The organism is Paraburkholderia sp. CI3, from assembly GCF_050436505.1.
Classification (GTDB): Bacteria; Pseudomonadota; Gammaproteobacteria; order Burkholderiales; family Burkholderiaceae; genus Paraburkholderia; species Paraburkholderia tuberum.
The window spans coordinates 459,099-920,471 of sequence record NZ_JBNDMI010000003.1 but is presented as its reverse complement, the minus strand read 5'-3'; the positions used below and the strand labels follow the sequence as shown (position 1 = coordinate 920,471).

Sequence of the window (461,373 nt, the reverse complement as noted above, 5' to 3'; positions counted from 1 at the left end):
TCAATCAGGCGAACGCCGAGGGCATCGGCCGCGGCCAGGTGCAACTGGTCGCGAAGCTGATGGGCGGCGAGGGCGAGTTCGCGATTCTGTCGGCGACGCCGAACGCGACGAACCAGAACACCTGGATCAAGTGGATGCAGGAGGAACTGAAGAAACCGGAGTACTCGAAGATCAAGCTCGTCAAGATCGCGTACGGCAACGACGACGATCAGAAGTCCTTCGTCGAAACGCAGGGCTTGCTGCAGGCGTATCCGAACCTGAAGGCGATCGTCGCGCCGACGACGGTCGGCATCGCGGCGGCGGCGCGCTATATCTCGTCGTCGTCGAGCAAGGGCAAGGTGGCGGTGACGGGCCTCGGCACGCCGAACCAGATGCGCGCGTTCGTGAAGAACGGCACCGTGACCGCGTTCCAGTTGTGGGACCCGAGCGAGCTCGGCTATCTGGCCGCGTACGCGGCGGCGTCGCTCGCGTCGGGCAAGATCACGGGTAAGGAGGGCGAGACGTTCGACGCCGGCAAGCTCGGCAAGCGCACGATTGGCGCGCGCGGCGAAATCATTCTCGGGCCCCCGACCACGTTCGATGCGAGCAACATCGACAAGTACAACTTCTGAGCTTCGGCAACGCCGACTGTCCACCTGATCGCCGTTGGCGGGTCGTGGGCAGTCGGCGCAGCGGATCTCGGGGCTTTCGCGTGCGGTCCGCTCAGCGGCGGATCGCAAAACGCCGCGCATAAGCGGCGGATGGTGAGCCGCTTCCCCACACCGCGCCATCGATCAGTTCCCTTGTGACGTCCGCGCCGGGCACCGGCACGTTCACGCGCGCGGCGGCCTCGCGATACAACTGCGTCTGGTTGATGCGCGCGGCGACCGCGTCGTAGTCGTTGTGCGCATCGATGATCCCCCAGCGCTCGAACTGCGTGAGGAACCACGCGCCTTCGAATGGATGCGGATAGTTGACCGCGCCGTCGTCGAAGAAACGCATCGGCAGGCGGCGCGGGTTCGCCGTGTCGAGGTGGTCGCCGAGCCGCGCCGCGATCAGCGTCTCGTCGATACCGATGTAATCGGGCCGCGCGAGCCAGCGGGCGATCTCGTCGCGATGCCCGGCGCCGTCGAGCCAGCGGCACGCTTCGAGCACGGTCTGCACGAGCGCGCGCGTCGTGCGCGGATGCGCATCGACGAAATCGCGTCGGCAGGCGAGCACTTTCTCGGGATGCTCGGGCCACACCTCGCTCGAATAAGCGATCGTTTTGCCGACACCATGCGCCTCGGCCATTTCATTCCACGGCTCGCCGACGCACAGACCGTCGAGCCGGTCTTCGGCAAGCGCGGCGACCATTTGCGGCGGCGGAATCGCGACACTGTCGATGTCGCGCAACGGATCGACGCCTTGCGCCGCGAGCCAGTAGTACAGCCACATCGCATGCGTGCCGGTCGGGAAGGTGTGCGCGAACACCGGCTTGCGGCCGAGCGTCGCGAGCGCCTCGCGCAATGTGCCATGCTTCGCGAGCGCATCGGCGAGCCGATTCGACAGCGTGATCGCCTGGCCGTTGCGGTTCAGCACCATCAGCACGGCCATGTCGGTGCGCGGGCCGCCGAGGCCGAGCTGCACGCCATACACGAGCCCGTAAAGCGCGTGCGCGGCGTCGAGATCGCCGGCTAGCAGCTTGTCGCGCACGGCGGCCCACGACGGCTGGCGGCACAGTTCGAGCGTGAGCCCGTGCGCATGGCCGAACTCGAGCAGCTTCGCCGCGATCAGCGGCGCCGCGTCGGACAACGCGACGAAGCCGAGCCGCAGATGGGTCTTTTCAGGCGGCTCCGCAAAGGCCGCGGTGGTGACGGAAGTGGCTGGATTCATGAGCGCATCATTTGAGCGAGCCGGCCGACGCGACGACCTCACGCGCCACCTCGGCGAGTTTGACGCCCTGGTTCATCGCGCGTTTGCGCAGACTCGCGTAGGCGGCCGGTTCGGTGAGTTTCTGCTGATCCATGAGCAGGCGTTTCGCGCGATCGATCAGCTTGCGCTCGGCCAGTTCGTTTTCGGCCTGCGCGAGCCGCTCGCGCAATTGCGACTCCTGCGCGAAACGCGCGAGCGCGACTTCGAGAATCGGCGCGAGCCGCTCGGTCGCGAGGCCTTCGACCAGATACGCGGTGACGCCCGCGTTGACCGCTTGGCGGATCAGTTGCTGGTTCGCGTCGTGGCTGAACATCAGCACGGGGCGCGGCGCAGTCGCGTGCATCACGGCGAGCTGTTCGAGCGTATCGCGCGACGGCGACTCCGTATCGATGATGATGACGTCGGGCCGCTCGTCCTGAACCGCGCGATGCAGCGCCTGCGGCGTCGCGGTGCCGGAGAGCATTTCGCAGCCGAGACAGGCGAGCGCGTCGCGCAGATCGCCGATGGGTTTGTCGGTGTCGGTGACAAGGAGAACACGCAGCATGGAGTCGGGGGAAGGGTCATCTGACCATCAGCAAAGCAATGGATATGCCAGTCTTCGCGCGACGGGGCTTGGCGAGGTGTGTGAGCGCATTCGCGCGAATGGCGGGGATCGATTGGGGTCTTTTGCGGGCGATCGCTGTGAATCGTCCGCGAAAGAGGTGACGCGGCCACGCCGGTCGCGCTGCACCGGCGAGGGGCATGCAGGACAGCGGACGCCCGATGCACCGAAGCGGCGCATCGCGTTCGTCGCGGCCGCAGCCTTGGAGCCTTAAAGCCAGCGCGAATAACTGCGCGGTGAAAACAGCGAGGTCACCGCCATCATCGCGGCGATGCAGCCGGCGAGCATGATCCACGCGGCGACGAATCCGCCGCTCCAGCCGCGCACGATGCCGGCCATGAGCGGCGCAACCGCCGCGCCGAACGCGCCGGCGCCCATCGCAACCACCGGCAGACTGGTCAGCAATGACGCGCCGTAGAAGCTCAAGCCGGTCGCGTCCGCGAATCGTCGTCATCAACGGGCTGATCGAGGTCAGCAGCGGCCGAAGATGGAGCTGGAGGAGCGGGTGGTCGAGCAGGTGCGCAAAAGCGCGGGTGGGGAGGATTTGGGGGCCGTGTTTGGAGTTTAGCGAGACGTGCTGCGACGTGCGTGGTCGCCGAAGCGGCGTGCCGCCAGATTCCAATCAAGACGCCGCGCGTGTTGCGGCGTACGACGTTCGCGCATGCGCTGCAGAGCATCCCGAATGTCAGGGAAGACGTCTATTTCACGCGCTTGGGCGGCGAGGCTGACGTAGCGCGTTCAAGCAGAACGCGGAGTCGGAAGGTATGGCGCGAGTCTGTCGGGCCTCGCGCTTTCGCATGGGTTCGGGCGGGCTGCCCGCATCGCCTGCACAACATCACAGGTACGCAGGGCGGCGCCGTGACCCCTGCTTACCTCCGCCGCGCCGCTTGCCGTGGCGCACCGCCGCCACTCGAACGCTCGTCCTTGTGGCGGAAATTGATCCGCCCCTTGGTCAGGTCGTAGACCGACAATTCGAGCGTCACGCGATCGCCCGCGAGAATACGGATATGGTTCTTGCGCATGCGCCCGGACGCATAGGCGCCGACCACGACGCCGTTGTCGAGCGTCACGCGGTAGCGGCTATCCGGAAGCACTTCGTCGACGATACCGTCAAGTTCAATCAGTTCTTCTTTCGCCATGCATAACTCCTGGTCGATGGGATAAAGGGGAAACCGGCCGCAGGCATTGCGAGCGGCGCGACTGTGGATTCGTTTGAAAAGCAGCGGCGCCCGAAAGCACGCTGCGCGACATGAGTGACGCGCCGATGACGCCGCTCAAAGATCGGTGACCGACTGACCGCTCACCTGGCCGTCGATCAGCCGTTCCGCATGCGCCATGCACGCGATGCGCGCCTTGCCCATGCCGTCGAATGGAAACAGATACTGCAGGCGAAATACCCGGCCGTCGGCCGCCGGATTGGCGCCGACGCGGCAGATGCGCACCGAAGCGTCGTAACCGGCGCCCGGATTGCGGGTCGCTTGCGCGCCCGCGGGGCGGCGCGGATAAACGAGCGGGTGAATTTCGTAACCTTTGTAGGTCCTGACTGCTGGATTCATGAGAAACATGTCCTGTATTGCGTGGTCCACGCGCCGCGTGCGGGGCGCTGCTTCCGGCAACGCTCCTTTGACGCGTCACGGCGCGGACCGGCGGCACAGCACCGATGGGCGCGCCGCGATAAAAATGGTTGGCACAGGCCTGCTAGACCCGGCGGGCTCAATGACAATGGCTCGAGCGGTCGCGCGAAAACGCGGATTCGACCGAAAAAACGCTGAAGCGGCGCGTCAATTCGGGCGCCGGACGCATGATGCTGAACCGCTCGGTGTACTTCTCGCGACGGCGAATGCGGGCGGCGCATTGCCGGAGTGACGGGATCGCCGATAAAGGGCGGTCGAACAGTCGGGGGTGGTGCGGAGATGCCGGGTTGAGACTGCCTGGTGCTGCCAGTGCTATATGGGCGCGAAGTGCAACTATTGCAACATGATGCCTGAAATAGGGCTGATTGGATAGTGCAAACTTCAGCGCACGACCGGAACGCCCGACTGGCGGGGCTTCGCGGGCAGTTGGCGAAGTCGTGTCGGAGGCGGGACGGGCGACGGACGCGCGAATTGCGCGAGTGGCGCGCGCGAGGCTCGCTATCCGAACGCGTGCGTCAGCGTGACGTCTCGGCGACGCGCTTCTGCAATTCGCGCGCGGCCGCCCGCGGCAGGCGCGCATCGTCCCAGCCGGTCAACCATTCGACTTCCTTCGCCGTGAAGACCTGACCATGGTTGCGCAGCGCGTACTGCAGCGAATCGATGATGTGGTTGCGAATGATCTCCGGCGTGCGCTTGTCGTCGAGCACGGCGCGAAGCGCTTCGAGTGTGGCCATCGGTGGTTGGCTCCGTTCGGTTGGATGTCGGCGGATCAGTGTTTATCGCACGAAAAAAATGCGCTCGCGAGGTAGACAAAATTGCCGTCCGGCGTCGAGTCGCGGCGCCAGCGCGAGGCCGCTACAATGGCGACTTCCTGAATTGCGGACCGAGCGGGCGCGCCGGCGTCCACTGCGGGCATCTGGCTTCGTCGTCATCCGCTATCGCGCGCCGCCTCCTTCGAACCTCGCGTTTTTCCATGCGCAACCCGAACGTGTCTCCTGTCAAAGACCTGCTGCTGAAGCGCTACGCGCCGATCGCCGACGGCATCGCCGCGCTGCTCTATCCGTGCGCCGAGGTGGTGATTCACGATTTGCGCGATCAGACCATCGCGTATCTGGTGAACAATCTGTCGCGGCTCGAGGTGGGCGCGCCGTCGGTGCTCGACGACGCGCACTTCGCGGCGCGCGGCCAGACCATCGGCCCCTATGAGAAGCTGAACTGGGACGGCCGCCGCATGCGCTGCGTGAGCAACATCCTGTTCGACGACGACGGCAAGCCCGCCGGCATCCTGTGCGTGAACTTCAACATCGCGGTGTTCGAGGATGTGCGCTCGACGCTCGATCTGTTCATCAAGGGCGGCGCGATGACGGGCGCGCCTGCCGACGATCTGTTCCGCGACGACTGGCAGGACCGCATCAACACGTATCTGCACACATGGCTGCGCGACCGGCAAATCGGCATCAATGCGCTGACGCGCGAGCACAAGCGTGAAATCGTCGAGGCGCTGCACGCGCAGGGCGCGTTTCGCGGCCGCAGCTCGGCGAATTACGTGGCCGCGGTGCTGACGATGGGCCGCGCGACCGTCTACAAGATCCTGAAGCAGATGAAAGAGGGCGGCTGAGCTCAGGCGCGCCGTGCTTGAAAATGCATCGACGACGCCCAAAATAAGGTCACACACCATGCGCTACCGACACTACAAAGGCGGCATTTACGAACTGGTCTGCGAGGCCACGCTCGAATCGGATCCGACGGTCACGATGATCGTCTACAAGGCGGCCAATGGTACGGTCTGGACCCGTCCAGCGACGGTGTTTTTCGAGCTGGTAGAGCAGGAAGGCGTCAAGGTGCCGCGTTTTGCGCCGCTCGATGAGTTCAACAACGAGGCAGATGCGTCCCACGCGGACTCACCCATGCTGCCGTAATCACAGGAACAGGAAAACCGAATGCGTCTTTTGCTTGCCATCATTCTGCCGTGGCTGCAGTTTTTCACGATCGGCCGTCCGTTTGCGGGCATCATCTGCCTGATTCTGCAAATCACGCTGATCGGCTGGGTGCCGGCGGCCATCTGGTCGGTGTATTCGCTGAGCCAGTACAACACGGACAAGAAAATTGCCCGCGCAATGGGCAACGGGCGGTAAGACACAGCGCGTGAAAGCGTCGGCTAGCGGGGCGCCAGGCCCCTGCGCTCCCGCTCACTGTGCCGGTATCGCGACCGCATCCGGCACTTCGATCACCACGTCGGTTTCCGCGACCGCCACGCACGGCAGGATATAACCGTCCGCCTTTTCCTCGCGGCTCACGCCGGGCCAGTCAATCGAGTAGCGCACACGCCCAGACGTCATCCGGCACAAGCATGTTCGGCATGTGCCGTTGCGGCACGAACGCGGCAAACGCAGATTGGCGAAAGCGGCGGCTTCGAGAATCGTCAGCGAATCGGGCGCTTCGAAGCTCTGGCCGAGCGGTTCGACGCGAACCACAGGCGGGCGGGTGGGGGCGGACATCGTGCGGGTCAATGACTAGGGTCTGTTTACATATGGAACGCACGTGCGTTGCCGCGAGAAGGGCCGCTCGCAAGGATTGCGACGCCGCGAATACTCGACGTATTCGCAAGGAGCATGACGCAGCGAGCGGCCCTTCTCGCGGCAACCCCAGTTCTGAATTTCATTCCAGGGGAATGCCCGCTATCGGCCGCATGGCGGCGTCGCGCGTCGCTCACGTGGCGCGGCCACGCAGCGCTCCTTACTCCTTGCCCTGCGGCCGATAGCGGGCATTCGCACGTGCGTTCCATATGTAAACAGACCCTAGGTGCGCGACACTTTACACGGGATCGGACACCGCTTTATGCCGCGCCGCAACATCGGCGCGTCAGTCGCGCCTTCAAGAAAAAATCGGGGAAATCTTGCACCTGGGCCGAACTCGTCTAAAGTAAATCAATTCACCTCCGCGTGGCGCGAACTGACGATGCTGCGTCGAGGCGACGGCCCGCGTCGGCTGCATGGGACAAGGAGGAACGAGCGGCGGACGCGATAGCAAGCAATCAGCGCGTGCATTACCCGAGCGCATCGTGCGCGCACTCTTCCAGGTGACTCCCATGCAGATCCAATTCCCGAACGAAGCCCCTGAATATTCAGGTCGCGAACTTACTTTGGCGTTTCCGGCAATGGTCGATGGGCAGAGGGTGGAGTGCATGATCACCGCGGAAGCGCTCGAAGATCACTTCGGCGCCGCGTCCCCCCGGCTGGAGGACATGATCGTCGCGTTCGACGCGCACCGGCCGCGCATCGAGGCCGCCACGCGCCGGCTGTTGTCGGAAACGCGCGCGCAGTGTCTCGTGCTCAGAAGCGGTTACGTGCGGTTTTACGAGGCGAACTGGCGTAACTGACCGATCTGAAACTATCGGCTGGCTACCGGTACCGAAGCTTCGGCAAGCGCGACTGCTGCCGAAGCGCGAAGTTCGGATTCACCCGTGCCGCTGCCGCTGGCTGGCCTGCGCGCAAGCCGCGACCGCGTGCCATGCATCGGCGGCACGCAGCCAACTCCATTACTTTCAAATGATCCGCCGCAGCGCCCGATCCTTGAACACCACATGGTGCGCGATCGCCGCGAGCGCGTGCAGTCCGATCACCCAATAGAACACGTTGCCGAGCCACTCGTGCGCGTCCTTCAACAGCGGCCGCGCGATCGCATCCGCACGCACCAGCGTGAAGCTGATGTCCGTCCATGCGAGCGGCACCGGCCGCCCGCCCGCATTGACCATCAGCATGCCGAGCAGCGGTTGCGCGAAGATGAACACATAGAGCGCGAGGTGCGCGGAGCGCCCGAGAAAAGCGAGCAGCCGATTGCTTTCGAGCTCCTCCGGCGCGCCGGCCCACAGTCTCCACAGCAGCCGCAACACGGCCAGCCCGAGCACCAGCGTGCCCGCCCAATAATGCACGCCGGTCCAGAACGCGCGGCTGTCGGAGCCGCGCGGGCCGCGGATTTCGATGGCCAGATAGGCCAGCGCGACCAGCAGAAAAATCATCCAGTGGAAGAAAATCGCGGGCTTCGTGTAGCGGTCCGTCGTGCGGTTATATGAGGACATCGAGGCTCCTGGGGTGGCGACCCGTGCCGCGGCGACCGAGTCGATCATCATTCGAAACATCGGATGATAAACGGTCCCCGAACCCGACGACACATTCGACCCCCCGGTCGCGCGAGCGCGACCTCCTCATTCGCTGCCGAGATAGAAATACCGGAACAGGAAAATCGCCGCGATGATCCACACGACCAGCTTCACCTGGCGTGCCTGGCCCGTCAGCAGCTTGAGTCCCGCGTACGAGATGAAACCGAACGCGACGCCGTTCGCGATCGAGTAGGTGAACGGCATCAGCAGCGCGGTGAGCGCGGCCGGCACGACTTCGGTCGCGTCGTCCCACGGCAGGTCGACCAGTTCGCGCAGCATCAGGCACGACACGTACAGCAGCGCGGGCGCGGTCGCATACGGCGGCACCACTTCGGCGAGCGGCGCGAAAAACAGCGCCGCGACGAACAGCACGGCGACCGTGATCGCGGTCATGCCGGTACGGCCGCCGGCCTGCACGCCCGATGCGCTTTCGATATACGCCGTCGTCGACGAAGTACCGAGCATCGAGCCGGCGAGAATCGCGGTGCTGTCCGCGAGCAGCGCGCGGTTCAGCCGATGCATCTTGCCTTCCACCAGCAGCCCCGCGCGGTTCGCGACGCCCATCAGCGTGCCGGTCGCATCGAACAGCTCGACGAGGAAGAACACCAGCACCACGTTCAGCACGCCGCTCGACAGCGCGCTGCGGATATCGAGCTGCAACAGCGTCGGCGCGATCGACGGCGGCGCGGACACGATGCCGTGAAACTGATTGCCGCCAAAGAAAAAGCTCAGGATCGTCACGCCGACGATACCGATCAGGATCGCCCCGCGCACGCGCATATGATCCAGCGTGACGATGCCGAAGAAGCCGACCGCCGCGAGCACGACGTGCGGGTCATGCAGATTGCCGAGCGTGACGAGCGTGGCCGGATTGCCGACCACCACGCCGGCCGACTTCAGCGAAATGATCGCGAGAAAGAGACCGATGCCGCCGGTGATCGCGATGCGGATCGAATGCGGAATGCCCTTGACGATCACCTCGCGCACGCGGAACAGCGTGACGATCAGGAACAGGCACCCGGAGATGAACACCGCGCCGAGCGCGGCCTGCCACGTGTAGCCCATGCCCTTGACGACCGTGTATGCGAAGTACGCGTTCAGGCCCATGCCGGGCGCGAGCGCGATCGGGTAATTCGCGTACAGACCCATGATCAGCGACGCGAGCGCGGCCACGAGGCAGGTCGCAACGAACACCGCGCTCTTCGGCATGCCGGCGTCGCCGAGAATCGCCGGGTTCACGAAGATGATGTAGGCCATCGTCAGGAAAGTGGTCACGCCGGCTAGCACTTCGGTGCGCAGGTTGGTGTCGACGGCGTCGAAGCCGAAGTAGCGTTTGATCGAGTCCATGTGGCGGGCTTTCTCTCTTTCGTCGTTCAGACAGTGTTTTTGTCATCGAGGCGGTGACAGCGCGGCGCGGCAAGGCAGGCCGCGCGGCGGCGTTACGGCGGAATTGTAATCACGAATGGCAGCGCCCCGGCGCCTGCGGCGGCGCCAGCAGGCCGCCCCGGCCCGTCAGGCGGGCGGTTTGCCGTGCGACTGTGGCGCCTGCGCATCACCGCGAGGCGCCTGACGCGCGAGCCAGCGATCGAGTTCGCCAGCAAACGCCTTGCCATCGCGCGCGCTGAAGGCGGCCGGCCCGCCCGTGTCGACGCCGCTCGAGCGCAACTGGTCGAGCATCGAGCGCATGCGCAGCCGTTCTTCGATCGTGCCGGGCGTGTACCAGTTGCCGCGCGGATCGAGCGCGTGGGCATTTTTTGCCAGCACGGCGGCGGCGAGCGGGATGTCGGCGGTGATCACGAGGTCGCCCGCGACGACGCGCTCGACGATCAACTGATCGGCAGCGTCGAAGCCGGCCGGCACCTGGATCGCGCGGATCAGCGGCGACGGCGGCACGCGCAGGAACGAATTGGCGACCAGCGTCAGCGGCATGCCGGTGCGGCGCGCCGCGCGATAAAGCATGTCCTTGACGACGGCCGGGCAGGCGTCGGCATCGACCCAGATTGGCATGGCGCGGGTTCCGGCTGTGTGCGGCTGGTTTGCTGCGCGGGGGATGGAGGGACCGGATGATACCTTGCCGCGACGCAAGCCGTGCCATGCCGCTCGCGGCGGGCGGCATTCAGGCTGCGACTACGCAAGCCGCGACCGCTTTACTGCACGGCCGTCGGGGCGTTGCCTTGCTGCTGCTCGCGGTGTTGCGCGACGATGCGGCCCGCGCGCTGCGCGTTCTCCGGATAGTTGATCCAGTCGAGCGGGTCGTAGCCGGCGGCGAGCCATTCCGCGAGGTCAGCGCGGACCTGGGCGCGCGTCTTCGGCGCCGACGGGTCGGCGGGCTGCGTCACCGCTTGCGCGTAGACGGTGCTGATACCCACGGCGGCCAACAGCGCGCCGAGTCCAATGCGGGAAGACAGTTTCATGGTGGGCTCCTGCGGAGCGGAAAAACAGCCGGACCTGGTGGTTTTTCGGTGCGCCGGGTAAGGCGGTACAAGCAACGCACCATTTCTGCCGGCAAATCGAACCCGCCGCGAGCCTCGTTCGCCACATCAGCGCAAGCAACGCGCAAGCGGGCGGGTATGCCGAAACGTCGACGCTAATCCGCGCCGAATGGATGTCCTGACAAATATCGTCCTATCACGCCGATGGCTTGTTGAAGCGTTCCAGCCCCGCACTCACGAGGTCGATCGGCAGCGGAAACACGATCGTCGAGTTCTTGTCGGCGGCGATCGTCACCAGCGTCTGCAGATAGCGCAACTGCATCGCCTGCGGTTGCCGCGCGAGCGTCTGGGCCGCCTCCAGCAATTGCTTCGATGCCTGCAACTCGCCTTCCGCGTGAATCACCTTCGCGCGCCGTTCGCGCTCGGCTTCGGCCTGACGCGCAATCGCGCGGATCATCGTTTCATTGATATCGACGTGCTTGATCTCGACGATCGATACCTTGATGCCCCACGCGTCGGTTTGCGAGTCGAGCACTTTCTGGATGTCGGTGTTCAGCTGCTCGCGCTCCGACAGCAGCTGGTCGAGGTCGTGCTTGCCGAGCACCGCGCGCAGCGTCGTCTGCGCCAGCTGGCTGGTCGCCTCGAAGTAACGCGCGACCTGGATCACCGCCTTCTCCGGATCGACGACGCGGAAATACACGACCGCGTTGACCTTGACCGACACGTTGTCGCGCGTGATCACGTCTTGCGTCGGCACGTCGAACACGATGGTGCGCAAATCCATGCGCACCGCCTGCTGCACGATCGGAATGATCAATACGAGCCCGGGCCCCTTGACCTTCCAGAAGCGGCCGAGCATGAACACGACGCCGCGTTCGTACTCGCGAAAAATCCGCACCGACGACGCAATCAGCGCGATCACGAGCAGGATCAGGATGCTGCCGAAGCCGAATGTGAAGCCGATCATGAGCGTTCTCCTTGTAAGGCGTCGACCGACGTAACGGGCACCACGGTCAGTGTGAGGCCGTTGCGCGCCGTCACGCGCACGCTCTGACCCGGCGCGGCCGGCGTGGTGCTCGAGACGCGCCAGCGCTCGCCGTGCACGCGCGCCCAGCCGGCCAGCGGGCCGCCTGCCGCGTGTTCGGGTTCGGGCAGCAAGCCGCCGTCCAGCACCACGCCGACGCAGCCGATCAGCGCCTCCGAGCCCGTCACGACCGGCCGCCGCCGCGCGCGCAGCGCGAGCCGCGACACGCCGAGCACGAACGCGACGCTAAACACGACGACCGCGGCGATCAGCGGCAGCGGGATGCCGTAGCCGGGCACGTCGGTATCCATCAGCATCGTTGCGCCGACCACGAACGCGACCACGCCGCCGAAGCCGAGCGAGCCGAAGGTCGGCAGGAACGCTTCGCCGATCAGGAAGGCGATGCCGAGAAAGATCAGCCCGAGGCCGACGTAGCTGATGGGCAGCATCTGCATCGCGAACAGGCCGAGCAGCAGGCTGATCGCGCCGACCACGCCGGGCAGCACGAAGCCCGGATTGGCGAATTCGAAGAACAGGCCATACATGCCGAGCATCAGCAGAATCAGCGCGACGCTCGGATCGGTGATCACGGCGAGAAAGCGGCTGCGCCAGTCGGGTTCGAGCGTGATCAGCGGCGCATGCGCGGTGTGCAGCGTGACGCTGCCCGCGCTCGTGACGTACGTGCGGCCGTCCAGCTGGCGCAGCAGGTCCGGCACGTCGCGCGCGACGATATCGACGACGTGCTGCGCGAGCGCTTCCTCATCGGACAGGCTTACCGCTTCGCGGACCGCGCGCTCGGCCCAGTCGGCGTTGCGGCCGCGTATCTGCGCGAGGCCGCGGATGTAGGCGGCGGCATCGTGGACCTGCTTGCGCAGTTCGGTCGATTGGGTGTCGAGCGGCAGTGCGCTGGCGGCTTCGGATGATGCGCCGGGTGACGCAGGCGCAGGCGCGGACGCGCCGCCAGGCAGCGTGCGCATGTCCGGCAGCCCCGGCGTACCTGGGGTGGCTGGCGTTACCGGCGGGCCGCCGGCGGGCGGCTCGTTGCCGCCGATGCCCATCTGGATCGGCGTCGCGGCGCCGAGGTTGGTGCCCGGCGCCATCGCCGCGATGTGGCTCGCGTAGACGATGTAGGTGCCGGCGCTGGCCGCGCGCGCGCCGCTCGGCGCGATGAAGGTTGCGACCGGCACCGGCGAGGCGAGGATCGCCTTGATGATCTGCCGCATCGACGTATCGAGGCCGCCGGGCGTATCGAGTTGCAGGACCGCGAGCTGTGCGCGCTCGCTGGCCGCGCGCTGCAAACCACGCACGATGAAATCGGCGGTGGCCGGTCCGATCGCGCCATTCACCGGAATCACGACGACGCTGTTGGCGGTCGCGGCGGCGACGTTCGCCGCGCTCGCCGCATTGGCCGCTTGCGGCGGCGCCAGCGCTTCGCGCGTCGCGAAGCCGAACGCGCATAGCACGCCGAGCACGGCGATGCCGCGCATCAAACGGCCCACGATGCCGCCGCGGATAAGCGGCCTGCGCGGACCGGACTGCCGGAGCGGGAGACGCGGAGTCGTGTTCATCGCTGACGGCCGTCGCGCCAGCCGGTGCGAACCGGCGGCGCGGGCCCCTACCCTCGATCAAGGCTGGCCTGTTGCCGCTTAAAGCTTAGTCCGATTCGGCGCGTCGCGTGAGATCGAGCCCCGCGGCCCGGGCCGGCCGGTAGTCGGTCGGGCGCATGCCGGTCCATTTGCGGAACGCGCGATGAAACGCGCTCGGCTCCGCGAAGCCGACGGCGTTGGCGATATCGGCGATGGTGCGCTGCGTGCGCTGCAGTTCGGCGATCGCGATGTCGCGCCGCAGCGCGTCCTTGATCGACTGATACGTGTGGCCCTCCTGCTTCAGGTGCCGCCGCATCGTCGCCTCGGCGACGTGCAGGCGCGCGGCCATCTGATCGGCCGCGGGCCAGCCCGACATCGGCAGCGCGCGCAGCGTCTTGCGCACGCGCGCGGCGAGCGAACCCGGATTGCGGTACTTGACGATGAAGCTGCCCGGCGCATCGCGCAGAAACGGCCGCGCCGAGCGCGAAGTCTGGATCACCGGCAGTTCCAGAAACGCAGGGTCGAGATCGACGGACGACTCCGGCTCGTCGAAATACATCTCTTCGCAGAACATCAGCCGGTATTCGTGCGCGGCCGGCGGCGTGGCGCAGCGAAAGCGCGCTTCGAGCAACGGAATGCGCCGGCCGACGAGCCAGCACACGAGCCCGTACACGAGGATGAAATACGTCGCGTAAGCGAACATCGCCGGCTTGCGCGTGCCCGCGCGCTCGACGAACTTGAGGCGCACGCGCTGCGCGTCGGTGTCGATCGTCGCGCCGAGATCGTCCAGCACGAGCCGCATGAAGCCGACCGCGCGCGCAAGCGCCTGCGCGCCGTTGCGCGCGCCCAGCGCCGTCTGCGTCATCGCGATGAAGCTGCCGCTTTTCATCGGATGCGAGTCCTGGCCGAAGAATTCGTCGTCGAGCGCGCGTGCGATGCCGGCCCACAGCGCGCCGTATTGCGCCGACGATACGCGGCTTTTCGGCGACGCGAGCATCGCAGCGGCAATGCCGGCCGCTTCGGCGAGCGCTCGCGCGTCGAGGCCGCGCGCCGTCGCGAGCGCGAGCGTTTCCTCGACGAGACTGACGGAGATCGTGCCTTTGTCGCTTTTCATCGGGATTCGGCTTTTCTGGCAAAAGCGCTCAGCATAGGCTGGATCATGGTTCATGAAGCCCCAGAAATGGCGAGGCTCCATGCACGTGCATGGTAGCAGTATGGCAAAAGCGCTCAGCAAGAATGAGCGGAGCGAGCATCGAACGGCGCGGGCCGCTTGCCTACACTTGCCGCATCACAGCGATCGCCAGCACGGCCGGCAGCACCAACGAGGACGCAGTCATGGACAGCTTCTACACCGACGAACAACGGATGATCCGCGACGCCGCGCGCGACTTCGCGACCGAATGCCTCGCGCCGCACGCGGCGCAATGGGATCGCGACGCGCAACTGCCGGCCGAGGTCGTCGCGCAGCTGGGCGAACTCGGCTTTCTGGGCATGATGGTGCCGGCCGAGTGGGGCGGCTCCTACACCGATTACGTCGCCTATGCGCTCGCGCTCGAAGAGATCGCGGCCGGTTGCGCCGCCTGCGCGACGCTGATGAGCGTGCACAACTCGGTCGGCTGCGCGCCGATCCTGAACTTCGGCAGCGCCGCGCAGAAAGACCGCTATCTGCGCGAGCTCGCCATCGGCCGGACGATCGGCGCGTTCTGCCTGACCGAGCCGCAGGCGGGCTCCGAGGCGAACAATCTGCGCACCCGCGCGCAGCGGCGCGACGGGCAGTGGATTCTGAACGGCAGCAAGCAGTTCGTGACCAACGGTGCGCGCGCCGGTGTCGCGATCGTATTCGCGGTCACCGATCCCGAGCGCGGTAAGCGCGGCCTGTCCGCCTTCATCGTGCCGACCTCGACGCCGGGTTTCGACGTCGGCCGGCCGGAGCACAAGCTCGGCATTCGCGCGTCCGATACCTGTCCGATCTCGCTCGATCAGTGCGCGGTGCCCGAGGCCAATCTGCTCGGCGAGCCGGGCGAGGGTCTGCGCATCGCGCTGTCGAATCTCGAAGGCGGACGCATCGGCATCGCCGCGCAGGCAGTCGGCATTGCGCGCGCCGCGTTCGACGCCGCGCGCCGCTACGCGAACGAGCGCGAACAGTTCGGCAAGCCGCTGAAAGAACACCAGACGATCGCGAACATGCTTGCCGATATGGCGACGCGCCTGAATGCCGCGCGCCTGCTCGTGCATCACGCGGCACGGCTGCGCTCGGCGGGGCGGCCGTGTCTGTCGGAGGCGTCGCAGGCGAAGCTTTTTGCGTCGGAGCTTGCGGAGGAGATCTGTTCGAACGCGATCCAGATTCATGGCGGCTACGGCTATCTGGAGGACTATGCGGTCGAGCGCCACTATCGGGATGCACGGATCACGCAGATTTACGAAGGGACGAGCGAAGTGCAGCGGATGGTGATCGCGCGCCATGTTTGAGGGCGGCGTTTGAGCGCACAATAGCCTGGCCGTGGATGCTCGCCTGGATCACCGCGGCGAAAATAACCGAGCGCGCCCCGCGCCACTCGCAACTACGTTGCATGAGACCAGAGTAAGCGCTAAAGCGCTAACTCTGGTCGATAGGAGACGACGATGACAGCAGCGAAAGCCTTTCTCGAAGCGCGCGATCTGCTAGTGCGCCATCGCACCGACTACGAGCGCGCGTACCGCGAATTCGCGTGGCCCGCGCTCGGCGAGTTCAACTGGGCGCTCGACTACTTCGACGCGATCGCGCATGACAACGACAACCCCGCGCTGTGGATCGTCGACGATCCTTCCAGCGACGGCCTGCGTCTGTCGTACGCGCAGATGTCGGAGCGCTCGTCGCGGATGGCGAACTTTCTGCGCGGCGCGGGCGTCGGCCGCGGCGACCGTGTGCTGCTGATGCTGCCGAACCGCGTCGAGCTATGGGACGTAATGCTCGCCGCGATGAAGCTCGGCGCGATCGTGCTGCCCGCCACCACGCAGCTATCCGCCGACGACGTGCGCGACCGCGTGCAGATCGGCGGCGCGAAGTTCGTCGTGGTAGACAGCGCGGAGCTGGGCAAATTCGATGCGCTCGACGTGCCGCTCACCCGCCTGTCGGTTGGTGCGCCGCGCGACGGCTGGATCGATGTTGCCGCCGCGTACGAGGCTTCGCCGCATTTCACGCCGGACGGCGTCACCCACGCCAGCGATCCGCTGTTGCTGTACTTCACGTCCGGCACCACCTCGAAGCCGAAGCTGGTCGAGCATACGCACCAGAGCTATCCGGTCGGGCATCTGTCGACGATGTACTGGATCGGCCTGCAGCCCGGCGACATCCATTGGAACATCAGCTCGCCGGGCTGGGCCAAGCACGCGTGGAGCTGCTTCTTCGCGCCGTGGAACGCGCAGGCCTGCGTGTTCGTGTTCAACGTCCCGCGCTTCGTGCCGAAAGACACACTCGCCGCGCTCGTGCGCTTCAACGTCACCACGCTGTGCGCGCCGCCGACCGTCTGGCGCATGCTCGTGCAGGAGCCGCTCGGCGACTATCCGGTGAAGCTGCGCGAAATCGTCGGCGCCGGCGAGCCGCTGAATCCGGAGGTCATCGAGCGCGTCAAGCACGCGTGGGGCATTACGATTCGCGATGGCTACGGCCAGACCGAAACGACCTGCCAGATCGGCAATTCGCCGGGCCAGCCGGTCGTGGCCGGCTCGATGGGGCGTCCGCTGCCGGGCTACCGGGTCGAGCTGCTCGACGCCGACGACCAGCCGGTCGGCGAAGGCGAAATCGCGCTGCCGCTTGCCGAACGGCCGCTCGGCCTGATGACGGGTTATGCGAACAACGCCAACGCGACCGCGCAGTCGATGCGCAACGGCCTCTATCGCACGTCGGATGTCGCGCTGCGTCGCGACGACGGCTACTACGTGTACGTCGGCCGCTCGGACGACGTGTTCAAGTCGTCCGACTATCGCCTGAGTCCGTTCGAACTCGAAAGCGTGCTGATCGAACACGAGGCGATCGGCGAGGCGGCCGTCGTGCCGAGCGCGGACGCGTTGCGTCTGTCGGTGCCGAAGGCATTCGTCACCGTGCGTCACGGCTACGAAGCCGGTCCCGAACTCGCGCGCGCGGTGTTCGCGTTCTCGCGTGAAAAACTCGCGCCGTACAAGCGGATTCGCCGTCTGCAATTCAGCGAACTGCCGAAGACGATCTCCGGCAAGATCCGCCGCGTCGAATTGCGGCGCCGCGAAATGGAGCGCGCGGCCGAGCCCGCGCGTCTGCCGGACGAGTATTGGGAAGAGGATTTTCCCGACTTGCGGTGACTGTCTTTATTCCTCGCCATTGCTGGTTTGCCGCCCCGGTTTGAATCGCACGCGTTGAATTCGCGCTTTGGATTCGACGCGTCGGGGCACTGTTTTCTAAATCACAGGAGTTTCAGCATGAGCACCCTTGCTTCGAACGAGACCGGCCGCGACGTTGCCGGCGCCGTGGCCACCGTCAAACTGCTGATCAACGGCGAGTTCGTCGAATCGAAGACGACCGAGTGGCGCGACATCGTGAACCCGGCCACGCAGGCGGTCCTCGCGCGCGTGCCGTTCGCAACCGTCGCGGAAGTCGACGCGGCGGTGCGCAGCGCGCATGCCGCGTTCAAAACGTGGAAGGACACGCCGATCGGCGCGCGCATGCGCATCATGCTGAAGTACCAGGCGCTGATTCGCGAGCATATGCCGCGCATCGCGAAGACGCTGTCGGCCGAGCAGGGCAAGACGATTCCCGATGCCGAGGGTGACATCTTCCGCGGTCTGGAAGTCGTCGAGCACGCGTGTTCGATCGGCACGTTGCAGCAGGGGGAGTTCGCCGAGAACGTCGCCGGTGGTGTGGACACTTACACGCTGCGCCAGCCGCTCGGCGTATGCGTCGGCATCACGCCGTTCAATTTCCCCGCGATGATCCCGCTGTGGATGTTCCCGATGGCGCTCGTGTGCGGCAATACCTTCGTGCTGAAGCCATCCGAGCAGGACCCGCTGTCGACGATGCAGCTCGTCGAACTCGCGCTCGAAGCCGGCGTGCCGAAGGGCGTGCTGAACGTCGTGCACGGCGGCAAGGAAGTCGTCGATGCGCTGTGCACGCATGAACTGGTGAAGGCGATTTCGTTCGTCGGCTCGACGGCGGTCGGCACGCACGTGTATCGCCTCGGCAGCGAACACGGCAAGCGAGTGCAGTCGATGATGGGCGCGAAGAACCACGCGGTCGTGCTGCCCGACGCGAATCGCGAACAGACCCTCAACGCGCTCGCCGGCGCCGCGTTCGGCGCGGCCGGTCAGCGCTGCATGGCGAGTTCGGTGGCGGTGCTGGTCGGTGCCGCGCGCGAGTGGCTGCCCGAGCTCGTCGCGAAGGCGAAGACGCTGAAGGTCAACGCGGGTCACGAGCCGGGCACCGATGTCGGGCCTGTCGTGTCGCGCGCCGCGAAGCAGCGCATTCTCGGTCTGATCGACGCGGGCGTGAAAGAGGGCGCGACGCTCGCGCTCGACGGCCGCGATGTGAACGTGCACGGCTACGAGCAGGGCAACTTCATCGGCCCGACGGTGTTCACCGACGTGACGGCCGACATGGAAATATACCGCACCGAAATCTTCGGGCCGGTGCTCGTGGCGGTGAACGTCGCGACGCTCGACGATGCGATCGCGCTCGTCAACGCCAACCCGTTCGGCAACGGCGTCGGCCTCTTCACGCAAAGCGGCGCGGCGGCGCGCAAGTTCCAGAGCGAGATCGATATCGGCCAGGTCGGCATCAACATTCCTATCCCGGTGCCAGTGCCGTTTTTCAGCTTCACCGGTTCGCGCGGCTCGAAGCTTGGCGATCTCGGTCCCTACGGCAAGCAGGTCGTGCAGTTTTACACGCAGACCAAGACGGTCACCGCGCGCTGGTTCGACGACGACACCGTCAACGATGGCGTCAACACGACGATCCGCCTGCGTTGAAGGCACTGAGGGCACACCCGGAGACGACATCATGAAGATCGGCTTTATCGGACTCGGCAATATGGGCGCGCCGATGGCGCTGAACCTGCTGAAGGCGGGCCACGCGCTCAACGTGTTCGACCTCAGCGCGGAAGCTGTGCGCACGCTCGTCGACGCGGGCGCGCAGCCGGCCCGCTCACCGCAAGCCGCCGCGAGCGACGTCGAATGCGTGATCACGATGCTGCCCGCCGCGGCTCACGTGCGCAGCGTGCTCGTCGCGGACGATGGCATCCTCGCCGGCATCGCGCCGGGCGTGCCGATCATCGATTCGAGCACGATCGATCCCGCCAGCGTGAAAGCGTTTGCCGAACTCGCCGCGGCTCATGGCAACAACTTCGTCGATGCACCGGTCTCGGGCGGCACGGGCGGCGCGGCGGCGGGCACGCTGACCTTCATGGTCGGCGGCAGTGCGAGCGCGTACGAGCAGGTCAAGCCCGTTCTGTCGGCGATGGGAAAAAACATCGTGCATTGCGGCGACACTGGCACGGGTCAGGTCGCGAAGATCTGCAACAACCTCGTGCTCGGCATCTCGATGGCGGGCGTCGCCGAGGCGATGTCGCTCGGCGAGGCGCTCGGTATCGACACGAAGGTGCTCGGTAGCATCATCAATACGTCGACCGGGCGCTGCTGGAGTTCGGACACGTATAACCCGATGCCGGGCGTGATCGAGACCGCGCCGTCCTCGCGCGGCTATACCGGCGGCTTCGGCACCGACCTGATGCTGAAAGATCTCGGCCTCGCCACCGATGCCGCGCGCAGCGTGCGTCAACCGGTCTATCTCGGCGCGCTCGCGCAGCAGCTTTATCAAACGATGAGCGCGAACGGCGCGGGGCGCCTGGACTTTTCGGCGGTGATCAAGCTGTATCGCTCGCGCGAGCGCGGCGGTAACGGCCAGGGAGGCACGCAATGATCGACCTCGATTACGCACATGACGGCGCCGTTGCTTTGATCACGTTGAAACGGCCGCCCGCGAACGCTTTCACGCCTGACGGTCTGCTGCAATTGCAACGCACCGTCGAGCAGTTGAACGCCGATGCGCGCGTGCGCGCGCTCGTGATCACCGGCGACGGTCCGAAGTTTTTCAGCGCGGGCGCCGATCTGAACACGTTCGCCGACGGCAATCGCGAAGTCGCGCGCACCGCGGCCGCGCGTTTCGGCGCGGCCTTCGAGTCGCTGCAGAACGCGCGGCCCGTCGTCATCGCGGCGCTCAACGGTTTTGCGATGGGCGGCGGTCTCGAATGCGCGCTCGCGTGCGATATCCGCATCGCCGAGCAGCATGCGGTGCTGGCGCTCCCCGAGACGGCGGTCGGTCTGCTGCCATGCGGCTGCGGCACGCAGACGCTGCCGTGGCTCGTCGGCGAAGGCTGGGCCAAGCGGATGATTCTGACCGGCGAGCGCGTCGATGCGGCGACCGCGCTCAGCATTGGTCTCGTCGAAGAAGTGGTGGAGCGCGGCGCCGCGCGTGAAGCCGCGTTGAACATGGCGCAGCGCGTCACCGGTTTGAGCCCGCAGGCGGTCAGCTTCAGCAAGGAGCTGATCCATCAGGCGCGGCATGGCGTGCCGCGCGCCGCCGCGCTCGCGCTAGAACGCGAGCGCTTCGTCGATCTGTTCGATGGCGCCGATCAGCGCGAGGGCGTCAACGCGTTCCTCGAAAAACGCGCGCCGCGCTGGCAGACGAGCCGTGCATCGCGGGAGACGCAGCGATGAGCACTTTGCGCGGCGTTGCGGTCGAAATGCGCGCTGCGACGAACACGCAAGCCGAACCCGACGTGCTGTTTCGCGTTGTCAACCGCGTGGCGATCATCACGCTGAACCGGCCTGCCGCGCTCAACGCGCTGTCGCACGCGATGGTGCGCGAACTCGCGGTGCTGGTCGAGCATTGCCGCACCGATGCCAGGATCGTCGCGCTGGTGCTGAAGGGCGCTGGCGACAAGGGCTTTTGCGCGGGCGGCGACGTGCGCGAGGTACATCGGCTCGCGACGCAGGGCGACCCACGCTGGCTCGCGTTCTTCGTCGACGAATACCGGCTCGATTACGCGTTGCACACGTTTGCGAAGCCGGTGGTCGCGCTGCTCGACGGCATCACGATGGGCGGCGGCATGGGCCTCGGCCAGGCGGCGCGGCTGCGCATCGTGACCGAACGCAGCCGCATCGCGATGCCGGAGACTCGCATCGGCTTCGTGCCCGACGTCGGCGCGAGCCGCTTTCTGAGCGTGATGCCGGCCGAGCTTGCGCTGTATGTCGGGCTGACCGGCGCGACGCTAGCGGGCGCCGACGCGATGCGCCTGCAACTGGCCGACCTGTGCGTGCCGGCCGACTGGCTCGCGAGCTTCGAGGAACGTTTGCAGCGCATGTCGCACGACGGCGAGCGCATCGACGCGCTGCGCGCCGTGTTCGAGCCGCCGTGCAATATCGTGCCGCACGCACCGCTCGGCGCGCTGACGCAACTGATCCTGCGCCACTTCGACCGGCGTTCGGGCGTCGAGCGCATCGTCGCGACACTGCGTCAGGATCTCGAACGCGAACCGCCGCGCGAGGTGCGGCAATGGCTGCAAGCGACCTACGACGCACTGACCGCCCATTCGCCGACGATGCTGCACGTGACGCGCGAAGCGCTGCTGCGCGGCCGGCAGATGACGCTTGCCGATTGCTTCCGGATGGAGCTCGGCATCGTGAAGCGCTCGATCGAGGAAGGCGATTTCCGCGAAGGCGTGCGCGCGCAACTGATCGACAAGGACCGTCGGCCGCGCTGGTCACCGGCGACGCTCGCCGATGTGCAACCCGAGCGCGTGCGGCATTTCCTGAGTTCGCCGTGGCACGGCGACGCGCATCCGCTGGCGGCGCTGGGCGCGGAGCATGGCGACTGACTTGCGCGGCGTATCGCATGCCGCGCGGGGCGCGCGGCCCGGCGCACCCGCGCCCGCCCTTAGGTCTGCCTGGCATGTCCCGCCCATCAGCCGCCGGTGCCAATTGTGGTGTGGCGGACACAGACTACGCGCGCCGATTGACATCTTTCCGGGCGCAATCTTAGATAGATAGTTCAGCCCCGTCCCGACCGGCAAAGCCTGCTCGCAGCCCTCATCACGGCGCTCGTCCGACCTACGGTGCGTTTATACGTCACCGCTTCCCGCATTCCCGTGCTCTTGATCGATCAGGAGGCAATGCGTATGGAAAAGCCGTCAGATGAGAATCGCCGCTCCAAACCCTTCGGCGACAAACCCGCTTCCCACCTCGAGCAGGGCCCTCATGCAAAAAAGCTCGTCCTCACTGCGCTAGGCGGCATTGCGGTTCTGGTGGGCAGCGGTATCTACTGGGTGGTGACCTTTTCGCATCGCGTGCCGGATGCGGATTGCTTTCCTCCCGGCATCGAGTGCGTTAAAAAGATCGCCGCGGTGATGAAGGAAGTCAGCGACGCGGATCGCGCAACCAGCATGGGCGAGAGCTGGCTGCTTGCGTTGCTGGTCACGGCCTTCACGTTCCTCGTGTTTTATGTCCACATTTGCCGTGGAGAAGAAGAACGGGCGCGGACCATCGCGGAACACGAGTTCGAGGAGAAGAAGCGTATCGCGGAAGAGGAAGGCGAGGCCGCTCCCGACGTCGACTCCCGCTCGAAGGGTGTAGTCGGCATCCTGCGAACCTGGTTCGCGTCGCGCTGGTGCATTCCGGTGTTCTGCTACGTCCCCGCGGTATTGCTGTTCGGCGGAGAGATATGGGAGGGCTATACCGATGCGGTCGTACTCGCATTGGCGCTCGCCGCCATTTACGTGGCCGCCGAACACTATTCCGCGCTCGAGCAGCAACGCAAGCTCGTCGACGAGCAGGAAGCGGTGCTCGAGACCATCCGCAAGGAGCTCAGCGACAAGGTGGCCAGCATCGATAACGCGATGGGAACCCGCTATGGTCTTCGCGTGATTTACGACGCCTATCGCGACCCGAACCACGACCAGTCCCGCGCAGAGGAGAGGCAGCGCTTGCAGCCGGGCGCGGCGCACCAGGCTCACGGCGGCGCGGCGAACGTTCAGGAGTCTGAGAAAGGCATTTTTTCGATCTATCGTTTCTTCGATATCGACAAGCAATGGTGGGCGCGCGAGTCCTGGGACGGCTATCGCAGCAGCCCCGCGGCGACGCTCTATCGGACCTTGAAGGAAGGCGCGCGCACGAAGATGACGCTGGTGACGCCCCTCGAATATCCCGAGTTCGACGACGGCTCGATGCAGGACAAGGCACTCTTCTTCGGCAAGTTCATTGGACTCGTATGGCATTACGTCGTGCTGTGGCACGTACGGCGCGCGCTCGAGGCCGACTCGAAAGACGTCGTGTGCGAACACAAGATCCGCATTGCGCAGACTTCGCTGTGGCTGCATGTGGTCGACCGGACCGTCTATCAGATTCTCGGCGACGATCGCGGCAAGGACGTCAAGGTGCGCAACCTGACGCACGACATGGATGAGATCTCGGTATCGCTCGCCCGCTGGGCCAAGCGTGAAATTCAAACGCTGGCGGCGCGTGGCCCGACCGTCGAGGAGTACATCTGCACCTGCCTGACCGACGCCCATCAGGCCATACCCGCGGACGGCGCGGCCACCTTCGGACAGAACGAGGATCACGTACTCGAAAGACTCGGATTCAAGGAATGGGCGAACGAAGGAGACGCGCCATCGGGAATTCGCAAGCGAGTGTTGGCCGCGCGCTGCAAGGGATTGATCCGGGATGCCGTGGCGATCATCGCCACGTCCGAGCCGAGGCAGACGGCGATCATCGACGGCCAATACGATCCGTCGATCGAAGAGATAGCAGCGGAGGTCGAGTGATGACTACTTCCATCGATGCGATGCTGGCCGACCTGGAGATCATCAGCGCTCTGGTGATGTCCATCGTGGTGCCGACGAAAAACACGGACCGGTCGAACTTCACGACGCCGATCTCGCTGATCGTCAGACACCATCTGGTCGGCGGGCAGTCGCCGCTTGCCGGTCGCGACGTGCGCGGTCTCGTCGACCGGCTCAAGCACTGCGCCGGCGCGCTGTGCAAGGTCGGATCGGGCAAGAAGCTGCTCGCCGATTCGCAGTTGATGCAGGGCATTCCTGCGGCGCCATATCAGGCGAATCAGTTCTACGTCGAGTTGCTGACGGCGGTGTCGCTCGGTCTTTACTTTCTCGGCGTGCCGATTGGCGAGCCGTGGGACCTGGTGCAGACCTGGGCCGACGAGGAGGGCGGCGGGCTACCGAACGGCATCTGCGTGGCGAAGGCGATCGGCGATATCGTGCGCTCGTCGCGCAAGTGGCATCCCACGCTGCCGGTGGAAGCCGACGCGAACGAGCGCGCCAAACGCAGGGCGTCGACGGATCTGATCGTCCATTCGTTCCTGCCGATGATCCTGTTTCGCGATCTGATCCTGTGGGGCGGCGGACAGCCGGAACCCGAGAATTCCGGGCTGCCGGAACATCCGTCGATCCGCAGTCAGACGGCGACCGGACCCACCGAAGGCGACGAGTCGGATGAACGGTCTTTGCTCGTGCCGTCGATCCATGCGTTGGGCCGCTGTTACGAAGTGTTGCAACTGCAACTTTACCTGAGGGCGGGTTATCCGATTTACTATGCCGTGCCAGAGGCCATTCTGAAGACCGAGATTTTGCGGTCCTGCGCGGCGGGAAAATCCACCGAGGAGTGCTGGGAAGAAATGTGCACGTTCCTGCGGGACAAGATCTTCCGCGGCAAGCTGCCCGACGCCGGCAATCTGCGGAAGCAGTGCGTCTACGTGATCGACCGGACCAAGCCCCCCGCGTGCTTCATCAATCACGATGCGGGGCTGCTGACCTTCGAAGGCATCGATCTCGACGTGGGCAGCCGCGAACTGCCGCTACCGGCGAGTTACATGCTCGACGAACGCAGGGAGCGCTACCGCAAGAGAGTGCTTTCGTTCAAGCCGGCCGATGACGAAGCCGCGCTGCGAAACCTCTTGAATGGCGCAAAGAACAAGGAACTTTTCAAGCAGATCTTTCATGGCGCGAAAGATGATCATCCTGATCCGGCTCACGGCAAGGATGCCGCCAACGACGCCGCGAAGGACACCGTCACGGTGAGGTGACGATGCGCGGCGCACTGGGTATCGGGAACGCCGGATGCTAGGAATTTTAAGGTTGCTCCGACGCGGATCGCCTCTGGCGAAGCGATCCGCGCCATAACGAGGCGCGTCGCGCCGTACGTTGGCTGTTTCGTTGCAACGCCAGCAGGCAACTCCACAGTCAAACCTGGCAGGAAGGCACCATGGACAGGAATCGTGTAGAAGGTACAGCGAAGGAGCTCAAGGGCTCGGTCAAGGAAGCGATTGGCAAGGTCACCGGCAATCGCGCGAAACAGGCCGAAGGAGCGGCCGAAAAAATAGCCGGCAGGATACAGGCGAGAATCGGCGAAGAAACCGAAGAGGTACGAGAGCGCGTGAAGAGTTAGCGAGCCGAAGCTTCACGTACCCGCAGCTTCATTTATCCCGCCCCCCGGTTTCGGGCGCATCAAGTCACGCACGCATGCCGTGCAATGATGCACCGCGAGCGTAGCTCCTCGCACGCCGCCGGTGCTCGCCGCGTCGCGCCCTCGCGGCGCGGCGTTCGACACACGGAACGTGTAAATTTCTGTTACGGTCCAGAGTCAGCCGGCGCACTCGTCGCGCCGGCGCCGCATCGCCCATTCGAGGACGCTTCATGCTGGGATTCGACGTCGGCGCGGCCAGGAAAGTCTGGACCGCGTCTCTGCTCGCGCTGCTATTTTTCCTCATCTATATCGCGTCGACGACGGTGCTCGTCGTCGTGTTCGCGGTGTTTTTCAGCTATCTGATCTACCCGATGGTGGTGCTGGTCGAACGCGTGAGGCCGCGCCGCATGCCGCGCGTCGTGTCGATCGCGGTCGTGTTCGTCGTCGTGGTCGCGCTGCTCGCGGTGGTTGGCTCACTGTTCGGCGTGGAATTGCAGGATCAGGCGACGCGCCTCTTCACGCAACTGCCCGCGCTGCTGCGCACCGATGTGCCGAACCGTTTTCCGCTGCCGCATTTTCTCGAACCGCTGCGCGAGCGGATCGTCGATTTCGTGCGCAGCCAGATCGAGACCGGCTCGGACAACGCCGTGCCGTTGGCGCGCAGCCTCGGGCTCGGCGTCGTCCACGCGGCGAGCAACCTGATCTACCTGGTGCTGATTCCGATCCTGAGCTTCCTGCTGATCAAGGACGGCGAACGGATGCGCGACGCGTTTCTGGCGTTGCTGAACAGCCGGCATCGCGTGCTGTGGAACGAGATCGTCGACGATCTGAACGTGCTGCTGTCGAAGTACGTGCGCGCGCTGCTGTTTCTGTCGCTCGCCACGCTATTTAGCTACGGCGTCGTGTTCTCGCTGCTCGGCGTGCCGTACGCGTTTCTGCTCGCGGTCAGCGCCGGGCTGCTCGAATTCGTGCCGTTCGCGGGGCCGCTTGCCGCGGTCGCGATCACGCTCGTGGTCGCCGTGTTCAGTGGCTATCCGCACCTGTTGTGGCTCGTGATTTTTATCGGGCTGTACCGGCTGTTCCAGGACTACGTGCTCAATCCGTATCTGATGAGCGAAGGCGTCGAGGTCAGTCCGTTTCTGGTGATCGTCGGACTGCTCGCGGGCGATCAGCTTGGCGGCGTCGCTGGGATTTTTCTCGCGGTGCCCGTCATCGCGACGCTGAAAATCGTGATCGGCCGGGCGCGCGTGTTTTACTCGGCGTCGCACGGGCAGGGCGAGGCCGCGCGGCGCGCGCTGACGGGCAGCAACGACGATGAGGCGTAACGCGCGGCGCGCAGTTGGCGCGGCGACACCGCGCGCTGCCTGGCATCGCTAATCTTCTCCAGCGATGTGAGCATCGATGCCGGCGCGAGGCATCGTCGCGCCAGCGGCGCTGGCCGCCGCCACTTCGCGCGGCACGCCCTTCACGCGCGAGACCCACAGCACCGCCGCGCATGCGACCGCCACCGCCGCCCAGCCGACGGTTCCATACCTGGCGATGCGGCCATCAGCCGACGTGCTCAGCATCAAGCCGCCGAGCCACGCGCCAGTGCCGGTGCCGGTGCCGGTGCCGAGCGCCTGCAGCGCGCTGTTCGCGCTCAGGAACGCACCGCGTCGCGCGGGTTCGGGGACCGTGGTCAGCAGTGCCTGCATCGGCACCATGCGGCCGTTCATCAACACGAGGAAGCACGGGAAGAACAGCACGAGCGCGTAGAACGGCAGGTTCGGCAGATGCGTGATGAACAGCACCGGCACGAACGACAGCGCCGCCGCGCAGCGGAACACGCGCTGCGTGCCGAAGCGGTCGGCGAATCTGCCGACGAGGCGCGACGTGAAGAAGGTCGCCGCGCCGCCGGCCATGTACAGCCACGACAGCTGTCGCGGCGCGACGCCGTGATTGGCGACCAGCATCGGCGCAATGAACGGGATCACCAGCATGTGCGCGATCATCATCATGAACGTCAGCGCGAACGCGTTCAGATGGCTTCGGTTGCTCAGCAGGCGCCACAGCTCGGGCAGTACTTCCGCGAGCGGCGGCTGCCGGCGGCTCAGATGCGCGGCCAGCGACGGCACCTGTTGCGAGGCCGCGAACCACACCAGCAGCGACAACGCGACCAGCAGGAAGAACGGCGCCGCCCAGCCGAACTGCGCGCCGAGCATCACGCCGGCCGGCACGCCGGCGATCGCCGCGAGCGAGAACGCGGTCATGATCGTGCCGGTCGCGGCGCCGCGCCGTTGCAGCGGGATCACGTCGCCGACGATCGCCATGATCACGGAGCCGAGCACGCCGCCGGTGATGCCCGCGAACGCGCGCGCGGCGAGCAGCGGCGCGAAGCTCGACGCGAGCGCGCACGCGAGGTTCGACAGCGCGAACAGTGGTAAATGGTGAGCAGCAGACGGCGCCGGTCGAAGCGGTCGATATAGGTCGCCGCGAACAGGCCCGACAGCCCGGAGCACCACGAATACGCGGATACGGCCGTCGCGAACGCGGCCGGCGCTGGTCCGGGAACCATTAAACATTAACTTGGGAAGGAGTTAAGTGCCGATTCTTCCATTTGCGAGGCGAGTTCTGGAGTTGGTTTCAATGAGTCGTCGCCAGATAAGTCCGTAGTCTTGCTGAAAGGTACATTACGCACGTCTGCTGGCGAAATATTGAGGATCGTAGCGGCCCACCCAACCTCAGCTGATCCAGAGCAGAGGCCCGACTCAAGTCGCTTTTCGGCCACAGCTGTCGTTCGTGTGTCGACGCGGACGTGCCTGCTTACCGCTGCTCACCGGTCGTTCATCGAGGAGCGGCGGCGAACAGCGGCTACCGAGTTCAACGAACGCGTACTTTCGACCCACTTCCGCCTCTCCGGTAAGTTTCGCGAACGACGGCTCCCGAGCGGCCAGGAGACGATGGCAGATGACATTTTGAAGTACTTGTCGTTGGTGGGTCGAGTGAAGATGCGCCACCATCGCACGCATGACGGCCTGATCAAAAGAGAAGACGCATCCGTTAGCAAGCACCGCAATCGAGTCGTCCGCGTCGCCGGGGTTTCAGTCGCCGATCGGCATGCGGTCGGTCTCTTGTTGCTGGCATTCGGCCAGGGCGGCATGTTCACGCTCCGTGCGCTGTCGTTCGGCGTGGTGGCGCTTGCGGTGTGGGCGATGGGCATCGAGACGAAGGGGCTCGCGCTCGAAACGCTCGTATCCCGCGTGCAACCGCAAGCGGCACGACTTCGCGTGGCCATCGACGATGTCCGCTAGATTGTCGCTTACGCTGCCACTCCGTGACGAGCGTGGCGAGTCGAATCAATTGCCGCGGTGCCCGCCTTCGCCTGGCCGTACCGCTTCCTGTCGCAGCGCGTCCGCCGTGCGATCGCTCTGCGCTTGCGTGGCGGCCGTCGCGTCGGCTGGGTCGTCACGCTGCCGCATCAGCCAGTAGACGCTCCCCAGCGCAACCAGCGCAAACCCAAGCGCCGCGATCTGGGCGGGCGCACTGGCCGGATCGAGAATGATGAATTTGCGGGCGATAGCGAGCAGGGCAACGAGAAGCACCGTTTTGACCTGCACGATGTGATCGCGCCGCGCCATCACGCGCGTAATCGAATGTTTGAACTCCATCGCGATCAGCAGCGTCATGACCATGCCGAAGATGGTCTGAAACACCGCGTGATCCAGCGGGTTCAGCGCGTCCGAAACCAGCAATGAAATCACCGCGCGAATCAACTGCCAGAGCGACACGAGGATGATGATGGAAATCACCACGCTCAGCACATGCGCGACAAGCTGCTCGAAGCGTTCATAAAAGGTGAGCATGTCCCACTGCAGACGCAACGCATCGAGATCCCTGCGCAGCCAGCTTTTCTTTCTTTCCATGATTTGGCTCCCGGGCGGCCGTCGCTGCGCCGCGAACGCACCGCGCGCGTGCATGGATTGCACATGCGTCGTGCACAGTTCATTCGATGATCGCGCAACGCATATGCTACGGTCTTTTGCGTTTGCGCGGGTTCCTTACGGATAACTGCCCAAAGCAGAACTGATAACAGAGGTCGAACTATTTCGCGCTTCTGATACGAGGGTACCTTTCATGTACGCGAAGAGGTACTAAGCTTGAAGCAGCAGGTCCATGCACTGTACCCCGACGATTGCGCAATATGGAACACGCCATTTTGGCAGCGCCCCATCAGGGATTACGTCACTACCCGCCCCGCACAGGCTGCGCCGAGCGGCGCGGCGGAGCACATGCGGACATCTGCCTGCTCGTCCCGGCAGACAGGACAGCCGTGGAAGCAAGTGGACGGAACAACGCCGGCTCGCGAAGCCATGTCAACGTTCGCGCGCCGTGCATCGGCCTGATTCCGGCCGGTGCAAAACTGACTGCCGCCGAGGACGATCCCCAAGGGCTCGTCATCGCGCTCGACTCGCGCATACTCGAAAGCAGATCACGTCAGGTTTTCGGCTCGTCGTCGAGCCGCGAATTGCCACTGTGGTTTCAGGCCTGGGATCCGTTTTTGCGTGAGGCCGCGAGCACGTTGATATTGCTCGCTCAAACGGCCTTCGTGGAGGCCGGCTGTCTCGATGGTTTCGCCGATGCCATCGCCCTGCATGTCTCGTACCATTACAGCCGCGATGTCCACGCACGCGTTCGTGAAGCGCCGCTCAGCCAGCTAAAACTGATGCTGATCAACGCGTTCATCAGCGAACACATTGCGGAAAACATTCAGGTCGAACAACTCGCCGCCCGGGTGCATATGAGCCCATCGCATTTTGCGCACGCGTTCAAAAAAACAACCGGCTCCCCGCCTCATTTTCATCTCACCACCGAGCGCGTGACGCTGGCCAAAACGATGCTGTCTTCGAGCAGATTGCCGCTGATTGATGTCGCGGCCCGCACGGGTTTTCGGACCCAGCAGCACTTCACCGAGGTATTTCATCGCTACACGGGCATGACCCCGCGCGTGTTCCGCCTTGCCGCCCATGGTGCACAGACTGCGACAGCGAATGACACGGCAGGAGCGCAGAAATCCGACACGTCTTGGCAGGAATGAGAAAGAAGCGTCTGCTGTCGGCGCGTACTGTGGAAATACATCGCTTCAATGGCTCCGTCAGCGGCGCGAGGCGCGCTGAGCGGGCATCTGTTCATTGTCTCGCGAGGCCCACAATGCACAATCTGCTTGGACACGCGTGGTGGATGCTGGCGCTGCGCGGCGCGGCCAGTTTCATCTTTGGCGTGCTGGCGTTGGCTCTGCCCGGTATGACACTCACCTTTCTGGTCGCGTTGTACGCTGCGTATGCAATCGTCGGCGGCGTTGGGGCGATCAGCGGAGCCGTCCGTCATCGCCGTGATACGCCTGGCTGGTGGGCGCCGCTGCTGCTGGGACTGTGCAGCGTCGCCGCCGGGGTGATCGCGATCCTCCTGCCGGGCGATCACCGCCCTCGTGCTCGTCCTCGTGATGGGCGTCAATGCCATCGCGACAGGCGTGTTCGACCTTATCACCGCGTTCCGGCTGCGCGTTCATATTCGCGGCACGTGGCCGCTGTACCTGAGCGGCATTCTTTCCCTTGTGTTCGGCGTGCTCGTACTCGCCTGGCCCGGCGCCGGCGCGCTCGCGCTCGTCTGGATGATCGGTGCGTATGCCATTTTCACCGGCGCGTTGCTGCTGGCGCTCGGCGTCAGTGCGCGGGGCTGGCTCCGCGATGGGCTGAGGGGCCATCCGTCCGCCGGATGAAGGCGCGCATCGTGTAACTCAATTCATGAAAGGAGTCAGTCATGTCACTCGATCTCGACAAGTGGAACCCGTTCAGGTTTCTACGTCATTCCGCCGATGAGAAACAGAGGCAGGCTTCGTCCGGCGTCCCGCAACAGGCCCAGCAGCAGGGCACCCAGCGAACAGCCGGTGCGCAGCCTTCAGGCGCCGCCGCCTTGCCGTCGATATGGGCCGATTCGGCGCGCTGGCCGCTGGCCGATCCCTTCCAGCTGTTCACCGATCTGATCCGCGATCCGTTCGGTGGCCTCGGTCCGCTGGAACAGTGGTTCGGCGACTTCAGCCCTAGCCGGTTCCAGCCGCGCATCGACGTGGTCGACGACGGCGACGCGCTGCGTATCGTCGCCGAACTGCCCGGCCTGGACCGCGACGACGTGAAACTCGAAGTAGTCGAGAACATGCTGCTGCTGAGCGGCAACAAGCAGATCGAGTCCAAAGGGGAAGAAAAAGGCTGTTACCGGATAGAACGTGCGTTCGGGCAATTTCAGCGCGCGGTTCCGCTGCCGGCCGGCATCGATCCCGATCGCGCCGAGGCGCGCTTCGAGAATGGCGTGCTGACGGTACGCGTGCCGAAGGCCGGAGAGGTAACACAAACCACGAAGCAGATCGAGATCAAATGACACCGGGTGACGCGCGGACCTCGCGGCATTTCCGCGAGGCCGCGCACCCGTGCGTCAGCTGCCTGGGAATCGACAGGCAGCTGATGCTGTGCCACGAGCATCACATGGAGTTCATGGCACGTCACTGAGTCGCCCGATCAGATTCCACGTCGTTTCGGGCTCTGGCCCGGTCGCAAAGGCCGCGCGGCACAAACCACGCTTGGGGATCCTCGATCACGAATCTCGGCTAGATGAAAGACTCATGGGGAGAGTCATCCTGATGACGACGGGGTTGCTCTCGTCGAGCCAGCGGTCGCTTGGCGTCACGCGTGCATCGTTCCGCAATCGCGTGAATCGTTCGGCTTCAACTTGAGCCGTCCTGTAAATGGAGAGGTTGACCATGCCTGCCCTTTGCGAAATTTGTCATGCCCGGCCCGCAGTTGCACAAGTGACGGTAGTACAAAACGGCCAGCGTAAATCGATGTCGATCTGTGATTACGATTACCGTCAATTGATGCGCCATCAAAGCATGCTCAATCCGTTCGATTCCCTGCTCGGCGGCGGTCTTTCGCGTCTATTGGGCGAGCTTCCCGGCGTGGCCGGAGACGAGCATGACGACGACGCTGGACTCGTCGCTTCTGTGCCGCGCGAGTCCGTCGATGCCACCGATGCGTTCAGCGAGCAGACAATGGAACTGCTGCAGCGCGCGGCGGAAAAAGCTCACGAACTGCAGCGCACCGAGCTCGACACGGAACATGTGCTGTACGTCCTCGCCGACACCGACGTTGTCGCGGCGCTCTTCAAGGAATTGAAGCTTTCGCCGGAGGACATCAAACGATACATCGACCAGCACGCGCAAAAGGGTCACGCCGACTCCGACGCGCCCATCGACAAGATGACGGTCTCGCCGCGGCTGAAGAAAGCGTTTCAATACTCGTTCCAGGCGTCGCAAGAACTGGGGCATTCCTATGTTGGTCCCGAGCACGTGCTGATCGGCCTGGCCGCCGTTCCGGACAGCATCGCGGGCGCGTTGCTCAGGAAATACGGCGTCACGCCCGAGGCGTTGCGGCAGAAAGTGGTGAAGGTCGTCGGCAAGGGTGCGGAAGATGGACGCGTCGACACGCCCAGCGGCACGCCGACACTGGACAAGTTCGGACGCGATCTGACCGCCATGGCGCGGCAGGGCAAGCTCGACCCTGTGCTGGGACGCGCGCAGGAAATCGAGAGCACGATTGAAGTGCTCGCGCGGCGCAAGAAGAACAATCCGGTGCTGATCGGGGAACCGGGCGTGGGCAAGACCGCGATCGTGGAAGGATTGGCGCAGCGCATCGTGAACGACGACGTGCCCGAGGATCTGCGCGGCAGGCGGCTCGTCGAGATCAACCTCAATTCGATGGTCGCTGGAGCGAAGTATCGCGGCGAATTCGAAGAGCGCGCGAAGCAGCTGATCGACGAAATCACCGCGAAGCAGAGCGAGCTGATCGTCTTCATCGACGAATTGCATACCATCGTCGGTGCGGGACAGGGCGGCGGCGAAGGCGGTCTCGATATCGCCAACGTGCTCAAGCCCGCGCTCGCGCGCGGCGAGCTGAGCCTGATCGGCGCGACGACCCTCAACGAGTATCAGAAGTACATCGAGAAGGACGCGGCGCTCGAGCGGCGTTTCCAGCCCGTTCTGGTACCCGAACCGACCGTCGAACAGACCATCGTGATTCTGCGCGGCCTGCGCGACAAGCTCGAAGCGCACCATCAGGTGACCTTCGCGGACGACGCGTTCGTCGCGGCGGCAGAGCTTTCCGATCGCTATATCACCTCGCGCTATCTGCCGGACAAGGCGATTGATCTCATCGATCAGGCAGCGGCGCGCGTGCGCATTGGCTCGACTTCCCGGCCACCTGACATCCAGGAACTCGAAGCGGAGATCGCGCAGTTGAAACGCGAGCAGGACTATGCATCGTCGCGCAAGCGCTTCGACGAGGCCAAGGGCTTCGAGGAGCGCATCAAGGAGAAGCAGGCGAAGCTCGACGAGCTAACCGAAGCGTGGCAGCGCAAGACCGGATCGGAGACGCTCGAAGTGACGGTCGCCGCAGTCGCGGAAGTCGTATCGCGTCTCACCGGCATACCGGTCACCGAGCTGACGCAAGAGGAGCGGCAGAAGCTGCTCGACATGGAGAACAAGCTGCGCGAGCGCGTCGTCGGGCAGGACGAAGCCGTGCTCGCCGTGAGCGATGCCGTACGTCTCTCGCGCGCCGGCATGGGTCAGGTCCATCGGCCGATTGCGACGTTCCTGTTCCTCGGTCCGACCGGTGTCGGGAAAACGGAGCTTGCGAAGGCGCTCGCGGAAACCGTGTTTGGCGACGAGCAAGCCGTGATTCGCATCGACATGTCGGAATACATGGAGCGACATGCGGTTGCTCGATTGATTGGCGCGCCTCCGGGCTATGTGGGGTATGACGAAGGCGGTCAGCTCACCGAGCGCGTGCGCCGCCGTCCGTATTGCGTGATCCTGCTCGATGAAATCGAGAAGGCGCATCCGGATGTGAACAACGTGCTGCTGCAAGTGTTCGACGACGGCAGACTCACCGATGGCAAGGGCCGGGTAGTCGACTTCAGCAACACGATCATCATTTCGACCAGTAATCTCGGGTCGTCGATCATCATGGACAACCTCGAGAAGAGCGACAAGGATCGCGATTCGGAGAAGGAAATCCGCGAGAAGCTGATGGACGTGTTAAAGGGGCGCTTCCGTCCCGAGTTCCTGAACCGCATCGACGAGATCATCGTTTTTCACGGACTTTCGCGCGGGAACATCCGCGCGATTGTGCAAATCCAGATCGATCGCGTAGTGCGGACCGCGGCGGCGCAGGGCATTACGCTCAGGGTGCAGGACTCGCTAATCGATCATCTCGCCGACGTGGGCTATCGACCGGAATTCGGTGCGCGCGAGCTGAAGCGCCAGATTCGTCAGGAACTCGAGACGAGGCTTGCAAAGGAAATGCTGGGCGACAAGATCAAGTCCGGCGATACCGTGGATGTGGCCTTCGACAAGGGCTCGGACAAGGTGACGCTGACGACGGTCGAAGCTGAAGCAAAGCCGAAGGAGAAAAAGGGCAAGCCGGCGAGCAAGAAGGGCGCGCCGAAGTCGGACCAGGACAGGAAGGAATCCTCGAAGACCGATTCCTGATCGCCATCGTCGGCATTTGTGTATTTCATGGAGCGCCACGCTCGGTGAAGAACACTGCCGGAGCGCAGCGGCGATATCAGTTGCCCGCGATCACGGCTGCCGTGACGAAGATCGATGCGGTTTAACTGATCGGGCTCGGCTCGTTTTCGACCGGGCCCGGGACGCGCGAGTCGGTCGCAATCCGGCGACGGGCGGCGAAATCAGGTTCCCGCTGCGAAAGACGTCAAGTCTCCCGAACCAGGACACGACGACCAGCGGATATCAGGTACTTTAATCTTGCAGGATGACCGCAGGATTTGCATTGTCTCCACACCCTGCCTTCCTCGACAAAGCGATCTATTTCGGCGAGTACATGTACCGCGTCGCGATGATGATGGATCGCGTAAGCGGAGTAGAGCACGTCGAGCACCGCGATCTGGCCAATCTTGGCGGTCGTGGACTCGGGCGCTTCCGGGCGGTCGATCGCATCGGCTTGCTCGGCGGTGATGAGCGAGATGTCCGCGTAGCGTGTGATCGGCGACGACAGAAAGGACGTGATGCAGACAGTAGGGGTCCCTCGTTCGCGCGCGATCTGAAGCGCGCGCACCGTGGCCTTTGTCCGTCGCGAATTGCTGATCCCGAACACGACGCATTTGTCGTCGAGATTCACGGACGTGAACTGCTGGATGCTCTGATCTCTGTAGAAGATGCACTTCTTGCCACGCGAAAGAATCGCACCACGCCATTTTACGCGGCGAGCGCGGAAGTGCCCGGTCGCAAAGAAGACCACGTACTCGCACGCACTCAGTGCTTCCACGACGCGCGCGACGGCCTACCTGTGGGCGCTGGCGCAGCGAGCTACGCCGGAGTCAGGCGCCGACTACGTGATCTCGACCGTGCAAAGGGACTGGAATGGAAACGGGTGGAAGTAGCCACTGATTTTCGCTTCAAGATCGCTGACGGGCGCCTGACGCGGGACGAGGACGAGATGCGCCTGCTTTACGTGGCCGTGACGCGCGCACAGCATGTGCTGTACATCTCCGAGCTACGCGAGGAGCTTTTACGGTTGTTCAACTCGCGTCGGTGATTGGGCAGGCCTGCTCCGTGCCAGTATGACTTTCAATGCAGATGCTTTGTGCTGCTGGTGGTGGATGACACCGCCGCATCTCGAGGCAATACCGCGGTTGGAGGACATCTTCCTGGGGACGCTTCAAAACGGAAAACAAGCACGGTTGCGACAGAACAATCCGTCGCAAAACGACCAACCCGATGGCGCCGCTCGGACAAGTTTTACGACCGCCCGCTCCGGGAGCGACACGAGACGACCGCGAATAACACGTCGGCCTTCATCTCGTCGACAACCCACAGAATTCGAATTCTGGCAACCAGGTTTGTCGGCCTTAGGCACGCACGCTCGACGCTGTCGCTGCAAAGTCTTCACGGCGCTCCGCCCATTTCAGGATCGCATCCAGTGCTGGGCACAGAGCCTGACCCCAATCGGTCAGGCGGTAGTCCACCTTCGGCGGCACCTGGTGGTAGACCCTGCGGGTCACAATGCCGTCCTCTTCGAGGCGGCGCAGCTGCTGGGCGAGCATCTTTTGCGTAATGCCGGGGATCAGTCTCTGAAGGTCCGAAAAGCGCCGCACCTGGCCACCGAAAAGGTGAAACAGGATCACCAGCTTCCAGCGTCCTTCCAGAAGCCTGAAGGCGGCTTCGACGTCGATCGCGGCGGTCGTGGGAGTGTAGACTTTTCGGTTGGGCACGGCTTACTTTTTAGTGCGTTCTTGCGATGTGGTAACTATAGCGCCATCATTGGGACATGCAAACTGACGTCAGGCAAAGTCCTATGAACATGACCCTACCGCCGCCACTGGATGCTTATCTGAACGCGGAAACCACCAGCGACACCGCTCCTCTCGCGAACTGCTTCACTGCCGACGCCGTCGTGCGCGACGAGGGCCGCACTATCGAGGGGCTCGAAGCCATCCAGGCCTGGAAGAAAGAGACCAAAGCCAGATACCAGTACACCGTCGAGCCGCTGGACTTGTCCCAGGATGGCGCCGCCGTGACGATGCGCGCCAGGCTCACGGGCACCTTCCCCGGTAGCCCGGTCGAGCTGACCTACACGTTTGTTCTAGCCGACGGCAAGATCGCGTCTCTGGAGATTCGCTGATGAGCGCGACACTCGAACTTCAGGGCCTCCGGGCACTTGTTACAGGCGGGACCAAAGGCATCGGTAAAGCCGTTGTCGCACACCTTTGCGAGGCGGGAGCGAACGTCCTCGCGACAGCACGTGCGCGTCCCGATGACCTTACCGAAGAAAGATTCATCGGTGCGGACATCACGACGGCCGAGGGTTGTAAAACCATAGTCGACGCCGTGCTCGAACGGCTCGGCGGCGTCGACATAATCGTGCACGTGGCGGGTGGCTCATCTGCGCCGGCGGGTGGCTTCAGTGTGCTCGACGACAACGAATGGACCAAGGCATTGAGCCTGAACCTCTTCCCGGCCGTGCGCATCGATCGAGCACTGTTGCCCTTGATGGTCGAGCAGCGCTCGGGCGTCGTTATCCACGTCACGTCGATTCAGCGGCAGTTGCCGTTGCCGGAGGCCACGATTGCCTATGCTGCCGCCAAGGCTGCCCTGTCGAACTACAGCAAAGCCTTGTCCAGGGAGGTCAGTCCGAAAGGCGTTCGCGTCGTGCGTGTCTCCCCCGGCTGGGTCGAGACGGATGCCGCCGCGGGGCTCGTTGCTGAGATCGCCCGGCAGAACGGCATCGACGAGGACGGCGCTCGCAAGATCATCATGGATTCGCTCGGGGGTATTCCTCTCGGGCGGCCATGCTCTCCCCGGGAAGTGGCAGACCTCATTGGCTTCCTGGTCTCTGCGCGAGCCAGCGCTATCACCGGTACTGAATACGTCATTGACGGCGGAACTGTTCCGACCGCTTGATTTGAGCCGCTTGCCCCGCGGCTGCGGTGTCGAGCGTCTCTGTCGGCAGGCGGACAGCCACGGCCAGGCTTCCTCGGCGCTGCCGTATGCGTGTCCTGTTAATCGTCAGGATCGAGTGGCAACGGCTTCTGCTTCGTCGAGCTTCTCTGGAACACTTCATCACCTGTTTGGGTTTGTTGGTTCGGAATGAGTCGTAGGGGGTGTTGGCTTTTCTCGGGCCGGATCCGGATGGTCGTAGATTTTTGTTTGAGTGACGCAATCTGGCCGACCTGTACCCGACAGCGATCGGCCGCACGTGTTAAGCGTTGTCCAACGCCTGCCCGCACGCGTTGTCGTGCGTTCATAGGCTGACAGGCAAGGGCAGGCATCGAACAACGCTTAACAAAATACGCATTCGCTGAAGTCGGTGGCGGCCGTGCGCCATTGCCTTGCCGAACGACCGGTCTCCAGCAGTGAGCGGGCACATCGGCGTCGATACACGAAGGTCGGCTTAGGCCGAGGAACGGGCAGCTGCGGAAGTAGGGAGGTCAATGAGCGATGGGCATCCCTTCAAGTGGCAGCGCACATGTCGTTCCGTTTTTTCGGCAGCGGTTAACCTTTTTCCGCAAAACTCCCCTCCACAAACGCACGCGCCTCGGCTTGTCCCGTGCGCGCATAGGCCGCGGTGGTCTGCACCGACGCATGGCCGAGCAGCGCCTGGGCGACCTGCAGCGGCACGCCATGGTCGACCACCAGCGTGCGCGCATAGCCGTGCCGCAGCCAGTGCGTGGAGGCCCGCTCCAGCGCCGTGCGCATCGCACTGTCTGCGGCCGGCACGCGGCTCGTCGCCAGCGCGAATAGCGCCCGGATCTCGTCGTACAGTCCGCTCGCGCCCAGCGCCCGGCCGCGCTCACTGTGGATCAGCGGCAGGCGTTCCTCGGCGGGCGGATCTTCCGTCAGTCCGACGGCGCGCCGGTAGGCCCGCAGCGCGGGCAGGCAGGCACTCGGTAGCGGGATCGCGCGCAGCCGCTGGCCCTTGCCCAGTACGTGCAGGGTCCACTGCCGGGCGTCGTCGACTTCCACGTGCGGCAGCGCGAGTGCCTCATCCCACACCAGTTCCGCGAGCCGCACGCCGCCGTAGCGGTAGAGCGTCCAGATCGCGCGGCGCCGCATCCAGAGAACAGCCGGGACCCCGGCCGGCGCGTCGCCGGCGGCGACCGCATCGCAGTGCGTGAGCGCGGCGGCCGGCAGGAACCGCACCGGGGTCCAGGTCAGGCGCGCGCGGCGCCCGGCGGCCAGTCCCTCGGCCGGATTGACCGTGAGATAGCCCACGCGGTGCCACCAGGCAAACAGGCTCGAGACCGCAGCGAGCGCCCGGGACACGCTCGCCGGCGCCGGCCGCGTGACGTGGCCTGCTGCGTCGTCGCGGGGCGCCTGCAGCGCGTCGCGGTACGCGATCAGGTCCTGCCGGGTGAGATCCGAGAAGGGCCCGAGCCCCTCGCGCCGGCACCAGGCGGCGAGGCGCCGCAGTTCCGACAGGTACGCGCGCAGCGTGTGCGGGGAGTGCGAGGCGCGCTCCCGCAGGAACAGTTTCGCCGCCTGCGCGTCATCGGCGACCCCCGGCGTGTTCGTCAGCGCCGCCGGATTCGCGAAGCGTCCGGCGCGCGCGAGCCACGCCGGCTCGACCCCGGCCGGCACTGGCGCGAGGTCCTCACTGTGAGGCCCAGTGCGTGCGACGCAGACACCGTCGTGTGCGTCATCCGGTGTGTTATCCGGTGCCGCGGCACGGAAGCGCCGGCGGTGCTGCCGCAGCACGCGTTCGAGCACGGTGGCGGCCGAGGGGGTCGCGGCTTCCGGCACGACCCGCAGCCGCCCGCGCTCCCAGTACTCGATGGCGGCGTCGTGCCCGAGCAGCAGCGCGAACACGGCGGGGTGCTCGCACTTCGCATCGGCCAGCGACGGACAGCCCCGTTTGAGGGCCGTAAGAGTCCAGCGGAGATAGACCGGGTGGCCCAACGCCTGCGCGAGGTATTCCAGCGCAGCGTCGACGGAGCCGGGCAGACGCTGCGGCGGCCGGCAGCCGGTATCGAGCCACTCGGACGGGTTCATCGTACTTTCCTCGCCGAGGCCGGCTTCTGTCCGGATTGGCCGGCGTGGCCGGCATGGCCCGTTCTCACGGCGGGGCGCGCCGGGCGGCGGGTCGCCGCGGAGGGGGCATTTGCGGTTACTGTGCCGACGAGCGCCAGCGTCTGCCGCTGCTGCTCGATCATCGTGGTGAGGGCGGCCGCTTCGGCCGCGGCGTGCTGCTGGGCGTTGCGCTGCTCCGCCAGCTCCGTGAGCAGCCGGTCGCGCAGCGCCTCCAGCGCCCCCACGCGTTCGGTCGCCCGGGCGAGTTCGGCCTCGAGGCGCTGCCGCTCGGTCTGGAAGGCTTCGCGCTGGTGCGCGGTTTCGCGCAGCAGCTGCCGGGACAGGCCGTCATAGCGCTGCCGTTCCGCCGCCAGTTCGCCCGCGTGTGTCTTCGCCGCCTGCGCAGCCGTCTCGTCGGCAGTGGCCAGTTGCGACTGCAGCGCCGTGCTGGCGGACTCCAGCAGGCGCGTCCGCTCCTCGAGGGCCCGGCTTTCCAGTCGACGCTCCAGCAGCTCCGCGCCGCGCGCGGCGAGCTGGGCCCGAAGATCGGTGAGTTCGGTGCGGAGCATGTCCGTGCGCAGTTCCGCGTTGTGGCGCGCGGTGTCGGCCGCTTCCCGGCTCGCTTCCGCGTCCTGACGCAGCTGCACGACGTCGGCCAGCTGGGTCGCGACGGCCGCTTCCCACAGCGCGCGCATCTGCGCGGCGATTTCCGCTGGCACATCCGGCACCGCGAAGCCGGTCAGGCCCGCCTGCACGAGTTCGGTCTCGATCGCATTGAGATGCCGCGCGAGCGTGGCGGGGTCGCCGGCGCCCAGGCGCGCGCGCAGCTTGCGCACCGACACGATCCGGCGGAAGCGCGCGTCCGAGGCCGGGGCGGGCTCGCCCGCCTCGGCGAGCATCGCGAGCACGGTGGTGCGGATCGCATCGGGGGTCACAGCGGCGGGGCGGGCCATGGCGGACTCCGGCAAGCAGCACTGCAGCACGGTAGCCCTGCAGCGCGCCGGAGCGGACGGGCGGAAGCCGCCGCACGGGGCGCAGGGCGGGATTTCCACATTAGATTACGCACAGGTCTGACGCAACAAAACCGCATTTGTCGCGGTTAAAAACGTGCCCGCCATGATAAACGCCCTTATCGCGGCCAGCTATCGCCAGTTGAATCGATGAGCGGGCGGTATCAATCCGCAGCGCTGCCCTCAGAAGGAGGGTGGGGTGCGCGCCTTGGCCGATAGGGGTAGCGGCCTGGCACTGGAGGGTGTCCTGTCCGGGCATCGGTCACGACTGCGGACGTTGAACGCTCATTGCGCGCGGGCCTGTGAATCGGGTAGGGGGCGGCTTCCTATCACCTTAACGGGGAAACCAGATGAACAAGGAGGAATCCGTCGACGCCGTCGCCGCGCGGACCGGTACCACCAGGGCGTTGGCCGCCGAAACCCTTGATGCGCTGATCGGCACCATCACGACGGCGGTCACCTAGGGCGACACCGTGCAGCTGATCGGGTTTGGCTCGTTTTCAACGGGCGCGCGCGCAGCGCGGGTCGGCCGTAACCCGGCGACCGGTGCCGAGATCCAGATCGCTGCGGCGAAGACGGTCAAGTCCACGGCGGGCAAGGCGTTCAAGGATGCCGTGAACGGCGCCTGACAGCGGGCTGACAGCGGGCCATGATCTGTTCGCGCGGCAGACGGCGGTGACGGATAGCTCGTCGCCGCGGCGCTCTGCATCAATGACTGATCAGTGCCGGACCGGCGCGGCCGCGTCATCAGCCGCCTCGTGTTGTATTGCCCAACTCATGCAACGAAATGCCGCCGTAAACAGAAGAAAACTTATCCCAATGGCAGTATTTCGACCTCCAAGTCGCCTTGTGCAAATCGAGCCGCTGCAATGTCAGGGTCATCCCAGAACCGTCCGCCGCCTTGCAAAGGAATTTCCCGACGAATCAGTGCATTACGACATATTTCAGATCTCTGCGATGCGAAGTGACGCCTTTAATTTGGACTGAGGCGCGTTGACGTTTTTATTTCGTTCGGACTGGAAATAAAATCGTCAACTGACGCTGTCAGATCCCAGTGCCACCGCGATTCCGGATTGATAAAATTATTGCGTTCTACGCTAAGACGCTTCGCTAGTTCGCATCCGGTGCTGCGATCGCCGTGGATGCGTCTTTGGGCGCCTCTTCCAGCAATGCATCGCTCTCGTCTTTAAGTCCCACGCCAGTGAGGCCCAAGCGGCGCGCATGCGTCAGCAGATAGTGCAGCTTGTGCGCGGCTGCGCCGTGACTCAATCCCTCGGGGCGCACGTTCGAAATGCAATTGCGTTGCGCATCGGTGCACCCTACTTTAGGCGCGAACGTCAGGTAGATGCCGAGGCTATCCGGCGAGCTCAGCCCGGGACGTTCGCCGATCAGCATCACGACGAGCCTGGTCCGCAGAATTTCGCCGATCTCATCGCCAAGCGCCACCCGTGCCTGCCGAGCGACCACCACCGGACCGATTCTCCAATCCGCAAGGCGTAAAGAGACGGCCCTCAAAAGCGGAATGGATTGCTTTGCAGCAGCACAGGCCGACAGCCCATCGGCAATCACGAACACCACTTCCGGCGCTTCGATGGCGGCTTGCGCAAGCGCCTCGCGGCTCTCCTCCGACAGGCGTCTCCCCAGATCCGGACGCCGCAAGTAATGCTGACGGTCCGGCGCAGCACTATGCACATCGAGCGTGGTGAAGCCGTTCGCGCGCAACTGCTCATGCAGCGAATCGGCGTCGAGCGGATGATGCACCGCATCGCGTGCCTGCGCGTGCGATAGATTGAACGCGAGCAGCGGCCCGGTCGGCAGGCTGTTGCCGGCACGACCCAATGCGATACGCGCATTGGTGAACTGACGCAATGCGCTCCAGGGGTTCTTTTCGAGGAAGTCGTTGCTCATGCGATCCCCATCCATTCGCGCGCACCTTCCAGCAAAGGTTGCCGTATCGCGCCATTGAGCAACACGCCAAGCGCGTCGGCGACCTGCATCGACTCCAGCCACTCTTCGAATTCCGGCGCACGCCTTAGGCCCAATACGTCGCGCACATAAAGCGCATCGTGGAATGAGGTGCTCTGGTAGTTCAGCATCACATCGTCCGCGCCGGGGACGCCCATGATGAAGTTGATTCCCGCGACGCCGAGCAGCGTCAACAGGTTGTCCATATCGTCGTGATCGGCTTCCGCGTGGTTCGTGTAGCAAATGTCGCAACCCATCGGCACGCCGAGCAGCTTGCCGCAGAAGTGATCTTCGAGACCCGCGCGCGTGATCTGCTTGCCGTCATAGAGGTATTCCGGGCCGATGAAACCGACCACCGTATTGACGAGAAACGGATTGAACTTTCGTGCCACCGCATAGGCGCGCACTTCGCAGGTCTGCTGGTCGACGCCATGATGCGCATTCGCCGACAACGCGCTGCCCTGCCCCGTTTCGAAATACATCACGTTGTTGCCGACTGTGCCGCGATTGAGCGAGAGCGCCGCTTCATAGGCTTCCTGCAGCAACGCAAGCGAAATGCCGAAGCCGGCATTCGCTTTTTCCGTACCGGCAATCGACTGAAACACCAGATCGACCGGCGCGCCCTTGCCGATTGCGGCAATCGTGTTGGTGACGTGCGTCAGTACGCATGATTGCGTCGGCACCTGATAGCGTTGCCGGAAATCGTCGACCATCAGCAGCAGCGTGGTGATCGCGGCCAGGCTGTCGGTAGCCGGATTGATGCCGATCATCGCGTCACCGCAACCGTACATCAGGCCGTCGAGCATCGAGGCGGCGATGCCCTTGACATCGTCGGTCGGATGATTCGGTTGCAAGCGCACTGACATGTGGCCAGACAATCCCACGGTGTTGCGAAAGCGTGTGATCACCGGACGCTTGCGCGCCGCCGCGATCAGGTCCTGGTTACGCATCAGCTTCGACACCGCGGCGACCATCTCCGGTGTGAGGCCGGCGGAGATACGCGTGAGTGCATCGGCATCCGTCTCGCTGCTGAGTAGCCAGTTGCGGAAATCGCCGACCGTCAGATGGGATATCTCGGCGAAAGCTTCGGGCGAGTGATCGTCCATGACAAGGCGCGTGACTTCATCGCTTTCGTACGGAATCAATGCCTCGTTGAGGAAGGTGCGCAACGGCACCTGCGCGAGTGCCATCTTGGCTGCGACGCGTTCTTCCTCGCTGGCCGCCGCGGTGCCGGCGAGCTGATCGCCCGAGCGCAGCGGGCTCGCCTTCGCCAGCAACGTTTTAAGATCGTCGAACCGGTAGGTGCGTGTGCCGATCGCTTCGGTATAGCTCATCTCGCGTTGCTCCAGAGTGCCGCGCACGTTAGTGCCATGTCAACACAGGCCACCCACACTCCTTCGCATGCGCTGCCAGCACCTGGTCCGGATTGACCACATGCGGCCTGTCGACCTCGCACAGCAGAGGTAAATCGTTTCGCGAGTCGGAATAGAAGCTGGCACCGGTCAGGCTTTCGTCGTGCGCCTCTAGCCATGCGCGCAGCCGAATTACCTTGCCTTCCCGGTACGTCAGTACGCCGGAGGTGCGTCCCGTATAGACACCGTCCTCCGTCTGGATATCAATCGCCAGAACATGCTTGATACTGACTCGCGCCGCAATTGGCTCGACCAGATGCGCGCTCGACGCCGAGATAACCAGCAGGGTGTCGCCACGCTGGCGATGGGCGTCGATCATATTCCGTGCGTCGGCCCGAATCCTCGGCTCGATCACCTGTTCAACAAACGCATCGATCTGATGGCGCACATCAACGACGCGGCGACGGGCGAGCGGTGCGAGTGTTGCTTTCATGTAATCGTCCATCGTAAGCAACCCTTCGCCGTAGGCACGCATCATCTCGTCGTTTTGCCGTACAAATGCATCGCCGTCGCCGACCCATCCCAGGCGAGCCATCTCGCTGCTCCACAAATTCGCGCAATCTCCATTGATAATCGTGTCGTCAAGATCGAAAATCGCTAAAGTCATCCGGTCTCCGTTGAGTCAAATTCTCGATGCCGCGGCAGCATCAAAATGCGAGATCCATGCCGGCCGCCGCGGCCGCTTTTCCTTAATGTGTTACCGGTACGGCGACCGTCGAAGGTGCGCGGCCGCGCACAGGCTTCGCGAACAGCCGGTCGAGCCGGGCGATCTCGTCGGTCGACGGCTTGATCGCTAACGCAAACACGACGAACACGACGAAGTTCGCGGCGAGCCCGACAACCCCGCTGGTCAGCGAACCGAGCGCGCGGATGTCGTCCGGATAGACGGAAGTCAGCACGATCGCGATTGCAATGCCCACCAGCATTCCCGCAATCGCGCCCTGCTTGTTGCCACGCCGCGTGAAGATGCCGAAGAACAGCGGGACCGCAAGCTGGATGATCCCTTGATATGAAATCTGCGCGAGTAATTGCAGTCGGCTGTAGTCGAAAGTCAGATATGCAAGGATCGCCGCTGCGACGATGAACACGACCATGCCCGCCTTGGACAACACCATCAACTGGCGATCGCTGCGCGGCGTATTCCACGTCGCGAGGTCGTTGGCGAACTGCGTGCCGCAGACCTGCACACAACCGTCGACATGGCCGATGCTCGCCGCAAGCACAATCACGATTGCTACCGCGAGAAGCCACGGGCCGCCGATATCGGCGAGTGCGACGAACCAACCGTGCTGCGGCTGGGCGGCTACGTTCGGGTCCTGACTCGCGGCAGCCGCGAACAGCATCAGGATGCAATAGAAGCCGCCGACCAGCAGCATCGTCAGCAGCGTGCCCTTCTTGACGGCCCTTACGCCGCTCGCCGTATAGATCCGCTGGAAGCTCATCGGCCAGCACATTGAGCCGATCACACCGGTGAAGATCAGGCTGAACATGTACCAAGGACCGTAACCGGTATGCGCGTCGCCAGGAATCAGCAGCATCTTCGCCGGCAGTTGCGACAGGTTCGAGAATGACGCGTGGTTGCCGAATAGCAGCAGGATGCACAGCACCGCGCACAGCACGTACGCAATCAGCCCCTGGAACATGTCGGTCATGATCAGCCCCCGCATCCCCATGCTGACGGTCCAGTACTGGCGGATCAGTACAATCACAACACCAGCAGTCAGGCAGGCCGTCACGGTCCACTGGCCGAACGTTGCGAACTGGAATAACGTCGCGAGCGCCTGGATGCCCATCACGACCCACGGAAACACCGAGATGATCCCGATGATCGACGCGATTCGCTTGACGACCGGGCTGTTGTAGCGCATGCCGAGGAGGTCCGGCTGCGTCGTCAGGTTGAACTGCCGGCCCCACGACCACGCCCGGTTTGCCATCAGATACATCGCGGTCACGCCGAGCGTCGCGTAGACCATCCCGTAGAAACCGAGCACGCCGCCGACCGACAGCGCGAAGAACGCGGTGAACGTCGAGCCGGGCCACCACGAGTTCGTGTAGCTCATCGCGACGAACCACGGGCCGTACGAGCGGCCGCCGACGGCATAGTCGGAGAAGCTTGTGCTCCGGCGGTTGGTCGCATACAGCACCGCGATCATCGCAACGAGAAACACGACGATCATGCCGAACGTGACGACCGGGTTGCCGGGATTCGTGAAGTGGGTCATGTCGGTTCTCCTTCGTTTGCGAGTTCGCCGGACACGCCTTCGGCCACGTACAGCGCCCATATGCCGAGCCCGACCAGGACCGCGTTCGCGATCCAGTAGAAGATCGGCAGCGGTACGCCGAGCACGAGTTGCTTACTGCCGCTGACGCCTAGATAGAACGGCGGACACAGCGCCATCAGAAGAAGCAGGAAGAAATAGATGCCGAATACAATCTTCTTCGAATTCGGCATCGAGCTTTGGATCGATTCAGGCATGATCGGCTCCTCGCTAGCGGCGGGTTGAAGGACACGAATGGAACGCGCTGTCATCTCGCACGCCCAGCCGATAGGCACCACCTTCGGCGTACCGGACCGAAGGTGGCGTCAGATCCGCCCCGACGCGGCCAATCACTTTCAATTGCGATTTGCATTCCTTAATAACCATAATGCCTTCCCATCCTGAAAATGAAATCGGGTTCTCAATAGGTCGTCAAGCTCAAGCGTCGGCGCAGAACCAGTTCATGCACGGAGCTGTTTTCAAGCGCCTACTTTCTTCACGCCTGTCTCAGCCATGTCTCCCACTGCGGGTCCTGAAAGACGATGCGAGCGCGCATCTGTTTCCAGAACCCGTACTTATAGAAATCGAAATCGAGCCGCGACACCGCACGCTGCACCATCGCCCACGTCGACCATTTCAGATCGGCGAGCGCCTTGTTCAACTGCACACGCGCGACGACCTGGGGCGTCACGCGACCGAAATAGTCCTCGAGCAGCGCGAGTTCCATCCCAGGCGCGAAGAACATCTCGCCGAACCACAGGGCGAGCTCGTAATGCCGGTCGTTGTTCGACGCGTACTCGAAATCGACCAGGCGAATCTCGCGCGCATCGTTCAGCATGAAGTTGCCGGCGAGGGTATCGTTCATGCAGGGCGCGAGATCCAGGCCCGACGCTTCGAGCGCCGCACGGGCACGACGGTATTGCTGGCACAGCCAGTCGTGATCCGGGGGTTTAACCGCGTGCAACGCTTCGACCTGCTGCTGATGTTCGTCGATCATGTCAAACATGGTCTTCGTCTGAGCGAGCACCGGCTGATCATTGAACGCCTTCAGTGCACGCAATGCGTTGTGCCGGACCTCACGCTCGAGGAAGTCGAGGTTTGACGACGCGCGCCAGCCTTCCATGAACTCGAACACCTCGACGCCCAGGTCCTCGAGGAACGCGATCACCGGCGCGCCGTAGCCGGTTATCGCGGCCTTCACGCTCGCTTCGTGTGCAGTGCGGCGGTCGATAAACATCTCTGTGCCCTGGCCCGGCACTTTGAAAAAATACGCAGTCTGCGCGCCGTCGACTTCGACGCGCCAGTTCGTGTTCGAGATGCCGCCACCTACCGGTGCGTAGCGAATGTCGTACCCTTTCCATGCAGGCATTTCACGAATCGCCGCTTCGATCTCGTGTTCATGATGGGTCTGAGCCTGACCGAGTGCTTTCATCGAATCATCCCTTCAGCAGATGAAGCCAGCCTTCGAAGCGCGCGTCCTGAATGCCTTGTCGGCAGCGCAACGAAGTCCATTGAGCGAGTTTCGTGAATTCGAGACGGCGCGGTGACGTCGTGCCTAGCCACAATCCCCACAGTGTCCAGTACCAGTCGTTGACAAGCGCATACAGACGGCAACGCGCGTAGTCGGCTTCGTCGCAACGGCCAGCCCAGCGCACGATGCCCTCCCGCCATTGGGGCTCGAACTGATACAACTCGTTCAGCGTGATAGCCACGTCGTACCAGGGGTCGCCGCAGCCACCGTAATCGAAATCGATCAGTTTGAGTTCGCCTCGCGGGCCAACCATCACGTTGCTCGCAAGGCCGTCACCGTGCAGTGGCACGACCTCTACGTCCGATGCCTGCAACGCATTCCATGCACGATCTATGCAGTCGTCAGTCCGCAACCCGTCGATCGGCAATTCCACCGCATCACGTCGACACAGCGCCCGAAGTCGGGCGATGTCGTCCATCGGAGACGAGACAAACATGGGCGCAGGACCGTCATGCACTTGCCGCTTCGCCGCCCACAGCGCGTCGAGACGCTCGGGTGACGCCAGATCGTCAACGCGCGCCCAGCGCCATTTGGAGGCCTCCAATCGATCGAACAGCAGCACGCCGCGCTGCATATCAACGATGCGCAGCGCGACCGTTGCTTCCGCTTGTGCCGCACAGCGGCTCGCGTCGACGGTCCGCGCAACGTCGATCAATTCTTTCATATCGTCGTGCAGCACTTTCGCATACCACGATTGAGCGCCCACCGCGACGACGAAGCCGGCCCATTCGGTCGCGAGCCGCGTCGGCGACGCGACTGCTCCGGTGCCGTGCCCAACCTGCGCGTCGTTGCCTAGCCCTACTGCATGCAGCGCGTCGAGCAATCGAAGGGATTCAGGCGATTCCGTCTGCATCATCGTCCTCAAAGGTAGCTCGACGATTCAGTGCAGATGCGCTCCAGCAACGCGCTCAACAGACGCAGGCCATTGTGCAGATCGGCATCAGCGGTGTACTCGGCTTCGTTGTGCGAGACGCCCCCGCGGCTAGGTACGAACAGCAGGCACGTCGGCGTGACGCGACTCATGCTAATCGCATCGTGGCCGGCGACGGTGACGCTATCGCCCGCTGGCAGGTCGAGTTCGAGGCTGACGTCGTGGGCAAGTCGCGACAAGCCATCATGCAGCTTCAGCGGGGCGCGAAGCTGGCGGCTTTCGATCTCGATGCGCGTGCCGGTCTGTTCAGCGATATTCCGCAAGATCGGCTCGAAGCATGTTGCAGTGCCGTCCAGCAGGGCAGTGGACGGCGAACGGAATTCAATGTGTAGTATCGTCCTCGACGGCACGACGTTCGGCGAATTCGGATATACGTCGAGGCGGCCAACCGAACTGTGCATTTGCGCGCCGTGCCGCACGGCTTCCGCATGGACCGCGGCGATCGTGTGCGCTGCCGCCAGCAATGCATCGCGCCGGTCGGCCATCGGTGTAGGGCCGGTGTGATTCTGCTCGCCGTCGAAGCGCACTCGCCATTTCAATGCGGCCCACGTCTCGCGGACCACGCCAATTGCGAGCCCCTCGCGCTCGAGATTCGACGCCTGCTCGACATGCATCTCGACATATGCGGCAATAGGCAGATCGAGCATCGCATCGCCGAGATAGCCAATCTGCTCCAACGCACTCTTCAGCGTGACGCCTTGCCGGTCCTCGCATGCCCACGCGTCGTCGAGCGACATCGCGCCGGTGAACACGCTGCTACCCGTCAGGCTCGGCTGGAAACGCGCGCCTTCTTCGTTGGTCCAGTCAACGACCGCCAGATTGCATGGCGCACGGTGACCACTCGCGCGAAGCCTCTGCGCGATGCCGACGATCGCGGTCGCGCCGGCAAGCACGCCGTATACACCGTCAAAGCGGCCGGCGCTCGGCTGGCTGTCGAGATGCGACCCGCACAACACGTACGGCGCGCCCGGCGTCAAAGTCACAAGCCCGAAGACGTTGCCGATTGCATCGATGTGCACATCGAAACCGTGCTCGTCGAGCCAGATGCGGAACAGATCACGAACCTGTCCGTCCTGGGCCGACGCCGCGAGCCGATGCAGACCGCCGGCCGGCGTCGCGCCAATCGCGGAGCTTGCGCTGAACAGCGCGTCGAACGCGCGCAACTCATCGGCGTTGGGTTGAACCAGTTCAGGGATGGACGATATCGACATGAGCTTGTTCCAGGCGGTCTATGTAGTCGGCCGACAGCGGGCGGTTTGTGACGAGCGTCGCGATCGCGTCGAACGGTAGTGTGTTGATGAACGTGCGATGGCCAAACTTGCCATCGTCGGCGAGCACGACGCTACGCACGCAATGCACAACAAGCGTTCTGCGCAGCATGGCTTCGGATTCTTCGTAATCCATCAGCCCTAGCTTCAGATCGACCGCGCCAATGCCCATAAAGGCGATGTCGTAATGGAACTGACGGGCGAATTCGAGCGTGTGCGGGCCGATCAATGCGTTGTCGTTGCGACGGACGTCGCCTGGTGTGACGAGCACGTGGTTGTCGCTCTGCTGCGTCAGCAGTTGCGCAATGTCGAGCGAGTTCGTGACGACTCGCAACTGGCTGAAGCTTGTCAGCTGATGCGCGAGTGCGAGTGTTGTCGTGCCGGTGTCGAGGAACAGCGCCATTCCCTCCTGCACGAGGCCGCTTGCGCATTCGGCAATCTTCGCTTTCGCCTGTGTCCTGATCCGGTTGCGGACCTGCAGCGGTTGCTCCTCGTTAAGCCGCGGCAGGATCGCGCCGCCGTGAACGCGACGCAACTTGCCGAGTTCTTCGAGATATTTGAAGTCACGGCGAATCGTTTCTTCGGAGACGACCAGCTGCGTAGCGAGGTCGGCGGCCTTCACGCGTTTCTGCTGGCTCAGAAAACGCATGATTTCTTCGAGGCGAGGCTGATTCAGCATAGGTAGATGAGTCCGGCGGACAGGGAAGCAACCAGTGTAACGAGGTTTGCCGCGCGTTCGGATCACGCGGTAGCAGCGCCCGGATTGTGCCAACAGGCGGTGGTGCGTCGGCGTGGCCTCGTCCGCGTCGAGACGTTGCGCCGCTTGCAACTTCGTTTGTTGCTGGAGCACAGGTCTCGGCGGTGCCATCAGCGCGCGCCGTTCTGGCCCGGCACCGACTTGATGTGCGTCGAAATGGCAGATCGTCACGGTGCGCTCCTAGCCGACGAGCAACGGCGGCAGCCGATGTTCCCACGGCGCAATTGCCTCGAACGCCGCGCAGAACTGCAGCACGTCGCCATCTGCGAAGCGCGGCCCGATGACCTGCAAGCCGATTGGCAAACCTGACGGACTCCAGCCGCACGGCACGCTCGCCGCTGGGTTGCCGGACAGATTGAATGGGTACGTGAACGGTGTCCAGCGCGCCCACGGCACCGCGGTGTCGTCGACGCCATCGAGGTCAGATGGCGCAATCCGGTCCGCATCGAACGGAAGAATTGGCAGCGTTGGCGTCAGCAGCAGATCGAAGCGCTCGAACAGCTTGTGGACTCTGCAAGCGAACGCCGCGCGCTGCTGGACCGCGGTCAGATAGCCGGCCAGATCGTAGTCCGCAGAACGTTCGATTAGCGTCGCGAAGCCCGGTTCGAGCTCCTCCTTGCGATTGGCAAGCGACTTGCCGTACACGATTCCGCGGCCGCCGACCCATAGGGCCTCGAACGTCGGCAACGGGTCATCCCATTCGAGTGCGGGCATATCAATCGTGACTGGCAGCGTCCGCGCAATCTGATTGACCGCCGCTTCAACTGCTGCCGCAACAGCCGGATCGACGTCAACGTTGAACAGCGTCGGACAAAACGCGACGCGCAGCGGCCGCAGCGGCGAATCGCAACGCGCGAGGAACGTTTCAGTCGGTGCTGGCAACGCCTGGTGATCGCGTGGGTCGGGACCGGATAGCACGTCGAACAGCAGCGCGCTGTCGCGCACCGTCCGTGTGATCGGGCCGGCATGGCTGAGCATTTCGGTCGCCGACCAAGGCCACGTCGGAATCCGGCCGAGCGAGCCCTTGAGCGCGAACGTGCCACAAAACGCACTGGGAATCCTTACCGAACCGCCACCGTCCGAACCGAGCGACGCGGGCACCATCCGTGCGGCGACCGCGATCGCCGAACCCGAACTGGAGCCGCCGCTCGTGAGTTGTGGGTTCCAGGGATTGCGGCCGTTGCCGAATACGCGCGACAGGCTCGCGCCGCTCCAACCGAACTCAGTCGTCGCGGTCTTGCCGACGATGATCGCCCCCGCATCCTTCAGGCGTCGGATAATCGGCGCATCATCCGACGGTACATAGTCGAGCGCGGTCAGCGAACCCCGCGTCGTCCGCAGTCCAGCGGTCGAAAACAGGTCCTTGACGCCGAACGGAATGCCATGCAGTGGCCCTCTAAAACAGCCGCGGGAGGCTTCGAACGTCAACGTTTCGGCCTCAGTCGCCGCCGTTTCGGCGTAGATATCGCCGAATGCGTTCAATGTGGGATTGTGGGTTTCTATCGCTTTCAGACTGTGCGCTATCAACTCAGCCGGCGTCAGGCTGCCGTTCCTGATCCGATCAGCGGCATCAAGAACCGTCGGCGCAAAGACGCATTTTGACTGGTATTTCATCCTAAATCCTGAATGGGACAGCGCATTGGCTGGTTGGATGCATTACAGGTTGGACAAAAACTGGTGTCAAGCGCGTTTTATTGGTTTTGTTGGTTTTGTTGGATATGTTGGGTCCCACCATCCATTCTAATCAAGCGCTCTCGCTGGCAAATCAGGCGCTCGAGAATTTGCGTCGACCAGGCAGGAACAGTCTCACGGGCATCTTCAACTTCGCCGCGAATCTGGCGGGTATCGTGACACCGCTCGTGGTGAGCCCGATCGTTGCGGCGACCGGTTCGTTCGTGGGCGCGCTGGTATTTATCGGCGTCGTCGCGTTGGTCGGTGCGCTGTCGTACATCTTCATCGTCGGCGATATCAGGCGGATCGTGCTGGTAGATTAATTCTTCCCGCTCAGCCTCGTTTCATCTGACGATCGCTGTTTCGTTCGAATCCCCGATTGTCGTCGCAGTGCGGCGGCAACCGGGGATTTTCGCGTTTGGGGCCGGCTCCTGGCATCCAGGTTATACGATGTCTTATCGCACCGGTATGACCCAGCAAGACCTGCCGGGGCGCAGGGTAAACCATCTTGTATGACATCCCATCAATGAGGAGAATGGCTTCAACATAGATTCCGAGTCGTATCTTCAAACCATGGGAGGAGACATGAGGACGGGATTGTTGGCGATTGCACTGGCATGCATGACGGTTGCGGGCTGCGGCGGTGGTGGGATACCGAACAGTGATTCCGACGCGACGGCCGCGCCCAAGTCGGCCGCGCCCGCGAAGCCGGCGTCTTCACCGAACGTCAAGACGACGTTCAACGTCGCGGAGTTCGGCGCAAAAGGCGACGGTTCGACGGATGACACCGCCGCGATCCAGAAAGCACTGAATGCCGCGAGCGCCGCGAAGGGGACGGTCGTATTTCCGCAGGGCACGTTCATGACCGGCGCGCTGTTCGTCGGTTCGAACACGACGTTGCAGATCGATGAAGGCGTGACGCTGAAGGCCATCCAGGCGCAGAGCTGGTGGAATATCGAAACCACCATCGCGTCCGGCGCGACGAACGGTTTCTATCCCGATGGTCTTTCGCTGTATCCGCAGGTGCCGACCCGCGTGCAGGGCATCGAGATGAACTGGGCATCCGCGATCATCAACGTTCGCGACGCCGACAACGTGACGATCACCGGCAAGGGCGTGATCGACGGCAACGGGCAATCGTGGTGGTCGCACTATTACGCCGATGGCACGACGTTCCATTCGTCGCTGGGTGTCACATGGGCGCTGAACTGGGACGAGCAGCGGCCGCGCGGTATCGAAACGTACAAGTCGACGAACGTCACGATCAAGGACGTGACCGTGCAGAATTCGCCGTTCTGGACCATCCACCTGTGCTACTCGGACCAATTGCATCTCGACGGCGTCCACGTCTACAACTTCCCGACGGCAGCGACCGGCATCATGCCGAGTACCGACGGCATCGACATGGACTCGTCTACGAACATTCTGGTCGAGAACGCGGATATTGTCGCGAACGACGATGGCTTCGTCATCAAGTCGGGCCGTGACGGCGACGGGCTGCGCGTGAACAAGCCGACAGCGAACGTCGTGATCCGCAACTCGACGGTGCGCGCCGGCGCGACTGCGTTTACGATCGGCAGCGAAACCTCGGGCGGCGCGAACAATATCGAGGTGTCGAACATTCAGGTCTCGCCGCTGACCGCGCAGATCAACAGCAACGTCGGCTACAAGACGGGCGGGCCGGCTGTCTACAGCGTGTTCGTGTTCAAATCCGCGCCGACGCGTGGCGGCGTGATGGAAAACGTCTATATCCACGACATCAACGTCGACGACGCGTACTACTTCATGCAAGGCAACGAAAACTGGCCGGCCGGCGGCACGGTGCCGGCCACGTTCGGCACGACGTATGTGGAACCGCCGTACTGGCCGTCGATTCTCGTGATGCCGGCCAACGCGTCGGACGGCTATCCGATTTTCCGCAACTTCAGGTTCGAGAACATCAGGATGAAGCACGTCGAGAGCGCGGTGTTCGGCGTCGCGGGTTATACGATCGCGGGTGAAGCGGAAAAGGGCCGGTTTACCAATTTCACGTTCAACAACGTGAACATTACGGCAGTCAAATCATCGGGCACCTCCGTGGGCGCCGGTTCGATCGCCAATGCGGGCAACTGGACCTTTACCAACAGCACGATCAAGAACGCCGCAGGGGCAAACCTCGTGCCGACGTTGGCGACCACGTCGACTGCCGTCACCGGTTTGCCGGGACAGTAAATGGTTGAACGCGCTTCGTCTCGCGAAGCGATAAAAAACGGGATGTGGCTTTCACCACATCCCGTTTCCGTTTCGGCCGTCGGCTACGCGACCGGCCTCAATCGTCCTTCTTTACGAGCCGCAAGATCGCATCGACGATCATCGCCCGATGCCGCGCCCGCAGCCGCGGATGCGACGGATCGCGCCCAAACGCGGTGCCGAACGTATGCCGGTTGCCCACGCGATGAAAGCACAGCGAGCTGATCATCAGATGCCGATCGATCGGATCGATGTCGCTGCGGAACTGGCCCGCCGCGATGCCGCGCGCGAGCAGATCCTCGATCGTGTGAATCACGGTGACGTTGCGTCCTTTGAACGTCTTGACCTGCTCGACGTACTTCGCGCCGTGAATGTTTTCGATCGTCACGAGGCGCACGAAGTCGCGCTGGCGGTCGTGGTAGTCGAACGTGAATTCGACCAGCGCGCGCATGCCCTCGACCGGATCGAGTTCGCTGACGTGCAGATCCTGTTCGAGCGCGCGAATGTCGCCATACACCTTTTACAGCACCGCCTGGTACAACCCTTCCTTGCTGCAGAAGTAGTAGTACAGCATGCGCTTGGTGGTGTTGGTGCGTTCCGCGATCGCGTCGACGCGGGCGCCCGTCAGTGCCATCGCGGAGAACTCCTGGGTCGTGACGTCGAGAATATTGCGCTTCGTCTGCTCGGGATCGTATTTGCGTCGGGCGTCGACACGTCGGTCTTCGCCGTGCGGCGCGTGGGACACGATGCCGTTGGTATCAGGCTCGGCGGCCTTGCTTCCCTTTTTCATTGTGGTTTCGAGCGGCAGTGACGGCGCATTCTAGCATGGCGAAATGGGCCTCTGGCGTGGATCCCGGGCATCGACGAAGGCATCTCGAAGGAGCTTGCGTGGCGCTTACGCGACCGGGCGCGTGGGCCGGCGGCACGCGGCGAGTGCGTCGCGTGTTTGCATCGCGGTGTACGTGAGCTGCGCGGCCGCGAGGCCGAGCGCGCCGTACGTGCGCGCGAGGCCGAAGGTCGCGAAGGCGTCAGGCACCGGCCGTTCACCGGAGATGGCCGCGGCCAGCAGTTCGCCCGACACCGTGGTCGGCGCCATGCCGTGTCCGCCGAAACCGACCGCGTACCAGACGCCGTCCGTGCTTTGGCCGATCTGCGGCATCTTGTGTCGCGCGTAGCTCATCAGGCCGCCCCATGCGTGCTCGATGCGCACGTCGCGCAGCTGCGGATAGACCTTCAGCAGGTCCTGTCGCAACAGACGCGCGATCGCCTCGGGCTCGCGGTCGCGCACGGAGATGCGGCCGCCCCACAGGATGTGCGTGTCGGGCAACGGGCGGTAGTAGTCGAACGCGAAGCGGGTGTCATAGATCGCGGCGCGGGTGGCGATTGCGTCGTGCAAGCGTTCGCCGAGCGGCTCCGTTGCCATCACGTAGGTGGCGACAGGCAGCACCGCGCGCTCGACGCGCGCGTACACGTTGCGTGCATAGCCGCCGCCCGCCATCACGACGTGACGCGCGTCGAGCGTACCTTGCGGCGTCTCGACGACGAAGCCCGCGCCGTCGCGCCGCAAGCTGACGACCGGCGAGCGCTCGTGTATCGTCACGCCCGCTTGCGCGGCCGCCGCGGCGACGCCGACAACGTACTTGAGCGGATGAAAATGGAACGCGTTGCGCTCGAACAGGCCGCCGTGATAGCGGCTCGTTTTCAGATGCGCGGCGAGTTGGTTGGCAGCGATCGGTTCCCAGTCGACGCCGAACGAATCGCGCATCAGACGCCGTCGCGCTTCGAGACGCGCAGGTTCGTCGAACCAGTTCGCGAGGATCACGCCGGCATCGGTCGCGTCGCAATCGATCCGATAGCGCGCAATTCGCTTGCGCATCAGCTCGACCGCGTCGGTGGTCAGCGCATAGAGTTCGCGGGCGCGAGTCGGCCCGAGCGTCTTCAGCAGGTCGGCGCAATCGAGGCTGTAGCCGCCAAACACGAAGCCGCCGTTGCGTCCCGATGCGCCGAAGCCGACCTGCTGCGCCTCGAGCACGACGACGTCTTCGACGCCGCGTTCGGCGAGGCCCAGCGCGGTGGAGAGTCCCGCAAGACCGCCGCCGAGGATGCAGACGTGCGCGCTGCGTCGGCCGTTGAGCGGCGCGTAGGCGGAGGAGCGGGTGACGGTGGTTTCGTAGAAACTTTGCATGGGGCGCGAGCTTGTGGGCACGCTTGTGGACACGCCCTAGGTTAGCGGCAATCGCGTGTGCCCGTCCAGCCCGCGTCAGTCCGCACGTCGGCAGGCACCCCGCTGCACTTCAATGTGTGTCATCGACCCCAGCGCAGCACGAGCGGATCCAGCCGGCGCGCGATCTTCAACAGCCCTTCGCGCGTCGCCGGATGCATCTGCGGCAGTGGATCACGCACCGCGTCCGGACGGATCACGCCAGAACCTGTGACACGGGATAACGGCGAGTTGCAGCCGGTTCCACGCTCCGCTGAAGCTGCGCTTCTGACCAACAGTCTCGGCACGCGCGTTCATCGTGTCAAAGACCTTCACCCGGGGCGGAATCCGCTCGCGTGGGACCATTCCAAAGGTTGCAGCGTCGGTCGATAGCTGACCGTCGATGTGGCGGAAAATCGGGGCAGCGTAATCCTTGTAGATCTCGCGACGATAGTCGAAGGATGGCTTGGGGAACAGGCTGAACGCCTCGAACTCGAACTCGAACTCGAACTCCATCTGTCCGGGCGCCTCGTAACTGTTACACATTACCTTTCCTCCTTCAGTCTTCGGGAGCAGGAATAGGGGAGCGCTCCGTACCTTGCAGGTAGGCGAGCAGGCGCTGCTCGGCACCCTCGTACTGATGCAGCGGGGCGGTGCGTAGCTGGGCGTCGTGGAGGGCGAGAAGCGCGGTGAACGTGGAAACGCAATCTTCGTCGAGTGACCAGCCTTCCTGCTTACCGCTCTCGTGCGCCTTCATCGACGGGGCGGCTGCGATTGAAGCAGTCGAAGCCATTGAGTCCTGGTCGCGCATCCCGGCACCGCTTGCGTGGATGACCGAGGCACGCTACCGGGCGGCCGGCCTGGATGCGGCGTGGCCGCTGCTCGCGCAGCTGGCGTGGCTGGCGCCCGCGAGGTTCGTGGCGTTGTTGCCCGCCTTGGGTGATGCTTCGCTGGACGCGCCGCGCCGGCGCTTCGATGCCGAATTCCCTGGCACCGGCGAGGTCGACGACTATTCCTGGTTCCCGGCATGGCTGCTGTTGGTGAAGCCGGCGCTCGCCGGCAGGTTAGGTGAGGCGCGCGTACAGCGTGACCAGGCGGCATCGCGCGCGACGGCCCTGCTCGGAGAAATCCGGCGCTGGGAGCACGAAAGCGACCAGCATGAACTCATCGGGCTGCGCCAGGAGCTCAGCCGGCTGCATGCGGGCCAGTTCGACACCTACATGGCGACACGGAAAGTGCAGCACCGGTGATCGGTGAGCGCGGCCGCGAATGGTCACATCGGGCAGTCGTCCTGCAATCATTCGCGAGATGCGATTCGAGCTCTCATCCCAGCCTGTTGAAGACGCCCGCCTCAGGATCTCTCGTGAAATGATGTAGCCTATCGCTTGCGTCGCCAATCACGTGTTCCTTCGTAATCTGCGTCGATATCCGGGCTATGGTGTCGTAACCGTGGACACCACGGCCCTCGTCCACCGTTATGGGGACGACGACACCCGCTCAGAGCGAAGCGATTTCTTGTCTCCCTGGAGCCATACTGGACCAAGCTGCGCCCAGGGACCTCTGACGACCGGTAATCTGCCCTGCATCGGACGTTTTCTTCTCGTCGTAACGACATCTGCCACGACACCTACCAGACCACCGGAGGCACGAACGTTTCGATAAAGCTGGACAACGCTACTAGGCCCGGTTTTCAGCTCATCAACTAGAGCTTATCTTGGAGAGTCGACATCATGGTGCGGTCCCTGTTTAATGAAAGAATCTGAATGTCAAAACCGACATGCGAAACGCGCCACACATTAAAAGCCGGTTGCTGATCGTCGCGGTGTTCGCGTTGTCCGCGTTCGTCTTCACCAACGGCTGTAAGTCGACGGCGACGCCACGCACGGCCGCGCCGAGGGTGATCGCCACTGACGACGCTACGCTCGCCGGCCGGGTGAAGCAGGCGCTTGTCGCGGACCCGGCGCTAAGATCGTTGCCGGTGAGTGTGGCAACGTATCGAGGCGTTGTACAGTTGTCGGGATACGTGGATTCGGAGGAACAGATTCTGGAAGCGCTTGCAGTGACGCACGGCGTTTCGGGGGTGCATTCCGTCAGCAACGATCTGCACCTCAGGCCGCAATGACAGGCGCGTTCCTGTAAGCAGATCACGAACGGGTAACGTGGGAGCGCGCGCCAAAGCGAGGTCGGCCTCACAACCGATAGGAACGAGACGCGAGACAGCAATGCGCGTGCTGCGCGCCTTACGTCCGGGCACCGAAGACGTTACAGATACAGCGCACACAAGCATGTCGTCCCAGTTGTCATTGCCCACAACGCCCGGCAATCACAGTAGGCGCGCGATTCTCTGGCTGCGGTCATCACGGTGATCAAGCGCGGAAAATGTTGCACGCAGCAGAGTCTCCTGCTCGGCAAAGCGCTGTCTGTCGCGCGGGTAGAGTTTGCGCAGGTTCTCGAGCTTCCAGCGGACCGCGGGCAGGTCGCGCAGATGGTCGTAGGGCATTAGTGCCCAGTCCGGCTCGAGGCTGAGCAGGGAAAGAAGAAAATCACGATGCTTCGGGGTTAGGGCGTGGGGCAAATCATGATGAAGCTGTGCCTGAACTGCCTCGAACTGTTCGAGGCTGACTTCTTCGACCGTCATGCCGACAAATCCGGCGTCGTATTCGTGCGCCAGTGAATGTGGCTTCGCGAAGAGAACCTCGTGAACCGGGCGGTTGTGGCCCGCGAGATAATGCCAGGAGTTGAGGGGTCCACTGGTCGCCGTCAAGAATCTGACTACCGGGCACCTCCACGAGACCATCAACAACTGTTAGCGGCTGCCTGGCATTAGTTTTCTCGGTTGTGTCGCGATAAGGGCGGCAGGATACGCAAGTCCCATATGGTCAGGATTGCTTACATGATGAGCGAATGGAATTGCTCGGCAGCGGTCCGCTCTGCGCCAGCATCTTTCATTTGGCCCTTTCTGATCATATGCATCAGTTCGATGCCCGACAGGATGATGCGGGCGCAACGAAGATCCTTGAAACCCATCATGGGTTTGACGATACGTTTGATCGCGCGATGGTCCTGTTCGACAACGTTGTTCAGATATTTGACCTGGCGCACCTTGATGGGCGTTTTCCGTTCGGCGTTGATGGCTTGCAGTGCGGCCAGATTGGCACCGCTTTTGTCTACGGTGATGGTCTCCGGTTCGCCGTTCTGATCGATGGATTTCTCGAAGTAGCGACGCGCGGCAGCCTTGTCACGATGGGCTCGCAGCAGGAAATCGACGGTCTTTCCGGCCTTATCCACCGCACGATACAAGTACTTCCACTGGCCGCGCACCTTGATGTACGTTTCGTCCATCCTCCAGCTCTTGCCGACCGGCCGCTTATGTTGGCGAAACGCTTTTTCGAACAACTGCACGAGTTTGATCACCCAGCGATGTACCGTCGAATGGTCCACCTCGAAACCGCGTTCCGCCATCATCTCTTCCAGATTTCGCAGGCTCAGCGAGTACGCCACGTACCACCGCACGCACAGCACAATCACCTCCAGTGGGTAGTGCAGTCGCTTCAGCAACTTGGCGATCCCAGGCGGCAATGTCTCACGCGGTGTCTTTGTCGTCCTGGTCATCTTTAGCGTCTGCAATTTCCGTTCGCTGAATTTTACCCCAGCGCATTAGCGCGACAGAACCCGATAAAAAGGGGGGCGGCCCACTACAGGGCCGGGTGGTATACTGCTTGCGTCGGTTCTAGGCTTCTCTCATGCCCGTCGTCCCTCGGAGTTCGCGTTCCACGGGCGGCACTTGATTCCCGTCTACTGCTGATCAGTTCTCTGCTCGTTCCAGAGGAAGCGATATTCCCTCTGCGGACGCCGATTCCGCTAGCTGCGCCGCTGCGATAGTTGCTCCATCCCGAGCTCTGCGGCGCGCTGCGTCGCCATTTCGTTTGCGGCAATCGCCCATTTGCCACACGCTGGGCGGTCCCCGGCTACCTCTCGTCATGGCTCACACCTTTGGACTACATCATGAGCCAGTACGTCAGAACTTACAGAGGGTTGGAGATCTATCCCCTCGTCTATTCCCACATTCCCCGGGAGGCCGTTGGGTCATTCGACTATGATGCCGGCTTTGACGCTGCCGTCAGGATATGCCGCCGAGGCACCGACGACACACTGACGGCCAGCCGCGTATTTCGGATCCCACATCGTGCGCCGTTTGGCGATGCGGGCGAGGCGCGCAGGGCATCCAACGACTATGCGGAGCGCCTGATTGATGGCGAGGTTGACGGGCAGTCTACGCGTGATCTATGAGCGAACGGCGATACGGTCCAATGCGCGAGGAAACGTGAATACAGCATCTATGCTAGGCGAGAAGAACTATGAGGTCGTCGCCTCGTCCCGCCGGACGATAAATGGCGCCGTTCCGACCTTGAAGGTGACCCGCCTTTACGACAAGCGGGTCATCTATCCGTTTTGCGGTTGCCCGGACATGCCTCTATTCGACGATCCACAGAGCGCGAAGAATTTTGCCGAGGTGTACGGCTGGCAACTCGTGAAGGGCGATATTGCGGTTCCAGAGTGATCTGAGAGACCACCGTCGAGAGCCGCCGATTACGCTTTTCGGGTTGCATCGAGATAAGGCCAAACGGGCAGGAAAATTTCATGGATTCTCACTGCTGCTAACGGCTATCCGATTGCATACGTTCCGCAGGATACGATGGTGACGAGCCCGAGCGGTTTTTTCTTCCCGAGAGAGGCGACTATTCTTCGTGACGAGCCAGCACGTCCTCATTGACGAGCCGAGCGGCCATTACCCTAACCGCATCGAAATCGAACCGCACGTCGATCCGGCCAACCTCGGTGCTTCCACGTTGATTTCAGTCCCGCTTTATGTCGACCGGCCGGGCAACCGTGCGGCAGGCACGCGACCCTAATTGCGAGCGCCTCGGCGTATTTTTGAGTCAACCCATGCCTGCCGAAAGGGGCGTTGCGTCGTACACTGTCAAATTCGACATAAAAGGAGGCCATCGTGAGCAAAGCCCATGACGCCAAGAAGACGGAAAAGAAAGTCGCCACGTGAACGCCGAAGGAAAAGAAGGACGCGAAGAAGCTGAAGAAGGAGGCTTCGAAGCGTCAGTGATCTTGCAGTGCCACGAGCGCTGCTAAATAACCGCGGCACACGGCGGCACGATCGAGGTGAGAGCGGACGAACAAGAGATGTCTTCATAGTGCACCTGCCGCGGCAGCAGTTACCCGGCGAGCGCTCAACCAAGGAAAAAATTGACTACCGTAATTCTGAAACCCGACGAGCCCGTGGAAGTTGCAATACGCCGTTTCCGTCGCGCGATCGAGCGCACCGGCTTGATTCCGGAGCTTCGTGCCCGGACAGCCTACGAAAAACCTACCGCAGAACGCAAGCGCAAAAAAGCTGCTGCAGCGGCACGCCTGCGCAAGCAGATCAAACGGTCGTTGCCGCCGAAAAAGCGGTACTGACCGGGAACTGCCGGGCAGCTATGCTGAAGCGGCCGTCTAGTGCCCAGCCAGGTGTCCTGCGTAACCTCCGCATGGGGAACCGGCTCTGATCTGGACCCAGTGGCCGGTTGAATCCGCCTTCGCATACCGGCCACTTGATCTTCTGCGATCGATAGACAGCTTCGGGTCGGGTGCTGTCCGCCGGGCTCGTCGACGCAACCGGCAACAATGAAGCCGCCTCGATGCTCAAGCGTGACGTCGACAACCTGGCCGCGTACTTCGGGCGATTTGCCCCGCAAATACTCACCGCAAATTATGGCACGGAGATCTGGACGCTCTTCGAAGCAGGCCGGCTGCATGTCGATGCCGAACTGACCGGCCGCATCGAGGTCGACACGCGACGTGTGGACCTCGATGGCGTGCTGCAGGAACTCGAAGAGACACGTTTTGAGGAGGACGCGCGAGTGCGGCGACAGCAGGAACTGAGCGCAGGCCGGTAACCGTGCTCAATGTCCCCAGAAGATCGTCCGAATGTGAAGGTCTTCGAGGATGTCGCCGCTCGGCCACAAACGGTCGTTCGACACCGATGCCCAAATCGTCGACAATCGGACTCACCAAAACCTACGACACTTCGAAGTGCAACAAATCAACACCGAGTTTGGCCTACTTAGCGTTGTTGACGAGCCCACGTACTCGTTTAAGTCACAAGACAATGCGCGTTCGTATGAGATTGAGGTACTGCTCACGCCAGACACCCCAATATCTGTCCATGGGATAGCCCTGAACGGTAGCGGGATAATGGTCGTTGGCGCGGGTGGAGGCTGCTCATCAGTGCATGGTCATTCTGCGCTAGTGCTCGACGACAAGCTTTATCTTGCGGTCGGCGATCACGTGGCCTGCCTCGCGTTTACGCTGCCGCATCGGCTGGTATGGTCAACCCAAGTAGATATGGCCACATGCTTCGGTATCCACTGGGAACATGGTCGGGGTGCTCTCATTTCACATGGGGAACTTGAGATTTCTCGCCTGTCACTAGAGGGACAACTCATGTGGCAGGCATCTGGCGCGGACGTATTCTCGGAAGGCTTTCGCTTGCTGCCGGACCACATCGAAGCCGTGGATTTCAATCGAACTGTGTATCGGCTTGATTACGCGACAGGCGAAGCACGAGATAGCTAGCAACTCTCCTTCACGCTGAACGACCGCTTTCGGAGAAATCGAACGTCCCTTTTGGGTTGCGGATTCAACCGGTCGATGCAACAGTTTGATGAAATCGCTCAGCTGGTGTGTCGAAGTTTAGTGTTTTCCGAGGGCGTTCATTGAGCCGCCTTGCTACTGCATTAAGCCGGGCCTGTGAGTAGACGGAGAGATCGGTACCTTTCGGGAAGTACTGCCTCAGCATTCCATTCGTGTTTTCGTTCGAGCCGCGTTGCCATGGATGCTGCGGATCGCAGAAGTAAACTGCGATGTCAGTAGCCACCGTGAAGCGCTTGTGCCCAGCCATCTCTTTGCCCCGATCCCAGGTCAGTGATCTGTACATGTTTACGCCGACCGAAAATTCAGCCACATCCGATGATGGCTACGTCCTACGCAGCTTCGCACGCCATGTCCACGCTGCCGGCCATTGCGGCGCCTTGACGGTGGAACTCATGGCCGCCTGGGCCCGAAGCGACCGCCACGAGGGTAATGACTCGCGGACCTGGGCGCGACGGCTGAAGAGGCTGCGCACGTTCCTGCGCTGGCTGCAGCAGTTCGAGCCGCGCACTGAGGTGCCCGATGATTCGATCTTCGGACGGTTGCCCGAGCGGCAAGCGCCACACATCTTCAGCGAGGAAGAGATCGTTGACCTACTTGCTCGCGCGCGCCGACTCGGGCCATCGCCGGGGCTACGCGGCGCCGTCTACGAAGCGCTGTTTGGACTGATCGCCGCCACGGGGCTGCGGATCGGCGAGGCGCTGTCGCTGCGCAACGGCGACATTGATCTCAAGGACGGGATGCTGACCATCCGCCGGACCAAGTTCGGCAAGTCGCGGCAGATCCCCGTGCACCCGAGCACCGTGGATGCCTTGCGCCGCTATCGCCGGCTGCGTGACCTGGCCGAGGTGCCGCCGGCGGAGGATGGCCCATTCTTCGTCGGCACCCGCGGTCGACGACGAGGTCTGCCGCTCGGCGAGCGTCAGGTGCATCGCGTCTTCCGCGACCTACACCAGCAGCTGGGCTGGGGCAACCGCGGAGCGCACCATGCCCCACGCATCCATGACCTGCGACATACCTTCGTCGTGCGCCGCATCGTGCAGTGGCAGGCCCAGGGCGTGGACATCGATCAGGCAATGCTGTCGCTGTCGACCTACGTCGGACATACGATGGTGACCAACACCTACTGGTACCTCTCGGCGGTGCCCGAGTTGATGGCGCTGGCCGCCGGACGTTTCGAGTCGTTCACGGCCCGGAGGGAGGTGCAAGATGCGTAAGACCCTTGCTCCGAAGCCGCCTTCGTTCGCTGCGCTGGTCCAGCAATTCTTTACCGAGTACCTGGTCGCGCAGCGGGCGCTCAGTCCGCGTACCGTGGCCTGTTACCGGGACGCCTTGCTGCTGTTTCTGGACTTCGCCAGCCGCCAGCTCAACAAGATACCGACCACGATGCGGCTGGCCGACATCCAACCCGATCTGATTCTGGCCTTCCTTGACCATCTGGAGCAGGATCGGAAGAACTCGGTTCGCCGCCGCAATTTGCGGCTCACCGCGCTGCGCGCGTTCCTGAAGTTTGCCGGCCGCCGCGACGTGGCTTCGTTGCACGACGTCGAGCGCGCACTGGCGGTGCCGATGAAGCGCTTCGAGCGGCCGATGCTGAACTACCTCACGCGTGCAGCGATGGTGGCCGTACTCGGCCAGCCGGGCGAGAGCTGGTCCTCGCAGCGCGAGCACCTGCTGCTGACGGCGAGTGTGGAGCAGCCCAGCCTCCTCAAGAAGCGCGTCTCACCGCACATCTTGAGACATACGACCGCGATGCACCTGTTGCAGGCGGGCGTTCCGTTCAACGTGATCGCCTTGTGGCTCGGTCACGAGAGCCCGATGACAACCCATCGCTACGTCGACGCTGACCTCGCGATGAAGGAGAAAGCACTCGGTCGGCTCGAGGCGCCCGATGCCAGGATTCGCCGGTATCAAGCACCGGGCGCTTTGATTCGATTCCTGCGGACGCTGTAACTATGCGTAGGTTTCGCCAGATCCTACCGCACCCCTTAAGGGGCTGGCCGAGCCGCGATGACCATCTGCGCATAGTTGCGACCTGAGCATAGGGGTCGACTACGGAAACTCGCCCGTGAACGGGAGCCGCAGAGTTCACCAGCGCCCGATGAACTTCCGGGTCCGGCCACTACCGGTATTCGACGACATCCCCAAGATCGTCGACGATCCGCAAAAATCCAGGGCATTGCCCAACTCCGCCGCCCTGGCGGCAGACTTAGAACGTGGACCGCGCCTTCAACCAACCGCTCACACGCCCGCGGATGCTTCTAACTCCGCAAGACGCTGGCGTAACAAGCGATCCTGTTGGAAACGGGCGGTTTCGTCGCGGATCACGGCGACGATGCCGTTGAGTTCATTTTGCGGCGAATGCAGCAATGCAACTGTAAATGCGATCGACATTGACCGTCCGTCTTTATGCACGGAGGGGACACGCAACACATCATTGCCGTAACGGGTTTCGCCCGTGGCCATGGTCTTGTGATAGCCGTCCCAATGGCGGCCGCGCAAGCGTTCTGGAATGATCAGGTCCAGCGACTTGCCGAGCGCCTCGCTTTGCGTAAAGCCGAACATGCGTTCGGCCGCGGGGTTCCAGAACGTGATGCCGCCGCCGGCATCGGAGATGATGATCGCGTCGCCGATTGCGTTGGCAAGTTGCTGAAAGTCGATGGCAGTTTGCACGGCGCCCCTACAAAGAAAAAACGTGGATTTGAATCGAATGCGGCACCGTCAGAGGCGCCGCATCTACACATCAGAGCCAGAATCCCGGCCTGCGTGACGCCGCTAAACTGCTTTGACTTCGCGTAGATTGAAGATCTCCTGCTTGCTGTAGCCAAGGCCGGCCAGCACTTCGTCCGTATGCTCACCGAGCAGCGGCGACGCAGTGACTTCCGGCTTCATGTCCGAGAATTTGATCGGGCTGCCGACGGTCAGATACGAGCCACGTTTCTTGTGCGGTACTTCGACGATCGTCCCGCTCGCGCGCAATGAAGGATCGTTGGCCAGTTCCTTCATCGTCAGCACTGGAGCACACGGAATGTCGAACTTACGCAAGATGTCGACCGCTTCGAATTTGGTCTTGTTGGCGAGCCAGGCCTCGATGGTTTTAAAGATCTCAAAGATATGCGGTTGACGCGCTTCAGCGGTTTTATAGGCTGGGTCATCGATCCACTCGGGCTTGCCGAGTGCTTTGCAGATCGGCTCCCATGCATGACCCTGGATCGTGAAATAGATGTAGGCATTCGAATCCGTTTCCCAGCCCTTGCATTTGAGCACCCAACCCGGCTGCCCACCGCCGCCCGCATTGCCGCCACGCGGCACCACATCGCCGAATTCGCCGTGCGGATACTGCGGATATTCCTCGAGATATCCCACTCGCTCCAGCCTCTGCTGATCGCGAAGCTTGACGCGGCACAGGTTCAGCACGCTGTCCTGCATCGACACAGCGACCTTCTGGCCCTTGCCGGTTTTGTCGCGCCCCAGCAGTGCAGTCAGAATGCCGATCGCCAGATGCATGCCTGTGTTGCTGTCGCCGAGCGCCGCGGCACTGATGGTCGGCGGACCGTCCCAGAAGCCGGTGGTGGAGGCCGCTCCGCCCGCGCATTGCGCAACGTTTTCGTAGACCTTCAGGTCGTCGTAGTGGTGACCGTCGCTGAAACCCTTCACTGAGGCCACGATCATCTTGGGGTTGAGTTCGTTCAGACGTTCCCAGGAAAAACCCATCCGGTCCAATGCGCCCGGTCCGAAATTTTCGACCAGAACATCGGATTCGCGGATCAGTTTTTCGAGCACTTCCTTGCCTTCCGGCTTCTTCGTGTCGAGCGTCAGCGACTTCTTGTTGCTGTTAAGCATCGTGAAGTACAGCGCGTCGGCATCCGGGATGTCGCGCAACTGGTTGCGCGTGACATCGCCAGAACCTGGCCTTTCGACCTTGATCACGTCAGCACCGAACCAGGCGAGCAACTGGGTGCACGCGGGACCGGCCTGAACATGCGTGAAGTCGATGATCTTGATGCCTTCGAGAGGTTTGGTCATGTTGGTATCTCCTTGGTTAATCCGATTACTTTTTCATTGCCGCGCTTTGCGGATTCAGATTGGTCAGGCGGCCGCTCTCTGTGCCGGCTGCTTCATCGATAACGGCATTGATCAGGCTCGGTTTGCCGGATGCGATTGCCTCGAGTAGTGCCTTCGTCAGTTCTTCCGGGGTGCTCGCGTGGTAGCCGATGCCGCCGAATGCCTCGATCATCCTGTCGTAGCGCGCACCCTTCACGAACACCGTAGGCGCGACGTCCTTGCCGCCCGTCGGGTTCACGTCGGTGCCGCGATATACGCCGTTGTTGTTGAATACGACCGTGCAAACCGGCAAGTCGTAACGGCAGATCGTTTCGAGTTCCATACCGCTGAATCCGAAGGCGCTGTCGCCTTCGATCGCGACCACCGGTTTGCCGGTCGTTACCGCCGCGCCGATCGCGAAACCCATACCGATACCCATGATTCCCCACGTGCCCGAATCGAAGCGTTTACGCGGCTCGGCCATGTCGATAATGCTGCGCGCGTAGTCGAGCGTGTTGGCACCTTCGTTGACGACGTTGATGTCCGGGCGCGTCTTCAGCACGTCGCGGATCGCACGCAAAGCACTGTGGAAATTCATCGGAGACGGGTTCTTGTCGAGCGTAGCGGCCATCTTCGCGAGATTTCTGTTCTTGCGCTCGGCGATCGCACCGGTCCATTCGACACCCGGTTTTGCGAAATTCGCATCGAGGCCGGCGCGAAGTGCCGCCACGCACGAACCGATATCGCCGATCACCGGCGCGGCAATCGAGACGTTGCTGTCGATTTCGGTTGGCGAAATATCGACCTGCACGAGCTTCTTTGGCGCCGCGCCCCACGTGTTACCCTTGCCATGCGACAGCAGCCAGTTCAGACGCGCTCCGATCAGCAAGACAACATCGGCTTCCTGCAGCACGAACGAGCGCGCTGCCGATGCGGATTGCTCGTGCGTGTCGGGCAACAAGCCCTTGGCCATCGACATCGGCAGATACGGAATGCCGCTTTGTTCGACGAAAGCGCGGATTTCCGCGTCAGCTTGGGCATACGCCGCCCCCTTGCCGAGCAGGATCAGCGGACGTTTTGCGCTTTTCAGCACGTCGATCGCACGCTTGACCGATTCCGGCGCCGGCAACTGACGCGGCGCGGCGTCGACCACTTTCACCAGCGACTGCTGCGCCTTGACGGTGTCTAGCGTTTGAGCGAGCAGCTTGGCCGGTAAGTCCAGATAGACGCCACCCGGCCGGCCAGACACCGCTGCACGGATCGCACGCGCCACGCCGATGCCGATGTCTTCTGCATGCAGCACGCGATATGCGGCCTTGGCGTAAGGCCTGGCCGCGTTCAACTGATCCATTTCCTCGTAATCTCCCTGCTGCAGATCGACGATTTCGCGTTCGCTCGAACCGCTGATCAGGATCATCGGAAAACAGTTCGTGGTTGCGTTGGCGAGGGCGGTCAAACCGTTGAGAAAGCCCGGCGCCGACACGGTCAGGCAAATGCCCGGCTTCTGCGTGATGTAGCCGGAAATCGCCGCCGCGTTGCCTGCGTGCTGCTCATGACGGAAGCCGATGAAACGCATCCCTTCCGCTTGTGCAAGCCGAGCCAGGTCGGTGATGGGAATACCGACCAGTCCGAAGATGGTCTTGATGTCGTTCAGTTTCAGCGCGTCGATGACGAGATGGAATCCATCGGTCGTTTCGCTTGCCTGTTGTTGTGACGTAGCGTCTGTTATGGGCTGGTCGGCTTCTGCCATGACATCTCTCCTGGGTAGCGGGGCGTGATGAGTTGAATCGTGAGCGGCGTGCTCACGGGGTCATTCATTCAGACGAGCCGCCGGACGACGGTTGCAGCCGTGCCTCGGCGACGGCCACTCCGGCCGGCGCGCCTGAGTTTTCGATCCAGCGCTTTCTCATGGGGGCGAGAATGAATTTCGCGGATACGGCGGCCGCGATCGATATCACGGCCGCTGAGATAAACACGGTGCTCCATCCGCCGTTCGCGGATAGCACCGATGCAACCGGCACCAGCATCGAAGCAGTCCCTTTCGCGGTGTAGAGCGTCCCCGCATTCGCTGCGGCGTATTTGCTGCCGAACGTGTCCGCACAGGTCGCCGGGAAGATCGAGAAGATTTCGCCCCAGCAAAGGAATACGGCGGCGGCGAAGAACATGAACGCGTACGGGTTATGGCCGAACTGCATCAGACCGAGCAGTGCGACGCCTTCGCCGAGAAAGATCATGAACATGGTGTTTTCACGGCCAATGCGGTCCGATAGAAAGCCGCACAGAGGGCGAGTGAAACCGTTGCACAGATTGTCGATGGACAGCGTCATCGTGAGAAGCGGTAGCGTGATACCCAGCAGGCTGACTGGCATTCTGGCGAAGCCGTATTCCTTGGCGATCGGTCCGAGCTGAGCGGTTGCAATGATGCCGCCGGCCGCGACGAATACGAACATCAGATAGAGCACCCAAAACAGCGGCGAACGGATCATTTCGCGGGACGTGTAGTCGATCTTGCTCGCGACAATACGTTTAGGCGCGACCGCGTAGGCAGGCGGTTTAGGCCGTACGAGCATGGTGGCGAGCAGCAGGATGCAGACGCCCTGGAAAATGCCGAAGAACATGAATGTATGCTCGTAGCCCGAACGCTGGATCATGTTGGCAATCGGAATCACCGTGACCGCTGCGCCGGCGCCGAAGCCTGCCGCCGTCAACCCGGCTGCGAGACCGCGCTTGTCCGGAAACCATTTGAGTGCCATCCCGACGCAGGTGCCATACACACAGCCCGCGCCGATACCGGCGATGACTGCCGCGATGTAGAGTTCGGTGAGACTGCTTGCATGAGCATTGATCATCCAGCCGATCGCCGCGCAGAGCGCGCCGCCGGTCACCACCGGGCGCGGTCCGAACTTGTCGACGAGCCAGCCTTCTACGGGAACGAGCCAGGTTTCGGTGACGATGAAGATGGTGAATGCGGTCTGGATTCCCGCCTGGCCCCAGTGGTGAGCGTTATCCATCGGGACGACGAACAGCGTCCACGCGTATTGCAGGTTCGCGACCAGCCCCATGCATAAGATGCCGATCGTGAGTTGAATCCACCGGTGATGCCAGAACGCTGGACGACCGTTCTCCGATCTGTTGGAATGTCCCATGTCTTTCGTCTCCTGTATTTTCCGTCGCACTCGAGCGGCGCGTTGGACTTACGTGATCGAATCGCTTCGTCGCTGCTATGTCTGCGAGCAAAGAGGCGCCAATGGTCGGCCAGAGAAAAGCGCACTAACGAAAATTCTTACTCGTTGAACGCACGACAGTGGGGGTGAAAGCTATTGGCGTACAGCGGGTGTGAGGGGATGCTGCGCGAAAATGACGATAAGCGAAAGTTAAAACATTTTATGATTTGCATTAAGCATCCCTAATACAAGGGGCCGACGCATCCGACGAAGAACTTGTGCGCCCGTGTTGTCGCGGCCTTGGATATAGTCAGATCTATCGTGATGCTGGACCGGTGCGCGGTGCGACACGAGGGCGAGTGTCTTCCGCATCGTGACTGCGATACACGAAATTACATGTATAAGTGAAAACCTACCATTTTTCGAAAAAACTTTAATTATTGTTTACCTATCCGATCTTCTATTCTCGGTCATGCCATTTGCCGGAAGGAGACGACCATGAACCCCTCTCAATTCGATGCCCGAGACAGCGCGCATGATGCGGAAGTCGAGGCGCAACTTTGCGCCTATAACGCCGCTTTCGAAGAACTCGGCCTGCGCTTCCGTTGGGATGAGCGCACGCTGACGTCGCTGGCCCCAATTCACGGCGAACAGGAACAGATTGCCGCGTACATTGAAGCGCATCATGCGCACTTGCTGAAAGCATATAGCGCTGAGTTTTTGAGTCGGGCTATTCTCGACAGGAAAAAAGCCCGCTATCCGTCGCGCTTACAGAGGCGCGTCGATAGTGTGCCGAGTCCGAGCCACGTGATGCATCAACCACAGATGAACCGCCGGTCCGAGCGCACGTCGTATGAGACAGAGTTGCCAGCGCTGGCTGGCGTGTAGATCGCGCGCTCCCTGCACGGCGCTGTGGTTTGCATGGCGTGGCCACTATCGGCCTTCTGCAAGTGCCGTGAAACAGATCATGCAAACGAAATCGACGGTGATACCGCTGGCCCTTGAATCGAAGGCTCTCGCAGACAGTTTAATTACCCGACAAAGCACTGATAAGCCTTCCGGATGAACCGCTATGGAGCGGAAGGAGCGCGAATCGCTTCCTAAGTTAGCCGCGTTTGTTGAACGGCCGTTATTGGTAAAACTGACGGGCCGTTTACAGGGTCGCGAGCAGTCCCATGGCTGCGCGGCGAAGTCCGGGCCGCATATGCCGATTGCATGAGGCAGTGACCGGCCAGGAAGCGTCATTCGCCCGTCGCGTCGCTCGGACGTTCAGACGTCGGGTCCGCCCAGTAAACAGTCGTTCGATTGGCGAAGGCGAATGTTGCTTCGTCGGCCAATGCGGTCATTGGGCCAATCTCCGGCCAAGGGCCGCTATGGATTGCTCTGCTGTCTTTGGACCATCGGTCACTTCGAATGACAGCTTTTCGCCTGCGCGAGGACAGCACACGCCCCCGAACGGCCGGCGAACTTCACGGCGGTTAAACGACGGTTTCTCGCAATCTGCGGACATTGGGGGCCAAAAACTTGCGGGGGAGACCGGCTATCTCTCCCCGCGCCGGGAGCGCTCCAATACGTTCAAGCTTACCTTTGAAGGACAATGCGCAGGTCGTGCGCTGCATCCTCGTTGACGGGATTTACTTCCGGATCAACACAGTTTTCGGATTGGTGAAGAACAGCCGGCCTTCAAAGCCATGCTCGGTGCCGAGACCGGACTGCTTGTGGCCCCCGAACGGAATATCGACGCCCTGGGTGTGGATTTCATTCACCCATACCATGCCCGTCTCCAGGCGTTTCGCGACAGCAACCGCTGCCTTCGTGTCGCGACCCCACACCGACCCGCCCAATCCAAATGGGCTGTCGTTCGCACGCGCGATCACATCTTCCACATCGTCATAAGCGATTATTGGAACAATGGGACCGAACTGCTCTTCCCGCACGATCCTGGAGTTTTCGGGCGGGTTGTCGACCACGGTGACGGGGATGAAGTAGCCCGGCATGCTCTCATCGACGTCGCCACCAAGAACGATCTTTTGGCCATTAGCCTTGATGTCGTCGAGCAAGGCTTTTATCTTCTCGAATTGCATCTTGTTCTGGACGGGCCCTACCGTGACCTCATGATCGAGCCCGTTGCCTAGCTTTTGCTGCCGTGCGTAACTGATGAACGCTTGGACGAAGTCCTTGTGGAACGAGCGATGGACATAGAGCCGTTTGATGCCGACGCACCATTGCCCCGAGTTTCCAACGGCTCCCCAGAACAACTGCGGGATGATGGACCTGTAGTCCGCGTCGGGAAGTACGATCGCAGCGTCGTTGCCGCCCAATTCAAGGGTCACACGCTTGACGGTACCGGCGGCTGCACGGAGAACATGCTTGCCGGTTTCCGTCGAACCGGTGAAGCTTATCTTGGCGATGTCGGGATGATTGGTCAGTTGCGGACCGAGCTCGTTGCCGCCCGAGACGATGGAAAGCACGCCAGGCGGCAGGACAGATTGGGCGATTTGCCCAAAGCGCAGCGTGGAGAGCGGCGTGAATGGCGAAGGCTTGATCACCATAGTGTTGCCGGTGATCAGCGCCGGCGCCACTTTCCAGAGCGCGAGCAGTACCGGGAAATTCGATGGCGTGATTGCGCCGATCACGCCGAGCGGCGTGTGGTGCAGTTCGACGAAATGTTCGTCGGTTTCCTCGACGATTTCGACCAGGATGCGGCGCTCGGCGATCTGGCGGATCCACGAGATCGACTGGTCAACCTCCAGCTCGGCCATGGTCTTCAGCGGCTTGCCCTGTTCCTGTGTGAGCAGGCGTGCCAGCTCGTCCCGGTGCGATTCGAGTGCTTCGGCATAGGCGTTCAGGTGCTGCTGACGACCATCGTAGCCGAGCGCCGACCAGCCTTTGAACGCAGCTTTGGCTGCAGCAATGGCCGCGTCGAGGTGCTCGGCGGTCGCCGCTGGTGCTTTGGCTAGCACTTTGCCGGTGGCCGGATTGATGACATCGAAGGTGTCTCTCGACTCGACGAGCTCGCCGGCGATACTGAGATAGTACGGACCGTCGAAAACACTGACGCGTTGAGCTGCTTGAGGTGATGCAGACATGAATGACTCTCCGGTGGGAATATGCCGTTGATTTCTGCGGTCTGGAACGAGCCGCCCGGAAGGTAGGCACGGCAACGCATTACGTGATGCCGCAACGACTGACTGATCCGCTGCGCGACCTTGGCGTCGTAGCCATCCGGTCGCGACTGAGTTCACCAGTCGTCCAACTCATGCGTACCGGTCGCTCCAGTTTTGCAACCAAAGATTGGTCCCTCATCAATGAAGGCAGACGACAGCTGCGATTTCAGGCAAATGCCGGCTGGCTCTTGACGCTCGGGCGTTCGCGCACTCTCGCGTACCAGGCGAGAAGGGCTTCGCACTCTGCGGGCACCGGCAACTTCACGATCGACGCAAAGACCAGGCCGCCAATGACGGTGATGTCGGCCATCGAGAACGCATCCCCAGCGACAAAAGGCTGCTTTTTCAGGACGTCATTGAAGTACTGCATGCCCCTGAGGGCTTTGTCGCGCTGACGAAATCCCCATTCGGGGTTCTGATAAAGCTCGACTTCGGGCCCGAGCCCAGGCGTGGCGTGGTGGAAATAGACACTGATGGCGTCGAGCAATTCCAGCTCGGCGCGCTTGCTCATCATGTGGATCACGCCCTTGTCGAGCGGTGTTTTGCCCGTTAGCGTGGGTGCGCCATCGAGCGTATCGAGGTATTCGGTGATGGCGGTGCATTCGGCGATGCAGGTTCCGTCATTGAGTTTGAGGACCGGCAGTGTACCCGAGTAGTTTTTCCTTGAGATGAACTCGGGCCTTTTGTGCTCTCCCCTGTAAAGATCGACCATCACGAACTCGACGCGCGATTGCAGATTCTTTTCGGCCAAGGCGATACGCACGCGTGTCGGATAAGGTCCCTTGGGGAAATCGTAAATCGTCATGATGGGGAGTTTGGTTACTTCGGAATGAATGATGCTTGATGTCATGTTTACCTCTCCAAGTGGCTGTTACTCGGGATCGGAGGATATGGGAAGTATCTCCATCAACCTACCTAACGTTTGTTAGGTATAAAATAGAGGGTATAATTCGCTGTGTCAACAGTCATCCCAGTTTGCGGAGGCGGTCGTAGTGAAGAACGATTCGGGCTTGAACTCCAGGGAACGAATCCTGGTGGCTGCTACAGAGATTGCGCAAGCGCACGGCTACAGCGGCCTGAATTTTCGTGATCTTGCTGAGGCTGTCGGCATCAAGGCCGCGAGCATCTACCATCACTTCGCAAGCAAGTCCGATCTCGGAGCAGCGGTGGCGAGGCGTTATTGGGAGGACTCGGCAGCCACGCTGGATGCACTTTGGGCCGAATCCGCGAATCCGATCGACTGTCTGCGCCGCTATCCGGATACATTTCGCAAGGCACTGGAGCGTGGTAATCGCATATGCCTCTGCAGCTTCATGGCCGCCGAATCTGATGACTTGTCGGAGGCGGTGACGAAAGAGGTCCAAGCCTTTGCTGATGTGAATGTTGCATGGCTGAGCAAGGTGCTATCCGCCGCGGCCATTGCCCGCGCCGAGGAGCGCGAGGGGCGTGCTCGCGCCATCTTCGCAGCCGTCGCTGGCGCTCAACTCATCGCCAGGAGTCGCGCGGATATCTCTGTCTATGATGGGTTAATTGAAAGCTATCGTATTGCTGGTCTTTTGCCGGCATAGCAGCAGAAAAAAAGTCGGTACGACGCCTCCTGGCCTTCGAGGTGCAGGTGCCGGTGGGCCGGATGGGCGAAGCGAGCGATATCGCCACAGCGGCGCTATTTCTGGCGACTGACGTTTCGCGGTACATGTTGGGCGCGGAGTCGGTGGTCGACGGCGGCATCTCGCTGCTCTAATGTCTCGGCCCAGGACCCTCGCATTGGTGATCGCACATGTATTGCTATCCGAAGATCGAACAGTCCGATTTGCCGCCGGCCTCGCAGCTGAGATGGTCGTACGGCCTGGCTGATTTCGCGGACGCGTTCTCGGTGCACCTGCCAGAAAGAGCCTGCCACGACGCAGAGGCTCTCGCACGACACGTCTTTGCCAGGCAGCCGGCATGGATTGGCATGCTGCTGAGATTCCGGGATATTCTCGTGCGGCCGTTCGGCTTGAAGACAGCAGTTGACCTCAAGGAGAAAGGAGGCGACAGGATAAGCCTATTTCACGTATTCGAACGATATGACGACGAGATCGTTCTCGGCGAGGATGACACGCATCTGGATTTCCGCGTGTCGGTCCTCGTGCAGCCGTCATCTCACGGTCGATCCCGCCTCATAGTGACGACGCTCGTCTTCTACAATCGTCCGCTGGGGCGAGCCTATATTACGCTCATCGCACCTTTCCATCGGGTTGTCGTACGAGCCTCGCTTCATCGAGCGCAGCGGCTAGGATGGCCCAATGCATAACGGCGATTCACCGAGCCGTCTGCGCGGCTCAGCCAGAGAGCAGGCGGTGGCACCGCCTGCCGTCGCCGTTGATATCAACTGCTTGAATTCCGAGGTATCGAAGGGCGGCACCAACGGCCGAAACGAGATGCGTAGCCGACGTTTGAGCGACCGACTAATACCGTGGGCAACTGACGCCTCTTGGCCGACGGACTAAACCGCTCGCGCGGTAGGGGCCAGGGTCTGACGCTGGAGGTCAGGGAGAGGCCGGTCACTCGGCTTTATGTTGGCGAATGAGGCAATCCGCCTCGTTCTTCAACAGGAGCCGAATCATGACCTCCTTACCAGCAAACGCCAGCCGATTGCGCCAGCGCATGAGCGACGACATGCGCATGCGCCAGCTTGCCCCCAGGACGCAGGACATCTATCTGCACATCGTGCGTGAGTTCGCCCGGTTTCTCGGGCGCTCACCTGACACGGCCACCGTCGAGGACCTGCGGCGCTACCAGCTCTATCTGGTCGACCACGGCACATCGGCCGTATCGCTGAACCATGCGATCACCGGCCTGAAGTTCTTCTTCACAGTCACGCTCGACCGGCCCGAGCTGATGGTCAGGATGCAACCCGTGCGCGTGCCCCGCGTATTACCCGTCGTGCTCAGCCCCGATGAAGTGCGGCGGCTCATCGAGGCCGCCGGCAACCTGAAGCACCAGACTGCGCTGTCGGTCGCGTACGGCGCGGGGCTACGCGCCAGCGAAGTGGTAGCGCTGAAGGTCACCGACGTCGACAGCGAACGCATGACACTGCGTATCGAGCAGGGGAAGGGCCGCCGTGACCGCTACGCCATGCTCTCGCCGGTGCTGCTCGAGCGTCTGCGTGTGTGGTGGCGCGTGGCCCGTGCGCAGGGCAGGATGCTCGATGGCGGGTGGCTGTTTCCCGGGCTCGATCCGCTCGATCCGTTAAGCACGCGACAGTTGAACCGTGCCATTCATGCCGCCGCCGAGGCTGCGAACATCGACAAGCGCGTGTCCATGCACACGCTGCGGCATAGCTTTGCGACACACCTCCTTGAACAGAAGGTGGACATCCGCGTGATCCAGGTGCTGCTCGGCCATGCGAAGCTTGAGAACACCGCGCTCTACGTCCAGGTGGCCACCGACCTGCTGCACGAGGTCACCAGTGCGCTGGACCGCCTGCCTGCCGGGTAGGCCCGCGCGCTGTAACGCCTCATGCTGGAGGTTGCGGACATCTTCCGCAGCCACGGGCCAGCGTGGCGAACCACGACACACCTGAGCCTGGGGCAGCTGAAGGTCATGTCGGCCATCGAACGGTGCCGCACGGCGACACTGGGCGGACATGTGCTGCGCTGTTCAGGCTGCGCAAGCAGAGAGGTGTCCTTCAACTCGTGCCGTGACCGGCATTGCCCGAAGTGCCAGGCCAGCGCCGCACACCGCTGGCTGGAGGCACGCCAGGCCGATCTGCTACCCGTCGAATACTTCCACGTCGTCTTCACGCTGCCCGCGCCCATCAGTGCGATCGCCTGGTACAACAAACGGATCATCTACGGCCTGCTGCTCGACATCGCCGCTGACACGCTGCGTACCATCGCCGCGGATCCCAGGCTCCTCGGCGCCCGGATCGGCGCCACGCTCGTACTGCACACCTGGGGCTCGGCGCTCACGCATCACCCGCATGTGCACGGCATCGTGCCCGGTGGCGGGCTGTCGCCTGACGGTGAGCGCTGGATCGCCTGCCGGCCCGGCTTCTTCCTGCCGGTGCGCGTGCTCTCACGCCTGTTCCGCCGGCGCTTCCTCGACGCACTCGAAGTGACCCACCAGCATGGCCAGTTGCAGTTCTTCGGCGAGTACACCGGGCTCGCTGACCCCGCCACCTTTGCCCGGTGGCTTGCGCCGCTACGTACCTGCGAATGGGTGGTCTACGCCAAGCGCCCGTTCGCCGGACCAAAGGCGGTGCTCGAGTACCTCTCACGCTACACGCACCGCGTTGCCATCTCCAACCAGCGCCTCGTCGCCTTCGATGAGCGTGGCGTGACGTTCCGCTGGAAGGATTACCGGGCGAAGGGACGCACCCGCTACAAGACCATGACGCTGGAGGCTGGCGAATTCATACGCCGCTTCCTGCTCCATGTGCTACCCGGCGGCTTCCATCGGATCCGTCATTACGGACTGCTCGCCAACCCGGTGCGCCGTACCAGTCTCGCGAAGGTGCGCGATCTGCTGCACGTCGCACCCGGAATCAGCCCGTCACCGGACGAGGCCATCGTCGCAACCCGCCCCGTCTTCATCTGCCGGCACTGCGGCGCACCGATGATCGTCGTCGATATTCTCGCGCGCGGACAAACTAGAGTAAGGGCTCACTCGCGTCTACAGGCCGACCTTGATCGTGCGGAATGGAGTGCCTTTCGCAGACGGGGCAGGATCCTCGATAAGGAGCAGGAACGAGATCAGCCGGCGGATCGTCGGAACAGTTGGCGCAGCGACAGCGCGTGCAGCAGGATCGAGCTTGGCACCACGAATGCCGGGGTCAACACATCCGGATAAGCGCCGGCACCGATGCTTGGCACATTCGGAACGATTAGCTGGAACGGACCCGGCGAAGTGATCACCCCCATAGTGACTGCAATTGCGAAATCCGCGAGGCCGAAGATGTTCCAGATGATTGCCGCTTTCCGACCCTCGGCCGTGCCGGTCGCAACGGCGATTGCCGCCGGTACGGCGAACACGCCCGTCAGCACATCGCCGATTCCCGCCGGCAAAGCGAACACGCTGGGCATCTCCCCACGCAGCGAGGCAGCGAGCGCCCAACTGCCGAATACGCGATAGAGCTGAATGGCAACGAGCCAGGTTACCGGCATCGCATCGAGCACCTGACCCGCCCGCCTCGACAACAGCAACAGTGGCGCACCGATCAGCACCGGTAGAAAGATCGCCAACGGCAGCAACGGCACTGGTGACGGCGACGTGCTGGTGCGGAAGACGCCATTGATGGCCGCGCTCCAGGCGACAGCGAACCAAAGTGTGTATGGAATCGTGACCGCAAGCCAGGTCGTGCGGCGTTGGCCCGGCGTCAGGTCGGTGCTTTCGAGGCCGAGCCATAAACCGACCGCGATAACTGCGTGGGCCGTCAGCTGGTGTGCGGTGGTCGGAACGCCGCTAGCCGGGATTATCGGCAGCCAGTAGATGAAGCCAGTCCACAGGACCGTCAGCGGTGCGATCCAAAGCAGGCCGCGCCAAGCGGGACGCGGTTGGACGGTACCAACAGGAACAGGGGCGGTGATCATGAGCGGTTCTCCATGTGATTCCGGGGCTTCGTGGAGGCGGCCTCGAATACCGCAGTGAGAATGCCGAGTCGGCCTTCCATGAGATTGCGTCCCAAGTTGGTGAAAAGCTGCGCGAAGTCTGGCCCCAGCACCACACTGAGATTTGGCGAGGGCGGAGGCCCGGATGCACGCCGTTCGGTGATCCAGGACTTTGCGGCCTCGCTGTCGTCTTGCCATACCAGCGTGCGGAAACCTGCTTTTTCGATTGCTTCGTGTGTTGCATCGGCCGTCAGGAGAAAGCTTGTGGCCGGGGTTCGCGCCCACGGAACCGGATAGTGCAGTTTGCTGCCGTTTGCGACGACGTCGAACGTCGCAAATTTGCCGCCCGGCTTCAGGACGCGCCGGATCTCTCGGTAAAGCCGCGCGCGATCGGCGATGTTCATCGCCACATGCTGCAGCAACACGACATCAAAACGGCTGTCTTCGAAGGGAAGTTCCAGCGCGCTGGCGGTGCGAAACGACACCTGTTCGCTCTGCCCAGTGCGCTGGGTGAGATAGCGCGCGGCATCCACGAACGGTTCGCTGAGGTCAATACCCGTAACCCTGCAGCCACGGGTTGAAGCCAGAAGACGGGCCGGCCCGCCGATGCCCGAACCGACGTCCAGCACCGATGTGTCGGCGGTGATCCCGGCCAATTGGGCAAGCTCGGCAGTGGCAGCGAGCCCACGGGTGTGAAACTGGTCGAGGGCGTCCAGTTGCTGCGGTGTGAGCAGCTGATCCTCCCGTCCAAGGACTGCGAGTGCGGCTTTCAGCCGCTCGGTCAGGCCGGTCGCGCGATAGTGATCGCGCACGCCATCAAGCACATCGTTCATTGCGAGGTTCCTCCACGGTCTCAAGCGGATTGTTCCGGGCTCGCGCGTCGGGATCTGCGCGACGCCTCATCTGCAGGCGTAGGTGTACCATGGCATCTCGCGAGCGACTATTCATCACAATGTTGATGGGCTATGAAGCAGAACTTCACAGTCAGGCAGGGCGCGCTCGATGGCGTGGAGGCGTTCCTCAGCGTTGCCCGGCATCGCAGTTTTCGGCGGGCGGCCGCCGAACTCGGCGTGACGCCGTCGGCCGTCAGCCAGGCAGTGCGCGTACTTGAAGCGCGCATTGGCGCAGCGCTTTTCATACGCACCACGCGCAGTGTGGGTCTGACAGAAGCGGGCGAACGGTTTCGTTCGCGTGCAAAGCCTGCCTTCGAAGAGCTTGTCGCCGCCAGTGAGGTTGCGCGCGGACTCGGCCAGCGGCCCGCCGGATTGTTGCGTCTTTCAGTGCCGCGCGCGGCGGTGCCGATTCTGCTGGAACCCCTGATTGCATCGTTCTGCAAGGCTTATCCCGAGGTCGAAGTGGAGATCGACGCAAGCGGGAAGCTGATCGATCTCGCAGCGGAAGGATTCGACGCCGGCATGCGGCTAGGTCAGTTCGTCGCCGCCGACATGGTCGCGATACCGCTGACGCCTCCGTTTCGTTTCGTCATCATCGGCAGTCCTGCCTACTTCTCAGACCGCAGCCGTCCCGAACGCATCGACGATCTGCGCGAACATGCATGTTTGCGATGGCGGCGCTCCAACGGTGCGCTCGCGCCGTGGTCATTCAACGACAACGGCCGCGCGATCGAGTTCGCCGTGTCGGGCCCGCTCATCGCCCATGATTTTCCTACCATGCTGGGTGCGGCAATCGAAGGTGTAGGCCTTGCCCAGCTACCTGAACCGATGGCCGCCGAACGGCTGAGAGCGGGAAAACTGGTGCAAGTGCTGGAGCCGTTCGCGCCGGTGATACCGGGTGTGTTTCTCTACTCTCCAAGCCGTCGGCAGATCATGCCGAAGCTGCGTGCGTTCATCGATCACGTAAAGAACTACTCCGCGGGCCGTGGCAAAGCGCGGGCGCATCATGACTCTGGAAATGCAGGTACTGAAGCCCGACATGAGCGGCTTGCTCGTCGGGACAACCATCTCGGGCGCCGAAGAGATCGCCAGGCTCGCGCCATGGGCGAAGTTGGTCAAGGCCATCCCGCCTTTTGCGGAGCTGATGCATTCGCCCAGCATGCTGATAGGTGGCAACCGCGCGGGCGTGTTCGTGTGCGGCGATGACAGCGATGCGCGGGACGTGGTCGCAACACTTCGACGCCGAGCCGGTCGATGCGGGACCGCTCGCCCTTGCGCGCTACGCGGAACCGGCGGCCATGCTGCTGGTGCAACTGGCTTACGCACACGGGTTCGGCATCAGGATCGGGCTGTCGTTACTCCACGAGAAAGCGGCGAGCGTGCCTCATGACCCGCGTGCCTGAGTATTGACGTAGGGCTGGCTATGACCAACCGAGGAGGATGAGATGAACGTAGGCGTATTGGGATCAGGTGATGTCGGCCGAGCACTGGGCGCCGGCTTCGTCAAGCATGGCCACGACACGATGCTGGGCACCCGAGATCCGCACAAGAAGGAGATACAGGACTGGGTCCGCAATACAACCGGAGCCAGGGCCGGGACGTTCGACGAAGCCGCTCGGTTTGGCGAGATCGTCGTGCTAGCCGTGCTCGGCCGCATCGCTGAGAGCGTGATCGAGCTTGCGGGGCCGGAGAATCTCGCCGGCAAGACCGTCATCGATGCAACCAACCCGCTCGCCGACGAGTCGCCGGTCAACGGGGTCCTGAAATATACGACGGGACCGAACGAGTCGCTCGGCGAGAGGATTCAGGCGAAGGTTCACCTCGCCCACGTGGTCAAGGCTTTCAACAGCGTCGGCAACGCGCTCATGGTGAATCCCCATTTTTCTCAAGGCACGCCGACCATGTTTTTGTGCGGCAACAGCGACGATGCGAAGGCCCGGGTTGGCGCAATCGCCCGGCAGTTCGGATGGGAGCCCTACGACTGCGGAAGCATCGTATCGGCACGCGCGATCGAGCCGCTATGCATGCTGTGGTGCCTGCCGGGATTCCTCAGGAACGACTGGCAGCATGCGTTCAAGATGCTGACGAACTAAGGAGAAGCGATGGAGCCGCTTCAAGTACCGCTGAAGGGTGATCCCGGTCTGACGCTGGAAGAGATGAAGCGATTCGTGGCCGATCACTTCGAAGATTTCGTCAACCGGAAGAAACCGGAAGTCGCATCGGCGAACTTCAGCGCGGATTTCCTCGACCACGACGAACCGTCGGGTCCTCAGGTCGGCCCCGAAGCCGCGATGGCCATGATGAAGGCGGCTTATCAAAAGTGGCCGGACTTGCACGTCACGATCGAAGACATGATTTCCGAAGGTGACAAGGTAATGGTCAGAAACACGTGGCGCGCCACCGACGTTATCTCCGGGAAAAAGATCGAGTTTCACGGCTTTGTCCTGTGGCGGTTTGCGAACCGGAAAATTGTCGAACGATGGGCCACGTTGACGACACCGCGTGAGGCTTGATTCGAGAACGGAGGACCACGAGCATGAGCGCCCGTTACATCCGCATCGGTGACCAGGGTGTCGGGGCGAGTTCGATCCGGGCGCGGACTGCATACAGGGTCAGCCCGCGCGTAGACGGCAGGCGTCTCCGCTCTACTCAGAACCATAACGTTGAGGAGGCTGTTTTCTGAACACGTGATCGACCGGAATCCGTTGGAAGTGCCCCTTCAGCGTTTCCGGAAGCGGCGGCCCCGTCACGGTGCCGGTCGGCCTCGGCCTCCAATCCGCGACCGCGGGCGGACAAACTGTAAGTCCCCCGCCGCTGCGAACGGCAGATGGTCGGTGGATACTGTTGAAAAAGTCTTGTTTTGGATCAGGGCGTTGGAGTTGGCACGACGTTATCGAGTTGTGACGATCGGCGAAGCGGTGAACTTGGGCGAGGCAACGATCCTCATTTCTCGTCATGCAACTGCCTGGTTCATCTGCTTGCATCCTGACATGAACCGCTTGGCCATTCTTCGCAGGTTTTGCGCAGTCGCTGCCATCAGGAACTCATCATGAGCACCGCTTGGACCTCGCAGTCGCAAACGGTCCAGTTTCAGGATGCGTTTGAGATGGGTAAAGAGCATTTCCACCTTCTTGCGCTCACGGCAAGATCGCTTGTATTCAGGCGTCTTCGCAATACGCCTCGTTTCGTCGCGCGCAGCTTCATGGATGCTGCGGGCGATCTTGCGCAAAGGTGTATTCGGACAGCAGCGGTCCTTCATCGAACAGCTCTCGCAGTCGAGCTGGCTTGCCCGATAGATGATCGTGTCAGCCTTCGTGACGCGTGAGCGCGGATTCCTGAATTTGCGCCGATCACTGCGCAGTGCATGTCCGGTGGGACAGCGATATTCATTGGCCAGTTCATCCCAGTAGAACTCGCTGCTGGACAATGTATTGTCCTTGCGCGTCGTCTTATCCCAGACCGGAACATGTGGTGCAATTTCCTTCTCTTCGATCATCCAGGCAAGCATCGCTGCCGAGCCATACGCGGTGTCGCCTGCAAGACGTCGAGGTTTGAGATCATGCCGCCGCTCAACGCGGTCAATCATCGTCCTGGTTGATTCCACTTCGTGCGAACGGTTCGCGGGCGTCGCCTCGACGTCAACGATGATCCCTGCCTGCAGGTGTAAACGGCGGTCGAAATCCGACACTAAATGGCGGCGCGTGTTTTTTGAGCACGCTTGTTGCTTGGCGTTGTTTGACGAAAAGTCCCGTAGCGGGGTCAAGGGCAAGCGGAGCTTGGCGAAGCGGACCCTTGACGTCGCGAAGGGGCGATATGCTGAGACATGGGAGCGGCGACGTCCGCTCCCATGCAAGCGGATTTACGCCGCCGTTTAGTGTCGGATTTGCGCCGCCGACAACAGCAGGTCAATCAGATAATTGGTCGAGTAGGCGAAGAACGGCAAGCCACCCTTGGCGGCTGTCCAGCTCGCGGTGGGATCCGTCAGAGATATCCTCTTTGGAGAGGTCGATGTCTCCGCCATCTCCGCCGCTTCGGTGCCCGCTGGATTCGCTTCTTCCAATGCTTCCAGATATTCGCGCACTGCACGGCTTTGTCCCTTGACGCAACCACAGTCGATGGGCCCAGAACCCGGAACACCGCGTGCAGAGCTCGCGTCGGCTCTGATGATGCTTGCGTCAATCGCGAATCCTTCACCCTTTACGAGCCCTTCGGACATGCACCGACCCAGCACCGACTCGAACACATGGCGTAGTACACCGCTATCGCGGAAACGACCGTGGCGGTTCTTGGAGAATGTCGAGTGTTCGGGTACGGCGTCCTCTAGGCCCAGGCGACAGAACCATGGATACGCCAAGTTCAGATGCACCTCTTCGCATAGCCTGCGCTCGGACCGGATGCCAAAACAGTAGCCGACGATCAATATGCGGATCATGAGCTCCGGATCAATCGACGGCCGACCCATCGGACTGTAGAACGGCGCGAGATGCTGGCGTAGATCGCGCAGATTAAGGAAGTGATCGATGCCTCTCAACAGGTGTTCGCGAGGGACGTGATTACCGATGTTAAACGAGTAGAAGAGTTTGTCCTGTCCGCTGCCAAGTCGCCCCATCATGACGAATCACTCCCGTCGATCGATGTCTTCCAGGATACCGAACATTCCGAACCACGGGCGACTTTTTCAACACAATCCGGTGGTGAACGGACACTCACGAACCGGGCGCGAACGGCCGGTTGTGGCCCCCTCTGCCCGTCGCGGCCGACGACAGGCGTCCCCGCTTCTGCCGATTGTCTGAGATCCACGACTAGCCGTTTCTCTGCGCGATGGACACTGTTGCAAATCGGCTGCTTTACGCTGCATCAAAGCGGCTTGAACGCAAGCATCTGCCAAGCCCAACGCGGGCATACCGTGGAACAGCTCCCGGGCGTTTCAGGCAACCGGCTTGCGCCACACGCTGGCTAGCCACGGCTGCCGCTCACGCGGCAAGCCGGCGGGCCGGTAATAGTGCTCAATTTCGACGAAGCCTGCGTCCGCCATATATCGGCGCCATGCTTCGAGATCATGGAAGACGCCGTAGCGGCCGTGGCTCCAGCCTTCCTGATTCGTGCCGCGCGGGTTGGAGCTGAACAGTACGCCGCCGGGCTTCAGCGTCGCGTGCAATTGCCGCAACACGCGCGGCAACCCCTGACTCGGGACATGGAACAGCGCCGCGTTGGCGAAAATGCCGTCAAAGTGCGCGGCCGGCAAATCGAGATGCAGGAAATCCTGCTGCCAGACGTCGCAGCCAGTCGCGTCACGCGCCATTGCAACGAAGCGCTCGGCGCCATCGAGGCCGACCGCGCAATGGCCGAGTGTAGTGAAGGCCTTGAGATCTCGCCCCGGCCCGCAGCCGAAATCCAGGATCGTAAGAGGCGGCTCGACTTCGATATGGTGCAGCAGCGCCGCGATGTTCTGCGTGACGTCGTGGTCGTACGTACCGTTGCGGAAATCTTCCGCGTGCGCGTCGTAGTGCTGCAACGTGACGGCACTGATTTTATCGAGGTCGCGGGGGTCGAGTTCCATGCGGGAAGTATATCTCGGGGCATTTCCCGCACGACTACGTCGGACTTCCGGTGTCATCGGTCGTGGTCGGTTGCGTGCCGAACAGGATGAACAACGCGATTCCGTGTGCGCAACTGATTCCTCTTGGGTTTCCGAGGAAAGCGCACGGTAGCAGCCGAACGGTTGGAGATGGCCGTACCTGGCCGATCGTCGTGCGATCGACCCGTGCGTGCCACGAGCGAATCCGCCACCCACAAACGCCGTTCGACATAGCACCGTCTTGACGACAGCTTCCACGGTACAACGGCCATTCCCTGACCATTAGACGTTTGGCGAAACGAGGGATCGGTTTAATGACTCGGGAGGTTAAATGCACACTGCTGACCAGAAACGGATGTTGACGATAGACTACTCTGGGCACACCCATCGGCAATAGGAGAATTTCATGCCCCACGAACGAGTGACTATTCGAACTCGCGACGGCGAATGTCCCGCGAATATTATGACGCCTGCTGGCGAGGGGCCGTGGTCACCGGTGATTTTCTTTATGGACGCTGGCGGGATCAGGCCTGCGGTGCTTGAGATGGCACAGCGTGTTGCAAACGCCGGCTACGTCGTCTTACTCCCCGACCTGTTCTACCGCTACGGCCCCTACGAAACCCTCGTGCCAGAGGAAGTGTTTAAGGGCGACGTGCGCGCAATTCTAGGCCCATTGATGGCTACGACAGGGAATGATAAGGCTGCGAATGACACCGAGGCCTTCCTGGCCTATCTCGATGCCCGCAGCGATGTTACGGGCACCAAGGTCGGCGCAATAGGTTTTTGCATGGGTGGCGGTATGGCGATTACCGCGGCGGCCACCTATCCTGATCGTTTTGTGACGGTCGCCAGCTTCCATGGTGGCAATCTGGCGACCGACGCGCCAACCAGTCCACACTTGCTCGCGTCCAACCTAAAAGCAGCGGTCTACCTCGCTAGCGCAGAGAACGATGACAGCTATCCGCCGGCGATGGCCAAGCGCCTGGAGAAGGCGTTCGTCGCAGCCGGTGTAAATTACCGTGCGGAAATTTACACCGCCGCTCACGGTTGGATGGTGCCGGACTTCCCGGTATACGACCATGCCGCCGCCGAGCGCGGGTGGGAAGCGTTGTTTGCGCTGCTGAATCAAAACTTGGGCGGTTGAAAATCAGTCCGACGCCAGAATGGCGTCTTTGAATGGCCGGTATCAAGTGCGGACCGCTTCGGAGGCGCAACCTGTCGTCTGTTGTATGGCGATGCCCCGAAGCATCCGACGGATCGTCTAAACTGCAGAATCGACGAACAGGCCATTCCCGCTCGGCTACCCCGCCATGGCGCATATCTTCTTCGCTGCTTCGATTCAACGGCATATCGCAACGCCCGAGCGCGAGATCGACGCGCGCACGCTCGGCGAAGCACTGGAGGCCCTCTTCGCCGCGCAACCTCGACTGCGCGGCTACATCCTTGACGATCAGGGCTCGCTGCGAAGGCATCTCGCCGTGTTTGTCGACGGCCGGCCGGTGCGCGACCGACAACATCTGTCCGATGCGCTCGGCGAGGGAAGCCGGGTTTACGTCATACAGGCGTTGTCGGGCGGATAAGAAGGTTCCACTCTTACTCGAGCTTTGCATGGGACCAGAGTAAGCGCTAAAGCGCCAACTCTGGTCGACAGGAGACACTCCACATGAGCGATCGATTGCTTGTTGCAACCCGCAAGGGATTGTTCGTTCTGCAAGCCGACGGCGAGGGCGGCTGGACGCTCGGTGAGCCGTATTTCGTCGGCGAGCCGGTGAGCATGGTGCTGCCTGATCCGCGCGACGGTTCGCTGTATGCCGCGCTCAATCTCGGCCACTTCGGCGTGAAGCTGCATCGCCGGCGCGCGGACATAGAGGATTGGGAAGAGTGTGCGGTCCCCGTCTACCCGCCGCAGCCTGCCGACGAGACGCATGCCGGTGACGGCGCGGACACGAGCGCGGACAATGCGAGCGCGGCCGTGCCCAGCCCGCCGGCTCCTCCCTGGACGCTCCAGCAAATCTGGTCGCTCGAAACCGGCGGCCCGGACGAGCCGGGCGTCCTGTGGGCCGGCACGATTCCCGGCGGGCTCTTCCGTTCCGACGACGGCGGCGACACATGGCTGCTCAACCGGGCGCTGTGGGATCGCCCGGAGCGCCGAGAATGGTTCGGAGGCGGCTACGACGCGCCGGGCATCCATTCCGTGATGGTCGATCCGCGCGACAGCCGGCACGTGACGATCGGCGTGTCGTGTGGCGGCGTCTGGCAAACCGCCGACGGCGGCGCGACCTGGCGCGTTAGTGCCGAAGGCATGGAGGCCGACTACATGCCGCCGGAGCGGCGCGGCGATGCCAACGTGCAAGACCCGCACCGCGTCGTGCAATGCGCCGCAAATCCAGATGCGCTCTGGACGCAGCATCACTGCGCGATCTTCCGCTCGACCGACGGCGCGGCGCACTGGCAGCGGATCGAAGCGCAGCCATCGAGCTTCGGCTTCGCGGTTGCCGTGCATCCGCGCGAGCCGGACACCGCGTGGTTTGTGCCCGCCGTGAAAGACCAGTGCCGGATCCCGGTGGACGGCCAGTTCGTCGTCACGCGCACACGCGACGGCGGCCGCACGTTCGAGCGTTTCTCGAACGGGTTGCCGCCTGCACCGGCGTATGACCTCGTGTATCGGCACGGGCTCGCTGTAGATGACTCCGGCACGCGCCTCGCAATGGCGTCGACCACCGGCGCGCTATGGACGTCCGACGACGGCGGCGAAAGCTGGCATTTGATTTCAGCGCATTTGCCGCCTGTTTATTGTGTTCGGTTTGGATGAGGGCGCGGGGCGGGCTGGTGAGACATGAAACGCCTACATTGCCATTCATGCGCCGGACATAGCCTGAATGCGTGCATCGGCGTGATGGATCGATACTTCGAGCCGTACGCGCCGGCGAACCGCTTTGTGTCGCTCGGCTTGTCGCAAGAGACTTTTTTGACCCTTCGCCGCGGACGCCCCTGCGCGAGAGACAGCTTTTGGCGGAGGACGCAGCTCATTTTCGCCAATCGAACGGCCGTTTGCAGGTGCGCAGCCGCCCCCTGTACGTCCGGAGAATGATTCTGACGAATGACCCTTCATGGGCCGGTCAGTGCCTCATGCAAATTGCACAACGGGCCGGCGCAGCCGGGGAAGGCCGCTCGCGCTTTCGCCGACAGAATGGCGGTTTGCGGAGTACCTCGGTCGTCCAATTGATCGGTGTCAGGCGGATAGTTGGCCGGATCTGCTTCGCCAACGAACGTTCGCGATTCCCGGCCATGCGTACGGGTAGCAAGACGGCTTTCGGTCGTACGCTCTGTGTGAATCGGTGCATGTCATCCGGAAGGAAGAACGACCACGGCAAGGCGACACTCGCGAAAAACTCGTCTGCCGCGTCGCGAGACGCGTCTGACGCTCATGCAAGCGTCGGTGCGGTGGTATGGCTCACTGCCCGGTGACTTGCCAGGTCAGGACGGGGTGCGTGGCCCCGGGCGGCATCGTCCAGGCGCCACCCGGACCGAAGTCCCAGCCGACAAAACTCGCCGGGGCGCTCATCTGGGCCGTAGTGAGCCCGTTCGAGGCTGGCAGGTTGCCGCCACTCGACGGTCCCGTTGTCTGTACGTTCCAATACACATCGCTTCCCAAGACCACCGCAACTGGCGCAGACACTGCCTGCCAGCCGCGATTCCGACCCCACGGGACCCGACACAAAGGACTGTGTGATCGTTCCGCCGTTGTACGCGACGAGTCCTCCCGCTGGGCCGTGCGAGCTGATTCCGGAGACTCGGCTGATCGAGTATGACTCGGTGATCGTACCTTCGTTAAGGATAACCAGCCCACCGACAGAACCGTCGGCCGTAACCGTCGCGCTGCTGCCCGAGCGCGCGATCAGCCCATAGTTAGTGGCGACAAGCCCGGCGAATGAGTCGCCTGCATCATTGGACTGTGAGGTAATGGCCCCGGATGTAAATACGTTGGCCACCGTTCCGTGATTGCTGGCGGCCAATATTGCGGTCCCGTCAAAAAAGAAAACCGTTGTGCCGACCTTCGAGTTGACGTTCACGTCGCGCACGACACCCTTCGCCCCAATATCGTTAAAAACCGCGTCGAAACGCGGAGAGATGTTGGAAATCGTATGCCACATACCGTCGAACTGACCCGTGAACGGCGTGGCGGAAGAGTAACCGAGCGTTGTGAACGCGGAATTGCTAGCATTGATGTCCTTGCCGAGCGCGTAGTTGCCGGCAAGATCGTTCTCGATGCTCTGCAGGTCCGTGACCGAATTGACGAGTTTATAGCCGGTTATCTGCGTCACGAGCCCGCTGTAGAGCGGCGCGCTCCAGGCCGCATTGCCGACAAGCGTGCCGGGGCTGTAACTGCCGTTCATATCGTAGAGCGTGCTGACGATGCCCGTACTTTTCGACCAGTCGATGGTGCCATTGTTGATGACGCTGCCGCCGTTATCGATGCCCGAAGCGTCGGAGCGCAAGGCCAGATTGCCCGCACCATTGTTCGCTATCGTCGTGCCCGTCGTCACGGAGACGTTGTGGTACGCGGCAAGCGTGAGCGAAGCCGGACCGCTCCAGATCAGGCTCGAAGCAATGCCCAGGTCGCCCGTTGCGCCGTTCGCGCCTGTGGTCGTGACATCGATCGACGTGCCCGCGTTCAGGCTGCGCTGCAACGCGCGCGCGGCGGCATCATCGATCGTGAAAGCCGGCGTCAAAAGGTTCCATTGGCCCGCGTGAACGGCGGCATGCCTGCCAAAGGCCAGTTGTGCCGCTTGCGTGTCGACCGTTCCGCCGCTGCCATCCGCGTTGCTCGCGGAGATCTTGCCGAGTTGACTGACACGGCCGCCATCGGCGACGAGCCACACGTGGCCATCACGATTCGCGGTACCCGTCGCGCGGATGCGCGTGCCGCCGCCAGCGAGCGCGTAGACATTGCCGTCGGCGGCCTGCAGGCTGACCTGCGCGGCCTTTATGTGCCCTCTGTTGACCACGGTGCCCTGACTGCCCATCTGCACGAACACCTGTCTGCTGCTGCCCGAATCCTGTAACAACACCTGTTCGCCTGCAGCCAGTTCCGCCGTACCGTTGGGCGCTGCGATAGTGCCCGCGTTGATCACGGCGTGTCGCGCAATCAGGAACACATCGCCGCCGCTCGAACTGACCTTGCCGAGGTTGATCACGCTTGCGTCCCGGTCGCCCGACAACGTGAGGGAACCACCACCCTGCATGAACGCGTCGTTGCAGACATCGAGCGTTGACGCGACGAATCGGCCACCGGTGCTGATCACGCCCGATGGCCCCACGACGATGCCTTGCGGATTGAGCACATACAGGCTGCCCGTTGCACTGAGCCGGCCGAAGATGGCGGACGGCGAGCCGCCCGTCACGCGGTTCAGCGTCGCGCCCGAGCCGTTGTCGAACGTCACGCTGTTGTTCCTGCCGATCGAAAAGCTGTTCCACTCGATCACGCCGCGCGTCGAACCCGGTTGCGTGATCACGAGGCCGTTGCCCTGGCTTGCTATCGCGCCCGTGCCGGCCACGTAAGTGCCGCCTTGTGGAAAGGTGCCTGCTGCGAGCGCCGCATGTGCAAAGGACAGACCAGTGAGCGAACTGCCGATGACGAGCCACATGCGTGCGTTTGACTGCCGACGATGCAGTGCGCGTCGCGTGCGCCGAGGTAGTTCTGGACGTGACATACACCCCCTTTCCGCGTGGGGCGCGGAATGGCTGCCGATGACCAGCAGAGCCGACCGGAAACGCAATAGTCGCAGCGTCTGAAGAATAGCCGCTGGCGTCGCCGACGCATGCCGATATCTCTGCGTTTTGCGCCTTCTTCGCCTTCTATTCTGTGCGCTTGTGGCCGCCTGGCGTGTACCGGCATCTGCGGATGCTTTTACGAAATCAACGCGAAACTGCGCCACGACGCGACCGGGTTCTGCCAGTCGCCTGTGACACGTGCTGTGGACAGCCTATGGCGATGGACGATACCGGCGCTCGTGTCCCAAAGGCCAAGGACCGTTTGCAATGCGGAGCCGACGTCTGAACGTCTGTCTAACGGGAGGGGCGAATGACGCTTGATGGCCTCGGCCTGACGGGGTCGCCCGTAGCCCTCAACAGACCTCCGCCCCGCCTATTCGCGAGGACCCGACCGTATGCTACGATCGTTGCAGGTCATGGCCGAGGACGGGGGATTGCCAACATGCTCAACGTTCGTCCACTTGAAGAGCGCGACCTGCCGGAGGGGCAGCGCATCGTGCGGCGCGCCTTCGGCACCTTCTTCGGCGTCGCCGATCTCGATAATTTCTGGACCGATTTCGACTACGTCTATGGCCGCTTCGGATGCGAGCATACCGCCGCCTTCGCTGCCGACCACGACGGCACGCTCGCCGGCGTCAACTTCGCCACCAACTGGGGCAGTGTCGGCTTTTTCGGCCCACTCTCGGTTCGCCCTGATCTGTGGGACAAGGGCATCGCCCAGCCGCTGGTCGCAGCGGTCTCGGAACAATTCGCGCACTGGGGCACGCGCCACGCCGGCCTGTGCACTTTCCCCCAAAGCACGAAGCACATTTGGCTCTATCAGAAGTTCGGCTTCTATCCGCGCTTTCTCACCGCGATCATGGCGGCGCCGGCGGCCGCGTCCGGCCCGCTGCCGCAGGACGCGCGCTATACGGCGCTCGCGCCCGGCGAGCGGCGGGCGGCGGAAGAAGCGAGCCGCGCGCTCAGCGACGAGATCCTCGCCGGCCTCGATCTCTCCGCTGAGATCCGCACCGTCGCCGCGCGCGGCCTCGGCGACGCCCTGCTGTTGTGGGAGCGTTCAGGCCAGCTGGGCGGCTTCGCGGTTTGCCATTGGGGACCGGCGAGCGAGGCCGGTGCCGATTGTCTTTTCATCAAATTCGGCGCGGTGCGCCCCGGTCCGGGTGCCTCCGATCGGTTCGGCGCGCTGCTCGACGCCGCCGGCGCGCTCGCCACCGCATTGGGGATGGCGAGGGTCCTGGTTGGGGTCAATACCGGGCGCGAGCAAGCCTATCGCCAGATGATGGCACGCGGTTTCCGCAGCCAAATGCAGGTGGTGACCATGCATCGGCCTAACGAGCCTGCCTACAGCCGCCCTAACGACTTCGTCCTCGACGATTGGCGCTAGGAAGTTCTGCTCACCTCCTGCGCCACCGATCTCGGCGACATGTGGCCGTCGATGCTTCTCACGATGGAAGACGAGGCGGATTTCCCCGCCCCTCGACATGAAGACAGAGTCGGTTTCCTGTCCATTGCACCACCGTCTATCGGAGCCCCTGCCGCGCGAGCGGTCTAGGCCCGCGATCCGAAGCGGACTTTCCAATGAATGGCGGATTCAACCGGTGTGAACGGACACTCGAATGTCCAAATCGTGGCAATGGCCAACGACCCTTTATGGCCGATTGCGCCAGTTCAGCGAACTCTCTCCAGAGGGGGCATTGGAGTCGTCATCGGCAGTTTTCCTGCAGGTTGGGTCAATGCGTACTTCCGGCCAAATGCAGCCGTTCGCCCTCGTTCTTACCCGGCCGTTCAGAGGGCCGCTCCAGCTAGATTCCGGTCTCCAATGCGCTTCGACGGACGGCCGTTACACCTTGAAAGGCGACCTGGATGTCGCGCTGGGTCGACTATCTAAAATGGGCCGAAGAACACAGCCAGACGCGTGCTAGCATAGTTGATCGGTTGTGCGAATCGCGCGAGGTTCCCGGTTGGGTGCTTCGCGATGGTCGTGTGGCAAATGGAGGGATATGAGAATGTCGATGTACGATTGCGCCCCGACATGGACTTGGATCGCGCCGGTTGAGGCTTGAGACACTTGTCGGGCGCAGCTGCGCAGCATCTTTCTGCCGAGCAGCAACTGCGTTTCGTTCACCGTGGTTGCAGCAAGCACTGCATGATTTCTGGTCGGAGTCGCGGCCACGGTTAAGTTCATGGCTTCCTCAAGCCCTACCCGGATCGCGTTGGAAAGTGCCTGACGGTATCGATGACGGTATACGAGCAGACGTCGTACTCAAACGTCCGCTGTTCGTGATGTTTCGACGAGAGCGCATGTTGATTCTCCAACGCAGTCTGTCCAGAGCTGGTAACTGCCGACCGGATTTTTTGGTATCGCTGACGGCATCGTCGCTATCCGACCGGGTGGAAAGGCCGTCTCCACAAGGATCCTGGTCCCCGATTGACGATCGAGTGGGCATCACCAACTTGCGGCGGAAGTTAGCGGCAGGCTCATGAGGCGGACCTCTGTAATGCGGTATCCAACCCGCGGATATCAGATCCTATGAGCGAGGCCCTCGACAAGCTGATGCCTAAAATCAGCTTTCTAAGGTTTGCTCACAGGAGAACATCATGCTTACCGATCAGGCATACACGGGTAATGGCGACGTACCGGTGCTGGCAGTGTCGCTGGAACTGGCGGCGGCCAAATGGAAAGTCGCGTTTCACGATGGCCGGCGCGAGAAGCCGGCCGTGCACACGGTCGCACAGCCGCAGGCCGCGGCTCGACTGCAGGCAATGCTGGACCTGATCGAGTCCCACAGGGAGAAGTGGTCGTTACCGCGGGACGTACGAATCGCCGTGAGCTACGAGGCCGGGCAGGATGCGTTCTGGATCTGTCGCGCGCTGCAGTCCCGACACGTTGACTGCTACGTTGTCGATCCGGCGAGCATTCCGGTCGAACGCCATCAGCGGCGCGCCAAGACCGACCGCCTCGATGTCATCAAGCTCGTCATCAACCTGCGCGCCTGGCTGCGCGGCGAGCGCGACCGCATGCACGTGGTGCACATGCCGTCACCGGAGGACGAAGCATCGCGCCACCTGATGCGCGAGCGCGGGCAACGGCAAAAAGAAGTTTTGCAGCACCGCGACCGGATGCGCAAGCTGCTGACCACGGTCGGCTGCTGGGACGCGGTCGACCACCGCACCTTCGCCGACCGACTCAAGCGCGGGGAGGTCCACTGCCACGACGGCGCGCCGTTACCGCGCGAGTTGCGTGAGCGATTACTGCGCGAGTGCGAACGGCTGGCACTCGTCGAACAGCAACTTGCGGCGCTGGAGAAGACGCGACAGACAAACGTACCAGCACTCGCGCGCCAGCGTTGTGATGCGCTGGCGCGCCTGAAGGGAATTGGTGAAGTAGGCGCTTCCCGCCTTGCCCTCGAGTTGTTCTGGCGGGAGTTCAACAACCGCCGCGAAGTCGGTGCGTGCGTCGGACTGGTGCCGCAGCCTTTCGACAGCGGCGAGAGCCAGGTTGACCAGGGGATCAGCAAGTCAGTATGACTCCCTTGGCACCGAGGCTGGCCGCCGTGGGGAAGTGAAGCGCGGGTTAGACGGTGTTAGGAACTTCGAAGTACTGGCATTGCATGGACAAGCATAAGCATGGCGAAGACGACAAAATGCAGACCTGCGAGTGTTTCGGGCAAGCGTTCGTAGTCACGTGCGAGGCGTCGAAAGCGGTTGAGCCATCCGAAGCTGCGCTCGACTACCCATCGACGTGGCAACAGCACGAAACCCTTTTTCGCTTCATCGAGCTTGACCACCTGGAGATCAATTCCCTGAGCGCGCGCGGCCTGAGCAGGAGCTTCGCCCGTGTAACCCTGATCGGCAAAGGCCACTTTCACGGTTTCTCCCGTTGCCTGCTGCACCTGGCGCGCCAGTTCTGCAACCTGTGCCCGTTCCTGCTCGTTGGCCGGTGTCACGTGTACGGCGAGCAACTGACCCAGCGTGTCGACCGCCATATGCACCTTGCTGCCACGCTTGCGCTTGTAGCCGTCATAACCTGCGCGTGGACCGCTCTCACATGTCGATTGCAACGTACGGCCATCAAGGATCACCGCGCTGGGCTGCCCCTGCCGCCCCTGCGCGACACGGATGATCGAACGAAGATCACTCACCATGCACTCAAAACAGCCGGCCGCCAGCCATCGTTGCGTCTGCTGGTACACGAGTTCCCACGGCGGAAAGTTGGTCGGCAGCATTCGCCACGCAGCCCCAGCGCGAGCCATCCAGCGCAACGCATTGAACATCTCGCGCAACTCATATTTACGCTGTGGTGCACTCTCATCCATCAACGTCAGATACGCTGCTACGTGCTCCATTCTTCGTCTGACACGTCTGTCGGGTAGGCCTTACGTTTCTCTCCTGTCATCCCTCCAGGGTACCAGGTTTTGACCGGAAGTTCCTAACACCGTCTAGCATGCTGCCAGAGCCGCAAGAGTGTGGCCCGAGCCACCACTCAACGGTATCTTTCCGACACGGAGGCCAGCATGGAAAACGATAGCACGTTATACGTGGGGCGGGACGTTCACAAGGACTCGATCACGATTGCCTACGCGATCGGCATGGGCGACGTGGAACTGCTTGGCAAGATCGGCACCACGCAGATCGAGATCGATCGTCTGTGCAAACGGCTGCAATCGAAGGCACGGCACGTTCGTGTGGTCTATGAAGCGGGTCCCTGCGGATACGGCCTGTATCGACGGCTTATCGCGAAGGGTTTCGATTGCATGGTGTGTGCGCCGTCGTTGATTCCGCGGAAACCAGGTGATCGCGTCAAGACCGACCGGCGTGACGCGATCAAATTGGTACGCTCGCTCCGAGCCGGTGATCTCTCCGCAGTCACGTGCCAACGGTAGAAGACGAGGCGTTTCGTGATCTCGCCAGGGCGTGGTCGTCCGCCCGCGACGACCTGAAGCAGGCTCGGCAGCGACTGAAGTCTTTTCTGCTGTCGCACGGCGTACAGTACTCCGGCCGAGCGAACTGGGGTCCGGGCCCACCGGCGCTAGCTGAGCACTCTTTCGTTTAGTAGTGCATAGCAGAAACTGGCGTTCAACGAACACAGGCGTACCATCGAGGACCGGCTGGCGCAATGCGAACGGCTGGAAGTCGCGCTACGTGAGGCAGTTACCGGCTGGCGGTTCTATCCGATCGTGCTGGCCCTGCAGGCGATGCGCGGCATCCAGTTTGTCTCGGCAGTTGGACTGGTGTCCGAAGTGGGCGATCTGTCGCGCTTTGAACACCCACGGCAGTTGATGGCATGGTTCGGCGTCACGCCCTCGGAACATTCGTCCGGCGACAAGAGACGTCAGGGCAGTATCACCAAAACCGGCAACAGTTATGCAAGAAAGCTGCTGGTCGAGTCAGCCTGGAGCTACCGGCATCCGGCGCGTGTGAGCATTGATATTCAGCGCCGGCACGAAGGTATCCCGAAACAGATCATCGATCGTGCCTGGGATGCACAACTGCGACTATGTCGCCGGTATCGCAAACTGGTGACGCGAGGCAAGAGCCCCCACGTTGCGATCATCGCGCTCGCTCGTGAACTGGCAGGCTTCATCTGGGACATCGGCCGGATGGGGATGACCCTAGCGCTACCGCAAGTCGGTCAGCCTGCGTAACGGATGCACCACCCCCCAGCTCACACAGTCTGGAGAGTTTCCTGAAGGCGGCGTAGCCCGGTATTCGAGTAACCCGCGCCCCTGTTTGGCAACGGCATCAGCCGACTTGCGGAGCAAGAAAGCGGCAGGCTCATGACACGGACCTCTGTAATGCGGTACCCAATCCGCGAATATCAGCGTGATCCACCGTCGAGATTTGCTGCTACGTCGCCCTCAGGAATCTCAAAAAAAAAGCGCCTATGAAAAAAATCTCAAAACCACCCTATTGACACGGGGAGTCATATCAACAGGGGAAACCGGCGGGTACGCGCGCTGCTGATCGAGATCGCCTGGACCTGGCTGCGCTACCAGCCTGGCAGCGCGTTAACGAAATGGTTTGACCAACGCACACAGGGCACGGGACCGAACCGACGCGCACGTCGCATCGCCATCGTCGCAGTAGCGCGACGTCTTGCCATTTCATTGTGGCGCTATCTGAAAGACGGAGTCATGCCTGAAGGCGCGCACCTTAAGTCGGCTTGAGTCCCCTCAGGTTTTGCAGGAAGGAGGTAAAGGTTCGGTCAGGCAGTTTCGTAGCAAACACGGTTGGAGTGAACATGCCCGTGATCACACTGGGTTGCTGAAGCAACCGAATATTTTCAGATGGGGCATGTTCCCGGAAAGGATCCCGGCGTAACGCGCATGCAGGATGAGGCTGGCGACCCGTCAGCGGATAGAAGGTGGTGAGAGGCTGGTTCTTCTCACGAGCGCAACAGCGACTTCAGACCAAACAAAAGTAGACACTTTATGAAAACTCTGGCATAGGCGGTCTTGACAGAGTTTCGCTCATAGAAGTGTGATCCACCGTAGAGACTTACTGCTGCGCCGCCCTCAGGAAATTCATGCGTCGATGCAACAACCTGAAAATCAATGTCGTGATTGACATGCAAAGTCATATCAATACCAGCGAACCGCGCAACTGATGATGACGGCAGGGAAGCGGTGGCCGTGATAAGGCGATTTCGTTTTTTCATCACTTCATTCTACCGCCGCCTTCCCACCAACCTGACAGCGCCCTCCGGAAGGGTAAAGAGACACCCAACTGGTTGCGGGTTTTCGACGGGTCTGCTGCTGCGCTTTGAACGCATCAGTGACGTTCACTACGCGTTCAAGACGCTTGCCTATACGATGATTAACCTGCGCCACTACTGCTGAACCAGCGCGGGGCTCGCACTTCACTGACTGCGGCACGCGCCGTGATTGCTCACGCCTGTTGCATTCGCATTCCTGATCATAATGCAAACTCCGATATCGAGATACCAGTCGCTTTTCACAACGATGTTCCTGGCTTCGCACGATTACCAACGGTCATCGTAGTTCTTCCGTTCGCAATGGACGGAAACGCGCAACCAGTTGGGCGCCTCTCGATTGTCATCCCGAGATGTGCCGCCTCCGGGTTCCCCGCTGCCCCCCAGGAACCGCCTCGAGGACAAACAGCATTTCAGCCTTCGGGACACCAGCGTATTTTCCTGGCGCTATGTCGGCGATTCACCGCCCCCGTTCACCCGGACGGGATCTCCGACACGTACGCCAAGCTGCGTCGCGGCGCTGCCGCGATTCACGGCGATCTCGACGAGCCCGATTGAGTTCTCGTACCAGAAGGCTTGACCGGCCATTGCATCGGAAAAGACCCGGGCATATTCGACACCGGTATCTGCGATGCTTAGCCGTGCAGTCCTCGGCACGGTTCCGGCCCGCAGCCCCGTCATTGCATTGCCGTAGTGATCGACGTAAACGACCTCGGCGAAATCGTCTGCATCCAGGTGCACGCGCAAGCCTGTCCTCTCAACGAGCTTGTCGGGAGGCAACTCGCCGCGGCTGATCCATGCTGCCATCGGGGCGAACAGGTCACGACCATGAAATGAGGCGGATAGCGCGGCGGGACGCCATGTAATCTGCCAGGTCAGGGTACGCGCCGCGCGCGCCGCCACGACCGAGAGCAGCCCGTTGTCCGGCCCGACGAACCACTGCCCGTCGGCTTGCAGCACGACGGCATCCCGCTCGCCGCCCACGCCGGGATCGACCACGGCCAGGAAGACACAATCCGGCGGATACCACTGCGCAAGCGCCGCGAGCAGATGCGCGCCTGCCTGCGAGTCGTAGTTCGGGGCAGTATGCAGCATATCGATAATGGGGGTACCGGCTGCCGCGTGTCGCAGCAAGGCGACCCTTACCTGTCCGACATAGATGTCGTCGACCCCGAAATCGGTAAAGAGTGCGAGCATCGCGTAGCCTCCTTGCAGTCCTGTGCCGCCTCGCCGGTCAGCGTTCCTCCCATCGCGATGGCGAGTAACCGCGATGCGCATGTCTGCTGTTCCGCTCTGGCCGGGGCAGGCCTGGCGAAGCATCGCCCCGCGCGGGACAGGTTTCGATTGTAAGACCTCGTTTCGCGACAGTATCAAGCGGGTCGGCTATGTCGCCGGTACCGGAGGTTGAGCGCGCGTGGTCGCCAGATGAAATGGAGGTCAGCGTGCGTCGATCGCCTACACTTGCTAATGGCATTCGGGTCCCATCGTCGCACGCCGTCACGCAACGCCAAGGAAACAGGATCCCATCCTGGCAATCGATTCGCGCTCGCCCCGCGCACCGCTCCCCCCAACGGTGAAACTGCGCGTGGGGCGCCTTACTCAGGTCGCGCTACGGAAAAGATCAGCGAGGCAATCGATGAGAGTGAACCAGCCAGCGCGCACAGAGTTGCCCGGGCAAGTCGTACTCGTCTTTCAGGGTGGCGGCGCGTTGGGCGCGTATCAGCTTGGTGTCTATCAGGCGATGGACGAAGCGGGCATACAGCCGGATTGGGTGATCGGCACCTCCATTGGCGCGATCAACGCAGCCTTGATCGCCGGGAATCCACCGGAGCACCGTTATCGACGGCTGGAGGAATTCTGGAACCAGGTGACCGACCGCACCCGCCTGGACGTGCCTGCTGCCTGGCCTGGCTGGGACAAGATCTTTGCAAAATGGATGATCATCGGCGGCGGCATCGAGGGATTCTTCCAGCCCAATCCGGCATCCTGGCTCGGACCGCTCGCCCGGCTCGGCGTGGATCGAGCGTCGTATTACCTGATTGCGCCGTTGCGCGATACGCTTTGTTCGCTGGTCGACTTCGATCTGCTGAACGCCGGGCATCCGCGACTGACCGTGGGCGCAGTTCACGCCTGCACGGGCGCGATGCGCTACTTCGACTCGCGCGACCAACGGCTGAATGCCTCGCACATCATGAGCTCGGGCGCGCTGCCACCCGCGTTCCCGGCCGTGCGGATTGACGGAGAGCCGTATTGGGACGGCGGCGTTTATTCCAACACCCCGGTCGAGGTGGTGCTGGATGACAAGCCCCGCAAGAGTTCGGTCATCTTCTCGGTACAGGTATGGAACCCGATCGGCCCTGAGCCGGAAAGCATATGGCAGATCTCGGAACGGCAAAAGGACATCCAGTACGCCAGTCGCACCGACAGTCACATCGCGCGTCAGCAGCAGATACACCGTCTCCGCCATGTGATCCGCGAACTGGTTAAGCGCTTGCCGGAAGCCGAGCGCGCCTCGTCCGAAGTCCAGGAGCTTGCCGCCTGGGGGTGCCAGACCACCATGCGTATGATCAAACTCGCTGCACCCCGCCTGGACGGGGACGACCAGTTGAAGGATATCGATTTCACCCCAGCCGGCATTGCTTCCCGACAGCGCGCGGGCTATGAAGCAGCAATGCGGGCCATTGCCGCGCGCCCGTGGGACGCACCGATGGACCCAGTAGAAGGATTGACCGTCTACAGCGCGGATGAAGACGTAACCGGTGAGAGACGCGTTTGACGCCTGCCCGAATAAGGACCCGTCGCCGTTGACCGAATGATGCGATTGATGAAATTCCCGGTGGCCGGTGATGGCGTAATGCCAGGTTTCTTCGGCACTCCGGGTGCAGGCAAGGCCGCGCTGATTGCCCGTCCGCAGGATCAGAGCTGGCGACGTATAGCGCGTCGCGCAGCGATGAACTTTACTTCGGCCGCCCGCCGCAGCTGAAGCACTGCGCCAGGTCGAATGGGCGGCCAAGGCCGTGCACCGTGCACCATTAGAGAGGACGTGCGCAGCGATGCGGTCTCGCCGATTTGCGCGACTTCGCTGTGCAGCCGGCAACATGGCGGGGCGTCGGGCGTCGGGCGCCGCAGCCAGGCTGCGCCGCTCGTTTTCCTCCCGCCCGCGCACGAAGCGCGAATCTTGGCGCCACCTAAGCGCCGCGTCGCGTGCGCATTCGCCTGCCGTCTCGCGCCTGGCGATGCGCGAAGTCGGTCGGTGTCAGTTCAAGCGTTGTGGTCGGATGGGCGAGCAGCTTCCGTTCGGCGATGGCCCGGATGCGGCTGTAACCGTCACGAAATGTCTTCAGGATCCGCGCGTCGCTGGCCTGCGGTTCAAGCCAGAAGCAGGCTTCCAGCGCCCGGATGGTGATGACGCATCCAACCGTGCTCTGATGGGGGAGGCCGAAGGCCACTCCGCGGCGATTCGCGAGCACTTGCGGTTCAAGGTCGAGGAGTTCCATAAGCGGTCAGGGACGACGCTTCAAGAAGCGTTAAGAGCATTTTTCCACAGGCGATGCAATCTGAATATGGGACGGCTGTCCTGTACTGCGCCGGGGCGCTGACATCCGCAATACGAAAAGTCACCGGCCTCACCAGCCGATGCGGTGTTTCTCATCGGTTTCATCATGCCGGCGATCGTCGTCAGCATGAAGATACACGCTCGTGGTGGTCAGCGATGCATGCCCGAGGTTGTCGCGCACGAGGCGCAGATCTACTTTCTGGTCGGCCATGTGCGAACCGGCAGTATGTCGCAGCCAGTGAGCAGACGCCGCCTGGAGCAGGTCCGCGCGTGACAGGAATTCTCCGCGGCGTTCACGCAGCCGGTCGGCGGCGCCTGCAAACACGTTTTTCACGATCGCGTGCAGCGCGGCCCGCGTGAGCGGTGCGTTTGATCGACCGTCAGCGTTGCTGCGGGCGAGTTCCGTCCTGCTTCCTGCGGTTTGTCCCGCCGTACTTCCGATTGGGAGCACGAGTGGCGTTGCCTCACCGGGTGAGGGCAGGGCCGTCATCCCGAACGATTGCCGGTAGCGCGTGAGCTCGGTCATCAGTTCGCGCGTCGCCGGTACCAGCCGTTCCCGGTCGCCCTTGCCGTGTACGGTCAGCCACCAGCGCATCATGCCATCCGCGTCGCGCCGCACGAAAAACTGACCCATGGTGTTGCCACCGACCTCGGCGATGCGCAGGCCGCCCAGATACAGCAGCGTAAAGAGCCAGCGCACGCGGTGATGGTGCGCGCGGGTGCGGGCCGTATCCTGTGGCATCGACGTGATGTAGTCCTTTACCTCCTGCCAGAGGCCCGGATCCAGATAGCGGGCAATGCGCGGCGCGGCATGCCGCACACGCTGGCGCGAGAGCGCGAGCGGGTTGCCGGCCAGATACCCCGCCTGCACCAGCCATGAAAACAGCACGTTCAGAATGATCATCGCCTGCCGGGTGCTGGCAGGCGACAGTGGGCCGTAGAAAGGTCTCCAGCGCGCGTCGCCGCGCGGATGCTTGCGACCCCTGCCCGAGACCCATGTTGCGGCGGGCTGCGGGTCGGCGAGAAAGCGCTGATAGCGGACAAGGTCCTCGTGGGTGAGTGACGACAGCGGTTTGCCTGGCTGCACGAGCGACCAGAGCAGCAGCCGCTCGGCTTCCTTGCGGTAGCTGTCGAAGGTCGCCGGCTTGTCGGCAAAGCGCGCGAGCCATGCCTGTATTGCCTCCAGGTCATTTGCCGCGGCAATCTGCGCATGGCCGCCGATCGCGCGGTTCGATCCCGTGCGACCGTCAAGCGCCGCAGGGATAGCGAGCGTTTCGAGCGGAGCGGGTTGCAGCGCGACGCCGCTGCGGGCGGCCGAAGTCGACATGAAGGTGAGCTTTTCCGGGGAGCGCGTCGAGGCGCGCAATGGCAGACTGTCCTGCGTGGTAATTTTCAACATTATAGCCGTAATGTCAAAATATTGGCCAAGAGTGGTTAGATATCGGGCGGTTTATGCTGTAATACATATCCAATTACCCGCAAACCGCCGCCATGTCCGACGTCCTGCCCGACGAAACCCGCCTCTCGGCTGAAATCGACCGCCTGAAAGGCGAATTCCCGAAGACCCGCGAGCTGTACCGCGAGGTCTGCGCGCTACTGTTCTTCCGCTTCGGGATCACGCCGACCGCGAACCGGCTTTACCAGCTGGTCAAGCGCGGCAGCATGAGCACGCCGACCCAGGTACTCGGTGAATTCTGGGCCGAACTGCGCGAAAAGAGCCGGGTGCGCATCGAACACCCCGACCTGCCCGCCGATCTGGGGCCGGCTGCCGGCGAACTGGTCGCGGCGCTCTGGACCCGCGCAACCGCCTCTGCCGAAGCCGCGCTCGACGCGCTGCGCGACGAGGTTGAGGCGCAACGCGTTGAGGCGCAACGGTCGGTCGTTGCTGCCCGCGACGAACTGGGTCGCGTCGAGACCGCGCTCGAACAGCGCACGGCGGCGCTCCTTGCCGCGCAGGTCGAGGTGCGCGAACTGGAAAGGGCTGAGGCCGAGGGCCAGGCGGCGCGGCAGGCGTGCGAGGCCGAGATCGTCCGGCTCAAGGCCGAGGCGCTCGTGCGCGACCGTGAACTGGACAAGGTGCGCGAAGGCTTCTCGCGGGATCTCGAGAAGCTGCGCGAGAGCGCGGAGCGCGCCAAAGAGCGCCTGCGGGCGTCGGAAAAACGCGCGCTGCTGGAGATCGACCGCGAGCGGGGTACGGCCGCGAAGCTGCAGAAGGACCTCGATGCCGCGGTGAAGCGGGCCGACAGTCGCGAGGCGGACCATCACAGGGCGGTCGAGGCGCTGCGGGCGCAGATCGGGGACGCGCGTCACCAGGCGGGCATGCTGCAGGGACGGCTCGATGCCGTGCTGGCCACGAACGTCGCGCTGCAGCAACAGCTGGCGGCACTGCGGCAGGCGGATACACGCGACGGCCGGCCGGCCCGAGCGAAGGCCGCGTCTGCCCGTCCAACCGCGGCGCGCCCTGCACTGACGCGCCCCATGCGGCCGCCGGCCACGCCGGCCACGCCGGCCACGCCGGCCACGCCGGGCAAGGCATCTGCGACACCCGCGTCACCGGCGACGGCAAACAAACCTGTGGCACGTCGCAAGCGGGGGTAGGCGCGATGGAAGACAGGAACAGCCGCCCGCGGAAACGGCACAAAGCCCCGGCCTGTGCCCCCAGCCTCGTCGCGTACGAAGGCGCGGATGCTGATCCTGTTGAGCGGTGGTTCTGTGAAACGTCAGATGCGAGAACCGATCCGGAAATCACCGAAGCAGTCGTCCGGTTCATTGAACAGCATGGTGCGCGTTCGGTCGTCGGCGTCGATCGCATCATCGGGTGCCCGCATGAGGAAGGCATCGACTATCCGGACGGCGAAACCTCGTCCCCGGGGTCCGTTCTGGAGCGACCGTGACCGGCGGAGCGGCGGGTTGATCAGGTGAGGCCAGTTTGGTGCTCTCGCGACTTTGCGCGGGGCAGCCGGCGTCGAAGCCGGATGACGATATTTCTCGTGCGCAAGACCTTCAATATGTCCAATATGCGGGACGAACCGGATTGCTCCGCTCCCGAGCTTGCTCCTACCATCAACTCCCCGCTGCCAATTGCAGCCAAACGCGCCATCCGTAATGCGTCGCCGGAAGCGACCTTGGCCGGGCAGGCATGGCCAAAGGCCAGTAGCCGGTGCAATCCCCTACGGCACCTACTCGAACGATCAGGAGACAGGAATGCTCAGCGCCCATGAATTTGCGACATTAATGCTCGTCAGGGACTCGGCCGACCATATTGCCGAGCGGCAGGAACTTGACACATTGCTCGAACGCCAGCTTGTCGCCATGGAGCAGCTTGCCGGCGGTACAGTGCGGCCTCGCATTACGCAGGACGGAGATTCCCTCCTTCGGGCCTTCGCACGCCGTCACTGAGATGTCGCACCCTATGAGCCCGCAAGCCAATATGATGCAGGCTTGAGCGTTGTTCCGGACACTTGTCGCGGCCCAACTTCGAGGGCCGCCCGATCTGCACTGGGACAGCGCGAGCATGACGCCGTTTATGCGCCGAAGTTTACGACCGGGTTGACGACCGCGGCGGCTCGCGTGTGCTGCCAGGCGGGTCCGTGCATGGCAACATGGCACGTCAGGCTGTTCGACTCCTCGTCGCTGGATGCTAGCGGGGAAAGTGGGCGGACAAAACGCGGCTCGAGCACAGGTTCGGGCACGCGATACCGTGGACGCTTACCTGGCGCTCGTCGCTTTCTCCGAATCATTACCCGTCTGGGCTGCCCCGATAGGTGGCACGGCGTCGTTCATCGACGGCAGCGCTTCCTTCGGCGCTGCCGCGGCGGCAATGTCGCCAGGCTGAGCAGAGTCGGCCTTCAGGTAGTGGTCGACGAGCGCAAAGAAACGCTGATAGAAAACGCCGGCAGGAATCGTCTCGCTCGCAACCTTCACCATCGAGTCATCGCTTGAGCCGATCGGCAGCGACAGCGATCCGAACACGCTCAGTCCGACGCTCGCCGACGTGTTGCTCTTCTTCAGCGCATAGCGATCCTGCACCGCGTTCACGTACGCGGTACTGCTGTTGCCTCTGGTGTCGTCGGCAGTACAGACCACATGGATTTCGATCACCGCGTGCGTATCGCCGGTGGGCTGGAAATTTTTCGAGCCGTCGACCGAATCGGGCCTCGTTGAACTGGCGATATACCCCTGGCTGAGCAACGCACGGCGGGCCGCTTCGCAGGTTGGTTCCGTCTTCGCGGCGAACTTGTGCATATAGGGGCTATCGCCTGCGTCGAACTGTTCTTGCTGATAAAGCGGCTTCGGTGTCGAGCACGCAGACAGTGCGCTCGCAAGCGCAAGCACGAAAGCCGCGGAGGAAAAGCGGAACTGGGTATGCATGGCTGTATAGGGGGATCGGCTCGAGCGGAGAAGGGGTCCAAAGCCAGAAGGCCGGACACCCAATGCTCTTGCGCAGCATGAGGGACACATCACGCGGCCGATCCGAAAGTGAACGGGCCGCGCCATTATAGTTTTCTTTCCCTACAACTACCTTCGACGGTGTCGTGAGCGCAGGTCCGATTCGGATACGGGTTGAACAAGGTCGCCATGAACGCCGCAAAAAGTCCGTAGCGGTGATCGCACGGCCGTCACCGTGCTTGTGCGCGCGACCGTTCTTGCTGGATAAGGCGAGCGGCTCGAAGAGACACTGTGCGCCCGACCTGAAGTGCGGAACATGGAGCCTGGCACGGCGATCGATAAGGCGGTTAAGAAGGCGGAGCGCAGTCTTGCCGCATATCGGGCGCAACAGTAGACCACGAAGGCTGCCACGCCGATCATCGCAGAGTGGCCTGCATCCGCGCGTGCTCGCCATGCTGTTCGGCTGGATCGGCTACCGCTCGTAGCACACCGGGGTACGACGACGTACGATCAGCGGATACAGGTCTAGGTACGCAACGGCCTTTCCAGCGCGTAACGCCGGCAATGTTCGAGGTATTCGGCTTCGTGCATCACCAGCAATTCCACGATGCCGTGCCACAGCCACGACGGCGCATCGGCAGATTTCGGGCGGCTTCTCCTGAGTTCGGCGGAGCCACGCTTTGCGGGTTGCCGCATCCGGCGAGGTCAGGTCGCGGCGCGCGGGCTGGATGTCTGCCATACAGGCCAGCCAAACGCTCACTGGTGAAACGCATTTGCCACGTTGTAATGAAACGCGAATCGCAACGCAATCCCGCCATGATCGCCGCACGCGAGTCCCCTTCGTCGGGCAGCAAGATCAACCGCGCACGCCTCACCTGGCCAACGGCCATCGTGCGGCTGCGCTGCATCGACATCAGTTCTTCGCGCTCGGTTTCACTCAGATTCATTTTGTCCTGCACGATTAGATCAGTGCAGTTTCATTGGTTCAATGGACTAGTGACCAAAGAAGAACGGAGACAGGGAATCCCGCAGGGTGAAGAGCAGACCATCGCCGGGCATTAAGCGTCGATAGATATAGAGTGCATATTAATGGCGTTGCGTGGCTGCGGCGCGCTGCAGGAATGACTGATCGGTATCGGCGCGGCCGCGTCAGCAGCTCTCTAGCGTAGATCGCATCGCCCAGGTTACGCCACGAAATGCTGCTATTGAGAGAAGAATACTTATCGTAATAGATGCATGGTGAATTCCATTTCGGAGAAAAGCCGGTACCAATACCCCGACCGTATTCCTCTTCGCAACTGAAGATGGCACGATTTCCGCTTGGGCAGGTGGGTGAATCCGGCGAACAACGCCGTGATCGCGGTCGATAACTCGTCCAATCCCTCCGCCGCCAACGGGGCTGTCTACAAGGGGCTGGTGTTCGGAGTGAATGCGCAAGGCGGATTCCTGTTTGCGACGAACTTCCGTTCGGGTCGGATCGATGTATTCGGGCCGAACGGTTCAGACGGCCTGTTCACGCCCGCGACGACCGACGGTGGCTTCGCCGACCCGAACATCCCAGCCGGCTATGACCCGTTTTGGTATCGCGAACATCGATGGGGATCTTTTCGTCACCTACGCGAAGCAGGACAAACAGAAGCACGACGACGATGCAGCCCGCGGTCGTGGATTCGTCGACGTATTCGATACCGACGACCACCTGCTGCGTCGCTTTGCAAGCTGAGGGACGCTCGACTCGCCGTGGGGTATCACGCGCGCATCGTTTGCGTTCGGCCGCTTCAGCGGCAAGATTCTCGTTGGCAACTTCGGCGATGGTCGAATCAATGTCTTCGACAATGACGGCTCGTTCGTCGATCAGTTGGAGAATGAGTTCGGCAATCCACTGGCTATCGACGGTCTGTGGACTCTGACACTCGGTGGCGGGCGCAATTCGAGTCCAGACACGCTGTATTTCTCGGCAGGTCCTTAACAAGGAGACAAATGGACTCTTCGGGATCATCGCTCCAGTAAGCGGCTCCAGGGAACGAGCGTCCGGGCAGCACGGACAATAGCCGGCAGCGCGCCCCTGGGCAACTCCAGAAGCGCGATGTCGCTGACCCATTGACGATATCGATTCAAGTTCGAGACGAAGGACCTCACCTCAGCCGGTCGCGGAACTCGCCAGACGTGACCGGCTGTTCATTGTTCCGTGGTGCCTGAAGGCCAGAATGACTCGTGGTACGGCAATTCCCGTCCTTCCAGACTGAGCTTTACCCACAAGTCTGGTTATCAACTGGATCGAACGGTGTAAACTTGAGTCATTCTGTCGATGCAGCGGCAGCGGCAGCGGATAGGCGATCAGGGACCGTGACAGCGGCACTGGACACGCAAAACGTGCCACCTGTCCCGCACAACATGCCATCCGATGACGGCGCCACCACCATGCCACTGGCTGTGAATAATGGTGGTGAGTATTGAGAGAACGGGGTATGGCAGGTTTGCATCATGAAGGCAAAGGTTCTGTTTGCCATGCTGCTGCTTGGCGCGATAGATTGCGCTGCGGAGCCAGGTTATTACAACACGTGCGCGGCGTATCCGAGTTATCCGTGCGAGTTCTATGCCGGGTGTCCGTCTCGCGGCCAGCCATGCGTATTCCTTGGCGGCGGTTTCCACCGCTTCCACGACTTTGACCATGACGACGGCTTTCACCATGGGTTCCACGGTGGCAGCACTCACTTCGAGCAGGGCGGGGGCCAAAGCGGCGGTCATGGCGGACGCCACTAGGCACCGGCACAGGCTCGCACGTGCAGTCGCGATATGAAATGCATGGATTATAGAGTGTGAGGCGCCACACGAGCATCCACGATGTCGCCGATCGACGAGACGCCTTGGAGCGTTGCAGGTACCACCTGCCCGGCGACGAACGCCGCGACCAGCGCTGGCACGCGCGGACTTCGGTCACGCCGGGACGGCCATCGACACATCGAACAATTTCCTGATTACTTGCCCTTGGCTGCCGCGGCACCTTTCTTGGCGCCCGCAGCCCCCGCTCTGGCCGTGGAGGTCGCCGTGGTGGCTGCGGCTCCTTGCGCCTTCGCTATCATGTGCTCAGCAATCAGTTCTGTCTGAAATCGATTGATAGTGTCGGGATCCGTAAATATGGTCTGCGTGTTGTTTTGCGCCTTGTAACCTGGGCCGCCCGGCTTGCCCTTGACAACGAACGTCCCCTCGCCGGACGCCGACCAATTCGTTGATCCCTCCCCGCCGACCTTGCCATCGGCCACGAATCCCTTCGTGTGACTGATCTGATGGGTAGCCGATTGTCCGATCACAAAGTACGTGTTGAATTTGGCAGGGTCCTGTGCGATATCGGAATCGAGAAGCTTCTTTTCATGAACACCGCCAGCCTGGCTCTTGTCAAGGGTGATCATCATGGTGATGCTCGGGTCACGGGCTTGCTGCATGAGAATATCGTTGAGTTCGTCGTCGTCAAATCCAAACATGTTCATGTACAGGGAGACACTTGCACGGGAAAGGACGTACTTCAGGATGTCGTGAACGTCGTCACGTCCTACGTAGAACAGGTGAAAGTCCTTGCTCGCCGTGTTTGAGTAGCTTTTCTCGCGCGTGTATTGCTGCAGTTCAAGCAGATCGAATTTCTGCAGGGTCTGCGTGACATCGGATATGACGTTGCTCTTGCTGATTTTTGCTGCCATTTCGGAGCCTCCTCGCGTAGCACTGAGAAATCTCAGCAGTCGCGGTGGGCTGACAGACAGAAAACCGAGCGACCGATGAGCGATAGCAAAACTTCGATGGGACTGCAGGACTTCGACAAAGCCGCCGTTCGAAACGTCGGCACTACCGCCGAACCGTGAAAGGCGCACCGTCAATGTGCGTCGGGAACGGCCGATTGAACCGCCCCGGGTTTCCCACTGTGACCAATACCGCTGAGGCAACTGCGTGCGGTGTGAAATGCAGCGATTCGCTCAACGAGCGTGAATTGCACTTCGCGTGCTTTTCCGCCCGGGCCCCGGCTAGACGAATTGCGCCGACCCGAGCACCCGGTAGTTAGGATTGGTACTGCCCGTCGGATTGCGGTGGCCGTGCCCGAACCAGGCTTTGGGCGCATAGGCGGGGCGGTCGTATTCACAACTGCCGTAGGTCGCCCAGAAGAGTTCCCAGTGTGCGCCGTTCGCGTGGCCGAACACGATGGTGCCGCCAGTGAACTCGACGTTCGTACGCGACTGTCCGAGCTTGCGGTTGATCTCGACCATCGCGCCTGCGTTGTAAGCCGGCTTGGCCACGTTGCCGAGCGGCAGCAGGTTCAGCCCGAGAGGAGCCGCCGCAAGGTGGCCGCGCGCGGTGTTGTACAGGTTATTCAGGTAAGCGGTGCAAGCCGGCAGTTCCAGCGTCGGCTGCAAGCCGCCCAGGTGACCGCCCGGCGCATTGGACTGGTTGTTCGCGTGGTAGACGACGATGGACCCCGGTACGCCGTGCACGCTGTCGACGTAGACCATGCAGCCAGACAGGTTGGTCGTCAGAAACGACTGCGGCGCGCCTGCGCCGCCGGGCGGCGGGAGCACCATCGAAGTGATTTCGTCGGTCGCGAACGGTAGGAAATAGGTGTCACCGGCGGGCGCGGCCTGCGGATTCAGGCTCGTGAGGCCGGCAATGCCGACGCCGACATTCATCGCCGGATTAAGGTTGACCCGGCAGTTCGTCGCCGTGTAGTGGCGGTGCAAGCCGTTGACCAGCGGCACGAACGCCCCGCCATTGAAGTTGCCGGTCGATACCGTGGTCGGGAGGGTACGACAGTTGGCGACATTGATGGGCATTCCGGGCGGCCTCCGGTTCGCTGTGGCGAGTGGCTTGCACGACGATACGCGGAAGTTCTTCCCGTCGTCAACACGCGCTGCGAAGCGCGCGGGAATTTTCACGTGGCCGCCGCCGTCAGCGCCGGCGCCGCGCTTGTATCTGGCGGCGCATGGCCAATGCTTCTGCGGAAGAGTTACCGGTCAGTTGCTGTGGCGCTCGAGGTTGCGGGCTACTCATTGGGGGAAACAAGGTATGCCCTGCTGCTGTGTTTCCGTGGACAAAAGGAGCTCCTTCTATCGGTGGAAAGCAGAGCGCAGCACCGCTGAAATGACAGCGCTCGGCATGAGTGTGTTCATGCGATGGGGATCGCGCTGCCGTTAGTTTGAAGTTAGACGAACTATGGATTCAAAGTTGTTTGACCACCTTTGTCGTAATGCCACAAAAACACGGCCCTCACCGGTTCAAAACTTACCGGTTTAGTGCTGTTGAGGAGTCAAGGTAACGACATAAGAGCCCTTTCGAGCTGGTCTTCCGGCAATACACCGAACAAGCGACGGCCGTTCTCGAGAAAAATCGTGGGTGTCCCGGTGACACTAAGTTGCCTGCCGAGCGCGACATTTCTCTTTAAAGCCGATGTATCGCACGCGCTTGTCATGGTTGGTACCCGGCTATCCCGCGTCCAGGAGCGCCATGCTGTCGCACGGTCCGCAGAACACCAGATCGCTTGCGCCTTGAGCGCCGAGTCCGGCGTTAGCACCGGAAACGCGCTTGATACGCTTTCGCGTGAGAGCGTGAACGTCCGCTTCCCGCTCCCGCGACCGTCCCTTGTGGGTCGAAACTGCGAGTTGGCGGATGCCGGAAGCGGTCGTCCCGCTGCACGACGCCGTCACCGTCGGTAACCCGTCATATTGCTGACGTCCAAGGGAGCCTCGTCGAACGTCGGCAAAGGCCGATTATGCCAAGTCGTTGATTATGGAAAGTAGCTGGCCGGCGCCCCCCAGAGAGCCGATGGGCAGCGGCCAGTTCGAATTCCAGCCTTTGCATAATTACAGTGCCTTCAGGAAGTTGATCAGCGAGTCCGGTGCCCGATAGCGCTGAATTCCGGTCTGCGGTTCGTGAAGCCTGGCCAGAGCACGTTCCTTCATGTTGAGATCGGCTTCGACATAGTGGTGCGTCGTGATGGGGCTCTCATGTCCGAGCCATAGTGCAATGACGCTGATGTCGACACCTGCCTGAAGTAAATGCATGGCGGTGGCGTGACGGACGGTATGAGGCGATACATGTCGCTTTGCAAGGCTGGGGCAGGTTCCGGCTGCGTTCCCGGTAGCCAGTGTTAGCCTCAATGCAACATTGGCTCTCGTCATTGCATGGCCATTCCGGTTCGGAAACAGCGGCGATGTGGGTTGGAATTCAGGATTTACCTTCACAACTGGTTGCGGGTTTTCGACGGCCGTGGAATTTGTCTGCAAGCCGCGCCAGGACTGGATTTCAGGTCAGAGTAGCCAGATCGGCTAAAGTCCAGATTTCTGGACGCAGCGAATGACCCGAAGCCCGTACTGGCAAGAGATTCCAACAAGATTGCGCCTGGAGCAGTTCGAGCAATTTGTCTGGCCGCATCTGAGCCTGGGCCGTCGCGGACCTCCCCCCACGCTGGCCTTGCACAAGATCTTCAACTACATCCTGCAGGCACTGTACATGGGTTGCCAATGGAAGATGCTTCCCGATCGACAGGAATGCAGACGGTCACCCTGAAATTCACTATACGCGCATCTACCGCACGTTTCGTCGCTGGCAGGCCGATGGTTGCATCGATGCCATCTTTTCGGGCTCGGTGCAGCAACTTCATCAGGACCAGCTGCTTGACCTTTCGGTCATCCACGGCGACGGCACCACGACGGCGGCGAAGAAAGGCGGCGACAATCTCGGGTATAGCGGGCACAAGCATCTGAAGGGCGACAAGGTGGTGGCCTTGTGCGATCGCAACTGCAACGTCATTGCTCCATTCATCAGCGCTCCCGGCAACCGCAACGAATCACCGCTGTTGCGCGACGCGCTGCCCAGCCTTACCGCCATGGCCCGCGCCATTGGCGCGGACCTGCACGGTTCAATCGTCAGCCTGGATGGCATTTACGACTGCAGTGCAAACCGCAAGGCGATCTTCAATCGCGGCATGACCCCGAACATCCCCGAGAATCCGCGCGGACGCAAAATACCGAAGCGGGGCCGCAAGCAGCGCTACGATCCGGCCATCTTCGAGGAGCGCTTCAGGACCATTGAACGGGTCTTCGCCTGGGAGGACAAGTTCCGCCGTCTGCTGCTGCGCTTTGAACGCATCAGTGACGTTCACTACGCGTTCAAGACGCTTGCCTATACGATGATTAACCTGCGCCACTACTGCTGAACCAGCGCGGGGCTCGCACTTCACTGACTGCGGCACGCGCCGTGATTGCTCACGCCTGTTGCATTCGCGGTCCTGATCATAATGCAAACTCCGATATCGAGATACCAGTCGCTTTTCACAACGATGTTCCTGGCTTCGCACGATTACCAACGGTCATCGTAGTTCTTTCGTTCGCAATGGACGGAAACGCGCAACCAGTTGCAAAGAAGAACGGAGACAAGGGAATCCCGCAGGCTGAAGAGCAGACCATCGGCGGTCATTAAGGCGTCGATAGATATGGAGTGCATATTAATGGCGTTGCGTGGCTGCGGCGCGCTGCAGGAATCACTGATCGGTATCGGCGCGGCCGCGTCAGCAGCTCTCTGGCGTAGATCGCATCACCCAGGTTACGCCACGAAATGCTGCTATTGAGAGAAGAAAACTTTATCTTAGCAGTCAGATCGCGTACCGATTTCTGGGGAAAACTTTAGCTCGTTGGTCGACCTGCAAAGCCTCCACACCAGTCCGAAGGCACAATTGTGGCCTATAGCGGGCGGAGAATAGCGTCAATGGCAGGGCGTGTTTGCGGAGCAGTGGGTTTTGCGCCAGATGGGGTATTCGTTCGATCCGTGCAAAATCTGGCGGTAACGGCGTGAGACGCCGCTTGTGGCAAGGCTTCGCGGCCTCACGAGTTCTGGTGACTTGACAGGTTTTCAACTCGTTGAACTAAAGGAGTTTTTTGTGCAAGCCTCCAGAGAATGACGGATGGTACGAATACCCTCATTTGGCTCGTTGACAAACCATTTGCGATCGAGACCGGTGTTCCGGAGCCAACGACTGCCGCTTCGCCCGTTACCTCGATATCCCAGAAGACGTTGTTGGCGGTGGTGCCACCATGCCGGCGACATCACGCCGGGGCGCATGAGCTACGAGTTGCGACGCCTGCGCCTGCATGGCCTGATCGAGCGAGTGCCCAAGACCCACCGCTACCACCTCACGGACCTGGGGTTGCAGACGGCCCTGTTCCATACACGCGTCTACTCGCGCATCTTGCGGCCCGGCCTCGCCTTGGTTAGCCCCCAAGCACCGGCGGCCTCACCAGCGTCCTTGCAGCGCAGCTTCTGCGCCACCGAACAGGCCCTCAAGACATGGTGCGATCAAGTCAAAAATCGCCCCGTAGAAAAACTTGACTCAATCGCTACGCAATCAATTCAGTCAAGGAATCTAGCGAGCCGAGCAACTGATGACGTCTGCCGGAAAGCTTCGACCGTGATAAAGCGATTTCGTCATTTTCATCACGATTTGTTACGCGATCAGTTCAGCAACGTGACAACGCCGTCTGGAGTGTTGCTTCAACAACAATTACCAACACCCGGCTGGCAACGACTACAACAGGGTTCACAACAGCACGGGGCGCAGCCGCAATCCTGGCAACAGTCGTACTGACAGCAGCTTTGCTCGCAGCAACCGCAGCCGCCATACTCTGCGGCGCGATATCCGAGCGCCACGCCGGAGACCCCTTCGAGTGCCCGAGCGCTGCTAAAGAGCGCCGCGTTGACGACGTCGATCCCGAGCTTCAATGTCGTACCGAGCGCAGCGAACAAAGTTTGCGCCGCGCCGCTCGCTTCTTGAGCCGCGGCAGGCCAGCCGGAGGGCCCCGGTATCGCGGCCACGGAAGGGGGCAGTGCCCATGCGGGAATGCCGGGCATGCCGCGCGGTAACCCCACCGGCATCATCATCATCTGGCCACCCGTCAATCCCGACGCGCCTAGTCGTTCCTTGTAACGCTGAAATTCGGACTGCGCACTCGTTTGCGCAGCGGATGGGGAGGATGCTGGCGTCTCGGCGTCTGGCTTGCCGGCCTGCTCGTCCTTCGGTTTCATGGCCATTTTCGATCTCCTCGACGAACGCGGATACCCGCCTCCGTCAGCAACTGAACACTTCGCACCACCGCACGCGCGCCACCATGTTCGATACCAGAACCGTGAGGGTTGCGCCTGGCTTGGTCGTGATGATGCTTTCCTTCACTCGGTAGTGCGCGCCGGCTTGTTCCTGGCGCTCCCACCCAAGCACCGTCCCCTCGGAGTCGCGCACCAGCACGGCAACCGCCGACGTAGCGGTGGGCGTGACCGGTGCATATTCGACCGAAAGATGAACGCAACATCCGCCACCGATGAACGCGGTGTTGCTGTTGGCCGCTGCGTTGCCCTGGCCCGCCGCGGCGGACGTGCCGAGCAAGGCCGCAAGACCGGTGCGCGTGGTGTCGCCGGTTGTCTTGGACTCGGCCACCAACTCCCGCGGTTCGGTGCGGCATTCCCTGCAACCGCATCGGCATTGCGCACTGGGTTGCCCGCAATGGCGACAGTACCCTGTCCGCATCGGCTCGCGCGGATAGGAGAAAGCCGGCGCCGGCACGCGCCACGCGCCGGTGTATTGCTGAGCGTACTGGCTTGGGTTCATCTCGACCTCCTTTGAATGGTCAAGAAATCTCGCCGGCTGCCTAGCAGCAGATCGATTCACACCATCTGACGCGCGCGTCAACGTTGTTGACCGCCAGCGTCAATTTTGTTCCGGCCTTCACGTGCAACAGGCCTTCCTGCACGTGGTACCCGACCGCGGGCGTCGAGTCGGTCCACGTCGAAGACGAGCTATCCGATGCCGTAGTCAACGACACCGAGGGGCTCGCTGCGCCGGTCTCGACCAGGTACTCGACGGACAGGAGCACCTCTTCGTGTCCGCCCACGAACGCGGATTGAGGCGTCGTCGATTGCTGGACTTCGAGGTGACGCGGCACTCGCGGCACCGGGTCACAATCCTGCGCGACCGACGGGACGCACCATACCGGGATATAGAAGGCGCACACCGGGGCCCGCGCGGTTTCGCAACCCGCCGGGCCACTCCAGCTTCCATGTTTCATCTTGCCTCTCCTCAGCAAGCGTGCCCCACGCTTGCGGACAACGTTACGGTTGGTCGGGCGACGGCGCCGCAGGGGTCGCCGCGGCAGGCGGTGTCGAGGGCGCAGCAGGTGCGCTCAGGTCGCGCACGATCTTCAGCGCGTCGTCGACGATCTCGAACCCCGAGTTCAGAAAGCCCGTCGCCATCGATGCCACCTTCAAAGCGATCTGCTGATCGATCAACGCGCTCGACGTCTCGTGAACCAGCCTGGTGATAGAAGCCAATGCAGTCGACATCGTTTATCTCCTTGACGTGTGTGCCGCTTCCCCGTATCGGCTCGTTGGGTGGCCAGACGCGACCTGGCGCTCGGCCAGTCGCACCACGCGGGTTGCTACCTCGATGCCCCAATCGAGCGTCGTGACGGGACTTCGTGCCATATCGACGCCCGCACGAGCAATGCTGCCAACGGCACCGCGCGCGAGTCGCATGGAGCCGAACACGACATCGTGCGTGCCGGCAACCGCAGCGTTTGTATCGTATTGCATCAGCGCGAGCCAGGAGGCTAGCTGCTTGGGAAACGCCTGGTACAGCACCAGAGGGGACAAGCAACTGCTTTGCGAAATGACGCCACTGAAGATGCCACTCGCGAAGTCCTGAAATCGTGGGTCGGCGGCGGTCAACGTGCCGATGTTCTTCAAAAGGAAAAGGGCGAAATCCCTGAGGTTCGGGTTCTTGGCGATCGACAGAAATATTTCGGCGGTCTGCCAGTCGAGTCCGTATTGCTCGTTCCACCGCGTCTCATAGCGCTTGAGCGCCGCGCATGAAAAATCTCCGGCGTCCAACGCATGGCGGCACGTTTGCGCGGCACAAAATGCACTTTCCATGGCCTTGTGGATGCCTCCGCCATTAAGAGGGTCAGCTTGGTTTGCCGCATCGCCGATCAACATCACGCGGTCCGCAATGATGGCTTTTGGCCGATAGAACGCGGCCGATCCGCCCGACACCTGACCGCAACGTGTCGCGTTTGCGAGCATGCTGGCCACCTCGGTGGCGAGAAAGCGCCGGAAGTGCGCACCGAGGTTCTCGAGCATCGGAAAGTTCTTGTCGAACGCGTAGCCGAGGCCGACGTTTGCGAATCCGCTGTCGTCGACAAATAGCCAGCCGTAGCCGGGAAAATAGTCGCGCGCGAAGTAGACCTTGATCTGCGCACCGTCCCATTCGACGTTCCTGAAGTAGGCGCGCAGCGAAGCAGCAATCACGCCATCCTTCAATGTGTTGCCGATTGCGCGGGAGACCGCCGAGCTGACACCGTCGGCGCCGATCACAACGCGGGCGCGATATTCGGTCGGTTTGCCGCGCGTCTCACCCAGCACGCGGATGCAATCGGGCTCGTACTCGATATCGTGCACGCGCGTATCGGGCTGAAAGTGAGCGCCATGATCACACGCGTTGTTGAGCAGAATATGATCGAAGCGTTTGCGATCGAGCAGAACCGCGAAATCCGGATATTGCGTGTGCGACGGGAAGCGACCCGTCAGCACGAGTTCGCCGTTGATGAACAGATCGCAGGATTTCAGGCATGCGTCGGTGGCCGCGAGAACCTCGTTGACACAGCCGAGTCGGTCGAGCCAGTAGATCGCCTGCGGCGTCAGACCGTCGCCGCATACCTTGTCGCGTGGAAACGTGGATTTGTCGATCAGCAGAGTGGTGATGCCGTCGCGCGCAAGAAAGCTCGCGGCACTACTGCCGCCAGGACCTGCTCCCACCACGATCGCGTCGTAGATCATCGCCTTTGCGCTCACGTCGCCCCGACAACCAGGATCACGGGAATGCGCAGTTCGCTGCCCGATTCGACGACGACCGCACCATGGTAGACGTCCGGCGGCAGATCGGATGGCAACGTACCCTGGAGCACGAATTTTTCGAAGTCCACCGGTGCAATGGTTTTCTGGGTCGGTTTGACCACCAGCGTATCGGCTTCGAATCGCGCCCCTTGCATGTGGCCGGCGAATCCTTCCACCCGGAGGGACACCTTCTTGGGTTCGGTCGTCGAATCGTTGTTCACCGAGAACGACACGCGCACTTCGCTGCCCGGTATCAGCGCCAGCCGATTGGTCACTGCGTAGCCGCCATCGTCGGGTACGGCGGATTGCGCCGGCGCAGTCACCGAAGCGGACGGCCACGCGCCGCCCTCCGCGCTCGGGCTAGGCTCCGCGGGCGCCGCGCCGGGCATCGATCCGACATGCATTGCGGCGTTGCTCGCGCGCTCACGAATTTCCTGCTGGGCCACCGCGCCGACTCGGCTGATGAGCGTCACGCCCAAACTCACGCCTGCCTCCGCAAGATCGAGGCCTTTGCTCAGGATCGCGCTGAACTGATCGAGGTGCCCGCGCAGATCGGGAGCGGAACTGGTTGCCGCCTTGGGCTGGTGCGCCGCGCTCGCATCGGGCTCCTCCAGATGCGGCGGTGTTGGCGACCCATTGTCGGGGGAACTGGCGGGCCGCGCCTCGTGCGCGGGACTGGTTGCATCACCGGTCCCGGAGGCTGCCGCTGCATTACTGGTGGCCGACATCGCATGACTCCTTGCAGGGCGCTACACAACCGCAGCCATAAACAGGCGGTATGCAGACGTAACTGACGTGCTGCCGGACGTTGCAGCAGCGACCTTCGCATGGACGGCATGAGTCGCATGGTTGCGGCCAGGGCGAATGGGGCATGTCCCAGATTGCCCGATGCGCGATGTGCCGTGCCGAGAGCGCGCCCGCGTACGTGCGATACGCTGCAGCCGAGGCAAGACCCACGAGGGCATTGGCAAGGTCGATCAGATTCTCGCTGAGGATGCGGACACCCGGGCCGGCATCGGGAAGGCTATTGCGTGGCATGGCGTTCAATCTCCACTGGCAACCGAACTGTCCGCGCGGGCATTGCGTTGCGCCGCTGGGGCAGCCGCGCTGCCGCGGCCCAAGGCGTAATGAAAGCGTGGCGCGCCGGCACTCAGTCGCGCGGGGTGTCTCGCCTGAGCGGCTTGTGCCGGCCAGGGTGCGTCGGCGCAATGCTCGGCGTCACAGGCACCCGTGGGAGGGGCGACGCGAGTGATGGTCTGCGTGCACCGCTGCGTGGTGCGCGTGGGGATCGCCGGATTGCCGACCGCCGCGACATCGGGAAAGCTGCGTTCCGTTGAGTGCGATTGTTCGCTTCGCGCGCAGTTGCGCGGCACGAGCTTCATTTCGCCATCGATTTCGAATCGCATGATTTCAAAGCCTAGCAACCGCGTTCGAATGCGGTAACGCGCCGGCAGATCGAATCGCTGCTGGAGCGACAACGCTAGCGGCGGCACCCGCCGCACGGACACATCCAGTTGGGGCAACCGACTGAGCGTCAGATTCACGGTCGGCAGATGCGTGACGTTCAACTGGTCGACGCGCAGCGGATCAACGTGACGGATGTGATCGACCCGCAGCGACTCGACCAGCAGTGGCGCGATCTGGTTCAGTTCCTTGATATGGACCGCGGCCGGCGCGATCTTCTGCACGTCGGCGATCGTCAGTGGCTGGATCGGGATCGGATCGACGTTCTGTACGGATTTGATATCGACGTCCATCTGTTGTCTCCAGAGCGGTTTGCCGACGAGCGACGCCGGTTAGGCGGCAGGCCATGTGTAGTTGAGCAGCAGCACGCGCGCGTCGTCGCGAATCGCCGCTTGTGCCGGATCGCGCACGCTTACCGTCACGACCTGCGTCCCGCCGTTGCCGGGTGCCTGATAAAGAAACCATGGATCGGTCGCGCCGCCTTGCACCACATCGTCAACCAGCCATTCGAAGGCCGGTGCGGGATCATGTGACGCGGTGGCGGTGAAGAGCCGCATCTTGTTGCTGTCGTCGATATAGTTGTTGTTGAAGCCTTGCTGATAGTAGAGATTGACCCGCCTTGGCCATATTTCGACCGAGGGCCTCGGTGTCGCCGCTGGTCCGGTGCCGACCAGCGTGACCCACGCGTAGGCCTTGCGCAGCCGGTCCTCGCGCGCGGTCGCGACGACGACCTCGGTGAAACAGTTCGGCAGCGCGCCCTTGGGCGGAGCGCGATACAGGCCCGTCGCATCGATCGATCCTGCACCGGGGTTGCCCAGCACGTCGTGCACTTCCCACAACGCGCCTTGCCCCGAGTTGAATACCGTTGCGGCGAAGCGGGTTTCCGCGTCGATCGGATTTGCCGTCCATTCATCCTCGAAGTTGAGCGTGACCGCTGGCGGCCAGACTTCGATTTCCACCTGGTGGCGATATTCGACACATCGGTAGGCCTCTCTCACGCAGGCGCCGCACGCGCTCTGGTTCGCCGTGCCGTGCACGGACATTGGGCGCCGCTGTGGTCTGAGTATCACGATTCGTGCTCCGCCACGCAAAGTGTCATTCGCTGTCGGAGCCGTCGACGGCCTCGGCGAGCGCGTTGACGGGGACTTTGCCGGTCACGCCAATCTCGGCCTTGCATGCGCCGGTGCCATGCAAAGTGCTGCTGATCCCGTCTTTGCCGACGACCCCGCCGATGCTTATATCGTGGGCATCCAGCTTCACGTCGATCGGATTCAGCTGGAAGCGGGCCGGTCCGACCGACGCGACCACCACGCGCCGACGCCTATGTCGCAGAAACGGAATGGTCAACGAGATGGGCAACTCCTTCAGCGACACTTCGACCGGCCCGGTCGAAAGCGAGAACGACGCACCGCCACAGCATTCGAACGCGAGCGGTGCCGCGTCAATGCGAAGGTTCAGATCCGGGTGCGCGTGAAGGGTGACGCGGGTGCCGAATTTCATGTTTTTCCCCCTTCCGCGACCGGCGCGTGGTTACCTTCCGTGTCGAGATCGGGATACACACGCTCAGCCAGATCGCTGAACATGTCGTCGACCGTCTTGTTCAGATGCTCGAAGCCGTCCAGCGCCTGGGATATCTCAGTGCAGTTCTGACCTTCGATCTGGAAGTGCACCATCGGTCCCAACCGGATGGACATGGTGATTCTGGGCATCGCATCCTCGCTCATCGCTCATCGCTCATCGACTGGCCGACGCTGATCTGGCTCCGCATCCGTTGCCGAGTCAGTCGTGCGCTGGCCGCGAAGCGCCGTTTCCGGCACGGTAGGCGTTTGCACCGTCCAAACTCGCCTCACACGCGTTCGCACCGTTAGCACCGCTCGTACCATTAGCACCGCTCGTACCGTTGGTGCCGCTTGTAGCAGCCGCGCCGTTTCCGTTTGCGGCGTGCGCACCCGCGCCGTTAGCCGCTCCCACCCCGGCTTCCATTTCGCGCAGAAGCGTGGACAAGCCGTCGAGTGAAGCAAGAACCGTCCCCAGCGCATTTTTTTCCCGCTCACCGAGATCGCGGCACACCCGTTCGATCTGCGCGCCCAGCACCCGTCCTTCCAGCGTGCCGCGGTATTCGCGCCCGCGTTCGCGCAACACACCGCCAAACTGCGTAATGATCGACAGCACCCCGTAAAGCAGGTCGCTCGGCAAATTTCGATCGTCTGGAGCGTCTTCATTGAACACTGGTTTGCACCGTGGGCAAGCGAGTTGCTGTTCGTCGCGCCCGATTCGCCAGACACCATAGAGCGCAGACGTCGATTGCTTCGGTATCGACCGGCAACCCATGCGATGCAATCGTCCTGCTGACGCGTCGAATTGAAACGGCGCCTGCGAGGCCTCGGCGCGGTTGTCGATTCTCAGCAACGGTTGCTGTCCGTGAAGCCTTCCGACGCTGTGCAACTCCTGGATGTGCAACGCGATCAGATCTGCCGCCCGCGATCCATCGGCACCAACGCCATCACTCATAGACTGCCCAGCCAGACGCGGTTTTCAGTTTCTGCTGCCGATGCTTGTCGAGCCGTGTCAGGTAGTAGCGCGTGAGGAATGCGATCAGGAGATCCCGCCCTTTGCCGGGCGGCAGGCCACGATACACACGCTGCACATAAGACACAAAAATCCTGCGCAAAATACGCTCGGGATATTTGACCTGATTCATGAACGTCACGCGGTCATGCGCCAGATCCGAAAAACAGTCGCCGTGGTCGTCGATGAACATGATCAACGCACCGGCGGTGTAGATCAGTGCAATATAGTTCAGATCGAGTTCAGGCAGTAGAAATGCCGATAACACCAGAATCGCGTGACCGCTGCGATTGCTGGCGCATTGCCTCAATGCGTTCAATTCCGAGCGCCCGGGTCGCGCGTCGCTGTACGCTCGCGCGAGGCGTAATTCGACGTCATGCTTCTGCGCTTCATAAAGCCGCAAAATGGCCTGGCGTGTCGTCGCATTCATGATATCGCGCCCGCTAAAAAGCCTCGAGACGATCACATAGAAAAGTCTCTCGCGATCGTTGCGCAAATCGAACCAGCCTTCGGCGAGCAATACGCCCAGGCGGTCAAGATAGTCGCGCGTCGTCGCATCATCGAAGTCGTCAATGAAACTGTCCGCCAGAAAGCAGCACGCGCCGAACAGGCTGCCGACATGCTGGCGCCGTGCATCATATTCGAACCCTGCAACTTCCGTGCAAGCATGGCCGACCACGTTCATCTTGGTGGTCAGTTCAAGCATCTTGAGGTACTCGTCACGCGATCCAGTCAGCATCGACGGATGATAGCCGCGTACCAAGGGCTCCAGATGCTGCGTCACCACGTGCCGATACGACTGGATCAACTGGTCGAGCCGTTCGCGCGCCGACCGGGTCGGATCCCAGTCTGCTCCCATCTGCAGAGATGCACCGGACCGGCTCATCGATACCGACTCCTTTCAGGAAAGCGATTGTCGCGCGATTAAACACTGCTCTCCAATATAGGTTACGAATTGAGACTTGAAAATGTGATTTGCAGGGAGTGGCCCGAAGAAAACGGCCTAAACTGTCTCCAGATAAAATTCGGATGCCGTATCGACGATATCGTGCTCATTACAAAAGCGGCGGTGCACCTTGGCATCTCTATGAAATGTCGCGCAGGATCATCGTCGAGGTGGAAGCGGTTCTCGCTATCGCCACGAATATCCATATTCTCCTAACTGCCAAAGCTGCCAAAACTGCCAAGAGCGGCTTGGACGGCTCTCGTCCCGAGCGTTCTGAAATTGGATTTCCTCGACCGTCTTCGCCGCAGTGGACGAGATATGGGTCGCCACCGTGTGTAGCGTCACCGGCCGCGAGGACGAACGAGCTACCGATCGACCGGAGGACCGTGCCCTCGAACCCCACGGACGATCAAATTTCCACGAAAGCAGATGTGTATTGTTCTGACGAACAGTTGCTGACGACGCGTGTCAGGCAATGGCGAACATATTCACCGTGAAACACGGGCAAGTGCCATTGAAAGTCGCCTCGCCATTTCGTAAAAGCTACGTCTTTTCAGTAACTTACAGTCTTCACTCTGACCCGGTTTCGAAGCTGGCACAACCTGTGCGTTCTTTTCTGCGAACGCCTGATCGTTGTTTTCGTCTCTTTCGGACCCGGCGAATTCGATGGATCGTTCTGCTCAAGTGGGACCGTGCGGGCATCGAAGCTAGATAACAATTTGTGATTACGTCGGCACAGTTGGACAAGCAGGCGACAGTCGGCGCGATATGGCTGGCACGCGTGGGAGGTGCAATACGGCACGACAGCGCGCGAACATGCAAGCAGTTGCGAGAGGCAATCCGCGAGAAAACGCGGTGCATGAAGCGGTGCATACGGAGTTGAGACGTGACAAGGGATTCCCTAGGGGATTAATCAGGACTGCGAAATATTGGTATTAAGAATATTCCGGCGTTGTTCGTCTTTTATTCGAGCACGGACTTTGCCGAGTCTTAACTGGACTCACTTCATGTGACAGTGTGACACGTCAAGACCTCATGGCCTGACGGGGTCGCGCCATGGCCAGTTTTTGACAAGAGTTCGTTGACGTCACATGGTGAAGATTGTTTGATGGTGTCCGCGACTACTTAGGTATTTGGTTCTAGCGCTCTCCGTTGCGGGACCAATCGATGTATATGGAGGTGGCAACCTTGGTCCCAGCTCAATCCACCATAGAGTTCAAACTGCTCTCATGTCATAGCGGTCCGAATCGTCGCACATCCGATCTGATCGACCGATTGGACCGAGTAACGAAGAAAGTCAAAGAAGTCGTCCATGCCAGACGGTGCGTGATCCTTCACGAGCGCAAAGGAAGGACAAGTTCTCAAGGGGTCGTGTATCGCGACGGTTCCGCTGACGGCCAACCTGAGGGGCTCCTGGGGCAAACGTTCTGCGGCCCGGCGGTCGACATCGAGCAGTACCTTGGATGCTTTGCGATCTCGGAACCACTCGACCATGCCTTCCAGTGGCGTGGCCTCGGGGGCGTATTGCCTGCTCAGGTGTGTCTGCCGGTGCGTGACGTGGCGTCCTACATGCAGGGGGGACAAGGCGTGGCCGCATGCGTTCGCTCGGGTGTGCACGGCATGGGCCATGTGGTCACCATTTTCCAGTTCGAATGTTCGACCGTCAGTACGCATCTCGCGCTGCTGGTGAATTTCATGGCGCTGCATTTGCATTCAATCCTCACGTATGAGGCGTTTGAAGCAGTTCAACCTGAGGTTGAATGCAGTCCACCGGAGGCTTGGCCGGGCCAGCAGTCCGATGTCGCTCAAGTCAGATTGACCGGCAAGGAACGCGATGTGATCAAGTGGGTGATCGAAGGCAAGACGGCGTGGGAGATCGGGAAAATATTGTGTGTCTCCGAGCGGACCGTGAAATTCCACCTTACCAACGTTTATGGAAAATTGAACGTTTCCAACAGAGCGCAGGCGGTGGCCAAAGTTAGTCGACTGGGTCTGATTTGAAGGGGAACCACGATGTCGTTCAAGGACAAGACCATTGCATTTGTCGCGAAGCACGGTTACACGTACCGCAGTTACGTGCTCTCCATATTGTTTCTGCCACCGGCCGCCGTCTATATCGCATGCAGGAAGCCAGGGGTGCCGTTGCCGGGCCGCATCGTGCTCGGCGTGATGGGGGTTGTCGCGCCACCGTTCATCGGTGGGGCGACGCTGATGATGCTCAAGTCGCTGGTGGATCTTGTCCGCAGATCGCTTTGGGCATGACTACACAATGAGCGCCGCGATTACCGACGGCCCCTCGATGCATGCGGATCCGCTGGTACACGCGAATTGGGTACAGCGCAGGGTTCCAGCCGACTCGCAACATTCTCCGATTTGTTCCCGTAAAGGGTTTGCCCCATCGGACAGGTTTTCCCTGCCGATCAAGTTGATATTCTGCGCAAGTGGTTTCCTTCGTCAACGTCTCCCACGGCCCCATTTTGAGCAGCGAACCTCCATTCATCAAGACCATGAACGCCGTCAAACTCGAAGCCATTGAAAAGAGTTACCCCATGGGTGCGGTCAAAGTCACCGCGTTGCAGGACGTCAACCTTGAAATTCGAGGTGGCCGGCTCACGGTGATTTCAGGAGCGTCCGGCAGCGGCAAGTCGACGCTGTTGAATCTGATTGGCTGTGTCGACCGTCCCGGCCGCGGACGCATCTTCGTCGCAGGCGAAGAGGTTAGCCAGTTATCCGACGACGCGTTGTCGGACTTTCGCGCACGGCGCCTCGGCTTCGTCTTCCAGAATTTCAATCTTCTGCCGGTATTGACGGCCCACGAGAATGTCGAGTATCCGCTGCTGCTCGCAGGCATCCGTTTGACAAACGCGCAGCGGGCAGAGCGAGTCAGGGAGTTACTTGACGCGGTGGGCCTCGCCGACAAGGCGGGGCATCGCCCAGGCCAGCTCTCGGGTGGTCAGCGTCAACGCGTCGCGATCGCGCGCGCGCTAATTGCGTCGCCACAACTGGTGCTGGCCGACGAGCCCACCGCCAATCTCGACAGCAAGACGGGCGAGGCGATCATCGGCTTGATGCGCCGGCTGCAACGTGAGCGACAGGCTTCGTTCGTGATTTCCTCGCACGATCCCCAAGTGCTTGCCGAAGGGGACGACGTGATCAAAATCGCCGACGGACGCGTTGTCAGCGTGTCGCGCGCAAGCGCAGTGGAGGTTGTGGCATGAAAACACTGGCACTCGCAATACGCAATCTGCTTCGTAATCGGCGACGTTCGATCACGACGCTTCTGGCGATGATCGTCGGCGCACATGCGGTCCTACTGTTTGGTGGCTACACGCGCAACATCACCTATGGCTTGCAAACCGACTACGTGAAGTACGGCGGACACCTGCAGATCGAACGGGCGGGCTATTATCAGTTCGGAAGCGGCAACCCGGCCGAATATGGGATCGCCAACTATCGAGAGATCATCGACGCGCTGAAGTCCGACCCCGTGCTCGCGCCGATGGTGCTCGTGGTGACGCCGACACTGCAACTTCAGGGGATCGCCGGCAACTTCAAGCAAGGGGTATCGCGTACCGCACTGGCGCTCGGTGTGCTCGTCAACGATCAGAATCGGATGCGCGAATGGAACGACTACCATTTTCCTGTGACGGTACCGCCGCTAGCGTTGACGAGAACTGAAACGGACGCGGCGATCGTCGGCATGGGCCTCGCGCGGGTGCTGCAACTGTGTGGCCAGTTGCACGTGCGCGATTGCGCGCCGCAGACGAACCCGACGGCCAACGCGGGCCCTGGTCTGCCAGCGGACGTAGCTCAACTTGCACGCACGACGCAAGCCGCGCCGACTAGCGCCTCGCAACAGTCGACTATCGAGCTGCTGGCCGCCACCGCGCGCGGCGCTCCGAACGTTGCGGAACTGCACGTCGTTAAGGCGGAGCAGCAGGGCATCAAGGAATACGACGACATGTACGTGGGCCTCCATCTGGCTCAGGCGCAGCGCCTCGTCTATGGCGGCGATCAGCCGAAGGCGACAGCGATTGTTGTACAACTGGCGCATACCGGAGATATGCCCGCCGCCAAGGCGCGGATCGAGATTCTGCTGACGACGAAGTTCAAGCGTGAGGAGACCGAGGTGGTCGACTACACGACGCTGAATCCGTTCTATGGTCAGGCACTTGCGATGTTCGCCACGCTGTTCGGTTTCATCGCACTGCTGATCGCTGCGATCGTACTGTTCACGGTCGGCAATACGATGAGTATGGCGGTCTTCGAGCGTACCGTCGAAATCGGCACTTTGCGGGCGATGGGGCTGCGCCGCGAAGGCGTGCGCCGTCTATTCATGTGTGAAGGTCTGCTGCTGGGCGTGCTGGGCGCGTCGCTGGGCGTGCTCAGTGCCGCGGCACTCGCCGCCGTCATCAACCATAGCGGGCTCTCGTGGACACCACCGGGCCGCTCGCCGGTGCCATTGATCATCCGGGTGTGGGGTGAGAACGATCTGATTGCGGGGACGGCAATCGGCCTGCTGCTGGTTTCGATGCTCTCCGCGTTGTTCCCGGCGCGACGTGCGTCGCACATGAACATCGTCGATGCGCTTCGCTATGCGTGAGGCATAGCTCGATGCAAAGGCTGATGCCAATCCGGTTCAATCCACCTATCGTTCTTGTGCAGGGGTGAGGATCATGCAAAAGTTGCTCAAGCAGTTTCTGATTGCTTTCATCCTGTCGTGTGGCTTTGGCACCGCGTTCGGCGAACAGGCGCCGGCCAATCTGAATCTGGCGTTGACGCAGCAGACAAGCACAGGCAAGTACGTCGTCGCACTCGAGCCGCCCAAACCGGGCGTGCACATCGGCCAGATCCAGACGTGGCGAATCACGCTGCGCGACGCGTCGGGACAACTGGTGCGAGGGGCAATGATCGACGTCAGCGGTGGCATGCCGCAGCACGGACACGGGCTGCCGACGCAGCCGCAGGTCGTGCAGGAGCAGGGCGATGCCGGGCACTACCTGCTGGAAGGCATGAAGTTCAGCATGACGGGCTGGTGGACGATCAAGCTGGAGGTCAAATCGCCGATCGGTACGGATGTGGTGACATTCAATGTCGTGCTGCCGCCATCGTTGTCATGAAGGGGCGCGAAGATCGTGATAGGTCGAACCATCTGGCATCACGCAATTTCGAAGAGGTCGACATGCGAAGGATCGTAATGTTCTGGCTGCTATTGCTGATGGCTTGCGCGCCGCTTGGCGTCGTGAATCTGGCTCCTGCGGCGTTGGCCAGCACGGCGGCCGTCCAGGCCGACCGCCTGCCGCCTTATCAGCCGCGTTTTAACCGCACCCGACCGGTCGTCGTGGTGGTGGCCGAGAACTACTACACTGAACTCACGGACTATGTGATCCCGTACGGCATACTGACCGCCTCCGACGCGGCCGACGTGATTCCGCTCGCGACACGACCAGGTCCGATCCGCATGTTCCCTGCACCGATGAATGTCATACCGCAGGAAACGACTGCGCAATTTGACCAGCGCGTCCCCGAAGGAGCGGATTACGTGATCGTGCCGGCGGTGCATCGTGATGACGATCCGACGTTGGTGTCTTGGGTTGCGGAGCAAGCGAAGAAGGGCGCGACGATCGTCGGCGTGTGCGACGGCGTGTGGGTCGTGGCGAGGGCGGGTCTGCTCGATGACCGGCGCGCGACTGGGCACTGGTACTCGATGAGCGATCTGCGCAAGAAATTTACACGTACGCACTGGGTCGAAGGCAGGCGCTATGTCGCCGACGGGAATGTGGTCACCACCACCGGCGTGACTGCCACTATTCCGGCTTCGTTTGCGCTGGTGGAAGCCATCGCCGGGCACGAACGCGCGACCAAACTGGCGGAGTCGCTGGGCAGACAGTCGTGGTCGTCGGAAATTCCGAGTGAGGAGTTTCATCTCGGGTTGGCGTCGATGATGACGATCGCCGGTAACTACGTGTCGTTCTGGTCGCATGAGGATTTCGGTATCCCAATCGCGCCCGGCGTGGATGAAATCTCGCTCGTGCTGAAAGCTGACGTCTATTCCACGACCTTCCGCTCCACCGTCTATACGGTGGCAGCTAGCCGGGATCCAATCCGGACGAAACGCGGGCTCATGATCGTGCCGGACCGGGTGGCCGGCGTCAATGCGCCGAACCGCATGCTGCCCCCGCCTGATTCGACGCAGCCGCTGCGGGCGCTAGACGAGTCGCTCAAGGCGGTCGCGAACGACTTCGGCAAGCGCACGGCCGCGTGGGTCGCATTGCAGATGCAGTACCCCGGCTACTAGCCCCCGCGAGTCGCGGCCGCGCGCCAACAGCGCGGTTCCATCCAACGTGTCGTCGCCGGCCTGCCATGGGCAGGCTGGTTTCCTACCCCCTTTGAAAATCGTGATCGAAAGAGAGCCTCCCATGTCCAAACTTCTGATCGCCCGTTGGGCCACCGCCCTGACGCTGGCTGCAGCGCTCTGGTCCGCCGCGAAGGCCGCGTCCGTTCCTACCGATGCGCAGAGTATCCTGACCGCGAGCGACGCGATTCGCAATCCCGCCGAACCGTTCTCACTGACGGTGACGTTGACACAATACACCGATGGCAAGCAGACGGATTCCAACGCATTGCAAGCGTACTCGCGCATCGATCCGAGCAGCGGTCAGTTCCGCAGTCTGATCCGCTTCGAGGCGCCCGCGCGTGACGTGAACAAGCTGATGCTGAAAACCGGCAATGACCTGTGGTTTTTCGATCCGACAAGCAAGGCCAGCATCCGCATTTCTCCACAGCAGCGGCTGCTCGGACAGGCCTCCAACGGGGACGTGGTGACCGTCAACTTTGCGCAGGGCTACAAGGCGCGCATCGAAAATGAAGAAGACGTGCAGGACGGCGATCGGCAGACGCGCCGCGCGTACAAGTTGGCCCTTGCCGAGAGTGTGCCGGACATGACATATAACTCCGTCGAGATGTGGATCGATACGACGACCCAGCGGCCGATCAAGGCACGCTTTTTCAGCGATAGCGGCAAGCTGCTGAAAACCGCTTTCTATCGACACTATCAGGAGCAGCTCGGTGCGCTAAGACCGACCGAGATCGTCATCATCGACGGGCTCAATCCCAATCTCGTCACGGTCATGCGATACACGGAATTCACCTCGCGGCAGATTCCTGACAGCTGGTTTCAGCACGATTTCCTGCCGAGCTTTCAGCCCGAATGATGCGAACGTGGGCGGTCTTTCTCGCGATGTTCTTGCTGGCCGGTGCTTGCCATGCGGACGAGGCAGAGGAAGCCGGGCTCAGATTGGCCGATACTACGCCGGCCCAGCAAGTGGACAAGTCTGACTATCAGTTTAGCGTTGAACCGGCGTTTCGTGTTGCGACCATGCGGCCCGACGACGCCACGCAAACCGCCGAGCGTCTCTCGATCGATCTGGCGGTGCAGAAAGCGTTCGCGAAGGACTGGAAGTTCAACTTCGCGGACCATCTCGATCTGAACGGCCCGCAGCGTTTCAGCGGAGACCCTGGCGCGATCAACACGCTCAAGGAGCTGTATGTAAACGGACGTATCGGCGAGGATGGTCAGAGCCTTGTCGATATCGGGCGTATCAACATGCGGCTGGGCGTGGCAACCGGCTATAACCCCACCGACTATTTCCGTGACAACGCCGTGCGCTCCGTCACATCAGTCGACCCGGCGAGCCTGCGTGAGAACCGCCTGGGCACAGTGATGCTGCGGGGCCAGCGGGTCTGGACAGGCGGTTCGGTGACCGCACTGGTTGCTCCGAAGCTTGCGAGCGAGCCAAACGATGCTGCCTTCGCCGTCGACCTCGGCGCGACCAATCAGAACACGCGCTGGTTGATGGCCGTAAGCCAGCACGTGATCGCCGATCTCTCCCCGCAATTTCTGCTGTATGGCGACGGCAAACCCGGCAGCTCTCCGCAGTTCGGCGTCAACCTGACGCATCTGCTGAACAAGGCCTGCGTCGGATATGTCGAGTGGACCGGAGGCCGTAGCCCGTCGACGCTTGCGCGCGCGTTGCAGCAACCGGAAAGCGACGTCGCTTTTCGGTGGCAAATGTCGACGGGTTTGACCTGCACGACGACACACAACCTGTCGGTGACGTTCGAATACGAGTACGACGGCGCGGCGCTCGACAAGGCTGGCTGGGAGGCGCTGCAGAAAGGTCCGCCGCAACAGTACCTTGCTTACCGCAACCTCGCCAACGCTCAACAGGACCCGACGACGAGAGATAACCTGTTCCTGATGCTGCGCTGGCAAGATGCGTTCGTGCCGCGGCTGGATTTGAGCGGTTTCATTCGCATGAGTCTTGCCGATCACAGCCGTCTCACATGGCTCGAAGCACGCTATCACTTCACTCGCACCGACGTTGCCCTGCAATGGCAACTGAATAGCGGCAGCAATCTCAGCGAATTCGGCGCGCTGCCTCAGCACACGCTGTGGCAAGTGCTCGTGAAGCATTACTTCTGAGGCGGTACGTCATGCTCGACATCTGGTATTCGCTGTCGCCGTTGGCCCTTACTCCAACTCTGAGTGACGAGGAACGGCAGCGGCGCGACCAGTTCGTCGACGCGGCGGCGAGCAAGCGCTACGAAAATGCGCACGCGCTGAAACGCCTGGTGCTCGCGCAGTATCGAACCGGATGCGCGCCGCTGGATCTCAACTTCACACGCGGCAGGTACGGTAAGCCGGAAGTCGCTGAACCGTTTCCGTATCGCTTCAACATGAGTCACAGCGCAGCCTGTGTGGCGATCGCCGTCGCCGCCGAAGAGGTCGGTGTCGATATCGAATGGCACCGGCCCATCGTCGCGTCGTCGTCGCTCGCCCGCTGTGTGTTCAATCGCGAAGAGCGTGGGTGGCTCCTGGGACAATCGTGTTTCGACGACGCCTTCTTCCGTCTCTGGACCTTGAAGGAGGCGCTGCTGAAAGCGGCGGGCACGGGCTTCAGCCAACCGCCTCAGGAAGCGTGCTGGCACGGCCTGGATGGGCCGCAGGCGAGCGCGTGGTACGCGGGCCGACAATGGGTAGGGCTGTGCAGGCGGATCGGACACGCGACCCTGGCGGTCGCGGTGAGCGTCGATTGCCCAATCGGGCATGCGCGGTTATTGAGTATCGTCGGGGCGTCCGATGCGGCTGCTCATGCTGCTGGCGCTAGTGCATTGTGCTGGACCGAGACGTCATGGATGGCAAGTCAAACCCATTTTGAAAGGAGTGGAGCGCTATGAGGCAATTCGTATCGTCTGGCGAAGGACTGCCGCAATGGTCATCGCCGATCAGTCACGCCGTCGTGGTCGATAACATGTGCTACCTGAGCGGCCAACTGGCGCTCGATAGCGAGGGCCACTACGTGTCCGGCTCGCCTGCACAAGAAGCGCAGCTTGCCTTTGACAATCTCTTCCGCGCGCTGAAGGCTGCAGGATTCGAACCCTCGGATCTCGTGTTCGTCGATATCGCGTTCACCGATCTCGCGGCGGTGCCGGAAGTCAATGAAGTCTTCGCCGAGCTGTTCGAGGCAGGTCGACGCCCTGCGCGCACCATCTATCAGGTCGCAGCGTTGCCGTTCGGTGGACAGATCAAGGTGATGGGCGTCGCGATCAGGGAGAGCCGGCCCGGCCATGTGCAGTAGATGCCGCGGGCCAGTCATTGCGCCTGGCCGTTCTCGATGACGGGACCGGAGAGCGCCCGTAGCAGGCTCAGGAGTTCCTGCTGCTCGGTCTCTGAGAGGTTCAGCGTTTTCAGTTCACTTTCTCCGATGATCGCGTGCGGCGGTTTGGCATAGTGGCGCATCATGTCCTCGAGCGTCGCCATCTGGCCCGCATGCATATAGGGCGCCCGAAGCGCGACGTTGCGCAGGCTCGGCGTCTTGAAGGCGCCCAACATGTGAGGATCGTTTTTGGCGATGAAAAGCAATTCGTCGCATTGTTCGGGTTTTGCGTCGCTGAATGGTCCAAGGCAGTTGAATTCGTCCGCGAGCACCTTTTGAATCGCTGCCAGGCGACCCTGATCCGGATGATTCGGGTCGGCGGGCGGAACTCCGATGTTGTGAAACTGGTGGTCGGTAAGCAGCGGACCGTTGTGGCACGTCGCGCATTGCCCCTTGTCAAGGAACAGATGCAGCCCTGCTTTCTCGGCAGGGCTCAACGCCATGAGCAGTTTCGGATCACCTGACTTGACACCGTCGATGTATTGGTCGAAGCGCGATGGTCCGACTCGCAGTGTCGTTTCGTAAGCCGCGAGAGCTTTGCCCATGTTCGCGAAAACCAGTGATACCTGGGCACGCGCTCGACCAGGGAGTGCCTGCCAGGCGGCCTTCTCGGTCCCGGTGCCAAGCGGACTCGCGTTCTGCGGCAGCCCGCGCAGATCCGGCATCGGACCGAACAGGGTCTCGTAGCTGCTGCGGTAATGTTCCTGCAGCACATGGGCGTCGTGCAGGCGGTTGCCGCCGTGCTCCTTCTGATCCTCCAGCGGACCGAGCGCCTGCGCCCACAAACTGTCCTTGCGACCGTCCCAGAAGAACCACGGTCCTTCCGTCACGTCGACCACAGGCATGGTCCGGCGCATACCTTCGCTCAAGCCCAGTGCGCGCGGCAGGCCATCCTGGAACTGCTGGCCCGGATGATGGCAGCTGGCGCACGAAATGGCACCGTTTCTGCTGAAGCGCGCGTCGTTGAAGAGCAGTCTCCCGAGCTGCGCCGCCGCGGGCGTCGTCGCCACGCGATTCGTGGGATCCGTCTTCGCCTTTGCGTCAGGCGTCAGGCGCATCGCGTCGAGTTGCGCCTTTTCATCGGGTGTCCACTGATCCTGGCCGGTAAGACTGCCGCCGCCCTGACTGTCTTGCGGGTGAGCGAGGCACGCGAGCCATGCCGCCGCGACGGCGACCGTCAGTCGCGCGGCCAGATGAGTCAGACATCCGATGCGGTTGGGGCGCGGCGGCCCGCCGCGGTTACGCCGGAAGGCTCGCAAGCTGTTTCTCCGGGAGCAGGCGCGTTGCGTTGCGCGACATCAGCCATGCGCGCTGGTGCGACGAGACCGCCGACAATGGGCCATCCGGGGCGACGAACATGTCCATGACCTTCCGGTGTCCGCCCGAATTGCGAAACAAGGGCCAGTCGGTACCGAACAGGATCTTGTGATTGATGTTCATCCTGAACAGGTCGGCGAGTGCCGCGCGCCAGCCTTGCGGATGCTGGGAGGCAAGGAACGCGCTGATGTCGAGATACACGTTGGGCCGGTACGCACACATGCTGACGCAAGAGTCGACGTAATGGACAGCGCCGTGCGCGAGAATGAAGTTGACCTCGGGAAAATCCATCGCGGCCCGGTCGAGCATGTCCGGATGCGACCAGTTGAACTCGAGCGCCGGACTCGTTGGGCCGATGTGCAATAGCACCGGCAGCCGGCGCGCCTGACAGAACTCATAGAAGGGGTAAAGCATCCGGTCACTCGGGCTATATCCGCAAGGAGGATAGAGCTTGAGACCGGCGAAGCCGAATTCGTCGACTCCCTTCTCGAAGAGCGCAAGCCCGTCCGCACCCCAGCGCGGATCGACTCCGCCGAATACGAAGAAGCGCCCGGCATGACGCTCAAGGATGCCGTGATGCTCGGCAAACATTTCATCGATCGTCAGCTCGCTTTTCATCACGTAGGTGAAATCGGGCAGCAACAGCACGGCTTGGGCGATGCCTGCGGAGTTCATCTCCGTGACGAGCGTGTCGCCCTGATGGTCCTGGCTCAACTTCACATACATGTCGAGCAATTCGGTGAGCGATTTCTTCACGCCCGTCGTCGCAAGCCGCACCTTGACGTTGCGGCATAGTCCTTCGAAAAACGCGAGCGGAATGAATCGCGTCGATGCGATATGGCAGTGGGCGTCGATGACGTGCCCGTCGTAAGTGTTGCCGCTCATGCCGGTTGTACGCCCGACATGGAATGCTCGCCGACGCGCGCCTGAAGCATACCGAGCGCGCGTTCCTTGAGTTCGGATACATTCTGCATCATGAATTGGCCCGCATGCGTTTTGCCTTGCGCGCGAGCATAGTCGGGCAGCGTGCCGTACGTCTGGAACCCGAAGTGGTCCCATACCCGATGGGCCGGTGTATCGGCGCGCACATCGAGCGTCACCAGTTCGACGCCGTCGGCCTCGCATTGCAACGAGATCTCGACGAACGCCGCAGGCAGCACGCCGCCTCCGCGAAACGCTTTATGAATCATGCCCTTCGCAAGATCGGAGATATGTCGATTGTTCGGATTGAGATTGCGGCGCAGCGTGCAAAGACCGATCAGTGCGTCGTTATCCACGAAGATCGTCAGCAACCGACACTTCTGCGCGGCTAGGTTGGCCCGCAACTCGCTAAGATAGTTTTCAGCCTCCGCGTCGCTGATCTCTTCGGCAAAACCGATGATCGGCGCTGACTGGCTCGTATGGCGCATCAGTTCGACGATCTGCTGCGCCAGCGTCACATCGACCTCCGACGGCCAACGGTAAATCACACGCGTGACTTGAGCTTTCTCGAAGGCGATCGCGTAATGGGCGCCATCTGCTGCTAAGGTTCTGAGGGAGTCGTTCATGGCTGTAATCACATTCCTAGATGGATTCGAGCGCGACAGCGCGAGCTTCGGTGGTGGCGGCGGTTTCAAGGTCGTGTAGCACGTCCTCAAGTCCGTGTGCATTCAGCCACTCATCGTCATAGAGGGTGTCGAGATATTTGAGCCCGCTATCCGGCAGCACGAGCACGACGTTCGCAGGGCCGTCCAACTGCTCAACATATTTGCGCGCCGCGTGGACAATCGATCCGGACGATCCGCCGAGCAGCAGACCTTCGTGCAGCGCAAGCCGACGGCAATCGACGAATGCGTCCCGGTCCGATACCTTGACCGTCTCGTCCACCCATTGCATCTGGATGTTGCCCGGTTTGAAGCTAAGCCCCGAGCCGTTCTGCAGATGCGGCGCAAACGTGCCGCCGAATACCACCGAGCCCTTCGGTTCGACGCCGAGCACATGCGTGCGGGAATTACGTTCCTTCAGGTATCGGGCAATCCCGCTCAGATGGCTGCCGGTGCTCGCGGAGACGACGACGGCGTCCACTTTGCCCGAAAGCTGATTGACGATCTCCGGGCCCGTCGAGTAGTAGTGCGCGTCGATTGCCGCGGGGTTGTTGTATTGATCGAGGTTGATGCAGTTGGGCACACTGGCCGCGATCGACTTCGCGACGGCGACACGCTTTTTCTGGAAGCTGCCCGTTTCGTCAGGCTGAGTCACCATTTCGACCCGACCGCCGAACGCGCGCACGACATTACCGTTAGCCCTCGGCGTCTTCGGATCGAGCACACAAATGAAGTGATACCCATGAATGGCGCACAGCATCGCGAGCGCGTGACCCATGTTGCCCGAAGTGGACTCGACGATCGACCAGCCCGGTTTCAGGCCGTGATCGCGCTCGGCTTGACGCAACAATTGCAGCGCGCTTCGGTCCTTCACGCTGTAGCCCGGATTGTGGCATTCGAGCTTGCCATAGACGTGGATGTTTCGTTGCTCGTCAGAGAGACTCTTCAGGTGAAGCAAAGGCGTATTGCCGATCAACTCGACCAGGCTGTTTGCGTACATACGATATCCTCCGACCGGCGGTTTGACCTTAGCCAATGCCAGAGACGGCAAAGGCCTGCTTGACATAGTCACTCTATTGAGATGTCGAACCTGCGTGTAGCTGTCCGTTAGGACAGTGTGAAGAATGTCCAGCCACGTTAGATCTCGCCGAGCACGACCGACCCGTCCTGCTCTAACTGCTCCAATTGCTCCGCTGGAACGGGAGACAGGCGCGGGTGGGGCGACACCGTCGATGCGCCGTCAACGGCGAACGCCTTCATCAGCCGCGCAAGCAGCTCGGCATTCTGATGGATCAGATGGTGGCTCGCATGACGCAGTTCGAAGTGCAGTGGCCGGCACAGGTCCAAGCAAATCGCGCGAGCCCGTGTCGAGCAGGTCATCGTGTCGTTCTGCCCAGTTACCAGCATGACGGGCAGATCGCGCAGCTCACCTTTGCGAAGCCCTTCGATTCGATGTGCGCGAAAGTTCAGCAATTGCCGGCTGTACTCGACCATGTTCGAAGCAGAAAGAAATGGCGCGTGCAGCCAATGACGGGTTGCATGATCGGCGAGCTCGAAAACGGACGCATTCGTATCGCCGCTCTGGTTGCTCGTGCGTTTTTCCTGCTTGTCGAGTAGCGTGATCATCGACTTTGCCATGCTCTGTGCCGCCTGAGGCATCCGGTCGACTAGCTTGCACATCGTGTGAAGATTGGTCTCGTATATCGAGTCCGACCCGGCATAGCCTTCAGCACCTGCAAACGACGGAGCGAACAGACTCAGCGACGCAATCGAGTCTGGCAGCGTGCGAGCCAGCTCGATCGCGTACTTCGCGCCCCCACACCAGCTCGCCACGTGACAGGTCGTGTAGCCTTCTTCAGCGAGCATGTCGGCGACAGCGTGGATGAAGCGTGGTAACGCATCGGGAGCCGCGTAGTAGGTCCGTGTCAGAGATGATTCTTCGCGTCCCGGCTCGTCATCTATGGCAAACACGTTGAAGCGATCGATCAACGCGTCGGCGAAGTCATGCCAGACGTCGTGAGACAGGCCGAACGCGTTGACCAGCAAAAGCGCCGGCCCATCGTTGCCGGCGCGCAGATAGGTATCGCCTGCGCGGGTGGATCTGCGCTGAAAGCTGGCGAGGCTGCTAAAGCGTGGCGCGGTTCTCTGGCGGTGCGAGGCAAGGCGCGCCGTCACGCGTTCCGTCACGAGACTGCACCAGTCCAGTGTGCTCGACGAAAGACGATGCACGTCAATTGCCCTGTCATCCTCTCGTGCCAGTTGCGCATCGTCGGAAAGGCCGAGCCATGCACCGACATGACGCAGGGATTGCTCGATGAGCGTCTGGACTGCGTTGGTTCGAGACACACTGTCGGCCTCGCGCGCAGGAATGCCAGCGGCGCGCGCGACCGTCTCCGCGAATTCGCGCCAGGTGAACGGCGATTCCCCGCGAAGCACGTGAATGCCGGCGGCACGCGTCGATGCATCATCGGACGCGAGCCATGCAGCGACGGATTCGGCCGTCACGAGTTCCACTCTGCCGATGTCATTGGCCGGCAGAACGAGCGGCTCGTGCTCAAAGTAATCGTCCACACGGCGGCGGACTTCAAAGATCGAGTCGGCGACGCCGTCGCTCAGTGCTTCGAGCGGCGTGCGGGAGCGGCCGCCGACGGTATCTTCGGCTTCGCAATCGGCTACGGCATTCGCCAGTACAATTACAGGTACGTTGGAAATGGCGCCAGGCTCCAGACCGAACGCTACGGTGAGCGTTTGCAAAAAGCTATCGAGCTCCGCCGGATCGGAGAGCCGGGGATCATCGATGACGAGCCGCAGACGTCCTGCGTGGCCTTGCACGAGCATCGCGGCGAGCTCCGAGAAGCGCGCCGTCGAGGGCGATATCGCGCCCCCGGTCCCGGCGGCCCCATGCAATGCGCTGACGTCACGCCTCGTCAGGAAAACAATCCGCTCGCTTTCCTCCGCCGCGCTCGCACTGCTCATCAGGCGTTCGCAATGACGTGCGAAATGGTGCTCGAGCGAACGCCCGCGATTATCTGCCGTGTCGGTCGCCATGTGCCCCTCAGACTTTGACTGCAAGAAGCGTCTCGACAAGATCGACCGCGTCGCCGACCGTCGCCAGATCTGCCACTTCCTCTGTGTGTTCGGCGAAGCTAATTCCGAAGCGTTCTTCCGTCAACGCCATCAGCGACAACAATGAAATGGAATCGAGCATCAGATCTCCGGTCAGCGTCGTGTCGCGTGTCAGCGACGCCTCCGCTATCTCAATCGCGGCGATCTGCGGGATCAACCCGGCAAGCGCATCGAACACATTGACGTGATCTTCCATGTGCTACTCCAGTTGTAACAGGCTTTCTGCTTTATAGCCTCTGGAACCGACGATGAAAACCTGATCTGCCGTACAGGTAGTCGGGAGACCGTCCGAACGGACAGGTTTCGGCGTCGACGGTTGGCATTTACAGTCTTGATAACCAACCGATGGGGAACGATCATGACACTAGCTGCTGAAGCCGTTGCGATGAACCAGGATACGTTTGCTGGTGCGCTGCGTGCGACGCTCGAAGAGCAACTCACGCTCGACCATCCGATTTTCAAGGAGCTATTTACACCGCAACGAAACTGGAAGCTGTTGAAGATCATCACGCTCGAGGGCTACCAGATCACGAAATATTTCCTCGAATACATCGAGAACCTGTATTTCCGCTGTCCGTTTCCGAACCACAAACGGCGCTTGCTGTACAACCTGTTCGAAGAAGAGACGGGGCGCTTCTCCAAGACGAAAAATCACGTCGAACTGATGGAGGATTTCATCCGCGCGCAAGGCATCAGCGATGAAGAGCGCGATGCATGGACGCCGTCAGCGGCTACTCGCGAACTGATCGAATATCGGCTGCAGAACTGCAAGGGTGAAGATACGTACCACATTGGCGCGGCGGCAGTGATGATCGCCAGCGAGGGCCAGAGCCTCGAAACCCGTGCAGGCGACGCCCGCCATACGATTCTCGCGAAATGCTACGGCTTGACGGAGCAGGACACGCGCTTTTTCTCGGTTCACCAGAAAGAAGACATCGGGCATGTCGCCGAGGGCATCCATCTTGTGTCGGTGCTGTGCACGACGCCGAAGATGCAGGAAGAAGCGCTCGTCGCGGTCCGTCACACGTGCCGTCTGTTCTGGAACATGTATGAGAGCGCCGCCCAGAAATACTACGCGAGCGACGCCGACGCCAAACCTGAGGACTTTCAGGTCGACGCTTGATATTCGTGAGGAGCGTATGCCATGAGGCTTGATGAAATCATCGGTCGTCTTCGCGACAAGCCGAACACCTTGACCTTCGTCGACGACAAAGGTGACCAGACGGTCAAGACATTTCACGAGTTGTTCATCGACGTAATCGCCACCATCGAACGTGGGAAGGGGCTTGGACTCATCCCGGGGTGCCGCGTCGGCATCGCGGCGCCGAGCGCTTATCTGTGGATGGTCTGGGATCTCGCGTGTATCGCGTTGGAGTGCGTGTCGGTAGCGCTGCCGAACGACGGACTCCATAACCCATGCGCGGCGTCGATCGATCAGTATCAGCTCACTGTCATGGTCGTCGAGCCTGGCTGGCTGTCTCCGGATGCGCCGCCGCATGAGCGCGTGGTCGGCATCAATGTGGCACCCGATACTCAGGCTGGCGATTCGCAGCAAGTGTTGCCTGTCGTCGTTCAGCATGCGCCGGATACGCATTCGATGGTTTTCAGCTCGGGCACGACGGGGAAGAACAAAGGGCTGATCGTCAGCCGGCTCGGCACTGAGAACCTGCTCAACCTCTATTTCGATGCGTTCGGCTTCGAGCCTGGCGATCGCTTCCTCACGTTCCTGCCGTTTGCGAACTATCAGCAGCGGATGATCTATTACTACTGCCTCTACCACGGCGTCGACTTCGTTGCCGTACCATTCCAGTTGCTGTTCGCCGGTCTGAAACTGCAGCGGCCCACCTTCGTGATCGCGCCGCCGGTCCTGTACGAGACACTGCAGAATCTCGCGCGTGCCAGCGTCGGCATGCAGAAAGGCGATGATGCCGCGGGCCATCGCGGGGCGCTTTCGCAGCGTCTCAAGGAACTGACGGGCGGCAACATGCGTTACATGATCACCGGCATGGCGCCCATCAAGCGCGCGGCGCTGGACTTCTTTTGGGAGTGCGGGATCCCGCTGTTTGAGGCGTTCGGCATTACCGAGGCAGGCATGGTTGCCTGGAACAAGCCTGGCAGCGTGCGGGTTGGGACCGTGGGCAAGCCGGCCGAAGCAGGCAGTGTTTCGTTGTCCGGAGAGGGGGAAGTGATCGTCACGCGAAAGGCGTTGTTGTCGTTGGGCTATTTCGAGTCGTCGGAAGAGGACGCACGCTCCACTTTCATCGGGCCGAATGCGGTGGCCACGGGTGATATCGGCGAGTTCGACGACGACGGTTTCCTGCGTGTGATCGGCCGCAAGAAGGACGCGATCGTCACCAGTAATGGCGAGAAGTTTCATCCAGAGCCGATCGAGACGATGCTCCATCAAGATCCGCGCGTCGAGGTCGCGGTCGTCATGGCGGGCCGGCGCGCCGGCTTGTGCGTCGTCATCTCAACCCGGCGACATGACGATCCAGAGGTGACGCAGGCATTGCGCGTGCATGTCGCAACGGTCAATGAGAAGTTGCCGGCGCAACGGCAACTGACGCACATCGTGTTCACGGGCAGCGAGTTCAGTGTCGAGGATGGTTTGCGGACCAGCAATCTGAAGCTCAACCGGAGGGCTATCGCCAAGGCCTTTCTGCCGCCGGGATGAAAACCCGGCAGGAATAAGCCGCACCGTCGACGCAGCGCGGTGAACGTGTCGCGTCGCGTGCCGCGAAACCTGCCCGCCATCATTAGAGAGACCGCCCATGACCTCAAATCCGTTTCCGACCACACACAGACCTGCGTCCATCATCGAGACACTCACCGCATGGAGCGAGCGTGAACCGGATCGCATTGCATTGACGATCCTGCGCGACGGAGAGGCAATCGAAAGCGAAAGCACGTTCAGCGAACTGCATGCCGGTATGTTACGCGTGGCATCCGGTTTGCGCAGTCGCCTTGCCACCGGCGCACGTGTTCTCCTCCTGTTGCCCACCGGTATCGAGTTTGTATGCACTTTCTATGGTTGTCTCGCGGCGGGGATGGTGGCGGTGCCGGCATACCAGCCACAGCAACCCCGCAAAATCGCGCAGTGGGAGAAATTGCAAGCCATCGCAGAAAACTGTGGCGCGGCGCTGATTGTGGCGCCACAGAGTTCGATTGAAACGCTGTTGACGCTGCGCGAGAAGGAGGGCCTGTTCGGCCATTGTGCGTTCGATACCTACGAGGGGCTGTGGACGGCCGGTGCATCTGCGACACATCTCCCACCAAGACCGCCGTCGCACAACGATCTCGCGTTCCTGCAATACACGTCCGGTTCGACGGGCACGCCAAAGGGCGTCATGATCACCCATGCGAACATCGTCGACAACCAGTGCGTGATTGCAGGCCTCATGGGTCACACCAGCCGGTCGCGCGTTCTGTCATGGCTACCGCTCTATCACGACATGGGCCTTTCGATGGTGTTGCACCTCGCATCGATCGGCACCAGTGTGGTCCTGATGTCGCCGGTTGCGTTCATCCAGCAGCCGGCGCGCTGGATGCGCGCGATTGCCGCTCATCGCGTGAACACGTCGGGTGGTCCGAATTTCGCCTATCAGCTTGCTGCTGCCTCGGCATTGCAGCAGGAAGACGACCAGTCGCCACTCGATCTTTCCACGTGGAAGGTCGCCTTCTGCGGCGCGGAACCGATCAACCGCGATACGGTCACGGCATTCCTCGAAGCGGCGACGCCGCATCGCTTCGCATCAAAGGCATTTTATCCGTGCTACGGCATGGCCGAAGCCACACTGCTCATCACTGGCGCGAGGTGCGACGAGGGCGTTCGGTATCTCGAAGTCGACAACATGCAGCTGTCGGCGGGCGTCATTCAACGTGCGCAGCCGGGCAACGCGGACATCAAGAGTCTGGTGTCCTGCGGAACGACGGGACCTGGCACAGAGATACGCATTGTGAATGCCGAAGGCAACGCGGTGTCAGATCAATATCAGGTCGGCGAGGTCTGGGCACGCGGCCGCGGCATCGGCATCGGCTATTACGGCAATCCGGAGGAGACCAAAGACACCTTTGGCGCGAGGCTCGCGGGAGATACGGCCGAGGGCCTGCCGTTCATGCGCACGGGTGACCTGGGCGCTATCGTCGACGGCGAACTTTTTGTCACCGGCCGCGTAAAGGACATGCTGATCGTCCGGGGCCGCAACCTCTATCCGCAAGATGTAGAAGACTGCGTGCAAGACGCCGTGCCGGCGTTGCGTCGCGGGTGCGGTGCCGCCGTGTCGGTAACGGTGGATGGGGAGGACAAGCTGGTCATCGTGCAGGAGGTCGGACGCACGCAGCGCCGTACCATGGACGTGCCGACGACATTGCGAAGCATGATCGTGGCGGTGGGTGAGGACTTCGGCATTACCCCGCACGCCGTGGTGCTGGTTGAACCCGCCACCATCGAGAAGACATCGAGCGGCAAGATCGCGCGAGCACTATGCCGCCGGGCGTACCTGCAAGGCGAGTTGCGCGCGGTCGCGAGCTGGAGGGAAGGCGAGTATGAGATCGGCGAACAGCAAGTCCCGAGTCTGTCGCAGACCGGCCACGACGAGGTCACATCGGCCGCGCAGGTTCTGCGGCGGGACCTGGCGACGCGCATTGCGCGCATTGTCGCCGAGCACCTGAAGATCGGTGAACAGCAGGTGTCGCGCACGACACCATGGGTCGAAATGGGATTCGATTCGATGAGCGCGGTGCAATTCGCAATGAAGGTGCAGCACCTGACGGGTCTTACTTTCGACGCTGCGGTGCTATGGGATTGCTCAAACATCGAACTACTGGCGGCGCACCTCGCCTCCATGCAGGACGCCGGCAGCCTGATCGCGGCGCGCAACGCGGTAGCGGCGGCGAAGCCCGGGCGGAACGACGTCACACCAGCGAGCTCCACGGCCGCCAACGAGGATGCCGCGCCGCGAACGGCTGAACAGTTGATGGAACTGTCGGACGCCGAGGCCGAGGCGTTGCTGATGAAGGAACTGCAACGCTAAACGCGGCGCAAGTCGAAAAGCGATTCTTGAGAGTGCGATGATGAACGAGCCTACCTCCGCAAAAGTGACACCCGTCAAGCAAGCCTTGCTGAAGATCGAAGCCTTGCGGCGCGAACTGAACAACGCCCGCCTGGTGGCGAGTGAGCCGATTGCGGTGGTTGGCATGGGCTGCCGTCTTCCCGGCGGCGCCAATTCGGCTGACCAGCTGTGGGCGATGCTTGCCGCCGGCACGGACGCGGTCATCGAGGTGCCCGCCGAGCGCTGGACCGACGCGATCTACGATCCGCGCCCTGGACGACGCAATACCAGCTACAGCCTGCACGGCGCCTTCATCGACGAGGTCGACCGATTCGATCCGGAGTTCTTTGGCCTGTCGGGCCGCGAAGCTCACCATGTCGATCCTCAGCAACGCTTGCTGCTCGAGTGCTCGTGGCGCGCGATCGAGGATGCGGGATTCACCCGGGAAGGCATCGGCGCTTGCCGGACAGGCGTGTTCGTCGGATCGTCGCTCGACGACTATGCGCGCATTAGCGAACTGGTGCCTGGCGCCGATCTCAGCTATGCGCAGACGTCGCTCGGCACCGCTCGCCCTTTCGCGGCGGGCCGCATTTCATACCTGTTCGGCTTTCATGGGCCAACGCTGCAACTCGATACCGCGTGTTCGTCGTCGCTCGTGACCGTGCATCTGGCCTGCCAGAGCCTGCGTAACCGCGAATCCGATGTCGCGCTGGCGGGCGGCGTCAATCTGATGCTGTCGCCCGAGATGACGATCGCGTTGTGCGAGCTTCAGGCGCTGTCGCCAGATGGCCGGTGCAAGACCTTCGACGCGTCGGCCAACGGCTATGTGCGCGGCGAGGGTTGCGGCGTGATCGCGCTGATGCGCTTGTCGGACGCGCGTGCGCAGAAGCGCCCGATTCGTGCGGTGATTCGCGGTTCGTCGGTGAATCATGACGGCAGGAGCAACGGCATGACCGCGCCGAATGGCCGCGCGCAGCGCGAAGTGATCCGCGACGCGTTGACCCGCGCGGGCGTCGCGCCGGAGGAGGTCGACTACGTCGAGGCGCACGGAACGGGTACGCAGCTCGGCGATCCGATCGAACTGCGCGCGTTGCATGACGTCTATTGCCGCGACGTGCAGCGTAATCAGGACCTGTACGTCGGCAGCATCAAGACGAACATTGGGCACCTCGAAGCGGCTGCGTCGGTGTCGGGCTTGATGAAGGTTATCTGTTCACTCGAGAAGGCCGAAATACCGAAACATCTGCACCTGGACACACCGACGCCGCACGTCGACTGGCAAAGCAATGGCATCAAGGTTGTCACGCAGCACATGGCGTGGCCGTCGAACCGGCCAGGCAAGCGCGTCGCGGGGATCAGCTCGTTTGGCATGAGCGGCACCAACGCTCACCTGATCATCGAATCGTGGCGGGATGACCGTGCAGACGGGGCCGACGCGCCCATTGCGGATGACCCCGCGCTCGTGCAATCGCTACCCGCGCGTCCCGAAATCTTTCCTTTCTCGGCACACACGCCGTCGACGCTCGCTCGCTCGCTGGCCGACTGCGCAGCGCAACTGCGCACGAATCCGTCCATTCAGCCACACGACTTCGCGCATTCGCTGCGGGTCGGACGCGACACCCAAAGACATCGCATCGCGCTCGTCGCCGGTACCCGCGAGCAACTTATCGAGGCGTTGACGCAGACCGAACACGCGTGTCGTGCCGAACGGTCTCCTCGGGCAAACGAGCCGGGCAAGCTTGCCTTTCTGTTTACGGGGCAGGGTGCGCAGCATGCGGGCATGGCGCGGCAGCTCTATCAGACGTTTCCGCTCTTTCGCGAAGCACTCGACGAGTGCGACGGCCACTTCGAGGCACTCGGCGAACACTCGCTGATCGATGTGCTGTGGGGCGACAAACAGACGCTGATTCACGAAACCCGCTACACGCAACCGGCGATGTTCGCAATCGAGATGGCGCTGGCGCGCCTGTGGATGCATTGGGGCATCGTGCCGGACGTGCTGATGGGACATAGCATCGGCGAGTATGCGGCCGCTTGCCTCGCGGGCGTGTTCTCTCTCTCGGACGCTTGCCGGATGGTCGTGGCGCGTGGGCAGCTGATGGAGACGATGACGCCTCCCGGCAAGATGTTGGCCGTGCTGACGCCGGCTGCGAACCTGGCTGGCTACCTGAGCGCATACCGTGGACGCGTCGAGCTGGCTGCGGACAACGGACCCAGCAATGTTGTCGTGTCGGGCGATGCCGATGACATCGACGAACTGGCGCGACAGCTCGAGCGCGACGGCATCTCGACACGCGCGCTCAGCGTGTCACGCGCGTTTCACTCGCCACTGATGGAACCGATGCTCGATGCGTTCGGCGAAGTCACGGCGTCGGTCCGATATCAGCCGCCGCGCATCCGTCTCGTGTCAAACGTCTCGGGCATCTTCGAGGCTGAGCGGTTTTGCGATCCGGCGTACTGGGTCCAGCACGTGCGTGCCGCGGTGAATTTCCGCCAGGGCGTGGGTACGCTGTCGGCCGACGGCATACGGACATTCATCGAGATCGGATCGGGTAAGACGCTCACGAGCCTCGTCAAGGCATGTTGTGCCGTGCAAGGGGGAGGGCGCGCAATTAGCGCGCTGCATAGCTTCGGCGATCCGGAGAATGAATGCGAGCAGTTGCTCAAAACGCTGGCCGACGTGTACGCAGCGGGACGTCGCGTCGATTGGGACGCCTTCGAACGCTCGCGTGCGCAGCATCGCACCGCGCGCCGAGTCCTGTTGCCGCCATATCCGCTCGAGCCGGGCCATTACTGGGTCGGCGCGCGTCAGGCGGTGGAGCGCGCGCGGCCGTTGAGTAGCGCTCTCGCAGCGGCTGCGCCAGCACACAACAGCCTGCTCGGTCAGCAATTGATGCTGCCAGCGCTCGACGGACGGCGTTACGAGAACCGCCTCTGCGTCAGCGAGCTGCCCTTTCTCGAAGGCCATGCAGTGCACGGAGGGCTTGTGTTTCCCGCTGCGGGGTTCATCGAGGTTGTGCTGGACGCGGCGCAGCGTGGCAAGACGTCTGCCGATACCGCGGACGGGTCTCGGGCGCCGTGGTTGCACGTGCAGGAGCTGTCGTTCGACCATCCGCTCGTGCTCGATCGTCAGCGGCCGTTTCTGCTCGGCACGGTCGTGCACGCCGCAGAAAGCGCAAAAGGCAACGTGAAGGCGGCGCGCGCGCACCTGGAAATCTACTCACGAAACGCTGACGATGCAGAGCCGGCGCCGCAATGGGTCAATCATTGTTCGGCGTGGCTGCCTGAGACGGCGGACTGCATCCATGGCGACGCCGACACCCCGACACTCACGGCGTGTCGGGACGGTTGCGCGCAGGAGCTGCCCGTCGACCTGTTCTACGAGCGGCTGCGTGGAACGGGGCTCGCGTATGACGGCGCGTTCCGATCGATCCGCCGCATCTGGCGCTCGGACGATGCGGCGCTGACCCGCATTGAGATCGATCCGGCGCACACGTGCGTCGCGGCGCGAACGATCCATCCCGCCGTGCTCGACAACTGCTTCCAGACAGTGGCCGCCGCGCTTTGGGACGCGGGGCTCAAAATGACGTACGTGCCGGTCGGCATCAATCACCTTGCTTGTCAGCCGATCCCCGACACGCGTGCGGTATGGTGCGCAGTGCGCGTCAAGTCGCGCCGGCATCTGGTGAGCGCAGATCTTTGGGTTTATGACGATGCAGGGCAATGCGTTGCGTCGATCGCACATCTGCAACTGCTGGCCGTCGATTCACGAAAATTCGCTGCGGCGCGCTCACACGCGAACCTTTACAGCCTTGCCTGGCGTGCGCTACCGATCGAGACCGGCAGCGCACTGCCTGCGCAGTCCAGTTATGTGCTGGTAACGGGCGATGCGGCGCCGGGCGACCAGATCGCAGCCCGGTTGAGTGCGGTCGGCAGGGATTGCCCTATTGTGCGGCAGTTCGCAGATCCGCCCGATGGCGACGACGAGTGCGTGCGGCGCTTTCGCAAGGCGTTTTCCGCAGTCGCGTCGCGTGCAGCTGCGTCCGATTCCGTTCAGATCCTGTATGTCTGGCCGCACGCTCCATCGGCGGGCGATGCGACGTCAAGCGAAGAGGAGTTGAGGCACGTCGCCGAGGCGTATCGCCGGTTCGCGAACTTCTGGCGTGCCGTGCAGGCGACCGATTGGTCAGGTCGCCGGTTGATGGTGTGCATCGTCACACAGTCGGCCCAGTGCATTCCGGACCACGACCGGCTCGTCGATCCAGCCCAGGCCGCCGCCTGGGGCGTCGCGCGCAGCCTGATGCACGAAAGTGGCGATATCCGCGTGCTTGCGGCCGATCTGCCCGGGCCGGACGCGGCCTCTTGCGAGGCATTGCTGGTGGCAATCGGCGAGTCGGTCCGGACCGGCGAAATGCAGTTTGCGATGCGCGGCCATGCGATGTATGTACCGCGCCTCGTGCGGCGTAACGCGCCCGCGGCCAAGCCGCTCGCACGCGGTGCGTATCTCGTCACAGGGGGGCGCGGCGCGATCGGCACCCGGCTGATCGAGTGGCTGATCGCAAAGGGGATGCCGAAGATCGTGTCGGTGAGCCGGCAACTGCCTGCGGAGGCGGAACGCGGCAGGCTGACCCAACTTGCCCTTGCGCATGACTCGGTGCTCGAGTTCGTGGCCGCCGATATCGCATCGGCTGCGGAGGTGGACGAGCTGATCAAGTCCATCGAAGCGGATGCGGGCCGTCCACTCAAAGGTATCCTGCACGCAGCCGGCACGCTGGAAGACGGGCTGCTGCTCACGCAACCGATGTCGTCGGTGATGAAGGTGCTGACGCCGAAAATCGCCGGCACGTTGAACCTGCATCGCGCCACTGCCCATCTTGCCGTGAATCACTTCGTGTCGTTCTCGTCGATCGTGTCGTGCATCGGATCGCCGGGGCAGTGCGCCTACGCGGCAGCCAACGCGTATCTCGATGCGCTCAGCCTCGGGCGTAACGAAGAGGGTCTGTCAGGCCATGTGATGAACTGGGGGCTGTGGGGTGGCAAGGGCATGGCCGAACAGCTCGATGCACAGCAGCTGAGGCGAATCGAGACCTACGGCCTCAAGGTGCTCGACCCTGACGCGGCGCTGCACGACCTCGACGCGTTGATGGCCGAGCGCCAGGGTCAGAGCCAGATCTGGAACGTCGATGTCGATACGTTGCTCAAGCGCAGCGCCAGCGGTTCGCTGCGAACGCTGCTGAAGGAAATCACGGATGGCCCAGCGAACGTCCCGACCGGAACCGCCGGTAGCGCGTCGAGTCTCGGACAACGGCTCGCTGCTCTGTCAGACGGCGAACGTGAAACGGCCCTGCGCGATCATCTGGTCGGCGAGATCGCTGCAACGTTGCAGATTGCGCCCGAGCGCGTCAGCCCGAGCGTAGCGCTGATCGAACTCGGGCTCGACTCGCTGATGGCTGCGGAATTCCGCAACGCGTTGCGCGACGAACTGGGCGTCGATATTCCGTTCGGGCGGCTTCTGGAAGGCGCCACGCTCAACGAGGTCGTCAGCACGATCGTCGACACCATGGGCCGCGGCGCGCCTGCGCCCACGGCGGTGCAGACAGAGCCGCGTTCGGCCAATCAACTCGACGTCGTATCCAGCGAAGCCACATTCGGCGTGGAAATGGAGGGTGGCGAACTATGAGTTCGATCGACTACATCAACGAACTCGCCGGACGAGGTATTCAGCTTTGGACGCAGGATGGCAAGCTGCAATACAAGGCGCCGAAGGATGCTGTAACGCCGGAACTGCTTGCCGAGCTCAAGCAACACAAGGCGACGCTGATCGCTTTGCTCGAACAGTTCGCCGGAACGGCGGGCAGCTATCCGCTCTCATATGCGCAGAAGTCGTTGTGGTCGCTGCACCAGCTCAATCCGGACAGTGCTGCCTATAACGTGACGTATGCAACCCGACTTGACGACTCGGTCGATCTGCCGACGCTGCATCGCTGCATCGACTATCTGATCGCCCGGCATCCGATCCTGCGCACCGTCTATCGCGTGATGGACGCGCAGCCACGCCAGCAGGGTGAGCGCCGAGTCCAGCACGCGGTTCACCATCGACCGTGTCTTTGATGCCGACGATGCCGCGATCCGGCGCTGGATCGACCAGGAGGCGAACCGGCCGTTCGACCTCACACAGTCGCCGATCCGCATGAAGTTGCTGGTCAACGAGCTTAGCGAAACGACCGAGCAAACAATCGGACGTGTGCTGCTGCTTAACGTGCACCACATCGCGGCAGATTTCTGGTCGCTCGAAATTCTGATCCGTGAACTGCACACGTTGTACCAGATGGCCATGGCACAGCCAGAATCGGAACAGCCGCTGAAATTGCCACGCGTGACACTGCAATACAAGGACTGTGTACAGCACGAGGCAGAGCGGCTGCAGAGCGGTGACGGTGTGGCGCTCGCCGAGTTCTGGCGACGCGAGTTGCAAGGCGAGTTGCCGGTGCTGAATCTCGCGACTGACCGCATCCGGCCGCCACTGAAAACCGAGAACGGCCGGGTACATAGTGTTGCGCTCGGCATGGACCTATCGAGAGCCGTCAAGGAAGCCGCGCGGAGCCTGCGTGTCACACCGTACATGCTGCTGCTCGCCGTCTATCAACTGTTCCTGTTTCTGCATACGGGGCAGTCGAGGCTGATGATCGGCACACCAACGGCGGGGCGCAGCGTTCCCGGCAGCGAAAGCGTGCTCGGACACTTCGTCAACACGGTGGTGCTCGCCTGCGAAGTTCGTGACAATGAGCCGTTCGGCGCTCTGGTGAAGCGCACGCGCGAGATGATGCTGCGCGTCCTGGATCATCAGGATTATCCGTTTCCACTGCTGGTCGAGACATTGCGGCCGCCGCGCGATCCGAGCCGGTCTCCGGTCTATCAGCTGATGTACAACTGGAACCAGGCGCGTAGCGAACCGAATACCGATCGGCCGCCTCAGGCGGCGTTCTATCGGGAATTACTGGCCGCGTCGAGCACAGGCACGCGCGGCGCAACGCACGACCTGACGCTGAACATGCAGGACATGGGTGTCGAGTATGTCGCCGCGTGGACGTTCAACACCGATTTGTTCGACGATGCGACGATCGAGCGTTTCGCGACCCAGTATGCTCGTCTTGTGGATCAAGTCCTGGCCCACCCCGACCGGCTGACAATCGAATACCGGATGGCGGCCCAGACGGCTCACGACGAAGCGTATGGGTGGATCGCGGATAGGGGTGTCAACGCCGGACAGTCGTCGTTGCGGCGCGTATCGCTCTTCCCGGATGCATCGAGGGATGCCCACCGGACGGCCTGGCAGTTCGACGGTCGTGCGATCGGCTATGCAGAATTGGCTGAAGCAGTTGATGCGGTGCGATCCCGATTGAAGGCGCTCGGAATCGGCGCGGGCAACACTGTCTCGCTTCAGCTGCGCAGCATCGCCGAGCTGGCCGCCACGTTGCTCGCTGTGCTCGAGGTCGGCGCGTCTTGTCTGCTGCCGGACGAGCCGGCTCACGACGCCAATCATTCGAATGAACCGCACGTGTCCGTTGACGCGATCTGCCGCGGTGCGAGCGAAGCCTGGTCGGACTGGAATCCGCGTGAGATCGTCGTACTCAAGGGAACGGCGATGGACCCACCCGCAGGAGCGCATTGCGGCCATGGGGCCGAGCGGATCAAAGGGTTCATCGATGGGTTCGGCCAGTTGCTTCAGCTTGACGAAAACTGTCGCGCACTGGTTCTTCAAGGAACGGACCGGCAACTCGCGCTATCGATCATGGCGAAGGCCGTGCTCGAAGGCGGGTGGGTCCGCCTGTCCGAACGCGTCTCGATCGGCCAGCTTGTCGGTGACATCGGCGTGCAATCCGAACAGGCCCTGGCGGGTCTTCGCGAGTTGATTGCGAGCGAGCGTATCTCAGCGTTGCCGTTACCGGCTCTATTGCTGCCGGTCGCACCGACCGATCTCGAGAGTGTGAACGCACTGATCGCGTACGGCGATCATCCACACACACTCGAACAGTTGGCGCGCGTCCATTCGACACCGTGGGCGCTGTATTTCATGCCATTGCGCTGTTCCGACGCGTGGACGGGACCCGTCGCGTTCAGCCCGTCGCGCGGCGAATGGCACCTGGCACCGTTGCAGGGCTCCTATCATTTTCCAATCGTGCTCGGTCAGTTCATGCGTCTCGCCGACGAGCGACAAGCCGGACGGCTCCATCTGGTACGCCGTGCGGGGGCGCGAGCGCAGGCGGCAGACCACATAACGGGCTCGCAAGCCGATCAGGCGGCCGAGGTACAGCGCAGCCCCGGCTCCGACGACGAACTGGCGCGCGGGCTGATCGACGGCGAGATTGTCGCCACGCCCGTAACGATCACGAAGCGGTCCGGCTGCATGGTATGCCTCGATCCGTCATCGCGCGTCGTGACGCACCGGTTGGCGCCGTTTGCCATCGGCCCCGTGGAGAGCTTCATCGCGTCTCGTCCGGGCGTGCAAACAGCGGTCTGTCACGTGATCGAATCGGACGGGACGGCCGTTTTCGCCGCCTACCTGCTGCCGGAGGCTGGCGAATCGCTTGGTCAGCTCGAAAGTGCACTACGGAAAAGCCTAAAGCGGAGATTTCCGGACTACATGCATCCGGAGGTTTTCATGATGCTGGAGCACCTGCCGCTCAATCGCGCCGGTGCACTCGACGCCGGCCGCCTGCCGTTGCCGCAACGCTCTTCGGCGGTAAGCCGCGCAGCAATCAGCGACATTGAGCAGAAACTCGCGGCTATCTGGTGCGAAGTGCTAGGGAAAACATCGGTGGGAATCGATGACGACTTTTTTGCGCTCGGCGGAGATTCGATACTTGCGGCCGTCATCGTCTCAAAGGCCACGCTCGAGGGCATGTATCTGAAGCCGAAGGATATCTTTGAACACCCGACGATCGTCGCCCTCGCGGGCGCGGTGAGCGCGGTTCCCGGCATCCAGGTGGAGCAGGGGGCGGTCACGGGCGAGGCCGTGCCGGGTCCCGCGTCGCAATGGTTCTTCGATCGAGTCAATGTAGATCGCTCGCACTTCAATCAGGCACTTCTCGTCAGTCTGCGCGAGGCGCCGGACCTGGCCCTCATGCGGGAAACGCTGCGCCTCGTGTCGCGCCATCATGACGTCCTGCGCTCACGCTTCGAAGAGCGCGCAGACGGATGGCGTCAGGTATTCACCCCGGACGATGACCAAGCGTGCGAGCCCGACTGGGCCGTCGTCTCATGTACGACGAACGAAGGCCTGCCCTGCGCGAAAACCTGGAAGCAGGCGATTGCCAGCGCCCAGGTGGCACTCGATATCGAACGCGGCCGACTCTGGAGCGTGCGCTGGCTCGAAAGTACGACGCCGAGCGCGAGCCGGCTCCTGATTGTCGTGCATCACCTCGTCATCGACGGCGTGTCGTGGAACATCCTGCTGCAGGACATCGGTGACATTTACATGCAATTGCGTGAGCAGTCAGCGGTGAAGTTGCCGCTGAAGACCAGTTCGGCAAAGGCATGGATCGAGCAGTGGACCGCGCTCAACCAAAGCGATGCACTGGACGACGATCGCAGCTACTGGCAGAGCTTCTCGGCCCACGTGCATGGCGCGCTGCTGGACCAAACCAAGGTCGCGCTGATGCGGCACGGCCTCGCACCTATCGTGCACCATACCTACAACGAATCTTCGGGAAGCTGTACCACCACGCTCGACGCTGAACTGACGGAAGCGTTTCGCACCATCGCCCATCAGGCATACGGAACGGACGCCAACGATTTGCTGATCGCGGCGTTACATGCGGGTTTCCGCTCGTGGAGCGGCAGCGACGCGTTGCTTGTCGATCTGGAAGGCCATGGCCGCGACGCGCTTGCCGATGTCGTCGATTTGAGCCGGAGCATCGGCTGGTTCACATCGATTTACCCGGTTCTTATTGAAGCGTCGGCATTTGACGATCCCAGCCGCCTTATCAAGCAGGTCAAGGAGCGGCTGCGGCAAATCCCACACAAAGGGGCCAGCTTCGGTGTTCTGCGATATCTTGACGCGCCTCTACGTGAGTCTCACGAACTGGACCGACCGTCGCTGGCTTCGCTGCCGAACTCGCCGGTACTGTTTACGTATCTCGGTCAACTAGACCAGATGGTCGGGTCGCCGACGTTTTATGGTGAGGCGCTCAAGCCGGCACCTGGCATCCGTAGCCCGCGGCAACGCCGTACGCATCTGCTGGACGTATGCGCCTACATCGCGGACGGCCAGCTCACGATCGAATCGAGCTTCCACGGCATGCCTGGCGTCGACGAGAGCATCGGCTGTCTGATGGGGCGGGTCAACGATGCACTGACGATGCTGATTCGACATTGCTGCACCGAAGGCGCGGGTGGGCTGACACCGTCCGACGTTCCGCAAATCGACGTCGACCAGGATGGGCTCGACGAACTGCTGGACGAGATCGAAGCGCTTGAGCGCTAACGATGGCTTGTGGCGGGCAATCCCGGTCGCCAGGTGCCACGCGTCACGGCGCGTTGCGCCGCCACGCACGCTAAACGCACGAAACCGAGGCAGGAAGCCGAGATGAGCAAAAACGTCGACACTATCTATTACCTCACGCCGCTGCAACGCGGCATGCTGCACCATTCGCGCATGGATCCGGAATCGGGCGTATATGTGGAGCAGTTCTCGTGTGTACTCAAAGGATCGTTCGATATCGAGCGCTTCAGGCATGCGTGGGAGACCGTCGTCCATCGTCATGATGTCCTCAAAACGCTGTTCATTCGCCTGCATGAAGAAAGGCCCATGCAGGTGGTGAGAAAGAATGTCGTCTTGCCGTTCGAGACGCTGGACTGGAGTGGCTTCGACGTCGCCGATCAACAGCGACGCTTCGATATCCTGTTAGCCGAAGATCGGGCAAGGGGATTCGACTGGAGCGTGGCACCGCTGATGCGGTTAACCCTTGCGGCGCTGGGACAGGACGCATTCCGTTTTCTCTGGACTTACCATCACGCAATTCTCGATGGTTGGTCGATGCCGATCCTGCTCAACGAGGTGTTCCAGTTCTACGCGCGGCCGGACAACTTGCTGCCGGCCCCTTCGACGGACTTCCGGCACTACGTGGCATGGCACCGTGTGCAGGACACTGCACAGGCTCGCAAATACTGGCAGGAAACGTTGAAGGGGTTTCGCACCCCGTTGAGCTTTTGCGCGTCGATGGCGCCAGCTTTGAGGCAGTTGAGCGACGGGCGGCGACGCCTCGCGACCGTGTCCCGCGCAATGTCGTCAGAGTGGACCACAGCAGCGACAATGCTGTGCCGGGACAACAAGCTAACGATGAATACCCTATGCCAGGGAGCGTGGTCCGCGCTGCTCGGACGCTATAGTGATAGCGACGATGTCGTCTATGGCATGGTGATGTCAGGGCGTTCTTCAGAGATCGATGCCGTCAATGCAATCGCCGGGTTGTTCATCAACACATTACCGGCGCGCGTACGGCTTGATGGAGAGCTCGACACGATGGAATGGCTGCACCGCATTCAGTCGACTACGCAACAGGCCGAGCGCTTCGCCTATAGCTCGCTCACGGACGTGCTGCAATGTAGCGCGCTGCCACGTCAACCCGCGCTGTTCGAATCGTTGTACGTCTTCGAGAACTATCCCGGTCAGGAAACCTTCGGCGCGGTGGCGACCGACTGCGGACTGGCGATCGAGGAATTGCATGCCGTCGAGGAAACAAACTATCCACTCGCGCTGATCGTCCTGCCGCAGGAGCCGCTGACATTCCAGCTGACCTATGATACGGCACGCTTCGACGGCTCAGCCATCTCGCGCATGGCTGATCAGTACCGCGCGCTCCTTGAAAGAATGCTGCTTGCTGAAGGATATCGCGTAGGCGATCTGCATCTGCAAGCCGCGTGCGTATCTAGCTTTCATAAAAGCGCAGAGCTTCCCGCTCGAGCGGACTCGCTGCTTGCGATGATCGCCCGCCACGCCGACGGCACGCCCGACCGGCTGGCGTTCTCGGCGTCAGCAATCAAGTGCACGGGCAGTTCCTCACTGACGCTGTCGGCCAGTCTCAGTTACTCGATGCTGCGTTCCCGGATCGTGCTGGCCATATGGCAATGGCACAGATTGGGATACCTGCCCGGTGATCGGGTGCTCGTGTTGTGCAAAGAGCCGGTGGCGGGCCTCGTGATACTGTTGTCGGGTCTTGCATATGGTGTCGACTGCGTACTGCCTGACCCAGAACTGAGCGTCGATACGCTGACGAGTTCGGCAAAAGAGGCGTGCGGCCCGGAACAGCTGCGTGGCTGCGTCAGCACCGCGAGTTCCGTGTCGATCCCAGGTATGCAATGCGACGTGTTCGTTGAGCGTGACCCGGTAGATGCCGATGGCGGCGGTGACTTGTCGATGCCCAGCATGGCCGACTTTGCACGAGGAGCGTGCTCGTTGCTGGGCAGAAGTGAGTTGGGCGCATGGAAGCTGCTTCGCTACCACCAATCGCAGCTGATCCGCGCTGCCGAATCGTTTTCTCGGACGTATCCCGCGAATTCAGCGCTCGACATGGCGCTATGCTGCTCGCCTCTCGCCCACTCGACGATATGGACTGCGCTGGCTGGCTTGTGCGCAGGCCTCTCCCTGCATCATGTAGCGTGTCCTGAGGAAGAGATGTTCCTGCCCATGTTGGCGTCACCGGACATGCATTGGCATAGCATCGTCTTGCTTTCGACGCATACGCGACGCATTGGCCGGGCTGCGGCAACGCTCGCGAGCGGGACGATCGACACCGATTACTGGATCACTGACGCCTGTGGACTCACCCAGCGCGACGCTCGACGTCTTGAGGCAATAGCGCCAGGGGCCAGAGTGATGCGCGAATTGCGCTGGCCAGCGCAGTCCGTTGCCCATTCGATGGTGACGAGGAACGAACCGGCAGACGCCAACGGTCCCGCGCCGACCGATGTCGGTGTGTCAGCTATCGGCACCGTCATTGGCGTGCTTGACAGGCATCTGCATCCTGCCGGGGTGGATGCGCGAGGCCATCTGGTCATTTCGGGTTGGACGGTTCCCGATATGCTGCTGAGCAACGGAAAGCCGGATCTCGATGCATGGATATCGACACGAGAGGGGGTTCAATTGCGCACCGGACTGCGCGCATGGATGACCGAGGCCGCGTGTCATACCGAACTCCCGAACGCCGAGGCCACGCTCGACACCTTGACTGAAGCTTGGGTGGAGCGGGAAAGTGAACTCGCCACCCGCGCTGCTGTATCCGAAGTGGCCATCGTCGAGCGTGTGTCAGATGCTGGCGATTGGGAGTGCGCTGTTTACTATAGCGGGCGCGACGACGAACCGACCGGGGAATACGCTGAGCGGATACGCGAGGCAAGCGAGTCGTGCGGAATTCACGCCTCGGCGTGCGTGGAGCTCAGCAAGTTGCCGCGCAATGAGTGCGGTGTGGATCGCCTGTCCCTGTTGCACGGCGATGTGGCACCGCTGCGCAAGGGGGCTGATCTGGCGCCGCGCGATGCCGTCGAATCCGCAATACACGAAATCTGGTCCGCGCTGCTGAATCGCGATCGAATCGGCATTCACGACAGCTACTTCGATCTCGGCGGCGATTCGTTGCAGGCCACGGTGATGTTGTACCAGATCGAGGAGAAGTTGAGGTACAAAGTCGACATGGAAACGCTGCTTGAACGCCCCACGATCGCCGGTCTTGCCGAGGCGATTTCGAGCGGAAGTGACGGCGAAGGTCAAGCGCAGCTCGACTTGCCCGCAGATGCGATCCTGGAAGATGACATCGTTCCCGCGAACGAATATCGTCCTCGTGCTTACCAACAGGTTCTGCTCACAGGCGCAACAGGTTTCCTCGGCGTTCATCTCCTCGCGGAATTGCTGAAAAGTACGCAAGCAAGCGTACATTGCCTGGTGCGTGCGACTGACGAAGCGTCAGGATTCCGGAGGCTCGTCGACACGCTCAAGGAACATGGTCTGTGGGATGAAAATCAGGCGGCGCGCATCGTTGCGGTGCCGGGCGACCTGGGCCTCGCGAGCCTCGGCATGTCAGAGCAGGCATTTTCGGCTCTTGCGCGCGATATCGACGCAATCTATCACAACGGCGCGCTTGTCAATTTTGTCTACCCATACAGTAATCTCAAACAGGTCAACGTTGTGGCCACACGGGACGTCCTGCGCCTCGCGAGCCTGCACAGGACCAAGCCGGTGCACTACGTGTCGACTGTCGGCACACTGGACCGATTCGCCGAAACGATTCCCGAGACCCTTGCGGTTGGTTTGCACGACAGGCTGATGAGCGGATACGAACAAAGCAAGTGGGTTGCTGAGCAAACCCTGTCGATTGCCGCCCAACGAGGCCTGCCTGTCACGATTTATCGTCCGTCACGCATTGTCGGTCATTCCGGAACTGGAAGGATGAACGTTGACGATCTCTTTTGCCGTCTCATCAAAGGCATCGTGCTATTCGGCAAAGCGCCGCGTGACACAGGCTTCGACAACATGCTTCCCGTCGATCTCGTCAGCCGCATCATCGTCAAGGCATCGCTACAGCCGACTGCGTCCGGCAAGGCCGTGCATGTGATTAACCCACAATGGAATTCCATGGACGCGCTGGTCGATTTCATCGAATCCGAGGGGTTCGCCATTCAACGCATGGACTACGAAGGCTGGCTAGACGCGCTCACCGCTCACGTACGGCACGACCAGACCCATCCGTTGGCGATGTTGATTCCGGTGCTCAAGAAATTGAACCCTGTGGCCGACCCGTCAGTCGGTCGCCAGCTTCCGATCGCGATCGATCATCTCAATTTGCTCGCAGGCGATGTTATCAGCGAAGGGGTAAGGCCGGCCAACGAATGGTTGCGCGTGTATTTCGACTACTTCTACAACACGGGCTATCTTGCGCGTCCGGCAAGCGGCCGGCAAGCGCCAGCATCAAGCGGTAACACGCTGCCTCACGAAGTGGTCGGGAATTAGTGATCTAGTTTGCGTGGGTGAAATTTCGAATCGAACAAAATTTGAACAGGTCATCGCTGCTTATGCCACCCGCTGCAGTCTATATCCCTCGAAGAAGCTCAATCTGCCGCTGGTCGGCCGCATCTTCCTTGGTGCGACGGCGATCGTCACACCGCCTTTCATCGGCGGCGAGACGATTGTGATGCTCAGATCCGCGCTGGACCTCCTTCGTACGATGTTTATGACCTGACCGGACTTGAAGCGAGGTGCTCCCGTCGTTTGGACACGGCGCCGAGGACAAGCAACGCACAACCGGAACAGATATTGGTTGATTTCAATGAACGCACATTTGCCCACGGCACTCCTACGCGCTGATACCCACATCGCTGTTGAAGCGAAGGTAAGATTTCGAGACATTCCATACAACTACACATCTTTCTCTGATCGTGAGATCGTTGTTCGTCTTTTGAATGAGGCGGCATGGGACGCGCTTATAGGCCTGCGCGCCGACCCGAAGTTCCGACAATCGCTGCGACTTCTCCACTTGCTGCTCGGTGATATCTGGGTCGTGCGCCGCAATCCGTATCTGCAGGACGACCTGCTCGACAATCCGAAGCGCCGCGCGCTGCTGATCGAGGCGCTCAATCACCGTCTCGCCGAAATCGAGAAGCGCCGCCGCGCCGATCTGCGCGAACACGGCGACGAAGCCGGCGTCGAGCGCGCCGCGCGCGTCGAAAAGCTGGTGCAGGCCGCGCGCCGCGCGATCGACGAGTTCGCCAGCGAATTCCAGCAGACCTACGACCTGCGCCGCCGTTCTACGCGCGTGCTCGGCAAGGTCACGCAGAAAGACAACATCAAGTTCGACGGCCTGTCGCGCGTCTCGCACGTGACCGACGCGACCGACTGGCGCGTCGAATACCCGTTCGTCGTGCTGACGCCGGACTCCGAGGCCGAAATCGCCGGCATGATCAAGGCCTGCTTCGAACTCGGCCTGACGGTGATTCCGCGCGGCGGCGGCACCGGCTACACGGGCGGCGCGGTGCCGCTCACGCCGTTCTCGGCCGTCATCAACACCGAAAAGCTCGAACAGCTCGGCCCGGTCGAAATGACCCAGCTGCCGGGCGTCGATCGCAAGGTCGCGACGATTTTCTCGGGCGCGGGCGTCGTCACGCGCCGCGTGACCGAAGCGGCCGAGCAGGCCGGCTTCGTGTTCGCGGTCGACCCGACCTCGCTCGACGCGTCCTGCGTCGGCGGCAACGTCGCGATGAACGCGGGTGGCAAGAAGGCGGTGCTGTGGGGCACGGCGCTCGACAACCTCGCGTGGTGGCGCATGGTCGACCCGGAAGGGAACTGGCTCGAAGTCACGCGTCTCGAGCACAACATGGGCAAGATCCACGACATCGAAGTCGCGCGTTTCGAGCTCAAATGGTTCGACGGCAACCACGCGCCGGGCGAGAAGCTGCTGCGCACCGAAGCGCTGGACATCAAGGGCCGTGTGTTCCGCAAGGAAGGCCTCGGCAAGGACGTCACCGACAAATTCCTCGCCGGTCTGCCGGGCGTGCAGAAGGAAGGCTGCGACGGCCTCATCACGTCCGCGCGCTGGGTGCTGCACAAGATGCCTGCGCATACGCGCACCGTCTGTCTCGAGTTCTTCGGCCAGGCGCGCGAGGCGATTCCGAGCATCGTCGAAATCAAGGACTACCTGTTCGAGACGTCGCGCCAGGGCGGCGCGATTCTCGCGGGTCTCGAGCATCTTGACGAGCGCTATCTGCGCGCGGTCGGCTATGCGACCAAGAGCAAACGCAACGCGTTTCCGAAGATGGTGCTGATCGGCGATATCGTCGGTAACGACGCGGACGCGGTCGCGCAGGCCACCTCGGAAGTCGTGCGCATGGCCAACGGCAAGAGCGGCGAAGGCTTCGTCGCCGTCAGCGCCGAGGCCCGCAAGCGCTTCTGGCTCGACCGCAGCCGTACGGCCGCGATCGCAAAGCACACCAACGCGTTCAAGATCAACGAAGACGTCGTGATTCCGCTCGACCGCATGGGCGAATACACGGACGGCATCGAGCGCATCAACATCGAGCTGTCGCTGAAGAACAAGCTGCAACTGGTCGACGCGCTCGAAGCGTTCTTCAAGGGCGGCAAGCTGCCGCTCGGCAAGAGCGACGACGCGAACGAAATCCCGAGCGCCGAGTTGCTCGAAGACCGCGTGCAGCAGGCGCTCGATCTACTCGCGCGCGTGCGCACGCGCTGGGAATTCGTGCGCGGCAAGCTCGACCTGTCGCTGCGCGAGGCGCAGCACTACCTGGTCGGCCTCGGCTACGAGTCGCTCGCCGAAAAGTTCGCCGACCGCGTCGACGCGCAGCCCGACGCAAACGTATTCCATCTCGCGCAGGACCGCACGATTCGCGTGTCGTGGAAGCAGGAAATCCGCGCCGAATTGCGGCAGATTTTCAACGGCGGCGAGTTCAAGCCGATCCTCGACGAAGCCCAGGCGATCCACAAGCAGGTACTGCGCGGGCGCGTGTTCGTCGCGCTGCACATGCACGCGGGCGACGGCAACGTCCACACGAACCTGCCGGTCAACTCCGATAACTACGAGATGCTGCAGGACGCGCACACGGCGGTCGCGCGCATCATGAAGCTCGCGCGTTCGCTCGACGGTGTGATCTCCGGCGAGCACGGCATCGGCATCACGAAGCTCGAATTCCTGACCGACGACGAGATCGGCGAATTCCGCAAGTACAAGCAGCGCGTCGATCCGCATGGCCGCTTCAACGCGGGCAAGCTGCTCGAAGGCGCGGACCTGCGCAACGCGTACACGCCGAGCTTCGGCCTGATGGGCTACGAATCGCTGATCATGCAGCAGTCCGATATCGGCGCGATTTCCGAGTCGATCAAGGACTGCCTGCGCTGCGGCAAGTGCAAGCCGGTCTGCGCGACGCACGTGCCGCGCGCGAACCTGCTGTACAGCCCGCGCAACAAGATTCTTGCCACGTCCTTGCTGGTCGAGGCATTCCTGTACGAAGAGCAGACGCGCCGCGGCGTGTCGATCAAGCACTGGGACGAGTTCAACGACGTCGCCGATCACTGCACTGTCTGCCACAAGTGCGTGACGCCGTGCCCGGTGAAGATCGACTTCGGCGACGTGACGATGAACATGCGCAACCTGTTGCGCAAGATGGGCAAGAAGAAGTTCAACCCGGGCAACGCCGCGGGCATGTTTTTCCTGAACGCGACCAACCCGCAGACCATCAACCTCGCGCGCACCGCGATGATGGGCGTCGGCTACAAGGCGCAGCGCCTCGGCAATGAAGTGCTGAAGAAGTTCGCGAAGAAGCAGACCGCGCATCCGCCCGCCACGGTTGGCAAGCCGGTGATCACGCAGCAGGTGATCCACTTCATGAACAAGAAGATGCCGGGCAACCTGCCGAAGAAGACCGCGCGCGCCTTGCTCGATATCGAGGACAACAAGATCGTCCCGATCATCCGCAATCCGAAGACGACCACCGCCGACACCGAAGCGGTGTTCTACTTCCCGGGCTGCGGCTCCGAGCGGCTGTTCTCGCAGGTTGGTCTCGCGACCCAGGCAATGCTGTGGGAGGCGGGCGTGCAGACCGTGCTGCCGCCGGGTTATCTGTGCTGTGGCTATCCGCAGCGCGGCTCGGGCCAGTACGACAAAGCCGAGCAGATCGTCACCGACAACCGCGTGCTGTTCCACCGCGTCGCCAATACGCTGAACTACCTCGACATCAAGACGGTGGTGGTGTCGTGCGGCACGTGCTACGACCAGCTCGCCGGTTACGAATTCGAAAAGATCTTCCCGGGCTGCCGGATCATCGACATCCACGAGTATCTGCTGGAAAAAGGCATCAAGCTCGATGGCGTGAACGGCGTGCGCTACATGTACCACGACCCGTGCCATTCGCCGATCAAGACGATGGACCCGGTCAAGCTCGTCAATCAGCTGATGGGTTCGGAGCAGGACGGCTACAAGATCGAGAAGAACGACCGCTGCTGCGGCGAATCGGGCACGCTCGCGGTCACGCGTCCCGACATCTCGACTCAGGTGCGCTTTCAGAAGGAAGAGGAACTGAAGACAGGCATTGAGCGTTTTCGTGCAGCGAAATTTGATGGCAACGTGAAGGTCCTAACCACTTGCCCTGCGTGTCTTCAAGGTCTTTCACGCTACTCGGAAGACATAGACGCTGACTCCGAGTATATCGTTGTGGAGATGGCAAGGAAAATTCTGGGGGAGGACTGGCTCGCAAACTACATCAACCAGGCTACTCGAGGTGGTATTGAGCGTGTCCATATGTAGGTCGGTTAGTCGGGTCTTGTCATGCTGGCACTGGATGATGCGCGTTCACGGTCTCCTGTTACAGCGCAAAGCCCCCCCACCACGCCCGCAGCGGCGCCGATATGATGGCAAGGTCGCGGTGGCGAAGAGCAACCAGCGCTGGTGCTCGGACGGCTTCGAGTTTCGTTGCGACAACGGTGAGCCGCTGCGTGTCACGTTTGCTCTGGATTGCTGTGACCGTGAGGCGATGATCTGAGTAGCGACAACTGGTGGCCGCAGTGGCCATGTGGTGCGCGACGTCATGCTGGCAGCCGTCGAGAAGCGCTTTGGCAACGTCCCGAAGGCACCGGCTGAAATTGAATGGCTGACGGACAACGGCTCGGGTTATACGGCGGAGAAAACCAGGACCTTTGCGTCCGACATTGGTTTGAAGTCATTGACCACACCCATGTGCAGCCCGCAAAGTAAAGGCATGGCGGAAAGCTTCGTGAAAATGATGAAGCGTGATTATGTCACCTTCATGCCAAAGCCAGATGCAGCAACCGCAGCGCGCAATCTCGCCGTCGCGTTCGAGCATTACAACGAGCAGCACCCTCATAGCGCGCTGAAGTACCGCTCGCCACGCGAGTTCAGGCGCAGGGCCGATTCATCAACTCATGTGTGAGGCGGGCAAATCCCAGGAACGTTATTATGCACCATGGAGAGGTCAGTAAGAATATGTGACATCACTTCTACTGCCGATGTGTGTATGAAGAAGTGTCCCCCTTCGACGAGCCGTAGCTTGAACGGCCCGTCACTGTAGGTCTCCCAGGCCAGGAGCGACCCGATTTCGACATTTTTATCGAGAGTCCCTCCGAAGACAGAAAGCCTGCTAGGTAATGCAAAAGGTGTGCTTGTGCAGTAGCGCTCAGCAATTCGCAAATCTGCTCGAATCGTTTTCAAGAACGGCCGTAACCATTCTGGTCTAGCGAGAAGCTCCTCGGACGTACCTCCCAATTCCGCAAGACGCTGGACGAGTTCATGGTCGGTCAGCATGTGGACTGGATCCTGGCGTGGCTCGATATGTGGCGCTCTATGCGCCGAACAGAACATGTGTATCGGAGCCGGCTTTCCTTTCTGCACAATGTTGCGCACAAATTCGACACTTACGATGCTGCCAAGGCTATAGCCAAACGTTGCGTATGGCTTTCCTATAAGGGCGTCCGTGGCGTCAGTCAAGGCGTCGACTATTTCGCCGAGTCCGCCGGGAGGCGGCTCCGAGAATCTCGTTTGACGTCCGGGCGGTTCGACGGCGACGACTTCGATATGCGCTGGCATGTCCAAGGCCCAACGACGATAAAGTCCAGATCCGCCACCCGCATAGGGAAAGCAGAACAATCGGATTCGAGCTTCGGGGCGCGGCTCGTGCAGGATCAACCATGGTGTTTTCTTGACGAGCATGATTCTGCGAACAACCTTTTGATGGAGAAGGTAAGGAAAGTGAATCGCTGGCCGTGTGGCCGAGCGCCCGGAACCAATAGCATATGCGCCGACATCAAGAACCGTCCCCCGTCCTTTAGTACAGGGTGGGTCTGCCGTGTCATGGACTGGCGCAATCGGGCCGGGTCAGGATCGGCGGAGTCGAGCCACGCATCACAGTCGTCGATAGGAGACCGCGCCAAATCGGGGGCGAAGTCGGGTCCCCCAGGAACCTCCCCCCACGCTGGCCTTGCACAAGATCTTCAACTACATCCTGCAGGCACTGTACATGGGTTGCCAATGGAAGATGCTTCCCGATCGACAGGAATGCAGAAGGTCACCCTGAAATTCACTATACGCGCATCTACCGCACGTTTCGTCGCTGGCAGGCCGATGGTTGCATCGATGCCATCTTTTCGGGCTCGGTGCAGCAACTTCATCAGGACCAGCTGCTTGACCTTTCGGTCATCCACGGCGACGGCACCCCGACGGCGGCGAAGAAAGGCGGCGACAATCTCGGGTATAGCGGGCACAAGCATCTGAAGGGCGACAAGGTGGTGGCCTTGTGCGATCGCAACTGCAACGTCATTGCTCCATTCATCAGCGCTCCCGCCAACCGCAACGAATCACCGCTGTTGCGCGACGCGCTGCCCGGCCTTACCGCCATGGCCCGTGCCATTGGCGCGGACCTGCACGGTTCAATCGCCAGCCTGGATGGCATTTACGACTGCAGGGCCAACGGTAAGGCGATCTTCAATCGCGGCATGACCCCGAACATCCCCGAGAATCCGCGCGGACGCAAAATACCGAAGCGGGGCCGCAAGCAGCGCTACGATCCGGCAATCTTCGAGGAGCGCTTCAGGACCATTGAACGGGTCTTCGCCTGGGAGGACAAGTTCCGCCGTCTGCTGCTGCGCTTTGAACGCATCAGTGACGTTCACTACGCGTTCAAGACGCTTGCCTATACGATGATTAACCTGCGCCACTACTGCTGAACCAGCGCGGGGCTCGCACTTCACTGACTGCGGCACGCGCCGTGATTGCTCACGCCTGTTGCATTCGCATTCCTGATCATAATGCAAACTCCGATATCGAGATACCAGTCGCTTTTCACAACGATGTTCCTGGCTTCGCACGATTACCAACGGTCATCGTAGTTCTTCCGTTCGCAATGGACGGAAACGCGCAACCAGTTGGACGCGATTCGGTAAGCGCAGCGCATGCAGGTCGTGAGCGCTGAGAAGAGGTGACATGGTTGTTCCTTTTTGCGAACGATTTGGCGTCGTTCAGATGCGTGACAGTACCGAGCAGCATATCGATGACAGCACAAGAATTCCTGACGCCACGCTGAATTTTTGTGAAACCGGAGGATGTCTGTCCGGCCTCCTGAATAAAGACCTATGGCGTCAGGCCTGGCGGGCGGCGTGCGGACGGCCGATCGCCAGATAGTGAAAGAGCGCGACGAGCGGGAAGGCGGTGGCGACGCCGGCGACCAGCGGCCAGCCACCATGCTCATAGAGCGGACTGGCCAGCGCCGAGCCGAATGCGCCGCCTACAAAGATACTGGTCATATACAGCGCGTTCAGACGGTTTCGGCTCGCGGCATGCAACGCATAGATTTCGCGTTGTCCCAGTACCATGTTCATCTGCACGGCGAAATCGAGGACGATGCCGGTCGCGACCTGCCCGATCACGCCCCACGCGGGATGGATCAACGCAGGCGTATAGGCGAGCGCGCCCACCACCAGCGCGATCAATGTCGCGCGCACCGTGAGGCCCGCGTCGGCGAGGCGGCCGGCGACCGGCGCCGAGGTCGCGCCGATCGCGCCAACCAGCGCGAAGATGCCGATCGCGGTCTGCGAGAGCCCGAACTGCCGGGTCAACTCGATCGGAATCGCAGTCCAGAAGAGGCTGAACGAAGCGAACATCAACGCCTGATACAACGAGCGATGGCGTAGCACCGGCATCGTGCGGACCAGATGACCGAGCGAGCCGATCAGCTGAAAATACGTGGCTTGGTGATCCGGCTGGCGGCGCGGAATAGTGAGCGCGAGCACGCTGGTGACGATCGCCATCAGCACGGCCGCCGAGCCGAATACCGCGCGCCAGCCGAAGTGCCCGGCCACCACGCTGGATATCGGGCGCGCCAGCAGAATGCCGAGCAGCAGTCCGCTCATGATGGTGCCGACCACCTTGCCGCGCGACTCGTCCGGCGCGAGATGGGCGGCGAGCGGAATCAGGATCTGCACGGCCACGGAACTGAAGCCGATCAGCAGCGAAATCCCGAGCAACCAGCCTGGCTGGTGCGCGAACGCGGCAGCGCCCAGGCTCACGATCGACACCAGCGCGGTGGTGATCATCAGCTTGCGGTTTTCCAGCAGATCGCCGAGCGGCACGAGAAAGAACAGCCCGACCGCGTAGCCGATTTGCGTGAGCGAGACGATCAGGCTCGCCGTGCCGCCGGACATGTGAATGTCCGGCGCGATCAGTTCCGTGATCGGCTGCGCGTAGTAGAGATTCGCGACGATCGCGCCGCAGCAGAAGGCGAACAGCGCGACCAGGCCGCCTGTCAGTTTGGTCTGGCCTGGGCTTCCGGCGGTGATGGATGCGTCGGTTGACATGAGTAACTCCTGAAAATGAAAAAGCGGAAATGCGGAAAAGAAGCGGAAAAGCTTTGGAACTAACCGGCGATATTCATCAAACGGTCGCCGAGCGAAATGCCCAGATCGGTCATGCGCTTGCCGCGTTGCAATTGCTGGCTCTCCCAACGCTTGAGCAACAAATCGATGCTCGTGTCGGCCTGCCCGGCGCCCGACAGCGCAAGCGCGAGCGCATGTGCGTTGGCCGCCGCCTTGGCGGTGCTGCCGGCCGTATGCGGACGCGGCACCGATGCCGCGTCGCCGATCAACACCACGCGTCCGAACACCATCTTCGGTGCGCGTAGGTCGACGATCGGCTGCATGAACGGGTCGTCGGTTGCATCGACCAGCGCGCGAAACGTCGGCCCGAGCAAGGCTTTCGCATCGAGCCGCAACTGCCCGACATCGGCGCGCTTGGTCGTGCCCGGCGGCAGCGAGAACGCACGCGCCGCGCCGTGACGGTCGACCAGCAGCGCGTTGAGCTGATCGCGGTTGTACTTGCGATACCAGACCCAATTCCAGCGACGCTCGCCGGGCACGGTCGAGTCGTTTTCGCCGGGAATCAGATAGGCGAGTGCCGAGTGTTCGTCGCCCTGCTGGAACGTGAAGCGCTCGCGCAACGTGTCCGCCGCGAAGAGCGGCAAATCGGGTTCCGCGACCAGTCCGCGCCATGCCACATAGCCCGCATAGGCCGGCACGATCTCGGGCAACAGGCGGCGCCTGAGCGTCGAGCGGATGCCGTCCGCGCCGATCAGCAGATCGGCGGGCTCGCTGCGGCCGCATGCGAAGCGAGCGACGACTTGCTCGCCGTCCATGCGAAAGTCGCTAAAGGTCTCGCCGGTATGCAGATGCTTCGCGGGCAGCGCGTTTCTCATGGCGCTGTACAGCAGGCTCCATGAAGTTTGCACTTGCGGCATGAACAGCTGCTCGACGCGCTTGTCCTCGCGATCGAGATAGAGGCGTTCGCCCGATGCCACGCCCGGCGGATCGGGCAGGGCGACGCCTGCGAACTGCAGCGCGTCCAGCACGTCCGGTTGCAGCACGATGCCGCCGCCGCGGCTATCGAGCTGCTTCGGCGAGGTTTCGAACACGTCCACGTCCCACCCGGCCGCGCGTAGGGTGGTGGCTGAGAACAGTCCGCCGAGTGAGCCGCCGATCACCACGGCGCGCGGTTTGCCGAGTGCGCTCATGCCGCGCTCCGTTGCGTCGCCGCCCGTAATGCGTGAGCGAATACGGCGGGCGGTTGCGCGCCGCTGATGACTTCGCCGGCAATGGCAATCGTCGGCACCGAATGAATGCCCCGGCGGTCCGCTTCGTCGCGCGCCGCCTCGATTTGCCGAGCGCCGGAGGCGGAACGCAGATAAGTGCGGGTTTCGCCGGCATCGAAGGCGTGTTCGGCGGCGATATCGACCAGCGTGTCCAGCGAACCGATGTCGCGGCCTTCCGAAAAGTAGGCGGCATAGATGGCTTGATACAGCGCGGCGGCCTGCCGGGGCTGATTGCGCGCTTGCGCGAACTGCATCAGACGATGCGCAAGCCGCGTATTCGGCGTGCGCAGCACCTTGTCGTAATTGAACTGGGCGCCTGCCGCGAGACCGGCTGCGGTGACCTGCGCATCGAGGCCTTGCGAGCGCGCCCAACTGCCGAATTTGCGCGTGCGATAGCTGCGCCGGTCCATGCCTTCGACAGGCATCGCCGGATTCAATTCGAACGGCACGTAACGGATCGAAACAGCCGCATTGGCGCCGGATTCCGCGAGCGCCGCGGCGAGATTCCGTTGGCCGATCCAGCACCACGGACAAATGAAGTCGTAATGGACCTCGACCTGAATGGTTTGCATGTTGCACCCCTTCGCTAAGTAACGAGGACAGCTTATTCGTTGCGTGTCGTTCGCGGAATGTGGCTAAAATGCAATCCCGCGTTGCGTGTGGCGCAATCAACCTCCCGTTGAGGCCGTACATGGACAAACACCTCGCCTTGAACACATTGCTCGAAGTGGCCGACGCCGGCGGCTTTTCGAAGGCCGCGCAGCGCCTGGGCGTCGCCCCCTCGTCGGTCACGCGTCTGATGGACGCGCTCGAGGCTTCGCTCGGTACGGCGCTGCTGACCCGCACGCCGAGAAAGGTCAGCCTCACCGACGCAGGCATTGCGTATGTCGAGCAGGTCGGCAAGGTGCTCGACGATCTGGCCGAGGCGGACGAAAGCGTGTTCGACAGCGGCGCGTCGCCGGTCGGCGCGCTGCGCATCGCGGTGCCGTCCGCGTTCAGCCGTCTGCGGCTCGCGCCACATCTCGCTGCCTTTCTCGCGGAGCATCCGCGCGTGTTTCTCGACGTAGTGGTTGCCGATCACTACGCCGATCTCGCACTCGACAGGATCGACGTCGCGATTCGAATCGGCCTGCCCGATCGCGACGCGAACCTGGTCATCAGAAAGCTGGCGGACAATCCGCGCTATGTCGTCGCGAGTCACGACTACCTCGAACGCAGCGGCACACCGCCCACGCCGCAAGCACTCGATACGCACGAATGCCTGCGCGTGGCGTATGGCGGCGGCTACCGCACACGCCGGGTCTGGACCTTCCGCCGCGACGGCGCGGAAGAACGAGTCGAAGTGCGCGGGCATCTGCTGTCGAACAGTCTCGACATCCTGCTGGAAGCTGTTATCGCCGGACGGGGCATGGCATTGCTGCCTGAATGGCTCGTCGCCGCGGAGATTCGCGCGGGACGTCTGTTGCGGCTGTTCGAGCAGTTCGAGGCAACTCCGCACAATGGCGACGCGGTGGTCTACGCGGCGTATTTGCCCAATCGTCGCCATTCCAGCAAGGTGCGCGCGTTCCTGCAGTTTCTCGAAGCGCGGCTTCGCTCTTCGCTGGAAGGCTGAAGCGCCGCTCGCGGCGCTGTTACGAATGGCGTCCCGATTCGAACAGGAACCACACGCGCTGCTCCGCTTCGTCGATCCAGTTTTCCAGTAGGCCCACCGTGGCGACGTCGCCGTACTCGTCGCACAGCGAATGCGTTTCGCGCATATAGCCCGCCAGCGCCAGATTGTCCTCGCGCAATTCCGCGAGCATGTCGCTGGGCGTCACGAAGTCCGCATCGTTATCGAGGATCCGTTGCAGCTTCGTTATCTGGCCCGCCGAGCGCAGCGTATTGCCGCCAATCTTGCGCGCGCGTTCCGCGATCGGATCGGTGGTGGCGTAGATCTGATCGGACTGATCGTCGAGCAGCAGGTGATAGTCGCGGAAGTACGGTCCCGACATATGCCAGTGGAAGTTCTTAGTCTTCAGATAGAGCGCGAACACGTCGGCAAGCAGGGTGGTCAACGCGACAGCGATGTCGCGCGTCGCGTCTTCGCCGAGGCGTGTCGGTGTCTTGAGTGGCGCGGCGCGATGCGCGGCCGCGCTCAGTGCGTCTTTCATGGCGGTTCCTTTTGAAGTGTCGATCGATTCGACGGCCGGTCCTGAATCCGGCAGCTGAAGTGTGAAATGGCACGCACATAAAGTCCTGCAGAAAATATGAAATGTTCTGAGCCGGCGATAAAGACGGACCGCGTCGCGATCAGCCGCGACTCTCTTTCAGAACAATCTTATTTAGATGCCAGTTCAAAAAGGCTGCTCCGCACGCCTTAAGCTGTTCCAGCAGACGAGGGCGCAGCCGAATTTCAAGAATGCTTCGTGAATGTCCGCTCGACGAGGCGGATTCAACAGGACACTCTTCCATTTGGTCGTTTGTAACAAGCGCAACTGATTTTCGGCGGGCGGGTGGGAGCGCCATCGGCATCCCATCTCGTATGAGTCAGGTTTTGGTACCCTTTCATCGTGAGCCCTGTTTCTCCTGGCCGGATTCGAAAATTCACGGGGACCGCCGTGAAGGTTGAAGATCGGTCAGCCAGTGGCAGAGCTGGGGCGAGCTTCCGTGAGTTGATACGTAGCAATCAGGTTGTCCTACAGCAGATGAAAAGACAGTTCACAAGACATGCTCAACGCAGCGACCAGGCATACCCCGGACGCTTGGCCCACCCCACAATCCCGGCGAACCAGGCGCAGACGGAACTTCGCCCAGTTCGCACTGGGCCGGCGGGCCTGCCGGTTGATTCCGAGGCCGCTTTCCGTGAAAACAGGCCGCTTCAGCGCTTGTTGCAACAGTGCCATGAGGACGGGCGTTTTTGACTGCTTCCGACATTCTCGCGCCACACCTGACGCCCGGTGGTCACCTGCTTGCAGTTCCAGAGGACGACGCGCCGCTATTGGCGGATGAAATACGACCGCGGCTAGGCAGTTCTTTTGCGCTTGGCGCAGGACATGGCCTGCTGCATCTGGGAACGGCGGAAATCGGCCGCATTTTGCCGCCCGCCTGGGCCTGGTGGCGAGATTTTGCCGCGCGCTATGTCACCGCCTTGTGCGCCACACCCGAGGGCGGCGAGATTGCGGTCGTCACGCCCGCTGCCAAGGACTTCGATGCCCTGATTGCCGATGCGCCGCCGATGACGGGCGGGGAGTATCTAACGCCAGATGTGCTAGCCACGCTGTGGGGCGAGATCGATACTGCCTTGCACCAGGAACTGGCGACCGCAATGGTCTCGCTTCAGGATTTCCTCAAGTTGCGCCACCCGGCCTGGAATCTGGTCGGCCGTGTGCATTTCAACCTCGCTGAGAACCGCAAGGACACGGAGTCACCGTTCGCCTTCCTTGCGACTTACACCTCGCGCCTGTCGGCCCATGGCAAAGCGCAACACCAGCCACTGTCGCAAGCCCTGGCGGAATTTTCGGGAGCCAGGAGCAAGGCGCAGCTCCTGTCATTACTGCTGCCGGTGCAGCGCGCCGCGGAACACTGCGATTGGCTTCGCGAAATGGTGGATACCGGCGAGATATACCATCCGCTGCGCTGGACGCCGCTTGACGCCCATCGCTTTCTCTCGGACCTGTCCCAACTGGAAGCCGCCGGGATTGTCGTACGCACGCCAGGCGTCTGGCAGGCGGGCCGCCCTGTTCGCCCCGTTGTGAAAGCCAGCGTCGGAGCACGACCGCCTTCGCTCCTGGGCAAGGATGCGTTGCTCGATTTCAGCATGGAGGTCTCCCTCGACGGCGAGCATCTCAGCGCCTCCGAGGTCAGGGATCTGCTCAAAGGCGCCGATGGCTTGCAACTCATCCGTGGTCGCTGGGTCGAGGTGGACAAGAAAAAGCTCAGTCGCCTCCTGAAGCGATTCGAGGCCATGGAAAAGGCGGCACAAACCGGTCTGCCCTTTAATGAGGCCCTACGCCTTCTGGCGGGTGTTTCGCTCGACGATAACGCCGACCCCGCTGACCTCGACTGGTCGCAGCTTGTTGCAGGGCCCTGGCTGGCCGACATGCTGCAGGAATTGCGTCAGCCGGAGGGGTTGGCGCAGATCAGTCCGGGACCGGAACTCAAGGCGAACCTGCGGCCCTACCAACGGGCCGGCGTGCGGTGGTTGTACCTGCTCACCCGGCTCGGACTGGGCGCTTGCCTGGCGGACGATATGGGCCTGGGCAAGACCATGCAGGTGCTCTCGCTGCTGCTCGTGCTGAAGCGTGAAAGCACCGAGGTGCGGCCCAGCCTGCTGGTCGCCCCCGCATCGCTGCTGGCCAACTGGGCGGCAGAGGCCGAGCGCTTCGCCCCGGGCTTGCGCCTGCTGATCGCCCATCCGTCGGTCATGCCGGCGGCCGATTTGCGTGCGCTGGACGCCGCGCGGCTTGCGGACATCGATCTCGTCATCACCAGTTTTGGCTCGCTGCTTCGCCAGCCGGTACTGGGGACCATCCAATGGCGCCTTGCCATCGTTGATGAAGCACAGGCGATCAAGAATCCGGGCGCCAAGCAAACGCGACAGGTCAAGCAACTCCAGGCACAATCGCGCATCGCGCTGACTGGCACCCCCGTGGAAAACCGCCTGTCCGACCTGTGGTCCATTTTCGATTTTACCCACCCCGGTTTGCTGGGCTCGGACAAGGTCTTTGCCAACTTTACCAGGCGGCTGGCGAAGGCCGAGCACTTCGGCCCGCTGCGAACGCTCGTACGGCCCTACATCCTGCGCCGCCTGAAGACCGACAAGCGGGTAATCGACGACCTTCCGGACAAGACCGAGCTCAAGGCCTGGTGCCACCTGAGCCCGACCCAGGCGGCGCTTTACCAGCGTGCGGTGAAGGATCTGGCCGCCGCGCTTGAGGACGCCGAAGGCATCGGTCGCAAAGGTGTGGTGCTGAGCTTCCTCATGCGCTTCAAACAGATATGCAACCATCCGTCGCAGTGGTTGGGTGACGCGGCCTGGAAGGCGGAAGACAGCGGCAAGTTCGCCCGCCTGCGCCAACTGGCCGAAGTCATTGCCGCCAAGCAGGAAAAGGTGCTGGTATTCACCCAGTTCCGCGAGACCACTGAGCCGCTGGCGGCATTTCTGGGTTCGATCTTTGGCCGCGAAGGTCTGGTGCTCCATGGCGGCACCCCCGTGGCCCGGCGCCGGGAGCTGGTCAAGCGATTCCAGGACGATGAGTTGACGCCCTTCTTCGTGCTCTCGCTCAAGGCCGGTGGGGCGGGATTGAATCTCACCGCTGCTTCGCATGTGATCCACTACGACCGCTGGTGGAACCCGGCCGTGGAAAATCAGGCGACTGACCGTGCGTTTCGTATCGGCCAGCAGAGGAACGTCCTGGTGCATAAGTTTATCTGCCGTGGCACGATCGAGGACCGTATCGACCAGTTGATCGAAGTGAAGCAGCAATTGGTGAAGGATGTGCTGGAGGGCGGCGCGGAACTGCTGCTCACCGAGATGAGCGATCGTGAATTGCTCGATCTCGTGAAGCTCGACGTTTATGCCGCGCAAGAAAACTGATCGTCAGGAGAGAGGAAGCGCAATGGGTTACGGTTATGGGGGATGGAAGCCCTATGTCTCGGTCGCCGAGCGCAGAAAAAAGGCTGAACGGGCCGCCGCGAAGGCTAGGAAGGCTGGTGCGGTCCTGTCGCCAATCGCGTCGTATCGAGGCGCCATCGCCAGGACCTTCTGGGGCAAGGCCTGGTGTGACAATCTGGAAGGCTATAGCGACTATGCCAACCGCCTGCCGCGCGGCCGTACCTATGTGCGCAACGGTTCCGTGATTGACCTCCAGATTACGGCAGGCGAAGTGCGAGCGCAGGTAATGGGTTCGAGCCTCTACACGGTCGGCGTGAGCGTGACGGCGTGTCCGGCAAAGCAATGGCGAACAATTGGTGCCGACTGCTCGGGGTCGATCGATTCGATGGTAGAACTGCTGCAGGGCAAATTCTCGACTGCCGTGATGGAGCGCATCTGCAAACCCGGAACGGGTCTTTTCCCAGTGCCGAAGGAAATCAGGTTCAATTGCAGTTGCCCGGACTGGGCGTCGATGTGCAAGCACGTAGCTGCCGTACTCTACGGCGTCGGCGCGCGGCTCGACCAACAGCCGGAATTGCTCTTCGCCTTGCGCCGCGTCAATGCCAATGATCTCGTCAGGCAGGCCGGCGCTGGCCTGCCCAAATCCACAAAACGACCCGCTACCAGCAAGGTGCTCGACGACGCGCTGGTGGCCGATGTGTTTGGCATCGAGATGGCCGACGCCTACTCACCGCCGAAGCCTGTTGCCGGACGTAACAAGCCACCGGCAGGTAAGGTGACAGCAAGGAAGGCGACCAGGTCGGCTGTCTCGACAACCCGCAAGCCACCGGCGAACGCAAAGACCGCAGAGGACAATAAATCGGTAACAAAGAAGTTACCAGTCAAGCCATCCGCTGGGCCACGTAAATCAACATCGGGCAACATCGTTGCCGGTAAAGCAAACGTGGCGAACTCGCCTGCAACCCCGAAAGAGGCTGCAACAAGGAAACGCGCCATTACTAGACCGGTGAAAGGTACGTCCCGCTAAACTCGGATTCCATCTCGCATGGCTACGCGCGAAGCGATTGACGTCGATGAATGAAATTCTTTTCATCGATGCATCTACGACTGCGCATCGTCATCGCGTCAGCTGACCTGATCTCATAACTCGTTAGACGCCCAATAGCCGAATCCGACCATCATAGTTCATCTGGATGAGCACCTCCCGCATCGCCTTGACCTCTCGCTCGTCGACCTTTCGAATATCCAGATCATAGTTCCGCAGGCTGGTTGTCAGGCGCACTACGGCTGATTTTCTGTCAAGGTGGAGTTCCTCCAGCAATTCCTCCTCGTCTTCCACGTACCGTTCAAACGAAACTGTCACCCCTCGCTCCCAATCTCCCAGCAGGTGTTCGTATTTCGGCGTGCGCAGAAGGGTAAGGCTTTCGATCTCAGTCGCATCCGCGGGGGCGATGACCGCAAAGGACACAATCAAGTCGTCCCTGTACTCAGTCGAGATAAACGCGACAGTTTCCATAATCTTCGGTCTATGATTTCCGCAGTCACAACGCACAATCATCGCGCCGCGATGAACTTTTTCCGACGAGGAGGTCAAGCACCAGCAACGATAGCATGGCGCATGACAGCGGGCGGCCGTCTGACTCGATCGCCCCAGCTTCTTTGAGTTACCTCAGATTGACCGGCGCCCACCCCTCATCTGGGGCAGTAACCGGCCAGTAGGTGTCACTCAGACCGCACCTGCGGCCATCCCTTCTCGCTCCGACATGGGACGGTCGCCGGGAATGCTCATTTGCACCCTTGATCCCGGCCGGCCAATCCCCTTAGCTGCTCAAAGGCGAAGTGTGCCCGAGCACAGCGGCCAACATCAGCACAGCGACCATTGCAAGCGCTCCCACGGCCAGCGTGACGAACGCGAGTTTGAGCGTCAGCATCTGGCCATACAGCACGCTAAACAACGGCGCGCCGCGGTGAGCCGTATTCCGCATCGCGTTATAGATGCCGGTCACGATCACCACACCGAGCGCGACGGTCGCCAGGGCGTTGTCACATTACCGATCACCCGGCGAATCATGGGCAGGTGAGTCAATCACTCAGAAGACTGCAGACGGATTCTGGGCAGTCTCGGTGAATTCGCGCCATGCGACAAACCGCGCGGCGAGCTGCTTGCGATAAAACGAAGCGCGCAGCAAATGACGCTTGAGCGCAAAGTGTTGCCGGATGGGTCCGAAGCACGAGAGGAAGACCTGCGTGCGTTCGGGTAGCCGGAACCCTCTCATGCGTCGCTCGCGTTCACTCGTCGGCTGATGGCTGTTCTCTGCACGGTTGTTGACGCGGGCAGCCGCCTTGACGAACACATGCTTTATGTTCGCGAGTTCCGGGATTTCGGCCTTTGCCGCAGGGTAGCTGCGCAACTGGTCGGTCACGATTTTTTTCGGCACCTTGTGACAGGCCGCCAGTACGCGTTTGAAGAAGCGTTTGGCCGCAGCCTTGTCGCGGCGCTTTTGCAGGAGGATGTCGAGTTCGATGCCGTGCTGGTCGACCGCGCGCCACAGCACATAAGGCTCGCCGCGTAATGTCACGAACACCTCGTCAAGATGCCAGGTGCTGCCCGGCTGGCGCCGCGCAGCCTTGACGCGATGCGCGAAGCCGGCGCCGAAGTTATCGACCCACCTGCGGATCGATTCATGGCTGACGACCACGCCACGCTCGAACAGCAATTGCTCGATGTCGCGCAGGCTGAGCTGGAAGCGAACGTACCACCGAACGGCGTGGCTGATGATTGACGCCGGGAACCGGTGACCGTGATAGAGCGATTTCGTCTTCTTCATCACGACGTCTTAGTCGACCGGCCCCGCGAACGTGACAACGCCGGGTGGCCGAGTACCAGCTGCTTCGGCAGGTGCCAGAATCATGGCGAACGAAGCTGCCGTCAATCGACCAGATTGAAGCCGGGCTTCGGCCAGATCTGCCCGACGACGCGTAGCAGACACTGCCGATGGACGAGCCCATGCGAAAGCCAGGACGGTTAGCGTCACGCGTTACGCTGCTCCAGCTACCTGATGTATTTCTCCGCCCCTCATCAGGCGCTGCGCGATGTCGGCCGTTTGCAGCGTTGCGCGTTCGGTCGGTGAATGGGCCGCGAGATAGCGGGCGACCGCAATGAGAACGTGCCGTCCCTCGGCAGTATTGCCCCATGCAGCAAACTGGCGGACGCCGGCCTCCAGCATCTGATAGGCATGAAAGCCCGCGTCTTCGCGCAGTACCGCAACCGCAAGTGTGGCGATCAGTGCCTGCGGCGAATGGCCAAGCGTGAGATGGCGCGCTACGAGCCTCGCCGCGAGATCGACCTGTCGCTGCCGGTCGAAGGCGTCGAGCAGGGCGGTCCGGATCGTCCCTTCATCGGCAGGAAGGTCGTCTAGCGGATCGTTGCCGTCGCCCGGGATTCGGGCCGGTGGCACATTCAGATACCGCGCAAGGTAGAGCGCCATGGCGGCGTGCAAGATGCCGCGAGCGGGCGCGTCACTGTCGATACCCGCGGACCCAAGGCGCCTGAGCATCTGGTGGAGCGCGTTGGCATGGGTAAAAACGTGATGCGCGGTCTCCCAGTCGGCGTGCTCGTTGGCATCGCCGAAGCGGGCCACGCGAAGCGCCGCTCCATACGCGAGGGATTGTCCCAGGTCAGCCGGAGCGGCGCCTGCGAGAATCGCCGCCTTCAGCGCGTCAATGATCTTCGCCGGATCGTCTTCAAGCAGTTCCCGGGCGAGCGCGGCGTGCTGCGACCAGCCTTGCAGAGCGCGCCCGGCAGCGAAAAGGCGTGACATCTGGCTGGCTGCTTCGTCGCACAGCGCGACAAGATCAACGGGCTGGCGCCAGGCGGTCGACTCCTCGGCGCCACGGGCGCTCACCATCTGGGCGACCACAGTGGGCAGCAAGGCTGACGCGTTCTGCCAGCCGATCAGGTCAAGGCACTCGAACGCCTTGTTGATGAAGTCGAGCAGATGACCGGTGTCGGCAAAAGCCCGCTCGGTCCCGGCGGACAGCAGGGCATCGGCGAGCACGGCCGGTGAAAGACCGGCGGCAATCGCCGTCAACAGCGTGCGCTCGGCCGCCTCGCGATGGCGCACGTTGGTCCAGAGACGCAGCCAGCGCCTGAGCGCGGCGGGCTCCGGCCGACTTCCCAGTGGTGCGCGCTCCCGCCGCGGTGCTTCGCCGTTGCAGTCCGCCGCCACATGGCGCGCGCCGTGAAAGAGGGCGAGATAGGCATCGTCAGCTGGCAGTACGGACAACAGGTTGGCGAGCGTCGTCAGTATCGTGAGACCGACGCCCCAGCCGTCACGGTTCTGCGCGCCGAACAGCGCGACCTGCCGCACAATATCGGCCACGGGGACGCCGGCCGCGAGCTGACCCTGCACGGCTTTGGCGATGACGAGTGCGAGGTCGTGTGCGAGCCCGTCCGCAAGGCGCTGATGCCAGTGCGTTGCAGGATCGGAGTATCCAAACGTGGTCGCCACCCAAACGTCGCCATTGCGGACCTCGACCGCGCAGGCCGGTACGTCGTCGGCCCAGAGGTCGAACGTGCAGCCACTTTCCAGATCGAAGCGGGCGTGGTGCCAGTGACAGGTGAGGATTCCGTCTTCAACAGTGCCTCGCTCGAGGGGGAAGCCCATATGGGGGCAACGATTGTCGATGGCGAAGACGCGCCCGCGCTCATGGATAACGAGGATGGGACCATGGCCGCCCTGCACAATGCGCCGCCCCTTCGCTCGCAGCTCTTCAAGGCTTCCCACGAGCACGAATCCGTCATCGGGTGCATCCATATTCGGCCTCCGGCATTCCTCCTTGCACGGGCGTCACAGGTACGCGCGTTCGCGTGCAAAAACAAGCATACTCCGGGCAAAACGCCGCGACGTGCGTGGGACCGGGATGCGAACGCTGCGTTTCCAGAGCCGGAGCGAATGTAAGCTTATCAAGTACCGCGATACTGGCTTGAGTGCCTGGCGGCCAGCCGTTGGGTAGGGCGCGCGTCAACGGAAATCCCATTATTGAAGATTGGACAATGCTTGCCGTCCAGTAATTGCAGCCAAAGGAATGCCGATGACCGATGTCACGTTTGCCCAGTGCGGCGCAGCCACGTCACCGCACGACGTTGTCAGCGTCGCGTCACCGGATGGCACCTTCCGGTTGCTCCGCAGCCGCTGTTTCAACACCGAAATGGCCCATCTTGCGGATGTCGACGCATTCGAACATCCGGAATTCACACCCGTGCGCCTGCCCGATGCAGATGGTGTCGTTCACGAGTTTCATTTCCGCAGCCTGCTATTCGGCGATCAGCTTTCACGGGAGGCGTTCGAACTGGCCTGCGGTGACGAAGACTGCGGGGGCTTCCGCTTCCAGCTTCTGGGCGATCCGCGGACGGACCCGTTCGAGCTGTTGGGCCACCTGGTGCAGAAGATCAGGCGCGGTCTCGCCGTCAGGCACGTGGTCGAGCGTGCGGGTCAGCTTGAGATAGCCGGAACGACGGTCCGCGGACGGTTCGAGTGGGACGAAAGCGAGGACGGCCGCCTGCCATGTGTGGTCATTGATGGCAGACGGATCGACTGGAGCGATTTTGGGGAGATGTTAATGATGTGCGAAGGGTGGCAGTTCCGGACGGAACTGATCGATCCGAGCGATGAAGCCGAGTCTGATCGACCCTTGCCTGATTCCCACTTGTTGAAGGCTCGAACGAGAGACCCTGCGTCGGGACCGGCACGTCGCAACTTGCGTATATCCGCATCGACCGTCTCGCGGGAAGTGCCCGCCCGCGGTATCCTGGGATGAACCGGAGCTTTTGAAACTCGAAAAAATTTCGGGCGATTACATGCCATGCCCCTGCAGCCTGCTGTTTCGCCGTTGTCGTCCTGTCACATAAAACTTCGATTAAAGTTGTGCACAGAAGGAGTGGAAGAGCCTGTGGACAAGCCGGCGGGAAAGGCTCGTACACGTTTGACTGCATGCGGATTTGTTGCACTGCGCAGGGAAGCGGCACCGCCCATGAAGGATCTCCAGCTGGCCGTGCCGTTTGAAAGAGATCAGGCAGACCCGCAAAGCGGTTACGTTCTTTCCGTATCGCTCCCAGGAGAGCAGTTGCTGATTCACAGGACACGTGGATTGCTGCTGCACGGTTTCAGCTCCCCGCGACCTGGGACCTGGCATCGCGGCTCGGGGCCGGGTCCCGATGCATCGGGCCGCCGACCAACGTCACTCCCGCAAAGGCTCACCCTTCGCGAAGACAAACAACTGCGTCGCTGACGGTCATGCTGCCTGTAACTTCCGGTGGATCGATCGCAGCGTGCGCATTACCGGCACAGGGACCGCGAATGCGCACGTCAGCGAGCCGCGGTTTCAGTCGTGCCGGCTGCCGTGCCGGACGCTTATGGAGAGGTTTCGTACTGATGACCCGGATCGTGAGCACACACGCCCAAAACGCACAAAATAGCACGTGCGTTCTGTTCACACATGTCGAGGCCAGATTGAAATGTCGGGGTCTTATCTAGATACAGATGTCGGGGTTGAGGTCGATTCTGGGTGTTGGGCTAGGGTTGTCTTGCGGTCCTTTTATATCTCTCTGGAGGGGTTTTTAGCACCGAGCCTCCCGGGTTCTGGTGTGTCCCCATGACTGCCGCATTCCAGTCATCGAGCGTCACTTCGCGCTGCTTCTTCGTGCCAGGTAGCCGCGCCTTCGCACGCACGGGTTCACCGCGGTTCGTGCGTGACGGTGAGCCGGAGATCCGGCGGTTGTCGCGCTGCGCCTGGAGCGCCTGCGCGACCTGCAGCGCATGACCAAGACGCTTGTGCTCGATCACCGCGCCCTGGTCGATCTCGGCAAGCTTGTCGTACTGGACACAGGGCAGGGCGATACCATCGGCACGGATCTCGAGGCGTCCGTCCGGATACTCCCACACGTCGATATAGCGGTGAATCAGCCTGCGGTTGGCCGGCGTATCGTCAAGCAGCCAGATCACGCGGTCGTTCAGCAGCGTCAGGGAATCCGAGACCTTGCGCAGAACCCGCCAGGTCAGGACCGCGTCGAGATCCTCGTCAGCGCGCACGGGTCGATGCGCATCGAAAGCGCTGCGTGGCGGCTTCGCAAAGCGCGCGTTATAGGCTGCCATGAACGCGGGCGCCCAGGCGTTGGCAGCCTCGATGGTGCTGATACCGCGCAGCCGGAGCTCCTTGACGAGCCGGTCCTGCAGCGTGAGGTGGGCGCGCTCGACGCGTCCCTTGGCGGGGCTTGAGTTCGCGCAGAACGTGTCGATGTTCAGCTCGTACATCGCCCGGCCGAACTGTGTAACACCTTTACCCGCTGTCTCCGAGCGTCGCTTCACGTAAAAGACGCTGGCCTTGTCACTGTAGAACGCCACCGGCTTGCCATGCTGCTCAAGATACGCGCGCGTCGCCTCAAAGTAGCTGAAGGTCGATTCGGTCGACGTAAAGTGCAGCATCATCAGGCGGCTCGTGGCGTCATCGACGTACACCAGCAGCGTGCAGGCCGGCGCCCGGTCCTCGAACCAGCGATGGTCGCTGCCGTCGATCTGCACCAGCTCACCCAGGCATGCACGCCGCGCACGCGGCTGGTAGATCTTCGGTGGCCGCTGCCGACGCGGTACCCACAGGCCGGCGTCCATCATCAGGTGCCGCACGGTTTCCTTCGACAGCACGAGGCCATGACATTCGCGCAGCTTCTCGCACGCCAGCGTCGGCCCAAAATCGGCGTAGCGCTCGCGAATGGTGGTCAGGGCCCGCACGGCCAGTCCTTCATCGAGCTTCCGGTTGCCGGGCGACTTGCGCTTGCGTGAAGCCAGTCCCGCCGCGCCCGATTCCCGGTATCGCGTTACCAGCCGCTCGACCTGACGCACGGTCAGACCCAGTCGCCCGGCGGCACGCCCTGGCTTGAGCCCCATGTCCACCACGGCCTGGATCACCTTCAGACGGTCGAGTTCGCGCATGTTCAATGTCACCAGTGCGGCTGGGATCATGACTGGCTCCTGCGATCACGCTGCAAAATGCCAGCTTGCCAGCCACGATAAAACACGACATTTGTATCTTGCTAGAACACGACATTCTCATATTGCCGCTACAACACAAATGTTGATAATTTATATTATGTCAAATTGTGGATTCTTCGGAAAAGGCTTCCACTACGCCCCGCACGGGCCACCGTAGATGCGCGTGCCGCGTGTCGGCCCTCCGCCACAAGCGATGCACATCGGTGCCCGGTGACCATCGCGAATCGTCCGATCCGCGACTCTTTCGCCTGCCACAACTGACGCCGGGTGCAGCCCGATTCAGTGACCAACAAAACTGGCGCGGCAATTCAATTTCCAATTTTTATGGGTGGGCCCAATCAGAGCCCTCACGAATTAAGACGAGGCCATGCGTACAGATTAATTTGTGCGCGCCACATGCCGCAATTAGACAACTGTTAAATACAGCTTTGCGCACCACGAGAATAAGCTTGGTAGCGAAAGCCAATGCCGCTATCGCAGCTCGCGCGGATTTTTATCGTCGGCTATTGCCTTGTGGCTTAGAGACGTTTCGCATTTCTCTCAATCGGCGAGCGTGTCGTCGTTGAGCGACTGTGAATGGGCTACGTGCATTTCGACGTGGCGTACGGGCGCAACGTGTTCGCCACCCTCCCACTTCCCTCGATCTGAGATGCATGTTCGAACACGCGCAGACGCTCGGCATCCGCAATCAGTCGCTTCTTCGTCATCGAGCGTCCCGCCGATCCGAAGCCCATCACCTTTTCGTACTCACGCGGCCTGCCGTGCCTGAAGCGATTAAAGAAGTCATCGCCCGGCAGGCCGTTGTCGAGGCTCATCAGGCAGCCATAGTCGAGCGACGCGCAATCGCTCAGTGAACGCGCCGCGTCCTCCAATGCGCGATAGCGGCTTTGCAACGGTTCGTCGCGACCGAAAAGCGCGTGCAGTTCCTGATAAGTCACGAGTCTTTTGCGTTTCGCGGCACGCAGTAGCATCGCGGCAATATCGCGGGTCCTATCCATGTTCATGTCGTTCTCCTTACCGCCTGCTTGCAAGCGCCCAATGGCAACCGATGAAAGCGCTGTCAGCTTTTATCGCGGTTATGCGTATCGAGTCGGAAACTGCCCGGCATAAAATATTTCCGGTATTGAACGACGCAGCTAAAATTAAGCGGGTGGTTACTGGATTCGGGCTTCACAACGCCACTCTGCGCGAATGTCCCGTTTACATATAATCCGCTGGAAAAACGCCGCGAAGGATTTTCAATCTTCAGCACCTTTTTCGCAGCTTTCCAGCGAATCGCCACCCTGCATCGAAAAATGCATTTCAATTACATTCGCAAAACAGGAATCCGCGCACTCAAACGGTTCATTCTTCCGACCTGCCGCCCGCACTTAAAAGCGCCCGAGGTCAAGCTGGATGCGGCCTGGCGGTGTCCGGGCTGCCAGAGCGAGCCGAGCCGGATTGACGGCTTTGAATCACGTCAATCAGGTTAGCAAACGTTAAATTCAATCGCAAGAGAGATATTTAAGATTTTAGAAAGAAAACATCGTGTAACCACCTTACGGGAGGATTGCGTGATTTTCTATCAGAGGAAAGACGCGATTGATTTTTTATTCTTTTGGACACAGCGGGCGACTTTTCGATTATCTGTAGGTGGCGCGCCCTCCTCACTGTCTACCCCAGTAACCGATTGCAATCCGGTCAGCGACCCAACGGCGGAGTTCTCCGATGCATCGACCAAATGACGATTTGCCGACCGTCGCACGGCGTCTCACGGCGGGCCAGAAACTGCTCGACGGCGTCGCTGCGGCCGAGGTCGCGAGACAGATGGGCATGGCCAAGACCACCGTCGAGCGATATCGCAAGCTATTGGAGCAAGGCGGGCTCGAGGCGCTGAGAAACATGAGCGTCGGCGGCCGCCATTCCGCACTCGCGGTGGCGGATCTGGACTGGTTGGCCCAGGCGCTGAGGGCCTCGCCGCGGGACTACGGCTTCGACGCCGACGGCTGGAGCAATGCGCGCATGCGCGAGTTGATAAGCCGTCAGTTCGGCATTTCGTACTCGCGAGTCTATGTATGGCAACTGGCCACCAGACTCGGCGTGTCTTATCGGCTCGGCCGGAATGCGCAGTAAAACGGCGGCCGTACCCAGCTAAAGCACGCGCGTGCGCATCGGCTCAGGCGCTTTCTCGTACCTTTGGCAGAAACTGCGGCGCCAGTTCGACCTCCGACCATTGGAACGGCAACGCGCCGCGACTGCGCCGCACTTCGCTCACATGAAACCGCACGAGCCGCTGCGCGCCCGCAAATGCCGCGAGTTCGTCGCCGTCCCAGATGATCTCTGCTCGCACCGGCAGATAAAGCAGATCGCCGGTTGCGAAGTCGATAAACAGCAGACCCGCGCGCGGATCGTGCACGAGGTTGCCGATCGTGTTGAAAAAGCGGTTGCCGCTGTAGTCGGGCGTGGTCAGCGTAGTTGCGTCGTCCACGCGCACGAAGCCCGGCGCACCGCCGCGATGGGAAACGTCGATCCCCTTTCCCGGCCCCGCTTCCTCGCTCAGATTCGCGCTGGCGATAAAGAACGTGTCCGCGCTCGCGAGCAACTCGCGGTCGGCACTGCTCAGAAACGTGGCGATCTCGGGCTGCGCGCGCGTCGCGGCCGCGTCCCGCTCGATGAAAGACGGCGCGCGGCTCTGGATATACTTCGGGCAATTGCCGAAGCTCTGCATGACTTCGACCTGCAACGTGTCGCCTGCCACGGACCGGACGACGCCATTTGCCCGATTGCGCCGCCGCGTACGCGGCTCGATGCCCAGCGCACCAAGCTGCGCGCCTTCGCGCCAAGCCGCGGCGAGCGGATCGCCAGCCAATGCGCCACCTTCAATGCGCAATGTCCGCGCATCCGGTGACGAGACGAAACCCGGCGCACCCGCACGCAGCGTCGCCCACGGCTGAGCGCTCGCATCGACGCCGCCAATCACGACGAACGGCTGCGCGGCAAAGAACTCGCGATGCTGCTCAGGCATGAATCGGCGAATGCCCCGACGTCCCATCGACTCGGCCACCTCACGCACACCCGCGCGCTGCTGCGCATCCTGCTCGCCGGCATGAAACGGCGACGCGTCGCCTCCCCAGTGATTCAACGGGACGAACTCGGACATGATCGGACTCCTTTGCAAGATCTGACGCGGCTGTCAACGCGTATCACGCCGCCAGCAAGCCCGCCTTCGTCGAAGGCATCGCGATGAAACGCGGCAGTGCCTCCGCGCGCTGCAGCCACGCGCGAATGTTCGGATACGGCTGCAACGACACGCCGCCCTCGGGCGCGTGAGCGATATACGTGTGCGCGGCAATGTCGGCGATCGTGACGTGCGCACCAGCCACGAACGGCTTACCGGCAAGCTCCTCGTCGATCACGTCGAACAGCTTGACGGCGATCTGCTTCGCGCGTTGGTGGTCGAGCGGCGCGCCGAACACGGTCACGAGCCGCGCCGCGCACGGCCCGTAGGCGATCTGGCCAGCCGCGAGCGACAGCCAGCGCTGCACCGCCGCGGCGCCGCGCGGATCGTCCGGCAGCCACGATGCGTCGCCATAGCGTTTCGCCAGATAGACCAGAATCGCGTTCGAATCGAACAGCGTGAGCTCGCCGTCCTGAATCGTCGGCACCTGACCGAATGGGTTCAGCGCGAGGTACTCGGGCTTGCGGTTGTCGCCCGCCTTCATGTTCAGCTCGATGACCTCGAACGGCAGATCGAGCAGCGTCAGAAACAGCTTCACGCGATGACCGTGGCCTGAAAGCAGCGTCGTATACAGCTTGATAGGCTCGGCGGGTCTGGCAGCGGGCATGGATGGCTCCGGATACGTTGAATGACACGCCCAGCATAAGGCGTAGGCACTGTCGCGCGGAAGCCCGATAATCCGGGAAACACAGTCAAGCGAGAATGGACAATCGATCATGGCCGATGTGCGCAACGTGAACCTGAACCGCCTCGCGATCTTCGTCGCGGTCATCGACGCGGGCTCGCTGAGCGCCGCCGCGACGCGGCTCGGGCTCGCGAAGACGATGGTCAGCACGCACATGCAGAGGCTCGAGGCGGAAGTCGGCGCGAGCCTGCTGGTGCGTACCACCCGGCGGCTCGGCGTCACCGAGGCGGGCCGCGCGTTCTACGAGGCGAGCGTGAAGATTCTGCGCGCCACCGAGGACGCTCTGAACGCGCTCGGCGGGGAAACCTCACCGGTGCGCGGCACGCTGCGCGTCAGTGCGCCGAACGACTACGGCACGCTCGTCGTCGCGCCCGCGCTGGTCGAATTGCGCCGCACGCATGCGCAGCTCGACGTCGAGCTGCTGAGCAGCGACCGCTACGTCGATCTGATCGCCGATGGCATCGATGTAGCGATCCGGCTTGGTCGCCTCGCGGATTCCAACTATCGCGCGGTGAAGCTCGGCAGCTTCGTCAAGTGGCTCGTCGCGAGTCCGGAGTTCCTGCGGACGTGGGGCGCGCCGGGCACGCCGGCCGCGCTGGAGACGCTGCCCTATTGCGCGTTGTCGGTGCTGCCGCATCCGTTGACGCTCGATTTGCGGCACGTCGACGGCAAGATCGCGAGCGTGCGTTGCGCGTCCGCGTTGCGCGTCAACACGGCCGATGCCTGCCGCGCGGCGACGCTCGCGGGCGGCGGCATCGGTCTGTTGACGGATTTTTCGATCGCGGACGACGTCGCGGCGGGACGGCTGATCCGGCTGCTGCCCGAATGGGCGAGCGCACCGGCGAGCATTCAGGCCGTGTTCCCGCCGACGAGTCACCCGCCGGCGAAGGTGCGCGCGTTGATCGATACGCTGAAGCGAAGGCTCGCGGCGGAGCCTGCGGATTAGCACGGCAGATCCTCCTGGCGCTCCCATTCCAGCGCAACGGCGGTTAGCTTCTATCCGCGTTATCGCCCGATTTGCTCTACTGCGACGATGCGCGCCGCACCCCGCGGCCTCGCCTGATCGTCAATGTGGAGAGCTTATGTCCGCCATTTCCCGTCCTGCTCAAGGGGTTCTCAGCGTCGCGTGTCCGAGCGCGGCGGGCCAGGTTGCCGCCGTCGCTGGCTTTCTCGAACGGAATCGTTGCTATGTCGACGAACTCACCGTATTCGACGACGAACTGAGCGAGCGCTTTTTCGTGCGCTGCGTGTTTCACCACGTCGATCGCGACGATGCGCTGCAGATCGCCACGCTGAAGCAGGACTTCGCGCCGATCGCCGAACGCTTCCGGATGACGTGGGCGATCCACGATCTGTCGAGCCGGCCGAAAGTCCTGATCATGGTTTCCAGGCTCGAACACTGTCTCGCCGACCTGCTGTTTCGCTGGCGTATGGGCGAACTGAAGATGGACATCGTCGGCATCGGCTCCAATCATCGCGATCTCGAACCGCTCGCGCGAGCGCACGGCCTGCCGTTCCATCATCTGCCGATTACAGCCGACACGAAGCCGCAACAGGAAGCCGGCCTGCTCGAGCTGTTCGATACGTCCGGCGCAGAACTGCTGATTCTCGCGCGCTACATGCAGATCCTGTCCGCCGAAACGAGCCGGGCGCTCGCCGGGCGCGCGATCAATATCCACCATTCGTTCCTACCCGGTTTCAAGGGAGCAAGACCGTATCATCAGGCCCATGCGCGCGGCGTCAAGGTAATCGGCGCCACCGCGCATTTCGTCACCGACGATCTCGACGAAGGTCCGATCATCGAGCAGGGAGTCGAACCGGTCGATCACTCGTACAGCCCCGAACGGCTGCTGACGACCGGACGCGACGTCGAATGCATTACGCTCGCGCGCGCGGTCAAGGCGTTCGTCGAGCGGCGTGTGTTCATCAACGGCGAGCGCACCGTCGTGCTGCGGTAAACAGAAAAACGCCGCTGAAAAGCGGCGTTTTCGGGTGCTGCGCCGACGCCTGGCCGAGTTACTTCACCCAGCTATCCACCCGGCCCGCATGTGCGCTGACCCACGCGTCGGCCGCTGCAGCCGGCTTTTCGCCATTCTGCGTGGCCAGCATCACCGTGTCGATCTCGCCCGGCTTCCATTGGAACTTCTTCAGGAACGCGACTACTGTCGGCGCTTTTTTCTCGAGCTCGGGATTCACCACGCTATCCACGTGCTCGGCTTCACCGAATACCTTCTTCGGATCGTCGAGGAACTTCAGCTTGTACTTGGCGAACATCCAGTGCGGTTTCCATCCGGTCACGATGATCGGCTTGCTGGCAGCCTCCGAGCGCGCCAGTTCGGCGGTCATCGCGCTTCCGGAACTCGGCATCAGCTGATAGTCGAGCCCATAGGCCTTGATCGCCTCGCTGGTTTTCTGCATCACACCCGCGCCGGCGTCGATGCCGACGATGCGCGCGCCGAACTCCGCCTTCTTCGCCTGCAGATCGCCGACGCTCTTCACGTCCGCGTTGTCCGGCACGATCAGACCGATCTTCGCGTCGTTGAAGTTCGGTCCGAGGTCGACCACCTTGTCCTTGAAGTTGTTCCAGTAGGCGCCGTGCGTGACCGGCAGCCACGCGGACAGCGTCGCGTCGAGATCGCCGCGCGCCACGCCCTGCCACATCACGCCGGCCGCCACCGGCACCAGTTGCACCTGATAACCGAGGCGTTTTTCGATCACCTCGGCGGCCACGTTCGAGGTCGCCACGCTATCGTCCCAGCCCTCCACGTAACCGATCTTGATGGTCGGCTTCGAATCGGCCGACACGCCCGCACTGACCGCCGCCAGCATCACCCCCAACGCGCTTGCCACCACTATCTTTCCGATCAGTCTCATCGACGTTCTCCCGTTGATCCATTTGCCCATTGACGCGTTTGCCATCGAACCGCACATCGCGTATTCAGAATCGCCAACCAGAATTGCCGGGTAGCGTTGTTTTGCGACATGCAGTTGTCCGCATGCGACTTCCACGCAATTCCGCCCAGTGTTTGCCGTGTTGTTGTGGTGTTATCAGTCGTATTACTTGTCGAGGACGAGATCGGTCAGCGGCTTGCTACAGCACAGCAGCACCATGCCCTGATCGATCTCGCGCTGACGGATACCGCCCGCGTGCTTCATCGCCACTTCGCCGGACACGAGCTTCACCTTGCAGGTGCCGCACATGCCTTGCGTGCACGACGCCGGCAGCCGCACGCCCGCCTGCTTCGCCGCATCGAGCACATGCTGGCCGCCGCCGCACTCGATCTCGCGATGACTGCGCGTAAAGCTCACCTTGAAACGCGTGGCGGTTTCGGCCGGCGCGCACGCATCGCTCAGCGTGTGCGCGACATGCGCTTCGGCCAATTGCGCGGCCACTTCGCTGACGGTCTCGAACGAGAAGCTTTCCTCGTGATAGTGCTGGCGATCGAAGCCGCCTTCATCGAGCAGATTGCGCACCGCCTGCATATACGGCGCGGGGCCGCACGTGAAAATCTCGCGTTCCAGAAAATCCGGCGCAATCAGTTTCAGCAGCGGCAGCGTCAGAAAGCCGGTGATGCCGGGCCAATTGGTGCGCGTGCCCACGCGTTCGCAGACGAACGCGGTGCGGAAATGCGCCTGATTGGCGGCGATCAGATTGAGCTCGCGCGCGAAGATGATGTCGTCCGGCGTACGCGCGCTGTGCACGAAGACGATATCGCTGTCCTCGCCGAGTTCATGATGCGCGCGGCTCATCGACATCAGCGGCGTGATGCCCGAGCCCGCCGACAAAAACAGCAACTTGCGCGCCGGATGCCGCGCGCAGGTGAATTCGCCGGCTGGCCCCAGCACGCGTACCTGGATACCCGCATGCAGATGGTCGTGCAGCCAGTTGGACACCGGCCCGCCCGGCACGCGCTTGACGGTGATCGAAATCGTATGCGGCCGTGTGGGCGCAGACGAGATCGTATAGCAGCGATTGACGCGCTCGCCGTCAATCTCCAACTCCAGCGTGATGAATTGCCCCGGCTCGAATACGAACGCCCGACCGGATGGCGCGCGGAAGAAGAAACTCTTCACGTCGTGCGTTTCGCTGCGGACCTGGCAGCACTCCAGGGTGTCGTCGGCGTCGCTGTTCCAGCGCGCCGGCAGCGCGTCCCAGAAGCGCGGCTGGGTGACGCGGCTCGGCGCGTCAGCTGGATTCTGTGAAGTCTGCTCGATGTCCGGTTGAAACATGGCCTGATCGCGCATCATGGTTGTCCCCCCGCTCCTCATTGCGGTCTTGCGCTCAGCGCACGAACGACACGACTTTCTCGTCGTGCACCGCCCGTGGGTTCGCGTCGTAATCCGCGAGACGGCCGATATACCACTCGCAGAACTTTTCGACGAGTCCTTCGGTGAACGGCGAATAAGGACCCGGCTCATACGCGCTGCTCGTCGCGCCGCGCTGCGAATATTCGACGAGCGCGCGATCCTGGTCGTTGGTCGCGCGCCATACGGCGGTCAGATTGTCGAGGTCGTAATCGATGCCTTCGCGCGCGTCCTTGTGCACGAGCCATTTGGTGCGCACCAGCGTCTTGCCGGCCGACAGCGGAAGCACCGAGAAACTGACGATGTGGTCGCTCATGAAGTGATGCCACGAATTCGGCTGGGTCCAGAACGACAGGCCGCCGAGATCCGCATGCTTGAATCCGCCGAGCAGCTTCTTCGAGGCGACCTTCGCGTCGAGTGTCTGCGATTCGCCGTCGCGATCGAGCGGCAGACGTTGCGTACGAAACCCCGTGACCAGGTCGGCGAGCCGCTCGATTTCCGCCGACGGCAACTGCATCGCCTCCCACTGCGCGGTGCGGCGCGCGACCGTCGTCTCGAACGCGGCCATGCCCTCCTCGTTCGCCGGCGTGCGCTGATAACCGAAACCGTATTCGTACAGCGAGATGGTCAGCTCCGGATGGTTCGCCACGCAGTGATAGCACTCGCGATTGTTTTCCATCGTCAGCTTCCAGTTGCCCTCCTCGATGATGTCGATCGACGCGGCGATCTTGCAGCCGGCCAGATCGTGCGGCAACAGATACGGTTCCATCGCGGCGCGCATCACGGCGAAATCGGCGGGCGGCTGCTCGGCGAGGCAGATGAAAATCAGTCCGGCGAGATTTTCGACATGCACCGCTTTCAGACTATGTTTGCAGCGCTCGAACTGCTCGCCCATGTGCTCGGCGAACATCAGGTCGCCATTGAGGCTATACGTCCAGCTGTGATACGGACAGACGATATTGCCGAGCGAGCCCTTGCCGGTATTGCACAGACGCGCGCCGCGGTGGCGGCATACGTTATGAAACGCACGCACCCGCATGTCGTCGTCGCGCACGATCAGGATCGAATCGTCGCCGATCTCGACCGTCACATAGTCGCCCGGCTCGGGCACGTCGGGCTCGACCGCGACCTGAATCCAGTGCTGGCGGAAAATCGCGTCGATGTCGAGCGCGAAGATGGGCTCGCTGGTATAGAACGGCGCTTCCAGCGTGTAGTTCTGCTTGCGGCGTTCGATCATTGCGCGAACGTCTGCGGAAACTTTCATTGTTTGCTCCGTTGCGTGTCACGTCTGGCGCCGCGCCAGGCCCTCCTGGTCGCATGCTGGCCCGAGCCGGAATTCAGTAATCCACCAGTTGATGCTCGCGCAAATACGCGAGTATCACTTGTGCTTTTTCGACGGAACTCCCTTCAATTACGACGCTGCCGCCGCGGCTCTCGGTCGTCGTCGCTGACAGCATGCGCGCGTGGCCCGAGCGCGTTTCGGCGGCGGCGAGGCGCACCGGTTTCGCTGTGGCGGGGCCGATCGTCCATGCGGACTGTTCGGGAGTGGTGCCGTGCCGCGCGACGGCGCGCTCGATCGTGCCTTCGCGCATTCGTGCATACGCGTACGAGGTCGCGACGTTCGCGAGCGGATGCACGGCAACCAATGCCGGCAGCCGCACTTCGACGCGCCGTCGCAGGCCCTTCGGCATGAACTGCCGGACCTGCGCTCGACCGTCGCGCAGCGCCACATCGACGGCGGCGCCGACGAGCGGCACCGCCAGCGCATGCGCGACGCGATACGGCAGCATGCCGCTATCGAAACCGCCTTCGGCGCGCGTGCCGGTCAGCACCAGCTCGTAGCCACGCAATCGCCTGGCGAGTTGCGGCGCAGGATCGGCGTCGGGCGGCATCTCGAGCACTTCGACCGAACGCGCGCCGAGCGCCAGATACTCGTTCAACGCGCCGTTCGACGGATCGCCCGCGTGCAGCACGTCGAGCGTCGCGCCATGCGTTCTGGCGAGCGACAGCGCCAGCGTCAACGCCGCCGCATCATTGCGGCTGTAGCGCGCGACGCCGCTGACCGGGTGACGTCCGACTGAAACCAGCACGGCGATCTTCATGCGAGCACTCCTTCGGCAAGCTTGCCCGGCCGCAGCAGCGCGGCCGAGGTGGCGCGGGCACCGCGCGCCGCGGCCGCCGCCTCGTTGAGCGCCGCGATGGTTTCCTGCGCGTCGGCGATCACGGTCAGATTCGCGCGCTTCGCGATCGGCGCGCTCGCGTCGAGATTCACTGCGATCACATGGCGGCAATCCTTGATGCCCTGCAGATGCTGCACCGCCCCCGAGATGCCGAACGCGATATACACGCTCGCCTCGACGGTCTTGCCGGTCGCGCCGATCTGCTTGTCGCGCGTGAACTTGCCGTCGTCGACGGCAACCCGGCTGGCACCGATCGCCGCGCCGAGGGTCGTCGCGAGTCGCTCGAACGCGGGCACGTCGCTGACGCCGTTGCCCGCCGACACGATGAAATCCGCCTCCTCCAGCGCGACCTGCGCCGCGTCGATTTCGTCGATGCCGAGATCGTGTATCGCTCGTTGCGCGACCGTGCTGTCCGCTTCGCGGTCGAAGCGCCACGCGACCCGCTCGCCCGCGCCGACGAATGGCAGCTTCGGATCGACCGCATTCGGCTCGAGCAGCACGACCTCGGGCAGCGCGCGGCTGGCGAGCGCCGAATTCGCGCGAATATAGGTGCACACGTGCCCGGCAGCGATCTCGACGACGTGCGTCGCGACGCTTGCCTCGGCCGCCGCCGCATAGCGGCGGCCGAGGTCGCCGTCGCCGGTCGCGTTGTCGGGCAGCAAGACATGGGCTGGCGCATAGGCCGCGACGCAGGCCGCCAGCGCATTCAGTTCATCGTCCGGCGCGTACGTGCGGCGATCGAACATCGGCAATTCGATCAGCTTGTCGGCGCCGAGCGCGGCGGCATCGCCGGTGAATTCGCCGAACACCAGCAGCACGACTTCGCTGTGCGTGTCCGCGATCAGCGCGGCGGCCGCGAGCGTCTGGCGCGCATGTTCATCGAGCGCGCCGCGGTCCGCGTGCGCCGCGACCAGCAGCACATGGCGCGGCGCGGCCGTCGTGCGGCGCGGCTTCGGCTGTTCGCGATGCGCGGCATGACGCGCATCGGACCGTGTGGCACTGTCGGCGTCCGCGATGCCAACGACGCCGAGCGTGATGCGCCTGAGTCCCTGTGCCGTCACCGTGAACGGCCGGCGCGGATCGATTCGTTTGAGCGTATTCATCATCGCGTTACTCCAGCGCCGCGGCGACCAGTTCGGCGACGTCCAGCACTTCCGGTCGCGGCCCCACCACCCCTTCGAGCATCGCCGTGCAATTCGGACAGCCGACCGCGACGATCTCCGCGCCGCACGCGCGCGCGTCGTCGATACGGATGTCGGGAATCCGCCGTTTGCCGGGAATATCGGTCAGGGGTGCGCCGCCGCCACCGCCGCAGCAGCGTCCACGCAGGCCGTGACGCTCCATCTCGACCACCTTGATGCCGATGCTCTTCAGCACCCGGCGCGGCGCTTCCGTCTCGCCGTTGTAGCGGCCCAGATAGCACGGGTCGTGATACGTGATGTTGCGCGCCGCGACGGCGGCGGCCGCGCGCGGCGACAGCTTGCCGCTCGCGATCAGTTCGTCGATCAGCGCCGTGTGATGCTGGACCTGATAGAACCCGCCGAGCGCGCGATACTCGTTGCGCAGGCTATGCAGCACGTGCGGATCGGCGGTAACGATGCGCGCGAACGAGTACTGCGCGAGCGTCCCGATCAGCGTACGGGCCAGTTGCTGGAACGTCGCTTCGTCGCCGAGCCGCCGCGCGGTGTCGCCGGTATCGGTCTCGACACCGCCCAGCACCGCGTAATCGACGCCCGCGCGGTTCAGCACCTTGACGAGCGCGCGCAGCGTGCGCTGATAGCGCATGTCGAACGCGCCTTCGCCGGCGATCAGCAGCACGTCCACGTGACGGCCCGGCTGCGCGACCTGCACCTGCAGATCGACGGCCCAGTCGTAGCGCGCGCCGATGTCGTAGCCGTTGAGGCTGCCGGTTTCGCGCAGATTCGCGAGCGTCGCCGGCCCCTTGCCCGGCACGCTGCCTTCGACGAGCGTCTGATTGCGGCGCATGTCCACGATCGCGTCCACGTGCTCGATCAGCATCGGGCACTCCTGCACGCAGGCGCGGCAGGTCGTGCAGGACCACAGCGTGTCCGCTTCGATCAGACTGGAGATCAGCGGCTTGGCGGGCGCGCCCGCGTGCTTGCCGACAGGAATGCCGGGCGTCGGGCTGCCTGCGTACTGCGCGTCGGTGCCGCCGACCATGCCGGTTACCAGATCCTGGATCAGCTTCTTCGGATTGAGCGGCTGACCGGCCGCGAACGCGGGGCACGCCGCTTCGCATTTGCCGCATTGCACGCAGGCGTCGAAGCTGAGCAACTGGTTCCAGCGAAATTCGACCGGCTTGCCGACGCCATATTCTTTCGCGTCGAGCAGCGGGGTTTTAAGCGCGGTGGGCGGCACGGCATCGCCAGCGTGACGCGCTGCGGTGAAATCGCCAAAGCGCTCCTGACGCGGATGAAACGCGAGATGCAGCAGTCCGGCCAACGCATGTTTCATCGGGCCGCCACGAGCCGCGCCGAACGTCATCGTGAACGCGCCCGCCGCGATCAACAGCGCGACGATCACCGCGAGCGCGCCGGACATCATCGTCGCCGGCAGCGCGATGAACAGCGCGAGACCGAGCGCGAACGCGCCCAGTAGCAACGGCAACTGATCCCACGGCCCGCGCGAGAGTCGCGCCGGCACCGTCTTCGCGCCATGCCGGCGACGCCACACGAACACCGTGCCGATCAGCATCGCCAGCGCGGCGAGAAAGATCAGTTTGTCCAGCCACGGCGAGTAGATCGCGAGACCGTAGTTGACGAACACGAGCGCCATCGCGAGGATCGCTCCGCCCGCCGTGGCAACGTGCGTGCGGGCGATATACGGATCGCGCGCGACCACGTGATGCAGGTCGACGAAGTAACGCTTCGGGATCGCGAGCAGATTGGCCCAGCCATAGGCGCCCGCGACGGTCGCACGGCCCTCGCGCCAGTAGGCGGCGCGGCGCGCCAGCGCGAACGCGAGACCGGCCACCGACACCCACAGCAGGACGGTGATGACAAACACGGGGCTCATCGTCAGAAATCCTTGCAAAGGCGCAGCGCGTCGTAGATCGCGCCGTGAATGTTGTGCATCGAGATGCAGTCGCCGACCCGGAACAGCAGGAAGCGGCCGTCGCCGAGCTGCTCGTCGAGACACGGTTGCGGTTCGGACGCGAACAGCTTGTGCACGTCGACCTGGCCGCGATTGACCGATTCAGGCTTCAGCTTCCAGTAAAGCCGGTCGTTCGGCGTACTGCCGTTTTCGATCACCACCTGATCGACCGCGCGCTCCTCCTGCTCCTCGGTGTACTCGTTGCGGATCACGGCGATCTTCTTGCCGTCCTCCTCGTACACCCTGTCGAGCCAGTAATTGGGCGTATGGATCACGCCTTGCGCGTACAGACGGCGATAGAAGATCGGGAACGTGGTGCCGCCGACGTCGTCGGCGACCTTCACGTCGGGCGTGACGATCTCCACGTTGGCGCCGCGGCTCGCGATGAAATCGGCGACGCCCGCGCCCGCATGCGTGCTGACGCCGTCGTACACGAGCACGTTTCTGCCCGGCTCGACCTTGCCGGCCAGCACGTCCCACGAACTGACCGCGAGCCCCGCGTCGACGCCCCACGCCGCGACCTGCGACGTGAACGCCGAACCGCCGGTGGCGAGCACGACGATGTCGGGCTTCTCGGCCATGATGGTCCGCTCGTCGGCGGCGACACCGAGGCGGCGGTCCACGCCGAGGCGCTTCGTCTCCATGTCGAGCCAGCGCACGATGCCCGCCATCTGCTCGCGCTGCGGCGCTTTCGCCGCCAGCATGATCTGGCCGCCCACGTGATCGTTCTTTTCGAACAGCACCACGTCGTGACCGCGCGACTTCGCGACGCGCGCCGCTTCGAGCCCCGCCGGCCCCGCGCCGACCACCACGACCTTGCGCTTCGGCCCGCGCGACCTGGCGATCACGTGCGGCATCGTCGCTTCGCGCGAGGTCGCCGCGTTCTGCACGCACAGCACATCGAGCCCGTTGTACTGACGGTCGATGCAGTAGTTCGCGCCGACGCACTGCTTGATTTCGTCCTCACGGCCATCGCGGATCTTGATGACCATATGCGGATCGGCGATCTGTGCGCGCGTCATGCCGACCAGATCGACCATGCCGCTCGCGAGCAGCCGATCGGCCTGGCCCGCGTCGCGAATGCTTTGCGCGTGCATCACCGGCACCTTGACGACCTGCTTGATGCCGGCCGCGAGATGCACGAACGGCTCGGGCGGCAGCGCCATCGGCGGCATGCAGTTGGCGAGCGTATTGTGCGTGTCCGCGCCGGAACCGATCACGCCGAGATAGTCGATCAGACCGCTTTCGCTCATCGCCTGGGCAATCTCTTTCAGCTGCTCGTGATCGAGCCCATCTTCGTGGAATTCGTCGCCGCACATGCGCAGGCCGACGCAGAAGTCGGCGCCCACCGCCGCGCGCACCGCCTGCATCACTTCGACGCCGAAACGCAGGCGGTTTTCGAGCGAGCCGCCCCATTCGTCGGTACGGAAGTTGGTGCGCGGGCTCCAGAACTGATCGATCAGATGCTGGTGCGCCGCCGAGATCTCGATGCCGTCCATGCCCGCATCCTTCACGCGCTTCGCGGCCGCCGCGAAGTCGCCGATGATGCGGCGGATCTCTTCGACCTCGATGATCTTCGCGTTGCCGCGATGCACCGGCTCGCGCACTCCCGACGGCGACATCAGATGCGGCCAGTGCTCGCCGTGAAACGCCGAGCGGCGTCCCATGTGGGTGGCCTGAATCATGATTTTCGCGCCATGCGCGTGCATCGCTTCGGCGAGCCGCGCGAGCGGATCGACGATCCGGTCGGTGGCGAGATTCACCGACTTCCACCAGCCTTGCGGGCTGTCGATCGACACCGGGCTCGAACCGCCGCACACGGCGAGTCCGACTCCGCCCTTCGCCTTTTCCTCGTAGTAGCGGATATAACGGTCGCCGGGCAGGCCACCCGGCTCCGCATAGACCTCCGCGTGCGCGGTACTGACGATGCGATTGCGCAGCGTCAGCTTGTTCAACGTGAGCGGCTTGAAAAGGTTCGGGTAGCGCATCGCGATCGACCTCGGAATGCCCGGATTAGATTGACGCGAGCGGCGAGACTTCGAACACGCAGTGCTCGTGTCCCTCCGCGGCGCAGCGTGCCTCTTTCGACTGCGACGGCGGGCCCTTGCGCGCGCCGTCGGGCGCGGTATCGTTGACCCAGTCCATCGCGCCCGCGAACCAGCCGGCGAACATGTAGCAAAGCTTGCCGGTCTTGCCCGGTTGCGCGAGCACGAACGACGAGTGCCGCAATTCGATCCGCGCATGCGAGCTGGCCGGATCGGCTTCGATGATCCTGAAGATGCCCCAGCCGCGCTGCGACAGACGGTTCAGGTAGTGCTCGAATACCGCCATGCCGGCAAGACCATGTTGCTTCGCTTCCTTCTCGCACCAGAAATAGGCGGACTTGTGACCGGCCTGGTAGAGAATCCCGGCGTACGTGTCGCGGCCGAGTGCTTCCTCGACGGCGACGTGGTTGTTGGTGAAGAAGTGGCGCGGCACGTACAGCATCGGCAGCGCGTCGGTGGTCCAGACGCCGGTGTGCGGATCGACGTCGATAGGCAGTTGGGGTTGCATGTGGAGACTCCGTTTCGTATCCGCTATGAAAACAAGGGCTAAAGCTCACACCTTCCAGACTTCGCCGAACACCCGTACCCAGTTTTCGCCCATGATCTTGCGGATGCGCGTCTCGCTCCAGGCGGCGCGTTTCATCGCGGCGGTCAGGTTCGGAAACTCGCCGATCGTGCGAATGCCTTCGGGATTCACGACCTTGCCGAAGTTCGTCAACTGGCGATAACGGCCCTTGTCGTGCGTGATCCAGTCGAAAAACTCGGTGCTGTAGCCCTGCGTGAAATCCGTGCCGATCCCCACCTGGTCCTCGCCGATCAGGTTCACCACGTACTCGATCGCCTCGATATAGTCCTCGACGGTCGCGTCCGGTCCGCGCTTCAGGAACGGCGCGAACATCGTCACGCCGACGAAGCCGCCCGCGTCCGCGATCTCCTTCAACTGCTCGTCGGTCTTGTTGCGCGGATGCTCCTTGAGCCCGGACGGGCAGCAATGCGAATAGCAGACCGGCTTCTTCGACGCCGCGATCGCCTCCGACGACGTCTTGCCGCCCACATGCGACAGATCGACCATGATGCCGACGCGGTTCATCTCCTGAATCACTTCGCGCCCGTAGCCGGACAGACCGCCGTCGCGTTCGTAGCAGCCGGTGCCGACCAGGTTCTGCGTGTTGTAGCAAAGCTGCACCACGTTGACGCCGAGATCCTTGAACGCTTCGATATAGCCGAGGTTGTCCTCGAACGCATGCGCGTTCTGGAAGCCGAAGATGATGCCGGTCTTGTTCTCTTGCTTGGCGCGAAAGATGTCGTCGGTGGTGCGCACCAGCGTGAGGATCTCGCTGTATTCGCGGATTTGCTGCTTCATTTCGGCGATGTTGTCGACGGTCTTCTGAAAACTTTCCCAGACCGACACCGTGCAGTTCACCGCGGTCACGCCGCCCTTGCGCATGTCCTCGAACACCGAGCGCTCGAACTTCGAAATGTTCAGCCCGTCGATGATGATGCTGTTCTCGTGCAGTTGACTCATCGTTTGCTCCACGCGTACTCAGTAAATGGGAAAGCGCTCGCACAGCGCGTAAATCTCGCGGCGCACGCGTTGTTCGGTTGCGGCATCGCCTTCGGGCGACACGCGCAGCGCATCGAGCACCTCGACGATCAGACGCCCGACCTCGCGAAACTCGCTGACGCCGAAGCCACGTGTCGTGGCCGCCGGTGTGCCGAGGCGGATGCCGGAGGTGATGGTCGGCTTCTCCGTATCGAACGGAATGCCGTTCTTGTTGCAGGTGATGCCCGCGCGCTCCAGCGCCTGTTCGACCTGATTGCCCTTGAGCCCCTTCGGCCGCAGATCGACCAGCAGCAGATGGTTGTCGGTGCCGCCTGTCACCAGATCGACGCCGCCCGATTTGAGCACCTCGCCCAATGCCCGCGCGTTCGCGAGCACGCTGTCGATATAGGTTTTGAAGCCCGGCTGCAGCGCCTCGCCGAATGCGACCGCCTTGCCGGCGATCACGTGCATCAGCGGGCCGCCCTGCAAGCCGGGGAACACGGCAGAGTTGATCTTCTTTGCGATCTCCTCGTCGTTGGTCAGCACGAATCCGCCGCGCGGACCGCGCAAGGTCTTGTGGGTGGTCGACGTGACCACGTGCGCATGCGGGACCGGATTGTCATGGCGGCCGGCCGCGATCACGCCGGCGATATGCGCCATGTCCACCATCAGCTTCGCACCGGCGCCATCGGCGATGGCGCGCAGCCGCGCGAAGTCGAGCGCGCGCGGATAGGCGGAGAAGCCGGCGATCAGCAGCGTCGGCTTGTGCTGTTGCGCCAGTTCCTCGATCTGCTCGTAGTCGATCAGCATCGTGTCGCGCCGCACGCCGTACTGCACCGCGTTGAACCACTTGCCCGACATCGCGGGTTTCGCGCCGTGCGTCAGATGCCCGCCCGCGTCGAGCGACATGCCGAGCACCGTATCGCCCGGCCTGGTGAGCGCGAGCATCACCGCGCCGTTCGCCTGCGCGCCGGAATGCGGCTGCACGTTGGCGAACTTCGCGTCGAACAGCTGCTTGATACGATCGAGCGCGAGCGTCTCGATCGCGTCGACGTATTCGCAACCGCCGTAGTAACGCTTGCCCGGATACCCTTCCGCGTACTTGTTGGTCAGCACCGAGCCCTGCGCGTCGAGCACCGCGCGCGACACGATGTTTTCCGACGCGATCAGCTCGACTTGCGACTGCTGACGCTCGAGCTCTTTCAGAATGGCGCCGCGCACCGCCGGATCGCGCGGCGCTAGCGAGTCTTCGAAGAAGGGATTCGGGTTCGACATGGAAGGTCCGTGAGAACGTTGACGGGGAGGCTGCTGCGGGTTGCCGGCGGGATCGCGCTACCGCTTTGCCTTGGGTCTATTCTTGACGGTCACCCGGCGCGTCTATTTACGAATTCAGACGCGTTCTTTGCCTTTTCCGCCATGCGCAACCTTTTTCGACAAGTCGGCGCGATCCGCGCGCTCAGCGCTGCACTACAACGCAGTATTCCTGCGCCGATCGGGTGCGCTGCAAGGGCGTCGCCGCGCTGTTCCGGTGCCGCGCCGATGGTTTCATCAGTCGATTGCTTAGCTATTCCAGGCTTTGTGCGCAGTATCCAGGGGTTTAGCCTGATGGCACGGTAGTTGCCCTGATACTCAGAATTCAGATAGTCGCCCTCCCCACGACGACGCGGCATTTACATCAGGAATCACCGTTCCCATGTCCACCGATCGCACGGCATCGTTGTCGCATTTCGCATTCATGCCGGTACCCAACTTCACGATGATCGCCTTCTCGAACGCGATCGAAGTGCTACGCATGGCGAACTATCTGACAGGCCAGACGCTTTACCGCTGGTCGATCGTGAGTCCCGCCGGCGGGCCGGTCATGGCGAGCAACGGGTTATCCGTCGATACGGGTCCGGTCGAATGCGTCGGGCAACCCGACATCGTGTTCGTGGTCGGCGGCATCGACGTGCAGCGCTCCACCACCGCCGAGCATCTGTCCGCGCTGCGCCGTTTCGCGCGCATGGGCTGCGTGCTGGGCAGTCTTTGCACGGGCACCTATGCGCTCGCGCGCGCCGGCCTGCTGGCCGGTTATGCGTGCGCGATTCATTGGGAAAACATGTCGGCGCTGAAGGAAGAGTTTCCCGATACGCGCTTTCTGAAAGAACTGTTCGTGATCGATCGCGATCGCGTGACCTGTACCGGCGGCGTCGCGCCGCTCGACATGATGCTGAACCTGATCGCGCCGCGTGTTGGCACCGCTCGGGTCACGCAGATCGCCGAGCAGTTCATCGTCGAACACGTGCGCGACACCAGTGCGCAGCAGAAGATGCCGCTCGTCGCGCGGCTCGGCTCGGCCAACAAATCGCTGTTCGAAGTGATCTCGCTGATGGAGAACAACATCGAGGAGCCGCTGTCGCGCGAAGAACTGGCGCGGCTCGCCGGCATGTCGCAACGGCAGTTGCAACGGCTGTTCCGCGAGCATCTGGGCATGACGCCGACGCACTACTATCTAACACTGCGCCTGCGGCGCGCGCGCGAGCTGCTGTTGCAGACCGACATGTCGATCATGCACATCACGATGGCCTGCGGCTTCCAGTCGGCCTGCCACTTCTCGAAGAGCTATCGCGATGCGTTCGGCACCGCGCCGACGCGCGAGCGTCGCAAGCAGGTGCCTTCGCTATCCGGTGCGCCAGTGATGGCGGCTTGATCAATGAACAGAAGCGCCGCGTGCCCGGCAGGCCACGCAGCGCTTTAGCGGCCAACCAGACTCAAGCCGCCTTCAACGACCCATGCGGGTCGATCACAAATTTCTTCGGCGCGCCGCCGTCGAATTGCCGGTAGCCCTCGGGCGCATCGTCGAGCGACACCAGATCTCCGACCTGCAGCGTCTCGACGTCGCGCCCTACCTCGATCACTTCGCCGGTAATCTCGTGCCCGAGTACCAGGCCGACCTCGGCGGTCGTGCGGCCACGCACCATATGCTGATCGGAGCCGCAGATATTCGTGCTGGTTCGTGAGCGGTACGCCGCACACGCTGCGCGGCGCACCGTTTCACCAGCGTTGCGGCCTACAACTTTTTCTTTACCCCCGCGCAACATATCCTCGTTTGCCAGCGGTTCGCAAAAGCCCGATAGTGCTGCCTCAGCCGAATCGCCGATCCACCGATTCACACTCCCCCGACCGAGGACCCGTTTGCTATGAAGACCCGAGCGCTCAAACTGATAACAACCGCCACGTTCGCGCTGTTCACGCTCTGCGCGATCTCACCCGTCGGCCACGCGGCCGAGCCCACCGCCGCGCAACTCCAACCGACCATCGACGCCGCGATCAGGCCGCTGATGGCGAAGTACCATATCGCCGGCATGGCGGTCGGCGTGATCGACGACGGCAAGCCCTACGTCTACAACTATGGCGTCGCATCGACGCAAACCGGCAAGCCGGTCACACGCGATACGCTGTTCGAACTCGGCTCGGTCAGCAAGACCTTCACGGCGACGCTCGCGTCGTATGCGCAGCTCGACGGCAAGCTGTCGTTGTCGGACGGCACGGAGCGCTATCTGCCGACGCTGCGCGGCCGCCCGTTCGGCAAGGTCAGCCTGCTGAACCTCGGCACGCACACGCCTGGCGGTCTGCCGCTACAGGTGCCGGACGACATCCATAACGACGCGCAATTGCTGCGGTACTTCCACGACTGGGAGCCCGCTCATGCGCCCGGCACGTTCCGCACCTACTCGAATCCCGGCATCGGCACGCTCGGCCTGATCACCGCGAAGACCATGGGACAGGATTTCACCGTGCTGATGCAGCAACGCGTGTTTCCGGCGCTCGGCATGAAGAGCACCTATATCGACGTGCCCGCGGCGAAAATGCCGGACTACGCGCAGGGCTATGCGAAAGACGGTGCGCCGGTCCGTCTGACGGGCGGCGTGATTTCCGCCGAAGCCTATGGCGTCAAGTCGACCGCCGCCGACATGCTGCGTTTCGTGCAGGCAAACATGAATCTGATTCCGCTCGACAGCCAGCTCCAGCGTGCGATCACGGATACCCATACCGGCTACTTCCAGGCTGGGGTGCTGACTCAGGATCTGATCTGGGAGCAGTACCCGTATCCGGTCGCGTTGCCGACCTTGCTGACCGGCAATTCGCCGGAGATGGTCCTCAACGGCACGCCGTCGACCGCAATCAAACCGCCGCTGCCGCCGCAGCAGAACGTCTGGATCAACAAGACCGGATCGACGAACGGCTTCGGTGCGTATGTCGCGTTCGTGCCGCAAAAACGCATCGGTATCGTGCTGCTCGCCAATCGCAATTTCCCGAACGAAGCGCGCGTGAGCGCCGCGCATCAGATCCTCACGGCGCTGGATGGCGGCAAGCCCTGATACGGCGTGGACTTACGGGCGCAGCCGCGCACGCGCTGCGCCGGCGATCCGCGCGAGCGCATCCGCGCTCAGACGGGCCGCGATTTTCTCGACGTACGCATGATGCCGCGCTTCGAGCGGCGCACCGAGTTCCCGCGCGAGCAGATAGCGGATCAGCGCAATGCGCCGATGACGCAGCGCGATACTTTGATCGAGCAGCGCGAGCGCGGCGCCGGCATCGCGCTCATCGCACGCGCGTGCCGTGAGAAGCGAGGTGGCCGCGCGTGCCGACGTCATGGCGAAATCAGCAAAGCGAACCGCGCGTCGCTCAGCACATCAACGGCTCGGCGGCGTCGAGCATGATCCTGACGAAGTAATCCGCGAAGCTGCGACGCACGACGATGTCGAAACTGTCGGTGCCCGTGGGCAGCAACGTGATCGACGCCTTGAAGTAATGGCTCTGCGCGCACTGCCCCAGGCCGAAAAGTTTGGGATGCAGATCGAGCGGACAGCCGCGCGCGAGCACGTCGCGCGTGCGCGTGCCGCTGATTTCGAGCACCGTATAGCCGCTGCCCACATCGACCGCCGATGCGAACACGCCCGCGAACGCCGCGCCGAGCTTCGCCTGCAACGGCGCCGTGCGCGTCGCATCGTGCGCGGTCTCCGAACGCACGAGCCATTCGTCCGGGCCGAGCCAGACCATGTCGTAGCCGTTGCCGCGCGCGACGGTGTTCGGCTTCTCCGGCGGCTTGCAGCCGATCACCTGTTCCACCGCGCGGATGAACGACGCGTCGCGCGTATCGCCGCGCACGTTCACGAGTTCGAGAAATGGCCGCTCGCCGAGCCGGAACGCGGCAGTCGCGTTGGCCTGATGCTGTTTCAGCAGCCCATCCACACCGACCAGCGGCGACTCCTGCCACGCGCCGCTTTGCCGCCCGAGCGTGCGGTCCACGATGGACACCGTCCCGCCTGTTTCATTCCACATGTTGACGTGCTCCTTCGCTGTCGTAGAACACCGGACTCGCGATCTTCGCCGCGATCTGTTTGCCGCTTGCGAGCGGAATCGTGACGGTCGTGCCGATCTTGTCGAGACCGCCCTTGACGACCGCCATCGCGATCGAGCGTTGCAGAATCGGGCTGTAATAGCTCGACGTGACGTGCCCGAGCATCGGCGCGGTGTCGCCCTGGAACGGACCGGCGACGATCTGCGAGCCCTCGGGTATCACGAACGACGCATCCTCCGCGAGCAGCCCGACCAGTTGCTTGCGTCCCGCCTTCGCGGTGTCCGGACGGGCGAGCGAGCGCTTGCCGAGAAAGTCCTTCGAGTTCGCGACGAGCCCGCCCATGCCGAGGTCGTGCGGCGTCATCGAGCCGTCCGTATCCTGGCCGACGATGATGTAGCCCTTCTCCGCGCGCAGCACGTGCATCGTCTCGGTGCCGTACGGCGTGATGTTGAACTCCGCGCCCGCGGCCATCAACGCCTCCCACACCGCGCGTCCGACGTTGGCCGGCACGTTCACCTCATACGCGAGTTCGCCCGAGAAGCTGATGCGCATCACGCGCGCCGCCGCGCCCGCGACGGTGCCTTCACGATACGTCATGAACGGAAACGCCGCGTTCGCGAAGTCGATGTCGTCGCAGACCTTTTGCAGCGCCTTGCGGCTCATCGGGCCGACTACCGCAAAAGTAGCCCAGTGATCGGTGACCGACGCGAGCCGCACGCGCAGGTCGGTCCATTCGGTTTGCAGCCAGCGTTCGAGCCACGTGAGCACACGCGCCGCGCCGCCGGTGGTGGTCGTCATCATGTAGTGCTGCTCGGCGAGGCGCACGGTCACGCCGTCGTCGAAGATCATGCCGTTTTCGTCGAGCATCAGGCCGTAGCGGCACTTGCCGACTTCGAGCCTGGTCCACGGATTCGTGTACACCCAGTTCAGCAGCTTCGCGGAATCGGGGCCCTGAATGTCGATCTTGCCCAGCGTCGACGCATCGAGAATGCCGACGCTCGTGCGCACCGCGAGCGCTTCGCGCGCAACCGCCGCGTGCAGATCCTCGCCCGCCTTCGGGTAGTACCACGGACGCTTCCAGTTGCCGACGTCCTCGAACGCCGCGCCGTGTTCCACGTGCCATTCGTGCACCGCCGTCTTGCGCACCGGATCGAGCAATTCGCCCAATTCCCGGCCGGCGAAAGTGCCGAACGTGACCGGCGTGTAGTTCGGCCGGAACGTCGTCGTGCCGGTCTCGGGAATGGTCTTACCGAGCGCCTGGGCGAGAATCGCCATGCCGTTGATGTTGCCGAGCTTGCCCTGGTCGGTGCCGAAGCCCATCGCGGTGTAGCGCTTCACGTGTTCGACGGATTCGAAGCCTTCGCGCGCCGCGAGGAAGATATCGGCCGCCGCGACGTCGTTCTGGAAATCGACGAACTGCTTGGGCCCGCGCGTGGCCAACTCGCGTCCGCCGACGAGCCACAGCGGTTCCAGCTTCGTTTCGCTCAGTTCGGCGACCTGCACCGGCTTTGGCCGCGCGACGATGTGCCCGGCCGCGCGCGCCGCTTCGACGCCGGCGTCGAGCGCGAAGCGGATGCCCTGGCCGAGCGTGAAGGCGCCCGCGCAGGCGCCGACGCTGGTCTCAGGCTGGACCGCCTTGCCCGGCACGAAGCAGGCCTTGTCGTCATGCCAATGGGCCTTGCCGCCCGACTGCGCGAACAGATGCAGCACCGGGCTCCAGCCACCCGACATCGCGAGCAGATCGCACGGCAGTTGGCCCTGCTGAGCGGTGATCTGCCCTTTCGCATACGAGGCGAGCGACACCGACGCGACGCGCAGCTTGCCATGCGCCGCCGTGACGACCGCGCCGTTCAGCACCTTGATGCCATGGCGGCGCGCGAGCGCCGGCAGCGTGCCCTTCGATTCGCCCGCGCGCGGATCGATGACGCTCACCTGCGCGCCGGCCGCTTTCAGGTCGAGCGCGCATTGATAGCCGTCGTCGTTGTTCGTGAACACGATCGCATTGCGACCCGGCAGTACCGCATACCGATGCAGATAGCTCGACACCGCCGACGCGAGCATCACGCCAGGCAGATCGTTGTTGCCGAACACGATCGGCCGTTCATGCGCGCCGGTCGCGAGAATCACGCGTTTCGCGCGGATCTTCCACAGCAGTTCGCGCGTGCCCTTGCGCTGCGACACGGGCAGATGATCGGTCAGGCGCTGCGTGACCGTGACGAGATTGTGGTCCTGATAGCCGAACGCGGTGCTGCGGCTCAGGATCTTCACATCGGGCAACTGCCGCAATTCGTCCTCGATTTTCCGCACCCACTGCAGCGCGGGCTTGCCGTCGATCTCCGCGCCGCAGGACAGCAGCGAGCCGCCCAGCTCGGGCTGATCGTCGACGAGCGTCACGCGCGCGCCGGACAAGGCCGCCGCGTGCGCGGCCGCGAGCCCGGCCGGGCCGCCGCCGACCACCAGCACGTCGCAATGCGCGAAGCACTTGTCGTAGCGGTCCGCGTCGCGCTGTCGCGGCGCGGTGCCGAGGCCGGCCGCGTCGCGAATCGCTTCCTCGTACTTCGGCCAGAGTTTGCGCGGCCACATGAAGGTCTTGTAGTAGAAGCCCGCCGGAATGAAGCGCGCGATCTTCTGGTTGATCGCCATGCGGTCCTTCTCGATGCTCGGTTTCGCGTTCACGCTGCTCGCGACGAGCCCCTGGTACAACTCGACCTCGGTGGCGCGCGCGTTCGGCACCGTGTAGGCGCCGGTCTCCAGTTGCACGACCGCGTTCGGCTCCTCGACGCCCGCGGTCACGATGCCGCGCGGCCGATGATATTTCCAGCTGCGCGCGACGAAATGCATGCCGTTCGCGAGCAAGGCGGACGCGAGCGTATCGCCTTGATAACCCTGATACTCGACGCCGTTGAACGTGAAGCTCAGCGCGATCGCGCGATTGATGCGCCCGCCGGTCGGGAGTCGGTCTTTCTGGCTCATGATGCTTTGCCCTCTTGTGCCTTTACCTGTGCGTTTGCTGCCTGTGTATCGGTACTGTCCAGCGCCAGCAACGGACGCTCGAACGTCTGATAACCCTGGAACGCATAGCTGACGGTGTCGCGCTGCGCCTTGAACCAGCGGCGGCAGCCCTGCGTGTGGAACCATTGCTCGCGATGCACGCCGCGCGGGTTCTTGCGCATGAAAAGGTAGTCGCCCCATTCCTTGTCGGTGAGCTTGTCCGTGTAGAGCGGGCGGGCAATGTCCGCTTCGCCGCCGCACGAGAATTCGGTTTCGGCGCGGGGACCGCACCAGGGGCATTCGATCAGCAGCATCTGTGTCTCCTTGTCGACTAGTGGGCCACGGCGGCAGCGCCATGCTCATCGATCAGATGACCGGTATAGAACCGGTCCAGCGAAAACGGCGCGTTCAACGGATGGGGTTCGTCCTTCGCGATCGTGTGCGCATAGACCCATCCCGAGCCGGGCGTCGCCTTGAAGCCGCCCGTCCCCCAGCCGCAGTTGAAATACAGTCCCTTCACATCGGTCTTGCTGATGATCGGGCACGCGTCCGGCGACACGTCGACGATGCCGCCCCACTGCCGGTTCATCCGTACGCGCGAAAACACCGGGAACATCTCGACGATCGCCTCGAGCGTGCCCTCGATGATCTGGAAGCTGCCGCGCTGCCCAAAGCCCGTGTACTGATCGACGCCCGCGCCGATCACGAGATCGCCCTTGTCGGACTGGCTGATATACGCGTGGACCGCATTCGACATCACGACCGTGTTGACGACCGGCTTGATCGGCTCCGACACCAGCGCCTGCAACGGATGGCTTTCGAGCGGCAGCCGCACGCCGGCCATGTCGGCGAGCGTCGACGTGTTGCCGGCCGCGACCACCGCGACCTTCTTCGCCTTGATGAAACCCTTCGTCGTGTCGACGCCCGTCACCTGGCTGCCGTCGCGGCGAATGCCGACGACCTGGCAGTTCTGCACGATATCGACGCCGGCCTGATCGGCGCCGCGCGCGAAGCCCCACGCCACCGCATCGTGCCGGGCCACGCCGCCGCGCCGCTGGATTGATGCGCCGAGCACCGGATAGCGGCTGTTCAGATTGATGGTCGGCTCGAGTTCCTTGATCTGCGCGGGCGTGAGAAATTCGGCGTCGACGCCGTTCAGGCGGTTCGCGTTGACGCGGCGTTCGGTGTCGCGCACGTCCTGCAGCGTATGCGCGAGATTCATCACGCCGCGCTGGCTGAACATCACGTTGTAGTTCAGGTCCTGCGCGAGCCCTTCCCACAGCTTCATCGCCTTCTCGTAGAGCGCGGCGGATTCGTCCCACAGGTAGTTCGACCGCACGATCGTCGTATTGCGCGCGGTGTTGCCGCCGCCGATCCAGCCCTTCTCGAGCACCGCGACATTGCGCACGCCATGCTCCTTCGCGAGGTAGTACGCGGTCGCGAGACCGTGCCCGCCGCCGCCCACGATCACGACGTCGTATTCACGTTTAGGCTCGGGGCTGCGCCATTGCCGCTCCCAATTCTCGTGATACGACATCCCGTTGCGTAGCAGGCTGAATATCGAATAGCGGCTCATCGTCGTTCCTTTGCGGTTTTGCAGATGCGGTGTAGCGGTTCAACACTCGATGACGTTCACGGCCAGTCCGCCGCGCGACGTCTCCTTGTATTTCGTCTTCATGTCGGCGCCGGTTTCGCGCATGGTGCGGATCACACTGTCGAGCGACACCACGTGCTTGCCGTCGCCCTTCATCGCGAGGCGGGCCGCGTTGATCGCCTTGATCGCGCCCATCGCGTTGCGCTCGATGCACGGAATCTGCACCAGCCCGCCGACCGGATCGCAGGTCATGCCGAGGTTGTGTTCCATGCCGATTTCGGCGGCGTTCTCGACCTGGGTGGGCGTGCCGCCCATCACGGCCGCGAGCGCGGCGGCGGCCATCGAGCAGGCCACGCCCACTTCGCCCTGGCAGCCCACCTCGGCGCCGGAGATCGACGCCGTTTCCTTGTAGATGATGCCGATCGCCGCGGCGGTCAGCAGGAAGTCGACGATGCCGGCGTCGTTCGCCGCATGCATGAATTTCACGTAGTAGTGCAGCACTGCCGGGATCACGCCGGCCGCGCCGTTGGTCGGCGCGGTGACGACCCGGCCGCCCGCGGCGTTTTCCTCGTTGACCGCCATCGCGTACAGGTTGACCCAATCGAGCATCGACAGCGGGTCACGCAGCGATTCCTCCGAGCGTGCGCGCAAGCGCTCGCACAGCTCGGCCGCGCGGCGCTTCACGTGCAGCGGGCCGGGCAGTTCGCCGCGGACCTTGCAACCGCGCTCGACACACGCGGCCATCGTGCGCCAGATCGCCAGCAGGCCCTCGCGCACTTCGGGCTCGGGCCGGGTCGCGCATTCGTTGCGCAACGTCACTTCGGCGATGGACAGGCCGCTTTCGCGGCACACGCGCATCAGATCGTCGCCGGTGCGAAACGGATACGGCACCTCCGCGTTGGCGCGCCGGCCGTTCACGCGGTCGCCGTCGCGATTGACGACGAAGCCGCCGCCGATCGAGAAGTACTCTTTTTCGACGAGCAGTTGACCGTTCTCGTCGAAGGCCTGGAAGCGCATGCCGTTCGGATGCACGACGCCCGAGCCCCGCGCGCCCGGCATCAGCTTGCGCAAGAAGCCGACATGTTCGCGCTCGTCGAACGCGATCGGATGCTTGCCGAGCAGCACGAGCTGTCGGGTCTCGCGGATCGCGCGCAGCCGCGGCTCGATCAGCTCAGGATCGAGCCGGTCGGGCAGATTGCCTTCGAGGCCGAGCAGCACCGCCTTGTCGGTGCCGTGGCCCTTGCCGGTCGCGCCGAGCGAGCCGAACAGCTCGGCTCTGACGCGCCGCACGAAGCCGAGCAGATTCGCGTCCTCGATGTGCGATGCGAAGCGGCATGCAGCGATCATCGGCCCGACCGTGTGCGAGCTGGATGGACCGATGCCGATCTTGAACAGATCGAAGACGCTGACGTTCATGGCGTGCCTTGTGCGTTGTGTCTTGCGTGTTGCGATGGCCGGAAGCGCTTCGACTCGACTCATGCGCCCGGATGGAATGTGCGTCTATTGCACCGCACGCCGGGCCGGATCGATAGAATAAAAACGGCATCGCAATGGGATGGCGTCGTCAAGTGAGCCGCCACGCGGGTCTCCCGGCGCATTTGCGATGACTTGGGACGCATTTGCGACAGGCGGCCCGATTGCGGCCGGCAATGCTGAAGGTCCGTGGTGCTATCCTCGGCTTCACCGTTTCGGTCAACGTCCGTTCCTCTTTCGCCGTTCTTTTCACCGACCCGCCGCGCGCATGAATTCCGCTGAAACGCTTGCCCCTCCCTCACTCGACACAGCCACGAAGCAGCGCATCCGCTTCGGCATCATCCTGCTGCCGAACTTCACGCTGACCGCATTCTCGGGTTTCGTCGACCTGCTGCGCCTGTCCGCCGACGAAGGCGACTTCAGCAAGCCGGTGCGCTGTTCGTGGAGCGTGATCGGGGAAACCCTGGCCCCGGTGCGCGCGAGTTGCGGCATCCAGATCACGCCGTGGGAAACCTTCGAGACCGCCGGGAAGTTCGACTACGTGGTGGTGGTCGGCGGACTGCTGCACTCGGGGCCGGCCGCGAGCGAGGCGACGCTCGCGTTCATCCGCTGCGCCGCAGCCCGCGACACGACGCTGGTCGGCATGTGCACCGGCGTGTTCTCGCTGATGCGCGCGGGCGTGCTCGACGGCCATCGGATCTGCGTGAGCTGGTTTCACTACTGGGATTTCATCGAGCGCTTTCCGTCGGTCGACGAACAGATGCTGGTCGCCGACCGGCTGTTCGTGATCGACCGGCGGCGCATCACCTGTTCCGGCGGCCGCGCGTCGATCGACGTCGCCGCCGCGATCCTGCTGCGTCATTTCGAAACGGCGACGGTGCAGAAGGCGCTGCGCATCCTGCTCGTCGACGACCTGCAGAAAGGCAACGCGCCGCAGCCTCATCCCCCCGGTCTCGCGCCGGCCTCGCATCCGAAGGTCAAGCGCGCGATCCTGCTGATGGAGCAGCACGTGGGCCGCGCGCTGCCGCTCGACGAACTGGCGGGCAAGCTCGATCTGTCGCCGCGTCAGCTCGAACGGCTGTTCAAGGCGCAGACCGGCAAGGCGCCGCAGGCCTACGCGAAGCTGGTGCGCCTGCGCACCGCCGCGTGGTTGTTGACGAGCTCAGACAAAACCGTCGCCGATATCGCGTCGAGCTGCGGCTTTTCGGACGCCTCGCACCTGGGACGGGAATTTCGCAAACAGTTCGGCGTGCCGCCGATGATGTATCGCGAGCAGCGCGGCACGGCGCGGCAAGCCGACGACGGCTCGTGCTACGACGAAACGTTTCCGGGCCGCGCGCAGGCGATCTGAATCCGCGCGGCATGCGAGGCCGCGGCACCCGCTACTCCGGCATGCGCCGCTCGACGCTCGGCGCATGTCCGAACTGCGCGCGATAGGCCTTGCTGAAATGACACGGAGAATGAAAACCGCACACCATGGTCACGCGCGCGATCGACGCGTCGGTATTGCGCAGCAGATCGCGCGCGCGGCGCAGCCGCAAGCTCAGGTAGTAATGCGTCGGCGACACGTTCAGGAATAGCTTGAACATCCGTTGCAAATGACGCTGCGACAGGTTGACGAGCCGGGCGAGTTCGTCGAGCGATAGCGGCTCCTCGATGTTCGCTTCCATCAGCCGCACCACTTCGATCAGTTCGGTGCGCGACAGGCCAACCCGCGCGTCGACCGGAATGTGCTGGTAATCGGTCGAGCCGCGAATCCGCTCGACGATGAATTGCTCGGACACCTGCGCGGCCACCGCGGCCCCCAGCCGCATGCCCACCAGATGCAGCATCAGATCGAGCGGCGCGGTTCCGCCGGTGCAGGTCAGCCGGTCGCGGTCGATCACGAACAGTTCGTCGTCGAAATGCACGTGCGGATAGCGCTGGTGCAACGGCGACATGTCCTCCCAATGCACGGTCGCGCGATAGCCGTCGAGCAGCCCGGCCGCGAGCAGCGCATACGGACCCGTGCAGATGCCGCCGAGCGGCACGCGGTGCGCGGCCGCCTCGCGCAGCAGCGCGATCACCGCGTCGTTCACATACTCGCGCACATGCCAGCCCGCGCACACGAAAAGCAGGTCCGGCATGCCGGCCTCGGCGAGCGTGGTGGTCGGTTTCACCGTGATGCCGTTGCTCGCGCGCGCCGGTTCGCCGTCCGGCGTGATCACGGACCACCGGTAGTGCTGCGCGCGGCCCACGTAGTTCGCCATGCGCAGCACCTCGACCGCGCTCGTGAACGCGATCATCGAGAAGTTCGGCAGCGTCAGGAAGCCGACGTGCGCGACGGCGCACAGCCGCGCATCGGCTTCGGCGGAGGCGATTGCGTCGCGCTTCATGGACGTATCGAATCAGGCCATCAACCGTGTTGCGCCGCCGGCTCGCGGCGCACTTTCATCGCATTGCGCAAACCGGCGAGCAAGGGGGCGCGTACCTTGCCCGGCGCCCGGCCGAAGCTCTCGGTGATGCGGTCCAGAATGATCGCCAGCATCACGACCGACATGCCGCTTTCGAAGCCGAGTCCGATATCGAGCCGCTGGATGCTCGCGAGCACGTCGTTACCGAGGCCGCCCGCACCGACCATCGACGCGATGATCACCATCGACAGCGCCATCATGATGGTCTGGTTCACGCCGGTCATGATCGACGGCAGCGCGTTCGGAAACTGCACCTTGTACAGCAGTTGCCACGGCGTGCAGCCGAACGCCTGTCCCGCTTCGACGATTTCGCGATTCACGTGCTTGATGCCGAGCGCGGTCAGACGCACCGCGGGCGGCATCGCGAAGATCACCGTCGACAGGATGCCCGGCACGCGGCCGAGACCGAACAGCATCGCGGCCGGAATCAGGTAGACGAACGCGGGCATCGTCTGCATCAGATCGAGCACCGGGCGCACGATCATTTCGACGGCGCGGCTCTTCGCCATCCAGATGCCGAGCGGCACGCCGAGCACGAGACTGATCACCGTCGATGACAGCGTGAGGCCGAGCGTGATCACCATCTGATCCCAGAAGCCGGTGCCGTAGATCAGCAGCAGCGCCGCCAGCGTGAACAGCGCGAAGCGCCAGCCGACGCGCCACAAGCCGATGCCGACGAAAAACGCCATCAGCGCCCACATCGGCACGGCCTGCAAACCGTGCTCGACCGCCGCGGCGAAACTCTCGATGACCTTGCCGATCGTGTCGAAGGTCTGCGCGTCGTGATCGAGCAGGTAGTGAACGCCGCGATCGACCCAGGCGCCAAGTGGAATGACTTCAGACATGGGAACCTCGATGGCGCGTGAGAACGTTCAGCACGTTCGTCTTGTTGACCGAACCGCAGTAGGAGCCGTCCGCTTCGACGACCGGCAGCGGCGCGCGGCTCGCCACCACGCGCGCGACCACGTCGTCGAGCGGCGTGCTGCGGCGGATGCATTCGATCTGGTTGAGCTGCGGCGACGCGCTGCCCGTCGCATCGCGGCACACGAAGCCGCGAATCCGGCGCTCGCTATCGAGCACGAACGCGTAGTCGGCGCTGCCGTTGAGCGTCGCGGCGACGCTCGACGCGTCGATCTGCGGCGCGTGCATCAGCGGCACGTCGTCGGTCTGCATCAGATCGCCGGCCGTCAGATAGCGGCTCGTGTCGATGCCTTCGAAGAACGCTCTCACGTAGTCGTCGGCCGGGTTCTTGATGATTTCCCGCGGCGTGCCGATCTGCACCACGCGGCCGCCTTCCATGATCGCGATGCGCGTGCCGATGCGCATCGCCTCCTCGAGATCGTGCGACACGAACAGGATCGTGCGCTGCTGCTCGCGTTGCAGATCGAGCAGCACGTTCTGCATCTCCTTGCGCTTGAGCGGATCGAGCGCGGAGAACGCCTCGTCCATGATCATCAGCGACGGGTTGACCGCGAGCGCGCGCGCGAGCCCGACGCGCTGCTGCATGCCGCCCGACAACTCGGCCGGCAGTTTCTGCGCGAACGGTGCAAGGCCGACCTGTTCGAGCACCGTCAGCGCCCGCCCCTCGCGCTCCTTGCGGCCGACGCCCGCGACTTCGAGGCCGAACGCCGCATTGGCCAGCACGTTGCGCTGCGGCATCAGCGCGAAGGACTGGAACACCATGCTCATGTCCTTGCGGCGCAACGCGGTCAGCTCGGCGCGCGGCACGCCCGCGACATCGCGGCCGTCGATCAGCACCTTGCCGGCGCTGGGCTCGACGAGCCGATTGATCAGGCGAATCAGCGTCGACTTGCCCGAGCCGGACAGGCCCATCAGCACGAAGATCTCGCCCTCGCGAACCTCGAACGACGCGTTGTGGACGCCGACGATCTGACCGGTGCGGGCAAACACCTCTTCTTTCGTGGCGCCGCTGGCCAGCATCGCGAGCGCCTGTTTCGGGTTGCTGCCGAACACCTTGCACAGCCCTTCGACCACGACCTTGGGGGAATTCATCGAGTGCTCTCCTCGCCTGCGGACGTCCGTCCGCGCTGTGCCTACATAGTTGCCAGAAAAAAGTGCGGCTAACCGACTAATTCCGACAACCACATGAGGAAATGCGACACCCGGCCATGCCGTGGACGCTCGGCGCGGCGAGCAAACCCTTGTGGGAGAAAGTTGTGGGAGAAAGGATTGACGCGGGTTGGCCCGCGCGCGGAGCGTGTCGCAACAGAGCAAGCGGCGCTCCCGGACGGCGGCGAGCGCGAGAGGCCTGAGAGGCGCCGGGTTCAGGAAATCGACACGCCCAGCAAGCGCCCGACGCCGAACGTGAACCCTGCCGCGATGAGCCCGATGACGATCTGGCGCAGCGCCGAAAACCCCGCGCTGCGGCCGTTGAACAACGACGTGAACACGCCGATCGACGCGAGCGCCAGCATGCTCAGCACGACGCACTGCACGATTGCGCTGACGCCGCGTGTCCACAGGAACGGCATCACCGGGAAAATCGCGCCGAGCGAGAACAAGCAGAACGACACACCCGCCGCCGACCACGGATTGCCGCCCAGTTCCGCCGGATCGAGACCGAGCTCCTCGCGCGTGAGGGTGTCGAGCGCCTTGTCCTTGTCGCGCATCATCTGCGAGGCCACGCGTTTCGCCTCGCTCGCGTCGAGCCCTTTCGCGCGGTAGATCAGCGCGAGCTCGTGCTCCTCCGCTTCGGGCTGTTCTTCGATCTCCTCGGCTTCCTTGGCGATCTGCGTGCTCGCGAGTTCGCGCGCATTGGTGACCGACAGCCATTCGCCGAGCGCCATCGAACAGGCACCGGCGATCAGCCCGGCGAGGCCGGTCAACAGGATCGCCTTGTTGCCGGTGCCCGCGCCGGCGACGCCCATGATCAGGCAGAAGTTGGACACGAGGCCATCGTTCGCGCCGAGAACCGCCGCGCGCAGATCGTTGCCCGACGCGGCGCCCTTGTGCCACGACTCGGCCGCGGCAATGCGCGCGCCGGACGACAGGTTGGCATTGCCGGTGCTCGCGAGCGTCTGCACGACGGCCGCGTGATGATGTTCGTCGGCCGACATGTGGCCCGCGTCGCGTTGGCCTTGATATTTGTTGCGGTCCGCGTATTCGGCTGCGGCGAGCGTCGGCAGCACGAAGTCCGCGCCGCACACGCGCACGAGCCCCTTCATCAGACGCGTCTTGACCGCATGGCCACGGCCCTTCGGTTCGATGCCATTGGCTCTGAGCTTGTCGGCCCACACTTGCGCGTGGCTGTGTTCGGATTGCGCGAGATCCTGATAGACCTGCTTGCGGGTCTCGTCTTTCTCGACCTGCGCGAGCGTCTCATAGAGGGCGGCGCTGTGCAGTTCGTCGGAGAGATTCGCCTTGTAGCGTTTCACTTCATGTTTCGTTGCCATGATCGCGCCTCGCAACTGCCCGGCGCCTCATCAACGATGAATGCCACGCCGGGCTTCCGGTGTCCGTTACTGGCTGGCAGGCGCACCAACGCCGGCCTTCTTCTGGGCTGCCTGCAGCTTGTCCGGATAGTTCGGATCGTTCTGCGCCGGCTGGTAGCCCGCGTCTTCGAGTTTCTTCAACTCGGCGTTCTTTTTCGCGCGGGCCTGTTTGCGCTCTGCCTTACGCTCGGCCTTGGTCGGCTTTGGGGTGGTCGTCGTCGCGCCTTCCTGGGCTGCGGCATCCGTCGAGCCCTGCGCGAGCGCGAGCGGAATCGTACCGGCCATCAGGGCGACGGCCGAAACGCCCAGCATGATTCGTTTAATGGCGAAGCTCTTCATCACTGATATCCCCTGAAAAAATTGGCAATAACGTACGAGTTGCGTCTGCGAATCGTGAACCACACGCCGGGTCGCGCAGCCTCCACACGAACCCGTCAACGGGAGCTTACAGCCAAATAGCGGGAGGTGGGTCGGGAGCGTGGACGACCCCTGCGGCCTCGCTTTCAGAATTCTCCGCGTTTTGTTGAGATTGACTCATGAACAATATTGACGCGGATCGATTTCATCATCTACTCGGACCGTCGCTTCGTTCACATCTTTCCGCCGATCGTGCTCTATCTATGAAACGCATCTCTACGCGTGTCGCATTGTTAGCGGGTCTCATTGCCGTGCTTTATCTCGGTCTGTTCGACCATACTCCGCAAGGAAGCGAGTGTCGCAAATCGGCACCTGCCCACGGCCTGTACAGGGCAGAGCTTTGCCTGTTGCGATGGATTCCGGGCCGCAGTGGAAGCCCTGAATATGTCGGCAGGCTATTCGATGCAAAAACTGGGAAGCTGCTTGCACAGCGCACGTTCAGCACGCCTGTCCCCGATCTTTTCTGGTCAACGGGTCTGCGATACTCGCTGAATCCGTATTCGCCGCCCCGTTATCTCGGTCCGTCCGTCGAATTTTCCCGCGGAGATGGCGGTGAAGGAGATTCGAGTATTTCGTTACCTCCGTCGTTCTGGGACAAACTGGCCGCCGCGCGCCCGCGCTTATAGTCGGCTGCGTCGTATGCCGGTGCCCGTGTCTCACCGTGCTGGAATCAAGCCGCACGCACTTCCTTCCGCGATTCAGTTTTTTGGCATGTCCGCGCCGTCAGGAGTATCTTTTAACCGCGCCGGAAGCGCCAACACCACCACTCCTCTACAAGACAGACGCTTCCCAGAGTCCAGACCAGCTCGACAAAGCGCGAAGTTTCTAACATGCAACGAAGCGACATCAACTTATCGAGGATGGTGAATCCGTGAAAACAGTCAATCTTTTGAAGGCGCTCGGTATGGCATTGTGCGTGGCAACCGCATCCAGCGCCTATGCCCAGGCAAGCGACGCGCAAGCGCCCGCCGCCACGGCAGCCGCGCCGGCCACGACCGCCCAGTCGACGCGTGCGGCGGATCGCAAGCTCGGCCGCGACGTGCGGCGCGCGCTCGGTAAAGCGCCGGGCTTCAATGTATCGAACGTGTTCGTGCGGGCGCGCGGCGGCGCGGTGACGTTGACCGGCTCGGTGCCTCAGGGCGACATGATCCAGCAGGCCGGCGATGTTGCGAAAGGCGTGCCGGGCGTGACCTCGGTGACCAACAGACTCACCCTGGGCCTGCCATCCCGCGGGAGTGGCGGGAGCTGAGCACAAGCTGGACGCAACTCAGCGCCGCACCAACCCCACCACGTATCTGCACACCTCGGTGCCCGCATTGAAGAACTCGCATTCGACCGGCGCACCGAGTTGCAAACAATCCCCCGCTTCGAGCCGGTGCGTGAGCGCGCCCTCGCGAAACGTCAGCACCCCTTGCGTGACCCAGATCTGCTGATGCTGAAACACGAACGCATCCGACGGATAAGGCACCCTCACCCCAGTCGGCAATTCGATTTCGAGCAGTTCCAGCACGCCGCCGGTCGGCGGTGAAATACGCCGCCGCGTATAGCCGGTTTCGGGGTCCTCCCACAGCGACTGGTCCGCATGACGCACGAGCCGCTCGCCGGTCTGCTCGGCGAGTGCGAGCAACGTGGACAGCGTCAGCCCGAACGCGCCCGACAGCCGCCCGAGCACCGTCGCGGTCGGACTCGCCTCGCCACGCTCGATCTTGCTGATCATCGCCTTCGATACACCCGAGCGCTCGGCCAGCTCGGCGAGCGACCAGTTGCGCGCCTCGCGCTCGGTCTTCACGCGCGCGGAGATCGCCTGGGTCAGATCGATGGCGGAAGTTTCGGACATGGCGGGGTCGTCGTTGCGCAAGTGGGGGGCACCTTATCCTCAAAGACCTTTCGACAACCGGCCTTGGTCAAGGCCTCTTGTTGCAACTCAAGGTTCTGATCCTGCGTCGAGACACGGGCATAGCCGATCATCGTGGCGTGACAGTACCCATTGACGAGTTCGTTGCCGCCGGCGGCCGAGATAGTTGCCTTCAGTTCCGTTAACTCCATCCGCTCGGTCATTGCTTTATTCCATCGTCCTTGCGGTCTTCATCTTCGGCATCCTGGCACGCGGCAGGCAGTTGTTTCAGTAGCTCTGGTAGCGCCGTTTGCACTGTGTCCCACACCACATCAAGGTTGATATCGAAGTAGCCGTGGGCGATGCGGTTGCGCATCCCGCGCATGCTGCGCCACGGCACTGTAGGGTGCGCCTGAGCGAAGTCGGCATAGCGGTCCATTACTTTCGTGGCGGCCTCGCCAATGATGATGAGGCTCATGACGACGGCCCGCTGGGTGCGCTTGTCCTCAAGGAAGTGATCCTTGGCCTGCCCCTTCACGAAGCTGCAAGCATCGGTTGCGGCTTGCTGCATGTGGTCGAGGTAGTCCGGCAAGCGGTTCTCGTTCATACCGGCTGCGCCTCCGCAAGCACCTTGGCCCGGAACTTCTGCGGCAGGTCGGCCGGGGTCAGCAGATCGACGTGGACGCCGAGTAGCGCTTCCAGTTCATCCTGCAACCCCCCCAGGTCGAACAGCGTCGCCCCTGGCAACGCATCGACCAGCAGATCGAGGTCGCTGCCGTCCCGGTCGGTGCCGTGCAGCACCGAGCCGAACACGCGCGGGTTCGCTGCGCGGAAGCGACTCGTCGCTTCGCGCACTACGCTACGCTTCATGTCGAGAATAACGGACGGTCGCATGGGCATCCTTTCTTATCGAAACTCATCGAGACGATAAGCGATTGAGTCGAGACTCGCAATGCCTTCACCTCCCGTGCCATGCCGGTTGCGTTGGTGGGCTTGCTGCCCCGGCACGGCCTACGCCAAGCTGATTACCTTTGACGCAGCAGCGCCAGGATCAGCGCAGACCAGTTCAGGCCGCTACGACCACCGCAACCGGCACAGCCAGCCAACAATGTCTTGCATAGTGATTTTTCGTCCACTATATTAAACGCAACGCCATCGCCCGAACCCGCTCGTCAGCAGGAACACACCATGCCGAAGGAAATCGTTCTCAACGCGTTCGACATGAACTGCGTAGGCCACATCCAGCAAGGGCTGTGGACCCATCCGCGCGATCAGTCCACGCGCTACATGGATCTGCAGTACTGGACCGACTACGCGCGCAAGCTCGAAGCGGGCCTGTTCGACGGCATCTTTTTCGCGGACGTGGTCGGCGTGTACGACGTCTACGGCGGCAGCCCGGACGCGGCAATCGGCGGCGCCGTGCAGGTGCCGGTCAACGATCCGACGCTGCTGATTCCGGCGATGGCCGCGCTCACGCGGCATCTGTCGTTCGGCGTCACGTCGAATCTGTCGGTCGAGCAGCCGTTTCTGTTCGCGCGCCGCATGTCGACGCTCGATCATCTGACGCGCGGCCGGGTCGGCTGGAACATCGTGACCGGCTATCTGGACAGCGCATCGCGCGCGATCGGCCTGAGCGGACAGATGGCGCACGACGACCGCTACGATCTTGCCGACGAGTACATGGAGCTCGTGTACAAGCTGTGGGAATGCAGCTGGGAAGACGGCGCGGTGCTGCGCGACAAGGCGCGCGGCGTCTATGCGGACGCGTCGAAAGTCCACGTGATCCATCACCGCGGCAAGCAGTACCGCGTCGATGCGATGCATCTCGCGGAGCCGTCGCCGCAGCGCACGCCGGTGCTGTATCAGGCCGGTTCGTCCGCGCGCGGCAAACAGTTCGCGGCGGCACACGCGGAGTGCGTGTTCGTCAACGGCCAGGCGAAGCCGGCGGTCAAGACGATCGTCGACGACATCCGCGCGCACGCGGTCGCCGGCGGCCGCCGCGCCGACGGCATCAAGGTACTGCTCGGCCAGACCGTGATCACGGGCCGCACCGATCAGGAAGCGCGGGAGAAATTCGAGGAGTACCGCCGCTATGTGAGCTCGGAGGCGGCGCTGGTGCACGCGGCCGCATCGCTTGGCATCGACTTCGCGCGCTACGACCTCGACGAGCCGATCGAAACGGGCAAGAGCCAGGCGATCGTGTCGAACGTCGAAGCGATGTCGCGCGCGGCCGGTCCGCAATGGACGAAGCGCAAGCTGCTCGAACAGATGGTGCTCGGCAGCCGCCAGCAGCCGCTCGTCGGTTCGGCCGACAAGATCGCCGACGATCTGATCGCGTGGACCGAGGAAACCGGCGTCGATGGCTTCAATCTGTCGCGCACCGTCGTGCCCGAGTGCTTCGACGATTTCATCGAACTGGTCGTGCCGCTACTGCAGGAACGTGGCGCGTACAAGCGCGCGTATCGTGACGGCACGCTGCGCGAAAAGCTGTTCGGCCACGCGCGGCTGCCTGAGAGCCACACAGCGGCGCGCTTCCGTTCGCCGGCTTGCGCGGCGGCGCCGGACGACGAGGCTCGCGGCTAACTCGACCACCGTTGCTTTGGCGAACCCGACTTCCAGCAGAGGCCCCCATGCTTGACAAGAGCACGTTCCGCGACGCGATGGCCGGGCTTGGCGCGGCCGTCAACATCATCAGCAGCGACGGCGAAGCCGGCCTTGCGGGCTGCACCGCGTCGGCGGTCTGCGGCGTCACCGACGAGCCGCCCACCCTGCTCGTTTGCATCAACCGCAGCAGCCGCAACAACGCGGCGTTTCGCAGCAACGGCAAGCTCTGCGTGAACGTGCTGAGCGCCGAGCAGCAGGCGCTTGCCGCGCACTTCGCCACGAGCGCGCTCGCGATCGAAGAGCGCTTCGCCGCCGCGCAATGGGACGACCTCGCAACCGGCGCACCGGTGTTGCAGGACGCGCTCGCGTCGCTCGACTGCGAGATCGAGTCGGTGACCGAAGTCGGCACGCACACGGTGTTCTTCTGCGCGGTGAAAGCCGCGCGCATGCAGGGCGCGGGCGATGCGCTGATCTACTACGGCCGCCGCTATCATCGCGTCGGCGAGCGCTCGGTTCACGCGACGCCCGCCGCTTCACCTGCGCCGCCCCAGCCTCGCCAACGGCCCGGCCGCGATCGTCCGGCCGAATAGCGCTGCCGCGGTGCGCTCCGGATCGAGCGCAATACTTTCGCTCGCTGCACCGACGATCAACGCGTCGAGCAAAGCAGTCAGCGTCGGCTCACGCGACTCGCCATGCCGATGCGACGCGAACCCCCGTCCGCCGCGATCGCACGTCGCTCGCCCACGGAATCCTCGATCGCCCATCACGCCTCCGTGCCATGCGTCATTGCACGCCGTCGTTCGATCAACGCGTCACGCCCGCACGACGCCCGTCATCGGTCTGCCCGCCATGGTCCGGCCAAACAGCGCTGCCGCCGTCCGTTCTGGATCCAGCCCGAGACTTTCACTCGCGGTGCCGGCGATCAACGCATCGAGCGAGGCGGTCGGCTTCAGGTCGCGCGACTGATACAGCTGATGCGGCGCGAGGCCCGGCCAATCCGCAATCACGCGTCCGCCCTGCACCGACCCGCCGAGCACCATCGCGACCGAGCCGGTGCCGTGATCGGTGCCGCCCGTGCCGTTCGCGGCGGCGGTCCTGCCGAACTCCGTCGCGACCAGCACCGTGGTCTTGCTCCACGATGAACCCATGCCGTCGCGCAACGCCGCGAGCATCGTGTCGAGTGCCTTCAGTTGATTCGCGAGCCGCGCGTTCTGCGCGCTGTGCGTGTCCCACCCGCCGGTCTCGATCATCGCGATGCGCGGACCGTCGTCGCGCGCCAGAAAACTGGCCGCGAGCTTGCCGAGGCTCGCCGGGTCCTGGCGCGCGCCAGCGTCGCCCGCAAGGCCGCGCGCCGCCATCGCCGATTCCCACAGCGCACGCAGCTGCGCGTCGTGCTCGTACAGTTGCGACACGCGCGCGAGCAGATCATCGGGCGCCTGCGGCAAGGCCGACGGTGCATACGAGGTCACCGCCGCGGGCCCGCGCAGCGCCATCGGCACGGTCGGCGCGAACGCGATCGCGTTTTCGCGGGTGGCGGGCAGTTGCGCGGCGAGCCGGTTGAGCCAGCCGTCCTTCGTCTGATACGGCGACGTGCCGCCGGTTTCCAGCACGTTCTGTCCGTCGAAATGCGAGCGGTCGCGATACGGCGAGGCGACCGCGTGCACGAACAACGCCTCGCGCTGCGCGTACAGCTTTGCCATCTGCGCGAGCGCCGGATGCAGCGCGAACGTGCCGTCCAGATGCGGTGCGTTCGACGCATCGATCGCGAGCGGCCCGCGCAGCGTCGCATACGCGGGGTCCGCGTACGGCACGACGATGTTCAGCCCGTCGGCCGCGCCACGCTGGATCACGAACACGAAGCGGCGGTCGGTCGCGACATGCGCGAACGCAATCCGCGGCGACACGAGCAGTGCGCCGGCACCGGCGGCGGCGACGCTCAGAAACTGACGGCGTGACAGCATGGCGTTCATCTCCGTTGAAAATCGGGCGATACGAGCAGCAGCGCGATCGCCGTCGATGCGCTTTCCGCGCGCGACACCGCCGTGGCCGTCGGCTCGCTGAGCGAGCCAGCCAGCAAGGTCTGGCCGAGCGAGCGCGCATCGAGCCGGTCACCCACGCGCGCGGCGAAACGTTGCGCGACTTCGACGCGGCGCACGAGCGCATCGGGCGCGGCCCAGCTCGCGGCGATATCGTCGTAGCCGGCGGGTGAGCCGGGCCGCCACACCGGCTGGCCAAGCTGCGTGAGGATCGGCGCGCTCTGCAGATTGCCGGGCTCGTGCCAGCCGAGTCCGCGCATCGACGAGATGGTCCACTCCCACGGCGTCTTGAACTTCGCCGCGGCCGGCGACCACGCTTGCGGCGTATCAATCAACGCGCGATAGACGGTCGGCAGATCGCCGTCGCTGCGCGTGAACGCATCGGCCAGACGTTCGCTGACGCCAGGTGGCGGATTGTCGGCGACGAAATGGCGCGCGAGCTTCGTGCCGATATGCTGCGCGGTGGCCGGTGCGTGCGCGAGGTCGTGCAGGATCGCGAGCGCCTGCTGTTCGCCGGCTTCGTCGTAGCGGCGTCCCATGATCGTGCGCGAGCCGGGCTCGTGCAGCGCGGGACGAAACACGAAGCTGCCGGGTTCGCCGTTCTGTTCCAGCGCGCGCCGGTTTGCATTGGCGCCGCCGCTCCCCGGATTGCCGACGAGACTCCAGCCGGTCAGCGCACGCGCGAACTCGGTCACGTCGTCCTGGCTATAGCCGCTGCGCACGCCGAGCGTATGCAGCTCCATGATCTCGCGCGCAAGGTTCTCGTTGAGTCCGCGTTTGTTGTCCGGATTGCGCTGCGCGGCGCGCAGCGCGGCCATGCTGTCGGGACCGACCGAGCGGGTCTGGTCGAGGAACAGCTGCATGGCCGGATGACGCTCGACGGCCACCAGCATGTCCTCGAAACGGCCGAGCACGTGCGGGCGAATCGCCTCCGCTTCGAACGACCCGGCGAGCGCCGCGACGCCGGGCTTTTCGGTCGACACCGCGAAGTGATTCGCCCAGAAATGCACGAGGCGTTCGATGAACGGCGTCTGCGTGGTCAGCGCGCTTGCGACGCGCGCATTGACCGACGAGCGGTACATGTCGAGGATTTCGACGCGCAGTGCTTTTCTTTCGGCTTGCCTGGCGGCTTGCGCGTCGGTCTGGCTGGGTGCTGCGGTGTTGCTGGCGCTGTTGTTTGCGCTGTTGTTTGCGCCGTGGTTCGCATTCTGGCTCGGGTTGGTCTCCTCAGCCGCCTTCTGTTTCGACTGCTGTTCCATCTGCATGCGCTGCTGCACGAGCTGCGTCGACAATGCGATCGAATCGGGTTGGTTCGCCCACGCGTCGGGCCGCGGCTGATATTGCTCGAACTGCGCGAGCAGCCAGCCCTTCGGATCGGCGGGCGGCGTGTCGTCGGCGCGCGCGCCGAGGCCGAAGCGGTTCAGTGCGATCGCCGCGGCATTCAGGTTCGGTGAGTTGGCCATACGATCCTCGTCGGCAGGTAGAACACCTGCATGTCCGTTAAACGGCCGACACGCTGAAATCCGTCGCCATCGCGCGCATTTTTTATTCGCTCGATGCGGCATTCGCCGCCGGTTTTTTCGCGTTCGGCGCCGGCTGCGCTTCGCGCCATTGCCCGCGCAACTTCAAACTCTCGGCGAATTCGACGCGCTCCTCGGGCGTCAGCGTCGCCGCGAAATCGGCGACGCTCGCTTCGACCATCGCGCGCAGGCTGACGTCGGCCGCGCGCGTGCGCGCGAGCGCGGCATCGAGTGCGGCGCGATCGAACTGCGGCGCGGCCAGCAGACGCAGCACCTCACGACGCCCTTCGCGAGCCTCGCGCGCATACTGGCGGCCGTCGCGCCGCGCGCTCTTCAGGCCGTCGATAAACGCCTGCCGCTGCTGCGCCGACAGCGGCTCGGCGGCAAACCGCAGCGCGCGCCGGTCCTGCGCCGCCGCCGGCGGATTCGCACCGTGCGCGGCGAACCATTGATACGCGCCGCCGGCGATCGCGCCGAGCAGAAACACGTTGAGCACCACCGAGCCCAGCAGCGCAAATTTCCACGAGCGCCCGTTCATTCGCCGCTCCAATCGGCGGAGCTGCCGCCGAAGCTCGAAGTCAGATACGAGGATTCATGCACGACCGGCGCGTTCTCGGTCAGCACGAAGAACGACACCGCGAACGCCCCCGCCACGCCGCCGAGCAGCCCGACACCTGCCACCGCCGCGCCCGACCACCACAAACGCCAGCGCGCGGCTGGGCGTCGCGACGGCGCGCGGTCGATGATGCCACGCTGCAGTTCGAGGCTCGGCGGCTCGAGCTCATCGGCGGCGAGCCACGCGTCGAGGCTGGCCGCGTCGCTCAACGCCGCATCGGCTTCGTCGCGATGCGCGCGCGCCCACGCCTGCGCGGCTTCGCGTTCGCGCTCCGGCCAGCGGCGCGCGTCGGCACCGTAAGCTGCAACGATCTGATGGAATCTTTCGGGCGTCATGACTTGTCCTTGCTAAGGCCGCTGCCGGCCAGTTGAGCGCGCAAACCGCGGCGCGCGCGGCCCAGCAGACTCTCCAGCGCATCGACGCTGACGCCCATCAAGGCCGCAGCGTCGACGTTCGACATCTCCTGGTAGTAGGTCAGCACGAGTGCCTCGCGCTGTCGCGCCGGCAGCGCGGCGAGCGCCGCGCGCACGCGCGCGTGGTCGGCACGTGCTTCGAGCCGCGCGTCGGGCGGCGCGGCGGGATCGGCCGAATCGGGCAGTTCGTCGCTCGGGTCTTCGCGCTGGCCGCGCAGACGGTCATAGCAAAGATTGAGCGCGACCCGATGCATCCACGTGTCGAACTTCGCTTCGCCTTCACGCCAGCGGGCCGCCTGTTTCCAGATTCGCACGAAGACCTCCTGCGCGACGTCCTCCGCTTCCATGCGATCGCCGAGCATGCGCGTGGCGAGCGCAAGTAGCCGCGGCAGCTTGCGCGCGACCAGCGAGCGGACCGCGCCGGGCTCCGCGCGGCCCACCCGCGCGATCAGCTCGGCGTCCGGATCGGGTGGTGCGTCGCTCAAGGCGTGCGGCTCGGTCGCGACATCACGCGCGCGCTTTCGCGTGAGGACCGCATCACGGGATCAACGTCGTTCACTTGCCGCCGCTCCTTCAGCTGTCGTGTCGTTATGTTGTCGTGCCGCTACGCCACTATCCGGCCAGGTATCACGTACGCGGTCAATATACGACGACCGCCGGCCGGTAATAGGCCGGGCGTGCCGGATAGACCACACAGCCGGCGAGCGAGGCCGCCAGCAGAATCATCACGAGTGTTTTCATCGCAAGCCTCGTTCAAGCCCAATGTCCTTCGATCCAGCGCCAGTGCGGCCCACGTTGCGCCCAATGCCCGGGCACCCAGTGATAGCCGACGCGCACCGGCTGCCAGTGGCCCGGCACCCACACATAGCGGCCGTGCTCCCAGCGCCAGCGGCCCTGATCCCACACATAGCCGTCCCGTGGCGCGGGCACGACTTCGACGCGCGGCGGCGGCGGTGCCATCGGCGCGATCATCACTTGTGCGGAGGCGGGCGCGGCCGTCAGCGTGGCCGCGCAGCACAGCGCGGCGCTCAGCGTGGAACCGAGCAGACGAGTGATGCGGTTGGTGTTCATGTCGATTTCTCCCTTCAAGGCTGGGACAAGTCGGTGCCCAGGACGGCCCCGTTTCTACTTGAACGCGGCAGCGGGAGAAATCCGTCGCGCTATTTGCGAAAAAAATGCACGAATACAGTCGGGTTCACGTAAGGCAATAGTCGGCGTTTCGCCCGAAAATTTTCACTTTTTGATGGTCCAATGCCCGGGCTGCAATCACTGGCGTCGGCCGTTACGCTTCTAACAACAATTTCCAGCACCGTTCATACCTATCGATGGAAGGGCTGGACCGCGAATGTGGAGATACCAAAGAATGTTTCGCAAAGCCCTTTTGCCCATTCCGTTTGCCGCCGCACTGTTCGTGCTGAGCGCATGCGGCAACAGCAGCGTCAGCTCTCCTTCGACTGCATCCGCGCCGGCCTCCACACCGGCTGCTACCGTATCCGCCCAGGACGCGTTGGCCACGGCAACGCCGATCAAGCACCTCGTCGTGATCTTCGGTGAGAATCGTTCTTTCGATCACTACTTCGGCACCTATCCGAACGCGCAGAACCCGGCCGGTGAACCGGCGTTCACGGCGGCGAACACGCCGGCCCAGATCAACAATCTGAATCAGAATTCGCTTCTGACGAGCAACCCGAACTTCCTGAACACGGCGAACAACGCGGCCTCCGCAGGCAGCGGTATCAATCCGTTCCGCCTCGACCGCAGCCAGGCCAACACCAACGGCCAGTCGCACGACTACATGAAGGAACAGCTCGCCTACAACAATGGCGCGGCGGACCTGTTCCCCAAGTACACGGGTAACAACAGCGCCGGCAGCGGTTCGACGTTCGGCACGCCGGGTCTCGTGATGGGCTATTTCGACGGCAACACGGTCACCGCGCTGTGGAATTACGCGCAGAACTTCGCGATGAGCGACAACATGTACACCGACACGTACGGTCCGTCGACACCGGGCGCGCTCGAGGTGGTTTCCGGCCAGACCAACGGCGCTATTCCTGCGAACGGTGCCGCTCAAGGCGACAACGTGATTGCCGACGGCGCGGGCAGCTTCACGATGAACGGCGATTCCGACCCGACCGGGGACGTGTGCAACACCTCGACGTCGAGCGGCCAGGCCACGCTGAGCTCGAATAACAAAAACATCGGTGACCTCCTCAACGCGAAAGGCATTACGTGGGGCGGCTTCATGGGCGGCTTCGACCTGAGCGCCACCAACTCGAACGGCACCACGGCGTGCAAGCGCAGTACCTACTCGTCGGTCCTCGGCGCAACGAAGACGGACTACATACCTCACCACAACTGGTTCCAGTACTACGCTACGACGGCCAACCTGGCGCACACGCGCCCGACGTCGACCGCGCTGATTGGACAGACCGACCCGCTCGATTCGACGGCTACGCCGGTGCATCATCAATACGACGTCAACGACTTCTTCACGGCCGTCTCGGCGGGCAACTTCCCGTCGGTCAGCTACCTGAAGGCACCGGCCGTCGGCGACGCGCACCCGGGCAACTCGGATCCGATCGACGAGCAGGCGTTCATCACGAAGGTCGTCAACTTCCTGCAACAACAGCCGGACTGGAAGAACACCGCCGTCATCATCACGTACGACGATTCGGATGGCTGGTACGACCACGCTTATGCGACGCCGACGACTTCGTCGTTTGACGCCACCGCCGACCAGTTGAACGGCGCGGGCACCTGCAACGCGACGGGCGCTAAGCAAGGCGTCGGCGTGACAGGTGCGGCTGTCAACGGCCGTTGCGGCCCGGGAACGCGTGTTCCGCTTCTGGTGATCTCGCCGTACGCACGTAGCAACTACGTTGACCACACGGCGGTCACTCAGGCTTCGGTTGTCAGGTTCATCGAAGACAACTGGCTCGGCGGCACCCGCATCGGCAACGGATCGCACGATGCGACGACGGGGAGCATCGCGTCGCTGTTCGACTTCACCAACGGTGGCAAAACGCCGGCGTTGTACCTCGACGCGAACCTTGGCACCAAGCTGTCGGCTCCTCCTGCAACGAACTAAGGAGCCACCGTTTATCCGTCCGTTCTGCCGCACGGAGAAGTACGCGGTGTGACGTTCAGGGAACGGAGCTGTTGATGCCTGTCAATCAGTGATGACGTCGAGCCAGCCGGTACGGTGGCTCGACGTGCTTGTTTGCAGTTCAGCTTGACTACCGCTATCGCCATGAATCGTCGTTCGAACGCCATCTTGTCTTCGCAACTACCCACCGGAAGCGGCCCGTCCCCTCGCGCTGCGAGCAGCGCGTGGCGTCGCCTGATCCTCCGGATAGTGCTGGGCATCGTGCTGCTGGGCGCCGCTCTGGTCGGCTACGCGCTGATCTATCCCGAGCGTATGCCCGCGCCGATCGGCGATACGGTCGAGAATCTGACGGGCCTCAACGCCCATCCGGTCAAGCTCCAGGGTCCCCCCGTCGCGCCCCTTAGCGCGGTCGCGGTACTCGGCAGGGACCTGTTCAATGATCCGTCGCTTTCGGCGTCGGGCAAACAGTCGTGCGCGTCGTGCCACAGCGCCGCGCACGCTTTCTCGCCGCCCAACGACCTGACGGTACAACCAGGCGGCCTTCACATGACGGAAGCGGGCTATCGGCCGGTGCCATCGCTCGCGTACCTGTATCGCCAGGCGCCGTTCAGCATCGGTCCCGATCAGGGCGATACCGACGCCGCACCGGTCAGCCTCGATACGCAGGCATCGGCCGCGCTAGGCGTGCAGCGCGCCCAGAAAACCGCGGGCGCGGCGCCTGCCGCGCCGGCGATGGTGCCGCAAGGGGGACTCTTCTGGGACGGCCGGGCAAGCACGCTGCAGGACCAGGCGCTTGGGCCGCTGACCAACCCGGTCGAGATGGCGAACCCCGATCTGGCTTCGGTTGCCGACAAGCTAAGGCACTCGAAGCACATCGATACGCTCAGACAACTTTTCGGTCCGCACGTCGTCAACGATCCCAATCTGCTCGTGTCGGAAGCCATGTTCGCGATCAGTCGGTATGAATTCGAAGACCCGGCGTTCCATCCATTCTCGAGCAAATACGACGCCTGGCTCGAAGGACGTGCACGCCTCACGCAAGCCGAACTACGTGGCTTGCGTCTGTTCAACGACAAGGACAAGGCCAATTGCGCGGGTTGCCACCTGAGCCAGCCGACGTCGGACGGCCTTCCACCTCTTTTTACCGACACGCAGTATGAAGCGCTCGGCGTGCCGCGCAATCGCGAACTTGCGCAGAACAGGAATCCGAAGTTCTACGACATGGGCATTTGTGGGCCATTCCGGACCGACATGGCCAGCGAGACGCAGTATTGCGGCATGTTCCTGACGCCGACACTGCGCAATGCCGCCGAACGCAAGACGTTCTTCCACAATGGCGTGTATCACGACCTCAAGCAGGTGCTGGACTTCTACAACCTGCGCAATACGTCGCCGGACAGAATCTATCCGCGCGATGCGTCGGGCAAGGTGCAGAAGTACGACGATCTGCCGCCGCAATACCATGCGAACGTGGATGTGGCCGATGCGCCGTTCGACCGCAAGTTCGGCGACCAGCCCGCGATGACCGATCAAGACATCCAGGACATCATCGCGTTCATGAAGACGCTGAGCGACGGGTACAAGGACTGAGCAGCCGCGCTGGACGCCGCCGCTGCAGCTTCCAGGCTGCGGCACGCGGCCCGGCGCGGTATCCTTGCCGGTCCGCGACCTCATCCCTACCCTCCCCGATGGCCGATTTTCCTTTCGACGCCGTGCTCTTCGACTGCGACGGCGTGCTCGTCGATTCCGAACCCATCACGAACCGCGTGCTCACCGAGATGCTCGGCGAGCTCGGCTGGCATTTGAGCGTCGAAGAGACGATGCGCATTTTCGTCGGCAAGATGGTCAGGGACGAAGCCGCGTTGATCGAGGCGCGCACCGGCTTCGCGATCACGGCCGGGTGGCTGGCGCAGTTCCGCGCGCGTCGCAACGTGGCGCTCGACAATGAGTTGCGCGCGATCGACGGCGCGCCTTTCGCGGTCCGCGCGCTGCAGCAGAGGTTGAATGGACGCATCGCTGTGGCGTCGGGCGCGGATCGCATCAAGATCGAATTGCAGCTCGTGAAGGCCGGCATCCTCGACTGCTTCGACGGACGCATCTTCAGCGGCCACGAAACGCCGCGCAGCAAGCCGTTTCCCGACGTCTACCTCGCCGCGGCCGCGGCACTGGGCGTCGAGCCGACACACTGTGCGGTCATCGAGGATACGGTGACGGGCGCGACCGCGGGCGTCGCGGCCGGCGCGACGGTATTCGGCTATTGCCCGACGCACCTCGGCCATAGCAGCGCGACCGCGTTGCATGGCGCGGGCGCGGTGCACGTGTTCAGGGAGATGGCCGGGCTACCGGCGTTGCTCGCGGGATGGGGCACGCGCTGATCGACCGACGTGTTGGCGGTTGAACGACACCGGCTTGCCGCAAGTTGGCCAACGCCGATCAGTTTTCGACTGCGCAGATACGGTCGATCAGCGCTCGAGCCAGCACAGACGTTGAATCCCGCCGCATGGCATGGTGCGTGCAACTGGAACGCCCGAGCGCAAAGCATTTGCGCGCTCGCTACCCATCCAACGTTGCCGGAGATTCATCATGTCCAACTTGACCCTTGCCGACCTGTCGCGCTGCGACGACCTCGACCACGTGGCTGCACAGTCCGTGCGCGGCGGCCACTCGTGTTTCCCGCACGAATACCCGCCTTCGTGTTACCACGAAAAACCGCCGGTTCGCGGCCCGTCGTACTACAACCCGCCCTCCTACAACCCCTGCCAGCCCGTGCATTACGGCTGCGGGCCGGTCTACACCCCGGTCTGCCATCCGGAGCCGGGCAAAATCGTGCCGCTGTAAGCACGAGGCCCAGCGCCGTTGCGTACGACGGCGCAATCACGCATGTGTTGCGGCCCGGGTTGGTACGATCGGGCCGCATCGCGCGCTTCATGCTCTTATTCGAAGTCCCCTTCGCGTGCGGTAAGTAGGGTTCCGGATGCGCTCACGCAAATGAAAAAAGCCACCGGTCCTTCAACCAGTGGCCTTTGAAACACGTCGCCGAGGCTAAACGTCGACGGCGTTAAACCTTCGCCACACGCCCGTACGTATCCTCGAACCGCACGATGTCATCCTCGCCGAGATACGCGCCCGACTGCACCTCGATCAACTCGAGCGGAATCTTGCCGGGGTTCAGCAGCCGGTGCGTGACGCCGAGCGGAATGTAGGTCGACTGATTTTCGGTCAGCATGATTTCCTTGTCGCCGTTCGTCACGAGCGCGGTGCCCTTCACGACGATCCAGTGCTCCGCGCGATGATGATGCATCTGCAGACTCAGCTGCGCGCCCGGATTGACGACGATGCGTTTGACCTGAAAGCGCTCGCCGCTATCGATGCCTTCATACGACCCCCACGGCCGCACCACGCGACGATGCGTGACCGACTCGTGACGCCCCATCGCATTGAGCTGCGCGACGATCTTCTTCACGTCCTGCGCCTGATCCCGATGCGCGACCAGCACCGCGTCCGCGGTCTCGACGATCACGACGTTCTCGAGCCCGATCGCCGCCACGAGCCGATGCTCGGCGCGAATGTACGAGTTGCTGACCGCCTCGGTCAGCACGTCGCCGATCAGCGCGTTGTTCTGCGCATCTCGCTCGGCGATGTCGGCGAGCGCGGTCCACGAACCGATGTCGTTCCAGCCAAGATCGGCGACCGCGACGACGGCCGCGCGCTGGGTCTTCTCCATCACCGCGTGGTCGACGGAAATGTTCGGGCAGGCGGCGAACGCCTCGGCATCGAGACGCACGAAATCATGATCCTGCTGCGCGCTTTGCAGCGACAGCTCGGCCTGACGCGCGATCTCCGGCTCGTAGCGGCGCAACTCGTCCATATAGGTCGACGCCTTCAGCATGAACATGCCGCTATTCCAGTAGTAGCGGCCCTCATCGATAAAGCGCTGAGCGGTCGCTGCATCGGGCTTCTCGACGAACGAGTCGACCGCGAACGTCTGCGTGCCGTCGATCAGCGCCGCGCCCGCGCGGATGTAACCGTAGCCGGTCTGCGGCTCGGTCGGCGCGATGCCGAACGTGACCAGACGCCCGTCCTTCGCGATCTGCGCCGCCGCTTCGACTGCCTTGACGAAGGCGGCCTCGCCCGCGATCACATGATCGGACGGCAGCACGAGCAGCAACGCGTCGGGGGTGTCGCGCAATGCAAGCAGCGCGGCCACGGCAATGGCCGGCGCCGTGTTGCGGCTTGCCGGTTCCAGCACGATGCTTGCCGACCCGACGTCGACCTGGCGCAGTTGCTCGGCGACGAGAAAACGCTGCTCGTTGTTCGTGACGACGATCGGCGCGGTCACACCATCGATGCCGCGCAGCCGCAACGCGGTTTGCTGGACGAGCGTGTGTTCGCCGGTCAGTGCCAGGTACTGCTTCGGATATCCGCCGCGCGACATCGGCCACAGTCGCGTGCCGCTGCCGCCGCAAAGAATTACGGGATGGATGTGCATATTTCAGGTCCTTGTTTGTGTCTTATCAATCGACTGCATCGTGCATCTGCCTCTTGCTTGCGTCGTACGTTGCGGGCCGTCGCTTTTTCCGCGTCACTTATTCCTGCCCGCCCACTCCAACCGCACCGACTCGAGCTCGCGCGGCAAGCGCGCCGAAAGCGGCGCCCGGCGCGGCAACTCGACAAAGCCGAGACGCCGGTACAGCGCGTATGCGCGCTTGTTGCTGACCAGCACGTCGAGTACGAGCTGTTGTCGATCGGGTTCGCCATGCGCCGCGCGAGTCTGCGAATTCAACTCACCGGCGCGCATCGCATCCGCAAACAGCGTGCTGAACACACCCGTGCCGCGCAGGCGCTCGTGCGTCGCGCAGTGGGCGATCAGTGTCTGCGACGACGTCGGTGCCGACAATTCGCTTTCGAGCACGAGGCCGCGCAATAGCATGCGAACCGTGCGGCGCAGGCCGAAGAACAACATCAGCATCAGTGCGACGTGCGGATCGTCGAACCATGTGTGTCGTCCGTCATGCAGCGCAAGCACTGCGACCGGCTGGTCGTCTTCCGTCGCGGCCACACGGTGGCGTCGATACGAAAAGCGTCCGAGCTTCGATGCAAACGCAAATGCCAGAAATTCGATGCACGCATCGGCCGGCTCGCCGAGAAAGAAGCCGAATTCGCGCACACCCGATGCGAAGATCAGCGGCGCGCATGCTTCAGCATCGCCGGCGCGCGCGGCGCGAAAGCGCAACGCAACCGGTTCTTGTTCGCGATCTGGCCAAACCTCGCGCGCGGGATCTTCGGCATACATGACAGGCAGCCCCCGTATTTGATTGGTTTGCGGTGTGGTTAGCGAGCGATGCGCCTGAGCGCGACGATCGTGCGGCTGATCTGTTCGGGTTCATGCGTCGAGCAGATGAAAAAGCGCAGGCGCGCCGCCTTTTCCTCGACGGCCGGATAGAAGATCGGCTGCACGTTGATGCCTTCGGCGAACATCGCGTTCGCCCATTGCGCGGCCTTCAGCGTGCTGCCGGAAATGATCGGCACGACTGCATACCCCGCGCTCTTGCCGGTATCGAGACCGGCGGCACGCGCCTCGTCGATGAACTGCCGCCCGCGTGCGCGCAAGCGCGCGACCCGCTCGGGTTCGGCGATCAGACGCTCGAGCGCCGCGAGCGACGCCGCCGCCAACGCAGGCGCGAGCCCCACGCTATACAGGAAGCCCGGCGCGAGGTGCCGCAGGATATCGATCAACGCCTGCGTGCCCGCGATAAACCCGCCGCAACCGGCGAGCGTTTTGCTGAGCGTTCCCATCCAGATATCGACGTCGCCGCTCGCCACGCCGCAATGCTCGCGCACGCCCTGGCCGCGCTCACCGAGCACGCCGAGCGAATGTGCCTCGTCGACCATCAGGAACGCCGCATGACGGCGCTTGATGTCGACGAATTGCGCGAGATCGGGAATGTCGCCGTCCATGCTGTACAGGCCTTCGATCGCGATCAGCACGCGCCGGTAGTCGTGCCGCACGCGCGCGAGCAGTGCGTCGAGCGCCTGCCAGTCGTTGTGCGGAAAGCTTAGCCGTTTGGCGCCGCTCAATTGCGCGCCCTGCACGATGCTGTTATGGGCGAGCGAGTCGTGCACGATCAGGTCGCCGGGACCGAACAGCGAGCCGATCACGGTCACATTGGTCGCGTGGCCGCTGACGAACACGACGCAATCGTCGACCTCGTAGAACGACGCGAGCGCCGTTTCGAGTTCGCGCTGCACGGGCCGTTCGCCCGCCACCATGCGGCTCGCGGACGCCGACGTGCCATAGCGGTCGATCGCCTCTTTCGACCGCGCACATACGTGCCGATCGCCGGCGAGGCCGAGATAGTTGTAGTTCGCGTAGTTCAGATACTCGGCGCCGCCGATGCGCGTCGTCGCGCCGGCCACGCCCTCATGCACGCGAAAGAACGGCGAGCGCACCTGCAGCTTGTCGCCCATCTGCCGCAGTATCTCGACCTGCTGATAACCCGGCATGCTTTCGAAGCTGCACAGCTCTGCGCGCGCGGCGTCCTGCGCGGCGCGAGTGCCGTTCGCCGCGAGCCGCGCGCCTGGCTCGCGCGCCTCGTCGGACACGCGCTCCAGCTGCCTCATCAACGCCTTCGCGGCGAGTTGCTGGCGAAGGTGATCACCCAGTCCCATAGTGTTTCGCTAATCCTGTACGTTCAGCTCGCGAATTCCGCCCATTCCCACGCGTCGCGATCCGCGAGCAGCGCGGCGACGAGCCGGTAGTTCATTTCGTGACTCGGCCGCAACGCGCTCACGCGGCCCAGCAATGGCGCGCCGGCCATCGCCATGTCGCCGACCAGATCGAGCACGCGGTGCCGCACGAACTCGTCGGGCACGCGCATGCCGCCGAGCACCCGATTGCCGACGATCGCCGCCGTGCACGACAGGCGCGCGCCGCGCAGAATCGGCGTGCCGCGCACGTAGCCCGCCGCGATCGCCGGGATCGCCCACTTGACGCGTCCATACGAGCGCGACGGCGCGATCTCGCTGGCAAAGCTCGCCGGCGTCAGCGCGCCGCGCCAGCGCAATTCGCCGAAGCCCTTCAGATCGTTGCGCACACTCAATTCATAGGCGGCTGCCGGTTCGATCGACATGCTGCGTTCGTCGCGCGTGCCCACGCCGTCGGCAATCTTCACGGGCCGCAGCACGCGAATGAAGCGCTTCGCATGCGGCAGCTCGATGCGTCCGCACGCGCGAATCTCGTCGAGCCAAGGTTGCGCGCTGCCGTCGAGAATCGGTACTTCCTCCGCATCGAGCTCGATCGTCGCGCGATCGATTTCGCACGCTAGCAGCGAAGCCAGCAGATGCTCGACCGTGCGTACGCGCACGCCATCGGCCGATTCGAGCATCGTGCACAGCGGCTGCCCGCGCCGCAACGCGGGACTCACCGCGAATTCGGCCAGCACGCGACCCTGCCGCATGCGCCTGAACACGATGCCGCGCGGACTGTTCGCCGTGCCCGGCAGGATCCGCACGTTCACGCGCCGGCCCGTGTGCAAGCCGTGACCGCTCACCGTCAGCACGCGTGCGAGCGTCCCCTCCCGATCACTCCAGCCCGCGGGCGCGCGCATTAGACGGGCTCCATCGCGCTCGACTGAGCGGACAGCGCATCCGCCACGTCGGCCAGCGCGTTGGCACCCACATCGAGCGCATGTTGCGCGGCAACTGCCGCGACCTGCGCCGCCATCTGCGCGGCGGCGCCGTTTGGCTCGGCAGCCTCGTCCTGCGTCTGGATCGACTCGACGATCCGTTGCGCGAGCGAATGCACGGTCGCGCCCTCGGCCATCGTCATGATCGACAGCTTGACCTCGAAGCGCTCTTCGACGGCCATGCCGAGTTCCATGCCCATCAGCGAATCCATGCCCATGTCGAGAATCGAGCGGCCGGTTTCGATCTTCTCCGGCGACATGTGCAGAATGCGCGCGATCTGCGCCTGCAGCGTCTCCTCGACCAATCGCTGCGCATCGTCGAACGCCATCGCCGCGATCTGCTCGCGCATCTGCACGCTGCCCTGAGGCGCCGGTTCGTGACTACCGCGCGTCTGCAGCTCGGTATAGCGATGCGCGCGCGCCGCCGGCATGCCGAACGCAAGGGCGTGCCAATCGAGCCGCACCACCGCCTCGCACGCCCGCATCGCGACGAGTGCGCGTTCGAGCGCGGCCATCGCTTCGGCCGAGCTGATCGACACACCGCCGATCCGCGCCTGCAGCGCTTCGCGTGTTTCCGCGTTGCGCGCGAGGAAGCCGACGTCATCGAGCGGGCCCCATGCCATGCAGGTGCCCGGCAAACCGGCCGCGCGCCGCTGCGCGATCAGCGCTTCGAGGAAGCTGTTCGCCGCGACGTAGCTCGATTGCCCCGGATTGCCGAGGAAGGTCGTCGCCGACGAATAGACCACGAAGAAATCGAGCGGCAGCTCACGCGTCGCGCGATGCAGGTTCCACGCGCCCGCCACCTTCGGCGCGAGCACGGCGGCAAAGCGCTCGTCGTCGAGATTGCGCACGAGACCGTCGTCGATCACCATCGCCGAATGCAGCACGCCCTTCAACGGTGTGCCGCGTTGCGCGAGGTCGGCAAGCAACGCATCGAGCGCGGCCGCGTCGGTCACGTCGCAGGCGACCGTGCGCACTTCGGTGCCGTTGCTTGCGCGCCAGCGTGCGGTTTCTTCGGCCAGTTCGGGCGCGAGCGTGCCGGAGCGGCTCGCGAGCACCAGATGACGCGCGCCGCGCGACATCATCCAGCGAGCGGTCGCAAAGCCAAGCCCGCCCGTGCCGCCGACAACCAGATACGCGGCCGCCGGATCGAGTCGCAGCGTCGCACTGGCTTGCGCCGAACGCGCGGGGCTCGGCGTGCCGGCCGGATACGTGACCAGAATTTTGCCGATCTGCCGCGCCTGCTGCATATGGCGGAACGCTTCCTCGACGCGCTCGGCCGGGAACGCGCGATACGGCAGCGGATGCAGCACACCGTCCGCGAACAGCCGCATCACGTCTTCGAACAGACGCGCGGTCAGCCCCGGCAACGCGCTCATCAACTGGTCCGCATCGATGCCGAAATAGCTGATGTTGTTACGGAACGGCCGCAAGCCGATGCGGCTGTTTTCATAGAAATCGCGCTTGCCGAGTTCGAGGAAACGACCGAACGGACGCAGCGTATCGATGCTGCGCACCATCGCTTCGCCGGCCAGCGAATTGAGCACGATGTCGATGCCGGCGCCTTGCGTGCGCTCGCGGATTTGATCGGCGAATGCGAGGCTGCGCGAATCGAACACATGATCGGCGCCGAGCAGACGCACGAACTCGCGCTTCTCGCGGCTGCCCGCGGTCGCGAACACTTCCGCGCCGAGATGCCGCGCGAGCTGGATCGCCGCGATCCCGACGCCGCCCGCCGCGCCGTGCACGAGCACCCGTTCGCCACGGCGCAGACGCGCGAGCTCGCACAGCGCGTAGTACGCGGTGAAGAACGTCGTCGGCACGGTCGCCGCTTCCTCGAACGTCAGACGCGCGGGCTTGTGCGCAATCGCTTCCGCTTTCGTGCGCACTCGGCTCGCGAACGACGCCGGCGCGAAGCCGAGCACCGCATCGCCCGCCGCGAAACGCTGCACGTCGCGGCCGACGCGTACGACGCGCCCGGACAGCTCCATGCCGACCGTCGCGCCCGCGAAACCGTTTTCGACAGCCTCGTCGGACAGCAGGCCCATTGCGTACATCACGTCGCGGAAATTGAGGCCCGTCGCGGCCGGTTCGATCTCGACCTCATCCGCAGCGAGCTCGCTCTGCGGCAGCGGGAACCATTCGAGGTTGCGCAACGAACCCGGCGACGCGAAACCGAGCACCGCCGCTTCATTGCGCGCACGCAGCGGCTCGGCCACGATGTCGCGCAGCGCCGCGTTCGGGGTGGGCAGCATACGCGTCACGTAGCGGCCGCGCGGCGTCAACAGCACTTCTTCCTCGCCGTCGGACGCAAGCAGTTCGCGCGCGAGCAACGCGCCCGCGTCGGCTTGCGTCGCGCACACATCGATCAGACGGCACGATAGTTCGGGATGCTCGTTGGCCAGCACGCGCACGAGCCCCCACAGCGCGCCCTGCTCGGGACGCAGAGACGCGGCATCCACGAACGGCGTCGCGACCGGTGCGCCGCCACGCGTGACGACCCACAGTTGCGGGCGCATTTCGTTCGACGCCACCGCGAGGTCGCGCACGAGCTGTGCGAGCGCGAGCGTGGTCTGCCGCTGCGCGTGCATCACTTCGGCGCCGTCGGCGTCGGCGGACAACGGCTGATCGGGCGCAACGAACACCAAGTGATGCGCGATGTGCTGCCCACCCCCGGCCGGCGCGGCCAGCTTGCTCATATCGTGACGCAATGCCTGAAGTGTCGTGCTCGACGTCGTGTGGCCGGCGGCTCGCAGCGCTGTGCTCAGCGTGTCGTCGATCGCGTCGGACGTCGCGTACAGCAACGACCAATGCGCAGGCGACGTGCTCGCCTGAGTCGCGCCCGCCGCATCGTTCCCAGCCACTTCAAGCGGCGCCCGCGCTACCAGCAGCGTTGGCGCGCCTTCGAGGTCGAGCCCGTGCTCCGTATGGCGCGCGACCTGTTCGAAGCCAGCCTGTTCGAGCAGTTGCGTCAGCGCCTGCGGCGACAGCCACGCCGCGCGCCGCGCGTTGGCATGCGCGGCGTCCGCGTCGAGATCGAACACCAGATCCGCGAAACGGCTGTTGCGCGGTTCCGCGATCACGACCAGCGCGCCCGGCGCGAGCCAGCCGCGCAACGCGGCGAGCAGCGCGCGCGGCTCGCTTTGCCCGGCGAGCACGTGACTCGCGACCACGAGGTCGTAGTGCTCGCCCGCGTCGACGCCAACGAGGCGCGGCGCATCGCCGAATTCGACAGTCGCGATATGGAGCGACGGATGCTCAGTCGTGTCGAAGCCGCTCAACTGTTCACGCGTACCCGCGATCGTGTAATCGCAACGCGAGACCGGCACGTGGATCGCGAGCGGTTGCAGCACGTCGGTAAGCGGCGAATCGAGTTCGAGCACGCGCAGCCGGCGCGGCTCGCTCCAGCTTTCGATCGCGCGATCCAGACACGCACCGGTCAGCGCATTGGCGTGCGTCCACGTCGGCGACGCTTCGAAGAAATGCTCGACGAGGCTGCTGCGCGACGGCGGCAGAATCTGCGCGCCACTCAATTCGCCGCGCAGCACGGCAGGCAACGCCGCGCCGCAATGCGCGAGCAGCGTCAGTTCCGCCACATGCGCGGGCGATTGCGCGAGCAGCTCGCGCCACAGCTCGTCGATGGCGGGCAGGTTCGCGCAGGCGTCGTCGTCGCGCACGAGACGTGTACCTTCGCGACGCGCGAGGCCATCTTCGACGACGATCTGCACGAGTCGCGCGAGCAACGCCGGATGCGCGCAATCAGGGAGCGCCGGCTGCGCGAACACGTCGAGCGCGTCGAGCGCCTGCAACGCGTACGCGCCGGCAAGCACGTCGAGCAGCGGCAGCATCTCGGTCAGATGCGTGTGCCGGCGCGCTTCGTCTTCCTGCACGGCGAGCGCGCTCGTCGCATCGGCCAGCAACGCGGCGGCGGTGGTCAACGCGTGCGCGTTGACATCGGCGGCAAGCGGCTTCGCTTCGACGATATACGTATAGCGTCCAGGCGCCTGCTGGCGCCGGCTCAGCAGATCGACGCGACGGAACCGGCAGGCGCTCAGACGCGCGACGACCGCGCCCTGCGCGTCGGCGAATTCGAACGATGCAACGACCGAATGCGGGCTGCGCCGCTCGATGCGCGCGAGCACATAGCAAATCGCGTCGCCGCGCAGATAGTCGATGCGGCCCAGTTGTACCGGCACATAAGCCGCATGCTCGATCTCGCCATGGCGCGGCGAAGCGAGCAGCGCAAACAGCGGATGAAAGCCGCTGTCCATCAGCGCGGGATGCAATGCGTAGGCGTTCGCGGCGTCAGCGGACTGCGCGAGCACCGCGGGCATGTCGACTTCGGCAAGCGCCATGTCGGCGTTTGCGTCGACGTGGACCGCGCGCACCCAACGGAACGCGGGCCCGTAGTTCAGGCCGATCGCGGCGGTGTTCGCGTACAGCGTGTCGCCCGACATCGCAGGCTGCGCGAGCAGGCTCGTCAGATCGAAAAGCGGCAGGTTGGCCGCCGCGTCGCGGAGCGCGCAACCGCTCGCGAGCAAACGGCCGGTCACGTTCAGCGACCATGCTTCGTCCGACATGCGATCGCGCGTTTCGATCGTGAAATTCGCGGTCCGCACGTCGATGGTGAAGCGGAACAGCTTCGAATGCTGCGGCTGGAATACGACAGGCAAACGGATTTCGACGTTCTCGACCGCGCAGCTCGCGGTGCCGAAATGCACGCGCGCGGCGGCCAGTGCCATCTCGACGTAGCCGGCGCCCGGAAACGCCGCGCCACCATCGACGACGTGGTCGGCCAGCATCGGCAGCCCCGCCGGGTCGAGCTGGTTTTCCCACGCGAGCGCATGCTCGTGGAGACGATAGCCGAGCAGCGGATGCTCGCGGCGGCGGTACACGAGGTTGTAGGCCTCGGCGGTCGGGCCGAGCCAATGGCGTTCGTGCTGCCACGGATACGACGGCAGCGCGACACGCTGGCTCAACAACGCACGCGGCGCGAAACGATCGACGTCGACGCTCGCGCCGTTTGCGATCATCGCGTGCAGCGCGTGATGCAGCGTCTCCGCGTTGTCGTGATTGCGCTTGAGCGTCGGCAGCGAGCGGCCCGCGATGCGCGCGTCGTCGAGCGTTTGCGTCACATAGGTGCGCAGAATCGAATGCGGGCCGATTTCGAGGAACAGACGCACGCCGTTCTGCGCGATGCGCGCGATCGCGTCGCCAAAGCGCACCGACTCGCGGATATTGCGCCACCAGTAGCGCGCGTCGAGTTCGGTGCCCGCCAGTTCGTCGCCCGTCACCGTCGATACGAAGCCGCGCGTGGTCTCACCCGGCGCGAGGTCTGCGAGACCCACGAGGACGTCCAGCTCGATCGGGTCCATCTGACAGCTGTGGAATGCGTAGTCGAGGTCGAGCATCTGGAAGAAACGACCGCTCGCCTTGACGGCCGCTTCGAGCGTTTGCAGCGCGTCGAGCGGACCGGCGAGCGTGACCGCCTGCGGACTATTGACGCCAGCAACTTCCACCGTCGCGTCGAGATCGTGTTGCGCGATCAACGCGCGGATCGCCGCTTCGCCGAGACCGGCGGCCGCCATGCGGCCGGTGCCGCGCGTTTTCGCCTGCGCGCGGCTGCGGATCTTGATGACGCGCACGGCCTGCGCGAGCGTCAATGCCCCCGATGCCCACGCCGCCGCGACTTCGCCGACGCTGTGGCCGACGCACACGTCAGATGTGACGCCACGCGCTTCGAGCACGCGCACCACACCGACCTGGATCGCGAACAGCAGCGGCTGCGAATGCTCGGTGGCCGCGAGAGTCTCGGCACTCACGCCTTCGCGCAACATGTCGAGCAGCGAGGCGCTGCCGTCGGCGCGCCACAATGCGTCGATCTCTTCGAGCGCGGCGCTGAACACCGGCTCCTGTTGGAGCAACTGCTTGCCCATGCCGGCCCACTGCGAACCGTTGCCGGAGAACACCAGCGCGAGACGACCATCGTCGGCCGGTGCTTCGCCTTTCACTAGCGCCATGCCCGCGTGCTCTTGCACCGACGTGGCCAGCTCGACGAGTGCCGCGCGCGCTTCGGCGAGCGTCGACGGTGCGACGATCGCGCGATGCTTGAGCCATTGCCGGCGATGCGCCGCATTCGCAGCCAACAGATTCCACGACGCGCCTTGATCGAGCGATGCCAGATAGCGCGCCGCGAGGTTCGGCAATGCGGCCGCGGCGCGCGTCGAGAGCACGAGCGGCGTGAGCGACGCGGCTGCGTCGCCGGCTTCGTGGCGCGGCGTTTTGGTGACGCTAGAAACCGGCGCCTCGCGCAGCACGACGTGCGCATTCGTGCCGCCGAAACCGAACGAGTTGACGCCGACTACGAGCGGCGCGTCGGCGCCATCGGGCGATTCGAGCGGCGTCAGACGATCGACGACACGCAGCCGGCCGCCGACGAAATCGATCGCCGGATTCGGCGTTTCGAAATGCAGCGTCTTCGGCACCGCGCGGTGCTTCAGGCACAGGATCGCCTTGATCAGTCCGGCCATGCCCGACGCCGTTTCGAGGTGACCGACGTTGGTCTTCACCGAACCGATCAGCAGCGGCCGATCGACGGGGCGCCCCGCCGACGCGACGCTCATCAACGCGCGCGCCTCGATCGGATCGCCGACGGCAGTACCGGTACCATGCGCCTCTACATAAGCGAGCGAGCGCGGATCGACGCCCGCGCGTTGATAGACCGTGCGCAGCAGCGCGGCCTGAGTTGCCGCGCCCGGAACGCTGATGCCGCCCTGCGAGTAGCCGTCCGAGTTCACGCCCGTACCCGCGATGACGGCATGAATCGTGTCGCCGTCGGCGAGCGCGCGCTCCAGCGTTTTCAGCATCACGAGCGCGCCGCCTTCCGAGCGGACGTAGCCGTCGCCGGTCGCGTCGAACGCACGGCAGCGGCCGCGCGGCGACAGCATCGACGCCTTCGAGAACGTCACGAAGCCGAACGGATGCAGCAGCAGATTGACGCCGCCCGCGAGCGCCACTTCGGCGTCGCCTGCCTGCAGCGCCTGACACGCCTGGTGCAACGCGACCAGCGACGACGAGCACGCGGTATCGACCGATACGCTCGGCCCGCGCAGGTCGAACAGATACGACAGACGGTTCGACGCGATGCTGAGCGTGTTGCCGGTCGCCGAATACGGGTCGACCGCGTTCAGGTCGTCGACGAAACGATTGCCGTAGTCCGGGCTCGCGACACCGACATAGACCGCGCAGTTGCTGCCTTCCATGTCGCGCGGACGCACGCCCGCGTCCTCGAAGGTTTCCCATGCGAGTTCGAGCAACAGACGCTGCTGCGGGTCCATCTGCTGCGCTTCGCGCGGAGAGATGCCGAAGAACGACGCGTCGAAACCGGCGACGTCGTCGAGCACGCCGGCGGAGAACGTATAGCTCTTGCCCGCTTCGCGCTTCGACGGATGCTGGTAAAACTCCGTGCCGAAGCGATCGGCCGGCACTTGCGTGACCGCGTCTTTTTCGTCACGAAGCAACGCCCAGAAATCTTCCGGGTTCTCAACATGGCCGGGAAAGCGGCAGGCCATCCCCACAATCGCAATCTGTTTCGTCATTGTTCTTCTGTTGGGTGCAGCGTACGCGTCGGCGTCTCACGCGATACGGCCGGCGCGAGCGCTTCTACGAGGGCGACGCCAAGTTGCGCGGCGTAAAGATCTGTTCGGATGGCAGGCGCATCACCATAGTTGCGCCAGATGAAGTAGTTGCTGTGTGCGGGTTCGTTGTCGAATTGCGCGTACACGTGCGAAAGCGCCGGCACGTGATCGCCATAAAAACACAGCACCGTGTCGCGGCGCCGCGCGCGCAGCGCGGCGAGCAGGCGGCCGAGCATCGCATCGGCGTTTGACAGATGCCGCAGATAAGCGGTCAGGTCGTGCCATTGCTCGTCGTCGCCGAACGAATGGAAAGCGGCGGCCTCGCCCGGTCGAACCGTTTCCAGATGCAGCGGGCCGTGATTTTCCATCGTCATCGAGAAGATGAACGCGGGCTTCTCGCGCGGTTCGTCGAGCGCTTCGATGATCGCGTCCGCGACCGCCATATCGGCGACGTACGGGCCAGCGCGCGGCGCGTCGGCGAATGCCTTGATGTCGATGAAGCGGTCGATCTGCAGATGTTTGAAGGCCCGCTCGCGACCGAAGAAGTCGGCGTAATACGGGTGAATCGCGAGGGTCTGATAACCGCCTTGCTTGAACCACGACGCGAGCGATGCGCACGCGCGCCGCACGAACGCATACGGATAGAAACGCGCGTAGCCTAGCTGCGTCTGGTCGATGCCGGTCAGGACCGCGAACTCGGTGCGCATCGTATTCGCGCCCCACGCGGGCACCGTCAGCTCGCCATGCTGGATCGACTCGCGGCGTGCGCTGTCGAAGTGGCTGAGGATGGACCGATCGATCAACGCGGAAAGACGCCGTGCGTCGAAGAACGACTCGCTCTGGATCAGGATCACGTCGGGAGCCGATTGCGGCGCACCGCTCGCGAAAGGACCGGTGACCAGTGCATCGCGCAATTGCCGCGACGTGGCAGGCTTCATGCCGTTCAGCAGATAGGCGACGAGGACGGCGAAGAAGCCGTGACGCTTTTGATCGTCGACGGCGCTTAGCTTGAGCGGCAAGCGTGCGGCGCAGAGGCAGGCTGCTGCGAGGCACGCGCACGCAGCGATCAGAAGCGCACCGATTGGCCTTTGCGCAAGCGGCTTATCCGCGATGAAGCCCCCGACCACCACGACGATGCCGACGACGATCGCCGCCACCGTGCGCACGCTGAGAAACGGCAAATACAGACGCGGATGCGCAAAAAGCTGACTGAAGAGGCTCAGGTCGGTGAATACAAAAGGCTCCTGCAACGACGCGTATTTAGCATTGCTCACGCCGGCAAGCAGCGCGACCAGCGCGATCGCAACGAAAGCCGAGAACCTCACGCGCCCCGTGACCAGCAACATGCACAAACAGATGAACGCGATAGCGGCGACGTGCAACGCCAACGCAAGCGGCGAGCGACGCAACGACGCACGCGGCAGCGCGATCGCTTCAGGCAGAAGCGCGAGGCCGGCTGCCGCCGCGAAATTGAGCACGAGCGTCGCGTCCATTCAACGCTCCTCGCGCGGCAGATAGGACAGGCCACCGAGAATCGCATCGGCGAGAACCGCGGGCAGCAACGGCAGAAGACGCATACCGAAAGCGAGCAAGCTGGGAAAAGCGATTTCCGCGCGGCCGTTTTTCAGCTTGCGCTGGACGTGCTGCGCGGCTTTGTCCGCCGACCAGAGGAACGGTTTGTCGCCGGGGAACACATCGCTCATCGCGGTCTTCACGAAACCCGGCAGCACGATCGATATGCGGATGCCGTCGCGCGACAGGATCGGACGCACCGAGTCGCCGTAGGCTTTGATCGCCGACTTGCTCGCGCAATAGGCCGGCGAAATCGCCATGCCGCGCAGTGCCGCGAGCGAACTTATCAGCGCGATCTGACCTTTTCCGCGTGGACGCATGCGGGTGACGACAGGCAGAACCGCATGCATCGCGCCGTAGAAATTGGTGTCGACGATCGCGGCCGTGCGTTCGAGTTCTTCCCAGTCCTGGGCCGATGCGAGCGTGCTGGCTGCGCCTGCGTTGGCGATTAGTAGATCAATGGGCTGAGCGTCGTCGAAACGGTGCAGCCAAGTTTGCATCGCCTGGGCGTTGCGCACGTCGATCTGGCCGGTTTGCACCGTTGCACCTTTTGCGCGGCACGCTTGCGCCGATGCTTCGAGGCGCTCGGCGTCGCGGCCTATCAGGCCGAGCACTACGCCCGGCGCCGAGTAAGCCAGCGCGAGCGCGCGGCCGAGCCCCGCGCTCGCGCCGGTAATGACGATGTGGCGCGGGGCGGCGTTACGCATGCGCGCCCGCCTCGAGGCGTTGCACCGCGCCGGCTGTGGCCATCGCAATGCCGGTGCGAGTGTAGAAGTCTCCGTTGATCTGGGTGTGGTGGACGACGTAGTCGAGGAAGGCTTGGTACAGATTCATGTCCGGCGGCTCGCCGTGCTGCCAGAAGTCGTCGAGCGAACCCTGCCAGGTCAGGCCCGGCATGCCGTAGATCGCCGTGCCCAACGCGATCAACGGGCGACGGTGATGCAGCGCAGACAAACCGACCGTGCTGTTCACGACGACAGCGCCGCGTGCGTGATCGAGCAGCGTCGGCAGATGGCCTCCGTCGATGAAACGCATGCGCTCGACGATGCCAAGCTCGCGCGCGAGTTGCTCAGCGTGACGGCGGTAGTCGATCAGGCCGGTGTCGAGCGGATGGTTCTTGATCACGAGCCAACAGTCGGCCGGCGCTTGACGCGCGAACGAAGTCAGTACTTTTGCGATAGCTTCGCGCACGCTGTCGAACGGCGAATGGACGACGATCTGCGCGTCCGAATTCAGTTGCAGCGGGAAGATGTAATACGCGCGACCGGCTTCGAGTAGATCGTGAGTGACTTTGTCGGAATCTTGATGATGTTTGCGTTGGCGCAATGCTCGCGCGGCCAGTCCCGAGTATTCGAAGAAACCGTTTCTCGGACGATGGCTGCGGTAGTGCGGAAAGCGCACCGCGAATAGCGTGTTGGCGCTGCGATAACGGATGTCGTGAAATGCGCGCTCGTAAAGGTTATAGCCGGTGGGATGACCGACGGGGCTCGGCGGCGTGAAACGGCGTTGATCGAGATACCAGGCTGGATCGCGCGGTAATTGCGAGCGGCCGTTTACGCCGTGTTTTTCCAGCGTCAGCCAATGCGGGCGAACGTAGCCTTCTTCGAAGACGTGGACGCGCAGGCCGTGGGTTTTTGCGATTGGGTGTACCGGGCGATGTATTTCGCGACAGTCACCGAACATTAGTACGTCGGTAAAGCTGCTGGCGTTCACCTTATTGGAATACCAATCGGATAATTCGCCTGGCTGTCCGCGAAAATTCCATGCATCACTATTGCAAGCGTATGACAGATCACCGCCGCAGAAATTAACCCGACGTACGGCGTGGCCGCGCTCGCGCAGTGCTGTGGCAAGTCGGCTAAAGAACGGAGAAGCCGTGCCTTGCAGGGCGAGGAAGGAGCGGTGCATGTTAGTACGTCTAATGGCAGGTCGAGCATTACCGATAGAACACATAGACATACATGCGTCCTCGGCCCCCGGCGACCTTGGTATCGTTTGAATTGTGCGACTGGTCTTAAGCAACGAGCGAAGAATACAACATTACGAGACGAAAAATAACTCGCAACAAGAAAAATTAGGAAATTTGTTCAGGGACACCAAGTTGGATGACGCAAGCCAGACCGACTGGACATAATCGGGCGCCCTTGCTCCACTGGGTGCGCGTACGTTGCCATTTGCCGTGTAAGAAAATTCCGCGCCTGACCTGCGCATGTAACACCGGCAAAAACATCGCGTAAAAGATTCGTATTGGCCCATGTAAAACGTTTGCGCTGTCCAAATCACAAGGATTTCGTTGGCGCCCAAATACGCTGCGCGGGAACTGAAAGAACTATTCAAAGTTGGATAAGACGTTGGAAAATGCATCTAGCAACATCGCGGCACTGTCGCCTTCGGGGAAAAGAAAGGCCCCACTGTACGGAAAGATGCATTACCGCTTACAATCGCCGTTGCTGTTGCATCTAGTAACATCTAGTAAGGCTGCGCATCGGATACCAAAAGGACGGCAGACGGAAGCGAAGCGTCAACGCACGTAACGTTTGAACGCGGAAGCGGCAAAACAGCTGGCTCAAGTTTTTAAGATACCGAAGAACCACCATGCAGAACGGGGAATATTGTGAAGAAACACCGTTGTGAGAGTGTTGACCATGCCGCTTTCGGCAATGCGGACGACTCAAGCGCGGCAACGCGAGCCAATGCAGTGCAACTCGACGAACATGAACCGGCCCAGCGTCGGTTCATGCAATTGGCTTCAACGGCGTCGGCCGGCTTTGTGCAGCCTCCGGTCAACCACGGCAACATTGATAGCGCTGACTGCGTGCTCGGCTTTGCGGTCGTGAAAAAAACACCTTGGCACTTCGGCGGTATCTACGCTCAGGAAGACGACGCGAAGCGTGTCGCCAGGAGTCTCGGCGTCGGATACGAGGTGCACTACGGTTACCATCGATTCAATCCAGACGACTTGTTCTACTAAGCAAAGGTGCATCCCCCCACGCCGCTACTGGTCACTAACCGGAATTCCAACAACAGCGTAACGAGCTGCTGAGGTAATCCCACAATAGCGATAGAAAGCCAGCATTGTTTTTTGATCAGAAGCGTCGTGTTTTTAGAGGGCGGAGCATGCAACATTACGCGATGAAACAATAGGTGCAAAAAGAAAAATGAGAAAAGTGACGCAAGGATCGCTGGGACGATGGCACAGCGCATCGCTGCTCGCTATAATCAGTCGCCGTTAACGTTGTTTGCTTAGGCTATCGCCTTGGCGGCGCCGGGCAAAGACCGGCCCGTTTTAGCGCGCCTAACTGCGACGAGGGTTGCATCTACGGTGCAAGAAGGCGCGTTACCCAGTTCTAAATGTTTCCACGAAATTACCGCGGAATTTTGCCGTAAAATTTTTGCTCTTCCCTTCGATCCGCGACTTGAGCCCTAAGGGATTTGAAGAGCTATTCAGTTTGGACAGGACGAGTTGGAAAACGTATCCAGTAGGGAAGCGGCACTGCCGCTATCGGGGAAGAAAGGCTTGGTCGAGCGCATCAAAGGCGTCAACCGGCTCTTTGCATTGACAGTGGTCGTACCCACCACTATCGCTGTCCTATACTTCGGGCTTATTGCTTCCGACGTATACGTTTCGGAATCGCGCTTCGTAGTGCGTAGCCCTCAGCGACAAAGTCAAACCAGTGTCGTGGGCGCACTCCTGCAGGGGACTGGCTTCTCGCGCGCGCAGGACGATACCTATTCGGTGATCGACTACGTCCAGTCAAGGGACGCGCTCGAAGAGCTGAATCGCGGCAACTACATTGTGGATGCATACGGCAATCACGGCGACTTCATTAGCCATTTCTGGCGCGGCTTCGACGACAGCTTCGAAGCGTTGTGGAAATACTACGACAAGCACATTGTCTCTGTTGATTTCGACTCAACTTCGGCGATCACGACCCTCCAGGTCCGCGCCTATACAGCCAAGGACGCGGAGAAAATCAACGCGACACTGCTATCGATGAGCGAGCGACTAATCAATCGCATGAACGTGCGCGGGGCGCTCGATACCGTGGAGTTGACCCAGCGTCAGGTTGATGCGGCCGCGACGAAAGCAAAGGATGCAGCTGCCGCCCTGGCGACGTATCGGAACTCGTATACGGTCTTCGATCCAGACAAGCAATCGGCACTCCAACTGCAGCAAGTCACCAGTTTGCAGGCGCAGATGTTCTCGGCACAGACGCAGTTGATCCAGTTGCAGTCAATCGCCCCTCAAAATCCGCAAATCCCAACGCTGAAGACCAACATCGACACGCTTGAAAGGCAAATTCGAGAAGCAACGGGCGGCGTGACAGGCGGCGAAGGGTCGCTGTCAGGCAAAGCCGCCGCGTATGCACGCCTGCAGCTCGACGCTCAATTCGCGGACAAACAACTGGCATCGGCAATGACGGCGCTAGAGAATGCCCAGGCGGAGGCGCAGCGCAAACAGCTTTATTTGGAGCGGCTTGTTCAGCCCAACACACCGGATGTCGCGATTGAGCCGAAACGACTAAAGTCGATCTTTGAGGTCTTCGCACTGGGGATGATTGTTTGGGGCGTATTGAGCCTGCTAGTCGCCGGCATGCGCGAACACCACGACTAACGGGGTTGACCGTAAAGCACGATACGACCTGCGTCGGTCGCTTCAGAACCAGTGCCGGGTCGTGGCCGCACTATTGATGCGGGAAATCCCGACGCACTTTGGCCGACGACCAAGGCCGCGCCTTTCGGCGCGCTCCTCAAACCGCACTATGACGTAGCGTACATGATGACATCCGACCTAATTCTGCTGCTCGTCGGGCTCTTGCTAGCGCGTGACATCAGCTTAAGCGTAACCCGGAATGATTGAACTCATCGATGTATCGAAGGCTTATCATACGCGGCAAGGACACCACACCGTATTGGATAAAGTCAATCTGCGTGTTCACAAGGGACATAAAGTCGGCATTCTGGGACGGAATGGTGCCGGCAAGTCCACGATGATTCGCATGATCAGCGGCGCGGAATTGCCTACAACTGGACAAATTAATCGCAGAATGAGCGTTTCCTGGCCGCTCGCCTTCGGGGGGGCATTTCAGGGAAGTCTTACAGGAATGGACAACCTGCGCTTTATCTGCCGCATATATGGCGCGAATGCCAAGGCTGCGGAGCCATTCGTCCAGGATTTTTCAGAGCTCGGTTACTATCTTCGCGAGCCGGTAAAGACGTACTCCGCAGGGATGCGCGCGCGTCTCGCATTCGCTATTTCGATGGCCATCGAGTTCGATTGCTTCTTGATCGATGAAATCATTGCCGTAGGCGACAGCCGCTTCCACGCGAAATGCCATCACGAATTGTTTGAGCGCCGCCGTGACCGTTCCTTAATTATCGTGAGCCATGACGCCACTTACATAAAAGACCATTGTGACCACGCTGCTGTTCTTGTCAAAGGAAAGCTCCATAACTTCGACAGCATTGATGACGCGTACTCCTTCTATCAGGAAAGTGGGGGGCTATAGCGATTGGCCCAACATATATCCGGCGTTGTCGACGTAGCAGCGCCCCTTCGTTGCAAGATTCTGGTGTACTGCTGCCCCTCTCTACCTAGAGAATACGACGCATTCTTACGCGAACGCATTCACGGCTCACAAGCGCAGCCCCAGAATCGTCGGTAGTAGACGTTTTGCTTCGAGAATTCGAACAGTTCGCTGAATGGAAAACCTAGGCGTGCCGCGCGATCGAAAGCTTACGCAGGCACAGGAACGGCAGGCGCTACGCTCGATCAATGGCAAGAATCCGATGCAGTATGGATTTGACCTCGGCCTGATACGATACCTCGCAAACTTTATGCTCAATGAGCCGAACAGATGTCGACCCTGAAGCACAATTCAACGCTATTATCTTCGTTCCTTATTCAAGCGCGCGTGGTTGGCGCGCTTCTAATGCGTGAGATTCTTACGCGATTTGGGCGGCACAATGTCGGTTTCCTCTGGATTTTTCTTGAGCCGATGTCGTTCACGCTTGGCATTACCGCGCTGTGGAACATCCTGAAAATCAGTCACGGCGATGCCCACCTTTCTATTACGACGTTCGCCGTCACAGGCTATTCGACTATTCTTATGTGGCGTAACTGCGCGAACCGTTGCGCCATCGCGGTCACGCCGAATCACAGCCTGATGTACCACCGGAACGTGCGCGTGATGGATATTTTTCTGTCTCGGGCGTTGCTCGAAATCGCCGGGGCTACAATGTCCTTCATCATTTTGACAGTCATTTTCAGTATCGTCGGCTTGATGGACCCACCCGCCGATATTCTCATGATGATCTGCGGATGGGTCTACCTAGCGATTTTCTCGGTCGGGCTCGGTTTTACCGTCGGCGTCGTCAGCGAACTGAGCGAAACATTCGACCGCGTCTGGCACACGATTGCCTATTTGTTGTTCCCCATTTCAGGATCGGCCTTCATGGTCGAATGGTTGCCAAAGAGTTTCCAGCGCATGGTTCTCTGGATACCAATGGTGCACGCCAGCGAAGTGATCCGCGGTGGGTATTACGGACCACTCGTCAAGCCATTCTACAGTCCGAGTTACATGGTTGTCTGCGCTCTAGTATCCCTTTTCGTTGGGCTGCTATTGGTTCGATACCTGAGTGTGCGGATCACCCCTGAATCTTCATCCTGAACATGCGAAACGACCAAGTGAACATGCCATTGGCAGGCACTCCTTGCGCAGATGCCCGAGCATGCGGCAGCGCCTGCGACATGGTCATCACGGCGGCCTCAGCCGGTAATCGCGGACGTCAATCGTTTGCGCGCGCTCGTTAGCGCATATCGGCCGAAGACCGAACGCTCGACACCTGAGAGCTCGGCATCCCGCGTCTTGAGCGCTTCGGAAAGTTGATGGATCGTGGCTTGCATATCGACGATCCGTCGCTCGTCAGCCATCCGTTCGTTGACGTGTCGAGCCGACTCGACCGCATGCCGTGCGACTTCCGCCTCGTACCGCGCCGCAGCGGCGTCGCGTTGGGAAACCGTTTCGGCAACGGTCTCTGTCAATCGTGCCACTCGCGCATCCAGGGTGTCCATGGCGTGCCGTACGCGGTTCGTTGTCCCTCTGCGGCGGCCGCTGCAGCACGCCACTCCGCAACTTCACGAGTCTTCTCCAGCACTATCTCACGGAGTGCGGCTTCGTTGTCGAGCAGGGTCTTGCGAAACGTGGTTTCCGCTTCCATCAGCGCCGTGCGAACCTCCGCTTCCCGCTCAAGGATCGAAGCGTGCATTGCCGCTTCCTTGTCGGCGATACGCGAGGCCTGAGCGCTCAATTCCGAACGGATCTCGACCGACAACACGCCGATGGCGTCGACCTGCCGATCGCGCAATGCCGCCATTCCATCGGCAAGATCGCGTACCGCCTGCTCGGCGTTCAACGCACTCAATCGAGCATCAAGCCCCTGTTCGAGCTGGGTCACTTTCGCATCGACCAGACGCGTTTCACCGACCGCCCAGCGAACGTAATGTTCGATCTGCGCCTTGACGGCTTCCGTCACACTGGCGACCTGGCTTTGTACCTGCTCGGACAAACGGGCGCCTTCTGCAATGCGGGCATCCCGCACACCGATCTCCCGATCCAGCTCGCGCTCCCGATTTTCGCGAGATCGATATCCCAACAGCAGCGGTGCGATCGACGCCAGACGGGTTCGCAGCCGCGTGAACAACGCGGTGACTTCATCGTCGTCAAGCGCGATCTCATCGCAGCATCGCATACGCCTGAACGACCTCTGGCAGCATCGAGGGATACTTCGCGAGATCGTAGAAGGTGAATTGGGAGTGCCTCAGGCTGTTGTCCAAGAACTCGCCTGAATAGCCCTCGTACCGTGCGTCGCCTCGTTGAGGTGCGGGCAATCCGACGCGCTGTGCCATGCGGCCGAGCTGCGTGAATGGGTCCGCCATCAGCACATCGAAATCGACCAGAACGCGCCGGCAACCGCAGCTGTCCAGCACGGCATCGACCAGATACTCAAGCCGCAGGAAGTGTGCCTTCTCCTTCGGCATCCAGAACGCGCGCGCCATCGAGAACGCCACGCTAAACGGATTGCGCAACGCGATCACATATCGGACGTCGGCGTCGATTTGCTCGAACACAGGTTGCCAAAACGGCGACACCCTGGTCGTGCGCGGGGCCTTGAAGCCGAACGGCGCACCGCCGGCCAGGCGCTCGCGCAACAAAACTATGGCGCGGGCATGGAGTTCGTCGCGTTTGGCTTGAGGGACTTCGTCCACTCGCATCGGGCCGAGCATGTCCCAATCGCCGCCGACCTCACGCTCAAGTTCGAGATTGACGGTATGCAGATCGGCGTCTTCCCAATACGCTTTGGCATTAACGTGGGCATTGGCTTCTATGAGCCGCTCGCCCAACTCGACGCCAAGCGCCTTCAATCCCCCCGTTGTCGCACTCGTGCCACTACGGGGGGATCCCAGCACCACAATCAACTTCTACGATTTTCCATACACTCCCCACTTCCTTTGCATACATGCTCATGCGGTATGCCCCCGAACGTGACCTAGAGCTTGCCGTCGTGCACCAGCACCTGATGGATGTCTCGCATCGCAAAATCGGGCTCCAGCGTATCGCCCCCCGCATCGACTTGTCGAAACGCAGAACCACCCACGCTTTTCCGCTTTCGGCGCCGGTGAGGTATTGGCGCGGCGCCGCACACCGACGTAATAGCCATGGACGTCGCGCGTAATGCCGTAGTAATGCTCACGTCCGGCATCGAGCCGGTAGGCCATGCCGTCGTAGGGATTGAGGAGCAGCAGAGATCGACTTGTGGTTACGAGGAGATGTGCGGGTAATGACATGCAGTCGAAAGAAGTCTTCTATATATTTTCTGTCGCCGGTGGTCCGGTGATCTCATTTCGGCCGCATCGTCGGACGTTCAAAACTTCTTTTGACGCCTCGTAGGACAACGAGAGGAAATCCGAAAGACACGCCGCCCCTCGATCGTGCACCGACCATCGAACGATGCCTGGGCGAGAACACCCTCTCAGTTTTCACCTGAGAGGCGTCTTCAAGACGTTGACCTAGACTCGAAACGCTGCAAACCATTTCCGTCAGACCGAAATCATGCTCGCTTTACCTAATTAGACATTTAATTTCATTAGATAAAACAGAGACGAAGAACATACCAACCGCTAACAACGAACTATAACGCAACATCGGACTGTAGACGGGCTATCATTTAGATACGTATTGATCGACGGCTCGTCGATCCGAAACAGCAGGATCTGAGTTCTGAAGCAAGAGCGTCGCGTCGAGAAGCATGTCGCGCAGCGTATCCTCAATCGGAAGGGTCGATTTGCGCGTCTGCAAGATATTTTCCAATTTTTCGGTGCTGCCAAGCAGCCTGAATACTTCATTGGAACGTATGAACTCCGGTGCCGAAATGACATCGATTTCGTGACCGCTAATTTTAGTTAACGTAGTGAGCAGTTGACGCACAGATGTGCCTCGCCCGGAGCACACATTGACGACCTGCCCGATCGATTCACTACGCGCAAGCAGAGCACCCAGAATATCGCAGCAGGAATTGACATCAATATAGTCACGTACCGGATCTAAACGTCCAAGCCGGATAGATGGCTCCCGTTGAACGAAGTGCTGGATCAACTTCGGAACAATAAAGCTGGAATTTTGCCCCACACCAACGACATTAAAAGGACGTGCAATCGTTATATCGTGCCTTTCACCAAAAGCCCCGACGAGTCGCTCACAAGCGAACTTGCTGATCCCATAGTGACTAACCGGTAGTGGATTCAGATCCTCGGTGAGAACGTCGGTTGCTTGATTGCCATATACACCGGCTGTGCTTAGGAATATAAACCTGCGCCGATCACCAAACGAATCGACGGCATGCATCAGATTTTCGGTACCTACGAGATTTGTCTCGTAGTATTGAAGAGTAGTACCACTGGTGACCGACGATAGTGCCGCAAGGTGAAAAATAATCTCTGGATCGACCGATCTCACAACCCGAAACGTTGCTTCGCGATCACGCAGATCGCAAACAAGTCCGAATTTACTCGGCGTGGTTGTTGTGCCGGTAACGGTATGTCCAAGCGCCCTCAACCGCTGAGCAAGATAGCGTCCAATGAACCCGGTAATCCCCGTAATTAAAATATTTGCCATAGATGGTCTTCTTAGATAAGTTATACGGACAGCGATTGCTGAACAGCACAAACACCATCCGTTTGAGATCGAACTCACGGAACGATATCTTTTCCCCGAGTTCGACAACCCCGTCTGCTTCCATCACTTGCCTAACATGGCTTGGGACGGTTTTGCAGAGTCGACTTCTATTGAATGCTCAGTATCAGTTCGGAGAAAAGTTGGCGATGGCTTCTTCGTCGCAAACAATGCCGAACACATTTTTGTGGATAGGCGCGGGCGCTTGATCTTCGGTAGTGCTCGCAGGCGCCGTCATCCGGTCTTGACCTGCACTAATGCTCTGTTGCGCACCGGCGTAGTGCTTCATGAACAAGCGCATGACGTGCGACACGCCTTCGTTCGTGACGGTCCGAAGGTCTTCGTCAAAATACGTACCGCGGTTGTACGCACCGGTGATTACCTCGTACGACGGGAAATAGCCAACATGTGCGTGAGCGGCACTTAATTCTTCCGCGGCAACGCGCAGGACCGACTTACTGTATGTCGTTGCAGTGAGAACGTGTTTCGGTTCATACGTGGCGATGAGCGGGACCGGCGAAACCGTGAGGATCACCTTGCAGGCCGGATTGATATCTACAAGCATCGCAATGAATTCGTTCATGTCAGCGATGACTTCCGCTGCCGAGAAATTGATAAATTCATATTTGTCGGAGTCCATGGTCCCCCCAGCCACCCCCGGCGCGAGCGGGAAGACGGCGCCATCGGATTTTGCGCGCCAGGATTCCGTAAGCCCAAGCGTGAACACGAACACGTCCATGTTCTTGAGCATGTCTCGGACTGCTGCGAAATGCGTTTCTCTGGAGGACAGCAGGGCTTCGACGCTCTCAAAACCGTTCGGTTCGATCTGAGGACGGAACGGATCGACCAACCGGCCATCCTTGCGGGTCCAAACATTGTCGTCCGGGATAAAATGACCGTTGACCCGCTTGATCAATTGCACCAACTGCCGGGACGTGTAGATGTTCCCGTATCGCGCCGAAAAGACGCCATAGTTACGATTCGCGGCTTCTTCTGTTGCGACCGTATCCGGCGCCTGCTCCGGAACGAAGTAGTTGAAGCCGTTGGCGCTCAACGTTCGCGCGATATGTTGGGCAAAACAACTTCCCGCTGTCGCCACCTTTTGACTCGTTTCGACCACGAACTTGCTTCCATATACCGGATCCACGTCCGACATCGGTGGAGTCGCGACCGCCTTCTTCCAGAATTGCTCGGGAGGAAGGTTGCGATAGGGATTGCTGAATTGCTCGGTAGGCTGTGCGAGGCGCCGATCGAATTCCGACAAGTCGAAATTTATTGGTTCGATGCTGTCTCGCTCGAACTGTTCGTAGGACGCTATCGAGCCATCGATGAATGCGCGAAGGCCCATGATGCCGTTGGGCTCAGCTTGTTTGAAAGCGTAGTCGCCTTTCGTTGCCAAATTCAATTCTTTGGCAATTTCCGGGTAGATTGGCCAGACAGGCAATCCACGCAGAGGATCCCGCATGTATCGTGCCGGATTATGATTGACGATGTCGATTCCGACTTTCTTCAGTACAGCTTTTGCCACATCTGCCATAACGAAAAGCTCTGGATGGTTGTAGGTATGCATGAAACATCCTTTGCTCTTCCACTCCTGTAGCACCGCGCCAAGATCGAGGTTTGATGCATTGAATTCCTGAACGAGTGCGGCTTCGGTATAGCCCAAGGTGTTGAGGTATCCCAGCCTGCTATAGGTGTTTTTGTTGAACGACGCCTCAATTTGGTCTGCGGAGAGTCCCCGCACGTAACCATGTACAACAAGTGACGAGTTGTAGTGCAACATTGGGCTAAAGATGGTTTCGATTTCCCCGCCAATGCGCTTCCCACGCACATATGTCATATCCGGGTGAAATGCAGAAAATACCAAATCCGGGAACAAAACCAGCTTCTCTCTTTGCGTATCGTCGAGATGTTGTTCAACGAACCGCTGGCCAATGACTACGTCGTAGTTTTCAAAAACGTCTGCGACTGTGACACTACCATCCCATAACTTCGTTATTAGGATGAATTCCGGATTGATGGTGCCGGTCATCTCGCGCATGCACGCAGCCAGACTTTCACCCTGGCAATTGGAAATGATTGCAATTTTCATTTTGTGCCTCAGTAATTGTCTTGGGCGTGTCTGTTGTGGTGGACGAAGAGTTCCGCACGATGCCTATCGAGGAAACCAAAAGTGTCTGTATTCAGCATGCTTGCCACGTCTTGGGTCGCTCCAAAGTGTGCGCCCGCCCACAAGCGCAGTGGGCGGATGAAATTTACGATTTGGACAGTTCCAATCGCGCGGTAATCAAACGCTTTTGATGCACAGCGCGAAGCGACGTAAGCAGCATTTCCGTTGATTCCTTCCACGAGCGAGGCTTCCACCCGCTCCAGATCCGGGTTTCCCAAGCAGCAACTTCCTCTGGATGCCTGGCGTAGTGGGCGATGCGATCTGCCCAACGATAGGTGTCAAGCGGATTGATGTATTCCACCAGGTCACGCCCCGTCTCGCGCAGGGGCGCGCAGTCCGCGGTTAGGCAAAACTTGCCATAGCTCAGGCTTTCCGGCAGCGTTAGGCTCCAACCTTCATAGAACGAGGGCAACAAGGTAAACATGCAGTGACGATAGAGCACGTTCAGCTCAGCATCCGTGGGACGCAACATGAGAATCCGGCCGCGAACCCGCGAGTCTTCTTGAAGAATCGCAAGGAAGTCGTCGGATTTCCAGCCCTTGCCACCAATGAAAAGCATTTGCGGCAGTTTGTCACCTTCGCCGCTTTCGAGCATAGTGATGTACGCTTTGTAGAGCATTTCCTGGTTTTTGCGCGGCTGCAGCGTGCCAACAGTCATGATGAAGCGCGGTCCGACGCCGAGTCGCTCCAGTACTTGTTTGTCATTCGCTTCTGACGTAATGACGCGCGCAATATCGGATTCGGAAATATCTGAACCAAATTCGACGTAATCGCTCGCCGGTATTGGCCAGCCATGTGCCTTCTGGAACGCAATTCCGTCACGCTTGGCCGTTTGACCGCCATAGATCAGATGATCGAAGTTCTCGGACGAGAACTTGATAAATGGCTCATAGCGTTCGGCCGTTTCTTTCAAGTGATGATGCGGGATCAGCATCGGCGTAAAGTCATAAATCAGTTGCGACGTCGTCACGCTGCGCTTGCTTCGCGCCATCTTGATAGCTTGGAACGTGCGCGCCCGCTCATGTTCCGGATACCAGTCGATCGCGGCGAAGAACACAATGGCATTTTCAGGGAATTCGCGCAGGACCGCGGGATGATCGGGGTACTCGCCGTCGGCGAACGGATGGCGGCAGCCCGTTCCTGCGGTCTCGTGTTCGCGATAGAATTTATCGAAGGTGCCATAGGCCGTAGCGAGATCGTCTTCGTTGAACAGCCACTGAAGGTTGGCATGCGGAATCTCGAACATCAATCCATTATGGCACGCGAAGAAGTGGGCGTTCGGCGTGAGTTGCTGCAGATATCGAGCATAAGTCAGCTCGGCGCGAATGATGCCCTGCACGCCGCCATGCCAGTACAAATACGTGGTTGTTAGATCCATCCAGACGGACGGCTCGGGCTCTCGCGGCGCATGTGTCTTGGCATACTCGGAGACCTTCGTATAAATCATATTGGCCGTGTCCAGCCAAGTCGTATTGGTCCATTCGCGGGCGATGCGCAATTCGTATTTCTCCAACGCCGAGCGATCGTGAGCGTAATGCAGAATTTTCTCTGCCCATGTCGCGACGTCCCATGCCGGCACGTAATCGATAAGGTCGCGTCCTACTTCGCGCAATGGGGCATTATCCGAGGCCAGACAGAACTTGCCTTGCCCCAGACTTTCCGGCAGGGTTAGACTCCACCCTTCGTAAAGGCTCGGCAGCACAGTGAACAGGCAATTCCGATAGAGAGCGGCCAGTTGTTCATCCGTCGGCGAAAAGCGGATCATTACGCCTTTCAGGCGCGGATCGCGGTCGAGCGTGTCCGTCAGGTCTTCCGCGTGCCACGGTTTGCCGCAGATCACGAGTTGGGGGACCCGCTTCGGATCCATCTCCAGCGCCATGAGATAGGCGCGATACAACGTATCGTGGTTCTTTCGCTGTTCGATCGAACCGACTGTGATCAAAAACGGTCCCGTAATGCCGATCTCCTTCAGGATTTCGGCATCGTTAGCGGTGTTAGTTATCTTGACTATGTCGGACCCAAATTTGACCGCCGCGCTCTCAGGTTGTCGCCATTCACGCTCAGTCTGAATCGCGTGCGTATCCTTGAGGGCGGTCTCTCCTCCGAACACCGTAAAGTCGACGTTATCCGAAACCCACTTGAGGTACTGTTCGAAACGTTCGCGGGTTAGCTTGTCATAGAGATGGCGAGTGGCTTCACGTAAAAGAATGACGTCGTAGACCAGATACGAAATATACAGGCGTGGACAGACGCCTTTCAGTTGCGTGAAATGGAATTCCTTCTGGCTAGTAATCCAGCCGCAGGTGAAGATGACGTCGCCCTCAATGTACGGATGGAACAGAGGCACATCGGACGGTGCTACCAGTTGCAGCGTATCAGCCATGCTCAGGCTGCTCGCAGTTTGACCGTCCGCGCTCTGGATGCGGTCGACGGTCTGCACATAGGCCTCCGCGACATTGTCGGCCTCGAACAGCCAGTTGAGCGATGCTTGCGAGATTTCGATGAATCCACACCCACGCTGCATTGAAAAGCGCATGTCGGGATTCACCTTCTTCAACCCGTTAGCAATTTCCAACTCAGCCCGGATGACACCCACAACACCGCCGGTCCATTCCATAGTCGCCGTCAGGTCCATCCAAAACACAGGTTCTTTCCGTGGGGAAACCTCTGGCACCGGTATACGTGGCGCCACAGGTTGCAGCGCCACCGGCGCTTGTGTTGCTTGCTGAACAGGAGCAGGTTCGGGAATCGCCAGCATCTCGGCCGTGGACGCGATTGGCGCCGGCATGACGTGTCGGACGGTGGAACGAGCGCTGAATGCGCCCGGTGTTCCCAGCAGGCGCGTCAGGTACTTCATCGGCCAAAAAGACCTGAATTTGTGAAATGCGACGATATCGTCGAGCCCGTCCACGTTAGCGCTTTCTGCAAGTCCTTCCTTCGACAGGCGCAAGTCCGCCAGGATCTGCGCTTTGGAAACGCCAGCGTCCAATCGTGCACGGTAGTGGGTCATGCCCGAGTCGTCGGGCTCCCGGCAAAGCAAAGTACGGTAGGCCTCGCGAATAAAGGTATCGCCGTTCGCGGCCAGCAATTCGTAAGCGCTTTTGCTCATGAAGGATCTACCGGGATTCGGATTTGAAACGTTGTTTGTCATTGTCAAATTTAGAACGCAGGTCTGTGTTGGCGGTTTGGGAAGACGTCTGGGATGCGTTACGCGAAGCGTTGGCAAAGCGCCAGTGTGTTTCTCGCACATCGGTCCCAGTTGAAACGCGCCGCGGATTGTATTCCTGTGGTAATCGCTTCACGGCGCCAAGCATCATCAGCTAGTACATGCTCGATGCCATACTTCAGCGCGTCATGATCGTCCGGCTCGACCAACCAGGCCGCGCCCCCGGCAACCTCGGGCAGTGACGTGCGATTCGAGGTTAGCGTCGGAATACCGCTTGCTAGAGCCTCAAGCACCGGCAGACCGAAACCTTCGTATACCGACGGAAACATGAAGGCACGCGCGCCCGCGTAGAAGAGCGGCAGATCGGCTTCGGGCACGAAACCCAGGTAGCGCAACCATCCCTCCTGTTTGCCTTGGTCGATAACTTCGAGCAGCCCGCCGCTCAACCAGCCCTTGCTGCCGATCAAGACCAGCGGAAACCGCAGGCGGAGATCCGCCGGGACTTCCCGATAGGCTGCTAGCAAGCGATCGACACGCTTGCGCGGTTCGAGCGTGGAAACGCAAAGCGAGTAACCGCCGGGTGTCAGGCCGTGCTGTGCAAGCATTTGCGCGACCTCTTGTGCCGGACGCGGCCGAAAATTCTCGCTGACCCCGAGGCCGATCGCCGTGATGTCGTCTAGGGACATGCCGAAGAATTCGGCTAGTTCAAGCCGCGTAGCCTCCGAGTCAGTCACGACGTGTGCGGCGCGTCGCAGTGTCGATGCAAACGCTGTTTCAAAGTGCCTGACGCGTTCAATCGGATGCGTTTCGGGGAACTTGAACACGGAAAGATCGTGTACGGTGATGATTCCGCCTTCCACCCGCGGTGGGAGGAAGTAATTCGGGGAGTGAAATACGGATCGGCGGAAGATGCGTGTATCACACCACCGACGCATGCGAGCCGGTGCGCGAAAGTGGCGCGACAAGCCGCGCGCCAGAGAAAAGGCGTCGTTGCGACGCGTGGCCAACAAGGCTTCGGGATCTTCAATCCAACGTCCCGCAGAGAAGAAGCGCACGTCGACAGTCTGCCTGGGCAGGACCTTGTAACGGCGCATCAACTCCCAGGTATAACGTCCGATACCGGTTAGGGGAGGAGCTATGGCGTCAACGGCAAGAACCAACTTCATGGGACGATATTCTCGAAAGCGAGAGACTGATTCGGGGCGGCCGACGGCAACGACGCCGTCGTGTCGCAATTCGTCGTTACCGCATCCTGAGAAGATGCGGTAACGGATATTAGAATTAGAACGAGAAACCAACCTCGTTGCGGCGGATATCGGCCTCTACCATCATCCGGCACAGATCTTCGAGCGACGTCTTTGGCTCCCAGCCCAACTCCCGCTTGGCCTTCTCAGCACTTCCGATCAGCAGTTCAACCTCAGATGCGCGATAGAACTTGGGATTAATGCGCACCAGCGTTTTCAGGCTGGCACGATCGATACCGATCTCCGTCTCGCCACGCCCCTCCCAGACCAAATCAAAACCCACCGCTTTGGCTGCCATCGACACGAAGTCCCGTACGGTTTCCGTGCGGTTTGTCGCCAACACATAGGCATCAGGCTTGTCGGCCTGCAACATGCGCCACATACCTTCGACATACTCTTTCGCATAGCCCCAGTCACGCTTTGCGTCCAGATTGCCTAACTCCAGCACATCCTGTTTTCCCAACTTGATCTTGGCAATACTGTCTGTAATTTTGCGTGTCACGAATTCGCGACCGCGCAAAGGCGACTCATGGTTGAACAGAATGCCGCTTACGCCGAAAATGCCGTAGCTTTCACGATAGTTGATGGTCATCCAATGAGCGTAAAGCTTGGCGACGCCGTAAGGGCTGCGTGGGTAGAACGGCGTCTCTTCGACCTGCGGAATAGCCTGCACCTTCCCGAACATCTCCGATGTACTGGCTTGATAGAAGCGAATTTTCGGATTTACGATGCGGATGGCCTCCAGCAGATTGACTGGGCCAATGCCTGTAATTTCTGCGGTCGTGACCGGCTGCTCAAACGACACACCGACAAAACTCTGAGCAGCCAGGTTATAGACCTCCGTTGCTTCAGTAGACTGCAAAAGTCGGATACAGGCGCTGAGATCGGTTAAGTCATATTCGACCAGATGCAAATTTTCGTGCTTGTGAACGCCTAGTTCTTCGATACGCCAGAAATTCACCGAAGCGGTGCGTCGATACGTGCCGAAGACCTGATACCCCTTGCTCAGCAGCAATTCCGTCAGATACGCGCCATCTTGCCCCGTAATTCCCGTAATAACCGCTCTTTTCATTATAAAAATCCCAAACAGTTAAACATCTTAAGAGTCTTAATTTTCTACAATTCGCTCGAGAGTGCTGGCGGAATAACAGATCCAGTGGTCATGCCACACGTCACACATTTCCAGCGAGCACGACAGTCACTATCGTGCGTGAAATACTTGGCCTCAAAGGCCTCAAAGCTCCGACATATCAGAGTGCAAGACACTATCGGGCGGCAATTCCAAACAGGCGAGCAGTTCGCGTGCAGCACTTTTCCAACTTGGTGCAGATATCGCGGCCGAGCGACCTTGCCCGGACAAAGGATTCTCAAGCCACTTGACCAGAACGCTCGACAAGCTCTCCGCAGTCGAACCCGAGAAGTACGTGATTGTCTCGCCAGCAATTTCCCGAAATACTGGCAAATCGCGCGCTAACACGGGTTTTGCGTAATATGCAGCCTCTATTACGGGTAAACCGAATCCTTCTGCTTCCGAGGCGATAAGCACCCCTAGGCATACTTCATAGAGCCTCTTGAGCATCTCGTCGCTGATGTTCTGCAACCAATGCAGCCGCGTCGAATTGAGTGGGTGGTTCAGCAGACGCTGCTGAAGCGATTCAATTTTCCATCCCGGTTTGCCCACAATGACCAGATTGACATCTTGTCCACGTTGCCAAAGTTGCTCAAACGCCGCCAACGCTTGCGAGTGGCCCTTTCTAGGCTCCAAGGTGCCAACCATAAGCACAGATGGCTTGTCCTTCAATCGTTCCAGCAGATGAGTGCTCCCATCAGGCAATCCTCTGCTGGGCAAACTGGCTTCTATATCAGCTCCGAGCAAGAACGATTTGATAGGCAACATTTCTTTCGAAATACCGTAGCGGATGGCAAGCCATTCGGTCAACTCCGCTCCTACCGCGTTCGATATGCAGATGGCGCTGTCAGCAAATACAGCCACCGTACGCATCCAGCGCCGGAAGTTCCTCGACGTCTTTGGATTGAACCAATTAGGATACTTGAGTGGCAAAAGATCGTAAATAACGACATGGATTGTGAGTCCCGAATTCTTCCAGGCTACTAGTTGGGCATGCTGACGAGGCATCAAATGCGCGACTAGATCGAGTCCAAGGAAGATGTCTCCTTGCTCTACGGTAACGCGCTCCAGCGCAAGACCAGTGTTAGCATCCAATTGAAGAAAGTCTGGCGCGTAGCAGTAGTCCTGGTTGCGAGTACAAAAAACTGGACAGATACGATAGCCAAAGGGCGGTGCAGAGAGCAACTGCATAAGTAGCGCCCTAACCACCCGTTGGATACCAGTGCGAGCGTCGTTTTGAACGATCACTGATACATCGACCAATATCTGCTTTCTACGACTGCGTAGGCTAAGTGCGCTTTTACGCGCTTCACCTTGTTGAACAAGTCGACGTGCCGCTGTCACTGGCAACAGTTTAATCAGGGAAGTTTGCTTTGCAATGAACACATTCATTGTCAGACTGCATGTTCTGGATAGCGGACCAAGATGTTTACTTCACCCCTCAACTCTTCATGCGACAAGTAGCACCGCGTGCAGTGCGGTAACGGCTAGTCAATGCTACGAGCTACTGTCGTGACTTGATCTCATCACCTATGGAACGGATCGAAAATCGCTCACCAAGTAGAAACGACTTCTGCGGTATTGCACTTATTGAATTCACCGAAGTCATATCTCTCGGTTGGAACCTATATTTCGGCAGCTCAGCGCCTGACGAACCCCGTTCGATTCATATCTTCTGAGACGGTCTCGTGGAGAGCCGCCTATAACAGCGGCCACCGAGAGAACACCTACCTACCAAACGTCTGAACCCCCGTGATCACCGGATACGCTACCGAGAACACCACGTTCAAGAACTTCTGCACCTCGGCGATCGGCGCATTCGATACATACAGCAGATCCTTGTTATCCATCATGAAGCTCTGCGCCACGAAAAACGAGTTCGGGTCACGCAGATTCACGCGATAAACGACCGGCACTTTGCCGTCCGCCGTCGTGCGAACGGGCGTATTCGGCCACGGCAATGCTTTCGCATCTTCGAGTCGGAAAATAAACACGCCCTGCGCGTCCGAACGCGAATCTTCCAGGCCGCCTGTACGAGCCAAGGCTTGCGCAAGCGTAATCCCCTGCGCCTCGAAATTGATTTCCTGATTCTTGCCCGTCGCTCCGAGAGACATGAAGCTGAACGGCTGGAACAGCGCGGTCACCACGTCGCCGGCATGTAGAGGCACATTCTGGCGCGGGTCACGGATGACGGTCTCTAGCGGCAACGACGCCACTGTGTCACCACGGGTCACCTGAATCGTGATCTTGTCGACCGGTTGCTTCACGCCGCCCGCAGATGCCAGCGCATCGAGCAAACGCTCGCCACGTGCACTCAGCGGCATCCGGTTGCTGCTCGCCACATCACCCACCACGGTGACGTAAGAGGTCGCATTGCGCGAGAGCTTCACCAATACTTGCGGATCGTGGGCAATGTTCTTCAGGCGCGAAGCAATATCACGCTGCAGTTCAGTCGGCGTGCGACCCACCGCTTGCAATTCACCCGCGAATGGCACGCTAATCTTGCCATTGCCATCGATCGTCTGATCCGGCAGAACGGTCACACGCGCGTTTGTCGTGCCGCCTTTCGAGTCGATTTGCCCTGCGCCGAAGAGCGTCGCGGGAGGCGCTTCCCAAATCGACACTTCAATCGTGTCGCCAACGCCGAGCTGCTGCTGGAACGAGGTGCTATTGCCCAACGCGGCCGTGAAATTGCCGACACTACGTTCTGCAAAGAGCTTACGCGCAACGTCGTCCGTGACATCGATAATCTGGATGCCAGTCGGATTGGCGGCCGCTCCGGCATTACTAATTTGCGAACGGCTCGGCCCGGAAGTCGGAATGCCCGAGCACCCGCCAAGTGAAATCGCCCCAAAGACGACTGCGATGAAAACAGTACAACGTGACAGACGCGGCATTTATTACAACTTTTGAAAAAAAGTTAGTGAGTAAGACTTCGGCGCGAATTGTCTCATGCACTCGGGTAGAATGTCTCGCTGTGAATAAAAATCCACACAAAAAATTTCAGAAAAGTTCTGCGCGCTAGCTAACAAATCGACTCACACTCTCGTGCCAACCCTCTTTCTAGATGTCACGCGCCTTCTCGCGCGTCTTTACAACGGGCTTTTGCCCACGGGCGTGGACCGCGTGGGCCTCGCCTATATTCAGAAGTACGGCGCAAAGGCGCGCGTGGTTCTCAGCGAACGGGGCTTTTCCACTGTATTAACTGAAAGAGATTCACAGCAAACGTTTGCATGGCTTCTTTCATCCACATTTAATCGAAACGCGATCCGTGCATTAGTCATCCGCGCCTGCCTTAATCGCCTGCGAGAAACAAGACCCCGCGGAATTCTGTTGCACACAAGTCACAATGGCATGGAGTTCGGACGTTATTACAGCGCAATGACGAAACGTCAGATCCGCCCCGTATTCATGGTCCACGATTTAATCCCGTTGACGCATGCCGAATATTGCCGCCCAGGCGTCGACGCAACGCATCGCCACCGCATGCACACTGCGCTGAAGCACGCGAGCGGCTTGATCATGAATTCCCAGGCCACCCTCGACTCGCTCGCGGCCGAAGCACAGCGCGCTGATCTTCCCATGCCGCCGAGCGTGGTCGCACGCCTCGCCTCGGGTGTCACCCTGCGTCCGCTCGCCCCCCGCCCGCTGCCAACCCCTTACTTCGTCATCCTCGGCACCATCGAGCCGCGCAAGAACCACTGGTTCATCCTGCACGTCTGGCGGCGTCTCGTCGAACAGCTCGGCGCGGCCGCGCCGAAGCTGGTGGTAATCGGCCGCCGCGGCTGGGAATGCGAAAACGTCGTCGATATGCTGGAGCGCTGCGAAAATCTGAAAGGCGTGGTGATAGAAGAAGCGCACTGCTCCGACGAGCAGCTTCACGCTTATTTGCAACACGCGCAGGCGCTGCTCTTTCCGTCTTTCGTCGAAGGCTACGGCATGCCGCTCGCCGAAGCACTCGCGCTGAAAGTACCGGTGCTCGCAAGCGATCTCGACGTGTTTCACGAAATCGCCGACGACATTCCCGACTATCTCGACCCGCTCGACGGCCCCGGCTGGCTCGCCCGCATTCAGGCCTACGCTCGCGCGAATAGCCCCGAGCGCGATGCGCAGTTGAGGCGTATCGAACGTTTCCGCGAACCGACCTGGGCCGAGCATTTCGAGCAGGTCGACGGCTTTCTCGAGACGCTGCGTTAAATGAAACAACACGTCGCTGAAGAACAGGCACCCGCGTGCCTGGCAATCGATCTGCCCAGTATCACTCGCGGCTCGCGCACGCTGAGCGCATTCCGTAAACGTTCAGAACATCTGTGGATCGATCGTTGGCATGGGCGCGTCGCGTTGCACTTCGCACGCGTAGGCGGCAAACGTGTCCGTGCCGCGTGGCCTGGACCGGTTTGGTCACGCGGGCCTGCAGGCATGCCGTTGTTGTCGTGGTTCTCAATGCCTGTTGCCAATGCCGGCGCAGAAGCATTTACCGCAGCACTCGATTCAGCCTTCGTCGCCGCAATCGAACACGATCGCAACGCCGGCACATTGCCTGAGGTCGAGATCAAACGACTGATGCAACGGTTCGCACGCAGCCATGCATCGACGCTGCGTCGATCGCAACCCGTCTGTCCCGCCGCATTGCTCGAAACCAGACGCACAACCCGCGTCCTGCTGATCGACGAGCGCGTTCGATCGCACGGACTCGGCACCATCGCAACACGCAACTCACGGCACGCCTTCGCGCGAATGATGCAAACCGCGCGCAAGTCCCATCCGCAAGCCGAATTCTGGATCGCGCGATCGGATGATCCAGGCCGTGGGCACTGGCTTTCCGCATCAGTCGATACCTTGCCGCCCGGCACCCGCCATCTCACCGAACACGAATCGTTGTGCGCCGCGCTGCCTCACGTCGACCACGTCTATACGCTGGGCGCGTCGGAGGGCATGCATGCGCTGCTGGCCGGCGTACCGGTGCACGTGTTCGGCGCGCCGTATTACGCCGGCTGGGGCTTGACACATGACGACCTGCCCTTGCCGAATCGCACCGCGCGCCCCACGCTCGCCGCATTGTTCAACGTGGTGTTCGTGCACTTCACGCGCTATCTGAATCCGGCCACGCACACGGCCGGCACGCTCGACGATCTGCTCGACAGCATCGAGTTGCAGCAAGCAGTCCAACAACGCTTCCCCGATCTGCAACCGGTGGCGGCGATCCGCTTCCAGTGGTGGAAGCGCCCGCTTGCGACGCCGTACATCAGCGCCGGCAACGCCACGCTACGCTGGACACACGAGCCGCAATCCGTGCAAGCGCACGAATGCGCGGTGCTGTGGGGCGCGCGCAGCGCGGAAGGTCTTGCCCCCGCGGTGCGCCGCGTCAGAATTGAAGACGGCTTCTTTCATTCGACCGGTCTCGGCTCCGACATGATCGCGCCGCGCAGTCAGGTAATCGACCGCCGCGGCCTCTATTTCGACGCCAGCCAGCCGAGCGATCTCAGCGTGCTGCTCAACGAAACGGAGTTCAGCGAAGCAGAGTTGGCGCGCGCCGCGGCACTTCGCAACAAGGTCGTGCAACTCGGCGTCACCAAGTACAACCTCGGCCGCCGGCGCCCTGCATGGACCGCCACGTCAGGCAAGCAGATCGTGCTGGTCCCCGGCCAGGTCGCCGACGATGCATCGATCCGCCTCGGCACGCGCGCAATCGGCACCGCCGATGCGCTGCTGCGCGAAGTCCGCCGCCTGCGGCCCGACGCATTCGTCGTCTACAAACCGCATCCCGACGTGCTATCAGGCAATCGCAATGGTCTGATCGACGCGCAGCAACTCGCCGACGTCGTCGATACCGAAGCGGACCTGCTGTCGCTCGTCGATGCGGCGGATGAAGTTCACACGCTCTCGTCGCTTGCGGGCTTCGACGCGCTGTTGCGCGGCAAAGCGGTGTTCACCTACGGGCTGCCGTTCTACGCGGGCTGGGGACTCACCCACGACGCGCTCGCGCCGCTGCCGTGGCGTCATCGCACATTGACGCTCGACATGCTGTGCGCGGGCGTGCTGCTGCGCTATCCACTGTACTTCGATTGGAAAACCCGTCTCTTCACGACCCCGGAAGCCGTGGTCGAACAACTCGCACCACAAGCCGCACGGCCGCTCGAAAAAGTACGCGGCAACCGGATGCGGCCGCTTCTCAAAGCTTTTCGCTGGAGCCGCAATGCAATTCGCCACGCCATATGGCGCCTTCAGCAAAAGCGCGCGCCATGAGCATGGTAAAAAAACAAACCGTCCAGACAAACCAAAAGCCCCGCAAGATCGAAATCTTGCGGGGCTTTTTTCCGAGGCTGACGCTAAAGCGTTATCCGCTTAGCGCGACATCATATTCATGCTGACGTTATGCAACACCCACAACGTCCCGCCAACCACGATAACAGCGGTCAGCACGGTGAACGCAAACGCCGTCACGTTCCAGCGCTGCGACGACGACGTGTTCATGTGCAGGAAGAACACCAGATGCACGAGGATCTGCACGACCGCGAGACCCGCGATCGCGAGCAACGCGCTCTGGCCCGTCAACGTGCCGGTCATCACGATCGCGAAGGCCGCGACGGTCAGAATGACGGAGAGCACGAAGCCCGCCGTATAGCTGCCGAAGCTGCCGTGACCGCCTTCCGAGTGTGCGCCATGGGCGCTATGACTATGGTCCATTTAGATCACGCTCGCAAGATAGACAAAGGTGAAAACGCCGATCCACACGACGTCGAGGAAGTGCCAGAAAAGGCTCAGGCACGTCAGACGGATCATGTCGCGTTCGGTCAGGTCGCGATGACGCATCACCTGCAGCGCCAGCACGACCATCCAGATCAGGCCGAACGTCACGTGCAGGCCGTGCGTGCCGACCAGCGTGAAGAACGACGACAGGAACGCGCTGCGGCTCGGACCCGCGCCTTCGGCGATCAGGTGCGAGAACTCGCGCATTTCCAGCACGAGGAACGCGAGGCCCAGCAGGAACGTCACGCCGAGCCAGCCGAGCAGCACGCCCTTGCGGTTCTTGTGCGCGCCGAGCATCGCGAAGCCGTACGTGATACTCGAGAGCAGCAGCATCGTCGTTTCAAGTGCGACGCCCGGAATCTCGAACAGGTCCTTGCCGCTTGGACCGCCCGCGAACTGGTGGCTCATCACCGCGAACACCGCGAACAGCGCCGCGAAGAGGATGCAGTCGGTCATCAGGTACAGCCAGAAACCGAACACCGAGTGCGACGGCACGTGGTCCGGCGCGAGTTGCGGCTCAACCGCAATAGTCTTCTGTAACATCAGTCCACCTCCAGCGCGACCTGCTTGCCGGCGCTTGCGCCGACACCGGCCACGGCACCAGCACCGCCGTTGCGATTCTCTTCAATCAGCGCAACAGTGTCGGCAGGAATGTAATAGCCGTCGTTGTCCATGAAGCTGTAGATGATCACGGTGGCGATCGCGCCGACCGCGCCAACGATCGCAAGCCACCAGATGTGCCACACACCGGCAAAACCGAGCACCAGCGAGAACAGACCCACCAACAGACCCGCGGACGTATTCGACGGCATGTGAATGTCGCGATACACCGGCACTTTCACACCGCCCTTGCGCGACTTCATTTCGGTGAACGCGTCGAGCGAGCGGACGTCCGGAATGTGCGCGAAGTTATAGGCCGGCGGCGGCGAGCTCGTCGCCCATTCCAGCGTATGACCGTCCCACGGATCGCCCGTGAGGTCGCGGTTTTCCGGCAGGTTGCGATCGCGGATGCTGACGACCAGTTGCAGCAGCTGGCAAGCGATACCGATTGCGATCAGCACCGCGCCAAACGCGGCGGCGATCAGCCACGGATGCCATGCCGGGTTGTCGTAGTGGTTCAGACGACGCGTCATGCCCATGAAGCCGAGCACGTACAGCGGCGTGAACGCAACCCAGAAGCCAACCTGCCAGAACCAGAACGCGGCCTTGCCGATCTTCTCGTTCAGCTTGAAGCCGAACGCCTTCGGGAACCAGTAGTTGAAGCCGGCCAGATAGCCGAACAGCACGCCACCGATAATTACGTTATGGAAGTGAGCGATCAGGAACAGGCTGTTGTGCAGCATGAAGTCCGCGCCCGGAATCGCCAGCATCACACCGGTCATACCGCCGATCGTGAAAGTGATGATGAAGCCGATCGTCCACAGAACCGGCGTCGTGAATTTCAGACGGCCCTTGTAGATCGTAAACAGCCAGTTGAACACTTTGACGCCGGTCGGAATCGAAATCACCATCGTCGCGATGCCGAAGAACGCGTTCACGTCCGCGCCCGAACCCATCGTGAAGAAGTGGTGCAGCCACACGAGGAACGACAGCACCATGATCGCGCAGGTCGCCCATACCATCGTCTTGTAGCCGAACAGCGGCTTTTTAGCGAAGGTCGCGACGACTTCCGAGAAGATACCGAACGCCGGCAGGATCAGGATGTACACCTCGGGGTGACCCCATGCCCAGATCAGGTTCAGGTACAGCATCGCGTTGCCGCCGGCATCGTTCGTGAAGAAGTGCATGCCGAGGTAGCGGTCGAGACCGAGCAGCGCGAGCGTGACGGTCAGGATCGGGAACGACGCCATGATCAGCACGTTCGCGCACAACGAGGTCCACGTGAACACCGGCACCTTCATCCACGACATGCCCGGAGCGCGCATCTTCACGATCGTCACGAAGAAGTTCACACCGGTCAGCAACGTGCCGATACCGGAGATCTGCAGGCTCCACAGGTAATAGTCGACGCCTACACCAGGGCTGAACTGCAATTCCGACAACGGCGGATAAGCGAGCCAGCCCGTCTGTGCGAATTCACCGATCACCAGCGAGATGTTGATCAGGATCGCGCTGACTGCCGTCATCCAGAAGCTCAGCGAGTTGATGAACGGGAACGCGACGTCGCGCGCGCCGATCTGCAGCGGCACGACGATGTTCATCAAACCGATCATGAACGCCATCGCCATGAAGAAGATCATGATGACGCCGTGCGCGGTGAAGACCTGGTCGTAGTGATGCGGTGGCAAAAAGCCCGGGCTCAGGTACGACAGCGCCAGCTGCATACGCATCATGATCGCGTCGGCGAAGCCGCGCAGCAGCATGATGAACGCAACGACGATGTACATGACACCGATCTTCTTATGGTCGACGGACGTCAGCCATTCGCTCCACAAGTAGCGCCATTTGCCGAAATACGTGATCCCGGCGAGCACCGCCAGCGCGGCGAGCACCATCCCGCCGCCCGCCGTAACGATGATGGGCTCGTGATACGGAATCGCATCGAGAGTTAGTTTTCCGAACATGAGTTACCCCTTAGGCGCGCAGTTGGCGTCTTTCATGTTGTCGATGACGTTGCCGTTGTTGTAGCGGGCAATGATGTTGTTGAAGAGCTTCGGATCGACGGTCGAGAAGTACCGCACCGGGTCCTTTTCGCTCGGCTCGGACACCGCGTGATAGCGGTCCATGTCGAGGCGGTCCGACGAAGCGCGGACCTTCGCAACCCAGGCATTGAAGTCTTCAGGCGACGTCGCGAGCGTGCGGAACTTCATGTCCGAGAAGCCCTTGCCGCTGAAGTTTGCCGAGGTGCCCGCGTAGTCGCCGGCGTGATCGGCGATCAGGTGCAGGCGCGTCTGCATGCCCGCCATCGCGTAGATCTGGCCGCCCAGCTGCGGGATGAAGAACGAGTTCATCACCGTGTCCGACGTGATCCGGAAGTTCACCGGCGTGCCGACCGGGATCGCGAGCTGATTCACCGACGCGATGCCGAGGTCCGGATAAATGAACAGCCACTTCCAGTCGAGCGCGACGACTTCGACGTTGATCGGTTTGACCTGCGACTCGAGCGGACGATACGGATCGAGCTCATGCGTGCTCTTCCACGTCAACACGGCGAGAAACAAAATGATCAGCGCCGGAATGGTCCAGACGGCGACTTCGATCGCGGTGGAATGCGTCCAACCCGGACGGTATTCGGCGTTGCTGTTCGATGCGCGGTAACGCCACGCGAAAAACAGTGTCATCAGAATGACCGGCACCACGACGATCAGCATGGCCCACACCGAAGTCGCGATCAGATCACGCTCCGCGAGTCCCACACTCCCCTTCGGATTCAGAATATCGAGGTTGCTGCAACCCGAAAGCAGCAACATTAGGCTGGCGGAAATGAAACTTGCCGGCCTTCTCAGCGTCCGTCCTTTCATATCCACTGCCTCGTTTTTTTGACTTCAACGAACGTCATTCGACGGCTCTCCATTAATAAGCGCTCGCATAATAGGGGGGCATCGGATGCTAATAAACACTCGATTTAGCAACGAACTATTGCGTCGCGACGCAGTGCGACACGTTGCCGCATTTCCCCGCGCACCCTATTCACCAGCGTCGTTTGCGACGCTTCGAAACGAAGCATCGAAAAGCTGACGCATCGCAAAAGTCCCCTGAAATAAGCGCTAAAAATCGCTGGACGCGCAGCGGTTTTCGACGTACTGCAACACGCATGCATTCACAAAGGGATTGATAACGACGCGCAAAAGCGCAAGAGCGTCGCCGAATCCTGACGCGCGGATGCGACAACGACTCTGGCGCTCTGTTCTTTTAACCCGGAGTCTGCGTGGCGACGGGAGCGGGTCCGGGCGCCGCTGCCTGCAGATGCTCGCCGCCTTCCGTCGGCACGGAGTCCGAAGGCAACGCCGAGCGTTCCGATTGCGCGAGCAGCGTGCCGACCGACGGATCGATCGCATCGGTGAACGGCTTCGGGTCGAGACCGATCGCGAGCACCAGCAGCGCCAACGCACCGAGCAGCGCGAACTCGCGCTTGCCGAGGTCCTTCAGCTTCGCCACGCGCGCGTTGGCGATCACACCGAAGATCACGCGCTTGTACATCCACAGCGTGTAGGCCGCGCTCAGGATCAGGGTGGTCGCGGCGATCGCACCGATCCAGAAGTTGAAGCGGATCGCGCCCATCAGCACCATGAATTCGCCGACGAAACCCGACGTGCCCGGCAGACCGATGTTGGCCATCGAGAACAGCATCACGAAAGCGGCAAAGCGCGGCATCGTGTTGGCGACGCCGCCGTATTCGGCGATCGACGCGGATTTCGTGCGGTCGTAGAGCATGCCGGTGCACAACAGCATCGCGCCGGACACCACGCCGTACGAGATCATCTGCACGATTGCGCCGGACTGGCCGAAGCGGTTGAAGACGAACAGACCGAGCGTGACGAGGCCCATATGCGCGACCGTCGAATACGCGAGCAGGCGGCGCATGTCGGTCTGCACGAGTGCGAGCAGGCTCGAATAGATCACCGCGACGAGCGACAGCGTGATCATCATCGGCGCGAAGAAATGGCTCGCTTGCGGCGCGATCGGCAGCGCGAAACGCAGCAGACCGTAACCGCCGATCTTCAGCATGCCGATCATCACCGCGGCGCCCGTCGGGCCGTCGAGGTGCACGTCGGGCAGCCACGTGTGCAGCGGCCACATCGGCACCTTCACGCCGAACGCGGCAAGGAAGCCGAGGAAGATCAGCGCCTGCGGCACCATGTCGAGGTGCGCTTCGCGCCACACGGCGAGGTCGAAGCTATGCGTCTGGCTATACAGGTAGAGCAGCGACATCAGCATCATCAGCGAGCCGAGGAACGACACGAAGAAGAACTTCACCGCCGCATACGTGCGGTTCTTGTGACCGTAGGTGCCGATCAGCAGATACAGCGGGATCAGCGTCGCCTCGAACGCAATGAAGAACATCATGCCGTCGAGGGACGTGAACACACCCTGCATGAAGCCCGACAGCATCAGGAACGCGCCGAAGTACTGCGCGGTGCGCTGCGTGATCGACTCCCACGATGCGATCACGATGATGATCGTCGTCAGCGCGGTCAGCGCGACCAGCCACAGCGAAATCCCGTCGATTCCCACATGCCATGCGATATCGAACGTCGGCGACCAGCGGACGTTCTCGACGAACTGCATCGAGGTCACGTCGTTACGGAAACTCGCCACGAGCGGGATCACCGGCAAGAAACCCGCCACCGCGCCGATCAGCGCGAGCCAGCGCGTGCGATTACGCGCCGCGTCCGACCCGGCGCGCAGAACCACGAACCCGGCGACGATGGGGATCCAGATGAGAAGACTTAGGAGAGGCAATGGCATGTGCTCTGTCAAAACTTGAAGTACAAAACGCCGCGTCAACGCCCCTGAAACAAGCAGACATTGAAATGGAAATGTAAGTTGGAGTTCGCTGAAATTGACGCGTGGAGGGGTTTCCCGCTACACGTTTACCCGCAGCCGACTACCAAGGGTGGGAGATTACCAAGATAAGAATAATTTTGCATCGCAACAGCCGCGAAATCCGCGCCACAATACATTGTTGCGACGTGGGCGCTTGCAAAATGCATCGAAATGTGCGCTTGCACATTGTTACAAAGGGGTCGTTAGGCCTTGGCAGTTTGGCAGCAAAAGCTGGCAATTAGCCGGAGGTTGGCCGCTGTTAGACATCCGCTGTATATGGGGCTGGTTCGACTGGAACGGATCGTGCTCTCGAGTGCTTTTTGACGGTCGGGCACGAGCGGCAACCAAACAAAAATTTGCCTCGTCGGCGATAAAAAAATTTTTGTGCGGGCGGTCTAAACCGACCGGCGAGGAGGTCACTAGCGGTGCCGCGCGCCTCGATCAAGGTGCGCTGAAACTGTTCCGCCCCAGGCGCACGAATCTTCCGTTTTCCTTACACAGACCAGCGCCGCGCCATGGTAACTGCTGCAGAAACTCGCGCGGCGAGGCACACTCAATTCGCGCAGCGGGCTCCCCTCGCCCGACTCCTTTCCCGGACCTCCTCGCATGGCGCTTCGTGACGACGTCGTACCCGCACTCGAATGCCGCGGCCTGAGCAAGCGGTACGGCACCGGCCGCATCGTGCTCGCGCAGCTCGACTTCACACTCGCTGCGGGCGAGTTCGTTGCGATCATGGGCGACTCGGGCGTCGGCAAGTCGACATTGCTCAACCTGATCGCCGGGCTCGACCGCGCCGATAGCGGCAGCGTGCTAATCGACGGACGCCCGGTCGAACAACTCGACGACAACGCCGCGACGCGACTACGGCGCCAGAAGCTCGGCTTCGTGTTCCAGGCGTTTCACGTGCTGCCGCATCTGACGCTCGCGCAGAACGTCGCGCTGCCGCTGCTGCTCAATGATCTACCGACGGCCGCCGCGCTCGACATGCTCGCGGCGGTCGGCCTCGGCGGACGCGGCGACGACTTTCCGCGCGATCTCTCCGGCGGCGAGTTGCAGCGTGTAGCCATTGCACGCGCACTCGTGCATCGTCCGACGCTGCTTCTCGCCGACGAACCGACCGGCAACCTCGACCCTGCCACCGCGCGCGACGTGCTCGGCCTGTTCCGCGCGCAAAGCAAGGCGACCGGCGCGGCGACGATCATGGTCACGCATTCGGAGGCCGCGGCCGCCGTGGCGGACCGCGTGTTGATCCTCAGCGACGGCGACTTGCATGGCGCGCGCGATAAGGCCGCGAACGTCGCGCACGCCGCGGCCCGCTCGACCCACGATGGCCGTTGACCTTCGTCCACTGCCGCGCGCGCCGGGATATCGTGTTCTCGCGCGCTGGCTGATGGTCGCGGAATGGCGCAGTCATCGCGGACGCGCACTCGTCGCCATCGCGACGATCGCGCTAGGCGTCGCGCTCGGCTACGCGGTGCAATTGATCAACAGCGCCGCCTTCAACGAATTCTCGGCGGCCGCGCGCAGTCTGTCAGGCGAAGCGGATCTGCAGGTGCGCGGCGCGCAGCCTTTCGTCGACGAGTCCCTCTATCCGCGACTCGCCAACGAACCGGGCGTGGTGCTGGCGAGTCCCGTGCTCGCGCTCGACGTCGCGGTGCCGGGCCGCACCGGTGCACTGCCCGTTCTCGGCATCGACGTCTTCAAGGCGAGGTCGATCACGCCCGATCTGATCGGCGTGCCCTCGCCCGATCGCCCGTTCGACACGCTCGCCTCCGATGCGATATTTCTGTCGACGGCCGCGCAGCAATGGCTGAACGTCAAGACCGGCGACGATGTCACGCTACGCAGCGGTACGTCGGATCTGCATCTGCGCGTCGCGGGCGGGCTCGTGCGCACGCGGCCGGGTCAACGGCTCGCGGTGATGGACATCGCCGCCGCGCAATGGCGATTCGGCAAGGTGGGCAAGTTGACGCGCGTTGACGTGCAACTCGCACGCGGCGTCGATCGGCAACGCTTCAAACGCGATCTGCAACAGCAGCTCGGCAGCACATGGGTAGTCGCCGAGACGCGCGACACTGAGAGCCGCACCGATCGCCTGTCGCGTGCTTACCGGATCAACATGAACGTACTCGCGCTGGTCGCGCTGTTCACGGGCGCGTTCCTCGTGTTTTCGACTCAGGCACTCGGCGTCGTGCGACGCCGATCGCAATTCGCGATGCTGCGCGTGCTCGGGCTCACGCGCGCTCAGCTATTGCGGCAGATCCTGCTTGAAGGCGCGCTGCTCGGGTTGCTCGGCTCGTTGTGTGGACTTGCGCTCGGCTACGCGATGGCCAGCGGTGCGCTGCGCTTCTTCGGCAGCGATCTCGGCGGTGGCTATTTTCCGGGCGTGCAACCGCGAGTCGGTTTCGAGCCGCTCGCGAGCGCGGTGTTTCTCGCGCTCGGGGTCGCGGTGTCGGTGTTGGGCAGCGTAGCGCCCGCTATCGACGCGGCGTGCGCACGGCCTGCCCCGGCACTCAAGGCCGGTGCCGAGGAAAGCGCATTGGCGCGGCTCGCCACGCCGTGGCCGGCGTTCGGCTGTTTGCTGGCGGCCGCCGCGCTGACGCGCGTGCCGCCGTGGTTCGATGCGCCGATCGCCGGTTATCTGGCGGTCGCGTTGCTGCTCGTCGGCGGCATTGCGCTGATGCCGCGCGTGACCGCGCTGATATTCGGCGCGGCAGGCCGCGCGCGCGGCACGCGACGCCGCGCGGGCGCGACGGGCACGCTCGCGATTGCGCGTCTCGCGAATGCGCCGGGGCAGGCGTCGATCGCGATGGGCGGCGTGCTGTCGAGCTTCGCGCTGATCGTCGCGATGGCGATCATGGTGGCCAGCTTCCGCGTGTCTGTCGACGACTGGATCACGCATCTGCTGTCCGCCGATCTGTATGTGCGCGTAGCGTCGGGCGGCAATAGCGGCGACAGTGGCGGCTTGCGGCCCGACGAACAGACGCGCATCGCGACGGTGCCCGGCATCGGCGACGCCGCGTTCGCGCGCATCACACATCTGACGCTCGATCCCGCGCGCCCGGACGTCGCGCTGCTCGCCCGCGAAATCGACGCGAACGATCCGGGCGCGACTCTGCAGATGACCGGCGCGGTGCTGCCGCCGTCCGCGCTTCGCGCCGGCGACATACCTATTTGGGTTTCCGAAGCAATGATCGACCTGTATGGGTATGAGCTAGGTCAACGTGTGCGGTTGTCGCTCGGCGAGCATGGCCAGACGTTCGTCGTAGCCGGCGTCTGGCGCGACTACGCGCGGCAGAGCGGCGCGATCCAGATACGGCTTGCCGATTATCGGCGGCTGACCGGCGACTCCACCGCAACCGATGTCGCCGTGACCGTCGAGCCGGGCGTGACTGTCGAACGCGTCGTCGCAAGTTTGAAGGCGCTGCCGTTCGGCGCTTCGCTCGAGGTGTCGCAACCGGGCGAGATCCGTGCGCGCACGCTGGTGATCTTCGATCGCAGTTTCGCGGTCACGTATCTGCTCGAGGCGGTGGCGATCGTGATCGGATTGTTCGGCGTCGCAGCGACGTTTTCCGCGCAGACGCTCGCGCGCGCCCGTGAGTTCGGGATGTTGCGCCACGTCGGGGTGACGCGCGCGCAGATTCTCGCGATCCTCGCTTCGGAGGGCGGTCTGCTCACCGCATGCGGCATTGCGCTCGGTTTCGCGCTTGGTTTCGCGATCAGCCTGATTCTCGTGTTCGTCGTCAATCCACAGTCGTTTCACTGGAACATGTCGCTGCATGTACCGTGGTTCGTGCTGGGCACAGTCGCGTTGGTAATGCTGGTGCTGTCGTGTACGACGGCGGTGGTCGCGGGACGCGGCGCGGTGTCGGTGGATGCAGTGCGCGCGGTGAAGGAGGACTGGTGATGCCAGCTGCGCGGCGTGCGTGGAAAATGCGGTTGATCTGGGATAGCGCGGCCATTCGCGAGGTTTGCTCTGCGCTTGATGGCTGCGCGACGTGCATCGCGCGCCGACACGGCGGGTCACCTCCGCGGCGCCTTCAGCTTTTTTTCCGAGGGCTACTTTGGATTGGCATAGCCGCTGTGTCGCCCTCTTTCGCCGCTAGTAGCGACTCCACTGGATCCACCCCGGTCGCCTTCGCGGCAGTCACGCCAGACCATCCGATCTCGTTTCCGCGGGACAGCGGTGCTCATCCGGCTTTCCGCACCGAATGGTGGTACGCGACAGGCTGGCTCACGACGCCCGACAACCGACCGCTCGGATTCCAGATCACGTTCTTCCGTACGGCGACTGGTCACGATGCCGCCGATCCAAGCGATTTCGCCCCGTCGCAACTGATCATCGCGCACGCTGCGCTGAGCGATCCGGCCATCGGACACCTCGTTCACGATCAACGCATCGCTCGAGAGGGTCTCGGGCTCGCCTACGCGAAGACCGCCAACACCGACGTCAAACTCGACGCCTGGAAAATGATTCGCGCCGCGGACGGCCACTACGACGTCACCGCCGATGCAAGTGGATTCTCGCTACACCTCCAACTCACGCCAACGCAGCCTCCGCTGATTCAGGGCGAGCGCGGTTACTCGCGCAAAGGACCGCGGCCCGAACAGGCGAGCTATTACTACAGCGAACCGCAACTCCGCGTGACGGGCACTGTGGTGCGCCCAGCCGGAGGTGGAAACGACACGACGCGCGATGCAGCAGTGACGGGGACCGCATGGCTCGATCACGAGTGGTCGAGCACGTTGCTCGACGCCAATGCGGTCGGATGGGATTGGCTCGGCGCCAATTTGACGGACGGCTCGGCGCTAATGGCATTCAAGATCCGCAGCCGCGACGGACATGCAATATGGGCCCACGCGACGCTTCGCAGACCCGATGGTCAGGTAACGAATTTCGACCCCGGTGAAGTCGACTTCACGCCGCGTCGCATGTGGCGCTCGCCGCACACGAATACTTCGTATCCGGTCTCGATGACGGTTAGAGCGGGAACGCTGACATGGCGACTCGATCCGCTGATGGACGATCAGGAACTCGACTCACGACAGTCGACCGGTGCCGTGTACTGGGAAGGCGCGGTACGGGTGAGTCAACAGAATGCGGATGTAGGGCGAGCCTATCTGGAACTGACGGGTTACGCGGATGCGTTGCGGATCGGAAAGTAGTGAAGCGCGCAGAGTCGGCCGCGTAAACGCAAAAACCCCACCGCGGCGGGTGGGGTTTCTGACTGGAGGGGAGCCTGACGATTACCTACTTTCACACGGGCAATCCGCACTATCATCGGCGTGGAGTCGTTTCACGGTCCTGTTCGGGATGGGAAGGGGTGGGACCGACTCGCTATGGTCATCAGGCATGACGGGTTGCTGCGTCGCAGGGTTGGAGTCAACCGCTTGCGCCACAGCCAATCGGGAAGAAGCGTAAAGGATTCGAGTGTGGGGGTTGTGTTGTTTCTGGCACAACACTGAATCCCAACCGTGCGTTTCTGTTGGCTCCCGCGGGAGTTCACACCAATCCCCTTCGGGGATCGGACCGGCGTAAGTGCTCAAGCACTAACGCGGGTCGAGACACACCTGTTATAGGATCAAGCCTTACGGGCAATTAGTATCAGTTAGCTCAGTACATTACTGTACGTGCACACCTGACCTATCAACGTCCTGGTCTTGAACGACCCTTCAAGGGGCTCGAAGCCCCGGGGATATCTCATCTTAAGGCGAGTTTCCCGCTTAGATGCTTTCAGCGGTTATCTCTTCCGAACATAGCTACCCGGCGATGCCACTGGCGTGACAACCGGTACACCAGAGGTTCGTCCACTCCGGTCCTCTCGTACTAGGAGCAGCCCCCTTCAAATATCCAGCGCCCACGGCAGATAGGGACCAAACTGTCTCACGACGTTTTAAACCCAGCTCACGTACCTCTTTAAATGGCGAACAGCCATACCCTTGGGACCGGCTACAGCCCCAGGATGAGATGAGCCGACATCGAGGTGCCAAACACCGCCGTCGATATGAACTCTTGGGCGGTATCAGCCTGTTATCCCCAGAGTACCTTTTATCCGTTGAGCGATGGCCCTTCCATACAGAACCACCGGATCACTATGACCTGCTTTCGCACCTGTTCGACTTGTCAGTCTCACAGTCAAGCACGCTTATGCCATTGCACTATCAGCACGATTTCCGACCGTACCTAGCGTACCTTCGTACTCCTCCGTTACACTTTGGGAGGAGACCGCCCCAGTCAAACTGCCTACCATGCACTGTCCCCGACCCGGATCACGGGCCAAGGTTAGAACCTCAAACAGATCAGGGTGGTATTTCAAGGACGGCTCCATTGAGACTGGCGTCCCAACTTCATAGCCTCCCACCTATCCTACACAGACCGGTTCAAAGTCCAATGCAAAGCTACAGTAAAGGTTCATGGGGTCTTTCCGTCTAGCCGCGGGGAGATTGCATCATCACAAACACTTCAACTTCGCTGAGTCTCGGGAGGAGACAGTGTGGCCATCGTTACGCCATTCGTGCAGGTCGGAACTTACCCGACAAGGAATTTCGCTACCTTAGGACCGTTATAGTTACGGCCGCCGTTTACCGGGACTTCAATCAGGAGCTTGCACCCCATCATTTAATCTTCCGGCACCGGGCAGGCGTCACACCCTATACGTCCACTTTCGTGTTTGCAGAGTGCTGTGTTTTTATTAAACAGTCGCAGCCACCAGTTTATTGCAACCCTTTCACCCTTCTGGCGCAGGCCAGTCAGGCTATGAGGGCGTACCTTATCCCGAAGTTACGGTACCAATTTGCCGAGTTCCTTCTCCCGAGTTCTCTCAAGCGCCTTAGAATACTCATCTCGCCCACCTGTGTCGGTTTGCGGTACGGTCACTGTGAAACTGAAGCTTAGAGGCTTTTCCTGGAACCCCTTCCAGTTGCTTCGTCGCCTAGGCGACTCGCCTCGCACCCTTGAATTGCGCGCCCGGATTTGCCAAAGCGCCTTCTCCAATGCAAGGACCGGGACTTCCAACACCCGGACAACCTTCCGCGATCCGTCCCCCCATCGCATTTCACAATGGTGCAGAAATATTAATCTGCTTCCCATCAGCTACGCATTTCTGCCTCGCCTTAGGGGCCGACTCACCCTACGCCGATGAACGTTGCGTAGGAAACCTTGGGCTTACGGCGAGGGGGCCTTTCACCCCCTTTATCGCTACTCATGTCAGCATTCGCACTTCCGATACCTCCAGCACACTTTCCAGTGCACCTTCGCAGGCTTACGGAACGCTCTCCTACCATGCACATTACTGTGCATCCGCAGCTTCGGTATATGGCTTAGCCCCGTTACATCTTCCGCGCAGGACGACTCGATCAGTGAGCTATTACGCTTTCTTTAAAGGGTGGCTGCTTCTAAGCCAACCTCCTGACTGTTTTAGCCTTCCCACTTCGTTTCCCACTTAGCCATATTTGGGGACCTTAGCTGGCGGTCTGGGTTGTTTCCCTCTTGACACCGGACGTTAGCACCCGATGTCTGTCTCCCGTGATTGCACTCTTCGGTATTCGGAGTTTGCTATGGCGTAGTAATCCGCAATGGACCCCACAACCATGACAGTGCTCTACCCCCGAAGGTGACACACGAGGCACTACCTAAATAGTTTTCGGAGAGAACCAGCTATTTCCAGGTTTGTTTAGCCTTTCACCCCTATCCACAGCTCATCCCCTAACTTTTCAACGTTAGTGGGTTCGGTCCTCCAGCACGTGTTACCGTGCCTTCAACCTGGCCATGGATAGATCACCTGGTTTCGGGTCTACACCCAGCGACTGGACGCCCTGTTCGGACTCGCTTTCGCTACGCCTGCCCTAATCGGTTAAGCTCGCCACTGAATGTAAGTCGCTGACCCATTATACAAAAGGTACGCCGTCACCCCGCTTTAAGCGCTCTCGCGCTTAAATCCACTTCAAGCGCGCAGTGGTCATGTTTCAGACTTGATGTCTTTTGACGCATTCATTTCATGAATGCGCCGAAAGCGCTTAAAGCGGGGCTCCGACTGTTTGTATGCATGCGGTTTCAGGATCTGTTTCACTCCCCTCCCGGGGTTCTTTTCGCCTTTCCCTCACGGTACTGGTTCACTATCGGTCGATCACGAGTATTTAGCCTTGGAGGATGGTCCCCCCATCTTCAGACAGGATTTCACGTGTCCCGCCCTACTTCTCGTACACCCAGTTCTTCCATGCTGTTTTCGTCTACAGGGCTATCACCTGCTATGGCCGCACTTTCCAGAGCGTTCGACTAACAATACGGATAACGTGTACCGGCTGATCCCATTTCGCTCGCCACTACTCTGGGAATCTCGGTTGATTTCTTTTCCTGCGGTTACTTAGATGTTTCAGTTCACCGCGTTCGCTTCACGTAGCCTATGGATTCAGCTACGGATACTCCATTAGGAGTGGGTTTCCCCATTCGGACATCTCCGGATCAATGCTCGTTTGCCAGCTCCCCGGAGCTTTTCGCAGGCTACCGCGTCCTTCATCGCCTGTGATCGCCAAGGCATCCACCACATGCACTTGTTCGCTTGACCCTATAACGGGTGTGTCTCTGTGTCGACCCACGTTAGCGCTTTAGCGCTTACGTGGGTCCCATCCCCGGAGGGGATAGACGCACTCGCTACAGGTTGAGTATTCGTGTTGCGCCGTATTCCAAAGCAATCTTTCGATCACCTTTAAAATACATCGATACAATCACAACCCTGATTCACCTACTCGGCACCCATCTCCAGGCGCCTTTCGTGAATCTCTTTACTACTTCTTCCTGATTGTTAAAGAACGGCAGCCGGTATGAAGCCTGTGCCTCATACCGCTCTGACTGGCTCAATCGCCAATGCGCAACGCTCTGCCTTCATGCAGAACCCTGCGCATTGAGGATTGGTGGAGGATGACGGGATCGAACCGACGACCCCCTGCTTGCAAAGCAGGTGCTCTCCCAGCTGAGCTAATCCCCCAGTCCCACAGATATTCCAGCGGCCCCAGCCCTTCAGCTCACCAGACAAGACCGTGGTGGGTCTGGATGGATTCGAACCATCGACCCCCGCCTTATCAAGACGGTGCTCTAACCGGCTGAGCTACAGACCCCTGAAGTCTGTCTGCGTTGCTTCTAACCACAGCCGATAAGCGTGAGCACTTGAGTGCAATGAATGCACAGCTCTGGAAAGGAGGTGATCCAGCCGCACCTTCCGATACGGCTACCTTGTTACGACTTCACCCCAGTCATGAATCCTACCGTGGTGACCGTCCTCCTTGCGGTTAGACTAGCCACTTCTGGTAAAACCCACTCCCATGGTGTGACGGGCGGTGTGTACAAGACCCGGGAACGTATTCACCGCGGCATGCTGATCCGCGATTACTAGCGATTCCAGCTTCACGCACCCGAGTTGCAGAGTGCGATCCGGACTACGATCGGTTTTCTGGGATTGGCTCCACCTCGCGGCTTGGCAACCCTCTGTTCCGACCATTGTATGACGTGTGAAGCCCTACCCATAAGGGCCATGAGGACTTGACGTCATCCCCACCTTCCTCCGGTTTGTCACCGGCAGTCTCCCTGGAGTGCTCTTGCGTAGCAACTAGGGACAAGGGTTGCGCTCGTTGCGGGACTTAACCCAACATCTCACGACACGAGCTGACGACAGCCATGCAGCACCTGTGTTATGGCTCCCTTTCGGGCACTCCCGCCTCTCGGCAGGATTCCATACATGTCAAGGGTAGGTAAGGTTTTTCGCGTTGCATCGAATTAATCCACATCATCCACCGCTTGTGCGGGTCCCCGTCAATTCCTTTGAGTTTTAATCTTGCGACCGTACTCCCCAGGCGGTCAACTTCACGCGTTAGCTACGTTACCAAGCCAATGAAGGCCCGACAACCAGTTGACATCGTTTAGGGCGTGGACTACCAGGGTATCTAATCCTGTTTGCTCCCCACGCTTTCGTGCATGAGCGTCAGTATTGGCCCAGGGGGCTGCCTTCGCCATCGGTGTTCCTCCACATCTCTACGCATTTCACTGCTACACGTGGAATTCCACCCCCCTCTGCCATACTCCAGCGCTGCAGTCACCAATGCAGTTCCCAGGTTAAGCCCGGGGATTTCACATCGGTCTTACAGCACCGCCTGCGCACGCTTTACGCCCAGTAATTCCGATTAACGCTCGCACCCTACGTATTACCGCGGCTGCTGGCACGTAGTTAGCCGGTGCTTATTCTTCCGGTACCGTCATCCCTCACGGATATTAGCCACGAGGTTTTCTTTCCGGACAAAAGTGCTTTACAACCCGAAGGCCTTCTTCACACACGCGGCATTGCTGGATCAGGCTTGCGCCCATTGTCCAAAATTCCCCACTGCTGCCTCCCGTAGGAGTCTGGGCCGTGTCTCAGTCCCAGTGTGGCTGGTCGTCCTCTCAGACCAGCTACAGATCGTCGGCTTGGTAGGCCTTTACCCCACCAACTACCTAATCTGCCATCGGCCGCCCCTTGAGCGCGAGGTCCCGAAAGATCCCCCGCTTTCCTCTCCCGAGCGTATGCGGTATTAATCCGGCTTTCGCCGGGCTATCCCCCACTCCAGGACACGTTCCGATGTATTACTCACCCGTTCGCCACTCGCCACCAGACCGAAGTCCGTGCTGCCGTTCGACTTGCATGTGTAAGGCATGCCGCCAGCGTTCAATCTGAGCCAGGATCAAACTCTTCAGTTCAAACCTGTTACTGTGTTCGGGCTCTCTCGAACCCGGTCGCTCACTCAACGTACTGACGATGATTGATCCGTCTTTCGACAGACAAACCTTCCTCTAATACTGTGTGAGGCTTCTGATACTTCTGCCTGACAGCAGACTCCGGAGAATCCGCCGCCGCATTCCGCATCAAGCGCCCACACTTATCGACTGTTAGTTTTTAAAGATCGGTCCGCCAAACCCGCCGCGCCTGAACCACCTGAACCACCACTACCCGGCACCGCTTCGTTTGCGTCGCTGCGTCTGCAGCAGAGAAGCGAGATTATGGAGAACGGTCGACAACACGTCAATACCCTTCTCACAATTTATTTTGAGAGCAAAGACTGCCATCTCCATCGCATTGCCGCCAGCCCTCAAAAGAGTCAACTCTGGCCAGACCAAGAAATCAGCGAAAATAGTTAGTCATCCAATTCAACCCGCCGAAGTCCTGATACCGACAAAACAAAGTAGTCCGAGCGCGGCTCGAACTCACCACCGCTCCCCAAATTAAAGTTCTACCCTTCCCCGCCGTCAATCAGATCATCCCGCCACTTAAATTAGCTGCCGACTATGGACAATCTCGTCGACGCACGCGTCGAGGACACCCAGCCCGCCGCGGCATCCCCGATGCTCGAGCCTGATACGGTGCCGGTAGGCACGCCGCTCCCATGGCCGATCGTCGATGCCGACGGCACGCTGCTCTTCGCAAGCGCGACGACGCTCGCGACCACCGACGAGCGCGCCTTTCTGTTTCAACACTTCCGCCCGCAACGCGGCGACCTGTTCGACCTCGGCGCACAACAACCGCCGGCGCCAACCGCCCAGCCTGACCACGCCGGTGAGTTGACGCTGAAGGACATGCACCTCGAGATCGGCGCATTGATCGGCATGCGTTCGCAACTCGGCAACGGCGCGCCGATGCAACCTTGCCGCATCATCGGTTTCGCGCCGAATCATGCGCTGTTCGTCACGCCGCCGATGCAGCAGGGCCAACCGCTGCCGCTCACGCCCGGCGAGAACGTCGAGGTCGTCGCGATCGCGAGTCAGGCCGTGTTCCGTTTCGTCTGCACGGTCGAAGCGGTCTGCCGCGTGCCGTTCGACTATGCCGTGTTGTCGAGGCCCGGTATGGTCCGCCGGCTCCGTGAGCGCAAATCGATCCGCGTCCATGCGCACCTGCCCGTGCGGTTTGGCATCGGCGGGAGCGGTGACACTTACGAAGGCCTTGGACTCGCCAAGGGCATCAGCGCGCTCGGCATGTCGTTGAGTGCGTCATGGACACTGGGCGAAGTCGGCGAGCGGCTGCGCATCGCGTTCCGGCTGAAGTCGGCCGAATACGATTCACAGATCGAGACGACGGCAGTGATCCGCAACGTTCAGAAGGGCAAAACGCCTGGCGAGCCGTCCATGCATGGGCTAGAACTGGATCAACTCGATTCCGTTCAACAAATGGCGATGAAGGTGTTCGTGTTCGATCGTCAGGAGGATGTGCAGCACTGGTCCAACGGACTGAAATAAGCGGTCCGGCCACAAAAGCAACGCGCGTGCGGACACAGCAGCGTCGACCTCGCTGCGCACACATCGATCAGCCGAGCAACTCTTCCGGCGTCAACCGCCGCGCTCCCCAGGCATTGGCGAGCACCTCGCAACGACCGAGCCGTATCGCACCACGCTCGAAATCGACGAACACGACTTCATCGACGTCGGCCGGCCGCGCGGGTTCGTCGCTCGTGCGGCCGTCGGTCAGAATCCATAACCAGCGCTGCTGGGCCGGCCGTCGCCGCGCGCAGCGTTCGAGCAGTTGCGCGGCGCGGCGCACGCCCGACGCGAGCGGCGAACCGCCGCCTCCGCCCACGGGCGCGAGCCATCGCTCATTCCACCAGCGCGGCACGGCGGGGCCGAAGCGCACATCCGCTCCCGCACCGCCGAAGCAGATCAGCGCAGCCTCGGCGCGCATCGCACTCGCACGGTCGAACAAGGCAGTCAGTAGACCCTTCGCGAACGCGAGGCGTTGGCCCGCCAGCATCGACCCGGAGCAATCGAGCACGAAGCAATGCAGCACACCGCCACGCGGCACTTCCCGTACGAAGCGCAGATGCTCACGACGCAAGGTGTGCTCGCGCATCGCGGCGAGCGTCGGTGGCCATGCAATGCGCCTGCCCGGTTCGCCGCCCGACGTGTCGCGCGAATCCGCCCCCACGCCTTGTCGCCATCGAAAACCGCTGCGCGAGTCAGCGGCGGCGCCTTTCCGATGGCTCAGCGTTTTTTTGCGTCGAGCGCAATGACGCCTTTGACAGGCAAAGCCGCGGCCGGCTCGGGCGGCAGGTAGCCCCAGTCGGAGTCGGCGGACGGTGTCGTGGATCCAGCCGTATCGCCAGACGCACCCTCAGCGAGGTCCCGTGCCGGCGCCTCGCTTTCTGGCCGGCGCTGATTCGCATGTTGCGAATCATGCTGACGCCGCCGATGAAGCAGCACCGGATCGGCAACGCGCTCCACATGTCGCACCGTCACCGCACCTGCCCGTTCGAATGCGGCCAGCGCGCGCGCCGCGCGCAGCATCACGAGGTCGGCGCGCAGGCCGTCGACGGCCGCGTCGATGCATAGCGCGCTCACGCGCGCATGGACGGCGTCATCGAACGACAGCAGCGGCAGCGCCGCGCGCGCCGAGCGAATTCGCTGCACGTATGAAGCTTGCTGCTCCGCGTGAGCGGTACGAAACCCAGCGGGATCGAGATCGAACGCGAACCGCGCTTTGACGATCGCCTGCCGCACCTGCGGCTCGAACGCGTTCTGCAACTCCACCATCAGACCGAAGCGGTCGATCAATTGCGGCCGCAACTCGCCCTCTTCGGGATTCATCGTGCCGATCAGCACGAAGCTCGCGTCATGACTATGCGACACGCCATCGCGTTCGACGGTATTCACGCCGCTCGCCGCCGCATCGAGCAACGCATCGACGAGCGCATCGGGCAGCAGATTGACTTCGTCGACGTACAGCACGCCGCGATGCGCCTTCGCGAGCAGCCCCGGCGAGAAGCGCACCGAGCCGTCGCGCAACACGCTTTCGATATCGAGCGTGCCGATCAGACGATCCTCGCTCGCGCCAAGCGGCAGATTCACGAGCTCTCCCTCCGGCAGCAGTTCGGCAAGCGCGCGCGCGGCAGTCGACTTCGCAGTGCCACGCGGTCCGCTGATCAATACGCCGCCCAAGCCCGGGTCGATCGCCGCGAGCACCAGCGCCTGCTGCAACGAGGCCTGGCCGATCAGCGCCGCAAACGGAAAAACGGGCCGCGCCGCCGTACCCGATACACAGGCTGAGCAACCTGCGTCGTCCGCTCCTCGCATCGCTCCATTCATGTTTGTCTTCCTTCGATCTGCTGTTCGCTCGCCAGCAGATGCGTTTCCACCTGCGCGCGATAGTCACCCGGCTGCTGCCACAGCCCCCGCTGCATCGCCTCGAGCAAACGCTCGCAGATCGAATGCAGCGCATGCGGATTGTGCCGTTGCATGAACGCGCGCGTATCGGCGTCATTCAGATAAGCATCGGCGACGAGCGCGTATTGATGATCCGCGATCACGCGCGCGGTCGCGTCGTAGCCATACAGATAATCGACGGTCGCGGCGATCTCGGCCGCGCCCTTGTAGCCGTGGCGCTTCACGCCGTCGAGCCATTTCGGATTGACCACGCGCGAGCGGATCACGCGCGCGATCTCCTCCTGCAACGTCCGCACGCGCGGCGCGGCCGGATTGCTGTGATCCGCGTGATAGACGCGCGGCTGCTGACCTGCCAGATGCCGCACCGCCGCGACCATGCCGCCCTGAAACTGGTAGTAGTCGTTCGAATCGAGCACGTCGTGCTCGCGGTTGTCCTGGTTCTGCAGCACGAGGTCCATCGCTGCGAGGCGCGTGCCAAACGCTTGATGCGCTTCCTCGCCCGCGCTCTTCTGCGCGTACGCATATCCGCCCCACGCCTGATACGCGTTCGCGAGATCGGCGTCGGTCTGCCATTGGCGCGAGTCGATCATCTGCTGCAGACCCGCGCCGTACGTGCCCGGCCGCGCGCTGAACACGCGCCAGCCGGCGCGCTTGCGCGCTTCGACCGGGTCCATGCCGCGCGCGATCAACGCATCGCGTTCGCGCTGCACGCGCGCGCGAATCGGATTCAGCTCCGCGGGCTCGTCGAGTTCGGCAACCGCTTGCACGGCCGCATCGAACAGATGCATCACGTTCGCGAACGCATCGCGAAAGAAACCGGATACGCGCAACGTGACGTCGATACGCGGCCGGTCGAACGCGTCGATCGGCATGATCTCGAAGTCCGTCACACGGTGGCTGCCCGGCGCCCATTTCGGCCGCACGCCGAGCAGCGCGAGCGCCTGCGCGATATCGTCGCCGCCGGTGCGCATCGTCGCGGTGCCCCAAACCGACAGGCCGATCGCGCGGGGATAATCGCCGTGCTCCTGCAGATGCCGCTCGATCAGTTGCTGCGCCGATTTCAGGCCGAGTGCCCACGCGGCTTGCGTCGGCACCGCGCGCGTGTCGACCGAATAGAAGTTGCGGCCGGTGGGCAGCACGTCGGGCCGACCGCGCGACGGCGAACCGCTCGGACCTGGCGGCACGAATCGTCCTTCGAGGCCGCGTTTCAGCTGCGTCATTTCCTGCGGGCCGCAGGCGTCGAGACGCGGCAGCACGTCGTCGCGCAGGCGTGCGATCACCTGTGCCGCTTGCGGCAGACTTTCGTCGGCTACGGGGACGGCCTGCGAACGATCCGCGTCATCGCAATCGACACCGCAGACGCCGCGCAACAGCTCGCCCGCGAGCAACTCCAACCGCTCGCGCGTGTCGCCGTAATGTCGCCACGGCGCATCGCTGACCCGCTGCAATACCTCGGGTCGCGGGCCGTCCCATGCGGCGGCCCAATCCACCGTCAACGGGTCGAACCGATGATCGATGCGCAGATCGCGCGCCAGCGCGTCGACGAGCCCCGCCTTGCCGCCCTGCCCATCGCCGACCGGAAAGCGCCCGAGCGCAAGCAGCGTGTCGCGCCGCTGCACGCCGCGCGGCGACTGCCCGAACGTATGCAGGCCATCGCGAATCTGCGCTTCCTTCAGCTCGCACAGCCACGCATCGACGCGTGTGAGCAGCGCGTCTTCATCGTCCTGTCGGTTCGGCGCCGCGAGACTCAGCTCTTCGTGCAACCGATGCTCGACGATCGTCGTCAGAATCGTGCGACGCAAGAGCTTCGCGCGACGCGAATCGACCATCAATGCTTCGTAGTATTCGTCGACCTGGCGTTCGAGGTCCTGCAGCGGCCCATAGTTTTCGGCGCGTGTAAGCGGTGGCATCAGATGATCGATGATCACCGCCTGCGCGCGCCGCTTCGCCTGGCTGCCCTCGCCCGGATCGTTGACGATGAACGGATACAGATGCGGCATCGGTCCGAGAATCAGATCGGGCCAGCACGCGTCGCTCAAGGCGACGCTTTTGCCCGGCAGCCATTCCAGGTTGCCGTGCTTGCCGACGTGCACGACCGCGTCGATGCCGAACTGATGGCGCAGCCAGAAATAGAACGCGAGGTATGCGTGCGGCGGTACGAGCTCCGCATCGTGATAGCTCGCGTAGTCGCCGTGCTCGCGCGAACGCGCAGGTTGAATGCCGACGAACACCCGGCCGCAGCGCCAGCCGGCGATCATGAAGCGGCCGCGCCGCAGCGTGGGGTCCTGCTCGGGCTTGCCCCAGCGCGCGTTCAACGCGTCGCGCACGCTCGCCGGCAACGCGTTGAACTGCGCGAGATAGTCGTCGAGTGCGAGGCTTTGCAGGGCCGGACGCAGATCGCGTACGACCGGATCGTTGGTCACGCCTTCGGTCAGCCTGTTCAACAACGCGTCGCCGTTTTCGGGTAATTCGCCGACACGATAACCTTCATCGCGCAGCATCGACAGAATGCCGACCACCGACGCCGGCGTATCGAGCCCGACGCCATTGCCGATGCGCCCTTCGCTCATCGGATAGTTGGCGAGAATCAACGCGACTTTCTTGTCGGCGTTATCGAGCGAACGCAAACGGCACCAGCGCCGGCTCAGCTCGGCGAGAAAGCGCACCCGTTCGAGGTCGGGCTGATAGCGGACCACGTCGACCTGCGTATGCGCACAGCGATACGCGAGCCCCTTGAAGCTGATCGCGCGCGTGATGATGCGCCCGTCCACTTCGGGCAGCGCGATATGCATCGCGATGTCGCGCGAATTGAGGCCGTGGTTGTCCTTCAGCCAGTCTTCGCGATTGCCGCCGCTCAGGATTACCTGGAACACCGGCGCGTCGCCGGCGAGCGCGAGCGGCTCCGGATCGTCGATCGCGGACGCGGCGAACGCGGTCGTGTTCAGCACGAGCGCGACACAATGTTGCGCGCACAGCGACTGCACGACATCGCGGCTCACCGCATCCTTCAGCGACGTGATCGCGAGCGGCAGCGGATTGAGCCCTTGCGCTTCGAGCGCGTCGATCAGCGCATCGAACACCGCGGTATTGGCGGCCTGCAGATGCGCCTTGTAGAACAGAATCGCGACGACCGGCGCGTCTTGCCGCCAACGCGCCTGCCAGTCGGCGACGATGGGGGTATCGCGCTCGGGGTGATACAGCGACGCGGCCGGCAACGCGCGCGGCGGATCGGGTTCGCGCCCCCAATCGAGCGCGCGATACGCGATGCAGCGCAAAAACGCCTCGGCGTTCTGCGGACCGCCCTCGCGCAGATAGCGCCACAGCTGCTGACACAACTCGGCGCTCGCGGTGCTGCGCGCGAGCAGGTTCGGGTCTTCCTGCAGATCGCCGGAAAACATCGCGAGTGTTTGCTGTTTGCGCTGCGCGAGCGCGACCACCTGCTCGATGCCGTACGGCCAATACGTTTCGCCGCCGAGATGATCGACGACGACCACGCGCGCATGCTGCAACACGTCGTCCAGATAGAAATCGACCGAGGCAGGCTGACGCAGATACGTGACGTTCGCGAGCCGCACGCTCGGAAAGCCGTCGCCGAGACGCGGCACCACGCTCGCGAGCAGCGACAGCGTGGTGTCGGCGGAACTGAGCACGACGATCTCGGCGGGCTGCTGATCGATGCGGATCACGCCCTGCGTATCGTCGACGAAGCCGCCCGGCGTCGTGCGCAGCAGATGCATGCTGGTGCGCCCGTTTATGCCGTCGCGTTCGACGTCGCGCCGAGCGCGGCGTCGAACGCCTGTTGCAGCGCGTGTTGGTCGAGGTCTGCGCCGATCAGCACGAAGCGGCTCAACGCGCCGTCGCCATTTTCACCCGCTTGCCAGCGCCGGTCGAAGTAGCTGTCGAAGCGCCGGCCCACGCCCTGGATCAAGAGACGCATCGCCGCGCCCTGCAGTGCCGCGAAGCCTTTGACACGGTAAATCGTGTGGGTTTCGACGAGCGTCTGCAAGGCGGCGAGCGCCGCGTCGCGCGACGGTACGGATGCCTGCACGACGACCGAATCGAATTCATCGTGGTGATGATCGGGGTCGTCGGCGGAACCGTGGTGGTCATGACGCAGGTGGATCGTCTCTTCCGACGCCGCTTCGAGGCCCAGCAGCGTATGCAGGTCGAGCCGCCCGTGCTGCGCGCGCACGATCTTCACCTGCGGCGGAATCTCCGCGCGGATCGCGGCTTCGACCTCGTGCTGCCGGGCGTCGTCGATCAGATCGGTCTTGTTCAGAATCACCAGATCGGCCGCCGACAACTGGTCTTCGAACAGCTCGTGCAGCGGCGACTCGTGATCGAGATTCGGATCGGCCTTGCGCTGTGCATCGACGGCGAGCGGGTTATCGGCGAACTGGCCGCTCGCGGCGGCCGGGCCGTCCACCACCGTCACCACCGCATCGACCGTGAAGCCATTGCGGATCTGCGGCCAGTTGAACGCCTGCACGAGCGGCTTCGGCAACGCCAGGCCCGACGTTTCGATCAGCACGTGATCGAGTTCGTCGCGGCGCTCCGCGAGCTTTTCCATCACCGGGAAAAATTCTTCCTGCACGGTGCAGCACAAACAACCGTTCGCGAGTTCATACAATTGCCCTTCGGTCTCGACGCCGTTTTCATCGCAACCGATGCCGCAGCCCTTGAGGATTTCGCCGTCGATGCCGAGCTCGCCGAACTCGTTGACGATCACCGCGATGCGCTTGCCGCCCGCATGCTGAAGAATGTGCCGCAGCAGCGTGGTTTTGCCGCTGCCGAGAAAGCCCGTGACGATCGTGACGGGGATCTTGCGCAATTGAGTTTGCATCGTGAGGTCCATCCCTTGGCGTTGATCGGTATGCCGGAAAGTCCGCGCGTGGGTCCGCGTCGGCTGGCGAATGGAGCACGCGCAGCAGCACCAGCGATCACCAGACACGGGGACGAACGACGGCATGGCCGCGACAACGGAAATACAGAAAGCGGAACTGAGGTCATGAACGCGCCGCCGCATCCCCGCGGCGGTCGTTCTGCTTCTTTGGGCCGGTATCCGGGCTGGCGAAAGCGCCGCTTCCCCTTCCCGGCCGAGTGGTTTCTCGTCCAGTGGTGAAATGTCCACGCGACCTTGCGCGAGGACATCGAAGCCGGCACTGCGGTGCCCGGCTATCAAGCCGGAACCGCTTTTCGCTTACCGTTGCGGGGACAGCACAGGTTAGCCGCTCCAGAGCAGGTGGCTCCCTGTTTCCCGTTTAACTGCATGCGCACGAGCGCGCACGCGAGCACCCAAAGTGCGAGCGAGTGTAGGCCCGCGGACTTGCGCAGTCAAGCAACGCACCGAGCCGGAAAGCGCCGCCGAGGCTTATCCGGCAAGGCGCCATGTGCTATCGTATGCGCGCGTTTGGTGCCCGCACATGCGCTCGCGTGTGCAGTTAAACGGGAAACAGGCAGCGCCTCGCGCGTTCAACCTGTGCTGTCCCCGCAACGGTAAGCGACCTGCGGCGCGCGATTCGATTCGCCTTCGATTCCGACGTGCCGCGCATGCGTTTTTTGATGCCACTGTCCCGCGAATCCACAAACCGGGACGGGAAGGCGAAGCGCATGAGGCCGCCAGCCCGGATACCGGCCAGACGTGGAGGCGGTGCCGCATTGCATCCGTGCATCACGTGGCGCCGCCGGCCGCCGGAATCCGCGGGGAACGGATGTGAAGGCGTAGCAGCGCGGCATCGCGCGTGCCCGGATTCGCAGTTCCGCATGACCTCTATATTCACCGCCGCGCGCGCTGTCGCACGCCGCTTCTCTTCTTCCATCACCGCATGGCGCGCGCCATGCACGCCGCGATGACGCGCGCCTGGCTGATCGGCGCCGGTCCCGGCGACGTCGAACTGATCACGCTGAAGGCCACCCGTGCGCTCGCGCAGGCCGATGTCGTGCTCGTCGACGATCTGGTAAATCCCGACGTGCTGCAGTTCGCGCGCACCGACGCGCAAGTCGTGTACGTCGGCAAACGCGGCGGCCATCCGTCGACGCCGCAAGCCGACATCGTCGCGCAAATGCTCGGGCATCTGCGCGCGGGGCGCAGCGTCGCGCGGCTCAAGGGCGGCGATCCGTTCGTGTTCGGCCGCGGCGGCGAAGAGTTGCAGGCGCTACAGGCCGCGGGTATCGAAGTCGACGTGATCAACGGCATCACGGCCGGCATCGCGGCGCCCGCGGCGCTCGGTATCGCGGTCACGCATCGTGATCACGCGCAGGGCGTCGTGTTCGTCACCGGCCACGGCGCCGGCAGTGGCGAACCGGACTGGGCCGCGCTCGCCGCGACGCGCATGACGCTGGTGATCTACATGGGCATGCGCCGGCTCGGCGAGATCGCCCGCGCATTGCTCGCGGCCGGCATGTCCGCCGACACGCCGTGCGCGGCGATCGAGTCGGCGACGCGGCCTGAGCAGCGTCATGTGCTCGCGCCGCTTCGCGAGTTCGCCGAGGCGGTGGCGCGCGCGGGGCTCGGCTCGCCGGCGATCGTCGTGATCGGCGGTGTGGCGTCGCTCGCACTGGCGCGTGATGCGGCCAAACGCGAGGCCGGCGTTGCTCACGAACTGGCAGCGAGCGCGACACGACACGGACTCGGACGCGCGATCAAAACGCTGAGCGTCGGCATCGGTTGCCGCTTGCACAGCGAAGCCGCTGATATCGAAGCCGCCGTCCGCGCAGCGCTCGGATCGAATGCCTTCGAGCAGATCCGCGCGATCGCGACGATCGACACCAAAGCCAACGAAGCCGGTCTGCTCGAATTCTGCTCGCGTCATCAACTGCCGCTGCAACTGTTCAGCCGCGACCAGATCGCCGCGGTACCGGTCGCGTCGCCGTCGGCGGCGGCACACGCGCATCTCGGCGTCGATGGTGTGTGCGAGCCGTGCGCGCTGCTGGCGGCAACGGCGCCGGACTCCACCACAACCGCGCAAAACGCGCGTCTGATCGTACGCAAGACCGCGCACGCCGGCATCACGGTGGCGATCGCAGCGGCGAACGACGCTGCCCTTAGCGACGCGACCCCATCCCATCCCGCCTCTCAAAACCAGGACCCCCGATGAAAACCGATCCGGAATCGCATCAACGCATGACCGAACGCCGCCGCGAAGGCCACGAAAAGAAGCAGGCCGGCGCGACCGTCGAAAAAGGCCTGCTGATCGTCAACACCGGCACCGGCAAGGGCAAGAGCACGGCCGCGTTCGGCATGGCCGTGCGGGTGCTCGGCCACGGCATGCGGCTCGGCGTCGTGCAGTTCATCAAAGGCGCGCTGCATACGTCGGAGCGCGATTTCCTCGGCGCGATCGCCCAGTGCGATTTCGTCACGATGGGCGACGGCTACACGTGGAACACGCAGAACCGCGAGGCCGACATGGCGACCGCGCGCAAAGGCTGGAACGAAGCGCGGCGGATGATCGAAAGCGGCGACTACCAGATGGTGATCCTCGACGAGTTGAACACCGTGCTGAAGTACGAATACCTGCCGCTCGACGAAGTGCTCGCGGTGATCAACGCGCGTGCGCCGATGTTGCACGTCGTCGTGACCGGACGCCATGCGCCGGACGCGCTGATCGAAGCCGCCGACCTCGTCACCGAAATGCGCGCGATCAAGCATCCGTATCGCGAGCAAGGTGTGAAGGCGCAGCGCGGCGTGGAGTTCTGAGCGATGTCGGCGTCCCCCAACGGGGCTTCGTCCGGGACGCCCCCCAAGGAGACTTCCTTCGGGGCGTCCCCCCAAGGGACTTCCGTCGGGGCGTGCCCCGCGCTGTTCATTAGCGCGCCCGCGTCGGGACAAGGCAAAACCACGATCACCGCCGGTCTCGCGCGCTATCACCGGCGGCTCGGACGTCGCGTGCGCGTGTTCAAGACCGGACCGGATTTTCTCGATCCGATGATCCTCGCGCGCGCGAGCGCCGCGCCGGTGCTGTCGCTCGATCTGTGGATGGTCGGCGAAAGCGCATGCCGCAACCTGCTCGCGCGGGCGGCGCAAGAAGCCGATCTGATCCTGATCGAAGGCGTGATGGGCCTGTTCGACGGCACGCCGAGCAGCGCCGATCTGGCGATCACGTTCGGCGTGCCGGTGCTCGCGGTGATTTCCGCGCAGGCGATGGCGCAGACCTTCGGCGCGCTCGCATTCGGCCTTGCGCGCTTCAGACCACAACTGCCGTTCCACGGCGTGCTCGCGAATCGCGTCGGCTCCGCTCGGCACGCGCAGATGCTGCAGGAAGCGCTGCCGCCCGAGTTGCGCTGGTGCGGCCACCTCGCCGCGAGCGACGAGATCACGCTGCCTGACCGCCACCTCGGCCTACACCGGGCCGATGAAATCGACGATCTCGAAGCGCGCCTGGAACGCGCGGCGGATACGCTCGCGTCGACCGCGCTCGCCGAACTGCCGCCGCCGGTCGATTTCGGCGCGCCCTCGCCCGAAGTGCTGCCGCGTCTGCTCGAAGGCAAGCACATCGCGATCGCGCGCGACGCCGCGTTCTCGTTCATCTATCCGGCCAACGTCGCGCTGCTCGAAGCGCTCGGCGCGCGGCTCAGCTATTTCTCGCCGCTCGCCGACGAAGCGTTGCCCGCCGGCACACACGCGCTCTATCTGCCGGGCGGCTATCCCGAGTTGCATATGGCGACGCTCGCGGGCAACGTGAACAGCGCCGCATCGATCCGAGCGCACGTCGAGGCGGACAAACCGCTGGTCGCCGAATGCGGCGGCATGCTCTATCTGCTCGACACGCTGACCGACGCGCAAGGCACTAGCACGCCGATGCTGGGCCTGCTGCCCGGTCACGCGACGATGCAAACGCGCTTCACGTCGCTCGGCATGCAGCAGATCGATGGCGTCCACGGCACGCTGACCGGGCACACGTTCCACTACTCGAAACTCGCGACGCCGCTCGCGCCGCAGCGCTTCGCCACGCGCGCGCACAGCGACACGCCCGGCGAAGCGGTGTTCCGCGTGGGCCCGATTGTGGCAACCTATATGCACGCTTACTGGCCCTCCAACCCGGCTTTCACGGCCGCCCTCTTTCATGGCGAAACCTTTTGACGACTCCGAGCGCGATGCGGTCTATCGTGCGATTTACGAACGCCGCGACATGCGCCACTTCGTGCCCGATCCGGTCGATCCGGCGGTGCTGCGGCGTCTGCTCGACGCGGCGCATCACGCGCCGAGCGTCGGCTACATGCAGCCGTGGCGGATCGTGCGCATCACCGACGCGGCGCTGCGCACGGGCTTGCGCGACATCGTCGAGCGCGAACGGCTCGCCACCGCCGACGCGCTCGGCAAGCGCCGCGACGAGTTCATGAAGCTGAAGGTGGAAGGCATGCGCGAATGCGCGGAGCTGCTGGTGATCGCGTTGATGGACGGGCGCGAGCGACACGTCTTCGGCCGCCGCACGCTGCCGGAGATGGATCTCGCGTCGGTCGCGTGCGCGATCCAGAACATGTGGCTCGCTGCGCGCGCGGAAGGACTCGGGCTTGGTTGGGTGTCGCTATTCGATGTCGACGCGGTGCACCAGCTACTGGCGATGCCGGAAGGCGCGCGGCCGGTCGCGATTCTGTGCCTCGGCCACGTCGCTGCCTTCTATAGCGAGCCGATGCTCGAAACGGAGCGCTGGGCGAGCCGTCTGCCGCTCGCCGATTGCGTGTTCGAAAACCGCTGGCCGCGAGACGAGCCGGCGCAGGAATAACTGATACTCGCGGCCCCGGCGATCCGAGGCTGGGTTTTAACGTTGCAGCGGCTCCATCGAGTCGACGTTCGGCACACCGCTCGTCTTGTCGATGCTGAGCTTCACACGCCAGTCGGCCGGCGCATCGAACGGCAGCTTCGCGAGCGCGGTTTTGACGAGCAACGGCAGTGCATGCAGCGGGTCCGCATCGCGATCCATGAACACCGCGCCGACCTTGTAGCGCTCGGCGCCGCTCGCGTAGTCGAAAAAGCGCAGCGTCAGCGCGTGCTGATACTTGCGCCCAAACAACAGCGCGCCTGGACCGTCGCTGCCCGCGCCGCAATCGGCGGGCGCGCAATCCTCACCGCCGATGCCGATCGACGCCGGCCGCGTGCTATACGCCATCGACAGCAGATAATGCGCGGGCTTGCCCGCCGTATCGACGAACCCGTGTTTCGCCAACTCGTCGCGCAACAGCTTTTCGACTTGCGGATGGTCGGCGCTGTCGTCCTGCGGCTGCGTGCGCGCGAGCGAATAGGTCCGCTCGCCTTGCAGCGCAACGGCGCGGTCGGCGCCGTTAGCGGAGACGGTGTGCACCTCGGCGCTCAGGCCCGCGCAAGCGGTGAGGCTCGCCGCGGCCAGCGCGGCACAGAGATGAGCGATCTTTGCCATTTTTTGTTTTCTCTCTAGTACATCGAATACATCAAAGGCGCATCAGACGCGCGGTGCGATCGATTCGTCGAGGGGCGCGTCGTCGAGCGCGGGCAGCCAGATCGTGAAGGCCGTCCCCTCGCCGGGCGCGCTGACGACTTCGACGCTGCCACCGTGGCGCGTGACGACGGTTTTGACGAACGCCATGCCGAGTCCCGCCCCACCCACTTCCGGCCGCTCCGCCTCGTGAAAACGGCGAAAGCGCTCGAACAATCCCGCTTGCTGCTCCTCAGGAATGCCATAGCCCTGGTCGCGGATCGTGCACGACACGCGCGGCGCCTCGCTGCCCGCGCGCTTTGCCGCCGGCTGGCCAGCGAAGCTGCATACGATGCGCGTGTCGGGCGGACTGTACTTGACCGCGTTGTTCAGGATATTGACGAGCGCGCGTGTCATCAGCGAGCGGTCGGCACAGATCCAGGGATCGTCGTCGGCGTCGTCGCCGGATTCCGTATGCAGCGCGATGCGCTTCGCATGCGCCTGCGGCCAGACCTCGTCGCTCGCATCGATGACGAGTTCGGTCAGACTCAGCGGCTCGAGCACATAGGCCTGCGATTCGGCGCGGGCCAGTTGGACGAAGTCGTCGGCAAGCGTGAGCGCGCGTTGCGCGTAGCGTTCGATGCGCTCCAGCACGCTGCGCGCGAGCGCAGGCTCGGTCCGCGCGCGCTCGATCTCGACCAGCGCAATGATCGACGCCTGCGGCGAGCGCATGTCGTGCGACAGCAGCCGCAGCGCGTCTTCGCGCTGACGCTCGGCCGCATGGAGCGCCGACACGTCGACGAGACCGGCGATCCAGCCGGTCGTCTCGCCCTGCGCGTTGGTGCAGGTCGCATAGCGCAGCAGATGGTCGCGCTCGTTCGCGTCGCGCACCTCGACGCCCTGCGCCATCAGCGCCGCGAACTCGCCGCGCGTCGGATCGAGGAGCGCCGGCCAGTGCGCGTGCGCGGACAGATTGCGCTCGTTGTCGGTGGCCGCACCGGTGTCGATCGTCTTCACGAGCGTGAGACCGCCGAGCACGCTCTGCATCGGCTGGCCTTCGGGCATCGGCGCGCCTAGCCGAGCGAAATGCGCTTTCGCCGCGTGATTCGCGATCAGCACGACGCCGGCCACGTCGCTGACGAGAATCGGCTCCGGCACGCTATCGAGGCTGTCCCACACGAAACGCTTCATGTCCTGCACCCGTTGCGCGGCCTGCGCCATCAGCGCCATGTGCTGCGCGAGCACGTCGCCGCCGAACTCGCGGCGGCGCTTCGGCGTCGCGGGCAGCAGATGCGGCTCGTCGGCGAGACGTTGCAGTTCGCCGCGCAGATACGCCATCGTCATTTCGAGGCGTCGCCAGTTCCAGATCGGATAGACGATCACGACGCCGAGGATCGCCGGCACCGGCGAGATCCACAGCCTGCCGCCGTACAGCAGCAGCGCGCTGCCGGTCGCGGCGAGCAGCACCAGCGCGCCGGTCAGCAACAACGAGCGGCGCGGCGACAGCACGAGGAAGCCGGCGAGCAGCGCGGCGAGCGGCCCGAGCGCCGCCGCGAACACGACCCACAGCGCGACCGGCTGGATCTCGCGGCCGCTCAGCAGCGTGTCGAGCACGTTCGCGTGGATGTAGACGCCGGGCAGCGGACCGAGCTCGCCCGATACCGGTGTCGCGAAGCGGTCGTACAGACCCGACGCCGTCACGCCGATCACGACGATGCGCCCGCGCAACTGATCGGCCGGCACCTTGCCGGCGAGCACGTCGGCGAAACTGAGCTTCGGGTAGTTCGCGGCGTTCGGGCCGAACGGAATCAGGAAGCGCTCTTCGCCGCCGTCGTCGCTGCCGCGTGCGGGCTCGTTCGAGGGGCGCGGCGGCAGGCCGCCGCGCAGATGCAGCTTGCCGTGTTCGACCGCGTCGGCGACGAGCACCGTCAGTTGCGGCCAGCGCGAGCGCTCGTCGCCCTGGAAGCGCGCGACGCTGCGCACGATGCCGTCGCTGTCCACTTCGAAATTGATGTGACCGAGCCCGGCAGCAGCCTGCGCGAGCGGCGCGACGGGTTCATCGACGGTGCGCTTGCCGCTCGCATCGGGCGGCGTCAGCAGCACGGGCAGATAGGTCGGGCTCAGCGCGATTGCGTGGGCAAGCTGGGCGTCGTCGACATTGGGCTCGGTGAACAGCACGTCGTAGATCACCGCGGCGGGTCTGGCCGCGGCGATCTGCTCGAGCAGCCGCGCGTGCACGCTGCGCGGCCATGGCCAGCGGCCGAGCGCGTCGATGCTCGCGTTGTCGATCTCGACGACGACGATGTCGGACAGCCGCGGCTGCTCGCGCAGCTTCAGAAACTGGTCGTACACCAGCAGATCGATGCCGGCGCCGACATGCCCGAACGACGTCAGCAGGATCACCACGAGACCGAGACAGCCAACGCTGACCCACTCGATCAGAAAGCGCCGGCCCGCCCGCCGTCCGAGACGGGCGCGCGGATCGAGGCTCATTCGCGTAGAAGTGGCGGGCACGGGACGATGTAGTCGGGAACGGGAGGACGGACCGGCCAGCAGGCCGGCCCCGAGAATCTACCAGCGTCAGCGCGCAAGCGTAAAGGAGCGGACCGGACTGCTCTTTTCGTAGAAGCGGCCGTTGTCGAACTGCTCGGCGACGATCGTCCAGTAGTAGACGCCCGGAGGCAGATCGCTGATCACGAGTTCGCCGCCCGGCAGATCGGGGCGATCGATTACCGGATGGCTCAGTTCGGCCGTGTTCGCGAGCAGGAAGCGGAAACGGGTCGGCACGTTGCTGCGGCTGACGAACCAGCGGAACTCGTAGTCGCGGCTACCCGCGCGCTGCGCGGCCGAAGCGTCCAGCCCCAACTGGCGGCGCTCGAACGCATACACGTTCGGCAGGCCGTCGAGACCGTTGCTATCGGTCGACGCGACGCGCACGAAGTACGTGCCGTCGGGCAGATCGCCGAAGTCGGCATGCGGCGCGCTCACGCGCAGGTCTCGCACCAGGTCCAGTTGATCGGCGTCGTGCGAAATCTGCAGCCGATAGCCGACCGCGTGCTCGGCCGGGTTGACGTCGAACGCGACGCTCTTGCCGTCCTGCACGCGCGCCGGCCGCGCGAGCGCGGGTGCGGGCAACAGTTGGACCGGACTGCCGACCGCGCCGCCCGAGTGCGTGACGTTGCCGAAGCTTGCCTTGACCAGCTGCTCGGACGCCTGCAACGGCCTGCCTGGCGCCGGCGCGGCGCTCTGGCCATGCTGCGCGGCCGGATCGACGCCGACCGCGCCGTCGAGCACCGCCACCGCGGTGGTTTGCGTGTCGCCGTCGTAATCGACGCGGAAACGCGTGCCGCGCACCCCGGCGACCACCGAAGGCGAACGGATCTGGAAGCGATCATCGCGTCGCTTCGCATGCGTGACCTGGCTCTCGACCTCGCCGGCGCGCAGCTCAAAGATGCGATCGACGACGCCGGTCAGCGTGACGTGCCGCAGTCTCTCGATATTGAGTTCGCCGTTCTGCGCGACCGTCACGTATGAGCCGCCGGGCAGCTCGAGCGTCGCGAACCCGTTCGCGCCGGTACGCAAGCGATCGCCTTCGGCCAGCGTTTCACCGGTTTTCAGCGGCAGATAGGGGCTCGAGTCGAACGCGTGCTCGACCGGACCGCTGGTCGCGACCACGCGAGCCGTGTCCCGATCCTGGCGCAGCCTTCGGGACGGCAAACGCAGCACGATGCCGGCCGCCATGCGGCGCGGCGCGGGCACGTGATTGAGGCTGCTCAACAGCGCCCAGTCGGTCGGATCGGCCATGTAGCGGGCGGCGATGTCATACAGCGTGTCGCCCTCGTGCGTCGTGTACGAAGCGTAGACCGGCGACGCCTTCGCTCCGGTCTTGCCGCGCGCGGGCTGCGCGTGCGCGAGCGCGCTCCAGCCGGTCGCGCCCGTTGCAATCAGACAGGCCGCGGCAAGCCACGCGGCGGCGCGGCAGCCGGGCATGGCGGCGCTGCCCGATGCCGCCCCATCCACGCAGACCGTCACGCTTCCCCCGCGTCTTCAGTGGGTTCGTCGTCGGCGGCCGGTGGCGTGCCGGTTTCGATCCGCTCGAGGCGGTAGCCATAGCCGTAGATCGGCGTGAGCCGATAACCGTGCTCGGGGCGCAGACCGAGCTTGCTGCGCAACATCGACACATGAGTGTCCATCGTGCGCGACGGGATGTCCGTGGCCTGCTTCCAGATCACGTCGAGAATGTGTGCGCGCGACAACGGCCGGCTCATATGCTGGAACAGCAGCAGCGCGAGTTCGAACTCTTTCTGCGTGACGGAGACCGGGGTGCCGCGGACCACGACGTGCTTGACGCTCAGGTCGAACTCGAAGTCGCCGAATACTTCCCTCGTTGCCGGCGGCTTCAGGTAATACGCGCGCCGCAGCAGCGAACCAACCCGCGCGAGCAGCACGGCGCCCGACACGGGCTTGACGAGATAGTCGTCGGCACCGGTATTCAGAATCGAAGTGATGTCGGTTTCGCGGCCGCGGCTCGTCATGAACAGCACCGGCAGGCGCTCGGACAGGCTTTCGCGCACCCAGCGAAGCACTTCTTCGCCGGACATGTCGGGAACGTTCCAGTCGAGCACGAGCAGATCGAACGTCTGACGACGCAACTGGCGCACGAGTTCGCGCCCTGCGCCATACGCGTGACAGACGTGTCCAGCGGCGGACAGCGTTTGACATACAAGGTCGGCCTGAGCCGAATCATCATCGAGGACTGCAATTCTCATAACACCCCACAACGCAACAGCGCCTTCATGGCTGACGGCCGATATACCGGCTGACGACCGGGATGACGGCGCAGCACCGCCGATCCGGCTTCCCAAAAAATTCCGGCTGTTACTTTCTGATTAATGGTCCCTCGCCGTACCCCGCCATGACGCTGCTTTCATGAAACGGAAATCAGCGCATAGATGTAATTTCCATAGCGATTATGCAGGGCAGATCATGATAATCGAAAACCTTCTTTCTTCCCGTTTGCCGTATACCGGCAATCCGTCGCGAAAAACCCTAATCAGAAACGGCTGACGCGCTTTTCCGGTTTTTCTGGTCTGCCACCACTAGCCGGCGCCGGAAGGAAGTGACACTGCGGACGGAAGATCCTTGCTGGAGCGGCTTTTTGACCACGCTCGCTTATCGGTTTTAAGATTCCTTTCAGGTACTCTTATTTAACAATTGCGTGTTCAGTATAAGAATAATCTCAAAATAAATCGTTTAAACATTGTTAGATTTTGTCCCGGTCGAGTTGTCATTCGAGGCAGTCGGCTTGACTGCTTCACATTGTTGGCCGAGCGATGACGCGCCGCGAGACGGACCGTCAGCGGGTGATGCGCAGCGTTAGGGCCGCGGCAAAAAAAAATGCGGCGCTGCCCCTGTCGAAGCAACGCCGCCACAAACACTACACACGCTCGCCGGGGTCTAACCGCACGAGTAACGTCACGTTAGCCCGCGGAAAAGCCGTGCTCAAGATGAAAGAACTTCCTTTGTAACCGTTGGCGAAGTAGTTATTACGCGCCGCACCAGCGCGCGCGACGCGCAAGTCCTACACAGCGCGACTTCGAAATTGGTATGAGTTGAAGTCCCCATCGACGGTAATTTACATACACAGACGCTTTGTTACAGTGTGGCCCCCATTGGCGTTGCTGCGGCGCGTCAGATTTCCCCCTTGCGTGTCTGCGTGGCCCGTCTGCGTTGCCTCGTTCGGTCGCTTGCCCGCGCGTTCAACGCGCGCCTTCGATGTCCGGCATAGGCGCGAACAGCGCGTCGAGATCGTCGTCCGAGAACTTTGCGGCGCCGGCCGGATCTTCCGCGAGAATGCTGTCGGCGAGCCCGGCCTTGTGCTCCTGCAACGCGACGATCTTTTCCTCGATGCTGCCGGCCGCGATCAACTTGTACACGAATACCGGCTTGTCCTGTCCCAGCCGATGCGCGCGGTCGGTCGCCTGGTTCTCGGCGGCCGGGTTCCACCACGGGTCGTAGTGGATCACCGTGTCGGCGGCGGTCAGGTTCAGCCCCACGCCGCCGGCCTTCAGGCTGATCAGGAACAGCGGCACCTCGCCCTGCTGGAACCGCTCGACCGGGCTCACGCGATCGGCCGTGTCGCCCGTCAGCATGACGTACGGGATCGCGGCTTCGTCGAGTGCCTCGGCGATCAACGCGAGCATGCCGGTGAACTGCGAGAACAGCAGCACGCGGCGTCCCTCCTCGATCAGCTCGGGCAGCATCGACAGCAGCAGATCGAGCTTGGCCGAGCGCATCGCGCGCTCGCCGCCGCCCGTGGCAGCGCCGTCCGCGATACCGCTGGCGGTGCGCACGAGCCGTGGATCGCAGCACACCTGGCGCAGCTTCAGCAACGCATCGAGCACGATGATGTGGCTGCGCGCGAGCCCCTGCGCGCTGACCGCCGCGCGCACCTTCTGCTGCATCGCGGTGCGCACGGTTTCGTACAGGTCGCGCTGCGCGCCTTCGAGATCGACCGGACACACGATCGTCGTCTTCGGCGGCAGTTCCTTCGCGACCTCGTCCTTGCGACGGCGCAGCATGAACGGCCGGATGCGGCGCGCGAGCAACGCGCGGCGCACGTCGTCGCCGTTCTTTTCGATCGGATTGCGCCAGCGTCGCGTGAAGTCCTTCTGGCTGCCGAGAAAGCCCGGCAGCAGAAAAATCGAATTGCGACCACAGCTCGCCGAGATGATTCTCGAGCGGCGTGCCCGTCAGGCCCAGCCGATGCCGCGCCCGCAAGCCGCGAATCGCCTGGGCGGCTTTGGTGGTCGCGTTCTTCACGTACTGCGCCTCATCGAGAATCAGCAGATGATAGTCGTGCTCGGCGAGCACCTTCTGATCGCGCCACAACAGCGCGTAAGTGGTCAGGATCAGCTCGGCTTCGCCGATCTGCTGGAAACGCTCCTTTCTCTGCGGCCCGTTCAGCACCAGCACTTTCAGCTCCGGCGCAAAGCGGCGCGTTTCCTCGCGCCAGTTGTGCACGAGCGTGGTCGGCACGACGATCAGCGCGGGATGCGTGAGCCGCCCCGCTTCCTTCTCGGCGAGAACGTGCGCGAGCGTCTGCACGGTTTTGCCGAGGCCCATGTCGTCGGCGAGCACGCCGGCCAGATCCTGTTCGCGCAGGAACTGCATCCAGTTCAGGCCCTGGTGCTGGTACCCGCGCAGCTCGGCCTTCAGCCCGCGCGGCACCGGCACTTCGCGCAGGCCCGGACCGGCTTGCAGACGGCGTGCGAGCTCGCGGATCGAATCGTCGCCGCTGAACTGCCAGCGGCCGGTGTCGTGCAGCGCATCGAGGCGACCCGCATCGACCGCGGGCACGCGCAGAGGCGCGCCTTCGGCAAGCGCGCCGCCGAGCGAATCGAACAGATCGACCAGCACGCGCACCACCGGCTTCAGACGATCGGCGCGCAACCGCAGGCGCTTGTTCTCCTCGGTCTTCAGCTCGATCGGCTCGTCGTCTCGAATACGCTCCAGCGCGCCAGAGAGCCAGCGCCGGTCGCGCCGGAACAGATCGGCCAGCAGTGGTTCGAGCCGCACGTTGCGCTCGCCGACGCGAATGCCCATCTCCAGATCGAACCAGCCGTCGCCGGCCTGCTGCGCGGTGCCGTCGATCGCGTCGATCTCGATCACGTTGTAGCGGAACTCGGGCGCCATCGTCACGCGCCAGCCCTTCGCGACCAGATCCGGCACCGCGTCGTTGACGAACTCGGACCACGCGTCGGTGTCGGGCAGACCGAGCATGGTGTCGGGCAACAGACGCGACGCATGCAGGTTGCGCGTCGGCACCTTTTGCAGACCGGTCTTGCGCAATTCCAGCAGACGCTTTTTCTCGGCGTCGTAGCGCCGGCGGATGTGAATCACGTCGCCGCCCGGCAGCGGCACCAGCGTCACGCTGCTGTCGGCGTTGATGCTGACACCGTCGTAGTCGAAGCTCGCGGCGGCCAGTTCTACCGCGGCGGACTTGCGCTCCGCGGCCTTCGCGGCCTTCGCGGTTTTCGCGGTTTTTGCCGTTTTGATGCCCTTCCCCGCGCCGGGCAGCGCATGGCTGTTCAGCGTCAGCACCGGCACCGGTTCGACGTCGATCACCCGAATCGCGGGCGCGTCGTGGGTCGGCGGCAGCGGCAGCTCGGGCGCGATCTCGCGCAGCACCGACGCGACGAGCGGCGCCTCGGCGAGCGAGATCGGCGGCATCGCGAGGTAGTCGGGCAGTTGCTGGAACGGCAGCGACAGTGGCACGACGCCCGCCTCGTTGGCGACGCCGTCCACGTACCAGACCGGCTCGGTCGGCAGCACCATGCTCGCGCGCGGTTCGGTGCGCAGTACCGGACGCAGGCGCTCGTCGGCGAGCGGCTCCCATTCGATGCGCCCGAGGCGGTCGGCGGCGCGCGCGAGCGGCGTCGGTCCGGCGTGGCCCGGCGCGATCCCGAAGTCGAAGAACAGGCGCCCGGTCGCGATCAGCTTCTGCAGCGTTTCCGCGCCACTCGTGCCACGCAGCACGAACTGGCCCAGGTCCTCGCGCGAGCGACCGAGCCATAGGCCGCGGAGGATCGACAGGTCTTCGTCGGACACGAAGCGCGGCTGCCTGAGCAGCGCGCCTTCGACGTCGCCCCAGCTGTCGCCGACTTCGACGATCACGCCGTCCGCGTCGCAACGCGCGCGATGCAGCACGACTTCGTGGCGCATATGAAAACGCGACCAGTTGAGCCGATAGGCGAGCGTTTCCTTGCGCGTGGCGACGACCTTCCGGGCGGCGTCTTTTCCGGCGGCGTCGGCCGCGCGGGCGCGCGCGCGAAAACGCTCGAGCCAGCTGACCAGTTCGGGTCGCACACCTTGAGATGAAGAGGGAGACGGTGATGGCGCCGGCGGCGCGCCCGGCACCGTAATCCGTCGCGCGATGAACACCTCCGACGTCGCCGGGTCACTGTCGTCCTCGACCTGCGTGATGTGATCCATCTCGTCGTGGTAGTCGAGTTCCGCGAGCAGCAGCGCCGCGACGTGCTTGCAGTTGCGGCCGACCGGGCACGTGCATTTGCCTTCGGCCGACGGCGACCCGCCATCGGTACGAAAGCGAACCCGTGTCAGGTACGGCCGCGGCTGCGAGCCCTGCACGTCGCCCGACAGCGTGTCTCCCTGCCATTTGACGTTGCTGACCGCGCCCACCGAGCGCGCCTTGGCGACGGTGCGCTCACCGAGCCATTGCGCAATCCTTTCCCGATCGAAGAAAACTGATGACATCCGCGTGCATTCCTGTTCAAACCGGCGAAGGCAAGCGCGCGTGGACCATGACGGGGCGCCGCGCGACGCCCGGCCGATTCTGTCCAGTTGCGATTTGCCAGTGATAACCGGCCATTTTACGCGTTGGACGAAAATCGCCAGGGCGGGCGATCTGGACAGTTCGGGAGCAACCCGGTCAAGCCGCGGTTCGACCCATATTAGCGTTCGCCGCGGGCCATGCTGCCCCACACCCCGTCGCGCAGGATCAGCCCATGCAACAACGCCGCCGCCAGATGCACCAGCACCGTCGCGAACAACGCGAACGCGAGCCACGTATGTAGCGCGCGCAGCAGCGCGAACAGCGCGACGTCGTGCGGTGCGATCGGCGGCAGATGCAGCGGACCGAACAGCGTGATCGGATAGCCGGCCGCCGATAGCATCGCCCAGCCGATCAGCGGCATCGCGAGCATCAGCCCGTACAGCACGAGGTGCGACGCATGCGCCGCGATTCGTTGCGGCTTCGACATGCGCGCGGGCAATGGCGGACTGCCGCGCATCACGCGCACCGCGAGCCGCACCAGCACGAGCAGCAGCAACGCGATGCCGAGCGGCCGATGCAGCGCGACCAACGCATCATGGGCACGCGATACCGTCGCCACCATGCCCACGCCGATAAACAGCATCGCGACGATGAGCGGCGCCATCGTCCAGTGCAGCAGCCGCGCGAGCGGACTGAAGTGAGTGCGGGTGCGCGTCATGAAGGCTCTCCGTTTGGCTGGGTTCGATGGATCTCGGGATGCAGCGCCTCCTCGCGCGTGCGGCGTTGGAACGACCGTGCGTAGGCCGCAGAGCGCGCGGCGAGCAGCGGATCGTCCGATGGCGCGATGCCGGCGGGCACGATCGTCGGATCGAAGTTGATGTCGCGGCAGGCGCCGTCCTCCTGCGACGTGGTGCGTTCGATCACGAGCGTCCCCGCGTCGACGCGCTGGCGGTCGTCGGGCCACTGCAGCGTCGCGTCGCTGGTCGGGTCGCCCGGTTGCGCGACGGTCAACAGCAGATGCCAGCGCAAGGGTCCGTGTTGCAGACGCTCGTCGAGCTCGGCGGCGAGGAAGTTCTTTTCGGCCTGCTGCGCCGCGGTGATCGGCGCGTAAGGCGTGTCGGGCACGACGGCCCAGCGCACGGCGCGCGTCGTGCCGTGGGCATCGGTAAACAGAAACGCGTCGATGCCGTAGTATGCGGCGTTCGCGAGGCTCGACGACGGCGCGTGCGACTTGACCCAGCGCTGGAACGGCTGCGTCTCGGGATTGGCCGCGTAGAACGCCTTCAGCTTCGCGGGGTCCGGTTTGCCGGTCGCAGGGTCGGGCTTCGTGGCCAGCAATTGCTGATAGAACTGCGCTGGCGTATGCACCGCGAACACCGGCGTCGAGTTCATGCCGGTACGCCACTGTTCGCCATCGCGAAGCCGGAACTGCAGCGCGAGACTGCGCACCGGCGAGCTCGTATCGGGCGCGGACGGATTGCCGCCGGGCACCGCGAAGCGACCCGACACCGGCGTGCGGCCCGGCGCGAACACTGCCGCGTGCGACAGCGCCGCGCCATTGCCGTTGCTGTCGAAATAGCCGTCGACGCACAGGCCCTTGGCGTGATTGCGTCGATAGCCGGGATGCGGGCCCGCGACCGCCTCGAACGTATCGATGATGCGCGGGGCGGTCAGACGCGCGGGCGTCAGCCACCCCGCGGTGTAGGCGAAGCCGCCCGCGAGCGCGAGCGCGACCGCGCCGATCGCCGCGAGCCGGCATGGCACGCAGATCGGCCGCGGGTCGGAGCCGGCGGGGTTGGGTTTGGGTGCGAAGGGTGGTGTCACGGAAACTCCTTGCCGGATGGATCGATGATTCGATCGATGGGTCGATCGACTCATCGACCAACGTACGGGCGAACACGCCTCGCTACGGTCTATTCCATCCGGCCCTGGCGCGCACATTCAAACCCATTCGCGCGCCAGTGGCCGATGCTGCTTCAATGGGTGCCAACGGCCGGCGCTCCCGAGTTCGCGACGTGGCTCGCGGCGAGCGCCGCTTGCGCGGCGAGCGCCTGCTTGCGCTGCTCGACCTGACGTGCGAACACGGGACTGACATCGGGATACGACGCGTCGGTGATGTAGTCGAGACCGTTCTGCTGCGCCTCGATCAGTTCCTGGTACACCTGAGCGCGTGTCTTGCCCTGCGCAAACGCGCTCGACGAAGCGGCGAGAACGACGAACGACAAAGCAACGAACGAAAACTTTTTCATGATCGACTCCTTGGAGAGTTGTGCGGGTTCGCACCAGGGAGAACCACGGGTGGGCAGCGTTTATTCCTGTATTCGCGGCGTGAAAAAAACATCGCCGGCGCGGGGAATAAATGTCCCCGCCGCCGTGTTTGCCGTCCGATAGCAGCAATCAAGACCGCGCATCATCATGACCTCGACTCACCGCCCCTCCGGCGCTCCGCCCTCCGAAGACGACATCCAGGCCTATGCGGACGGCACGCTGACGCCCGAGCGCGCCGCGTCGCTGCGCGACTACCTCGGCAAGCATCCGGCGGAAGCACGGCGGGTCGCCTTTTACGACCGCTTGAACGCACAGATCCAGGCCACGTTTCAGACCGCCGAGGAGCCCGCGCCCGGGCGCCTCGGCGGATCGCGCCCGCTGCGCATGCGCCCGCAACCGGGTGGTCGCGCACGCCGAACGCTCGTCGCGCTCGTCGCGCTCGCGCTGATGCTGAGCGCCATCAGCGGTTGGCTCCTGGCGACTCAGGTGTCGGCACGAGCGCTCGATAATGCCGCCGTGATGGCGCTCGCCGAAGCCACCGCACGGCCCTTTTCCTCGGCATCGCCGACGCGCGTCGATCCAGCCGCGCCGGATCTCGGCGCGATCGGCCTGCGCCTCGTCGAGCAACGCGTGCTGCGGCTCGGGCCATTGCAGCGCGCGGACGAACTCGTCTATCTGAACGGCGATCAGCAACCGGTGGTCGTGCTGTCGGCCGCGGCGCCGTTTACGCGGGAAGAGCCGCAGTGGGCCGCGCGCCGCATCGGCGAGCTACGGCTGTTGACGTGGACCGCGCAGCGGCAGCGTTTCGTCGTCGCGGGCAATGCGCGCACCCACGGCCTGATGCGCGCCGCCGACGTGATGAGCGCGCGCTGACGCCGGTGCGCGCGGCCCTCGCGGAATAAAATGTGCTGACAGGTGTTTGCAGTTCGAACGCATCGTGCGACGGAAGCCTCCGCGACCGGCCCGGCGCGTATCGATACCGACGCGAGTGAAGCCGATGCCACCCCCACGCCCCTTGGGACCGGGAGCAACCATGGATGTCCGTGACGAGCTGATCGAGCACGTGCCGCGTCTGCGGCGCTATGCGCGGGCGCTGATCAACAATCGGGAGCTCGCCGACGACCTCGTGCAGGACACGCTCGAGCGCGCGCTCGGCCGCGCCCGTCTGTTCCAGCCGGGCACCGATCTGCGCGCGTGGCTGTTCACGATCATGCACAACGTCTTCGCGAATCAGGCGCGCAAGGCGTCGGCACGCGCAGTCCACGTCGCGGTCGACGACGACAGCATCGCCGAAAGCGAGCTCGCGGTGCCGTCGGGCCAGACGCGTTCGCTCGAAATGCGCGACCTCGACTACGCGTTGCAGCGGCTGCCGGTCGAACAGCGCGAGGTGGTGCTGCTGGTCGGTCTCGAGGAGATGAGCTATGCCGATGTCGCGCTCGCGCTGAACGTTCCGATCGGCACGGTGATGTCGCGGCTCTCGCGCGGACGCGAACGGCTGCGGGCTTTGATGGCGGGCGCCCAGCCCGGTGCGAAATTACAGGTGGTGCGATGAGCGAGCCGCAAATGCCGATCGGCGAAGAAGACTTGCACGCGTACGTGGACGGCACGCTGTCCGGCGAGCGGCGCGACGAGGTGGAGCGCGCGCTCGAACAGAATCCGGAGCTGGCCGCGCGCGTCAGCGATTACTTTTCGCTCAATGGTCTGCTTCACGAGCGCTACGACCGCGTGCTCAGCGAGCCCGTGCCGAAGCGTCTGCAGACCGGTGTGCCGCGCCGCGCGCGAGCGGCCGCGAACTGGCCGCGTTTTGCCGCGCAGTTCGCGGGCATGGCCGCGGCGCTCGTGCTCGGCGTGGGCATCGGCATGCACAGGAACGATCTGATTCCACCGGTTGCGATCGATCGAACCGACCCAGGGGCCGAAACGCAAGCCGGAAATCGTCCGGTCAGCGCGGACAGCGCCGAGGGCTTCGCGCGCCAGGCGGCGCTCGCGCACGTCGTCTACATGCCGGCGATCGACCGGCCGGGCGACATGAGCGCCGATCGCGAGCAGGACTTCGTGCAATGGCTCGCGAACCGGCTCGGCACCGAGGTCCATCCGCCGATGCTGTCCAAGAGCGGATTCATGCTGTCAGGCGGCCGCCTGCTGCCCGGCGACGACGGTCCGACCGCGCAGTTCATGTATCGCGGACCGAACGGCGAGCGCGTGACGCTGTGCATCTCGCATCGTCGCGAGAACGCGAATACGACCGCGTTCAAGCTGTATCAGGCGGGGCCCGTCAACGTGTTCTATTGGGTGGACGGCGATTTTGGCTATGCGGTGTCGGGTGGGATCGATCGCAAGGAGCTGCTGCAGCTCGCGCATGATGTCTATGCGCAGTTGACGGGGGCCGCGCCCGGTTGAAGCGGATGGGTTCCGCGCCGCGCGGTTCGCGCATCAACGTCGTGTCTTCTCCTGCCCCGACATGGCCGCGTCATCGCGCGCGGTGCCGCGCAGTTCACGCGGCGTTGCACCGAGCAAACGCGACATCCAGTGCGCCATATGGCTCTGATGCGCAAAGCCCGTTTCGAGCGCGATCTGGCTTGCGCTGAGGCGTCCTTGCAGCAGCAGCGTTCGCGCGCGCTCGACCCTGCGCTGAACTACGTACTGATGCACGGGCACACCGAGCGTGTCGCGAAACAGCGCCTTGAAATGCGGCACGCTCAGTTGCGCCTGCGCGGCGAGCTCGTCGAGCGTCAGACGCTGATCGAGATGCGCGTCGATAAACTCGATCACGCGTGCGGCCGTGCGCGGCGCGAGCGTACGCCGCCGGTTGCCCGGCACGGGTTCGACGCCGATCAGACGCACCAGCATCGCCGTACACAGACTTTCGGCGTAGAGCGGATCGGACGCGTCGTCCGCTTCGAGCTCCGCGCGCAGCGCCCAGGCGAGATGCTGAAAGCGCGGATCGCGCATCTGGAAGCGCGGGCGCAGCTGCGCGTCGGCCGAGTTCAACGCGAGTTGCTCGACGGTCCGTCGCGCGAAGTCCTCTGCAAACCAGACGCTGAAAATCGTGCAGGCGGCGTCATCGTTCCACTGACCTTCGAGCCCCGCGGGGATCACGTCGGCGTCGCCGTGCGCCTGAATCCGCGTGTGGCGGCGCGCATCGCACAGACAGCGCGCAGTCACCGGCGCACCAACGTGCACGCCCACGCGATGATGGCGAAACGCGGGCATCCGATGCAAACCGGCCGACACGTTGACCAGCTCCGCACCGAAGCCTTGCCAGCCAAGCGCCGTGCTCGTGCGCACGGCGATGCGCGAGCCGCTATGCGGCGCAGGCGCGGGAATCGGGGTGACGGCGTTCATCGCTTGTCTCCTGAGTCAGCTGAATGACGGCGAGATGCCTGCATTGTGCGGCGTTTTTGGCAGGTTCGCCGGCGTGACGGAATTTCGTAGCTCGCGAACAGCCAACGCGACTCGCGCGACCTGCGCGGCATCGGCGTAAAAAATCATCCAGATCTGCGCAAAGTCATCCAGATCTGAGCGCCTCGCGAGCACCGCGTCCCTACCATCACGTCATAGCGATCCTCAAAAGGAGCACAACGTGTTCGTCATTTTCGGAGCGACCGGTCACGTGGGACACGCGAGCGCAACCGCCTTGCGTCGCGCGGGCCACCAGGTACGCGCGGTGGTGCGCGACGCCACGCAAGCCGAAGCGCTCGCGGCAATCGGCTGCGAGATCGCGATCGCCGACCTGAACGACCCACAGCTGGTCGCGCGCGCGATCGACGGCGCGCAGGCAGTGCAATGGCTCTGTCCGGTGCCGCGAGCGCATGACGATCCCGCGGCCGCGATGCGGCGCATCATCGACGCGGGCGTCGCGGCTTTGCGCATGAGCGCGCCACCGCGGCTCCTCGCGCTATCCGACTACGGCGCCGAGCACGCGGATGGCACCGGCATCACGACGCTGTTCCACTACCTCGAAACGCAGTTGCGCACCGTCGCGTCATCGCTGATCTTGTTGCGCGCCGCCGAGCACATGCAGAACTGGGCACGCGTGCTGCCGGTCGCGCTCGGCCGGGGCGCGCTGCCGAGTCTGCATGATCCGCTCGACAAGCTGTTTCCGACCGTCGCGGCGCAGGACGTCGGCGAGCTTGCCGCGCAGTTGCTGCTCGATGAAGGGCCTTCGCGCGCGACGCCACGGGTGGTCAGTATCGAAGGGAAAGAGCGGGTAAGCGCGCTCGACGTCGCGCGTACCTTGGCGGAACTGTCCGGGCGGCCGGTTATCGCCCACCGGGTGCCGCGCGACGAATGGAGTGCCGTGCTGCGCGGCGCCGGGCTCGGCGAGCGGCACGCCCAACTGATCGTCGATCTGTACGACGCGCACAACGCTGGACGCATCGACGTCGAGGCGAATATCAGCGAGCGACGCTTCGGCGCCACCACGTTGCGACAGGTGTTGAGGGCGCTGCTATCGGGCGTGGCCGGTACGGCAGCGGCGGCGCGGTGATCCGCTTGGATGTAGGGCAAGCGGACGGCGTGGCGCGGCGCGAACAGCGTCGAAGGCGTTCAACACTGGAGAGACAGCATGCAGACCTGCCCGTTGCTTCGCGCATCGATCGACGCCAGATCAACGAAAAACGCAATGCGACGGATGCAGTGCGTAGCGTCAACACAGGCAACACCGTCAATGCACTCGAGCTCACGCGCCGAGCGCTGGCTGCGCGTAGCGATAACGCTATCGAGCTTCATGGGCTGGCGCGCGCTTGCCGACCTGCTCGCCGCGATTCCGTGTCTCGACTTTAATCCGGCGTGCGTCTCCGGCCCGCGCTGTGCGAGTGGCGAGAGGTCGCGCCGGTTCAGAACAACTGGTGCAACAGAAAACACCTTACATCGGCATCTCATCTCAAGTCGCGCCAGCTCATTCCTGTCTTTTCACCGCGCTGTTACGCGTATTGCGCTCGATCGCTGTGAGCAGTAGCAGCAAAGTCAGGAAACCTGTCAACGCGAGAAGAATTCCCAGCGACGAACCGAACTGAGCGTTTTTGCCCTCTGCCGCCTGAACGGCGCTTTGGGCCGCATCAATCCGCCCAATCTTGACACGGGCATACTGATCCATGGCCGCTGCGACATATCGCTCGCGGTTGTCCCATTCCCACGTAGCAGCGTGCTGCCCGGCAGCCACAACAACGTCGGACAGCTCATCCAGGAACTGCTGTCGGTCGGCTTGGGGAATACGCTCGAGCCACGCCTTGAGCAGCGGTTGGCTTGCATTATTCTGGTTCAACAGGGCATTAAGCGAAGCGGGGATAATTAATCCCGCAGCGCCAGCGACATCCGCCATGGCGTTGCCGTTCGCGCTGCCGATCTTCAGACCGTCATTGGCCACCTCCGAACCCGCTATCGAAGAGAGTACCTCGCTCGCGCTGACGGGCGGATCTGTGATAACAGCTGCCGTCCTCGGAACGCCAAGCGCAAACATTAATGCGATCATCGCCAGGATGGCGCCAACTAGCGCGATGAGACATAGCACGCGCGCCATGCCCAATAGACGCTTTTCGATTCTGTCTGCGATCCCCATATGAACTCCGTCGATGTCTGTTCGACCTACCGTCGCCTTTGCCTCACGGCTTGCGCAGATAACGCTCCGAGAGCGCCTCGTACAGCGGTGGCGCAAAAAAGCGCGAGACGCGACTCGCGATGAGCGCCGTGGCCATCAGCGAGATAACGAGCGCGTGCCCGTTGATCATCTCGATGACGATCACGAACGCCGTGATTGGGCTCTGGGTGACCGCCGCCAGATAGCCGACCATGCCGAGCGCGATGAGCATCGGAAGCTGGATCTGCGAGAACGCCATGTGAACCGTGTTGCCGATGCCAGCCCCGATCGCAAGCGACGGGGCGAACAGGCCTCCGGGCGCGCCTGGCAGATACGATCCCACCATCGAGACCATCTTCAGGAGCGGGTATGCCGCGCTGACATGCGCACTGCCTTCCAGCATGCTCCGCGCTTCGGCATAGCCGCTGCCAAATGTATGGCCATTTGCGCTCACGCCGACGACCGCAATGACCAGGCCGCATAGCGCGCCGAACAGCACAGGCCGCTTCACGCGCAGTTCGAGCAGAACTTCGGGCATCCAGCGCTTCGTGTTGAGCAACAGCCAGCAGAAGCATCCCCCTAGCGCGCCCGCAAGGACACCGATCAGCACTACGGCGAGGCTGATCCATCGGGGCAATCCCGACCCGATATCGATCGTGCCGAAATACACATAGTTTCCCTGAAGCCCAAGTGAAACGACGCCAGCGAAGATGATTGCCGTGATCAGCACGCCGCTCGCGCGCTCCTCGAAGCTGCGCATGAGTTCCTCAATGGCGAACACCACGCCTGCGAGCGGAGCATTGAATGCCGCCGACAAACCGGCGGCCGCACCCGCGAGCGCGAGTCTGCGCTCCAGCACGCCCGGCCGGATCGCCAGAAAACGCCTCGGGTAAAAGCGCCTCAGGCTGAACATCAGGGCGGCGCCAACATGAATGGTCGGACCTTCGCGGCCGATGGTAAAGCCACCGAGCAGGGCCAGGAACGAGACCAGAAGCTTCCCAACGAGAATACGCAGTGTGAGCAGCCGTGGCCCGAGTTCGTTCGGCCCGTGCAGCATGGCGATCACCTGGGGGATACCGCTGCCCTCGGAACCGTCAAAGAAGCGCCGTGTAAGCCACACCGTAACGGCGCCTGTTGCGGGCGCCACAATCAGAGGCAGCCAGAACCGGTCAGCCGCATAGCGAAGGAACACAGCGTAGCCGAAATCGATCAGCTTCGCGTAAAGCACCGCGACCAGGCCTACGGCGATCGCCCCCAACCAGAACACGCCATAGTGGAGCCATAACCGGTTGATGCGCTGCAGCTTTCGACGGTCCATCAGCGCGAGAATGCGCACGATCTGTTCCCCTGTTTTTCTTCTAGGTTTTTTCCGGCGACGCCCTCACCGGCTGCATTTCGCGCCAGAAGCGCGACTCAGGCTTTCCGCGGTGACGGAACCTTCATATTGAACGCGATTGCGAGCCAGCACAATACGAGCCCGGAGCACGCGTAAAACACCGCGTTCGCGCCATTGTGTTTTAGAAGCCAGCCGCCAACCACGCCGCCGAGGGCAAGGCCGATCGACTGCGTGGTGTTGTACACGCCCGTGGCCGCACCCTTCCGATCGCCCGGCGCGAGCTTCGAGACGAGCGAGGGCTGCGACGCTTCGAGGATGTTAAAGCCGAGGAAATACACGAACAGGACGGCGGGCACGATAACGAGTGTATGTTCGAGCGAGCCAAGCAATAGCTGGCCAATGAGGATCAGACCGATTGCAGAGACGACCACGGCCTTCATTTTCCCCCGCTTCTCCGCGGCAATGATGGCCGGCACCATCATGACGAACGCAATACCCATGACCGGCAGATAGACCTTCCAGTGCAACGAGACCGGCAGCCCTGCGTCGACGAGCAGGCGAGGCACCACAAGGAACAGCGCCGTTTGCGTGGCGTGCAGTACGAGCACGCCGAAGTTCAGGCGCAGCAGCTCGACGTTGTGGAGCACTTCGGCAAATGGCGCCCGCAAGTGGACGGGCCGGTTCGGCGAATCCGGCACGACCCAGATCACCACGCCCACCGCGAGAATCGAGAGCGCGCCGACCAGCGAGAACAGGCCGCTCATCCCGAGCCAGTGGAACACCAGAGGCGCACCCACGATCGCCACCGCAAAAGAAATGCCGATCGAGGCACCCACCATCGCCATTGCTTTTGTGCGGTGCTGCTCGGTAGTGAGGTCGGCAATAAAAGCGAGCACCGCGGAGGAAACGGCGCCCATTCCCTGGATCACGCGACCGACGATTATCCACACAATATCGTGCGCCCCCGCGGCGACGAAGCTGCCGATCGCAAATATTACGAGACCCGTCGCGATAACTGGCTTGCGGCCAACCTTGTCGGAAACCCAGCCGTAGAAGATATAGAAAAGCGATTGAGTGACGCCGTACGCCCCCAGCGCGATGCCGACCAGCAGGAGATTGTCGCCGCCGGGAATGGTTTTCGCATACACCGAAAACACCGGCATGATCATGAAGAGACCGAGCATGCGCAGTGCAAAGATCGCTGCGAGCGACAGCGTCGCTCGCAGCTCGAGCGCACTCATGCGCGAGCGGGAAGTGGCCGATGTGGAAGTTGCGCTCATATCGTGTAAAAAAAAAACCCAGCAGTCGCTGGGTGAAGATAGCTGCCGATGCTGCAGTCGGACGTGCTTGACCGGCAAGCTGAGGACACGTCGAAGTCACGCGATTCCGCGGCGCACCCGCTGAAAGCCTGGTGCAATATTATGGCACGACATGACATTTCTCAGAATTTAGACGCGAAAACTTAAACGAAACTTAAAACCCGGCCCGTGAGCCCTCGCTCGTGTCGCGCGCGGCACCGCCGCCGGCGTGCTGCTTGAGACCCTGGTGATCTGGAACGGGCGCGCTCTTTTATGCGGCCTTCAACGATCCCCAGACGGTCATTGGAACCCTGAGCGCCGCGAGGGCTCCCGCTCCCGGAAGCGGTTCGGATGCGGCCAGACCTCTCGTCCTACGGCCGCACGACGAAGGGCACGCGCGATTTACCGCTCGCGCAGATTACGTCGGATCGCAATCATTTAGCTTCGCGACATGTCGAGAATTATTGGTCCGATGCGGCAGGTCGCTAATAAATGATGCGTCGGCGCCGGGTTCGATGCGCGTGGCGACGATGATCCTTTGAACGTCAGGTCGCATCTGCAGACTTATCGCGTCTATCCCCTGGAACGCCCTTGCGCTGACAACGGCATCGGCGCTGTCTCGCGATAACGAAGACATGCGCCTGCGTCGCAGCGCTCCAACGGTCTAAATACCCCAGAGAATATCGTCGCCATGGCGATGGGCCTCGCGCATCATGTCGAGCAATGGCCAGGCGCGATGTTTGACGGTCGCGGCCGCACTGTTTGAACTATGGTCGTTCGGCACGTGATGGAGGACGTTGAGGGCTAATTCAGTGCGTGCCTGATCTTCGATAGCGCGTTCAAGTCGCGTTATCACCGCACCCAGTTCGTCGTGGCTGATGACGCCACGAGTGGCGACTTGCTTACCAATGGCTGCGAGGAGATATTCCGCGAGGTTCCGCAGCATGACGACGTCCGGAGTTGAACGGCACTTGAACGTAACAAGCATACAGACCTCTCCGCGAAGGACAACTGTGCCGTTGCGACGGCCGCCGAGACGGCCGCCTGATGCAATCGACGCTTATAACCAGCAACGAGGCTTGCGCTAATCTCGATATCCAAAGTGTAGGCCAATGTAGCACATTGTGCTATATAAAGATCAGATGCGCGGACCATACCTTACCGGCGCGCAGGCAGGTCGACATGAATCTAACTCGCGGGCAGCGCTCATTAGCTGCGCACGACGTTCGTTGTGTTGTGGCATAAGCGGAGGCAATAAATGCCATGATCGACTGCTCTTTGGGGGCGTGATGCCCCTTCAGAATAAGCTAACGCTAAATTGTCCCTCTGTACCGCCAGGGACGCTTTGGCATCGCGAACAGATTCATCGTGCGCTCGCGGACGACGCAGGATGCTCGGCAGGCTTCGAAGCCATTTGTGCGGTTTGTGCGTGCTGAGGAATGGCGTCCAGGTCGACCCAGTCATACCGCACGCTCGCCACCGCCTGCCGGAGGGCGTCATTTGCTTGATAGTACTGGTGATGAGAGATCAGCCTCGCAGCGTCATTGACGTCCGCGATCACCAGTTTTAGCGGAACGAGTTCCATGGTGTAGGCAACGTTGATATTCGCGACCTTCAGGGCGTTGAGCGCCTGATCCCGCTCACCTTGCTTGATGTGCTCATTCGCGGATGCCACCGCTTTGGATTTCTCGGAAGACTGGGCGAGATTGTCGGTGATAGTTACGTCAGCGCCAACTGGAAGCCACATCAGCTCCTGCGAAGCGCGAGCGACGTCCGCTTGGACATGCGGCGCGCTGGAAGCCGTGGGTGGAAGTTTCAAGTCTTTTTCAGCCTTGGTAAAAGCAGTATTGTCAGCCTGCGCTTCCTGCAGTGATTTCTGGGCGGCTTTTACAAGCGTGGCGGCCTCCGAACCGTTACCGTTGAAGATTGCGAGTCGCGCAAGTTCGATCTGCTGGAAGGCCTCGTTTCCTTTCCCCGAGACTTTGCCCATGTCCGACGCGACGGCCCGCGGGGACTCGGCGGCCTGCACGGTCGCACCACAATAGGCGGCGGAGAGCAACGCGCACGTGACAGCGATAACCTGATGCCTTTTCATGGTTCATTCTCCTCAGCGAGTGTCCAGTTCCAGACGTCGCATGCGGCCTTGCGCGCTCACATCGGCGGCGCATATGGCATGCGAGACTTTCACAGGGCTTGAACTTCGAACAGTTGACGCTTTAAAGCTAGGCCTTGGTGCTTAAAGGACGCTTAAGAAGGAGCCATCCGGACGCAAGGCGGCAGCACTGGGTAGTGCGAAGAACCGGACACCCCCCGGACCTCGCCAGTTAGCGTTCGCATCACGGCTCGACATATGACCTGGCCGGCCGTGTGTTCAGGGACAAACCCGCCCCCCAGAACCTTGATGTGCCCCACTACATGTTTGCGTCGTCCACTACCGTTACTGTCGGGAAAGATGAACAAGGCGAGGCATAGTCAGGCATGAGCCCGTACAACCTTCTTACTTGCAGCGCATCGCGTTCCAACCACGAACAAAGAGACCGTGCACGCTCGCCGCCTCTGCTGCGGTGGTCTGCCGTGCTCGACAACGGTGGGGTATGCATGAAGAGGGCGCTCATTCTGCCCTTCGCTTCCGGTTAGACAAGTCTTGCTCGATCCCCGCTCATTACATGAGCGCGACTCCCTGACCAGATCTCACCGTTGGAAGTCTGGCTTGCAGTTCAGGCGGGTACTCGGGTAGTCCCTTCAAGCGCCCCGCTAACGGATAGAGCTTCCGTTGACTCCTCCCTCGCTGAACGATGGCGTTGCCAGTCAACTCGTCGCGTCCATTCGCTCCATCATTGCTCGCGTCTGCTCGACGCCCAACGCGCAGCGCATTGCGAGCCTCATCACGATCACGCTCCAGAGCGCCACTAGAAGAATGTCCCAACCGAATCCGATCACACCGAGTCCGCCACCGATGCCGCCGAGCCACGACAATAACCAGATGCCCCCAAACCACGGCAACAGCCACGCAATGTTGTTCCAGCCGAAGTCTTTCGCAGCTTTGCGCAAGACGATGTGGTAGTACGCCGCGTAGAGTACGAAACCGATCGCCACCAGCGCAAACAGAAAGGTGTTCGTTGCAAAGCCAGTCCAATATATTACGAGGTTGCTGCAGATAAATGCGACTGGCGCCAGAACAGGCGCGGCCCACATGCGAAATGGACGATGCAGTTCCGGAAGGTTACGGCGCAACACCAGCAACGCGACCGGACCAAGACCATATGTCAGCACCGTAACCGATGTAATGTAGTCGACCATCTTCTGCCATGCAGGAAACGGCAGCAGGAAAATGGTGCCAACGACCCACATCACGAGAACCGCCAGCCATGGCACCTTGTTGCGGTTCAGCTTTGTCAGCACGCGGGGACCTGCCTCCATTTCGCCCGTAGCAAAGAGGACGCGCGATCCGCCGGTTACATACATCAGCCCCGTGCCGCCAGGCGATATATAGGCGTCGATATATAGAAGCGTCGCCATCCAGCCGAGCCCGAGCGTCGCGGCAAGTCCAGCGAACGGTCCCATTTCCCCCTTGAAGCTGAGGTGTGCCCATCCGTGCGCGAGATCGACCGGCGACAGCGCCCAGATAAAGGCCACTTGCAACATGATGTAAACCACTGCAGCGAGCACGACCGAGCCAATCACGGCTAGCGGAATGTCGCGATGTGGATTGGCCGTTTCGCCGCCGAGGTCGATCGCAGTACGGAAGCCCAAATAGCTGAAAACGATACCTGCTGCGGGAAGTGCCGTGAACATGCCGGAGAGCTTGTAGGTGTCAGGCGCCGCACGCACGACATCCCGGTGGGTGCTCGCTGCCATCAAGCCGACGATGGTCAGTATCGGTACCAGAATTTTCCACCACGTAATGGTTGAATTGACGTTGAGCAGCCATCTGATCACCATCAGATTCAGCAGCGCGGTGATTCCGAGCAAACCGGCGCACACGAAGAAGCCCGCCAAACTCAGCACCCCGGCGGAGCCAGGACGGATTAGCCATGGCAGATAGTTGCTCGCATAAGTGACGATTGCTTCGGCTTCGACTGCAGGCACCGGGACATAGGCGAGGAAGAGCAGCCAGCACCACAACCTTCCAAGTCCGTCGCCATGGCTCGCGTGGCTCATATGAACCAGCGCCCCACTACGAGGAAAAACGGCGGCAAGCTCCGCAAAACATAGCGCAATCAGCATGATGATGACAGCGCCAAGCGCCCAACTGCCTATGCTCAACGGACCGGCTATTCTCGATGCATGGTAGGCGCCGAACAGCCACCCTGAACCAATCATGCTAGTGGTGCTTGCGAACAGCAACCCCACTATCCCAGCATCGCGACGCGTTTGCCCGATAGCGTCAGGTCGGAAATCGTGCTCATTTCTGGTCTCCTTGCGCCTGCCCCGAAGTTCGGTTTTTGAACCGGCGTTGCGCGAAAGAGGCGGTGCGCATCCGCACACCGTCATACATGAACGGCTCACCATGAACGCTTCGACCGCAAAGACGGCGATAAAATCCCCGCCGTGAACCGAAGCGACAATTAAAGGGCTTGGAAATGCCTGTGCGCTTCGACGAGCGTTAGTTCACACTGTGCCATTTCAAATTCGTGGCATGGCTTCATGCGATTCAAGCATCGTCGAGCATGCGCCAATCGCTCGCACTGGCCCCGGCCAGAGTACGCACACGAGCTTCGTCGCGCGCAAGTTCTTGCGCGGATCCGGAAAAAACGACCCGGCCATCGTCCAGCACGCAAGCCGCGTCGGCAATCTCGACAGCCGCTCGAACGTTCTGCTCAACCAGAAGCACCGACATGCCTTCGGCGCGCATTCTGACGATAACATCAAACACTTCCTGCACCATCAGCGGTGCGAGACCTTGAGACGGCTCATCGAGAAGCAGTACGCGTGGGTTGAGCAGCAGGCCGCGTGCGATCGCGAGCATTTCCTGCTCCCCTCCGGAGAGTTGCCGGCCCTTGCTGTTCCGACGCTCGCGTAACCGGGGAAAAAGCTCAAACACACGTGCGATCGTCCAAGGACCGGTGCGCCCGTTGGGCACAAGCAGATTTTCTTCCACGCTGAGACTCGCGAATATGCGCCTACCCTCCGGCACATATCCGACACCGAGCGCCGCGACTCGGTCTGGCGGCCAGCCGGTCGTTTCGCGGCCTAGAATGTTCACCCTTCCCGCGCGTGGCCGGGTCAATCCCATCAGGCTTCGCATGGTTGTCGTCTTGCCGGCGCCGTTGCGCCCTACCAGGGCGACAATCTGGCCGTCGTCAACGTCCACCGATACGCCATGCAGAATGTGGCTCTTGCCGTACCAGGTCTGCAGTCCCTCGGCAACCAGGGCACTCATTTTGCTGTTCCCAGATAGGCTGCTTGCACGGCTTGATTGCCGGTGATTTCTTCGGGCGTTCCTTCTGCCAGAATCCTGCCTTCGGCGAGCACCATGATGCGCTGTGCCAGCTGGAAGATGACGCGCATGTCGTGCTCGATCAGAATCATCGTCAGCGATCGATCGCGGTGCAGGCGTCGTATCAGTTGCGTCACGTCGTAGGTTTCCTGATCTCCCATCCCCGCGGTCGGTTCGTCGAGGAGCAGGAGCCTGGGTTCGAGTGCGAGCGACATGATGATTTCCGTGGCTCGCTGGTCGCCAAGCGACAGCTCACCCACCAACCGGCGCGCACGCTGCTCGAGTCCGCCGAGCACGAGCAATTCTTCCAGCCGCTGGTTGACGGTCGTGCGCGCCGCCCTCGAGAGCCACGGCGAGAGCCTGTGCCCGGCCCGAAGTTCGACCGGAATCCGCAGATTATCGCGAACGGACAACTCAGGAAAAACTTCCGTAATCTGGAAAGTCCGCGCCATTCCCATGGCAACGCGGCGATGAGGCGCAAGCCGGGTCACGTCGCGTCCGTCGAACACGATACGCCCCGACGTAGGCGGAAAGAATCCACTGATCAGGTTGAAGAACGTCGTCTTTCCTGCACCGTTAGGCCCAATTACCGCGCGAAGCTCACCGGCTTCCACAGTCAGGCAAACATCGCTAACCGCGCGAAGATTACCGAACCGGTGAGATACGTGATCGACTACGAGCAGGCTCATGAACGCACCCCGCCCGTCCGGATGCCGAGCACGCCACGGGGAAAGAACAGAACGACGAGGATGAACAGCAGGCCGATAAACGACATCCAGTTCTCAGTCCGTGTGGAGATGTAATCCTGAACCAGCACGAAGACGGCCGCGCCGATCAGCGGTCCCCACAACGAGCGCATTCCCCCCAGCACGGCCATGATCACAAAATCGCCTGACTGGTCCCACCGCAGATCATGCGGATCGGCGAAGTTATTGAGCAGCGCGTACAAGGTACCGGCAAAACTCACGAAAAAGCAGGAGATCACGAACGACAGCCAGATATGCTGCTCCACCGGCAGCCCCAGGAAGCGCGCCCGTTTTTCGTTCTCGCGTATCGCCAGAAGCGTACGGCCAAACGGAGAGCGCAACAGCGCAGTCATGACGCCAACCGACACGGCAAAGCAAAGCAAAACGAAATAGTAAAACACGGTGCTGTTGCCAAGAATGTCGATTCTCTGCTGGCCAAAGTGGAGAGGCATGCGATGCCATCCGGAGAGCCCATCGTCGCCGCCAGTCACGGCGTTCCAGCGAAAGGCGACGAAGTAGAACACCTGGCCGAATGCGATCGTCGCCATCGCGAAATAGACGCCCCGAAGCCTGACAATCAGCGCGCCGATGAGCGCCGCCGCCAGCGTGCCGGCCGCGACCCCAATGACGATACCAAGCGGCGTATTCGGCACCAGATAACGGATCGTCATACCAACGCCATACGCGCCGAGACCAAAATATGCCGCGTGACCGAACGACAACACGCCAGTAAAACCGAGTAGAAAATTGAGCGCCATCGCCGCCAATGCCATTACTACTACGCGTGTACCAAGTGCCGTATAGCCGCCGAGCCAGGTGATCCAGTACGGCATGGCAGCGAGCGCCAGCCAGACCGCCGCATTCCCCGCGAGTTGCAGTGATGATCTCACTGGACCCTCCCTTCCTCACCCAGCAGTCCGCGGGGACGTACGAGCAGCACTAGCCCCATCAGGACGTAAATCACCGCTTCGGTCGCGGACGGGAAAAAGACAGAAGTCAGGCCAGAAGCGACGCCAATGAGAATGCCGCCGAGCAGCGTACCCGGCAGGCTGCCCAGTCCCCCGACGATGATCGCAACGAAACTCGGCATGATGAGCGAATCCCCGATGGTCGGTTGCAGTCCGAGCATGCCGGCTGCCAGTACGCCAGCCAGCCCCGCGAGAAAGATGCCGAGGCCGAAATTCATGCTGCGAAGCCACCGTACATTCACGCCCAGTGTCGCGACCGTTTCGAGGTCTCCGACACCAGCGCGGATACGAATGCCGGATCGAGTGAACTTCAGGAACATGAAGAGCGCCGCCACGACGATCACAACCAGAACGACCATGAACACACGATAGCCCGTTAGAAAGAAGAACGAGGACGTCAATGGCTGGTTCAGCGCGTCCGGAATCTGGTATGGCAATGTCTGAGGCCCCCAGATATAGCGGCTACCGTCCTGCAGCAGAAACGCGAGCCCGAACGTGAGCAGCAGACTGTATAGGGGATCTCTTCCATACAGCGGGCGAATCAGTACCCGCTCGATCAGCAGTCCGATAGCAGCCGTCAGCAAGGGTGCAATAACAAGCGCCGCCCAAAAGCCGACATACGGCATGATCGTGTAGGCGAGGTAAGCGCCAATTGCCAGGAATCCGCCGTGCGCGAAGTTGATGACACCGCTCAGATTCAGGATCAGCGACAGGCCAAGCGCCATTAGCGCGTAAAACGCGCCAATGACGATACCGTTGAATACGTTGAACAGGATCAGTTGCGTCATACCGTTACCTGTGCTGCCGACGTCCGCTTCCGATGTCCCGGCTCATCGGTCGCGCGGCAGTTGCGGCAGCGCGACGTCATAAGGCACTCAGCCCCCTGTCTGGCTCCCCGAACCGGTCACGCCCATGTGAGACGGCAGCCGGTTTCGCTGACCGGCAGCGCCGCGTCGATGCCCTTTACCAGCTGATCGACGTGGAATAGATCATCAGGTCTAGGTCCCTGCGCTACCGCATGTCCCACATAGAGATCCGGCATGAGCTGATGGTTGCCGGCCCGATAGAACGGTGTGTCCGGCATCAGCCCTACGTCCGGCGGCAACTTGAAGCCTTCGAGCGCCCGCGCCAGTTTCACCGCGTCAAGCGTCTTCTCCTGATTAGCGACGAGTGCAACGCTATTGACAGCGACGTGCCCGAACCAGTGTCTGGCAGTTGGCACTCTCCCGGCCTTCTTACGGATGCCGGCCACGTATTCCGCTACGTGGGGTACGTTGGGCTGGTCCCAGTACCATTCGAATACCCACGTACCGATTCGCGCATCCGGCGGCAAGCCCTCGAGCACCTCCAGTTCCTGCTGCGCCCCGGCGATGTGGAAACGCTTGTTAAGGCCGAACTGCACCGCCTGCTTAAGCGAATTGACAGCATCCTGACCTGCTGTAAGAAACAGGATGACGTCAGGATCGGCAGCCTGCGCCTTGATCAAATATGACGAATAGTCGGTGGTGCCAAGCGGCGCCAACGCGGCTCCAGCCTCCACCCCTCCGAACTTCTTCAGGCTCGCCTCGAAGCCGAGTTGCAAGGTGTGGCCAAATGCGTAATCGGGGGTGATGAAAAACCATTTTTTTCCGTACCGGTCGAACAGGACCTTCGATACCGAGTTGGTTTCCATCCTCGTCGTATTGCAGACCCGAAAGACGTTCCAGTGACAATCTGTACCGGTCACGGCGTCGGTATGCCCACCCGTCACAATATGCAGTGTTTTCAATTCGTTTGAAACCTGCCCGATCGCAAGCGCCATAGCCGAGTTGACATTGCCAAGCAGGAAGTCCACCTTGTCACGTTCGATCAGCTTGCGCGCCTTCTGTACAGCAGCGCCAGTATCCGCGCTGGTGGAATCCTCCACGATGAGCTCAACCGGACGACCCAATATGCCCCCGCGCGCATTGATCTGATCGATCGCGTATTCGCAACCCATTTGCTCGTTCTTGCCGAGTTCGGCGTACGTACCTGTCAACGGGTCGTCGAGCCCGAATTTGATTGGAACCTCTCCGCGCGCCTTGATGATGAAGGGTGCGCCGATCTGCGCAATTCCGGCTGCGGCAGCAGCCTTCAGTACGAGCCGGCGATGCCGTCGGCCCGCGGTCGATAGTCTTCCCATTTCGGTCTCCCACAGAATGGACACGTCCGAGCAATGCTCGCGCTCTCCTCCTGGGAAAGCTGGTTCCGATTTCTACGCTTCGGATTTCCAACGTATATCAAATGTTAGTGCACGATATGACATAATTCCATGAGATGTAACGAAACATCTGAGTGCCAGCCGGTCTATGGCGGTGATTCAACGCGCACCGGCGCGGTGTGCGGGTAAAGCGCTTCTGCAAATATCCCGGGATGCGCATGAAAGAGACGCGGGAAAACCCCCGCTCTGAGGAACCCTTCCTCCATTGAGGCATCTGGAACAACTCCGATGCTCGCGCCGGGTGTTGGGAGATCTGGCAGCATCGTCGGCAGTGGTCGCGCTCGCAACCGATCCGATCCGGTTGTCAAAGATAGCGCCAAAGCGGCGTACACGCCGTCACGTAATGCGTTTGGGCTGGCAATCAGCGCGGTCGCCATCAGCGAATGACCAGTGCGTCCCTATTGATCATCGCGATGACAATCACGAAGGCCTTGCCAACCCGGAGTCTTGTCCTTCGAGGACTCGCAGGAGATGAGGACTTCCCCGGCAGATTCCATCAGGGCCAGCGGATCACCATCCGCACCACAGGCCGGATATAAGTCTGCAACCTCATCCTGTCCGTCACACACCGAATATCACCTGGCAAACCGGGAGGCGTCCATATAAGACAGAATGAAAAAATGCACGATCCGGCTCACGTTCGTGATGCTCGCGCTGCTCGCCGGATGTCATTCGGAAACGAAAACGCCGCAAACGGTCACATCGAGCGGCCAGGCTGCCAATGCGTCGGCGCTCAGTACCGGTCCCTCGACGATCGACGAACTGAACAATCCCAACAGTCCGCTTGCAAAGCGAAGCATCTATTTCGATTTCGACAGCTATACGGTCAGGGATGACTATCAGGCGCTACTCCAGGCACATGCGGACTATCTGCGCCGGCATCCGTCCCAGCATGTGCTGATACAGGGCAATACCGACGAGCGCGGCACCACCGAATACAATCTCGCCCTGGGCGAGCGGCGCTCGCAGGCCGTCATGCGTGAGCTGGAAACGCTTGGCGTGCCCGGGACGCAGCTGGAAGCCGTCAGCCTGGGCAAGGAAAAACCGGTGGCGCTGGGGCACGACGAGGCGTCGTGGTCGCAGAATCGCCGCGCCGACCTGGTGTACCGCTAATTGCGCAGCGCACGACGCGCGGACCAGTTCAAAGCCCGAAGTACCAGAGCCGCACGTCCTCTTCCTCCGACCATATCTGCACGTCCAGCATCTCGTCGAATTCGACCGGCTCGCCCCGGTACATGCAGCAGAACCCGCGCTCGGTGCGATAGACGATCACCCACTCGCGCGGGTCGGGGATTGCGTCGGGCGAACGGTCTTCCCGTGTGCTCCCCGAATCCGCAAGGTGCGCCGCGGCCTTGAGCCGCTCGCGCAACGTCCGCCACTCAGTTTTCAGCTTCACGGTCGCTCACCTTGAGACCCCTGCCGTGCACGGCATACGAAGCGTCGTTGACGCGCACGGATTGCGTCGACGTGGCGGTCCTTGCGCGAGCCCGGGGCTGGAAAATATCGATACTGCGAGCGACGGCGTCCGCAATATGCTCCTTCGCAATCACGCCGGACACGTCGAACGCGCCATCGACAGCGGTATCGACGAGGACCACCGCCATCACCGCGCGGCGCTGCCGGATTTCGCTGATCACTTCGAACGCCGCATCGGATCGCTTCACGACGATGAAGTTGCGATGCGCGAGCTGCCCGATCGTGACCGTCGGATTGTCATGGCTGACCGCGCGGCGCAGGCCCGTGTTGATGCGCAGCACGCCGTACAGCATGCCTGCCTTCGTGACGACGATGTGCCGGAACGGCGCGACGCCCATGCGATCGAGGAGATCGCGAAACGGCACGTCCGCGTCGAGCACCAGTATGTCGGCCTCCATGATCGCCCCCGCGTTCTGCACGAGAAACATATTGGCGTGCAACGCATCTGGAATGACATGACCGCGCCTGACGAGTTTCATCGTGTAGATCGTCTCGCGCGAGAGGAGCCGGCGGGTGCCGATGCTGAACGCAACCGCAAGTATCATCGGCAGCACGATGTCGTAATCGCGCGTCATTTCGAAGATCATCGCCACTGCCGTCATCGCGGCACCCGTGCCGCCCGCGACCACCGCCCCCATGCCGACCATCGCGAATGCAGGCACGCTGACCGGAGCGGCCGGCACCAGCAGATGGAACAGGGACGCCAGCGCGGCGCCCAACGTCGCGCCGATGAACAGCGACGGCGAGAACACGCCGCCCGACGAGCCGGAGCCGAGGCTAACCGACGTCGCGGCGATCTTGCACAGCGCAAGCAGCAGCAGGAACAGGCCACCTTGCAACTGTTCATTGAGCGTCGCCTGGATCGTTGCGTAGCCCACGCCTTCCACGTAGTAGTGGCCTGCGTAGCGCATCAGCAGATACATCATTGCGCCGACGAACAGCATGCCGAGCGCGTGGCGCGCAAAACGCCCCGGAACGCGCTCGAAGGCGTCCTCCGCCCAGTGCAATACGCGAATCAGCAACGCGGCCGCCACGCCGGCCACGACCCCGAGCAGCGCGTAAAGCATCAGCGTGAAGCCGCTCGCGAGATGGTTATCGAGCGCTCCGAGCTGAGGGGGAACCAGGAAAGCCGCTGCTCCGCCAAAGAACAGCCGTCCCACGAACGTGGCGGTGCCCGTTGCCAGTGCGACGGGCAGAAAAGTCCCCACGCTGATTTCCGGCATCATCAGCTCGGTCGCGAACAGTACGCCGCCGATCGGCGTATTGAACGTCGCGGCAATGCCGGCCCCCGCGCCGCTCGCAACGAGAATGATCCGCTGACTGGCGGGCATCCGCAGCCACTGACCCAGCGTCGAGCCCAGGGCCGAACCGATCTGGATGATCGGACCTTCCCGGCCCACCGCCGCACCGGTGCCGATCGCGATGGCCGATGCGAGCGACTTGACGACCGCCACGACCGGACGGATCACGCCGCCCCCGAAATAGATCGCGTCCATCACTTCTGGCACGCCATGCCCTTTTGCTTCCGGTGCAAAGCGGCTTACCAGCCACGTGACCGCGAAGCCGCCTGCTACCGGCACGAGAATCACCCATGCGCCCCACGGCGACGGCGGGGTAAACTGGCTCGCGTCGTAGAGCGGCGAAAGGCGTCCGAGAAACGCCGCATTATGGATAGTGCCGATCAGCAACCTGAACACGACCGCGCCAAAACCGGTCACGATCCCGAGGCAGAACCCCAGCATGCTCATGCGATAGAGGTCGAGCGGCTTCGCGACTTCTTGGGCGTTTTCAGGAGGCGCCGAATCTCCTTCCTTGCCGTCGAGCTTCGTGGGGGCCATATCCCGCCTCTCCTCGCATGACAACACCGCGTCATCGTTCGGCGCGGAAGCCTCGAGCGGTCCCATGCACGCAAAACAAGGTCCACGCAGAAAGAAGCCGAGCGGTCTTGGGGGATGATCGAACATCGCACCGCCCGCCTGAATCGGTCGGTGCGACCGGGTAGACAGGCCTCGGCAATCATGTCATGCCGTGCCATGCACTATAGTCCTATCAACGCGTGTTCACCAACCTTGATGGTCGTGGCGATACGGAACCCCCAACGCTCACTGCTTCTCAATCCGGCGCGGGCACGCAATCCATCTGATACGATTTTGCGCTGTCACCCCGTCACGCCGCATTGCCGGTGCGCTTTGCGATAGAGCAACAGGATTTCAGCAAGGCTGCAGAGAATCCGGTATCAGGCGCCCGGTCCATGTTCCGAACGAGACAGGTAGCAAAGTGAAGCAAACATCACCGCACATCCGGGTCGGCATGCCCAACAAGCAGGATCTCGAAGCCATGTCGGCATTCCGTTACCAGTTACGCAGGTTCCTGCGGTATTCGGAAGAAATTACTCACGCGGAAGGAGTCACGCCTCTGCAATATCAGATGCTCCTTCACGTCAGGGGATTTCCCGACCGCTCCTGGGCCAGTATTGGCGAACTGGCTGAACGGTTGCAGGCAGCGCCCAACGGCACCGCGGCGCTCGTGTCCCGCTGCGAAGCCGCCGGGCTCGTCGAGCGTCGCCCCGACGCTTCCGACCGGCGACTCGTGCAGGTCCACCTGACGGAAAAAGGCGAGCGGTCCCTGTTGAAGCTCGCGATGCTGCACAAGCGGGAAATCGAGTCATTCGGTTGGGCGCTGGGGCAGTTTCAGGTTCAACAAACACCACTGGTTGGCGGAGCGGCCTAATCGCCAGATTGGTGATCATGCAGCGTCGCCAGGGATGAGCATCCGTCGACGGCCGGCGCGCCAGCGACGATCTCCACGTGCCAGCCCTTTAGCCCGTGTCCGTACGACCCATTCTCAAGACATCCAAGACCGCTTGAGCTAATGGGTGATTACCCTCGCACGGACGCGCCAGAAGCTTTCAGGCCTGCCTTAATTGGGGGCGATCGTACTTGTCGTGCCAGGAGCGGCGGCTGTGGCACGAAGTCCGCTGGATGACATTTTCCGATGGACGCGAGTGGCTCGACGCCCCTCAGCGGCCACCGCTCGCCGCTTCGTGTAGAGCCGCAATGCACGCGCCTTCCGATTCGGCGGCACGTTCGACAGGTGGCCAAAGTGCCTTGCTAAATGCCCTATCGTGCGCTAAAAAACATTTACTTCCTTCGCGTGTCTACTGGCCGTCCGGCCAATGCCATGGACGCCTCCACCCAGCGAGCACGACTGTCCATGAGTCTTCTTGAGCTCAGAGGCGTTTCCAGGCATTTCGGCGCCATTCAGGCTCTGACCGACGTGACGCTCAGTCTGGAGCCAGGTCAGGTCGTGGGGCTCATGGGCGATAACGGGGCCGGGAAATCGACTTTGGTGAAGGTCGTCGCCGGCAACTTTCCACCTTCGCACGGCGAAATTCTCATCGATGGAAATCCCGTGCATTTCAACAAGCCGGTCGACGCGCGCGCGCGCGGCATCGAAGTCGTCTATCAGGATCTCGCGCTCTGCGACAACCTGACGGCAGCCGCCAACGTTTTCCTTGGCCGCGAACTGCGGGTCGGGTTCGGGCCTATCCGCGTGCTCGATCACGCGACCATGTATCGGCGTGCGGGTGAACTGTTCAAGGCACTGAAGTCCGAGACGCGCCCGCGCGACCTCGTCAGGCAAATGTCGGGGGGACAGCGGCAGGCGGTGGCCATCGCCCGCACGCGCCTCTCGGAAGCGAGGCTCGTTCTGATGGACGAGCCGACCGCCTCGATCAGTGTGCGCCAGGTCGTCGAGGTGCTCGATCTCATCAGACGCCTGTCCGAACACGGTATCGCCGTCATCCTCATCAGCCACCGCATGCCTGACGTATTCGCCGTCGCCCACCGGGTGGTTGTCATGCGGCGCGGGCGCAAGGTCGCGGACAAGAAGACCGAAGAGTCCTCCCCGGAAGAAGTGACCGGACTGATCACCGGCGCCCTCGCCGCTGCCTGAACCTGCCTCGCATCGGAGCCACCACATTGAACGACGCGCCGCGAAGGCCCCCTACAGTGCCGCCATTGCTCGATGATCCACAGTCCGCGAGGACGCATACTCGCTGGTCGGGATTGCTCGCAAGCCAGGTGTTCTGGGTCGTGCTGGCAACGATCGTCGCCTGTATCGCCCTGTCTTTTGCGACCTCGACCTTCGCGACCTCCGAGAATCTTTTCAACGTTACGCGAAACTTCGCCTTCGTCGCCATCGTGGCGCTGGGAATGATGGCGGTGATCGTCACGGGCGGCATCGACATTTCGGTTGGCTCGACGATCGGCATCAGCGGTATCGTGCTCTCGGTCGTCATGAACGCGGGCTACCCGATCTGGGCCGGTATCGGCATGGGACTACTGACCGCCGGGCTGGTCGGCCTCGTCAACGGCTTGCTCATCGCGTATCTCGGCATGCAGCCTTTCGTCGTGACGCTCGCCATGCTGAGCGTCGGCCGCAGCCTCGCACTCGTGATCTCCCGCAGCCGGACCATTTTCGATTTCGGCCCCGACGGGAGCAAGCTCCTCGCGCTCGGCGGCGGCTCGACGCTCGGCGTCGCCAATCCGGTGTGGTTCCTGATCCTGCTTGGGCTGTTGTTCTGGTTCGCGTTCGGCTGGACGCGCTGGGGCCGCTATGTGTTCGCGATCGGCGGCAACCGTCATGCGGCGACGCTCACCGGCGTACCGGTGCGCCGCATCGTTTGTTCCGTCTACATGCTCTGCGGCCTCATGGCGGGCGTCGCGGCGATTCTCGAAGTCGGCTGGCTAGGCGCGGTGACGACAGGCCTCGGCACGGGCGACGAACTGCGCGTGATCGCTGCTACCGTGGTCGGCGGGACCAATCTGGCCGGCGGGGTTGGCAGCGCCTTCGGCACGATCGTCGGCGCGGCACTCATCGAGGTCATCCGCAACAGCCTGATCCTGCTTGGCGTCGACGCGTTCTGGCAGGGCACGGTCGTCGGCAGCTTCATCGTCGTCGCGGTGCTCTTTAACAGGCTCGGTGGCGAGCGGCAAGGAGATTGAAATGTCGTTGGACGCACCGGCCGCTTCCCGGCCGGTGCCGCGGGAAGCGGGTGCGGCCGGATCGGACGCGGAACTGCCGCACGCATGGGTTCACAAGACCGCGAGGATCCGCTCCAAGGCCGAGTTCCGATTTCGGGCCTGACGTTGGATCGTTTTGAAGACTGTGTAGGCCGACATGGGCACCGTAGAGCCGGCGCCGAACAGGAGGAAGCAATGAAGAAACTGTGGATGTGTCTTGCTGCGGCTGGAGGACTTGCGATGCTGGCGTCCTCGGGCTTCGCGGCCGATAAGACCCTTGCGCTGGTGGTGAAGGGTCTCGACAACCCGTACTTCGACCTCATGCATCAAGGATGCGAACGGGCGAACAAGGAACTCAACAAGCAAGGCTACAACTGCTACTACACCGGTCCCGCGACCGCCGCGGACGAGAGCGCGCAAGTGCAGATCATCGACGACCTGCTGACCAAGGGCGTCGCGAGCATGGCGATCTCGCCCGCGAACGCGCCGGCTGTGGCGGAGGTGCTGCGCCGCCGCGGCGGATCGGTCCCGATCATCACCGCGGATGCCGATCTGCTGCCGAAGGATGCGTCACTGCGCAAGAGCTATGTCGGCACCGACAACTACGAACTGGGCGCCAAGCTTGGCGAGCAGTTGAAGATGCTGATGCCGAAAGGCGGCAATGTCTGCCTGGTGATGGGCAATCCGGCAGCGGAGAACATCAACCAGCGGGCCCAGGGCGCGCGCGATGTGCTCTCCGGGAAGAAAGGGATCACTAAGCTCGCTGGCGAGAACGGCTGGCATGAGATCAGTGGCTGTCCGCTCTACGTGAACGACGACGCCGCCAAGGCGAACCAGATGATGCAGGACACGCTGACCGCTCACCCTACCGGTCTCGACGCCTTTCTGCTAGCGGGCGGCTGGCCTCTCTTTGCGCCGCAGGCCTTTTCGCAGGTTGTCGCGCCGATAATGGACAAGATCAAGAACGGCAAGTTCGTGATCGTCTCGGCGGATACGCTCGGGCCCGAACTGCAAGCGCTCAAGGACCACAAGGTGAATGTGCTCGTCGGCCAGCGGCCCGAGGAAATGGGCTACCGCGCCGCGATGGTCATGCGTGACCTCGCGGAAGGGAAGTCGGTACCTCCGGTCATTCACACCGGACTCGACGTCTGCACATGGAAGAACGCCGACACTTGCCTGAAGCATTGAAGGCCGGCGGCCCACATCATCACGATAACGCGGGAGCCGGATCGACACCGAGCCGACTCTGCGCTGCCTCAATGCATCGACGACACCATTTGCCTGCTCTTCCTGAAAGAGGCCGGGCGCGGCATTGAACACCAATAGCGCGCCGACAATGCACGCTACGACATGTTCGCCGCTGATCAGTTGAAGGGTGATCGCCGCCTCGAGCATCCGGGGTACGGGCGCCCAAATCCGTGCCGCGATACGCGTCGGCCATCCGATGTGATGCTCGTTGAGCTCGTTCCTGCCGCGCTCGCTCAGCAGACGCGCGGCTTGCGCGCTGGTCTGCCCCAAATGCGACGTGCTGCCGGATGTCGTTGTCATGGGCCCGCTTCCAATTTTTGCCTGCTTTGTACCCCACAGTCACAATGTGCCGGCTGGGCCTGTTCCTGACGCTTACCCCGGTCACAAACGACCGTCACGCGACCAACACGCGCACCGTCGATTGAAGCAAGTTAGCCATTTTTCTCCACTGAAGCTTGATCTATCGCAATCGAGGTCACGGTAGCGGCTGTTCGTGTAAGGCAATGCACATGAGAAATTCCACGGCTCGAAGCATCGCTCTGGTTTGCTCAGTCATCCCAAACATGACTTCGCTAAGCATCAGATAAGCTTCGCATCCTGGACTTCTCTCACGTTCTTCTCATTGCACTGACCAACCCAACTGGAGGCGTTCATGAAATCGACGCCGCGGCGTAGCTCTTGAACCTGGTGGTGATCAGCACGCGCGGAACGCGGCCGTGCCTGCTGAGCAGCTTGCGCATGAGTCGCCTGGCTGCGTGCCTGTCGCGGCGGCTTTGCACCAGCACGTCGGGCACCCCGCCATGCTGGTCCACCGCGCCACGCCCCGAATGAATTCCCCTTGGGGGAAAGCCAGTGCTTCTCTCCGTTGATCGTGGCCACCACTTCGTCGAGGTGCCACCTGTCGCCTGGGGCCAATGGGGTGGACCGGATGCGGGAAACTGTAATATCACCACACCGCGTAGCTGATCACGTCAAGCGGAAATCGATAGCCAACATAGGGGCGCGGGTTGTCGACGGCAGTGGCGTTCTGTTGGGCGGCTGCTTTCATGAACGACATTGTCGCCGCCCCCCTTAACCCTGCTAACAACGTCACAATGCCTTCCCGGTAAATGACGCGGTCTGCGATGATCGCCGAATGAACGCCAGTGGCGTGCCGCGATCGTGGCGCGGCTGACAGAATGGCACCGGCCATTTCGTACAGCAGGAGATTGTCTGAGTGACCCATCTCCTCCCGATAAAGTAGGCGTCTAGCATGAGTGAATACTTCACACCTCTGTCATGCATTTGCGCGCCCAAAACGACGTTCGCGCGCCCGATATGATGCGAGTGCGGCATCAAGCGCGGCTTCGTCGAAATCTGGCCAGAATATGTCGGTGAAGTAGAGTTCAGTGTACGCGAGCTGCCATAGCAGGAAGTTGCTGATGCGCTGCTCACCTCCGGTCCGGATCAGCAGATCGGGTTCCGGTGCGTATGCCATCGCCAGATATTGCGCGAAGCTGGCTTCGTCGACCGGCACGGCGTGACCATCGACGGCGCTCCGTGCGGGTAGCTCGCTTATAGCGTGAAGGATATCCCAGCGACCGCCGTAATTCGCCGCAATGGTCAGCGTCATACGTGTATTGTGGGCGGTTCTGATTTCCCCTCGCTTCACGAGCGCCCGAAGGTGCGCATCGAACGCCGATAAATCACCAACGACGCGCAAGCGGATGCCATTCTTGTGCAACCGTGCCGTTTCACGCTGTAGCGTCGCCCCGAACAGACGCATCAGGAACGACACTTCGTCCTCAGGCCGGCGCCAGTTCTCCGAACTGAATGCAAACAGCGTCAGGAATTCGACGCCGCGCCGCGCGCAGCCCTCGACGATTGCGCGGACCGCTTCGACACCCTTCACGTGACCGGCCACTCGGGGCAGCCTGCGCTGCGCCGCCCAGCGGCCATTGCCGTCCATAATGATTGCAATGTGCCGCGGCACATCGGTCACGGCCGGTACGCTAACGGTCGAGCTTTTATGGATCATGGGAACCGCCGCGAGTCAGGCGGAACACGAAAGTCCCCGAAGGTCATGAAGGTGCCCCTGGACTCTTTTCCTGGTGATCAACTCGACCGCCACCAAATGACGTGGACATCGGCTGCGCCACCGGACGAAATGGATAATCCTATGGTATGCAGACGAAACTGAAAGGATGCTTAAGACGGGGATACGACTCGAGGAAATCGAAAGCCTGGGCGCGTGTGACGGCTGTGACGCGCATATCCCCCGCATATCCCCTATAGGCCCCAGCATCGCCTTGAATATACGTGCGACCTCGACCGCTCACTTTGTCTTCCGATTTACTTCTACATACCCTTCCAGATAGTCGCGGCACAGCTGTCTGACGGTGTAATCGCCTGGGTGCGCAGCCGCTGATTCCCGTTCTCCGCAGTGTCGAAGGTTCGGCACCGGAATCGCGTTCGACGCGCTTCGTTTGCCACGCAGCGATCGCTGCGGCAAATGAGGTCGACGGCCACTCACGAGCTTCACCTGTCGCATGCGACCGTCGATCGGCGACTTATAGCGATACGTCCATGACTTGCGGCTCGTTGAAGCCTGGTAGGCGTAGGCCTGGAAATCCCTCAAACGTCATGTGCTCGCCGCTCGGCACCTTGGGCACGGCACGTGCATCAAAGCGCATTCTTCCCTCGGCGCAGGTTTTTCCGAGACAAGCATACCCGGCGCAGGTTTTCTGCATAACGGCACAAAAACCTACGCCAGCATCACAAGTTTGGGTAAGCGGAGACACGCGTCGACACACCAACCGATGGGCCTGAAGCGTTAATATTTTTCTTAAAATTCAGTTACTTGCGGTATATCCTGGGAAGGCTTCGGGCTTACCGAGACAAGCCTGAAAACATGGCTATTCATTCTCGTCGAAGTAATGCCCGAACTTCAGCTGCTTCGTGCGGATATACCGCTCGTTTTCCTCGCGCATCGGAATCGCGAGCGCGACACGCTCGCACACCGGAATGCCGTGCTTCGACAGCGTGTCGAACTTTTCGGGATTGTTACTCATCAGCCGCACCGACGTGACCTTCAGCGTGCGCAGGATGCCCGCGGCCGAATCGTATTCGCGTGAATCGTCGGGCAGGCCGAGATCGAGGTTGGCTTCGACGGTATCGCGCCCCTGCTCCTGCAGCGCATACGCGCGGATCTTGTTCGACAGACCGATGCCGCGTCCTTCGTGGCCGCGCAGATACAGCAGTACGCCGCAACCCTCTGCCGCGATATAGCGCAGCGCGAGATCGAGCTGCTCGCCGCAGTCGCAGCGATAGGAGCCGAGCACGTCGCCCGTCAGACATTCCGAATGCAGGCGCGTCAGCACCGACGACTGGTTGGCGACATCGCCCATCACGAGCGCGAGATGTTCGGCGCCGCTGTCGACCACGCGAAACACATAGGAAGTGAACGTGCCGTAGCGCGTGGGCAGCGTGGCGGTGGCGTCGAGCACGACGCATTCGCCGGTGACGGCGCCGTCCGCTGCGGGCGATGGATCCTGAGACGTGAGCATGGCGTTGAACAATGGTGCTGGCATGACCCCGGTCGAGCCGGGGATAAGGTGTGGACTGCGAGTTTACCGCTAATCCGCATGCAGCACGTGGATGCCCCTTCGCTTGCACGGGACGCTGCCCCGCGACAAGCCGCACCCGGCACACGCGCATCACGCGAAACACGACCCCGAGACCCGAAACAAGCCCGCGCGGACCGCGTCAATCCAGCGCGCATCGTCCGGCGCGCCCGAGGTATTCCCGGTGTACCGCGGGCGCACGTCGCGCCTATACTGGTATCGCCTGTCCCTCACGACAGTGCGCCACTTCGGCGTGCTGCATTGCGAAACGGAGCCGCTCCATGACAAGCGTTGCACAGCTTCTTAAAACGAAACCGAACCCCTCCGAGGTCTACACGATCGGCGCCGACGATTCCGTCTACGAGGCGATCCGGTTGATGGCCGAGAAAAGCATCGGCGCGCTGGTGGTGACAGACGGCGACAGCATCGCCGGCATCATCACGGAGCGCGACTACGCGCGCAAGATCGTGCTGATGGACCGGTCGTCGAAGGCGACGCCGGTGCGCGACATCATGAGCAAGGCGGTGCGCTTCGTTCGTCCGGACCAGACGACCGAAGAGTGCATGGCGCTGATGACCGAGCGGCGCATGCGTCACCTGCCTGTCATCGACAACGAGAGGCTGGTCGGCATGGTGTCGATTGGCGACCTCGTGAAGGACATCATCGCGGAACAGCAGTTCACGATTCAGCAACTCGAGTTCTATATTCACGGCGAACGGCTCTGACAGGCAGCACGGTTTTCGCTGAGCGACACCGCATCGATCATCCGCGCGGGACCAGACGCAAAAAAAGCCCAAACCTCTAAGAGCTTGGGCCAAGCTACCTTGCGGCAGCGGAGGTTCCTTCGAAAAGAGGAACGCAACGCGCGCGGATGACACGCTCTCGGGCGCATGAGTGCGGCGCGCTCGTTTGAAACAGTACCGGGTATGAAACGCTGTGTGCGCGGTCAAACGACGCGCACACAGATTCTTCTGCCTGCTTAGTTACCGAAATTAGTTACCGAAATAGACGCTCTTCGGGCCGCTCATCGGCTGCTTCACGCCGCCCGCCTGGGTCGATCCGCTCATCGGCGCGCCGTAACCGCTGGTATCAGCGCTCGGCTGGGTTTGCGCGACGGCCGGATTTTGCGCTTGCACACGCTGCTCGGCGGCCTGGATGTCGGCCGGATACTTCGGGTCGCTCGAGGTCGACGGGTTGTAGCCCGCGTGCTCCAGCTGGATCAGTTCGCTGCGAACTTCCGCGCGGGTGACCGGCTGCTGGCTCGACTGCGCGAACGATACGACCGGCGCGGCGACAAGGGCCGCAATGGCAACTGCCTTGATCAGCGATTTCATGATGACTTCCCTCCAATGTGGTTTTATCTGCATCGCCGAGACCTCGGTGTCCAGCGAATGACTTGAGTCTAGTCACCGCACTGCCAAGGGAAAACCCTTAATTTCGAGATAGAAAATTGCTCAGTTCGCAACGATCTCGGGAAATATCGTGGAACCGGCTCCGTGAGCATGATCTTCGGGGTAACAATTGCCCGGATCGTCACCTTTGCGTCTGATGTTTCCGAAATACGTCTGATCGAAGAAAAAATTCGCCCGCCCGCACGGCGAAACGTCTGAATCGATGTACGCGCGTAGCTGCGGCGTCCTGCGCCCGAATGCGGAATCGTCAGTAGCTTGCGCGGGCCGCTGACGAACGCGCTGCCCGGCTCGAAAAATCGCAACGGACGGTGCATCTCGCGCGACAGGCCGATGCGCGTCGTCACGCCGATCGGTGCGTCGCCTGTCTCGATCACGCCGATCCATAGCCCCCGCCCCGTACACAAATCGCAGCCGTCGAACGCCTGGCCGATGCCGAACGCCACCGTCAGCCGGCCGGGTCCGCGCGCGAGATCGCGCAGCGGCACGCCGGGACGGCGCGCTTCCATCAGCGCGAGTCCTTCGAGCGGTTCGATCGCGCGCAGCAGGATGCCGGCGCCGACCTCCTCCGCTTCGGACGACATGTTGAGCATGTAAGACACGCCGTAGGTCAGCCGCACATAAGCATGACCGCGCGCGAGGAACATCGACCCGTTGTACGGACGACGTCCGATGAACGCATGGCTCGTCGAGTCGCCGAGCGGATACGCCTCGGTCTCGACGATGCGTCCGCTCAGGCGTCCTTCGGGCAGATCGTGCACGAGATATTTGCCGACCATGAAGCGCGCGAGTTCCACGGTATCGATCGGCAGATCCTCGCGGCGCAACGGTCGGATCGGAAGAGCTTCGTTTCGCATGCGCTGGGTGTCCTTGAGTCGGTGCTGAAATCGGTGCTGAAACCTACGGCCTCGCGACAAGCGCGCAGTCGCCCCACTCCCACGTCATCGACCGGTTGCGCTCGACAAATTCGTTGTACCGAAGCCTCATTTTCTGCGCCATGGAAGTCAACATGGCACCAATTGTTGTATTGTGTCCATCCGGCCGGTCACACGGCCGTTTGCATGTTTCGACGCGCGCTTCGCGGTTCGCTGAAACCGCGTGTCGGCTGAAAGCGTTCGCAGACTGCTGTACCTGTTCCATTGGCATTGAATCCCGCTGTACCCGCTGGTGTAAAAAAATCGACCCCATCCGGGGATCGACGTTCTACGACAACAGGAGATGGTTGAATGAAGGCATTCTCGGCAATCAAGATGATCGGCGGCGCGCTGGTCGTTCTCGCTTCCCTCAACGCGTACGCGCAAAGCAGCGATGCGGCCGCGACCGCAGCGCCGGCGGCAACGGCACCGACCGCCAAGCAGACTCGCGCGGCTAATCGCGCGCTGCAGAAGAAGGTCCGCGCGACGCTCGCACGTACGAAGGGCCTGACCGTCGGGAACATCACCGTGCGCGCACGCGAAGGCGCCGTCACGCTGGAAGGCTCGGTGCCGGAACAGGCTCAGATCGAACTCGCGACGAACGCCGCTCAAGGCGTGGCAGGCGTGACGTCGGTGAAGAGCGCACTGTCGATCCGCGCGATGGGCCAGTAATCCGGTCGAACGGCCGAAGAAGTTGCGGTAGCAGCAGCAAGCTGGCGTCGACGGCGGAAAGCTCCGCCGCGACGCCAATTCACCCTCCGATGCAGCGCTCGACACCATTGCCTCACGGTGCGGCCATCGCACCATCCGACGCGGCGATTCCCCGCACCCCCGAAACCGCGATATTTTTAATGCGCTACACGCGTCGCGATGACGACCCGACCGCGTGGCGACGGCTTCTCGTAACGAGTTATCCCCGATAATTTAATAGCTTAACGTCACTTGTTAAGATATCACTTCAAGTTCATACACGCACCGAAAGGAAGGCCGCATGACTTCGTCCGCGACCGTCTTGCCTCGTTGGACTCTCGTCGCGCCGATCGTTAGCTGGATCGTGCTCGGCGCCGCCTACGCGATGCCGGGCTACACGCTGCTGCTCGCACTGGCCGGCATGTCGCTATGCGCGGCCGTGTTTGCTGCCGTGCATCATGCCGAAGTGGTCGCGCATCGCGTCGGCGAGCCGTTTGGCACGCTGGTGCTCGCGGTCGCCGTCACGGTGATCGAGGTGGCGCTGATCGTCTCGGTGATGCTGACGTCCGGTCCCGAGAAAGCCGGCCTCGCGCGCGATACGGTATTCGCGGCCGTGATGATCGTCTGCAACGGGCTCGTCGGGCTGTGTCTGCTGGTGGGCGGTATCCGCCATCTGGAACAGGACTTCCAGAGCCGCGGCGCGGCGGCCGCGCTGGCGGTGCTCGCGTCGCTGTCGGTACTGACGCTCGTGATGCCGAATTTCACGACCACCAGCCCCGGGCCTGTCCTGTCGCCGTCGCAGCTCGCGTTTGCCGGCGTGTCGTCGCTGGTGCTGTACTGCGTGTTCGTGTTCGTGCAGACGGTGCGCCATCGCGACTACTTCCTCGCCGGCGTGCCCGACGAAGACGTCCATGCCGAGCCGCCGGGCGCGCGCCTCGCCGCCATCAGCGGCGTGCTGCTGCTCGTGAGCCTCGTCGCGGTCGTGCTGCTCGCGAAAGTGCTGTCGCCGGTGGTCGAGTCCGCGGTGCTGAGCGCGGGCGCGCCGCCGGCGGTGGTCGGTATCGTGATTGCGTCGCTGGTGCTGTTGCCGGAAGGACTCGCGGCGCTGCGCGCAGCGCGCGCCGACCGTCTGCAGACCAGCCTGAACCTCGCGCTCGGCTCGTCACTGGCGAGTATCGGCCTGACCATTCCCACCGTCGCCGGCGTGTTCCTGTATATCGGTCAGCCCATCGTGCTCGGCATCGATGGCAAGGACATGGTGCTGCTCGCGCTCACGCTGGTGGTCGCGACGCTGACGCTCAGCACCGGGCGCACGACGATTCTGCAAGGCGCCGTGCATCTGTCGCTGTTCGCGGCTTATCTGTTTCTGTCGTTCGCGCCGTGACGCAATGCCTTATCCGGCACGGGCGGACGGCAACCTCACTCTTCCCAATGCTCGGCGATCCAGTCGCGGAACAGATTCAGCTTCTGCTGTTGCGCGACTGAATCCGGATACACGAAGTAATAGCGCCAGCCGGTCTTCAGCACGGTATCGAACGGCCGCACGAGGCGCCGGGCGGCGACGTCCTCGTCGATTAGCGCGAGGTCGCTGATCGCGACACCGAAGCCCTGCGCGGCGGCGTTGGTCGCCATGTCGAGCGTATCGAAGCTCGGGCCGAGCTCCGCGTCGATCGTCGCGGCACCCGCCGAATCGGCTTCCGCGACTTTCGCGAGCCACATTTTCCAGTCGCGGTGATCGCGCGTCGGATGCAGCAGCGTGTGGCGCCCGAGATCGGCCACCTGCGCGAGCGGCTTGTCCTTCAGCAGCTCGGGCGTGCAGACCGGCGTCAGACGCTCCTCGAACAGCGACACCGCCTGCACGTCCGCACCGGGCGACGAACCGTAGATGATCGCCGCGTCGAACGGCTCGCTCTGGAAATCGACGTCGTGCTGCCAGGTGGTCGTGATCTGCACGTGCAGATCGGGATAGTCGGACTGGAAGCGCATGATCTTCGGCAGCATCCAGCGCATCACGCAGGTCGGCACCTTGAGCGCGAGATCGGTGCGCTGCCTCGTCAAGCGCAGCGACATTTCCTCGATCCGCGCGAAGCTCTCCTTGACCGCCGGCAGCAGCATTTCGCCCTCGGCGGTCAGCGTCAGCCCCTTTGCATGACGCTTGAACAGCGGAAACTTGTAGTACTCCTCGAGCGCGATGATCTGCCGGCTGACCGCGCCTTGCGTCAGGCACAGATGGTCGGCGGCACGCGTGAAGCTGCGATGGCGCGCGACGGTTTCGAAAATCTGCAGCGCATTCAGCGGCGGTAGGCGTCGCATCGGATGTCCAGGATCAGAAAAAATCATTGCGTGGCTGCGGCAGCGCCCCTCGCCGCCCTGCCCGTCAAGCCCACAGCATACGCGATCGGCTATGCGCGCACGAGTGGGCGCGCAGGCAAACCCGCATGCGTTCGACTCATGGCATGCGTGAAAAACGCCCGTACCGAGGAATGTCGCACCGGCGCGGTGCAAAAAAGCCTTCAGCAATCGCACCAGAACCGAGCTTTCCTCATACCTCGACGCACGCTGGGATTCCTCAGCCAGATCTGGACGTTAACCCGCATAAGCCATCGCCCGTAGCTTCCCGGCGTGTCGCCAAACCGCTCGCCACCGCGTTCGCCGGCGGCGAGCCATGAGCGTACGTCATGCCATCCATGCGCATATTTCGATTGTTGCGTGATTTTGGCAAACCTACAGTGCATCCACGCACGGTAGATCGGCAGCGGTCACGGCGAATCATGGGCAACGGGCGTTCAACACAGGAGACCGCCATGCAGCAGATCAAACGGGGTAGAAGGCAGGCCATCAAGACGATCGGTACGGCGCTCGCGGCATCCGCGCTGCCGATGCCGTTCCTCAACCTGCGAGCGCAGGAGCACAACTTCAGCGGCAAGACGCTGCGCATCCTGACGTGGTCGGACGATACCGGCACGGCCGCGCTGCGCAACATCGCCGCGACCTTCACGGCGAAGACCGGCGCGAAGGTCATCGCCGATCGCGCCGACGGCACCTCCGGCATGGTCGCCAAAGTCAAGGCAGCGGGCGAGCGCCCCACCTATGACGTGATCACGCTCGCCGGCGTCGGCGCCTCCGGCCTCGCCGACGCGGGCCTGCTGATGAAGCCCGACCTCGACCGCCTGCCGAACCTGAAAGAAGTCGCGCCGCCATACCGCACCGGCGCGAACGGTTTCGGCGTCGGCTATCTGCTGTGGTCCGACGGCCTCATCTACAACACCGCGACGGTCAAGACGCCGCCTTCGTCGTACGAGGCGCTGTGGGACCCGAAGTACGCCGGCCGCATATTCCTGCCGCCGCCCGAGTGGGCCGAAGCGGTCGATCTCGCGATCATCGCCGCGAAGATGAACGGCGGCTCGCAGCAGAACATCGAGCCCGGCTTCAAGAAGCTCGCGCAGCTCAAAGACCACGTGATGACGCTCGGCGAGAACCCGAACCAGGTGGCCGACCTGTTCCGCACGGGCTCGCTCGACATCGGCGGCATCTACTCGCCCGCGTTTTTCCCGGATCAGATCCGCAAGCCCGAATACAAGATGGGCGTGACCTACGGCATGAAGGAAGGCTTCGCGACGCAACTGATGTTCACGGTGATTCCGAAAGCGCATCCGGGCGACACCGACCTGATCCACGCGTTCATCAATCACTCGCTCGACGCCGGTGTGCAAGGCCGCATGGCCGCCGATGTGCTGAACGGCCCAGTCAATTCGAAAGCGATGATTCCGGCCGAGAGCCGCGCGTTCGTGCCGAGCCCGCAGCAGATCGCCGAGAAAGCCGTGCTGCATGACGACAAGGCGCTCGCCGCCGTGCAGCCGGCATGGATCAAGCGCTACACCGAAATCTTCTCGGCGTAACCACGATGCTCGCGCGCTTCCCGCGGCGTGCCGCGATGATGCCGGACGAAGCCGCGCCGGGCCCAGCGCCCGGCGGCGGCGCCTCCGCTTCCGCAGTTGTTGCGACGGCCGTGACCGACCCCGCTGCCGGCGCAACGACGCTCGCGAAAGCGCGCCCGTGGCTGCTACTTGCGCCGATCCTGCTGTTTCTGGCGATACTCGGCGCGGCCGCGCTGGTCGTGCTGCGCATGAGCTTCGGCACGTCCGGCAACGAATGGCGCAGCTTCACGCTGCAGAACTACGCGGACCTGCTCGACGGCTACTTCCTGAAATCGTTGTGGCTGACGCTGCGGCTCGCGTTCCAGAGCATGCTGTGCGCGGTCGTGCTCGCGATTCCGGTCGCGCTCGCGATGGCGCGCACGACATCGCGGCTCGCGCGCCGGCTGCTGCTCGCGGGTGTGCTGCTGCCGCTGCTCGTCAATCTGCTGCTGCAAGGCTATGGCTGGCTCGTGATCCTCGGCCCGGCGGGTCTGCTCAATCACGCGCTGCTCGCGAGCGGACTCGTCGAGCGTCCGGTGATGTTGCTGTATCGCGAGCATGGCGTGCTGCTGGGGCTGATCCAGACCGCGTTTCCGCTCGCCGTGCTGCCGCTGTCCAGCGCGATGCGCGCGGTGTCGATCTCGTACGAGGAAGCCGCCGCGACGCTCGGCGCGACGCGCTGGCAAACGCTGCGTCACGTGCTGCTGCCGCTCGCGATGCCGGGCCTCGTGTCGGGCGCGCTGCTGGTGTTCGCGTACAACGCGAGCGCGTTCGCGGTGCCGCTGCTGCTCGGCGGCCGGCGTGTGCCGATGCTCGCGGTGCTGGTGCACGATCAGGTCGCGCCGCTCTTGAACTGGCCGGCCGCCTCCGCTTCCGGCGTGGTGCTGATGATCGCGACGCTCGCCGTGATGGCGCTGTCGCAACGGCTCGTGCGCCGCACCCAACGTCTGACCGGGGAGCCTCACGCATGAGCACGCCGCTGCCGAGTTCGCACCTGCCGCGCACCGAACCTCGTTCGCCGCGATTCCCGCGCCTGCCGCAGACGATGCCCGGCCAGCTCGGCCGCGCGACCGCGCTCGTCGCGGGCGTGGTGCTGTTTCTCGCCGCGCTGCCGATCCTGACGATGATCGCGATGTCGTTCAGCGCGGCCGACACGCTCGAATTCCCGCCGCACGCGTACAGCCTGCACTGGTACCGCGCGGCGTGGCACAGCTTCGTGTCACCGGACGCGACCGATACGCTGTCGATGGGCGCCGCGCTGAGCACGAGTCTCGTCGTCGCGCTAGCGACGATGCTGATCGCGACGCTGGTCTCCGTGCCCGCCGCGTACGCGCTGTCGCGCTACCGTTTTCACGGCAAGCCGGTGGTCGAGCAACTGGTCGCGCTGCCGCTCGTCTATCCGCTCGTGATGCTCGGCCTGTCGCTGCTGCTGGTGTTCAACGTGCTGCCGGTCGAGCTGGGCGTCGGCCGTCTGATCATCGCGCATGTGATCCTGGCGCTGCCGTTCACGGTGAAGAACTGCGCGGCGTCGGTCGCGTCGATCGGCCCCGAGTTCGAGGAAGCCGCGCTCGTGATGGGCGCGAGCCCCGGCCGCGCGCTCATCGACGTGGTGCTGCCGCTGATGCGCCCCGGCATTCTCGCCGGCATGCTGTTCGCCTTCATCGTGTCGTTCAACGAGTTCACGGTGACGTTCTTCCTGTACAGCATCGATACGATGACGCTGCCGGTGTGGCTCTATAGCCGCACGGTGTCGTCGCTCGATCCGACCGTGTTCTGTTTCGCTGTGGTCATCGTCGCGATCGACTTCGCGCTGATCTGGCTGCTCGAAAAGCTGATCGGCGACGAAGGCGTCGCGCTGTGAACCCGCCACCTTGCTGGAGCCTCCGATGACCCATCTGACCTTGCAGGCCGTCACGCGGCGCTTCGGCGCCGTGCATGCCGTCGACGACGTCGACCTGAGCGTGCCTGACGGCAAGCTCGTGTGCTTTCTCGGCCCGTCCGGCTGTGGCAAGACCACGCTGCTGCGGATGATCGCAGGCCTCGAAACGCCGACCGAGGGCAGCATCCATTTCGCCGGCCGCGACATCACGCGACTGCCGGCCAACCGGCGCGACTTCGGCATGGTGTTCCAGTCGCTCGCGCTGTTTCCGCATATGACGGTCGCGCAGAACGTCGCGTATCCGCTGAAGCTGCGCAAGGTCGCGAAAGAACGGCAAACGCGCCGCGTCGCCGAACTGCTCGAGCTGATCCAGCTGCCGCACATGGCGAACCGGCCGGTCACGCAACTGTCGGGCGGGCAACGCCAACGCGTCGCGATCGCGCGCGCGATCGCTTCGGAGCCGCAACTGCTGCTGCTCGACGAACCGCTGTCCGCGCTCGACGCGAAGCTGCGCGAAGCGATGCAGGTCGAAATCCGCCTGCTGCAGCAACGCCTCGGCATCACGACGATCATGGTCACGCACGACCAGCGCGAAGCGATGACGATGGCCGACGAGATCGTCGTGATGGAGAAAGGCCGCATCGCGCAGGTCGGCAGGCCGCTCGACATCTACCGCGATCCGGTCAGCGAGTTCGTCGCCGACTTCATCGGGCTCGGCAACATTCTGCCGGTGCGGTACGACGGCGCGGGCGTCGTGAGCCTGCCGGGCGGACGGCGCATCGCGGTGACGCCGCACCCGAACGCGCCGCTCGCCGATGCGCGCCAGCAGCCGGCTGGGGCCGCCGACGCGATCCGCCTGCTGATCCGCCCCGAGGACATCTGCGTGAAGGCGGCCACGGAAGCACCGAACCCGAACCGGCTGCCCGGTACCGTCACGTTCATTCGCGACGTCGGCGCCTCGCTCGAAGCGACGATCGATTGCGTGGGCTTCACGCTGACCGCCGCGACCACGCCGCGCGAAACGCCCGGGCTCGCGCTCGGCATGCCGGTGCTCGCCGAGCTGCCGCCGCACGCGTGCAAGCTGATCGCCGCGCGCGCCGCTTGATACCCGAACCCATCACACGGCTTTGCTTGAATAACTACCGTATTACGACAGAGGAACACATCATGAACCAGCGCCCCGCTCTCCAATCGACCCGCCGCGCGTTCGCGACGCTCGCCGCAACGCTCGCGATGACCGCGCTCGGCGCGCTGTGCGCACTGCCGTCGGCCGCGCATGCCGACGCGCTCGACGACATCGCGAAGTCGGGCACCGTGCGCATCGGCGTATTCGAGGACTATCCGCCGTTCGGCTCGATCGGTCCGGACATGAAACCGGTCGGCTACGACATCGACGTCGCCAATCTGATCGGCAAGGCGCTCAACGCGAAGGTCGAACTGGTGCCGGTCACCGGCGACAACCGCATGGCCTTTCTCGCCGACCACAAGGCCGACATGTTGCTGTCGGTCGGCCAGACGCCCGAGCGCGAAAAAGTGATCGACTTCTCGCAACCCTACGCGCCGTACTACCTCGCGGTGTTCGGCCCGAAGTCGCTGCCGGTGAAGACCGCCGCCGACCTCGGCGGCAAGTCGATCTCGGTCGCGCGCGGCACGCTCGAAGACCTGAGCGTGACGAAGATCGCGCCGCCGTCGGCGAACATCAAACGTTTCGACGATCCGAACGGCGCTATTTCGGCGTTTCTTTCTGGTCAGGTACAGTTGATGGTGGTCGGCAACGACGTCGGCGCGACGATTCTCGCGCGGCATCCGGCGAACGATCCGGAGCAGAAGTTCGCGCTGTTCAGCTCGCCCGATCACGTCGGTCTGAACAAGAACGAGCCGCGCCTGAAGGCGAAGGTCGACGAAACGATTGCCAAGGCCCGCAAGGACGGCACGATGAACGCGATTTCGCAGAAGTGGCTGCGCGCGCCGCTGCCGGCCGATCTTTGAAACCTGTGGCGTGGCGCCGTGAAGGCCGCGCCGCGATCTGATCCTACGATGGGCACGAGGCCATGACTTACGCGTTCGATTTCAGCGGCTTCGGCCTGTATGCGGGGATGCTCGCGCGCGGCGCCGCCGTGACGCTCGGCCTCACGGCCGTGTCGACCCTGGCGGGCGGGCTGGTGGGGATCGCCGGCGCGAGCATCGCGGCGGCCGGGCCGAAGTGGGCGCGCTGGCTGGTCGCGAGCTACGTCGAGCTGATCCGCAACACGCCGTTTCTGGTGCAGTTGTTCTTCGTGTTTTTCGGCCTGCCGAGCCTCGGCATTCATATCGACGAGATAGAGGCCGCGATTCTCGCGATGACCGTCAATCTCGGCGCGTACGCGATCGAGATCGTGCGCGCCGGCATCGATTCGATTTCGCGCGGTCAGGTGCAGGCCGCGCAGGCGCTCGGCCTGCATGGACGCCAGGTGTTCCGCTACGTCGTGCTGCCGCAGGCGCTCGCCAACGTGTTTCCCGCGCTGCTCGGCCAGGTGCTGATCGTGATGCTCGGCTCGGCCGTCGTGTCGCAGATCTCGGTGCCCGACCTGACCTATGCGGCGAACTTCATCCAGTCTCGCAACTTCCGCTCGTTCGAGAGCTACGTGATCATCACGGCTGCCTATCTGCTGATGTCGATCGTGTTGCGGCAGCTGTTGAACCGCTTCGGCCGCGGGCTGTTCGCGGGCCGTGCGGCACGAGGTAACAACAGCAGTAGGAGCGGCAACGACGGCTTGCCGCGCAACTGGCGCAGCCGCCTGATGTGGCGCGGTGCGCGCACCCTGCCGACGGAGCGCTGATCATGGTCGAATTCACGCTGTGGGACATCGCCCGCAACCTGCTGCTCGCCGCGCGCTGGACCGTGCTGCTGTCGCTGATCGCGTTCGTCGGCGGCGGGATCGTCGGGCTCGTGCTGCTCGCGATGCGCGTGTCGCCGATCGCGTGGCTGCGCCACATCGTCGTGCTGTACGTCGAGGTGTTTCAGGGCACGCCGCTCTTGATGCAGCTTTTTCTCGCCTTCTTCGGCTTGCCGCTCATCGGCATCGACGTGTCGCCGTGGGCCGCCGCGACCGTCACGCTGACGCTCTATACGAGCGCGTATCTGGTCGACATCTGGCGCGGCTGCGTCGAAGCGGTGCCGCGCGGTCAGTGGGCCGCGGGTGCGAGCCTCGGCATGACGTTCGGCCAGCAGTTGCGCTACATCGTGTGGCCGCAGGCGCTGAAGATCGCGGTCGCGCCGAGCGTCGGTTTTCTCGTGCAGGTGGTCAAGAGCACCGCGCTCGCGTCGATCATCGGCTTCGCCGAACTGACGAAGACCGGCACGATGATCACGAATGCCGCGTTCCGGCCGTTTCCGATCTACGGCATGGTCGCGATGATCTACTTCGCGATGTGTTTTCCGCTGACCTGGTATGCTCGCGTGCTCGAAAAGCGGCAGAAGGTGGGACAGCATCGGTGACCCTATCAACAAACGTGTTTGTTGTTGTCACTCCGGTCGATTTTTGGGGACCGGAATTGGCACAACACTGGAATGCGGAAGATGATCCGAATAGGCTTGCTTCACTAGTCCGGCACCAGCGTCGTATCGGTAAATAATGTATCGCTCGGGAGACTCGTTCCGCCCGCTATTGGGTATCAGTACGACTAACCCTTTCGGATCGAGATAAATGGCGGCTGGGCGTTCGCGCTCGGCGAAATCGACGCGCTCCCATCGCCCCGCCTTCGTGTTGTAGCGGATCGCAACGCCTTGGAGATAGTTCGATGTGAATTCGCCGGATATCACGAATACGCGCTCCTTTGAACCGATACATGCCACCTGTATTTCATCGCCCCGCGATTGATCCTCGTCCCCGCATAAAGTCGTACCGGCGCGGTGCTGTTCTTGCTGAGATAGAAAACCGACGTGCTATCTATGGGATGATCGCGCAGCAATGCGAGCGTATGACTCTGATCGCTTCCGAGTCCGCAACGCGTGACCACTTCCATACCGATAGCGGATTGCGAATCGGCGACGTAGCCAATACACAGGATCGCGATAAAGGCGGCTATTCTCATTTCGCCATATCCGGAAGGGGTTGCATTGAATCGGGATCGGCGCTCAGACCGTCCGCGCACCCCGTGATTTTCTTATAGTAGACACCGTTGGACAGGCCGCGATAGCGTTTGTACGCTGCATTTCTCCATTGGATTTCCTCGTCAATTTTCTGGCAATGCCCCACGATCTGTCTCCTTGTGCCAAATTCCTCCCCCGCAACCAACCGAAATCATTGAAGGGTTACGACGCATCGGCGTGTAACCCTTTTTTTGTTTTTGCGACTTTCTACTAATTGTCAAGACCTGACCCGACTCACGTGTGATGCAATGGCATCGTTGCGTGCCCGGTATGCCGGGCCGCCGATGGATGCGCTTACGGTGGTGGTGAACCGGTGCTGTGATGGCGTCAAGCCGACGCCTGATGAATACCGGGCCGCTATGGAACAGGCGGATGAAGCCGGCAGGCGCGAACAGCTGTTGCAACTGCTGGAGAAGATCGCAGCGGAACAGCGCAAGTGGCATCGTGGCGGATCGCCCCTGAGGCCCACTCTCTGGAATCACGCGTAACCGCGAAAGGCCCGCTCGCCGGGCCTTTTCGCAGGCAAAGCCCCGCCGAAGCGGTGGTAGCGAGCCGAACTCAGAGATCAACGAAACGCGGCAACAGGTCTTGGTCGGCGAGGCGGATTTCGATATCATTAGCCGAATTGACGTGCTCCCGGTTGTTCACGTCAAAGACTTCATCCGTCACGCTGACGATGATCGTGCCTTGCTGCTTGCCATCGCACATGACAGGGATAAGGGCGCGCGCTTCGGGCACTTGGGCGGCTGTGAGAGCGTGCGGTAGGTAGAGCATCCAGCTTACGCCGGGACGATTATCGAAAACCGAGTTGGCAAAGTACTTGCGTGGACCGAAGATGGCATAGGACGGCGCATACACTTCTACGACTTTCGTGACAATCTGCGCGACGGCTTGATACCCCCCAAGTCGAGATGATTCATTTGATCTTTCTTTGACATTAAAGTCGAATTGTTGGGAGAAACCATCTCCACCATCGATAGATATCGTGAATGAAGCACCATCTTTCTGTGCCGCCCCATTCCAAATCCCAATTGATTTTGGATCATCCCTCGATTTTCCCTTGTATTCTTTTGTCATCTCATCAATGGCCGTAGGCAAAGGTTGACGATTCTCTCCGTAAACGCGATACCGAAGCGCTTCCTCGGCGCTGCCCCCCTGGATATACCACTCCTTAAGCATTGCATCTTGACTTGCAAGTGCATCAACTACAGGCCTTAAGCGACGCAGATGAAATTCGAAGTCGGCATTGGGTAAATTGGGCGTATCCCTATACTGAGCAAATAGATTCATTGCGATCTCAAGGTTGGTAGACAGAAGGGACGCTGTTTTTCAGCAGCGTTGGCATTATGTATTCCCTTGCTTTAGGTGTCCCAAAATACCACATCAATCTCGATGGAGGGTTGGCATTCACTTTCTTCGCCTGCTCTGCGATGGTATCGGCCATACTTTTGAATCCCGCAAACCAAAAGACCGGTTCACCGTCTTCATCTAGGAACTGATCGTAGTCATCCTTTGCCTCTTGCAATAGGCACTGTGCCGTCACGAAGCCATCGAAATCAGTTCCAAGCCACGCCCACTCCTGATTCCAACCACCGCGAGTCTCGCGGCCTTTGGCGTCAGTGTCGATCCCATATGCTTTTCCGGTGATACGGGCTTGATAATGCCGGGACTTCGGACTCATACCGTACCTGCGCGTGACTTCATCGCCCTTCTCTGGTGGGCACTTGCATGGCCTTTCGCGCTCGCGGCTCCGGTCACGCGGTAGTTCGCCCCATCCGCCGTCTGCACCCGCGCCAGTGCCGCTCCTGCCCGCAGGACCAGCAGACGGTGCGGTGGTGGGGACCGGAACAGGTATTGGCATTGCCTGCGCCATTGCGTTTGCTGCGCGTGCGAGCGTCGCCGGGAATGGGATACCCATCAGCGTTTCTCCTTCATTTCCTGTTGTCTTTTACCCGTCGCCTGTAGCAGCATTTCGAATCGCTGTTCAGCCGGAACGCCTGATTTGTGCAGCCATGCTATGACCGCCGGAATCCAGTAAAACCCCGGCGTGGTTGCTTCCGCATACAGGAAATCGACTATCGGCACGTCACGCGTAAAGCGGAGTACCTTTGTTTGCGCGAAGGCCGCATTAAGCCGGTCGCGCAAGGTCGGATCATTGGCCAGCGCGGGATAGTCGCGCACGATATGACCACGGATAAAGTCCACATAGTTACGGTCTTCGTAGTCTTTCAGAAGCGCCCATTGTCCTTCAGTCAATTCCATTGTCGTTGATGGTGAACCGTCGTCCTTCGTTGAGGTAGTGCCAAGCTTCGGCAGCCCTGAAAAGATCGCGCTCGCTCTTGCCGTGGCATACCGCATTGAGCGCATGCAACACCCTGGGGGTCCCGGAAGCGCAGCAGAGCGGATCGTCCGTCCGGTATTCGGGTATTCAGGTGCGGGCGCAGCTTTGCGGCCTGCCTCTCCAGGCTCTCTGAGGTGATCAGCCAGATCACGCCAGGGCGGGCCTGTTCGAGTTCGCGCAGGTTCGCAAGATGGTCGGGTGTCGTCTTCGGATCAAACAGCCACGGCCCCGCGTGTGCAAGTGCCATGTCGTTCGTGCCCGCGAACAGCGAAACCGTCCTATCGTTTTCGGGCGTGAGTTGCTGGCCGGTATGCTGCTGGTACTGGATGCCATCCACTAGCGCCAGCACGCGGCCACTGAAGTGCCGTTCCCCGTACTGGCGAAGCTGTTCATTGACAGAGGTGGGAATCATCAGCGTTCCAGGGTCATCGCGCCTTGCCCGGCAGCGTGGATCATGCATTCGAGACAGATAGACGACTGCGGAAGCGCCGACCGGGGCGTTGCGCGGTGGATCGATAACGGGCCTTTTTTCTGCGCGGAATCAGGGGAGCGTCCGCGACAATCGCATGCCCACGCGTAACCGAGGGCCTCGGCCATCTCGTGGCCGTTTGAATACGACCGAAGCCTATCGAACGGAAACCATTCGCCGGTTTCGGCGTTCAGCGCAATTGCGGACGGCATTGGCGGGAAGTTTGAGTAGATTGAATAGGTGATACGGCAAAGCTGGCACTCTTCCTTACCCCCGGTTTCATCCTGTTTCTGCTGCTCCATCTGACCTCTGCTGTTTTCCAGAAAACACCCGACGAATTAACCATCTAAAAAGCGACACGGTCAACGACTTTAAATTGAGATAACGCAGTTTTGACAGACTTTCACAATTCTGAAGGTTTCAGGCACATTCTTGCTGGCGCAGGACTAAAATGATTGCATCCAGCCGCCTGTGCCGTTATTGATTGACGCCGATTAGTACTTTGTCCATGATGCGTCCATATCCGCCAGTTCACTTTTCAATATTTCTTTCACTCAATATGGATACCGCAATCCTTTCGTCAATCGTTGCTGGTTCGGCCGCCTTGCTCGGCGGCGCTCTCACCGCCGTTATCCAGATGCAGACGCAGCGGAGCAATCATCGCTTTCAGATCGAGCAGGAGACATTGAAACGGAATGGCGAGTTGCGCGAGAAAGAGAAAGCTCTTGCCCTTGAGCGACTGGCTACAGTGCATCGGCAGTTGACCGCCATAGGTCGAGAGTTCTCACAAGACAGCATAGATATCAACTGGCGCGCTGAAATGGGCGAATATGAATATGATCAGCGCTACCTGTCTATCCGCAAGGAAACCGATGAACTGCGAATGATCTGTGGGCTTGACGAGCCGTCTCTGTACGACGACGTTGAAATGCTCCACGGCGAAATGAACTTGTTCTGGGGAAACTTCAAGAATGTCCTGTACCTAACGGCTCATGAAAAAAGAGTCGATCACACGACGCCGTGCCTCGACCGCGCACACTCGGCCGCAATGGAAATTTCCCGACAAACGTCGGCATTGAAGGCGCGCCTAGCCGAACGAGCGCGCCATTACCGATCGGCCGGCTGATTCAGCATCGGCCCGCGTCGCACGGAGCGCCGACCGCAGCACCAGAAAGCTGACGACCCGATGCCCCGGCCGCCCCAGCATCTTGCGGCCCGGCCGGCGCCTGCCAAGGCGAGACGTGAATGGTTCGCGTCGAATAATCGGTACCGTTCAAGCCGAAAAGCAGGCCCAATGCCAGCAATGCGGTGACCTCCGCGATGCGCAGCATCGGCGAGGCACGGCGCAAATCCATGAAGTAGATCGCCACCAGCAACCCCTTTGCCACTGCGATAAACAGGTTGATCGCGCTATTCCACGCGCCCAGACGCAATGCATGCAACGGCTCGACGCGAAACTGCCGATTCGCTGCCGACATTTGGTTTTCTGGAGTTCAAGTCGGAGCATCTCCGGGATCAGACCGCCATGCGCGAGCGAGCGCCATCTCATGATCGCCCGCTGACCCCGGTGGATACGTCCTGCCGGGAAGCAATCCTGATGCGCGAGACGAGCCACGCCGCGAGCACGAACCACCCCGCTGCGACGACGAACGCGACGACATAGGCGGGTCCGGCACCGGCAAACGCCTTGACCCATGACAGCATCCACCCGGTGGCGGCAGGGCCGAGGATCTGCGGTAGCACCATCGACACTTGCCAGATGCCCATGTCCTTGCCGCTGGACGCATCGTCTGGCAACACTTGCAGCGCGAGTGCCCAGTCGACGGCTTGATAGGTTCCGTAAGCGGCGCAGAAAACCAGCCCGACTGTGATCACCAGCAACAGGTTTGGATGCAACGCCAGCAGGACAAAGCCAATCGCAGCTCCGGCCATGATCCAGCTGGTCAGGCGGACGACGGGAACGACGCCGTGCCGGTCGGCGAGCCCTGCGCCCAGCAGGCTGGCCGGGATCGCGAGCACCACGCCGACGCCAAGCAGCCCATTCAGGAGACCGGTCGGATGACGAATGCCGATCACGTCCTGCAGGTAGTACAACATGAAGGTGAAGATCGACCAGATTCCCATGTTACCGAACAGACGGGTTACCAGGACCCAGTAAAAGTTTCGGTGCAGACGTGGATCGAGATAGAACGAGCGCATGAACGTGACGAGCTCGAACCGTTGTCGGGATCTGACAGGTGTCGGCTCGCGCGAGCCGCGAATCGTCAGCCAAAGGCAGAGCAACATGATCGCAACGAACGCGGCAACCGTAGGATACAGGTGGCCCGGCGAATAGAGGACAACGAGCACCACGTTGCCAGTGATCGTGCCGAGCACGGTCATCACGTTGAGCCACGCGCTCGCGCGGTTGGTTTCCTGTTTTGGCACGACATCGGGCACCAGCCCGGCGTACGGCCCCGCCGCCCAGTTCCACCAGAACTGGAGATGCAGGAACGCGAGTGTATACATCCATAGACTCCCCCCGCCGTTGAATGAACCAAGCCATACCAGTGCAACCGCAATGCCGAACACGCCGGTGACGAGAAACGGTCGCCGGCGTCCATGTTTTGCAGAGCAGCGATCTGAAAGCGCGCCGGCCAGTGGCGCCACGATCATCGCAATGAATGCGCCGGACGCAATGACGGAGCCGGCCACGCCTTCCTTCAACGCGGCATCGCGTCCGAGCATATCGGCGACCTGTGCCGGCACAAGCACCGGAACGACCGTCATCCATTGGGTAAAGAGCGCAAACCACAGCGACGCGATCTGTATGTGACTGAGCGTCGACAGGCGAGAAGCCGACGGAGTGACCGACACGTTTCGGGCTTGACTGGATAGGGTCATGTCGGAAGTCCATGAGCTTCGCGCAGAGACTTCGACGCCGCACGGCGGACGAAGGTCGTGGCCAATTCCGAGAGCCGTTCGAACACGACGGGGACTCCCATAGGACCAATGCGCCTGTATCGGTCGTGGTGCAAATGTCGGCATTGGCCGACGGCGAGTCCATCGACGAAGGCGCGGTGTGCCGTCCCACTATGATAGCTGCCGTCGGTTGGCCCACAACCTGAAACGGCGCGAGGTCGGCAAGCGCGCTTCTGCGCCGCACTCAGCGGGCGATCAACGCCCCGCCTGCGTCGACTGCCGCAACTTCGCCACCTCCGCCGCACCGACCGCCGGCGCGCCGTTGTTCCAGCCAGCCCGCACGAAGCTCAGCACGTCGGCGATCTGCTGATCGTCGAGCACCGCGGCGAAGCCGGGCATCGGAAACGGCGACGGCACGCCGTCGATCACGAGATCGCCGGTGCCGTTCAGCGTGACGTTGATCAGCGACGACGCGTCCTTCGCGAGCACGTTCGGATTGCCGGCGAGCGGCGCGAGCATCGGCGCGAAGCCGTGCCCGTCGACGCCGTGGCAATGCATGCAATACGCCGTATAGACGCGTGCGCCGGCATCGTTCGCGGGGCGATCGAGCGACACCTTCGTCGCCTGCGGATCGTACGTATAGGCCGCCGCGCCGGTGCCGCCGACCGGCGGCAGCGACTTCAGATACGTCGAGACTGCCGCGACGTCCTGATCGCTCATCGCTTGCGTGCTGTTGTTGATCACGCTCGTCATCGCGCCGAACGCCGATGCGTGGCGATTCGCGCCGGTCTTCAGGAACGTGCGCAGATCCTCGTCGCTCCAGCGGCCGAGCCCGGTGTTGTGCTCGCCCGTGAGGTTCGACGCGAACCAGCCGTCGAGCAGCGCGCCGCTCAGGAATGCGCTGCCGCTTTCGTCGAGCGCACTTTCCTGGAACGCAACACCGCGCGGCGTGTGACACGACCCGCAATGTCCGAGCCCTTGCACCAGATACGCGCCGCGATTCCACGCGACGTCCTTGCCCGGCTTGTCGCGATACGCACCCTTCTCGAGAAACGCCATGTTCCAGAACATCAGCGGCCAGCGCATGTTCAACGGCCACTTGATGTCGGACTCGCGATTCGCCTGCTGCACTGGCGCGACGCCGTGCATGAAGAACGCGTACAGCGCCTTCACGTCGTCGTCGTCGACCTTCGCGTAGGACGGATACGGCATCGCCGGATACAGGTTGTGGCCGTCTTTCGCGACGCCCTCACGCAGCGCCCGCGCGAAATCGGCTTCGGTGTAGCCGCCGATGCCGGTCCGTGCGTCGGGCGTGATATTGGTCACGTAGATGCGGCCCATCGGCGTGTTCATCGGCAGGCCGCCGGCGAACGGCTTGCCTTTCGGCGCGGTGTGGCAGGCGGCGCAATCGCCGAGTTGAGCGAGGTAAGCGCCGCGTTGCACGAGCGTTTGATCGGCTGCGCCGGTGGCTGCCGGCGTTGCGGCATCAGCAGGTGCCCGGGCGATAAACGGCAATGCGACGCATAGCGCCGCGCCAAGACCCTTCAGCATTTTTTTCATGTCGGGCTCCTTTCGCGTCAGGCGTTGTGCAGTTGGCGGCCAACCGGCAATTGCCGCAGCCGCGTGCCGGTGGCCGCATAGATCGCGTTGGTCAGCGCGGGCGCGAGCGCCGCGGTGCCGGGTTCGCCGATGCCGCCGGGCGCCTCGCCGCTCTTCACGATATGCACGTCGATCGGCGGCGTCTCGTTGATGCGCAGCATCCGGTAGTCGGTGAAGTTGTTCTGCTCGACGCGACCGTCCTTGATCGTGATCTCGCTATAAAGCGCCGCCGTGATGCCGAAGATGATGCCGCCCTGCACCTGCGCTTCGATCGTGTTCGGGTTGACGAACATCCCGCAATCGACCGCGCAGTTGATGCGCTTGACCGTCACTTCGCCCTGCTCGAGCGCGACCTCGACGACGATCGCGAAGAAGCTGCCGAACGCGTGCATCACCGAGATGCCGCGCCCTTGCCCCTTGGGCAGCGCGCTGCCCCAGTTGCCCGCTTGCGCGGCCAGGTTGAGTACGTTCAACGCGCGCGGCGATTTGCCGAGCAGATCGCGCCGGTACTGCACCGGATCGATCTTCGCGTGCGCGGCGAGTTCGTCGATGAAACTCTCGACGACGAACGTGCCGCGCGTCGGCCCGACGCCGCGCCAGAACGCGGTGGGCACCGCGTGCGGTTCCACGCGCACGTAGTCGACCAGCTGGTTCGGCAGGTCGTACGGCAGATCGGCGGCGACCTCCACCGCATCGGGGTCAAGCCCGTTCTTGAAAGCGGGCGGCGCGAAGCGCGCCATGATCGACGACCCGGCGATGCGATGCTGCCACGCGATCGGCTTGCCGTTCGCGTCGAGCCCGGCCGAGATCGTGTCGTAGTAGTACGGCCGGTACATGTCGTGCTGGATGTCCTCCTCGCGCGTCCACAGCACCTTGACCGGCGTCGACACCTGTTTGCCGACCTTCACGGCCTGCGTGACCATGTCGGTTTCGAGCCGCCGTCCGAAGCCGCCGCCGATCAGATGGTTGTGCACGATGATCTTGTCGGCGGGCAAGCCCGTGACCGCGACCGCCGCATCGACGACACGCGTCGGCACCTGCGAGCCGAGCCAGATTTCGCAGGCGTCGCCGCGCACGTGGACCGTGGCGTTGACCGGCTCCATCGTCGCGTGCGCGAGGAACGGCTGCTGGTAGACCGCGTCGACGCGCGACTTCGCATCGCCGAACGCGCGGCCGACGTCGCCGTCCTTGCGCGCCACCGCGCCGCCATGTTGCGAGGCGGCCGCGAGATCGTCGACGATGCGCTTCATCGATACCTGCGCGCCCGCGCCTTCGTTCCACTTGATGTCGAGCGCCTGCAGGCCGCGCTTCGCGGCCCACGTGTGAGCGCCGATCACCGCGACCGCGTTGTCGAGCTTGATGACCTCGCGCACGCCGGGGATCGTCTTCGCATGCGTATCGTCGACGCTCGCGAGCGTGCCGCCGAACACCGGACAGTTCGCGATCGCCGCGTAAACCATCTCGGGCAAGCGCACGTCGAGGCCGAACTGCGCGGTACCGTCGACTTTCTCCGGCGAATCGAGACGCTTCGCCGGCGTGCCGATCAGCTTGAAGTCCTTCGGGTCTTTCAACGGCACGTTCTGCGGCGCGGGCAGCGCGGAGGCGGCCTGCGCGAGCTGACCATAGCTCGCGCTGCGATTACTGGCCGGGTGGATCACCTGACCGGCCTGCGCATGACAACTCGCCGGATCGACCTGCCACTGCTGCGCGGCCGCGTTGATCAGCATCACGCGCGCAGTCGCGCCCGCGCGGCGCATCGGCTCCCACGCGAAGCGGATCGACGTCGATCCGCCGGTCAACTGCCCGCCGAGCAGCGGGTCCATGAAGAGCTTTTCGTTGGGCGGCGCGTGATCGAGCGTGACCGTGCCGAGCGGCACTTCGAGTTCCTCGGCGATCAGCATCGGAATCGACGTATAGACGCCCTGACCCATCTCGACCTTCGGTATCACGAGCGTGACCTTGCCGGCGTTGTCGATCTGGATGAACGCGTTCGGCGCGAACACGCCGCTTTGCGGCGCCTCGGTCGCGTCGCCGCCGATCACGCTCTTGCCCGCCTTCTGATCCTGGCTCGCGGCCGGCATGCTGAAGCCGAGCAGCAGACCGCCTCCGGCCGCGGCGCCGACCGTCACGCCGAATTTGAGGAAGCCGCGCCGCGAGATGCCGCGCGCATGCCGCGTGTCGGTGTCAGCCGGCTGCGCGCCGTTCTGTGCATCGAGCAATCCCTGGGACATGTCAGGCTCCCTTCGCGGCGTGCTTGATCGCCGCGCGCACGCGGTGATAGGTTCCGCAGCGGCAGATGTTGCCCGCCATCGCGGCGTCGATGTCGGCGTCGCTCGGATTGGGATTGCGCGCGAGCAGCGACGCCGCCGACATCACCTGCCCCGACTGACAGTAGCCGCATTGCACGACGTCGAGCTCACGCCAGGCCTGCTGCACTTTCTGGCCCGTGGGCGTGGCGCCGAGCGCTTCGATCGTGACGATCTTGCGGTCGCCGACCGCCGCCGCCGGGAACACGCACGAACGCACCGCGACGCCATCGAGATGCACGGTGCATGCGCCGCATTGCGCGATGCCGCAGCCGAACTTGGTGCCGGTCAGCCCGACGAGATCACGCAGCACCCACAGCAGGGGCATGTCGGGCGGGGCATCGACGGTATGGGTTTCGCCGTTGATATTGAGCGTTGTCATGAGCGGCTCCGGGTGGGGATGTTGTTGTGGTCACGCGGTTTAGATCGCGACACCGCACCAGACCGCCGACATGCACCGGTTTTGTTCGGCACGTCGCGCTAATAAGCCATGAAATGCGGCCTGTGAGCGAGCGGGTGTCGCAAGAAAACCGGCCGATTGTAGTCGTGTCGAAAGAAGTTCGCTTTGACGGTGCCAGGCGGCACATCGCATGCTGTGCGCGGTGGATCGCATGTGTCGGCTGGAGCGATGCGTTACCATCGACGAATCGATCCGTTAGCGTGATCGCGCGACCCGCTGCATCGCACTGCGTGGTGTTGCGACGCACGATTCCGTCGAATCACCTCAGCCGCTGGAGCCGCCGATGAACGACCCGCAATGCACTCAATTCCTCACGGACATTCGCCGACCATTGCTTGCGCTGCACAAGGCGATTCTCGATCACGAACGCGCCGCGTACGAAAAGGAATTCGGCCCGGTAACGCCGGCGGCATTCCTGCAGGTGCTGATCAACGGCTCGGGGTTTCGTTGGCTGACGCCGCTGTCGACGGTGATCGCGAGCGTCGACGAAGTTCTCGACGACGCGGAAGCCGAGGCCGGCGACCGTCTCGCGACCGCCGAGGCCGTGGTCGGCCTGTTCTCGCCCGACCAACCGCACAATCACTTCCTGCCGCGTTATCTGCCGCTCTTGCAGGCCGATCCCGCGATCCTGCATTACCACGGTGAGGTATCGCGGCTGCTGCGCGGAGGGCAAACGACGTAACGGCGATTCGCACCAGGCACGGCGGCGGCGCGTGCGCTGCCTGCCGGCTCCTGCATTGCCTCACCGTTCATAAACGGCTGCGGGTCGAGGCCGCATGGTTGATCGTCGGTATTCTTGCGCAGATCGAGCGGAATGCTCTGACGTGAAGGTACTTTTGCAACGATTCGTCGACCGCCGGAATGCGCGGTCGATCAAATTACCTGGTTTAGCTGAATAAATTCAAGGTGAGCTTTTGCGGGAACGTGGAAGCTCAGCCGCGCCCCTGCGGCAGATAAGGCAGCGGATCGACCGGCTTGCCGTCGCGCCGCACTTCGAACCCCACCGACACACGCGAGTTGTTCTCGTCGCCCATCTCCGCGATCTGCTGTCCCTTGCGGACGATGTCGCCCATCTTGACCATCAGCTTGCGGTTGTGCGAATACGCGGTCAGAAAATCCTTGTTGTGCTGGACGATGATCAGACTGCCATAGCTGTTCAGTCCGGTGCCCGCGTACATCACCTTGCCGTCGGCGGCGGCTCGCACCGGATCGCCCGCGTTGCCGCCGATTTCGATGCCGCGTGTTTCGCCGGGCTGGAAAGCTTCGACGACGCTGCCCGCGGCAGGCCACGCGAGCGTCACGCTGCTCGCGTGCCGGCGGGTTTCCTGCGTGACTTCGCGGACTGCGGTGGCATCCGGAGCCGGCGCGGTGGACTGTGTCGAAGCTTGCGCCGACGTTTGCGCTGTCGCTTGTGACGCACGCTGCGCCGCGGATTGCGCCGCCGCCTTCGCGGCGGCCGCCGCATTGGCCGCCTTCACCGCGCGCACCGTTTCCGGCGACGCAACGTGCAGCACCTGCCCCGGCTTCAGCCGCGCCGACGCCTTCAATCCGTTCCATGCCTGCAACTGCTTGACGCTGATGTGATGATGCTGCGCAACCCGCGCGAGCGTGTCGCCGCGCCTGACCCGATACACGAGCGGCGGCGACTTTTTCAGCGGCGCGTTATCGCTGGCGTCGATCGACAGCGGCGCGGCTGCCGCCGGGTCGCCAGACGCCGCTCCCGTCGCATTCGCCGCCGGCACGCCGGACGCTGCGTTGGCGCTGGTTGCCGCACCGTTCTGCGCATTCGGCTGCCCGACGTTCGCACAACCGCTGACGGCCAGCGCGACCCACGCGCCAGCGAGACTGGCCAATAACGTTCTGTCGAAACGCTTTCTCATCCTGTTCGACTCCTGCTGTATGAATGCGCAAGCCGGATAGCCCGATGCCGCGGACGAGGTGCGCGATCTTCGGCCGCGCGGCCTTCCCGACGGCACGGCGAAGCCGCCTCGTATGGCGCTCATTTCCTGCCTGCCTGTCGATCAAATTTCTCGCGGAATTCTAAAGTGTCGTTCAATAAAAACACCTGCCCCACACACTCTGATACAGACGTTACGAGCCGTATTTCCGCGTTACGACCGCACGTGTATTGGGACGCCAACGACGCATACATCACCGCTTCGCCGCGGCGCGTTCAGACTTGTCGACATTCGACTTATCGGCAGGCGGGAGGGGAACTTGAATAGCCATGCGTCGCGTCGGAGGGCGCAAAAAGGCCAGTCTTCGAAATCCGAAGGCTGGCCGATCTGCGTTTGAAGGGCAGCGAACTAGAACTTATGCCGGATCGCCGCGCGTACGACGACCTGCTTCGACGTCGACGACGGCGACTGCGTGCCGGGGATGAATGCGAAATCGAGGATCGATAGCGTGGAATCGCCGGTGACCTGTTGATAGGCGCCCTGCAGATAGAGGTCGGTGCGCTTGGACAGGTTGTAGTCGGCCATCAGGCCGAACGTATGGATGCGCGGCTTCACGCCGCCGTTCGATGCGTCGTAGGTTTCCATCGTGTACACGTACTGCGCGCCGACGAACAACACCGGCGAAATCTGATATTTGCCGTTGATCTCGAAGTTCTGATACTTGAGCGAATTCAGCAGCACGCCCGGCGGTGTGACGGGCACGAGCGGCACCAGCGGCTCGATGCCGAGATAGCCGTTTGCGGTCGGCTCCAGGTAGTTCGAATTGCTATAGACGAAGCCCGCCGTCGCCGGTCCGAACGTATAGGTGATGCCGCCGCCGAACACGCGCAGGCGCGTCGCGACGAAGCCGGCGTCGTTCGCGGTGATCGCCCCGTTCGAGCCGTTGCCCGGATTGTCGGCCTGCAGATAGGCGGCCGCGACCAGCAGCCCGCCGTACGTGTACTGGCCGCCGAAGCTGTAGGCGCGATTGTTGGCGAAGTTCGTGTCGTTGCTGAAGCTGTAGGTGCCGCCGAACTGGAAGCCCGAGATGGACGGGCTCGTGTACTTGACGGTGTTGTCGAGGCGGAACGTGTTGTCGGTGTTGTCGTTGTCGTACGGATGCGAGAACAGCTCGCCGCCCCAATTTCCGTTGGCCGTGGTCTGCGCGAGATAATCGACGACCGAGTCATATTGCCGGCCGAACGTCAGCGTACCGTACGCCTGTGAACTGAGTCCGACGAAAGCCTGCCGGCCGAACAGGCGGCCGCCCTGCCCGAGGCGCCCGGAATTCAGATCGAAACCATTCTCGAGCTGGAAGATCGCCTTCAGGCCGCCGCCGAGATCTTCGGAACCCTTCAGGCCCCAGCGGCTTCCCTGCGCAAGGCCGCTGGCGAGTTCATAAACATGGCCGTGGCCGACATTGTTCGTGTAGTTGATGCCTTCGTCGATCACGCCGTACAGCGTGACGCTAGTCTGCGCGGCGGCAGGCGCGGCAAGAACGGCAGACGCAGCAATGGAGACAGCCAGCGCGAGCACTTGCTTGTTCATGATGATCTCCCTGCACCGCGAGTGATAGGACAACTCGATCCGGCCGCTTTGTTCTCTTTGCTCTTTGTTCTCGTCACTTTTCCAGCAGTTCTGAAGACTGCTCCACTAGCTGCGCTTTTCCGGAAATCCTCACATGACATCATCTGGCCGTCCATGAGTGGATGCGCCAAGCATCGAGAATGTTGCTAATTCTCCACTGCGCGTTGCTGCCTCTTTTTTCGTAACGTCGCTTCGGGTAAACAGCAGCCGCTGCTGCGGTCTCGCTGCGTCATTGTTATGAAAAGAAATATAATCTGCGCCTTTGCTGCGATGCAACGGAACTCGGCGTCACCGCGAAAGTCAACTTCACAGCCCGCTGACACGGCCGCCGTGCGATACCGGTCGAGCGTGGCGAGATGGGCCACAGGCGACGCCAGCACGGATCACCTCACCGCCGCAGCACCCAATCCCATATTAAAAAGCCTTGTGAGACGCCCGCCGCGCTGGATCAGCGCGCCGTCGCACGGGGCTGCTTTTGACGCAAACAATGGCCAAGTCATCTTCCCGCCTGATCGAGCTCGACTTTTTCCGCGGACTGGTTCTGCTGATCATCGTCGTCGATCACATCGGCGGCAGCATTCTGTCGCGCGTGACGCTGCATGCGTACGCGCTGTGCGATGCCACCGAAGTATTCGTGTTCCTCGGCGGCTTCGCGACCGCCACCGCCTATGCGACGCTCGCCGAGCGGCGCAATGAGACGATCGCGCGCGGCCGCTTCCTGCGCCGCTCGTTCGAGATCTATCGCGCGTTTCTCGTCACCGCCGGGCTGATGCTGCTGGTCAGCGCGGTGCTAACCGCATTCAGCATCGACGGGCCGAATCTCGCCACGACCGATCTCGACGACCTGATCGACACGCCGCTTGCCGCGCTGCGCGACATCGTGCTGCTACGCCGCCAGCCGTACCTCGCGTCCGTGCTGCCGATGTACGCGTTCTTCGCGCTGCTGGTGCCCGCGATCCTGCCGCTCGCGCGCAGCAAGCCTTGGCTGCTGGTCGCCGGCAGCGTCGCGCTGTGGGCCGGCGCACCGGCGATCAGCCAGTACCTTCCCGCCGCGCCCGACATGCACTGGAACTTCAACCCGTTCGCGTGGCAACTGATGTTCGTGCTCGGCGTGCTCGCGCGCTGCCAGCCGGTGTATCAGCGCACCAGCGCGCATCGATCCGGATGGCTCGTCAGTGTGCTGGCGTTCGTGGTGGTCGTGGGCGCCGCGTACTACAAGCTCGTTCTGCTGGATGCGCCACTTGCCGGAAGCCTCAAGCAGAACCTGTCCTACCTGCGCGCTGGGAACTTCCTCGCGATCGCGTGGCTCGTCGCCAATCTGGTCGAGCTCGGCTGGGCGAAGAAGGTCGCGCGGCGGCTGCCGTGGGTCGGCGTGATCGGGCGTCAGGGTTTGCTGTGCTTCATTGCCGGCGCGGTGATTTCGCTGGTGATCGACTCGGTGCTCTACGCGGCGACCGATGGTTACCTGAACTATCCGCTCGGACTGCTCGCCGATGCGGCCGCGGTCGGCGCGCTGTTTGCCGTCGCGTTGGCCGTGGAACCGCTGAAGCGGGTCGTCGGGCGGCTCGTGGACGGGCGGCTGTGGACGTCGGGCTGAAGAACTTTTCGGCAACGTTTCAAGCGCCCTTCGAGCGCGTCCCTGACGCGTCGCGATTTTCGGGGCACTTGACGTACCCCTGGCGCCCGAAGAACTTTGCGCGCATAAAGCGCCGTCCTTCTCTGCGCCACTTTCCATCTCAAATCTGGCGCCAATGCTGATAGCATGACGGCCGCGCGCGAGTCCCGCGCCCGCCGTCCTTCCCTACTGACATGCGTCGATTCCTCAGTTTCGCCCTCGCACTGCTTGCCTTCGCCGTCGGCGCGCCCGCGTTCGCGAGCACGGTCGCGAGCCGCAGCTTCCATTCCGATGCGCTCGGCCGCGACTGGAACTACACGATCTACCTGCCGGGCGGCTATCGCGCGGACGGTCCGCGCCTGCCGGTGCTCTACCTGCTGCACGGCAATAACGGCGACGCCAACGACTGGCTCACGCAAGGTCATTTGCAGAACGCCGCGGACACGCTGATCGAGCGCAAGGAGATTGCCCCGGTCGTCATCGTGATGCCGCAAGGCGGCACGGACTGGTACGTCGACCGCAAGGAAAAGATGGAGAGCGCGTTCTTCGACGATCTGCTGCCCGAGATCGAAACGCACTACGCGGTCGCGACGCAGCGCGGAGGCCGGATGATCGGCGGCGTGTCGATGGGCGGCTTCGGCGCGCTGCGCTACGCGCTGACGCGGCCCGAGATGTTTTGCGGCGCGCTGCTGCTCAGTCCGGCGATCTACACGAACGAGCCGCCGCGCGCGTCGTCGGCGCGGCGGGTCGGCGTGTTCGGCCAGCGCCAGTTCGATCCGCGCGTGTGGCACGAGCTCAACTATCCGGCGCAGTGGGACCGCTACATGAGCCAGGCGTATCGCCTACCGATGTTCATCGCATCCGGCGACGACGACCTCGACATCCAGGCCGACGCGTCGCTGCTGTACACGCATCTGCGGCTCGCGGGCAATCCGGCGGCGCTGCGCATCATCGACGGCGGCCATACGTGGGACGTGTGGAGCGCGCTGTTGCCCGCCGCGCTCAAATACACGCTCGGCTGCGTGAAGCCGCCGGCGCAGTAGCATCCGTCGAATCAGCGCCCTTGAGCCGGCGCGGCACGCGAGGCGCACGGTCGCCCAGCCCCGCGTCCCTCGACGCCCGCGCTACTCCACGAGATCGGTCCACAGCACCATCAGCACCGTCATCAACGCGGGGCCGATGAAAATCCCCAGCAGCCCGAACGTCTCCGCGCCGCCGAGAATGCCGAACAGCACGAGCAGAAACGGCAGGCGCGTCGAGTTGCCGATCAGCACCGGCCGCACGAAGTGCTCGGCGACGAACACGACGACCGCGCCGAACACTAGCAGCCCGGCCGCCGCGACCATCGAGCCCTGCACGAGCAGCCACAGCGCCGCAAGACCGAACACGATCGGCGCGCAGAACGGCAGCATCGCGGCAATCGCCGTGACGAAGCCGAGCAGCGCCGCATGCGGCACCCCGGTCACGAAGTAGGCGACGCCAAGCAACAGGCCTTCGCCGACGCCGACCACGATCAACCCCGACACGGTGCCGCGCACCGCGGTACCCATATGCGCGATGAGATCCGCGCCGCTATCGCCGAAGCCGCGTCGCGCGGCCTTCAGCAGCGAGCCGGACAACCGCGGCCCCGCCTGAAAAATCACGAACAGCGTGACCAGCATGAACGCGAACACCATTGCCGCATGCGCGGCGCGCGCGCCGAAATGCCTGCCGAGCGTCATCACCGTGTTGCTGTGCAAGCCTTTCATCGCGGCCGAGTCGCGCAGCGGCTGAGCAAGATTGGCCTGCCACCAGGAAGTGATCTGCTGCACGCCGAACGGCAGACGGTTGATGAAGTCCGGCAGCGCGATGCCGTTCTCCTGCACGCTGCGGAACCAGTCGTTCAGCTCGTGCGCCTCGCGCAGCGCCTGGGCGATGCCGAGCCCGACCGGCAGCAGCACGAGCACGGCGATCACCAGCGTGAAGACCGTCGCGAGCAAGGTCGCGCGCCCCTTGAACCAGTGGCTGCCCGCCACCTTGTGCAGCAGCGGCCACAGCGCGATCGCGACGACCCCGGCCCACGCCACCACCACGATGAAATCGCGCACCACCCACAATGCGAGCAGCGCGAGACCGATATAGAGCACGACCGATGCCGCCTTCTGCTTTTTCAGGCGCTCGGCGGCGACGGACGACGCTTCGGGAGAGTTGGGGGGGACTGCGGGAGGGCGTGGAATCATGTGAACTCTTGTGTTTTTGAACGGTGTGCGCGCGAACCGACCTGAAAAATTCAAACCCGCTACACTGACGGCTCAGTTCGCCGCCCGACATTCGACATCTTAAAGGAAGCGTTGCCGCCTCTCTTCCGGCCGCCCTCCTCGTCGCGCCACAGGCAACACAGCGTTGCAAAAATATGCATTATTAAAAAATCACATAAAAAATGCTTGCAACGCCTGTCATTTCGGCGAATCGCTAATGTCAAGTCTGATTATTGCTAATTCCGGAACGGTGTTTCAACGGTGACACAATAGCTATCCGGCGCGCGTGGGACTAAATTCGGCACTCCACAATACGGAGCCGATGATGACCCTGGAGTCCATCCCCCTCGACGGTAGCAATGGCGTACGCATCGAAATTCTCGAGAGCTCCGACACGACGCTGGTGATCCGCTGGGTCGAGCCGGGCCGCTGCCACTACGGTGAGCAGCGCTGGCGCCGTCGCTCGGCGCATTCTTCCGGCACCTGCGCGGTGTCGCGCCGCAAGATCCGTCGCGGTGACCCTGTGTTCAAGCCGGCCGAGCGCCCGGCGCCGTCGAATGCGTCCGCGATGATCTGCGCGGAAATCCTCGAACCGCTGCTTGAAGCGGCCTGACGCACGGAACGTTCCCGAGTCCCGCGCACTAAGCGCGGGTTTCAATTCGTTGTTCCGGGGGCGATCTCCCTACTGTCCACGTGCCCTTAGCGAGCGCGTGCCCGGCGGCCGCGGCATCGCAAGATGCGGCGCCGCGCCGGCCCCGCTGCCGGTTGCCGCCCCGCGCCTCGTGCGTTAAGGTGGACTCGTTGCGCCCGCCCGACCGCCGGCTCGCTATCCGGTGCCGGCCGCGCGCCTTCCACCACCGCGCCGCGCCCGCCGCGACGCCGTTTGAGGGCCGATCATGGCAGAAGACACGCCGCAAACCCGCGCGGCCAACGCCGCTTCCACGCCTCCCGCCTCCTCCGCTCCTCCCGCTTTGCTGATCCCGCCGCAGCAGTTCTCTCTCGACGTGCTGCTCGAAAAGTATGCGAAAGGCGACGAGCAATCGGCCGACGATGTATATCGCCGCGTCGCGCGCGGTGTCGCCGAGGCCGAGCCGCCCGAGTTGCGCGCGTCGGTCGAGGAACAGTTCGTCGACAGCATGCGCCACGGCGCGCTCGGCGCGGGCCGCATCATGAGCGCGGCGGGCAGCGGCATCGCCGCGACGCTGATCAACTGCTTCGTGCAGCCGGTTGGCGATTCGATCCAGGGCGTCGATGAACAGGGCTTGCCCGGCATCTACGTGGCGCTGCTGCAGGCGGCCGAAACGATGCGGCGCGGCGGCGGCGTCGGCTATAACTTCTCCGCGATCCGGCCGAAGGGCGCGCGCGTTCACACCACGAGTTCGGCCGCCTCGGGTCCGTGCAGCTACATGGACGTGTTCGACGCGTCGTGCCGTACCGTCGAAAGCGCGGGCTCGCGGCGCGGCGCGCAGATGGCGGTGCTCGACTGCAACCACCCTGACCTGCTCGAATTCATCGAGGCCAAGCATTCGAAGGGACGCTGGAACAACTTCAACGTGTCGGTCAGCGTCACCGACGAGTTCATGCGCGCGGTCGAAAACGACGAGCCGTGGCAACTGGTCCATCGCGCCGAGCCGTCGCCGGCGCTGCGCGCGGCCGGCGACGTGCGGCAGCGCGAAGACGGCCTGTGGGTCTACAGCGAACACCCGGCGCGCGCGATCTGGGACCGCATCATGCGCTCGACGTACGACGTCGCCGAGCCCGGCATCGTGTTCATCTCGCGGATGAACGAGGACAACAATCTGCGCGCCGTCGAAACGATCCGCGCGACCAATCCGTGCGGCGAGCAGCCGCTGCCCGCCTACGGCTGCTGCAATCTGGGGCCGCTGAATCTGACGCGCTTCGTCGTCGATCCGTTCGCGCAGTTGCAGGGCCGCCAGCCGTCGTTCGACTGGGACGGCCTCGCGCGGCGCACCCGCACGCAGGTGCGTTTTCTCGACGACGTGCTCGACGTCACGCTGTGGCCGCTGCCGCAGCAATACGACGAATCGCGCGCGAAGCGGCGCATCGGCGTCGGCTTCACCGGCCTCGGCGATACGCTCGTGATGATGGGCCTGCGCTACAACTCGCAGGAAGGCCGCGATTTCGCGGTGCGCATCGCGCGGCTGATGCGTGACGAGGCGTATCGCGCGTCGGTCGAGCTCGCGAAGGAGCGCGGCGCGTTCGAGCTGTTCGACGCCGCGCGCTATCTGGAAGCCGGCACGTTCGCGTCGCGCCTGCCCGATGACATTCAGCAGGCGATCCGCCGCGACGGCATTCGCAACAGCCATCTGCTGTCGATCGCGCCGACCGGCACCGTGAGCCTCGCGTTCGCCGACAACGCGTCGAACGGCATCGAGCCGGCGTTCTCGTGGACTTATACGCGCGTGAAAGTGATGGCCGACGGCGGTCGCGAATCGTTCGACGTCGAGGACTACGCGTACCGGCTCTATCGCGAGCTCGGCGGCGACGTGAGCCGGCTACCCGACTATTTCGTCAGCGCGCTGCAGATGTCGGCGCGCGACCATCTCGACATGATGGCGGCCGTCCAGCCATACGTCGACACGTCGATCTCGAAGACCGTCAACGTGCCAGCCGACTATCCGTTCGACGCGTTCGAAAGCCTCTACTTCGATGCATGGAAAAGCGGGCTGAAGGGCCTTGCCACCTATCGCCCGAACGACACGCTCGGCGCGGTGCTGAGCGTGACGCCCGCGCAGGCCGACGACACGCTCGCCGAGATGGACCAGGACCCGCTGCGTATCGCGATCGATCATCGGCCCAGAGGCGAGTTGCCGGCGATTATCGAGAAGGTCGAGTATCTGACCCAGGCGGGCAAGAAGTCGCTGTATGTCGCGGCGTCCTTCATCGAGGTGACGGGGCGGCTCGGCGGCGAGGACGTGACGATCGAGCGGCCGATCGAGTTCTTCATTCCGACCGGTCAGCGCGACGAGTCGCAGCAGTGGATCACCGCGACGATGCGTTCGCTGTCGCTGGCCGCGCGCGGCGGCTTCGTTGCGCGCAATCTGCAGGATATGCGCAAGGTGTCATGGGATCGCGGACAGGTGCGGCTTGGCGACGTGCAGCGTCTCGACGGCCATCGCGCGCCGCGCTGGCACGATTCCGAAGTGGCGGCGCTCGCGTTCGCGATCCAGCAAATCCTGTATCGACGCGGCTTTCTCGACGCCGAGGGCAATCAGGTCGCGTCGCGGATGCTCGCGCGTTTGCCGCGCGGGCACATGAAAACCGACATGGCGCTGTCCGCCGATTTCGGCATCCGTCCGAATCCAGCGGATCGCGCCGACACCTTGCTGCAGCCGAACGGCACGCAAGGACTGCACACGATGCTCGGACGCAAATGCGCTTCGTGTGGCGCGAATGCGGTGATTCGCAAGGACGGCTGCGATTTTTGTACCGCGTGTGGGGAGGTGGGGGCGTGCGGGTAGTGTGAGGCGAGGAGCGCGCTGGCACGGAGGCCGAACGCGCTCATTGAAGGCTATGCCTCACCCCACCTTCGCGTAGTAAAGATTCTGCGGATGCTTCGCCTCCGCGAAGAAAAACCAGCGCTCCGCCACGAGCCCCGCATACTGCACGAGACAAGCCGCGGCCAGCAAGCCGAACGACCCGCCAGGCGAACGCAGCCCCGCGCCCAGCACGATCAACACGACCGGCACGACGAACGCACCCACGAGAAAGCCCCATTTGACGCCACGCAACGTCCGCGCCGATTTGCCGTGAAAGAACTCGCGCAAATTGAACGCACCGGCGGTGAAGCCTCGTGACACCTGCACGAGCTTCGGATTGCGGATGCCCGTCGCGCTCTGCACCGTCGATTTCGGTCGCAAGCGCGCATTGCGCATGAGCGACGCGTAGCGGCTCGCGCAACCGGCGAGCGTCAGCAGGCACGCGCAGACCGCCAGTCCCGCCGTCAGCGCGGGCGCGAACCATGCGCTCAGTGCGGTCGCGAGCGTCAAGCCCGATGCGCAGCCGAGCAGCACGAAGTTCACCAGCGTCAGCGGCGTTGCCCACTCCTGCAGAAAGCGCAGGCACGCATAGATCATCGCGGTGCAGACGAACAGCGCGGCGCTGGCGAGCACGCCGAGCCAGCCGAGCGCGAGCGACCACGGCGAGCCGAGCCAGTGCGCGACGCCATACAGGAACGCGCACGCCAGAAACGCCGGCAGGCACAGGCATTCGCGCGACAGCCACGAGATGCGCCACATCGCGATCGCGCGCCACGCGCGTTCCGGATGGCCCAGATGGAAGAACGACGCGATCAGACCAAGACCGCCCAGCAGCACCGCGAACGCCGCGCCGCTTACGTAGAACGCGGTGGCGGCAGGTTGCGCAACGACGCCCAGGCATGCCGCACTCTCGACACCGACAAGCGCGATCAACAGCCCCTGTGCCGCGCCGCTCAGCGTGGTCAGGAAGACTACGGAAAAAGCCGGATTCATCGTATGGCCTCGTTGTCGTTCAAATGCGCTTCGCGATCGACGCGAGATGCACTTCGCCATGCGCGAGCTGCCCCTCGAGCTGCGAGTCGGGCGAGCCCGGCGTGTGCGTGGCATCGCCGGTGGTCGTTCCTGACGATTTGCACGAGCACCCGTCGCCGCCGCAACTCGCGGACGCGATCGGCACGCGCGGCAAATAGTGATTCGCGGGACGCGTGCCCCACTCCGGCATCAACTGATAGCCGCCGCGCTCGCGGATCGCTTGCGACACCACCGACTCCGGATCGTGGATATCGCCGAACAGCCGCGCGGATGTCGGACATGCGAGCACGCAGGCCGGCTTGCGATCGCGCTCGGACAGATGCTCGTCATGAATGCGATCGACGCACAGCGTGCACTTGGTCATCTCCTTGCGCGCTTCGTCGAGTTCGCGTGCGCCGTACGGGCACGCCCAGGCGCAATACTTGCAGCCGATGCAGCGATCGAAATCGACCAGCACGAGACCGTCTTCCTTGCGCTTGTAGCTCGCGCCCGTGGGACACACCGGCACGCACGGCGGGTCCTCGCAATGCAGGCACGACTTCGGGAAATGGATCATCTCCGTGTCGGGGAAACTGCCCGCTTCGAAACTCTGCACGCGGTTGAAGAACGTGCCGGACGGGTCCGCGTCGTAAGGATTGAAATCGGCGAGGCTGCCCGATTCGCCTGACGTGTTCCACTCCTTGCAGCTCGTCACGCACGCCTGGCATCCCACGCATACGTTCAGATCGATCACCAGCGCCATCTGGGTCATTGCAAGCTCCTTGCCGTGGCTTTAGCGGTCGTCGCCGTTAGTTTCGGCGCGGCGCAACGTCCCGCGCAGGCGAGCCGCGAATTCTCCGCGTCCCGCGAAATAGGTCTGGACGATGCGCGACACCACACTCTTCTGTGCAACCGCGCCGGGTAATTCGGGCATCGCCTCGAACTGCGGCAGCGTGTGCCGCGCGTCGGCTTCGGCCGGATAGATGCGCACGCGCACGTCGTACCAGGCGGCCTGGCCGGTCACCGGATCGGAGTTCGACATGCGCGCGGGTGCCTCGTCGCAGCCCGGCAGCTCGTCGGTGATCAGGTGATTGAGCAGGAAGCCGCGCTGCGATTCGTTCGCGTCGGGACCGAGATTCCATGCGCCCGCCGCTTTGCCGATCGCGTTCCACGTCCATACGGTGCCCGGTTCGACGGTCTCGCTGTAGCGCGCCATACAGCGCACGCGGCCCCATTGCGATTCGACGTAGATCCAGCTGCCGTCGGCGATGCCGTTTGCGCTCGCCGTTTTCGGATTCACATAAAGGTAATTTTCCCCATGAATCTGCCGCAGCCACGCGTTCTGCGAATCCCACGAGTGATACATCGCCATCGGCCGCTGGGTGACCGCGGCGAGCGGGAATCGCGCGAGATCCGTCGCCGCGCTTTCGAGCGGTGCGTACCAGAACGGCAGCGGATCGAAGTACCTGTCGACGCGCGCGCGCAGATGGTCGGGCGGCTGCCGGCCGCTCGTGCGTCCTTGCGCGGCGAGCCTGAACTTCTGCATCACGTCCGAGTAAAGCTGGATCAGAATCGGTTCGCTGAATTTGCGGAAACCGTTTTTGACCGCCCAGTCGAGATACGGTCCGTTGCAGTTGCGCATGTACTGCAAGGTCTCGGGCAAGCGGTAATGGAATACGCAGTTGTTCTTCGCGTATTGCTCCCATTGATTCGGATTCGGCTCGCCGACGAGCGCCTTGTCGCCATCTTTGCCGCGCCAGCCGATCAGAAAGCCGACGCCGGAACCGGGCGACGTCGTGTGATTGACGATGAAGTCCGGATAGTCGCGAAAGCGCCGGCCGCCATCCGCATTGGTGAACGCCGGAAACCTCAGGCGCGACGCCAGTTCGATCAGCACTTCCTGGAACGGCTTGCATTCGCCGGTCGGCGGCACGACCGGTACACGCACCGAATCGACGGGGCCGTCGAACTCGGAGATCGGCCGGTCGAGCATCGACATCGCGTCGTAACGTTCGAGGTAAGTCGTGTCCGGCAGGATCAGATCGGCGAATGCAGTCATCTCCGACTGGAACGCGTCGCACACGACGAGAAACGGAATCTTGTAGTCGCCGTTGGCGTGTTTGTCGGCGAGCATCTCGCGCACTTTCATCGTGTTCATCGACGAATTCCACGCCATGTTGGCCATGAAAATCATCAGCGTGTCGATGGGATACGGATCGCCGCGCCACGCGTTGGTGATCACGCTGTGCATGACGCCGTGCACCGCGAGCGGATATTCCCACGAGAACGCCCGGTCGATGCGCACCGGACCGCCGTGTTCGTCGATGAACAGATCCTCGGGTGCGGCGGGCCAGCCTAGCGGACCCGTCGCAAGCGGTGTATTGGGCTTCACCGCGGCGGGGTCGTTCGGTGGTTTCGCTGATGGCGGCACCGCGCGCGGGAACGGCGACTTGTGACGAAAGCCGCCGGGCCGGTCGATCGTGCCGAGCAGCGACATCAGCACGGCGAGCGCGCGGATCGACTGAAAGCCGTTCGAATGCGCGGCGAGCCCGCGCATCGCATGAAAAGCGACCGGGTTGCCAGTGACCGTCTCGTGCGTTTCGCCCCACGCGTCGGTCCAGCGGATCGGCAGCGTGATGCGTTGCCGGCGGCCCGTCTCGATCATCTCGCCGGCGAGCCGCCGGATTGTCTCGGCCGCGATGCCGGTGATCGCCGCCGCCCATTCGGGCGTGCACTCGGCGACGCGCTCGCGCAGCAATGCAAACGACGGCGTTACCGGCTTGCCGTTGTCGAGCGTGTAACGGCCGTCGAGCGCGGGCCTCACGCCGCTCGCATGATGCGGCACCGCGCGCTGGGTGGCCGGGTCCCACCACAGATGATTCTGCGGAAACAGCGGATTGCCTTCGGCCCGTTCGGGATCGCGCACGAACAATCCGAAGTTTTCGCTCGCTTCGTCGAGATCGATCAGCTCCGCCGCGTTCGTGTAGCGCTGCACGAACTCGTGATCCCACGCGTCGGCGGCGATCAGTTCGTGCAGGAACGCCATGAACAGCGCGCCGTCGGTGCCGGGCTTGATCGGCACCCATTCGTCCGCGATCGCCGCATAGCCGGTGCGGATCGGATTGATCGCGATGAAGCGGCCACCCGCGCGCTTGAACTTCGCAATCGCGATCTTCAGCGGATTCGAATGATGATCTTCCGCGGTGCCGATCATGAAGAACAGCTTCGCGCTGTCGAGATCCGGTCCGCCGAATTCCCAGAACGAACCGCCGATCGTATAGATCATGCCGGCCGCCATGTTCGACGAGCAAAAGCCGCCGTGCGCCGCATAGTTCGGCGTACCGAACTGTTTGGCGAACAGGCCGGTCAATGCCTGCATCTGGTCGCGGCCCGTGAACAGCGCGAACTTCTTCGGATCGCTCGAGCGAATCGCGGTGAGACGCTTTTCGAGCACATCGAACGCGGTGTCCCACGAGACCGGCTCGAACTGCGCGCTGCCGCGCTGCGCGCCGGCCTTGCGCATCAAAGGCTGCGTAAGGCGCGCGGGCGAGTACTGCTTCATGATGCCGGAGGCACCCTTCGCGCAGATGACGCCCTGATTGAGCGGATGCTCCGGATTGCCGTCGATATAGCGCACCTCGCCGTCGCGCAGATGCACGCGGATGCCGCAGCGGCACGCGCACATGTAGCAGGTGGTGGTCTTGACATCGAGCCGTTCGTTCTGCGTGCGGGCGTGGTGCTCCATGGCCATCTCCGTCGTTGCTTCTGGTGGGCCGAAGCGCGCGTCATACGCGCTGCTCATACGATATCGACCATCGTATTCGCGCTTGCCTCACAAGGGAAATCGCGATTTGCGAGCAAAACTATCCGGCGCACCGATAGTTTCGGTTTCGCTTTCAGCTATGCGCTTTTTTCGACGGCGTGTCCAGTCGGGTGAGATCGGTCGGGTGCGCTGGGACGCTCGTTTAAGCGCGGCCCTCCAGTTGCGCGATCAGCGCATCCGGAATTTCGACGCCCTCCTCGTATGCCGCCTGCGCAAGCTGCTCCCGGCGATAACCGGGCAGGCGCACGTCGTCATCCATCAGCATCATCTCAGAACAGGTGGCCGATGCGCGAGCGCTCGCCCTCCTCGGTCAGGAACGAGCCCGCTTCGCAGCCGAAGTTCGCGCCGCTCAGTGCGGCGGCCAGCAGCTCGACCACGAGCGCCAGCATCGCGCCTTTCGCGCCGCCGAACGGCAGCATCATGCCGTCGAGCGCGGCGCTGCTCCGCCTACCAGCGCTTCGTCTTGATGTTGTGCACGTGGGCGTGCTCGCCGGCCTTGATCGGCGCGACCACCTTGCCGATGTCGACGCCGTACTTGAACACCGTGTCGCCAACGGCCATGTCCTTCAGCGCGATCTTGTGACCGATCGGAATGTCCTGCTTCGCCGGCACGGTGACGATTTCGTCGTCGTCCATGATCCATGCGTTGAGCAGCGTGCCCGCCTTGATGCCCTCGACCACCGCCACGCCGACCGTGTCTTTCGCCTCGTGCAGCACGATGTGGATCGTTCTGCGCGGCGCCGACGCGCCCGCTGCGGTGTCGTTGATGTCTGCCGTGGGATTGCTCATGAGCGTCTCCATTCGTAGTTTGAATGCAGTGAGGGTGCCGCCGGGGCAGCGCAGCCAGGTGCGCCGCGGTGAATCGATATTAGGCGGCGACTTATCCAATGTCAACTAGGTCATCTATATGTGTAAGACGACTGAGCGAGAATCGGGCCGTTGTCGCGATTCACCGACAACATACGATTCATCCAGGTGGATTAGATGATCTGGTCGTTTAGAATCAGGGCAGGTTCAACCCCGGCGAGCGGCACGACTCGCGTATCCCAGAGGTTTTCATGAGCACGCTCGCGATCAATGCGCCCGCAGTGGGAGGCACACGGTACAAGGAGGTCAAGAGCGCGATTCTCGCGGCGCTCGCGGCCGGCGAATGGAAAGGCGGCGAATGCATTCCTTCGGAAAAGCGCCTCGCCGAACGCTTCGGCGTGTCGATCGGCACGCTGCGCAAAGCCATCGACGAACTGTGCGCCGAGAACATTCTGATCCGTCATCAGGGGCTCGGCACGTTCGTGGCGATGCATCAGCGCGACCGGCACTTCTTCCGCTTCTTTCGCATCGTGCGGCGCGACGGCGACAAGGCCTACCCGGTCGTCACGCTGATCGGGTTCAGGAAGGCGCGTGCCTCGCGCGAGGCGGCCGCCGCGCTCGGCATCGACACCGGCGCGCGCGTTCTGCAGTTCGTCAACGGGCTCGCGCTGCACGGCAAGACCGTGCTGATCGAACATATCACCGTGCCCGAAGCGCTGTTTCCCGGCTTGACGGAAAGCAAGCTGCGCAACCGGCCGAACACGCTGTACAACTTCTATCAGGACGGATTCGGCATCAACGTGGTCGAGACCGATGAGCATGTGAGCGTTGCGCTCGCCAATGAGCTCGAAAGCACACAACTAGGCGTCGAAGTCGGCGCGCCGCTGCTCGAGATCCGGCGCATCGCGTACTCGTATCACCGCAGGGCGGTCGAACTGCGCATTTCGCGGCTCAATACCGAGGAGTACGAGTACATCGGCACGCGCGCGGCGCGCGACGATCAGAAATAGCGGACCTCGGTCGCCGCCTGCGCTTCACATCACATCTGCGCAAAAACGACAGGCCAATCGTCTTTCATTTTCGGCCGGCGCCAAGCTGTCTAAAATAGCCGCACTTCCGCCCCCGAGAACCTCATGCTGGATACCCTCACGAGCGGCTCCGCGCCCATCAGCGACGACTCCGGGATGTTCGAACTCGCGCCCGTGTCGCTGTGGCTCGAAGATTTCAGCGGCGTGCGCGCATTGTTCGACGCGTGGCGAGCCGCCGGCGTGACCGATCTGCGCGCCCATTTCGCCGAAGACCCGCGCCGCGTCGTCGAATGCGCTCATCGCATCCGCGCGATCAAGGTCAATCGCCAGACGCTCACGCAATTCGAGGCCGCCGATTTCGACACGCTGACGAGCAATCTCGCCTCGGTGTTCCGCGACGACATGCTGAAAACGCACCTCGAAGAGCTGTGCCAGCTGTGGGCCGGACAGTCGAACTTCAGGAGCCACACGGTCAACTACACGCTCGGTGGACGGCGCCTCGACGTACTGCTGAAAGGCGCGGTGCTGCCCGGTCACGAGGAACGCTGGGACCGCGTGCTGGTGTCGACCGAAGACATCACCGAGCTCGAAGGCGCGCGGCGCCGCGTCGCGCAAGCGGAAGAATACGCGCGCGGGCTCTTCGAGCATTCGCCGGTATCGCTGTGGGTCGAGGATTTCAGCGCCGTCAAACGCCTGCTCGACGGCGCGCGCGCGGCCGGCATCAACGATTTCCGCGTGTTTACCGACGTCCATCCTGAGTTCGTCGAACGCTGCATGGCTGAAATCCATGTGCTCGACGTCAACCGTCACACGCTCGGGATGTTCGGCGCGAAGGACAAGAAAACGCTGCTCGCGCGCCTCGCCGACGTGTTCCGCGACGACATGCGTCCGCATTTCCGCGAGCAGTTGATCGAGCTATGGGACAACAAGCTGTTCCAGCAGCGCGAGGTGCTCAACTATTCACTCGACGGCAACGAGGTGCACGTACACCTGCAATTCTCGGTGCTGCCAGGCCACGAACAGGACTGGGACCTCGTACTCGTCGCGCTGACCGACATCACCGCGCGCAAGAAGGCCGAGGCCTACCTCGAATTCCTCGGCAAGCACGACGTGCTGACCAAGCTGCGCAACCGCTCGTTCTACGTCGACGAGCTGAACCGGCTCGAACGCAAGGGACCGTGGCCCGTGACGATCATCATGGCCGACCTGAACGGCCTGAAGCGCGTGAACGATCAGCTCGGTCACGCGGCCGGCGACGCGCTGCTGCGGCGTGCCGGCGAAGTGCTCGCGAAGGCGATGGAGTCGCCGTTCCACGCGGCCCGCATCGGCGGCGACGAGTTCGCGATCCTGATGCCCGATACCGACGAGCGCGGCGGCGCGGCGATGATCGACGCGATCCGCCAGCTCGTCGAGATGAACAACCAGTTCTATCCGGGCTCGCCGCTGAGCTTCTCGATGGGCGCGGCGACCTGCCAGCGCGGCGATCGGCTGGAAGCGGGCGTGCAGCGCGCCGACCTGCTGATGTACGAGGAAAAGCGCGCGCACTACGAGGCGCAGCCGGGGGCGGACGCGGCGGCGAAGTAACGCTCGCCGGCGTCAGGCGTTCACCACGCCAACGCAACGCTCAACCTCAGCCCGGCAGCTTGGCCGCGAGCACATCCAGCTTGACGATGCTCGGTGGCGACGCGAACAGCTCGCCCGCCTTCTCCATCAACGCGGCCGCGACCTTGCCGTTCAGATGCGCGTTGCGGCCGGCTTCGTCGTCGAACGCGTCGAAAATGGCGTACGTCGACGGACCGAGCTTCAGACCGAACCATGCGGCGGTGGCCGGTTCCTGCTCGACGAGCGGCAGGCCGCCGAGCAGAAACGCCTCGACCTCCTTTTCCTTGCCGGGCTTGGCTTCCAGACGGACATACAAAGCGAGCTTGACCATGATGCGACTCCTGGTGAGTTCGGCAGCGAACGGTCCTTTCAAAGCGCTTTGAAAAGTATAGGCGGCGTCGGCTGAGGCTGCGCCGGACCTACGTCTCTAGCAAGTCACGCACCCGGAAAGCGCAGCTCGAAGCGCACGACGCCTGGCAGCGGACACACCACGCGCGCACTGCCGCCATGCAGATGCATGATCGCCTTCACGATCGCGAGCCCGAGTCCGTTCGATTCGGTGAACGCGCTGCGCGCCGCGTCGCCGCGATAGAAGCGGTCGAACAGCCGGTCGAGTTGCACGGCGGGAATTGGCTCGCCCTCGTTTTCGACCGTCACCAGCGCGCCTGCTTCGTCCTGCGCGCCGCGCAGGCGCACGATCGTGTCGCCCGCGCCGTAACGCACCGCGTTGACGACCAGATTGTTGATGGCGCGGCGGCACAGCATCGGATTGGCAGACGCGACGCCCGCCGCGTCGACTTCGAAACGCATCCCGCGTTCGTCGGCCAGGCCTTCGAAATAGTCGGCGATCCTGATGAGCTCGCCATGCAGATCGACCGGCTGCCGCTCGATCGACAACGCCGCATGATCCGCATGCGCGAGAAACAGGATGTTCTCCGCGATATGGCTCAGGCGATTCAACTCCTCGAGATTCGATTCCAGCAGTTGCTGATATTCGTCGGCTTCGCGCGGCTGGGCGAGCGCCACCTGGGTTTGCCCGACCAGCGCGCCGACCGGCGTGCGAATCTCGTGCGCGAGATCGGCGGAAAACTGCTGCAGGCGTTGATAGCCGTCGGCGAGACGATCGAGCATCGCGTTGAACGCGTGTGTGAGTTGACGCAGTTCCACCGGCGCCGCTTCGTCGTCGAACCGGACCGCCAGGTTCGTCGGACTGATTTGCGCGGCCCGCGTGGCGATCTCGCGAACCGGTCGCAGCGCGCGGCGCAGCACGCCGTAAGCGAGCAGCGTCGCGGCCAGCATGCCGCTCAGCGTCGCCAGCACGATGCGGTTGCGGTACTCGGCCAGCATGCGCATTTCGTGCGTCATCGGATGGCCTGCGATCACCTCGACTTCGGCGCCATCCTCGCGCGCTGTCGCGGTCGCAATCGCCCAATGCACCGGCACGCCGTCGGGCAGGCGCGTCTGACGCATGTCGGCGGCACGCGGCGGATTGCCCGCCGGGCCGACCGGTAGATCAGGCACCGCGAGCCTGCCCGGATTCACGTCGACGAACGGCGCTTCGCCCGGCCGCCGGAAGATCAGCACGTCCTCTTCCGCGCCGAGCATCGTCTCGAACAGCAGCGGGCGCTTTTTTAATTCGCTAACCGAATAAAGGTCGTGCACGATGCGGCTGAAATGCTCGACACGGCCGCTCAGCACGACGTCGGCGCGGCGTTGCAGCGAGACTTCGGCGGAATGATAGAAATACGCGCCGAGCGAGCCGATCACCGCGCAGGCGATCAGCGCGAACAGCAACGTGGTGCGCGCGATCAGCGAGCGTTCGGTCCAGAGTTTCATGCGCCGTCGCCGAACGTGTAGCCGATGCTGCGCACCGTGTGAATCAGCTTCCGCTCGAACGGGTGATCGACCTTTGCGCGCAAGCGCTTGATCGCCACGTCGACCACGTTGGTGTCGCTATCGAAGTTCATGTCCCACACTTCCGACGCGATCTGCGAGCGTGACAGCGCTTCGCCCTCGCGGCGCACCAGCAGATGCAGCAGCATGAACTCCTTGTTGGTCAGCGGAATGTCGACGCCTTCGCGCGTGACCCGGCGGCGCAATACGTCGAGCTTGAGGTCGGCGACTTCGAACACGTCGCTCTCGCGGATTACGCCACGGCGCAACAGCGTGCGAACGCGCAGCACCAGCTCGGTAAACGAAAACGGTTTGACCAGATAATCGTCGGCGCCGAGTTCGAGACCGCGAATGCGGTCGCTGACCTGATCGCGCGCGGTCAGGAAAATCACCCGCAGATCGCACCGCGCACGCAACGCCCGCATGATTTCCCAACCGTCGATGCCGGGCAGCATCACGTCGAGAACGACCAGTTCGTATTCATGCTCGAGCGCCAGATGCAGGCCGTCCGTGCCGGTGCGCGCGAGGTCGACCGCGTAGCCATTCTCGCGCAGGCCCTTCTTCAGATAGTCGCCGGTTTTCGGATCGTCTTCGATGACCAGAATGCTCATGATGCTCGCTGCTCCTCTCGCGCGATGCGACCGTAAAGGCCGCGCTCGCACGCGCAAAAAAGCCTGATGACAGCGCTCGAGAACAACCGCAGCGCTCCCGGCGGCCATTCTACGTGGCCGCCATCGACCCTTGATGACGTTTTTGTCATCCTCCCGTCACTCTGATGAGCCGATGCGACGGCTAGTCTGAACGCACCGTCCACCACGCTGCATCCCTTCCTGGAGTTGCCTCATGAAGACCCGCATGAAGATCGCCCGCGCACGAACGCTGCGCGCCCTCGCCGTCCCCGCACTCGCCGCCGTGCTGCTCGCGACGACGTTCGCGGCTTCGGCCCAGACCGCCGCGCCGACCGGCGTGCGCGGCACGGTGACGTCGCTGTCCGGCGATCTGCTCAAAGTCCACACGCGCGATGGTCAGGACGTCGACGTGAAGCTCGCCGCCGACACGCCGATTCGCGGCGTCACGCTCGCCAACGTCAGCGACATCAAGCCGGACAGCTACGTGGGCACCGCCGCGATTCCGCAGCCCGACGGCACGTTGAAGGCGCTCGAAGTGCATGTATTCCCGCCGAGCATGCGCGGTTCGGGCGAAGGTCATCGGCCGTGGGATCTCGGCGCGAACAGCACGATGACGAACGGCACGGTCGGCTCGCTCGTGGTCAGCAACGGCCGCACGATTACCATCAAGTACAAGGATGGCGAGAAGAAGATCGTGATTCCGCAGGACGTGCCCATCGTCAGTCTGGAGCCGGGCAGTCGCGCGTTGCTCACGCCCGGCACGAAGGTCGTGCTGTTCGCGCACAAGGAAGCGGACGGCGCGATGGCGGCGAATTTCATTTCGGCCGGCGAGCATGGCGTGACGCCGCCGATGTAAAGCGGCGCGTCGTTCGTCTTCATCCCTCTCGTCTTTGAAGCCAATGCCCGACTCGCAAGCGTTTCTGGTCGTTCATCCCCTCGTCGTTCGCGTGACGCACTGGATCAATGCGTTCGCGATGGCCTGCATGGTGATGAGCGGCTGGGCGATCTATAACGCGTCGCCGATCTTTCCGTTCCGGTTCCCCGTGTGGGCGACGGTCGGCGGATGGCTCGGCGGCTCGATCGCATGGCACTTCGCGGCGATGTGGCTGCTGTGCGCGAACGGCCTGCTGTATCTCGCGCATGGCGTCGCGAGCGGCCATTTGCGTCGCAAGCTGCTGCCGGTGCGTGCCCGCGAGCTGGCGCGCGATGCGGCGCTGGCGTTGCGCCTAAGACTGCCGCACGAAACCGGCAAGTACAACGCCGTGCAGCGCGCGTTGTATCTGCTGGTACTGCTGCTCGGCGTGCTGCTGGTCGCATCGGGACTATCGATCTGGAAGCCGGTGCAATTGTCGTGGCTAACCGCGCTGTTCGGCGGCTTCGATTTTGCGCGCCGCGTGCATTTCGTCGCGATGGCCGGCGTGGTCGGCTTTGTCGTCGTGCATCTGCTGCTGGTGCTGCTGGTGCCGCGCACGTTGCCGCCGATGGTCACCGGACGCGCCCGGCGCAACGCGCAGCGCACCGATCAAGCCTCCCAGAGGACTCGCGCATGAGCGCCCCGCAACGAACCGACACGGCGAACGATACGCACGCCAATACAGAAGACGCGCGCCGCTCACGCGTCGTGCTTGCCGAGCACCGGCCGCGGATCGAGCAGTTGCAACGCCGCTTGTTTCTGCGCTCCTCGCTATCGATCGGCGCGCTCGCGATGCTGTCCGGCTGCAACCTGCAGGACAACGATTCCGTCGACAAGGTGCTATGGGCGATGTCGCGCTGGAACGACCGCGTGCAGGCGTGGCTGTTCAATCGCAACAAACTCGCGCCGACCTATTCGGCGCGCGATATCACCGATCCGTTTCCGTTCAACGCGTTCTATCCCGAGTTCGACGCGCCCGATATCGACGGCTCGACCTATCGGCTCCAAGTATCGGGGCTCGTCGCGGATAAACGCGGCTGGAGTCTCGAGCAGTTGCGCAGGTTGCCGCAGGTCTCGCAGATCACGCGTCACGTGTGCATCGAAGGATGGAGCGCGATTGGACAATGGAGCGGCGTGCCGTTTCGCACGTTTCTCGAACTGATCGGTGCCGATCTGAGCGCGCGCTACGTCGGTTTCAAATGCGCGGACCGCTATTACTCGAGCCTCGACATGGCGAGCGCGCTGCATCCGCAAACGCAATTGACGCTCGCTTTCCGCAACGCGCCGCTGCCGGCCAGATACGGCTATCCGCTGAAGCTGCGCGTGCCGACCAAGCTCGGCTTCAAGAACCCGAAGCACATCGCCGCGATCTTCGTGACCAACACGAACCCGGGCGGCTACTGGGAAGATCAGGGCTACAACTGGTTCAGCGGGCTTTAGACCGCGGTCACATAACGCGGCACCGGCTTGTGCGCGCGCGGCGGCGGCGCATCGTGAGCGACGCGCATGCGCTTGACCTCGTCGACGGGACTCAGGCCGAACAGCCGCTTGAACTCGCGGCTGAACTGCGACGCGCTTTCGTAACCGACCCGCATGGCGGCCGCGCCCGCATTCAAGCCATCCTGCACCATCAACAGACGCGCGTGATGCAGACGCGTGGTCTTCACGTACTGCATCGGCGAGGTCGCGGTGACCGCCTTGAATTGCGCATGAAACACCGCGAGGCTCATGCCGGCCTCGGCCGCGAGCGTATCGACATCGAGCGACGCGTGATAGTCCGCATGAATGCGCCGCAGCGCCTTCGCGATGCGGCCAAAGTGATTCTGATGCGTGAGCGCCGCGCGAATCGCGCCGCCCTGCTCGCCGGTCAACACGCGATAACAGATTTCCCGGACGATGCCAGGCGCCAGGATTTGCGCGTCGAGCGGCGACGCGAGCGCCTCCAGCAGACGCTGCACCGCGCTGCTCAGTGCGGCATCGAGCGGCGTCGAATACATGCCGGCCGGTTCGTATTGCGCGAGGCCCTGGGTTTCGTTGAGCGCCATCAGCAGTTCGGCGACCATCGTCAGATCGACGCGCACCGACATGCCGAGAAACGGCTCCTGTTCGCTTGCCTCGGTCTCGCATTCGAACGGCAACGGCACCGACAGCACCAGGTACTGCTGTGCGTCGTACTGGAACACCTGATCGCCGAGATAGCCGCGCTTGCGCCCCTGACAGACGATCACGATGCTCGGCTCGTACATGACCGGCATGCGCGGCATCGGCCGATTCGCGCGCAGCAGGCTGACGCCTTCGAGGCTCGAGCGCGTCATGCCGGCATTCGGCGCGAGCAGGTTGAACAGTTCGAGCAAGCGGCGTTGCGCGGGGTCTTCCGGAATGGAACCGACAGCTTGAGTGGACATGACGATAGGGTGACGGCCAGGAGAATAATGCTTGAAATTTAGCATCAAACAGCCTGTCGCGCTGCCCCTCCAGAGTTTTAGGCAAACCTTCAAGACGATCAGGTATTCCCCGGGCAGCGACGGGTCCCTAAGATGGGAACCCTGCCGGATCGCCTTTTTCGACGCGCGCAGCGTGCGCGGTCATCGACCGCCATGCGCCGACAGCTTGCCAACGGCGGCCCCCAACGCTCGCGCCCCGATCCCGGTTCATGCTGCGGCCCGCCGCATCCGCAACCCAGTGTTGCGCATCGTCGGCGCGTCGCATGTTGCGCCATCGCCCTCTTTGCTGGAGCCATCCATGAGCACGACGTATGCCTATGCAGCGACCGACGCCACCGCGCCGCTCGCCCCATTTGAAATCCAGCGCCGCGCACCCCGCGCCCATGACGTGCAGATGGAAGTGCTGTACTGCGGCGTGTGCCATTCCGACCTGCATCAGGCGCGCAACGAATGGAAGAACACGATCTACCCGGTCGTGCCGGGCCACGAGATCGTAGGCCGTGTGACCGCGGTTGGTCCGAACGTGACGAAGTACAAGGTCGGTGAACTCGTCGCGGTCGGCTGTCTGGTCGATTCGTGCCGCACCTGTTCGAGCTGCGCGGAAGGTCTCGAGCAGTATTGCGAGAACGGTTGGGTGGGCACGTATAACGGTGTCGATCGCGTCGACGGACAGGTCACTTACGGTGGCTATTCGACGCAACTGGTCGTCGATGAGGCTTTCACGCTGCGCGTGCCGCGGAATCTCGACCCCGCGGGTGTCGCGCCGCTGCTGTGCGCGGGCATCACCACGTATTCGCCGCTACGCACGTGGGGCGTGGGCCCGGGCAAGAAGGTCGGGATTGTCGGCCTCGGTGGACTCGGCCATATGGGTGTGAAGCTGGCTCGGGCGATGGGCGCGCATGTCGTGCTGTTTACGACTTCGCCGTCGAAGATCGAGGATGCGAAGCGGCTTGGCGCGCATGAAGTCGTGGTTTCGAAGAATCCGCAGGAGATGGAAGCGCATGTGAATAGCTTCGATTTCATTCTCAATACGGTGGCTGCGCAGCATGATCTGAATCCGTTTTTGAATCTGCTCAAGCGCGACGCGACGATGACGTTGGTGGGTGCTCCGGAGCACGATCATCCGTCGCCGCAGGTGTTCAATCTGATCTTCAAGCGGCGGCGCCTTGCTGGTTCGCTGATTGGCGGTATTGCCGAGACGCAGGAGATGCTCGATTTCTGTGGCGAGCATGGCATTACTTCTGATATTGAAATGATTCCGATGCAGAAGATCAATGAAGCGTATGAGCGCATGCTCAAGAGCGATGTGAAGTATCGGTTTGTGGTTGATATGGATTCGATGCGGAAGTAATAGCAACTTTTTGGCCGCGCAGCGGGTGGTTTTTTTGCGCCTGCGGCGCGGGGTTCTGTTTTGTTGTTGTGTTTTTTTGCCTTCGCCCTTTTTCTGTGTTCTTAGGGCGTTGGCCTTTCCTTGATTTCTTGTCGGTCTATTGGCGTTGCCCCTGTGCGGGGCGGCACCTACTTTCTTTGCTGCTGCAAAGAAAGTAGGCAAAGAAGACAGCTTTAAACCGCTAACTCTTAAGCGGGTCCCTTTGTCCACCGCGGGTAGTGGTGCATCTGGAATCTGTGTTCCCGCACACTCCGCGTTAGTGACAAGGCCGTCATTCTTCCGGCGGCGCTGCGCGCGCCGAAGCGCTGGTCTCAAACCATTGGTTGTTTCGGCGCGTCGCCGAGGCGCAGCCGATGGCCTCACCAACCTAAAAAAACACTCTGGTTTTCCTTGCATACCCGTCCGCGACGCACGTAGTGCGGAGTGGGATGGATGACGGCTTTGTCACTGCCGTGGAATGTGCGGGGGGACGGATTCCAGATGCACCACTGCCATTCGTTGAGCACGGTGCCCGCTTAAGAATTAGCGGTTTGAGCTGTCTTCTTTGCCTACTTTCTTTGCAGCAGCAAAGAAAGTAGGTGCCGCCCCGCACAGGGGCAACGCTAATAGACCGATAAGTCAGCAAGGAAAGGCCAACACCACAAGAACAAAGACAAATCCGCCGCAGGCAAAAAAACAGAAAACCATTTGGAGCATCCCAGTGATCGACAGAATAACTGCAATGCGCACATTCATCCGAATTGTGGACACCAACAGCTTCACCCGCGCAGCGGAGTCATTAAACATTCCGCGTGCAACGGCGACGACGATCGTCCAGAACCTGGAAGCCCTGCTGGGCACAGCGCTGTTAGTCCGTACGACGCGCCGCCTGAGCATCACGCCGGAGGGCGCCGCCTACTACGAACGCTGCGCGCAAATCCTGGCCGACATCGACGAAATGGAAGCCAGCCTCCGTAATTCGACCGACAACCTGACCGGCCGCCTCCGCATCGAAATGCCCAGCGCGGTAGCGAGTGCAATCGTGCTGCCGTCGCTAGACGACTTCCACACCCGTTACCCGAACCTCGACCTCGCGATCGGCGTCAGCAACCGCACCGTCGATCTGGTCTCCGAAGCAATCGACTGCAGCATCCAGCTCGGTGAATTGCCCGATTCCAATCTCGTCGCGCGGCAACTCGGCACGCTCGATCAGGTCACCTGCGCGAGTCCGGCCTACCTGGCCCGCCACGGCACGCCCGCCGATCTCGACGATCTGCGCGCGCACGTCGCGGTCAACTGCGTGTCGCCGCATAGCGGCCGCGAATGCGACTTCGATTTCGAAGTGGGCGGCGAAGCGCGCAAGGTCAAGCTCAACGGCTTCGTACAAGTCAGCGATGAACAGGCGTACCTGACCTGCGGACTGCAAGGCCTCGGCATGATCCAGCCCGCGCGCATCGCCGCACAGCCTTACCTCGATTCGGGCTTGCTGCATGAAGTGCTGCCGCAATGGAAACCCGTGCCGATGCCGGTCTCGGTCGCGTATGTGAAGAACCGCCGCGTGTCGCCGCGCGTGCGCGCGTTCGTCGATTGGCTCGCGGAGCTGTTCGAGAAAGCCGGGCACGTCGAGCAGGATCTGTCGCGCGTGCGTCAGTTGCTGCGCGGCCTGCATCCCGCGTGAAGCGGGTGCGGGTGCGGGCGCGCGGCGCTCGCGCGTTGACTAGTCCAACGGCCGCACCGGCACCGGCCGCGTCAACAGATCGACATAGAAATTAAAAAACGCCGGATTATCAAATCGTTTGACGACCGTCATCTTCTGCAAACCCGGCGGCGGCGAACTCGTGTAGCCCCTTGCCTTGCCATCGTCGGCGCCGAAGCCTGTATCCACATCCACCCACTTCTCGACGGTCTGCGTCGCGAACGACGGATGCATCAGATAGGCGAGCGTCAGGGTGTCCCAGATGTTCGTCGTGTAGTTTGGATTGGTCTCGAAGCCGTTCTTGCCGTCGTATCCGTAGCCGTTCAGCGTCCTGAACAGTTGCGTGATGATGGTCTGCTTCGCCGGATCGTGCGCGACGCGATCGTACAGTGCCTTGTCCATTTTCACGGTATCCGTCACGTCGAGCGGAATCACCGTCTGTTTGATCGGCAGACGCAGCACCGCTTTCGCCGCTGCGGGATCGAACCACCAGTTGAATTCGGCGGTGGGCGTGGTATTGCCCCGCACGTCGATCGCGCCGCCCATGTAAATGATCTGCTTGATCAGCGGCACGATCTCGGGATGCTCGCACGTGGCCAACGCGATGTTGGTCAGCGGGCCGATCGCGAGGATCGTCACCTCGCCCGGGTACCGCTTGACCGATTCGGCGATGAAGTCGATCGCGCTCTGGCTCTGCACCTTCGTGTGCGTCGCGAAGCCGTCCGGCGGCGCGACGAGGTCGCTAGCCGATTTCGGCTCGGGCTTGCTCCATGCGCCAACATAGCCATCGCCGCCGGGGAATTCCTTCAGTTCCCGCTGGATCGTTTTGAAGTCGTGCGTCAGTGCGTAGTTGGCGCCCGCATAGACACCGATCTGTTGTTCGACGCCGAGTCGTTCGACCGATTTCAGCGCATCGGCAACACCTTGCTTCAGCCACTGATTGCCCGACACCACGGTAATGCCGAGCACTTTCAGCGAGCCCTGCGCCTGCAATTGCGCGGCCATCACCCCGAGCTGGCCGTCGTCGCCGAGCGTGTTGTAGTCGCTGTCGATGATCACCTTCGGCGGATCGCTCCGGGCATCGAGACTGCTGCTGGCGCAAGCCGTGAGATCGAGTGTGATTGCCACGCTTGCCGCCCAGATCAATGCCACGAGAATTCGCCCCATCGATGCCCCGTTTGGAATGCCGCTCAGTGACGCGGACAAGGAAACCATCATAGGCGCAAGCCGTATGAATGACGAATGATCAGCGCGGCAACGACAGCACACGCAAAAGCGGCTCGCGACGCCACTGCAACGTCGCGAGCCGCTTCGAATAGCGCGCTGTAAAAGCCCGTTACTGCGATTCCTCCGCCCACACGGCGTTCTCCCGCGTCATCAACGCGGTCGATGCCGCCGGTCCGAACGTGCCCGCCGAATATGAGCGCGGCCGCTCGCCCGACTTCGCCCAGCCTTCGAGAATCGGCTCGGCCCACGCCCACGCCGCTTCGAGTTCGTCGCGGCGCATGAAGTGCGTCAGACGTCCGCGGATCACGTCGATCAGAAGCCGCTCATAGGCTTCCGCGCGACGCTCGGTGAACGCCTGCTGCAGGTCGAGGTTCAGGCTCACCGGCAGCATGTGCATGCCGCTGCCCGGCTCTTTCGCGAGCACCTGCAATTGGATCGACTCTTCGGGTTGCAACTGGATCACCAGACGATTGCCGTAGGTTCGTCCACCGCTCGGGATGATCGAGAACGGCAGATCGGAGAATTCGATGACGATCTCCGACAGCTTCTTCTGCATCCGCTTGCCGGTGCGCAGGAAGAACGGCACGTTGGCCCAGCGCCAGTTGTTGATCCGCGCGCGCAACGCGACAAAGGTTTCGGCGCGGCTGCCCGCCGGCACGTTGTCTTCCTCGAGGTAGCCCTTGACCGCCTCGCCATCCACCGCGCCCGCCGTGTACTGGCCGCGCACCGTGTCGCGCGCGATGTCCTCGGGCGTCATCGGCCGCAGCGAGCGCAGCACCTTCAGCTTTTCGTCGCGCACCGCGTCGGGATCGAGCGACACCGGCGGCTCCATCGCGACGATGCACAGCAGTTGCAGCAGGTGGTTCTGCACCATGTCGCGCAGCGCGCCGGTCTTGTCGTAGAACCCCGCGCGGCTGCCCACGCCGACCGTTTCGGCCACTGTGATCTGCACGCTCTTGATGTACGGCGCCTGCCACAGCGGCCCGAAAATCGGATTGCCGAAGCGCAGCACCATCAGGTTCTGCACGGTTTCCTTGCCGAGGTAGTGGTCGATCCGGTAGATCTGCGCTTCTTCGAAATGCTTGCCGACCGCGTTGTTGATCTCCTGAGCGGACGCGAGATCGTGGCCGAGCGGCTTTTCGAGCACCACCCGCGAATTGCCGTCGACGAGCCCGGCCGACGACAGGTTGTCGCAGATATGGGTGAACAGATCCGGCGACGTCGCCAGATAGAACACGCGGTTCACGCCGTCGCGCGACGCTTCCTTCAGGCGCAGGTAGTCCTCGGCCGCATCGACGTCCATCCTCACGTATTCGAAAATCGCGAGGAATTTGTCCCACGCCGACGCGTCGAACGCTTTTTCGTCGATGAAGGGCTTCGCCTTCTGCTCCATGAATTCGCTGATGTATTCCTCGCGCGACCAGGGCTTGCGCCCGATCGTCAGAATGCGGGTATCGGGCGGCAGGTTGCAGTGCAGATGCGCCATGTACAGCGCGGGCAGCAGCTTGCGGAACGACAGGTCGCCGGTGCCGCCGAAGATGATCATGTCGAGCGGCAGGTCGGGTGTGGCAGGAGCTTGTTGGGTCGTCATGGCACGGTCGCAGCGTCTAGGGAGAAGGCGTCGATCAGGAATCGGCGGCGGGCGGACGGGCTACGGCTCACGTCCGCTATGGCGCTTTTTCCGGCAAACATCTATGGTGCAACGTTTTGAGATAGTTTGCACGGCAGCATCTGCCGCAGGTTAGCGCAAGTTGCCAACCTTGCGCGCCAGACAGTCGTTTTTTCGGGATATTTTGCGCGATATTTGCCGGTTGGGCCGCTGACGGTCAGCCGCGCGCCAGCGCGTCACGCGCGACCCGGCACGCGGCCAGATCCCACGCCGCGCAGCCTACGCTCTTGAACACCACCGGCCCCGCCGGCAAGGGCTGCGTCTGCTCGAGCACCGCGGCGATCCCGCCCACCCGCGCCCAATCGACACCGGCCTGGATGAAATCGCCGGCCTCGTGCATTGCACCAGCCTGATCGTCGACGAACAGCGCGCTGCCCGCGATCGTAGTCGCGCCGATCTCGACCATCTGCGACGTGAAAGCGCCGACGCCGATCACGAGCCGCTCGGCGCGCGCCGTCTCGTCGTAGACCGGCTGTTTGCTCGTGGTCAACGCGATCACGACGTCGACCGAAGCGGGAATCGTCGCGCCCGCATCCGCGAGCGGCCGCAGCTCACGCACCTTGCCGCGCTGCGCCGCGCAGAACGCTTCGGCGCGCGCGGGCGCGCTGCCCTTGACCCACACGCGCGCGTCGGCAAACAGTTCGCCGATCGCCTCCAGATGATTGAGCGCCTGCGTGCCGGTACCGATCAGCAGGAATTCACGCGGCGCGCCCGCAGCGAACGTCGCGATGCCGAGCATCGACATCGCCGCGGTCCGGCGCCCCGTCACTGTCGGACCATCGAGGATGAACAGCGTCTCGCCGGTATCGGCATCGAAGGCCATGACCTGACCGTGGATCGTCGGCAGATGGCGCGCGCCGTTGCTCGCGCACACATTGACGAGCTTGTGGATCGCGAGATCGGGCGCGGTGGCGGGCATCGACAGCATGACGCCGCCGGTGTTCAGCGGCACGACGAGCCGCTCGGGGCTCACGATGCGTCGTTGCGCGTAGTCGATGCTAGCGCGCCTCAACGCGTCGACAAGCGCTGCGTAAGGCATCAGCCGCGCGGTGGCGGCGGCGTCGAAGATCTGCGTGGTCGGGCGGGTCATGGGCGGAACGATCCAATGGGGGATGGAGTGGGCATGACGTCACCGTAACCGAGCGCGAAAAAATTGACCAGTCGTGTGGACGTCTACTGCCCGCCGAATCGCGAACTCCGCTTCATGCCCAGCGCGCCGGCTAGCTCGTGCCGCGGCTGAGCGTCATCCCCCGCCCTGCATGGAAACGCGACATCGTCGCGAACGGCAGGTACACGTCGGACTGATGCGGCGCGACGCCCGACGGGTTGTGAAACCACACGCCGTCGCGATCCCGCCCGTGCAGCAGGATCAGATGACCGCCCCGCCGCTGGTTCGTCCGCTCCGGATAGCGGATCTCCGGACTCACCGACACGATCGCGAGCGTATCGTCGTCGAGCCGCGCCGCGATCTCCTCGAGTGACGCCTGCGGCAGCACCTCGATATCGAGGCCGAACGCCGGGCCCGCCCAGTCGGCGAACGGCCGGTAGATCAGACCGTCGACGCCACCATCGTCGCGCAACCGGTATACGCCGTGCCGCAGCGCGTCGTCGAGCAGTGCGGCGCGCGGCGCGTGATCGATGCTCCAGTAGTCGAGAGCCGACTCGAGGCACGTCAGCCCGCACAGGCGTTGCGCCCAGAAACGATAGCGCTCGGGGTCGGCGAAACCGCTGCGCTGCCAGTGCGGATCGTCGCACGGGTCGCGCTGCTGTTCGACGATGTCGCGCACCCACTCGGGGCTGCCCCATTGCGTGTAGTACGGGACGTCGGCGTGGCGGAGAACGGCTTCGGTCATCGGTGGTATCGGTCGGGTTGGGTTGTATCGGGCTGGGTTGCGCGGAGTTACAGCATGCTGCGCGGCCGCTTCATCGTGCCGTCGAAGAAACGCTGCAAACGGAACGCCGACAGATCGAGCGACGCCTCGCCGCCATCGTTGAGTTCAGCCAGCAGCTTGCCGACGATCGGCCCCATCGCGAAACCGTGACCGCAGAAGCCGTTCGCGATCGTCAGGCCCGGGACCTGCGGCGGCGCATCGATCACCGGAATGCCGTCGGGCAACACGTCGATCAGTCCCGCCCACGCCTCGACCACCTGGGCGTCGCGCAACGCCGGAAACAGTGCGCGCAGCTTTTTCAGCGCGCGCGGCGCGTGGCTCGCGTTCGGCTGCGGATGCGGGTCGCGCGGAGAGAGCACGCGTTCGGCGTCGGGCACGCCGCCCGGCAGACGTCCGCGCAGATCGTGCAAACAGGCGCCGTTCAGATGGAAGCTGAACTTCTCGCGCTGCGTCCACAGTTCGGGCAAAAACCATTTCAGCGCGCGGAAATGACCGAGCGTCATGTCGACGTCGACCTGCATGTCGTCGGCGAGATTGATCGCGCCGTTCGCGCGCTGCCGGATGCCGAGACCGTGGCCCCAGAAGGTCGACGCCGTGATCGGCGGCAGCGGATTGGTGCGCATGCAGGTACCGCGCACAGCCTGCTGCGGCAGTTCGAGACCGAGCGTTCCGAGCAGCCGCCAGCTGCCCGCGCCGGCCACGCAGATCAGACGCGAGGTACGAATCGTGCCGCGCTCGGTGACCACACCAGCGATCGCACCGCCCGCGCGTTCGACGCCGACCACGCCGCAGCCCTCGAAAAACAGCGCGCCGGCTTCGGCCGCCCGTGCCGCGAAGGCCGCGGCGACGCGGCGCGGTTCGGCCTGACCGTCGCTTGGCGTGTACAGGCCGCCGAGCGCGGGGCCCTGCATGCCGGTCACCACGGCGTCGATCTGCCTGCGCTCGAGCGTGCGGGTATCGAGGCCATACTGACGCGCGACCTCGGTCCATTGCTGAAACGATGTCCAGTCTTCGTCATGGGTGGCGACATACAGGCAACCGCCCTGGCGCCATTCGAGATCGAAATTCAGCTCACGTTCGAGTTCTTTCCATAATGGAATGCTGGCCATCATCAGCGGCACCTCCGCGGCTTCGCGACCCTGCTGACGCACGAAGCCCCACGCGCGCGATGACTGCTGCCCGGCGATCCGCGACTTGTCGAGCACCGCCACCGACAGGCCGCGCCGCGCCAGGTAATAAGCGGCCGCGCAGCCCATGATGCCGGCACCGGCGATCACGACGTCGGCGTGGCTGGGAAACGGTTGGTCGGCGGGCGTGAAGGTCGAGTGCAGCGGGTAAGTCGTGGTCATGGGTGGGCGGGTTGGCGATGTGGGCGTCATCTTCGCAGTGGGAGCCATTGTCCGCAATGACGAGCGACGTCGGCACCGCGGCTGGTCGCAGCCGGGACGGCGCGGCCGGCACCTGCCGGAATGCCCGATTATCCGTCACACGAATATTCGTCGATTATGCGTCACGCAATTATTTGACAAATATTCGTTTCACGCATAAATTGCATTTATTCGTCTCGCAGATAATCCGCCATGCTCCATCTGATCGCCACGTCGGACCAGCTCGCGCAGTTGCTAGCGGCCAGCCGCCGCCAGGCCGGGCTCACGCAGACCGAGGCCGCCGCGCGCGTCGGGGTGAGCCAAAGCCGCATTTCCGCGCTCGAAACCGATGCGAGCGGGCTCACGCTCACCCAGCTGCTCGCGCTGTGCGGCGCCTACGGCCTGCAACTGCAGTTGCGCGACAAAAATCAGCCGAGCTCCGAGCCGGCACCGAACGTCGAGTGGTGAGATGGCCCGGCAAACCGCTTCGAAGGCATTGTCGGTGTGGGCCAACGGCGAGCGCGTCGGGCTCTGGCGGCTGCCCGCGCGCGGCCCGATGGAGTTCGCCTACGACGCCGCCTGGATCGCGTCGCCCGCGGGTCGTCCGCTGTCGCTGTCGCTGCCGTTCACGCCCGGCAACATGACGCACAAAGGGCCGCGGGTGCTCAACTACTTCGACAACCTGCTGCCCGACAGCGACGTCATCCGCAAACGCATCGCGCAGCGCTACCGGACCGAAACGCTCGACGCGTTCGACCTGCTGCAGGCCATCGGCCGCGACTGCGTCGGCGCGGTCCAGCTGCTCGCCGAAGACGACGCGCCGGCCGGGGTCCAGCGTATCGAAGGCACGCCGCTTTCCGACGACGACATCGAGGCGCTGCTCGCGCAGACGGTCGGCAAACCGACGCTCGGCGCGCCCGACGAATCCGACGACTTCCGCATCTCGCTCGCCGGCGCGCAGGAGAAAACCGCGCTGCTGTGGCACGACGGCCAATGGCAACGGCCGCACGGCGCGACGCCGACCACGCATATCTTCAAGCTGCCGCTCGGGCTGGTCGGCAACCGGCTCGCCGATCTCAGCACGTCGGTCGAAAACGAGTGGCTGTGTCTGCGGATTCTGCGCGCGTTCGGCCTGCCGGTCGCGAACACCGAGGTGCTCAGGTTCGGCAAGCAGCGCGTGCTCGCCGTCGAACGCTTCGACCGGCAGATGCATTCGAGCGGCAGCTGGCTGCTGCGTCTGCCGCAGGAAGATTTCTGCCAGGTGTACGGCGTGCCGTCGCATCGCAAGTACGAAAACGAGGGCGGCCCCGGCGTGCTCGACCTCGCGCGGATTCTGCAGCAATCGGTCGAGGCGCGGCAGGACATCGAGACCCTGCTCGCGAGCCAGATCCTGTTCTGGATGCTGGCCGCGCCGGACGGCCACGCGAAGAACTTCAGCATCCGCCTGCTCGCCGGTGGCCAGTACCGTCTGACGCCGCTTTACGACGTGATGTCGATCTGGCCGGTCGAGGGCAACGGCCCGAACCAGTGGTCGTGGTACAAGGCGCGGCTTGCGATGGGTCTATGGTCGCGCAGCAAGCACGATGCGTTTCGCGACGTGCAGCGGCGACACTTCAACGCGATGGCGTTGAAATGCTCGTACGGCGCCGACGCCGAGCCGCTGCTCCAGCGTCTGATCGAGCAGACACCTGGCGTGATCGAGCGGGTGTCGGCGGAGTTGCCCGAGCGCTTTCCGGGCAAGGTCGCCGAGCGGATTTTCAAAGGACTTCAAAATTCGGCGGCCCGGCTCGACACGATGCCGGCAAGCTGAACGCGGACCGCGCGTGCCGGCGCAAACCCGATACCTCCGGACACACTTTTCATTGCGCCTCTCGCCTGCCTTCTCCGCAAGGGCGGACCTGCCGGGCTTTGCGGCAAGCGGCCGGATCCGTCGCCTTGCGCACTACTCCATTCGTGGATTCCCTACGGTTTCGTCATCGTTTCACCGGTAGAATGCCTTTTGATGCTCAATGCATCAAAAGTCACCGGCACGGCCATGGCGTCGCTTGCATCAGCGGACTCGGCGGCCGGTCTGACAAAATCATAAATGGCGAATTTTTTTACGGTACATTTGCTGTCCCCGCGTGACCGATTCATGCGCATAGCATGCGCAGGGTCGGCTTGCGCCTGCCGACCGCGCTCCAGATGTACCTCTTAACCCGGCGGATTTTCACGCAGCATGGCCAACGAAACACACTCACCCGACTCCATCGCGGTTGCCGAGCGCGTGCGCGAGTTGATGAGCAGGCATGGAATCGGTAAGCGACAGCAAACCACGGAGCTATGCCGCATCCTCGATCTGAGTTTTTCTCAGGGGCACCGCAAACTGCGCGGCAATAGTCCGTGGACGCTGTCGCAGATCAAGAAAGTCGCCGAGGTATTCGACGAACCCGCGGCGCAGCTGTTCGGCGCGCAGTCGCTCGATCCGGGCGTCGTCGGCGCGATCGCCCAGGAGGCGGTGTTCTGCATCGGCGCGACCGAAATCGCCTGCACCGCGTGGGTCGGCGCGGCGCTCGAACCGGGTAGCCGCCCGGAATTCGTCGCCTATTCGCGGCTCGGTCAATGGCGCGTCTCGCGTCATGATGGCGCGCTGTATCAGAGCGCGTACGAAGTCCACAAGATCGAGATCTATCCGCGCCGCGCCGAGACCGACAAGCCGGCCATCGCGGTGGTCGACGACGATCGTGCAAGCGCCGATAACCTGCGCGATTATCTGGAGCGCAGCGGCTTCACGGCGGTCGCGATCTATGGGCTCGCGGCCTTCAGCGAGCAGTTGCAGACGCAGGTGTTCGACGGCGTGATCATCGACTGGCTGTTCGGCTCGCAGACCTCGGCGGCCGCGATTCGCGCGGTGCGCGCGTCGGAGAACCCGGACGCGCCGATCTTCGTGCTGACTGGCGAACTGCTGACCGGCAAGGCCAGCGAATCGGAGATCAGCGAGGTGATCCGCGATTACGACGTCGCGTGCTACGAGAAGCCCGCGCGCATGGCGATCCTCGTCGCCGATCTGTCGAAGCGGCTGAACCGCCCCTGAAGCGCGGGCGCCGATGCGCGCCCCGTTCGCGGCAGCGCCGCCTTCACGCGCTCACGCGCTCACGCCTGATGCCGCGCCGCCAGCGCCCGCTGCAGGGCGTGCTTCAGATCCTCGTAATGGACTGGCTTTAACAGCGCCTCGAACACCGACGGCACGCCAGTCGCGCCACTTTCGCCATTCCGCAGGACCTCCGGCGCGTACGCGCTGACCACGATCACCGGCACGCCCGCCGACGGTCCGTCGCGCGTCGCGAAGTCTTCGAGAAACGTGTAGCCATCGCGCTCCGGCATGTGCAGATCGAGCAGCACCACTTCGCAGCGGTGGGTGTCGAGCCACGCGAGCGCGTCGTTGGCATTGCCGAGTGCGAGCGAGTCGTAGCCCATGTGCGCGACCATTTCGCTGAGCGACTCGCGGATCAGCCGGTTATCGTCGATGATCAGCACGCACGGCTGCGCGCCGTCCCGCTCGGCTTGCTCCACGACGTCGGCCGGCTCGACGGTTGCGACCGGCACGACCGGGATCGTCACCGTGAAGCTGGTGCCCTCGCCGACCGTGCTCGCGACATCCACCGTGCCGCCGAACAGCTTCACGAGCCCTTGCACGATCGTGAGCCCCATCCCCGCGCCTTCGAAGCGGCGCGTGCGCGACGCGTCGAGCTGCGTGAACTCCTCGAAGATCAGCGGGATCTGTTCGGACGGCACGCCCGGCCCCGTATCGCTGACGACGAAAACCAGCAGCGCCGGCTCTTGCCGCAGTTCGACGCGCACCGTGCCGGTCTCGGTGTAGCGGATCGCGTTGGTGACGAGGTTGTTGACGATCTGCCGGATGCGGTGCGGGTCCGACTCGACGAGCCCGCTCGCGCCGCTCGCCTCGCTTTCGAGCTCGAGCCCGCGCGTCCTGGCGGACATCGTGTGTTCATCGACGATCGACGCCAGCAGCTCGCGCGGCTCGAAATGCTGGTGCCGCAGTTCGAGCTTGCCGGCGCCAAGGCGCGCGTAGTCGGTCAGGTCCTTCATCTGCGCCTCGAGATGGCGCGCCGCGGTTTCGAGCCGCTGGATCACCTTGCGGTCGGCCTCCGAGTGATAGTTGAAGCCGAGCAGTTCCACCGACGAGACGATCGCATGCAACGGCGTGCGCAGCTCATGGCCGATCATGCCGAGAAACGCATCCTTCGCGAGGCTCGCCTCGCGCGCCGCGCGGCTCGCTTGATGCTCGGCTTCCAGTGCCGCGCGCTGCTGGCGCATCAGCCGCGTGCGGCGCCGGCCGTTGAGCACGAGCAGCAGCGTCGCCGCCGCCGACAGCAATAGCAGCACCAGACCGCCCGCGAACAGAATGCGGCGCTTGTCGATGAAATCGCGGTTCATCGCCTCGCGGTCGGCGACATCGGCGAAACGGCGCGACAGCGCGAGATCGTTGACCTCGCTCCAGTGCTGGCGCAGCTGCGCGTCGATCCGCGCGGCACGCGCACGGTCGCGCTGCAGTACCTCGATCTCGGGCTCGATGTCGTCGAGCACAGTCTCGAGCGTCTTGATTTCGTCGAGCTGCCGTTGCAACAGAGCGAGCTGCGCGGAGAGCCGATGCGTCGAGCCGGCCATCACGCGCAGCTTCGATTGCAGCAGCTGGAAGCGCAGCTGCAACTGCTGATAATCGTCGTCGGCACCGGACTGATACAGCAGCAGCTGGTTCTCGAAGCGCGCGTACGCGATCTGCAGTTGCGCGGCGTCCCAGTAGAAACCGTCGTAGGTACGGGTCAGCTGCTCGGTCGCGCGCGGGTTCAACAGGTTCGCATAGAGCAGATAGCCGATCGCGCCGGCGGGCGCCGCGAGCGCCATCAGCCAGATCAGCACGTTCAACACGCGCCGCCACGGACGGCGCGCTATTTGACGATGAGGGCCTTGATCTGCCATACGAATTTCGAGTCGCCGACCGCGCCAGTCAGTTCATCTGGAAAAGCGTCGCGCGGATAGATCAGAAACAGCGGCCCGAAGTCGCTGAGTTTCAGGCGCTGGCCGTTCATGCTGTACGCGACGATCACGCCGTAGCGTTCGCAGTCCGACACCGGCACGGTGTAGGTGTAGTCGTCGAACGTGTGGAGTTCGATCTGGGTGCCGTGCGCGCCGACGGCCTTCAGGATGTCGGCGAGCCTGGGCCCGGTGAACGTCGAGCGCGGCGTCCAGGTGGTCGAGGTCGTGATCGTATGCACGGGCAGCGCGAGCAGTTGAGCCTCGTTGAAGTGATAGGTGCGATGCGCGGCGTCGTTGGTATTGGCGATCTTGCCCTGCACGTCGAGCGCCAGCGCCGGCGACTGCCGCGCGCCCGGCTGCGCATGCGCGCAACAGACGGAAAGCCCGACGATCAGTCCCGCCAGCCCCGTCAGCCAGCGCATCCGCCAGGGCACACCGGTTCCGCTGGCTGCGTTGCACAGCGTTGCAATCAGATTGGCCATTTGCTTTTTTTATCCGATTTCGTTGATTCGCCGGACCGCGGGCCGCGCCACGGTCAGCCGATCTCATGCCACGCGAAGTGTTGCGCCGTACCGTGCCGTCAAACGCGTGCCACCCCGACACGCGACCTTTGACCCGCATGCATAATATCGCCAAAATGCGCTGACTCAAAAACGGGGACCCGCGATGTCGCGCCAGTGCGTCAGCGCGCGCCGCGCGCGCATCCCCGCGGACCATTGCCTTCCATCGCGCCACGCGGCGCCTCGATAGTCATGAACAAGCCGGTCCTGCCTCTGACGTACGAACAGCTCGATCACTGGATCGAATCGCTGCAACCCGTGTTGCTCGCCGAGCGTTTCGCAATGGCGCTCGGGATTCTGCGCGGCGGCGCGCCGCTCGCGCTGATGGTGTCGCACGCGGTCGGCGCGCCGGTCGCGTTCCTGCGCTACGACCGCCAGACGCGCGCGGTCGCATGGGATTCGACGCTGCCGATCCCGCCCGCCGGATCGAAAGTGCTGTTGTGCGAGGACATCGCGGGACGCGGTTTTACGCTCGTCGATTGCATCGCGTTTCTGCAGGCGCACAGGCTCGAAGTCAAAACCCTGACCGCCGCGGTCGATGATCTGAGCCGCGCACAGCCCGACTACGCGATCGATGCGCGCGGCTACTTCGCCCTCTTTCCATGGGAGCGCCAGGCATACACCGAGCGCTACCGCGACGACTGGGCGCGCGTCGAAGCCGGCGCCGCGCCCACGATGGCCAACGACCACGAGTACGCGGCCTACGCGATCGACCTCGACGGCATCCTGCTGCCCGACGTACCGCTCGCGCGCTACGACGAGGACCTCGCCGCCGCGCTCGCCGAGCGCGACGCGCTGCTGCCGTTCGAGGTGCTGCCCGGCATCGACCTGCAGCAGGTGCGCACGATCATCACGGGCCGCCCGGAGATGGATCGCGCGCGCACCGAAGCGTGGCTCGCGCGACACGGCTTCGCTCACATGCAGTTGGCGATGCGCACGTCCGGCCTGCACGACGACAGCCCCGCCGGCGCGGCCGCGCACAAGGCGAGCGCGGCGCTGCGCGCGGGTGTCACGCACTTCGTCGAAAGCGATCCGGTGCAGGCGCTGCTGATCGCGCAGCAAGCGCCGCTGCTGCGCGTGATCTGGTGGGATGCGCTGACGCGCACGGGGATGCTGGTGAGCGCAAGGGCGTGGAGTTGAACGCAACGTTCCGAGTGGGCGCAGCGCCCGAACGCCGCCGCTACCTGTCCTTCGCCTCGCGCAACTGCAAATGCCGCGCGGCCCGCTGCGACGCGACGACGATCAGCTTCATCGTCGCGCGCGTCGCGCCGACGAACAGCTTGCGCGCGCTGCGTTCGTCGAACGCGTCGAAGTCGATCTCGGTGAAGATCACGCACGGCGCCGCCTGCCCCTTGAAGCGGTAGATCGACTCGAACAGCACGTCGCCTTCACGATACTCCGGGTTGCCGAACAGATCGTATTTGCCGGTGAAACTGCGCAGCCGATGCGGTCCGAGATGATCGAGCGCGCTCATCGCCGAGCCCTCGCGACCGCGAAACGACAGCACCGCGATGTCCTGCTTGCGAAAACCGAGCGATAGCGCCTGCGTGATGGCGCGCTTGGTTGCGTCGATACTGCTATCGGCGCCCTGCGCTTCGTCGTAGACCGACACCGAAACCTCGGAGCCGTCGAACGGACTGCCCGACGTAAGTGCCGCGGCCAGCGGCACCGACGCGCCCAGCACGTCGCGCAGATAATCGAGGATGTCGCGAGGACTGCGGTAATTGGTGGTTTCTCTCAGCGTGGTCCAGCCGGGCAACGAGACCGGCTCACGCATGTACAGATTCTGCAGTGGGTCTTCGAGCCACCACCACGCGGCGCCCGGCCGCAGCAGCCGCTCGAGCGCGGCAAACCATGGCTGCTGGAAATCCTGCCCTTCGTCGACGATCAGTACGTCGAATTGCCAGCGCGGTTCGATTGGCGTGTCGGCGAATACGGCCTCCAGTTGATCGAACACCTGCGCCGACCGGAAATCGGGCGCGCGGCCCGCGTCGCGCGCGATCCAGTCGCAAAGCTGGTGATAGTTCGCGACTTTCGCCTCCGGCGGCGCCACCCGCGCGATGTGATCGGCGAGCGGCCGGTTGAAGCACACGTACAACGGCCGCTCGCCGCGCGCGACCGCGTCCTTCATCACCTGCACCGCGAGTTGCGTCTTGCCGGAGCCCGCCGTGCCAATCACGCGCAAACGGAACGGCGCGAATTCGAGCCGCCGGGCCCATGTCGCAAGTCCGCCCGAAAGGCGCGTGACGAGCATGCCCGCCTGCCCGACGAGCGCGCTCGTGTCGGGCGTCAACGCGAGTTCGTCGGCGAGAAAGTGGTGGATTTTCGCCGCGCAGGGAAGCCGCGGTTCATCGGCCGGCAGCGCTTGGCGGACGATCGCCGCGAGACGCTCGCGCCGCGTAGCGTCGACGATGCGCGCGGGATTCACGCCGGCGATCGCCGCATCCTTGACGATGTGATCGGGACAGTACAGCAGTTCCTCGATGAAATAGGCGCCCGCGCCGAACGCCGCGGTAAAACGCCGGTGCAGACTCTCGATCGTATGCGCGAGCGCGATCGCGACGTTTCGCTCGGTTTGCAGATACACCTTGACGAGCCCCTTCGGCGTTTCGCGCAGAAAGCCGGTCTTCTGCTCGATGATCAGCAGGCGCCCGGCGGGACTCACGATCACGAAATCGGCCTCGCCGAACACGGAGAAGTTCTGGTTCAGGCGCGTCCAATGCACGCCGTGGTAGACGGTGTAGTCGGCGGGCAGTGCCTTTTCGAGCAGCGCGAGCGTTTCGCGTTCGCGCGCCGCCGCGCCGGTCGCTTCGAGGCTCTTCCAGTCGTCGGGAACAATGCGGGCCATGCGATGCCTCAATGAGTTGGGATGCGTGTTTTCAGCGGGCAATCCGGAGTGCGGTCATTGTACGCAACGCAATGTCGGCCGGGCGGCCCGTCGCGCAAAGGCGCGCACATCGTGTATCGTTAGTGGCTGAACGCCGCGCACGCCGCGCGGCTTGCCAACCGTAAGAGAAAAGGATTTACCGGATGATTACAATCTGGGGACGCGCCAATTCGGTCAACGTCCAGAAGGTCTTGTGGTGCTGCGACGAACTCGTGCTGCCGTTCGACCGCATCGACGCGGGCCTGCAATTCGGCCGCAACAACGAACCCGACTACCTCGCGATGAACCCGACCGGCAAGATTCCGACGCTGGTCGACGACGACTTCGTGCTGTGGGAATCCAACTCGATCCTGCGCTATCTGGCGATGCAATACGGCGAATCGAGCCTGCTGTATCCGGGCGAGCCGAAACTGCGCGCGAGCATCGACCGCTGGCTGGACTGGTCGCTGTCGACGCTGCAGCCAGTGGAACGTCCCGTGTTCTGGACCCTCGTGCGCACGCCCGAGGCCGAGCGCGACGCCGCCAAACTCGCCGCCGACGCGAAGGCGGTCACCGTCCTGTGGCGCCTGCTCGACACGCATCTGCAGGGCCGCTTCTTTCTCGAAGGCGACAAGTTCACGCTCGCCGATATCGTGATCGGCGCGTACGCGAAGCGCTGGTTCGGCCTCGACGGTTTGCAGCGGCCGTCGCTGCCGAGTCTGGAGCGCTGGTATTCGCGTCTCACGACGCGCTCCGGGTTCAAGAAGTATGTGGATTTCCCGTTGACCTGAGCATGGCGCGGGTCGGCGGAAACGGTTCAGGTATTCGCGCGACTCGCAAACTCTTCGACCCTGCTCGCGGGGCCCGACACGATCAGCAAATCCCCCGGCACAACAACCGTGTCAGGCCCCGCGTGCTGGAACTCTTCGCCAGCGCGCCTGACGGCCATGACCATTACACCGAACGCCTCCAGAACGCCGCAATCTGCGAGCGGACGGTTGTGTGTCGGCGCCGGGGCATGAATCGCGGCGACGGCAAATCCTTCGCCGAATTCAATGTAGTCCACGATTCGGCCTGTGATCAGGTGAGCGATCCGTTCACCCATTTCCGCTTCCGGATAAACCACGTGATGCGCGCCGATGCGCTGGGCAATCTGGGCGTGTTCCGTGGTCACCGCCTTCAACCAGATGTCCTTGATCTGAAGTTCCGTTAGGGCCATCAGGGTCATCAGGCTCGCCGAAAGGTCGCTTCCAATGCCCACGATCGCATGAGGGAAATCGGCAACGCCCAATTGACGCAGGGTATTCACGTTGGTCGAATCGGCCTGGACGGCATGCGTCAACCGGTCCGCCCATAACTGCACCTGCTGCTCGTCCCGGTCGATTCCCATCACGTCATGGCCAAGCCGAAGCAGCGACTGGGCCACGGCACAGCCGAACCGCCCCAAACCGATGACGACCACACTGTCGCCTTTCGAAAAAGAGAGCGAAATCTTGAACAGGTCAGCCAACAATTGGATGCTCCTCGGGGTAGCTATATTGCGCACGCCGCTCAACCAGTATTAACGACGTTGCAAAGGTAATGGTTCCAACCCGGCCGACGTACATCAGCGCGATGATCACGAACTGTGCCGGCGCAGGCAGATCACCCGTGATACCCGTGGACAGACCGACCGTACTGAACGCCGAAATAACTTCGAAGATGACCTGATCGGTAGGGAAATCGGTGATGTGCAGAATGATGAGTGTGCCGACCGTGATCATCACGGCGCCCAGCGCCACGACGGTAATCGCTTGCCGCTGCGCCGACGCGCTGACACGGCGCCCAAACGCCTCGATATCGCCAAGCCCGCGGATCTCTGCGATCACCAGCAAGGCCAGAATGGCGATGGTGCCGATCTTGACACCCCCTGCCGTTCCCGCGCTGCCCCCGCCAACGAACATCAGGAAGAAATGCAGGGCCCAGCTGTCATGACGCATTGCGCCGACGTCGAGCGAGTTGAAACCCGCCGTGCGCGCGGATACCGAGGCGAAAGCTGCCGAAAGGAGCTTCTCTCCGAACGGCATCGGACCCAGGGTTTTTGGATTGGTCCATTCGAACAGCAGCAACGCAAGAAATCCACCGAGCAGCAGCACCCCCGTGACCACTAAAGTGAGCCTGGTGTGCAATGAAAGCCGACGGGCACCCCGAAGTTTTTCCCGCAGATCGTACAGAACCGGAAACCCGATTCCGCCGACGACAATCGCGACCATCACCGGTACCAGCATCGACGCGTCGGCGGCATAGCGCATCAGACTGTCCGGGTGAATTGAAAAGCCCGCGTTGCTGAACGCGGAGACCGCATGGAACCATCCACTCCATGCGGCCTCGCCCCAATGGAAGTTGTACCCGAGATGAAGCCTGACCGTCAGCCAGAGTGCCGTGGTCAGTTCAGTGACGAGCGTCACGACGAGCACCAGGCGCGCCACGCTGCCGATGTCCCCGAGACGGAGCGTGTGCGTCTCGACCTGGGTGATCAGCTTCGCCCGCAGCGGCAAGGACCGGTTGACCATGAGTCCCAGCAAGGTGGCTGCGGTCATCATGCCGAAACCGCCAATCTGAAACAGGCCGAGGATGACCCACTGTCCAAAGCTTGACCAGTAGGTGCCCGTATCGACAACGACGAGTCCAGTCACGCAGACCGCGGAGGTAGCGGTAAAAAAAGCGCTCAGCCACGGCGCTGCCTCACCTTTGGCCTGCGACAAGGGCAACCTCAAAAGGAGCGTCCCTGCGGCAATCGCAAAGAGAAAGGCTAAGGCTACTGCCCGCGATGGGTGAAGCAGTTGTCTCATCGAGATCCCATCAAACACATTCAGAGAATGACTGACAAAGAATAGGCATTTTTTGTCAGTAAAGACCCTATTTTTCGTTTGTTGTCAGTTGTAAGCCAAATCTGGGCAATGCCGATTCTCTCGACGCTTCGACCGGCGCGGCACTTGCATCCCCCTGCCTCTATAATCGACGCATGAAAACCGCCAAGCCCGCCGCGACCGGCCGTCCGGTCGCTCCCGCACCTGCCGCCCCCGCCGCCGATGCACACGATCATCGAGCGCATCACGACGTGCACGAGTCGTCGCACGCACATGGCCCGTCGCAGGAAGCGGCTCTCGCACTCGCCGAGGAATATTGCCGCGAACGCGGCGAAAAACTCACGCCGATCCGGCGCAAGGTGCTCGAACTGCTGCTGAACTCGGGACGCGCGACCAAGGCCTATTCGCTGCTCGACGAAATGCGCCAGATCCACGCCGGCTCGGCGCCGCCGACCGTCTATCGCGCGTTGGATTTTTTACTGTCGGCGGGGCTCGTGCATCGGATCGAATCGATCAATGCGTTCACTGTCTGCCATGATCTGACGCAATGCCAGCACGGCATTCTCGTCGTATGCCAGCAATGTGGCAGCGTCACCGAATTGCATCAACCGAAGCTGCGTCAGGCGCTCGTCGCGCAGATCGAGGACGCGGGCTATCGGCTCGCGAGCGACGAAATCGAATTGAAGGGATTGTGTGCGGCCTGTCAGGCGGCCAAAGCGGCCAGCGCGGCCGCGCCGGTGGCCGCGGCGAAATAGCGGCGCGCCACATTGGGTGCGCAACGCTGTGTGACGCGCTGCAAAGCGTCGATGGCCGTGCGCTGCTTCGAGAAACGACATCTCCCCGCCGCGCGCCGGCCTGCTCTGTCTAAAACCCGCTCCCACGAGAGCCGCTGCGAAGCGTCGATCAACCCGCCGCGCGGGCGTCGATCGCGTCGTGCAGCAGCGTCACGAGCGCTTCGGGTAACGCAGGTTTGGTCATGAAATGCTGGAAGCCTTCGCCGATGCTGCGCAGGCGGTATGCGTCGTCGGTATGGCCGGTGAGCGCCACCGCCACCGAGGGTGAATGACCGCCGCAAATCTCGTGGTCGCGCAGCCGCTGGATCAGATAGAAGCCATCCATGGCCGGCAAGTCGAGATCGCAGACGACCGCGTCGGGCAGCAACCGCATCGCCGCCACGACGCCCTCTTCCGCATCGGCGACCGCGCAAACCTTCGCGCCTTCCGCCTCGAGTAACAAGGTCAACGATTCCCGGCTGTCCGGGTCGTCCTCCACCAGCACGATCGTGGCCTGATCGAGCCTCATTGCTGCGTTCATCGTATGTTGTGGCTCTGAAAAACCGGTTAGGTCGTCCGAGGGGGCGGAGGTTTCACTTTGTATTTCACTTTGCTGATTGCCGCCGATTCGCGCGGCCAGGGTGTTGCAGTCCATGATTCCGACCCGATTTCGCACGCCGAGTTGCAGACAGGTCCGCGCTTGTAAAACATTGCGCAACATCTTCCCGAGTACGACGCTTGCGCACGGTAACGCGCCAAAATTGCACGTCGATGAAAAAACGGCGCTCGACGCACACCGCGATTTAGCCGCTCAGTGTCCGCAGTTTTTCCGCGGCTCGCCGATCGCGGGCACCCGATGTTCCGGCGCGGTTCGTACGAACCCCGTTCGTACGGCCTTCCCCGCCCGGTATCGATTCTGCCCTTCGTATTGTTTGCACAACGCGGCGCTGCCGTTCGTTTTGCGCCGCTCGCATCCGACGACACTGCAAGCACGTCGCGTGCCTCGTTGCAGCTGTTCGCGTCACGTAAAGAAGGGCTCGGTCGCGGTTGCCGATGTCGCGGCGATAAATGGCGCTGGCCTGCTAACCGGTGGTGTCGCGGCGCTATCATCGGGGGCGCGCACGCGCGCCTACCGATGCCCCCTCATCTCAACCCGAGGTCAACCGACACCATGTCCGCCACATCGCCCGCGCTCTCCGCCGCGACGCTCGACATCCTTCGTCACGTCAGCACCGCCACGCTGACCACGCAGCTATTCAAGCGCGGTCTGCGCAACACCTTCATGCAGGGCGTCGCGCCGCTCGGTCCGCGGCGCGGCGCGAATCTGGTCGGGCCGGCGTTCACACTGCGCAACATCCCATCGCGCGAAGACCTCGACGTACTGGAGCTATTCGCGGACCCTGAGTACGCGCAACGCAAATGCGTCGAGACCATTGCGCCGGGCCACGTGCTCGTGCAGGATTGCCGCGGCGAGCGCGGCAGCGCGTCGTTCGGTTCGATTCTGTCGCTTCGTTTGCAGGTGCGCGGTGTTGCCGGCATGGTGTCCGACGGCCCGGTGCGCGACAGCGCGACGATCGCCGCGCTCGACATGCCGGTGTTTTGCGCCGGCGCGAGCGCGCCGCCCAATCTGATCCGCCATCACGCGGTCGATATCAACGTGCCGATCGGGTGTGGTGGAGTCGCGGTGTTTCCGGGCGACGTGATCGTCGGCGATGTGGATGGAGTTGTGGTAATTCCGCTGAAGATGGCCGGCGACGTCGCGCAAGCCGCCGCCGGACAGGAACAGCTCGAGGCGTTTCTCACCGAAAGGATTCGTGCCGGCGCCGCGCTGCCCGGCACCTATCCGCCGAACGACGAGACGAAGGCGGCGTTCGACGAGTGGAAGAACAATCGCAAAATCTAGGGCCCTTTCAAACGACGCGGCGCCCGGTGCGCCATACCGGCCGCCAGTTCAATCGCCCTTGCCGGGCCCAATGCCCTGCAACAGCAACGCCACCGCGTGCCGCGTAATCTCCGCGCCGCCGATACTGCGGCGCAACGGATCGTTGCGCCACAGCTTCGAGGTGGCAAGCGGCAGAATCGTCATGCCGAGCAGCGTGACGAACACGAGCGCGGGTTCGAGCGATGCATTCAGGCGCCCCTCCTTCTGCCAACGCGCGATCGCCAGCAGCGACGCCTTCTGATGCGCGAAACCAAAGCGCTCATGCATGCGCTGGCGCAGCAGCCCGCCGTCGCTGATCACTTCGCGCACCCACAGCGACGCGAACCACGGGTTGTCGCTCGCGATCTGCACGAGCCGCTCCGTGAGTTGCGTGATTGCCGCGACCGGATCGTCGGGATTCTCCTGAAATGGCAGCCCGAGGCTCGCGCGCAACGGTGCGAAACACTCGTCGATCAGCACGTCGAGCAGTTGATCACGCGTCTTGAAGTAGTAGTGCACCATCGCGGGCGTGAAGCCGGCCTCGCGGGCGATCTCACCCAGCGATGTCTCGACGATGCCCTGCCTCGCGAACAGCGTCAGCGCGGCGTCGAGCAAGCGCGCACGCTGCGCGGGACCGCGCGCGGCGCCCGACGGCCGGCCGGGGCGGCGGGCGGCCGATCCAGCCGGTGCGCCGCTTCCGATATTCGCAGCATGAATATCCGTTGGCGCTGCCGTGAGTTTGGGCTTCGACGCGTCGCGCTCTTTCGCGGCAATTCGCGCGGGCGGCCCCGTATCTGCCACGGCATTGTGCGCCGCGGCGTCGTCAGGCGAGATCCTTGTCATTGCATTGAATTTGACGTGAGAGGCGATGTCACATATATTAATCTCTCAGTTAATTAATTTCAACGCGTTGCCGCCATGGAACAACCCGCTACGACCCTGTCAGTCAACCCCGCGCCCGCGGCCGACCATCCGCCGATCCGGCTGCTGTTTCCGGCGCTGCTGCTGGTGATGCTGCTCGCCGCCCTGGACCAGACGATTGTCTCGACCGCGCTCCCGACCATCGTCGGCGAACTGGGCGGGCTCAATAACCTGTCGTGGGTCGTGACCGCCTACCTGCTCAGTTCGACCATCGTCGTGCCGCTGTACGGCAAGTTCGGCGACCTGTTCGGCCGCAAGATCGTGCTGCAGACGGCGATCGTCGTCTTTCTCGTCGGCTCGGCGCTGTGTGGCATCGCGCAGAACATGAGTCAGCTGATCGTGCTGCGCGCGCTGCAAGGGCTCGGCGGCGGCGGCCTGCTCGTCGTGACGATGGCGGCGATCGCGGACGTGATTCCGCCCGCTGAGCGTGGCCGCTACCAGGGCGTGTTCGGCGGCATCTTCGGTCTTGCCACCGTCATCGGTCCGCTGCTCGGCGGCTTTCTGGTCGAGCATCTGACGTGGCGCTGGATCTTCTACATCAACCTGCCGCTCGGCATCCTGTCGCTCATCGTGATCGGCGCGGTGTTCAAGCCGCACGCGCGCCACGTGAAGCACACGATCGATTACATGGGTGCCGCGTTTCTCGCCGGCGCGCTGACCTGCATCATCCTGTTCACGAGTCAGGGCGGCACGATCCTGCCGTGGTCGTCGCCGCAACTGTGGTTCACGCTCGGCATGGGCCTCGCAGCGATCTGGGGATTCATTCACGAAGAACGCAGCGCGGTCGAACCGATCATGCCGCTCGAACTGTTCAAACAGCGCACGTTTCTGATCAGCAGCCTCGTGAGCTTCATCATCGGCGTATCGCTATTCGGCTCCGTGACGTTCATTCCGCTCTATCTGCAGGTCGTGAAGGGCTCCACGCCGTCGCACGCCGGCATGCAGATGCTGCCGATGATGGGTGGCCTGTTCATCCTGTCGATGGTGACGGGCCGCGTGATCAGCAAGATCGGCAAGTACCGGCTGTTCCCGATCATGGGCACGTTCCTCGTCTCCGTGGCGATGCTGCTGCTCGCGCGCCTGCAGATCGATACGCCGATTCATGTGATGTATCTGTACATGGGTCTGCTCGGCTGCGGCCTCGGCATGGTGATGCAGGTGCTGGTCCTCGCGGTCCAGAACACCGTAGAGTTCAAGCATATGGGTGTGGCGACGTCGGGCGTCACGCTGTTTCGCTCGATCGGCGGCTCGATCGGCGTGGCCGGCTTCGGTGCGGTGTTCTCGAACGGCCTCGCCGGACGCCTCGAAAAGCTGATCCCGCCCGACACCGAACTTCCGCAGGCATTGGGTCCCGCAGCGATTCATCAGCTGCCCGAAGCATTGCGCAACGACTATCTGCATGCGTTCGCGGGTGCGTTGCACACCGTGTATCTGTCGGCCGCATGCGTCGTGGTGCTCGCCTTCGTGCTCGCATGGCTGCTGAAGGATCATCCGTTGCGCAAGCACTGAGCGTACTTCGACGCCTGATCGGGAAGCTGATGCAAACGCGTACCGGCAAGCGCCAGATAGCAGGTCGATCACGAGGCCGCACGCACGACGCGTCGGCCTCGTTGTTTTTTTGTCGCGCTCGCTTCATGCAGCGCGATGCTTCCGGTTACCTTCCATTTGTCGTGAAACAACAGACACATACACTCGTTTTCGAATGTATGGCCAGGGTTTCTTCATACCTCCCAATGAGCGGTAGCGCACACAATCCAGGGGCCAACCGCGTTGACGTCCCCCGTGAAACGCCACATATTGGAACCCGTGGAAACGCGGCCGCTGCCTACGTCTCCACGACTTCCGGCGCATGTGGATCGTGATTCCGCGGACAAGGCTCCTGCCTCAACACGATCCGAAGCATGCCTTTACGGCATCGTTTTCCAAAGGTGGGTCCACGGCATGTCCACCCAGACAGCAACCGGCCAAAGTTTCCCCACGCCCTGCAAACGCTGCGGTGGCGCACTGTACCGACAAGTCGACGCCTGCCCCTACTGTGGCGCTGCGCATCCGTTCGACCAGGACGATCCGCACATCCGCACCGGTATTCCAGGCAGCCGTGCGAGCGCCACGCACAAGCCCCTGCCCCGTTTCGACGACGAGCTCGGCACACGGGGCGAGCCCGCCATCGCCGCTGCCGCGATGGCGTCCGAACCCCTGTTGCAGACCGAGCCGGTCATGCACACGGCGCTCGTGTCGACCGACACCACTATCCCACCTTACGACGATCCGATGTATGCGCCGCCCAACACTGCGCAGACGATCTGGCGCGTGCTGTACGTGATCGGCGCGGTTGTCGCAATCGGCCTGGCGTATGTCGCTTATACGCTATTCAGCGACGGCGGCGAATCGGAAGACACAGGCGTGGAGCAGATTACGCCGGATGCCAGAACAACGACCGGCATGATCGCGCCGCTTGTGTCCGCCCCGGTGATTGCTCAAGCACAGACCATGCACGCGCCGGCCGCGGCCAAGCCTGCTCCACCGCCCGTGACCGCACTGGCGGCGAAGCCCGCGCCCGTCGCGCCCGCGGCTCCCGTCATTCCAGCGACACCAGCCGCGCCGCCTGCCGCGCCGCCGATGGCCGCGACGCCCATGCGGCCCGCGCCGCAATTCCACGACGCCGGACAAGCATTGCAGGTCGCGAGGACAGCGTTCCGCGCGAACGATCTGTCCGCCGCCCAAGCCGCTCTCGCCGCCGCGCAAACGTTACAACCCGGAAACAGCGACGCGCAGGGTCTGGCCGATCAGATGCGGCCGCTCGTCCAGCGTCGCGATACTGCGCTACAGGCCGCGCAGGCCTGCGTCGCGCAGCAGTCGTGGCCGTGCGCGCGTCAGCACGCGAACGAGGCGCTCGCGATCGACAGCGGCAACGACGCGGCGAAAGTGATCCTCGAGCGCGTCATTCGCGAGACCGGCTGGGCGCCGCTGAGTCCGCCGCATGCGGCGACGACGGACGCCGCGCCGGGCGCGCCGCTCGCGCAAGCGCAGGCACCGCTGCCCGTCGGCATGCAAGCACACGGCGAACTGGTCGTGACTGCAACGAACGTCGGCGTCGTGAGAACCGCGACGCCGCGGAGCAACTAGCGCTCACGCGCGACGCGACGGTCCGAACCGGGTCCCGAAGACGCAAACTGCTGCGCCGTCGCGCAAAAACATTGCTTCGCATACCAGATCAAATGGCCGCCGTCTGTGCCAATTCGCACATTATCGTGCGTCCTCTGAGCGGAAACAGACGGAGCGACCCTGGCAGTAGTTTGAACATGACAGGGCAACCGGATCACTGGTGCTTCCACGCGCCACGCGTGAAGCGGGATCAACCTGACCGATAGGTAGAAAGATCATGCTGAAGAGACTCCTCGCGGGCTGGCTGGGCCTGGTGGTACTGGTCGTATGTTCGCTGGCCGGCGCGGAACCGGCGCACTACAAGATCGTCACCGGGCCGGAGCGCGGCACATATATCCAGATCGGCAATGACCTGTCGAAATGGGTGGCCCAGCCGGTTGGCATCGACCTCGAAGTGGTGGCGTCGAAAGGCTCGGCCGAAAACGTGCAGCGCATGCGTTTCGAGCCCGGCGTGAAGCTCGCGCTCGTGCAGTCCGACGTGTACCAGGCGTTCATCGACATGGCCAACTCGGGCAACCCCGATGCGGGCACGACGATCCGGCCGCTGCGACTGATCATGCCGCTCTACGACGAGGAAATTAACGTCGTCGTACGGGCGGATTCGCCGCTGAAAACGCTCGCCGACATCAAGGACAAGACCATCAGCGTCGGCCTGCTAGGCAGCGGCACCGCGCAGTCGGCGACGACGCTCTACCGCCTGATGTTCGGCCAGCCGATTCCGGAGCAGAACGTCGTGCATCTGAGCAACGAGGACGCGCTCGCCGCGCTGATCGTGAAGAAGATCGACGTCGCGATCATCGTGGTCGGGCAGCCGGCAAAGCTGTTCAATGACATGAAACCCGACCTGCTGTCACAGTTGCGTCTGTTGCCCGTCGATCCCAACGCGCCGGAGACGAACCGCGCGAAGCAGACCTACTTTCCGACTACGATCCACCAAAGCAGCTACCCAGGCTGGTTGAAGGAAGACGTGCCGGGTCTGACCGTCAAAGCGTTTCTGGTCACCTACGATTACGGCTTGCGCGACACAGTCAGCAATCTGAATCATTTCGCCGACTCGTTGTGCGCGAACTTCGACAATCTGCAGGAGCATGGCCATCCGAAATGGAAACAGGTGAAGCTCGAATTGCCGACGCTCGTTCGTGGGTGGAAGTACTACGGTCCGGTCGAGAAGCATCTGCGCGCGTGTCTCGCGAACCGCAGCGCGGCGATGAGCGCGGCGGCCGCGCAACCCGCGCCGAAACCGCACACGCCTTGCTCGGAAGAAGAACGGATGCTTCTGCTGTGCAAATAACGCTGTAGCGGGGGACCGCGAACGCCTGCTTCGCCTGAGTTCGTCTCAGACCCGCTCGCGCCCCGCGCCGGCCGACTCCGTGCACGCTTCCATCGCCCGTTGCAATGCCTCGTACACCTTCGGGCGATTGCATTGCGACACGTTGAAACGCAGAAAGCCCGCCGCCGCTTGCGACGCGCTGAACACGTTGCCCGGCGCGAACACGACGCCCGCCGTCAGCGCATGACGGGCGATGTCGGCGGCATCGAGCACCCCGGGCAAGCGCGCCCACACGAACAGGCCCGCGCGCGGCCGTGTCCAGATATCGAGGCCCGCATAGCCGAGACGCCTGATGGTCTCTCCCATCGCATCGGCCAGCTTCGCGCGCATCGCCTCTAGATGACGCCGATAGGTACCGTCGACGAGCATCCGATGCACGACGCTCGCCGCGAGCTGACCATTGCCGAACGAAGTCGCGAGCTTCAGATCGATCAACGGCTCGACCCATTCGGCGCGTGCCGCAATATAGCCGCAGCGCACCGCCGCCGACAGCGTCTTCGAAAAGCTGCCGATCGACACGACGCGCGCGAGGCCGTCGAATGCGGCAAGGCGCGGCGCGGCTTCGTCTTCGAAGTCCGCGAAGATGTCGTCCTCGACGATCAGCAGATCGTGCTCGCCGGCGAGCTTCAGTAGCCGGTGCGCGACGGCCGGCGCGAGCGTCGCGCCGGTCGGATTGTGGATCGCCGAGTTCGTCACGTAGAGCCGCGGACGCTGCTCGACCAGAACGCGCTCGAAGGCCGCGAGATCCGGTCCCTGCGGCGTGTACGGCACGCTCGCGATCCGCACGCGATGCGCGCGCAACAACGCCTGAAAATTGAAATAGCAAGGATCGTCGATCAGCACCGTGTCGCCGGGTTCGAGCAGGAAGCGGCACACGAGATCGAGCGCATGGGTGCCGCCGTCGGTCAGCAGGATCTGCTCGGGCGGCGCATCGACCCCGTGCGCGGAAAGCCGCCACGCAAGCTGCTGACGCAGCGCGGGCAAGCCCGCCGGGCTCGCGTAGTCCGCGAGCAGCGATTGCGGATCACGGGCAACCGCACGCAGCGCGCGCCGCACGCCATCTTCCGGCAACCACGAAGCCGGCATCCAGCCGCAGCCGGGCTTCAGCGCTTTCGAGCCGGTCTCCAGCGACTGCCGCGTGAGCCACAGCGGATCGACCTCGCGATCGAGCCGCGGCCCGAGATCGGCGAGCGCGAGCGGCGGCGCATGGCCCGACACGAAGAAGCCCGAGCCGCGCCGCGCGATGATCACCCCTTCCGCAACGAGACGGTCGTAGCCTTCTACCACGGTCGACTTGGACACGCCGAGCGTGTCGGTCATCGCGCGGATCGACGGCACGCGGGCGCCCGGCATCAGCGAGCGGCTCGCGATACGCTCCCGCAGATTGTTCATCACGAGGCCGACACGCGTGCCCGGCGCCGTCTCGTTGTTCTCGCTTTCCGCCATCTGTACTGCTCCCATGTTAGGTACAGTTTGTACGAACTGTACTGATCTGTAGCTTAACGTTTACGGCCGCGGCGCGCATCATGAGACTCTTTCAGCGCAGGGATGTTTGCCATGGACAAAACCACCAACGGCTGGCTCAGCGGTTTCGCGGGCGTGCTGATTTTCAGCGGCTCGCTGCCGGCCACGCGGCTTGCCGTGCAGGGCCTCGATCCGGTGTTTCTGACCGTGGCGCGCGCGACGATCGCGGGCATCCTTGGTCTGCTGCTGTTGCTGGTGTTCCGCGAGACCCGCCCGGAGCGGCGCGATCTGCTGCCGCTCGTCGTGGTCGCGCTCGGCGTCGTCGTCGGCTTTCCTTTGCTGACCGCGCTCGCGCTGCGTCATGTGAGCGCCGCGCATGCGGTCGTATTCATCGGCCTGCTGCCGCTCGCCACCGCGATCTTCGGCGTGTTGCGCGGCGGCGAGCGGCCGCAGCCGGCGTTCTGGCTGTTCTCGGCGCTCGGCAGCGCGGCGGTGGCCGCGTTCGCGCTGCGTCACGGCATCGACGCCTCGCCGCTCGGCGACGCGCTGATGCTCGCGGCGATCGTCGTGTGCGGGCTGGGCTACGCGGAAGGCGCGCGGTTGTCGCGTCATCTCGGCGGCTGGCAGGTGATTTCGTGGGCGCTCGTGCTGTCGCTGCCGTTGATGCTGCCGCTCGCATGGTGGACGCGGCCCGTATCGTTCGACGGTGTCGGCGCCGCCGCGCTGTGGGGACTCGCGTACGTGTCGCTGTTCAGCATGCTGATCGGCTTCGTGTTCTGGTATCGCGGGCTCGCGCTCGGCGGCATCGCGGCGGTCGGCCAATTGCAGCTGCTGCAGCCGTTTTTCGGGCTGCTGCTCGCCGGCGTGCTGCTGCACGAGCAGGTACCGCCATCGATGATCATCGTCACCGTGATCGTGGTCGCCTGCGTGGCTGGCGCACGGCATTTTTCGCGCGCCGCGCCGGTGCGGCGGCCGGTCTGACGCGGCTCGACCGTCGCACGGCGAGCAGACTTTTTCAGGATCGAATTACGCGAGCCGTGGATCGATATGTCATCATTTCGCAGATTGGCACAACCAGCGCCCCGCGCCGCGACTGACGATGACGACCGCTTTTGCCCAAACCGTCGAAGCCCGTTTTGCCGAACTCACGCCGACGTCGAAACGCGTCGCCAGCTACATGCTCGCGAATCTCGACCGGCTCGGCCTCGAGACCGCCGATCAGATCGCGCAGCAAGCCGGCACCAGCGGTATTTCGGTCGGCCGCTTTCTGCGTAGCGTCGGCTATCGCAATCTCGACGATCTGAAACGCGAGCTGCGCGGCACGCAGCAGCGGCCCTGGCTGATCACGGACCGGCTCGACGCATTCCGCCGTGGCCCGAGCGACTGCGCGCAAACCGGTGAGCTTCATGAACCGAGCGTCGCTGACGGCTCCTCGCCGCGCGACGCCGCGCTCGCCCAATCGCTCGAACTCGAGATCGGCGCGATCCGGCACGTGTATGAACTCGCGCGCTCGCCGGCCTTCGCGCGCGTCGCCGAGCGCATTGCGAACGCCGATGCGGTCTACATCCTCGGCATCCAATCGACGCGCGGCATCAGCAACGCGTTCTACAGCTATCTCGAATACATCCGCCCGCGCGTGTTCTATTCGGACGGCATGTCGGGTTCCTACGTCGATTCGCTGAACTCGGAATTCAGCACGCCCTATCTGATCGTCACCGACACGCGCGCCTATTCGACGATCGCGCGACGCTATTGCCAGGCGGCCTCGCGCCGCGGCCTGCCGTTCGCGCTCGTCACCGATATCTACTGTCCGTGGGCGCGCGATTTCGACGGCGATCTGCTGCAGGTGACGACCGACGTCGGTCAGTTCTGGGATTCGCTCGCGCCGCTGACATGCCTGTTCAATCTGCTGATCTCGGCGGTCGTCGAACGGCGTGGACCGGCTATCGACGAACGCGTGGCGCGTAATCGCGAGCTGCAGAGCGAGTTCGATCAATTCGATCTTTGACCCGATTCAAATCCGCCCCAGCGACAGGCATAGTGAAGACTTCCGCCAAACTGCGCCCGCCACGACAGGACCCCGCATGAGTTCACCCCGCCCTCCGCTCGACGCCCCGCGGATCCGCGACGCCAGCGAAGCCGACCTCCCCGCGATCCGGGCGATCTACGCGCATCACGTGCTGACCGGTGTCGCGTCGTTCGAAGAAACCCCGCCGTCCGTCGACGATCTGCGCGCGCGGCTCGCAAGCGTGCGCAGCCACGGACTGCCATATATGGTCGCGGAGATCGACGGCGACGTGGCCGGCTATTGCTATGCGACGCCGTATCGCCCGCGCGCCGCCTATCGCAACACGATCGAAGACTCGATCTACGTCAACGACGCGTATCGCGGACGCGGCATCGGACGCGTGCTGCTGCAGGCGCTGATCGAACGTTGCGAGACCGGACCGTGGCGTCAGATGATCGCGGTGATCGCCGATGGCGGCAGCGGCGGCTCACTGTCGTTGCACGCGCAACTCGGCTTCGAGCTGACCGGCACGTTGAAGGCTGTCGGCTACAAGCACGGCCGCTGGCTCGACACGACGCTGATGCAACGCCCGCTCGGCCGCGGCGCATCGACTGGGCCCGACGACGACTCAAACGCAGCGGGCGACGCCGAACGCACAACCTAACGCGCGCGCGGCAAACGCGTGAACAAGGTCGGATAGTCGATCACGAGACCATCGCTATCCACGCGCAAATTGGCGGTGAATTCGCGAAAAATGCCTTCGTAGCGGTACTCGCCATTCAACTCGATGCACGTGTAGGCCTGCTCGGCGCGCGTGACCTGCAAGTCCGGCGTCGAGATATACGCGACTTCGATCGGCTGACGTTCGCCTTGCGCGAGTTGCAGCCGACGGATCGGCAGCGTATTGGTGTACGGCGTCGCCGCGATATCGATGTCGATACAGCCTTCGATCGCGCTGAGCGCGAGGCCGTGCCCGTCGTGCCAGTGGCCGTCGCCATCGCCATGCAGCTCCAGCTCGCCGCCGCCGACGATCTTCAGCCGCGCGTAGCGCGTGCGCCAGCGCGCGTCGCAGCGCACCGCGTAATGCAGCCCATACGCCTTGCCATAGCGCTGCCCGACCACGACGCTTTCAACGGCGAAGCCATCGTCGCGCGCATCGAATACCAGATGTTCGATGCCATCGCCCTCTTCCGAAGCCCATCGTAATTCACGCATCGGCGTCTCCTCGCGAAACGGCGCAGGGAAGCGCGCCGGGCTCTCATCGTAACGCGAAAGCCCGCGCGCGAGGCAATCCCAACCCAGATCTGGCACAGCTGGGGAGACCAGCGCCTGCGATGCATCAAAACGAAGCATTCGAAAAAAAAGCTGCGCACGTAATGTGCGCAGCTTTGCGAGACTGACGACGCGAAAAAAACGCGTCGATGTGGCGGCAAAACAACGTGCCGCCCACGTATTCAGTAACTGTTTAGAACTTGTGGATGATACCCACGCCAACTGCGGTCTGGCTGCGCGACGAGGACGGCGAACCGTTCTGGCCGTCACCGATGCTTGCCACTGCGTTGATGATGGACTTGCCGTTGCCCGACAGCGTCTGGCCGCTAGCGCGCTGATACGCTTCGAGTGCGTACAGACCGGTGCGCTTGGACAGCGAGTAGTACTGCGACAGGTTGAACTGGTTGTAGGTAGCCGTGCTCTGAATGCCGTTCGACGACGTTGCACGGGTGTAGCTATAGCCAGCGGCCACGTCCAGAACCGAGATCGGCTTCCAGTGCAGCACTGCGCCACCGGTATTCCAGATCTGCGTGTCGTGGAACAGCGAAGCCTCGCCCGCAGTGTATTTAACGTTCGAGTATGCGAACGAAACGTCCCACTGCGAGTTGAACGCGTAACCACCCGTCACCGCAATGCGCTGCTGCTTCGCTGCGGTCTGGAAGCCGTTGTTGATTGCCGAGACGGACGGCTGAGCGCCGTTGTTCGTCGCCGTGGAATTCCACGCGGGGGTGCCAACGGTTGCCGCGTTGTCGATGCGCTGGATACCTGCTGCGATACCGATCGGGCCGTTCAGGTACTGTGCCGCCACGCTCCAGGTTTGGCCGGCTGCGAAGCTGCCCGCATTGCCGCCCAGTGCGTACGAACCGCTAACCGTCAGACCGGCAAAGCTCGGCGACGTATAAACCAGTTGGTTGTTCACCCGGAACGTCGTATCCAGCGAGTCGATATCGCCCGGATGCGCACCGTATGCACCGGTCAGCCACGTGGTCGGGCTATACGGCGAGAGCAGCGTGTAGTACGAGGTGTACCCGCGGCCTGCCGTCACCGTACCGAACTGCGCGTTCGTCAGACCGACCCATGCCTGGCGGTTGAATGCCAGACCCGACACACTTTGCGCGCCAGTTGCGCTGTTAAAGCCTTCTTCCAACGTGAAAATCGTCTTAGTGCCGCCACCCAGATCTTCCGAGCCCTTCAAACCGAAACGGCTGCCTGCCCAGATGCCGTTGATCATCTTGACTTGCGAGTTGCCAGGGACGGTCTGCGGTTTCGCCGCCGTGGTCAGCGACGCCGAGCTGTTCTGCCAACCCAGGCCCGTATCGACGATACCGTAAAGCGTCACGCTGCTTTGCGCATGTGCGCCCAGGGCGACCAACCCCAAGGCCGAAGCTAAGAGAGTCTTTTTCATTTTTACTCCTCTGTTAAAAACTTTCTAATGCGGCCTATGCGAGCGCCGCTGAGTGCGGGAAATACGTTTTATTTGGATCAGAACACCGGATGGCCGTTGATGATGCTCGGCAACCAGGTCGAGAACCACGGGACATAGGTGACAATATTGATGGCCGAGAAGATAGCGAGGTAATACGGCCAAGCCACCTTAGTAGTTTCCCCTATCGACACATTGCCAATTGCGCAACCAATGAACTGCACCGAGCCAATCGGCGGATGCACGAGACCCAACGCGCAGTTCAGCAGAATCATGATGCCGAACTGAACCGGGCCCACCCCGTTGTGCATGGCCATCGGCAGGAACAGCGGGGTCGTGATCAGGATGTGCGCCGCCATGTCGACGAACGTACCGAGGAACACCTGAATCACGTTGATGTAAAACAACATCAGCCACGGCAGCGAGGTCGCGCCGTCGAGCATGCGTTCGATCGCCTCCGGGATCTCCAGATAGGCCATCTGGAAGCGCAGCATGTTCGACACACCGATCAGCAGCAGCACCACGCCGGTCGTTTTCGCGGCCTTGCCGAGCGCATGGCCGAGCTTCTTCATCGACAGCGAGCGATACACGACGATGGTCAATATCAGCGAATAACCCACGGCGATCGCGGCCGCCTCCGTCGCGGTGGCGATACCGCGCGCCACGCAGAACAGAATGATCGCGATGACCATCAGACCCGGCACCGCGCCGATGAACGTGCGCAGCACCGCCATCCAGCCCGGGAAACGCTGCAGTTCGGTCGAACCGTCGGGACGGCGCGGATAGCCGAACTTGACGGCCTGCCAGTAAGCGGCGATCAGCACGAGGCCCATCACCCACAGCACCGGCAACAGACCCGAGAACAGCAGATCGCCGATCGACACGCCGCTCATCTGCTTGCCGTTCAGCACGCCGCTCACGCCTTGCGCGGCGAACGCGTAGATGATCATGTTGGTCGACGTCGGCATCAGCGCGCCGGCGAGCGACGAGTGCGTGGTCACGTTGACCGCGTATGCGGCGCTATAACCTTCGCGCTTCATCAGCGGGATCACGACGCCGCCCATGGCCGACGTATCCGCGGTCGGCGAACCCGACACGCCGCCGAACAGCGTACAGGCGACCACGTTGGCCATGCCGAGGCCACCGCGGAAATGGCCGACCGAGGCCTGCGCGAAACGCAGGATGCGGTCAGCGATGCCGCCATGGAGCATCAGCTCGCCGGAGAAGATGAAGAACGGGACCGCGAGGAACGAGAAACCGTTCATGCCCGAGATCATCGACTGCATCGCGGTCGCGGTCGGCAAGCCTTCGAACAGGTACGTCAGAACGCAGGACAGGCCCAACGCGAATGAAACCGGAACCCCGAGGAAGAGGAAGATTAGAAAACTGGCGGCAAGAAGGGCAAGTTCCATGATGGTTCTACTTTTATTCCGTGGCGGAGAGTTCGAGCGCCGGCTCTTCCCGTTTCCCCGCGAAGAGCTCGAGCAGATGCTCGATCGAGAACAACGCGATGCACACACTCGCGAAGATCGGGATGCAGTAGCGCACGCCTTCCGGCACGCCGATGATCGGAATGCGGTCGCCCATCGTGGTTTCCGCCATCTCGAGGCAACCGACGAAGACCGCCACCGCGAAAGCGACCAGACACAGGTGCTGGATCCCTTTCGCGATCACCTGGCCTTTCTCGGGCAATTTCTTGACGAGCGAGTCGAGTCCGATGTGACCGCCCTCGCGAACCTTCAGCGCGGCGCCGAACATCGCGATCAGGATCACCAGCAGCAATGCGATGGGCTCAACGAAATCGGGCGCGTCGCTAAACACGTAGCGCATCACCACGCTATAAATCACGAGCAGGCAAAGTACGGCGAGGCTAAGCGACGCCACGACCAGCAGCACGCGAAAAAGAAAATCATTTGGGCGTTTCAGGAAACTCATGACCCTGTCCTTGCTTACGACCGACCTGTGCTTGAGATTCAGCCGTCCCGATGCGACGCGATCCGCACGCGCGCGCGAAATCGCGCGGCGGAAGGTCTCGCGAGTTTCCTCGCGGGACCATTCACGCCGCTGTTGCGACAAGCGTTGCTATTGCTGATTGCGTCCGGGACGCGTGACTTACTTGATTGCTTCGATCTCGTCGACGATCTGCTTCATCTGCGGGGTCTTTTCGTACTTCGCCCACACAGGCTGCATCACCTTCACGAAAGCCGCGCGGTCGATCTGCGAAGCCGCGATGACCGTTGCGCCACCCTTCGTGACGGCCTTCTGTGCGTCGGCTTCGCGCGCGGTCCACAGCTTCTGGTAGTACGGCACCGAGTCAGCCGCGGCCTTCTTGATGATCTGCTGCTCTTGCGGCGACAGCGTGTCCCACACCTTCTTCGAGAACACCAGCACTTCCGGCGTCATCGAATGCTGGGTCTCCGAGTAGACCTGAGCGACTTCGAAGTGCTTGGTTTCTTCGTACGACGGCAGGTTGTTTTCGGCGCCGTCGACGAGGCCGGTCTTCAGGCCCGTATAGACTTCCGAGAACGGCATCGGGGTCGGCGTGCCGCCCATTGCCTTGATTTCGTCGACCATCAGGTCGGACGGCTGCACGCGGACCTTCAGCCCCTTCATGTCAGCCGGCGATTTGATCGCCTTCTTCGCGTACATCGAGCGTGCGCCGCTCTCGTAGAACGTCAGTGCGATCATGCCCTTCGCGGTGAAGGCGTCGAGGATCTTCTGGCCTTCCGGACCGTACATGACCTTGCGGAAATGGTCGACGTCGCGGAACAGGAACGGCAGCGACGGGATCATCGATTCCGGCACGATTTCGTTGAACGCAGCACCGTTGGCACGGGCCATGTCGAGCGCGCCGATACGGACCTGGTCGATCGTGTCGTTTTCCGAACCGAGCGCGCTGTTGCCGAACACCTTCACGGAGTCCTTGCCGCCGGTCGCCTTGCTGATCTCCTCGCCCATGTACTTCACGGCCATGTTGGTCGGGAAGGTGTCGCCGTGCACATCGGCGACGCGGAACACGCGCGCTTCAGCCGACATCGTGCTGAACGTCAACGCCGCGGCCGCGACGATCATCGAAACATGGGAAGAGGCAAACTTCTTGTTCATCGTGACATTCCTTGAAAAATAGGCCATCCCAGCAACAGCGGATGTGACATGGTTTTGACGCGTCTCCGGCTTCACGCTCACTGCCTTCGCAGGTGCGGGCGTTGGCCGTACTGGCTGTGCGACTTCCCCGGCACAGTTGACCCAGCACTCCAGTCGACAACTCGACTACTTACTTCAATCACGCCGGCCGGCTTCGGACATGCATGCCGCATCGACCGCGGCGGCACGAATGCCTTGAAAACCCACCGAATTGCACTGTCACACCAACACAGAAAGCCTTTTGTTTGGGCTTATATGTTGTACGACAACATACGAAGTCTATAAAAGGGGTTTTATCTTGTACAGACGGTATTTACCCGCATCAAGAAAAGCGCCGGTATGGATGACCGGCGTGGCATGCCACAAGGTCCCGCGCCGTCCGGCATTGGATGGGGACGGAATCGGTACAGTCTGCGAAGCTGTGGTATTTTTGCTGAAAAAATACGTGGCGGCGTGGTCTTCACACAACACGTTGTACGACGAGTGACAAATAAAGGGCCACACGAATGGTCCTGAAAAATGAAAACGCCGGGAGAAAAATTTCATCCCGGCGCATGCTTCATGCAAGCAACGTTACAGTTGCCCTGCGAATTCGGGCTCAGGCAGCCCGCTCACGCCGGGCCGCAGCGCGAACACGTGGCCGTCGTGCTCGCTCGCGCCGTTGGCGGGACGAATCGAGGTGACGAACAGCGTATCGAGATCGCGGCCGCCGAACGCGCACATGGCAGGCTTGATGGCCTGCACCGGAACCTGCCGGTCAAGCTTGCCCTGCGGCGTAAAACGCAGCAGCAGACCGGCGTCGTTCGCGCAGATCCAGTAGCAGCCGTCGGCATCGACCGCCGCGCCGTCCGGACGGCCCGAATAGTGATGCAGGTCGGCGAACACGCGGCGGTTGCGCGGCTCACCGGTGTCGACGTCGTAGTCGAACGCCCAGATCAGCCGGCGCAGCGGATGCGAGTCGGACAGATACATCGTCGTGCCGTCCGGCGACCAGCCCAGGCCGTTCTGCGTGATCAGCGAATCGACGACCGGCGCTGACAGCACGCCCTTCTCGTCGTAGCGGTACAGCGCGCCGCCCGGGATCGCCGCGGCCATGTCCATCACCATCGTGCCGGCCCAGAAACGCCCTTGCCGGTCGCAGCGGCCGTCGTTGAAACGCATTCCGCCGTGCGGGAATTCAGGCGCCGCGAGCTTGCGCAGCGACACTGTCAGCGGCTCGCCGCTCGCCGCTTTCGACGCGTCCGCGAGCGAGACCGCGAACAACCCGGTTTCGCAGCCGGCGAGCACGGTGCCGGCGTGATCGAACGCGATGCAGGCAACCTGCTCCGGCAGCAGCCATTCGGTGCGCTTGCCTGTCTCGAGCGAACCGCGCACGATCTTTTTCGCCGGAATGTCGACCCAGTACAGCGCCTGCTCGGCCGCGCGCCAGACCGGGCTTTCACCAGTGGCCGCGGGCAACGGACCGGCCGCTTCGAAGCGCTCCACTTGCGGATTCGCGCTCATTGTTCAGGCTCCCGCTTCGGCTCCATCGGACCGGCTAGCACGAACGGGCCGCCCTGGTACAGCTGGGTCGGGTCGTCGAAGCGCGTGTCGGGGGCGCTCGGTGGGAACAGGTGTTCGAACTGCGCCGAGCTGTCTTGCGGACGGTAGCCGAGAAACGCGGCGTTCGTGTTGTCGACCCACGAGATGCGGTTGTTCGACACGCCGTAGACGATCGCGTGACCGACGCGGTTCGTGAACAGCGAGCAGCGCACGAGCTCGATGAAATCGCGGTAGCTCAGATACGTGACGAGCATGCGTGCGGTCTTCGGCTGCTCGAACGACGAGCCGATCCGCAAACACACGGTCTCGAGACCGAAGCGGTCGAAGTAGTAGCGCGACAGCGATTCGCCGAAACACTTCGTCACGCCGTACATGCCGTCCGGACGCAGCGGCACTTCGGTATCGAGAACCGACGTCACCGAATGGAAACCCACCGCGTGATTCGAGCTCGCGTAGATGATGCGCTTCACGCCATGCTTTTGCGCCGACGAGTACACGTTGTAGAGGCCGCGGATGTTCGCTTCGAGCAGGTCTTCGAACGGCGCTTCGACGGAGATGCCGCCGAGATGCACCACCGCGTCCACGCCTTCGAGCAGCGCGTGCACGGCTGCTTCATCGGCGAGATTGACGACGGCCGCTTCCTCGTGCGCGGCGACTTCGCCGAGCGCAGCGATATCGGACACGCGCACGATGTCGGCCCATTGCGCGAGCGCGGGACGGAGTTGCTTGCCGAGGTTGCCCGCGGCGCCGGTGAGCAGCAGACGGCGGAAGGGTTTCTTTGCCGCGGAGCGGTCAACGTTCAAATCGGTCATGTCTCTTTGCTGTTGTGATTGCGATCGGGTCTTCTGAACGGAACAGCGAACGCCGGCTGGACCAGCACTCGCCTGAGTATTGACGGGGCACGGTGCCTGCTCAGGTCACCGGCGCCGGGTTGAACAGCGTCAACGCATTGTGCAGTCCGAGCTTCTCCGCGCAGGTTTCCTTGCGGCCGCTCGCGACTTCGAGCATCAGGCGGAACAGTTCCCAGCCCACCTCCTCGATGCTGGACTGGCCGGTCGCGATCGTGCCGGCGTTGATGTCCATCAGATCGTGCCAGCGACGCGCGAGGTCCGAACGCGTCGCGACCTTGATGACCGGTACTTCGGCGAGGCTGTACGGCGTGCCGCGGCCGGTCGTGAACACGTGCAGCGTGATGCCCGAGGCGACCTGCAGCGTGCCGCAGATGAAGTCGCTGGCCGGCGTCGCCGCGTAGATCAGGCCCTTCTGATTGACCTTCTCACCCGGCGACAGCACGCCGGAGATCGCCGAGTTGCCCGACTTGATGATCGAGCCCATCGCCTTTTCGACGATGTTCGACAGGCCGCCCTTTTTGTTGCCGGGCGTCGTGTTCGCGCTGCGGTCCGCGCCGCCGCGCTTCAGGTAATCGTCGTACCACTGCATCTCGCGGATGATCGCCTGTGCGACGTCCGCATTGGCCGCGCGCGCGGTCAGCTGATCGACGCCGTCGCGCACTTCGGTGACTTCCGAGAACATCACGGTCGCGCCGGCGCGCACCAGCAGGTCCGTTGCGAATCCGACGGCCGGGTTCGCTGTCAGGCCCGAGAACGCGTCGCTACCGCCGCACTGCACGCCGATCACCAGATCCGACGCCGGACAGGTTTCGCGCCGGCGGTTGTTCAGGCGCTTCAGATGCCCTTCGGCCATCCTCATGATCGACGTGATCATCGACTGGAAGCCGACGTGCGATTCGTCCTGCAGCACCACGACGTCGCCGTTCTGGTCTAGCGCGACATCACCGATGTCCGCGACGTCGTCGACGACCGCCGCCGCCGCGATCGGAATCGTTCCCGGCGGCATCAGACGCTCGGGCTGCAGCTTCTCGCAGCCGAGGCTCACCATCATCACTTCGCCGCCGAAGTTCGGGTTCAGCGCGATGTTGCGCACGGTGCGGATCGGCACCATCGCGTCGGGCGCGTCGATCGCGACGCCGCAGCCGTAGGTGTGACCGAGGCTGACGACATCGTCGACATTCGGATATTTCGGCAGCAGCTCGGCCTTGATGCGCGTGACCGCGTGTTGCACGACGTCGGCGACGCACTGCACGGTGGTCGTGATCGCGAGGATGTTGCGCGTGCCCACCGAGCCGTCCGAGTTACGGTAGCCCTCGAACGTATAGCCTTCGAGCGGCGGCATGTCCGGCGCTTTGGTGGTGGCGATCGGCAGGTCTTCGAGTCCCGGCGGGCTCGGCATGCGGATCACGTGTTCGTTGATCCAGCTGCCCTTCGGCAGCGGCTTCAGCGCATAACCGATCACGACGTTATAGCGGATGACCTCGTCGCCCTCGGCGAGATCGGCCACCGCGACCTTGTGGCCCTGCGGCACACGCTCGCGCAGCCTGAGGCCATCGGCGAATACCGCGCCCTCGCCCAGACCGCCGTCGTTGACGACGATCGCGACATTGTCATTGGGATGAACGCGGATGTAGAGCGGAGTTTGTTCCATTGATCGATCCTTGAGGCGTGATAGACCTGCTTCGCCAGAAATCATACGTCATCCTACAACATGAAGTTTTGCCCGGATGTTCCGTATTTACCCTATAGGGTGAATTATGCCGCGAAAACCCCGTTGAGTTACCGGATTTGTTGTTGTACGATGACGTATAAGAAATCTGATTTCCAAAGATTTTCTACTAGTACGACGTCCGTTGTACTGGTTGGAACCAACAACAACCCAATCCGACGCCTGGATATTTTGATCATGACGACACCGCAGGAACTCAAGCAGATCGTTTCGGAAGGCCTCCTGTCCTTCCCCGTCACCGACTTCGACGCTAAAGGCGACTTCCGCGCCGACACCTACGCAGAGCGTCTCGAATGGCTCGCTCCGTACGGCGCATCGGCGCTGTTCGTCGCCGGCGGCACGGGCGAATTCTTCTCGCTGACGCAAGACGACTACACGCAAGTAGTCAAGACCGCGGTCGAGGTCTGCAAGGGCAAGGTACCGATCCTCGCCGGCGCCGGCGGTCCGACCCGCGTGGCGATCGCCTACGCGAAGGAAGCGCAGCGCCTCGGCGCGCACGGCATCCTGCTGATGCCGCACTACCTGACCGAAGCAAGCCAGGACGGTATCGCCGCGCACGCCGAAGAGGTCTGCAAGGCTGTTCCGGGCATGGGCGTGATCATCTACAACCGCGCCAACTCGAAGCTCAACGCCGACATGCTCGAGCGTCTGGCAGACCGTTGCCCGAACCTGATCGGCTTCAAGGACGGCGTGGGCGAGATCGAAAACATGGTGACGATCCGCCGCCGCCTCGGCGAGCGCTTCTCGTACCTCGGCGGCCTGCCGACCGCGGAAGTCTACGCTGCCGCCTACAAGGCGCTGGGCGTGCCGGTGTACTCGTCGGCGGTGTTCAACTTCATCCCGAAGACCGCGATGGACTTCTACCGCGCGATCGCCGCTGACGACCACGCGACCGTCGGCAAGCTGATCGACGAATTCTTCCTGCCGTACCTGAAGATCCGCAACCGCCGCGCCGGCTACGCGGTCAGCATCGTCAAGGCTGGCGCGAAGCTGGTCGGCCACGACGCAGGTCCGGTGCGCGCACCGCTGACCGATCTGACGCCGGAAGAAATGGAGCAGCTCGACGCGCTGATCAAGAAGCTCGGACCGCAGTAAGGCACCGGCGTCAGGGCTTCAAGCGAAGTAGCTCGCGAGCCTCATCGATGAGGGCCGCCTGGACGGCCGCGTGGCGAACGCCCGGCACAGCAACGTCGCCGGGCGTTCGTGTGTTTGCCCGACAGGCAAGGTGGTCTGCGGGCCACCCGGTGTGCAGACTACACCTCGCCCGACAATACAGGAGATGACCCATGGACTTGAGCCGCTCGGCCAGTTCCACCGACGCCGCTTCTAGCGCCGCGGCACGCACCAAGGTCCGCTACGGGATCCTGCTGCTGATCTTTGTGATCACCACCCTCAACTACGCCGACCGCGCGACGCTGTCCGTCACCGGTTCCGCAATGCGCACCGCGTTCAGCCTCGACGCGATCCGCATGGGCTATATCTTTTCCGCATTCAGCTGGGCTTACGTGCTGTCGCAACTGCCGGCCGGCTGGCTGCTCGACCGTTTCGGCGCGCGCCGCGTGTACGCGGCGAGCATCTTCTCGTGGTCGCTATTCACGCTGCTGCAGAGCTCGGTCGGCCTGCTCGGCAGCGCCGGTGCGGCGATTACCGGCCTGTTCGCGCTGCGCTTCGTGATGGGCGCGGCCGAGTCGCCGGCGTTCCCGGCGAACGCGAAGGTCGTCGCGAGCTGGTTCCCGACCAACGAGCGCGGCACCGCGTCGGCGATCTTCAACGCCGCGCAATACTTCGCCGCGGTCGTGTTCACGCCGCTGATGGCGTGGCTCACGCACGCGTTCGGGTGGGAAATGGTCTACGTCGTAATGGGCGTGGCCGGGCTGCTGCTCGCGCTGACGTGGCTGAAGGTCATGAAGAATCCCGCCGACCATCCGCGCGTGTCGCGCGCCGAGCTCGAGTACATCGAGCAAGGTGGCGGCCTCGTCAGCGGTGCGCGCAAGACGCGCCCGGACGATGTTTCGAAGTCCGGCGGCTGGACGCTCGTGCGTCAGTTGCTCGGCAACCGCATGCTGCTCGGCGTCTATCTCGCGCAGTACTGCATCAACGTGCTGACCTACTTCTTCCTGACATGGTTTCCGATCTACCTCGTGCAGGCGCGCGGCATGACGATCCTGCATGCGGGCCTCGTGGCCTCGCTGCCGGCGATCTGCGGCTTTCTCGGCGGGGTGCTCGGCGGCGTGCTGTCGGACGGAATGATCCGCCGCGGCTGCTCGCTGACCGTCGCGCGCAAGGTGCCGATCGTCGGCGGCATGCTGCTGTCGACCTGCATCATCGGCTGCAACTACGTGTCGACCGACTGGGTCGTCGTCGCGCTGATGTCGCTCGCGTTCTTCGGCAAGGGCATCGGCGCGCTCGGCTGGGCGGTCGTCGCCGATACCTCGCCGAAGGAAGCGCTCGGCTTGTCCGGCGCGATCTTCAACATGTTCGGCAACATCGCCGGCATCGTGACGCCGATCGTGATCGGTTATCTCGTCGCCCGCACGGGCTCGTTCAATGGCGCGCTGGTGTTCGTCGGCGCGAACGCGCTGCTGACCGTGATCAGCTATCTGGTGATCGTCAAGGATATCCGGCGGGTCGAGTTGCGCCCGGCGTGAGCCCGTTATAGGCTTGGTTATCGTCGCGGTTATCGTACTTCCGCCGACCGGCCCGGCGCCTCGCGCGATTTATCCGCGCCGAGGCGCCAAACTTCGGGCCTGCGCCGATATACGTGACATTTGGGCCGGAAACGATTCGGCCTTATATAATCAGTCGTCAGACGACGATATAATAAAAATGCACGATTCCCAGCGATCTTTCAAACAAGGAGCGTTTTCGATGGCTACACCACTAGCATCCGCGGCACCGCCACGACGCGCTCGCAATCTTGCCGAGTTCGTCGTCAACTACGTCACCGAGCAGATCACGGCCAACTTGCTGAAGCCGGGCGACAAACTCCCCACCGAATCGCAGCTGATGAGCACACTCAGCGTGAGCCGCACGGTGATTCGCGAGGCGATCTCGCGCTTGCAGGCAGGCAAGGTCATCGAGACGCGGCACGGTATCGGCAGCTTCGTGCTCGAGCCGCAACGCGAAAAGCTCGGCATCGACATGGTGCCCGCCACCACGCTGCGCGACGTGCTGTGCATTCTGGAGCTGCGCATCAGCCTCGAAACCGAATGCGCCGGTCTCGCCGCGCAACGCGCGAAACCGGACGACCTCGCGCGCATGCGCACCGCGCTCGACGCGATCGAGGCCACGCGCCACAACGGGCTCGACAGCGTGCAGGCCGACCTGCAGTTCCACATCTCGGTCGCACGCGCAACCGGCAACCGCTATTTCGTCGACATCCTGTCGCAAATGGGCAGCGCGCTGATTCCGCGCAACCGGCTCGACTCGGCCGGCATCGCGCGCGCCGATCCTGATGCGTATCTGTCGCTCGTGAACCTCGAGCATGAAAGCATCCTCGATGCGATCAGCCGGCACGACGCCGAAGGCGCACGCGCGGCGATGCGCATGCATCTGTCGAATAGCCGCGAGCGGCTGCGTCGCGCGAATGAAGTGAGCGAAGCGAACAGCTGATTCTCACGAAGCTCGCGGGCGAAAAAAATGGCCGGGAATCTCCCGGCCGTTTTTTTATCTTGCGATTGCGTCCGCCCTTCCCTTCGATGCGCGCCCGGCCAGCCGGCCCGGGCACGCATCCGTTCAGGACGGCGTCACGCGATTAACCGCGCGTGAGTTCGCCATCGCGACGACGCCACAGTTCCAGCGGATTGCCGTCGGCCAGCGTTTCCGGCAACAACTCGGCCGGGAAGTCCTGGTAGCAGACCGGGCGCAGGAAGCGGTCGATCGACGTGGTGCCGACCGAGGTCGCCCGGCTATCCGACGTTGCCGGGAACGGGCCGCCGTGGACCATCGCGTGGCACACTTCGACGCCGGTCGGGAAGCCGTTGACCAGAATCCGGCCGGCCTTGCGCTCGAGAATCGGCACCAGCTTCTTCGCAGCCGCCACGTCGGCGCTGTCCATCTGCAGCGTCGCGGTCAGTTGGCCCGCGAAGTGTTCGGCGACCTTCAGCATTTCCTGCTCGTCCTTGCAGCGGATGATCGTCGACACCGGGCCGAACACTTCGTCTTCGAGCGCCGGGTTCGCGAGGAACGTCTGCGCGTCGGTCACGAACAGCGCCGCGCAAGCCTGGGTCGGGCCGGTTGCGGCGACGCCGCGTGCCACGACTTCGACGCCCTTCGTTGCGGCCAGCTTGCCTTCGCCGTCCTCATACGCGGCGTGAATGCCCGAGGTCAGCATGGTCTGCGCCGGCTTCGCCGCGAGCGCTTCCGATGCCGTCGCGACGAAGCCCTTCAGCGCGTCGCTGTCGATCGCGATGGCGAGGCCCGGGTTGGTGCAGAACTGGCCCGCGCCGAGCACGAGCGAGTCGACGAAACCGCGCGCGATGCTGTCGCCGCGTGCCGCAAGAGCGTTGGGCAGCAGGAACAGCGGGTTGATGCTGCTCATTTCAGCGTACACCGGGATCGGCTCCGGACGCGCCGCCGCGACGCGCATCAGCGAAGTGCCGCCCGCGCGCGAACCGGTGAAGCCGACCGCCTTGATGGCCGGGTGCGCAACCAGTGCCTCGCCGACCGAGTTACCCGCGCCGACGATCATCGAGAACACGCCTTCGGGCAGATCCATTTCCTGCGCGACGCGCTGGATCACGCGACCGACCAGCTCCGACGTGCCGAGGTGAGCGCGATGCGCCTTCACGACGACCGGGCAGCCAGCAGCCAGCGCCGCGGCGGTGTCGCCACCCGCTACCGAGAACGCGAGCGGGAAGTTGCTCGCGCCGAACACCGCGACTGGACCGAGCGCGATCTTCTGCATGCGCAGATCCGAGCGCGGCAGCGGCTTGCGCTCCGGCAGCGGCGAATCGAGCGTAGCGTTGAGCCACTGGCCCGCGCGCACCGTCTGGGCGAACAGCTTCAACTGGCCGGTGGTGCGGCCGCGCTCGCCTTCCAGACGCGCCTTCGGCAGTCCCGATTCAGCCTGCGCGCGCTCGATCAGCTCGTCGCCGAGCGCGGTGATGCCGTCAGCGATACGGTCCAGGAACTCGGCGCGCACTGCGAGCGGCAGTTGACGGTAGGCGTCGAACGCCTGTTGCGCGAGCGCGCAGGCCTGCTCGACGTTCTCGACGGTGCCGCTGCCGAACACCGGCTCGGCAATCTCGGAACCCGTGGCAGGATTGAACGCGCGCAGCGGTTTTTCTTCGCCGCGCACGGCTTTGCGACCGATCAGCATTTCGCCGGTAATAGGCATTTTTGACTTTCCTTTAATGAAGGCTAAAGATATAGGTCATCCTACAACATCGCGGGGGCCCTATGCAACCCGAAACACTTGTCTGACAGGGGCATACGGGTATACTCGCCCATTACAATCGGGTCGTGCGGTGCTAATCTGCAGCCAGTCATACGACGACTTATAACTCGCATTTCGCGGTTTAGCATTGTCGCAGCTTTTCCCGATCCATCGCAGTTCGAGGAGACACCGCATGCCCGCCGTCACGCCTTACGAATCCTTGCCCAACCGCTTCCGGCGCGCGGTGCGCGAGGGAAAAACCCAGATCGGCTGCTGGGCGTCGCTCGCCAGCCCGATCGCCACTGAACTGCTGGGCACGGTCGGCTTCGACTGGATGCTGCTGGACGCCGAACACGCGCCCAACGACGTGCTCACGCTGATCCCGCAGTTGATGGCGCTCAAGGACAGCGGCAGCGCACCGGTCGTCCGACCACCGGCCAACGACAGCGTCGTGATCAAACGTTTTCTCGACAGCGGCTTCTCGAACTTCCTCGTGCCCTTCGTCGACAGCGCCGACGACGCCGCCCGCGCGATCGCGTCGACACGCTATCCGCCGCAGGGCATTCGCGGCGTGTCGGTCGGCCATCGCGGCAATCGCTATGGCACCGTGTCCGACTACTTCGCGATCGCCAACGACAACGTCTGCGTGATTCCGCAGATCGAAAGCCGCAAGGCGGTCGAGAATATCGACAGCATCCTCGCGGTGGACGGCATCGACGCGGTCTTCATCGGTCCGTCCGACCTCGCGGCGTCGTATGGCCACCTCGGCAATGCGAGCCATCCGGACGTGCAGCAGGCGATCGCGCATGTGTTCGCGCGCGCGCAGGCGGCCGGCAAGTCGAGCGGCATTCTCGCGCCGCTGCAGGCCGACGCGGAACGATATCTGTCGATGGGCGCGCGCGTCGTCGCGGTCTGCGCGGATCTCGGGCTGCTCAAGGGCGCCGCGCAGGCGGCACAGAAACACTTCATGCAGAAACCGGCGGGCGAGGCTTGAACGCGGCCGCCACGACATCTTCGGAGCATTCCATGCAAAAAGCAGGCTTTATCGGACTCGGCATCATGGGCAAGCCCATGGCCGCCAACCTTCTGAAAAACGGCGTGTCGCTCGCCGCCTTTACGCGTAGCGGCGTGCCCGCCGAGCTCACGCAGGCCGGCGCCCTCGCATGCGACAACCCCGCCGCGGTCGCCGCCAACGCGGACGTGATCTTCATCATGGTGCCTGACACGCCGGACGTCGAACGCGTGCTGTTCGGCGAGAACGGCCTCGCGAGCGCGCTGCGCGCCGGCCAGACCGTCGTCGACATGAGCTCGATCTCGCCGATGGCGACCCGCGATTTCGCGGCGCGCGTGCGCGAATCCGGTGCCGATTATCTCGACGCGCCGGTGTCCGGTGGCGAAGTCGGCGCGAAGGCCGGCTCGCTGACCATCATGGTCGGGGGCGAACAGGCCACGTTCGACAGCGTGAAGCCCCTGTTCGACATGATGGGCAAGAACGTCACGCTGATCGGCGCGGTCGGCGCGGGCCAGGTGTGCAAGGTCGCCAACCAGGTGATCGTCGCGGCGACCATCGAGGCGGTCGGCGAAGCGCTGCTGCTCGCGTCGAAGGCGGGTGTCGATGCGGCGCGCGTGCGTGAGGCGCTGATGGGCGGCTTCGCATCGTCGCGCATTCTCGAAGTGCACGGCGAGCGCATGACCAGGCGCACGTTCGATCCGGGCTTCCGCATCGAACTGCACCAGAAGGACCTGAACCTCGCGCTGTCGACCGCGCAGGCGCTCGGCGTGTCGCTGCCGAACACCGCCACCTGCCAGGCGTTGTTCAACGCGTGCGTCGCGCACGGCGGCAAGGCGTGGGACCACTCGGCGATGGTGCGCGCGCTCGAAGTGCTCGCGAATCACGAGATCGGTCAGAAGAGCGCATAAGCGCGCTGTTGCGCGGCGCCACTTCACAGTTGCGATCGGGTTTTCCGTCTGTCCGCATGTGACCGATGGCCGGCTCGATCGCAATTCGTCGTCTGATCGGGAGCGATGCTCTTCTCGCGGTCGACCATTACGGCTTCCGCCGCGGCATCGCTCTGAATTGCCGCCTGATCCAGCGCTTCTAACCAGCGTATGACCATCAACGCGTGAGCATAGCTCGCGACCTTTCGTCTCCTCATTAACGGCCGATGCTTTCGCAATTTTATTGCGAGCTACGCGCCCCTCTTGCGGCTGTCAAAGCGTACGGCGTGGGTAGTGGCCGGGCTGCCATGGCATTCGCCCCATGCCCTTGCGCCATCCAATCCAACTAACGTCCGATCGAGCGAACCATCGGGACGCACGGGCTGGCACAAGAATCATCCTTCGCCCATTCCCTCGCTCTGCACCCGGCTGTTAGCTTGATAGCCCCAACAACGACAGAGGAGTCCGGAGTGTCATATAACCAGGATTCGGATGGCGTGCGCGTCGTACTCAGTGCGCCACAACTGGCGGCGGTGCTAACGCGCCAATCGATCAGCCAGAGCGAAATGCTTTCCAACCGGCTATGGGGCGGATTGCAACTTGTCGGCGGTCTGCTGGAAATGGTCGGGGCCGGCGCGCTGTGTGTGATGCCGGAGCCGACCATGGCAAGCAAGGCCGGATGCGTTGTGTTCGGCGTACACGGCTCGGACACAGCGGCCGCTGGCTTGCGTCAGATCTGGACGGCGCGAGATACGGCGACGCTGACCCAGCAGGGCACGACGAAACTTGCCGAGGCGATGAAGGCCAGTCCCGATATGGCGAACAATATCGGTCTGTGGCTCGATATGGTCGTGCCGTTTGGCTTCGCTAGTTCGGTCAAGGCTATACGGACTTCGCGGATCGTGATGGGCCGGATCAGACTGATGGAGCACGAAGCAAAGGACGGTAGCCGGATCGGCGGGCATACAATCGAAAAGCATGTCGGGCGGACTGAGGCGCAATTGCGCGAGCGGCTGCGCCTGGAACCAAAAAGAGAAGTAGTATCGTCGTTTCGGGATTTACCGACGGCGGAATGGGCGATCTCCAATGCCATGGAATCCAACACACTGAAAATCAGGAATTGGGCTCAATCAAATCCGAGACATGTTTTAACTCTATTCCATAACGTTGGAAAAACTGTAGGTTATGGAATTATCCGAGAAACCGGGCAAGTAAAGGGTATGAGTACGGTTCAGGTTGTCTTGAAATATGAGAAATACAATGGAATGCCATATTACATTTTGACGTCTTATCTACTGAAATGATGAACGAAGAATCATATCCCCAGTTCTATGTCCTGTTCGGGGGATATCTCAACCAAGATAGCGATCTCTGGGGTGACACTCTGGAGCAGGTTGTATCATGCTTCAAGGGAGACAGTTCTACAGAAGAAATTGCAGAGACGCTACGCGAAATAGATAAATATAAAAAAGAAGCAGGCGAAAATCTTGACCAAAAGTTTTACGAAGATTATGGATTTAATTTCCATCCGAAATTGTGGGGATACACTACCGCATCCTTCTTTGACGAATTAAAACGTCTGCTGGGCGACTAATCTGCTTGCCGGCTGCAACGCTCACGGCGCAACAGCGCCATCCTGCAAACGGCCGCAAAACCGACAAAAAAACGGCGCCCACTCATGGGCGCCGCTTCTTTCACAACATCGGCCCACTAAAGCCGACCGCACTTCGCCTTACTTCGCCGTCGCCGCACCGGCCGACGCCCACTTCGGCTCCGGCATCTTTTCCGAACTCCTGGCCATCAGGCAGACCACGACCGCGGCGATCAGATCGAACACCGCCAGCACGACGAACAGCGGGCTATAGCCGATCTGCGTGACGAGCACACCGAACAGCGCGGTGAACGCCGCGGCGCCCAGATATCCAGCCATGCCGCCCATGCCCGTCGCGGTCGCGACCTCGTGCTTGCCGAACATGTCCGAGGTGATCGCGTACAGTGCACCCGACAACGTCTGGTGCGCGAAGCCGCCGACGCACAGCAGCGCCACCGCCATGTACGGGCTCTCGACGAGACCGACGCACGCCGGCCCGACCATGAACAGCGCACCGACCACGAACACCATCTTGCGCGACGTGAACAGCGACACCTTCGCGTACTTGTGGAACAGCGGGCTCAGATAACCGCCGAGCACGCAGCCGATGTCGGCGGCGAGGAACGGCATCCACGCGAACATCGCGACTTCCTTCAGGTTCATGTGACGCTCGGTCATCATGTACAACGGAATCCACGCGTTGAACGTTTGCCAGGCCGGCTCGGACAGAATTCGCGGAATACCGATCGCCCAGAAATCGCGGCTCGCCAGCATCGCGCGCCAGTTGCGCTTCGGCGTGTTGATGTCATCGTGATGCTTCGCTTCCTGGCCGCTCAGAATGTAGTCGCGCTCCGCGTTGCCCAGCAGCTTCTGGTTGCGCGGATGCTTGTAGATGATCATCCACAGCACGCTCCATACGATACCCGCCGCGCCGACGATCACGAACGCGAGTTGCCAGCGGCCGTGAAACAGTGCCCACACGACAAGCGGCGGCGCAAGCAGCGCGCCAATCGACGAGCCAATGTTGAACCAGCCGATCGCAACCGAACGCTCTTTCGCCGGGAACCACTCGCTGGTCGCCTTCACGCCAGCCGGAATCCCGGCCGATTCGGCGAGACCCAGGATACCGCGGAACACGGCGAGGCTGCGCCAGCCCGTCGCCCATGCAGCCGCCGCGCAAGCCACCGACCACGCCAGCGCGAACACCGCGAAGCCGATCTTGGTGCCGATCGTGTCGAGCACGAAACCGGCGACCGGCTGCATGAACGCATAGCAGAGCTGCCACGCCACGACCACGTGCGAATACTGCTCGGTCGTGATGTTCAGCTCCTTCATCATCGTCGGAGCCGCAACCGACAACGTGTTACGCGCCAGGTAATTGATGATCAGGCCGGCCGCGACCAGCGCGACCATCCACCAGCGAATACCCTTGATCTTCATTGCTGCCACTCCTCGTGATGCAATGCCCGTCAAACCGAACGGGACTTAAGCCTTGCGCGAATAGTCGATGCCGACGAAGCTACCGCCCTGGTAGCGCTGGCACAGCTCATCGAGCGGATTCGGGCGCGACAGGATGTCTTGCGCGTAGTCCTCGGCGTTCTGCTTCGGCTCGTAGCCAAGGCGCGCGGCGCCGCTGTTGTCCCACCAGCTGCGCGTATTGGCCGACACGCCCCAGATGGTCAGGAAGCCGACGTCTTCCGCTTCGATGCAGCGCTCGAGGAAATGCATCAGATCCTTGTGGCCGAACCAGGTGCTCAGATGGCGCTGCTCGGTCGGACGCTCGAGGCAGCTGCCGATCCGCACGCACACGCTTTCGATGCCGTGCTTGTCCCAGTACATGCGCGCGAGCGCTTCGCCCCACACCTTCGACAGGCCGTAGAAGCCGTCCGGGCGCAGTTCGCAGTCGAGGCTCAGATGCTCGGTGACCGGGTACATGCCGATCGCGTGGTTCGAGCTCGCGAACACGATGCGCTTCACGCCGTTGCGGCGCGCGCCTTCGTAGACTTCGACGAGGCCGCGCAGGTTGTTCTCGATGATCTCGGGCAGCGGACGCTCGACGCTCGTGCCGGCGAAATGGATCAGCACGTCCACGCCGTTCAGCAGACGGTCGACCACCGCCGGATCGCGCAGGTCGCCGTTCATCACGTCTTCGCCGTCGACGAGCGGCGTCAGTACTTTGGAGCCCGCGGCCGAGCGCAACGGCACGCCACGCGCGACGAATTCAGCACGTACCACGGAGCCGAGCTGGCCGCCGGCGCCACTCAGGGCAATCTTCTTCATAGGGGTTCCTTTTACTGCGCCGCGCGCGAGGTCTTCAGAGAACAGACAGAGGATCTGAGCGGCCGGCGAATCGCGCTGCGCGCGTCGCATAACACACTCAAGTTGTACGATAACGTACTATCGACGATCGACAAGCGGATTTCAACTCCGCATTTACCCTTAAATTACTGCGCGGCGGTTTCGTACCTCGTTAAAAAACAAAGGCATAGGAACGTCGCGTTCGTGCGACATCGTATAACTAGAAGTGGATTTTTGTTCCAGGAGTGGATTTACCCGACGCCAGCGGGCGCGTGGCGTCCGACGCGAGCGGCGTCCGTATGCCGCCCGCGCCCTCAACAGATCACATCGTTACGTTCGCTCAGGCGCCGATGAATTCGAGCAGATCGGCATTGACCTTGTCGGCCTCCACCGTGCACATGCCGTGCTGGCCGCCCGGATAAACCTTCAGCGTTGCGTTCTTGACGATCTCCGCGGTGCGTCGGCCGGCTGCGTCGATCGGCACGATCTGGTCGTCGTCGCCGTGCAGCACCAGGGTCGGCACGTCGATCTTCTTCAGATCTTCGGTGTAGTCGACTTCGGAGAACTGCTCGATGCAGTCATAGAGCCCCTTGATCGAACCGGCCATGCCCTGGCGCCAGAATGAATCGATCACGCCCTGCGACACCTTCGCGCCCTCCCGGTTGTAGCCGTAGAACGGCACGGCCAGATCCTTGAAGAACTGCGAGCGATCGTCCGCGACGCCCTTGCGGATGCCGTCGAACACGTCGATCGGCAGGCCGAGCGGATTATCGGCGGTCTTCAGCATCAGCGGCGGCACCGCGCCGATCAGCACAGCCTTCGCGACGCGCCCCGTGCCATGCCGGCCGATGTAATGCGCAACTTCGCCACCGCCTGTCGAATGGCCGACCAGCGTCGCGTCCTGCAGATCGAGATGTTCGATCAGCGCGGCGAGATCGTCGGCGTAGGTGTCCATCTCGTTGCCGTCCCACGGCTGCTCCGAGCGGCCGTGACCGCGCCGGTCGTGCGCGATCACGCGAAAGCCCTTGCTGCCGAGAAACAGCATCTGCGCATCCCACGCATCGGCGGTCAGCGGCCAGCCGTGCGAAAACACGACCGGGCGGCCATGGCCCCAGTCCTTGTAGAAAATCGAGGTACCGTCTTTCGTTCTGATCGTGCTCATCTGCTGACTCCTTGTCGATGAAGTCTGCCGTCGCCGGCAGGTGGATGAAGCGGACGCTGCTCACGAAGTATGCGCGCGACGCATGACAGAACGCCGTGCGAATGCGGCAATGAGTCATGACCTATTGAGAAATTCCGCCGCGAAATAACATCAACACCAAACGAATGGCGAACGGATAATGCGCAACGAATACTGAAGAGAAAAAGCTGAAACGGCCACGCGGCAGCGTGCATCGTAGAAGTAAAAAAATCGCCTGACCAGCACGCCCACCGACGAAGTCGGTTTGGATGGATCGATTGTCGGCTGGCGACAGACACCGCCCGCGACCTTGCCGCGCGAGGCTGCGCGGAACGCATTGCTGCAGCGCGGTCGATTGACGCAGCTCACGCGACGAGGCACACACGGCCACGTATCAGCCGCCAAAAGAAACTTGATATTCAACAACGGCTTGCCTCATCGATAAGCGTATTTCGCATAAAACAAGGCGGTTTTTTGACGCACGTCGCATCGCAGCACTTTTTGTTTCGATCCCCTACTCTTGCGCCATCTGCCCAGCGCAGTGCGCACCGACATCGGTCGACGCGCGTAAGTCCGCTCACGCGGCCATCACGCACAACAGGATCATGAACTCCGCACTATCGGCATTCGATCTCGCGCGCATTCAATTCGCGTTCACCGTTTCTTTTCACATCGTTTTCCCCGCGCTCAGCATCGGTCTCGCCAGTTTCATCGCCGTTCTCGAATGGCGTTGGCTGAAAACCGGCAAGGCCTACTACAAAGATCTTTGTCTGTTCTGGTCGAAGATCTTCGCGGTGGCCTTCGGCATGGGCGTCGTCTCCGGCGTCGTGATGAGCTATCAGTTCGGCACCAACTGGTCGGGCTTCTCGAGTTTCGCCGGGCCGATCACCGGTCCGCTGCTGATGTACGAGGTAATGACCGCATTCTTTCTCGAAGCGGGCTTCCTCGGCATCATGCTGTTCGGCTGGCAGCGCGTGAGTCCGCGGGCGCACTTCGGCGCAACGCTGATGGTCGCGATCGGCACGCTGATCTCGACCTTCTGGATTCTCGCGTCCAATAGCTGGATGCAGACCCCGCAGGGCTTCGAGGTCGTCGACGGTCATGTCGTGCCGCTCGACTGGTTCAAGATCATCTTCAATCCGTCGTTCCCCTACCGGCTCGCGCATATGGCGCTCGCGGCGTTCATCGTCGCGGGGCTGGTGGTCGCGGCGGTCGGCGCGTGGCATCTGCTGCGCGGCCGGCGCGATCCCGCCGTCAAGAAGATGTTCTCGATGGCGCTGTGGCTGCTGTTGATCCTCACGCCGATCCAGGCATTCGTCGGCGATCAGCACGGCCTCAATACGCGCAAGTATCAGCCGGCGAAGATCGCGGCGATCGAAGGCTTGTGGGATACCGAAAAAGGCGGCACCGCGCTGAACCTGTTCGGCATCCCCGACATGAAGGCGGAGACCACGCGCTACGCGGTGTCGGTGCCGCACCTCGGCAGCCTGATCCTCACGCATAGCTGGGACGGCGAAATCCGCGGCCTGAAGGAATTTCCGCCTCAGGACCGGCCGGATTCGACCGTCGTGTTCTGGAGCTTCCGCATCATGGCCGGCCTCGGCGTGCTGATGATCGCGATGTCGATCGCGGCCTGGGTGCTGCGCCGGCGCGGGCGCCTGTTCGAAGCGAAGTGGTTCCAGCGGCTGTGCGTCGCGATGGGGCCGAGCGGCTTCATCACGCTGCTGGCCGGCTGGGTCACGACCGAAGCGGGCCGCCAGCCGTGGGTCGTGTACGGCGTGATGCGCACGTCGCAGGCGGTGTCGCCGCTGACCACGCAGCAGGTCGGTCTGTCGCTGATGACGTTCGTGGCCGTCTACTTCCTCGTGTTCGGCACCGGTATCTACTACATGCTGAAGCTGATGCGCTCCGGTCCCGCGCTGCCTGGCGGCAAGTCGCACGACGTGCCCCACGGCCTGCCGCAGCCGACGCCCGCGCAGACCGCGCGCCGCCCGCTGTCCGCCGCCGATCAGATGATCGACGCCGTCTAACCTACGCTTCGAGAGAAAGAAAAAATGGACGTAACCGTCGTATGGGCCGCGATCATCGCGCTGGGCCTTTTCATGTACGTCGTGCTGGACGGCTTCGACCTCGGCATCGGCATCGTCTTTCCGTTCTTCCCCGACGAAAAGGAACGCGACCTGATGATGAACACGGTCGCGCCAGTGTGGGACGGCAACGAAACCTGGCTCGTGCTCGGCGGCGCCGCGCTGTTCGCGGTGTTTCCGGTCGTCTACTCGACCGTGCTGTCGGCGCTCTATCTGCCGCTCGTGTTCATGCTCGTGTGCCTGATCTTTCGCGGCGTGTCGTTCGAGATCCGCGCGAAGTCGCGGCGCACGAAGCATCTGTGGGACCTCGCATTCATCGGCGGCTCGGCCGGCGCGGCGTTCTTCCAGGGCATCGTGCTCGGCGCGTTCCTGCAAGGCATTCCGGTCGCCGATGGCGCCTACGCCGGCAACGCGTTCGACTGGCTTACGCCGTTCAGCCTGCTGACGGGCCTCGGACTCGTCGCGACCTACGCGCTGCTCGGCTGCTGCTGGCTCATCGCGAAGACCGAGGGCGATCTGCAGCGACGGCTGCATCGCGTGGTCTGGCCGCTGACGCTGGTGCTGCTCGGCTTCATCGCGCTCGTGAGCCTGTGGACACCGCTGATGGATGCGGGCATCGCGCAACGCTGGTTCCATGACGGGATCTTCTACCGTCTGCTACCGGTGCCGTTCCTCGTCGCGATCTGCGCGTTCTTCATGCATCGCGCGGTGCGCGCGCGCCATCACAACACGCCGTTCGCGCTCGCGTTGGCGCTCGTGCTGCTCGGCTATCTCGGGCTGCTCGTGAGTCTGTGGCCGTATGCGATTCCGTCGAGCATCACGCTATGGGAAGCCGCCGCGCCACGCTCGAGCCAGACGTTCACGCTGGCCGGCGCGGCGGTGATCCTGCCGATCATCGTCGCCTATACGACGATGGGTTACTGGGTCTTTCGAGGCAAGGTGCGTCATGGCGACCAACATCACTATCACTGAAACGCGGGGTGCCAGTGCGTCGGCTCCCACCGCCACTGCCGCAACGCCCAGCCGCAAACTGCCGGGCTGGCTCTGGTTCATCGCGCTATGGTGTTTCGGCGTGACCGCGGCGATGTCGCTCGGCTTCGCCTTCAAGCTTCTGATGAATGCGACGCTGTTCGCGGTCAGATAGCGGCGCGCGAACCCGTGTCGATCCGGCGGGCATAACCTTCCGGATCGTGGCGCGTCAGCGCTTCAAAAACGGGGCGCGCGGCTCGTCTACGTAGCAAGCCGGAACCTATGCGCGGGAGACCTGCCTTAACATCACGAAGCGCATCGAACGATGCCGGCAGCCGGCCACGCGCGTCGCAGCGCAACTGCGCAGCCTGCAACTGCGGCATGCGCAACGGCGGCAGCCCTCAACGGACAGGCTCGACTCGCGGAGACATCATGAAGTTTCTTGTAGCCGACGACCATGAACTGATCCGGCAAGGCGTCAAAGGCATGCTGCGCGGCTTCGATCCCGACGCCCAGTTCGACGAAGCCGACAGCTGGGAAACCCTTGCGACCGCCGCGCGCCCCGACGCGAATCACGATCTGGCGATCGTCGATCTGCATATGCCGGGCATGAGCGGCGCGACGTCGCTCGAAACGCTGCTGAAGGCGAATCCGGCGCTGCCGGTGGTGGTGCTGTCCGCCGAGGAATCGCCCGACGAGATGCGCGCGGTGCTCGCGGCCGGCGCGCTCGGCTTCGTCCCCAAGCGCCAACCCGCCAGCGTGATGCTGAAGGCGATCGAGCTGGTGCTGTCCGGCGGTGCCTATGTGCCGATGGAGGCGCTGAGTCTGCTCGGCTCGCGCGAGACGCGGGCGGCCGGCTGCGCGGGCACCGATGCGGATGGATCGGCACGTGTGCCGGCCCCGGGCGCCGCCGCGCAAGCCGTCCGCGGGCCGGGCCCCGGCACCGTCCCGCAGCTCGAACCGGTCACGCAGGTACCGTCGCTGCAGCCGCATCAGCAGCATCTGCTGGAGAACCTGTCACCACGTCAGCAGGACATCATGCGGCTCGTGCATCGCGGCTGGACCAACAAGATGATCGCGCGCGATCTCGGCGTCGCCGAAGGCACGGTGAAGGTGCATCTGTCGGTGATCTTTCGGGCGCTCGGTGTGCATAACCGCTCGACGGCGATCGCCGTAATCAATGGATGGCTGGAGGCCGGGAAGACGTTGTAGCGCTTTGTGCTGCGCCGCAAGCCCAACCCGTCTTGGTTTCCCGCCTCTAAGGCTGCGTTTCGCTTTGCGCCCCTGAGCCCGCTTCGGCTTGCGGCGAGCCGGCCGCGGCGGGCGATGGCGGTGGGTCGTCCGGCGCTCCGCCCCCGAACACCACCGCACCCGCCGGCCGCCCCTGATCGAGCTCCGCCTGCTGCCACAGCATTTCCAGCGTGCGCCGCAACCGCGCCGGCGTCACCGGCTTGTGCAGCACTGGAATCCCCTGCAACGCGAGCGCCGTCAGTTCCGCCGACGCCATATCGCCGGTGATCAGCAGCGTCACCACATTGCCGTGCCCCTCCCGCGCAAGCACGCCCCGTATCGCGCTCAGCGCCTGCGCGCCGGTGCGGTGATTGGCGAGCTGGTAGTCGCACAGCACCGCGTCGGGCACGAAGCCGTCCGCGAGCGCGGCGAGCGCGCCGGCTTCGTCGCGCGCGCCGCGCACGTCGCAGCCCCAGCGCTCGAGCAGACTCGCGAGGCCTTCGAGTATCGACGGCTCGTCGTCGATGCACAGCACGCGCCGCCCCTGCGCTGCCGGGCCGCCCGCGACCGAATCGTTCAGACTCGCGACGATGCCGCTCGCGTCACCCGCCTGCACCGCAAAGCGGAACACCGAGCCGCGCCCCGGCGCCGAGCGCAGCTGCAACTCGCCGCCGAGCAGGCCGACGAGCCGCCTGACGGTCGGCAGCCCGAGCCCATGCCCCTGACGCGCGTCGCGCTGCGGATTCTCGACCTGGTAAAACTCCTCGAAAATCCGCTCGTGCTCTTGCGGCGCCATGCCGACGCCCGAATCGCGCACCTCGATATAGCCGCCCTTCTGTCGCCCCGCGCGCCGCAAGCCGAGCCAGATCGCGCCTTGCTCCGTATAACGCACCGCGTTCGACAGCAGATTGCTCAACACGCGTTCGAGCAGCACCGGATCGTCGTAGACGACCATCGTCGTAGGCGCGATGCGCAGCGCGAGCCCCTTCGCCGCGGCCTGCGGACGATACTGGCTACCGACCCGTTCGAACAGCTCGGAGAGCCGGAAGTGCAACCGGATCACCTGGGTCACGCCGCTTTCGAGCCGCGCGAGATCGAGCACCTGGTTGAACAGCTGATTGAGCGCCTCGACGTTGTAGACGATGTGCCCGGCCGTCTTCGCGTGCTGCGCGGGCGTCGCCACCGGATCGTTCAGAGATGCCGCAAGCAGGCCGATCGCATGAAGCGGCTGACGCAGATCGTGGCTTGCCGCCGCGAAAAAGCGCGTCTTCGCGAGGCTCGCTTCTTCGGCGACGCGCTTTTGCGCGGCCAGCGATTCCGCAAGGTATTGCTGATCGACACGCGCCTGCACGACCTGGCGAAACAGCTTGCGATAGCTCATCGCGTAGACGTTGATCGCGCAGAAGAAGAACGCGAGCACGATCGCGAGAATCGTGCGATCGAACGTATGCGAGCCGAAATGCAGCACGATCGACGGCAGCAGCAGAAACGGAATCGAGGTCGAAAAATTGAGGAGATCGAACCCATTCGACATGAACACGCCGGCCGCGAGCGTCACCAGCATCACGGTATGCAATAACGGCAGATCGGTTTGCGGACTCTGGAACGCGAACCACACCGCGAAGCCCGGCCCGCTATAGAGGAGCACACCGCGCAGCGCGTGCAGATAGATCCAGTCGCGCGGCGAGACGAGCTGCGGATAACGGCGATTGCAAATCCACAGCGCCAGGCCCGCGCAATTGGCGAGCGCATAAAAAACGAAGCACGCGATAAACAGCGGCGGGGCCGGCACATGCGGCCAGTAGATCGCCACCAGCACCGCGATCGAAAACCAGTGCGAAAAGAACGCGATCGGATCCTGCGCGTAGAGCACGCGCACGAGGTCTTCGTCGATGGCACGCTGGATCGGGTCGGCCCGCATGGGGCGGTCTCCTCTGTCGATCGGCGTGAGCGCGTTAGCGCTTACGCCGATCCCACGCAGCTTTATCGCGCGGGCATGGCAACTTCGTTGAGACGAAACACTGACGAAGCGGCGGCGCTCCGGCGCTTCGTGGCAATCGCGGGTCGAACCGGGCGACGGAACGCGCCGCCCGCGCGGTCTATTCTACGGCGAATGCCCGCTCCTCAAATGAATCGTCAGCAATCCATCAGAAGGTTTACCCGGCAGTTTACCCATCGGCTAACACTTAATCCATATAGGCGAAGGCCTTGCCGCGAACCATACTGCATTCACGTTTCAGCGCGGCATTTCAGCCACCTTCCCTCGACTCGCGGCCCACGCGCCGCGGCTCGCCGCGCTCCCTGCCGACCGACGGAGGTTTTCCATGGGCGCAGTCCCGAGCTACGAGTTCGCCCGCCAACTCGACGACGCGATCCTCCCCGATCTGTGGCGCAGGCGCACCCGGCTCTCAGCGGACGAAATGGTGTCGATGGTCGAACTGGTCAAGCGCGCGTTGCGGACCTACCACCCGCTCGAATTGCAGGCGCTCGGCGAGGACAAGGAAGAACTGGTCGCTCAGTTCATCTACGCGAAGGTGTTGCGCCTCGCGCCCGGCCACACCGAAACGAACGCGCGCGCCGACAGCGCACCGTCCAACAGCTACGCGGTATGCGCGTATTTCCGCCGCTATCTGATCGACTGCCTGCGCAGCGCGTGCCATCAGCGCAATGTGTCGATGGAGACCGAGGGCGTCGCGCAGGAAATCGATCTGCACGCGCACGCGCTCGAAGACCCGGTGGAAAGCGTGCTGCTGCAATACGGCCTCGACGAACAGCGCGTGCGGCGCGCGGCGCGCGAGTTCATCGAAGGGCTCGACGAACCCGAGCGGATCGTGCTGGCCGGTAGCCTCGGCTGGTGCTCCGAAGGCAAAGGCGGGCTTTCGGCGGTCGCGGCTCAGCATCGGGTGCCCTCTTATCACTATCGCGCCGTCAAACTCGGCGTCACCATGAAAAAGACGGCCGGCGCCGAGGAATTTTCCAACACCAAGCTCGGCCGCTGGCTCACCGACGCGCTCGGCATCGAGATCGACGTCGACAATCGCGCGGCGATTCTGGTTGCGCTGAATCTGCTCGCGGCGGAATCGAGCGATAGCGAATTCAATGAAGTGGCCGCGTAATAGTTCGGATAACCAACAGGCCACATAAGAAGCGCGATAAGTGCGCATGCCCGTACGGCCGGGTACACCCGGCAACGGCCGGCCGGTCGTGCCGCCCTGAACGTCGCACGCTACGACTTCGGCGCGCCCTCCACGGCGCGCTTTTTTTGCGCCGATATTCCGCCTACGATAAAAAAGCTCCCGCAGCACGCCGTCTTTGTTCCGAAGTCGAGCTTCCATTCCCCGCATCCGATTCCAGACGAGGTGGTCCTGATGAACCGCTTATCGAGCGCGCCAACCGCGCTGCAACGGCATTACGAGGTGGTCGTGATCGGCTCGGGCTACGGCGGCGCGATCGCCGCGAGCCGTATGGCGCGCGCGGGCCGTCGCGTGTGCGTGCTCGAGCGCGGCCGCGAATTCATGGCCGGCGAGTATCCGCGCACGCCCGTGCAGGGCGCCGAGCAGATCCAGTACAACACGGCCGAGGCGCAGATCGGTTCGCCGCTCGCGCTGCTCGAAGTGCACGTAAATGAAGACGTCAACGCGGTGGTGGGCTGTGGGCTCGGCGGGACGTCTCTGATCAATGCGAACGTAGCGCTCGAGGCCGATCCGCGCCTGTGGGACGACCCGCGCTGGCCGGCCGCGCTGCGCGCCGACCAGGCCGGACGCGACGACGGCTATGCGCTCGCCTGGAAAATGCTGTCACCGTCGCCGGTGCCCGACGACTTCCCGCCGCTGCCGAAGCTGCAGGCGCTCGAAAAATCGGCGCAGGCGCTCGGCATGGCCGACCGCTTCAGCCGTCCGCCGATCACGGTCACGTTCAAGGACGGTCCGAACGCGGCGGGCGTCGAGCAGCAGCGCTGCGTCGGTTGCGGCGATTGCAACTCCGGTTGCAACTACGACGCGAAGAATTCGACCCACATGAACTATCTGCCCGACGCGGTCGCCCACGGCGCGCAGATTTTCACCGGCACGGCCGTGCATTCGGTGCTGCGCGATCCCGACACGCAGCAATGGAAGGTCAACTTCCAGCTCGTGAAGCTCGGCCGCGAAAGCTACGACGCCCCCGATCTGTTCGTGCTGGCCGACATCGTCATCGTCGCGGCTGGCACGATCGGCTCGACCGCGCTGCTGCTGCGCTCGCGCGACGCGGGCTTGAGCACGTCGGAGATGCTCGGCCAGCATTTCACCGGCAACGGCGACGTGCTCGCCTTCGCGTACAACACCGGGGACACGATCAACGGCGTCGGCTGGGGCGAGCACAAGCCGGGGCAGATTCCGCCGGTCGGGCCGACCATCACCGGCCTGATCGACAATCGCGCCGACGGGAAAAACGTCAAGGATGGCTATGTGATCGAGGAAGGCTCGCTGGCCGGTGCGGTCGGCGAGGCGCTCGTCGGCATGCTCGGCGCGGTCGCGCCGCTCGAAGGCGTGGATGCGGCTGGAGCCCCGTCGCTGCTCGAGCGCATGAGTTATGACGCGCGTGCGCTCGAAAGCCTGATCCGCGGCCCGTACCACGGTGCGATGAATCACACGCAAAGCTACCTCGTGATGGCGCACGACGACGAAAGCGGCCGCATCACGGTCGGCGACAAAGGCCGTGCGCGCATCGAATGGAAAAACGCGGGACGCCAGCCGATCTTCCAGAGCATCGAGAACGTGCTGATCGAGGCGACCAAACCGCTCGGCGGCAAATATCTGCGCAACCCGATTTCGACGAAGATCGCCGGCCGGCACACCGTCACCGTGCATCCGCTCGGCGGCTGCGGCATGGGCGAGGACGCCGCGCATGGCGTGGTCGATCATCTGGGCCGCGTGTTCACCGGCACGGCCGGCGTCGCGGTGCACGACGGCCTCTACGTGATGGACGGCGCGGTGATGCCGATGTCGCTCGGCGTCAATCCGCTCCTGACCATCTCCGCGCTCGCAGAGCGCAATTGCGCGCTACTGGCCAAAGCGCACGCCTGGTCGATCGACTACATGTCGAAGGGCACCGCCGCCGCGCCGCCCGCACAGAAGATCGGCCTGCGCTTCACCGAGACGATGGTCGGCACCTACACGCCCAGCGTGGCGGGCGAAGCCGCGAAGAGCCCGATCGAATTCACGCTGACGGTCGAGTCCGACGATCTCGCCGACATGCTGAGCAACCCGAATCACCTCGCGCGCACCGCCGGCACACTGACCTGCCCCGCCCTGTCCGCCCAACCGCTGACGATCAGCGACGGCACCTTCAACCTGTTCGTCGTCGACGAATCCGACGTCGACGAACGCAACATGAACTACCGGATGACGCTCGACGCGGTCGAAGGCAACACCTGGTATCTGACCGGCAAGAAGATCATCACGCGCACGTCGCCGATCAACCTGTGGGAGCAGACCAACACGCTGTATGCGGAGATTCGCGCCGCGGCGCAGGACGATGCGCCCGTCGTCGGCACCGCGACGCTGATCATCACGCCCGAAAACTTCCTGAAGCAGCAGCGCACGCTCGAAGTCACACACGCGCCCGACCTGAAGACGCGCCTCGAATGGACGCTGAAGTTCGGCAAGTTCTTCGCGGGCGTGCTGTTCACCGAATACGGCGGCGTGGCCGCGCCGCTGCAGTTCTACGATCCATACATACCGCCGCGCGCGAAACGCACGCTGCGCGCGCCGGCGCCGCAGGTCACGTACTTCGACACACCTGACCGCACGCGGCTCAAGCTCACGCGCTACTGCGATCCGGCCGCGGGCAAAGCCGCGAAGCCGATCCTGCTGATCCACGGCTCGGGCGTATCGAGCCGCATCTTCTCGACCGATCTGATACCGACCAACCTCGTCGAATATCTGTACGCGTCGGGCTACGACGTGTGGCTCGTCGATCTGCGCGTCAGCATCGAACTGCCGAGCGTGCTCGTGCCGACCAACGTCGACAAAGTCGCGCGCGAGGACATTCCCGCCGCCGTCGCGAAGATTCGCGAAGTGACCGGCGCGCCGAACATTCAGGTACTCGGCCACTGCCTGGGCGGCCTCGCGCTCAGCATGTCGCTTCTCCATGGACTCGACGGCGTGCGCTCGGCGGTGATTTCGCAGGTGTCCGCGCATCCGGTGCCGGGCACGTTGCAACGGATCAAGGCCGGCTTGCATATTCCCGACCTGATGCAGCATCTGCGCATACGCGAGCTCACCGCCTATACGCAGGAAGATTCGTGGCCCGCGAACCTGTTCGACGAAGCGCTGCGTCTCTATCCGCTCGATCACGGCGAGGGCTGCGGCAATCCGATCTGTCATCGCGCGACGTTCCTGTATGGCCTGCTCTACGAGCACGACAAGCTGAACGAGGCGCTGCATGCGAACCTGCAGGAACTGTTCGGCATTCACGACATGGCCGTGTTCCAGCATCTGGCCACGATGGTGCGCGCGGGCCAGGTCGTCGATGCGCGCGGCGACGACGTGTATCTGACCGGCGCGGACGGCATGAAAGGACTCGAGGGCATGCGTTTGCCGATCGGCTTCATTCACGGCGAGAAGAACGAAACCTATCTGCCGGTCAGCACCGCGCGCACTTACGACCTGCTGCGCGAGCGCTTCCCCGAGCAGCCGTACGAGCGGCATCTGATCCCGGGGTATGGGCATATCGACTGCATCTTCGGCAAGAACGCGGCGGTCGATGTTTATCCGTTGATCGTCGGCTATCTGAATGCGCATTGACACGGCTGCATTGCCGATGCGCCACGCATTCGGGCAATAAAGCCGGGCATAAAACAAGAGATTTTGATAAAAGCCGGCGTGTCGCAATATTGCGTGGATTTGTTCGACCATTACCTCAAAATCACGAGGCGCGATTAATACCTTAGTATCGACCCTGTCGTAAAGGCGAGGCGCAAAGTTCAGGGCTACACGCTTACGGATGGATCGAGGTAACGACAATTGGCGACACTTGCCCGTAGACTTTGCAAGCTGTTTCTTTTTTTGGCTTTGTTTTTGTTACCGGTGCGATATGTCCACACGTACCCATCACCCATGACGCTGGAGCAGCAGCAAATATTGATCGAAATCTCCGATAAGCTCGGAGTGGCCGATTATGAACTGCTTTACATCGCCGCAATGACGGCCATAGATCTGATTGTGGCGATCGTTCTTTATGTGCTGATCGTGAAAATATGGTGGACTTGCACGCGAGGGAGAAGTCGTTGATTTGCTTCTCATCGAAACTCAGAACAGCTTGCCCGGATTCAAAATGCCGTGCGGATCGAGCGCACGCTTGATCGCGACCATCGCGGCAAGCTCGGCCGGCGAGCGCGAAATCGGCAGGAACTCGCGCTTCAGCGAACCGATGCCATGCTCCGCCGACACCGACCCGCGCAACGGCCTCAGCATCTCGTAGACGAACGCATAAACCGCGTGATGATCGACGCCGGGGATCGAATGACCATCGACGGTCAGATGCAGATTCGAATCGCCGATATGCCCGAAGAAATACGCTTCGTTGCCGGGCCAGCGCTGATCGAGCGCCGCGCGGCAACGGTCGACGAACGTGCCGATCTCGCCGATCGGCAGACTCACGTCGAAGTTGATCGGATCGAGCTTGATCGGAAACTCCGCGGTGCATTCGCGGATCGCCCATAGCGCGCGCGCATCGGCGACCGATTGCGCGATCACCGCGTCGCGCAGCGCGCCCGCTTGCAGCGCATCGGTCAGCGCCTGGGCGAAACGTTCCCCAGCGTCGTCGGCATCGAAGCCCGCGTGTTCGATCAGCGCATAGAGCGGATGCGCGGCGTCGAACGGCGAGCGCGCGCCGGTCAGCTTCACGCCGAAATCGTAGAAGTCCGGCCACATGATCTCGAACGCGCCGATGTCGTTGCCGAAGCGCGTCGCGAGACGGCGCAACAGGCTCACCGCGGCATCGTAATCGTCGAGCGCGACGAGCGCCGTATGACGCGCCGCACGTCGCGGATGCAGCCGCAACACCGCGCGCGTGATCACGCCGAGCGTGCCCTCCGACCCGATGAACCAGTGCTTCAGGTCATAGCCGGTGTTGTTCTTGACCATCTTGCCGAGCGAACTGAGCACGTCGCCATTGGCGAGTACCACTTCGAGCCCGAGCACCTGGTCGCGCGCGGTGCCGGACTGGATCACGCGATTGCCGCCCGCGTTGGTCGCGAGATTGCCGCCGATCTGGCATGAGCCGCGCGCGCCGAGGTCGAGCGCGAGTTCGAAGCCCGCGGCTTCGGCGGCTTCCTGCGCGGCCTGTAACGTGGTGCCGGCACGTACGGTCAGCGTGGCCGACGCGGTGTCGAGTTCTTCGACGCCGGCCAGACGTTCGAGCGACAACGCGATATCGTTGGCGCGCGCGATCGCGCCGCCCGCGAGTCCGGTCATACCGCCTTGCGGCACCACCGGCTGATGCGCGGCGTGGCAGATCGCGAGCGCACGCGATACTTCGTCGGTCGTGCGCGGCATCAGCAGCGCCGCCGGACGCGTCGGCTCGCGGCGCGTCCAGTCCGTCAGCGCGCGTTCGCCGATCTGCTCGCCGACGCGCACCGCGTCGACGCCGAGCGCGGCGCGCAAGGCCTCGAGTGTGGTCGCGAGCGGTGCGGTTGCGGTCTGGGTTGCGGTCTGGGTCGTCTTGTCGTCGGTGATGCTCGGTTCTGTCATGCAGGAGGTCCTTACTGTGCGGTAGCGGCGAGTTTCTTGCGATAGCCCATCGAGTCGTTGATGCGGCCGAGGATATAGTCGCCCGCGGCGACCGGCTGATATTTGCTTTGCGCGTCGCTCGCGCCGAGCTCACGCGGATCGACGAGCGCGCCGTAGGTCGGATCGTAGAACGTCGCGATCGAATAGCGCTCGCGCCCCGATGCATTGATCACGCGATGCAGCGTCGAGCGGAAGCGGTCGTTGGTCCAGCGCGCGAGCAGATCGCCGACGTTCACGACGAAGCTGCCTTCGACGGGCGGCGCCTCGACCCACGTATCGTTGGCGATTTCGCGCACCTGCAGGCCGCCGACCTGATCCTGCCACAGCAATGTGATGCAGCCGTAGTCGGTGTGCGGCGCGACGCCGAACTGATCTTCGCCCGACTGCGGCGGCTGCGGCGGGTAGTAGACCATTTGCGTGCGCTGCATGCGCTTCGTGTAGCGCGGCGCGAAGAAATTTTCTTCGATGCCGAGACTCACCGCGACCGCGCGCAGCAGATCGGCCCCGCACGCGCCGACCGCCTCGTAATAGTCATACAGCACCGGCCGCAACCCGGGCATGAAGTCCGGCCAATTGTTCGGCCCGCGTAGTGCCTGGCCCGCCAGCACGTCGGGATCGTCTTCCGGCAGTTCGAGGCCGATGCTGAAGAACTCCTTGTAATCGGGCCGCTTCGCCTGATACATCGTCGCGTCGCCAAGCGCATTGAAGCCGCGATGCCGATGATTGACCGCCGCGCGTCGTTTCGTGTCGACCGGAAACGCGAAGAAAGTGCGCGCGGCCTGCGCGGCGGCATCGATCTTCGCTTGCGGCACGCCGTGATTGACGATGTAGAAAAAACCGATCGTCGTACAGGCTTCATGAATTTCCTTCGCGACGCGTCGGAGCGCCTGCTGATCGCCCGCGCGCACGCCGGCGACATCGATGATCGGAATGCGGGTCACGGCCATCGCGCGGCTCCTTCGAGGATCGGTATTGCAGTGGTATATACCGCCAAAAGCAGCGCCGCAAGTTGCTTCGCACGCCTCGAGATCAGGGCTTTTCTCTACTCAAGCGAGCATTTATTTTTCGCCGGAAACGCGGTATATACTGCCCAGCGAAGCCCGCATCGCGCCGCCGGCGCGGCGGGTCTGGAACGAACACTTCGACACGCCGGCGACCCAACACCAATTCGCCCCCGGAGAACCCCATGCGTATCCTTGCAGGCTGGAAATGTCGTCTGGTCATGCTGGCGCTGTGCGCGGCAAGCGTCGCCGCGCACGCCGAAGACCAGCTCGCCAAAGTGAAGAAAGCCGGCGAACTGGTGGTCGGCACTGAAATGCAGTTCGCGCCATTCGACTTTCTCGAGAACGGTCAGCAAGCCGGCTTCAACAAGGAGCTGTTCGCGCAGATCGGCAAGGAAATCGGCGTCAAGGTGCGCTTCATCGATCTGCCGTGGCCGAGTGTGCTGCCCGGTCTCGAAGCGGGCAAGTTCGATATGGTCGGTGGCCCGCTGACGGTCACGAAGGCGCGCATGGAACGCTACACGTACACGCTGCCCGTCGCCGATGCGACCGACGCGCTGCTCAAGCGCGCGAACGATGCGTCGATCAAGCAATCGTCGGATATCGCGGGCAAGACGGTCGGCGCGGGCAAAGGCACCGCGCAGCTGGACCAGCTGAAGAGCTATGCGGCCACGCTGCCGAAGCAGCCTGAAATCCGCGAGTACGTCGACAACAATCAGGCTTACGCGGACCTCGCGGCGGGCCGCATCGCCGCGGCAGCGAACTCGATGACCAACATCGCGTATGTCGCGAAGCAGCGCCCCGAGATGTTCGCGGTCGTGCAGCCGCCGTTCGGCGCGAAGGTGTACTTCGCGTATGCATTGCGTAAGGACGCCGACAGCAAACCGCTCGCCGACGCGTTCAACGCAGCGCTCGTGAAGATGCAGAAGGATGGCCGCCTCGCCGCGTTGCAGAAAAAGTGGTTCGGTGTCGCGATGGAGATGCCGTCCACGATGCCCACGCCGAACTACTGAGCGTCTTCAACGTGGGCGTCCCGCGTCGTGCAATCGTTTCGCCGTCGCGCGGCGCGCGTCGCCCTTCCCCTTCCATCGGCCGCGACCCATGTTCAACACGACCGTCTTCGTTCAGGGCCTGCCGCTGCTGCTGCATGCGGCGCTCGCCACCGTCGGCATTTCGCTGACGGGGCTCGTGATCGGATTCTTCGTCGGCATCGGCGTGTGCACCGCGCGGCTGTCGCAGCATCGCGCCGCGCGCCTCGCGGGCGGCGCCTACGTGTTCTTCTTTCGCGGCGTGCCGATGCTCGTGCAGCTGCTGCTCGTGTACTACCTGCTGCCGTTCGCCGGCATCAACGTGTCGCCGATCGTCGCCGCGATCAGCGCGGTATCGTTGTGCTCGGCCTCGTACATCGCGGAGATTCTGCGCGGCGGTTTTCTGAGCATTCCGCCCGGACATCTCGAAGCCGCGCGCATGCTCGGGCTTTCCCCGCTCGATACGCTGCGGCGCATTCTGGTGCCGCAAGCATTCCGTTTGACGCTGCCGTCGCTCGTCAACGAAATGGTGCTGCTGATCAAGGCTTCTTCGCTGATCTCGGTGGTCGGCGTCGCCGAGTTGACGCGCACCGCGCAGAACATCGCCGCGAGCACTTACCGGCCGCTCGAAGCGTATGTCGCGGCCGGGCTCATCTACTTCGTGATCTGCGGTTCGCTCGCGCTGGTCGCGCATGCGGCCGAACACCGTTTGCAGCACGCCTGAATCGACTCACGTTTAAGCGAACCTCGCCATGCAAACTTTCGACCCGACCGTCATCACGCACAACCTGCAGCCGATCGCCGCCGGCCTCGCGACGACGCTCGCCAGCTGGGCCGCGGGCGTCGCGATCGGTCTCGCGATCGGCTTCCTGATCGCGGTGCTGCAACTGTTCTGCGGACGCTGGCTGCGCGCCGTGTTGCGTGTCTACATCGAGTTGCTGCGCGGCACGCCGTTTCTCGTGCAGCTGTTTCTGCTGTACTACGCTGGCCCGTCCATCGGTCTCACGCTCGAACCGATGACGGCCGGCATCGTCGGCCTCGGTCTCTACGGCAGCGCGTATTTCGCCGAGGCGTTCCGCTCCGGCTTCCAGTCGGTGCCCAAAGGCCATCTCGAAGCGGCGGCGTGTCTCGGACTCACGCGCTGGCAGGCGATCCTGCGCATCCAGGCGCCGCAGATGCTGGTGCTGATCGTACCCGCGCTGACCAATCTGATCATCGTGTTGAGCAAGGAAACGGCAGTGCTGTCGATCGTCACGGTGCCCGAACTGACGTTCGTGCTGACCGGCATCGGCTCGGCCACCTTCGCTTTCGTCGAAACCCTGCTGGTGCTGTGCGTGTGCTATCTCGCTCTAGTCGAGCTGACCTCGCGCGCGGGCATGTGGGCCGAAGCCCGCCTCGCACGCTTCATGGCATGATTCCGGAACACCTATGAACGCCATCGCCGACATGTCCTCCCCCGCGCAATCTTCCGCGCCGTCCGCCAGCGCAACGGC

381 protein-coding genes, 2 tRNA genes, 3 rRNA genes, 33 pseudogenes and 2 riboswitches (2 of these 421 running past the window's edge) are annotated in these 461,373 nt (G+C 62.9%); of the genes and pseudogenes, 181 read left to right on the top strand and 238 right to left on the bottom strand.

From position 1 onward, the window contains the following. Positions 1 to 611, top strand: the 3' portion of a protein-coding gene (rhaS, locus tag OKW29_RS13035; RefSeq protein WP_429291338.1) for a rhamnose ABC transporter substrate-binding protein. 400 nt of this gene lie to the left of the window's left edge; the window shows 611 of its 1,011 coding nt (coding positions 401-1,011); its start codon lies off the left edge, out of view; the stop codon is at positions 609 to 611. Between the two features lie 91 nt (positions 612 to 702). Here rhaS and OKW29_RS13030 read toward each other — a convergent pair whose 3' ends face one another. The 6 genes from OKW29_RS13030 to OKW29_RS13005 all read right to left on the bottom strand — a co-directional run bounded on the left by OKW29_RS13030 (position 703) and on the right by OKW29_RS13005 (position 4,862). Further along, positions 703 to 1,854: a CmpA/NrtA family ABC transporter substrate-binding protein gene (locus OKW29_RS13030; RefSeq protein WP_429291337.1), complete on the bottom strand. Its 1,152-nt coding sequence runs from the start codon at positions 1,852 to 1,854 to the stop codon at positions 703 to 705. A 7-nt stretch (positions 1,855 to 1,861) separates the two neighbouring features. Then, positions 1,862 to 2,437, bottom strand: coding sequence for an ANTAR domain-containing response regulator (locus OKW29_RS13025; protein ID WP_090806551.1), 576 nt, complete (start codon positions 2,435 to 2,437; stop codon positions 1,862 to 1,864). A 267-nt stretch (positions 2,438 to 2,704) separates the two neighbouring features. Further along, positions 2,705 to 2,920 (bottom strand): hypothetical protein, encoded by a 216-nt coding sequence (locus OKW29_RS13020; RefSeq protein ID WP_429291336.1) that lies wholly within the window; start codon positions 2,918 to 2,920, stop codon positions 2,705 to 2,707. A 443-nt stretch (positions 2,921 to 3,363) separates the two neighbouring features. Beyond that, positions 3,364 to 3,633: a translation initiation factor IF-1 gene (gene infA / locus OKW29_RS13015; RefSeq protein ID WP_429291335.1), complete on the bottom strand. Its 270-nt coding sequence runs from the start codon at positions 3,631 to 3,633 to the stop codon at positions 3,364 to 3,366. Positions 3,634 to 3,768: 135 nt separating this feature from the next. Beyond that, positions 3,769 to 4,050: a hypothetical protein gene (locus tag OKW29_RS13010; protein WP_187616257.1), complete on the bottom strand. Its 282-nt coding sequence runs from the start codon at positions 4,048 to 4,050 to the stop codon at positions 3,769 to 3,771. 593 nt (positions 4,051 to 4,643) lie between these two features. Beyond that, a complete protein-coding gene (locus OKW29_RS13005; protein WP_184062730.1) occupies positions 4,644 to 4,862 on the bottom strand; it encodes a hypothetical protein in 219 nt (72 codons plus the stop codon). Positions 4,863 to 5,101: 239 nt separating this feature from the next. Here OKW29_RS13005 and OKW29_RS13000 point away from each other — a divergent pair, with 239 nt between their 5' ends. Genes OKW29_RS13000 through OKW29_RS12990 form a run of 3 tightly spaced genes read left to right on the top strand, consistent with a single transcriptional unit; the run spans position 5,102 to position 6,263 of the window. Further along, positions 5,102 to 5,746 carry a helix-turn-helix transcriptional regulator gene (locus OKW29_RS13000; RefSeq protein WP_429291334.1) on the top strand — a complete coding sequence of 215 codons (645 nt, stop codon included), beginning with the start codon at positions 5,102 to 5,104 and terminating at the stop codon, positions 5,744 to 5,746. 58 nt (positions 5,747 to 5,804) lie between these two features. Then, positions 5,805 to 6,047, top strand: a complete 243-nt coding sequence (locus OKW29_RS12995) for a DUF1653 domain-containing protein (protein WP_429291333.1) — start codon at positions 5,805 to 5,807, stop codon at positions 6,045 to 6,047. A gap of 21 nt (positions 6,048 to 6,068) precedes the next feature. Then, positions 6,069 to 6,263: a YqaE/Pmp3 family membrane protein gene (locus OKW29_RS12990; RefSeq protein ID WP_090806541.1), complete on the top strand. Its 195-nt coding sequence runs from the start codon at positions 6,069 to 6,071 to the stop codon at positions 6,261 to 6,263. Between the two features lie 54 nt (positions 6,264 to 6,317). Here the strand turns inward: OKW29_RS12990 and OKW29_RS12985 are convergent, their stop codons facing one another. After that, a complete protein-coding gene (locus tag OKW29_RS12985) occupies positions 6,318 to 6,626 on the bottom strand; it encodes a 2Fe-2S iron-sulfur cluster-binding protein (RefSeq protein WP_429291332.1) in 309 nt (102 codons plus the stop codon). A 590-nt stretch (positions 6,627 to 7,216) separates the two neighbouring features. Between OKW29_RS12985 and OKW29_RS12980 the strand changes: the two genes are divergently transcribed. Beyond that, complete coding sequence (locus tag OKW29_RS12980; protein WP_026226687.1) at positions 7,217 to 7,507, top strand: DUF1488 domain-containing protein; 291 nt, start codon at positions 7,217 to 7,219, stop codon at positions 7,505 to 7,507. Between the two features lie 165 nt (positions 7,508 to 7,672). Here OKW29_RS12980 and OKW29_RS12975 read toward each other — a convergent pair whose 3' ends face one another. The 7 genes from OKW29_RS12975 to OKW29_RS12945 all read right to left on the bottom strand — a co-directional run bounded on the left by OKW29_RS12975 (position 7,673) and on the right by OKW29_RS12945 (position 14,443). After that, the gene (locus tag OKW29_RS12975; protein WP_429291331.1) at positions 7,673 to 8,206 is read right to left on the bottom strand and encodes a cytochrome b; all 534 of its coding nucleotides are present in this window, start codon (positions 8,204 to 8,206) and stop codon (positions 7,673 to 7,675) included. A 126-nt stretch (positions 8,207 to 8,332) separates the two neighbouring features. Next, the gene (locus OKW29_RS12970; RefSeq protein ID WP_184054534.1) at positions 8,333 to 9,634 is read right to left on the bottom strand and encodes an NCS2 family permease; all 1,302 of its coding nucleotides are present in this window, start codon (positions 9,632 to 9,634) and stop codon (positions 8,333 to 8,335) included. A gap of 165 nt (positions 9,635 to 9,799) precedes the next feature. Further along, positions 9,800 to 10,294 (bottom strand): YaiI/YqxD family protein, encoded by a 495-nt coding sequence (locus OKW29_RS12965; protein WP_090806534.1) that lies wholly within the window; start codon positions 10,292 to 10,294, stop codon positions 9,800 to 9,802. A 140-nt stretch (positions 10,295 to 10,434) separates the two neighbouring features. Then, positions 10,435 to 10,701 carry a DUF4148 domain-containing protein gene (locus OKW29_RS12960; protein WP_184062720.1) on the bottom strand — a complete coding sequence of 89 codons (267 nt, stop codon included), beginning with the start codon at positions 10,699 to 10,701 and terminating at the stop codon, positions 10,435 to 10,437. Positions 10,702 to 10,915: 214 nt separating this feature from the next. Then, positions 10,916 to 11,686, bottom strand: a complete 771-nt coding sequence (locus OKW29_RS12955) for a slipin family protein (RefSeq protein WP_187616251.1) — start codon at positions 11,684 to 11,686, stop codon at positions 10,916 to 10,918. Next, a complete protein-coding gene (locus OKW29_RS12950) occupies positions 11,683 to 13,311 on the bottom strand; it encodes an NfeD family protein (RefSeq protein ID WP_429291330.1) in 1,629 nt (542 codons plus the stop codon). The genes OKW29_RS12955 and OKW29_RS12950 overlap by 4 nt, the downstream gene beginning before the upstream one ends. Positions 13,312 to 13,396: 85 nt before the next feature. Then, entirely contained in the window at positions 13,397 to 14,443 is a 1,047-nt protein-coding gene (locus tag OKW29_RS12945) for an AraC family transcriptional regulator ligand-binding domain-containing protein (RefSeq protein WP_429291329.1), read from the bottom strand. A gap of 221 nt (positions 14,444 to 14,664) precedes the next feature. Here OKW29_RS12945 and OKW29_RS12940 point away from each other — a divergent pair, with 221 nt between their 5' ends. The 10 genes from OKW29_RS12940 to OKW29_RS12895 all read left to right on the top strand — a co-directional run bounded on the left by OKW29_RS12940 (position 14,665) and on the right by OKW29_RS12895 (position 27,134). Further along, on the top strand, positions 14,665 to 15,798 hold the full coding sequence (locus OKW29_RS12940) for an acyl-CoA dehydrogenase family protein (RefSeq protein WP_429291328.1): 1,134 nt from the start codon (positions 14,665 to 14,667) through the stop codon (positions 15,796 to 15,798). A 153-nt stretch (positions 15,799 to 15,951) separates the two neighbouring features. Then, positions 15,952 to 17,643: an AMP-binding protein gene (locus tag OKW29_RS12935; RefSeq protein WP_429291327.1), complete on the top strand. Its 1,692-nt coding sequence runs from the start codon at positions 15,952 to 15,954 to the stop codon at positions 17,641 to 17,643. 117 nt (positions 17,644 to 17,760) lie between these two features. Further along, positions 17,761 to 19,302: a CoA-acylating methylmalonate-semialdehyde dehydrogenase gene (locus OKW29_RS12930; RefSeq protein ID WP_429291326.1), complete on the top strand. Its 1,542-nt coding sequence runs from the start codon at positions 17,761 to 17,763 to the stop codon at positions 19,300 to 19,302. A 31-nt stretch (positions 19,303 to 19,333) separates the two neighbouring features. Then, the gene (mmsB, locus tag OKW29_RS12925) at positions 19,334 to 20,251 is read left to right on the top strand and encodes a 3-hydroxyisobutyrate dehydrogenase (protein WP_429291325.1); all 918 of its coding nucleotides are present in this window, start codon (positions 19,334 to 19,336) and stop codon (positions 20,249 to 20,251) included. Then, the gene (locus OKW29_RS12920) at positions 20,248 to 21,048 is read left to right on the top strand and encodes an enoyl-CoA hydratase (protein ID WP_429291324.1); all 801 of its coding nucleotides are present in this window, start codon (positions 20,248 to 20,250) and stop codon (positions 21,046 to 21,048) included. Before mmsB ends, OKW29_RS12920 begins: the two co-directional genes overlap by 4 nt. Beyond that, on the top strand, positions 21,045 to 22,208 hold the full coding sequence (locus OKW29_RS12915; RefSeq protein WP_429291323.1) for an enoyl-CoA hydratase/isomerase family protein: 1,164 nt from the start codon (positions 21,045 to 21,047) through the stop codon (positions 22,206 to 22,208). Before OKW29_RS12920 ends, OKW29_RS12915 begins: the two co-directional genes overlap by 4 nt. Before the next feature lie 300 nt (positions 22,209 to 22,508). Continuing rightward, a complete protein-coding gene (locus OKW29_RS12910) occupies positions 22,509 to 24,152 on the top strand; it encodes a hypothetical protein (protein ID WP_429291322.1) in 1,644 nt (547 codons plus the stop codon). After that, positions 24,152 to 25,429 (top strand): hypothetical protein, encoded by a 1,278-nt coding sequence (locus tag OKW29_RS12905; RefSeq protein WP_429291321.1) that lies wholly within the window; start codon positions 24,152 to 24,154, stop codon positions 25,427 to 25,429. Before OKW29_RS12910 ends, OKW29_RS12905 begins: the two co-directional genes overlap by 1 nt. A gap of 179 nt (positions 25,430 to 25,608) precedes the next feature. Further along, entirely contained in the window at positions 25,609 to 25,791 is a 183-nt protein-coding gene (locus tag OKW29_RS12900) for a CsbD family protein (protein WP_018425391.1), read from the top strand. Between the two features lie 248 nt (positions 25,792 to 26,039). Next, positions 26,040 to 27,134 carry an AI-2E family transporter gene (locus OKW29_RS12895; RefSeq protein WP_429291320.1) on the top strand — a complete coding sequence of 365 codons (1,095 nt, stop codon included), beginning with the start codon at positions 26,040 to 26,042 and terminating at the stop codon, positions 27,132 to 27,134. A 48-nt stretch (positions 27,135 to 27,182) separates the two neighbouring features. On the opposite strand, the pseudogene OKW29_RS12890 reads toward OKW29_RS12895, so the two are convergent. Beyond that, positions 27,183 to 28,348 (bottom strand): annotated as a pseudogene (locus OKW29_RS12890) (MFS transporter); the annotation flags it as partial. Between the two features lie 556 nt (positions 28,349 to 28,904). On the opposite strand from OKW29_RS12890, the pseudogene OKW29_RS12885 reads away from it, so the two are divergent. Further along, positions 28,905 to 29,099 (top strand): annotated as a pseudogene (locus OKW29_RS12885) (MFS transporter); the annotation flags it as partial. Positions 29,100 to 29,144: 45 nt separating this feature from the next. Here OKW29_RS12885 and OKW29_RS12880 read toward each other — a convergent pair. Further along, a complete protein-coding gene (locus tag OKW29_RS12880; RefSeq protein WP_429291319.1) occupies positions 29,145 to 29,711 on the bottom strand; it encodes a phosphate-starvation-inducible PsiE family protein in 567 nt (188 codons plus the stop codon). A gap of 278 nt (positions 29,712 to 29,989) precedes the next feature. Here OKW29_RS12880 and OKW29_RS12875 point away from each other — a divergent pair, with 278 nt between their 5' ends. The 5 genes and pseudogenes from OKW29_RS12875 (at position 29,990) to OKW29_RS12855 (ending at position 35,383) form a co-directional block, all read left to right on the top strand. Then, complete coding sequence (locus OKW29_RS12875; protein WP_429291318.1) at positions 29,990 to 30,883, top strand: helix-turn-helix transcriptional regulator; 894 nt, start codon at positions 29,990 to 29,992, stop codon at positions 30,881 to 30,883. Next, a pseudogene (locus tag OKW29_RS12870) lies at positions 30,880 to 31,188 on the top strand (DUF308 domain-containing protein); the annotation flags it as partial. The gene OKW29_RS12875 and the pseudogene OKW29_RS12870, both read left to right, overlap by 4 nt. A gap of 85 nt (positions 31,189 to 31,273) precedes the next feature. Next, the gene (locus tag OKW29_RS12865; RefSeq protein ID WP_429291317.1) at positions 31,274 to 31,564 is read left to right on the top strand and encodes an HdeD family acid-resistance protein; all 291 of its coding nucleotides are present in this window, start codon (positions 31,274 to 31,276) and stop codon (positions 31,562 to 31,564) included. A 41-nt stretch (positions 31,565 to 31,605) separates the two neighbouring features. Further along, complete coding sequence (locus OKW29_RS12860) at positions 31,606 to 32,220, top strand: Hsp20/alpha crystallin family protein (RefSeq protein WP_187631719.1); 615 nt, start codon at positions 31,606 to 31,608, stop codon at positions 32,218 to 32,220. Between the two features lie 379 nt (positions 32,221 to 32,599). After that, the gene (locus tag OKW29_RS12855; protein ID WP_429291316.1) at positions 32,600 to 35,383 is read left to right on the top strand and encodes an AAA family ATPase; all 2,784 of its coding nucleotides are present in this window, start codon (positions 32,600 to 32,602) and stop codon (positions 35,381 to 35,383) included. A 223-nt stretch (positions 35,384 to 35,606) separates the two neighbouring features. Here OKW29_RS12855 and OKW29_RS12850 read toward each other — a convergent pair whose 3' ends face one another. Further along, on the bottom strand, positions 35,607 to 36,032 hold the full coding sequence (locus OKW29_RS12850; RefSeq protein WP_429291315.1) for a MurR/RpiR family transcriptional regulator: 426 nt from the start codon (positions 36,030 to 36,032) through the stop codon (positions 35,607 to 35,609). Between the two features lie 96 nt (positions 36,033 to 36,128). Here OKW29_RS12850 and OKW29_RS12845 point away from each other — a divergent pair, with 96 nt between their 5' ends. Next, entirely contained in the window at positions 36,129 to 36,449 is a 321-nt protein-coding gene (locus OKW29_RS12845; protein WP_429291314.1) for an ATP-binding domain-containing protein, read from the top strand. Positions 36,450 to 36,762: 313 nt separating this feature from the next. Here the strand turns inward: OKW29_RS12845 and OKW29_RS12840 are convergent, their stop codons facing one another. After that, complete coding sequence (locus tag OKW29_RS12840) at positions 36,763 to 37,125, bottom strand: winged helix-turn-helix transcriptional regulator (RefSeq protein WP_429291313.1); 363 nt, start codon at positions 37,123 to 37,125, stop codon at positions 36,763 to 36,765. Between the two features lie 83 nt (positions 37,126 to 37,208). On the opposite strand from OKW29_RS12840, the gene OKW29_RS12835 reads away from it, so the two are divergent. Then, positions 37,209 to 37,535, top strand: a complete 327-nt coding sequence (locus tag OKW29_RS12835) for a nuclear transport factor 2 family protein (protein WP_429291312.1) — start codon at positions 37,209 to 37,211, stop codon at positions 37,533 to 37,535. Next, positions 37,535 to 38,314, top strand: coding sequence for an SDR family oxidoreductase (locus OKW29_RS12830; RefSeq protein WP_429291311.1), 780 nt, complete (start codon positions 37,535 to 37,537; stop codon positions 38,312 to 38,314). Before OKW29_RS12835 ends, OKW29_RS12830 begins: the two co-directional genes overlap by 1 nt. 591 nt (positions 38,315 to 38,905) lie before the next feature. Here the strand turns inward: OKW29_RS12830 and OKW29_RS12825 are convergent. Both OKW29_RS12825 and OKW29_RS12820 read right to left on the bottom strand, forming a co-directional pair. Beyond that, positions 38,906 to 40,402, bottom strand: coding sequence for a tyrosine-type recombinase/integrase (locus OKW29_RS12825; protein ID WP_429291310.1), 1,497 nt, complete (start codon positions 40,400 to 40,402; stop codon positions 38,906 to 38,908). Next, positions 40,399 to 41,373 carry a DNA-binding protein gene (locus OKW29_RS12820; RefSeq protein WP_429291309.1) on the bottom strand — a complete coding sequence of 325 codons (975 nt, stop codon included), beginning with the start codon at positions 41,371 to 41,373 and terminating at the stop codon, positions 40,399 to 40,401. Before OKW29_RS12820 ends, OKW29_RS12825 begins: the two co-directional genes overlap by 4 nt. Positions 41,374 to 41,780: 407 nt before the next feature. Here OKW29_RS12820 and OKW29_RS12815 point away from each other — a divergent pair. Next, a pseudogene (locus OKW29_RS12815) lies at positions 41,781 to 42,059 on the top strand (HU family DNA-binding protein). Positions 42,060 to 42,540: 481 nt separating this feature from the next. Here the strand turns inward: OKW29_RS12815 and eutC are convergent. The 10 genes from eutC to OKW29_RS12765 all read right to left on the bottom strand — a co-directional run bounded on the left by eutC (position 42,541) and on the right by OKW29_RS12765 (position 53,166). After that, entirely contained in the window at positions 42,541 to 43,338 is a 798-nt protein-coding gene (gene eutC, locus OKW29_RS12810; RefSeq protein ID WP_429291308.1) for an ethanolamine ammonia-lyase subunit EutC, read from the bottom strand. After that, a complete protein-coding gene (locus OKW29_RS12805) occupies positions 43,335 to 44,729 on the bottom strand; it encodes an ethanolamine ammonia-lyase subunit EutB (RefSeq protein WP_429291307.1) in 1,395 nt (464 codons plus the stop codon). The genes eutC and OKW29_RS12805 overlap by 4 nt, the downstream gene beginning before the upstream one ends. 28 nt (positions 44,730 to 44,757) lie before the next feature. Further along, positions 44,758 to 45,414 (bottom strand): HAD family hydrolase, encoded by a 657-nt coding sequence (locus OKW29_RS12800; protein WP_429291306.1) that lies wholly within the window; start codon positions 45,412 to 45,414, stop codon positions 44,758 to 44,760. An 82-nt stretch (positions 45,415 to 45,496) separates the two neighbouring features. Beyond that, a complete protein-coding gene (locus OKW29_RS12795) occupies positions 45,497 to 47,029 on the bottom strand; it encodes a sodium:solute symporter family protein (protein WP_429291305.1) in 1,533 nt (510 codons plus the stop codon). Next, positions 47,026 to 47,283 (bottom strand): hypothetical protein, encoded by a 258-nt coding sequence (locus OKW29_RS12790; RefSeq protein WP_429291304.1) that lies wholly within the window; start codon positions 47,281 to 47,283, stop codon positions 47,026 to 47,028. The genes OKW29_RS12795 and OKW29_RS12790 overlap by 4 nt, the downstream gene beginning before the upstream one ends. A 278-nt stretch (positions 47,284 to 47,561) precedes the next feature. Beyond that, on the bottom strand, positions 47,562 to 48,497 hold the full coding sequence (locus OKW29_RS12785) for a phosphotransferase (RefSeq protein WP_429291303.1): 936 nt from the start codon (positions 48,495 to 48,497) through the stop codon (positions 47,562 to 47,564). Between the two features lie 4 nt (positions 48,498 to 48,501). Next, positions 48,502 to 49,452 carry a phosphotransferase gene (locus OKW29_RS12780; protein ID WP_429291302.1) on the bottom strand — a complete coding sequence of 317 codons (951 nt, stop codon included), beginning with the start codon at positions 49,450 to 49,452 and terminating at the stop codon, positions 48,502 to 48,504. A 5-nt stretch (positions 49,453 to 49,457) separates the two neighbouring features. Continuing rightward, entirely contained in the window at positions 49,458 to 50,738 is a 1,281-nt protein-coding gene (locus OKW29_RS12775) for a Zn-dependent hydrolase (RefSeq protein ID WP_429291301.1), read from the bottom strand. Continuing rightward, positions 50,716 to 51,474 carry a DeoR/GlpR family DNA-binding transcription regulator gene (locus tag OKW29_RS12770; protein WP_429291300.1) on the bottom strand — a complete coding sequence of 253 codons (759 nt, stop codon included), beginning with the start codon at positions 51,472 to 51,474 and terminating at the stop codon, positions 50,716 to 50,718. The genes OKW29_RS12775 and OKW29_RS12770 overlap by 23 nt, the downstream gene beginning before the upstream one ends. 258 nt (positions 51,475 to 51,732) lie before the next feature. Beyond that, positions 51,733 to 53,166, bottom strand: coding sequence for an amidase (locus OKW29_RS12765; protein ID WP_429291299.1), 1,434 nt, complete (start codon positions 53,164 to 53,166; stop codon positions 51,733 to 51,735). 197 nt (positions 53,167 to 53,363) lie between these two features. Here OKW29_RS12765 and OKW29_RS12760 point away from each other — a divergent pair. Further along, a pseudogene (locus OKW29_RS12760) lies at positions 53,364 to 53,546 on the top strand (MFS transporter); the annotation flags it as partial. A gap of 277 nt (positions 53,547 to 53,823) precedes the next feature. Next, positions 53,824 to 55,434: a glycoside hydrolase family 28 protein gene (locus OKW29_RS12755; RefSeq protein WP_429291298.1), complete on the top strand. Its 1,611-nt coding sequence runs from the start codon at positions 53,824 to 53,826 to the stop codon at positions 55,432 to 55,434. 97 nt (positions 55,435 to 55,531) lie between these two features. Here the strand turns inward: OKW29_RS12755 and OKW29_RS12750 are convergent. The 5 genes and pseudogenes from OKW29_RS12750 to OKW29_RS12730 form a co-directional block, all read right to left on the bottom strand. Then, positions 55,532 to 56,242: pseudogene (locus OKW29_RS12750) on the bottom strand (TetR/AcrR family transcriptional regulator). 105 nt (positions 56,243 to 56,347) lie between these two features. Then, on the bottom strand, positions 56,348 to 57,637 hold the full coding sequence (locus OKW29_RS12745; protein ID WP_429291297.1) for an NAD(P)/FAD-dependent oxidoreductase: 1,290 nt from the start codon (positions 57,635 to 57,637) through the stop codon (positions 56,348 to 56,350). Positions 57,638 to 57,756: 119 nt separating this feature from the next. Continuing rightward, a pseudogene (locus OKW29_RS12740) lies at positions 57,757 to 57,876 on the bottom strand (dihydrodipicolinate synthase family protein); the annotation flags it as partial. Then, complete coding sequence (locus tag OKW29_RS12735) at positions 57,848 to 58,168, bottom strand: SOS response-associated peptidase family protein (RefSeq protein ID WP_429292546.1); 321 nt, start codon at positions 58,166 to 58,168, stop codon at positions 57,848 to 57,850. The pseudogene OKW29_RS12740 and the gene OKW29_RS12735, both read right to left, overlap by 29 nt. A 43-nt stretch (positions 58,169 to 58,211) precedes the next feature. Next, positions 58,212 to 58,463, bottom strand: a complete 252-nt coding sequence (locus OKW29_RS12730) for a hypothetical protein (protein ID WP_429291296.1) — start codon at positions 58,461 to 58,463, stop codon at positions 58,212 to 58,214. A gap of 19 nt (positions 58,464 to 58,482) precedes the next feature. On the opposite strand from OKW29_RS12730, the gene OKW29_RS12725 reads away from it, so the two are divergent. Beyond that, positions 58,483 to 58,902, top strand: a complete 420-nt coding sequence (locus tag OKW29_RS12725) for a hypothetical protein (RefSeq protein WP_429291295.1) — start codon at positions 58,483 to 58,485, stop codon at positions 58,900 to 58,902. 527 nt (positions 58,903 to 59,429) lie between these two features. Further along, a complete protein-coding gene (locus OKW29_RS12720; RefSeq protein WP_429291294.1) occupies positions 59,430 to 59,774 on the top strand; it encodes a BON domain-containing protein in 345 nt (114 codons plus the stop codon). A 201-nt stretch (positions 59,775 to 59,975) separates the two neighbouring features. Here OKW29_RS12720 and OKW29_RS12715 read toward each other — a convergent pair whose 3' ends face one another. Both OKW29_RS12715 and OKW29_RS12710 read right to left on the bottom strand, forming a co-directional pair. After that, positions 59,976 to 60,416 (bottom strand): hypothetical protein, encoded by a 441-nt coding sequence (locus tag OKW29_RS12715; RefSeq protein ID WP_429291293.1) that lies wholly within the window; start codon positions 60,414 to 60,416, stop codon positions 59,976 to 59,978. 125 nt (positions 60,417 to 60,541) lie between these two features. Beyond that, positions 60,542 to 61,264: an IS6 family transposase gene (locus OKW29_RS12710; RefSeq protein WP_429291292.1), complete on the bottom strand. Its 723-nt coding sequence runs from the start codon at positions 61,262 to 61,264 to the stop codon at positions 60,542 to 60,544. A gap of 393 nt (positions 61,265 to 61,657) precedes the next feature. Here OKW29_RS12710 and OKW29_RS12705 point away from each other — a divergent pair, with 393 nt between their 5' ends. The 5 genes and pseudogenes from OKW29_RS12705 to OKW29_RS12685 all read left to right on the top strand — a co-directional run bounded on the left by OKW29_RS12705 (position 61,658) and on the right by OKW29_RS12685 (position 64,282). Continuing rightward, a complete protein-coding gene (locus OKW29_RS12705) occupies positions 61,658 to 61,942 on the top strand; it encodes a hypothetical protein (RefSeq protein WP_429291291.1) in 285 nt (94 codons plus the stop codon). Between the two features lie 34 nt (positions 61,943 to 61,976). Then, on the top strand, positions 61,977 to 62,213 hold the full coding sequence (locus OKW29_RS12700) for a DUF6723 family protein (RefSeq protein WP_429291290.1): 237 nt from the start codon (positions 61,977 to 61,979) through the stop codon (positions 62,211 to 62,213). 698 nt (positions 62,214 to 62,911) lie between these two features. Beyond that, positions 62,912 to 63,124: a 30S ribosomal protein S21 gene (gene rpsU, locus OKW29_RS12695; RefSeq protein WP_090812766.1), complete on the top strand. Its 213-nt coding sequence runs from the start codon at positions 62,912 to 62,914 to the stop codon at positions 63,122 to 63,124. A 188-nt stretch (positions 63,125 to 63,312) separates the two neighbouring features. Beyond that, positions 63,313 to 63,603, top strand: a pseudogene (locus OKW29_RS12690) (PA4780 family RIO1-like protein kinase); the annotation flags it as partial. A 49-nt stretch (positions 63,604 to 63,652) separates the two neighbouring features. Beyond that, the gene (locus OKW29_RS12685; protein ID WP_429291289.1) at positions 63,653 to 64,282 is read left to right on the top strand and encodes a hypothetical protein; all 630 of its coding nucleotides are present in this window, start codon (positions 63,653 to 63,655) and stop codon (positions 64,280 to 64,282) included. Positions 64,283 to 64,346: 64 nt separating this feature from the next. Here the strand turns inward: OKW29_RS12685 and OKW29_RS12680 are convergent. After that, positions 64,347 to 64,643 (bottom strand): annotated as a pseudogene (locus OKW29_RS12680) (IS30 family transposase); the annotation flags it as partial. A 109-nt stretch (positions 64,644 to 64,752) separates the two neighbouring features. Here OKW29_RS12680 and OKW29_RS12675 point away from each other — a divergent pair. Together OKW29_RS12675 and OKW29_RS12670 are read left to right on the top strand one after the other, a co-directional pair. Next, positions 64,753 to 65,574, top strand: a complete 822-nt coding sequence (locus OKW29_RS12675; protein WP_429291288.1) for a tyrosine-type recombinase/integrase — start codon at positions 64,753 to 64,755, stop codon at positions 65,572 to 65,574. Next, a complete protein-coding gene (locus tag OKW29_RS12670) occupies positions 65,567 to 66,310 on the top strand; it encodes a tyrosine-type recombinase/integrase (RefSeq protein WP_429291287.1) in 744 nt (247 codons plus the stop codon). Before OKW29_RS12675 ends, OKW29_RS12670 begins: the two co-directional genes overlap by 8 nt. A 288-nt stretch (positions 66,311 to 66,598) precedes the next feature. Here the strand turns inward: OKW29_RS12670 and OKW29_RS12665 are convergent, their stop codons facing one another. The 4 genes from OKW29_RS12665 to oxlT form a co-directional block, all read right to left on the bottom strand. Then, positions 66,599 to 67,030: a PAS domain-containing protein gene (locus tag OKW29_RS12665; RefSeq protein ID WP_184040883.1), complete on the bottom strand. Its 432-nt coding sequence runs from the start codon at positions 67,028 to 67,030 to the stop codon at positions 66,599 to 66,601. A 102-nt stretch (positions 67,031 to 67,132) separates the two neighbouring features. Next, complete coding sequence (gene frc, locus OKW29_RS12660; protein WP_429291286.1) at positions 67,133 to 68,383, bottom strand: formyl-CoA transferase; 1,251 nt, start codon at positions 68,381 to 68,383, stop codon at positions 67,133 to 67,135. Positions 68,384 to 68,408: 25 nt separating this feature from the next. Further along, on the bottom strand, positions 68,409 to 70,151 hold the full coding sequence (oxc, locus tag OKW29_RS12655; protein WP_429291285.1) for an oxalyl-CoA decarboxylase: 1,743 nt from the start codon (positions 70,149 to 70,151) through the stop codon (positions 68,409 to 68,411). Between the two features lie 64 nt (positions 70,152 to 70,215). Beyond that, complete coding sequence (gene oxlT / locus OKW29_RS12650; RefSeq protein WP_429291284.1) at positions 70,216 to 71,547, bottom strand: oxalate/formate MFS antiporter; 1,332 nt, start codon at positions 71,545 to 71,547, stop codon at positions 70,216 to 70,218. Positions 71,548 to 72,063: 516 nt separating this feature from the next. On the opposite strand from oxlT, the gene OKW29_RS12645 reads away from it, so the two are divergent. Continuing rightward, a complete protein-coding gene (locus tag OKW29_RS12645; RefSeq protein ID WP_429291283.1) occupies positions 72,064 to 72,453 on the top strand; it encodes a hypothetical protein in 390 nt (129 codons plus the stop codon). 746 nt (positions 72,454 to 73,199) lie between these two features. On the opposite strand, the gene OKW29_RS12640 is transcribed toward OKW29_RS12645, so the two are convergent. Next, the gene (locus tag OKW29_RS12640) at positions 73,200 to 74,654 is read right to left on the bottom strand and encodes an aldehyde dehydrogenase family protein (protein ID WP_429291282.1); all 1,455 of its coding nucleotides are present in this window, start codon (positions 74,652 to 74,654) and stop codon (positions 73,200 to 73,202) included. Positions 74,655 to 74,898: 244 nt separating this feature from the next. Further along, positions 74,899 to 75,537: a glutathione S-transferase gene (locus OKW29_RS12635; RefSeq protein ID WP_429292500.1), complete on the bottom strand. Its 639-nt coding sequence runs from the start codon at positions 75,535 to 75,537 to the stop codon at positions 74,899 to 74,901. 187 nt (positions 75,538 to 75,724) lie between these two features. On the opposite strand from OKW29_RS12635, the gene OKW29_RS12630 reads away from it, so the two are divergent. From OKW29_RS12630 to OKW29_RS12610, 5 genes and pseudogenes are all read left to right on the top strand, one after another. Beyond that, positions 75,725 to 76,300: a TetR/AcrR family transcriptional regulator gene (locus OKW29_RS12630; protein ID WP_429291281.1), complete on the top strand. Its 576-nt coding sequence runs from the start codon at positions 75,725 to 75,727 to the stop codon at positions 76,298 to 76,300. After that, entirely contained in the window at positions 76,297 to 76,473 is a 177-nt protein-coding gene (locus OKW29_RS12625) for an SDR family oxidoreductase (protein WP_429292499.1), read from the top strand. Before OKW29_RS12630 ends, OKW29_RS12625 begins: the two co-directional genes overlap by 4 nt. Before the next feature lie 36 nt (positions 76,474 to 76,509). Further along, positions 76,510 to 77,025: a DUF2867 domain-containing protein gene (locus tag OKW29_RS12620; RefSeq protein WP_429291280.1), complete on the top strand. Its 516-nt coding sequence runs from the start codon at positions 76,510 to 76,512 to the stop codon at positions 77,023 to 77,025. Positions 77,026 to 77,336: 311 nt separating this feature from the next. Then, positions 77,337 to 78,212 (top strand): site-specific integrase, encoded by an 876-nt coding sequence (locus tag OKW29_RS12615; protein WP_429291279.1) that lies wholly within the window; start codon positions 77,337 to 77,339, stop codon positions 78,210 to 78,212. Between the two features lie 21 nt (positions 78,213 to 78,233). After that, positions 78,234 to 79,364, top strand: a pseudogene (locus OKW29_RS12610) (IS91 family transposase); the annotation flags it as partial. 104 nt (positions 79,365 to 79,468) lie between these two features. Here OKW29_RS12610 and OKW29_RS12605 read toward each other — a convergent pair. Both OKW29_RS12605 and OKW29_RS12600 read right to left on the bottom strand, forming a co-directional pair. Further along, complete coding sequence (locus tag OKW29_RS12605; protein WP_429291278.1) at positions 79,469 to 80,305, bottom strand: MFS transporter; 837 nt, start codon at positions 80,303 to 80,305, stop codon at positions 79,469 to 79,471. After that, positions 80,302 to 81,156 (bottom strand): class I SAM-dependent methyltransferase, encoded by an 855-nt coding sequence (locus tag OKW29_RS12600; protein ID WP_429291277.1) that lies wholly within the window; start codon positions 81,154 to 81,156, stop codon positions 80,302 to 80,304. Before OKW29_RS12600 ends, OKW29_RS12605 begins: the two co-directional genes overlap by 4 nt. Positions 81,157 to 81,288: 132 nt before the next feature. Here OKW29_RS12600 and OKW29_RS12595 point away from each other — a divergent pair. The 4 genes and pseudogenes from OKW29_RS12595 to OKW29_RS12580 form a co-directional block, all read left to right on the top strand. Beyond that, positions 81,289 to 82,200, top strand: a pseudogene (locus OKW29_RS12595) (LysR family transcriptional regulator); the annotation flags it as partial. Positions 82,201 to 82,418: 218 nt separating this feature from the next. Beyond that, a complete protein-coding gene (locus OKW29_RS12590; protein WP_429291276.1) occupies positions 82,419 to 82,619 on the top strand; it encodes a hypothetical protein in 201 nt (66 codons plus the stop codon). Positions 82,620 to 82,661: 42 nt separating this feature from the next. After that, on the top strand, positions 82,662 to 83,309 hold the full coding sequence (locus OKW29_RS12585; RefSeq protein WP_429291275.1) for an NADPH-dependent F420 reductase: 648 nt from the start codon (positions 82,662 to 82,664) through the stop codon (positions 83,307 to 83,309). Positions 83,310 to 83,318: 9 nt separating this feature from the next. Beyond that, on the top strand, positions 83,319 to 83,729 hold the full coding sequence (locus OKW29_RS12580; protein WP_429291274.1) for an ester cyclase: 411 nt from the start codon (positions 83,319 to 83,321) through the stop codon (positions 83,727 to 83,729). A gap of 440 nt (positions 83,730 to 84,169) precedes the next feature. Here OKW29_RS12580 and OKW29_RS12575 read toward each other — a convergent pair. The 3 genes and pseudogenes from OKW29_RS12575 to OKW29_RS12565 all read right to left on the bottom strand — a co-directional run. Further along, a pseudogene (locus OKW29_RS12575) lies at positions 84,170 to 84,868 on the bottom strand (transposase); the annotation flags it as partial. Between the two features lie 252 nt (positions 84,869 to 85,120). Then, positions 85,121 to 85,828 (bottom strand): annotated as a pseudogene (locus OKW29_RS12570) (transposase); the annotation flags it as partial. Between the two features lie 315 nt (positions 85,829 to 86,143). Then, complete coding sequence (locus tag OKW29_RS12565) at positions 86,144 to 86,776, bottom strand: class I SAM-dependent methyltransferase (RefSeq protein WP_429291273.1); 633 nt, start codon at positions 86,774 to 86,776, stop codon at positions 86,144 to 86,146. A gap of 424 nt (positions 86,777 to 87,200) precedes the next feature. On the opposite strand from OKW29_RS12565, the gene OKW29_RS12560 reads away from it, so the two are divergent. From OKW29_RS12560 to OKW29_RS12550, 3 genes are all read left to right on the top strand, one after another. Continuing rightward, positions 87,201 to 87,938 (top strand): dienelactone hydrolase family protein, encoded by a 738-nt coding sequence (locus tag OKW29_RS12560; protein WP_429291272.1) that lies wholly within the window; start codon positions 87,201 to 87,203, stop codon positions 87,936 to 87,938. 166 nt (positions 87,939 to 88,104) lie between these two features. Then, positions 88,105 to 88,374: a MoaD/ThiS family protein gene (locus OKW29_RS12555; RefSeq protein WP_429291271.1), complete on the top strand. Its 270-nt coding sequence runs from the start codon at positions 88,105 to 88,107 to the stop codon at positions 88,372 to 88,374. An 83-nt stretch (positions 88,375 to 88,457) separates the two neighbouring features. After that, positions 88,458 to 89,606: a WD40/YVTN/BNR-like repeat-containing protein gene (locus OKW29_RS12550; protein ID WP_429291270.1), complete on the top strand. Its 1,149-nt coding sequence runs from the start codon at positions 88,458 to 88,460 to the stop codon at positions 89,604 to 89,606. 642 nt (positions 89,607 to 90,248) lie between these two features. Here OKW29_RS12550 and OKW29_RS12545 read toward each other — a convergent pair. After that, positions 90,249 to 92,508: pseudogene (locus tag OKW29_RS12545) on the bottom strand (filamentous hemagglutinin N-terminal domain-containing protein). A 503-nt stretch (positions 92,509 to 93,011) separates the two neighbouring features. Between OKW29_RS12545 and OKW29_RS12540 the strand changes: the two are divergent. Both OKW29_RS12540 and OKW29_RS12535 read left to right on the top strand, forming a co-directional pair. After that, positions 93,012 to 93,953, top strand: coding sequence for a GNAT family N-acetyltransferase (locus tag OKW29_RS12540; RefSeq protein ID WP_429291269.1), 942 nt, complete (start codon positions 93,012 to 93,014; stop codon positions 93,951 to 93,953). A 1,214-nt stretch (positions 93,954 to 95,167) separates the two neighbouring features. Continuing rightward, positions 95,168 to 96,088, top strand: a pseudogene (locus tag OKW29_RS12535) (transposase); the annotation flags it as partial. A gap of 65 nt (positions 96,089 to 96,153) precedes the next feature. Here OKW29_RS12535 and OKW29_RS12530 read toward each other — a convergent pair. Next, positions 96,154 to 96,965, bottom strand: a pseudogene (locus tag OKW29_RS12530) (IS5 family transposase). A 118-nt stretch (positions 96,966 to 97,083) separates the two neighbouring features. Between OKW29_RS12530 and OKW29_RS12525 the strand changes: the two are divergent. Both OKW29_RS12525 and OKW29_RS12520 read left to right on the top strand, forming a co-directional pair. Further along, positions 97,084 to 98,214: pseudogene (locus tag OKW29_RS12525) on the top strand (IS110 family transposase). Between the two features lie 288 nt (positions 98,215 to 98,502). Continuing rightward, a pseudogene (locus OKW29_RS12520) lies at positions 98,503 to 98,736 on the top strand (IS110 family transposase); the annotation flags it as partial. A gap of 417 nt (positions 98,737 to 99,153) precedes the next feature. Here the strand turns inward: OKW29_RS12520 and OKW29_RS12515 are convergent. Together OKW29_RS12515 and OKW29_RS12510 are read right to left on the bottom strand one after the other, a co-directional pair. Next, positions 99,154 to 99,222, bottom strand: a pseudogene (locus tag OKW29_RS12515) (IS6 family transposase); the annotation flags it as partial. 506 nt (positions 99,223 to 99,728) lie between these two features. Next, the gene (locus OKW29_RS12510; RefSeq protein ID WP_429291268.1) at positions 99,729 to 100,478 is read right to left on the bottom strand and encodes an SAM hydrolase/SAM-dependent halogenase family protein; all 750 of its coding nucleotides are present in this window, start codon (positions 100,476 to 100,478) and stop codon (positions 99,729 to 99,731) included. Positions 100,479 to 100,917: 439 nt separating this feature from the next. Here OKW29_RS12510 and OKW29_RS12505 point away from each other — a divergent pair, with 439 nt between their 5' ends. After that, on the top strand, positions 100,918 to 102,057 hold the full coding sequence (locus tag OKW29_RS12505) for a patatin-like phospholipase family protein (RefSeq protein ID WP_429291267.1): 1,140 nt from the start codon (positions 100,918 to 100,920) through the stop codon (positions 102,055 to 102,057). A gap of 48 nt (positions 102,058 to 102,105) precedes the next feature. Next, positions 102,106 to 102,264 carry a hypothetical protein gene (locus OKW29_RS12500; protein ID WP_429291266.1) on the top strand — a complete coding sequence of 53 codons (159 nt, stop codon included), beginning with the start codon at positions 102,106 to 102,108 and terminating at the stop codon, positions 102,262 to 102,264. 205 nt (positions 102,265 to 102,469) lie between these two features. On the opposite strand, the gene OKW29_RS12495 is transcribed toward OKW29_RS12500, so the two are convergent. Further along, positions 102,470 to 102,778 (bottom strand): DUF1488 family protein, encoded by a 309-nt coding sequence (locus OKW29_RS12495; RefSeq protein WP_429291265.1) that lies wholly within the window; start codon positions 102,776 to 102,778, stop codon positions 102,470 to 102,472. Between the two features lie 129 nt (positions 102,779 to 102,907). Continuing rightward, a complete protein-coding gene (locus OKW29_RS12490) occupies positions 102,908 to 104,164 on the bottom strand; it encodes a tyrosine-type recombinase/integrase (protein ID WP_429292498.1) in 1,257 nt (418 codons plus the stop codon). Between the two features lie 164 nt (positions 104,165 to 104,328). Here OKW29_RS12490 and OKW29_RS12485 point away from each other — a divergent pair, with 164 nt between their 5' ends. The 3 genes from OKW29_RS12485 to OKW29_RS12475 all read left to right on the top strand — a co-directional run bounded on the left by OKW29_RS12485 (position 104,329) and on the right by OKW29_RS12475 (position 106,236). Beyond that, entirely contained in the window at positions 104,329 to 105,435 is a 1,107-nt protein-coding gene (locus OKW29_RS12485) for a DNA-binding protein (RefSeq protein WP_429291264.1), read from the top strand. A 5-nt stretch (positions 105,436 to 105,440) separates the two neighbouring features. Continuing rightward, a complete protein-coding gene (locus OKW29_RS12480; RefSeq protein WP_429291263.1) occupies positions 105,441 to 105,731 on the top strand; it encodes a hypothetical protein in 291 nt (96 codons plus the stop codon). 310 nt (positions 105,732 to 106,041) lie between these two features. Then, complete coding sequence (locus OKW29_RS12475) at positions 106,042 to 106,236, top strand: hypothetical protein (protein ID WP_187639394.1); 195 nt, start codon at positions 106,042 to 106,044, stop codon at positions 106,234 to 106,236. 309 nt (positions 106,237 to 106,545) lie between these two features. Here the strand turns inward: OKW29_RS12475 and OKW29_RS12470 are convergent, their stop codons facing one another. Both OKW29_RS12470 and OKW29_RS12465 read right to left on the bottom strand, forming a co-directional pair. Further along, the gene (locus OKW29_RS12470; RefSeq protein ID WP_429291262.1) at positions 106,546 to 107,208 is read right to left on the bottom strand and encodes a DUF2242 domain-containing protein; all 663 of its coding nucleotides are present in this window, start codon (positions 107,206 to 107,208) and stop codon (positions 106,546 to 106,548) included. A 543-nt stretch (positions 107,209 to 107,751) separates the two neighbouring features. Beyond that, positions 107,752 to 107,923, bottom strand: a pseudogene (locus OKW29_RS12465) (DUF2252 domain-containing protein); the annotation flags it as partial. A gap of 89 nt (positions 107,924 to 108,012) precedes the next feature. Here OKW29_RS12465 and OKW29_RS12460 point away from each other — a divergent pair. Further along, positions 108,013 to 108,288: a hypothetical protein gene (locus tag OKW29_RS12460; protein WP_429291261.1), complete on the top strand. Its 276-nt coding sequence runs from the start codon at positions 108,013 to 108,015 to the stop codon at positions 108,286 to 108,288. 220 nt (positions 108,289 to 108,508) lie between these two features. Then, positions 108,509 to 109,277 (top strand): annotated as a pseudogene (locus OKW29_RS12455) (TIGR03118 family protein); the annotation flags it as partial. A 286-nt stretch (positions 109,278 to 109,563) separates the two neighbouring features. Here the strand turns inward: OKW29_RS12455 and OKW29_RS12450 are convergent. From OKW29_RS12450 to OKW29_RS12430, 5 genes and pseudogenes are all read right to left on the bottom strand, one after another. Further along, positions 109,564 to 109,974 carry a hypothetical protein gene (locus OKW29_RS12450; RefSeq protein WP_184074104.1) on the bottom strand — a complete coding sequence of 137 codons (411 nt, stop codon included), beginning with the start codon at positions 109,972 to 109,974 and terminating at the stop codon, positions 109,564 to 109,566. Positions 109,975 to 110,204: 230 nt separating this feature from the next. Then, positions 110,205 to 110,921, bottom strand: coding sequence for a hypothetical protein (locus OKW29_RS12445; RefSeq protein ID WP_429291260.1), 717 nt, complete (start codon positions 110,919 to 110,921; stop codon positions 110,205 to 110,207). A 318-nt stretch (positions 110,922 to 111,239) separates the two neighbouring features. Then, positions 111,240 to 112,040, bottom strand: a complete 801-nt coding sequence (locus tag OKW29_RS12440) for a hypothetical protein (protein ID WP_429291259.1) — start codon at positions 112,038 to 112,040, stop codon at positions 111,240 to 111,242. A 473-nt stretch (positions 112,041 to 112,513) separates the two neighbouring features. Next, positions 112,514 to 112,786 (bottom strand): annotated as a pseudogene (locus tag OKW29_RS12435) (thioredoxin fold domain-containing protein); the annotation flags it as partial. Positions 112,787 to 113,066: 280 nt separating this feature from the next. Further along, positions 113,067 to 113,489 (bottom strand): tyrosine-type recombinase/integrase, encoded by a 423-nt coding sequence (locus tag OKW29_RS12430; protein WP_429291258.1) that lies wholly within the window; start codon positions 113,487 to 113,489, stop codon positions 113,067 to 113,069. Positions 113,490 to 113,851: 362 nt separating this feature from the next. Here OKW29_RS12430 and OKW29_RS12425 point away from each other — a divergent pair, with 362 nt between their 5' ends. Together OKW29_RS12425 and OKW29_RS12420 are read left to right on the top strand one after the other, a co-directional pair. Further along, complete coding sequence (locus tag OKW29_RS12425; RefSeq protein ID WP_429291257.1) at positions 113,852 to 114,421, top strand: transposase; 570 nt, start codon at positions 113,852 to 113,854, stop codon at positions 114,419 to 114,421. Between the two features lie 900 nt (positions 114,422 to 115,321). Then, positions 115,322 to 115,846 carry a hypothetical protein gene (locus OKW29_RS12420; protein ID WP_429291256.1) on the top strand — a complete coding sequence of 175 codons (525 nt, stop codon included), beginning with the start codon at positions 115,322 to 115,324 and terminating at the stop codon, positions 115,844 to 115,846. A gap of 480 nt (positions 115,847 to 116,326) precedes the next feature. On the opposite strand, the gene OKW29_RS12415 is transcribed toward OKW29_RS12420, so the two are convergent. The 11 genes from OKW29_RS12415 to OKW29_RS12365 form a co-directional block, all read right to left on the bottom strand. After that, positions 116,327 to 116,860 (bottom strand): hypothetical protein, encoded by a 534-nt coding sequence (locus OKW29_RS12415; protein ID WP_429291255.1) that lies wholly within the window; start codon positions 116,858 to 116,860, stop codon positions 116,327 to 116,329. 40 nt (positions 116,861 to 116,900) lie between these two features. After that, positions 116,901 to 117,317 carry a hypothetical protein gene (locus OKW29_RS12410; RefSeq protein ID WP_429291254.1) on the bottom strand — a complete coding sequence of 139 codons (417 nt, stop codon included), beginning with the start codon at positions 117,315 to 117,317 and terminating at the stop codon, positions 116,901 to 116,903. Positions 117,318 to 117,360: 43 nt separating this feature from the next. Next, positions 117,361 to 117,591, bottom strand: coding sequence for a hypothetical protein (locus OKW29_RS12405; RefSeq protein WP_429291253.1), 231 nt, complete (start codon positions 117,589 to 117,591; stop codon positions 117,361 to 117,363). 3 nt (positions 117,592 to 117,594) lie between these two features. Next, the gene (locus OKW29_RS12400; RefSeq protein WP_429291252.1) at positions 117,595 to 119,097 is read right to left on the bottom strand and encodes an NAD(P)/FAD-dependent oxidoreductase; all 1,503 of its coding nucleotides are present in this window, start codon (positions 119,095 to 119,097) and stop codon (positions 117,595 to 117,597) included. Continuing rightward, the gene (locus OKW29_RS12395) at positions 119,094 to 119,867 is read right to left on the bottom strand and encodes a hypothetical protein (RefSeq protein ID WP_429291251.1); all 774 of its coding nucleotides are present in this window, start codon (positions 119,865 to 119,867) and stop codon (positions 119,094 to 119,096) included. Before OKW29_RS12395 ends, OKW29_RS12400 begins: the two co-directional genes overlap by 4 nt. 315 nt (positions 119,868 to 120,182) lie before the next feature. Further along, positions 120,183 to 120,896 (bottom strand): hypothetical protein, encoded by a 714-nt coding sequence (locus OKW29_RS12390; protein ID WP_429291250.1) that lies wholly within the window; start codon positions 120,894 to 120,896, stop codon positions 120,183 to 120,185. 39 nt (positions 120,897 to 120,935) lie between these two features. Next, the gene (locus tag OKW29_RS12385; protein WP_429291249.1) at positions 120,936 to 121,646 is read right to left on the bottom strand and encodes a hypothetical protein; all 711 of its coding nucleotides are present in this window, start codon (positions 121,644 to 121,646) and stop codon (positions 120,936 to 120,938) included. Positions 121,647 to 121,698: 52 nt separating this feature from the next. Next, positions 121,699 to 122,103 carry a hypothetical protein gene (locus OKW29_RS12380; RefSeq protein ID WP_429291248.1) on the bottom strand — a complete coding sequence of 135 codons (405 nt, stop codon included), beginning with the start codon at positions 122,101 to 122,103 and terminating at the stop codon, positions 121,699 to 121,701. After that, positions 122,100 to 122,327 carry a hypothetical protein gene (locus tag OKW29_RS12375; protein WP_149674243.1) on the bottom strand — a complete coding sequence of 76 codons (228 nt, stop codon included), beginning with the start codon at positions 122,325 to 122,327 and terminating at the stop codon, positions 122,100 to 122,102. The genes OKW29_RS12380 and OKW29_RS12375 overlap by 4 nt, the downstream gene beginning before the upstream one ends. Before the next feature lie 55 nt (positions 122,328 to 122,382). Then, a complete protein-coding gene (locus OKW29_RS12370) occupies positions 122,383 to 123,114 on the bottom strand; it encodes a hypothetical protein (RefSeq protein WP_429291247.1) in 732 nt (243 codons plus the stop codon). Continuing rightward, positions 123,107 to 124,057 carry a hypothetical protein gene (locus OKW29_RS12365; protein ID WP_429291246.1) on the bottom strand — a complete coding sequence of 317 codons (951 nt, stop codon included), beginning with the start codon at positions 124,055 to 124,057 and terminating at the stop codon, positions 123,107 to 123,109. The genes OKW29_RS12370 and OKW29_RS12365 overlap by 8 nt, the downstream gene beginning before the upstream one ends. A 1,227-nt stretch (positions 124,058 to 125,284) precedes the next feature. Between OKW29_RS12365 and OKW29_RS12360 the strand changes: the two genes are divergently transcribed. The 10 genes from OKW29_RS12360 to OKW29_RS12315 all read left to right on the top strand — a co-directional run bounded on the left by OKW29_RS12360 (position 125,285) and on the right by OKW29_RS12315 (position 133,758). Continuing rightward, positions 125,285 to 126,118 (top strand): helix-turn-helix transcriptional regulator, encoded by an 834-nt coding sequence (locus tag OKW29_RS12360; protein WP_429291245.1) that lies wholly within the window; start codon positions 125,285 to 125,287, stop codon positions 126,116 to 126,118. Between the two features lie 12 nt (positions 126,119 to 126,130). After that, positions 126,131 to 126,379 carry a hypothetical protein gene (locus tag OKW29_RS12355; protein ID WP_429291244.1) on the top strand — a complete coding sequence of 83 codons (249 nt, stop codon included), beginning with the start codon at positions 126,131 to 126,133 and terminating at the stop codon, positions 126,377 to 126,379. 245 nt (positions 126,380 to 126,624) lie between these two features. Then, positions 126,625 to 127,335 carry an ABC transporter ATP-binding protein gene (locus OKW29_RS12350; RefSeq protein ID WP_429292497.1) on the top strand — a complete coding sequence of 237 codons (711 nt, stop codon included), beginning with the start codon at positions 126,625 to 126,627 and terminating at the stop codon, positions 127,333 to 127,335. Next, on the top strand, positions 127,332 to 128,720 hold the full coding sequence (locus tag OKW29_RS12345; protein WP_429291243.1) for an ABC transporter permease: 1,389 nt from the start codon (positions 127,332 to 127,334) through the stop codon (positions 128,718 to 128,720). Before OKW29_RS12350 ends, OKW29_RS12345 begins: the two co-directional genes overlap by 4 nt. Positions 128,721 to 128,793: 73 nt before the next feature. Next, complete coding sequence (locus OKW29_RS12340) at positions 128,794 to 129,237, top strand: FixH family protein (protein ID WP_429291242.1); 444 nt, start codon at positions 128,794 to 128,796, stop codon at positions 129,235 to 129,237. A gap of 62 nt (positions 129,238 to 129,299) precedes the next feature. Continuing rightward, positions 129,300 to 130,415 carry a DJ-1/PfpI family protein gene (locus OKW29_RS12335; protein WP_429292496.1) on the top strand — a complete coding sequence of 372 codons (1,116 nt, stop codon included), beginning with the start codon at positions 129,300 to 129,302 and terminating at the stop codon, positions 130,413 to 130,415. Positions 130,416 to 130,536: 121 nt separating this feature from the next. Further along, a complete protein-coding gene (locus OKW29_RS12330; protein WP_429292495.1) occupies positions 130,537 to 131,331 on the top strand; it encodes an outer membrane lipoprotein-sorting protein in 795 nt (264 codons plus the stop codon). After that, positions 131,328 to 132,602 carry a hypothetical protein gene (locus OKW29_RS12325; RefSeq protein ID WP_429291241.1) on the top strand — a complete coding sequence of 425 codons (1,275 nt, stop codon included), beginning with the start codon at positions 131,328 to 131,330 and terminating at the stop codon, positions 132,600 to 132,602. The genes OKW29_RS12330 and OKW29_RS12325 overlap by 4 nt, the downstream gene beginning before the upstream one ends. Positions 132,603 to 132,613: 11 nt before the next feature. Beyond that, a complete protein-coding gene (locus tag OKW29_RS12320; protein WP_429291240.1) occupies positions 132,614 to 133,357 on the top strand; it encodes a 4'-phosphopantetheinyl transferase family protein in 744 nt (247 codons plus the stop codon). Continuing rightward, a complete protein-coding gene (locus OKW29_RS12315) occupies positions 133,354 to 133,758 on the top strand; it encodes a RidA family protein (protein WP_429291239.1) in 405 nt (134 codons plus the stop codon). The genes OKW29_RS12320 and OKW29_RS12315 overlap by 4 nt, the downstream gene beginning before the upstream one ends. Before the next feature lie 14 nt (positions 133,759 to 133,772). Here the strand turns inward: OKW29_RS12315 and OKW29_RS12310 are convergent, their stop codons facing one another. From OKW29_RS12310 to OKW29_RS12285, 6 genes are all read right to left on the bottom strand, one after another. Continuing rightward, positions 133,773 to 134,846 carry a cytochrome-c peroxidase gene (locus OKW29_RS12310; protein WP_429291238.1) on the bottom strand — a complete coding sequence of 358 codons (1,074 nt, stop codon included), beginning with the start codon at positions 134,844 to 134,846 and terminating at the stop codon, positions 133,773 to 133,775. 229 nt (positions 134,847 to 135,075) lie between these two features. Next, a complete protein-coding gene (locus OKW29_RS12305; protein ID WP_429291237.1) occupies positions 135,076 to 136,038 on the bottom strand; it encodes an amidohydrolase family protein in 963 nt (320 codons plus the stop codon). Continuing rightward, positions 136,035 to 136,700 (bottom strand): GNAT family N-acetyltransferase, encoded by a 666-nt coding sequence (locus OKW29_RS12300; protein WP_429291236.1) that lies wholly within the window; start codon positions 136,698 to 136,700, stop codon positions 136,035 to 136,037. The genes OKW29_RS12305 and OKW29_RS12300 overlap by 4 nt, the downstream gene beginning before the upstream one ends. Positions 136,701 to 136,716: 16 nt before the next feature. After that, positions 136,717 to 137,736: a PLP-dependent cysteine synthase family protein gene (locus tag OKW29_RS12295; RefSeq protein WP_429291235.1), complete on the bottom strand. Its 1,020-nt coding sequence runs from the start codon at positions 137,734 to 137,736 to the stop codon at positions 136,717 to 136,719. 137 nt (positions 137,737 to 137,873) lie between these two features. Next, a complete protein-coding gene (locus tag OKW29_RS12290; protein ID WP_429291234.1) occupies positions 137,874 to 139,784 on the bottom strand; it encodes an alpha/beta fold hydrolase in 1,911 nt (636 codons plus the stop codon). Positions 139,785 to 139,791: 7 nt separating this feature from the next. Next, the gene (locus OKW29_RS12285; RefSeq protein WP_429291233.1) at positions 139,792 to 140,058 is read right to left on the bottom strand and encodes an acyl carrier protein; all 267 of its coding nucleotides are present in this window, start codon (positions 140,056 to 140,058) and stop codon (positions 139,792 to 139,794) included. A gap of 162 nt (positions 140,059 to 140,220) precedes the next feature. Between OKW29_RS12285 and OKW29_RS12280 the strand changes: the two genes are divergently transcribed. The 10 genes and pseudogenes from OKW29_RS12280 to OKW29_RS12235 form a co-directional block, all read left to right on the top strand. After that, positions 140,221 to 140,985: a TenA family transcriptional regulator gene (locus OKW29_RS12280; protein WP_429291232.1), complete on the top strand. Its 765-nt coding sequence runs from the start codon at positions 140,221 to 140,223 to the stop codon at positions 140,983 to 140,985. 21 nt (positions 140,986 to 141,006) lie between these two features. Beyond that, positions 141,007 to 142,536: an AMP-binding protein gene (locus OKW29_RS12275; RefSeq protein WP_429291231.1), complete on the top strand. Its 1,530-nt coding sequence runs from the start codon at positions 141,007 to 141,009 to the stop codon at positions 142,534 to 142,536. Positions 142,537 to 142,633: 97 nt separating this feature from the next. Further along, positions 142,634 to 144,895: an AMP-binding protein gene (locus OKW29_RS12270; RefSeq protein ID WP_429291230.1), complete on the top strand. Its 2,262-nt coding sequence runs from the start codon at positions 142,634 to 142,636 to the stop codon at positions 144,893 to 144,895. Between the two features lie 37 nt (positions 144,896 to 144,932). Then, positions 144,933 to 150,593, top strand: a complete 5,661-nt coding sequence (locus OKW29_RS12265; protein ID WP_429291229.1) for a type I polyketide synthase — start codon at positions 144,933 to 144,935, stop codon at positions 150,591 to 150,593. Beyond that, positions 150,590 to 151,024, top strand: a complete 435-nt coding sequence (locus OKW29_RS12260) for a condensation domain-containing protein (protein ID WP_429291228.1) — start codon at positions 150,590 to 150,592, stop codon at positions 151,022 to 151,024. The genes OKW29_RS12265 and OKW29_RS12260 overlap by 4 nt, the downstream gene beginning before the upstream one ends. Further along, on the top strand, positions 150,978 to 155,399 hold the full coding sequence (locus tag OKW29_RS12255; protein WP_429291227.1) for a condensation domain-containing protein: 4,422 nt from the start codon (positions 150,978 to 150,980) through the stop codon (positions 155,397 to 155,399). Before OKW29_RS12260 ends, OKW29_RS12255 begins: the two co-directional genes overlap by 47 nt. 102 nt (positions 155,400 to 155,501) lie before the next feature. Next, positions 155,502 to 159,917 (top strand): thioester reductase domain-containing protein, encoded by a 4,416-nt coding sequence (locus tag OKW29_RS12250; RefSeq protein WP_429291226.1) that lies wholly within the window; start codon positions 155,502 to 155,504, stop codon positions 159,915 to 159,917. 13 nt (positions 159,918 to 159,930) lie between these two features. Beyond that, positions 159,931 to 160,146, top strand: coding sequence for a hypothetical protein (locus OKW29_RS12245; protein WP_429291225.1), 216 nt, complete (start codon positions 159,931 to 159,933; stop codon positions 160,144 to 160,146). Between the two features lie 99 nt (positions 160,147 to 160,245). Beyond that, positions 160,246 to 164,217 carry a DUF3683 domain-containing protein gene (locus OKW29_RS12240; RefSeq protein WP_429292494.1) on the top strand — a complete coding sequence of 1,324 codons (3,972 nt, stop codon included), beginning with the start codon at positions 160,246 to 160,248 and terminating at the stop codon, positions 164,215 to 164,217. Between the two features lie 34 nt (positions 164,218 to 164,251). After that, a pseudogene (locus OKW29_RS12235) lies at positions 164,252 to 164,860 on the top strand (DDE-type integrase/transposase/recombinase); the annotation flags it as partial. Here OKW29_RS12235 and OKW29_RS12230 read toward each other — a convergent pair. Next, a complete protein-coding gene (locus OKW29_RS12230; protein WP_429291224.1) occupies positions 164,851 to 165,636 on the bottom strand; it encodes a thioesterase II family protein in 786 nt (261 codons plus the stop codon). The pseudogene OKW29_RS12235 and the gene OKW29_RS12230 sit on opposite strands and share 10 nt — an antisense overlap. A 443-nt stretch (positions 165,637 to 166,079) precedes the next feature. On the opposite strand from OKW29_RS12230, the gene OKW29_RS12225 reads away from it, so the two are divergent. Next, positions 166,080 to 166,649, top strand: coding sequence for a transposase (locus OKW29_RS12225; protein ID WP_429291223.1), 570 nt, complete (start codon positions 166,080 to 166,082; stop codon positions 166,647 to 166,649). Between the two features lie 411 nt (positions 166,650 to 167,060). Here OKW29_RS12225 and OKW29_RS12220 read toward each other — a convergent pair whose 3' ends face one another. Genes OKW29_RS12220 through OKW29_RS12210 form a run of 3 tightly spaced genes read right to left on the bottom strand, consistent with a single transcriptional unit; the run spans position 167,061 to position 170,133 of the window. After that, a complete protein-coding gene (locus tag OKW29_RS12220) occupies positions 167,061 to 168,275 on the bottom strand; it encodes an MFS transporter (protein ID WP_429291222.1) in 1,215 nt (404 codons plus the stop codon). 59 nt (positions 168,276 to 168,334) lie between these two features. Continuing rightward, a complete protein-coding gene (locus OKW29_RS12215; RefSeq protein WP_429291221.1) occupies positions 168,335 to 169,483 on the bottom strand; it encodes an FAD binding domain-containing protein in 1,149 nt (382 codons plus the stop codon). Then, positions 169,480 to 170,133, bottom strand: coding sequence for a DsbA family oxidoreductase (locus OKW29_RS12210; protein ID WP_429291220.1), 654 nt, complete (start codon positions 170,131 to 170,133; stop codon positions 169,480 to 169,482). The genes OKW29_RS12215 and OKW29_RS12210 overlap by 4 nt, the downstream gene beginning before the upstream one ends. Before the next feature lie 119 nt (positions 170,134 to 170,252). On the opposite strand from OKW29_RS12210, the gene OKW29_RS12205 reads away from it, so the two are divergent. Then, positions 170,253 to 171,173 (top strand): LysR family transcriptional regulator, encoded by a 921-nt coding sequence (locus tag OKW29_RS12205; protein ID WP_429291219.1) that lies wholly within the window; start codon positions 170,253 to 170,255, stop codon positions 171,171 to 171,173. A 19-nt stretch (positions 171,174 to 171,192) separates the two neighbouring features. Here the strand turns inward: OKW29_RS12205 and OKW29_RS12200 are convergent, their stop codons facing one another. Together OKW29_RS12200 and OKW29_RS12195 are read right to left on the bottom strand one after the other, a co-directional pair. Beyond that, the gene (locus OKW29_RS12200) at positions 171,193 to 171,711 is read right to left on the bottom strand and encodes a Dps family protein (RefSeq protein ID WP_429291218.1); all 519 of its coding nucleotides are present in this window, start codon (positions 171,709 to 171,711) and stop codon (positions 171,193 to 171,195) included. A 183-nt stretch (positions 171,712 to 171,894) separates the two neighbouring features. Further along, positions 171,895 to 171,984 (bottom strand): annotated as a pseudogene (locus tag OKW29_RS12195) (IS5/IS1182 family transposase); the annotation flags it as partial. 473 nt (positions 171,985 to 172,457) lie between these two features. On the opposite strand from OKW29_RS12195, the gene OKW29_RS12190 reads away from it, so the two are divergent. Then, positions 172,458 to 175,136, top strand: a complete 2,679-nt coding sequence (locus OKW29_RS12190; protein WP_429291217.1) for a DEAD/DEAH box helicase — start codon at positions 172,458 to 172,460, stop codon at positions 175,134 to 175,136. A 22-nt stretch (positions 175,137 to 175,158) separates the two neighbouring features. Then, positions 175,159 to 176,181 carry a hypothetical protein gene (locus OKW29_RS12185; protein ID WP_429291216.1) on the top strand — a complete coding sequence of 341 codons (1,023 nt, stop codon included), beginning with the start codon at positions 175,159 to 175,161 and terminating at the stop codon, positions 176,179 to 176,181. A gap of 123 nt (positions 176,182 to 176,304) precedes the next feature. On the opposite strand, the gene OKW29_RS12180 is transcribed toward OKW29_RS12185, so the two are convergent. From OKW29_RS12180 to OKW29_RS12165, 4 genes are all read right to left on the bottom strand, one after another. Then, positions 176,305 to 176,670 carry a hypothetical protein gene (locus tag OKW29_RS12180; RefSeq protein ID WP_429291215.1) on the bottom strand — a complete coding sequence of 122 codons (366 nt, stop codon included), beginning with the start codon at positions 176,668 to 176,670 and terminating at the stop codon, positions 176,305 to 176,307. Between the two features lie 304 nt (positions 176,671 to 176,974). Beyond that, a complete protein-coding gene (locus OKW29_RS12175; protein ID WP_429291214.1) occupies positions 176,975 to 177,160 on the bottom strand; it encodes a hypothetical protein in 186 nt (61 codons plus the stop codon). A gap of 84 nt (positions 177,161 to 177,244) precedes the next feature. Next, the gene (locus tag OKW29_RS12170; protein ID WP_429291213.1) at positions 177,245 to 177,982 is read right to left on the bottom strand and encodes an IS6 family transposase; all 738 of its coding nucleotides are present in this window, start codon (positions 177,980 to 177,982) and stop codon (positions 177,245 to 177,247) included. Between the two features lie 210 nt (positions 177,983 to 178,192). After that, positions 178,193 to 179,971 carry a Rieske 2Fe-2S domain-containing protein gene (locus tag OKW29_RS12165; protein ID WP_429291212.1) on the bottom strand — a complete coding sequence of 593 codons (1,779 nt, stop codon included), beginning with the start codon at positions 179,969 to 179,971 and terminating at the stop codon, positions 178,193 to 178,195. A 277-nt stretch (positions 179,972 to 180,248) separates the two neighbouring features. Here OKW29_RS12165 and OKW29_RS12160 point away from each other — a divergent pair, with 277 nt between their 5' ends. After that, a complete protein-coding gene (locus OKW29_RS12160; RefSeq protein ID WP_429291211.1) occupies positions 180,249 to 180,974 on the top strand; it encodes a DUF7713 domain-containing protein in 726 nt (241 codons plus the stop codon). 755 nt (positions 180,975 to 181,729) lie between these two features. On the opposite strand, the gene OKW29_RS12155 is transcribed toward OKW29_RS12160, so the two are convergent. After that, positions 181,730 to 183,172: an ISNCY family transposase gene (locus OKW29_RS12155; protein WP_429290378.1), complete on the bottom strand. Its 1,443-nt coding sequence runs from the start codon at positions 183,170 to 183,172 to the stop codon at positions 181,730 to 181,732. A gap of 611 nt (positions 183,173 to 183,783) precedes the next feature. Further along, on the bottom strand, positions 183,784 to 184,206 hold the full coding sequence (locus tag OKW29_RS12150; RefSeq protein ID WP_429291210.1) for a hypothetical protein: 423 nt from the start codon (positions 184,204 to 184,206) through the stop codon (positions 183,784 to 183,786). Between the two features lie 703 nt (positions 184,207 to 184,909). Here OKW29_RS12150 and OKW29_RS12145 point away from each other — a divergent pair. Further along, positions 184,910 to 185,314 carry a helix-turn-helix domain-containing protein gene (locus OKW29_RS12145; protein WP_184073010.1) on the top strand — a complete coding sequence of 135 codons (405 nt, stop codon included), beginning with the start codon at positions 184,910 to 184,912 and terminating at the stop codon, positions 185,312 to 185,314. 70 nt (positions 185,315 to 185,384) lie between these two features. On the opposite strand, the pseudogene OKW29_RS12140 reads toward OKW29_RS12145, so the two are convergent. Together OKW29_RS12140 and OKW29_RS12135 are read right to left on the bottom strand one after the other, a co-directional pair. After that, positions 185,385 to 186,341, bottom strand: a pseudogene (locus OKW29_RS12140) (pyridoxamine 5'-phosphate oxidase family protein); the annotation flags it as partial. 43 nt (positions 186,342 to 186,384) lie between these two features. Then, positions 186,385 to 187,026: a glutathione S-transferase family protein gene (locus tag OKW29_RS12135; RefSeq protein WP_429291209.1), complete on the bottom strand. Its 642-nt coding sequence runs from the start codon at positions 187,024 to 187,026 to the stop codon at positions 186,385 to 186,387. A 109-nt stretch (positions 187,027 to 187,135) separates the two neighbouring features. Here OKW29_RS12135 and OKW29_RS12130 point away from each other — a divergent pair, with 109 nt between their 5' ends. Together OKW29_RS12130 and purU are read left to right on the top strand one after the other, a co-directional pair. Then, complete coding sequence (locus OKW29_RS12130) at positions 187,136 to 188,050, top strand: LysR family transcriptional regulator (protein WP_429291208.1); 915 nt, start codon at positions 187,136 to 187,138, stop codon at positions 188,048 to 188,050. Positions 188,051 to 188,186: 136 nt separating this feature from the next. Further along, a complete protein-coding gene (purU, locus tag OKW29_RS12125) occupies positions 188,187 to 189,062 on the top strand; it encodes a formyltetrahydrofolate deformylase (RefSeq protein WP_429291207.1) in 876 nt (291 codons plus the stop codon). Between the two features lie 58 nt (positions 189,063 to 189,120). Here purU and OKW29_RS12120 read toward each other — a convergent pair whose 3' ends face one another. The 10 genes from OKW29_RS12120 to OKW29_RS12075 all read right to left on the bottom strand — a co-directional run bounded on the left by OKW29_RS12120 (position 189,121) and on the right by OKW29_RS12075 (position 201,566). Next, the gene (locus tag OKW29_RS12120; protein ID WP_429291206.1) at positions 189,121 to 189,978 is read right to left on the bottom strand and encodes a glycine betaine ABC transporter substrate-binding protein; all 858 of its coding nucleotides are present in this window, start codon (positions 189,976 to 189,978) and stop codon (positions 189,121 to 189,123) included. A 183-nt stretch (positions 189,979 to 190,161) separates the two neighbouring features. Further along, positions 190,162 to 191,352 (bottom strand): 2Fe-2S iron-sulfur cluster-binding protein, encoded by a 1,191-nt coding sequence (locus OKW29_RS12115; protein WP_429291205.1) that lies wholly within the window; start codon positions 191,350 to 191,352, stop codon positions 190,162 to 190,164. A 34-nt stretch (positions 191,353 to 191,386) separates the two neighbouring features. After that, on the bottom strand, positions 191,387 to 192,673 hold the full coding sequence (locus OKW29_RS12110; RefSeq protein ID WP_429291204.1) for an aromatic ring-hydroxylating oxygenase subunit alpha: 1,287 nt from the start codon (positions 192,671 to 192,673) through the stop codon (positions 191,387 to 191,389). A 73-nt stretch (positions 192,674 to 192,746) separates the two neighbouring features. Beyond that, positions 192,747 to 193,511, bottom strand: coding sequence for an electron transfer flavoprotein subunit beta/FixA family protein (locus OKW29_RS12105; RefSeq protein ID WP_429291203.1), 765 nt, complete (start codon positions 193,509 to 193,511; stop codon positions 192,747 to 192,749). After that, on the bottom strand, positions 193,508 to 194,692 hold the full coding sequence (locus OKW29_RS12100; RefSeq protein ID WP_429292493.1) for an electron transfer flavoprotein subunit alpha/FixB family protein: 1,185 nt from the start codon (positions 194,690 to 194,692) through the stop codon (positions 193,508 to 193,510). The genes OKW29_RS12105 and OKW29_RS12100 overlap by 4 nt, the downstream gene beginning before the upstream one ends. 7 nt (positions 194,693 to 194,699) lie before the next feature. Further along, on the bottom strand, positions 194,700 to 196,625 hold the full coding sequence (locus OKW29_RS12095) for a (Fe-S)-binding protein (protein ID WP_429291202.1): 1,926 nt from the start codon (positions 196,623 to 196,625) through the stop codon (positions 194,700 to 194,702). A gap of 2 nt (positions 196,626 to 196,627) precedes the next feature. Then, complete coding sequence (locus OKW29_RS12090) at positions 196,628 to 198,691, bottom strand: FAD-dependent oxidoreductase (RefSeq protein WP_429291201.1); 2,064 nt, start codon at positions 198,689 to 198,691, stop codon at positions 196,628 to 196,630. Between the two features lie 25 nt (positions 198,692 to 198,716). Beyond that, positions 198,717 to 199,256 carry a DUF5943 domain-containing protein gene (locus OKW29_RS12085; RefSeq protein WP_429291200.1) on the bottom strand — a complete coding sequence of 180 codons (540 nt, stop codon included), beginning with the start codon at positions 199,254 to 199,256 and terminating at the stop codon, positions 198,717 to 198,719. A 45-nt stretch (positions 199,257 to 199,301) separates the two neighbouring features. Next, positions 199,302 to 200,273: a dipeptidase gene (locus OKW29_RS12080; protein ID WP_429291199.1), complete on the bottom strand. Its 972-nt coding sequence runs from the start codon at positions 200,271 to 200,273 to the stop codon at positions 199,302 to 199,304. An 18-nt stretch (positions 200,274 to 200,291) separates the two neighbouring features. Beyond that, complete coding sequence (locus OKW29_RS12075; RefSeq protein WP_429291198.1) at positions 200,292 to 201,566, bottom strand: serine hydroxymethyltransferase; 1,275 nt, start codon at positions 201,564 to 201,566, stop codon at positions 200,292 to 200,294. Between the two features lie 418 nt (positions 201,567 to 201,984). On the opposite strand from OKW29_RS12075, the gene OKW29_RS12070 reads away from it, so the two are divergent. Next, positions 201,985 to 202,980, top strand: a complete 996-nt coding sequence (locus tag OKW29_RS12070; protein WP_184072988.1) for a GlxA family transcriptional regulator — start codon at positions 201,985 to 201,987, stop codon at positions 202,978 to 202,980. 151 nt (positions 202,981 to 203,131) lie between these two features. Here OKW29_RS12070 and OKW29_RS12065 read toward each other — a convergent pair. Next, positions 203,132 to 203,281, bottom strand: a pseudogene (locus tag OKW29_RS12065) (alcohol dehydrogenase catalytic domain-containing protein); the annotation flags it as partial. 189 nt (positions 203,282 to 203,470) lie between these two features. Here OKW29_RS12065 and ampC point away from each other — a divergent pair. Next, positions 203,471 to 204,652 carry a class C beta-lactamase gene (gene ampC, locus OKW29_RS12060; RefSeq protein ID WP_429291197.1) on the top strand — a complete coding sequence of 394 codons (1,182 nt, stop codon included), beginning with the start codon at positions 203,471 to 203,473 and terminating at the stop codon, positions 204,650 to 204,652. 12 nt (positions 204,653 to 204,664) lie between these two features. Here ampC and OKW29_RS12055 read toward each other — a convergent pair whose 3' ends face one another. From OKW29_RS12055 to OKW29_RS12030, 6 genes are read right to left on the bottom strand one after another with little or no spacing between them, the layout of a single operon-like run. Then, on the bottom strand, positions 204,665 to 204,928 hold the full coding sequence (locus OKW29_RS12055) for a hypothetical protein (protein WP_018425089.1): 264 nt from the start codon (positions 204,926 to 204,928) through the stop codon (positions 204,665 to 204,667). A gap of 31 nt (positions 204,929 to 204,959) precedes the next feature. Continuing rightward, positions 204,960 to 205,616, bottom strand: a complete 657-nt coding sequence (locus OKW29_RS12050) for a sarcosine oxidase subunit gamma (RefSeq protein WP_429291196.1) — start codon at positions 205,614 to 205,616, stop codon at positions 204,960 to 204,962. Continuing rightward, a complete protein-coding gene (locus OKW29_RS12045) occupies positions 205,606 to 208,608 on the bottom strand; it encodes a sarcosine oxidase subunit alpha family protein (protein ID WP_429291195.1) in 3,003 nt (1,000 codons plus the stop codon). Before OKW29_RS12045 ends, OKW29_RS12050 begins: the two co-directional genes overlap by 11 nt. Further along, positions 208,605 to 208,940: a sarcosine oxidase subunit delta gene (locus tag OKW29_RS12040; RefSeq protein ID WP_429291194.1), complete on the bottom strand. Its 336-nt coding sequence runs from the start codon at positions 208,938 to 208,940 to the stop codon at positions 208,605 to 208,607. The genes OKW29_RS12045 and OKW29_RS12040 overlap by 4 nt, the downstream gene beginning before the upstream one ends. A gap of 17 nt (positions 208,941 to 208,957) precedes the next feature. After that, positions 208,958 to 210,202, bottom strand: coding sequence for a sarcosine oxidase subunit beta family protein (locus OKW29_RS12035; protein WP_184010042.1), 1,245 nt, complete (start codon positions 210,200 to 210,202; stop codon positions 208,958 to 208,960). A gap of 39 nt (positions 210,203 to 210,241) precedes the next feature. Next, positions 210,242 to 211,636, bottom strand: coding sequence for an L-serine ammonia-lyase (locus OKW29_RS12030; protein ID WP_429291193.1), 1,395 nt, complete (start codon positions 211,634 to 211,636; stop codon positions 210,242 to 210,244). A 325-nt stretch (positions 211,637 to 211,961) separates the two neighbouring features. Here OKW29_RS12030 and OKW29_RS12025 point away from each other — a divergent pair, with 325 nt between their 5' ends. Further along, the gene (locus OKW29_RS12025) at positions 211,962 to 213,044 is read left to right on the top strand and encodes a GlxA family transcriptional regulator (protein WP_429291192.1); all 1,083 of its coding nucleotides are present in this window, start codon (positions 211,962 to 211,964) and stop codon (positions 213,042 to 213,044) included. A gap of 31 nt (positions 213,045 to 213,075) precedes the next feature. Here the strand turns inward: OKW29_RS12025 and OKW29_RS12020 are convergent, their stop codons facing one another. The 5 genes from OKW29_RS12020 to OKW29_RS12000 all read right to left on the bottom strand — a co-directional run bounded on the left by OKW29_RS12020 (position 213,076) and on the right by OKW29_RS12000 (position 217,937). After that, positions 213,076 to 214,068 (bottom strand): GlxA family transcriptional regulator, encoded by a 993-nt coding sequence (locus OKW29_RS12020; protein ID WP_429291191.1) that lies wholly within the window; start codon positions 214,066 to 214,068, stop codon positions 213,076 to 213,078. Between the two features lie 20 nt (positions 214,069 to 214,088). Further along, complete coding sequence (choW, locus tag OKW29_RS12015; protein WP_184038314.1) at positions 214,089 to 214,991, bottom strand: choline ABC transporter permease subunit; 903 nt, start codon at positions 214,989 to 214,991, stop codon at positions 214,089 to 214,091. After that, positions 214,984 to 216,159 (bottom strand): quaternary amine ABC transporter ATP-binding protein, encoded by a 1,176-nt coding sequence (locus OKW29_RS12010; RefSeq protein WP_429291190.1) that lies wholly within the window; start codon positions 216,157 to 216,159, stop codon positions 214,984 to 214,986. The genes choW and OKW29_RS12010 overlap by 8 nt, the downstream gene beginning before the upstream one ends. A 272-nt stretch (positions 216,160 to 216,431) precedes the next feature. Then, positions 216,432 to 217,559: a VIT1/CCC1 transporter family protein gene (locus OKW29_RS12005; protein ID WP_184060241.1), complete on the bottom strand. Its 1,128-nt coding sequence runs from the start codon at positions 217,557 to 217,559 to the stop codon at positions 216,432 to 216,434. Between the two features lie 66 nt (positions 217,560 to 217,625). After that, positions 217,626 to 217,937: a hypothetical protein gene (locus OKW29_RS12000; protein WP_176078901.1), complete on the bottom strand. Its 312-nt coding sequence runs from the start codon at positions 217,935 to 217,937 to the stop codon at positions 217,626 to 217,628. Positions 217,938 to 218,134: 197 nt separating this feature from the next. On the opposite strand from OKW29_RS12000, the gene OKW29_RS11995 reads away from it, so the two are divergent. Next, positions 218,135 to 218,641: a hypothetical protein gene (locus OKW29_RS11995; RefSeq protein ID WP_429291189.1), complete on the top strand. Its 507-nt coding sequence runs from the start codon at positions 218,135 to 218,137 to the stop codon at positions 218,639 to 218,641. A 245-nt stretch (positions 218,642 to 218,886) separates the two neighbouring features. Then, entirely contained in the window at positions 218,887 to 219,264 is a 378-nt protein-coding gene (locus OKW29_RS11990; protein WP_184038300.1) for a BON domain-containing protein, read from the top strand. 18 nt (positions 219,265 to 219,282) lie between these two features. Here the strand turns inward: OKW29_RS11990 and OKW29_RS11985 are convergent, their stop codons facing one another. From OKW29_RS11985 to OKW29_RS11970, 4 genes and pseudogenes are all read right to left on the bottom strand, one after another. Continuing rightward, positions 219,283 to 219,852, bottom strand: a complete 570-nt coding sequence (locus tag OKW29_RS11985) for a helix-turn-helix domain-containing protein (RefSeq protein ID WP_184046833.1) — start codon at positions 219,850 to 219,852, stop codon at positions 219,283 to 219,285. Positions 219,853 to 219,866: 14 nt separating this feature from the next. Next, positions 219,867 to 219,983, bottom strand: a pseudogene (locus OKW29_RS11980) (recombinase family protein); the annotation flags it as partial. Positions 219,984 to 220,069: 86 nt separating this feature from the next. Further along, positions 220,070 to 220,456 carry a HepT-like ribonuclease domain-containing protein gene (locus OKW29_RS11975; protein WP_429291188.1) on the bottom strand — a complete coding sequence of 129 codons (387 nt, stop codon included), beginning with the start codon at positions 220,454 to 220,456 and terminating at the stop codon, positions 220,070 to 220,072. After that, a complete protein-coding gene (locus tag OKW29_RS11970) occupies positions 220,453 to 220,743 on the bottom strand; it encodes a nucleotidyltransferase family protein (protein ID WP_429291187.1) in 291 nt (96 codons plus the stop codon). The genes OKW29_RS11975 and OKW29_RS11970 overlap by 4 nt, the downstream gene beginning before the upstream one ends. 294 nt (positions 220,744 to 221,037) lie before the next feature. Here OKW29_RS11970 and OKW29_RS11965 point away from each other — a divergent pair, with 294 nt between their 5' ends. Both OKW29_RS11965 and OKW29_RS11960 read left to right on the top strand, forming a co-directional pair. Continuing rightward, positions 221,038 to 222,432, top strand: a complete 1,395-nt coding sequence (locus OKW29_RS11965; RefSeq protein WP_429291186.1) for an LLM class flavin-dependent oxidoreductase — start codon at positions 221,038 to 221,040, stop codon at positions 222,430 to 222,432. A 47-nt stretch (positions 222,433 to 222,479) separates the two neighbouring features. Beyond that, positions 222,480 to 223,043, top strand: a complete 564-nt coding sequence (locus OKW29_RS11960; protein WP_429291185.1) for a flavin reductase — start codon at positions 222,480 to 222,482, stop codon at positions 223,041 to 223,043. Between the two features lie 222 nt (positions 223,044 to 223,265). On the opposite strand, the gene OKW29_RS11955 is transcribed toward OKW29_RS11960, so the two are convergent. The 6 genes and pseudogenes from OKW29_RS11955 to OKW29_RS11930 all read right to left on the bottom strand — a co-directional run bounded on the left by OKW29_RS11955 (position 223,266) and on the right by OKW29_RS11930 (position 228,109). Beyond that, positions 223,266 to 224,414: a DUF1501 domain-containing protein gene (locus OKW29_RS11955; RefSeq protein ID WP_429291184.1), complete on the bottom strand. Its 1,149-nt coding sequence runs from the start codon at positions 224,412 to 224,414 to the stop codon at positions 223,266 to 223,268. 5 nt (positions 224,415 to 224,419) lie between these two features. Further along, positions 224,420 to 225,952 (bottom strand): DUF1800 domain-containing protein, encoded by a 1,533-nt coding sequence (locus OKW29_RS11950; protein ID WP_429291183.1) that lies wholly within the window; start codon positions 225,950 to 225,952, stop codon positions 224,420 to 224,422. A gap of 82 nt (positions 225,953 to 226,034) precedes the next feature. Further along, positions 226,035 to 226,547, bottom strand: a complete 513-nt coding sequence (locus OKW29_RS11945) for a periplasmic heavy metal sensor (protein WP_184072946.1) — start codon at positions 226,545 to 226,547, stop codon at positions 226,035 to 226,037. Continuing rightward, on the bottom strand, positions 226,544 to 226,960 hold the full coding sequence (locus OKW29_RS11940) for a hypothetical protein (protein WP_429291182.1): 417 nt from the start codon (positions 226,958 to 226,960) through the stop codon (positions 226,544 to 226,546). The genes OKW29_RS11945 and OKW29_RS11940 overlap by 4 nt, the downstream gene beginning before the upstream one ends. Beyond that, positions 226,957 to 227,547: pseudogene (locus tag OKW29_RS11935) on the bottom strand (RNA polymerase sigma factor); the annotation flags it as partial. The gene OKW29_RS11940 and the pseudogene OKW29_RS11935, both read right to left, overlap by 4 nt. A 244-nt stretch (positions 227,548 to 227,791) precedes the next feature. Then, complete coding sequence (locus OKW29_RS11930) at positions 227,792 to 228,109, bottom strand: YXWGXW repeat-containing protein (RefSeq protein WP_429291181.1); 318 nt, start codon at positions 228,107 to 228,109, stop codon at positions 227,792 to 227,794. 292 nt (positions 228,110 to 228,401) lie between these two features. Between OKW29_RS11930 and OKW29_RS11925 the strand changes: the two genes are divergently transcribed. The 4 genes from OKW29_RS11925 (at position 228,402) to OKW29_RS11910 (ending at position 232,982) form a co-directional block, all read left to right on the top strand. Continuing rightward, positions 228,402 to 230,126, top strand: a complete 1,725-nt coding sequence (locus tag OKW29_RS11925; RefSeq protein ID WP_429291180.1) for a phospholipase C — start codon at positions 228,402 to 228,404, stop codon at positions 230,124 to 230,126. Between the two features lie 162 nt (positions 230,127 to 230,288). After that, positions 230,289 to 231,734, top strand: a complete 1,446-nt coding sequence (locus OKW29_RS11920; protein ID WP_429291179.1) for a cytochrome-c peroxidase — start codon at positions 230,289 to 230,291, stop codon at positions 231,732 to 231,734. Positions 231,735 to 231,832: 98 nt separating this feature from the next. Further along, positions 231,833 to 232,519 carry an HAD family hydrolase gene (locus tag OKW29_RS11915; RefSeq protein WP_429291178.1) on the top strand — a complete coding sequence of 229 codons (687 nt, stop codon included), beginning with the start codon at positions 231,833 to 231,835 and terminating at the stop codon, positions 232,517 to 232,519. Positions 232,520 to 232,727: 208 nt separating this feature from the next. Next, positions 232,728 to 232,982, top strand: coding sequence for a hypothetical protein (locus OKW29_RS11910; protein WP_429291177.1), 255 nt, complete (start codon positions 232,728 to 232,730; stop codon positions 232,980 to 232,982). Positions 232,983 to 233,202: 220 nt separating this feature from the next. Here OKW29_RS11910 and OKW29_RS11905 read toward each other — a convergent pair whose 3' ends face one another. The 8 genes from OKW29_RS11905 to OKW29_RS11870 all read right to left on the bottom strand — a co-directional run bounded on the left by OKW29_RS11905 (position 233,203) and on the right by OKW29_RS11870 (position 248,946). Then, complete coding sequence (locus OKW29_RS11905; RefSeq protein ID WP_429291176.1) at positions 233,203 to 234,633, bottom strand: mannose-1-phosphate guanylyltransferase/mannose-6-phosphate isomerase; 1,431 nt, start codon at positions 234,631 to 234,633, stop codon at positions 233,203 to 233,205. Positions 234,634 to 234,726: 93 nt separating this feature from the next. After that, the gene (locus tag OKW29_RS11900; protein WP_429291175.1) at positions 234,727 to 235,437 is read right to left on the bottom strand and encodes a GNAT family N-acetyltransferase; all 711 of its coding nucleotides are present in this window, start codon (positions 235,435 to 235,437) and stop codon (positions 234,727 to 234,729) included. A 38-nt stretch (positions 235,438 to 235,475) separates the two neighbouring features. Next, positions 235,476 to 236,813, bottom strand: coding sequence for an aminotransferase class I/II-fold pyridoxal phosphate-dependent enzyme (locus OKW29_RS11895; protein WP_429291174.1), 1,338 nt, complete (start codon positions 236,811 to 236,813; stop codon positions 235,476 to 235,478). Between the two features lie 23 nt (positions 236,814 to 236,836). Then, positions 236,837 to 237,751 carry a UDP-3-O-acyl N-acetylglycosamine deacetylase gene (locus OKW29_RS11890; RefSeq protein ID WP_429291173.1) on the bottom strand — a complete coding sequence of 305 codons (915 nt, stop codon included), beginning with the start codon at positions 237,749 to 237,751 and terminating at the stop codon, positions 236,837 to 236,839. Then, positions 237,751 to 245,427 carry an SDR family NAD(P)-dependent oxidoreductase gene (locus OKW29_RS11885; protein WP_429291172.1) on the bottom strand — a complete coding sequence of 2,559 codons (7,677 nt, stop codon included), beginning with the start codon at positions 245,425 to 245,427 and terminating at the stop codon, positions 237,751 to 237,753. The genes OKW29_RS11890 and OKW29_RS11885 overlap by 1 nt, the downstream gene beginning before the upstream one ends. After that, positions 245,424 to 246,959 (bottom strand): LTA synthase family protein, encoded by a 1,536-nt coding sequence (locus OKW29_RS11880; protein WP_429291171.1) that lies wholly within the window; start codon positions 246,957 to 246,959, stop codon positions 245,424 to 245,426. The genes OKW29_RS11885 and OKW29_RS11880 overlap by 4 nt, the downstream gene beginning before the upstream one ends. Then, on the bottom strand, positions 246,960 to 247,745 hold the full coding sequence (locus OKW29_RS11875; RefSeq protein WP_429291170.1) for an SDR family NAD(P)-dependent oxidoreductase: 786 nt from the start codon (positions 247,743 to 247,745) through the stop codon (positions 246,960 to 246,962). It lies immediately after the preceding gene. After that, positions 247,738 to 248,946 (bottom strand): capsule biosynthesis protein, encoded by a 1,209-nt coding sequence (locus tag OKW29_RS11870; RefSeq protein ID WP_429291169.1) that lies wholly within the window; start codon positions 248,944 to 248,946, stop codon positions 247,738 to 247,740. The genes OKW29_RS11875 and OKW29_RS11870 overlap by 8 nt, the downstream gene beginning before the upstream one ends. Positions 248,947 to 249,652: 706 nt before the next feature. Between OKW29_RS11870 and OKW29_RS11865 the strand changes: the two genes are divergently transcribed. The 4 genes from OKW29_RS11865 (at position 249,653) to OKW29_RS11850 (ending at position 253,709) form a co-directional block, all read left to right on the top strand. Continuing rightward, entirely contained in the window at positions 249,653 to 250,009 is a 357-nt protein-coding gene (locus tag OKW29_RS11865) for a hypothetical protein (RefSeq protein WP_429291168.1), read from the top strand. Positions 250,010 to 250,501: 492 nt separating this feature from the next. Beyond that, positions 250,502 to 251,653, top strand: a complete 1,152-nt coding sequence (locus tag OKW29_RS11860) for a hypothetical protein (RefSeq protein ID WP_429291167.1) — start codon at positions 250,502 to 250,504, stop codon at positions 251,651 to 251,653. Between the two features lie 238 nt (positions 251,654 to 251,891). After that, positions 251,892 to 252,548 carry an ABC transporter ATP-binding protein gene (locus OKW29_RS11855; protein WP_429291166.1) on the top strand — a complete coding sequence of 219 codons (657 nt, stop codon included), beginning with the start codon at positions 251,892 to 251,894 and terminating at the stop codon, positions 252,546 to 252,548. A 357-nt stretch (positions 252,549 to 252,905) separates the two neighbouring features. Further along, the gene (locus OKW29_RS11850; protein WP_429292492.1) at positions 252,906 to 253,709 is read left to right on the top strand and encodes an ABC transporter permease; all 804 of its coding nucleotides are present in this window, start codon (positions 252,906 to 252,908) and stop codon (positions 253,707 to 253,709) included. Positions 253,710 to 253,807: 98 nt separating this feature from the next. On the opposite strand, the gene OKW29_RS11845 is transcribed toward OKW29_RS11850, so the two are convergent. From OKW29_RS11845 to OKW29_RS11800, 10 genes are all read right to left on the bottom strand, one after another. Next, positions 253,808 to 254,113 carry a hypothetical protein gene (locus OKW29_RS11845; RefSeq protein ID WP_429291165.1) on the bottom strand — a complete coding sequence of 102 codons (306 nt, stop codon included), beginning with the start codon at positions 254,111 to 254,113 and terminating at the stop codon, positions 253,808 to 253,810. Continuing rightward, positions 254,080 to 254,790 carry a hypothetical protein gene (locus OKW29_RS11840; RefSeq protein ID WP_429291164.1) on the bottom strand — a complete coding sequence of 237 codons (711 nt, stop codon included), beginning with the start codon at positions 254,788 to 254,790 and terminating at the stop codon, positions 254,080 to 254,082. The genes OKW29_RS11845 and OKW29_RS11840 overlap by 34 nt, the downstream gene beginning before the upstream one ends. After that, a complete protein-coding gene (locus OKW29_RS11835; protein ID WP_429291163.1) occupies positions 254,774 to 255,463 on the bottom strand; it encodes a sulfotransferase family protein in 690 nt (229 codons plus the stop codon). Before OKW29_RS11835 ends, OKW29_RS11840 begins: the two co-directional genes overlap by 17 nt. A 799-nt stretch (positions 255,464 to 256,262) precedes the next feature. Further along, positions 256,263 to 257,213, bottom strand: coding sequence for an NAD-dependent epimerase/dehydratase family protein (locus tag OKW29_RS11830; RefSeq protein ID WP_429291162.1), 951 nt, complete (start codon positions 257,211 to 257,213; stop codon positions 256,263 to 256,265). Between the two features lie 184 nt (positions 257,214 to 257,397). Continuing rightward, a complete protein-coding gene (locus OKW29_RS11825) occupies positions 257,398 to 259,362 on the bottom strand; it encodes a GSCFA domain-containing protein (RefSeq protein WP_429291161.1) in 1,965 nt (654 codons plus the stop codon). 163 nt (positions 259,363 to 259,525) lie between these two features. Then, on the bottom strand, positions 259,526 to 262,549 hold the full coding sequence (locus OKW29_RS11820; RefSeq protein WP_429291160.1) for a glycosyltransferase: 3,024 nt from the start codon (positions 262,547 to 262,549) through the stop codon (positions 259,526 to 259,528). 98 nt (positions 262,550 to 262,647) lie between these two features. Next, entirely contained in the window at positions 262,648 to 263,772 is a 1,125-nt protein-coding gene (locus tag OKW29_RS11815; protein WP_429291159.1) for a glycosyltransferase family 4 protein, read from the bottom strand. Between the two features lie 115 nt (positions 263,773 to 263,887). Further along, a complete protein-coding gene (gene gmd, locus OKW29_RS11810) occupies positions 263,888 to 264,922 on the bottom strand; it encodes a GDP-mannose 4,6-dehydratase (RefSeq protein WP_429291158.1) in 1,035 nt (344 codons plus the stop codon). A gap of 162 nt (positions 264,923 to 265,084) precedes the next feature. Then, positions 265,085 to 266,371 carry a glycosyltransferase family 4 protein gene (locus tag OKW29_RS11805; RefSeq protein WP_429291157.1) on the bottom strand — a complete coding sequence of 429 codons (1,287 nt, stop codon included), beginning with the start codon at positions 266,369 to 266,371 and terminating at the stop codon, positions 265,085 to 265,087. A gap of 335 nt (positions 266,372 to 266,706) precedes the next feature. Then, entirely contained in the window at positions 266,707 to 267,876 is a 1,170-nt protein-coding gene (locus OKW29_RS11800; protein WP_429291156.1) for a polysaccharide biosynthesis/export family protein, read from the bottom strand. 151 nt (positions 267,877 to 268,027) lie between these two features. Between OKW29_RS11800 and OKW29_RS11795 the strand changes: the two genes are divergently transcribed. Both OKW29_RS11795 and OKW29_RS11790 read left to right on the top strand, forming a co-directional pair. Then, positions 268,028 to 269,176 (top strand): glycosyltransferase family 4 protein, encoded by a 1,149-nt coding sequence (locus tag OKW29_RS11795; protein WP_429291155.1) that lies wholly within the window; start codon positions 268,028 to 268,030, stop codon positions 269,174 to 269,176. After that, on the top strand, positions 269,177 to 271,225 hold the full coding sequence (locus tag OKW29_RS11790; RefSeq protein WP_429291154.1) for a capsular biosynthesis protein: 2,049 nt from the start codon (positions 269,177 to 269,179) through the stop codon (positions 271,223 to 271,225). A gap of 99 nt (positions 271,226 to 271,324) precedes the next feature. Here the strand turns inward: OKW29_RS11790 and cyoD are convergent, their stop codons facing one another. From cyoD to OKW29_RS11765, 5 genes are all read right to left on the bottom strand, one after another. Beyond that, entirely contained in the window at positions 271,325 to 271,666 is a 342-nt protein-coding gene (cyoD, locus tag OKW29_RS11785) for a cytochrome o ubiquinol oxidase subunit IV (RefSeq protein WP_429291153.1), read from the bottom strand. Further along, the gene (gene cyoC / locus OKW29_RS11780; protein WP_429291152.1) at positions 271,667 to 272,272 is read right to left on the bottom strand and encodes a cytochrome o ubiquinol oxidase subunit III; all 606 of its coding nucleotides are present in this window, start codon (positions 272,270 to 272,272) and stop codon (positions 271,667 to 271,669) included. Then, the gene (gene cyoB / locus OKW29_RS11775; RefSeq protein WP_429291151.1) at positions 272,272 to 274,293 is read right to left on the bottom strand and encodes a cytochrome o ubiquinol oxidase subunit I; all 2,022 of its coding nucleotides are present in this window, start codon (positions 274,291 to 274,293) and stop codon (positions 272,272 to 272,274) included. Before cyoB ends, cyoC begins: the two co-directional genes overlap by 1 nt. Positions 274,294 to 274,296: 3 nt before the next feature. After that, positions 274,297 to 275,190, bottom strand: coding sequence for a ubiquinol oxidase subunit II (gene cyoA / locus OKW29_RS11770; protein WP_429291150.1), 894 nt, complete (start codon positions 275,188 to 275,190; stop codon positions 274,297 to 274,299). Positions 275,191 to 275,581: 391 nt separating this feature from the next. After that, positions 275,582 to 277,138, bottom strand: coding sequence for an NADH-quinone oxidoreductase subunit M (locus tag OKW29_RS11765; protein WP_429291149.1), 1,557 nt, complete (start codon positions 277,136 to 277,138; stop codon positions 275,582 to 275,584). Positions 277,139 to 277,822: 684 nt separating this feature from the next. On the opposite strand from OKW29_RS11765, the gene OKW29_RS11760 reads away from it, so the two are divergent. Genes OKW29_RS11760 through OKW29_RS11750 form a run of 3 tightly spaced genes read left to right on the top strand, consistent with a single transcriptional unit; the run spans position 277,823 to position 282,382 of the window. Further along, entirely contained in the window at positions 277,823 to 278,554 is a 732-nt protein-coding gene (locus OKW29_RS11760) for an ABC transporter ATP-binding protein (RefSeq protein ID WP_018425048.1), read from the top strand. After that, entirely contained in the window at positions 278,544 to 281,123 is a 2,580-nt protein-coding gene (locus OKW29_RS11755) for an FtsX-like permease family protein (protein ID WP_429291148.1), read from the top strand. The genes OKW29_RS11760 and OKW29_RS11755 overlap by 11 nt, the downstream gene beginning before the upstream one ends. Positions 281,124 to 281,149: 26 nt before the next feature. Then, a complete protein-coding gene (locus tag OKW29_RS11750) occupies positions 281,150 to 282,382 on the top strand; it encodes a lipocalin-like domain-containing protein (protein WP_429292491.1) in 1,233 nt (410 codons plus the stop codon). A 72-nt stretch (positions 282,383 to 282,454) separates the two neighbouring features. On the opposite strand, the gene rrf is transcribed toward OKW29_RS11750, so the two are convergent. The 5 genes from rrf to OKW29_RS11725 all read right to left on the bottom strand — a co-directional run bounded on the left by rrf (position 282,455) and on the right by OKW29_RS11725 (position 287,939). Next, positions 282,455 to 282,568 (bottom strand): 5S ribosomal RNA (rrf, locus tag OKW29_RS11745). Positions 282,569 to 282,794: 226 nt separating this feature from the next. Beyond that, positions 282,795 to 285,780, bottom strand: a 23S ribosomal RNA gene (locus OKW29_RS11740). 344 nt (positions 285,781 to 286,124) lie between these two features. After that, positions 286,125 to 286,200: transfer RNA gene (locus OKW29_RS11735), tRNA-Ala, on the bottom strand. Positions 286,201 to 286,253: 53 nt separating this feature from the next. Then, positions 286,254 to 286,330, bottom strand: a tRNA-Ile gene (locus tag OKW29_RS11730). A gap of 76 nt (positions 286,331 to 286,406) precedes the next feature. Next, positions 286,407 to 287,939 (bottom strand): 16S ribosomal RNA (locus OKW29_RS11725). Together the 16S, 23S and 5S rRNA genes with 2 tRNA genes alongside form the textbook arrangement of a ribosomal RNA operon. A 585-nt stretch (positions 287,940 to 288,524) precedes the next feature. Between OKW29_RS11725 and OKW29_RS11720 the strand changes: the two genes are divergently transcribed. Further along, positions 288,525 to 289,469: a flagellar brake protein gene (locus OKW29_RS11720; RefSeq protein ID WP_429291147.1), complete on the top strand. Its 945-nt coding sequence runs from the start codon at positions 288,525 to 288,527 to the stop codon at positions 289,467 to 289,469. A gap of 67 nt (positions 289,470 to 289,536) precedes the next feature. On the opposite strand, the gene OKW29_RS11715 is transcribed toward OKW29_RS11720, so the two are convergent. The 4 genes from OKW29_RS11715 to cobW are packed head-to-tail and all read right to left on the bottom strand — an operon-like array spanning position 289,537 to position 296,229. Then, a complete protein-coding gene (locus OKW29_RS11715) occupies positions 289,537 to 290,151 on the bottom strand; it encodes a vWA domain-containing protein (RefSeq protein WP_429291146.1) in 615 nt (204 codons plus the stop codon). A gap of 56 nt (positions 290,152 to 290,207) precedes the next feature. Beyond that, positions 290,208 to 291,308 (bottom strand): ATP-binding protein, encoded by a 1,101-nt coding sequence (locus OKW29_RS11710; protein ID WP_429291145.1) that lies wholly within the window; start codon positions 291,306 to 291,308, stop codon positions 290,208 to 290,210. Further along, the gene (gene cobN / locus OKW29_RS11705) at positions 291,305 to 295,123 is read right to left on the bottom strand and encodes a cobaltochelatase subunit CobN (RefSeq protein ID WP_429291144.1); all 3,819 of its coding nucleotides are present in this window, start codon (positions 295,121 to 295,123) and stop codon (positions 291,305 to 291,307) included. Before cobN ends, OKW29_RS11710 begins: the two co-directional genes overlap by 4 nt. A gap of 14 nt (positions 295,124 to 295,137) precedes the next feature. Next, entirely contained in the window at positions 295,138 to 296,229 is a 1,092-nt protein-coding gene (cobW, locus tag OKW29_RS11700) for a cobalamin biosynthesis protein CobW (protein WP_429291143.1), read from the bottom strand. Between the two features lie 193 nt (positions 296,230 to 296,422). Beyond that, a riboswitch (cobalamin riboswitch) is annotated at positions 296,423 to 296,700 on the bottom strand. An 80-nt stretch (positions 296,701 to 296,780) separates the two neighbouring features. Beyond that, positions 296,781 to 297,040: riboswitch (cobalamin riboswitch) on the top strand. A gap of 195 nt (positions 297,041 to 297,235) precedes the next feature. Between cobW and cobA the strand changes: the two are divergent. The 5 genes and pseudogenes from cobA to bluB all read left to right on the top strand — a co-directional run. After that, a pseudogene (gene cobA, locus OKW29_RS11695) lies at positions 297,236 to 297,961 on the top strand (uroporphyrinogen-III C-methyltransferase); the annotation flags it as partial. Beyond that, positions 297,944 to 298,483, top strand: coding sequence for a cobalamin biosynthesis protein (locus OKW29_RS11690; RefSeq protein ID WP_429292490.1), 540 nt, complete (start codon positions 297,944 to 297,946; stop codon positions 298,481 to 298,483). The pseudogene cobA and the gene OKW29_RS11690, both read left to right, overlap by 18 nt. Further along, the gene (gene cobO / locus OKW29_RS11685; protein ID WP_090805916.1) at positions 298,480 to 299,082 is read left to right on the top strand and encodes a cob(I)yrinic acid a,c-diamide adenosyltransferase; all 603 of its coding nucleotides are present in this window, start codon (positions 298,480 to 298,482) and stop codon (positions 299,080 to 299,082) included. Before OKW29_RS11690 ends, cobO begins: the two co-directional genes overlap by 4 nt. A gap of 3 nt (positions 299,083 to 299,085) precedes the next feature. Then, on the top strand, positions 299,086 to 300,465 hold the full coding sequence (locus OKW29_RS11680) for a cobyrinate a,c-diamide synthase (RefSeq protein ID WP_429291142.1): 1,380 nt from the start codon (positions 299,086 to 299,088) through the stop codon (positions 300,463 to 300,465). Continuing rightward, positions 300,449 to 301,108, top strand: coding sequence for a 5,6-dimethylbenzimidazole synthase (bluB, locus tag OKW29_RS11675; RefSeq protein ID WP_429291141.1), 660 nt, complete (start codon positions 300,449 to 300,451; stop codon positions 301,106 to 301,108). The genes OKW29_RS11680 and bluB overlap by 17 nt, the downstream gene beginning before the upstream one ends. Positions 301,109 to 301,144: 36 nt before the next feature. On the opposite strand, the gene OKW29_RS11670 is transcribed toward bluB, so the two are convergent. The 8 genes and pseudogenes from OKW29_RS11670 to OKW29_RS11635 all read right to left on the bottom strand — a co-directional run bounded on the left by OKW29_RS11670 (position 301,145) and on the right by OKW29_RS11635 (position 313,318). Beyond that, positions 301,145 to 301,759 (bottom strand): DUF4136 domain-containing protein, encoded by a 615-nt coding sequence (locus OKW29_RS11670; protein ID WP_429291140.1) that lies wholly within the window; start codon positions 301,757 to 301,759, stop codon positions 301,145 to 301,147. Between the two features lie 42 nt (positions 301,760 to 301,801). Continuing rightward, positions 301,802 to 304,288, bottom strand: a complete 2,487-nt coding sequence (locus OKW29_RS11665; RefSeq protein ID WP_429291139.1) for a CHASE2 domain-containing protein — start codon at positions 304,286 to 304,288, stop codon at positions 301,802 to 301,804. A gap of 66 nt (positions 304,289 to 304,354) precedes the next feature. Beyond that, the gene (locus tag OKW29_RS11660; RefSeq protein ID WP_429291138.1) at positions 304,355 to 305,806 is read right to left on the bottom strand and encodes a FecR domain-containing protein; all 1,452 of its coding nucleotides are present in this window, start codon (positions 305,804 to 305,806) and stop codon (positions 304,355 to 304,357) included. After that, the gene (locus OKW29_RS11655; RefSeq protein WP_429291137.1) at positions 305,803 to 306,543 is read right to left on the bottom strand and encodes a response regulator transcription factor; all 741 of its coding nucleotides are present in this window, start codon (positions 306,541 to 306,543) and stop codon (positions 305,803 to 305,805) included. Before OKW29_RS11655 ends, OKW29_RS11660 begins: the two co-directional genes overlap by 4 nt. 990 nt (positions 306,544 to 307,533) lie before the next feature. Then, positions 307,534 to 311,050, bottom strand: a pseudogene (locus OKW29_RS11650) (SNF2-related protein). Between the two features lie 197 nt (positions 311,051 to 311,247). Beyond that, positions 311,248 to 311,787: a cytochrome b gene (locus OKW29_RS11645; RefSeq protein ID WP_429291136.1), complete on the bottom strand. Its 540-nt coding sequence runs from the start codon at positions 311,785 to 311,787 to the stop codon at positions 311,248 to 311,250. Further along, positions 311,784 to 312,893, bottom strand: a complete 1,110-nt coding sequence (locus OKW29_RS11640) for a catalase family peroxidase (protein ID WP_429291135.1) — start codon at positions 312,891 to 312,893, stop codon at positions 311,784 to 311,786. The genes OKW29_RS11645 and OKW29_RS11640 overlap by 4 nt, the downstream gene beginning before the upstream one ends. A gap of 152 nt (positions 312,894 to 313,045) precedes the next feature. Beyond that, the gene (locus tag OKW29_RS11635; protein WP_184069395.1) at positions 313,046 to 313,318 is read right to left on the bottom strand and encodes a DUF4148 domain-containing protein; all 273 of its coding nucleotides are present in this window, start codon (positions 313,316 to 313,318) and stop codon (positions 313,046 to 313,048) included. A gap of 166 nt (positions 313,319 to 313,484) precedes the next feature. Here OKW29_RS11635 and OKW29_RS11630 point away from each other — a divergent pair, with 166 nt between their 5' ends. The 3 genes from OKW29_RS11630 (at position 313,485) to OKW29_RS11620 (ending at position 315,737) form a co-directional block, all read left to right on the top strand. After that, the gene (locus tag OKW29_RS11630) at positions 313,485 to 314,210 is read left to right on the top strand and encodes an anti-sigma factor family protein (protein WP_429291134.1); all 726 of its coding nucleotides are present in this window, start codon (positions 313,485 to 313,487) and stop codon (positions 314,208 to 314,210) included. A gap of 160 nt (positions 314,211 to 314,370) precedes the next feature. After that, positions 314,371 to 314,889 carry an RNA polymerase sigma factor gene (locus OKW29_RS11625; protein ID WP_429291133.1) on the top strand — a complete coding sequence of 173 codons (519 nt, stop codon included), beginning with the start codon at positions 314,371 to 314,373 and terminating at the stop codon, positions 314,887 to 314,889. Continuing rightward, on the top strand, positions 314,886 to 315,737 hold the full coding sequence (locus OKW29_RS11620; RefSeq protein ID WP_090805934.1) for an anti-sigma factor family protein: 852 nt from the start codon (positions 314,886 to 314,888) through the stop codon (positions 315,735 to 315,737). Before OKW29_RS11625 ends, OKW29_RS11620 begins: the two co-directional genes overlap by 4 nt. A gap of 33 nt (positions 315,738 to 315,770) precedes the next feature. On the opposite strand, the gene OKW29_RS11615 is transcribed toward OKW29_RS11620, so the two are convergent. Beyond that, positions 315,771 to 316,682: a helix-turn-helix domain-containing protein gene (locus OKW29_RS11615; RefSeq protein WP_429291132.1), complete on the bottom strand. Its 912-nt coding sequence runs from the start codon at positions 316,680 to 316,682 to the stop codon at positions 315,771 to 315,773. 238 nt (positions 316,683 to 316,920) lie between these two features. Here OKW29_RS11615 and OKW29_RS11610 point away from each other — a divergent pair, with 238 nt between their 5' ends. After that, positions 316,921 to 317,826, top strand: a complete 906-nt coding sequence (locus OKW29_RS11610) for an NAD(P)H-binding protein (RefSeq protein WP_429291131.1) — start codon at positions 316,921 to 316,923, stop codon at positions 317,824 to 317,826. 411 nt (positions 317,827 to 318,237) lie between these two features. Here OKW29_RS11610 and OKW29_RS11605 read toward each other — a convergent pair whose 3' ends face one another. The 5 genes from OKW29_RS11605 to OKW29_RS11585 all read right to left on the bottom strand — a co-directional run bounded on the left by OKW29_RS11605 (position 318,238) and on the right by OKW29_RS11585 (position 323,644). After that, positions 318,238 to 318,897: a hypothetical protein gene (locus OKW29_RS11605; RefSeq protein ID WP_429291130.1), complete on the bottom strand. Its 660-nt coding sequence runs from the start codon at positions 318,895 to 318,897 to the stop codon at positions 318,238 to 318,240. A gap of 43 nt (positions 318,898 to 318,940) precedes the next feature. Continuing rightward, the gene (locus OKW29_RS11600; RefSeq protein WP_429292489.1) at positions 318,941 to 320,233 is read right to left on the bottom strand and encodes a chloride channel protein; all 1,293 of its coding nucleotides are present in this window, start codon (positions 320,231 to 320,233) and stop codon (positions 318,941 to 318,943) included. 95 nt (positions 320,234 to 320,328) lie between these two features. Beyond that, positions 320,329 to 321,531 (bottom strand): MFS transporter, encoded by a 1,203-nt coding sequence (locus OKW29_RS11595; RefSeq protein WP_429291129.1) that lies wholly within the window; start codon positions 321,529 to 321,531, stop codon positions 320,329 to 320,331. Positions 321,532 to 322,213: 682 nt separating this feature from the next. Further along, positions 322,214 to 322,537, bottom strand: a complete 324-nt coding sequence (locus OKW29_RS11590; RefSeq protein ID WP_429291128.1) for a DUF1840 domain-containing protein — start codon at positions 322,535 to 322,537, stop codon at positions 322,214 to 322,216. Positions 322,538 to 322,912: 375 nt separating this feature from the next. Then, positions 322,913 to 323,644 carry a YfdX family protein gene (locus OKW29_RS11585; protein WP_429291127.1) on the bottom strand — a complete coding sequence of 244 codons (732 nt, stop codon included), beginning with the start codon at positions 323,642 to 323,644 and terminating at the stop codon, positions 322,913 to 322,915. Positions 323,645 to 323,886: 242 nt separating this feature from the next. On the opposite strand from OKW29_RS11585, the pseudogene OKW29_RS11580 reads away from it, so the two are divergent. Then, a pseudogene (locus tag OKW29_RS11580) lies at positions 323,887 to 324,021 on the top strand (ubiquinol-cytochrome c reductase iron-sulfur subunit); the annotation flags it as partial. A gap of 336 nt (positions 324,022 to 324,357) precedes the next feature. Here the strand turns inward: OKW29_RS11580 and OKW29_RS11575 are convergent. The 6 genes from OKW29_RS11575 to OKW29_RS11550 all read right to left on the bottom strand — a co-directional run bounded on the left by OKW29_RS11575 (position 324,358) and on the right by OKW29_RS11550 (position 330,864). Continuing rightward, positions 324,358 to 325,872, bottom strand: a complete 1,515-nt coding sequence (locus OKW29_RS11575; protein WP_429291126.1) for an APC family permease — start codon at positions 325,870 to 325,872, stop codon at positions 324,358 to 324,360. 331 nt (positions 325,873 to 326,203) lie between these two features. Further along, a complete protein-coding gene (locus OKW29_RS11570; RefSeq protein ID WP_187618216.1) occupies positions 326,204 to 326,932 on the bottom strand; it encodes an ABC transporter ATP-binding protein in 729 nt (242 codons plus the stop codon). Further along, entirely contained in the window at positions 326,929 to 327,678 is a 750-nt protein-coding gene (locus tag OKW29_RS11565; protein WP_184069373.1) for an ABC transporter ATP-binding protein, read from the bottom strand. Before OKW29_RS11565 ends, OKW29_RS11570 begins: the two co-directional genes overlap by 4 nt. Further along, positions 327,675 to 328,568 carry a branched-chain amino acid ABC transporter permease gene (locus tag OKW29_RS11560; protein ID WP_260330577.1) on the bottom strand — a complete coding sequence of 298 codons (894 nt, stop codon included), beginning with the start codon at positions 328,566 to 328,568 and terminating at the stop codon, positions 327,675 to 327,677. The genes OKW29_RS11565 and OKW29_RS11560 overlap by 4 nt, the downstream gene beginning before the upstream one ends. 53 nt (positions 328,569 to 328,621) lie before the next feature. Beyond that, a complete protein-coding gene (locus tag OKW29_RS11555; RefSeq protein ID WP_184033934.1) occupies positions 328,622 to 329,491 on the bottom strand; it encodes a branched-chain amino acid ABC transporter permease in 870 nt (289 codons plus the stop codon). Positions 329,492 to 329,607: 116 nt separating this feature from the next. Further along, a complete protein-coding gene (locus tag OKW29_RS11550; protein WP_429291125.1) occupies positions 329,608 to 330,864 on the bottom strand; it encodes an ABC transporter substrate-binding protein in 1,257 nt (418 codons plus the stop codon). A gap of 690 nt (positions 330,865 to 331,554) precedes the next feature. On the opposite strand from OKW29_RS11550, the gene pal reads away from it, so the two are divergent. Further along, on the top strand, positions 331,555 to 332,055 hold the full coding sequence (gene pal / locus OKW29_RS11545) for a peptidoglycan-associated lipoprotein Pal (protein WP_184069367.1): 501 nt from the start codon (positions 331,555 to 331,557) through the stop codon (positions 332,053 to 332,055). A gap of 28 nt (positions 332,056 to 332,083) precedes the next feature. Here pal and OKW29_RS11540 read toward each other — a convergent pair whose 3' ends face one another. Next, the gene (locus OKW29_RS11540) at positions 332,084 to 332,338 is read right to left on the bottom strand and encodes a hypothetical protein (protein WP_184049852.1); all 255 of its coding nucleotides are present in this window, start codon (positions 332,336 to 332,338) and stop codon (positions 332,084 to 332,086) included. After that, complete coding sequence (locus tag OKW29_RS11535) at positions 332,322 to 334,256, bottom strand: chloride channel protein (protein ID WP_429291124.1); 1,935 nt, start codon at positions 334,254 to 334,256, stop codon at positions 332,322 to 332,324. The genes OKW29_RS11540 and OKW29_RS11535 overlap by 17 nt, the downstream gene beginning before the upstream one ends. A gap of 472 nt (positions 334,257 to 334,728) precedes the next feature. Between OKW29_RS11535 and OKW29_RS11530 the strand changes: the two genes are divergently transcribed. From OKW29_RS11530 to OKW29_RS11515, 4 genes are all read left to right on the top strand, one after another. Then, positions 334,729 to 335,148 carry a MarR family winged helix-turn-helix transcriptional regulator gene (locus OKW29_RS11530; RefSeq protein ID WP_429292488.1) on the top strand — a complete coding sequence of 140 codons (420 nt, stop codon included), beginning with the start codon at positions 334,729 to 334,731 and terminating at the stop codon, positions 335,146 to 335,148. A gap of 483 nt (positions 335,149 to 335,631) precedes the next feature. Continuing rightward, positions 335,632 to 336,372, top strand: coding sequence for an ATP-binding cassette domain-containing protein (locus tag OKW29_RS11525; protein WP_429291123.1), 741 nt, complete (start codon positions 335,632 to 335,634; stop codon positions 336,370 to 336,372). A gap of 113 nt (positions 336,373 to 336,485) precedes the next feature. Then, on the top strand, positions 336,486 to 337,424 hold the full coding sequence (locus OKW29_RS11520) for an ABC transporter permease (RefSeq protein ID WP_429291122.1): 939 nt from the start codon (positions 336,486 to 336,488) through the stop codon (positions 337,422 to 337,424). A gap of 213 nt (positions 337,425 to 337,637) precedes the next feature. Continuing rightward, positions 337,638 to 338,630 carry a sugar-binding protein gene (locus OKW29_RS11515; protein ID WP_184069356.1) on the top strand — a complete coding sequence of 331 codons (993 nt, stop codon included), beginning with the start codon at positions 337,638 to 337,640 and terminating at the stop codon, positions 338,628 to 338,630. A 710-nt stretch (positions 338,631 to 339,340) separates the two neighbouring features. Here OKW29_RS11515 and OKW29_RS11510 read toward each other — a convergent pair. From OKW29_RS11510 to ribA, 4 genes are all read right to left on the bottom strand, one after another. Then, positions 339,341 to 339,469, bottom strand: a complete 129-nt coding sequence (locus OKW29_RS11510; RefSeq protein WP_429292487.1) for a hypothetical protein — start codon at positions 339,467 to 339,469, stop codon at positions 339,341 to 339,343. A 167-nt stretch (positions 339,470 to 339,636) separates the two neighbouring features. Continuing rightward, positions 339,637 to 339,915, bottom strand: coding sequence for a hypothetical protein (locus OKW29_RS11505; protein ID WP_429291121.1), 279 nt, complete (start codon positions 339,913 to 339,915; stop codon positions 339,637 to 339,639). Between the two features lie 51 nt (positions 339,916 to 339,966). Continuing rightward, the gene (gene uppS / locus OKW29_RS11500; RefSeq protein WP_187618224.1) at positions 339,967 to 340,707 is read right to left on the bottom strand and encodes a polyprenyl diphosphate synthase; all 741 of its coding nucleotides are present in this window, start codon (positions 340,705 to 340,707) and stop codon (positions 339,967 to 339,969) included. A gap of 877 nt (positions 340,708 to 341,584) precedes the next feature. Then, positions 341,585 to 342,235 (bottom strand): GTP cyclohydrolase II, encoded by a 651-nt coding sequence (gene ribA, locus OKW29_RS11495; RefSeq protein WP_090805969.1) that lies wholly within the window; start codon positions 342,233 to 342,235, stop codon positions 341,585 to 341,587. A 338-nt stretch (positions 342,236 to 342,573) separates the two neighbouring features. Here ribA and OKW29_RS11490 point away from each other — a divergent pair, with 338 nt between their 5' ends. After that, positions 342,574 to 343,017, top strand: coding sequence for a CBS domain-containing protein (locus OKW29_RS11490; RefSeq protein WP_184069350.1), 444 nt, complete (start codon positions 342,574 to 342,576; stop codon positions 343,015 to 343,017). A gap of 267 nt (positions 343,018 to 343,284) precedes the next feature. Here the strand turns inward: OKW29_RS11490 and OKW29_RS11485 are convergent, their stop codons facing one another. Both OKW29_RS11485 and OKW29_RS11480 read right to left on the bottom strand, forming a co-directional pair. Then, entirely contained in the window at positions 343,285 to 343,626 is a 342-nt protein-coding gene (locus tag OKW29_RS11485; protein ID WP_184033979.1) for a DUF4148 domain-containing protein, read from the bottom strand. Positions 343,627 to 343,919: 293 nt separating this feature from the next. Next, a pseudogene (locus OKW29_RS11480) lies at positions 343,920 to 344,558 on the bottom strand (DNA-3-methyladenine glycosylase); the annotation flags it as partial. A gap of 369 nt (positions 344,559 to 344,927) precedes the next feature. Here OKW29_RS11480 and OKW29_RS11475 point away from each other — a divergent pair. Together OKW29_RS11475 and OKW29_RS11470 are read left to right on the top strand one after the other, a co-directional pair. Next, positions 344,928 to 345,287 (top strand): BON domain-containing protein, encoded by a 360-nt coding sequence (locus OKW29_RS11475; RefSeq protein WP_429291120.1) that lies wholly within the window; start codon positions 344,928 to 344,930, stop codon positions 345,285 to 345,287. 319 nt (positions 345,288 to 345,606) lie between these two features. Beyond that, the gene (locus OKW29_RS11470) at positions 345,607 to 346,689 is read left to right on the top strand and encodes a calcium:proton antiporter (protein WP_429291119.1); all 1,083 of its coding nucleotides are present in this window, start codon (positions 345,607 to 345,609) and stop codon (positions 346,687 to 346,689) included. A 35-nt stretch (positions 346,690 to 346,724) separates the two neighbouring features. Here the strand turns inward: OKW29_RS11470 and OKW29_RS11465 are convergent, their stop codons facing one another. Further along, complete coding sequence (locus OKW29_RS11465) at positions 346,725 to 347,618, bottom strand: LysR substrate-binding domain-containing protein (protein ID WP_090805978.1); 894 nt, start codon at positions 347,616 to 347,618, stop codon at positions 346,725 to 346,727. A 491-nt stretch (positions 347,619 to 348,109) separates the two neighbouring features. On the opposite strand from OKW29_RS11465, the gene OKW29_RS11460 reads away from it, so the two are divergent. The 8 genes from OKW29_RS11460 to OKW29_RS11425 all read left to right on the top strand — a co-directional run bounded on the left by OKW29_RS11460 (position 348,110) and on the right by OKW29_RS11425 (position 355,721). Then, complete coding sequence (locus OKW29_RS11460) at positions 348,110 to 349,204, top strand: ABC transporter substrate-binding protein (RefSeq protein WP_184069341.1); 1,095 nt, start codon at positions 348,110 to 348,112, stop codon at positions 349,202 to 349,204. 5 nt (positions 349,205 to 349,209) lie between these two features. Further along, positions 349,210 to 350,193: an ABC transporter permease gene (locus OKW29_RS11455; protein ID WP_187629257.1), complete on the top strand. Its 984-nt coding sequence runs from the start codon at positions 349,210 to 349,212 to the stop codon at positions 350,191 to 350,193. Beyond that, entirely contained in the window at positions 350,190 to 351,083 is an 894-nt protein-coding gene (locus OKW29_RS11450; RefSeq protein WP_429291118.1) for an ABC transporter permease, read from the top strand. Before OKW29_RS11455 ends, OKW29_RS11450 begins: the two co-directional genes overlap by 4 nt. 25 nt (positions 351,084 to 351,108) lie before the next feature. Continuing rightward, entirely contained in the window at positions 351,109 to 352,206 is a 1,098-nt protein-coding gene (locus OKW29_RS11445) for an ABC transporter ATP-binding protein (protein ID WP_429291117.1), read from the top strand. A 62-nt stretch (positions 352,207 to 352,268) separates the two neighbouring features. Beyond that, the gene (locus OKW29_RS11440; protein ID WP_429291116.1) at positions 352,269 to 353,090 is read left to right on the top strand and encodes a transporter substrate-binding domain-containing protein; all 822 of its coding nucleotides are present in this window, start codon (positions 352,269 to 352,271) and stop codon (positions 353,088 to 353,090) included. A 62-nt stretch (positions 353,091 to 353,152) separates the two neighbouring features. Beyond that, entirely contained in the window at positions 353,153 to 353,920 is a 768-nt protein-coding gene (locus OKW29_RS11435) for an amino acid ABC transporter permease (protein WP_184034003.1), read from the top strand. A 2-nt stretch (positions 353,921 to 353,922) separates the two neighbouring features. Further along, on the top strand, positions 353,923 to 354,579 hold the full coding sequence (locus tag OKW29_RS11430) for an amino acid ABC transporter permease (protein WP_429291115.1): 657 nt from the start codon (positions 353,923 to 353,925) through the stop codon (positions 354,577 to 354,579). 902 nt (positions 354,580 to 355,481) lie between these two features. Further along, positions 355,482 to 355,721 carry a hypothetical protein gene (locus OKW29_RS11425; protein ID WP_184069335.1) on the top strand — a complete coding sequence of 80 codons (240 nt, stop codon included), beginning with the start codon at positions 355,482 to 355,484 and terminating at the stop codon, positions 355,719 to 355,721. 70 nt (positions 355,722 to 355,791) lie between these two features. Here the strand turns inward: OKW29_RS11425 and OKW29_RS11420 are convergent, their stop codons facing one another. The 5 genes from OKW29_RS11420 to OKW29_RS11400 form a co-directional block, all read right to left on the bottom strand. Then, the gene (locus tag OKW29_RS11420) at positions 355,792 to 356,523 is read right to left on the bottom strand and encodes an immunity 52 family protein (protein WP_184069333.1); all 732 of its coding nucleotides are present in this window, start codon (positions 356,521 to 356,523) and stop codon (positions 355,792 to 355,794) included. A 7-nt stretch (positions 356,524 to 356,530) separates the two neighbouring features. Beyond that, positions 356,531 to 356,914: a restriction endonuclease fold toxin 5 domain-containing protein gene (locus OKW29_RS11415; RefSeq protein ID WP_429291114.1), complete on the bottom strand. Its 384-nt coding sequence runs from the start codon at positions 356,912 to 356,914 to the stop codon at positions 356,531 to 356,533. Between the two features lie 236 nt (positions 356,915 to 357,150). After that, on the bottom strand, positions 357,151 to 357,495 hold the full coding sequence (locus OKW29_RS11410) for a hypothetical protein (RefSeq protein ID WP_429291113.1): 345 nt from the start codon (positions 357,493 to 357,495) through the stop codon (positions 357,151 to 357,153). Beyond that, positions 357,486 to 357,986 carry a DUF4123 domain-containing protein gene (locus OKW29_RS11405; protein ID WP_429291112.1) on the bottom strand — a complete coding sequence of 167 codons (501 nt, stop codon included), beginning with the start codon at positions 357,984 to 357,986 and terminating at the stop codon, positions 357,486 to 357,488. Before OKW29_RS11405 ends, OKW29_RS11410 begins: the two co-directional genes overlap by 10 nt. Then, entirely contained in the window at positions 357,986 to 358,345 is a 360-nt protein-coding gene (locus OKW29_RS11400; protein ID WP_429291111.1) for a hypothetical protein, read from the bottom strand. Before OKW29_RS11400 ends, OKW29_RS11405 begins: the two co-directional genes overlap by 1 nt. A 257-nt stretch (positions 358,346 to 358,602) precedes the next feature. On the opposite strand from OKW29_RS11400, the gene OKW29_RS11395 reads away from it, so the two are divergent. After that, entirely contained in the window at positions 358,603 to 359,169 is a 567-nt protein-coding gene (locus tag OKW29_RS11395; protein WP_429291110.1) for a hypothetical protein, read from the top strand. A gap of 1 nt (position 359,170) precedes the next feature. On the opposite strand, the gene OKW29_RS11390 is transcribed toward OKW29_RS11395, so the two are convergent. From OKW29_RS11390 to OKW29_RS11370, 5 genes are all read right to left on the bottom strand, one after another. After that, the gene (locus tag OKW29_RS11390) at positions 359,171 to 359,485 is read right to left on the bottom strand and encodes a cytochrome C oxidase subunit IV family protein (RefSeq protein ID WP_184069323.1); all 315 of its coding nucleotides are present in this window, start codon (positions 359,483 to 359,485) and stop codon (positions 359,171 to 359,173) included. A 103-nt stretch (positions 359,486 to 359,588) separates the two neighbouring features. After that, positions 359,589 to 360,926 carry an MFS transporter gene (locus tag OKW29_RS11385; RefSeq protein ID WP_184069321.1) on the bottom strand — a complete coding sequence of 446 codons (1,338 nt, stop codon included), beginning with the start codon at positions 360,924 to 360,926 and terminating at the stop codon, positions 359,589 to 359,591. Between the two features lie 273 nt (positions 360,927 to 361,199). Next, positions 361,200 to 362,504 (bottom strand): c-type cytochrome, encoded by a 1,305-nt coding sequence (locus tag OKW29_RS11380; protein ID WP_429291109.1) that lies wholly within the window; start codon positions 362,502 to 362,504, stop codon positions 361,200 to 361,202. A gap of 17 nt (positions 362,505 to 362,521) precedes the next feature. Beyond that, positions 362,522 to 364,774, bottom strand: a complete 2,253-nt coding sequence (locus OKW29_RS11375) for a molybdopterin cofactor-binding domain-containing protein (protein WP_429291108.1) — start codon at positions 364,772 to 364,774, stop codon at positions 362,522 to 362,524. Position 364,775: 1 nt separating this feature from the next. Beyond that, positions 364,776 to 365,231, bottom strand: a complete 456-nt coding sequence (locus OKW29_RS11370) for a (2Fe-2S)-binding protein (RefSeq protein WP_018420878.1) — start codon at positions 365,229 to 365,231, stop codon at positions 364,776 to 364,778. Between the two features lie 361 nt (positions 365,232 to 365,592). Here OKW29_RS11370 and OKW29_RS11365 point away from each other — a divergent pair, with 361 nt between their 5' ends. After that, a complete protein-coding gene (locus OKW29_RS11365) occupies positions 365,593 to 365,991 on the top strand; it encodes a hypothetical protein (RefSeq protein WP_184034018.1) in 399 nt (132 codons plus the stop codon). 250 nt (positions 365,992 to 366,241) lie between these two features. Here the strand turns inward: OKW29_RS11365 and OKW29_RS11360 are convergent, their stop codons facing one another. Both OKW29_RS11360 and OKW29_RS11355 read right to left on the bottom strand, forming a co-directional pair. Beyond that, complete coding sequence (locus OKW29_RS11360; protein ID WP_429291107.1) at positions 366,242 to 367,189, bottom strand: peptidoglycan DD-metalloendopeptidase family protein; 948 nt, start codon at positions 367,187 to 367,189, stop codon at positions 366,242 to 366,244. A gap of 426 nt (positions 367,190 to 367,615) precedes the next feature. Further along, positions 367,616 to 368,794 (bottom strand): porin, encoded by a 1,179-nt coding sequence (locus OKW29_RS11355; RefSeq protein WP_187618234.1) that lies wholly within the window; start codon positions 368,792 to 368,794, stop codon positions 367,616 to 367,618. A 526-nt stretch (positions 368,795 to 369,320) separates the two neighbouring features. Here OKW29_RS11355 and OKW29_RS11350 point away from each other — a divergent pair. Together OKW29_RS11350 and OKW29_RS11345 are read left to right on the top strand one after the other, a co-directional pair. Then, positions 369,321 to 370,430, top strand: a complete 1,110-nt coding sequence (locus OKW29_RS11350) for an OpgC domain-containing protein (protein WP_429291106.1) — start codon at positions 369,321 to 369,323, stop codon at positions 370,428 to 370,430. 212 nt (positions 370,431 to 370,642) lie between these two features. Further along, positions 370,643 to 371,491 carry an alpha/beta hydrolase gene (locus OKW29_RS11345; RefSeq protein WP_429291105.1) on the top strand — a complete coding sequence of 283 codons (849 nt, stop codon included), beginning with the start codon at positions 370,643 to 370,645 and terminating at the stop codon, positions 371,489 to 371,491. A gap of 81 nt (positions 371,492 to 371,572) precedes the next feature. Here OKW29_RS11345 and OKW29_RS11340 read toward each other — a convergent pair whose 3' ends face one another. Then, positions 371,573 to 372,667, bottom strand: coding sequence for an AI-2E family transporter (locus OKW29_RS11340; protein ID WP_429291104.1), 1,095 nt, complete (start codon positions 372,665 to 372,667; stop codon positions 371,573 to 371,575). A 343-nt stretch (positions 372,668 to 373,010) separates the two neighbouring features. Here OKW29_RS11340 and OKW29_RS11335 point away from each other — a divergent pair, with 343 nt between their 5' ends. Both OKW29_RS11335 and OKW29_RS11330 read left to right on the top strand, forming a co-directional pair. After that, positions 373,011 to 373,298, top strand: a complete 288-nt coding sequence (locus OKW29_RS11335; RefSeq protein ID WP_013091570.1) for a DUF3331 domain-containing protein — start codon at positions 373,011 to 373,013, stop codon at positions 373,296 to 373,298. 283 nt (positions 373,299 to 373,581) lie between these two features. After that, complete coding sequence (locus tag OKW29_RS11330; RefSeq protein ID WP_429291103.1) at positions 373,582 to 376,167, top strand: adenosylcobalamin-dependent ribonucleoside-diphosphate reductase; 2,586 nt, start codon at positions 373,582 to 373,584, stop codon at positions 376,165 to 376,167. Between the two features lie 57 nt (positions 376,168 to 376,224). Here the strand turns inward: OKW29_RS11330 and OKW29_RS11325 are convergent, their stop codons facing one another. The 5 genes from OKW29_RS11325 to OKW29_RS11305 form a co-directional block, all read right to left on the bottom strand. Further along, positions 376,225 to 377,178, bottom strand: coding sequence for a dimethyl sulfoxide reductase anchor subunit family protein (locus tag OKW29_RS11325; protein ID WP_429291102.1), 954 nt, complete (start codon positions 377,176 to 377,178; stop codon positions 376,225 to 376,227). A gap of 19 nt (positions 377,179 to 377,197) precedes the next feature. Further along, on the bottom strand, positions 377,198 to 377,968 hold the full coding sequence (locus tag OKW29_RS11320) for a 4Fe-4S dicluster domain-containing protein (protein WP_429291101.1): 771 nt from the start codon (positions 377,966 to 377,968) through the stop codon (positions 377,198 to 377,200). A gap of 21 nt (positions 377,969 to 377,989) precedes the next feature. Continuing rightward, on the bottom strand, positions 377,990 to 380,941 hold the full coding sequence (locus OKW29_RS11315; RefSeq protein ID WP_429291100.1) for a molybdopterin-dependent oxidoreductase: 2,952 nt from the start codon (positions 380,939 to 380,941) through the stop codon (positions 377,990 to 377,992). A gap of 347 nt (positions 380,942 to 381,288) precedes the next feature. Further along, the gene (locus OKW29_RS11310; RefSeq protein ID WP_262421502.1) at positions 381,289 to 381,441 is read right to left on the bottom strand and encodes an Ldh family oxidoreductase; all 153 of its coding nucleotides are present in this window, start codon (positions 381,439 to 381,441) and stop codon (positions 381,289 to 381,291) included. Positions 381,442 to 381,466: 25 nt separating this feature from the next. Continuing rightward, the gene (locus OKW29_RS11305; protein ID WP_187610244.1) at positions 381,467 to 381,808 is read right to left on the bottom strand and encodes a UxaA family hydrolase; all 342 of its coding nucleotides are present in this window, start codon (positions 381,806 to 381,808) and stop codon (positions 381,467 to 381,469) included. Positions 381,809 to 382,077: 269 nt separating this feature from the next. Here OKW29_RS11305 and OKW29_RS11300 point away from each other — a divergent pair, with 269 nt between their 5' ends. Beyond that, positions 382,078 to 382,836, top strand: a complete 759-nt coding sequence (locus OKW29_RS11300) for a GntR family transcriptional regulator (RefSeq protein WP_018420864.1) — start codon at positions 382,078 to 382,080, stop codon at positions 382,834 to 382,836. 123 nt (positions 382,837 to 382,959) lie between these two features. Beyond that, entirely contained in the window at positions 382,960 to 384,438 is a 1,479-nt protein-coding gene (locus OKW29_RS11295; protein ID WP_429291099.1) for a diguanylate cyclase domain-containing protein, read from the top strand. A gap of 46 nt (positions 384,439 to 384,484) precedes the next feature. Here the strand turns inward: OKW29_RS11295 and OKW29_RS11290 are convergent, their stop codons facing one another. The 3 genes from OKW29_RS11290 to OKW29_RS11280 all read right to left on the bottom strand — a co-directional run bounded on the left by OKW29_RS11290 (position 384,485) and on the right by OKW29_RS11280 (position 386,960). Beyond that, positions 384,485 to 384,787 carry a putative quinol monooxygenase gene (locus OKW29_RS11290; protein WP_013091562.1) on the bottom strand — a complete coding sequence of 101 codons (303 nt, stop codon included), beginning with the start codon at positions 384,785 to 384,787 and terminating at the stop codon, positions 384,485 to 384,487. A gap of 104 nt (positions 384,788 to 384,891) precedes the next feature. Further along, positions 384,892 to 386,292 (bottom strand): heavy metal sensor histidine kinase, encoded by a 1,401-nt coding sequence (locus OKW29_RS11285; protein WP_429291098.1) that lies wholly within the window; start codon positions 386,290 to 386,292, stop codon positions 384,892 to 384,894. Then, positions 386,289 to 386,960 carry a heavy metal response regulator transcription factor gene (locus OKW29_RS11280; RefSeq protein WP_429291097.1) on the bottom strand — a complete coding sequence of 224 codons (672 nt, stop codon included), beginning with the start codon at positions 386,958 to 386,960 and terminating at the stop codon, positions 386,289 to 386,291. The genes OKW29_RS11285 and OKW29_RS11280 overlap by 4 nt, the downstream gene beginning before the upstream one ends. Before the next feature lie 232 nt (positions 386,961 to 387,192). Here OKW29_RS11280 and OKW29_RS11275 point away from each other — a divergent pair, with 232 nt between their 5' ends. Genes OKW29_RS11275 through OKW29_RS11265 form a run of 3 tightly spaced genes read left to right on the top strand, consistent with a single transcriptional unit; the run spans position 387,193 to position 389,331 of the window. Beyond that, the gene (locus OKW29_RS11275) at positions 387,193 to 387,834 is read left to right on the top strand and encodes a hypothetical protein (protein ID WP_184034106.1); all 642 of its coding nucleotides are present in this window, start codon (positions 387,193 to 387,195) and stop codon (positions 387,832 to 387,834) included. 43 nt (positions 387,835 to 387,877) lie between these two features. After that, a complete protein-coding gene (locus OKW29_RS11270; RefSeq protein ID WP_187629199.1) occupies positions 387,878 to 388,528 on the top strand; it encodes a cytochrome b/b6 domain-containing protein in 651 nt (216 codons plus the stop codon). After that, complete coding sequence (locus OKW29_RS11265) at positions 388,525 to 389,331, top strand: molybdopterin-dependent oxidoreductase (RefSeq protein ID WP_429291096.1); 807 nt, start codon at positions 388,525 to 388,527, stop codon at positions 389,329 to 389,331. The genes OKW29_RS11270 and OKW29_RS11265 overlap by 4 nt, the downstream gene beginning before the upstream one ends. Here the strand turns inward: OKW29_RS11265 and OKW29_RS11260 are convergent. Further along, the gene (locus OKW29_RS11260; RefSeq protein ID WP_429291095.1) at positions 389,328 to 390,296 is read right to left on the bottom strand and encodes an AraC family transcriptional regulator; all 969 of its coding nucleotides are present in this window, start codon (positions 390,294 to 390,296) and stop codon (positions 389,328 to 389,330) included. The two genes, OKW29_RS11265 and OKW29_RS11260, sit on opposite strands and share 4 nt — an antisense overlap. 337 nt (positions 390,297 to 390,633) lie before the next feature. Between OKW29_RS11260 and OKW29_RS11255 the strand changes: the two genes are divergently transcribed. Together OKW29_RS11255 and OKW29_RS11250 are read left to right on the top strand one after the other, a co-directional pair. Continuing rightward, on the top strand, positions 390,634 to 391,686 hold the full coding sequence (locus tag OKW29_RS11255) for an NAD(P)-dependent alcohol dehydrogenase (protein ID WP_429291094.1): 1,053 nt from the start codon (positions 390,634 to 390,636) through the stop codon (positions 391,684 to 391,686). A 739-nt stretch (positions 391,687 to 392,425) separates the two neighbouring features. Further along, on the top strand, positions 392,426 to 393,382 hold the full coding sequence (locus OKW29_RS11250; protein WP_184034115.1) for a LysR family transcriptional regulator: 957 nt from the start codon (positions 392,426 to 392,428) through the stop codon (positions 393,380 to 393,382). Between the two features lie 39 nt (positions 393,383 to 393,421). Here the strand turns inward: OKW29_RS11250 and OKW29_RS11245 are convergent, their stop codons facing one another. From OKW29_RS11245 to OKW29_RS11225, 5 genes are all read right to left on the bottom strand, one after another. Then, on the bottom strand, positions 393,422 to 394,567 hold the full coding sequence (locus OKW29_RS11245; RefSeq protein WP_429291093.1) for a nucleoside hydrolase: 1,146 nt from the start codon (positions 394,565 to 394,567) through the stop codon (positions 393,422 to 393,424). A 169-nt stretch (positions 394,568 to 394,736) separates the two neighbouring features. Further along, positions 394,737 to 396,218 (bottom strand): glucose-6-phosphate dehydrogenase, encoded by a 1,482-nt coding sequence (gene zwf / locus OKW29_RS11240; RefSeq protein ID WP_090806032.1) that lies wholly within the window; start codon positions 396,216 to 396,218, stop codon positions 394,737 to 394,739. A 235-nt stretch (positions 396,219 to 396,453) separates the two neighbouring features. Continuing rightward, on the bottom strand, positions 396,454 to 397,386 hold the full coding sequence (gene lhpI / locus OKW29_RS11235; protein ID WP_429291092.1) for a bifunctional Delta(1)-pyrroline-2-carboxylate/Delta(1)-piperideine-2-carboxylate reductase: 933 nt from the start codon (positions 397,384 to 397,386) through the stop codon (positions 396,454 to 396,456). 130 nt (positions 397,387 to 397,516) lie between these two features. Beyond that, positions 397,517 to 398,149 (bottom strand): C39 family peptidase, encoded by a 633-nt coding sequence (locus tag OKW29_RS11230; RefSeq protein ID WP_429291091.1) that lies wholly within the window; start codon positions 398,147 to 398,149, stop codon positions 397,517 to 397,519. 47 nt (positions 398,150 to 398,196) lie between these two features. Beyond that, a complete protein-coding gene (locus OKW29_RS11225) occupies positions 398,197 to 399,537 on the bottom strand; it encodes an NAD(P)/FAD-dependent oxidoreductase (RefSeq protein ID WP_429291090.1) in 1,341 nt (446 codons plus the stop codon). A gap of 231 nt (positions 399,538 to 399,768) precedes the next feature. On the opposite strand from OKW29_RS11225, the gene OKW29_RS11220 reads away from it, so the two are divergent. The 3 genes from OKW29_RS11220 (at position 399,769) to OKW29_RS11210 (ending at position 402,628) form a co-directional block, all read left to right on the top strand. Further along, positions 399,769 to 400,023: a helix-turn-helix domain-containing protein gene (locus tag OKW29_RS11220; RefSeq protein ID WP_090806037.1), complete on the top strand. Its 255-nt coding sequence runs from the start codon at positions 399,769 to 399,771 to the stop codon at positions 400,021 to 400,023. Position 400,024: 1 nt separating this feature from the next. Beyond that, positions 400,025 to 401,365, top strand: a complete 1,341-nt coding sequence (locus OKW29_RS11215) for a type II toxin-antitoxin system HipA family toxin (RefSeq protein WP_429291089.1) — start codon at positions 400,025 to 400,027, stop codon at positions 401,363 to 401,365. A gap of 408 nt (positions 401,366 to 401,773) precedes the next feature. Beyond that, entirely contained in the window at positions 401,774 to 402,628 is an 855-nt protein-coding gene (locus OKW29_RS11210) for a helix-turn-helix domain-containing protein (protein ID WP_090806040.1), read from the top strand. 59 nt (positions 402,629 to 402,687) lie between these two features. On the opposite strand, the gene OKW29_RS11205 is transcribed toward OKW29_RS11210, so the two are convergent. After that, positions 402,688 to 404,535, bottom strand: coding sequence for an ATP-binding response regulator (locus tag OKW29_RS11205; RefSeq protein WP_429291088.1), 1,848 nt, complete (start codon positions 404,533 to 404,535; stop codon positions 402,688 to 402,690). Next, positions 404,505 to 405,074, bottom strand: a complete 570-nt coding sequence (locus OKW29_RS11200; RefSeq protein WP_184069272.1) for a molybdopterin-dependent oxidoreductase — start codon at positions 405,072 to 405,074, stop codon at positions 404,505 to 404,507. The genes OKW29_RS11205 and OKW29_RS11200 overlap by 31 nt, the downstream gene beginning before the upstream one ends. A 270-nt stretch (positions 405,075 to 405,344) precedes the next feature. Here OKW29_RS11200 and OKW29_RS11195 point away from each other — a divergent pair, with 270 nt between their 5' ends. After that, positions 405,345 to 406,292 (top strand): phosphoribosyltransferase, encoded by a 948-nt coding sequence (locus OKW29_RS11195; protein ID WP_429291087.1) that lies wholly within the window; start codon positions 405,345 to 405,347, stop codon positions 406,290 to 406,292. A gap of 40 nt (positions 406,293 to 406,332) precedes the next feature. Here the strand turns inward: OKW29_RS11195 and OKW29_RS11190 are convergent, their stop codons facing one another. Further along, complete coding sequence (locus OKW29_RS11190; protein ID WP_429291086.1) at positions 406,333 to 408,000, bottom strand: ATP-binding domain-containing protein; 1,668 nt, start codon at positions 407,998 to 408,000, stop codon at positions 406,333 to 406,335. Positions 408,001 to 408,182: 182 nt separating this feature from the next. Between OKW29_RS11190 and OKW29_RS11185 the strand changes: the two genes are divergently transcribed. Then, the gene (locus OKW29_RS11185; RefSeq protein ID WP_187629783.1) at positions 408,183 to 408,809 is read left to right on the top strand and encodes a glutathione S-transferase family protein; all 627 of its coding nucleotides are present in this window, start codon (positions 408,183 to 408,185) and stop codon (positions 408,807 to 408,809) included. A 26-nt stretch (positions 408,810 to 408,835) separates the two neighbouring features. Here the strand turns inward: OKW29_RS11185 and OKW29_RS11180 are convergent, their stop codons facing one another. Together OKW29_RS11180 and OKW29_RS11175 are read right to left on the bottom strand one after the other, a co-directional pair. Continuing rightward, positions 408,836 to 409,531, bottom strand: a complete 696-nt coding sequence (locus OKW29_RS11180) for a potassium channel family protein (RefSeq protein WP_429291085.1) — start codon at positions 409,529 to 409,531, stop codon at positions 408,836 to 408,838. After that, entirely contained in the window at positions 409,521 to 410,762 is a 1,242-nt protein-coding gene (locus OKW29_RS11175; protein WP_429291084.1) for a TrkH family potassium uptake protein, read from the bottom strand. The genes OKW29_RS11180 and OKW29_RS11175 overlap by 11 nt, the downstream gene beginning before the upstream one ends. A gap of 260 nt (positions 410,763 to 411,022) precedes the next feature. On the opposite strand from OKW29_RS11175, the gene OKW29_RS11170 reads away from it, so the two are divergent. Further along, positions 411,023 to 411,622: a Fur family transcriptional regulator gene (locus OKW29_RS11170; RefSeq protein ID WP_429291083.1), complete on the top strand. Its 600-nt coding sequence runs from the start codon at positions 411,023 to 411,025 to the stop codon at positions 411,620 to 411,622. A gap of 148 nt (positions 411,623 to 411,770) precedes the next feature. Here the strand turns inward: OKW29_RS11170 and OKW29_RS11165 are convergent, their stop codons facing one another. Then, positions 411,771 to 412,295 carry a response regulator gene (locus OKW29_RS11165; protein WP_429292486.1) on the bottom strand — a complete coding sequence of 175 codons (525 nt, stop codon included), beginning with the start codon at positions 412,293 to 412,295 and terminating at the stop codon, positions 411,771 to 411,773. A 516-nt stretch (positions 412,296 to 412,811) separates the two neighbouring features. Here OKW29_RS11165 and OKW29_RS11160 point away from each other — a divergent pair. Continuing rightward, positions 412,812 to 413,543, top strand: coding sequence for a ribonuclease activity regulator RraA (locus tag OKW29_RS11160; RefSeq protein ID WP_429291082.1), 732 nt, complete (start codon positions 412,812 to 412,814; stop codon positions 413,541 to 413,543). 48 nt (positions 413,544 to 413,591) lie between these two features. On the opposite strand, the gene OKW29_RS11155 is transcribed toward OKW29_RS11160, so the two are convergent. After that, positions 413,592 to 414,404: a TetR/AcrR family transcriptional regulator gene (locus OKW29_RS11155; RefSeq protein ID WP_429291081.1), complete on the bottom strand. Its 813-nt coding sequence runs from the start codon at positions 414,402 to 414,404 to the stop codon at positions 413,592 to 413,594. 75 nt (positions 414,405 to 414,479) lie between these two features. On the opposite strand from OKW29_RS11155, the gene OKW29_RS11150 reads away from it, so the two are divergent. From OKW29_RS11150 to OKW29_RS11140, 3 genes are all read left to right on the top strand, one after another. After that, entirely contained in the window at positions 414,480 to 415,991 is a 1,512-nt protein-coding gene (locus tag OKW29_RS11150) for an MDR family MFS transporter (RefSeq protein ID WP_429291080.1), read from the top strand. A gap of 432 nt (positions 415,992 to 416,423) precedes the next feature. Next, positions 416,424 to 417,608: a hypothetical protein gene (locus OKW29_RS11145; RefSeq protein ID WP_429291079.1), complete on the top strand. Its 1,185-nt coding sequence runs from the start codon at positions 416,424 to 416,426 to the stop codon at positions 417,606 to 417,608. Between the two features lie 256 nt (positions 417,609 to 417,864). Continuing rightward, positions 417,865 to 418,938, top strand: a complete 1,074-nt coding sequence (locus OKW29_RS11140) for a TAXI family TRAP transporter solute-binding subunit (protein WP_187629790.1) — start codon at positions 417,865 to 417,867, stop codon at positions 418,936 to 418,938. A 45-nt stretch (positions 418,939 to 418,983) separates the two neighbouring features. Here the strand turns inward: OKW29_RS11140 and OKW29_RS11135 are convergent, their stop codons facing one another. Further along, positions 418,984 to 420,423, bottom strand: a complete 1,440-nt coding sequence (locus OKW29_RS11135) for a PLP-dependent aminotransferase family protein (RefSeq protein WP_429291078.1) — start codon at positions 420,421 to 420,423, stop codon at positions 418,984 to 418,986. A 111-nt stretch (positions 420,424 to 420,534) separates the two neighbouring features. Between OKW29_RS11135 and OKW29_RS11130 the strand changes: the two genes are divergently transcribed. The 3 genes from OKW29_RS11130 (at position 420,535) to OKW29_RS11120 (ending at position 423,113) form a co-directional block, all read left to right on the top strand. Continuing rightward, on the top strand, positions 420,535 to 421,422 hold the full coding sequence (locus tag OKW29_RS11130) for a DMT family transporter (protein WP_184008450.1): 888 nt from the start codon (positions 420,535 to 420,537) through the stop codon (positions 421,420 to 421,422). 118 nt (positions 421,423 to 421,540) lie between these two features. Further along, on the top strand, positions 421,541 to 422,449 hold the full coding sequence (gene sapR, locus OKW29_RS11125) for a sap1 transcriptional regulator SapR (RefSeq protein ID WP_187629791.1): 909 nt from the start codon (positions 421,541 to 421,543) through the stop codon (positions 422,447 to 422,449). Between the two features lie 76 nt (positions 422,450 to 422,525). Then, on the top strand, positions 422,526 to 423,113 hold the full coding sequence (locus OKW29_RS11120) for an N-acetyltransferase family protein (RefSeq protein WP_429291077.1): 588 nt from the start codon (positions 422,526 to 422,528) through the stop codon (positions 423,111 to 423,113). Here OKW29_RS11120 and OKW29_RS11115 read toward each other — a convergent pair. From OKW29_RS11115 to garD, 9 genes are all read right to left on the bottom strand, one after another. Then, positions 423,110 to 423,664 carry a putative glycolipid-binding domain-containing protein gene (locus OKW29_RS11115; RefSeq protein ID WP_026225863.1) on the bottom strand — a complete coding sequence of 185 codons (555 nt, stop codon included), beginning with the start codon at positions 423,662 to 423,664 and terminating at the stop codon, positions 423,110 to 423,112. The two genes, OKW29_RS11120 and OKW29_RS11115, sit on opposite strands and share 4 nt — an antisense overlap. A gap of 250 nt (positions 423,665 to 423,914) precedes the next feature. Further along, positions 423,915 to 425,126 carry a porin gene (locus OKW29_RS11110; RefSeq protein WP_429291076.1) on the bottom strand — a complete coding sequence of 404 codons (1,212 nt, stop codon included), beginning with the start codon at positions 425,124 to 425,126 and terminating at the stop codon, positions 423,915 to 423,917. 77 nt (positions 425,127 to 425,203) lie between these two features. After that, on the bottom strand, positions 425,204 to 426,556 hold the full coding sequence (locus OKW29_RS11105; RefSeq protein WP_429291075.1) for a TRAP transporter large permease: 1,353 nt from the start codon (positions 426,554 to 426,556) through the stop codon (positions 425,204 to 425,206). A 13-nt stretch (positions 426,557 to 426,569) separates the two neighbouring features. Further along, positions 426,570 to 427,079 carry a TRAP transporter small permease gene (locus tag OKW29_RS11100; protein ID WP_035470962.1) on the bottom strand — a complete coding sequence of 170 codons (510 nt, stop codon included), beginning with the start codon at positions 427,077 to 427,079 and terminating at the stop codon, positions 426,570 to 426,572. A 177-nt stretch (positions 427,080 to 427,256) separates the two neighbouring features. Continuing rightward, the gene (locus OKW29_RS11095; protein ID WP_429292485.1) at positions 427,257 to 428,216 is read right to left on the bottom strand and encodes a TRAP transporter substrate-binding protein; all 960 of its coding nucleotides are present in this window, start codon (positions 428,214 to 428,216) and stop codon (positions 427,257 to 427,259) included. 351 nt (positions 428,217 to 428,567) lie between these two features. Next, positions 428,568 to 428,834 (bottom strand): hypothetical protein, encoded by a 267-nt coding sequence (locus OKW29_RS11090; protein WP_429291074.1) that lies wholly within the window; start codon positions 428,832 to 428,834, stop codon positions 428,568 to 428,570. Positions 428,835 to 428,861: 27 nt separating this feature from the next. Beyond that, the gene (locus OKW29_RS11085) at positions 428,862 to 429,791 is read right to left on the bottom strand and encodes an SMP-30/gluconolactonase/LRE family protein (RefSeq protein WP_429291073.1); all 930 of its coding nucleotides are present in this window, start codon (positions 429,789 to 429,791) and stop codon (positions 428,862 to 428,864) included. Beyond that, positions 429,788 to 430,642, bottom strand: a complete 855-nt coding sequence (locus OKW29_RS11080; protein ID WP_429291072.1) for an NAD-dependent epimerase/dehydratase family protein — start codon at positions 430,640 to 430,642, stop codon at positions 429,788 to 429,790. Before OKW29_RS11080 ends, OKW29_RS11085 begins: the two co-directional genes overlap by 4 nt. Before the next feature lie 100 nt (positions 430,643 to 430,742). Further along, entirely contained in the window at positions 430,743 to 432,332 is a 1,590-nt protein-coding gene (gene garD, locus OKW29_RS11075) for a galactarate dehydratase (protein ID WP_090806085.1), read from the bottom strand. Positions 432,333 to 432,587: 255 nt separating this feature from the next. Here garD and kdgD point away from each other — a divergent pair, with 255 nt between their 5' ends. From kdgD to OKW29_RS11060, 3 genes are all read left to right on the top strand, one after another. Continuing rightward, positions 432,588 to 433,505 (top strand): 5-dehydro-4-deoxyglucarate dehydratase, encoded by a 918-nt coding sequence (gene kdgD / locus OKW29_RS11070; RefSeq protein ID WP_184069212.1) that lies wholly within the window; start codon positions 432,588 to 432,590, stop codon positions 433,503 to 433,505. Positions 433,506 to 433,696: 191 nt separating this feature from the next. After that, positions 433,697 to 435,058: an MFS transporter gene (locus tag OKW29_RS11065; RefSeq protein ID WP_429291071.1), complete on the top strand. Its 1,362-nt coding sequence runs from the start codon at positions 433,697 to 433,699 to the stop codon at positions 435,056 to 435,058. A gap of 220 nt (positions 435,059 to 435,278) precedes the next feature. After that, positions 435,279 to 436,022, top strand: a complete 744-nt coding sequence (locus tag OKW29_RS11060; RefSeq protein WP_429291070.1) for a FadR/GntR family transcriptional regulator — start codon at positions 435,279 to 435,281, stop codon at positions 436,020 to 436,022. Positions 436,023 to 436,164: 142 nt separating this feature from the next. On the opposite strand, the gene OKW29_RS11055 is transcribed toward OKW29_RS11060, so the two are convergent. Continuing rightward, on the bottom strand, positions 436,165 to 437,748 hold the full coding sequence (locus tag OKW29_RS11055; protein WP_429291069.1) for an aldehyde dehydrogenase (NADP(+)): 1,584 nt from the start codon (positions 437,746 to 437,748) through the stop codon (positions 436,165 to 436,167). A gap of 232 nt (positions 437,749 to 437,980) precedes the next feature. Here OKW29_RS11055 and garL point away from each other — a divergent pair, with 232 nt between their 5' ends. Further along, a complete protein-coding gene (gene garL, locus OKW29_RS11050; protein WP_429291068.1) occupies positions 437,981 to 438,781 on the top strand; it encodes a 2-dehydro-3-deoxyglucarate aldolase in 801 nt (266 codons plus the stop codon). Further along, positions 438,778 to 439,707 (top strand): 2-hydroxy-3-oxopropionate reductase, encoded by a 930-nt coding sequence (locus tag OKW29_RS11045; protein ID WP_260336498.1) that lies wholly within the window; start codon positions 438,778 to 438,780, stop codon positions 439,705 to 439,707. Before garL ends, OKW29_RS11045 begins: the two co-directional genes overlap by 4 nt. 28 nt (positions 439,708 to 439,735) lie before the next feature. Here the strand turns inward: OKW29_RS11045 and OKW29_RS11040 are convergent. Beyond that, positions 439,736 to 439,905: pseudogene (locus OKW29_RS11040) on the bottom strand (IS5/IS1182 family transposase); the annotation flags it as partial. Between the two features lie 290 nt (positions 439,906 to 440,195). Here OKW29_RS11040 and OKW29_RS11035 point away from each other — a divergent pair. Together OKW29_RS11035 and OKW29_RS11030 are read left to right on the top strand one after the other, a co-directional pair. Next, positions 440,196 to 441,029: an RNase A-like domain-containing protein gene (locus OKW29_RS11035; protein ID WP_184069197.1), complete on the top strand. Its 834-nt coding sequence runs from the start codon at positions 440,196 to 440,198 to the stop codon at positions 441,027 to 441,029. Continuing rightward, the gene (locus tag OKW29_RS11030) at positions 441,026 to 441,319 is read left to right on the top strand and encodes a contact-dependent growth inhibition system immunity protein (RefSeq protein WP_184067044.1); all 294 of its coding nucleotides are present in this window, start codon (positions 441,026 to 441,028) and stop codon (positions 441,317 to 441,319) included. The genes OKW29_RS11035 and OKW29_RS11030 overlap by 4 nt, the downstream gene beginning before the upstream one ends. A 138-nt stretch (positions 441,320 to 441,457) precedes the next feature. On the opposite strand, the gene OKW29_RS11025 is transcribed toward OKW29_RS11030, so the two are convergent. The 3 genes from OKW29_RS11025 to OKW29_RS11015 form a co-directional block, all read right to left on the bottom strand. Beyond that, positions 441,458 to 442,756 carry an MFS transporter gene (locus OKW29_RS11025; protein WP_429291067.1) on the bottom strand — a complete coding sequence of 433 codons (1,299 nt, stop codon included), beginning with the start codon at positions 442,754 to 442,756 and terminating at the stop codon, positions 441,458 to 441,460. A 45-nt stretch (positions 442,757 to 442,801) separates the two neighbouring features. Next, complete coding sequence (locus OKW29_RS11020) at positions 442,802 to 443,596, bottom strand: NAD-dependent epimerase/dehydratase family protein (protein WP_184067005.1); 795 nt, start codon at positions 443,594 to 443,596, stop codon at positions 442,802 to 442,804. Positions 443,597 to 443,954: 358 nt separating this feature from the next. Then, positions 443,955 to 444,776 carry an alpha/beta fold hydrolase gene (locus OKW29_RS11015; protein WP_018420811.1) on the bottom strand — a complete coding sequence of 274 codons (822 nt, stop codon included), beginning with the start codon at positions 444,774 to 444,776 and terminating at the stop codon, positions 443,955 to 443,957. Between the two features lie 623 nt (positions 444,777 to 445,399). Here OKW29_RS11015 and OKW29_RS11010 point away from each other — a divergent pair. From OKW29_RS11010 to OKW29_RS10995, 4 genes are all read left to right on the top strand, one after another. Continuing rightward, positions 445,400 to 446,824 (top strand): cytochrome ubiquinol oxidase subunit I, encoded by a 1,425-nt coding sequence (locus tag OKW29_RS11010; protein ID WP_429291066.1) that lies wholly within the window; start codon positions 445,400 to 445,402, stop codon positions 446,822 to 446,824. A 24-nt stretch (positions 446,825 to 446,848) separates the two neighbouring features. Continuing rightward, positions 446,849 to 447,853, top strand: coding sequence for a cytochrome d ubiquinol oxidase subunit II (cydB, locus tag OKW29_RS11005; protein ID WP_429291065.1), 1,005 nt, complete (start codon positions 446,849 to 446,851; stop codon positions 447,851 to 447,853). Next, on the top strand, positions 447,828 to 448,025 hold the full coding sequence (locus OKW29_RS11000; protein WP_184067254.1) for a hypothetical protein: 198 nt from the start codon (positions 447,828 to 447,830) through the stop codon (positions 448,023 to 448,025). Before cydB ends, OKW29_RS11000 begins: the two co-directional genes overlap by 26 nt. A 257-nt stretch (positions 448,026 to 448,282) precedes the next feature. Next, positions 448,283 to 449,062, top strand: coding sequence for a response regulator transcription factor (locus OKW29_RS10995; protein ID WP_184069179.1), 780 nt, complete (start codon positions 448,283 to 448,285; stop codon positions 449,060 to 449,062). A 46-nt stretch (positions 449,063 to 449,108) separates the two neighbouring features. On the opposite strand, the gene OKW29_RS10990 is transcribed toward OKW29_RS10995, so the two are convergent. Then, positions 449,109 to 451,001 carry an ATP-binding response regulator gene (locus OKW29_RS10990; RefSeq protein WP_429291064.1) on the bottom strand — a complete coding sequence of 631 codons (1,893 nt, stop codon included), beginning with the start codon at positions 450,999 to 451,001 and terminating at the stop codon, positions 449,109 to 449,111. Between the two features lie 403 nt (positions 451,002 to 451,404). Between OKW29_RS10990 and OKW29_RS10985 the strand changes: the two genes are divergently transcribed. The 3 genes from OKW29_RS10985 (at position 451,405) to OKW29_RS10975 (ending at position 456,351) form a co-directional block, all read left to right on the top strand. After that, entirely contained in the window at positions 451,405 to 452,196 is a 792-nt protein-coding gene (locus tag OKW29_RS10985; RefSeq protein WP_429291063.1) for a hypothetical protein, read from the top strand. A gap of 252 nt (positions 452,197 to 452,448) precedes the next feature. Further along, positions 452,449 to 455,865: an alpha/beta fold hydrolase gene (locus OKW29_RS10980; protein ID WP_429291062.1), complete on the top strand. Its 3,417-nt coding sequence runs from the start codon at positions 452,449 to 452,451 to the stop codon at positions 455,863 to 455,865. Between the two features lie 312 nt (positions 455,866 to 456,177). Further along, positions 456,178 to 456,351, top strand: coding sequence for a hypothetical protein (locus OKW29_RS10975; RefSeq protein ID WP_429291061.1), 174 nt, complete (start codon positions 456,178 to 456,180; stop codon positions 456,349 to 456,351). A gap of 18 nt (positions 456,352 to 456,369) precedes the next feature. On the opposite strand, the gene OKW29_RS10970 is transcribed toward OKW29_RS10975, so the two are convergent. Both OKW29_RS10970 and OKW29_RS10965 read right to left on the bottom strand, forming a co-directional pair. Beyond that, a complete protein-coding gene (locus OKW29_RS10970; protein ID WP_429291060.1) occupies positions 456,370 to 457,812 on the bottom strand; it encodes an FAD-binding oxidoreductase in 1,443 nt (480 codons plus the stop codon). A gap of 11 nt (positions 457,813 to 457,823) precedes the next feature. Continuing rightward, positions 457,824 to 458,798 (bottom strand): isopenicillin N synthase family dioxygenase, encoded by a 975-nt coding sequence (locus OKW29_RS10965; protein WP_184068401.1) that lies wholly within the window; start codon positions 458,796 to 458,798, stop codon positions 457,824 to 457,826. 239 nt (positions 458,799 to 459,037) lie between these two features. Between OKW29_RS10965 and OKW29_RS10960 the strand changes: the two genes are divergently transcribed. The 4 genes from OKW29_RS10960 to OKW29_RS10945 all read left to right on the top strand — a co-directional run. Further along, entirely contained in the window at positions 459,038 to 459,865 is an 828-nt protein-coding gene (locus tag OKW29_RS10960; RefSeq protein WP_090806118.1) for a transporter substrate-binding domain-containing protein, read from the top strand. A gap of 88 nt (positions 459,866 to 459,953) precedes the next feature. After that, positions 459,954 to 460,604, top strand: coding sequence for an amino acid ABC transporter permease (locus tag OKW29_RS10955; protein WP_176105687.1), 651 nt, complete (start codon positions 459,954 to 459,956; stop codon positions 460,602 to 460,604). Positions 460,605 to 460,632: 28 nt separating this feature from the next. Beyond that, positions 460,633 to 461,295, top strand: a complete 663-nt coding sequence (locus OKW29_RS10950; RefSeq protein ID WP_187629814.1) for an amino acid ABC transporter permease — start codon at positions 460,633 to 460,635, stop codon at positions 461,293 to 461,295. A 13-nt stretch (positions 461,296 to 461,308) separates the two neighbouring features. Next, positions 461,309 to 461,373, top strand: the beginning of a protein-coding gene (locus tag OKW29_RS10945) for an amino acid ABC transporter ATP-binding protein (protein ID WP_429291059.1). The gene runs 823 nt beyond the window's last position; only the first 65 of its 888 coding nucleotides appear in the window; it begins with the start codon at positions 461,309 to 461,311; its stop codon lies beyond the right edge, outside the window.

What these genes read in the sequence shown, in the direction of transcription:
- OKW29_RS12745 (WP_429291297.1), bottom strand. Translation starts at nt 57,637, where the DNA reads ATGCAAAGTTTCTACGAAACCACCGTCACCCGCTCCTCCGCCTACGCG.
- OKW29_RS11300 (WP_018420864.1), top strand. Translation starts at nt 382,078, where the DNA reads ATGAGCACGCTCGCGATCAATGCGCCCGCAGTGGGAGGCACACGGTAC.
- OKW29_RS11280 (WP_429291097.1), bottom strand. Translation starts at nt 386,960, where the DNA reads ATGAGCATTCTGGTCATCGAAGACGATCCGAAAACCGGCGACTATCTG.
- OKW29_RS12330 (WP_429292495.1), top strand. Translation starts at nt 130,537, where the DNA reads ATGTCCAAACTTCTGATCGCCCGTTGGGCCACCGCCCTGACGCTGGCT.
- OKW29_RS11620 (WP_090805934.1), top strand. Translation starts at nt 314,886, where the DNA reads ATGAGCGAGCCGCAAATGCCGATCGGCGAAGAAGACTTGCACGCGTAC.
- OKW29_RS12955 (WP_187616251.1), bottom strand. Translation starts at nt 11,686, where the DNA reads ATGATCGGCTTCACATTCGGCTTCGGCAGCATCCTGATCCTGCTCGTG.
- OKW29_RS11215 (WP_429291089.1), top strand. Translation starts at nt 400,025, where the DNA reads ATGGCCCGGCAAACCGCTTCGAAGGCATTGTCGGTGTGGGCCAACGGC.
- OKW29_RS12445 (WP_429291260.1), bottom strand. Translation starts at nt 110,921, where the DNA reads ATGGCAGCAAAAATCAGCAAGAGCAACGTCATATCCGATGTCACGCAG.
- OKW29_RS12915 (WP_429291323.1), top strand. Translation starts at nt 21,045, where the DNA reads ATGAGCACTTTGCGCGGCGTTGCGGTCGAAATGCGCGCTGCGACGAAC.
- OKW29_RS11590 (WP_429291128.1), bottom strand. Translation starts at nt 322,537, where the DNA reads ATGCTTGTTACGTTCAAGTGCCGTTCAACTCCGGACGTCGTCATGCTG.
- OKW29_RS11210 (WP_090806040.1), top strand. Translation starts at nt 401,774, where the DNA reads ATGGCCAACGAAACACACTCACCCGACTCCATCGCGGTTGCCGAGCGC.
- OKW29_RS11160 (WP_429291082.1), top strand. Translation starts at nt 412,812, where the DNA reads ATGTCCGCCACATCGCCCGCGCTCTCCGCCGCGACGCTCGACATCCTT.
- OKW29_RS11065 (WP_429291071.1), top strand. Translation starts at nt 433,697, where the DNA reads ATGGACTTGAGCCGCTCGGCCAGTTCCACCGACGCCGCTTCTAGCGCC.
- OKW29_RS11135 (WP_429291078.1), bottom strand. Translation starts at nt 420,423, where the DNA reads ATGGCGGAAAGCGAGAACAACGAGACGGCGCCGGGCACGCGTGTCGGC.
- OKW29_RS12950 (WP_429291330.1), bottom strand. Translation starts at nt 13,311, where the DNA reads ATGAACACGACTCCGCGTCTCCCGCTCCGGCAGTCCGGTCCGCGCAGG.
- OKW29_RS11630 (WP_429291134.1), top strand. Translation starts at nt 313,485, where the DNA reads ATGACCTCGACTCACCGCCCCTCCGGCGCTCCGCCCTCCGAAGACGAC.
- OKW29_RS12215 (WP_429291221.1), bottom strand. Translation starts at nt 169,483, where the DNA reads ATGAGCGCACTCGGCAAACCGCGCGCCGTGGTGATCGGCGGCTCACTC.
- OKW29_RS11450 (WP_429291118.1), top strand. Translation starts at nt 350,190, where the DNA reads ATGAGCACGCCGCTGCCGAGTTCGCACCTGCCGCGCACCGAACCTCGT.
- OKW29_RS11025 (WP_429291067.1), bottom strand. Translation starts at nt 442,756, where the DNA reads ATGAAGATCAAGGGTATTCGCTGGTGGATGGTCGCGCTGGTCGCGGCC.
- OKW29_RS11110 (WP_429291076.1), bottom strand. Translation starts at nt 425,126, where the DNA reads ATGAAAAAGACTCTCTTAGCTTCGGCCTTGGGGTTGGTCGCCCTGGGC.
- OKW29_RS11605 (WP_429291130.1), bottom strand. Translation starts at nt 318,897, where the DNA reads ATGGGGATCGCAGACAGAATCGAAAAGCGTCTATTGGGCATGGCGCGC.
- OKW29_RS12075 (WP_429291198.1), bottom strand. Translation starts at nt 201,566, where the DNA reads ATGTCGAACCCGAATCCCTTCTTCGAAGACTCGCTAGCGCCGCGCGAT.
- OKW29_RS12250 (WP_429291226.1), top strand. Translation starts at nt 155,502, where the DNA reads ATGAGCAAAAACGTCGACACTATCTATTACCTCACGCCGCTGCAACGC.
- OKW29_RS12905 (WP_429291321.1), top strand. Translation starts at nt 24,152, where the DNA reads ATGACTACTTCCATCGATGCGATGCTGGCCGACCTGGAGATCATCAGC.
- OKW29_RS12935 (WP_429291327.1), top strand. Translation starts at nt 15,952, where the DNA reads ATGACAGCAGCGAAAGCCTTTCTCGAAGCGCGCGATCTGCTAGTGCGC.
- OKW29_RS11465 (WP_090805978.1), bottom strand. Translation starts at nt 347,618, where the DNA reads ATGCGACGCCTACCGCCGCTGAATGCGCTGCAGATTTTCGAAACCGTC.
- OKW29_RS11295 (WP_429291099.1), top strand. Translation starts at nt 382,960, where the DNA reads ATGCTGGATACCCTCACGAGCGGCTCCGCGCCCATCAGCGACGACTCC.
- OKW29_RS11260 (WP_429291095.1), bottom strand. Translation starts at nt 390,296, where the DNA reads ATGTCCACTCAAGCTGTCGGTTCCATTCCGGAAGACCCCGCGCAACGC.
- OKW29_RS11010 (WP_429291066.1), top strand. Translation starts at nt 445,400, where the DNA reads ATGAACTCCGCACTATCGGCATTCGATCTCGCGCGCATTCAATTCGCG.
- OKW29_RS11800 (WP_429291156.1), bottom strand. Translation starts at nt 267,876, where the DNA reads ATGCCGCGTCTGTCACGTTGTACTGTTTTCATCGCAGTCGTCTTTGGG.
- cobW (WP_429291143.1), bottom strand. Translation starts at nt 296,229, where the DNA reads ATGCAAACTCAATTGCGCAAGATCCCCGTCACGATCGTCACGGGCTTT.
- OKW29_RS10985 (WP_429291063.1), top strand. Translation starts at nt 451,405, where the DNA reads ATGGGCGCAGTCCCGAGCTACGAGTTCGCCCGCCAACTCGACGACGCG.
- OKW29_RS11670 (WP_429291140.1), bottom strand. Translation starts at nt 301,759, where the DNA reads ATGGCAAAGATCGCTCATCTCTGTGCCGCGCTGGCCGCGGCGAGCCTC.
- OKW29_RS11895 (WP_429291174.1), bottom strand. Translation starts at nt 236,813, where the DNA reads ATGGGACTGGGTGATCACCTTCGCCAGCAACTCGCCGCGAAGGCGTTG.
- OKW29_RS12010 (WP_429291190.1), bottom strand. Translation starts at nt 216,159, where the DNA reads ATGAATTCCCCCAAGGTCGTGGTCGAAGGGCTGTGCAAGGTGTTCGGC.
- OKW29_RS11950 (WP_429291183.1), bottom strand. Translation starts at nt 225,952, where the DNA reads ATGGCCAACTCACCGAACCTGAATGCCGCGGCGATCGCACTGAACCGC.
- purU (WP_429291207.1), top strand. Translation starts at nt 188,187, where the DNA reads ATGTCCGCCATTTCCCGTCCTGCTCAAGGGGTTCTCAGCGTCGCGTGT.
- OKW29_RS12280 (WP_429291232.1), top strand. Translation starts at nt 140,221, where the DNA reads ATGACACTAGCTGCTGAAGCCGTTGCGATGAACCAGGATACGTTTGCT.
- OKW29_RS12070 (WP_184072988.1), top strand. Translation starts at nt 201,985, where the DNA reads ATGTCCACCGATCGCACGGCATCGTTGTCGCATTTCGCATTCATGCCG.
- OKW29_RS11755 (WP_429291148.1), top strand. Translation starts at nt 278,544, where the DNA reads ATGGCCGTTGACCTTCGTCCACTGCCGCGCGCGCCGGGATATCGTGTT.
- cyoA (WP_429291150.1), bottom strand. Translation starts at nt 275,190, where the DNA reads ATGAAAGGACGGACGCTGAGAAGGCCGGCAAGTTTCATTTCCGCCAGC.
- OKW29_RS12385 (WP_429291249.1), bottom strand. Translation starts at nt 121,646, where the DNA reads ATGTCCGTGCACGGCACGGCGAACCAGAGCGCGTGCGGCGCCTGCGTG.
- OKW29_RS10980 (WP_429291062.1), top strand. Translation starts at nt 452,449, where the DNA reads ATGAACCGCTTATCGAGCGCGCCAACCGCGCTGCAACGGCATTACGAG.
- OKW29_RS12800 (WP_429291306.1), bottom strand. Translation starts at nt 45,414, where the DNA reads ATGACTTTAGCGATTTTCGATCTTGACGACACGATTATCAATGGAGAT.
- OKW29_RS12025 (WP_429291192.1), top strand. Translation starts at nt 211,962, where the DNA reads ATGAATTCCGCTGAAACGCTTGCCCCTCCCTCACTCGACACAGCCACG.
- OKW29_RS11365 (WP_184034018.1), top strand. Translation starts at nt 365,593, where the DNA reads ATGAACGACCCGCAATGCACTCAATTCCTCACGGACATTCGCCGACCA.
- OKW29_RS11530 (WP_429292488.1), top strand. Translation starts at nt 334,729, where the DNA reads ATGCCCAACAAGCAGGATCTCGAAGCCATGTCGGCATTCCGTTACCAG.
- OKW29_RS11840 (WP_429291164.1), bottom strand. Translation starts at nt 254,790, where the DNA reads ATGCGATGCTGCGATGAGATCGCGCTTGACGACGATGAAGTCACCGCG.
- OKW29_RS11655 (WP_429291137.1), bottom strand. Translation starts at nt 306,543, where the DNA reads ATGAGAATTGCAGTCCTCGATGATGATTCGGCTCAGGCCGACCTTGTA.
- garD (WP_090806085.1), bottom strand. Translation starts at nt 432,332, where the DNA reads ATGGAACAAACTCCGCTCTACATCCGCGTTCATCCCAATGACAATGTC.
- OKW29_RS12855 (WP_429291316.1), top strand. Translation starts at nt 32,600, where the DNA reads ATGCCTGCCCTTTGCGAAATTTGTCATGCCCGGCCCGCAGTTGCACAA.
- OKW29_RS12825 (WP_429291310.1), bottom strand. Translation starts at nt 40,402, where the DNA reads ATGAACCCGTCCGAGTGGCTCGATACCGGCTGCCGGCCGCCGCAGCGT.
- OKW29_RS12960 (WP_184062720.1), bottom strand. Translation starts at nt 10,701, where the DNA reads ATGAAACTGTCTTCCCGCATTGGACTCGGCGCGCTGTTGGCCGCCGTG.
- OKW29_RS11625 (WP_429291133.1), top strand. Translation starts at nt 314,371, where the DNA reads ATGGATGTCCGTGACGAGCTGATCGAGCACGTGCCGCGTCTGCGGCGC.
- OKW29_RS12030 (WP_429291193.1), bottom strand. Translation starts at nt 211,636, where the DNA reads ATGAACGTCAGCGTCTTCGATCTGTTCAAGATCGGCATCGGTCCATCC.
- zwf (WP_090806032.1), bottom strand. Translation starts at nt 396,218, where the DNA reads ATGACGACCCAACAAGCTCCTGCCACACCCGACCTGCCGCTCGACATG.
- OKW29_RS12540 (WP_429291269.1), top strand. Translation starts at nt 93,012, where the DNA reads ATGCTCAACGTTCGTCCACTTGAAGAGCGCGACCTGCCGGAGGGGCAG.
- OKW29_RS10970 (WP_429291060.1), bottom strand. Translation starts at nt 457,812, where the DNA reads ATGACAGAACCGAGCATCACCGACGACAAGACGACCCAGACCGCAACC.
- OKW29_RS12475 (WP_187639394.1), top strand. Translation starts at nt 106,042, where the DNA reads ATGCTCAGCGCCCATGAATTTGCGACATTAATGCTCGTCAGGGACTCG.
- OKW29_RS12470 (WP_429291262.1), bottom strand. Translation starts at nt 107,208, where the DNA reads ATGCATACCCAGTTCCGCTTTTCCTCCGCGGCTTTCGTGCTTGCGCTT.
- OKW29_RS12180 (WP_429291215.1), bottom strand. Translation starts at nt 176,670, where the DNA reads ATGGAAACTGTCGCGTTTATCTCGACTGAGTACAGGGACGACTTGATT.
- OKW29_RS11245 (WP_429291093.1), bottom strand. Translation starts at nt 394,567, where the DNA reads ATGGGGCGAATTCTCGTGGCATTGATCTGGGCGGCAAGCGTGGCAATC.
- OKW29_RS11965 (WP_429291186.1), top strand. Translation starts at nt 221,038, where the DNA reads ATGCCGAAGGAAATCGTTCTCAACGCGTTCGACATGAACTGCGTAGGC.
- ribA (WP_090805969.1), bottom strand. Translation starts at nt 342,235, where the DNA reads ATGCTCACGTCTCAGGATCCATCGCCCGCAGCGGACGGCGCCGTCACC.
- OKW29_RS12805 (WP_429291307.1), bottom strand. Translation starts at nt 44,729, where the DNA reads ATGAGCTATACCGAAGCGATCGGCACACGCACCTACCGGTTCGACGAT.
- OKW29_RS11265 (WP_429291096.1), top strand. Translation starts at nt 388,525, where the DNA reads ATGAGCGCCCCGCAACGAACCGACACGGCGAACGATACGCACGCCAAT.
- OKW29_RS12550 (WP_429291270.1), top strand. Translation starts at nt 88,458, where the DNA reads ATGAGCGATCGATTGCTTGTTGCAACCCGCAAGGGATTGTTCGTTCTG.
- OKW29_RS11145 (WP_429291079.1), top strand. Translation starts at nt 416,424, where the DNA reads ATGTCCACCCAGACAGCAACCGGCCAAAGTTTCCCCACGCCCTGCAAA.
- OKW29_RS12155 (WP_429290378.1), bottom strand. Translation starts at nt 183,172, where the DNA reads ATGATCCCAGCCGCACTGGTGACATTGAACATGCGCGAACTCGACCGT.
- OKW29_RS12045 (WP_429291195.1), bottom strand. Translation starts at nt 208,608, where the DNA reads ATGAGCCAGAAAGACCGACTCCCGACCGGCGGGCGCATCAATCGCGCG.
- OKW29_RS11910 (WP_429291177.1), top strand. Translation starts at nt 232,728, where the DNA reads ATGTCCAACTTGACCCTTGCCGACCTGTCGCGCTGCGACGACCTCGAC.
- OKW29_RS11225 (WP_429291090.1), bottom strand. Translation starts at nt 399,537, where the DNA reads ATGACCACGACTTACCCGCTGCACTCGACCTTCACGCCCGCCGACCAA.
- OKW29_RS12335 (WP_429292496.1), top strand. Translation starts at nt 129,300, where the DNA reads ATGCGAAGGATCGTAATGTTCTGGCTGCTATTGCTGATGGCTTGCGCG.
- OKW29_RS11360 (WP_429291107.1), bottom strand. Translation starts at nt 367,189, where the DNA reads ATGAGAAAGCGTTTCGACAGAACGTTATTGGCCAGTCTCGCTGGCGCG.
- OKW29_RS12100 (WP_429292493.1), bottom strand. Translation starts at nt 194,692, where the DNA reads ATGAATACGCTCAAACGAATCGATCCGCGCCGGCCGTTCACGGTGACG.
- OKW29_RS12505 (WP_429291267.1), top strand. Translation starts at nt 100,918, where the DNA reads ATGAGAGTGAACCAGCCAGCGCGCACAGAGTTGCCCGGGCAAGTCGTA.
- choW (WP_184038314.1), bottom strand. Translation starts at nt 214,991, where the DNA reads ATGTCTGAAGTCATTCCACTTGGCGCCTGGGTCGATCGCGGCGTTCAC.
- OKW29_RS11030 (WP_184067044.1), top strand. Translation starts at nt 441,026, where the DNA reads ATGATGAACGAAGAATCATATCCCCAGTTCTATGTCCTGTTCGGGGGA.
- OKW29_RS12725 (WP_429291295.1), top strand. Translation starts at nt 58,483, where the DNA reads ATGACCGAGGCACGCTACCGGGCGGCCGGCCTGGATGCGGCGTGGCCG.
- OKW29_RS11440 (WP_429291116.1), top strand. Translation starts at nt 352,269, where the DNA reads ATGAACCAGCGCCCCGCTCTCCAATCGACCCGCCGCGCGTTCGCGACG.
- OKW29_RS11575 (WP_429291126.1), bottom strand. Translation starts at nt 325,872, where the DNA reads ATGATTGGTTCAGGGTGGCTGTTCGGCGCCTACCATGCATCGAGAATA.
- OKW29_RS11140 (WP_187629790.1), top strand. Translation starts at nt 417,865, where the DNA reads ATGCTGAAGAGACTCCTCGCGGGCTGGCTGGGCCTGGTGGTACTGGTC.
- OKW29_RS12670 (WP_429291287.1), top strand. Translation starts at nt 65,567, where the DNA reads ATGCGTAAGACCCTTGCTCCGAAGCCGCCTTCGTTCGCTGCGCTGGTC.
- OKW29_RS13030 (WP_429291337.1), bottom strand. Translation starts at nt 1,854, where the DNA reads ATGAATCCAGCCACTTCCGTCACCACCGCGGCCTTTGCGGAGCCGCCT.
- OKW29_RS12055 (WP_018425089.1), bottom strand. Translation starts at nt 204,928, where the DNA reads ATGACGTCGGCACGCGCGGCCACCTCGCTTCTCACGGCACGCGCGTGC.
- OKW29_RS12675 (WP_429291288.1), top strand. Translation starts at nt 64,753, where the DNA reads ATGGCCGCCTGGGCCCGAAGCGACCGCCACGAGGGTAATGACTCGCGG.
- OKW29_RS12110 (WP_429291204.1), bottom strand. Translation starts at nt 192,673, where the DNA reads ATGAAAGTTTCCGCAGACGTTCGCGCAATGATCGAACGCCGCAAGCAG.
- OKW29_RS11320 (WP_429291101.1), bottom strand. Translation starts at nt 377,968, where the DNA reads ATGACCCAGATGGCGCTGGTGATCGATCTGAACGTATGCGTGGGATGC.
- OKW29_RS11115 (WP_026225863.1), bottom strand. Translation starts at nt 423,664, where the DNA reads ATGCGTGAATTACGATGGGCTTCGGAAGAGGGCGATGGCATCGAACAT.
- OKW29_RS11090 (WP_429291074.1), bottom strand. Translation starts at nt 428,834, where the DNA reads ATGAAATTTTTCTCCCGGCGTTTTCATTTTTCAGGACCATTCGTGTGG.
- OKW29_RS11845 (WP_429291165.1), bottom strand. Translation starts at nt 254,113, where the DNA reads ATGGACACCCTGGATGCGCGAGTGGCACGATTGACAGAGACCGTTGCC.
- OKW29_RS12835 (WP_429291312.1), top strand. Translation starts at nt 37,209, where the DNA reads ATGAACATGACCCTACCGCCGCCACTGGATGCTTATCTGAACGCGGAA.
- OKW29_RS10990 (WP_429291064.1), bottom strand. Translation starts at nt 451,001, where the DNA reads ATGCGGGCCGACCCGATCCAGCGTGCCATCGACGAAGACCTCGTGCGC.
- cydB (WP_429291065.1), top strand. Translation starts at nt 446,849, where the DNA reads ATGGACGTAACCGTCGTATGGGCCGCGATCATCGCGCTGGGCCTTTTC.
- OKW29_RS11170 (WP_429291083.1), top strand. Translation starts at nt 411,023, where the DNA reads ATGAAAACCGCCAAGCCCGCCGCGACCGGCCGTCCGGTCGCTCCCGCA.
- OKW29_RS12285 (WP_429291233.1), bottom strand. Translation starts at nt 140,058, where the DNA reads ATGGAAGATCACGTCAATGTGTTCGATGCGCTTGCCGGGTTGATCCCG.
- OKW29_RS11915 (WP_429291178.1), top strand. Translation starts at nt 231,833, where the DNA reads ATGGCCGATTTTCCTTTCGACGCCGTGCTCTTCGACTGCGACGGCGTG.
- OKW29_RS12450 (WP_184074104.1), bottom strand. Translation starts at nt 109,974, where the DNA reads ATGACCGCCGCTTTGGCCCCCGCCCTGCTCGAAGTGAGTGCTGCCACC.
- OKW29_RS11275 (WP_184034106.1), top strand. Translation starts at nt 387,193, where the DNA reads ATGAAGACCCGCATGAAGATCGCCCGCGCACGAACGCTGCGCGCCCTC.
- OKW29_RS12305 (WP_429291237.1), bottom strand. Translation starts at nt 136,038, where the DNA reads ATGAGCGGCAACACTTACGACGGGCACGTCATCGACGCCCACTGCCAT.
- cyoC (WP_429291152.1), bottom strand. Translation starts at nt 272,272, where the DNA reads ATGTTACAGAAGACTATTGCGGTTGAGCCGCAACTCGCGCCGGACCAC.
- cyoD (WP_429291153.1), bottom strand. Translation starts at nt 271,666, where the DNA reads ATGGACCATAGTCATAGCGCCCATGGCGCACACTCGGAAGGCGGTCAC.
- OKW29_RS11485 (WP_184033979.1), bottom strand. Translation starts at nt 343,626, where the DNA reads ATGAAATCGCTGATCAAGGCAGTTGCCATTGCGGCCCTTGTCGCCGCG.
- mmsB (WP_429291325.1), top strand. Translation starts at nt 19,334, where the DNA reads ATGAAGATCGGCTTTATCGGACTCGGCAATATGGGCGCGCCGATGGCG.
- OKW29_RS12820 (WP_429291309.1), bottom strand. Translation starts at nt 41,373, where the DNA reads ATGGCCCGCCCCGCCGCTGTGACCCCCGATGCGATCCGCACCACCGTG.
- OKW29_RS11550 (WP_429291125.1), bottom strand. Translation starts at nt 330,864, where the DNA reads ATGGGAAGACTATCGACCGCGGGCCGACGGCATCGCCGGCTCGTACTG.
- bluB (WP_429291141.1), top strand. Translation starts at nt 300,449, where the DNA reads ATGGCGAAACCTTTTGACGACTCCGAGCGCGATGCGGTCTATCGTGCG.
- OKW29_RS11270 (WP_187629199.1), top strand. Translation starts at nt 387,878, where the DNA reads ATGCCCGACTCGCAAGCGTTTCTGGTCGTTCATCCCCTCGTCGTTCGC.
- OKW29_RS12605 (WP_429291278.1), bottom strand. Translation starts at nt 80,305, where the DNA reads ATGATCACCGCCCCTGTTCCTGTTGGTACCGTCCAACCGCGTCCCGCT.
- OKW29_RS12275 (WP_429291231.1), top strand. Translation starts at nt 141,007, where the DNA reads ATGAGGCTTGATGAAATCATCGGTCGTCTTCGCGACAAGCCGAACACC.
- OKW29_RS11875 (WP_429291170.1), bottom strand. Translation starts at nt 247,745, where the DNA reads ATGCGTAACGCCGCCCCGCGCCACATCGTCATTACCGGCGCGAGCGCG.
- OKW29_RS11595 (WP_429291129.1), bottom strand. Translation starts at nt 321,531, where the DNA reads ATGAGCGCAACTTCCACATCGGCCACTTCCCGCTCGCGCATGAGTGCG.
- OKW29_RS11525 (WP_429291123.1), top strand. Translation starts at nt 335,632, where the DNA reads ATGAGTCTTCTTGAGCTCAGAGGCGTTTCCAGGCATTTCGGCGCCATT.
- OKW29_RS12500 (WP_429291266.1), top strand. Translation starts at nt 102,106, where the DNA reads ATGAAATTCCCGGTGGCCGGTGATGGCGTAATGCCAGGTTTCTTCGGC.
- OKW29_RS11945 (WP_184072946.1), bottom strand. Translation starts at nt 226,547, where the DNA reads ATGAACGGGCGCTCGTGGAAATTTGCGCTGCTGGGCTCGGTGGTGCTC.
- OKW29_RS11020 (WP_184067005.1), bottom strand. Translation starts at nt 443,596, where the DNA reads ATGAAGAAGATTGCCCTGAGTGGCGCCGGCGGCCAGCTCGGCTCCGTG.
- gmd (WP_429291158.1), bottom strand. Translation starts at nt 264,922, where the DNA reads ATGAAAAGAGCGGTTATTACGGGAATTACGGGGCAAGATGGCGCGTAT.
- OKW29_RS11315 (WP_429291100.1), bottom strand. Translation starts at nt 380,941, where the DNA reads ATGGAGCACCACGCCCGCACGCAGAACGAACGGCTCGATGTCAAGACC.
- OKW29_RS12600 (WP_429291277.1), bottom strand. Translation starts at nt 81,156, where the DNA reads ATGAACGATGTGCTTGATGGCGTGCGCGATCACTATCGCGCGACCGGC.
- OKW29_RS12460 (WP_429291261.1), top strand. Translation starts at nt 108,013, where the DNA reads ATGAAACGCGAATCGCAACGCAATCCCGCCATGATCGCCGCACGCGAG.
- OKW29_RS12145 (WP_184073010.1), top strand. Translation starts at nt 184,910, where the DNA reads ATGCATCGACCAAATGACGATTTGCCGACCGTCGCACGGCGTCTCACG.
- OKW29_RS12315 (WP_429291239.1), top strand. Translation starts at nt 133,354, where the DNA reads ATGAGGCAATTCGTATCGTCTGGCGAAGGACTGCCGCAATGGTCATCG.
- OKW29_RS11420 (WP_184069333.1), bottom strand. Translation starts at nt 356,523, where the DNA reads ATGAATCTATTTGCTCAGTATAGGGATACGCCCAATTTACCCAATGCC.
- OKW29_RS11205 (WP_429291088.1), bottom strand. Translation starts at nt 404,535, where the DNA reads ATGGCAGATCAAGGCCCTCATCGTCAAATAGCGCGCCGTCCGTGGCGG.
- OKW29_RS11155 (WP_429291081.1), bottom strand. Translation starts at nt 414,404, where the DNA reads ATGACAAGGATCTCGCCTGACGACGCCGCGGCGCACAATGCCGTGGCA.
- OKW29_RS11405 (WP_429291112.1), bottom strand. Translation starts at nt 357,986, where the DNA reads ATGATTCCCACCTCTGTCAATGAACAGCTTCGCCAGTACGGGGAACGG.
- OKW29_RS11370 (WP_018420878.1), bottom strand. Translation starts at nt 365,231, where the DNA reads ATGACAACGCTCAATATCAACGGCGAAACCCATACCGTCGATGCCCCG.
- OKW29_RS12780 (WP_429291302.1), bottom strand. Translation starts at nt 49,452, where the DNA reads ATGATGCAGACGGAATCGCCTGAATCCCTTCGATTGCTCGACGCGCTG.
- cobN (WP_429291144.1), bottom strand. Translation starts at nt 295,123, where the DNA reads ATGCATCTGCTGCGCACGACGCCGGGCGGCTTCGTCGACGATACGCAG.
- OKW29_RS11100 (WP_035470962.1), bottom strand. Translation starts at nt 427,079, where the DNA reads ATGAGTTTCCTGAAACGCCCAAATGATTTTCTTTTTCGCGTGCTGCTG.
- OKW29_RS12085 (WP_429291200.1), bottom strand. Translation starts at nt 199,256, where the DNA reads ATGCAACCCCAACTGCCTATCGACGTCGATCCGCACACCGGCGTCTGG.
- OKW29_RS12705 (WP_429291291.1), top strand. Translation starts at nt 61,658, where the DNA reads ATGAGCCAGTACGTCAGAACTTACAGAGGGTTGGAGATCTATCCCCTC.
- OKW29_RS11645 (WP_429291136.1), bottom strand. Translation starts at nt 311,787, where the DNA reads ATGACGCGCACCCGCACTCACTTCAGTCCGCTCGCGCGGCTGCTGCAC.
- OKW29_RS12495 (WP_429291265.1), bottom strand. Translation starts at nt 102,778, where the DNA reads ATGGAACTCCTCGACCTTGAACCGCAAGTGCTCGCGAATCGCCGCGGA.
- OKW29_RS12910 (WP_429291322.1), top strand. Translation starts at nt 22,509, where the DNA reads ATGGAAAAGCCGTCAGATGAGAATCGCCGCTCCAAACCCTTCGGCGAC.
- OKW29_RS11150 (WP_429291080.1), top strand. Translation starts at nt 414,480, where the DNA reads ATGGAACAACCCGCTACGACCCTGTCAGTCAACCCCGCGCCCGCGGCC.
- OKW29_RS12210 (WP_429291220.1), bottom strand. Translation starts at nt 170,133, where the DNA reads ATGCAAACCATTCAGGTCGAGGTCCATTACGACTTCATTTGTCCGTGG.
- OKW29_RS11855 (WP_429291166.1), top strand. Translation starts at nt 251,892, where the DNA reads ATGATTGAACTCATCGATGTATCGAAGGCTTATCATACGCGGCAAGGA.
- OKW29_RS11790 (WP_429291154.1), top strand. Translation starts at nt 269,177, where the DNA reads ATGAAACAACACGTCGCTGAAGAACAGGCACCCGCGTGCCTGGCAATC.
- OKW29_RS10995 (WP_184069179.1), top strand. Translation starts at nt 448,283, where the DNA reads ATGAAGTTTCTTGTAGCCGACGACCATGAACTGATCCGGCAAGGCGTC.
- OKW29_RS11930 (WP_429291181.1), bottom strand. Translation starts at nt 228,109, where the DNA reads ATGAACACCAACCGCATCACTCGTCTGCTCGGTTCCACGCTGAGCGCC.
- OKW29_RS11425 (WP_184069335.1), top strand. Translation starts at nt 355,482, where the DNA reads ATGGCATCGTTGCGTGCCCGGTATGCCGGGCCGCCGATGGATGCGCTT.
- OKW29_RS11960 (WP_429291185.1), top strand. Translation starts at nt 222,480, where the DNA reads ATGCTTGACAAGAGCACGTTCCGCGACGCGATGGCCGGGCTTGGCGCG.
- OKW29_RS10960 (WP_090806118.1), top strand. Translation starts at nt 459,038, where the DNA reads ATGCGTATCCTTGCAGGCTGGAAATGTCGTCTGGTCATGCTGGCGCTG.
- OKW29_RS11195 (WP_429291087.1), top strand. Translation starts at nt 405,345, where the DNA reads ATGAACAAGCCGGTCCTGCCTCTGACGTACGAACAGCTCGATCACTGG.
- OKW29_RS11565 (WP_184069373.1), bottom strand. Translation starts at nt 327,678, where the DNA reads ATGAGCCTGCTCGTAGTCGATCACGTATCTCACCGGTTCGGTAATCTT.
- OKW29_RS11615 (WP_429291132.1), bottom strand. Translation starts at nt 316,682, where the DNA reads ATGAACGCCGTCACCCCGATTCCCGCGCCTGCGCCGCATAGCGGCTCG.
- OKW29_RS11570 (WP_187618216.1), bottom strand. Translation starts at nt 326,932, where the DNA reads ATGAGTGCCCTGGTTGCCGAGGGACTGCAGACCTGGTACGGCAAGAGC.
- OKW29_RS12720 (WP_429291294.1), top strand. Translation starts at nt 59,430, where the DNA reads ATGCGAAACGCGCCACACATTAAAAGCCGGTTGCTGATCGTCGCGGTG.
- OKW29_RS11095 (WP_429292485.1), bottom strand. Translation starts at nt 428,216, where the DNA reads ATGATCGTCGCGGCCGCGGCGTTGACGTTCAGCACGATGTCGGCTGAA.
- OKW29_RS11165 (WP_429292486.1), bottom strand. Translation starts at nt 412,295, where the DNA reads ATGGACTGCAACACCCTGGCCGCGCGAATCGGCGGCAATCAGCAAAGT.
- OKW29_RS11505 (WP_429291121.1), bottom strand. Translation starts at nt 339,915, where the DNA reads ATGGGTCACTCAGACAATCTCCTGCTGTACGAAATGGCCGGTGCCATT.
- cobO (WP_090805916.1), top strand. Translation starts at nt 298,480, where the DNA reads ATGAAAACCGATCCGGAATCGCATCAACGCATGACCGAACGCCGCCGC.
- OKW29_RS12325 (WP_429291241.1), top strand. Translation starts at nt 131,328, where the DNA reads ATGATGCGAACGTGGGCGGTCTTTCTCGCGATGTTCTTGCTGGCCGGT.
- OKW29_RS11190 (WP_429291086.1), bottom strand. Translation starts at nt 408,000, where the DNA reads ATGGCCCGCATTGTTCCCGACGACTGGAAGAGCCTCGAAGCGACCGGC.
- OKW29_RS11445 (WP_429291117.1), top strand. Translation starts at nt 351,109, where the DNA reads ATGACCCATCTGACCTTGCAGGCCGTCACGCGGCGCTTCGGCGCCGTG.
- OKW29_RS12980 (WP_026226687.1), top strand. Translation starts at nt 7,217, where the DNA reads ATGCAGATCCAATTCCCGAACGAAGCCCCTGAATATTCAGGTCGCGAA.
- OKW29_RS12560 (WP_429291272.1), top strand. Translation starts at nt 87,201, where the DNA reads ATGCCCCACGAACGAGTGACTATTCGAACTCGCGACGGCGAATGTCCC.
- OKW29_RS12300 (WP_429291236.1), bottom strand. Translation starts at nt 136,700, where the DNA reads ATGAACGACTCCCTCAGAACCTTAGCAGCAGATGGCGCCCATTACGCG.
- OKW29_RS11825 (WP_429291161.1), bottom strand. Translation starts at nt 259,362, where the DNA reads ATGAAAATTGCAATCATTTCCAATTGCCAGGGTGAAAGTCTGGCTGCG.
- OKW29_RS12875 (WP_429291318.1), top strand. Translation starts at nt 29,990, where the DNA reads ATGGAACACGCCATTTTGGCAGCGCCCCATCAGGGATTACGTCACTAC.
- OKW29_RS12165 (WP_429291212.1), bottom strand. Translation starts at nt 179,971, where the DNA reads ATGGATGCACCCGATGACGGATTCGTGCTCGTGGGAAGCCTTGAAGAG.
- OKW29_RS11585 (WP_429291127.1), bottom strand. Translation starts at nt 323,644, where the DNA reads ATGAAAAGGCATCAGGTTATCGCTGTCACGTGCGCGTTGCTCTCCGCC.
- OKW29_RS12050 (WP_429291196.1), bottom strand. Translation starts at nt 205,616, where the DNA reads ATGTGGAATGAAACAGGCGGGACGGTGTCCATCGTGGACCGCACGCTC.
- OKW29_RS10965 (WP_184068401.1), bottom strand. Translation starts at nt 458,798, where the DNA reads ATGGCCGTGACCCGCATTCCGATCATCGATGTCGCCGGCGTGCGCGCG.
- cyoB (WP_429291151.1), bottom strand. Translation starts at nt 274,293, where the DNA reads ATGTTCGGAAAACTAACTCTCGATGCGATTCCGTATCACGAGCCCATC.
- OKW29_RS12290 (WP_429291234.1), bottom strand. Translation starts at nt 139,784, where the DNA reads ATGGCGACCGACACGGCAGATAATCGCGGGCGTTCGCTCGAGCACCAT.
- OKW29_RS12990 (WP_090806541.1), top strand. Translation starts at nt 6,069, where the DNA reads ATGCGTCTTTTGCTTGCCATCATTCTGCCGTGGCTGCAGTTTTTCACG.
- OKW29_RS12895 (WP_429291320.1), top strand. Translation starts at nt 26,040, where the DNA reads ATGCTGGGATTCGACGTCGGCGCGGCCAGGAAAGTCTGGACCGCGTCT.
- OKW29_RS12420 (WP_429291256.1), top strand. Translation starts at nt 115,322, where the DNA reads ATGAGCTACGAGTTGCGACGCCTGCGCCTGCATGGCCTGATCGAGCGA.
- OKW29_RS12410 (WP_429291254.1), bottom strand. Translation starts at nt 117,317, where the DNA reads ATGAAACATGGAAGCTGGAGTGGCCCGGCGGGTTGCGAAACCGCGCGG.
- OKW29_RS11830 (WP_429291162.1), bottom strand. Translation starts at nt 257,213, where the DNA reads ATGGCAAATATTTTAATTACGGGGATTACCGGGTTCATTGGACGCTAT.
- OKW29_RS11290 (WP_013091562.1), bottom strand. Translation starts at nt 384,787, where the DNA reads ATGGTCAAGCTCGCTTTGTATGTCCGTCTGGAAGCCAAGCCCGGCAAG.
- OKW29_RS12185 (WP_429291216.1), top strand. Translation starts at nt 175,159, where the DNA reads ATGGGTTACGGTTATGGGGGATGGAAGCCCTATGTCTCGGTCGCCGAG.
- OKW29_RS11750 (WP_429292491.1), top strand. Translation starts at nt 281,150, where the DNA reads ATGCGGTTGATCTGGGATAGCGCGGCCATTCGCGAGGTTTGCTCTGCG.
- OKW29_RS12685 (WP_429291289.1), top strand. Translation starts at nt 63,653, where the DNA reads ATGTCGCCGCTCGGCCACAAACGGTCGTTCGACACCGATGCCCAAATC.
- OKW29_RS11765 (WP_429291149.1), bottom strand. Translation starts at nt 277,138, where the DNA reads ATGCCATTGCCTCTCCTAAGTCTTCTCATCTGGATCCCCATCGTCGCC.
- OKW29_RS12775 (WP_429291301.1), bottom strand. Translation starts at nt 50,738, where the DNA reads ATGTCGATATCGTCCATCCCTGAACTGGTTCAACCCAACGCCGATGAG.
- OKW29_RS11515 (WP_184069356.1), top strand. Translation starts at nt 337,638, where the DNA reads ATGAAGAAACTGTGGATGTGTCTTGCTGCGGCTGGAGGACTTGCGATG.
- OKW29_RS12005 (WP_184060241.1), bottom strand. Translation starts at nt 217,559, where the DNA reads ATGGCAACGAAACATGAAGTGAAACGCTACAAGGCGAATCTCTCCGAC.
- OKW29_RS12035 (WP_184010042.1), bottom strand. Translation starts at nt 210,202, where the DNA reads ATGAGCCGCTATTCGATATTCAGCCTGCTACGCAACGGGATGTCGTAT.
- OKW29_RS11130 (WP_184008450.1), top strand. Translation starts at nt 420,535, where the DNA reads ATGGACAAAACCACCAACGGCTGGCTCAGCGGTTTCGCGGGCGTGCTG.
- OKW29_RS11060 (WP_429291070.1), top strand. Translation starts at nt 435,279, where the DNA reads ATGGCTACACCACTAGCATCCGCGGCACCGCCACGACGCGCTCGCAAT.
- OKW29_RS11885 (WP_429291172.1), bottom strand. Translation starts at nt 245,427, where the DNA reads ATGACGAAACAGATTGCGATTGTGGGGATGGCCTGCCGCTTTCCCGGC.
- OKW29_RS12940 (WP_429291328.1), top strand. Translation starts at nt 14,665, where the DNA reads ATGGACAGCTTCTACACCGACGAACAACGGATGATCCGCGACGCCGCG.
- OKW29_RS12920 (WP_429291324.1), top strand. Translation starts at nt 20,248, where the DNA reads ATGATCGACCTCGATTACGCACATGACGGCGCCGTTGCTTTGATCACG.
- uppS (WP_187618224.1), bottom strand. Translation starts at nt 340,707, where the DNA reads ATGATCCATAAAAGCTCGACCGTTAGCGTACCGGCCGTGACCGATGTG.
- ampC (WP_429291197.1), top strand. Translation starts at nt 203,471, where the DNA reads ATGAAGACCCGAGCGCTCAAACTGATAACAACCGCCACGTTCGCGCTG.
- OKW29_RS11080 (WP_429291072.1), bottom strand. Translation starts at nt 430,642, where the DNA reads ATGACCGATTTGAACGTTGACCGCTCCGCGGCAAAGAAACCCTTCCGC.
- OKW29_RS11905 (WP_429291176.1), bottom strand. Translation starts at nt 234,633, where the DNA reads ATGCACATCCATCCCGTAATTCTTTGCGGCGGCAGCGGCACGCGACTG.
- OKW29_RS12860 (WP_187631719.1), top strand. Translation starts at nt 31,606, where the DNA reads ATGTCACTCGATCTCGACAAGTGGAACCCGTTCAGGTTTCTACGTCAT.
- OKW29_RS11015 (WP_018420811.1), bottom strand. Translation starts at nt 444,776, where the DNA reads ATGAGCACGATCAGAACGAAAGACGGTACCTCGATTTTCTACAAGGAC.
- OKW29_RS12405 (WP_429291253.1), bottom strand. Translation starts at nt 117,591, where the DNA reads ATGTCGACTGCATTGGCTTCTATCACCAGGCTGGTTCACGAGACGTCG.
- OKW29_RS11410 (WP_429291113.1), bottom strand. Translation starts at nt 357,495, where the DNA reads ATGGAATTGACTGAAGGACAATGGGCGCTTCTGAAAGACTACGAAGAC.
- OKW29_RS11055 (WP_429291069.1), bottom strand. Translation starts at nt 437,748, where the DNA reads ATGCCTATTACCGGCGAAATGCTGATCGGTCGCAAAGCCGTGCGCGGC.
- OKW29_RS12120 (WP_429291206.1), bottom strand. Translation starts at nt 189,978, where the DNA reads ATGAGACTGATCGGAAAGATAGTGGTGGCAAGCGCGTTGGGGGTGATG.
- OKW29_RS12395 (WP_429291251.1), bottom strand. Translation starts at nt 119,867, where the DNA reads ATGTCGGCCACCAGTAATGCAGCGGCAGCCTCCGGGACCGGTGATGCA.
- OKW29_RS11455 (WP_187629257.1), top strand. Translation starts at nt 349,210, where the DNA reads ATGCTCGCGCGCTTCCCGCGGCGTGCCGCGATGATGCCGGACGAAGCC.
- OKW29_RS11385 (WP_184069321.1), bottom strand. Translation starts at nt 360,926, where the DNA reads ATGACCCTATCCAGTCAAGCCCGAAACGTGTCGGTCACTCCGTCGGCT.
- OKW29_RS12095 (WP_429291202.1), bottom strand. Translation starts at nt 196,625, where the DNA reads ATGAGCCCCGTGTTTGTCATCACCGTCCTGCTGTGGGTGTCGGTGGCC.
- OKW29_RS11345 (WP_429291105.1), top strand. Translation starts at nt 370,643, where the DNA reads ATGCGTCGATTCCTCAGTTTCGCCCTCGCACTGCTTGCCTTCGCCGTC.
- OKW29_RS12480 (WP_429291263.1), top strand. Translation starts at nt 105,441, where the DNA reads ATGGAAGACAGGAACAGCCGCCCGCGGAAACGGCACAAAGCCCCGGCC.
- OKW29_RS13025 (WP_090806551.1), bottom strand. Translation starts at nt 2,437, where the DNA reads ATGCTGCGTGTTCTCCTTGTCACCGACACCGACAAACCCATCGGCGAT.
- OKW29_RS12930 (WP_429291326.1), top strand. Translation starts at nt 17,761, where the DNA reads ATGAGCACCCTTGCTTCGAACGAGACCGGCCGCGACGTTGCCGGCGCC.
- OKW29_RS11470 (WP_429291119.1), top strand. Translation starts at nt 345,607, where the DNA reads ATGACTTCGTCCGCGACCGTCTTGCCTCGTTGGACTCTCGTCGCGCCG.
- OKW29_RS11555 (WP_184033934.1), bottom strand. Translation starts at nt 329,491, where the DNA reads ATGACGCAACTGATCCTGTTCAACGTATTCAACGGTATCGTCATTGGC.
- OKW29_RS11815 (WP_429291159.1), bottom strand. Translation starts at nt 263,772, where the DNA reads ATGAAGTTGGTTCTTGCCGTTGACGCCATAGCTCCTCCCCTAACCGGT.
- frc (WP_429291286.1), bottom strand. Translation starts at nt 68,383, where the DNA reads ATGACCAAACCTCTCGAAGGCATCAAGATCATCGACTTCACGCATGTT.
- OKW29_RS11490 (WP_184069350.1), top strand. Translation starts at nt 342,574, where the DNA reads ATGACAAGCGTTGCACAGCTTCTTAAAACGAAACCGAACCCCTCCGAG.
- OKW29_RS10955 (WP_176105687.1), top strand. Translation starts at nt 459,954, where the DNA reads ATGTTCAACACGACCGTCTTCGTTCAGGGCCTGCCGCTGCTGCTGCAT.
- OKW29_RS11560 (WP_260330577.1), bottom strand. Translation starts at nt 328,568, where the DNA reads ATGCCGTACTGGATCACCTGGCTCGGCGGCTATACGGCACTTGGTACA.
- OKW29_RS12350 (WP_429292497.1), top strand. Translation starts at nt 126,625, where the DNA reads ATGAACGCCGTCAAACTCGAAGCCATTGAAAAGAGTTACCCCATGGGT.
- OKW29_RS12390 (WP_429291250.1), bottom strand. Translation starts at nt 120,896, where the DNA reads ATGGACGTCGATATCAAATCCGTACAGAACGTCGATCCGATCCCGATC.
- OKW29_RS12965 (WP_090806534.1), bottom strand. Translation starts at nt 10,294, where the DNA reads ATGCCAATCTGGGTCGATGCCGACGCCTGCCCGGCCGTCGTCAAGGAC.
- OKW29_RS11870 (WP_429291169.1), bottom strand. Translation starts at nt 248,946, where the DNA reads ATGCACCGCTCCTTCCTCGCCCTGCAAGGCACGGCTTCTCCGTTCTTT.
- OKW29_RS12220 (WP_429291222.1), bottom strand. Translation starts at nt 168,275, where the DNA reads ATGTCAACCGACGCATCCATCACCGCCGGAAGCCCAGGCCAGACCAAA.
- OKW29_RS11920 (WP_429291179.1), top strand. Translation starts at nt 230,289, where the DNA reads ATGAATCGTCGTTCGAACGCCATCTTGTCTTCGCAACTACCCACCGGA.
- OKW29_RS12645 (WP_429291283.1), top strand. Translation starts at nt 72,064, where the DNA reads ATGAACCCCTCTCAATTCGATGCCCGAGACAGCGCGCATGATGCGGAA.
- OKW29_RS12360 (WP_429291245.1), top strand. Translation starts at nt 125,285, where the DNA reads ATGTATATGGAGGTGGCAACCTTGGTCCCAGCTCAATCCACCATAGAG.
- OKW29_RS11330 (WP_429291103.1), top strand. Translation starts at nt 373,582, where the DNA reads ATGGCAGAAGACACGCCGCAAACCCGCGCGGCCAACGCCGCTTCCACG.
- OKW29_RS12380 (WP_429291248.1), bottom strand. Translation starts at nt 122,103, where the DNA reads ATGAAATTCGGCACCCGCGTCACCCTTCACGCGCACCCGGATCTGAAC.
- OKW29_RS12900 (WP_018425391.1), top strand. Translation starts at nt 25,609, where the DNA reads ATGGACAGGAATCGTGTAGAAGGTACAGCGAAGGAGCTCAAGGGCTCG.
- OKW29_RS11120 (WP_429291077.1), top strand. Translation starts at nt 422,526, where the DNA reads ATGAGTTCACCCCGCCCTCCGCTCGACGCCCCGCGGATCCGCGACGCC.
- OKW29_RS11220 (WP_090806037.1), top strand. Translation starts at nt 399,769, where the DNA reads ATGCTCCATCTGATCGCCACGTCGGACCAGCTCGCGCAGTTGCTAGCG.
- OKW29_RS11985 (WP_184046833.1), bottom strand. Translation starts at nt 219,852, where the DNA reads ATGTCCGAAACTTCCGCCATCGATCTGACCCAGGCGATCTCCGCGCGC.
- OKW29_RS12020 (WP_429291191.1), bottom strand. Translation starts at nt 214,068, where the DNA reads ATGAAGCGCGACGCAATCGCCTCCGCCGAAGCCGATGCGCGGCTGTGC.
- OKW29_RS12765 (WP_429291299.1), bottom strand. Translation starts at nt 53,166, where the DNA reads ATGAAATACCAGTCAAAATGCGTCTTTGCGCCGACGGTTCTTGATGCC.
- OKW29_RS12830 (WP_429291311.1), top strand. Translation starts at nt 37,535, where the DNA reads ATGAGCGCGACACTCGAACTTCAGGGCCTCCGGGCACTTGTTACAGGC.
- OKW29_RS11325 (WP_429291102.1), bottom strand. Translation starts at nt 377,178, where the DNA reads ATGAATCCGGCTTTTTCCGTAGTCTTCCTGACCACGCTGAGCGGCGCG.
- OKW29_RS12795 (WP_429291305.1), bottom strand. Translation starts at nt 47,029, where the DNA reads ATGACCCACTTCACGAATCCCGGCAACCCGGTCGTCACGTTCGGCATG.
- OKW29_RS12000 (WP_176078901.1), bottom strand. Translation starts at nt 217,937, where the DNA reads ATGAAGAGCTTCGCCATTAAACGAATCATGCTGGGCGTTTCGGCCGTC.
- eutC (WP_429291308.1), bottom strand. Translation starts at nt 43,338, where the DNA reads ATGAGCAACGACTTCCTCGAAAAGAACCCCTGGAGCGCATTGCGTCAG.
- OKW29_RS11310 (WP_262421502.1), bottom strand. Translation starts at nt 381,441, where the DNA reads ATGATGCTGCCGTTCGGCGGCGCGAAAGGCGCGATGCTGGCGCTCGTG.
- OKW29_RS12200 (WP_429291218.1), bottom strand. Translation starts at nt 171,711, where the DNA reads ATGAAAGACGCACTGAGCGCGGCCGCGCATCGCGCCGCGCCACTCAAG.
- OKW29_RS12485 (WP_429291264.1), top strand. Translation starts at nt 104,329, where the DNA reads ATGTCCGACGTCCTGCCCGACGAAACCCGCCTCTCGGCTGAAATCGAC.
- OKW29_RS11955 (WP_429291184.1), bottom strand. Translation starts at nt 224,414, where the DNA reads ATGCTGTCACGCCGTCAGTTTCTGAGCGTCGCCGCCGCCGGTGCCGGC.
- OKW29_RS11995 (WP_429291189.1), top strand. Translation starts at nt 218,135, where the DNA reads ATGAACAATATTGACGCGGATCGATTTCATCATCTACTCGGACCGTCG.
- OKW29_RS12345 (WP_429291243.1), top strand. Translation starts at nt 127,332, where the DNA reads ATGAAAACACTGGCACTCGCAATACGCAATCTGCTTCGTAATCGGCGA.
- OKW29_RS12985 (WP_429291332.1), bottom strand. Translation starts at nt 6,626, where the DNA reads ATGTCCGCCCCCACCCGCCCGCCTGTGGTTCGCGTCGAACCGCTCGGC.
- OKW29_RS11230 (WP_429291091.1), bottom strand. Translation starts at nt 398,149, where the DNA reads ATGACCGAAGCCGTTCTCCGCCACGCCGACGTCCCGTACTACACGCAA.
- OKW29_RS11900 (WP_429291175.1), bottom strand. Translation starts at nt 235,437, where the DNA reads ATGTATGCCGAAGATCCCGCGCGCGAGGTTTGGCCAGATCGCGAACAA.
- OKW29_RS12490 (WP_429292498.1), bottom strand. Translation starts at nt 104,164, where the DNA reads ATGTCGACTTCGGCCGCCCGCAGCGGCGTCGCGCTGCAACCCGCTCCG.
- OKW29_RS13005 (WP_184062730.1), bottom strand. Translation starts at nt 4,862, where the DNA reads ATGGCCACACTCGAAGCGCTTCGCGCCGTGCTCGACGACAAGCGCACG.
- OKW29_RS12615 (WP_429291279.1), top strand. Translation starts at nt 77,337, where the DNA reads ATGACCTCCTTACCAGCAAACGCCAGCCGATTGCGCCAGCGCATGAGC.
- OKW29_RS11350 (WP_429291106.1), top strand. Translation starts at nt 369,321, where the DNA reads ATGGCCAAGTCATCTTCCCGCCTGATCGAGCTCGACTTTTTCCGCGGA.
- OKW29_RS11680 (WP_429291142.1), top strand. Translation starts at nt 299,086, where the DNA reads ATGTCGGCGTCCCCCAACGGGGCTTCGTCCGGGACGCCCCCCAAGGAG.
- OKW29_RS11535 (WP_429291124.1), bottom strand. Translation starts at nt 334,256, where the DNA reads ATGGCCCCCACGAAGCTCGACGGCAAGGAAGGAGATTCGGCGCCTCCT.
- OKW29_RS11925 (WP_429291180.1), top strand. Translation starts at nt 228,402, where the DNA reads ATGTTTCGCAAAGCCCTTTTGCCCATTCCGTTTGCCGCCGCACTGTTC.
- OKW29_RS11400 (WP_429291111.1), bottom strand. Translation starts at nt 358,345, where the DNA reads ATGGAGCAGCAGAAACAGGATGAAACCGGGGGTAAGGAAGAGTGCCAG.
- OKW29_RS12975 (WP_429291331.1), bottom strand. Translation starts at nt 8,206, where the DNA reads ATGTCCTCATATAACCGCACGACGGACCGCTACACGAAGCCCGCGATT.
- OKW29_RS11820 (WP_429291160.1), bottom strand. Translation starts at nt 262,549, where the DNA reads ATGAGCAAAAGCGCTTACGAATTGCTGGCCGCGAACGGCGATACCTTT.
- OKW29_RS12785 (WP_429291303.1), bottom strand. Translation starts at nt 48,497, where the DNA reads ATGAAAGCACTCGGTCAGGCTCAGACCCATCATGAACACGAGATCGAA.
- OKW29_RS12970 (WP_184054534.1), bottom strand. Translation starts at nt 9,634, where the DNA reads ATGGACTCGATCAAACGCTACTTCGGCTTCGACGCCGTCGACACCAAC.
- OKW29_RS11600 (WP_429292489.1), bottom strand. Translation starts at nt 320,233, where the DNA reads ATGGACCGTCGAAAGCTGCAGCGCATCAACCGGTTATGGCTCCACTAT.
- OKW29_RS12115 (WP_429291205.1), bottom strand. Translation starts at nt 191,352, where the DNA reads ATGATGCGCGATCAGGCCATGTTTCAACCGGACATCGAGCAGACTTCA.
- OKW29_RS11415 (WP_429291114.1), bottom strand. Translation starts at nt 356,914, where the DNA reads ATGAGTCCGAAGTCCCGGCATTATCAAGCCCGTATCACCGGAAAAGCA.
- OKW29_RS11375 (WP_429291108.1), bottom strand. Translation starts at nt 364,774, where the DNA reads ATGTCCCAGGGATTGCTCGATGCACAGAACGGCGCGCAGCCGGCTGAC.
- OKW29_RS11305 (WP_187610244.1), bottom strand. Translation starts at nt 381,808, where the DNA reads ATGAGCAATCCCACGGCAGACATCAACGACACCGCAGCGGGCGCGTCG.
- OKW29_RS12130 (WP_429291208.1), top strand. Translation starts at nt 187,136, where the DNA reads ATGGCCGATGTGCGCAACGTGAACCTGAACCGCCTCGCGATCTTCGTC.
- OKW29_RS11255 (WP_429291094.1), top strand. Translation starts at nt 390,634, where the DNA reads ATGAGCACGACGTATGCCTATGCAGCGACCGACGCCACCGCGCCGCTC.
- OKW29_RS12620 (WP_429291280.1), top strand. Translation starts at nt 76,510, where the DNA reads ATGTATTGCTATCCGAAGATCGAACAGTCCGATTTGCCGCCGGCCTCG.
- OKW29_RS12510 (WP_429291268.1), bottom strand. Translation starts at nt 100,478, where the DNA reads ATGCTCGCACTCTTTACCGATTTCGGGGTCGACGACATCTATGTCGGA.
- OKW29_RS12370 (WP_429291247.1), bottom strand. Translation starts at nt 123,114, where the DNA reads ATGAGTGATGGCGTTGGTGCCGATGGATCGCGGGCGGCAGATCTGATC.
- OKW29_RS11435 (WP_184034003.1), top strand. Translation starts at nt 353,153, where the DNA reads ATGACTTACGCGTTCGATTTCAGCGGCTTCGGCCTGTATGCGGGGATG.
- OKW29_RS12230 (WP_429291224.1), bottom strand. Translation starts at nt 165,636, where the DNA reads ATGCTCGTCAAGAAAACACCATGGTTGATCCTGCACGAGCCGCGCCCC.
- OKW29_RS11380 (WP_429291109.1), bottom strand. Translation starts at nt 362,504, where the DNA reads ATGAAAAAAATGCTGAAGGGTCTTGGCGCGGCGCTATGCGTCGCATTG.
- OKW29_RS12880 (WP_429291319.1), bottom strand. Translation starts at nt 29,711, where the DNA reads ATGGAAAGAAAGAAAAGCTGGCTGCGCAGGGATCTCGATGCGTTGCGT.
- OKW29_RS12790 (WP_429291304.1), bottom strand. Translation starts at nt 47,283, where the DNA reads ATGCCTGAATCGATCCAAAGCTCGATGCCGAATTCGAAGAAGATTGTA.
- OKW29_RS11880 (WP_429291171.1), bottom strand. Translation starts at nt 246,959, where the DNA reads ATGGACGCGACGCTCGTGCTCAATTTCGCGGCGGCAGCCGGCCTCGCG.
- OKW29_RS12710 (WP_429291292.1), bottom strand. Translation starts at nt 61,264, where the DNA reads ATGACCAGGACGACAAAGACACCGCGTGAGACATTGCCGCCTGGGATC.
- OKW29_RS11805 (WP_429291157.1), bottom strand. Translation starts at nt 266,371, where the DNA reads ATGAATGTGTTCATTGCAAAGCAAACTTCCCTGATTAAACTGTTGCCA.
- OKW29_RS12555 (WP_429291271.1), top strand. Translation starts at nt 88,105, where the DNA reads ATGGCGCATATCTTCTTCGCTGCTTCGATTCAACGGCATATCGCAACG.
- OKW29_RS11635 (WP_184069395.1), bottom strand. Translation starts at nt 313,318, where the DNA reads ATGAAAAAGTTTTCGTTCGTTGCTTTGTCGTTCGTCGTTCTCGCCGCT.
- OKW29_RS12150 (WP_429291210.1), bottom strand. Translation starts at nt 184,206, where the DNA reads ATGAACATGGATAGGACCCGCGATATTGCCGCGATGCTACTGCGTGCC.
- OKW29_RS11720 (WP_429291147.1), top strand. Translation starts at nt 288,525, where the DNA reads ATGGACAATCTCGTCGACGCACGCGTCGAGGACACCCAGCCCGCCGCG.
- OKW29_RS11970 (WP_429291187.1), bottom strand. Translation starts at nt 220,743, where the DNA reads ATGCGACCGTCCGTTATTCTCGACATGAAGCGTAGCGTAGTGCGCGAA.
- lhpI (WP_429291092.1), bottom strand. Translation starts at nt 397,386, where the DNA reads ATGACCCGCCCGACCACGCAGATCTTCGACGCCGCCGCCACCGCGCGG.
- OKW29_RS11105 (WP_429291075.1), bottom strand. Translation starts at nt 426,556, where the DNA reads ATGGAACTTGCCCTTCTTGCCGCCAGTTTTCTAATCTTCCTCTTCCTC.
- pal (WP_184069367.1), top strand. Translation starts at nt 331,555, where the DNA reads ATGAAAAAATGCACGATCCGGCTCACGTTCGTGATGCTCGCGCTGCTC.
- OKW29_RS11760 (WP_018425048.1), top strand. Translation starts at nt 277,823, where the DNA reads ATGGCGCTTCGTGACGACGTCGTACCCGCACTCGAATGCCGCGGCCTG.
- OKW29_RS11340 (WP_429291104.1), bottom strand. Translation starts at nt 372,667, where the DNA reads ATGATTCCACGCCCTCCCGCAGTCCCCCCCAACTCTCCCGAAGCGTCG.
- oxlT (WP_429291284.1), bottom strand. Translation starts at nt 71,547, where the DNA reads ATGGGACATTCCAACAGATCGGAGAACGGTCGTCCAGCGTTCTGGCAT.
- OKW29_RS11395 (WP_429291110.1), top strand. Translation starts at nt 358,603, where the DNA reads ATGGATACCGCAATCCTTTCGTCAATCGTTGCTGGTTCGGCCGCCTTG.
- OKW29_RS11940 (WP_429291182.1), bottom strand. Translation starts at nt 226,960, where the DNA reads ATGACGCCCGAAAGATTCCATCAGATCGTTGCAGCTTACGGTGCCGAC.
- OKW29_RS12355 (WP_429291244.1), top strand. Translation starts at nt 126,131, where the DNA reads ATGTCGTTCAAGGACAAGACCATTGCATTTGTCGCGAAGCACGGTTAC.
- OKW29_RS12945 (WP_429291329.1), bottom strand. Translation starts at nt 14,443, where the DNA reads ATGAAAAGCGACAAAGGCACGATCTCCGTCAGTCTCGTCGAGGAAACG.
- OKW29_RS12270 (WP_429291230.1), top strand. Translation starts at nt 142,634, where the DNA reads ATGACCTCAAATCCGTTTCCGACCACACACAGACCTGCGTCCATCATC.
- OKW29_RS10975 (WP_429291061.1), top strand. Translation starts at nt 456,178, where the DNA reads ATGACGCTGGAGCAGCAGCAAATATTGATCGAAATCTCCGATAAGCTC.
- OKW29_RS11000 (WP_184067254.1), top strand. Translation starts at nt 447,828, where the DNA reads ATGGCGACCAACATCACTATCACTGAAACGCGGGGTGCCAGTGCGTCG.
- OKW29_RS11185 (WP_187629783.1), top strand. Translation starts at nt 408,183, where the DNA reads ATGATTACAATCTGGGGACGCGCCAATTCGGTCAACGTCCAGAAGGTC.
- infA (WP_429291335.1), bottom strand. Translation starts at nt 3,633, where the DNA reads ATGGCGAAAGAAGAACTGATTGAACTTGACGGTATCGTCGACGAAGTG.
- OKW29_RS12090 (WP_429291201.1), bottom strand. Translation starts at nt 198,691, where the DNA reads ATGCGCTACCCGAACCTTTTCAAGCCGCTCACGTTGAACAAGCTGACG.
- OKW29_RS12260 (WP_429291228.1), top strand. Translation starts at nt 150,590, where the DNA reads ATGAGTTCGATCGACTACATCAACGAACTCGCCGGACGAGGTATTCAG.
- OKW29_RS11200 (WP_184069272.1), bottom strand. Translation starts at nt 405,074, where the DNA reads ATGGCCAATCTGATTGCAACGCTGTGCAACGCAGCCAGCGGAACCGGT.
- OKW29_RS12585 (WP_429291275.1), top strand. Translation starts at nt 82,662, where the DNA reads ATGAACGTAGGCGTATTGGGATCAGGTGATGTCGGCCGAGCACTGGGC.
- sapR (WP_187629791.1), top strand. Translation starts at nt 421,541, where the DNA reads ATGACGACCGCTTTTGCCCAAACCGTCGAAGCCCGTTTTGCCGAACTC.
- OKW29_RS12320 (WP_429291240.1), top strand. Translation starts at nt 132,614, where the DNA reads ATGCTCGACATCTGGTATTCGCTGTCGCCGTTGGCCCTTACTCCAACT.
- OKW29_RS12415 (WP_429291255.1), bottom strand. Translation starts at nt 116,860, where the DNA reads ATGAACCCAAGCCAGTACGCTCAGCAATACACCGGCGCGTGGCGCGTG.
- OKW29_RS10950 (WP_187629814.1), top strand. Translation starts at nt 460,633, where the DNA reads ATGCAAACTTTCGACCCGACCGTCATCACGCACAACCTGCAGCCGATC.
- OKW29_RS12640 (WP_429291282.1), bottom strand. Translation starts at nt 74,654, where the DNA reads ATGTCTGCATCACCTCAAGCAGCTCAACGCGTCAGTGTTTTCGACGGT.
- OKW29_RS12995 (WP_429291333.1), top strand. Translation starts at nt 5,805, where the DNA reads ATGCGCTACCGACACTACAAAGGCGGCATTTACGAACTGGTCTGCGAG.
- OKW29_RS11475 (WP_429291120.1), top strand. Translation starts at nt 344,928, where the DNA reads ATGAAGGCATTCTCGGCAATCAAGATGATCGGCGGCGCGCTGGTCGTT.
- OKW29_RS12635 (WP_429292500.1), bottom strand. Translation starts at nt 75,537, where the DNA reads ATGACGATTTACGATTTCCCCAAGGGACCTTATCCGACACGCGTGCGT.
- kdgD (WP_184069212.1), top strand. Translation starts at nt 432,588, where the DNA reads ATGACGACACCGCAGGAACTCAAGCAGATCGTTTCGGAAGGCCTCCTG.
- OKW29_RS12735 (WP_429292546.1), bottom strand. Translation starts at nt 58,168, where the DNA reads ATGGAGTTCGAGTTCGAGTTCGAGTTCGAGGCGTTCAGCCTGTTCCCC.
- OKW29_RS12040 (WP_429291194.1), bottom strand. Translation starts at nt 208,940, where the DNA reads ATGCTGCTGATCGAATGCCCCTGGTGCGGTCCCCGCGCCGAAACCGAA.
- OKW29_RS12375 (WP_149674243.1), bottom strand. Translation starts at nt 122,327, where the DNA reads ATGAGCGAGGATGCGATGCCCAGAATCACCATGTCCATCCGGTTGGGA.
- OKW29_RS11460 (WP_184069341.1), top strand. Translation starts at nt 348,110, where the DNA reads ATGCAGCAGATCAAACGGGGTAGAAGGCAGGCCATCAAGACGATCGGT.
- OKW29_RS12580 (WP_429291274.1), top strand. Translation starts at nt 83,319, where the DNA reads ATGGAGCCGCTTCAAGTACCGCTGAAGGGTGATCCCGGTCTGACGCTG.
- OKW29_RS12295 (WP_429291235.1), bottom strand. Translation starts at nt 137,736, where the DNA reads ATGTACGCAAACAGCCTGGTCGAGTTGATCGGCAATACGCCTTTGCTT.
- OKW29_RS12080 (WP_429291199.1), bottom strand. Translation starts at nt 200,273, where the DNA reads ATGAGTCAACTGCACGAGAACAGCATCATCATCGACGGGCTGAACATT.
- OKW29_RS12135 (WP_429291209.1), bottom strand. Translation starts at nt 187,026, where the DNA reads ATGCCCGCTGCCAGACCCGCCGAGCCTATCAAGCTGTATACGACGCTG.
- OKW29_RS11890 (WP_429291173.1), bottom strand. Translation starts at nt 237,751, where the DNA reads ATGCGCGCGCCCGCGGGCTGGAGTGATCGGGAGGGGACGCTCGCACGC.
- OKW29_RS11355 (WP_187618234.1), bottom strand. Translation starts at nt 368,794, where the DNA reads ATGAACAAGCAAGTGCTCGCGCTGGCTGTCTCCATTGCTGCGTCTGCC.
- OKW29_RS12105 (WP_429291203.1), bottom strand. Translation starts at nt 193,511, where the DNA reads ATGAAGATCGCCGTGCTGGTTTCAGTCGGACGTCACCCGGTCAGCGGC.
- OKW29_RS11285 (WP_429291098.1), bottom strand. Translation starts at nt 386,292, where the DNA reads ATGAAACTCTGGACCGAACGCTCGCTGATCGCGCGCACCACGTTGCTG.
- OKW29_RS12590 (WP_429291276.1), top strand. Translation starts at nt 82,419, where the DNA reads ATGACAGCGATGCGCGGGACGTGGTCGCAACACTTCGACGCCGAGCCG.
- OKW29_RS11975 (WP_429291188.1), bottom strand. Translation starts at nt 220,456, where the DNA reads ATGAACGAGAACCGCTTGCCGGACTACCTCGACCACATGCAGCAAGCC.
- OKW29_RS11710 (WP_429291145.1), bottom strand. Translation starts at nt 291,308, where the DNA reads ATGAATGGAGCGATGCGAGGAGCGGACGACGCAGGTTGCTCAGCCTGT.
- oxc (WP_429291285.1), bottom strand. Translation starts at nt 70,151, where the DNA reads ATGGCAGAAGCCGACCAGCCCATAACAGACGCTACGTCACAACAACAG.
- OKW29_RS12205 (WP_429291219.1), top strand. Translation starts at nt 170,253, where the DNA reads ATGGACAAACACCTCGCCTTGAACACATTGCTCGAAGTGGCCGACGCC.
- OKW29_RS12170 (WP_429291213.1), bottom strand. Translation starts at nt 177,982, where the DNA reads ATGAAGAAGACGAAATCGCTCTATCACGGTCACCGGTTCCCGGCGTCA.
- OKW29_RS12730 (WP_429291296.1), bottom strand. Translation starts at nt 58,463, where the DNA reads ATGCGCGACCAGGACTCAATGGCTTCGACTGCTTCAATCGCAGCCGCC.
- OKW29_RS13010 (WP_187616257.1), bottom strand. Translation starts at nt 4,050, where the DNA reads ATGAATCCAGCAGTCAGGACCTACAAAGGTTACGAAATTCACCCGCTC.
- OKW29_RS12265 (WP_429291229.1), top strand. Translation starts at nt 144,933, where the DNA reads ATGATGAACGAGCCTACCTCCGCAAAAGTGACACCCGTCAAGCAAGCC.
- OKW29_RS12365 (WP_429291246.1), bottom strand. Translation starts at nt 124,057, where the DNA reads ATGAGCCGGTCCGGTGCATCTCTGCAGATGGGAGCAGACTGGGATCCG.
- OKW29_RS13000 (WP_429291334.1), top strand. Translation starts at nt 5,102, where the DNA reads ATGCGCAACCCGAACGTGTCTCCTGTCAAAGACCTGCTGCTGAAGCGC.
- OKW29_RS12160 (WP_429291211.1), top strand. Translation starts at nt 180,249, where the DNA reads ATGACCGATGTCACGTTTGCCCAGTGCGGCGCAGCCACGTCACCGCAC.
- garL (WP_429291068.1), top strand. Translation starts at nt 437,981, where the DNA reads ATGCCCGCCGTCACGCCTTACGAATCCTTGCCCAACCGCTTCCGGCGC.
- OKW29_RS12770 (WP_429291300.1), bottom strand. Translation starts at nt 51,474, where the DNA reads ATGCTGAATCAGCCTCGCCTCGAAGAAATCATGCGTTTTCTGAGCCAG.
- OKW29_RS12565 (WP_429291273.1), bottom strand. Translation starts at nt 86,776, where the DNA reads ATGGAACTCGACCCCCGCGACCTCGATAAAATCAGTGCCGTCACGTTG.
- OKW29_RS12440 (WP_429291259.1), bottom strand. Translation starts at nt 112,040, where the DNA reads ATGCCCATCAATGTCGCCAACTGTCGTACCCTCCCGACCACGGTATCG.
- OKW29_RS12340 (WP_429291242.1), top strand. Translation starts at nt 128,794, where the DNA reads ATGCAAAAGTTGCTCAAGCAGTTTCTGATTGCTTTCATCCTGTCGTGT.
- OKW29_RS11085 (WP_429291073.1), bottom strand. Translation starts at nt 429,791, where the DNA reads ATGAGCGCGAATCCGCAAGTGGAGCGCTTCGAAGCGGCCGGTCCGTTG.
- OKW29_RS11335 (WP_013091570.1), top strand. Translation starts at nt 373,011, where the DNA reads ATGACCCTGGAGTCCATCCCCCTCGACGGTAGCAATGGCGTACGCATC.
- OKW29_RS11430 (WP_429291115.1), top strand. Translation starts at nt 353,923, where the DNA reads ATGGTCGAATTCACGCTGTGGGACATCGCCCGCAACCTGCTGCTCGCC.